Genomic DNA, 333,051 nt, shown 5'->3' with positions numbered 1-333,051 from the left:
AGGCAGGTTCTTTCAGGTAAGGAGGTGATCCAACCGCAGGTTCCCCTACGGTTACCTTGTTACGACTTCACCCCAGTCATGAATCACAAAGTGGTAAGCGCCCTCCCGAAGGTTAAGCTACCTACTTCTTTTGCAACCCACTCCCATGGTGTGACGGGCGGTGTGTACAAGGCCCGGGAACGTATTCACCGTGGCATTCTGATCCACGATTACTAGCGATTCCGACTTCGTGGAGTCGAGTTGCAGACTCCAGTCCGGACTACGACATACTTTATGAGGTCCGCTTGCTCTCGCGAGGTCGCTTCTCTTTGTATATGCCATTGTAGCACGTGTGTAGCCCTGGTCGTAAGGGCCATGATGACTTGACGTCATCCCCACCTTCCTCCAGTTTATCACTGGCAGTCTCCTTTGAGTTCCCGGCCGGACCGCTGGCAACAAAGGATAAGGGTTGCGCTCGTTGCGGGACTTAACCCAACATTTCACAACACGAGCTGACGACAGCCATGCAGCACCTGTCTCACGGTTCCCGAAGGCACATTCTCATCTCTGAAAACTTCCGTGGATGTCAAGACCAGGTAAGGTTCTTCGCGTTGCATCGAATTAAACCACATGCTCCACCGCTTGTGCGGGCCCCCGTCAATTCATTTGAGTTTTAACCTTGCGGCCGTACTCCCCAGGCGGTCGACTTAACGCGTTAGCTCCGGAAGCCACGCCTCAAGGGCACAACCTCCAAGTCGACATCGTTTACGGCGTGGACTACCAGGGTATCTAATCCTGTTTGCTCCCCACGCTTTCGCACCTGAGCGTCAGTCTTTGTCCAGGGGGCCGCCTTCGCCACCGGTATTCCTCCAGATCTCTACGCATTTCACCGCTACACCTGGAATTCTACCCCCCTCTACAAGACTCAAGCCTGCCAGTTTCGGATGCAGTTCCCGGGTTGAGCCCGGGGATTTCACATCCGACTTGACAGACCGCCTGCGTGCGCTTTACGCCCAGTAATTCCGATTAACGCTTGCACCCTCCGTATTACCGCGGCTGCTGGCACGGAGTTAGCCGGTGCTTCTTCTGCGGGTAACGTCAATTGCTGCGGTTATTAACCACAACACCTTCCTCCCCGCTGAAAGTACTTTACAACCCGAAGGCCTTCTTCATACACGCGGCATGGCTGCATCAGGCTTGCGCCCATTGTGCAATATTCCCCACTGCTGCCTCCCGTAGGAGTCTGGACCGTGTCTCAGTTCCAGTGTGGCTGGTCATCCTCTCAGACCAGCTAGGGATCGTCGCCTAGGTGAGCCGTTACCCCACCTACTAGCTAATCCCATCTGGGCACATCTGATGGCATGAGGCCCGAAGGTCCCCCACTTTGGTCCGAAGACGTTATGCGGTATTAGCTACCGTTTCCAGTAGTTATCCCCCTCCATCAGGCAGTTTCCCAGACATTACTCACCCGTCCGCCGCTCGCCGGCGGGAAAGCAAGCTTTCCCCCGCTGCCGCTCGACTTGCATGTGTTAGGCCTGCCGCCAGCGTTCAATCTGAGCCATGATCAAACTCTTCAATTCAAGTTTGATGCTCTAAGAATTAAACTTCGTAATGAATTACGTGTTCACTCTTTGAGACTTGGTATTCATTTTTCGTCCGAAGACGTTAAGAATCCATGTCACTCCGAGTGCCCACACAGATTGTCTGATAAATTGTTAAAGAGCAGTGCCGCTTCGCTTTTTGTCAGCGGCGCGGGGTGTGCATAATACGCTTTCCCGCTATGAAGTCAACATGTTATTTCGGTTAACTTCACCTGACAGGCCGGTGTGTTTGCCGTTGTGCCGTGTCAGTGGAGGCGCATTATAGGGAGTAATTCTGAGGTGACAAGAGGAAATTCAAAAAAACTTTTCGTTCGCGTTTTTTTTCACCAATACAGGACGTAAATTGCCATAAAATGCACTATCTGCTGTTTTATCAGCCGGATTTTCTCATCGAATGGCATACTAAATAGTGAAAAAACAAAAAAGGAACGGCATGTATGTCTTTAAGTGCTCAGCAGTTGGCAGCCCAGAAGAATATATCCTGGGTATTAGCAGAAAAACTGGCGCAGAAAATTTTAACCGGTGAGTACGCCCCGGGTAGCATCCTGCCTGGCGAAATGGAGCTCGGTGAACACTTCGGCGTCAGCCGGACCGCCGTCCGCGAAGCAGTCAAAACGCTGACCGCCAAAGGCATGGTTCTCCCCCGTCCACGGATCGGCACGCGCGTATTGCCGCAAAGCCACTGGAACTTTCTGGATAAAGAGCTGCTTGCCTGGTGGCTGACCGAAGACAACTTTGAAGCCGTGGTAACGCATTTCCTGGTGATGCGCAGCAGTCTGGAGCCGCAGGCCTGCTTCCTGGCCGCGACGCAGGGTACCGCGGAACAGAAAGCAGAACTCAATACATTGATGGACGAAATGGTTCAACTGAAGAAACAGTTCAACCGCGATCGCTGGATCGACGTCGACATGGCCTGGCACGAACATATTTATGAAATGAGTGCTAATCCCTTTCTGACCTCATTCGCCTCGCTGTTCCATTCGGTCTATCACACCTATTTCACGTCGATTACGCAAAACGAAGTGGTGAAGCTCGATCTCCATCAGGCGATTGTTGACGCCATTCAGGACGGTGACGGGCAGCGCGCGTTACTGGCGTGTCAGACATTATTAACAACCCCGCACACCGGAACCGTACAGTGAAGGAAACCGCATGACCAGGAAGAAAGCGCACAGCATGGCCGGATTGCCGTGGATTGCGGCAATGGCGTTTTTTATGCAGGCACTGGACGCGACTATTCTTAACACCGCACTCCCCGCTATCGCGCAAAGCCTGCATCGTTCCCCGCTGGCGATGCAGTCCGCCATCATCAGCTACACCCTCACGGTGGCGATGCTGATCCCGGTGAGCGGATGGCTGGCCGATCGCTTTGGTACCCGCCGTATCTTTATGCTCGCCGTCAGCCTGTTTACGCTGGGTTCGCTGGCCTGTGCGCTCTCCGGTTCGTTGCTGGAGCTGGTTATCTTTCGCGTCATTCAGGGAATTGGTGGCGCGATGATGATGCCAGTCGCTCGTCTCGCGTTACTGCGTGCTTATCCGCGCAGTGAGTTGTTGCCGGTGCTGAACTTCGTCACCATGCCGGGTCTGGTGGGGCCTATTCTCGGGCCAGTGCTCGGCGGCGTTCTGGTGACCTGGGCGACATGGCACTGGATCTTCCTGATTAATATCCCGATTGGCGTCGCCGGGTTGTTATACGCCCGCAAATATATGCCGAACTTCACCACACCGCGCCGGGGCTTTGATATGTCGGGCTTCCTGTTGTTTGGCCTGAGCCTGGTGCTGTTTTCCAGCGGCATGGAGTTGTTGGGCGAGAAGATCGTTGCGACGTGGATAGCCTTAGCCATTGTGCTTGCCAGCGTGCTGTTACTCCTGGCTTATATCCGCCACGCACGCCATCACCCGACGCCACTCATCGCGCTGCCCATTTTTAAAACGCGGACGTTTTCCGTTGGAATTGCGGGCAACCTCGCTACGCGTCTCGGCACCGGGTGCATCCCCTTTCTGATGCCACTAATGCTGCAGGTTGGGTTTGGTTATCCGGCATTGATTGCAGGCTGCATGATGGCGCCGACGGCAGTGGGTTCGATCATTGCCAAATCGACGGTCACGCGGGTACTGCGCACGCTGGGGTATCGTAGAACGCTGGTCGGGATCACGGTGTTTATTGGCCTGATGATCGCCCAGTTCTCGCTGCAATCCCCGGCAATGCCCATCTGGATGCTGCTCCTGCCGCTGTTTGTTTTAGGGATGGCGATGTCGACGCAGTTCACGTCGATGAACACCATTACCCTCGCCGATCTGACGGATGAAAATGCCAGCAGCGGCAACAGCCTGTTAGCCGTCACTCAACAGTTATCGATTAGTCTGGGGGTTGCTATCAGCGCCGCGGTGCTGCGCTTCTATGGCGGGTTTGATAATGCCAACACCATCGAGCAGTTCCACTACACCTTTATTACGATGGGAGCGATTACCGTGGTGTCGGCGCTGACGTTTATGCTGTTAAAAGCGAAAGATGGTCGCAATCTGATTAAAGAACGCCACAAGCATTAAACCGAGCCGCGCACCACCAGCTCAGGGGTGAGTTGCACGCGCTGCTGTTTTTGATCGGGCTGCGCCATTCGATGGATCAGGACGTCGATGGCCAGCTCGCCAAGTTCATCTTTCGGTTGATGCACCGTCGTCAGCGGCGGCGTCATGTAGCGCGCCAGTTCGATATCATCATAACCAATCACCGCCATATCCTGCGGAATACGTAAACCGGCCTGATACAGCGCCTGATAGGCGCCTACTGCCATCGCATCGTTACCGGCAAACACCGCGTCCGGCCGGACAGGCAGCGCCAGCAGCGCATTCATTGCCTCAAAACCGCCGCCAAATTCAAAGTCGCTGGTAATTTCATACCCTTCAGCTATCTCAACCCCCGCGCGATGCATCGCCGCGCGGTAGCCTTCCAGGCGCAGGCGGGCAGGGGTTTTGTCCAGCGGGCCTGAAATACAGGCGATGCGGGTGTGTCCGGTGTCGATCAGATACTGCGTCGCCAGCTCACCGCCGAACAGGGAGTTGTCCTGAATCAGATCACAATCACCATCAAACGGCGCCCAGTCCATCATCACCATCGGCACCGACGGGTAACGATGCATGATCTCTTGCGAAGGTTGATGCGTTTCGGTGCACAGCAACAGCAACCCATCGACACGCTTTTGCATCAGCGTCTCAAGGTTGCGGTTCATGCGCTGTTCGTCGCCTTCCGTATTGCACAGCACCAGGCTATAACCACGTTCAAAACAACTACGTTCAACACCGCGAACCAGCTCAGAATAGAACGGGTTGGTACTGGCGGTAATGAGCATACCGATGGTGCGGGTCTGGTTGAGCTTAAGGCTACGCGCCAGCGCAGAGGGTGCGTAGTTGAGGTTTTTAATGGCGGCTTCGACTTTCGCGGTGATGGCTTCACTCACGAAACGATCTTTATTGATAACGTGTGAAACCGTCGAGGTGGAAACGCCCGCCACGCGGGCAACATCCTTCATGGTAGCCACGCGTTACCCCTGTTGACGTAAGAAGTCGTCGATCTCTTTGCGCCAGGGGACCGAAGGCTGCGCACCTTTGCGCGTGACGGCAATCGCCGCTGCGGCATGGGCAAAGCGAATCGCCTCGTCCAGCGGTTTCTCTTCCAGCAGCGCAGTCACCAGCGCGCCGTTAAAGGTATCTCCCGCAGCGATGGTATCAATGGCTTTGACTTTGAACCCCGGCACGCGCTGACCTTTACCGTCAACGCTTGCCCAGACGCCACGGCTGCCGAGAGTGATAATGACCGTTTTGATGCCTTTGTCATGCAGCGCGCAGGCGGCTTTCGCGGCATCGTCATCATTTTCTACACTAATACCAGTCAGCTTTTCCGCTTCGGTTTCGTTGGGCGTAATAATGTCTACCAGCGACAGCAGCTCGTCAGATAATTCGCGGGCTGGCGCCGGGTTGAGGACGACAGAGGTATGGTGCTGGTGCGCAATTTTTGCCGCCTCCAGGACGCTCTCCAGCGGGGATTCCAGTTGCATCAGTAACGCATCCGCCTGAGCGATACGCGTTTTTTCCGCCTCAACTAGCGCGGTAGACAGCGCAGCGTTAGCACCTGCATGAATACCGATGACATTCTCACCTTCCGCATTGACAAAAATCAGCGCGACGCCGGTCGATTCACCACGAATCGCGCTGACAGGCGTAACGTCAATGTTGTCGCTCTCCAGTTGCTTGCGTACGCGAACGCCGGTGTCATCATCGCCGGTACAGGCGATAAAGGCGATTTTCGCGCCACTACGCCCGGCGGCCACCGCCTGGTTTGCGCCTTTACCGCCGAACGCCACCTGATAATGGTTGCCGGTAACGGTTTCGCCAGGTGTCGGGAACGTTTCAAGGTTAAGAATGTGATCGGCATTAATACTGCCAAGGACGACGAGGTTGCCTGCGGTTTTCATTTTGAGTGTGTCCGGTAAAGTGCGCCACCGTTGAGAACGCCGGTGGCGCATGCCCTGCTTTTCTTTATACGTTGTCCCTCAGGCTGCGAACAACCTGAATCGCTTATTACTGCTTGATGACCAGTTTCAGGTCAACCGGATATTTGGCCTGAACCTTCTCGCCTTTCAGTACCTTATCCGCAGTGTCAACGCCTTGAGCGCCGATCTGCTCAGGAAGCTGAGCGATAGTCGCTGCCAGTTTGCCATCATTTACTGCTTTTTCGCCATCAGGAGTACCGTCAAATCCAACCACCATCACATCGGATTTACCTGCGGTCTGCAATGCGCGCAATGCACCCAATGCCATTTCGTCGTTCTGAGCAAACACAGCCTGTACGTCCGGGTGCGCGGTCAGCAGGTTCTGCATTACGTTCAGACCTTTAGTACGGTCGAAGTCAGCCGGCTGGCTGGCCAGTACGTTAAATTTGTGTGCAGCAACAGCCTGCTGGAAGCCTTCGCCACGCTCACGCGCTGCGGATGTCCCGGCAATCCCCTGCAGTTCGATCACTTTCGCGCCTTCACCGGCTTTCTTAGCGATATAGTCACCGGCGATTTTGCCGCCTAACACGTTGTCAGAGGCGATATGGCTCACGACGTCGCCTTTTGAGGCCACACGGTCAAGGGTAATTACCGGGATTTTCGCCTGGTTTGCCATTTTCACGGCGTTACCGACAGCGTCGGAATCGGTCGGGTTGATCAGCAGCAGTTTGGTGCCGCGAACGGTCAGGTCCTGCACGTTAGCCAGCTCTTTCGCCGGGTTGTTCTGAGAATCCAGAACCACCAGGTCGTAGCCCAGTTTGTCAGCTTCTTTCTGCGCCCCGTCTTTCAGCGATACGAAGAACGGGTTATTCAGCGTGGAGATCACCAGTGCGATGGTATCTTTTGCCATTACGTTGGCGCTTACGGTGGCGCTCAGTGCCACAGCTGAAACCAGAGTAGCCAGTTTTTTCATGTTCATATCTGAGATGTCCTGTAGTCGATTATTACTGCTTTTTGTTGTCTACCAGCACCGCCAGCAAAATCACCACCGCTTTGACGATCATCTGGTAATAGGAGGAAACACCTAACAAATTCAAACCATTGTTCAGGAAACCGAGGATTAACGCACCAATCAGGGTCCCGACAATACGACCTTTACCGCCAGCCAGACTGGTTCCGCCGAGCACAACGGCCGCGATGGCGTCCAGTTCATAGCCTGTCCCTGCTGTCGGTTGCGCGGAAGAGAGACGCGCCACTTCGATAATGCCTGCCAGTGAAGCCAACAAACCACACAAAGAATAGACGATAATCTTGATTTTATTGACGTTAATACCCGACAGACGCGTTGCTGCTTCATTACCGCCGAGCGCGTAGATGTAACGCCCCAGACGCGTGTGATGCAGCATGTACCAGGCGGCGATAAAGACAATCGCCATGATCCAGACCGGTGCCGGAACGCCCAGCAGGCGACCGATACCGAACCAGCCAAACAGATCCGCGTTATCGGTAAACCCGGTATTGATCGGGCTACCGTTGGTATAAACCAGCGTCACGCCGCGCAGCAGCAACATCATGACCAGTGTAGCGATAAACGCCTGCACGCGACCTTTAGCGACAATCACCCCGGTCACTGCGCCAATCGCCGCACCCAGCGCCAGCGCTGCCGCGACGGCCACCAGCGCGTTAACTTCAATACCGACAATCGATGCCGCCACCGCACCGGTCAGCGCCAGCAACGAACCGACGGACAAGTCGATCCCGGATGTCAGGATCACCAGCGTCATGCCAACCGCCATAATGGCGTTAACGGAAGTTTGCTGCAGAATGTTGAACAGGTTGTTGATGGTAAAAAAGTTGGGGCTCATGGCCGACACAATCGCGATCAGCACCAGCAGGGCGATCAGCGATTTTTGCTCCATCAGCCACGCCTTAGTGAAATAACGGCGCCCAGAAACAGCCGAGGTAGTCATCTTTTTTACTCCTGATTCACACGGTTAAGCTTGCCCACAGCGGCAGCCATCAACACTTCCTGAGTGGCCTGCTCGCGTGTGAATTCACCGCCGAGATGCCCTTCATGCATCACCATGATGCGATCGCTCATGCCTAACACTTCCGGCATCTCGGAGGAGACCAGAATGATGCTCAGGCCATCGGCTTTGAACTGGTTTATTAACTGGTAGATCTCTTTTTTGGCCCCCACGTCAACGCCGCGGGTCGGCTCATCGAGGATCAGCACCTTCGGGCGGGTCATCAGCCCACGGGCAATCGCCACTTTTTGCTGGTTACCGCCGGACAGCAGGCCAATCGCCTGTTCCATCGACGGGGTTTTGACGTTAAACAGGCGAATAAAATCGCTCACCGCCTGCTGCTCGTCTTTATGTTTAATGCCACCGCCGTTACGGCTGAAATAACGCAGCGCCGTCAGCGACATGTTTTCTTTCACCGACATGCCCAGCACGAGGCCGTCGCGCTTGCGGTCTTCAGAGATATACACAATGCCGTTGGCGAGGCCATCCTGTGGCGAGCGGGTCACCACTTCGTGTCCGTCGAGCGTGACGTAACCGCTGGTGCGCGGCAACGCGCCGTACAGCACTTTCATCAGTTCGGTACGCCCGGCGCCCATCAGCCCGGCGACACCAAGAATTTCGCCTTTGCGCAGGGTAAATGACACATCGTTCACGCCCGGCCCGCAGAGGTTATCCACCTTCATACGGATTTCACCCGGCGCTTTCGCAAGATGGGGATACTGTTCTTCCAGCTTACGTCCCACCATCATCTCGATCAGTTGATCTTCAGTGAGCGAGGAAACCTCGCGTTCCGCGATAAACTGCCCGTCACGAAAGACGGTGACATCATCGCAAATCTCGAAGATTTCTTTCAGACGATGGGAAATGTAGACAATCCCGCGCCCCTGCGATTTCAGCTCGCGGATGACGCGGAACAGGGATTCGGTTTCGGTATCTGTGAGTGCATCGGTCGGCTCATCCATAATGATGACTTTCGATTCAAAACTCAGCACTTTGGCAATTTCCACCATCTGCTGATCGCCAATCGACAAATCGCCCACCATGCGGTCGCTCTTAAAGCGTAAATTCAGCTTCGCCAGCAGTTTGTCTGCTTCGGCGAACATCATTTTCCAGTCGATTTTGCCGAAGCGGTTTATAAACTCGCGGCCGAGGAAAATGTTTTCTGCAATGGTGAGTTGCGGGATCAGGTTCAGTTCCTGATGGATAATGCCAATCCCCGCTTCCTGAGAAGATTTTGGCCCGGTAAAGGTGGTTTCTTTACCGAGCCATAACAACGAACCGGCATCACGGGTGTAGATCCCCGTCAGCACTTTCATCATCGTGGATTTGCCCGCGCCGTTTTCACCCACCAGCGCCATCACGCGACCGGGGTAGACGTTCAGAGACGCGCCGGACAGGGCTTTAACCCCCGGGAATGCTTTGTCGATGCCTTTGAGTTGCAGTAATGCGTCCATGGTGGCCTCAGAAAGTGACGCCAGCACAAAGAATAATATTCGCATACGGGGAACACTCCCCGCTGCGAATAACCGCCTGACTTAGCGCGGTTTGTTGTTTGAACTGTTCATGGGTGGTGTAACGAATTTCAATGGTGTTTCCCTGGTGCTGCTGCAGTCGCTCGATGTGTTTGAGCAACGCTTCATGGAGTTGCGGATTATGTTGTTTAATCTCTTCCGCCAGAATCGCTTTCTCGACCTGCATCTCCGTAGTAACCACTTCCAGAACCTGCATAAACGAAGGTACGCCGTGGGTGAGTGCCATATCGATGCGTTCGGTGCTGTGTGGGACAGGTAAGCCTGCATCACACACCACCAGCGTATCAGTATGCCCAAGACGGGAAATAACCGAGGAGATCTCAGCGTTAAGAACGATACCTTTCTTCATTTTTTGACTCCACTAGCGAAACGTTTCGCTGATAATAGTTTTAGCGTAGTGGCGCTCAGAAAACCATCATGACGTTATAGAAATGTGATCGGCATCGAAACGTTTCGCAAAGTGAAATTAGTCGGAAATGAAAGCGAGGTTTCAGGCTGCCGGGTAAGCGAAGCGCCACCCGGCAGCAGTGCGCGCGTTAAATCTCGACCTGAGTACCGAGCTCAATAACGCGGTTTGGTGGAATTTCAAATTGATCCGGCGCGCGCAGGGCGTTGCGCTGCAACAGAAGATAGAGCTTCCCGCGCAACCGCAGGTACCACGGCCGGTCATCACCGAGGATCAACGACTCATGTGACATAAAGAATGACGTTTCCATCATCCGGCAACTGAGCCCTTCCAGACCACAACGGTGGAAAACTTCTTCCACGTTCGGCGTTTCACGCCAGCCGTAGCTGGCCACCACCCGCCAGAACGACGGCGACAGCTGTTCTATCTGCACACGACGCACGTTGTGGACATACGGCGCATCTTCGGTGCGCAATGTCAGCAGGATCACGCGCTCATGCAGCACCTTGTTGTGCTTCAGGTTATGCAGCATCGCAAAGGGGATCACGTTCAGCGCGCGGGACATATAGACCGCGGTACCCGGCACACGCACTGGTGGTGATTTCTCCAGCGAGGCAATCATCGCTTCCAGAGAATTACCGTGTTCATGCATGCGACGCAGCAGACGGAAGCGCTCGCTTTTCCAGGTCGTCATCACCAGGAACATCACGATACCGAGGCTTAACGGCAGCCAGCCGCCGGAGAGCAGTTTATCCAGGTTCGCGGAGAACAGCGGCACATCGACAAACAGGAACGACAGCAGGATAAGCCCCACCAGGTACTTGTTCCAGTTCCAGTTTTTCCGCGCCACCGTAGCAGAAAGAATCGAGGTCAGTACCATCGTGCCGGTCACTGCAATCCCGTAGGCCGCCGCCAGGTTGCTTGAATGTTCAAAGCTGACGATGACCAGCACCACGGCAAAGTACAGCAGCCAGTTGATGAACGGGATGTAAATCTGGCCGGATTCCATTTCCGAGGTGTGAATAATGCGCATCGGTGACAGATACCCGAGACGCACCGCCTGGCGGGTTAGTGAAAAGACGCCGGAAATCACCGCCTGTGACGCAATCACCGTCGCCAGGGTAGCAATGATCAGCATCGGTACCAGCGCCCATTCCGGCGCCAGCAGGAAGAACGGGTTTTTAATCGCTTCAGGGTGATCCAGCAGCAGTGCGCCCTGGCCAAAATAGTTCAGCACCAGTGACGGCAATACCACCGTAAACCAGGCCACGCGAATCGGCAGCTTGCCGAAATGGCCCATATCCGCATACAGCGCTTCGACACCGGTGATCGCCAGTACCACCGCGCCCAGCGCCACGAAAGACACCGTTTTGAATTCAAGGAAGAAATGCACCGCCCAGTAAGGGTTCAGCGCATGCAGCACATCCGGGTTGGCGATAATGCTCCGCAACCCCAGCACGGCCAGCAGCAGGAACCAGATCAGCATAATCGGAGCAAACAGTTTGCCGACCATACCGGTACCATGCTTTTGGATCACAAAGAGTAATGTGAGGACGATGATGGAAATGGGGACTATCCAGGAATCCAGTTGGGGAGCAATGATCTCCAGCCCCTCGATAGCGGACATCACCGAAATCGCCGGGGTAATCACCACCTCGCCATAAAAAAAGCTGCCGCCTATCAGGCCGAGGATCACCAGCACTGACGTGGTTCTTGCCGACGTGTTGCGCCCGGCCAGTGACATCAGCGTCAGAATACCGCCTTCACCGGCGTTATCCGCTCGCATCACAAAGGTGATGTATTTGATAGAGACCGTAAAAATCAGCAGCCAGAAAATCAGTGACAGAAATCCAAATACCGCATCACGTTCTACGCCAAAACCGAACTGCCCGGACAGACATTCACGAAGCGTATACAGCGGGCTGGTACCAATGTCACCGTATACCACGCCAATGGCTGCGAGCGTAATCGCAGGCAACGATTGCTTATTATCAGTACTCATAGACTCTTCTTTCGTTTATAAAACAAATGAGTGCCTGGTCCCTTGGCCCACAAAAAGGCGCACAGTATGCACGATTAATCGCAAAATCGTACCCCTAACTGAATTCATGTTAACCTGGCTCAAATAAAAAAAGCGCAGCGTCGGCACCGGGTACCACCGATAATCCTGAGCGGCTATACTCGCTCAATTAGCCGGTTTTCGGCGAAAGGACGCAAATCAATTATGGCTCAATCACATCTGTTGGCGGAAAGAATTTCCCGGCTGAGCGGAGCGCTGGAAAAAGGGCTCTATGAACGCAGCCACGCTATCCGCCTGTGCCTGCTGGCGGCGCTTTGTGGCGAGAGTGTTTTTCTGCTCGGCCCCCCAGGTATCGCCAAAAGTCTTATCGCCCGCCGCCTGAAATACGCCTTTCAGCACGCGCGCGCATTTGAATATCTGATGACCCGTTTTTCCACACCGGAAGAGGTGTTTGGTCCGCTGTCCATTCAGGCGCTGAAAGACGAAGGCCGTTATGAACGTCTTACCGCCGGCTATTTACCGGAAGCGGAAATCGTTTTTCTCGATGAGATCTGGAAAGCCGGCCCGGCCATTCTGAACACCTTACTGACCGCAATCAACGAGCGCAGCTTTCGTAACGGCGCCCACGAAGAAAAAATCCCCATGCGTCTGCTGGTGGCGGCGTCCAACGAACTGCCGGAAGCGGACAGCAGCCTGGAAGCGCTTTATGACCGTATGCTGATTCGCCTGTGGCTCGATAAAGTCCAGGAAAAGGGCAATTTCCGCTCGATGCTGGTCAGTCAGGTGGATGAAAGCGAAAACCCGGTGCCCGCCGGTTTGCAGGTCACTGATGTAGAATTTGTGCAGTGGCAGAAAGCCATTGGCGACATCACGCTGACCGACAGCGTCTTCGATCTGATTTACCAGTTGCGCCAGCAACTGGATGCGCTACCCGGCGCGCCGTATGTTTCCGATCGGCGCTGGAAAAAAGCGATCCGTCTGCTGCAGGCCAGTGCCTTTTTCAGTGGACGTGACGCCATCGCGCCCATCGATCTTATCCTGCTGAAAGACTGCCTGTGGTATGACGCAGAAAGCATGAATCTGATGCAGCAGCAGCTGGAAATTTTGATGACCGGGCACGCCTGGCAACAGCAGATGATGCTGACCCGCCTCGGCGCAATTGTGCAGCAACGCATCCAGATCCAGCAGCAACAGAGTGATAAAACAGCGCTCAAAGTCACCCGTGTCGGCGGGATGTTCAGCCGTAAACCACATTACGAACTGCCCGGCGATATCAAGGACAGCACGCTGATACTGCTGCTTCAACAGCCGCTGAAACTGCATGATATTAACGTGGTTCATATTACCTTTGAGCGTGCGGTGCTGGAGTTGTGGCTTGAGAAAGGCGGCGAGATCCGTGGCAAGCTGAACGGGATTGGCTTTGCGCAGATAATTAACCTCGAAGTCGACACCAGCCTGCATCTGGTGGTTCGTGACGTCAGCCTGCAGGGTTCCCGCCTCGCGCTGCCCGGTGCCGAATCGCAAGAAAACATGCCTGCGGAGATCAAACAGCAGCTGGATGCGCTCGACGAAACATGGCACCAGCAACATAACCGCTTCAGCGAACAGCAGAAATGCCTGTTCATCCATCGCGACTGGTTAGGTCGCATTGAAGCCAGCCTACAGGACGTTGGAGCGCAGATTAAACAGGCTCGTCAATGCTGACGCTGGATACGCTAAATGTGATGCTGGCGGTCAGTGAAGAGGGGTTAATCGATGAGATGATCCTCGCGCTGCTGGCATCACCGCAGCTGGCGCTCTTTTTTGAAAAATTCCCCCGACTGAAAAACGCGATCGCCAGCGATCTCCCGCGCTGGCGCGACGCGCTAAAAAGCCGGTTAAAAGACACCAGCGTGCCGCCGGATCTGGAGGAAGAGGTGCTTTGTTATCAGCAGAGCCAGCTTCTTTCCACAACGCAATTTGTCGTCGCGCTGCCGCAAATACTGGCGTTGCTGCAGAAACTCCAGTCGCCGTTTGCCGCCCAGGCGCAACATCTGGTGGACAGCAATGCCACATTCACCCCCGCGCTGCATACCCTGTTTTTGCAGCGCTGGCGATTAAGCCTGGTCGTGCAGACCACCTCCCTGAATCAGCAGTTGCTGGAAGAGGAACGCGAGCAGTTGCTGAGCGAGGTACAGGAACGAATGACCTTAAGTGGTCAGCTTGAGCCGGTGCTGGTGGAAAATGAAAACGCCGCCGGGCGTCTGTGGGACATGAGCGCCGGGCAGCTCAAACGCGGCGACTATCAGTTGATCGTGAAATACGGCGAGTTTTTGAGCCAGCAGCCCGAACTGATGCAGCTTGCCGAGCAGCTCGGGCGTTCGCGGGAAGCGAAATCCGTTCCCAAAAAAGACGCGCCCATGGAGACCTTTCGCACGCTGGTGCGCGAACCGGCTACAGTGCCGGAGCAGGTCGATGGACTACAGCGAAGCGATGATATTTTGCGACTTTTACCGCCGGAGCTGGCCACGCTCGGCATTACCGAACTGGAGTATGAATTTTATCGTCGGCTGGTGGAAAAGCAGTTGCTGACCTATCGCCTGCATGGCGATGCCTGGCGGGAAAAAATCAGCGAACGTCCGGTGGTGCATCAGGATGTCGAACAGCAACCGCGCGGGCCGTTTATTGTCTGCGTGGATACGTCGGGTTCGATGGGTGGTTTTAACGAGCAGTGTGCGAAAGCTTTCTGCCTGGCGCTGATGCGTGTGGCGCTGGCGGATAACCGTCGCTGCTTTATTATGCTGTTTTCCAGCGAAGTGGTGCGCTACGAACTCTCCGGTCGTCAGGGGCTGGAACAGGCGATCCGTTTTTTAAGCCAGCGTTTTCGTGGCGGCACAGATATCGCCAGCTGTTTTCGCGCCATTATCGAAAGAATGCAGGAAACGGCGTGGGCGGATGCCGATGCGGTGGTGATCTCCGATTTTATCGCCCAGCGACTGCCGGATGATGTGGTGAGTAAAGTGAAGGATCTGCAGCGGGTTCATCAGCACCGTTTTCACGCCGTGGCGATGTCCACACATGGCAAACCCGGCATCATGCGCATTTTCGATCATATCTGGCGCTTTGATACCGGGTTGCGTAGCCGCCTGCTGCGTCGCTGGCGGCGTTAATCGTTATTCTTAAAGCAGCGCGCCGACGCTCTCACGGACCTGCTGCGGCCATACGCCACACTGCACCTGACCGATGTGCGGTAACTGGAGCAACAGCATCGTAAGGCGAGACTGACCAATACCACCGCCGATCGTCTGCGGCATTTCGCCACGCAGCAGCGCCTGGTGCCATTCGAGTTTCAGGCGATCTTCATCCCCTGTCAGCGCCAGCTGGCGTTTCAGCGTTTCGGCATCAACGCGGATCCCCATAGAGGAAAGCTCGAACGCATCTTCCAGCATCGGGTTCCAGACCAGAATATCACCGTTGAGGCCCGCAAACCCTTCGGAGACCGGCGTACTCCAGTCATCATAATCCGGCGCGCGAACATCGTGACGATGACCGTCGCTCAGCTTGCCGCCAATACCAATCAGGAAAACCGCGCCCAGCTCTTTGGCGATCGCGCGCTCGCGGCCTTTGGCGTCCAGGCCCGGGAAGCGGGAGAGCAGCTCCTGGCTGTGAACGAAGTGGATCTGTTCCGGCAGGAAAGGCTTCAGACCAAACTCTTTGCTGACTGCCGCTTCGGTTGCTTTAATCCCCTGCCAGATGGCTTCCACGGTCGCTTTCAGCGTACCGGTGTGACGTTCGCCATCGTTCATCACGCGTTCCCAGTCCCACTGATCGACATAAACAGAGTGGATCGGGGTGAGGCGGTCTTCGTCGGGACGAAGGGCTTTCATGTGCGTGTACAGCCCTTCGCCTGCGCTGAAATCGTGTTGCCCGAGGGTTTGACGTTTCCATTTCGCCAGTGAATGAACCACTTCGAACTGGGCGTCTGGCAGTGTTTTCACTTTCACCTGCACCGCTTTTTCGCAACCAGACAAGTTATCCTGCGTCCCGTCGCCCACGCGGCTTAAGATTGGCGCCTGAACTTCGATCAGGCCAAGCTTTTCTTCCAGCTGGCGGGAAAAATGGGATTTTACGAAACTGATCTGACGTTGTTTTGCGATATAAGCGGTTTTCATTTTTTGACTCCTGCGTCCTGTTGCTATTGATTAAGCAACAAAAGTGGAGTGGAATTCAATAATCAACAAACAAAATTGGCTTATCACTTTTGATTCAATAATATTGTGGGCTAAAATTGTCACAATCCTCAATCTTCATAAGAAAAACCTATGGAAAATTATCAGATCGACAATCTGGACCGCGGCATCCTTGAGGCGCTGATGGCCAATGCGCGCACCGCTTACGCAGAACTGGCGAAACAGTTTGGGGTCAGCCCGGGAACCATCCACGTCCGCGTAGAGAAAATGAAGCAGGCCGGGATCATCACCGGCGCGCGTATCGACGTCAGCCCAAAACAACTGGGCTACGATGTCTGCTGTTTTATCGGCATCATTCTTAAAAGTGCGAAGGATTATCCCTCGGCGCTGGCGAAACTGGAAAGCCTGGATGAGGTCACCGAGGCGTATTACACCACCGGTCATTACAGCATCTTTATTAAGGTGATGTGCCGTTCGATCGACGCACTGCAGCAGGTACTTATCAACAAGATCCAAACCATCGATGAAATTCAGTCCACAGAGACGCTGATCTCCCTACAGAACCCGATTATGCGGACGATCCGCCCGTAAGCGCACAGAATTAATCCCACATTTTCCACAGGTAGATCCCAGCTCACACACAGCGTACAATACGCCACTCTGTATTAAGGAGTGGCGATCATGGCGGACATTACGCTTATCAGCGGCAGCACGCTGGGTGGTGCGGAATATGTAGCGGAACATCTGGCGGAAAAGCTGGAAGACGCGGGTTTTTCAACCGAAACGCTGCATGGCCCTCTGCTGGAGGATCTGACGCCGAACGGTCTCTGGCTGTTGATCAGCTCCACGCACGGCGCCGGGGATATCCCTGACAACCTGCAACCGTTCTACGATGATCTGCAGGAGAAGAAGCCTGATTTGTCTGCCGTGCGTTTTGGCGCGATCGGTATAGGCAGCCGTGAATATGACACCTTCTGCGGTGCGATCGACAAACTTGACGCCCTGCTTCTGTCTTGTGGCGCGAAACAAGTCGGCGAAACGCTGAAGATCAACATCCTTGAACATGACATTCCTGAAGATCCGGCTGAAGAATGGACAGGATCCTGGATAAATTTGATCAAATAGATGAACAGATCGTGCGATCGTATGTGGATAACTCTGGTTAAAAGCTTGGATCAACCGGTAGTTATCCAAAGTATAAGGTTTGGTCAGTTTTCGCCCTGTGTATAACCCTTCATTTTGATCCCAGCTTATACGGGTCAGGATCACCGATCATTCACAGCGAATGATCCTTTGTAATATCTTGATCCTGAAAGGAGGATCCGACTTATCCACAAAGGATGTCGATCCTAATAAGAGATCACAATAGAACAGATCTCTAAAGAAAAAGATCTTCTTTTTAATACCCAGGATCCCAGTGCTTTCTCCATCGACTAAAGTTGAGTAGAATCCACGGCCCGGGCACCAATCCATTTTCAAACCGCGACACCGCGAGGCAGGAAACATGTTTTATCAGGATCCTTTTGACGTCATTATCATTGGCGGGGGTCATGCAGGCACTGAGGCCGCGATGGCCGCAGCGCGTATGGGTCAGCAGACTCTGCTTTTGACACACAATATCGATACGCTGGGGCAAATGAGCTGTAACCCGGCGATCGGCGGTATTGGGAAAGGACATCTGGTAAAAGAAGTGGACGCCCTCGGTGGTCTGATGGCAAAAGCCATCGATCAGGCCGGTATTCAGTTCAGGATACTAAACGCCAGCAAAGGCCCGGCGGTTCGCGCCACTCGCGCTCAGGCTGATCGCGTACTGTACCGCCAGGCGGTGCGTACCGCGCTGGAAAACCAGCCGAACCTGATGATCTTCCAGCAGGCGGTTGAAGATCTGATCGTTGAAAACGATCGGGTCGTCGGCGCCGTTACCCAGATGGGGCTGAAGTTCCGCGCGAAAGCGGTTGTACTGACCGTGGGCACGTTCCTTGACGGCAAAATTCATATCGGTCTGGATAACTACAGCGGCGGTCGCGCGGGTGATCCGCCGTCTATTTCACTTTCACGCCGTCTGCGTGAACTGCCGTTGCGGGTAAACCGCCTGAAAACCGGAACTCCACCGCGTATTGATGCCCGCACCATCGATTTCAGCGTGCTCGCGCAGCAACATGGCGACAACCCGATGCCGGTATTCTCGTTCATGGGATCAGCGGATCAACACCCGCGCCAGGTGCCGTGCTATATCACGCACACCAATGAGAAAACGCACGACGTGATCCGCAATAACCTCGACCGCAGCCCGATGTATGCCGGTGTGATCGAAGGGATCGGTCCGCGTTACTGCCCGTCGATCGAAGACAAAGTCATGCGCTTTGCCGATCGCAACCAGCACCAGATCTTCCTCGAGCCGGAAGGACTGACTTCTAACGAAATTTACCCGAACGGGATCTCCACCAGCCTGCCGTTTGATGTGCAGATGCAGATTGTCCGTTCGATGCAGGGTATGGAAAACGCGCGCATTGTGCGTCCGGGTTACGCCATTGAGTACGATTTCTTCGATCCGCGTGACCTGAAACCGACGCTGGAAAGCAAATTTATCGAAGGCCTGTTCTTTGCCGGACAGATCAACGGCACCACCGGTTACGAAGAAGCCGCTGCGCAGGGGCTGCTCGCTGGTCTTAACGCCGCCCGCTTCTCTGCCGAAAAAGAGGGCTGGGCGCCGGGCCGTTCGCAGGCTTATCTGGGCGTGCTGGTGGATGACCTCTGCACGCTGGGCACCAAAGAACCGTACCGCATGTTCACCTCGCGCGCGGAATATCGTCTGATGCTGCGTGAAGACAACGCCGATCTGCGTCTGACCGAAATCGGTCGCGAGCTGGGACTGGTGGATGACGACCGCTGGGCGCGTTTCAATGAGAAACTGGAACGCATCGAACGGGAACGTCAGCGTCTGAAAACCACCTGGATCAATCCATCCGCGGAATCTGCCGCTGAAGTGAATGCTCACATTACTGCGCCGCTCTCCCGTGAAGCCAGCGGGGAAGATCTGCTGCGTCGCCCGGAAATGACCTACGGCCAGCTGGTGCAGTTGTCGCCGTTTGCGCCGGGTCTGGATGACGCTCAGGCCGCAGAGCAGGTTGAGATCCAGGTGAAATACGAAGGTTACATCGCTCGCCAGCAGGATGAGATAGAAAAACAGCAGCGCAACGAAAACACGCTGCTGCCGGCAACGCTTGATTATCGCCAGGTAAGCGGGCTGTCTAACGAAGTGATCGCCAAACTGAACGATCACAAACCGGCTTCAATCGGGCAGGCGTCACGAATTTCAGGTATAACCCCCGCAGCCATCTCGATCCTGCTGGTATGGCTGAAAAAACAAGGTATGCTGCGCCGTAGCGCCTGATCATTCTATTTTTCCCGGCGGCGCTGTGTCTGCCGGGTTTCTGAATTCTGTTTTAACAGGTAATCACCGTGCTAAAAAAACTCTCTCGTCTGCTCGATGAAGCAGGCATTTCGTTGTCCGATCACCAGCAAACGCAGCTGGTGGCTTACGTCGAACTGCTCAACAAATGGAACAAAGCGTATAACCTGACTTCCGTACGCGATCCGAACGAGATGCTGGTGCGTCATATCCTCGACAGCGTTGTTGTGGCGCCGCACCTGCAGGGTTCGCGTTTCATCGATGTCGGTACCGGACCAGGATTACCGGGCATTCCGCTCGCCATTGTGCTGCCTGACTCGCATTTCACATTGCTGGACAGTCTTGGCAAACGCGTGCGTTTTCTGCGCCAGGTGCAACACGAACTGAAGCTCGACAACGTGACGCCGGTTCAAAGCCGCGTGGAAGCATTCCCGGCAGAGCCGCCGTTCGACGGTGTCATTAGCCGTGCTTTTGCATCGCTGAACGATATGGTGAGCTGGTGCCAGCATTTACCGGCGCCGTCAGGGCGTTTTTATGCGCTGAAAGGTCATGTCCCGGACGATGAAATCGCCCAGTTACCCGCAGGTTTTGCTGTTGAAAATATCATCAAACTGCAGGTGCCTGAGCTGGATGGCGAGCGTCATCTTGTGCTGTTAAAACATAACAAAATTTAATTTTTATCAAAAAAATTAGAAAAATTAGCCCCTGCGTAATGTTAACAAAGGGGGGACAAAACGGTGGAACATTCGGTTACATTTAACCACTCATTTACTATGTGTTTTCTTGTTCATAACGACATGTTATTTGATAACAGAAAAAATAGTTACAGATGAAAATATCAGTCTGCTAAAAATGCGTTCTATGAACGACTTGTGACTGTTAATTAGTTATTAAAAATGTCAATTGTTGGTTTTTAATCTGTATATGCCTTTTTTGAAAACAGTTGTGCAATTTTAGCTTAGATTTCAAACGGATGAATAAAGCTATTTTTCGTACAGTTTTATTTCGATGAAAACCGTTATTTTTATTATGTGATCTGTGCCACGCTTTATTACCAGTGATTTCGCGTTATTTGCAGATTTGTCTGATCGTTCACAGTTTGGTGAAATTCTGGAAAATAGCCCGCCAGAAAAATGTTTAAACATTTATTCACCTTTTAGCTACTTATTGTTTGAAATCACCGGTACGCACCGTATAATTTGTCCGCTTTTTGATGCTTGACTCGAAGTCTCAAAGGACGTTTTATACGACACGCGGCATACCTCGTAAGGAGCAGGAGTAGAACGTGATGTCTGTGTCGCTCGTAAGTCGAAACGTTGCTCGTAGGCTTCTGTTCATTCAGCTTATGGTACTAATGGCAAGTGGATTGCTGTTTTGCCTCAAAGACCCCTTCTGGGGCATTTCCGCTCTATGTGGCGGTATGGCAGTATTACTGCCTAATATGTTGTTCATGATTTTTGCCTGGCGTCACCAGGCGCATACACCTGCTAAGGGACGCGTGTCCTGGACATTTGCCTTCGGCGAGGCGTTCAAGGTGTTAGCAATGCTGGCTCTGCTGGTGGTGGCGTTGGCGGTTTTTAAGGCGGTTTTTTTGCCGCTCATCGTTACGTGGGTTTTGGTGCTGGTGGTTCAGATACTGGCACCCGCTGTAATTAACAACAAAGGGTAAAAGGCATCATGGCTTCTGAAAATATGACGCCGCAGGATTACATAGGTCACCATCTGAACAACCTTCAGATCGATCTGCGTACATTCTCGCTGGTGGATCCGCATAACCCCCCAGCCACCTTCTGGACGCTCAATATTGACTCCATGTTTTTCTCGGTGGTTCTGGGTCTGTTGTTCCTGGCGATGTTCCGCAGCGTGGCCAAAAAGGCGACCAGTGGCGTCCCGGGTAAATTTCAGACCGCAATTGAGATGATCATCGGCTTTGTGCATGGCAGCGTCAAAGACATGTACCATGGCAAGAGCAAACTCATTGCACCACTGGCCCTGACGGTGTTCGTCTGGGTGTTCCTGATGAACCTGATGGATCTGCTGCCTATCGATATGATCCCCTACATCGGTGAGCATGTGCTGGGTCTGCCTGCGCTGCGCGTTGTTCCGTCTGCTGACGTGAACATCACCCTGTCTATGGCGCTGGGCGTATTTATCCTGATTCTGTTCTACAGCATCAAAATGAAAGGCGTGGGCGGGTTCGTCAAAGAACTGACGCTTCAGCCGTTCAATCACTGGGCATTCATCCCTGTCAACTTAATCCTTGAAGGTGTTAGCTTGCTGTCCAAACCGGTTTCACTCGGTCTGCGACTGTTCGGTAACATGTATGCGGGTGAGCTGATTTTCATTCTGATAGCGGGTCTGTTGCCGTGGTGGTCACAGTGGATCCTTAATGTGCCATGGGCCATTTTCCACATCCTGATTATCACACTGCAAGCCTTTATCTTCATGGTTCTGACGATCGTCTATCTGTCGATGGCGTCTGAAGAGCATTGATTTTTAACAACACTACTACGTTTTAATTGAAACAAACTGGAGACTGTCATGGAAAACCTGAATATGGATCTGCTGTACATGGCTGCCGCTGTGATGATGGGTCTGGCGGCAATCGGTGCTGCGATCGGTATCGGCATCCTCGGGGGCAAATTCCTGGAAGGCGCGGCGCGTCAGCCGGATCTGATTCCTCTGCTGCGTACTCAGTTCTTTATCGTTATGGGTCTGGTGGACGCAATCCCGATGATCGCTGTAGGTCTGGGTCTGTACGTGATGTTTGCCGTCGCGTAGTAAGTTGTACGGGATAACCCTAATCCACAGTCGTAAAATTTTAAGAGGTATTGTGCTGTGAACATGAACGCAACAATCCTCGGCCAGGCCATCGCGTTTGTTCTCTTTGTATGGTTCTGCATGAAGTATGTATGGCCGCCGTTAATGGCTGCCATCGAAAAACGTCAAAAAGAAATTGCTGACGGCCTTGCTTCTGCAGAACGCGCTAAGAAAGATTTGGACCTTGCACAGGCCAACGCGACCGACCAGCTGAAAAAAGCGAAAGCGGAGTCCCAGGTGATCATCGAGCAAGCTAACAAGCGACGTGCTCAGATCCTGGACGAAGCGAAAGCTGAAGCAGAACAGGAACGCACTAAAATCGTCGCACAGGCGCAGGCTGAAATTGAAGCCGAACGTAAACGTGCTCGCGAAGAACTGCGTAAGCAGGTCGCTATCCTGGCTGTTGCTGGCGCCGAGAAGATCATCGAACGTTCCGTGGATGAAGCTGCTAACAGCGACATCGTGGATAAACTTGTCGCTGAACTGTAAGGAGGGAGGGGCTGATGTCTGAATTTGTAACGGTAGCTCGCCCCTACGCCAAAGCAGCTTTTGACTTTGCCGTCGAACACCAGAGCGTTCAACGCTGGCAGGACATGCTGGCGTTTGCCGCTGAAGTGACTAAGAACGAACAGATGGCAGAGCTTCTGTCTGGCGCTCTGGCGCCGGAAACGCTCGCTAAGTCGTTCATCGCCGTGTGTGGTGAGCAGCTGGACGAATACGGCCAGAACCTGATTCAGGTGATGGCGGAAAACGGTCGTATCAGCACGCTCCCGGATGTTCTTGAACAGTTTATTCACCTGCGCGCCGCCAGTGAGGCGATCGCCGAGGTAGAAGTCACTTCTGCCTCTCAGCTAAGTGAAGAGCAGCTTTCAAAGATCACCGGTGCGATGGAAAAACGTCTGTCACGCAAAGTTAAGCTGAATTGCAAAATCGATAAGTCTGTAATGGCAGGCGTTATCATCCGTTCGGGTGATATGGTCATTGATGGCAGCGTACGCGGCCGTCTTGAGCGCCTTGCAGACGTCTTGCAGTCTTAAGGGGACTGGAGCATGCAACTGAATTCCACCGAAATCAGCGAACTGATCAAGCAGCGCATTGCTCAGTTCAATGTTGTGAGTGAAGCTCACAACGAAGGTACTATTGTTTCTGTAAGTGACGGTGTTATCCGCATTCACGGCCTGGCCGATTGTATGCAGGGTGAAATGATTTCCCTGCCGGGAAACCGTTACGCTATCGCACTGAACCTCGAGCGTGACTCTGTAGGTGCGGTTGTGATGGGTCCGTACGCTGACCTCGCCGAAGGCATGAAGGTTAAATGTACTGGCCGTATTCTGGAAGTTCCGGTTGGCCGTGGCCTGCTGGGCCGTGTGGTTAACACCCTGGGCGCGCCAATCGACGGTAAAGGTCCGGTTGAGCACGATGGCTTCTCACCAATCGAAGTTATCGCCCCGGGCGTTATCGACCGTCAGTCCGTCGATCAGCCGGTACAGACCGGTTATAAATCCGTTGACGCCATGATCCCAATCGGTCGTGGTCAGCGTGAATTGATCATCGGTGACCGTCAGACCGGTAAAACCGCGATGGCTATCGACGCCATCATCAACCAGCGTGACTCCGGCATCAAATGTGTGTACGTGGCTATCGGCCAGAAAGCGTCCACCATTTCTAACGTGGTTCGTAAACTGGAAGAGCACGGCGCACTGTCCAACACCATCGTTGTGGTGGCGACCGCGTCTGAATCCGCCGCACTGCAATACCTGGCGCCATACGCCGGTTGCGCCATGGGCGAATACTTCCGTGACCGCGGTGAAGATGCGCTGATCGTTTACGATGATCTGTCTAAACAGGCTGTTGCTTACCGTCAGGTTTCCCTGCTGCTCCGTCGTCCGCCAGGACGTGAAGCATTCCCGGGCGACGTATTTTACCTCCACTCCCGTCTGCTGGAGCGCGCATCCCGCGTTAACGCGGAATACGTTGAGAACTTCACCAAAGGTGAAGTGAAAGGTAAAACCGGCTCCCTGACCGCGCTGCCGATTATCGAAACTCAGGCGGGTGACGTTTCTGCGTTCGTTCCGACCAACGTAATCTCCATTACCGATGGTCAGATCTTCCTCGAAACTAACCTGTTTAACTCCGGTATTCGTCCAGCGGTTAACCCGGGTATCTCCGTATCCCGTGTGGGTGGTGCAGCGCAGACCAAGATCATCAAGAAACTGTCCGGTGGTATCCGTACCGCGCTGGCGCAGTATCGTGAACTGGCAGCGTTCTCTCAGTTTGCATCCGATCTGGATGAAGCAACCCGTAAACAGCTGAGCCACGGTCAGAAAGTGACCGAGCTGCTGAAACAGAAACAGTATGCCCCTATGTCTGTTGCTCAACAGGGTGTGGTGCTGTTCGCAGCTGAACGCGGTTACCTCGAAGATGTGGAACTGGCGAAAATCGGTAGCTTCGAAGCCGCTCTGCTGGCTTACGTCGACCGTGATCACGCTCCGCTGATGCAAGAGATCAACCAGTCCGGTGGCTATAACGACGAAATCGAAGGCAAGCTGAAAGGCATCCTCGATTCCTTCAAAGCAACCCAGACCTGGTAACGTCCGGCGGCTTGTCTTAGGGCAGGCCGCAAGGCATTGAGGAGAAGCTCATGGCCGGCGCAAAAGAGATACGTAGTAAGATCGCAAGCGTCCAGAACACGCAGAAGATCACTAAAGCGATGGAGATGGTCGCCGCTTCCAAAATGCGTAAATCGCAGGATCGCATGGCGTCCAGCCGTCCTTATGCAGATACCATGCGCAAAGTGATTGGTCACCTTGCGCACGGTAATCTGGAATATAAGCACCCTTACCTGGAAGAACGCGACGTTAAACGCGTGGGCTACCTGGTGGTGTCTACCGACCGTGGTCTGTGCGGCGGCTTGAACATTAACCTGTTCAAAAAGCTGTTGGCGGATATGAAAGCCTGGTCCGACAAAGGCGTTCAGAGCGATATCGCGATGATCGGCTCCAAGGGCGTTTCTTTCTTTAATTCCGTTGGTGGCAATATTGTCGCCCAGGTGACAGGCATGGGGGATAACCCGTCTCTGTCCGAACTGATCGGCCCGGTAAAAGTGATGTTGCAGGCCTATGATGAAGGCCGTCTGGACAGGCTGTACATTGTCAGCAACAAATTTATTAACACCATGTCTCAGGTTCCGACCCTGACTCAGATGCTGCCGTTACCGGCGTCAGAAGACGAAGAGTTGAAACACAAAGCCTGGGATTACCTGTATGAACCCGATCCGAAACTGCTGCTGGATACCTTGCTGCGCCGTTACGTTGAATCTCAGGTTTATCAGGGCGTGGTAGAAAACCTGGCCAGCGAGCAGGCCGCACGTATGGTGGCGATGAAAGCCGCAACCGACAATGGCGGCAGCCTGATTAAAGAGCTGCAGTTGGTATACAACAAAGCTCGTCAGGCCAGCATTACTCAGGAACTCACCGAGATCGTCTCGGGGGCCGCCGCGGTATAACCAGGTTAATTCGTAGAGGATTCAAGATGGCTACTGGAAAAATTGTCCAGGTAATCGGCGCCGTAGTGGACGTCGAATTCCCTCAGGATGCCGTACCGCGCGTGTACGATGCTCTTGAGGTTATGAATGGTAGTGACAGTCTGGTGCTGGAAGTTCAGCAGCAGCTCGGTGGTGGTATCGTACGTACTATCGCCATGGGTTCTTCCGACGGTCTGCGTCGTGGTCTGGACGTTAAAGACCTCGAGCACCCGATCGAAGTCCCGGTAGGTAAAGCAACGCTGGGTCGTATCATGAACGTGCTGGGTCAGCCGATCGACATGAAAGGCGACATCGGCGAAGAAGAGCGTTGGGCTATCCACCGCGCAGCACCGTCCTATGAAGAGCTGTCCAGCTCTCAGGAACTGCTGGAAACCGGTATCAAAGTCATGGACCTGATCTGCCCGTTCGCGAAGGGCGGTAAAGTCGGTCTGTTCGGTGGTGCGGGTGTAGGTAAAACCGTAAACATGATGGAGCTCATCCGTAACATCGCGATCGAGCACTCCGGTTACTCTGTGTTTGCGGGCGTGGGTGAACGTACTCGTGAGGGTAACGACTTCTACCACGAAATGACCGACTCCAACGTTCTGGATAAAGTATCCCTGGTGTATGGCCAGATGAACGAGCCGCCGGGAAACCGTCTGCGCGTTGCACTGACCGGTCTGACCATGGCTGAGAAATTCCGTGACGAAGGTCGTGACGTTCTGCTGTTCGTCGATAACATCTACCGTTATACCCTGGCCGGTACGGAAGTCTCCGCACTGCTGGGTCGTATGCCTTCAGCGGTAGGTTATCAGCCGACGCTGGCGGAAGAGATGGGTGTTCTTCAGGAACGTATCACCTCCACCAAAACCGGTTCTATCACCTCCGTACAGGCGGTATACGTCCCTGCGGATGACCTGACTGACCCGTCACCAGCCACCACCTTTGCGCACCTTGACGCTACCGTGGTACTGAGCCGTCAGATCGCGTCTCTGGGTATCTACCCGGCCGTTGACCCGCTGGATTCCACCAGCCGTCAGCTGGATCCGCTGGTGGTTGGTCAGGAGCACTACGACACCGCGCGTGGCGTACAGTCTATCCTGCAGCGTTACCAGGAACTGAAAGACATCATCGCCATCCTGGGTATGGATGAACTGTCCGAAGAAGATAAACTGGTCGTGGCACGTGCGCGTAAAATTCAGCGCTTCCTGTCTCAGCCGTTCTTCGTAGCAGAAGTCTTTACCGGTTCTCCGGGTAAATTCGTATCGCTGAAAGACACCATCCGTGGCTTTAAAGGCATCATGGAAGGCGAATACGATCATCTGCCGGAGCAGGCGTTCTATATGGTTGGCACTATCGAAGAAGCCGTCGAGAAAGCCAAAAAACTTTAACGCCTTAATCGGAGGGTGATATGGCAATGACTTACCACCTGGACGTCGTCAGCGCAGAGTCAAAAATGTTCTCTGGGCTGGTCGAGAAAATCCAGGTAACGGGTAGCGAAGGTGAACTGGGTATTTACCCGGGTCACGCCCCGCTGCTCACCGCCATTAAGCCTGGTATGATCCGCATCGTTAAACAGCACGGTCATGAAGAGTTTATCTATCTGTCCGGCGGCATTCTTGAAGTGCAGCCTGGCACCGTGACCGTTCTGGCTGATACTGCGATTCGTGGCCAGGATCTCGATGAAGCGAGAGCCATGGAATCGAAGCGTAAGGCTGAAGAGCACATTAAGAGCTCGCACGGCGACGTGGATTACGCTCAGGCGTCTGCGGAACTGGCCAAAGCGATCGCCAAACTGCGCGTTATCGAGTTGACCAAAAAAGCGATGTGACACCGGCTTGAATGTCTCAAAAGCCAGTCTGGTTTCCAGGCTGGCTTTTTTTATGCCTGCTTTATTCAGGCGTCAAAAAAACAGTGAAAGCAGCAGCATAAGCGCTAATCTTCAGATTACGGGGATTTTTTTCGAGACAAAACCGCGTACGATCGCTGAAAATGGCGTCATAAACTGGTTTTACACCCGGGTGTTGCGCGTTTTCTCTGCATCCCATTTCATGATGCAAAATATGTAGAAATTTCAACGCCAAAGGGTTTTACTTCCCACTCAAATTACTGTCAGGATGCGTATGTCAAACAGTGCGATGAGCGTGGTGATCCTTGCCGCAGGCAAAGGAACCCGCATGTATTCCGAGCTTCCGAAAGTGCTGCACACGTTGGCCGGGAAGCCAATGGTGCAGCATGTCATTGATGCTGCTAATGAATTAGGTGCCAGCCAGGTGCATCTGGTCTATGGTCACGGCGGAGATCTCCTTAAGCAAGCGCTGAAAGAAGATAACCTGAACTGGGTGTTGCAGGCGGAACAGCTGGGCACCGGGCATGCGATGCAGCAGGCCGCGCCGTTCTTTGCCGATGACGAAGACATCCTGATGCTTTACGGCGATGTACCGCTGATTTCCGTCGATACCCTTCAGCGTCTGCGTGAAGCAAAACCGCAGGGCGGCATTGGTTTGTTGACGGTTAAGCTTGATGATCCCAGCGGCTACGGCCGTATCACGCGTGAAAACGGCAAAGTGACGGGCATTGTTGAGCATAAAGATGCCAGCGACGCGCAGCGTCAGATTCAGGAAATCAATACCGGTATCCTGATTGCTGGTGGTGCGGATCTGAAGCGCTGGCTGTCGAAGCTCAACAACAACAACGCGCAGGGTGAATATTACATCACCGATATCATCGCCATGGCGCATGCTGAAGGGCATGAGATTGTCGCCGTGCATCCGGCGCGCATCAGCGAAACGGACGGCGTGAACAATCGCCTCCAGCTTTCCCGTCTTGAGCGTATTTATCAGTCCGAGCAGGCCGAAAAACTGCTGCTGGCGGGCGTCATGCTGCGTGATCCGGCGCGTTTCGATTTACGCGGCGAGCTGATTCACGGGCGAGATGTGGAAATTGATACTAACGTTATCCTGGAAGGCCAGGTCACGTTGGGTCATCGCGTTAAAATCGGCACTGGCTGTGTCATCAAAAACAGCGTGATCGGCGACGACTGCGAAATCAGCCCTTACAGCGTGGTTGAAGATTCGCACCTTGAAGCCGCCTGCACCATTGGCCCGTTCGCACGTCTGCGCCCGGGTGCTGAGCTGCTGGAAGGCGCGCACGTGGGTAACTTTGTCGAGATGAAAAAAGCGCGGTTGGGTAAAGGCTCAAAAGCCGGTCACCTGAGCTATCTCGGCGATGCGGAAATTGGCGACAACGTGAATATCGGCGCGGGCACCATCACCTGTAACTACGATGGCGCGAACAAATTCAAAACCATCATTGGTGATGATGTGTTTGTCGGCTCCGATACGCAACTGGTGGCACCTGTGACCATTGGAAAAGGCGTCACCATTGCAGCCGGAACCACCGTGACCCGCGATGTCTACGACAACGAATTAGTGCTTAGCCGCGTGCCGCAGGTCCACAAACAGGGCTGGAAGCGTCCGGTGAAGAAGAAGTAATACGGTTTTGTAGGCCGGATAAGCGTCAGCGCCATCCGGCAGACAGGGGTGAGGAAATAACATAATTTCCCACCCCAATGGCAGTACCCATAAATATAACCCCACTCTCTACAAGGCTCGGGGCGCCCGGGAAACGGGCAATAACAGGTCAGCGACAACGCAGGCGTAATGCCTAAATTCGGAATAAAACATTATGTGTGGAATTGTTGGCGCAGTTGCGCAGCGTGATATTGCTGAAATCCTTCTCGAAGGATTACGTCGTCTGGAATACCGCGGTTATGACTCTGCCGGTCTGGCCGTCGTTGACGCAGAAGGGAATATGACCCGCCTGCGCCGCCTCGGTAAAGTCCAGATGCTGAGCCAGGCGGCGGAAGAACATCCGCTGCATGGCGGCACAGGTATTGCTCACACCCGCTGGGCAACCCATGGCGAACCGTCGGAAGGAAACGCGCACCCGCATGTTTCTGAACACATCGTTGTGGTGCATAACGGCATCATCGAAAACCACGAGCCGCTGCGCGAGTTGCTGCAGTCCCGTGGCTACGTCTTTGCCTCCGAGACTGACACCGAAGTGATTGCTCACCTCGTTCACTGGGAGCTTGAGCAGGGCGGTACGTTGCGTGAAGCCGTGCTGCGCGCTATCCCGCAGCTGCGTGGTGCTTACGGTACGGTGATCATGGATACCCGTGATCCGGGCACGCTGCTGGCAGCGCGTTCGGGAAGCCCGCTGGTGATTGGTCTGGGCATGGGGGAAAACTTTATTGCGTCTGACCAGCTGGCGCTGCTGCCGGTGACCCGTCGCTTTATCTTCCTCGAAGAAGGCGATATTGCTGAGGTTACACGTCGCGCTATCACCATCTTCGACAAGTCTGGCGCACAGGTTAAACGCCCGGACATCGAATCTAACCTGCAGTATGACGCTGGTGACAAAGGCATCTACCGTCACTACATGCAGAAAGAGATCTACGAACAGCCGAACGCCATCAAAAACACCCTGACTGGCCGCATCAGCCATGGTGAAGTTGATTTAAGCGAACTGGGCGCGAACGCCAACGAGATGCTGGCTCAGGTCGAGCATATCCAGATTGTCGCCTGTGGTACGTCGTACAACTCCGGGATGGTTTCCCGTTACTGGTTTGAATCGCTGGCTGGCGTGCCGTGCGACGTGGAAATCGCCTCTGAATTCCGCTATCGCAAATCCGCGGTGCGCCGCAACAGTCTGATGATCACCCTGTCGCAATCCGGCGAAACGGCGGATACGCTGGCAGCGCTGCGGTTGTCGAAAGAGCTGGGTTATCTGGGCTCTCTGGCTATCTGTAACGTGCCGGGCTCCTCGCTGGTGCGTGAATCCGATCTGGCGCTGATGACCAAAGCAGGCACCGAAATCGGCGTGGCTTCCACCAAAGCGTTTACCACGCAGCTAACGGTTCTGCTGATGCTGGTGGCGAAACTGGCGCGTCTGAAAGGTCTGGATGCCGCCGTTGAGCATGACATCGTTCATGGTCTGCAGGCGCTGCCGAGCCGCATCGAACAGATGCTGTCGCAGGACAAGCGTATTGAAGCGCTGGCGGAAGATTTCTCTGACAAGCACCACGCGCTGTTCCTCGGCCGTGGCGATCAGTATCCAATCGCGCTGGAAGGCGCGCTGAAGCTGAAAGAGATCTCGTATATCCACGCGGAAGCGTATGCCGCAGGCGAACTCAAGCACGGTCCGCTGGCACTGATCGACGCCGACATGCCGGTTATCGTTGTGGCGCCTAACAACGAACTGCTGGAAAAACTGAAATCCAACATCGAAGAAGTGCGTGCGCGTGGCGGTCATCTGTACGTCTTCGCCGATCGCGATGCCGGTTTCACCAGCAGCGACAACATGCACATCATTGAGATGCCGCACGTGGAAGAAGTGATTGCACCGATCTTCTACACCGTGCCGCTGCAACTGTTGGCGTATCACGTCGCGCTAATTAAAGGCACCGACGTTGACCAGCCGCGTAACCTGGCGAAATCAGTCACGGTTGAGTAATAAAACAACGCCCCATATCAATAAATGGGGCGTTTTTCCGCCTTTCCTTTATGACAATTTGTCATCTTCAGCTACCTTTTTCAGTGTCACAGAAATAAAATCTTTCTGACATATTGCGGTCATAATGGCGGCTATCGATATGAAAAATAACTATTTTTAATCTATCGCTAAACGAAATTTTTCACTGTCATCAAACTGTCATAAACCGTACATATAACTGTCACCTCTTTGTCCTATTTTGCTCATCGTAGCCACTTAAACAACGATTTACACAAATCTTGCAGGAGACATTATGAAAGTTATGCGTACCACTGTCGCAACTGTTGTCGCCGCGACCTTATCGATGAGCGCTTTCGCGGCTGGAGCAGCTGCAAGCCTGACTGGCGCTGGTGCAACATTCCCTGCGCCGGTGTATGCCAAGTGGGCTGATACCTACCAGAAAGAAACGGGTAACAAAATCAACTATCAGGGTATCGGCTCCTCCGGTGGCGTTAAGCAAATTTCAGCAAACACCGTTGACTTCGGTGCGTCTGACGCTCCGCTGAAGGATGACAAATTACAGCAGGAAGGGCTGTTCCAGTTCCCGACCGTGATCGGCGGCGTGGTGCTGGCAGTAAATCTGCCTGGCTTCAAATCTGGCGAGCTGGTGCTTGACGGTAAAACCCTGGGGGATATCTACCTCGGCAATATCAAAAAATGGGATGACGAAGCGATTGCTAAGCTGAACCCGGGCAAAAAACTGCCTTCTCAGAATATCGCAGTCGTTCGTCGTGCTGATGGTTCCGGTACCTCTTTCGTTTTCACCAGCTACCTGGCGAAAGTTAACGAAGAGTGGAAATCCAAAGTCGGTGCTGGCTCAACGGTTAACTGGCCGACAGGTCTGGGCGGTAAAGGCAACGACGGCATCGCCGCCTTCGTACAGCGTCTGCCGGGCTCTATCGGTTATGTTGAATATGCTTACGCTAAGCAGAACAACCTGACCTATACCAAACTGAAATCTGCTGATGGCGCGGATGTCAGCCCGACTGAAGAAAGCTTCTCTAATGCCGCTAAAGGCATCGACTGGAGCAAGTCTTTCGCTCAGGACCTGACCAACCAGAAAGGAGCGGACGTGTGGCCAATCACCTCCACTACGTTCATCCTGGTGCACAAAGAGCAGAAAAATGCTGAGCAGGGCGCTGAAGTGCTGAAATTCTTCGACTGGGCGTACAAGAACGGTGGAAAAGAAGCCAATGCACTGGATTATGCAACCCTGCCGGACAGCGTGGTTGAGCAGGTTCGTGCCGCATGGAAGACCAACGTAAAAGACAGCAGCGGTAAAGCGCTGTACTAACAGGATCTTTTTGACGAAGATGGCGGTGAGCGCAGGTGCTCATCGCCTGTTTCGTAAGATGTAAATAACTGAAGAGTAACTTATGGCTGCAACCAAGCCTGCTTTTAACCCACCGGGTAAACAGGGTGACATGATATTCAGTGCGCTGGTAAAACTGGCTGCGCTGATTGTGCTATTGATGCTGGGTGGCATCATCGTTTCCCTGATCATCTCCTCCTGGCCAAGCATTCAGAAATTTGGCTTCTCGTTTCTGTGGACCAAAGAGTGGGATGCGCCAAACGACATCTTCGGTGCGCTGGTACCCATCTACGGTACGCTGGTCACCTCCTTTATCGCGCTGCTGATCGCCGTTCCGGTGAGCTTCGGCATCGCACTGTTCCTGACGGAACTCGCCCCGGCCTGGCTGAAACGCCCGCTGGGTATTGCTATTGAACTGTTAGCGGCGATTCCAAGTATCGTTTACGGCATGTGGGGGCTGTTTATTTTCGCGCCACTGTTCGCAACGTACTTCCAGGAGCCGGTCGGCAATGTGCTTTCCAGTATTCCGTTTGTAGGTGCGCTGTTCTCCGGCCCGGCATTCGGTATTGGTATTCTGGCCGCTGGCGTGATCCTCGCTATCATGATCATCCCCTACATTGCAGCAGTAATGCGCGATGTGTTTGAACAGACGCCGGTCATGATGAAAGAGTCCGCGTACGGCATTGGCTGTACGACGTGGGAAGTGATCTGGCGCATCGTCCTGCCGTTCACCAAGAACGGGGTTATCGGCGGCATTATGCTCGGCCTGGGCCGCGCGCTGGGTGAAACCATGGCGGTGACCTTTATCATCGGTAATACCTACCAGCTCGACAGCGCCTCGTTGTATATGCCGGGTAACAGCATTACCTCGGCGCTGGCGAACGAATTCGCTGAAGCGGAATCCGGCCTGCACGTTGCCGCGTTGATGGAACTGGGTCTGATTCTGTTTGTCATCACCTTCATCGTTCTGGCTGCCTCGAAATTTATGATCCTGCGACTGGCGAAAAACGAGGGGGCGCGTTAATGGCGACTCTTGAAATGCAAACGACCGCTGAACTGGCGGAATCCCGCCGCAAAATGCAGGCTCGCCGCCGCATGAAAAACCGTATCGCCCTGACGCTGTCAATGGCGACCATGGCGTTCGGCCTGTTCTGGCTTATCTGGATCCTTGTCTCGACCGTATCCCGCGGTTTTGACGGCATGTCGCTGGCGCTGTTCACTGAAATGACGCCGCCGCCGAATACGGCGGGTGGTGGTCTGGCGAACGCCCTGGCAGGCAGCGGGCTGTTAATTCTCTGGGCAACGGTCTTTGGTACGCCACTGGGCATTCTGGCGGGCATTTACCTGGCGGAATATGGCCGTAAATCCCTGCTGGCGGAGTTTATTCGTTTCATTAACGATATCCTGCTCTCCGCGCCATCCATTGTGGTCGGTCTGTTCGTTTACACCATCGTGGTGGCCAAAATGGAGCACTTCTCCGGTTGGGCCGGGGTGATTGCACTGGCGTTGCTGCAGGTACCGATTGTCATTCGAACCACCGAGAACATGTTAAAACTGGTCCCGGACAGCCTGCGTGAAGCCGCTTATGCGCTGGGAACGCCGAAATGGAAGATGATTTCCGCCATCACGGTGAAAGCGTCCGTTTCCGGTATCCTGACCGGCGTGTTGCTGGCGGTGGCGCGTATCGCCGGGGAAACGGCGCCGCTGCTGTTCACTGCGCTCTCCAACCAGTTCTGGAGCACCGACATGATGCAGCCTATCGCCAACCTGCCGGTGACCATTTTCAAATTTGCGATGAGCCCGTTTGCTGAATGGCAGCAACTGGCCTGGGCCGGGGTATTAATCATCACCCTTTGCGTCCTGTTGCTGAACATTCTGGCGCGCATCATTTTTGCCAAGAGTAAACACGGTTAATATTTACGGCGCGGTTACGCAACGGCGCCGGATAAGGAAAAGAGTGAGATGAGTATGGCTAATACTGCCCCGGGTAAGATTTCGGTTCGTGATTTGAACTTCTACTACGGCAAATTCCATGCCCTTAAGAATATCAATCTGGACATCGCAAAGAATCAGGTGACGGCATTTATCGGGCCTTCTGGCTGCGGTAAATCTACGCTGCTGCGTACCTTCAACAAAATGTATGAGCTCTATCCTGAGCAGCGTGCAGAAGGCGAAATCCTGCTGGATGGCGACAATATTCTCACCAATACTCAGGATATCGCGCTGTTGCGCGCCAAAGTCGGTATGGTTTTCCAGAAACCGACACCGTTCCCGATGTCTATCTATGACAACATCGCCTTTGGCGTGCGTCTGTTTGAGAAAATGTCCCGTGCGGATATGGACGAGCGTGTGCAGTGGGCGTTGACCAAAGCCGCATTGTGGAACGAAACCAAAGATAAGTTGCACCAGAGTGGATATTCTCTCTCTGGTGGTCAGCAACAGCGTTTGTGCATCGCCCGCGGGATTGCGATTCGCCCGGAAGTGCTGCTGCTGGATGAGCCGTGTTCAGCGCTCGATCCGATTTCCACCGGACGCATCGAGGAGCTGATCACTGAGCTTAAGCAGGATTACACCGTAGTGATCGTAACGCACAACATGCAACAGGCGGCACGTTGCTCCGACCACACTGCGTTTATGTATCTTGGCGAGCTGATCGAATTTAGCAATACGGACGATCTCTTTACCAAACCCGCTAAGAAACAAACCGAAGACTATATTACTGGCCGCTACGGTTGATTTGGAGTTAGCGATGGACAACCTTAATCTCAACAAACATATTTCCGGCCAGTTCAACGCAGAACTGGAGCATATCCGCACCCAGGTAATGACCATGGGGGGGCTGGTGGAGCAACAGCTCTCCGACGCGATTACGGCGATGCATAATCAGGATCCGGAGCTGGCGAAGCGCGTTATCGACGGTGACAAGCAGGTCAATATGATGGAAGTCGCCATCGATGAAGCCTGCGTACGGATTATCGCCAAGCGTCAGCCAACGGCCAGCGACTTGCGTCTGGTGATGGCGATCATTAAAACGATTGCTGAACTGGAGCGTATTGGTGACGTGGCGGATAAAATTTGCCGTACTGCACTGGAAAAATTCACGCAACAGCACCAGCCGCTGCTGGTGAGCCTGGAATCGCTGGGTCGCCACACGGTGCAGATGCTGCATGATGTGCTGGATGCCTTTGCGCGCATGGATATCGACGAAGCCGTTCGTATCTATCGCGAAGACAAGAAAGTGGATCAGGAATACGAAGGCATTGTGCGTCAGCTGATGACCTACATGATGGAAGATTCCCGCACCATCCCAAGCGTTCTGACGGCGCTGTTTTGTGCACGCTCCATCGAACGTATCGGTGACCGTTGCCAGAACATTTGCGAATACATTTTCTATTTCGTGAAAGGGCAGGATTTCCGTCACGTGGGCGGCGATGAGCTGGACAAGCTGCTGGCGGGTAAAGATCCGAAAGAGTGATGCACTGTAAAATGCCCGGTGGCGCTGCGCTTACCGGGCCAGTGAAAGCTTTGTAGGCCGGATAAGCGTTAGCGCCATCCGGCTTTGTTTTGTCAGCGTGTCACATGCCAGCCGCGCGCTTTCCACAGCGCGGGCAGTTCCGATAACGCGCTGAACGTCGTCACTTTCGGGTGATCAATCGGCGGGTTGTGCGGGTCGGCGCAGAAGTAAAACACCTCCATCCCTGCCGCGACGCCGGATTGCGCGCCTGCGCTGGAATCATCCACCAGAATGCAGTTTTCCGGGTTCACGTTCATCGCCTTTGCCGCATGGAACATCAGCGCCGGATCGGGCTTCCAGCGCTGGATATCGTAACCGCTGAACAGTTTTTCCGGGAAATGGTGCAGCATGCCGGTTTTTCCCAGCGAATGCTGCATTTTACTGACCGGGCCATTAGACACGACACACATTGGAACGGTAACCGCATCCAGCAACGCATTTGCCCCAGCTATGACGTCCAGTTCGCTGTCGAACAGGCGTGCGACCTCGGCGCGGTAGAGCGGTTCTAAATCCGCTTTTTGCAGATTCACCCCGTGCTCGGCGTTGATCGTATCGATGATTTCGTAAAGTTTTACGCCCTTAAAGCGTTTAAAAACTTCTTCGAGATCAAGGGTAATGCCCATCTGCTGGAACATATAGACATAGGCGCGGGAACAAATCACTTCACTGTCGACCAGCGTACCATCACAGTCGAAAAATACCGCTTCAATGTTGGTCATGCCGTTTCCTGTTATAACAAGTTTATCGTTTACCTGATGAAAATTGCGCAACGCAATCGTTGCCGTATAAGAAAAACCAATAAAAAAAGTGCGAGTTAATCCACCCTATTGTCGCATTTTGGGGTAGGATAGCGACGAATTTTCCCTCCTTTGCTCGGAACCAGAAGATGAGTCAACAACACACTACCCAGGCCTCTGGTCAGGGACTGCTTGAGCGCGTGTTCAAACTGCGCGAACACGGGACATCGGCACGCACCGAAGTCATCGCCGGCTTTACCACTTTCCTGACGATGGTTTATATCGTTTTTGTTAACCCGCAAATTCTTGGCGCCGCGGGAATGGACACCAGCGCCGTGTTTGTGACTACTTGTCTTATCGCTGCCTTCGGCAGCATCCTGATGGGCCTGTTTGCCAATCTGCCGGTCGCGCTGGCGCCTGCGATGGGGCTGAACGCTTTCTTCGCGTTTGTCGTTGTTGGCGCGATGGGTCTGCCGTGGCAGGTCGGGATGGGCGCGATTTTCTGGGGTGCGGTAGGTCTGCTGTTGCTGACCATTTTCCGCATCCGCTACTGGATGATCGCTAATATCCCCGTCAGCCTGCGCGTTGGCATCACCAGCGGTATTGGCCTGTTCATCGGTATGATGGGGCTGAAAAACGCCGGGGTGATTGTCGCCAACAGCGAAACGCTGGTCACCATTGGCAACCTGACATCGCATAACGTTCTGCTTGGCGTGCTGGGCTTCTTTATCATCGCGATTCTGGCTTCCCGCAACATTCATGCGGCGGTGCTGGTGTCTATCGTGGTCACCACGCTACTGGGCTGGTTGCTGGGCGATGTGCATTACAACGGTATCGTCTCCGCGCCGCCGAGTGTCACCACTGTGCTGGGTCATGTAGATCTCGCGGGTTCGCTGAACATTGGCCTGGCTGGCGTGATCTTCTCGTTCATGCTGGTTAACCTGTTTGACTCGTCAGGAACGCTGATTGGCGTGACCGATAAAGCCGGTCTGACTGATGAAAACGGTAAATTCCCGCGCATGAAGCAGGCGCTGTACGTTGACAGTATCTCGTCTGTCGCCGGGTCGTTCATCGGCACCTCATCGGTCACCGCGTATATCGAATCCTCTTCCGGCGTTTCCGTAGGCGGCCGTACCGGTCTGACCGCGGTGATTGTTGGTTTGCTGTTCCTGCTGGTGATTTTCCTGTCTCCGCTGGCGGGCATGGTGCCGCCATACGCCGCCGCAGGCGCGCTGATTTACGTCGGCGTGCTGATGACCTCAAGTCTGTCGCGCGTGAAGTGGGATGACCTTACCGAGGCGGTACCGGCGTTTATTACCGCAGTGATGATGCCGTTCAGCTTCTCCATCACTGAAGGGATTGCGCTGGGCTTTATCTCCTACTGTGTGATGAAAATCGGTACTGGTCGTTTCCGCGATCTCAGCCCGTGCGTCATTGTCGTCGCGCTGCTGTTTGTGCTGAAGATTGTGTTTATCGACGCGCACTAAGGGATTTACGTTACAGATATCAGGCCCGGCAGCATCGCGTTGCCGGGCTTTTTGTTTTACGCTTTCACCCGCTGAATATAATCACCAAAAGCGGTCAGCTGACCGGTCAGATGGTCCAGCGTGCTCTGGTCAATCACTTCACCCGTCTGCGGGTCGACTTTATTCTGAATCACCCCACCCATAAATTCCGGCTTGTTCATCACCATGGCGTCGAGGAACACCAGGATCTGACGCAGGTGATACTGGCAGCGCGCGCCGCCGATAGCGCCCATTGAGCTGGTCTGAATCAGCACCGGCTTGCCGGACAGCGGCTGATCAGGTAAACGTGACAGCCAGTCGATGGCGTTTTTCAGCCCACCCGGCACCGAATAGTTATATTCCGGCGTAACAATAACCACACCGTCGGCCTGGCGGATTTGTGCGGCCAGGGCTTCAACGCTTTGCGGAAAACCCTCATCCTGCTGCACATCCGCATCGTAAAGCGGAATATCGCCGATAGACGGCAGCGGAGAGATGTCCATTCCCGCCGGTGCGATTTTGGGCAGTGTACGAGCCACCATACCGTTAAATGAGCCTTTGCGCAGGCTTCCCAGTAACGTCACAACGTTCAACGTGTCAGACATGATTACTCCTTTGCATCATGATATGTCAGGTCAGTTGATTATAAGGGCTTTTTCGGCAGGCAGGCTGGTAAATCGCATCAGGCGTGTATCGGGTTCATTTGCGCGGGTCTGCGCATCCGGCAGGCTGTCCCAGCCATTTTTGCTATGAAACTCCCACAGATTGAGCTTTTCGATGGCAGGGCTGGTGGCAACTGACCACACCAGAATGTCTTCGGCATCGCAAATCGCCTCAATCTGCATGACCTCAGCGGAGCGCAAACGGCCTGAACCGGGAAGCAGTTGTAATAAACGGGGGGAATCCTGCGTGGCGTGACCGATCATCTTTAGCACGCTCTGGCGCAGGACGACCAGTTGGGTTTGCGCCTCATGAGGATCGTTTTGATTGGTGATCCACAGATTCTCGTTACGGGTGAAGGGGTATGTTTCCGGGATGTTTGTATGCTGCAATTCCATGTCGAGGCCACACTCTCCCTCTGTCGCCAGCGCAACGCCGACAATATTGCCGGTGTAGGCGACCGAAAACGCGGGCAGTTCCGTATCCGCAAAACCCGGTTTCCCGTTAGGCTGCGTGATGATTTCCGGCAATTCACTGGTGCCGTACAGCATGAACATCAGTTCAGCCAGTAGCGCGCGAGATCCCATAAAACGGACACGGCGATGCTCCGGTAACCGTCGTGCCGCATGGTGAACGGTTGACGGAAGTCGTACCGACGCGAGGTGTTCGTCGCTGAGGATGCCCCGTGCAAAGTGAGTGGCCATTTTTCGCTCCCTGATTAATGGACAAAAGTTAAAGGTCAGTAATGTATTATCACCGATAATGGACAGGTTTTAATGCGGAAAAACCTGTCTGAAAAGCCTTCAGGCATGACTTTTACATATCCTTAGTCACATTCGCCGAATCGCTCACGAATTATTTACCGATACAGAAGCTGGAGAAAATACGACCCAGCAGATCATCCGAAGTAAATTCGCCGGTGATCTCGCTTAAATTGTGTTGTGCGAGGCGCAACTCTTCGGCCAGCAGTTCGCCTGCCCAGGCGCCAAGCAGTTGCGCTTTGCCCTGCTGCAGATGATTTGCCGCTTCTTCCAGCGCCTGTAAATGACGACGACGAGCCAGAAAACCCCCTTCCATGTTGGTTTCAAAGCCCATGCTCTGTTTGAGATGATCACGCAGCGTATCCACACCTTCCCCGGTTCGCGCAGAGAGGCGAATCAGTGAGTGGTTGTTCACTTCGCTGAAGCCCAGCGTTTCGCCGGTAACGTCCGCTTTGTTGCGCACGACGGTGATCGGCAGCTTCGCAGGCAGACGGGCAATAAAATCAGGCCAGATATCAGCCGGGTCGACGGCATCGGTAGTGGTGCCATCAACCATAAACAGCACGCGGTCCGCCTGCTCGATTTCCTGCCAGGCGCGTTCGATACCGATGCGCTCCACTTCATCGCTGGCGTCGCGCAGACCGGCGGTATCGATGATGTGCAGCGGCATGCCGTCAATGTGAATATGCTCGCGCAGCACGTCGCGGGTCGTGCCCGCAATATCCGTCACGATCGCCGCTTCGCGACCGGCAAGCGCGTTCAGGAGGCTCGATTTCCCGGCGTTAGGCCGCCCGGCAATCACCACCTTCATCCCTTCGCGCAGCAGGCTGCCCTGGCGCGCCTCGGCACGGACCGCATCGAGATCGGCGATAACCGCGTTGAGCTGTGCTTCAATTTTACCGTCTGAGAGAAAGTCGATCTCTTCATCCGGAAAGTCGATGGCGGCTTCCACATAGATTCGAAGGTGAGTAAGTGCTTCCACTAAATGATTCACGCGAGCAGAAAACGCCCCCTGCAGCGAGTTCAGCGCGGAGCGTGCCGCTTGTTCTGAACTGGCGTCAATCAGGTCGGCAATCGCCTCTGCCTGGGCTAAATCGAGCTTGTCGTTAAGGAAGGCACGCTCGGAAAACTCGCCCGGCTTTGCGATACGCACGCCCGGCAGCGTCAGAATACGTTTGAGCAACAGGTCGAGGATCACCGGACCGCCATGACCCTGCAATTCCAGCACGTCTTCACCGGTAAAGGAATTCGGGCCAGGAAACCACAGCGCGATACCCTGATCCAGCGCGGTACCGTCAGCGTCTCTGAACGGCAGATAATCGGCGTAGCGCGGCTTTGGCAGTTTGCCCAGCACGGCCTGAGCAACGTCCCGCGCTTTCAGGCCAGAAATGCGCAGAATGCCCACACCACCGCGTCCCGGTGGGGTTGCCTGGGCGATGATTGTGTCGTTATGGCTCATAAAATCACTCGTATTAAAAAAGGCGGTCCTGAGACCGCCTTCTGGCTTAAAGAATGAAGTTTATCAGGACTTCTTCTTCTCGCGGCTGTGCAGCCCACGTTTTTCCAGACCACGGTAAATCAGCTGCTGCTGAATGATGGTCACAAGGTTGCTGACGATATAGTACAGCACCAGGCCTGACGGGAACCACAGGAAGAACACCGTGAAGATGACCGGCATAAAGGTCATGATCTTCTGCTGCATCGGGTCGGTCACGGTGGTCGGCGACATCTTCTGAATGAAGAACATCGTCACGCCCATCAGGATCGGCAGGATGTAGTACGGGTCTTGTGCGGACAGGTCGTGGATCCACAGTGCGAACGGCGCGTGGCGCAGTTCAACGGAGCCCATCAGCATGTAGTACAGCGCCAGGAAGATAGGCATCTGGATGATCAGCGGGAAGCAGCCACCCAGCGGGTTAACCTTCTCCGCTTTGTACAGGGCCATCATTTCCTGGCTCTGACGCTGTTTGTCATCGCCCAGACGCTCGCGCATCGCCTGAATCTTCGGCTGCAGCATACGCATCTTCGCCATGGAGGTGTACTGCGCTTTGGTCAGCGGGTACATGATGCCACGAACGATAAAGGTGATGACGATGATGGAGAAGCCCCAGTTGCCGAGGAAGCTGTGGATCCATTTCAGCAGTTTAAACAGCGGCTGAGAGATGAACCACAACCAGCCGTAGTCAACGGTCAGATCCAGATGCGGCGCAACGGCGGCCATCTTGTCCTGAATTTCCGGACCCACCCACAGTGTGCTGTTCAGCGTCGCGTTCTGACCCGGCTGCACCAGCGTCGGCTGAGATTTGTAGCCGATCGCGGCAACGCCGTTACCCAGATTCGTGGTGTAGAAATTGTTGGTGCCATCGTTACGCGGAACCCATGCGGTAGCAAAATACTGTTGCAGCATCGCCACCCAGCCATTTTTGGCATTCACATTCAGGTTTTCGTTGTCGGCGATGGTATCGAATTTGTATTTTTCGTACTTCTCGTCCGGCGTCGAGTATGCCGCGCCACGGAAGGTGTGCAGCGCAAAGTTGCTGCTGCCGGTATCGCGGTGAGTCGGCAGATTGATGGATTGCTTCAACTGACCGAACGTCGCCAGTTCCAGCGGTTTTTCACCGGCGTTTTTCACGTCATAGCCCACGTTCACCGAATATTCACCGCGTTTCAGGGTGAAGGTTTTGGTGAAGGTGTTACCGGCTTTGTCGGTATACGTCAGCGGGATAGCCAGTTCGTTCTGGCCATCCGCCAGCACAAACGCATCTTTATCAACGTTATACAGCGGACGAGGGCCATTGGCCGGGTTGTCCGGGCCATCACGTCCAGTCAGGCCGCTCTGCGCCTGGTAGATAAACTGCGGCGTAGTTTCCAGTAACTGGAACGGTTCATTGGAACCCAGATCTTTCGGGTATGCCAACAGCAGTGCCTGCTCAACATCACCACCGCTGGTGTTGATGGTCAGTTCAAGCACATCGGTTTTAACCGTAATCAGTTTCCCCTGGCCACTGGCCGGTACGCTCTGGTCTGCTGCACTACCTGCTGCGGTGGTCGTCGTCTGCGTGGTCTGTTGCGGTTGTGGTTGAGGATTTTTATCCTGCTCCCACGCCTGCCAGATCATGAAAGACACGAACAACAAAGCGATGATAAGAAGATTGCGTTGGGAATCCATCGTTAGTGTTCTCTGGTATCAAAGGGTCCTGGTGGGACGGGGTCGTCTCCACCCGGGTGTAAAGGGTGGCATTTTAATACGCGTTTCACCGTCAACCAACTGCCTTTTATCACTCCAAACCTGCGCAAGGCCTCAATTCCGTATTGAGAGCAGGTTGGTGTGAAACGGCAATGTGGCCCGAGTAGCGGACTAATCAGGCGCTGATAGACCCGAATAAGGGCTATCAGGAGCCGAGAGCCAGGCGACAGTGACGGCGCCATAATTTTTCCAACGCTTCCGTGAGAGCACGGTTATCGAGGTCAGCAACCCCCTTTTTCGCCACCACCACGAAATCCATGGACGGAAGTTCATGCTGGCGTAAACGGAAGCTCTCACGCGTCAGACGTTTAATCCGGTTGCGTTCGTGCGCACGTTTAACGTTTTTCTTGGCGACGGTAAGACCGATGCGGGGATGCCCCAGCGAATTCAGGCGGCCGAGGATAGTAATTTGCGGCGTGCCAGCCCGTTGTGGCTGCTGGAAGACGAAAGTGAAATGATTGGGAGTTAACAAACGTAACTCCCTGGGAAATGCGAGCTTAACCACTCAGGGGTTAGCTTTTATTACTTGGAAACGGTCAGACGAGCGCGGCCTTTAGCACGACGACGTGCCAGAACCTGACGACCATTTTTAGTAGCCATACGAGCACGGAAGCCGTGAGAACGGTTGCGCTTCAGTACAGACGGTTGAAAAGTGCGTTTCATGGCGATTTCTACCTAAACTTGAATAAATTCACTGACTTTTGCGTATACCCGAACAACATTCGAACGACTAACGCTTCAGCTTGGGTGATTAAAGAGGCCGGATTGTAATAATTGTACACTCCAGAGTCAATTCTCTTTACCTTATTTCCCGCGTAATTCCGCACTTTTACGTGCAAAAAGTGAGCAGCCGTCGACACAAGAACTCGGGCTCTACGCGCCGGGTGGGGGATTATACGGCCTCCCGGTTAAAGCGCAAGGATCGTGCAGGATCTTTATTAGATCGTTTAAGCAAAAATTCATCCGTACTCATTAATTTTTCCAATATGCGGCCTAAATCCTGCTTCACTCAGGCCAGGATCGATTACACTTATCCGGTTTCGATCCTTCCTGTGGATAAAAGGGGAAGAATCTGTGAGAAACAGAAGATCTCTGGTTCAGATTACGCTATGATCCGCGGTCCTGATCGCGATCTTTAGATCCTGACCGGGTAAAAAAACCGCGCACAGCGGTTCGCACGTCACCCTTTTGCGCAGGGTCCAAAAACAAATCAACCTTTAACGGGGTTGATACGTACAGTCGACGTGTGCCAACAATCACGATCGTTTTCATTTTTTCTTTTTGTTCGAGTGGAGTCCGCCGTGTCACTTTCGCTTTGGCAGCAGTGTCTTGCCCGATTGCAGGATGAGTTACCAGCCACAGAATTCAGTATGTGGATCCGCCCGTTGCAGGCGGAACTGAGCGATAACACGCTGGCTTTGTACGCGCCAAATCGTTTTGTGCTTGATTGGGTAAGGGACAAATACCTGAATAATATCAATGGACTGCTGAACGATTTCTGCGGTACCGATGCCCCTCTGTTACGCTTTGAAGTTGGCACAAAACCCGTCGCGCAAACGGTGAAAGAGCCGGTGCATGCGGCGGCGCCTGCCCAGGTGGCGCAGATCCAAATGCCGCGTACCGCGCCCGTTCCACGTCCGGGTTGGGATAACGTCCCGGCACCGGCAGAACCGACGTACCGTTCTAACGTCAATGTTAAGCATACCTTTGATAATTTCGTCGAAGGTAAATCAAACCAGCTGGCGCGCGCTGCGGCCCGTCAGGTGGCTGATAACCCTGGCGGCGCCTATAACCCGCTGTTTCTGTATGGCGGCACTGGTCTCGGTAAAACGCACCTGTTGCATGCGGTGGGTAACGGCATCGTCGCCCGTAAGCCGAACGCCAAAGTGGTATACATGCATTCTGAGCGCTTCGTTCAGGACATGGTCAAAGCCCTGCAAAACAACGCCATCGAAGAGTTCAAACGTTACTACCGTTCCGTTGACGCGCTGCTTATCGATGACATCCAGTTTTTTGCCAATAAAGAACGATCCCAGGAAGAATTTTTCCACACCTTTAACGCCCTGCTCGAAGGCAATCAACAGATCATTTTAACGTCGGATCGTTATCCGAAAGAGATCAACGGCGTTGAGGATCGTCTGAAATCCCGCTTCGGCTGGGGGCTGACGGTGGCGATCGAGCCGCCGGAACTGGAAACCCGCGTCGCGATCCTGATGAAAAAAGCCGACGAAAATGACATTCGTCTGCCGGGCGAGGTCGCGTTCTTTATTGCCAAACGTCTGCGTTCCAACGTTCGTGAGCTGGAAGGGGCGCTGAACCGCGTCATCGCCAACGCCAATTTTACCGGCCGGGCGATCACTATCGATTTCGTGCGTGAAGCGCTGCGTGATTTGCTGGCGCTGCAGGAAAAACTGGTCACCATCGACAACATCCAGAAGACGGTGGCAGAGTATTACAAGATAAAGGTAGCGGATCTGCTTTCCAAGCGCCGCTCCCGCTCGGTCGCACGTCCTCGCCAGATGGCGATGGCGCTGGCTAAGGAGTTAACCAACCACAGTCTGCCGGAAATTGGCGATGCGTTTGGTGGCCGCGACCATACCACCGTGCTGCACGCGTGTCGTAAAATCGAACAGTTGCGTGAAGAAAGCCACGACATCAAAGAAGATTTCTCAAACTTAATCAGAACATTATCTTCGTGACGCTATGAAATTTACCGTAGAACGTGAACATTTATTAAAACCGTTGCAACAGGTGAGTGGTCCGTTAGGTGGCCGCCCAACGCTGCCGATTCTCGGTAACCTGCTGCTTCAGGTCGCAGACGGCGCGCTGTCGCTGACCGGTACTGACCTCGAAATGGAGATGGTGGCTCGCGTCGCGCTGATTCAGCCGCACGAACCCGGGGCAACGACCGTTCCGGCACGTAAATTCTTTGATATCTGCCGTGGCTTGCCGGAAGGTGCGGAAATCGCCGTGCAGCTTGAAGGCGATCGGATGCTGGTGCGCTCTGGCCGCAGCCGTTTCTCGCTCTCCACGCTACCTGCCACCGACTTCCCGAATCTCGACGACTGGCAGAGCGAGGTGGAATTCACCCTGCCGCAGGCGACGATGAAACGTCTGATTGAAGCGACCCAGTTCTCGATGGCGCATCAGGACGTTCGTTATTACCTGAACGGTATGCTGTTCGAGACCGAAGGCGAAGAGCTGCGCACTGTGGCGACCGACGGTCACCGTCTGGCGGTGTGCGCAATGCCTGTTGGCGAGCCGCTGCCGAACCATTCGGTGATCGTACCGCGTAAAGGGGTGATTGAGCTGATGCGTATGCTCGACGGTGGCGACAATCCGCTGCGCGTGCAGATCGGCAGCAACAACATCCGCGCTCACGTCGGCGATTTTATCTTCACTTCCAAGCTGGTTGATGGCCGTTTCCCGGATTATCGCCGCGTATTGCCGAAAAACCCGGACAAGCACCTGGAAGCCGGTTGCGATATCCTCAAACAGGCGTTTGCCCGTGCGGCGATCCTCTCAAATGAGAAATTCCGCGGCGTGCGCCTGTACGTCAGCGAAAACCAGCTGAAAATCACCGCTAACAACCCGGAGCAGGAAGAGGCGGAAGAGATGCTGGACGTCACCTACGGCGGCACGGAAATGGAAATCGGCTTCAACGTCAGCTATGTGCTGGACGTTCTGAACGCGCTGAAGTGCGAAAACGTCCGTATTCTGCTGACCGACTCCGTTTCGAGCGTACAGATTGAAGATGCCGCATCACAGTCGGCGGCTTATGTTGTTATGCCAATGAGATTGTAATGTCGCTTTCCCGCCTGTTGATCCGCGACTTTCGCAACATTGAAAGCGCGGATCTCGCCTTATCCCCCGGCTTTAATTTTCTGGTTGGCGCCAACGGCAGCGGAAAAACCAGCGTTCTGGAAGCCATTTATACGCTCGGCCACGGTCGGGCGTTTCGCAGTTTGCAGCCTGGCCGCGTGATCCGCCATGAGCAGGAATCCTTTGTGCTGCACGGTCGTTTGCAGGGTGAGGAGCGCGAAATCGCCATTGGCCTGACGAAAGACAAACTTGGCGACAGCAAAGTGCGTATCGACGGTACCGATGGTCACAAGGTGGCGGAGCTGGCGCTGCTGATGCCGATGCAACTGATTACGCCGGAGGGGTTTACTTTACTCAATGGCGGCCCCAAATACAGAAGAGCGTTCCTTGACTGGGGATGCTTCCATAATGAAGCCGGTTTCTTCACGGCATGGAGCAATCTGAAGCGCCTGCTCAGGCAGCGTAATGCTGCACTGCGTCAGGTGACCCGTTATGCGCAGCTGCGTCCGTGGGATACCGAGCTTATCCCGCTGGCGGAGCAGATTAGCCGCTGGCGCGCCGAATACAGCGCGGCCATTGCGGAAGATATGGCGGACACCTGTAAGCAGTTTTTACCCGAGTTTTCTCTGACCTTCTCCTTCCAGCGCGGCTGGGATAAAGAGACGGATTATGCCGAAACGCTGGAGAAAAACTTCGAACGCGACCGCCTGTTAACGTACACCGCGCATGGCCCGCATAAAGCGGATTTTCGTATTCGCGCCGACGGTGCGCCGGTGGAAGACACGCTGTCGCGCGGGCAGCTCAAACTCCTGATGTGCGCGCTGCGTCTGGCGCAAGGGGAGTTTCTCACCCGCGAAAGCGGGCGACGCTGCCTGTACCTCATAGATGATTTTGCCTCTGAACTGGATGATGCGCGCCGCGGGCTGCTGGCCAGCCGTTTAAAAGCGACGCAATCACAGGTTTTTGTCAGCGCGATCAGCGCTGAACACGTTATGGACATGTCGGACAAAAATTCGAAGATGTTCACCGTGGAAAAGGGTAAAATAACGGATTAACCCAAGATAAAATGAGCGAGAAACGTTGATGTCGAATTCTTATGACTCCTCCAGTATCAAAGTCCTGAAAGGGCTGGATGCGGTGCGTAAGCGCCCGGGTATGTATATCGGCGACACGGATGACGGCACCGGTCTGCACCATATGGTATTCGAGGTGGTAGATAACGCTATCGACGAAGCGCTCGCGGGTCACTGTAAAGACATCGTGGTCACGATCCATGCGGATAACTCCGTCTCCGTTACCGATGATGGCCGTGGTATCCCGACCGGTATTCACCCGGAAGAGGGCGTCTCCGCCGCAGAAGTGATCATGACCGTCCTGCACGCGGGCGGTAAATTCGATGACAACTCCTATAAAGTGTCCGGCGGTCTGCACGGCGTCGGCGTTTCCGTGGTAAACGCCCTGTCGCAGAAGCTGGAGCTGATTATCCACCGCGAAGGCAAGATCCACCGTCAGATTTACGTCCACGGCGTGCCGCAGGCTCCGCTGGCAGTTACCGGCGATACCGAAAAAACCGGTACCATGGTGCGTTTCTGGCCGAGCCTGGAAACCTTCACCAACATCACCGAATTCGAATATGAAATCCTGGCAAAACGCCTGCGTGAATTGTCGTTCCTGAACTCCGGCGTCTCTATCCGCCTGAAAGACAAGCGTGACGGCAAAGAAGATCATTTCCACTACGAAGGCGGCATCAAGGCGTTTGTTGAATATCTCAACAAGAACAAAACGCCAATCCACCCGACAATCTTCTATTTCTCCACCGAAAAAGACGGTATTGGCGTGGAAGTGGCGTTGCAGTGGAACGATGGCTTCCAGGAAAACATCTACTGCTTTACCAACAACATTCCGCAGCGCGATGGCGGTACTCACCTGGCGGGCTTCCGCGCGGCGATGACCCGTACCCTGAATGCCTACATGGACAAAGAAGGCTACAGCAAGAAAGCGAAAGTCAGCGCCACCGGCGACGATGCCCGTGAAGGACTGATTGCTGTCGTCTCCGTCAAAGTGCCGGATCCGAAATTCTCCTCCCAGACCAAAGACAAGCTGGTCTCCTCTGAGGTGAAATCGGCGGTAGAACAGCAGATGAACGAACTGCTGAGCGAATACCTGCTGGAAAACCCGTCTGACGCGAAAATCGTGGTCGGTAAAATCATTGACGCGGCGCGTGCCCGTGAAGCGGCGCGTAAAGCGCGTGAGATGACCCGTCGTAAAGGCGCGCTGGACCTCGCAGGTCTGCCGGGCAAACTGGCGGACTGTCAGGAACGTGACCCGGCGCTGTCTGAACTGTACCTCGTGGAAGGGGACTCCGCGGGCGGCTCTGCGAAGCAGGGGCGTAACCGTAAGAACCAGGCGATTCTGCCGCTGAAGGGTAAAATCCTCAACGTAGAGAAAGCGCGCTTCGATAAAATGCTCTCTTCACAGGAAGTGGCGACGCTTATCACCGCGCTCGGCTGCGGCATTGGTCGCGACGAGTACAACCCGGACAAACTGCGTTATCACAGCATTATTATCATGACCGATGCGGACGTCGACGGCTCGCACATTCGTACGCTGCTGTTGACCTTCTTCTACCGTCAGATGCCGGAAATTGTCGAACGTGGTCACGTGTATATCGCGCAGCCGCCGCTGTATAAGGTGAAAAAAGGCAAGCAGGAACAGTACATCAAAGACGATGAAGCGATGGATCAGTACCAGATTGCCATCGCTCTTGACGGCGCAACCCTGCACGCTAACTCAAGCGCCCCGGCGCTGGCGGGAGAGCCGCTGGAGCGTCTGGTGTCTGAGTTCAACGCCACGCAGAAAATGATTAGCCGTATGGAGCGTCGCTACCCGCGTTCGCTGCTGAAAGAGCTGATCTATCAGCCGACACTGACGGAAGCCGATCTCTCTGACGAGCAGAAAGTGACGCGTTGGGTCAATGCGCTGGTGACTGAGCTGAACGAAAACGAACAGCACGGTAGCCTGTGGAAATACGACATCCGTGAGAACAAAGAACAGCAGCTGTTCGAGCCGATCATCCGTGTGCGTACGCACGGCGTGGATACCGACTACCCGCTCGATCACGAATTCGTGACCGGCCCGGAATACCGTCGTATCTGCACGCTCGGTGAGAAACTGCGCGGGTTTATCGAAGAAGACGCGTTCATCGAACGTGGCGAACGCCGCCAGCCGGTGTCCAGCTTCGAAGCCGCGCTCGACTGGCTGGTGAAAGAGTCCCGTCGTGGCCTCTCCATCCAGCGTTATAAAGGTCTGGGCGAGATGAACCCGGAACAGCTGTGGGAAACCACCATGGATCCGGAAAGCCGTCGTATGCTGCGCGTGACCGTTAAGGACGCCATTGCTGCCGACCAGCTGTTCACTACGCTGATGGGTGATGCGGTTGAACCGCGTCGCGCCTTTATCGAAGAAAACGCCCTGAAAGCGGCGAATATCGATATCTAAGCCGTTTGCTCCCCGGTGGCGCGATGCTTACCGGGGCTACAGGTTTCGTAGGCCCGGTAAGCATCGCGCCACCGGGCTTTTCTTTGCGCTATAAAAGAGGAATCCTTCCTCGCCATCTAATCCCCCTTTTCCCGCCTCTCTTTTGCTGTTTTTTGAGCTAAATCGCGTTAGCATGAGCGGAGACTCATTTAATCCGGGGAAAACATGGCTATTAAACTCATCGCGATCGATATGGACGGCACCTTACTGTTACCGGACCATACCATCTCTCCTGCTGTTAAAAATGCCATTGCTGCTGCGCGTATGCGTGGGGTCAACGTCGTGCTGACGACAGGTCGTCCGTACGCCGGGGTGCATCACTACCTCAAAGAGTTGCATATGGAACAGCCGGGGGATTATTGCATCACCTACAACGGTGCGCTGGTGCAGAAAGCCAGCGACGGCAGTACCGTTGCGCAAACCGCGCTGAGCTACGACGATTATCGGTACCTGGAAAAACTCTCCCGCGAGGTCGGCTCGCACTTCCATGCGCTGGATCGCAACACGCTCTATACCGCTAACCGCGATATCAGCTATTACACTGTGCATGAATCCTACGTCGCCACCATTCCGCTGGTGTTCTGTGAAGCGGAGAAAATGGACCCGGCCACTCAGTTCCTGAAAGTGATGATGATTGACGAACCGGTGGTGCTCGATAAAGCCATCGCCCGCATTCCGGCTGAAGTGAAAGAGAAATACACCGTGCTGAAGAGCGCGCCATACTTCCTCGAAATCCTCGACAAACGCGTCAACAAAGGCACTGGTGTGAAATCGCTGGCGGAAGCGCTGGGCATTCAGCCGGATGAGATCATGGCGATTGGCGATCAGGAAAACGACATTGCAATGATTGAATACGCGGGTGTCGGTGTGGCGATGGATAACGCCATCCCGTCCGTCAAAGAAGTGGCGAATTTCATCACTAAATCGAATCTGGAAGATGGCGTCGCGTACGCTATCGAGAAGTACGTTCTCGCGTCATAACCCCGCCTCAGAACACTCCAGCGCAGCGAGCTTCGGTTAGCTGCGCTTTTTTTACCCCTGAATTGTTCTTTTTGTGATCTAAATTGTAGTACAACACAAATGTATTGTACTACATTGAGTACACGCAAACGGATGAACCCCACAAATTTGTACTGCAAAAGTGAGGTGAAATTCAGCGGTCAGGGTAAAGTACACATGGACGCACAGAGCATAAGGACTCTCCATGAATCTCAACAAAACCGACCGCATTGTCATCACGCTGGGCCGTCAGATCGTTGGCGGGAAATATGTGCCCGGTTCGGCGCTGCCTGCAGAGGCAGATTTGTGTGAAGAATTTGAAACCTCGCGCAACATCATTCGCGAGGTGTTTCGCTCGCTGATGGCCAAACGGCTGATCGAAATGAAACGGTATCGCGGGGCATTTGTCGCACCGCGCAATCAATGGAATTACCTCGACACGGACGTGTTGCAGTGGGTACTGGAAAACGACTATGACCCGCGGCTCATCACCGCGATGAGCGAAGTGCGAAATCTGGTGGAGCCGGCCATCGCCCGTTGGGCAGCGGAACGCGCCACTTCCAGTGATCTGGCGCAAATTGAATCGGCGCTCAACGACATGATCGCCAACAACCAGAATCGCGACGCGTTTAACGAAGCGGATATTCGCTACCACGAGGCAGTGCTGGCATCGGTGCATAACCCGGTGTTACAGCAACTGAGCGTGGCGATCAGTTCGCTCCAGCGGGCGGTATTTGAACGTACCTGGATGGGCGATGAGGCCAACATGCCGAAAACGCTCCAGGAACATAAGGCGCTGTTCGATGCGATACGGCATCAGGACGGCGAAGCAGCAGAGCAGGCAGCGCTCACCATGATTGCCAGCTCGACACGACGGTTGAAGGAATTCACATGACATCACGCTACATCGCCATTGACTGGGGTTCGACCAATCTGCGCGCCTGGCTGTATCAGGGCGATGAATGCCTGGAGCACCGGCATTCAGAAGCGGGGGTCACTCGTCTTAACGGAAAATCCCCCGAGGCGGTGTTAGCGGAAGTGACCCAGGGCTGGCGCGACAGCGCTACGCCGGTGGTGATGGCGGGCATGGTCGGCAGCAACGTCGGCTGGAAAATCGCCCCCTATTTACCCGTTCCTGCCCATTTCTCTGCCATTGGCGAGCAGTTAACGTCCGTTGGCGACAATATCTGGATCATTCCCGGTCTGAGCGTCGCGCGTGACGATAACCACAACGTGATGCGCGGCGAAGAAACACAGTTGCTCGGCGCACGTGAAATCGCGCCCTCGTCGCTGTACGTCATGCCCGGCACGCACTGTAAATGGGTGCAGACCGACCACCAGCAAATCATTGATTTCCATACCGTCATGACTGGCGAACTTCATCACCTGCTGTTGCGTCATTCGCTTATCGGCGCGGGGCTGCCGGAGCAAACCGCGTCACCCGAGGCCTTCACCGCCGGTCTGCAACGTGGTCTCGCCGCTCCCGCGATTTTACCGCAGCTGTTTGAAGTGCGTGCCGTCCACGTTCTGGGGTCGCTGCCGCGCGAACAGGTGAGCGAGTTTTTATCCGGTCTGCTTATCGGCGCGGAAGTGGCCTGCATGGGCAACCGCTTTGCCGACGGGCAGATCGCTATTGTCGCTGGACAGTCGCTGGCGGTGCGTTATCAGCAGGCGCTACAGGCTGCCGGACGCAACACCGTGCTGGTGGACGGCGATACCGCATTTCAGGCTGGTATAAGGAGCATCGCCCATGCAGTGGCAAACTAAACTCCCGCTGATCGCGATTTTGCGGGGCATTACGCCGGATGAGGCGCTGGCGCACGTCGGTGCGGTCATTGACGCGGGTTTCGACGCCGTTGAGATCCCGCTGAACTCGCCGCAATGGGAGAAAAGCATTCCGGCTGTCGTCGCCGCGTTTGGCGATAAGGCACTGATTGGCGCCGGTACGGTGTTAAAGCCGGAGCAGGTGGACGTGCTGGCGGAGATGGGTTGCAAACTGATTGTGACGCCAAACATCCAGCCGGAGGTGATCCGCCGCGCCGTGGCGCATGGCATAACGGTCTGCCCTGGCTGCGCCACGGCGACAGAAGCCTTTGACGCGCTGGACGCGGGCGCGCAGTCGCTGAAAATTTTCCCCTCTTCGGCGTTTGGCCCGGCGTACATCAAAGCGTTGAAAGCTGTATTACCGCAGGACGTGCCCGTGTTTGCGGTGGGTGGCGTCACGCCGGAAAACCTCGGGGAATGGATTCAGGCAGGATGCGCAGGCGCCGGACTCGGCAGCGATCTCTATCGCGCCGGACAGTCCGTTGAGCGAACCGCGCAGCAGGCCGCCGCATTTGTTCAAGCGTATCGAGAGGCAGTGCAATGAAAATAACCAAACTCACGACATACCGTTTACCGCCACGCTGGCTGTTTCTGAAAATCGAAACCGACGAAGGTGTGGTTGGCTGGGGCGAGCCGGTGATTGAAGGCCGCGCGCGCACCGTGGAAGCCGCTGTTCATGAAATGGGCGATTACCTGATTGGTCAGGACCCGGCGCGGATTAATGATCTCTGGCAGGTGATGTATCGCGCCGGGTTCTATCGCGGCGGCCCGATCCTGATGAGCGCTATCGCCGGTATCGATCAGGCGCTGTGGGATATTAAAGGCAAAGTGCTGAACGCGCCCGTCTGGCAACTGATGGGCGGCCTGGTGCGCGATAAAATCAAAGCCTACAGCTGGGTGGGCGGTGACCGTCCGGCAGAAGTGATTGATGGCATCAAAACCCTGCGTAACATCGGCTTCGACACCTTCAAACTGAACGGCTGTGAAGAGCTGGGCGTGATTGATGATTCACGCAAAGTGGATGCGGCGGTGAATACCGTGGCGCAGATCCGCGAAGCGTTCGGCAATGAGATTGAATTTGGTCTGGATTTCCATGGTCGCGTCAGCGCGCCGATGGCGAAAGTGCTGATCAAAGAGCTGGAGCCGTATCGCCCGCTATTCATCGAAGAACCGGTGCTGGCGGAACAGGCGGAATATTATCCGAAGCTGGCGGCGCAAACGCATATTCCGATTGCCGCAGGTGAGCGCATGTTCTCGCGCTTCGAATTTAAACGGGTGCTGGAAGCGGGCGGTATTGCCATTCTGCAACCTGATTTGTCGCATGCCGGCGGGATCACGGAATGCTACAAAATCGCCGGGATGGCGGAAGCGTATGATGTGGCGCTGGCGCCGCACTGTCCGCTTGGACCGATTGCGCTGGCCGCGTGTCTGCATATCGACTTCGTGTCACGCAATGCCGTATTCCAGGAACAGAGTATGGGGATTCATTACAATAAGGGCGCGGAACTGCTCGACTTTGTAAAAAATAAAGATGACTTCAGCATGGATGGCGGATTCTTTAAACCGTTAACGAAACCAGGGCTCGGTGTGGACGTTGATGAAGCAAAAGTCATCGAAATGAGCCGGAATGTCACCGACTGGCGCAACCCGCTGTGGCGTCATGAGGATGGCTCTGTCGCCGAGTGGTAAATACCCGGCATTAATACTTTTTATAAAAATTCCTAAATAACCCTCTGTAAATTACAGGGCATGGTGAGCGGCTTCGCTATGCCCAGAATCTGGAGACAGATTGCGATGGAAATATCAGTGACTGCTGCAAAAGTCGGGCGTCGGCGTTATCTGACCCTGATTATGATCTTTATTACGGTTGTGATTTGTTATGTCGATCGGGCAAACCTCGCCGTGGCATCGGCGCATATTCAGGAAGAGTTCGGTATTACCAAAGCCGAAATGGGATATGTCTTTTCGGCATTTGCCTGGCTGTATACCCTGTGCCAGATCCCGGGCGGCTGGTTCCTTGACCGCGTGGGTTCGCGCTTAACGTACTTCATTGCGATTCTGGGCTGGTCGGTGGCAACGCTGTTCCAGGGGTTCGCGACAGGGCTGATGTCATTGATTGGCCTGCGCGCCATCACCGGTATCTTTGAAGCCCCGGCGTTTCCCACCAACAACCGCATGGTGACCAGCTGGTTCCCGGAACACGAGCGCGCGTCCGCGGTCGGTTTCTACACCTCCGGGCAGTTCGTCGGCCTGGCGTTCCTGACGCCGCTGCTGATCTGGATCCAGGAGCTGCTGAGCTGGCACTGGGTGTTCATCGTCACCGGCGGGATTGGCATTATCTGGTCGTTTATCTGGATCAAAGTCTATCAGCCGCCGCGTCTGACGAAGAGCATTTCTGCGGCTGAACTGGACTACATCCGCGAAGGTGGCGGTCTGGTTGATGGCGATGCGCCGGTGAAGAAAGAGGCGCGTCAGCCGCTTACGATGGCAGACTGGAAGCTGATTTTTCATCGTAAATTGCTTGGCGTATATCTGGGTCAGTTTGCGGTAACTTCAACGCTGTGGTTTTTCCTGACCTGGTTCCCGAACTATCTCACCCAGGAAAAAGGTATTACCGCGCTGAAGGCCGGGTTTATGACCACCGTGCCGTTCCTGGCGGCCTTCTTCGGTGTCCTGCTTTCCGGCTGGCTGGCGGATAAAATGGTGCGCAAAGGCTTCTCGTTGGGCGCGGCGCGTAAAACGCCGATCATTTGCGGGCTGTTGATTTCCACCTGCATCATGGGCGCCAACTATACCAACGATCCGGTGTGGATTATGACGCTGATGGCCCTCGCCTTCTTCGGCAACGGTTTCGCGTCCATCACCTGGTCACTGGTTTCTTCACTGGCACCGATGCGTCTGATCGGTCTGACTGGCGGCGTGTTCAACTTCGTCGGCGGTCTGGGTGGCATCACCGTGCCGCTGGTGGTGGGTTATCTGGCGCAGGATTACGGTTTTGCCCCGGCGCTGACCTATATCGCCGTGGTAGCGCTGCTTGGCGCGCTTTCCTACATCCTGCTGGTCGGCGATGTGAAACGGGTAGGCTAAACGCAGCACCTGAGATACCCTGATGCGATGGTCATGCATCAGGGTATCCTAATGAAACAAGTCACATTCTCCCCCCGCCATCATCAGCTCACCAATACGCAAACCTGGACGCCGGACAGCCAGTGGCTGGTGTTTGATGTTCGCCCGTCAGGCGCCTCGTTCACCGGTGAAACCATTGAGCGAGTCAATATCCATAGCGGTGAAGTCGAGGTGATTTACCGGGCGACCGGGGGCGCGCATGTCGGCGTGGTGACGGTTCATCCGCAGGAAGAGCGGTATGTTTTCATCCACGGGCCGGAACATCCTGATGCGCACTGGCAATACAATTTCCACCATCGTCGTGGTGTGGTGACGCACAACGGTGAAACCCATAACCTCGATGCCATGGATATCACGCCGCCCTACACCCCCGGCGCACTGCGTGGCGGCAGCCATGTTCATGTTTATCGCCCGGACGGCCAGGCCGTCAGCTTTACTTATAACGATCATGTCCTGCATGAGCGCGATGCGGCGCTGGGTTTGCGTAACGTTGGCGTCGCAGTGCCGTATGGCCCGGTGACCCCGCGTGGTCAGCATCCGCGGGAATATGAGGGAAGTCACTGGTGCGTGCTGGTCAGCCGTACCACACCGACGCCTGCGCCGGGCAGTGATGAGATCAACCGCGCCTATGAAGAGGGGTGGGTTGGCAATCACGCACTGGCGTTTATCGGCGATACACGCTCGTTGCAGGGCGAAAAAGTGCCGGAACTGTTTATTCTGACGCTGCCGGAAAACGAAGCTGGCTGGAAACAGGCGGGGCGAGAACCGCTGGAAGGGACGAGCTACACAATGCCTGCGCCGCCCGCCAGTGTTCAGCAAAAACGTCTCACCTTTACTCACCAGCGCGCATATCCTGGTCTGGTTAACGCGCCGCGCCATTGGGTGCGGGCAAATCCGCAGGGGAGCGACATCGCCTTCCTGATGCGTGACGACAAGGGTGTGGTGCAGCTGTGGCTGATATCACCGCAGGGCGGCGAGCCGCGACAACTCACGCAGACGGCGAACGGCATTCAGTCGGCGTTTAACTGGCATCCGTCAGGAAACGCGCTGGGGTGTGTGATAGAGAACCGTATTGCCCTTTGCGATGCAGCAACAGGCGCGGTGACGTACTTAACCGACGGTCATCGTCACCCGCCCTCAGCCGATGCGGTGGTGTTTTCGCCGGACGGACAATACATCGCCTGGATGGAAGAGGTGGACGGTTTTCGTCAGCTATGGGTGACGAAAACCGTCCATTAAGCTATTTCGCTGGCATGGGCGCGGGCGGGATCAGGGCATCGGTGGCCTGCGTTTTTTGCTCGCTTTTCTCCACCCGCGATTTCACCGAGCTGTCGGTGCGGAACAGATCCCACGGCAGCAGGATTGTGTCCATGACGGCGGTAAAGGGCATATCCAGGGCGACCAGCGATTTTGTTCCCCAGTTAGTGTCATCATCGCCAAGCATAGCGGCGCTGGCGCGCGTGCCGGGATAAGTACCTTCCTTACCACCGGTATGTGACATCACGCTCGAACAGCCGCTGAGAATCATCATTCCACTGAACAGAGTCAGTTTTAGCAGAGTCATTTTTATCATAATAATAGTTTTGTTGTGATGCCTGTGTCGTTGGGTTATATCGGCCCGCAAATCAAATAGAAAGTCTGAGAGTGCCGCTCTGTGGCGGCTGTCTCACTTTAACCATTAGTGCTGTAACTCAGTCTAAACACTCAGCCTGAAAGTGCAAAAAAACTCAGACAACGGCCCTTGAAATGCGTTCCGTTGTACCCATTTTATGAGTACGGCCCGATGTGGAATACGCCTGAGGGGTATTCCGGGTAAAACGACCTGTCCATGATGGAAGGTCATTACACTCTCGCTGATTTCAGGAGCTTTTTATTATGCGTAACTTCGATCTTTCTCCGCTGTACCGTTCTGCTATTGGTTTTGACCGCCTGTTCAATCTGTTAGAAAACAACCAGAGCCAAAGTAACGGCGGCTATCCTCCGTACAACGTTGAACTCGTTGACGAAAACAACTATCGCATCGCCATCGCTGTGGCCGGTTTTGCTGAGAGCGAACTGGAAATCACCGCGCAGGACAATCTGCTGATTGTCAAAGGGTCGCATGCGGCAGAGCAAAAAGAGCGGACCTACCTCTATCAGGGCATCGCTGAGCGCAATTTTGAGCGCAAATTCCAGCTGGCGGAAAACATCCACGTGCGTGGCGCCAACCTGGTGAACGGCCTGCTGTATATCGATCTCGAGCGCGTGATCCCGGAAGCGAACAAGCCGCGCCGTATCGAAATCAACTAATTTCGTCGGGCCGCATGGCGGCCCTCTACCAACCTGCCCGCCGTCAGGGGGCAGACTGCGAATCATGTGATTTGCAGGAATTTACTCGCTTCTCAGAAGGAGAAAATACTATGCGTAACTACGACTTATCCCCACTGCTGCGTCAATGGATCGGTTTTGACAAACTGGCCAACGCCCTGCAAACCGCCGGTGAAAGCCAGAGCTTCCCGCCGTATAACATCGAAAAAAGCGACGATAACCACTACCGCATCACCCTTGCGCTGGCCGGTTTCCGTCAGGAAGATCTGGACATTCAACTGGAAGGTACGCGGCTGACCATCAAAGGCGCGCCGCAGCAGCCGGAAACAGAGACCAAATGGCTGCACCAGGGGCTGGTGACGCAGGCCTTCAGCCTGAGCTTCACCCTTGCGGAAAATATGGAAGTGTCTGGCGCGACCTTTACTAATGGTCTGCTGAACATTGACTTAACCCGCAATGTACCGGAAGCCCTCGCCCCGCAGCGTATCGCCATCAGCGATCGTCCGGCACTGAACAGCTAATAAATTGATGATGTTACAGGCCCTGCTCCGGCAGGGCTTTTTTGTGCGTAAACGAAGAAGCGCGCGCCTTATCGCTTTTTTTCAGATAAAAGCATTCAGCAACTGCAAAATCCCACGCCTGAAAAAGCGAAATAATCTGCAAAACAGGGGTATTACCGGTTGGAAGGGTAAATGTGCGCTATCGCGCATACATCCTGCGATCTCTCTGCCAGAATCCATCTTATCTATAATGTTATTCACATAATCTATCATGCTGTCACGAGGCAGCCTGAAAGATGGCGTGTATCTTCACAGGGAATCTGTCATGAGTGACATAGCATTGACCGTCAGTATTCTGGCACTGGTCGCCGTGGTTGGCTTATGGATAGGCAATGTAAAAATACGCGGCGTGGGGTTCGGCATCGGCGGTGTGTTATTTGGCGGCATTATCGTTGGCCATTTCGTCGATCAGGCCGGGCTCACCCTCAGTAGCCCGATGCTGCACTTCGTTCAGGAGTTTGGTCTGATCCTGTTCGTCTACACCATTGGTATTCAGGTGGGGCCGGGCTTTTTCGCCTCGCTTCGCGTGTCAGGGCTGCGGCTTAATCTCTTCGCGATTCTGATCGTCATTCTGGGCGGTCTGGTGACCGCGTTGCTGCATAAAATTTTCGACATTCCATTGCCGGTGGTGCTGGGGATATTCTCCGGCGCGGTCACCAATACGCCAGCACTGGGCGCCGGGCAGCAAATCCTCCACGATTTAGGCGTGCCAACGGACGTCATCGATCAGATGGGGATGAGCTACGCGATGGCCTATCCGTTCGGGATTTGCGGCATTCTGATGACCATGTGGCTGGTGCGTCTGTTCTTTCGCGTTAACGTCGAGAATGAAGCGCAGCAGTTTGATGACAGCGTCGGCAATGGCAATACGCATCTGAACACCATCAACATCCGCGTTGAAAACCCCAACCTCAGCAATCTGGCGATTCAGGACGTGCCGGTTCTGAACAGCGACAAAATCATCTGTTCGCGCCTCAAACGTGGCGACATGCTGATGGTGCCCTCGCCGACCACGATTATCCAGACTGGCGATTTACTCCACCTGGTCGGGCGAAACGAGGATCTGCACAGCGCGCAACTGGTGATCGGTAAGGAAGTGGAAACCTCGCTCTCTACCCGCGGGACTGAACTGCGCGTTGAGCGTGTGGTGGTCACGAACGAGAAGGTGCTTGGGAAGAAAATCCGCGATCTGCACTACAAACAGCGCTATGACGTTGTCATTTCTCGCCTTAACCGTGCCGGTGTCGAACTGGTGGCCAGCAGCAGTGCCAGCCTGCAGTTTGGCGATATCCTCAATCTGGTGGGGCGCCCGTCAGCGATTGATGCGGTGGCAGCTGAGCTTGGCAACGCGCAGCAAAAACTGCAACAGGTACAGATGCTGCCGGTGTTTATTGGTATCGGGCTTGGGGTACTGCTTGGCTCGGTGCCGCTGTTCGTGCCGGGCTTCCCGGTGGCGCTGAAGCTGGGGCTGGCAGGCGGTCCGCTGATTATGGCGCTGATCCTCGGGCGTATCGGGAGTATCGGTAAGCTTTACTGGTTCATGCCGCCGAGCGCCAACCTGGCGTTACGTGAACTGGGGATCGTGCTGTTCCTGGCGGTGGTCGGCCTGAAATCCGGGGGTGATTTTATCGAGACACTGACCAAAGGCGACGGTCTGAGCTGGGTCGGTTACGGTATCTTTATCACCGCTATCCCGCTGTTAACGGTGGGGATCCTGGCGAGAATGTTCGCGAAAATGAACTATCTGACGATTTGCGGCATGCTGGCAGGTTCAATGACCGATCCCCCGGCATTAGCCTTCGCCAACAACCTGCACGCCACCAGCGGCGCGGCAGCGCTCTCTTACGCGACGGTGTATCCGCTGGTGATGTTCCTGCGTATCATCACGCCACAGCTGTTGGCGGTGCTGTTCTGGGGGCTCAGTTAGTCCCCGCCTTCTGGCTCTTATGCGCTTTCAGAACGGCTGAAGGCGCATAGCCAAACTTGTGTTTAAACGCTTTGCTGAAATGGAACGAGTCGAAAAAGTTCAGCATGTTCGCCACGTCACTGACCGAATTCCCTTCCTGTTTAAGTAACGACTGCGCCAGGTCCAGTTGTGCGTCGAGATAATACTCTTTCGGCGTTTTCCCGGTATATCGCAGAAACAGACGACGTAGCCAGGGTTCACTGCACTGCATCCACTGCGCCATATCTGTCACGCTCCAGCGTTTTTGCGGATCACTGTGTAACGCGGTGATCAGTTTCTCCAGTTTTATTAACTGGCGGTCTTTCTGTTCGTTTTCCGCAATAAGACAAATCCACTGATAGATAATTTTGGTGAGGTATGCCACCGCGAGGTTGTTTTTAAGCGATTCCCGGCTATTTATCAGCTCTGCAACCTCATTGAGTTCTTTATTAAAGTTCTCTCCGTTATATATTATCCCCGTTTGTAATATCGGTATTTCCATTATGCTGGTGGGGATAAACTCCATCCAGTATTGCTCCCAGATGAGCCCGTCGCAATGATAAGATTTAATCTCCATCGGTTTCAGAAATATAACGCAATTTCCATTAAGCGTAATTTCGGAATTATCTTTGAGGTATATCCGCCCGCAGCCCTGCAGGGTATAAACTGCCACCCATGAGTTGGCAATCAACGGCTTTTTCTTATCACGAGGCCAGGTCACGCGGTAGGTTTCATCGGCCAGTGTGTGCCACAGCGAGATGAGGGAAAGTCCGCTTGAGATCACATTTTCATCAAGAACTAATGGAATATTGTACGTGGTTTCGTTTTTTACATGCGAAATTTGAATTTTTCCATTCATTTTAATTTCCCGTCGGCGAATTATGCCTGCAACCTGAAATTAAAACGTAGCATACTTTTTTCTTTTCGGGGATGTGTTGCTTGTCGTTTAAGAAAACAAACCGCCTGGTTCCGGTGCGTCCTTTATTCCTCTGTCCTTCGACGGCCGGACATAATCATAAATAAGGGCATATGATGAGTATTCAGCAAATTGTGAGCTTTATCGCTTTTACGCTGCTGGTGGCCTTCATCACCTGGTGGAAGTTGCGTAAAGCGGATACCGGTTCGCAACAGGGCTATTTTCTTGCCGGTCGGTCGCTGAAAGCGCCGGTGATCGCCGCCTCTCTGATGCTAACCAACCTGTCGACAGAACAACTGGTCGGTCTGACCGGCCAGGCCTACCGCAGCGGAATGTCAGTGATGGCCTGGGAAGTAATTTCCGCGATTCCGCTGATCTTCCTGGCACTGATTTTTCTGCCGCGCTATCTGCAGCGTGGCATTGCTACCATTCCCGATTTCATTGAAGAGCGCTATGACAAAACCACGCGCATCATCATCGACTGCTGCTTTCTCATTGCGACCGGGATCTGCTTCCTGCCGATCATTCTTTACTCCGGCGCGCTGGCCTTCAACAGCATGTTTCATGTCACTGAAGCCTTTGGCATTTCACAGAACGCGGCCATCTGGGCGATGGTCACTGTACTCGGGATTTGCGGCATTTTGTATGCCGTCGTTGGCGGGATGCGCGCGATTGCGATTGCCGACGTGATTAACGGCATTGGCCTGGTGATTGGCGGGCTGATGGTCCCGTTTTTTGGCCTGCTGGCGATGGGCAACGGTAGCCTGTCGCAGGGCATTAATCGGCTGACGCAGGATCACAGCCAGATGCTCAACTCCATCGGCGGCAGCCACGATCCGGTGCCGATTGGCGCGGCGCTGACCGGGTTGATTCTGGTGAATACGTTTTACTGGTGTACCAACCAGGGCATTGTCCAGCGCACGCTGGCGTCAAAAAGCCTGTCCGAAGGGCAAAAAGGGGCGCTGCTGACCGCAGTACTGAAAATGCTCGACCCGCTGATTCTGGTACTGCCGGGCGTCATTGCTTTCCATCTGTTTCAGGACTTGCCGAAAGCGGACATGGCCTATCCGGCGCTGGTCAACAAAGTCATGCCGTTGCCGCTGGTGGGCTTTTTCAGCGCGGTACTTTTCGGGGCGATCATCAGCGCGTTTTGCGGCTTTTTAAACAGCGCCTCGACGCTGTTCAGCATGGGCATTTACCGTCGCATCATCAACGAGCAGGCCACGCCGGATCAACTGGTATCCGTGGGGCGTCGCTTCGGTTTTATTGTGGCAATTGTCTCGGTGCTGGTCGCGCCATGGATAGCTAACGCGCCGCAAGGGCTTTACACCTGGATGAAACAGCTCAACGGTATTTATAACGTGCCGCTGGTAACGATTGTCATCATGGGCTTTTTCTTCCCCCGAATCCCGGCGATCGCCGCGAAAGCCGCCATGTTCTTCGGTATTTGCAGCTACATCGTCGTTAACTACCTGGTGAAATTCGACTTCCATTTTCTTTATGTGCTGGCCTGCACGTTCTGCATCAACGTGGTGCTGATGCTGGTGATCGGCGCAATCAAACCGCGTGCCACACCGTTTAAATTCCACGACGCGTTTGCGGTCGATATGGCGCCGTGGCGACATGCGAAAATCGCCTCTGTTGGTGTCCTGTTCGCGATGATTGGCGTCTATTCCGGCCTGGCGCACTTCGGCGGTTACGCGTCTGAATGGCTGACTGTCATCTGCTATCTCATCGTTGCCGCCGTGGTGGTTTACCTGATTTACAGCCACTGGCATGAGCGCCGCATTGTGCCTGCTGAACTTGCTTCTGACGTTAAGGACAAATCATGAATCGCCCCAATTTTCTGTTCATCATGACTGACACCCAGGCAACCAATATGGTGGGCTGTTACAGCGGTAAGCCGCTGAATACCCAACATATCGACAAGCTGGCAGACGAAGGGATCCGTTTTAATTCCGCCTACACCTGCTCCCCGGTATGCACGCCAGCGCGTGCCGGGTTGTTTACCGGTATTTACGCCAACCAGTCCGGGCCGTGGACTAATAACGTCGCGCCGGGGAAAAACATCTCGACGATGGGGCGTTATTTCCAGGATGCGGGTTACCACACCTGTTACATCGGTAAGTGGCACCTCGACGGGCATGATTATTTCGGTACCGGGATTTGCCCGTCGGAATGGGATGCTGACTACTGGTATGACGGCGCCAACTACCTCTCAGAACTGACCGATGAGCAGATCGGTCTCTGGCGAAACGGCCTCAACAGCGTTGAGGATTTGCAGGCACACCACATCGATGAAACCTTTACCTGGGCACACCGCATCAGCAACCGGGCGATCGATTTTCTGGCGCAACCCGCGCGCAGCGACGAACCGTTCCTGATGGTGGTTTCCTATGATGAACCGCATCATCCGTTCACCTGCCCGGTGGAGTATCTGGAGAAGTATCAGGATTTCTATTACGACCTCGGCGAAAAAGGGCACGACGATCTCGCCAGCAAACCCGTTCATCACCGTTTGTGGGCGCAGGCGATGCCATCGCCTGTTGGGGACGACGCGCTGTACCATCACCCGATGTATTTTGCCTGCAATGATTTCGTTGACGACCAGATTGGCCGGGTGATCAACGCGTTAACGCCGGAGCAACAGCAAAACACCTGGGTGATTTATACCTCTGATCACGGCGAAATGATGGGTGCTCATCGCCTGATTAGCAAGGGCGCGGCGATGTATGATGACATCACCCGTATTCCGCTGATCATGCGAGCGCCGTCCGGCATCAAAAAACAGGTGGATACCCCGGTCAGCCATATCGATTTGCTGCCGACCTTAATGGCGCTGGCGGGCATTCATCAGCCGGATATTTTGCCGGGAGAGAATATCTTCGCGGCACCGCCAGAGCGCGGGGTGATGGTCGAATTTAACCGTTATGAGATTGAGCATGACAGCTTCGGCGGTTTTATTCCGGTGCGTTGTTGGGTGACCGATGACTATAAACTGGTGCTTAACCTGTTCACCAGCGATGAACTGTACGACAGGCAAAACGATCCCAACGAGATGCGAAATCTCATCGATGACGCTGATTTTTCACAGATTCGCGATCGCCTGCACGATGAGCTGCTGGACTATATGGATAAAATCCGCGATCCGTTTCGCACGTATCAGTGGAGCATGCGGCCGTGGCGAATACAGGCACAGCCGCGCTGGATGGGTGCGTTTCGCCCACGCCCGGAGGATGGCTACTCGCCGGTGGTACGTGATTACGATACCGGCATGCCAACGCAGGGTGTTAAGGTGGAAGAGAAGAAACAGAAATTCTGAACAGGAGATCCAATGAAAATTTCGCGCCTTGGCGAAGCGCCGGATTACCGCTTTTCGCTGGCTAACGAGCGAACCTATCTTGCCTGGATCCGCACCGCGCTGGGGTTTCTGGCGGCGGGTGTCGGGTTGGATCAGCTGGCGCCCGATTTCGCCACGCCGCTCATTCGTGAAGTGCTGGCGCTGCTGCTGTGCCTGTTTGCCGGCATGCTGGCGATCTACGGCTATCTGCGCTGGCTGAAAAACGAAAAAGCGATGCGGATGAAAGAAGATTTACCCTACACGCACAGCCTGTTGATCATCAGCATCATTTTGATGGGAGTGGCGGCAACGGTGATGGGGCTGGTGTTCTATGCCGGATAGCCGCAAAGCGCGCCGCCAGAAGGACCCCGGTCTGCAACCGGAGCGTACGTCGCTGGCGTGGTTTCGTACATTACTGGGATATGGCGCGCTGATGGCGCTGGCAGTGAAACATAACTGGCATCAATCAGGCATGCCGTTCTGGATCTCCCTCTGCCTGCTGGCGGTGGTCAGCATTATTTTATGGCGATATACCCGAAATCGTAACGTGATGGACGTCAATAAGAGCGATTTCGCCCAACCGCGAGCAGTGCGTGACAAATTTTTGATCTCCCTCGCTGTCCTTTCCCTCGCATTATTGTTTGCTGTAACGCACTTAAGACAAATCGCCATATTTTTAAAGGATGCTGTATGACAGGATGTCACGTGATGGCTAAGCCAGCCAGCTCGCGGTGTAACCTCAAATGCCGTTATTGCTACTACCTTGATAAGCCCAAAAATGACGTTATGGATGAAGCCACCCTCGAGGCATTTATCCGCCAGCAGATTGACGCGCAACCGGGAAAGGACGTGCAGTTTGCCTGGCAGGGCGGTGAGCCCACGCTGTGCGGCATTGATTTCTTTCGTCGCGTTGTCACGTTGCAAAAGCAGTACGCTGACGGAAAACGCATTCATAACGCCTTTCAAACCAACGGGATACTGATAACCGACGAGTGGTGTCGCTTCTTTCGCGACAACGACTGGCTGGTGGGTATTTCGCTTGATGGCCCGGCCGATCTCCACGACACATGGCGGGTTAACCGCAGCGGTAAACCGACGCATTTTAAAGTGATCGAGGCGATTTCCCGGCTGATCGCCCATCGCGTTGATTTTAATCTGCTGACCGTGGTGAACCGGCAAAACAGCCAGCATGCCGAACGGGTGTACCGCTATTTACGTCGTCAGGGCACACCGTTTATCCAGTTTATTCCTCTGATGGAACTGGATAAAAATGGAGAACCGAGTGCGGAATCGGTCACGGCGGAAGCCTGGGGCGAATTTCTCACCACGGTGTTCGACGTCTGGGTACGGGAAGATGTCGGCCGCACCTACGTGCAGCTTTTTGACTCAACGCTTGGCGCCTGGAGCGGCTACCCCTCGCAGATGTGCGCGCAAAGTGAAACCTGTGGTCACGCGTTTGCGCTGGAGGCCAATGGCGATGTCTACCAGTGCGATCACTTTGTTTATCCGCAATACCGGATGGGCAACATTCATCACACCACGCTTGCAGAGATGAACCACAGCCAGGCAGCGGTCGCCTTTGGCGAGAACAAAAAATCCTCGCTGCCGCCGGTCTGCCAGGAGTGCCACATGCGTCAGCTGTGCAATGGCGATTGCCCGAAACATCGCACCGCTGACGGCGTGAGCGCCTTATGTGAAGGCTATCAGCGCTTTTTCACCTATACCGCACCCTATATGAAAGTGATGCGGGATCTGATTAAGCAGCACCGCTCACCGGTCGAGTTGATGGTGATGCTGCAACCGTAACTAGATGGTCTGTTGATGCTGGTTAAAGCGCGACGCCAGCGGTAGCCAGCACAGCAGGATCAAAAGACCCATCAGCATCATCAACAGGCCGAGGCTGCCCTGACCGGTCTGCGGCATCATTGCCGACAGCCACGCCAGCACGCCGGAACCGATATTCTGCAGGCCACCCACCAGCGCGCCAGCAGTCCCGGCGAGAAACGGGAACGGCTCCATTGCGCCGCTGGTCGCCAGCGGAAACAACATGCCTGCGCCGAAGAAAAACAGCGCCGCGGGGATCAGCAGCGTCCAGACGGTCATGACGCCGAACAGGCCGGGGATCCACATCATCAGGCCCGCCAGCAGGCAGCTGATTACTGATTGCCACATCAGCGATGAAAAACGTTTGTTCTGACGACCGGCAAACCAGGCGCCAAAAAAGGCGGCGGGGATCGGCAGAATAAACAGAATACTCACCACCATACTGTTGAGGCCGAGTACGCCACCCAGCAGTACACCGGAGCTGGCTTCAAAGACCGCAATCCCCGCCAGCCCGCCGATCAGCATCAGCAGATAACAGTTGAACGCGGTACTGCCAAACAGTGTTTTATAGCTGGTGATGAGACGGGTACGCGGCGCTTCTTTCGGGCGTGTTTCCGGCATCCAGCGGGCCATGCTAAAGGTCACGATGACACACAGCGCCAGCAGGAAACCGTAGCAGGCGCGCCAGCCCCAGCCGGTCGTCAGCAGACCGCCAATCAGCGGCGCCAGCAACGGGCTGACCAGAATCCCCATATTTAACAAACTGTTGGCATGGCGAAGCTGCGTACCTTCGTACAGATCGCGCGGCAGTGTCCGCGCCATCACGCCACCCACGCCGGTGCCCATGCCTTGCAGCGCGCTTGCTGCGATCAGCACCGGCAGGCTGTGCGTGGTAATGGCAATCAGCGTCGCCAGTATAAAAATCGTCATCCCGATCAGGATCACCGGGCGTCGGCCAACGCGATCCGAGAGCGGGCCATAAAACAGTTGCGAGACGCCGTAGGTCAGCAGATACGCTGCCATCACGCTCTGTACCGCACCTTCCCGGACCTGTAATTCCAGCGCCATATCCGCAATAGCCGGGATGTAGATGGTTTGCGCCATCTGCCCGACGGCCACCAGCAGAACCAACATCAACAACAAATTGAAGTTCTTATGCCTTTTCATGTCGAATGTTACGTCTTAAAAAAAGAGAAAGTGAAGAATAAATCGCCAGGAATACCCATAAATGCGGGAGGAATCTACCACAGCATGATGACAACTTAACCATTGTGAAGGTGAATGGTGAGATGATTGCAGGCAGGATTTGTAAACAATTTCGGCAAGTTATGTTGCCAGCGTTCTTCCCGGTGGCGCATCACAACACGCCTGGTGATGAAAGAGGGGCGGTTGCCCGCCCCTCTTAGGTGCGACCTGAACCTGAATTAGCGAAAGTATTTCAGGACAGCATCAAGCAGTTGCAGTACAGCAACAATGAGTTTGAGGATAAGAATGATCATATCCATCACGCCCATACGCGTCTCCTCAGGTAAAGGAGCACTGCGGGTTGGCGTACCTTTCCGCCGCCTGTAACCAACCACGTTGTTGACGTAACACAGTGTGCTCTCTCAGGGGTAAGGCACTGACGGCACCACCCGTTTCAGCCAGGACTTTATTGCGCCCGTGTATCACGCGGCCCCCGAACTTCTCACCGTGAACAGAGTCATTATAGATAGGTACTGTATGGATGAACAGTATTTTTTGGACAAATTCACCCGGCTGTACCATACTCTACCTGTCAAAATCCGTGCCGAAAATTGCGCGTTCGCCGCTGTTCGCGTATAATTTAGCCGTTGACGTAACACAGTGTGTTCTGCGGCTACCATCCGCACACGCTGTTGATAAAAACCTCGCTCCGGCGAGGTTTTTTGTTTTCTGCGGCGGCAAAACGAAACGTGATCGATGGCGCAGATTTTCCGCTGATGAAAATAATTCCGTTGTCTGCCAGCCAAACCTGTGTTTGTATAAATTCAATTGATGAATCACAGGCTGGTCCCAAATGAACGCTTCCATGCATACGACGAACCTACTAAACACCGCGCAACTCGCCGCGGTGGTCGTCGTGCGTGTGGTGGTGGTCGTCGGCAATGCGCCGTAGGGTCCGGAACACACGATTCCAAAACCCCGCCGGCGCAAACCGGGCGGGGTTTTTCGTTTAAGGAACTCGCCAGGTAAGTCGGCCCAGAAGAAAAGGACTGGAGCATGGCAAGTTCGGGCAAAACCTCACAAAGCACGCGTTACACCGGTGCGCAGTTAATCGTTCATTTACTGGAACGACAGGGCATCACCACCGTGGCAGGTATCCCGGGAGGGACAGTGCTGCCGTTGTATGATGCGTTAAGTCAAAGCACGCAGATCCGCCATGTACTGGCGCGCCACGAGCAGGGCGCAGGGTTCATTGCACAAGGCATGGCGCGTACGCAGGGCAAACCGGCAGTGTGTATGGCCTGTAGCGGGCCGGGCGCGACCAACCTGGTCACGGCGATCGCCGATGCGCGGCTGGATTCCATCCCGCTTATCTGTATCACCGGCCAGGTTTCTTCCTCGCTTATCGGTACGGACGCCTTTCAGGAAGTGGACACCTACGGCATTTCTATTCCCATCACCAAACACAACTACTTAGTCCGCCATATCAGCGAGTTACCGCAGGTAATTAGCGATGCGTTTCGCATTGCGCAATCGGGCCGCCCGGGACCGGTGTGGATAGACATTCCCAAAGACGTACAAACCGCGGAAATCGACATTGCCGATCTGCCGGTGCCGGGCGCGCGCGCGCCTGCGCCGGTATTCCGTCTGGAGGACATTCGTGAAGCGGCGGCGATGATCAACGCTGCCCGTCGTCCGGTGCTCTATCTGGGTGGTGGCGTGATTGCCTCGGCGGAGCAGGTACGCAAGCTGGCGGAGAAAGCCAGTCTGCCGACCACCATGACCTTAATGGCGCTGGGCATTCTGCCGAAAGCGCATCCGCTGTCACTGGGTATGCTGGGCATGCATGGCGCGCGGAGCACCAACTTCATTCTGCAGGAGTCGGATCTGCTGGTGGTGTTAGGCGCGCGTTTTGATGACCGGGCGATCGGCAAAACCGAGCAGTTCTGCCCTGGCGCGAAGATTATTCACGTCGATATCGATCGCGCGGAGCTGGGTAAAATCAAGCAGCCGCACGTGGCGATTCAGGCCGACGTGGGCGAGGTGCTGGAGCAGCTGTTGCCGCTGATCGACGCCACGCCGCGTGACGAGTGGCGCCAGATGGTGGCGGATTTGCAACAGGAATTCCCGTCCGCCATCCCGACCGGTGGTGATCCGCTGACCCATTATGGGCTGATTAACGCGGTCGCCGCCTGTGTGGATGACGACGCGATCATTACCACCGACGTTGGTCAGCATCAGATGTGGGCGGCGCAGGCTTATCCGCTGAACCGTCCCCGGCAGTGGCTGACCTCCGGCGGTCTCGGCACCATGGGCTTCGGTCTGCCTGCCGCTATCGGCGCAGCGCTGGCGAACCCGCACCGTAAAGTGCTGTGCTTCTCCGGCGACGGCAGCCTGATGATGAATATTCAGGAGATGGCAACGGCTGCCGAAAATAATCTCGACGTCAAAATTATCCTGATGAACAACGAAGCGCTGGGGCTGGTGCATCAGCAGCAGAGTCTGTTCTACAAGCAGGGCGTTTTTGCGGCGACCTATCCGGGCACAATCAATTTCATGCAGATTGCCGCCGGGTTTGGTCTGCAAACCTGCGATTTAACCACCGCGGAGGATCCGCAGGCGGCGCTGCAGGAGATTATCGCGCGTCCGGGTCCGGCGCTGATCCACGTGCGCATTGATGCTGAAGAGAAAGTCTATCCGATGGTTCCGCCGGGTGCGGCAAATACTGAAATGGTGGGGGAATAAGCCATGCAACAACCGACACATGACAACGTGATTCTGGAACTCACCGTGCGCAACCACCCGGGCGTAATGACTCACGTCTGCGGGCTGTTCGCCCGCCGCGCGTTTAACGTCGAGGGCATTCTCTGTCTGCCGATTCAGAACAGCGACAAAAGCCGTATCTGGCTACTGGTCAACAACGATCAGCGGCTGGAGCAGATGATAAGCCAGATAGACAAACTCGAGGACGTGGTTCACATAGTCCGCCACCAGAGTGATCCGGGTGTCTTTAATAAACTCGGGCTGTTCTTTGAGTAAGTTATTCGCCGTCTGAATCTGGCGTAATGACTTTCACAAATCCGTTCCGGCAGTGGGTGGCATACTCTGCCGGTAGCGGGCGGTCGCTTATCAGCACATCAAAGGCCGAAAGCGGGCCAATGCTTGCAGGCGCCACGTCATCGAACAGAGCGTAACGCGCCAGCAGGATTTTCCGCAGGCCATGCTGCAGGGCTTTTCGCTTGGTGGCGAGGTCATCAAGGTTAAACCAGGTCACGCCGTAATGCTCATGAACGCCGCTGGCCGAGATAAACACTTTACGCGGATTCAGCGAATCCAGAATTGAGGGGTTGCTGCTGTCATAAAAGGCATCGCTCTTTGCGCGATAAGTCCCGCCACAGAGGATGGCCGTGGCGTTGGGTTTGTCATTCAGCGCCATAAACACGCGGTGCGAGTAGCAGATCCCGGTAAAGGTGATGTCGTCCGGGATCATACTAATGACCAGCGGCATTTCCGGGCCGTTGTCGAAAAAGACCAGATCGTTTTCCGCCACCATTCCGGCGGCCAGAATCGCGACCGGTAAGTCGTCCGGGTGATGGGTTTTTTCCTTTACGTTCGGCGCGGTGACTGACGTCGGTTTGTTCACCATCACAATGTAGCCGCCGAGCAGCGTCAGCGGCAGCGCCTCGTCACCGTTGTTGTCCGGGCTTAAGTCGCGGCGAATCGTCATCACGGAGACTTCAAGCATGCGTGCGGCATCTTTAAGGTGGATACGATCTGTTTTCTTTAACAGCTCCACCAAACGACGAATGCGTTCTTTTTGCTTGGTTTCCATTCACTCTCTCCGCTGTAAGAACCTGTCCCTGTTGGCTCTTAATGTTTTCAAAGTAACATTGTCTGGTGCATACGCAACATTCTGCCTGCGCTTTACTATACTGCGCCGCCCGGTGAAAAGAAAGTCCGTCTCGCTGCGCTTAACCAATATTAACATGATATATATCAGCAGGTTATACGATATTCATTTTGCTGGCTTTGCAGCGTGTTATCTCCATCACAAAAATAGTCGATCAAGAAATAAACAGTTAAATGATCCTTTAATCGCGATCAGAATCACAAATGATACAAAAGTAACATGATAATGTTTCGATAATATCATTGCAGTGTGATTGTTTCAGAGAGGAAGTAAACATGGATATCGCGGTTATCGGCTCTAACATGGTTGATCTCATCACCTACACCAACCAGATGCCAAAAGAGGGGGAAACCCTCGAAGCACCCGCATTCAAGATTGGCTGTGGTGGAAAGGGCGCAAACCAGGCGGTCGCGGCCGCTAAGCTCAATTCCAGAGTGATGATGCTGACCAAAGTCGGCGATGACATTTTTGCTGACAACACCATCCGTAATTTAGAATCCTGGGGCATTAACACCACCTACGTTGAAAAAGTGCCCTGCACCAGCAGTGGTGTGGCGCCAATCTTTGTTAATGCCAATTCCAGCAACAGTATTCTGATTATCAAAGGTGCGAATAAATTTTTGTCGCCGGAAGATATTGACCGCGCGGCAGAAGATCTGAAGAAGTGTCAGTTAATTGTTTTGCAACTCGAAGTCCAGCTCGAAACGGTTTATCACGCCATTGAGTTTGGTAAAAAACATGGCATTAAGGTGCTATTAAACCCGGCTCCTGCGTTACGTGAACTGGATATGTCTTATGCCTGTAAATGTGATTTCTTTATTCCTAATGAAACCGAACTGGAAATACTCACAGGTATGCCAGTTAATACATACGATAATATTCGCATTGCCGCCCGCTCGCTATTAGAAATGGGGCTGAACAATATTATTGTTACCATGGGTGAAAAAGGCGCGCTATGGATGACCCGCGAGCAGGAAGTCCACGTGCCGGCTTTCAACGTTAATGCTGTCGACACCAGCGGCGCAGGCGATGCCTTTATTGGCTGCTTTGCGCATTACTATGTCCAGAGTGGTGACGTGGAATTCGCGATGAAAAAAGCCGCTCTCTTTGCCGCGTTTAGCGTTACCGGGAAAGGCACTCAATCGTCTTATCCCAGCATTGAACAATTCAATGAGTATCTGGCGTTAAACGAAAAATAAAACTCTGTACAGTTAAAGGTAGCACTATGAACGATAAAAACATCGTTCAGATGCCTGACGGGTATCTGAATAAAACCCCTCTGTTCCAGTTTATTTTGTTATCCTGTTTGTTTCCACTATGGGGATGCGCCGCTGCGTTAAATGATATTCTCATTACCCAGTTTAAAAGCGTATTTTCACTGAGTAACTTTGCTTCTGCACTGGTGCAAAGTGCGTTTTATGGCGGTTATTTTTTAATTGCGATTCCGGCTTCGCTGGTGATTAAAAATAGCACCTATAAAGTCGCGATATTAATTGGCTTAACGCTTTATATCGTCGGGTGTACGCTGTTCTTCCCGGCCTCGCACATGGCAACCTACACCATGTTCCTGGCGGCGATTTTCGCTATCGCCATCGGTCTGAGCTTCCTTGAGACTGCGGCAAACACCTACAGCTCAATGATTGGCCCGAAACAATGGGCAACATTGCGCCTGAACATCAGCCAGACTTTTTACCCGATTGGCGCGGCCTCCGGCATTCTGTTGGGTAAATACCTGGTGTTCTCCGAAGGCGACAGCCTGGAAAAACAGATGGCAGGCATGACAGCGGAGCAGGTGCACAACTTCAAAGTGCTGATGCTCGAAAACACCCTGGAGCCCTATAAGTACATGATCATGGTGCTGGTGGTCGTGCTGGTGCTGTTCCTGTTTACCCGCTTCCCGAAATGTAAAGTCGAGCAGACCGCCACGCACAAGCGCCCGTCAGCCATGGACACGCTGCGTTATCTGGCGTCCAACTCGCGCTTCCGCCGCGGTATTCTCGCGCAATTCCTGTATGTCGGCATGCAGGTAGCCGTCTGGTCATTCACCATTCGACTGGCACTGGAGCTGGGAGATATCAACGAACGCGACGCCTCCAACTTCATGGTCTACAGCTTCGCTTGTTTCTTCATCGGGAAGTTTATCGCCAACATCCTGATGACGCGCTTCAACCCGGAAAAAGTGCTGGTGATGTACTCCGTCGTCGGCGCGCTGTTCCTTGCCTATGTCGCCCTGGCGCCGAGCTTCAGCGCGGTGTATGTCGCGGTACTGGTGAGCGTGCTGTTTGGGCCCTGCTGGGCAACGATTTATGCCGGTACGCTGGATACCGTTGATAACGAACACACCGAAATGGCGGGTGCGGTGATCGTGATGGCGATTGTCGGCGCGGCGGTGGTTCCGGCCATTCAGGGCTACGTCGCGGACATGTTCCATTCGTTACAGGTTTCCTTCCTGGTGTCGATGCTGTGCTTCGTCTACGTCGGTATTTACTTCTGGCGTGAGCTGAAAGTCCGTCGCACGCTGGGCGAAGAAGCCACGGCATCCTGAGGAGAACTTCCATGACTACCCGAATTCCGTTATGGCGCAGTCTGTTTACCGAACAGCCCCGCGTCCTGCTGGAAAACAGCGATTTCTCGGTCACCGCGTTTCGCTATGACAGCGGCATTGAAGGTTTACGCCTGCAAAACAGCCGCGGTCATCTGGTTATCCTGCCGTGGATGGGGCAGATGATCTGGGACGCGCAGTTCGATGGTCACGACCTGGCGATGCGCAATATGTTCAGCCAGCCCAAACCGGCGAAAGAGGTCGTCGAAACCTACGGCTGTTTCGCGTTTCACTCCGGGCTGCTGGCCAACGGTTGCCCGTCGCCGGAAGACACGCACCCGCTGCATGGCGAAATGGCCTGCGCGACCATGGACGATGCCTGGCTGGAGCTTGACGGCGACACGCTGCGCATCGGAGGCGGTTATGAATACGTCATGGGCTTTGGCCATCACTATCAGGCAAGCCCGACGGTGGCGCTGCATAAAGAAAGCGCGCTGTTTGACATCACCATGTCGGTAACCAACCTCGCGTCAGTGGCGATGCCGCTGCAGTACATGTGCCACATGAATTACGCCTATGTGCCGCAGGCGACCTTTGAGCAGAATTTCCCTGACGAGGCGCTGACGCTGCGGGAGTCCGTTCCGGCGCACGTGAAGCCGACGCCGCAGTGGCTGGCGTTCAACCAGCGCATTCTGCAGGGCGAGGTGTCGCTTAAAACGCTCAATGCGTCAGAGTTCTGCGATCCGGAAATCGTCTTTTTCGGCGATAAGCTCGACCGTTACACCCGGACGCCGGAATTTAAGATGATCGCGCCCGATGGCACCACGTTCGTTACCCGGTTCTCCAGTAATGAGCTGAATTATGTGACGCGCTGGATCCTCTACAACGGCGATCAGCAGGTGGCGGCGTTTGCGTTACCGGCGACCTGTCGCCCGGAAGGGTTCCTGGCCGCACAACGCAACGGCAGCCTGATCGAACTGGCGCCACAGCAGACCCGTACGTTCCACGTCACCACCGGGGTGATGTGACCCCCCCTTCCTGAGATTGTCCGTTTTCACGCGCTTATCGTCACGGTAAGCGCGTTTTTTTATCTGTCTGTCGACTTGCAAGGAATTCCCTTTATGATGTGAACGCAGAGACAACGTGAGAGGTTGCATGATCTGGTTGATGTTGGCCACGCTGGTGGTCGTCTTTATTGTGGGATTCCGGGTGCTGACCTCTGATTCCCGTCGTGCTATCCGTCGCCTGAGCGAGCGCCTGGCAATCACGCCGGAGCCGGTGGAATCGATGATCGATCAGATGGGCAAACCCGCAGGCAACGAATTTCTCCGCTATCTGGAAAGACCGAACGAGGCGCATCTGCAAAACGCGGCGCAGGTGTTACTGATCTGGCAGGTATTTATCGTCGACGGCAGCGAACAGAACATGCGCTACTGGCATCGCCTGATGCAAAAAGCGCGGCTCGACGCGCCGATCACCGATGCCCAGCTTCGTCTGGCGCAGGGGTTTCTGCGCGAGCTGGAGCCAGATCACTGGGAACTCATCGCCTTCCAGACCCGCTACAACGCGCTGTATCTGCCGGAAGAGGGCGTTCACTGGCTGCACTGAGCCGCCGGAAAAGTTGGCAAAACGTTAAATACGTCACAGTTAAAATGATACACTGCGCAACCCGCCACCCTTTTCCGGACAGCCGATAACCGATGAGTGAATGCGCAGAAAGTAAAAAACCCGCTGATGTGATGTCCCGCGCTAACTGGTCAGCCGTTTTTGCGGTCGCGTTTTGTGTGGCGTGCCTGATTACCGTGGAATTTCTGCCGGTCAGCCTGCTGACGCCGATGGCGCAGGATCTTGGCATCACCGAAGGCGTGGCCGGGCAGTCGGTCACCACCACCGCGTTTGTGGCGATGTTCGCCAGCCTGTTTATCACGCATGTCATCGGTAAAACCGATCGCCGCTACGTGGTGATCCTCTTTGCCGTACTGCTGACACTCTCCTGCCTGCTGGTCTCGTTTTCCAACAGTTTTGCCCTGCTGTTACTGGGACGCGCCTGTCTGGGCCTCGCGCTTGGCGGCTTTTGGGCGATGTCGGCCTCGCTGACGATGCGTCTCGTGCCGCCGCGCGTGGTGCCGAAAGCGCTGTCGGTGATTTTTGGCGCTGTATCGATTGCGCTGGTGATCGCCGCCCCGCTGGGCAGTTTTCTCGGCGGTATTATCGGCTGGCGCAATGTGTTTAACGGCGCGGCGTTGATGGGGCTGCTGTGCATTATCTGGGTGGTGAAGGCGCTGCCGTCACTGCCCGGCGAAACGGCGCAGCAACAGAACATGTTTGGCCTGCTGAAGCGCCCTGGCGTGCTGGCGGGCATGATTGCGATTTTCATGGCTTTTGCCGGTCAGTTCTCGTTCTTCACCTACATTCGCCCGGTGTATATGACCCTGGCCGGGTTTGACGTCGATGGCCTGACGCTGGTGCTGCTGAGCTTTGGTATCGCCAGTTTCGTCGGTACCTCGTTGTCGTCGGTCATTCTTAAACGCTCGGTGAAAGCCGCCCTGGCCTGTGCGCCGCTGGTGCTGGCATTAAGCGCGGTGACGCTGATGCTCTGGGGCCATGACAAAATTGTCGCCTCGGCTGTGGCGATTATCTGGGGCTTCGCGTTTGCGCTGGTGCCGGTCGGCTGGTCAACATGGATCACCCGCTCGCTCTCCGACCAGGCGGAAAAAGCCGGTTCCATTCAGGTGGCGGTGATCCAGTTGGCGAACACCTGCGGTGCGGCGGTCGGCGGCTTTGCGCTCGACCATTTCGGGCTGCTGTCGCCGCTGGCGCTGTCCGGCACGCTGATGCTGCTGACGGCGCTGCTGGTGGCGACGAAGGTGAAGATTAAGTAAGCGCTTACAGCCCCGGTTTCACTCTTCGGCGCGAATCCAGCGAAATCAGGATCACCGAGGAGAGGATCAACAACGTGCCGAGCCAGTCGAGCAGCGTAAAGGTCACGCCCAACAGCAGCAGGGAAAGCAGCGCGCTGCTCAGCGGCTCCGTACAGCTCAGAATGCTGGCTTTTGGCCCGCCAATCAGCTGCGCGCCTTTCAGATACAGGCTGAAGGTCAGGGCGGTGCCGATCACCACGAAGTAGAAAAAGGCCAGCACCAGATTACCGGTGATAGCGACGTGCGCCCCCTGCGCGGCGTAAAACGGCAACAACACGATGCCGCCAAGCAGCATGCTCCAGCCGACGATTGGCAGTGTGCCGTAGCGGGCGATAAGCGTTGACGGAAAGGTGGTGTAAAACGCCGCGGCAAACGCGGAAGCAATCCCCCAGAACAGCGCCGCCGCGGAGATAGAGAGCGATGTCGGGTTACCATGAGTGACCAGTAAAAACGTGCCGATAAGTGACGTCAGAATCGCGATCATCACCAGCACGCCCGGACGTACGCGTTTCGCCAGCGCAAACCACGCGACAATGATTGTCGGCGAGAGAAACTGCAGCACGGTGGCGGTCGCGGCGTTGGATTTTTCGATGGTCAGCAGGAAGGTCAGTTGCACCGTCAGTGCCCCCACCAGCGTGAAAATCAGCAGGTTCAGGGCGTCTTTACGGTGACGGAAAACGGCGAAAATCTTGTCGCCGTGAACAAAAGACAACGTTAACAGGATAGTGCCCGCAAACAGCAGGCGCGTCATGGTCAGAAACCCCGACGACATCTGGCTCTGTTCCATGATGTACTGCGCACAAACGCCTGAACTGCCCCACAAAATGGCGGCGATCAGCACGTTCATCATCCCTTTTCTGCTGGAGCCCATGATGTCCTCTTCGCTGTTTTCTCTCACTTTTTGCGTCGGAGGACATCATAGCACAGGGATTTCGGCATCAGCTTAAATCCACATCCTTGCTGCCAAACAGCCAGGTCAGGGCAAAGCCGCAGAGATAGGCCACACAAAGCCCCGCCGCGTACACCGCCATGCCGGCGAAAATGCCGTGGCCGGAGGTCATCAGTGGCAGCGCCACCAGACCCGACGGGCCAAAGACCGTATTCAGCCCCACCGGCAGACCCATCCACGCCACCATACCGATGAAGAATCCGCCGCAGGCGCCGCCCAAACAGGCGGTGACGAACGGTTTCATGCGCGGCAGCGTCACGCCGTAAATCAGCGGTTCGCCAATGCCGAGGAAACCGGGGATGATCGCCCCTTTAATTTGTGTACGCAGCAACGCGCCTTTCTTTGCCCGGAAAAAGAGCGCCAGCGCCGCGCCGACCTGCCCCGCGCCCGCCATCGCCAGAATGGTGAACAGCGAGTTGAAACCCTGGGCGTCCATGAGCGCAAAATAGACAGGCACAAACCCCTGATGCACGCCGAACATCACGGCCAGCAGGAACAGCCCTGCCAGTACCGCTGATCCGAACGGGTTGCCATTAAGATGCAGGAACAGCCACGACATGCCGGTAAACAGATAACCACCGAGCGGCATGATAACGATAAAGGTGATGGCGCCCATGATCAGCAGCGTGATGGCGGAGGTAAGGATCATATCGAGGTTGGCAGGGATGACGCTGCGCACCCGTTTTTCCACCCATGCACCCAGCATGGAGGCGATCAGCACGCCGATGATGTTGCCGCGCGGATCGATGCCGTGACCGAAGAACGTTGAAATGCCCGAGTAGAAACCGCTGGTGGCGTCCGGGTTGTAGCCAAGGACAAACAGCGACGCGATGATCGCCCCGTTGACGCCGGAGCCGCCGAAGGCTTTCTGCGCGTTATAGCCAATCAGAATGCTCAGAAAGGTAAACATACCCTTGCTGAATACTTTCATATAACCGATCAGCGCCACCAGCGTGGCGTTGGGATGTGCGTTTTCCAGCACGAACATCTGCTCGGCCAGCGTCGCAAAGCCGAGCAGCAGCCCGACGGCGATAAACCCGGGAATTAACGGCGTGAAGATGGTGGCGAACTTCGCCAGAAATTTCTGTACGCTGCTGGTTTGCTTGCCTTTCAACTCCTGCTTTTTGGCGGCCGCCATCTCCTGCAGTGACGGGTTGTCGGCTGCGGGCGCGGCGTCGAGCAACTGGTTCATCATCTCCGCCGCGGTGTGGGCCTTACCGGGGCCGAGCACTACCTGGAATTGCTCATCGCTGACAATCACCCCCAGCACGCCGTCGATCTGGCGGATGGCGGCCACGTCGGCCTGGCTGTCATTGCGCAGCGTCAGACGCAGACGCGTCATGCAGTTCCCGGCCTGCGCCACGTTTCCGGCACCGCCCACGTGGGACAGGATCCGGGCTATCATCTCTTGTGTTATTTTCGCCATTCATGATGTCCTGTGTGGAGTTCAGGCGTGTTTCAGCGCCTGACGGATATAGCCGTGATTCTCGGCCAGCAGAGTACGTGCCTCGTCGGCACTGAGATTCGCCAGCACCATCACGATGGCGGTTTTGCAGTGACGACCGCAGGCGGCCAGCGCCTGTTGCGCCGTGTCGCGCGAGCATTCGGTGGCTTCCATTACAATGGAGACCTGGCGCTCAATTAGTTTCGCGTTGGTCGCTTCCACATCTACCATCAGGTTGCTGTAGACCTTACCGACGCGGATCATGGCGCCCGTGGAAATCATGTTTAGCACCAGTTTCTGCGCGGTGCCTGCTTTCAGGCGTGTGGAGCCGGTAACCACTTCCGGGCCGACCACCGGGGTGATAGCGACGTCCGCCAGTTGCGCCATTTTGCCGTGCGGGTTGCAACTGACAATCGCCACGAAGGCGTTGCAGGTTTTCGCGAATTCCATCGCGCCGATGACGTACGGCGTGCGCCCGCTGGCGGCCAGCCCCACCAGCACATCGCGCTCGCTGAACTGGATGGCCTGCAGATCGGCAGCGCCCTGCGCTTTGTTGTCCTCAACGTTTTCCACTGCGCTGAGAATGGCTTTATGCCCGCCAGCAATCAGCCCCACCACCTGCTCCGGGCGCGTACCAAACGTCGGCGGGCATTCGCTGGCGTCAAGAATGCCCAGTCGCCCGGACGTACCCGCGCCGATGTAAATCAGACGCCCGCCTGCCTGAATCGCTGCGGCAACGCGATCAACCACCTGCGCGATCTGCGGCAGATAAGGAGTAATGGCGTGTGGCACCTGCTGGTCTTCGTGGTTGATCACCGCCAGCATCGCTTCGGTGGAGAGCGTGTCGATGTCAGCGCTGTTGCTGTTGCGGCGTTCGGTCAGTAACTTACTCAGGTCAATACTCATTTTTACCTCGTTTTCATGCACCTGTGTCTTTCTAAGGAATATTATATTCCAAATTACGGAGGAGTGAATGGAATTAATTATTACAGAAACGATTACTGAAGCTGATCAGAATGAATTGCTCGCCGGGCTAAAGGAGTATAACCGCCCGTTTATTGGTGGCATCGGCTGGGGTGAGCTGGCGGTATATGCCCGCGATGACAGTGGCAAAATGACGGGTGGGTTGATTGCCAAATGCCGGGGTGACTGGCTGAGCATTGACTATTTGTGGGTCAGTGACGAGGAAAGAGGCAGCGGTCTGGGGAGCCAGATCATGCAAGCGGCGGAGGACGAAGCACGCGAGAGGGGTTGCCTTCACGCGCTGGTGGATACTTTCAGCTTCCAGGCACTGCCGTTTTATCAAAAAAAGGGTTATCAGTTGCAAATGACACTGGACGATTTTCCCGTGAAGGGTATTCAGCGCCACTACCTGTCGAAGGCGCTTTAGCCGCCGATCCCCTAACCCATCACTAAGCCGTGCGGGCAATCTGCTGGAGCGCGAGGCGCAGCGCGGGCGCCGCGAAATCGATGAATTTGCGTAACTTCAGCGGTGTGAGATCGCGCGAGGCGTAGAGCAGATGCACCGGTACTGGTGGTGGCTCGAAAGCGTCGAGGATCAGCGACAGCTCACCGCGCCGCAGCCCTTCGATGGCCTGATAATGCAGCAGTCTCGCCACGCCTGCGCCCAGCCGGGCGGCGTCGGCGGCGGCTTCCGGGTTGGTGACGGAGAGCGCCGGGCGCTGTTCCTGCGAGCGCCAGTAGCTGAACGGCATCGGCGATTCAATACGAATGTACGGCAGCGTGGCGAGGGCTTCCGGCCTGGCGGGGGTACCGTACTTTTCCAGCAACGCCGGGCTGGCGCAGGTGACGATACGCATCTCCCCCGCGCGGGTCGCCACCATGGAGCTGTCCGGCAACTGGCCGATGCGCACCGCGAGATCGACATGTTCGCCAATCAGGTCGACGTTGCGGTCGCTCAGCAGCAGGCGAAGGGTGATTTGCGGGTAGCGGGCGAGAAACTCCGTCACCACCGGCAGCACATACAGGCGACCAAACATCGTCGGGGCGCTGATCGCCAGTTCCCCTTTCGGTTCCTGATATTCCCCTGTGGCGCGCCGTTCGGCGTTTTCCACCTCTTCCAGAATGCGTTGCGCAGCCGCGACGTAATCCACACCGGCATCCGTCAGCGTAAGTTTGCGGGTGGTGCGCGTCAGCAGGCGTACGCCGAGACGGTTTTCCAGCTCGGCAATGTTGCGGCTGACAGTGGTTAACGGCGTATTCAGCGCCCGCGCCGCCGCCGACATGCTACCCAGTTCGCTGACCTTCACCAGTAGCGCCATGGCTTCCAGACGATCCATGATTCTCCCGTTTTTCGGAAAGATGTTTGCTGAACTCTCAGTATTATCATTTGTGCTGGCAGAGTCCATCATCGCGACAGAAGACAGCAACGTGATGCAGAGGTGAATGATGGCCCTGGGATTTCTCGACATCGCCATGACACCGGACGTAATGGACGTTCAGCATGAAATGGGCAGCGATGCGCTGTGGCAGCACCCGCGTCCCGGACGGACGTCCGACCGGTTTACTGCCAGTGAAGAAGCGATGATCGCCAGTCGCGACAGTTTTTACATGGCAACGGTGTCGCAAAGTGGCTGGCCGTACCTTCAGCATCGTGGCGGGCCCGCAGGGTTTCTGCGGATGATTGACGACAAAACGCTGGCGATGGCCGATTTCAGCGGTAACCGGCAATACATTACCAGCGGGAATCTGCGTGGCAGTGATCGCGCCTGTTTGTTTTTGATGGATTACCCACGCCGTGCCAGGCTGAAAATCTATGCCACCGTTGAGGTGTTCGTGCCGGAAGCGGCACCGGAACTGCTGGCACAGGTGACGCTGCCTGACTATCGCGCCCGCATTGAACGGGTGTATCTGTTTCACCTGATGGCGTTTGACTGGAACTGTCCGCAGCACATCACGCCGCGCTACACCACGCAGCAGGTGGCTGAATACAGCCAGACGCTGCAAACACGCATCGCGGAGCTGGAACACGAAAACCAGCAACTCAAAGAGAAATTAACATCGAAGGGAGAAGATCATGTCTGAACAACGACCGCCGCTGCCGCCGTTTACGCGGGAGAGCGCTATCCAGAAAGTGCGTGCCGCCGAAGATGGCTGGAACAGCCGCGATCCGCAGAAAGTGTCGCTGGCGTATTCGCCGGACAGCGTCTGGCGCAACCGCAGCGATTTCGTCACAGGGCGCGCGGAGATTGTCGAATTCCTCGCCCGCAAATGGCGCCGCGAACAGGAATATCGCCTGATTAAAGAAATCTGGGCCTACAGCGATAACCGTATCGCCGTGCGTTTTGCCTATGAATGGCACGACGACAGCGGCAACTGGTTCCGCTCCTACGGCAACGAGAACTGGGAATTTGACGAGAACGGCCTGATGCGCAAGCGCTTCGCCAGCATCAACGATTTACCGATTACCGACAGCGAGCGCCTGTTCCACTGGCCGCAGGGCCGCCGCCCTGACGACCATCCGGGGTTAAGCGACCTCGGGCTGTAAATCGTCATGCCGCCCTTTCCCCGCAGAGAAAGGGCGGGCGATTAATGCCAGCAAAAGTGATGCACCACCTGGGTGATCAGCTCGCGGGTGGGTTTGATAAAACGGGTTTCGAGATATTCATCCGGCTGATGCGCCTGATTAATAGAGCCGGGGCCGAGCACCAGCGTCGGACAGCGGGTCTGAATAAACGGCGCTTCGGTACAGTAGTTCACCACGTCGGTATGCGTCCCGAGCAGCTTTTCCACCACCTGCACCAGCTGATGGTCCGGCGGGCATTCATAACCGGGGATCGGCGGGTGCAGTTCCGACACCGTCAGCCTGCCCGGCCAGCGTTCGCTGACCGGCGCCAGCGCCTCATTCAGCAGGCCGTTTAAATCTGCCAGCGTCATGCCCGGCAGCGGGCGAATATCCATATGCAGCTCACAGCAGGCGCAAATACGGTTTGATGCATCACCGCCGTGAATGGCACCGAGGTTGAGCGTCGGATATGGCACGGTGAAAGCATCGTAGTGATAACGCGATTTCAGATCATCGCGCAGGTGCAGAATATGGCCGATGGCGTCGTGCATCAGTTCAATAGCATTCACCCCGCGCGCCGGATCACTGGAATGACCCGACTGGCCGAGCACACGCACGGCGGTGGAGATATGGCCTTTATGGGCGCGAACCGGTTGCAGCGAGGTTGGCTCGCCGATGATGGCGCAGTCCGGGCGCAGGGCGGTGGTTTCGGCAAAATAACGCGCCCCCGCCATGCTGGTCTCTTCGTCGGCGGTCGCCAGAATGTAGAGCGGTTTTTTCAGTTGCGTCACGTCAACGTCACGCAGGGCATCAAGAATAAAGGCAAAAAAGCCTTTCATGTCAGCGGTACCGAGACCGTAGAGCTTGTTGTCATGTTCGGTCAGGGTAAAGGGATCGCGCGTCCAGCGTCCGTCGTCAAAGGGGACGGTATCTGTGTGTCCTGTGAGTAACAGTCCGCCTGCGCCGCTGCCGGTACTGGCCAGCAGGTTGAATTTATTGCGCGTTCCCGGCACCGGCTGTATCTCGACGTTGAACCCGATAGAGGCGAACCAGTCGGCCAGCAGATTGATTAAAGTCGCATTACTCTGATCGAGCGCTTCTTCCGTTGCGCTGATTGAAGGAGTAGCGATTAACGCGCGATAAATCTCGAGAAATGGCGGTAAATCGTTTTTCATTGTTGACACACCTCAGGTCATGATAGTATCAATATTCATGCAAAATTAGTGAATAAAAATACATTATCGTTGAGCTTAAAGGAACCCGATGTTGAATACGCTGATTGTAGGCGCCAGCGGTTATGCAGGTGCTGAGCTGGTGGGTTACATAAATCGTCATCCGCATATGAACATAACCGCTTTGACGGTCTCAGCGCAAAGCAATGATGCAGGAAAGTTAATATCTGATTTGCATCCGCAGCTGAAAGGCGTGGTGGATCTGCCATTGCAGCCGATGTCAGACATCAGCGAATTCAGCGGTGGCGTGGACGTGGTGTTTCTCGCCACCGCGCATGAAGTCAGCCACGATCTGGCACCGCAGTTCCTGGCGGCCGGTTGCGTGGTGTTCGATCTCTCAGGGGCGTTTCGCGTCAACGATGCCGCCTTCTATGAAAAATTCTACGGTTTCACTCATCAGCACCCGGAATGGCTGGCGCAGGCGGCCTACGGGCTGGCGGAGTGGAACGCCGATGCGGTGAAAGAGGCGAACCTGATTGCGGTGCCGGGTTGTTATCCGACGGCGGCGCAACTGGCGCTGAAACCATTGATTGATGCCGGGGTGCTCAATCTGAACCAGTGGCCGGTGATCAACGCCACCAGTGGCGTCAGTGGCGCGGGGCGAAAAGCCGCGATGTCCAACAGTTTCTGCGAAGTGAGCCTGCAGCCGTACGGCATTTTTAATCATCGCCATCATCCGGAAATCACCACCCATCTGGGCGCAGAGGTGATTTTCACGCCGCATCTGGGTAACTTTAAGCGCGGGATCCTCGAAACCATCACCTGTCGTCTGAACGCAGGCGTGACCCGCGCGCACATTGCGGAACTCTATCAGCAGGCGTATGCCAGTAAACCGCTGGTGCGCCTGTATGACACTGGCGTCCCGGCGCTGAAAGGTGTCGAAGGGCTGCCGTTCTGCGATATCGGTTATGCGGTGGATGGCGAACATCTGATTATCGTGGCAGCGGAAGATAATCTGCTGAAAGGCGCTGCGGCTCAGGCGGTGCAGTGCGCAAACATTCGTTTCGGCTACCCCGAAACGCAGTCTCTTCTTTAAGGTGTGATGATGATGAATCCTTTAATTATCAAACTCGGTGGTGTACTGCTGGATAGTGAAGAGGCGCTGGAGCGCCTGTTTACCGCGCTGGTTAATTATCGTGAATCTCATCAGCGCCCGCTGGTTATCGTTCACGGTGGTGGTTGTGTGGTGGATGAGTTGATGAAACAGCTCAACCTGCCGGTGAAAAAGAAAAACGGCCTGCGCGTCACGCCTGCTGATCAGATTGACATCATCACCGGCGCGCTGGCGGGAACGGCAAACAAAACGCTGCTGGCGTGGGCGAAGAAACACCATATTCCGTCTGTTGGTCTCTATCTTGGCGATGGCGATAGTGTAAAAGTGACCCAGCTCGATGAAGCGCTTGGTCATGTTGGACTGGCGCAGGCCGGTTCGCCTGAGCTGATTACCTTGTTGCTTAATGGCGGTTTCCTGCCGGTGGTCAGCTCTATTGGCGTCACTGACGAAGGGCACCTGATGAACGTCAATGCTGATCAGGCGGCGACGGCGCTGGCGGCAACGCTGGGCGCGGATCTTATCCTGTTGTCGGACGTCAGCGGTATTCTGGACGGCAAAGGCCAGCGCATCGCCGAAATGACGGCGGCCAAAGCGGAACAATTGATTGACCAGGGTATTATCACCGACGGTATGATTGTAAAAGTGAATGCGGCGCTGGATGCGGCCCGTACCCTGGGCCGCCCGGTGGATATCGCCTCGTGGCGGCATGCGGACCAGCTCCCGGCGCTGTTTAACGGCACGCCGATTGGCACACGTATTCTGGCGTAAGATTTATTGCATATCTGTAGGCCCGGTAAGCACAGCGCCACCGGGCGAAACTCACGATTAAAGGAAGCAAGTTATGGCACTTTGGGGCGGGCGTTTTACTCAGGCAGCAGATCAACGGTTCAAACAGTTCAACGACTCTTTGCGCTTTGACTATCGCCTGGCGGAGCAGGATATCGTTGGCTCTGTGGCCTGGTCGAAAGCGCTGGTGACGGTGGGTGTGCTGACCGCAGACGAGCAGCAGCAACTGGAAGCGGCGCTGAACGTGCTGCTGGAAGAGGTCCAGGCGAACCCGCAGCAAATCCTCGACAGCGACGCGGAAGATATTCACAGCTGGGTGGAAGGGAAACTCATCGATAAAGTCGGTCAGTTGGGTAAGAAACTGCACACCGGTCGTAGCCGTAATGACCAGGTTGCCACCGATCTCAAACTGTGGTGCAAAGATACCGTTGGCGAATTGCTGACGGCGAACCGCCAGTTGCAAAGCGCGCTGGTGGACACGGCGCAGAACAATCAGGACGCGGTGATGCCGGGCTACACGCACCTGCAACGCGCCCAGCCGGTGACCTTTGCGCACTGGTGCCTGGCCTATGTCGAAATGCTGGCGCGTGATGAAAGCCGCCTGCAGGACGCGCTGAAGCGTCTGGATGTCAGCCCGCTGGGCTGCGGCGCGCTGGCGGGAACGGCGTATGAAATCGACCGCGAACAACTGGCGGGCTGGCTCGGTTTCGCCTCGGCGACCCGCAACAGTCTCGACAGCGTTTCTGATCGCGACCATGTGCTGGAGCTGCTGTCTGACGCGTCCATCGGCATGGTGCATCTGTCGCGTTTTGCAGAAGATCTGATTTTCTTTAACTCTGGCGAAGCCGGGTTTGTTGAGCTGTCTGACCGTGTGACTTCCGGTTCGTCGCTGATGCCGCAGAAGAAAAACCCGGATGCGCTGGAGCTCATCCGCGGTAAATGCGGTCGCGTGCAGGGCGCGCTGACCGGCATGATGATGACGCTGAAAGGGCTGCCGCTGGCCTACAACAAAGATATGCAGGAAGACAAAGAGGGGCTGTTCGATGCGCTCGATACCTGGCTCGATTGCCTGCATATGGCGGCGCTGGTGCTGGACGGCATTCAGGTGAAGCGTCCACGTTGCCAGGAAGCGGCGCAGCAGGGTTATGCGAATGCCACTGAACTGGCAGATTACCTGGTGGCGAAAGGTGTACCGTTCCGCGAAGCACACCACATTGTGGGCGAAGCGGTGGTTGAGGCGATTGGTCAGGGCAAGCCCCTGGAAGCGCTGGCGCTGGCGGATCTGCAAAAATTCAGCAGCGTGATTGGCGACGATGTCTACCCAATCCTGTCGCTGCAGTCCTGTCTCGACAAGCGTGCGGCAAAAGGCGGCGTCTCACCGACGCAAGTAGCGCAGGCGATTGCCGCGGCAAAAGCGCGTCTGGTGTAGCGTGCAGGCAAAAAAAAGCGGACCACGGGGTCCGCAAAAGTTCACGTTGGCTTTAGTTATTTGAGAGAAACAGTGCGAAACTCTCCGAACGGCGGTGGCTTCAAGGGTTAACGAGATACCGCTTCGTTTCTGGGTGTATTATTGAACAGAAAGCTTGATAGGGATAATCGTTCGTTGCTATGCTACCTATCGCCATGAACTATCATGGCGATGGAGGATGAATAATGAATATTCGTGATCTTGAATACCTGGTAGCGTTAGCCGAACACCGCCATTTTCGCCGTGCCGCAGATTCCTGCCACGTCAGCCAGCCCACCCTGAGCGGGCAGATTCGTAAGCTGGAAGATGAGCTGGGTGTGATGCTGCTGGAACGCACCAGTCGTAAAGTGCTGTTCACCCAGGCAGGCTTGCTGCTGGTGGATCAGGCGCGGACTGTGCTGCGTGAGGTCAAAGTGCTCAAGGAGATGGCGAGCCAGCAGGGAGAAACCATGTCCGGGCCGTTGCATATTGGCCTGATACCTACCGTCGGTCCCTATCTGTTGCCGCATATTATCCCGATGCTGCACCAGACCTTCCCGAAGCTCGAAATGTACCTCCACGAAGCGCAAACACATCAACTGCTGGCGCAACTGGACAGCGGTAAACTCGACTGTGCCATCCTGGCGCTGGTCAAAGAGAGTGAAGCGTTTATTGAAGTCCCGCTGTTTGATGAGCCGATGCTGTTGGCTATCTACGAAGATCACCCGTGGGCGAATCGTGATCGTGTCGCCATGTCCGATCTGGCTGGTGAAAAGCTGTTGATGCTGGAAGACGGGCACTGCCTGCGCGATCAGGCGATGGGGTTCTGTTTTGAAGCGGGTGCTGACGAAGACACGCATTTCCGCGCCACCAGCCTGGAAACGCTGCGCAACATGGTGGCCGCCGGGAGTGGTATCACGCTGCTGCCTGCACTGGCCGTGCCGCAGGAGCGCAAACGCGACGGCGTGATTTATCTGCCGTGCATTAAGCCGGAACCGAAACGTACGGTGGGTCTGGTCTACCGTCCGGGATCACCGCTGCGCAGCCGCTATGAGCAGCTGGCAGAGGCCATCCGTGGTGCGATGGATGGCCATTTCGACAAGCCGTTAAAAGAGGCGGTTTAAGCCGTTCAGCGCCGCTACCCGATAGGCTTCCGCCATGGTCGGGTAGTTGAAGGTGGTGTTAACGAAGTACTCAATGGTGTTGCCACCACCTTTCTGCTCCATAATCGCCTGACCGATGTGAATAATCTCGGCCGCGCGCTCACCAAAGCAGTGAATGCCCAGGATCTCTTTCGTTTCACGGTGGAAGAGAATTTTTAGCGTCCCGACGTTCATCCCGACAATTTGCGCCCGCGCCAGATGCTTAAACTGCGCGCGTCCGACCTCATACGGCACTTTCATCGCCGTCAGTTGCTGTTCGGTTTTGCCGACAGAGCTGATTTCCGGGATGGTGTAGATGCCGGTGGGAATGTCTTCCACCAGGTGCGCGGTGGCTTCGCCTTTGATCATCGCCTGCGCGGCAATGCGGCCCTGATCGTATGCCGCCGAGGCGAGGCTCGGGTAGCCAATTACGTCGCCCACCGCGTAGATGTGCGGCAGCGCGGTCTGGTACATGCTGTTGACCTTCAGCTGACCGCGGCTGTCCGCTTCCAGACCGATGTTTTCCAGCGCCAGCGAGTCGGTGTTACCGGTGCGTCCGTTGGCGTACAGCAGGCAGTCGGCTTTCAGTTTTTTCCCGGACTTCAGGTGCATGATGACGCCGTCATCCGTCCCTTCGATTTTCTCGTACTCTTCGTTGTGGCGAATCACCACGCCGCTGTTCCAGAAGTGATAAGAGAGGGAATCCGACATCTCCTGATCGAGAAACGCCAGCAGGCGGTCGCGGGTGTTGATCAGATCCACTTTCACGCTCATTCCGCGGAAGATAGACGCATATTCGCAGCCAATCACCCCGGCACCGTAAATAATCACGTGGCGTGGTTCGTGGTGCAGCGACAGAATAGAGTCGCTGTCATAAATGCGCGAATGCGAAAAATCGACATCGTTCGGGTGATAGGGGCGTGAGCCGCAGGCGATAACAAATTTCTCGGCAGTGACCGTTTCGACGGAGCCGTCGTGGCACTCCAGCGCCAGGGTGTGTTCGTCAATGAAATGGGCGTTGCCCTGCAAAATCTCGCAGTGGTTGCGCTCATAAAAGCCTTGCCGCATCTGTGTTTGCTGATTAATGACGCTGTCGGCGTGATTGAGGATATCGGCAAAAGAAGAACGGAGGAGTCGGGTGTGATCGCTGTAGAGGGGGTTCTGGTTAAATTCGATGATGCGGCTGACTGCGTGTCGCAGCGCTTTCGACGGGATAGTCCCCCAGTGAGTACAACCGCCGCCGACGTTATGATAACGCTCAATAACGGCGACACGGGCTCCCTGTTTTACCAGACCCATTGCAGCACCTTCGCCGCCGGGGCCGGAACCTATCACAATTGCATCGTAATCGTAGGAATGTGGCATGGTAAGGCTTACCTGTTCTTATACATAAAAGCAACAGAATAATAACATCATCAGCGCGATAACCCAATTATCGTTGTGCTTTTTTACCACGCGAAAGCACAATCAGCGCGTAAACAATCATTCACAAAGCAGTGCGAATCACGTAGCGTTATTCTCTGGTATAGTGCCAGCAGGGCCTTTGGAAGGATTCAGACATCGTGATGGGCGTAAGAGCGCAACAAAAAGAGAAAACCCGGCGTTCGCTGGTCGAAGCCGCATTTAGTCAGTTAAGCGCAGAGCGCAGTTTCGCAAGCCTCAGCCTGCGCGAAGTGGCGCGCGAGGCAGGGATTGCGCCAACCTCTTTCTATCGTCACTTTCGCGACGTGGACGAGCTTGGGTTGACGATGGTCGATGAGAGCGGTCTGATGCTGCGCCAGTTGATGCGGCAGGCGCGTCAACGCATTGCTAAAGGCGGCAGCGTGATCCGCACGTCCGTCTCTACATTTATGGAATTTATTAGCAATAACCCTAACGCCTTCCGCTTATTGTTGCGTGAACGTTCCGGAACATCCCCCGCGTTTCGTGCCGCCGTCGCGCGTGAAATTCAGCACTTTATTGCGGAACTCGCGGACTATCTGGAAATCGAAAACCATATGCCACGTGCCTTTACCGAAGCACAGGCTGAAGCGATGGTCACCATCGTGTTCAGCGCAGGCGCGGAGGCGCTGGATGTTGGCGCGGAACAGCGTCGGCAATTAGAAGAGCGACTGGTTTTACAGCTGCGGATGATCTCCAAAGGCGCGTATTACTGGTATCGCCGGGAGCAGGAAAAGAGTTCACATCATTCCGACCAGGTGAAGGAAAAGTAATGAAACAGTCAGTGCAGGATAAAGGTACGCTCTTGCTGGCCCTGGTTGCCGGCTTATCGATCAACGGTACATTCTCAGCGGTTTTCAGCGCTATTGTGCCTTTCTCCATCTTCCCGATTATCTCGCTGCTGCTGGCGGCTTACTGCCTGCATCAACGCTATCAGAACCGCACCATGCCGGTCGGCCTGCCGGGTCTGGCCGCGGCTTTTTTCATCCTCGGCGTGCTGCTTTACAGCACCGTCGTGCGCGCAGAATACCCGGATATCGGCTCCAACTTCCTGCCTGCCGTGCTGTCGGTGGTGATGGTGTTCTGGATTGGTTTCCGCCTGCGCAGCCGTAAAGACGACATCTCCGAATAGCTCTGAAAACCCCCGTGACGCCGCCGGGGGTTTTTATTTCTCTGATTTATGCCCTCCGGTTATAGCAAATCTTTTTTTATTCTTTAATCATTGGATCGCTTTCTGGCAGGCTGTTTTCATCACAACACAGCATAAGAGAGCGGGCGATGAAAAAGTGGCATTTGGGGTTAACGCTTTTGCTGGTCTCTACCAGCATTCTGGCAAAGGATATTCAGTTATTAAACGTATCGTATGATCCGACACGCGAACTGTATGAACAGTACAACAAAGCATTCAGCGCGCACTGGAAACAGGAAACCGGCGATAACGTGGTGATTCGCCAGTCGCACGGCGGATCGGGCAAACAGGCGACGTCGGTGATCAACGGTCTTGAAGCGGACGTGGTCACCCTCGCGCTGGCCTATGACGTTGATGCCATTGCCGAGCGTGGCCGCATCGATAAAAACTGGATCAAGCGCCTGCCGGATAACTCCGCACCGTACACCTCCACCATCGTTTTCCTGGTGCGTAAAGGCAACCCGAAACAGATCCACGACTGGAACGATTTGATTAAGCCGGGCGTGTCGATCATCACCCCGAACCCGAAAAGCTCCGGCGGCGCTCGCTGGAACTATCTGGCGGCCTGGGGTTACGCGCTGCACCATAACAATGGCGATCAGGCAAAAGCGCAGGAATTCGTGAAAGCGCTGTTTAAAAACGTGGAAGTGCTGGATTCCGGTGCCCGTGGCGCCACCAACACCTTCGTGGAACGCGGTATCGGTGATGTGCTGATTGCCTGGGAAAACGAAGCGCTGCTGGCGACTAACGAGCTGGGTAAAGACAAGTTTGAAATCGTCACCCCGAGCGAATCGATTCTGGCTGAGCCGACCGTTTCTGTCGTCGACAAAGTCGCCGAGAAAAAAGGCACTCAGGCCGTCGCGGAAGCCTATCTGAAATATCTCTACTCACCGGAAGGCCAGGAGATCGCGGCGAAGAACTTTTATCGCCCGCGTGATCCGGCGATAGCGAAAAAATATGACAGCGCATTCCCGAAACTGAAGCTGTTTACCATTGATGAAGAGTTTGGCGGCTGGACGAAGGCACAGAAAGAGCACTTCTCCAACGGCGGTACCTTCGATCAGATCAGTAAGCGGTAAATACGAAAAAAGTATGCGGCCCTGCGGGGCCGTTTTTATTTGGTCATCATTATGCTGTACTCTTCCGGTTCGCATTCAACCAGAGAAAGCACAATGAGAAGAATACGACGTATATTGCTGGTGCTGCTGATTATCGTGGTGGCCGTCATCGCTGGCGGCTGGTACTGGCTGCATTCCGGCAACCCTGACGCGCTGCGCGACAAGGTGTTAGGCGAGTGCGTGCCTAAGGCGCAACAACAACAGCCGACCGCGCCCTGTGACGAGGTGAATTTGCAGGGCGGTTATGTCCTGTTCAAGGATCGCAATGGCCCGTTGCAGTATCTGTTAATGCCAACGTACCGCATCAACGGTACCGAAAGCCCGCTGCTGCTCGACCCGCGGACGCCGAACTTTTTCTGGCAGGCGTGGCAGGGGCGTAACATGCTGAGCAAGCGTCACGGCGCACCAGTACCGGATGAGGCCGTCTCACTGGCGATCAACTCGCGTATCGGCCGGACGCAAAACCATTTCCATATTCATATTTCCTGCCTGCGAAAAGATGTCCGTGAACAGCTTAACGGCGATATGGCGTCTGTCAGCACGCGCTGGCTGCCGTTGCCGGGCGGACTGATGGGGCACGAATATCTGGCGCGCCGGGTAACGGAAAGCGAGCTGGCGCAGCGCAGCCCGTTCCTGATGCTGGCGGAAGAGGTGCCGGAAGCGCGTGATCATATGGGGCGTTTTGCGCTGGCGATGGCGCAGCAGAGCGATGGTTCCTTTGTATTGCTCGCCACCGAGCGCAATCTGCTGACGCTGAACCTGGCATCTTCGGAAGAAATCCAGGATCATCAATGCGATATTCTGCAATAACTCACTAACTCCGGCATTTACCTGTCTCTTCTGTCGTCGTATTCTTGCTGAAAAAAACGACAGGAGACAGGTATGTCCTGGCTTTCACACCCTCTGTTTCTTCCATCTCTGATTGTTGGCGTCACCGTCCTGCTGTGGGCGACCTCGCTATTGCCGGAATTCATCACCGCACTGCTGTTTTTTACGGTGGCGATGATGGCAAAAGTCGCGCCAGCAGAGATGATTTTCGGCGGTTTCGCCTCTTCTGCCTTCTGGCTGGTGTTCAGCGGGTTTGTCCTCGGGATCGCCATTCGTAAAACCGGGCTGGCCGACCGGGCGGCGCGCGCACTGTCGTCGCGGCTGACCGACTCGTGGCTGCAAATGGTGGCGAGCGTGGTGCTGCTCAGTTATGCGCTGGCGTTTGTTATGCCGTCGAACATGGGGCGCATTGCGTTGTTAATGCCGGTGGTGGCAGCCATGGCGACCCGCGCCGGTATCCATGAAAACACCCGTGCCTGGTACGGGCTGGCGCTGGCGGTCGGTTTCGGTACCTTCCAGCTTTCTGCCACCATTCTGCCGGCAAACGTGCCGAATCTGGTAATGAGCGGGGCGTCGGAAGGTTCCTACGGCATTCATCTCAACTACGTGCCTTATCTGTTGCTCCACACGCCGGTGCTGGGGTGGCTGAAAGGCATGATCCTGATTGGCCTGATTTGCTGGCTGTTTCCGGGCAAACCACACCCGCCGCGCGAACTGACGCCGCCGCCGCCGATGAGCGCAGACGAAAAACGGCTGGCCTGGATGCTGGCGGTGGTGCTGACCCTGTGGGTCACCGAGAGCTGGCACGGCATTGGCCCCGCGTGGACCGGGCTTGCTGCCGCCTGCGTGACACTGCTGCCACGCATCGGGTTTATCAGCGGGGAAGAGTTCTCGACCGGCGTGAATATTCGCACCTGCATTTACGTCGCCGGGATCCTCGGACTGGCCATTATCGTCACGCAAACCGGTATTGGCGACGCAGTAGGCGGTGCGCTGCTGAAGGTGATGCCGCTCGACCCGCAACGCCCGTTCGTCAGTTTCCTCGCGCTGACCGGGATCACCACGGCGCTGAACTTCATTATGACCGCCAATGGCGTACCGGCGCTGTATACGACGTTTGCGCAGAGCTTTGCCGATGCCACCGGGTTCCCGCTGTTAAGCGTGATCATGATTCAGGTGCTGGGGTATTCCACACCGCTGTTGCCTTATCAGGCGTCGCCGATTGTGGTGGCGATGGGATTAGGAAAGGTGCCTGCGCGGGCGGGGATGATGCTGTGCGTGGCGCTGGCGTTAGCGAGCTATCTGATTCTGCTGCCACTGGATTATCTGTGGTTCAGGGTGTTGGATCAGTTGTAGTCGTTTTGTAGGGCGGGTAAGCGCAAGCGCCACCCGCCACAACAGCATTACGCCTGTTTAGCGGCTTCAGCTGCTTTAACGATCACCGCGAAAGCGTCTGCTTTCAGGGATGCACCGCCAACCAGCGCGCCGTCAATGTCCGGCTGGGTGAACAGTTCTGCCGCGTTAGACGCGTTAACAGAACCGCCGTACTGGATGATGACCTGCTGAGCGATTTTCGCATCAGCTTTTGCGATATGGTCACGGATAAATTTATGTACCGCCTGTGCCTGCGCCGGGGTGGCAGATTTGCCGGTACCGATCGCCCAGACTGGCTCGTAAGCGATAACCACGCCTTCGAACGCGGAAGCGCCCTGCGTTTTCAGCACTGCGTCAATCTGACGTGCGCACACTTCTTCGGTTTTGCCCGCTTCGTTTTCTGCTTCGGTTTCACCGATGCACAGTACCGGGGTCAGACCCTGTTCTTTCAGCACAGCAAATTTTTTGGCGATGAATTCGTCGGATTCTTTGTGGTAGGTGCGACGCTCAGAGTGGCCGATGATGATGTATTTCGCGCCGATATCTTTCAGCATTTCAGCGGAGGTTTCACCGGTGAATGCGCCGGACAGGTTAACGTCAACATTCTGCGCGCCCAGGATGATGTGGCTGCCAGCAGCGGCCTGTTTCGCCAGATCAAGGTACATTTCCGGCGGAGCGATGGCGACGTCACAACCCGTTACGCCTGCCAGTTCTTTACGCAGGTTCGCAACCAGTTCGTTAACCATGTGGCGGCTGCCGTTCAGTTTCCAGTTACCCATCACTAAAGGATGTCGCATTTTAATTCTCCACGCTACAAAAGCGAATTAAGGAATATCACCACCCGTCAGGGCAGCATTGTCTGTGAAACAGTATAGAGATTGATGACCCGGATGGCTTTGCTTTTTATCATTTATTGTTGCTCTCGAGGGTCTCAGATAGCGCCAGCTTAATCGGTTCAACAGCGAAGGTCAGCCCTTTTTCGCCGTTATCTGCCACCACATAGCGAATCGCGCCTTCTGCGGCCGCGTAGTAATGTTTGCCTTTACCGAGCGTCAGCAATTTTTGCAGCTTTTGCAGACTTTGTGGCTTAGTCAGTGCCGGGGTAAAGGTGCGGATGAGGGCGGCCATGTATTCCAGCGCTTTATCTCTGGCTGCTTTTTTTTCCGGCCCCTGAATGGGCAGCCAGGTGATCTGCATGGATTTTATTTTCAGCGTACCGCGCTCAAGGGCCGTAGAAGCGTACAGATTTTCATTAATTTTGGTGGCAGCGCGGGTGAGATTGAGCGGGTCGCGGCTGCCGCCAATGGAACGAAATTCATTAAGCGCGAGGGTGGGATTGTCAGCGTTGAATTTTTCCCGGAACTGGCTGATGGAGAGATCGAACGTGGGCGCCCCCGGCAGCAGGTACGGTGCCGTCGTGGTGGCGGGCGCTTCAGCCGACAACGCACGATAGCTTGCCAGCGTGACGACAAGCGTTAAGAAACACAGCGATATCCACTTTTTCATTTTACCATCCTCGGATCCTTTGCTGACGATTAAAACGGGAAGCGTCTGGCTTGTCAAAAAGAGACGTCACCAGGGTAAACTACGCGCCACGATGAGAATAAGGAATGGGAAATGACCCTACAGCAGTGGCTTTTTTCGATTAAAGGGCGCCTCGGGCGCCGTGATTTCTGGATCTGGATAGGCGTCTGGATCCTGGCGATGATTGTGCTGTTTACCCTCGCCGGTAGCAACTGGCTGAGTCTGCAAACCGCGGCTTTCGCCCTCGTCTGCCTGTTATGGCCAACGGCGGCCGTTACCGTAAAACGGCTGCATGATCGCGGGAAATCCGGGCTGTGGGCGCTGCTGATGATCCTCGCGTGGATGCTGCTCGCCGGAAACTGGGTCATGCTGCCCGGTATTTGGCAGTGGGGTGTGGGCCGTTTTATTCCGACGCTGATTATCGTGATGATGCTGATTGACCTGGGCGCGTTTGTCGGCACCCAGGGCGAGAATAAATACGGTAAAGAGACGCAGGAGGTGAAATACCGCTGATCACCAGTAGTGTTCGGCGGTCATATGGCCCGGGCGGCGGCGCAGATGTTTGGTCATCTGCCGGGTGTCTTTCAGTAATTGCTGGGTATCGCGCACCATTTGCGGGTTGCCGCACAGCATCACGTGGCTGGTCTCTGCCGTCATCGGCAGACCGATCACCGCTTCCAGCTCGCCATTTTCAATCAGCGCCGGAATGCGTCCGGTCAGCGAGCCAGACAGCGTTTCGCGACTCACCACCGTCTGGATCCGCAGCTTCCCTTCATAGCGCTTCTGCAGTTCGAGCATCAGCGGCAGGTAGCTTAAATCCGCGGCGTAACGTACCGCATGAACCAGCACCAGGTTTTTAAAGCGGTCAAGATCGTTGCCGTCCTGCAAAATCGAGAGATACGGGCCAAGCGCGGTGCCGGTTGCCAGCATCCACAGCGTCTCGCAGTCGGGAACTTCGTTAAGTACAAAGAATCCGGCGGCTTCGCTGACCAGCTGGATATCGTCGCCCGGTTTCAGCGCGGCCAGACGTGGGCTCAGTTTGCCATCGGGAACGGTCACCAGGTAAAACTCAAGATCCGGGTTAGCAGGAGCATTAACGTAGGAGTAGGCACGCTGGACGCGTTCGCCGTCGATCTCCAGCCCCAGTTTGGTGAACTGCCCGGCAGTGAATGGCTGAACAGGCGCATGGACGGTAAGACTAAACAGTGCGTCGGTCCAGTATTCCACCTTCGCCACTTTGCCAGTAACCCAGTCCGCCATAATCTTCTCCTGTTCTGATGCGATACCTTATCTTCGCCACTCAGGGCGCAGATTTCCAGCCCCGCAGGGCCGGAAAGCTCAATCAGACAAATGGCTTACAGGATATGGCGCTGCACATCCGGGTCTTTACGATCGAGATAATGAATGGACTGAATGCGGCGAATGGTGCGTGATTTCCCGCGGATCAGCAGGGTTTCGGTGGTGGCGATATTCCCCTTGCGGCTGATGCCGTCCAGCAGGTCGCCTTTGGTGATGCCGGTGGCGGAGAAAATCACGTTATCGTTGCGCGCCATGTCGCTCAGTTGCAGCACCTGATTCGCGGCGATCCCCATCGCTTTACAGCGCGCCAGCTCGTTTTCACCGATCCGGCGGTTTTCGTCGTTGTCGCCTTTTACCTCATGACGAGGCAGCAACCGACCGTGCATATCACCATCGAGCGCGCGGATCACCGCCGCAGAAACCACGCCTTCCGGCGCGCCGCCAATGCCGTACAGCACGTCCACTTCGCTGTCCGGCATACAGGTAAGGATGGAGGAAGCCACGTCGCCATCAGGAATTGCAAAAACGCGTACGCCAAGCTGCTGCATATCGGCGATAACCGTGTCGTGGCGTGGTTTCGCCAGAATGGTCACCGTCAGCTCGCTGAGCGGTTTATTGAGCGCGGCAGCGACGTTACGCAGGTTATCCGCCAGCGGCAGATTAAGGTCGATGGCGCCTTTCGCGCCAGGGCCGACGATCAGCTTTTCCATGTACATGTCAGGCGCGTTGAGAAAGGTGCCTTTATCGCCCACGGCCAGCACCGCCAGCGCATTGGCCTGGCCCATCGCGGTCATACGGGTACCTTCAATCGGATCAACGGCGATATCAACCGCGTCGCCTTTACCGGTGCCGACTTTTTCGCCGATGTAGAGCATCGGCGCTTCGTCGATCTCGCCTTCGCCAATCACGATGGTGCCATCGATATTGACCTGGTTCAGCATGATGCGCATGGCGTTGACCGCCGCGCCGTCCGCCGTGTTTTTATCACCACGGCCCAGCCACTTATAGCCCGCCAGCGCGGCGGCTTCGGTGACGCGTGAAAATTCGATGGCAAGTTCTCGTTTCATAACAAACTCTTCAGGAGGAAAATGGGCGAAGTCCGCTCCGCTCGGGGACTACGCGTTGGAATAGCGTTCTGTTTCCGGCATCCAGCGTTCGATCAGTGCCTGTGCCTGCGCCGGATAACGTTCGTGAATATGACGGGCAATGCGCTGAACGTCGGGGATCATGCCCTGATCACGCAGCAGGTCCGCGACTTTAAACTCCGCGTTACCGGTCTGGCGCGTGCCGAGCAGTTCGCCAGGGCCGCGGATCTCCAGGTCTTTCTGGGCAATCACGAAACCGTCATTGCTGTCGCGCAATACCTGTAAACGCTTTTGCGCAGTTTTCGACAGCGGTGATTTGTAGAGCAGTACGCAGTGGGAAGCCACGGCACCGCGCCCGACACGCCCGCGTAACTGGTGGAGTTGCGCGAGGCCAAGCCGTTCCGGGTTTTCAATGATCATCAGGCTGGCGTTAGGGACGTCCACACCCACTTCAATGACCGTCGTTGCTACCAGCAGTTGCAGGTCGCCCTGTTTAAATGCCTGCATGACGTCCTGCTTCTCAGCAGGCTTCATGCGACCGTGTACCAGACCGATTTTCAGTTCCGGCAGTGCCAGTTTAAGCTCTTCCCAGGTGGCTTCTGCCGCCTGGGCTTCCAGTAACTCTGACTCTTCAATGAGTGTACAGACCCAGTACGCCTGGCGCCCTTCAGCAGTACCGGCGTGGCGCACGCGGTCGATAATCTCGTGGCGACGGGTATCCGGGATGGCGACAGTCGATACCGGCGTACGCCCCGGCGGCAGTTCGTCAATGACGGACGTGTCGAGATCGGCGTAGGCAGTCATTGCCAGGGTGCGAGGAATCGGCGTGGCGGTCATGATCAACTGATGCGGATGGAAACCCTGCTGCTGGCCTTTTTCCCACAGCGCCAGCCGCTGATGCACGCCGAAACGGTGCTGTTCATCGATGATCACCAGCGCCAGGCCGTTGAACTGCACCTGTTCCTGAAAAATAGCATGGGTGCCGACAACCATCTGTACCTGACCGAGGGCGATGGCTTCCTGCTGCGCCTGTCGCGCTTTGCCTTTCTGTTTACCCGCCAGCCAGCCCACTTCAATGCCGAGTGGGGCAAACCAGTTGCGGAAGTTGTTGGCATGCTGTTCGGCGAGCAGCTCTGTCGGCGCCATCAGCGCCACCTGATTGCCATGGGCAATTGCCCGCAGCGCAGCCAGCGCGGCAACCAGCGTTTTACCGGAACCGACATCGCCCTGCACCAGACGCATCATCGGTATATCCAGCGCCATATCGCGTTCGATTTCCGCGACCACACGTTCCTGCGCGCCGGTAGGTTTAAACGGCAGTGCGGCCAGTAGCTGGTTTTTCAAATCGTCTTTCGGGCTGAGTGGCTGGGCGTGATAACGCTGAGCGCCCGCGCGCAACGCCAGCATGCTCAGGTTATGCGCCAACAGCTCTTCGAGAATCAGGCGCCGTTGCGCCGGGTGTTGCCCGGTTTCGAGGTCGCTCAGCTGCATGGTCGGTGGCGGGCGATGCAGCGTGCGCAGCGCTTGAGGCAGGCTCATCATTCCTTGCGCCAGATCGGGTGGCAGCAGTTCAGTAATGGCGCAGGTGTCGAGCAAATCGAGCGCCTGATCGGTGAGCTTGCGCAGCGTCGCCTGCCTGACGCCTTCGGTCGTCGGGTAAACCGGCGTCAGCGTTTCCTGCAGCTCCGGCGTACTGAGATCGCCCTGCACGCGGTATTCCGGGTGGATCATTTCCGCGCCATATTTGCCGCGTTTGGCTTCACCATAGGCCAGCACGCGACGCCCGGTCGCGAGGCTGTTTTTCATCGCCGCGTTGAAGTTGAAAAAACGCATGGTGAGAATGCCGGTGCCATCGCTGATCTGGCAGGTCATCATCCGACGGCCGCCAAACGAGATGTTGCAGTTCAGCACTTCGCCTTCCACGGTCGCGTAGACGCCGGGGAGCAGGTCGTTAATGGGGTAGAGTTGGGTGCGATCTTCGTAACGCAGCGGCAGATGGAGGAGTAAATCCTGCACGGTATGCAGGCCGATTTTGGCGAGCTTACTGGTCTGCGCCGCGCCAACGCCGGTGAGCGAACTCAGCGGAACGGCATCCAGCAGACGGCCGCTCATGGCTTATCTCGCTGCCTGCATCGTGGCCCACCATGCTGCATCGGCTTCGATATCGCCGGACGCATTCACATGAGGGTAAGGCAATTTTTTGCGCTTCGCGACGCGCGCCAGCACCGGATAACCGCCTTCAAACAGCAAACGCTGTTGTTCCTCTTCCGGCAGCATACTGTTGTCACGCTCGTACATACCGGCGTTCTGCCGCTGGCGCTGCGCTTCATAGAGGATTAACGCGGAAGCGACGGAGACGTTCAGCGACTGCACCATGCCGATCATCGGGATGATGATCTCCTGGTCCGCCAGCGCCAGGGCTTGCTGGCTGATCCCGGTTTTCTCCTGACCCATCAGAATGCAGGTCGGGCGGGTGTAGTCGATGTCGCGAAAATCAACGGCTTTCCCGGAAAGGTGCGTTGCCAGTACCTGCATGCCACGCGCTTTCAGGTGCGTAACAGCGTCGTCAATCGTCGGGTGCGTTTTGACGCTGACCCAGCTGTTGCTGCCCGCCGCCGTGGATGCCATGGTGCGCATGCGATTACCAGGCCAGATGGCATGCACTTCATGCACGCCAACCGCATCGGCGGTACGAATGATAGCGGAGACATTATGAGGTTTGTGGACCTGCTCCATACAGACGGTCAGGTCAGGCTGGCGTCGGGCGAGCATTTCACAAATGCGCTCATAACGTTTCTGATTCATGTTTCTAGTTTCGGTTACGGGTGACTTTAATCACGTCTGGCATCACGCGAATTTTACGCATGATATTCGCCAGATGAACGCGATCGCGGGCGGTCAGACGGATAAACGCGCTGTATACGCGGCCGTCTTTCTCTTCCGTATTCAGGCTCTGAATGTTGGACGTCGCGGTGTTGATCGCTGCCGTCAGGTTTGCCAGCGCACCCTGGTGGTTGAACATATCCACCTTAATTTCGGTGATGAATTCCTGCTCGGTCTCTTTATCCCACTCCACCGCCATGAATTTCTCGGGCTCTTTCTGATAGCCACGAATGTTGCGACAGGATTCATGGTGGATCACCAGCCCTTTGCCAGGACTGACGTGAGCGATGATCGGATCGCCGGGAATCGGGCGACAGCACTTGGCGAAGGTGATCAGCACGCCATCCGCGCCTTTGATCGGCAGATGTCCGTGGCCCTGCGCCGTTGACGGTGCTGCCGTAGCGGCTTCGCCCTGCAACAGGTTTTTCGCGACCACGACGCTCATTGCATTGCCGAGGCCGATTTCCGCCAGCAGATCATCAAGGCTTGCCAGTTTCATGCGATCAAGCTCGCGCTGAATGTTCTCTTGTGGGATTTCGGCCAGTTTGCGGCTGCCGCCTAACGCATGGTTAAGCAGGCGACGCCCCAGGCTGACGGAATCATCACGTTTGAGGTTTTTCAGCAACTGGCGGATTTTAGCGCGCGCTTTCGAGCTCACCACAAAGTTCAGCCAGGCGGCGTTAGGGCGCGCGCCGGGGGCGGTGATGATTTCAACGGTTTGACCACTGGAAAGCGGTTGCGACAGCGGGTAAGGCTGGCGGTCGACGCGGGCGCCAACGCAGGCGTGACCGATATCGGTATGCACCGCGTAGGCGAAGTCGACCGGCGTTGCGCCTGCCGGTAATTCGACAATGCGGCCTTCCGGTGTGAAAACATAAATCTCATCCGGGAAGAGATCAGATTTTACGCTTTCGATAAATTCAAACGAGCTACCGGCGCTTTGCTGGAGTTCCAGCAGGCTCTGCATCCAGCGCTGGGCGCGGATTTGTGCCGTAGTGCTGCTTTCGCCGCCATGCTCTTTGTAAGCCCAGTGCGCCGCGACCCCCATTTCCGCCATTTGATCCATATCTTCAGTACGGATCTGAACTTCAACCGGCACCCCGTGCGGGCCAATCATGGAGGTGTGCAGCGACTGATAGCCGTTGGCCTTTGGAATGGCGATATAGTCTTTAACTCGCCCGGGACGGGGCTTGTACAGGCTGTGCATCTGGCCGAGTACGCGGTAGCAGGTATCCGGGTCATGAACAATTACGCGGAACGCGTAGATATCCATGATGGAGTGAAAACGCTGCTCTTTCAGCACCATTTTGCAGTAGATGGAGTACAGATGCTTCTCACGACCGCTCACGCGACAGGGAATGCCCGCCTCCTGCAAACGCCCTTCGATTTCAGAGAGGATTTTCTGAATCATCTCTTTACGGTTGCCGCGGGCAGCTTTCACCACCTCTTTAATCACGCGATAGCGGTTCGGGTACAACGCTTCAAAACCCAGCTCTTCAAGCTCAGTTTTAATGTGATGAATACCTAAACGGTGTGCCAGCGGGCTATAGATTTCGAGGGTTTCACGGGCGATGCGTCGACGCTTGTCCGGGCGGAGAGCGCCCAGCGTGCGCATATTATGGGTGCGGTCAGCGAGTTTGATGAGAATGACGCGGATATCCTGCACCATCGCCATAATCATCTTGCGAAAGTTTTCGGCCTGCGCCTCTTTCTTGTCGCGAAACTTGAGCTTATCAAGTTTCGACACCCCTTCCACCAGTTCGGCAACGCTTTTGCCAAACAGCTGTTCCATATCCTGGTAGGTGGCGGGGGTATCTTCAATCACGTCATGCAGCAGAGCGGCCATCAGCGTTTCGTAGTCGAGTTTCATCTCGGCCAGGATACAGGCCACCGCCACCGGGTGCGTGATATAAGGTTCACCGCTTGAACGTGTCTGGCCCTCGTGAGCGTCACGTGCAACGAGATACGCCTGCTGAAGACGCTTGATCTGATCTTCAGGCAGGTAAGTTTGAATCAGCTGATTCAGGCTTTCAAACAGATACAAGGGCGACCCGCAGGTTTAATTAACGACGACCTTCAGCAATGGCGGTTACGGCCTGCAGTTCTGCGGCTTCCTGCTCTTGCTGCTCCTGGCGCTCACGTACGTCGAGGATCTGGTTGTTAATCAGGCCTTCTTCGATTTCGCGCAGCGCGATAACGGTGGTTTTATCGTTTTCTTCCGGTACCAGCGGATCTTTTCCGCCTACCTGCATCTGACGAGCGCGACGCGCGGCGACCAGTACCAGGTCAAAACGGTTACCAATTTTCTCTACAGCGTCCTGAACAGTTACGCGTGCCATACTTAAAATGCTCCACAGGTGAAGAAATGACTGGGCATGATACTGAAAGTGGGTTCAGTCTGCCAATAGTTTGCTGATTAAAGCGTCATGTCGCTGCTTTTGGCGGCTCATGCGCAGACGTTCAGCGCGAATGATGGTTTTCAGATCGCCCAGCGCGGTGTCGAAATCATCGTTCACAATAAGGTAATCATATTCCGCGTAATGGCTCATTTCTGCAACTGCCTGCGCCATACGTTTTGCAATCACCTCTTCGCTATCCTGGCCGCGTCCACGCAACCGGCGATCCAGTTCCTCTTTCGAGGGCGGCAGAATAAAAATGCTGCGCGCTTGCGGCATTTTCTGGCGAATTTGCAACGCGCCTTGCCAGTCGATATCCAGGAATACGTCAACGCCAGAGGCTAATACCTGCTCGATGGTTTCACGAGAGGTGCCGTAATAGTTACCAAAAACCTCTGCGTGCTCAAGAAACGCGTCTTTGCCAATCATCTGACGGAATTCATCATGATTGACGAAGTAATAGTGTTCGCCGTGCACTTCACCCGGACGCGGCGCGCGCGTGGTATGTGAAACAGAAACCTGGGTGTCGTACAACGGTTGGGTTTTTAACAGCGCCTGAATCAGGCTTGATTTACCCGCGCCACTGGGGGCAGAAACAATATAAAGCGTGCCTTGAGCCATGAGAGTCTTTTGTATGTGGTTATCGAGAGAAGTCTACATACGAGCCTATTATACACGCCGCGCTCGGGTGACGTAGCTTTTGTCACACTTTTTACCGCGGTTAATTGCATTTTGCGCGCAGTTTTCCTGATTTCCTTGTCAGTTGCTGCAACAACGCTAAAACCCTGGAATCCGCTACGCAACGCCAGACATTGTGCATCGCCATAAAAGAAATCAACGCGTTAAATCCGCGAAGATGCCTGAAAGGAGACACAACAATGGCGAAATGGGGATGGTGGCTGGTTTTTATGGTCTGTGGTTCAGTGAGCGCGGCATGCCCTGTCTGGTCAACCGCCAGGGCTGACGAGGAGATTGCGCGGCTGAGTGAGCAGATAGCACAGTGGAACGACGCTTACTGGTCACAGGGGGCCAGCGGAGTTAACGACGCGGTTTACGATCAGTTATCCGCGCGTCTGGCGCAGTGGCGGCGTTGCTTCGGGAAAGAGACATCTCCGGAACTCACACCGCCGATGCTGCAAAAAGGCATCGTTCACCCTGTCGCCCATACTGGCGTGAAAAAACTGCCGGATGCCACCGCCCTCGCCGGGTGGATGAAAGGCAAATCGGCGTTATGGATCCAGCCAAAAGTCGACGGTGTTGCCGTGACGCTGGTGTATCGCGAGGGCAAGCTGGTTCAGGCCATCAGCCGGGGCGACGGTTTAAAAGGGGAGGACTGGACGGCGCGCGTCAGGCTCATCCCCGCGGTTCCACAGACAGTCACCGGCGAGCTGGCGAATAGCGTATTACAGGGTGAGCTGTTTTTGCGGCGCGACGGGCACATTCAAAAGCACATGGGCGGCATGAACGCCCGGGCGAAAGTGGCAGGTGCGATGATGCGTAAAAGCACGCCAGCCTCGTTGCAGGCGCTCTCGCTGTTCGTCTGGGCCTGGCCGGATGGCCCGAAAAACATGAATCAACGCCTGACATTGCTGCGAGACGCCGGTTTTGACTGGGTTTCTCAGTACACCCTGCCCGTCACCACAGTGGCGCAGGTTACAGCGCAGCGCGAGCACTGGTTTAGCTCACCGCTACCGTTTGTGACGGATGGCGTGGTGGTCAGAGCGGCGTCGGAACCTTCTGGTAAGCACTGGTTACCGGGGCAGGAAAACTGGATAGTGGCGTGGAAATACGCTCCCGTGGCGCAGGTAGCCGAGGTGAAAGCGGTCAATTTTACGGTCGGTCGCACCGGAAAAATCGCCGTCGTTGCGCAGCTTGAGCCGGTACAACTGGACGATAAGCGAGTGCAGCGGGTGAATATTGGCTCAGTGAATCGCTGGAAGCATCTGGATCTCGCGCCGGGCGATCAGGTACAGGTAAGCCTCGCCGGACAGGGCATTCCACGGATTGACAGCGTAGTCTGGCGAAGCGCCGAACGCCACAAGCCAGAGCCGCCAGCGGCGCATTTCACGCCATTAACCTGTTACTTCTCAACGCCTGAGTGCGAAGCACAGTTTCTGTCACGACTGGTCTGGAGCAGTTCGCCACAGGCGCTGGATATCGACGGCATTGGCGCGGCCACCTGGCAGACATTGCACCGAGCTCATCATTTCAGCCATCTTTTTTCCTGGCTGGCACTGACACCGGAACAACTACAGGCTACACCGGGGTTAACCGCCGCCCGGGGGTTACAACTGTGGCACCGTTTTAACCTCGCCCGTACTCAGCCTTTCCGACGCTGGATCGTCGCGATGGGGATCCCGCTCAGCCAGGAGACGCTGAACAGTATTGCCGGTAATACCTGGATGCAGCTCATGGCGAAAAGCGATGCGGACTGGCGAGCGCTGCCCGGTACCGGGGTACAACGGGCAACGCAGATCCGCCAGTGGCTTCACAGCGAAGCGACAGGTCAACTGGCAACATGGTTGAGCGAGCAGAAGATAGCGGGTTTTTCTGCTCAGTGAGCGCTGTGCTTGTAATCAAAAACGGGCAAGCCCAGTTTCAGGCGCAGCGCCAGCAGGCGAGCGGTAAAACCGAACAGCAATGTCGAAATCACCACCACGTCATGGTTGCTGACGTAATGCTGCAGCGCGATGTACAGCACCGCGGCGGCAAACGAAACGCCCGCGTACAGTTCTTTCTGGAATACCAGCGGAATGCGTTTGCAGAACATGTCGCGCAGCACGCCACCAAACACGCCGGTGACAACGGCAGCGATGGTCGCGATAACCGGCCCTTCGCCCATATCCAGCGCGATTTGCGCGCCGATGATGGAAAACACCACCAGGCCCAGCGCGTCCAGCAGCAGAAAAAGCCGACGAAGGTGCGGCATCACAGGGGCGAAAATGGTTGTTAACACGGCAGCGGTGGCAACAATGATGACGTATTCGGGATGCTTAACCCAACCCAGCGGGTAGTGTCCCAGCAGGATGTCGCGGACGGAGCCTCCACCGAGGGCGGTCGCAGTAGCAATAATAATGACACCAAAGGTATCCATGCGGCGGCGACCTGCGGCCAGCGCCCCGGTCATGGCTTCCGCGGTGATACCAATTAAATAGAGAATGTGTAGCAGCATGCTTGCCCCCGTCAACGATGGCGGCAGCTTAGCGTTTTGTGCGCACGATCACGATTTAGATTTTCTAACGCGAGGCGTTTCGGATAAGTATTTCTAATGTTTATGTTTGAAAAAGCTTAATACTGACGTTTCAAAAAAGTCCGCAATGATGCGGACTTAGCGATGATGAATTTATGTTCTGAACGTACCTGAATCCTACTCGATATTCTGAATCTGCTCGCGCATTTGCTCGATCAGCACTTTCAGTTCGATGGCGGAATTGGTCACTTCCGCATTGATGGATTTCGAGGCCAGCGTGTTCGATTCGCGGTTGAATTCCTGCATCATGAAGTCGAGACGGCGGCCGACCGCTTCTTTCTTCTTCAGGATGTTATAGGTTTCCTTCACGTGCGCTTCCAGGCGATCCAGCTCTTCGGCAACGTCGATACGCTGCGCCATCAGCACCAGTTCCTGCTCCAGACGGTTGTTTTCCAGTTGCACTTCCGCCTCTTCCAGCTTCGCCACCAGACGGTCGCGCTGCCATTGCAGGATTTCTGGCATATGCGCGCGGACTTTACCCACTTCCGTACTCACACCTTCCAGACGCTGTTCGATCAGCGCTTTCAGCGCCTGACCTTCAGTTTCGCGAGCGACGATGAAATCATCCAGCGCGCCATCCAGCGCCGTGAGGATTTCCGCAGCGATAGCGTCCAGATCCTGTTCTTGAGCCGCCATTACGCCAGGCCAGCGCAGAATATCGACCGGATCGATTTCGCCTTCATCGCTCTGCATTTTGACCCAGTTGGCGGCGCTGACCAGCTGTTTAGCCAGTTTTTCATTGAGGATTAATTCCCCTTGCGCACTGGCATCAGGCTCAAACCGCAGGTTACATTCGATTTTCCCGCGCGTCAGGCGGGCGCGGATGCGCTCACGCACCACAGGCTCAAGGCTGCGGAACTGTTCCGGCAGACGAAAATAGGTTTCCAGATAACGTTGGTTTACCGAGCGCAGTTCCCACGCGGCAGTGCCCCACTCACCCTTGATTTCACGCCGGGCATAGGCGGTCATACTGCGGATCATAGACGTTCCCGTTTTTTGTCGGAGAGATGGGGGGATTATAGCTTTCCGGGACCGTACGGGATAGGAATAAGCGCGTTTAATCCGTATAATGCGCAGCCACATTCGTTTCACGCCGGAGAATAACATCATGCGTCCAGCAGGTCGTAGCGCTCATCAGGTGCGCCCCGTAACCCTGACCCGTAACTATACAAAACACGCTGAAGGCTCCGTGCTGGTCGAATTTGGCGACACTAAAGTATTGTGTACCGCCTCGATCGAAGAAGGTGTTCCCCGTTTTCTGAAAGGCCAGGGGCAGGGCTGGATCACCGCCGAATATGGCATGCTGCCACGTGCGACCCACACCCGTAACGCCCGTGAAGCCGCTAAAGGCAAGCAGGGCGGCCGCACCATGGAAATCCAGCGATTGATCGCCCGTGCGTTGCGAGCGGCGGTGGATCTGAAAACGCTGGGCGAGTTCACCATTACCCTCGATTGCGATGTGATTCAGGCTGATGGTGGCACCCGCACCGCGTCTATCACTGGTGCCTGTGTAGCGCTGGCGGATGCGCTGAATAAACTGGTGGCGGCAGGCAAACTCAAAACCAACCCGATGAAAGGGATGGTGGCCGCGGTTTCGGTCGGAATTGTGGATGGCGCTGCGGTCTGCGATCTGGAGTATGTTGAAGATTCCGCCGCAGAAACCGACATGAACGTCGTGATGACCGAAGACGGGCGCATCATTGAGGTGCAGGGCACGGCCGAAGGCGAGCCATTCACCCACGAAGAACTTCTCACCTTGCTGGCACTGGCCAGGGGGGGAATCGAATCCATTGTAGCGACGCAGAAAGCGGCGTTAGAAAATTGATTTCAGGGCGACGTAGTCGCCCTTTTTTTTGTCTGTTATTAAGTGAGATGAGGAGCGAATCCATGAAACCATATCAGCGCCAGTTTATTGAATTTGCGCTTGGCAAGCAGGTACTGAAGTTTGGCGAATTTACGCTGAAATCCGGGCGTAAGAGCCCCTATTTCTTCAACGCCGGGCTGTTTAATACCGGGCGCGATCTGGCACTGTTGGGCCGTTTCTATGCGGAAGCGTTAGTGGATTCCGGCATTGATTTTGACCTGCTGTTTGGACCGGCTTACAAAGGGATCCCCATTGCCACCACCACAGCCGTTGCGCTGGCGGAACACCATGACCGTGATTATCCGTACTGCTTTAACCGCAAAGAAGCCAAAGATCACGGTGAAGGCGGAAACCTGGTAGGCAGCCCGTTGCAGGGCCGCGTGATGCTGGTGGACGATGTGATTACCGCGGGAACGGCGATTCGTGAGTCCATGGAGATTATCCAGGCGCATGGCGCGACGCTGGCTGGCGTGCTGATTTCGCTGGACCGTCAGGAGCGTGGCCGTGCGGATATTTCCGCGATTCAGGAAGTCGAGCGTGATTACGGCTGCGGCGTGATTTCGATCATCACCCTGAAAGATCTGATTGCTTATCTGGAAGAGAAGCCTGAAATGGCGGAACATCTGGCGGCAGTGCGCGCGTATCGCAAAGAGTATGGCGTATAAGCCGAACGAAAACTGCCCGGTGGCAAACCGGGCCAGTGGTTACTGCAGTTGTGCGGCGAGGAGCGGCCAGCGGGCGTCGAAGTCGTCCGTCGGACTATATTTAAATTCGCTGCGCACAAAACGTGAGAGCATCCCTTCGCAATACGCCAGTAACTGGCTTGCCAGCAGCGTTTCGTCAGTCTGATACCCTTCGCCTTCACGCATTTTCTTTTCTCTCAGCACCTGGCGCAGTTGCGATTCAATGCGTTCGAAAAGCTGATTGATTCTGCCCTGTAACCTGTCCTGTTCAAACATCAGCGCATGGCCGGTGAGAATGCGGGTTAACCCCGGATTACGTTCACCAAAGCCGAGCACCAGTAGCACGATAAGACGCACGCGCGCGGCGGTGTCTTTTTCATCCTTCATGATCAGGTTGATACGGGTCGTCAGGCTGTCTTCGATAAACTCAATGAGGCTATCGAACATGCGGGTTTTACTGGGAAAATGACGATACAACGCCGCTTCGGAAACACCCACGGATGCTGCCAGTTTTGCCGTAGTAATACGTTGACTGCCATCGCTGGATTCCAGCATGAGCGCCAGAGATTGAAGTATTTCTTCGCGACGGTTCCTTTTCGCAGTTTGTTTTTCTGCCATGTTCTAAAATACCCCTGAAATATAAACAGTTACCGGGCAGCCATCCACACAGCGACCGCAAACATGTGTTTGCGGCTTGTTTTAGCATTATTACGCTGTGGGGCGTGGTTGTTTAGTGGCGCCCGGAATGGCCGAAACCACCTTCGCCGCGATCGCTCTCGTCGAACGCTTCCACCAGATTAAACTCTGCCTGGACAACGGGCACAAAGACCATTTGTGCGACACGCTCGCCTGGCTGGATAGTGAAGCTGTCCTGGCCGCGGTTCCACACGGAAACCATCAGTTGCCCCTGATAATCGGAATCGATCAGGCCGACAAGGTTGCCCAGCACGATACCGTGCTTATGGCCGAGGCCGGAACGCGGCAGAATCACCGCCGCCAGCGACGGATCAGCGATATGAATCGCCAGGCCGGTTGGCAGCAGCGTGGTGGCACCCGGCGCAAGCTCTACGGCGTCATCAAGACAGGCTCGCAGATCAAGTCCGGCGGAGCCGGAGGTGGCATAGGTCGGCAGTGGGAACTGTTCGCCAATGCGCGGGTCCAGAATCTTAACGTCGATTTTTTTCATCATAACGGGTAACGATCTCGTCCAGTAATAGTTGGCCCAGGAGTTCCTTACGCTCAAGCGGCAGGCGTTTATCTCCTTCTTGCCAGAAAAGATGCAATGCGTTGCTGTCGCTGTTAAAACCTTGATTTGCTTGCGATACATCATTAGCACAAATCAGATCGAGGTTTTTACGGACGCGTTTTTGCCGCGCGTATTCTTCCACATTATTCGTTTCTGCGGCAAATCCTACGACAAAGGGACGGTGGCGGGTCAGCGCGGCCACGCCCGCCACGATATCAGGGTTTTTCACCATTTTTATCGTTAATTCGTCGCCCTGCTTTTTAATTTTTGCATCGGCAATGGCAGCGGCACGATAGTCGGCAACGGCGGCGCAGCCAATAAAAATCTGCTGATTCTGCACAGAAGCCTGCACAGCAGCTTCCATTTCCAGCGCTGTTGTAACATCTACCCGTTGCACAAACGGCGGGGTAGGCAACGATACAGGGCCGCTGATTAGCGTCACATTCGCACCGCGTTTTGCCGCCGCAGCGGCAATCGCAAAGCCCATTTTACCGGAACTGTGATTGGTAATGTAACGCACCGGATCCAGCGGTTCGCGAGTCGGGCCCGCGGTAATCATGATGTTGAGATGTTGCAGATCGTTGACAGGCGAGAAGTGAGTGGCAGCCATGTCGACAATCGTCAGCGGGTCGAGCATCCGGCCTGGGCCAACGTCGCCACACGCCTGACTGCCGCTGTCCGGGCCCCACAACAGAACGCCGCGCGACGCCAGCACGCTGAGATTATGCTGCGTGGCGGCGGCGCGGTACATCTGTTGGTTCATCGCCGGAACGATAGCCACCGGTGATGGCGTCGCCAGACAAATCGTCGACACCAGATCATTGGCCATACCCGCGGCGATGCGGGCAATTAAATCGGCCGTGGCCGGGGCAAGGATGACCAGATCGGCCCACTTGCCGAGCTCGATATGGCCCATGGCGGCTTCGGCAGCCGGATCCAGCAGGCTGTCGGACACCGGATAACCCGATACCGCCTGCAGACTCATCGGCGTGATAAACGCTTTTGCCGCGTCAGTCATGGCGACGCGCACTTCAGCGCCGCGCTCGCGAAGACGACGCACCAGTTCGGGCGCTTTATAAGCCGCGATACCGCCGCTCACGCCAAGAACGATTTTCTTACCGGCCAGGCTCATCATGATTCTTTCCTGTTGGGGTAAACCAGAGTGGGACATTTTATCACAATCCTTTCGCGGTCGTGCGCTTGTGGCGGCTCCACTTTGCGAGGCGCTACGCAAGACGAAAAGAAGCCTGTCGGCGAGCGTGGCGGAGTGTGCCACTCTCTGGCGTGAGGAGACAAAGGAGCAATAATGGAATCAATGGAATACATCATGCCGCGGGAAAAAATGCTGCGTAGCGGCATTGAAGCGCTCTCGGATGTTGAACTGCTGGCGCTCTTTTTGCGTACGGGAACGCGCGGGAAAGATGTCCTCAGCTGGTCGCTGGAACTGTTGCAGCATTTTGGTTCGCTCTATGGTTTGCTGTCGGCGGACAGAAAAGAGATCACCGAGGTGTACGGCATGGGTGTCGCCACATTCGCCCAGTTGAAAGGGATTGCCGAGCTGGCGAAACGCTACTACAACACGCGGGTGCAGGAAACGTATTCGCTCTCCAGCCCGGACATGACGCGGGAGTTTCTGCAAAGCCAGCTGGCGGATGAGGAACGCGAGATCTTTCTGGTGATCTTCCTTGATAATCAGAACCGGGTGATTAAGCACAGCCGGCTTTTTGCCGGGACGTTCAGCCATGTTGAGGTTTATCCCCGGGAAATTGTACGAGAAGCCATCAAAGTGAACGCGTCGTCGCTGATCCTCGCCCATAATCATCCTTCTGGTTTGGCAGAGCCGAGCAAAGCGGATAGAATAATCACGAAAGAAATCATGAAATGCTGTTATTTCATGGATATACGCGTTCTCGACCATCTGGTTATTGGTCATGGGGAGTCGGTTTCTTTTGCGGAACGCGGCTGGATTTAGCGCCGATCGCGCGATCCATCGGGATCTTTGTCTGTTCGGGACTTGAGCACACCGCCGACTCAGCGTATACTACGCCACCTTTGAGAATCTCGGGTTTGGCATTTGGGCCTGGCAATCGGGGGTTCACTAAGAACCGCCATGACTGGGCTTTACAGCCTGACGAGGCGCCAATACCCCATACGAAGCTCGAGCTAATTTGATTTTTGGAGAATAGACATGTCCCGAGTCTGCCAAGTTACTGGCAAGCGTCCGGTGACCGGTAACAACCGTTCCCACGCACTGAACGCGACTAAACGCCGTTTCCTGCCGAACCTGCACTCTCACCGTTTCTGGGTTGAGAGCGAGAAGCGTTTTGTCACCCTGCGTGTATCTGCTAAAGGTATGCGTGTAATTGATAAGAAAGGCATCGATACAGTTCTGTCTGAGCTGCGTGCCCGTGGCGAAAAGTACTAAGTACTTAGAGAGGAAATAAATCATGGCTAAAGGTATTCGTGAGAAGATCAAGCTGGTTTCTTCTGCTGGTACGGGTCACTTCTATACCACCACGAAGAACAAACGTACTAAGCCGGAAAAACTGGAACTGAAAAAATTCGATCCAGTGGTCCGTCAGCACGTTCTTTACAAAGAAGCTAAAATCAAATAATTTTAGTGGATTGTACGAAAACCTCGCTCCGGCGGGGTTTTCTGTTTTCAGGGCCAGGAGAATAAAACCATGCCGGAATTACCCGAGGTAGAAACCAGCCGTCGCGGTATCGAGCCGCATCTGGTGGGAGCAACCATACTGCATGCCGTGGTGCGCAATGGTCGTCTGCGCTGGCCCGTTTCAGAAGAAATTCATCGCCTGAGCGATAAGCCGGTGCTGAGCGTTCAGCGTCGCGCCAAATACCTGCTGCTTGAACTGCCTGATGGCTGGATCATTATCCACCTCGGTATGTCCGGCAGCCTGCGTATTCTCGCCGAAGAAATCCCGGCCGAAAAACATGACCATGTTGATCTGGTGCTCAGTAATGGCAAAGTGCTGCGCTACACCGATCCTCGCCGTTTTGGTGCCTGGTTGTGGACCAAAGAACTTGAAGGGCACAACGTGCTGGCGCACCTCGGGCCGGAACCGCTGAGTGATGCGTTCAACAGCGACTATCTGCAGCAAAAATGCGCGAAGAAGAAAATCGCCATTAAACCGTGGCTGATGGATAACAAACTGGTGGTGGGTGTAGGGAATATCTATGCCAGCGAATCGCTGTTTGCCGCCGGGATCCATCCTGATCGCATGGCTTCGTCGCTGTCGCGGGAAGAGTGTGAATTACTGGTTCAGGCGATAAAAACCGTGCTGCTACGGTCGATTGAACAGGGCGGAACCACGCTGAAGGATTTCCTGCAAAGTGACGGTAAACCCGGTTATTTTGCGCAGGAATTACAGGTCTATGGCCGCAAGGGTGAGCCCTGCCGCGTGTGCGGTGCGCCGATTATCGCCAGCAAACACGCCCAGCGCGCGACCTTTTATTGCCGCCACTGTCAGAAGTGATTATTTGAGTTTTTCCAGCAACGCCTGATGCACGTGAGGGGGCAGGAAGTGGGTGACGTCACCATGATGACGTGCGACTTCTTTCACCAGCGATGACGAAATAAACGACCACTCTTTTGACGGCATCAGGAAAACGCTTTCCAGTTCCGGCATCAGGTGGCGATTCATATGCGCCAGTTGCATTTCGTATTCAAAGTCAGCGACCGCCCGCAGCCCGCGGATCAGGATATTCGCCTGCTGCGCGCGGGCGAAATTGGCCATCAGATCGCCAAACCCCATCACCACGACGTTACTCAGATGTGCGGTCGCCTGCTGTGCCAGCGCGACGCGTTCGTCAAGGTCAAACATCGGCTTTTTGCCCGGACTGGCGGCAATCGCCAGGATCACTGTATCGAACATACAGGCCGCGCGAGTGACGATATCGATATGTCCGTTGGTGATTGGGTCGAAGGTGCCTGGATAGATCGCTTTTGTCGCCATGTTTACGCTTTCTCTGATTCTGAGTAGCCATGGTTCAGCGCCCACAGCCCGGTGTATTTGTTGAAAGTATACTGCGCGTTGACCACCGCCAGTAACCATCCCTGCGCGCCATCCAGCACGCCCCCGCGAATCAGCAGCGTTTTCACAAACGCGCCCAGTGTATGCCCGAAGACACCCGCCAGCGTCACGCGTTTGCCCTTCTGATGGCGTTCCTGCGCCCATGCCGTGGCATAAGCGAGTTGTTTTTGCTGGAAGCTGGCAAAATCGCGGCAGGTCAGGTGGCGCAAATCACCGTTCAGTTCGATGATCGGGGCGCCCTGACAGTCGAGCGATTCGTGTACCTGGTTATCGTTATACTGAAAACGTTCGCGTTCGTACAAGCGTATAACACGATCCGGATACCAGCCGCTGTGGCGCATAAAACGACCCAAGAAATAGTTCTGCCGCGCGATGCTATAGACCGCACCGGGCTGCGGCGAGGCCAGCACCTGGCGCAGAGACTGCTCCAGTTCAGGCGTCACGCGCTCGTCGGTGTCGATCATCAGGACATAATCACCCGTCGCATACGACTGCGCGCGCTGGCGCTGAGGGCCGTAGCCTTGCCAGTCGGTGTGGCTGTATACCTTTACGCCGAGGCTCTGCGCCAGTTCCACGGTATTGTCGCTGCTGCCGGAGTCCAGCAGGATGATTTCATCGGCCCAGCGAACCGAGGCGATGCACTCCACCAGCAGGTCGGCTGCATTTTTTGCGATCATCACCACCGACAGGCGCATGGTCATTAGTGGCTCCGCTGTGGCAGGTAGGGTTGAAGTAACTCCAGCAGACGCGACAGCGCGCCCTGATTCTGGTGTAGCACCTCGACCGCGTGTCGGCCATACCACAGGCGATAATCTTCGTCGGTAAGCAGATTGGCGACCTCTTTAACCAGCGAGGCTTCATCGGTCACGGTGATCAGGCCGTCGGCTTGCTGAAGACGGGCGCAGATATCTTTAAAGTTGAACGTGTGCGGCCCCATCAGTACCGGAATGGCGTGTGCGGCGGGTTCGAGCGGGTTATGACCGCCACGCTCCACCAGGCTACCGCCCACAAACGCGAGATCGGCAATGCCGTACAACAGCATCAGTTCGCCCATCGTGTCGCCAATCACCACCTGCGTACTGCCGGACGGGATCTCGCCAGTGCTGCGCAGGGTGAAGCTCATGCCCGCTTTTTGCACCATCTGACGGGCATCGTTGAAACGTTCAGGGTGGCGGGGAACCAGAATCAGCAGGAGTTCCGGGAAGCTTTTCAGCAGTTCCTTGTGCGCCTGCAGAATAATTTGTTCTTCACCGTCGTGGGTGCTGGTGGCTATCCAGACCTGGCGACGCGGCGCCCACTGGCGACGCAGGGTGATAGCGCGCGCGGCAAGTTCTGGCGTGACGGAAATATCAAATTTCAGGCTGCCGGTAATCGCCAGTTGATTGCGTTTCAGGCCCAGGGAGAGAAAACGGTTGCCGTCTTCTTCGTTCTGCGCGGCGATCAGCGTGATTTTACTCAGCAACCGACGCATGAAACTGCCCAGCTTGCCATAGCCTTTCGCCGAGCGCTCAGAAAGGCGCGCATTGGCGATGACCAGCGGGATTTTGCGCTTATTAAGCGCAGAGATCATGTTGGGCCACAGCTCTGTTTCCATCACGATCACCAGCTTCGGACGCACGGTATCGAGAAAACGGTTCATGGCGCAGGGAAGATCGTAAGGCAGATAAACGTGATGAACGTCTTTACCGAACGCCGACATGGCACGTTCAGAACCCGTTGGGGTCATGGTTGTCACGGTAATCGGCAGGGTCGGATAACGGTGGCGCAGCGCGCGAACTAACGGAATAGCCGCCAGCGTTTCGCCGACGGAAACGGAGTGCAGAAGAATACCCTCCGGCGCCACCTTGTTTTTACAAAAGCCGTACCTTTCGGCCCAGCGTTTTCTGTAAGCGGGCGCTTTCCGGCTGCGTAACAGCAATCGCAACCAGACCAGCGGCTGAATAAGGTAGAGCAGGGCGGTATAAAGCAATTCCAAGAGTGATATCCGTTTTTTGTTTTAGCGGGCAAATTCTAAGCATTTAGCCGGAGTAAAGCTACTCCCTAAATATAACGCTTCAAACGAAAGTACCGACGACCAAGCCGCCAGCGCAGTCGCGGGCTTTTCGCACTCTTCCAGATCAGTGTCCAGATGCCGCGTTCAAAGAACTCCCGAATGATCATCGCCTTTTTCTGTTCGTCCTTCATATTGTCGAAGGTATGAATGATCCCTAACCCTTCTTTGGCGATTTGCCAGTGGCAGGCCGGAATACGGCTGACTTTATCCGGGTAACGCTGGTTGATGGCATCCAGCATTTGCAGAATCTTCATGTAGTGCCGCGCGGAGCGGATCAGCGTGTCGTCGGTGTCGGGTTTATGGGAAACCGAGGCGGAATGGATGTAGTAATCGTAAAACTGCTCGCTGGTGTACTGAACGCGTTCGGCGACCAGCAGCACTTCGGTGGTCCACGGAATATCCTGATGGCGTAAACCGGGCTCGAAGTGGAAATTGTGCTGACGAATAAAGTCGTGGCGATACAGATTCAGCCAGGTGACGTGCAGGAACTTGCGGGAATCCAGCGCCTGTTTCAGCCAGGCCGGGCCGGTCAACACACCGGTGGATGGCAGCTTATCGAGCGGAAAGATAGGGCGCGACGGTTTTTTGTCGTTTTCCCAGACGTAGTTACCGTTGCAGGTGACGACGTCCAGCGTATTCTCCAGCGCCATGTCCAGCAGGCGCTGATACATGCCAGGCTTGAAATAATCATCAATATCAGGAAAAGAGAGGTACTGACCCGTTGCGACCGCGAGACCTGTATTGCGCGCGGCGGAGACGCCCTGATTCTCCTGCTCCAGCACCTGCATGTGCGGAAGCTGCTCGCGCCATTTTTCGACAATGCCCAAAGAGCCATCGGTGGAGCCATCATTAACGATGATGACTTCCATGCTGTCGATGTTCTGCGCAACTAAGCAGGAGAAAAACTGATCTAAAAAAGCCTCGCCGTTATAAACGGCCACAACCACACTCAGCAGTGGCGATGTCGGGAGTTGCATAAAATACCTGATTAATGTTTTTCTGCCAGCGAGAGATAACGCTGGCAAATCGCCTCAATGCTATAGGCTGAAATCGTGGAGTCATCAATGACGGGCGGATGATTGTAGATATCCGAAATCGTCTTCGCCAGACCCTCATCGCTCATTTCCGAGAGCCCGCGCGCCAGTTCGCCGGTGAGTATTTCGGCAGGTCCGCCCGGGCAATGCGTACTTACCGGCGGAGTATGACAGATTATGGCTTCAACCAGAACGTTGCCGAACCCTTCGCAGTCTGAACTGAGCACCAGCAAACGCGCATTTTTAATCCACGGGTACGGATTCGGAACAAAGGCGCTGAAAGTGACTCTATCCTCAACGCCCAGCTCGGCGGCGAGGGATTGTAACCGTTCGCGTTGCCGATCATTGCCGTTTCCCATCATCACCAGTGATGCATCAATGCCGCTTTTCGCCCAGGCGCGCAGCAGGCGGTCATGGCGTTTGTGTTCATGGTAACGACCGACGTGGATGATGTAGTTCTGGCCCTGCATTTCGCATGGCTCCTGCATGAGTTGCTGGATCCTGGCGATATCGAATGGATTATGGATGACGGTCTGGCGCCGTAAATGAATGCCGAGTTGCTGGGTTAAATCTTCCAGCACGGCATTTGAAACGGCCACCACCTGGCTGTTTTCATAGACATGACGAATTTTTGCCTGCTTAAACCAGCGCGATAAACCCCGACGATGGCCGAGGTAGGCAAACGAGAACATGCCGTGGACGCAGTACCAGATTTTTTTGCGATCGAGAACCCGCGTATGCGACACGATGCGATCGGTTTTGTGCAGATGCGAAAAGACGATATCAAATTCGCCCTTTTCCTGCGCTTTGCTGATGGCGTCATCAAGCAGACGGGCACGACGATATAACTCCGTCAGCTTCCGCCACGGCTTTTTACAGCGATCCAGCACAACCTGATAATCAAGCCCTTCAGGAAGTGGGTAATCACATACCTTGCGCAAGGAAAACAGTGAGACCTGGTGACCCATTTCCATTAATCCACGGGAAAGCGTCAATACGGTTTTCTCAGCCCCACCGCCGGGTAAACCATCGATAATCATGAGGATGCGCATCATTAATCCAATAAAGTATGATAAAGCGAAATGAGCTGGCTCGAGAGCCGCTCAGGTGTTGCTTCCTTGACTTTATGTCGGGCATTCATGCCCATATTGTTATCTTTTTCGAGCGCCGGAATGGACATGACCGCTTCGGCCAGTCGCTGGACATCCAGCGCATCGCAAACAAAACCATTGCTATTCTGTTCAACAAATTCAGCGCCACCGCAGGTGGTCGAGGTAATGATCGGTAAACCGCACGCCATCGCTTCCAGAATCACATTCGGAAAGGGATCGTAGAGCGTCGGCAGCAACAAACCATCGGCCATCTGATAAAACGGTAGCGTCTCTTTTTGTACACCGCAAAAAAGAACGCGATCGTGGCAGCCGAGTGTTCTCGCCAGCGCCTGATATTGCTTTTCGGCTTTATCCTGACCGACAACCAGCAGATAGCGGTCAGTTGGCGCGATAGCCCTGATAGCGGCAGCCAGCCCTTTTCTCTCGAACCCGGAGCCGACAAAGCAGAGCGTCACCGCCTCTGCGGGGATGCCGTACTGCTGTCGTAGTGCGAATCTTTGCGCACTTTGCGCCGGAACGAAGCGGTTTGAATCAATACTATTATAAATAACGTGAATTTTATCGGCAGCTACACCGAAATCATCAATAATCTCTTGCTTGATCATCGCGGCGTTGCAGATCACCGCCTTGAGTTCCGGCGCCTGATACATCTCACGTTCTGCGCCCATGACGTAGCGGTGATAGCGATCCCGCAACAGCAACTGACTGCGCCAGCCGGGCAAAATTCGCGTACGTTGCAGCAGCCAGCGACGATGGACGCCATCACCCGCGCGATAAATATCACAGCCCGGAATGCGTTCATGACTTTGTACGATATCGAACTGTTCCGCCTGCCACAGCGCGCGCGCCGCGTGGGCGAAACCGCGCTCACGGCTGATGCGCCCCCATTTGCGTGGGTTACAGATGTGAATATGCCAGTCGTCCTGCTTTTCACCCTGCCATTCGCGGGTGATCACATTGAGTTCGAGATCCTGGTTGCTGAGCGCACTGAGGGCACGGGAGACAAAGCGTTCTGCGCCACCGTCCGGGCGATACTTTTGTCTGACAATCGCCAGGCGATGCTTTTTCATGACAGAAGTCTCCTGGCGGCGTTGACAACCGGCTTGACCGGAATGGCGTCCAGATAGCGTTCTTTCGTGTTGGTATCCACTTTGTCCGGGTCGGGCAACGGGCCAAAATCACCGGCCCAGATCACCTCGCCATTGACCTGCCATGGGCGCCAGAACGTCAGTTTTGATGGCCCGAACAGCGCAATACAAGGCGTTTGCAGCGCGGCTGCCATGTGCATGGGTACGGAGTCCACACCGATAAACAGCGCGGCATGATCGATAATCGCGCCAAGCTGACGCAGGCTGAGCTGGCCCGCCAGCGAGACGACGCGCTCTGCCGGGCTGGCGGCGAGAATGGTGTCGATCATCGCCAGCTCTTTCTTGTCAGGGCCGGAAGTGAGGACAATCGTATGCCCGTCCTGCTGAAGTGCGGTGATGGTTTGCGCCATTTTGTTTTCGTCCCAGCACTTGAAGAACCAGCGGGAAGTGGGCTGGACGACAACGTACGATCCCGTGACACCCTTTTCCGCCAGCGTGGCTTCAACGCCCTGCCAGTCTTCAGCGGAATAGCACATCGAAACGTGAGTCTGCGGTTGAATATGCAGCGGTTCGAGGATCGTTAAATTCTGTTCAACGGTGTGCAGCGTTGTATGGTTTGTCACTGGTGCCAGTCGCGTATGGCAATAACGCCAGAAGGCGCTGCGGCGTTTATTGAAGGCAAAACCGATGCGCACCGGCGCACCAGTAAATCGCGTAATAATGGCGCTGCGCCACTGATCGGCCAGGTTAATGACCAGGTCGTAATGCTGGTGGCGTAAGGTTTTCAGCAACTGCCACTCTTTTGCTAAATGGCCGCGTGTGCCGAGCTGCTTCCATTTGCGGTCAATGCCATAGATACGATGAATATCCGGATGGGCGGCCAGCATATCCCGCGTTTCTTCGTACAGCAGGACGTCAATGCGCGCATTGGGCCAGTGCTGGCGCAGGGAATTGATGACAGGCGTCGTCAGAAGCATGTCGCCATGATGACGTAATTTTATCAACAAAATCCGTAATTCGGGCGTGTTAAGTTGGTTATTCATCATTATCTTATCGGAAGCAATATGCCTGCAATTCTAATAGACCTGCTGCACAGTTGCATCCTTTCTCCTTAATGTCAGTCTTTTCCTGGCGAGTATTTACTCCCACCGGCCCGAGTGCGTAACATAGTATTTATCGGTATGACTAATGAGAACAACATGACCAGACCCGCATTTATCATCACTATTGATACAGAAGGCGATAATCTGTGGCAAAACCATCGACAGATCAAAACGGAGAATGCCCGCTTTTTACCACGCTTTCAGTCACTTTGTGAAAAATTTGGTTTCAAGCCGGTCTGGTTAACGAACTATGAGATGGCGGTTGATCCTACTTATGTTGCGTTCGCTAAGGATGTTATTGCGCGCGGACAGGGTGAAGTCGGGATGCATCTTCACGCCTGGAACAGCCCGCCGGAGTTCGATCTCACGGGTGATGACTGGCGCTGGCAACCCTATCTGATTGAGTTCCCGGATGCCGTGCTGCGGGACAAAGTGGTGTTTATGACGCAATTACTGGAAGAGACTTTCCAGACCAAAATGCGCAGCCACCGGGCGGGCCGTTGGGCATTTGACAGCCGCTACGCGAAGCTACTGATTGAGCTGGGCTATCAGGTGGACTGCTCCGTCACCCCGCGTGTGAACTGGCGCAACGCCAAAGGCGCGCCGCAGGGCAATGGCGGGACAGATTTCCAGCACTTTCCTGATCACGCTTATTTTATGGATGAAAATGCGATTCACCAGCCGGGCAACAGCCCGCTGTTGGAAGTGCCGATGAGTATTCAGTACAAACATCCCGCCTGGCTGAACAGCGTGAAACAGGGGTATGACCGGTTGCGGGGGAAATACCGTTCCCCGTCAGTAAACTGGCTGCGCCCTGCGGGTGGCAATGTGTCGCAAATGATCGCCGTGGCGGAAAAATGCCTCGCACAGGGCAATGATTACGTTGAGTTTATGCTCCACTCCTCCGAGTTTATGCCCGGCGGCAGCCCGACATTTAAGGACGACGCAGCAATCGAAGGGTTATATCAGGACCTGGAACAGCTCTTTGCCTGGCTCGCACAGCGAACGCAGGGAATGACGCTGGCTGAGTATTATGAGATGAAAAAAAACGCCGGTTAATCGGCGTTTTTCCTTCAGACAGGCTGTTTTGCCAGAGAACGAGAAAAGTAAGTACTTAGCGCAAATAGCGTTAAGAAAAACAGTACGGCTTCAGAACTGAGCAGGATGACATCGGTCAGGCCATATAAAAATAAGAACAACGTCGTCGTCAGTAAAAGGGCGTTATTCTTCTTTAACGCCTCAAGAAGCAGGGTGATAAAAAAGAGAAGCAGCAACACAATCCCCGGGATTCCCTGAAGAGAAAATTTTTCGATAAATTCATTATGCAAATGAACTTTGATATACATCATCGATGCGGCCAGATGAGGATGAGTTTTCGTGTAAGCTGCAGTCCATTCAATACGATTTTCTTGTGACTGACCAACGGGATGGTTAAGCCCATTTTGCAACCCAACTGTCCACATCGAAAAACGCGCACCCAATGATGTTCTGTCCTGACCCTGTTGGAACTGAGTGATTTCCCGCATCGTTTGGTCAACTTTGGGTTTGATAAACGGCTTGTAACTGATAACGCCAAGCGCTGCCACAACACACAGAAAGACGATGGCGGATTTGATATGAATTTTTCTGAAATGATACAAGGTCATTAGTACCGCAAGAATGAGATACAGCCCCATCGCCGCGCGAGTACCCGTTAAGAGAATCGTAACGTAAGAGAGCAGGATGACGAATCCGGCCAGCAGGTAGGTTACGGTTTTTGCCTGTAAAAACAGGGCAAAAACAAAAGCAAGTGACAGCACAGAATACACATACGCCGAAAGCGTTGCACGATCTGTCGCCATGGTGACGCGACCAGCACCATGCGATGCCTGCCAGAAGGCATAGCCAGTGGCAATGATTAAGCCCAGACCAGTCGCTAACAGGAATGCTGTCCTGAAGGAGATGTTGCTAACGTAAACTTTAAAACGATCGAGATAAAATATTAAAAAACTACCAAGGATGATTTTCTTACTGGAATCAAGGTACTCGTTATAAAAATTCATCCCTTTGTCAGGATATTCATAGGCAAAATACCATCCAAGGTTTAGTAAGCCAATCAATAAAACAGGATAGGCGATACTGAACGGACGGAATGCGACATTTTTATTTTCAAGCAATAAGCCAATTATACTGGCATAGACGCCAAAATAGAAAAATTCTCGTTGTTTCCCTGAGTTAACAAGAACCAGAGCCAGGGCCACTAAAGTAAAAAATAGTGACAATTGGTAAATTCGTAGTTTTACTTTTTCCATAATGCTGTAATAGCCCTTTTTTTGTAACTAAACCGAACATCTTTCGCCAGGAAAAACTTAAAGGAATATAACTGAGCTACCCTGCTTTTTACGATCTTAAATTGTGACGAATTGAGTCGCTGTTTATGATTGGTGTAAATATCCAGCCAATGGCAGTTGATAAGCGGAGAAAATTCGTCAGGAAATACCTGCTCCATGTCCAGGGTGCAGTTAACCAGATGTGTGATTTTTGTTGGCGTCAGCGCGCCAGATAAGCTCCCTTGATTTTTTATATAATAATAATGCCCCTGTCTCTGGAAGTAGATCTTCTCCGAATGGCGTAGTATTTTAGGGAAGACGGCAAAATCCTCATAACAGGATATCGGTGGTACTGGGAACTGTTTATAAAGATCCCGATGAATAAACTGCCCACCCAAATGTGCCTGAAAATCTTTATGGATCAGGAAACGACGAATAGCTTCTCTCGTTGTCAGTTGGATGGGAGAAAAACCATGCCATTCATCCGTAACTCTGTTGATATCGCGAACTTCGAGTAAATGCGTCAATAGCATGTCTGGCTGTTGCTCTTGCAGAAAAGCGATCGCATCTCGCAAACTGCCGGGCTTAAGCAAATCGTCGCTATCGAGCATCGTAATGTACTCGCCTGAAGACAAAGAGATCGCAAGTTGGCGCACTTTGCCGACGTTACGGTACTCCACGCTTTCACTACGCAAAGAAGGCAGACGCTGGCGCCAGCTTTCAATAATCTCCTGAGTACGATCTTCGGAACTGTCGTTGATAATAATAACTTCGACATCATTAGCGGTATCGATTGCCGCACGTAGACTTTCCAGGGTAGCGGTAAGCGTTTTTTCACTATTATGGGCGGCAATGATGACGCTCAGAAATGCCATATGAATCAGATTCCATTTTCGGAAAGAGGGGCGGGCGCACTGACGGAGACAGGCAATGAACGGACAAACTGCTGTAGTTGAGCTAACGCTTCATCGCTAACGGCAAACAGCGCCTCACGATCTATATGAAAGAAATACCGCGTCTCAAACACATAAGAACAAATATTTTCGTCATCGCCTATCAATAGCGTTTTGCCTAAAGGACGTTGCTCATAATGGCAACAGGGGCCGAAGAGTAGCACGACGGGGACGCCGACGGCATCGGCAATATATACGTTGCCGGAATCTGAGGCGATGTAACAATCCATCTTTGAAATAGTGAATGGCGCGTCTTCCAGGGGAAGCAGCCCGAGCAGGCTGATGATGTTGTCAGGCTCCCCGTCGAGATGCCGGTAAAGATCGTCCAGCCAGGGCTGCTCGTCGTCGGTGCCAAAAACGTAAAATACGCAGGGCAAGTCAGCGAGCGCGTCAAAAATGCTTTTCCAGGTAGCAGGCGGGACGGTTTTGGCACGATTCCCGGCTGAGATGCTGATCCCGATACGGATGACGTCTTTCTTTTCCAGGCTTTCCGGCCAGGCTTTGGGCATATACAGCGGATGGGTCGCGTGTTTGGGAACATCCTGCCAGCTCAGCGTGCGGTCTGCCAGTTGCAGGTAATTCGTGACTGACAGCGTGCGCTTGCCATGTTCAATCACGCCGTCTGCGGCGGCGTAAAAAATACCGTGATACCAGCGACGGGTATAAATACTCAGAAACTGCTTATTTCTGGCATTGCAGACCGCGGCAAAAAACAGGTTCGTACTGTTGGGTTGCAACAGGTAGACGTTGTCATAGCGGTTCATGATGTGCCAGGCAAAGCGGAATTTGGCGAACAGATTGCGCTTGTGCAGGCCAATAAGGTAAATGGTATCAATGGTGTCGTCGCGCTCGGCCAGCGGCGCTACACCCCGGCTGATAAGAACATCACTTTTCTTGAGGTAGCTGAGCAGCGGCGTGGCGTTTACAAAATCGCCAATTTTCGCGGTCTGAATAACGAGGTTTTTGCCCGTGTCTTTGCGAAACAGTTTACCCAGTAACTTTACCGGGAGAAAAAGGATAAACAGAAAGACATAGCTCATTTAGCTGTCTTCCCTGTCAACGCATCGCAGGTTGCCCTGTAAAGCGGTAAAAATTGCATCGGCCGTGATATCTCCCATATTGCGGGTCGGACTTACCATTTGTTGTTGGTTCTTACCATATCCGCCAATGAGCCCAGGGTCCGTTGGGCCAAACAGCGTGATATTGGGGCGATCGAGCGCCGCGGTGAGATGGCTCAGCCCCGTATCGACCGAAACCACCGCCTGCGCGCCCGCCAGGGTGGCAGCCACCTCGGCTAATGACAGCTTCGGTAATACTTCAACGTAGTCGAGACCGCTTGCGATTCGCTCCGCCCGTTGATGCTCATGTTCTGCACCCCAAGGGAGTTTAATATGTAACCCGGTTGCTTGCATCCGTTCTAAAAGCGTTCGCCAGTGCGATTCCGGCCAGTGTTTGTCGTCACGCGTGGTGGCATGCAGGAAAACAACGTATGGCGGCTGCTTTTCATCGCTATTTTTCAGGAAATGCTGAGCGATTGCGTAATCACCCTGCGTCTGTGGTTTGTGATACCCCAGGCTGCTGGCAAACAGTTCGCGGGTGCGCTCCACCGCGTGCTGCTGTTTTGCAATATGATGGCGGCGATTATAAAACAGGCTCGCCAGCGGTTCGCGCGCCGTTTGCCAGTCCATCCCGTGTTTAACGCCACGCGCCAGCCGGGTCACCAGGGCGGCGCTTTTTACCAGCCCCTGCGCATCAATCACCGCATCATATTGAACATGCTGTAGCTGCTCGCGAAAGGCCTGTCTTTCCTGCCTGATGGCGGCGGAAAACCAGGCTTTTCGCCAGCGGCGAATGGCCACCGGTATGACGCGATCCACCGCCGCATGCCAGGTGGGGATTTGCGCAAAGCCCTCTTCCACCACCCAGTCAAAACGGATCCCCGGAATGGCAAGGGCGGCATCAGTGAGCGCTGGCAACGTGTGCAGCACATCGCCCATGGAGGAGGTTTTGACAATCAATACCCGCATCCGTCAGGCTTCCTCATCCAGCAGCAGTGTGTTGAGCGCTTCCAGCACGCTCGCCGGGGTAATATCGATCAGGCTCTGATGATAACCTTCTGCGGCATCGCCTTTACGTACCTTGTGATAGCCGGTAATCAGGCGAATCACCTTCGCTTTATGGGACAGCGGCGGCGTGAAATCCGGGCTGCTCGGGCCATAAAGCGCAATCAGCGGGCGGTTCAGCGCGGCGGCGACGTGCATCAAGCCGGAGTCGTTACTGACGACAGCGTTACAGGCGGCGATCAGGATCACCGCCTGTTCCAGCTGCGTTTCACCGGCCAGATTGCGACACCAGGCCTGCTGCTCAATGCTGAGCGTCGCCAGAATCTCGTTACCCGCATCGTGATCTTTCGCCGAGCCAAACAGGACTACCTGATAGCCTTCGTCGATCAGCTGTTTTGCCAGTTCGGCGTAGTGGTAGTGCGGCCAGCGCTTGGCCGGGCCAAATTCGGCGCCCGGACAAAAGCCGATCATCGGCCGTTCCGGTGAGAGGTCAAATGCGCTACAGGTCTGCGATTTTTCACCGTCGGAAACCTGCAACTGCGGCCACAGCAGCGGCTGCGGTAAATCTTTGGCAGAGCGCATCACGCCTTTGTCATAAGCCAGCGCGACGTAACGTTCCACCATCAGCGGCCAGGCGGCTTTATCCAGCACGCGCGCATCGTTGAGCAGGCCATAGCGCATTTCGCCACGCCAGCCGGTACGCAGCGGAATGCCAGCGAAGAAAGGCACCAGTGCGGATTTAAACGAATTTGGCAGGACGTAAGCGCGATCATAGCGGCGTTCGCGCAGGCTGTGCCCGAGTTTACGGCGAGCGCCGATTTCCAGCGCGCCGTGACCCAGCGGCATGGGGATCGCCTCGTTCACTTCCGGCATGCGCGATAAAAGCGGACGGCACCACGCGGGTGCCATCACATCAATGATCGCCTGAGGATAACGCGCCTTGAGCGTGCGATAGAGACTTTGCGACATCATCATGTCGCCCACCCAGGACGGGCCTACTACCAAAATTTTCATCGTTATTCTTTTATGCGTCGCGGTTCAGCCAGGCCATATATTCCGTTACCCCTTCGGCGACGGTTTTGAACGGCTTATTGTAGCCCGCCGCACGCAGGTTCGTGAGATCCGCCTGAGTAAATGCCTGATAGCGGCCTTTCAGTTTATCCGGGAACGGAATGTATTCGATGCTGCCTTTTTTGTGGAAGGCGAGCGTCGCATCGGCCACGGCCTGGAAAGATTCCGCGCGACCGGTACCGAGGTTAAAGATGCCGGAAACGCCGTTTTCCCAGAACCACAGGTTAACCGCTGCCACATCGCCAACGTACACAAAGTCGCGTTTAAAGTTGTCGCTGCCTTCAAACAGTTTCGGGCTTTCGCCGTTGTTGAGCTGCGTGTTGAGGTGGAATGCCACGCTTGCCATGCTGCCTTTGTGACCTTCACGCGGTCCGTAAACGTTGAAGTAACGGAAACCGACCACCTGAGAATCCGCTTCCGGCAGGATCTGACGAACATATTCATCAAACAGGAATTTCGAGTAGCCGTAAACGTTCAGCGGTTTTTCGTATTCGCGGGATTCGATAAAGTCAGAAGTCCGGCCGCCGTAGGTTGCTGCCGAAGAAGCGTACAGGAACGGAATTTCGCGCTCAAGGCAGTAGTGCAGTAGCTCTTTGGAGTACTGATAGTTGTTATCCATCATGTACTTGCCGTCCCACTCGGTGGTGGAGGAGCAGGCACCTTCATGGAAAATCGCCTCGATGTCGCCGAATTCTTCGCCCGCCATAATCTGGATCAGAAAGTCTTCTTTATCCATATAATCGGCGATGTTCAGGTCCACCAGGTTGGCGAATTTGGTGCCATCTTTCAGGTTGTCTACCACCAGAATGTCGGTAATACCTTTGTCATTCAGTGCCTTGACAATGTTGCTGCCGATGAAGCCAGCGCCGCCGGTAACGATGATCATAACGATAACCTTTGAAATGTGGATGACCGGGACTATCCCGGACACTAATGCCTCTTATCATATCATCAGAAGAGAAACCCTTCAGCCATTCCCCGATACCTCACAGGGTTACACGTGATTTATGCTGCAAAAAATGCACTTCATACTCTGTCATCTCGTAAGGAAGTATAGCTTTGGGTAATATGTGCCAAATTTAGCCGAATCTGGAGAGTTGCAATGCGTGGGGATTTTTACAAACAGTTAGCCAATGACCTCGATACCGCTCGTGCTGAAGGGTTGTTTAAAGAAGAACGCATTATCACGTCTGCCCAGCAGGCGGATATCACTGTCGGCGACGGCAGCCATGTCATTAACTTTTGCGCCAATAACTACCTCGGCCTGGCGAACCATCCGGCGCTGGTTGCGGCGGCAAAAGCAGGAATGGACAGCCACGGCTTCGGAATGGCATCCGTCCGTTTCATCTGCGGAACGCAGGACACGCACAAAATGCTGGAGAAAAAACTGGCGGAGTTCCTCGGTATGGAAGACGCCATTCTGTACTCCTCCTGCTTTGACGCCAACGGTGGTCTGTTCGAAACGCTGCTCGGCGCGGAAGACGCGATTATTTCTGATGCGCTGAACCATGCGTCGATCATCGACGGCGTGCGTCTGTGTAAAGCGAAGCGCTTCCGTTATGCCAACAACGACATGCAGGAGCTGGAAGCGCGGCTGAAAGAAGCACGCGACGCGGGCGCCCGCTATGTGCTGATCGCCACCGATGGCGTGTTCTCAATGGATGGTGTGATCGCCAACCTGAAAGGCGTGTGCGATCTGGCGGATAAATACGATGCGCTGGTAATGGTCGATGATTCCCACGCGGTCGGTTTTGTTGGCGAAAATGGTCGCGGTACGCATGAATATTGCGACGTGATGGGCCGTGTGGACATCATCACCGGTACGCTCGGCAAAGCGCTCGGCGGCGCGTCCGGTGGTTATACCGCCGCGCGCAAAGAGGTGGTGGAATGGTTGCGCCAGCGTTCCCGCCCGTATCTGTTCTCCAACTCCCTCGCTCCGGCGATCGTCTCTGCCTCCATTAAAGTGCTGGAAATGCTGGCGTCTGGCGCTGAACTGCGCGATCGCCTGTGGGCTAACGCGCGCCTGTTCCGCGAAAAAATGACCGCCGCTGGCTTTACCCTGGCCGGTGCCGACCACGCGATTATCCCGGTGATGCTGGGCGAAGCGACGGTCGCGCAGGAATTTGCTCGCGAGCTGCAAAAAGAAGGTATTTATGTCACCGGCTTCTTCTACCCGGTGGTACCAAAAGGTCAGGCGCGTATCCGTACCCAAATGTCGGCGGCGCACACGACTGAACAGATTGAACGTGCGGTAGAAGCCTTTACCCGCATCGGTAAACAACTGGGCGTCATTGCCTGAGGATGTGAGATGAAAGCGTTATCCAAACTGAAAGCGGAAGAAGGGATCTGGATGACCGACGTGCCGGAACCGGCTATGGGTCATAACGATCTGCTGATCAAAATCCGTAAAACAGCCATCTGCGGAACGGATGTACACATCTACAACTGGGATGAGTGGTCGCAAAAAACCATTCCGGTACCGATGGTCGTGGGCCATGAATATGTCGGTGAAGTGGTCGGCATTGGTCAGGAAGTGAAGGGCTTTAACATCGGCGATCGCGTCTCCGGTGAAGGCCATATTACCTGTGGACACTGCCGCAACTGCCGCGGCGGTCGTACGCACTTATGCCGCAACACCATCGGCGTGGGCGTCAATCGTCCGGGCTGCTTTGCGGAATATCTGGTGATCCCGGCATTTAACGCCTTCAAAATCCCGGACAACATTTCTGATGATTTAGCCTCCATTTTTGACCCGTTTGGTAACGCGGTACATACGGCGCTCTCCTTCGACCTGGTCGGTGAAGATGTGCTGGTCTCTGGCGCAGGCCCGATCGGCGTCATGGCGGCCGCGGTGGCGAAGCACGTGGGTGCACGTCATGTCGTTATCACTGATGTGAATGAATATCGTCTTGAGCTGGCGCGCAAAATGGGCGTCACCCGCGCGGTTAACGTCGCGAAAGAAAACCTGGCCGATGTGATGGCCGAGCTGGGTATGACCGAAGGGTTTGACGTCGGTCTGGAAATGTCCGGTGCGCCGCCCGCGTTCCGCACCATGCTCGACACCATGAACCACGGTGGCCGTATCGCGATGCTCGGTATTCCGCCATCAGACATGTCTATCGACTGGACCAAAGTGATCTTTAAGGGGCTCTTTATTAAAGGGATCTACGGTCGTGAAATGTTTGAAACCTGGTACAAAATGGCAGCGCTGATCCAGTCTGGCCTGGATTTGTCGCCGATCATCACTCACCGTTTCGGGATTGATGATTTCCAGAAAGGCTTCGACGCCATGCGTTCTGGTCAGTCCGGAAAAGTGATTTTAAGCTGGGATAAGTAAGCCCGTGATTGCCGGGGGCGCGTTCGCGCTCCCGGTTAAACGCCCGATCGCCTCGACTGAATTGTCCCCAGCACGGCTTCCACACCGGAAACATAATGTTCAATCGCGTACTGGCTGCGCACCTGTTGCTGACCGTTTTGCGCGAGCCGCTGGCGCAGCGACGCATCCTGCCAGATACGGGTGAGATGATTTTCCAGCATTTTCACATCGCTCCACGGAAACAGCAGACCGGTTTGCTCATGCTGAACCAGCTCCTGCGTCCCCGTCACGTCTGAACCCACCACCGGAATGCCGAGCAGCATCGCTTCAAGCACCACCCGCGGCAACCCTTCGCTGCTGGAAGCAAGAACAAACGCGTCAAAGGCTGCCAGATAATCAAAAGGATTATTTTTAAAGCCGGTAAAGATCAGATGCTCCGCAATCCCCAGCGTTCTGGCCTGCGCCTCCAGCGCGTCGCGCTCCGGCCCTTGCCCCACCAGCATCATTTTCCAGTTCGCCTCAGGATGCTGCTGGTGGAACTGTGCCAGCGCTGCCAGCGTATGATGATTGGATTTGCGTGCGAGTAGCGACCCGATGCTACCGAAGACGAAGGTCTCGGGCGTAATGCCCAGCGTGTCGCGCATCTGCTGGCGATCCGGCAGCGGCTGGTTGACGTCGATGGCGTTGTTTACCGTCATGCAATACGACGCCGCCACGCCATTTTTCAACAACACCCGTTCCACGCCCTGCGAAACGGCGATAATTTTATCAATGCGTTGATTGACCAGGGACACCAGCGACGGCGTGAGCGCGGGCTCAATGCGGCAGTGCTGCACCAGCGCAACAGGAAGGTCGGCAACGGCGTGGTAGCCTTCCTCGTTTGAGCCTGGCTGATTGTTCATATACAGAACGTCGTAACCGCCGTCTTTCAGCAGCTGGCGCAACTGTTTCGCGTTCGGCTGGATACGCCACAGGTTGTCCATCTTACGGGTGAAGGCTTTGCGGGCGTCGCGGGAGAAAAAGAGCAGGCTGCGGCCAATCTCTTTGACCACTTTCGCCCAGCCTGGCTGGCGGCGGGCAGGCAGCAGGATCATCGGAATACCAAACCCGGCCAGCACCTCTTCAATCGTCTGACCCTGATCCCGGCGATAGTTATAGTAAAAACAGCAGGTGATATCGAACCGCTCACGGTCGATACGCTTAAGCAGTTCCAGCATACTGTTGGTACCGCCGCCCCACTCCTTGCCACTGTCAAAAAGCAAAATTTTCCGTCGCTGTGGCACCATGACTCTGTTCTCTGTCCGCTAAACCTGCTGGCATTATAAAGATTTCGGATGGATATTCAGCGTTTTTGTTACAGAAACGGCTACTATTAAAATCAGAAACAATCTCGCTAAAAGTGTGAGATCTCATATTTTTCTGTCATACACATGTGCGTAAAATTCACCGGCACCGCTTTTTGGTGTCACATTATTATCGTGGGATAGACATGTTTAAATTGACCGTTTGCTTGCTGACGTATAATTCTGAGCGCTTGCTGCACAAAGTCATTCCGCCATTAATCACCATTGCGGATGAATTTGTCGTGATTGATTCTGGCAGTACCGATAAAACAATAAATATTTGTGAAGGATATGGATTAACGCCAATCTATAATCCATATAGTATGCACGGCGAACAAATGAATGTTGCTATAAAACATTCTTCCAATGATTGGGTATTATGCGTTGATAGCGATGAAATCTTCGACGAGCCAACCCTCGAATTCATTCAGACATTAAAAGCAGGCGAAACGCCGTCACCAGAGTACGGCTGGCGCATCTCCCGCTTCTGGTATGTGCTGGGCGAGCAAACGCGAACCATTTACCCCATCTCTTCTCCGGATTTCCCGGTACGTCTGTTTAACCGCAATCATGCGCGGTTTAATCTGCGCCCTGTCGACGATAAAGTGGAAGGCACCGGGGAAACGTTTACTATTCCCGGACATGTCAGGCACGACACCTTTTATTCGCTGCACGAAGTCTTTAGTAAACTGAACAGCTATACCACGCGGCTGGTAAAATATCAGAAAGTCCGACCCTCAATTGCGCGTGGAATCATTAGCGCTATTGGTGCATTTTTTAAATGGTATTTGTTCAGCGGTGCCTGGCGGCAAGGAAAAGTCGGCGCCGTAACCGGACTTTATGCCACGCTCTATAGCTTTCTTAAATACTTCAAAGCCTGGTATCAGTATCAGGATAATAAAAAATCCGTGGCCGATAAGCACACGGATTCTCATACCGTTTAGTCTTTTTTGTTCCAGCCCTGCCACTGGTGCTGATAGTACTGCACCAGTGTGCTCTGGCTGATGCTTTCACCAATCACCGTAAAGAAACGCGTTGCGTAAACGGGTTCAGGCGGTTTTTTCGCTTTGCACAGCTTCACGCCCCGAAACGGATTGCGCGGCGGCTGCGTATTCTTCGGTGGCGTGGAGGTATCTACCTGCGGCTCGTTGAGCAGGCTGCTCGGGCGCACCAGCGTGATGTCCGGCGGCAGGCTGTAAATCATCTGCTGCAAAACCCGCACGGTTGACGGGTGCGGGTGGCCGATGGCGATAGCGGAGCCGTTACGTCGCGCCAGTTGAATCGCGCGGTTGAACTGATAACGAATGTCCGCCTCGTTTTGGGTGTCATCCAGAAACACCTTACGTTTGATCACCTTCACGCCGGTACCGGAAGATGCACGCAGTGCCTGGCTGTTGCCGATGGTCATGCTGTCGAGGAAATAGAGATTGTAGCGGCTGAGCGACTGCATCACTTTTTCCATACCGAACAGGTTTGAGGTCATCGCGCTGCCCATGTGGTTATTCAGACCCACGGCGAAAGGCACGTTGTTGACCGCTTCACGGATGATGCGATCGATCTCATCGCTGTTCATCTCCGGGCGCAGCGTATCTTTTTCCAGCGGCTGTTTGCTGAGCGGTGCCATCGGCAGATGAATCAGCACTTCATGGCCGCTGTTATGGGCCTTGGTCGCCATTTCACGGGCGTGCGGCGCGTTGGGCAGCACCGCCACGGAAAGTGTGGCAGGAAGCGCCAGCACCTGATTTTCGGTTTGCGGGCGGTAGCCAAAATCGTCAATGACGATAGCGAGTTTTCCGGCGAACGCCGGGGCAGCCATCGTCAGTAACCCGGCGATGGAGAGAACAATACGACGAAATTGAAGCAAAACTTATCTTCCCAACCACGGCTGTGGATTGACCGCCTGACCCTGGCGACGAATTTCGAAATAGAGCGACGGTCGACCCTGACCTCCGCTGCTGCCCACGAGGGCAATCGGCTGACCTGCGCGCACCTGCGTGCCGACGCTGACCAGCGCGCTCTGATTGTAGCCGTACAGGCTCATGTCGCCTTTACCGTGCTCAACCACCACGACCAGACCATAGCCCTGCAGCCAGTCGGCGAGGATCACGCGCCCGTCGGCGATGGCTTTAACTTCCGTTCCTTCCGACGCACCGATGACCATCCCTTTCCAACGTAGCTCACCCTGTAGCGGTTCGCCATAACGATGAAGCGTGGGACCGCGAACCGGCCAGAAGGCCTGACCGCGCGGCGAGCCGAGACCGCCGGTGCGCGACATCAGCGAGCGCTCACTTTCGGTAGGTTTATAGGTGGTGCCTTTGCGGGAGGCTTCCTGCTGGCGATCACGCACGGCCTGCGCCTCACGGGCTTCACGTTCCGCCCGGGCCCTGGCGGCGGCTTCCGCCTGCGCGATGCGGTTGCGCATGCGGGATTCGTTCGCCCGCAGTTCGCTTAACTGCTGCTGACCCTCCTGAATGGAAGATTCCAGCCCGGAAAGCGTTTTCTTACGTTCGTTTCGCGCCTGTTCCAGCTTCGCCTGCTGCGCTTTTTGCTCGTAAAGCAGGGTCTGCTGCTGGCTCTGTTTCTCTTCCAGCTCCGCTTTTTGCGTGGCGACCTCTTCGCGCGTCTGCTTTAGCTGACCGATAGTTTCCTGACGCGCCTGGTTGAGATAGCCAAAATAGGCCTGCAAACGCTGACCGCGCTGGCTCTCTTCGCCGCTCAGAATGAGCTGAATGCCGGTATGCTGACCCTGACGAAACGCCGCGTCCAGCTGGGCCGCCAGATTGCGTTCCTGCTGCGCTTTTTGCTTCTCCAGTTTCGCGATGGAGGCATTCATCGCATCAATTTGTTTATTGAGCTGGGCGAGGGTGTTCTGGGTTTCACGCAGGGCGCGCGCGGCGGCGGAAATCGCCTCTTCCTGCGTTTTAAGCTGAGCGAGCAGTGAGGCGCGTTGCTGCTGCTGCTGGCGTACCGCGCGCTCTTTGGCGGCGATATCGGCCTGAATGGATTTCAGCTGATCGCGATCATCAGCCTGGGCAGATGCGGCGCACAGCAATACGCCAGCGCTGAGTGCGCTGGCGTAAAGTACAGACCGGACAGCGGCCGCGGTCCATGTCATTGAATAAGTCGCCTTTCCCCTCATGGGGAAGGATTATTCCACGATGAACAGCGCCTTACCAGTCATCTCTTGCGGGATTTCCATTCCCATCAGCGTCAACATGGTTGGCGCGATGTCGGAAAGTTTACCGCCTTCAACGGCTTTCACCGTTTTTGGCCCGACGTAAATCAGCGGAACCGGCAGGTTGGTATGCGCGGTATGCGCCTGGCCGGTTGACGGATCACGCATCTGTTCAGCGTTGCCGTGGTCTGCGGTGATCAGCAACTGACCGCCAACGGATTCCACTGCGTGGGTCACTTCGTCGATGCAGTGATCCAGCGCTTCAACCGCGTGAACCGCCGCTTCAAACACACCGGTATGACCGACCATATCGCCGTTCGGGTAGTTACAAATAATGGTGTCGTATTTGCCACTCTTGATGGCACCGACCAGTTTTTCCGTCAGCTCGGCGGAGCTCATTTCCGGCTGCAGATCGTAGGTCGCCACTTTCGGGGAGTTGATCAGAATGCGGTCTTCACCGGCAAACGGCTCTTCAACGCCGCCGTTAAAGAAGAAGGTCACGTGCGCGTATTTCTCGGTTTCAGAGATACGCAACTGGGTCTTGTCGTTTTTCGCCATCCATTCGCCGTAGGTATTGGTCAGCGACGCTGGCGGATATGCGCAGGCGGCTTTGATGTCCGCGGCGTATTCAGTCAGCATGACGAAATCAGCCAGTTTCACCACTTTCTTACGGGCGAAGCCGTCGAAATCGGCGTTCACGAATGCACGGGTGATTTCACGGGCACGGTCAGCGCGGAAGTTCATGAAAATCAGCGCGTCGCCGTCCTGCATGGCGGCATCAGCCTGACCCGCAGCGCGAACCACGGTCGCTTTGACGAACTCGTCGTTTTCATCGCGGGCATAAGCGGCTTCAAGGCCTGCTACCGCGGTGTCGGTCTGGAACTGGCCTTTCGCCTGGGTCAGCAGATCATACGCCTGCTCGACGCGATCCCAACGGTTGTCACGATCCATCGCGTAGTAGCGACCTATGATCGACGCCACGCGGCCTTTACCGAGCGCAGCGAATTTCTCTTCAAACGCCTGCAGCGACGCTTTCGCGCTGCGCGGCGGAGTGTCGCGACCGTCAAGGAACGCGTGCAGGTAGATTTTTTCCGCACCGCGCTCTACGGCCAGTTCCACCATCGCCATAATGTGATCTTCATGGCTGTGCACGCCGCCCGCGGAAAGCAGGCCCATGATGTGCACGGCTTTGCCTGCGGCAGCGGCTTTATCAACAGCGGCGTTCAGCACCGGGTTGGTAAAGAATTTACGGTCTTTGATTTCAACATCAAGGCGGGTCAGATCCTGATACACGATGCGGCCCGCACCGAGGTTAACGTGACCCACTTCGGAGTTGCCCATCTGGCGATCCGGCAGACCAACTTCCAGGCCAGACGCGTCGATCAGCGTATGCGGGCGTTTTGCCCACAGCGCGTCCATGACAGGGGTTTTAGCGGAGTAAATAGCGTTATCCTGCTGGTCTTCACGGTAGCCATAACCATCCAGAATAACCAGAACCATAGGTTTTTTTGAAACCGACATTGCGACAACCTCATGCTCAAAAGACAGAAATTTTGCGTAATTTTACTACAGCTGAATCGATCAAATAGCCACAGAAGATCAAGAAAAGCGGTGGAGTGTGATATCGGTCAGGGGTCATTTCAGCAATTTTTCTCGTTCTATGCCGCAGAAAAGCGAATAGCTAATGCTCACCGGCTAACGCGCAGGTATACTCCTTTCCTGGTTTTTTAATCACTCAGTCGGGAGTCGTTACCCCCCATGCAAGAAATTATGCAATTTGTCAGTCGCAACCCCATACTGTGTATCGCGTGGGTTGCGTTACTGGTGGCCGTCCTGTTCACCACCTTCAAAGGGTTAATGTCTAAAGTTAAGGTTATTACCCGTGGCGAAGCAACGCGTCTGATTAACAAAGAAGACGCCGTCGTGGTGGATTTACGCCAGCGCGATGATTTCCGTAAAGGTCACATTGCAGGCTCCATCAACCTGCTGCCCAGCGAAATTAAAGCAAATAACGTCGGCGAACTGGAAAAACACAAATCTCAACCCATTATTGTGGTTGACGGATCCGGACTGCAGGCGCAGTCACCTGCGGGCGAGCTCGCTAAAGCCGGTTTCGCCCAGGTTTATGTACTGAAAGAAGGTATCGCAGGCTGGAGCGGTGAAAACCTGCCTCTGGTCAAAGGTAAGTAAGGAGCGACGTGATGGCCAATATCGAGATCTATACTAAAGCTACCTGCCCGTTCTGCCATCGCGCTAAAGCGCTGCTGAACAGCAAAGGGGTGACGTTTCAGGAACTGCCGATCGACGGCGATGCGGTGAAGCGTGAAGAGATGATTAAGCGTAGTGGCCGTACCACGGTTCCGCAGATTTTTATTGATGCACAGCACATTGGCGGCTGTGATGACTTGTATGCGCTGGACGCGCGTGGTGGACTCGATCCTCTGCTCCGCTGACGCAATTTAAGGACACAACACTAAGGGTTTTCACATGTCAGAACAAAATACCGCAGAAATGAATTTCCAGATCCAGCGTATTTATACGAAGGATGTGTCATACGAAGCGCCGAACGCGCCACACGTTTTCCAGAAAGACTGGCAGCCAGAAGTTAAACTGGATCTGGATACCGCGTCCAGCCAGCTGGCGGAAGGTGTTTTCGAAGTGGTTCTGCGCGTTACCGTAACGGCGTCTCTGAATGACGAAACGGCGTTCCTGTGCGAAGTCCAGCAGGCGGGTATCTTCTCTATCGAAGGTATCGAAGGCAACCAGATGGCGCACTGCCTGGGTGCTTACTGCCCGAACATCCTGTTCCCGTACGCGCGCGAATGCATCACCAGCCTGGTTTCCCGCGGTACTTTCCCGCAGCTGAACCTGGCACCGGTCAACTTTGATGCGCTGTTCATGAGTTATCTGCAGCAACAGGCTGGCGAAGGCGAACAACCGCATCAGGATGCCTGATGAACGCCGCTAACGCTTCAATGACTGTCATCGGTGCCGGCTCCTACGGCACCGCTCTTGCGATCACGCTGGCGCGCAATGGCCACAACGTTGTGCTGTGGGGCCATGACCCGAAACACATCGCCACGTTACAGCACGATCGTTGCAACGCCGCTTTTCTCCCGGATGTTCCTTTCCCTGATACGCTTCGCCTGGAAAGCTCGCTGACCGCGGCGCTGGCCGCCAGTCGCGATATTCTGGTCGTGGTGCCAAGCCATGTGTTCGGCGACGTTCTGCAGCAGATCAAACCCCTGATGCGCCCTGATGCGCGGCTGGTCTGGGCGACGAAAGGCCTGGAAGCTGAAACCGGGCGTTTGTTGCAGGATGTGGCGCGCGATGTGCTGGGCGATGCGATCCCGCTGGCGGTTATTTCCGGCCCGACGTTTGCCAAAGAGCTGGCGGCTGGTCTGCCGACGGCAATTTCCCTGGCTTCCACCGACCCTGCTTTCGCTGACGATCTTCAACAGTTGCTGCATTGCGGCAAAAGCTTCCGCGTCTATATCAACCCGGATTTCATCGGCGTCCAGCTGGGCGGTGCGGTGAAAAACGTGATTGCTATCGGCGCCGGGATGTCTGACGGCATTGGCTTCGGCGCCAACGCGCGTACGGCGCTCATCACCCGCGGGCTGACTGAAATGTCCCGTCTTGGCGCGGCGCTGGGTGCTGATCCGGCGACGTTTATGGGCATGGCAGGGCTTGGTGATCTGGTGCTGACCTGTACCGACAACCAGTCCCGTAACCGCCGTTTTGGCATGATGCTCGGCAAGGGCATGGATGTTCAAAGCGCGCAGGACAGCATCGGCCAGGTGGTTGAAGGCTATCGCAATACCAAGGAAGTCCGCGCACTGGCACACCGTTTTGGTGTGGAAATGCCAATAACCGAGGAAATTTATCAGGTATTGTATTGCGGAAAAAACGCGCGCGAGGCAGCATTGACCTTATTAGGTCGCGCACGCAAGGACGAGCGCAGCAGCCACTAGTCGCAAGGAACTTTGTCCCCTAACGACCCGGCCAGCGCAGAACTGGCCGGTCGTCATGATATCGTCTGGAGTATGCAATGTCGTGTGAAGAACTGGAAATTGTCTGGAACAACATCAAAGCCGAAGCCCGGGCGCTGGCTGACTGTGAGCCTATGCTTGCCAGTTTTTATCACGCAACGCTCCTCAAGCACGAAAATCTCGGCAGCGCGTTAAGCTACATGCTGGCGACCAAGCTGGCATCACCCATTATGCCCGCCATCGCGATCCGCGAAGTGGTGGAAGAGGCGTATGCCGCCGACCCGGAAATGATCGCTTCCGCGGCCTGCGATATTCAGGCGGTGCGCACCCGCGACCCGGCGGTAGATAAATACTCCACGCCGCTGCTGTATCTGAAAGGTTTCCACGCGCTACAGGCGTATCGCATCGGTCACTGGCTGTGGAATCAGGGCCGTCGCGCGCTGGCGATTTTCCTGCAAAATCAGGTTTCTGTGACGTTTCAGGTTGATATTCATCCGGCGGCGCAAATTGGTCGTGGCATTATGCTTGACCACGCTACCGGCATTGTCGTTGGTGAGACGGCGGTCATCGAAAACGACGTTTCTATCCTGCAATCAGTCACTCTCGGTGGTACCGGGAAAACCAGTGGCGATCGCCATCCGAAGATTCGTGAAGGGGTGATGATTGGCGCTGGCGCGAAAATCCTCGGCAATATCGAGGTCGGGCGTGGCGCGAAAATTGGCGCAGGTTCCGTTGTGCTACAGCCGGTTCCACCGCACACCACCGCCGCAGGTGTACCGGCGCGTATTGTCGGTAAACCTGACAGCGATAAACCGTCGATGGATATGGATCAGCACTTCAACGGCATTCACCATACCTTCGAGTATGGCGACGGCATCTGACTCGTAGGCCCGGTAAGCGTAGCGCCACCGGGCATTTTGCTACCGTAGCACGGCGCCAGGGTATCCCAGCTGGCGCCAGGCTTCATACACCACCACCGACACCGCATTCGACAGGTTCATACTGCGGCTGTCCGGCATCATCGGTATGCGTATTTTTTGCGCCGGCGGCAGCGCGTCCAGAATTGTCGCGGGCAGCCCACGCGTCTCGGGGCCAAACATCAGAAAATCCCCGTCCTGATAGCTGACAGCGCTGTGCGCGGGCGTGCCTTTGGTGGTCAGGGCAAACAGACGCTGGGGTTTTACGGCGTCGAGAAACGCGGCGTAATCCGCATGGCGGGTGACGGCAGTAAATTCGTGATAATCCAGCCCGGCGCGGCGCAGACGCTTGTCGTCCCAGGCAAAGCCCATCGGTTCGATGATATGCAGACGAAAGCCGGTATTGGCGCACAGACGGATAATGTTCCCGGTATTGGGCGGGATTTCAGGTTCGAATAAAACGATATTTAGCATGCTGCCCCCTTAATAGCGGGGGCAGAATAGCAGATCTGCGTCGATTACGCCGCGCTTCCGTGTGCCAGCGGAGCCAGCGCGGCCTTCAGGTGCGCCGCTTCCTGCACCAGCGATTCGCGGCTGATCTCATGAATGGTTTTCGCGCCGGTCAGGGTCATCGCCACTTTCATCTCTTTCTCAATCAAATCGAGCAGGTTCGCCACGCCTTTGCGGCCGTGGGTCGCCAGCGCGTAGAGATACGCACGACCCAGCAGTACGCTGTCGGCACCCAGCGCAATCATGCGCACCACGTCAAGTCCGTTGCGAATGCCGCTGTCGGCCAGAATTGTGATATCGCCTTTCACCGCATCGGCGATGGCGGGCAGGGCGCGCGCAGACGAAAGTACGCCGTCAAGCTGACGACCGCCGTGGTTAGAGACCACAATGCCGTCAGCGCCAAAGCGTACCGCATCGCGCGCATCTTCCGGATCGAGGATCCCCTTGATCACCATCGGGCCGTCCCAGAATTCGCGGATCCACTCCAGGTCTTTCCATGAAATGGAAGGATCGAAATTGTTCGCCAGCCAGCCGATATAATCTTCCAGCCCGGTGGGTTTACCGAGATACGCGGAGATATTCCCCAGATCATGCGGGCGTCCGTTGAGGCCCACATCCCATGCCCACTGCGGGTGAGTGACGGCCTGCCAGTAACGGCGCATTGCAGCATTTGCGCCACTCATCCCGGAATGGGCGTCGCGATAACGGGCGCCAGGCGTCGGCATGTCGACGGTAAACACCAGCGTGGAACAACCCGCCGCTTTGGCGCGTTCCAGCGCATTGCGCATAAACCCGCGGTCGCGCAACACATACAACTGGAACCACATCGGACGTTTGAGGGTGGGAGCCACTTCTTCGATAGGGCAAACGGACACGGTGGAGAGGGTAAACGGAATGCCTTTATCATCGGCGGCGCCCGCGGCCTGCACTTCGCCACGACGGGCATACATGCCGCACAGCCCGACCGGGCCGAGCGCGACCGGCATCGACAGCTTTTCGTTAAACAGCGTGGTGTCGAGGCTCAGGTCGGACATATTTCTGAGTACCCGCTGGCGGAGCGCCACTTGCGACAGATCTTCCACGTTGCGGCGCAGGGTATATTCCGCGTAGGCGCCGCCGTCGATGTAGTGGAACAGGAACGGTGGCAGGATGCGCTGTGCTGCTGCCCGATAGTCGCTTGCTGCTGAAATAATCATGCTTACTTCTCCCTGGGAAACGCGGTCGGGTCACCGGGCAGGCGGGTGATTCGCGCCTGGCGGGCCTGATCTTCATCAAAACGTTTAATGGTGGTATGGACGAATCCTAAGTGAGCCATCATCGCCTGACGCGCCCCTTCGGCGTCTCCGGCGACAATGGCGTCCAGCACGGCCTGATGCTGCTCCGTCAGCTTTGCAAAGACCGGTGGCACGAGATACATCCGCTGACGGCTCTGTTTAACAGACGACTGCAACACGTCAAAAAAGCCGCGCATGGTCTGCAGCAGCACCACGTTGTGCGAGGCTTCAGCGATGGCGAGGTGAAAACGGACGTCCGCCTGAGAGGCGATATCCGGATCTTCGCTCAGCGTGGCGTCAAAACAGAGACGGATTTTCTCTTTATCGGCTTCAGTGGCGCGGAGCGCGGCGTGCCAGGCGGTGCTGGTTTCAATGGCGTGGCGGGCTTCGAGAATGTCAAAGCTGTAATCGGGATCATCCGCCATCAGGGTTTTCAACGGCTGCACGATGTTGTGCTCGGACCAGGACTCATGCTGCCAGCGGACGAACGTCCCGCCGCCGCGACGGCTGAGCAGCACGCCTTCCGCCACCAGTTTCGCCAGTGCCTCACGCAGTGAATTGCGCGACACGCCAAGTTGCAAGGCCAGCTGACGCTCGGCGGGCAAACGCATGCCCGCCTCCAGCTGTTGTTCTTCAATCAGCGCCCGCACACGATCAGCTACCTCGTCTGCAAGACGCCGGGGCATCACTATCATGGAATCATCCAGGTTAAGACATACGCCTGAAGCGTGGTGATCACGCCCACCATGCAGGTGAAAATCAGGCTGTGTTTTACGGTAAAGCGGAACAGGTCAGACTCTTTCCCCACCAGACCAACCGCCGCACAGGCGATGGCAATAGACTGTGGGGAGATCATCTTGCCGGTTACGCCGCCGGTGGTATTGGCGGCCACCATCAACACGTCGGAGACGCCAATCTGCTGCGCGGCCGTGGCCTGCAGGGCGGCAAACAGCGCGTTCGACGAGGTATCCGAGCCGGTCAGGAACACGCCCAGCCAGCCGAGGAACGGTGAGAAAAAGGTAAAGGCGTTACCGGTATGCGCCAGCGCCAGAGCCAGCGTTGACGAAAGGCCGGAATAGTTCGAAATAAAGGCGAACGCCAGCACCATGCCGATCGAATAAATGGGCAGCGCCAGTTCTTTCAGCGTGGTGCCGAACGTCGCCACGGCGTCTTTGGGTTTCATGCGCAGCCAGATGACAGACAGGATCGCCGCAAACAGAATGGCGGTGCCGGTGGCTGAGAACCAGTCGAATTTATAGACCGCCGCGTACGGTGTGGCGTCGTGAACCACGGGCGGCATGCGGGCGACCAGCTTATCGAGGAACGGCACGGAAATATTCACTACCCAGTGATACAGCGCGCCGCCCGGCGCAAACAGCGCTTTGAAGGGCGGAACGCTCCACAGCGTAACCGTGGCGGTCAGAAACAGGAACGGCGACCAGGCGCGAACCACCTGTCCGGCGGAGTAATGGGTGCGCGCCAGTGTCTGATCCACCAGCGATGCGCCCATATCGGCAAAGCGGAAAATGCGCACCGGCTGCCAGCGTTTCAGGAACAGCGTCAGGCACACCAGCGACACCAGTGAGGAGATGATGTCCGGCAGCTCCGGGCCGATAAAGTTTGAGCTGAGGTATTGCGCAATGGCGAACGAACCACCTGCCACCATCACCGCGGGCCAGGTCTCTTTAATCCCACGCCAGCCGTCCATGATCGCCATAATCCAGAACAGCACAATGATGGTCAGAAACGGCAACTGACGACCCACCATCTGGCCGATTTCAAAGCTGTCGAGCCCGGTCACCTGTCCGGCGACCAGAATCGGGATGCCCATCGCGCCAAAGGCGACCGGCGCAGTGTTAACGATGAGGCACAAACCTGCGGCATAGAGCGGATTAAAACCAAGGCCGACCAGCAGCGCGGCAGTAATCGCCACCGGCGCACCAAACCCTGCCGCGCCTTCGAGAAACGCGCCGAAAGAGAAGCCGACGATCAGCATTTGCAAACGCTGGTCCGGCGTAATCGACAGTATTGATGACCGGATGATGTCGAACTGCCCGGTTTTCACCGAAATCTTGTAAACGAACACCGCGGCGATGATGATCCACGCGATCGGCCACAGGCCGTAAAAGAAGCCATAGACGACGGAGGCCAGCGCGTGATCGACCGGCATTTTGTAGAACAACAACGCCACCAGCAGCGCGATGCCGACCGTCCAGCTTGCCGCGACGTAACCCTTCAACTTGAGCTTAATCAGGGCGAAAAAGAAGAACAGGATCGGCAGCGAAGCCACCAGGCTCGACAGCCAGAGATTCCCGGCCGGGTCATAGTTTTGTTGCCAGAGGTTCATGCAGGTCTCCAGGGGGCCGGAACAAAACCGCTGTGAGTCTGCGCCCATTATCAGCGTTGCGATGTTTGTAAAAGTGGCCCTGCCAGTTGTCTGTTGTAGGGGTAATGACAACGAATGGTTAACTAAATGTTATTTACTGGCAATGTGAATGTAATGGAAAATGGTGAAATTGTGAACCGCTGGCGGGGTTTAAGTCGGATTGGTTGGGCCAATCAGATAGGATTGGGTTTTCCCTCTCCGTTGCGGAGAGGGAACGTGGGCTATCAAAACTCGGTTTTAGCGAAACCGGTCATTTCTTTGAGACCCATTTCGCGGCCCAGGGCGGTCATCGGGTGAACGACGACCAGACCCCTGACGCTCTTTTTCAGTTTGCCCATGTCGGCCTGCTCTTTTTTGGTAATGGCGCGGCGGAACGGCATTTGCGTCAGCTTTTGCGCTTCTTTGCTCAGCTTTTCGCTGTGAACGCCACGCAGACGGGCGATTTCCGTTTCCAGCGTGGCTTTCTCTTTTTCCAGTTCGGCATACTTTTCTGCGCCATCGACCAGCGAGATATCGGCTTGCTGGTGGCGGATAGCATCAAGGCGATCGCTCAGACGCTTGATTTCGTTCTTTTCGACTTCTTTCATAACAAATAGCTCTAAATACGGGGGAATAGCGGAAAGGATACACGATTGTGCGCAGGGTTACTTCTGAAACGCCTTTTTTAAGCTGATGCGGGAAATCAGCTCGGTCAGGGATAACACCATGGTTGAACGTACAACCTGCTGATAACGTTGCTTTTGCATCGCCAGCAGGTCGGCATCACTGTTATCAAACTGCGGAACAGGAGGCAGGGCGGCGACGCAGTGGAGTTCGCCAAACGGGCCGAGAATTTCATCGTCGGTAAATACGTAGTCGCTACCGTCGTGGTTCAGCTCTTCGCGCAACGCCATCAACAGTTCAGCGTCTTCGTATTCCGCGCGGCTAATCACCCCGAGGCCGTAGATAAGTTTCAGGCGCACAGACAAATCGCCCAGCGGCCCGTCGCCGTCCAGCAACGGTTCCACTGCATATTTCACCGCATAGTCGTCTTTGCGGAACACCTGAAGCACCAGGATATTTACCGCTTCTGTCAGAAGGTCGACGGCGGTGATCAGGAAGCTTCTTACGGTTTTGCCAGCATTCAGACGCTCAAGCACACGGTTTTCAAAGGCCTGCGTTTCTTCCATTATTGCCTGCATATCTGACAACTTTATCAATGGGCGCGGAAGCCTCCGCGCCAGTTCCACTCTCATTTGGTCGCGTTATAAGCGTTAACCGCCTCCGCCACCACGTCGCTGTTTGCGTCAAGCCCGGAGACCTGAGCCAGCGCGGCCTGTGGACCTTTATCATCGATGAGCTGAGCCAGTTCCTGCGCCTGCGGATCCTGCGAACTGCGGTAGTGCATCGCCGCGGCGATCCCTTTGACCAGGTTAGCGTGCGGCAGACCGTATTCCAGCGTCCCCAGCAGCGGTTTGATCAGACGATCGCCCGCGCTCAGTTTACGCAGCGGCTGGCGACCAACGCGTTCAACGTCGTCTTTCAGGTAAGGGTTCTCAAAACGGCCGAGGATTTTCTGAATGTAAGCAGCATGTTTTGCGGGATCGAAACCATAACGTTTGATCAGAACCGCACCGCTTTCTTCCATCGCCCCTTTTACCACTGCGCGGATTTTCTCGTCGAGAATCGCATCACGGATCGTCTGATGACCCGTCTGCTGTCCGAGGTACGCGGTTATAGCATGACCGGTGTTCAGCGTGAAGAGCTTACGTTCGACAAATGCCATCAGGTTATCAGTTAATTCCATTCCCGGAATATCCGGCAGCGCGCCTTTGAACTGCGTCTGGTCGACGATCCACTCGCTGAACGTTTCTACCGTCACTTCCAGCGGGTCGTTGGTCGCGGAAGCGGAAGGCGGAACGATGCGGTCGACAGCGGAATCCACAAAGCCAACATGCGCGTCGACCCAGGATTTATCCGCGTCAGCCAGCGCGTTCATCACGTGGCCTTTCAACTGCGTGGTGCCGCGCACCATATTTTCACAGGCGATGATGTTCAGCGGTGTGTTGACGCCTTGCGCTTTACGCTTAGTAAGACCTTTAGCGATGGCAGGCGCGATGCGCTCAAGCACAACAGGGCCAACCGCGGTGGTGACCAGATCAACACTGGCGATCAACTCAACGACGTCGTCGCCGATGCTGCTGACGGCATTAACGCCGGACACGGTATCCACCTGTTCGTTTTCACCGACCACATGAACCTGATAGCTATGACGGGCATTCAGGGCGTCGAGAACCACCTGGTTCACATCGGCGAACGTCAGCGTCACGCCAGCATCCGCCAGCAGTTTGCCGATAAAGCCGCGTCCGATATTACCTGCGCCAAAGTGTAATGCTTTCATAGTGTTAACCTTCATCAATGTTTTTTCCCGAGAGGGCTGGGGTGAGGAATCACAGGAATTATTCCCTCACCCTAGCCCTCTCCCCGATGGGGAGAGGGAGGGAACGGAACTTACTTGTTCAGCAGCGCCAGCACTTCTTCAACGCTGGTGGTGTGAGCCAGACGCTCGATGATGGATTCATCATCCAGAGCGTTGGTCAGGCTGGTAATAACCTGAATATGCTCGTTGTTACGTGCCGCGATGCCGATAACCAGGCGGGCGATGTCGCTTTCCTCTTCACCGAAGCGAACACCTTCCGGGTACTGACAGAATACCACGCCGGTCTTCAGAACGCGGTCTTTCGCTTCAACGGTGCCGTGCGGTACCGCGATAGACTCACCCAGATACGTCGGGGTCAGTTTTTCGCGATCCAGCATCGCTTCCACATATTCCGGTTCAACGTAGCCGCCTTTCACCAGTTGCTCACCGGCGAAACGGATGGCTTCTTCTTTGTTTGACGCTGTGCGGCCGAGGAAAATGTTTTCCGCGCCCAGTTTAAACAGATTGGTGTCGGCAGCCTCAAAACTGTCCTTGAGGCTGCTGCGGACCTTTACGTCGTTGTCCGAGTGGCGTTGCGCTGCGACCAGACGCTCGGTCAGGCTGGTATACAAGCCACTGTCGAGGAAGTTGGTCAGCGAAATATGCTGTGCCTGAGGCACCTGACGCATCGCGCGCTCAGTCAGATCACGGTGCGTGATGACCAGGTCAACATCCGGCGGCAGACTGTTAATCGCGCTGTTGGTCACAGAGATGTTGGTCAGACCCGCATCCTGCACTTTCTTACGCAGCACGCCTGCACCCATTGCGCTGGAACCCATACCGGCATCACAGGCAACGATGATTTTGCGCACGTGGCTCAGGTCGTTAGTCACATCACCTGCGGACAGCGGGGTTGCGCCTTTAGACTCTGATTTCATTTCGTGGATACGACGGGTCGCTTCCTGCAGGTCTTCGTCGTCTTTCACTTTGCTGGTTTTCAGCAGAATAGAAGAGATCACGAAGGAGACCGCCATCGCAGCGACAATCGCCGTAATGTTCGCGAAATAGGCACCTTTCGGCGTCATGGCCAGTACGGCCAGGATGGAGCCCGGGGAAGCCGGAGACACCAGACCACCGTTCAGCACGCTCAGGGTGAACACGCCAGTCATACCACCGAGGATAACGGCGAGGATCAGACGCGGGTTCATCAGCACATACGGGAAGTAGATTTCGTGGATACCACCCAGGAAGTGGATGATAGCCGCGCCGCCAGCAGACTGTTTGGCGCTACCACGACCGAAGAACATGTACGCCATCAGGACGCCCATCCCCGGACCCGGGTTCGCTTCAATCAGGAAGAAGATAGATTTGCCGAGGTCGTGAGACTGCTGGATGCCCAACGGTGAGAAGATACCGTGGTTGATGGCGTTGTTGAGGAACAGGATTTTCGCCGGTTCAACAAAGATAGACGCCAGCGGCAGCATTTCGTGCGCAACCATGAAGTTAACGCCCGCTGCCAGGATTTTGGACAGCACTTCAACGGCCGGACCAATGCCGAGGAACGCCAGAATCGCGAGGATCATACCGATGATGCCAGCGGAGAAGTTATTCACCAGCATTTCGAAACCGGATTTGATCTTACCGTCGACCCAGTTATCAAAGTGTTTAATCGCCCAGCCGCCCAGCGGACCGGCGATCATCGCACCAAGGAACATCGGCATATCAGCACCGACGATAACGCCCATGGTAGTGATAGCACCAACCACACCGCCACGATCGCCACCCACCAGACGACCGCCGGTGAAACCGATCAGCAGCGGCAGAAGATAGGTGATCATCGGACCAACCAGCTTCGCCAGTGTTTCGTTAGGCAACCACCCTGTTGGAATAAATAATGCGGTGATAATACCCCACGCGATAAACGCGCCGATATTTGGCATCACCATATTGCTGAGGAATCGACCAAAGCTTTGCACCTTGATCTTGATATCGGATGACATAAAAACACCCCTTCTTATGTTTGCTGTCGCGCAGGCTTGAAGCCCGAGGTTTGTTGTTAATGTAGCGGCATGAGGCACCGGACCCTGTTGATAGTGCGAAATCTGGCACTGAATCGTTCAACTGTCCAGCGAACGCCCTGTGATGTGATCTAAGTCACGTTAATATAGGGTTATAAGGATGTTTTAGCGTGACTGTGATCACATATTCAGTGTGTAAAAAAAATACAACGGGACAGAAATTGACTGAAAACGGCTTAAAATGTGATATTCATCACCTTTCAGGCATCGCTCTTTGTTATGAATATGTGATTAACATCACAAAATATTTTGACCAGGAATTATCCACCTGTGATCATCCGCAAATTCTGTTTTGTGCGTCGGTTAAAGATGTAACTCAGCAACAATTTTTCAAATTGCGACAGTAATCACCTGGAGGTATGGCGCGTTTTACGCATTGCTATTATTTTCCAGATAACACCCTTTTTTTAGCCATCCGGGTGCCGACGGGCATAGCTTAATTTCGAGGCAACTATGTTTCTTAATTATTTCGCGTTGGGTGTGCTTATTTTCGTTTTTCTGGTGATCTTTTACGGGATAATCATTCTTCACGATATTCCCTACCTGATCGCAAAATCCCGTAATCATCCTCATGCCGATGCTATTCACGTCGCGGGTTGGGTGAGCCTTTTTACCCTGCATGTTATCTGGCCGTTTTTATGGATCTGGGCCACGCTGTATCGCCCGGAACGCGGCTGGGGCATGCAAAATCAGCATGATGCCTTTGTTCAGCTACAGCACCGTGTTGCTGAACTTGAACAGAAACTGGCTGACGCGCCGCCTTCGCCTGAGGAGTAAATGCCATGGATTTACTCATTATCCTGACCTACGTCGCGCTGGCCTGGGCGATATTTAAAATATTCAAAATCCCGGTAAATAAATGGACCGTCCCCACCGCGGCGCTGGGCGGCGTGTTTATCGTTAGCGGGCTTATATTATTAATGAACTACAATCACCCGTACACATTTCAGGCGCAAAAAGCGGTCATCTCCATTCCCATTACGCCGCAGGTCACTGGCGTGGTGAGCGAAGTGACCAATAAACAAAATACCTTAATTAAAAAAGGTGAGGTGTTATTCAGAATCGATGCCACGCGTTATCAGGCGCGGGTGAATCGTCTGGAAGCTGATCTGGTTACCGCTGTACACAACGTGGACACCATGAAAGGACAGCTCAATGAGGCTGTCGCCAATACGCAGCGTGTGAGCGCCGAACGCGACCGGTTGTACAAAGATTATCAGCGCTATCTGAAAGGCAGTCAGGCGCGAGTTAACCCCTTTTCGGAAAGCGATATCGATAACGCGCGGCAAAACTACCTGGCGCAGGATGCGATGGTCAAATCCTCGATGGCGGAGCAGGCACAGGTCAAAAGCCAGCTGGATAGCGTACTCAATGGCGAGCAGTCGCAGATCGCCAGCCTGCGCGCGCAACTGGCCGAAGCGCGCTATAACCTTGAGCAAACCGTGGTACGCGCGCCGAGCAATGGTTATGCCACGCAGGTATTAATTCGTCCCGGCACTTACGCGGCGGCGTTACCGCTGCGGCCTGTCATGGTGTTTATCCCGGAACAAAAACGGCAGATTGTGGCGCAGTTTCGCCAGAACTCGCTGCTGCGCCTGGAACCGGGCGACGACGCCGAAGTGGTCTTTAATGCGCTGCCGGGGCAGGTGTTTAGTGGCAAGCTAACCAGTATTCTGCCGGTGGTGCCTGGCGGATCGTATCAGGCACAGGGGACGTTGCAGTCGTTGAATATCGTTCCCGGCAGCGATGGGGTGATCGCCCTGATTGAACTGGCGCCCGCCGCCGACGTAGATGCGCTGCCGGATGGCATTTTTGCGCAGGTCGCTGTCTATTCTGACCACTTCAGCCATGTTTCGGTGATGCGTAAGGTATTACTGCGCATGACCAGCTGGATGCATTATCTGTATCTCGATCATTAACCTGTTTTTTTAAGTTGTCTGGGTCATACTTGTTTTTTTGTTGGCGACAAGGACCAGACGATGAAACTGATCGGCAGCTATACCAGCCCATTCGTGCGCAAAATTTCGGTGATCCTGTTGGAAAAAGGGATTGCCTTCGAATTTATCAATGAAATGCCCTACAACGACGTCAACGGCGTGGCAAAGTACAACCCGCTGGGCAAAGTCCCGGCGCTGGTGACGGATGACGGCGAATGCTGGTACGACTCGCCGATCATCGCGCAGTACATTGAGCTACTGAATATTGCCCCGGCGATGGTGCCGCGCGAAGCGAAAGCGGCGCTGCAGATGCGCCAGCTGGAAGCGCTGGCCGATGGCGTGATGGACGCCGGGCTGGTGGCGGTACGCGAGCTGGCCCGCCCGGTCGCGCAGCAATCGGAAAATGAAATGGTTCGCCAGCGCGAAAAAATCAACCGCAGCCTTGATATGCTGGAAAGCTACGCCGCCAACGGCACGCTGAAGGCTGACGAGGTGAATCTGGCGACGATCGCGACAGCCTGCGCCATCAGTTATCTTAATTTCCGGCATGTGGCGCCGGGCTGGTCTGCACAGCGCCCCCATCTGGTTAAACTGGTGGAAACGCTGTTCCAGCGCGAAAGTTTTGCGCGTACCGAACCGCCAAAGGCTTGATAACGATTATGTCCGTCTGAGCCAACACGCAGTACAATTCCCTGCATGTCGACACCCCTCTCCCGTCGGGAGGGGGCAACTCATAGCCAGGCCATTTCATGACAACCGAAAACCGTTCTCTCTATAGCCAGCTTCCTGCTACCGATCGCCTGTTGCGCGATCCGACGTTTTCACCGCTCCTTGCCCGTTTCGGTCACAGCCGGGTGGTGGACATTTTGCGCCAGCTCCTTGATGAGGCGCGCGAGGCGATTGGTGAAAATCACGTGTTGCCCGACTGGTGTGACGACTGGCTACAGGCGGCCTCTGAACGGCTGGCGCAGGATGAGCAAACCGCGCTGCGCCCGGTCTTTAACCTGAGCGGCACCGTGCTGCACAGCAACCTTGGCCGCGCCCTGCAATCCGAGGCTGCCATTGACGCGGTCGCGCAGGTAATGCGCTCTCCAGTGACGCTGGAGTACGATCTTGACGGTGCCGGGCGCGGACACCGTGATCGGGCGCTGGCGGCGCTGCTGTGCCGTATTACCGGGGCGGAAGACGCCTGCATTGTGAACAACAACGCCGCTGCCGTGCTGCTGATGCTGGCAGCGACGGCGCAGGGGAAAGAGGTGGTGGTTTCCCGCGGTGAGCTGGTGGAGATTGGCGGTGCGTTTCGTATTCCTGATGTGATGCGCCAGGCGGGCTGTATTCTGCATGAAATCGGCACCACCAACCGCACTCACCCGAAGGACTACCGCAACGCGGTGAATGAAAATACCGGGCTGCTGATGAAGGTGCACACCAGTAATTACAGCATCGAAGGTTTTACCAAATCGGTTGATGAGGCCGCGCTGGCTGAGCTCGGTCGTGAGCTTGATATCCCGGTGGTGGCGGATCTGGGCAGCGGTATGCTGGTGGATCTCAGCCAGTACGGGTTGCCGAAAGAGCCGACGCCGCAGGAGATGATCGCCGCAGGCGTCAGCCTGGTCAGCTTTTCCGGCGATAAACTGCTCGGCGGGCCGCAGGCGGGGATTATCGTCGGCAAACGTGAGCTTATCGCGCGCATTCAACAGCATCCGCTCAAGCGCGCGCTGCGCGTCGATAAAATGACCCTCGCGGCGCTGGAAGCCACGCTACGCCTCTATCTGCACCCGGAAAAGCTGCGGGAAACCCTGCCCACGCTGCGTTTGCTGACCCGTCCGGCGGAAGATATTTTCGCGCAGGGACAACGTCTGTTGTCGCCCATTACCGAAAGATACCCTGAATTTGACGTCCGGCTCGCGCCCTGCGAGTCGCAGATTGGTAGTGGTTCGCTGCCGGTCAATCGCTTACCCGGTGCGGCGCTGACCTTCACGCCACGCGACGGGCGCGGCAGTCGTCTGGACGCGCTGGCAGCACAGTGGCGCGCGCTGCCCGTACCGATCATCGGTCGCATCGGCGAGGGCAGTTTGTGGCTGGATCTGCGCTGCCTTGAGGATGAATCGCGTTTTCTGGAGATGGTACTGAAATGATTATTGCCACTGCCGGGCATGTTGACCACGGTAAAACGACGCTGCTTCAGGCGATTACCGGCGTGAACGCCGATCGCCTGCCGGAAGAAAAATCACGCGGGATGACTATCGATCTCGGCTATGCCTACTGGCCGCAGCCGGACGGGCGCGTGCTGGGGTTTATCGATGTGCCCGGTCATGAAAAGTTTCTCTCAAATATGCTGGCAGGTGTCGGCGGTATCGATCACGCGCTGCTGGTGGTGGCCTGCGACGATGGCGTGATGGCGCAAACCCGTGAACATCTGGCGATTTTACAACTGACGGGGCAGCCAACGCTGACCGTCGCCCTGACCAAAGCTGATCGGGTGGATGAGGCCAGAATCGCGGAAGTTCGCCACGATATCACGACCGTTTTGCGCGAATTCGGTTTCAATAACGTCACGATTTTTGAAACAGCAGCCACTGAAGGGCGTGGTATTGACGTACTGCGCGACCACCTGATCCGTTTACCGGCGCGGCCGCATCCTGAACATCAGCGTTTTCGCCTGGCGACGGATCGGGCATTTACCGTTAAAGGTGCGGGCCTGGTGGTCACCGGCACGGCGTTTTCCGGCGATGTAAAAGTCGGCGATACCCTGTGGCTGACCGGGGTGAACAAACCGGTGCGCGTACGTGGGTTGCATGCCCAGAATCAGCCTGTTGAGCAGGCGCACGGCGGTCAGCGCATCGCGCTGAACATTGTCGGCGATGTGCAAAAAGAAGATCTGACGCGCGGCGACTGGCTGCTGTCAGACACGCCGCCGGATCCGACCGAACGGGTGATTGTTGAGCTGAACAGACATCAGCCGTTGACGCAGTGGCAACCGCTGCACATTCACCATGCGGCGAGCCATATCACCGGGCGCGTTTCCCTGCTGGAGAACAACCTGGCGGAGCTGGTGCTGGATAAACCGCTGTGGCTGGCCGACAACGACCGGCTGGTACTGCGCGATATTTCCGCCCGCACCACGCTGGCGGGCGCTCGCGTCGTGACGCTCAACTCGCCAAAGCGCGGCAAGCGTAAACCGGACTACCTGCAATGGCTCAATGCCCTTGCCGCCGCAATGGATGATGCACAAGCGCTGGAGGTCCATTTGCAGCGCGAAGCCGTTCGTCTGACGGCGTTTGGCTGGGCGCGACAGCGCAACCGCGAGGGGCTGGAGGCGCTGGTTCAGCAACCGGGATTTATTCAGGCCAACGGCAGTCTGCTGAACGCGCCACTGGCGGCAAACTGGCAGCGTAAACTGCTGGAGGCGCTGGCGCGCTACCATGAACAACATCGTGATGAACCGGGGCCAGGGCGTGAACGCCTGCGCCGCATCGCACTGCCGATGGAAGACGAAGCGCTGGTACTGACGCTGATTGAGCAAATGCGTGACAGCGGGGTTATCGGCAGCCATCACGGCTGGCTGCATTTACCGGATCACAAAGCCGGATTTACCGATGAGCAGCAGGCCATCTGGCAGAAAACGCAGCCACTCTTTGGTGACGAACCCTGGTGGGTGCGTGATCTGGCGCATCAAACCAGCACTGACGAGCAGCTGATGCGCGCTGTACTGCGCCAGGCGGCGCAACAAGGAATGATTACCGCGATCGTCAAGGATCGTTATTACCGCAACGATCGCATCGTCACCTTCGCGCGCATGATCCGCGAACTGGATCAGCAACGCGGCTCAACCTGTGCCGCAGATTTTCGCGACACGCTCAACGTCGGGCGAAAACTGGCTATTCAGATCCTCGAATATTTCGACCGCATTGGCTTCACCCGTCGGCGTGGTAACGATCACCTGCTGCGCGATGCACTGTTATTTCCTGATACCCGCACCGAGTAAACCGCAATCATGAACGCCAGCCCCTGTACGCAGGGGCTGAGGGTTTTTGCGTCGCTGCTCGCAACGTTTTCTGTTATTTGCATTGCGCGAAAGATTCTCTCCGTGCGCCTTTCCAGCTTTGTCTTTTTGCAAAAGACACCATCAATGGTTTTCGCTAACGTGATAGTCATCTCTGCAATCGTGTGTATGATGTGTATAATTACAAAAGGTGAGAATGTGACCAGTGCGGATGTGATTGCGATACTGAAAAGCCAGGGCTGGGTTCAGAAAAGAAGTAAGGGCAGCCATCATCAGTTTCATCATCCCGATCGCTCAGGACTGGTTACTGTTCCTCATCCGCGAAAAGATATTAAACCCGGCACGCTGGCACAAATCTGGCGTCAGGCCGGAATCAAACCGTAAATCTCAGGAGAGCCCATGTTTTACCCGGCCTATATTCATTCCGATGCTGACGGCAGCGCGAGCGGTTTTTTTCCTGATGTGCCTGGTTGCTATTTTGCCGGGGATTCGCTGGACGACGCCTTTCAGGATGCGCGAAGCGCCCTGACGGCGCATTTCGAGACGCTCTGCGAAATGCGGGAAGAACTCCCGGCACCGGACGCTGTCGAGCATCATCTGGAAAATAATCCCGCTGACTATACCGGTGGGCAGTGGCTGTTGGTGGATATTAATATGAACCAGTTTGATGGCCGTGCTGAGCGGATCAACATTACCTTGCCTCGTCGTTTACTGGTAAAAATCGACCGCTTTGTCAGTGAACATCCCCATTTTGCCAACCGAAGCGCATTTCTCGCCGAGGCAGCACGGCGCGTGCTGCCTGGCTAAGTGACCAACCCTCACAGATAGAGTGCGGCTGTCGCTCTTAAAACGTCGGCAAATGAGTAGATATCATCCACGGTTTCAATAGGATGCCGGGTTTCATTCTTCTCAATATCAAAGAGACCGAGATATTTCTGTGACCGGTTGAAATGAAGCCTGCAGATCGGTTTTCGGTTGTTATCGTCTATCAGGATACCGAAATAGCTTTTGGTATCCCGGTGATTGATTCTTGAAACGTCAACGACCGCCCTGATAATGGCTTTGACGATATAGTAACCTTCCAGTTCATCAGGTGTGGTTATGATTTCAGGCTCATATATGACGGGTGCCTCCGCGCTTTCGGCTGCGCCCGCAGGCTCTGCATCTTTGGCTATGCTGCTGCCTCCGGCGATGGCTGATTTCAGCCTCTCATTCACCTGATCATTAATATACTGACTGGCTGCTTTTTTCGTTAAGTTGAAGAACGACTCTCTGACTTTTTGCGTCAACATGCCGTCATAAACCCGGGACGCGAAGAATTTTACGAAATCATCTTCCGGGTTGTTTAATTGGCTATGTAAAATTCGTTTTATCTGGCTGACGTATTTTAATTCGCCAGCGGCGTTGATTATGGATTCGAGGTCAAAGGATGACTTTGTCAGTTTAATCAGTTCGGGGATGATATTCTCGTCAATATCCAGAAGGTCGATCTCAAGAAACGGTTTTTCATCCATCTTGTTCGGCGCATCGAGATCGGTGAAAAATTTATAGATTTGGCCGTTAGTGAGTATTGAAATGCGTGCATTGGTGACATGGAAATACCTGAAAAGCTGGGAGGCATGGTTGATGCTTAGCGGCTCGCCAATTTTCTTGCGCTCTATAAGTATTTGAACTTCATTGTCTTTCAGGATGGCGTAATCAATTTTCTCCCCTTTTTTGGTCCCAACATCACACACAAACTCGGGGGTGACTTCTGTTGGATCGAAAACATCGTATCCTAAAACATTATGAATGAATGGCATCACGAAAGCGTTTTTTGTCGCTTCTTCTGTCGTAATTGCATCAAGCTGTTGTTTAATTTTAGCGGATAAAACATAAATTTTTTCGATGAATTCCATGGTTGTGACCTTATTATCGATGAGCGTAAACGTGTCTGGAAAGCATTTGTGGCGGGAAGCAGTAATAACGATAATTAGAACCAATAATGAAATTTCAATTCCGAGATAATTGTCACATTTATAATGAAATTGTCGATTTTTATATATCGGCTTTAGCCTGTTAATTCCCAGTTATCCGCAAATTAACAGGCTAAATGCATTAAACATATTTATATCTTTATCAATTATTCCTCATTCACCCACACCCGCATTTCACCTTCGCCGCGGTTGGCCCAGCTAAACCAGGGAATAAACGTCAGGGTTTGTGTCTGGCGCGCAGTGGGCGGTTGATCATATTGCCATAGCGGTTGCGCCTGCGGCTGAGATGCGGTTTGGCGGATCCCTTCAGCCTGAATCACGGTCTGATGCGCCAGTACGCCTTTGCCTTCAATGGTGGTGAATGTGGCGTGTCGTGGCAGCCAGAGATTGTGCAGCGCTTCGCCGTTGTCCGCCTCCTCCAGGCAGTACACCAGCGGCCCCCGTTGCACGGCAATTTTCCCGGCGACATGGCGCAGAAGCGGATTGCCATAAATTCGACGTACCGGCATGGGGAGCGTCAGAACAATGGTATCGCCCTGCTGCCAGCAACGGGTGATAGTGAGATATCCCTTGCGTATCTCCTGCGGTACCTCATCGTCATTAAGCGCAATGTGTGGTTCGGCGCACCAGTCCGGCAGGCGAAGCGCCAGGGTGTGGGTTATCGGCTCCGGCGAGTCGATGGTGATTCGAATCTCTTCCTGCCACGGATAGTGACCGCTGATGCGTAAGCGCAGCGTTTTCCCGTTCACCGGGATCTCCACGCTGTTTCCCACGTACAAATTGATATACAGCGCCTCTTCGCGTGGGGTGTAGATATAGTGACCCAGCGACGTCAGGACGCGGGCGATATTGGGCGGGCAACAGGCGCAGCCGAACCAGCGCTGGCGGACGGGCTTCACGTGATCGTAGATATGGTTAAATGCGAGGGAATGCGGGTGCACTTCCAGCGGATTGACGTAAAAAAAGTGCTTCCCGTCCAGCGCCATACCGCCAAGCACCGTGTTGTATAACGCGCGTTCCATCACGTCGGCATACTGGCTGTCCGCTTCCATCTCCAGCATTCGACGGGCAAACATCATTAACCCGATGGACGCGCAGCTTTCGGCATATACCGTGTCATTAGGCAGATCGTAATCGCTGGTGAAGGCTTCGCCACTACTTTGCGCGCCAATGCCGCCAGTAATATACAACTGCCGTTGTACCATGTTTTTCCAGAGCCGCAGACAATGCTGGCGCTTTTGCTGGTCATTGCTGAGTCTTGCCAGATGCGCCACACCGGCCATCAGATAGACAAAACGCACGGCGTGACCGGTGGCTGTCTGCTGTTGCGCCAGCGGCTGATGCGCCTGGCTGTACGCTTTATCCCTGACCATCCATGCCGGGCCATAAGTGTTCCAGTAAGACGTTTTTCCGCGCTTTTCATATTCGATATCGTAGAAATGCGGCTGCGTTCCCCGCTGTTCGATGAAGTAATTCGCCAGCGCCAGATAACGGGATTCGTGAGTCACCTCGAAGAGTCGGGTCAGCGCCAGCTCGATTTCCGGGTGACCGGGGTAGCCATGCAACTGATTTTCACCGGGGCCAAATACCTGGTCGATATGATCGGTAAAGCGGCACACCACCTCCAGCAACTGCCGTTTCCCTGTGGCCTGAAAGAAGGCGACGCCGGCTTCAATCATATGCCCGGCGCAATATAACTCATGGCATTCAGCAAGATTGGTCCAGCGTTCAGCCGGGGCTTTAACGGTGAAGTAAGTATTGAGATAACCATCCTCGCACTGAGCGGCGGCCACCAGCGCAATCACCTCATCAGCGGTTTTCTCAAGCGCTGGATCGGGTTTCTGGCACAGCGACCAGGCGACGGCTTCCAGCCATTTCGCCACGTCGCTGTCCTGAAACACCATGCCGTAATACTCGCCCTCCTGCAGGCCTGCCGCGATACGAAAATTTTCAATGGCATGGCTCGGTTCCGCGTCAGCAATGCGATCGTTCAGCGCATCCCACTGATAAGGGATCACCACATCGCGGACTAATTGTTGATACTGACCAAGAAAAGGATCGTTGATTTTCAGGGTATGCAGAGAGACTTCCATTGCAGACATAATATGCTCCTTAAGACTGGGTATGACGCAGACGCAAATCGCTGGCAATGCGTGTCATCATGGGGTTGTTGAGTTTGCAGAGGCGGATGGCGAAGGCCAGCAGCAGATGAAACAGCGCCGGAAGCAGCGTTTCCATGGCGGTCATTCCGTGCAGAGAGGCTGCCGTCTGATGATTTGCGCCAGGCTGGTAGGCGACGAAAATAAACACGAGGCTGATAATCACGGCGCTGGACGCCCAGGCGAGCTTGATGCAAAACAGGTTGAAGGCGAAATTCATTCCCGAGGAACGGACGCCGGTTTTCCATTCGCCGTAATCATCGGCAAACGCCATCAGCGAGAAGTGCAGCGGCAGCGTAAAGCCCAGAATAATGCCATTGCCAAGAATAACGGCCAGCCACAACGACTGGTGCGCCGGGCCAGTTGGTAGCCACCACATTCCCAGCGCCAGCGCGGCCAGAACGAGATTGGTGAGGTAATAAAGCCTGACGGTATCCACGCGTCGCGATAACAGATTCACCACCACGGAACCGAGAATCGAGGCGAACGTCACCATAGTGAAAAAGAGCGACGTGTAAGCGGTACTGCCGTTCAGCACGTAGGTGATGAAGTACATGTAGCCGCCGCCGCGGATGTTAAACACGTTGATGAGCAGGAATGACATCAGCAGCATCAGCAGGAGCTGATCGTTTTTGCGCAGGCCAGCAAGATGTTCGCGCAGGGTAAATTTCCCCATCAACGCCAGCGGCACGCGTTCACGAACCCAGAAAAAGCAGCACAAAAACATCACCACGGCGATGGCGCAGAGAACGCCGACGCCCGCCTGATAACCCCGCGCGGCGTTCCCCTGCCCGAGTTCAGCCACCAGCCAGGGCAGCCCGACGGAGACCAGAAATCCGGCGACGCCACACAGCACAAAGCGCCATGACTGGCAGGAAATCACCTCTCGATGGCGCGTCGTCATGGTATTGATCAGCGCACAGTAAGGAACGTTGATCGCGGTATAACTCACTGAAAGCAGAAGATACGTCACAAACGCCCAGGCGATTTTGACCGGCATTCCGGCGTCAGGCACGGTAAACGTCAGTACGCCGATCACGCCGATGGGCAGCGCAATCCATAATTGCCAGGGGCGAAAGCGGCCCCAGCGGCTTTGCGTCCGGTCAGCAATCACCCCCATGATGGGATCGGAAATGGCGTCAAAGATGCGCAGCGCCATGAATAACGTTCCCACCAGCGCGGGCGTCAGACCAAAGACATCGGTATAGAAAAACGTCAGGAAATTCATGATAAGACAGGTAATGACCGTACCACCGGCATCACCCAGGCCATAACCCACTTTTTCCCGTACGGACAGTGTTTCGTTAATCGTGGCACGGGTAAGATCCGTGGTCGTAATCGGAGCAGACGTCATAAGGTGTTCCTCATTATTTAAAGAGGTAAAACACGGAATCATTTTTTATTTGAAACGTACCCGAATAATTCTGCCTGGAATGACGCGACCAACAAGGGAAGGGAAAAGTATAAAAAGATGACAATTCCGACCTGTGAGATAAAGTGTGACAACGATCGTTATGAACTATACATATTATTGATATTCAATAATAAAAGTGTGGTATTTACTAATAAATGGAGGGATTATTCATATCTATGCTCAGATTATCCATAACGCTTCCGATCAAAGTCCAGAACGGCGGTCTCTTTATTTCCCGTGGCGTTGGGAGTCATCCCGCCAGGACGCTAAATTCGTGGGAACTGATTTTTGTCGAGAAAGGCACATTAACGCTGCGGGAAGGCAGTGAATTATTTGTGATTAATGCCGGTGAAAGTCTTTTGCTATGGCCGCAGCGTCGACATGTGGGTGTTGGAACGTTTCCCGCTAATCTTAAATTTTACTGGTTGCATTTTGAGTTATTACCGCATGTTCATAGCGGAATGGATATCCGGGCGCCATGGGAAATACCGCAGCATCTGGTGGCGAACGATCCGCAATATGTGATTTCTTTGTTTCGTCAGTTTCTTCGTGAACAGGAGAATATTCATCGCAGCGTCGCACTGGAGTTGATTTTATTGCTTATACTGCAACAGCTTTCTTGCTCAGCCACAGAAGATAAAAACAGAGACAGTCGCGGGATAGCACTCGCTTACAAAGCACAACAGATTGTGCGCACGCAATTTCATTTACCGCTGACAACATCTGCAATTGCCGCGGAATTACATTGTAATGCGGATTATCTGGGGCGTGTATATCGCCGGAACTTTCATCTGACATTAACCGAAGCGATTCATCGCCAGCGTGTAATGGCGGCAGAAAAAATGCTCATCAGTGATTCATTATCACTGACAGAAGTGGCTCAACGTTGCGGTTTTAATGCGGTGGGTTACTTCCGTCAAATATACCGTAAACACACCGGAATGACGCCTGCGGCCTGGAAACGACGTTATTGTAAAGAGCACATCAATTCCACCTAAAAAACAGAGAGAAATCAACCCGATAGCAGGATAAACATCTGTAATTTGTGGTTAATATGGAGTATTGTCTTGATGAGTTGGCCTGATAAAGACTAATGGTATAAGCCATTGCGTTTGATTGTTTTTGTAGTATTTACCACCTGATATTTTGGTTATGTCGGTTTTATTTTCCTTAATTATGACAATGAAGCAACAACCGTAGTCGTACCGCACGGAGGTTGTATCTGTTTTTCTTCAATTTATAATACTTCTTAAAAATTGTATGGATTGAGAAGGTCAGACTTTTCAACATATTCTCAGTCAGTTCAATTTAAAAGAGTACTTTTACAATGGACTATCAGCTGCACGGATTCATGATCGGTAAGGCGATTCTCGTCGATATCGGCAACAAAAGGGCTTGTCGTATTCCCGTCAGCAACTCGGATAAAACGGTCGTCTTCGCTGCCGTTTTTTTCAATAAAACGATGCTACGACTTTTCTTGTATTTGCTGATACATGCCCGACACGGTAACGTTTCCCGAGAGGAGCTCTTTGAGCATGTCTGGGAAGAGAATAACCTGAGCCCGTCAACACAACGATTATGGCAGGTAATTAACAATTTGAATAAAAAATTATCCACATTGGGATTACCTGAAGACTTTATTTTAAGTGCTAAAGGGTGTGGTTATTTCATAAATTACGATGACATCACCCCACTTTATTATGAAGTGAGAGAATAATCACCACCCCCTATTTGTGTGTTAATGGTTGAGATCCGAGGGTGTGATGTCGCCTCTGGATTTGTTTCCCCTGAACATGTCTGTGCTCAGGGGATTTTTTCTGCGCTTCAACAACGCAAACACCAGGTCAAACGTCCAGATTACGTCAGGCAACTGACAAATCCTGATGATTTCCCCGACAGGATCAAAGCGCAACACGCCCCGTCTCTGGCACTCTGAGTTTTTCGGACACGGATGAGCCATGAGATGAATCAATTTATTGTCGCCGACGCCATGAAATGCATTGGTTGCCGCACCTGCGAAGTGGCCTGCGTTGTCGCTCATCAGGAGGGCGAGCCTGTCGGTGCCGACGGTTTTATCCCGCGCATTCAGGTCGTGAAAGGCGACACCATCACCTCCGCCGTTACCTGCCACCATTGTGAAGATGCCCCGTGCGCCAGTGTTTGCCCGACGCAGGCAATTCGTCGCGAACGCGGGCGCATCGCGGTGGATCAACGCTATTGCATCGGCTGCAAAAGCTGCATGCTGGCCTGTCCGTTTGGCGCGATGCAAGTGGTGGTGCAGCAAGGGCGGGCGCAGGCCATCAAATGCGATCTTTGTCAGCATCGCGAGAACGGCCCGGCGTGCGCAGAAGCCTGCCCGACGCAGGCGCTGCGCTGTGTTGATGTGGAAAAGTTACGTCAGCAGAAGTTTTACATTGCCTGACGCTGATCAGGCATGATCCCGCCACGCGTTTTCGATCTCTTCCGCGAGAATTTTCACGCCAGTCTCAATTTTTTCCGGATCCGGCACGTAGTTCATGCGCATGCACTGATGCGTGTGCGGCCAGGGTTTATCCAGACCGGGGAAGAAATAGTGTCCAGGCACCATCAGCACGCCGCGTTTTTTGAGGCGCTGATAAAGCAGTTCGGTGGTAACAGGCAGATCTTTGAACCACAGCCACAGGAAAATGGCGCCTTCCGGTTTATGGATAAGGCAGCGATCTTCCGGCAAATAGCGACGAATAATGGCGATAGTTTCCTGAACGCGCTGGAAGTAGAACGGTTTTACGACTGTTTCTGACAGGCGCAGCAGGTCATTGCGCTTGATCATCTCGCTCATGATGGCAGGCCCGATGCCACCGGGCGCCAGGCTGACAATCCCGTTCATGTTGCTGATGGCAGAAATGATTTTTTCATTGGCGATGATAATGCCGCAGCGACTGCCCGGCAGGCCCAGCTTCGACAGGCTCATGCACAGGACAATGTTGGGGTTCCACAGCGGACGCGCTTCGCTGAAAATAATCCCCGGGAAAGGCACGCCATACGCGTTGTCGATCACCAGCGGAATGCCATGCTGATTCGCCAGCATATCGAGCTTCATCAGCTCTTCGTCGGTGATGACGTTCCCGGTCGGGTTGGTCGGACGGGAGACGCAAATCATCCCCGTCTCTTCGGTGATGCTCAGATGTTCAAAATCAACGTGATACTTGAACTGGCCATCGGGCAGCAGTTCGATGTTGGGGCGCGTAGAGACAAACAGATCTTCTTCCAGACCAGAATCAGCGTAGCCGATGTATTCCGGCGTCAGCGGGAACAGCACCTTGCGCGTGGTGCCATCGGCACGGCGACCGGCGAACAAATTGAACAAGTAGAAAAACGCGCTCTGGCTGCCGTTGGTCAGTGCAATATTCTGTGGATCAATATCCCAACCTAATTCCTGACGTAACATTTTCGCGAGGACATCCAACAATTCCGTTTTCCCCTGCGGGCCGTCGTAATTGCACAGCGCATCAGTGACTTTGCCCGTTTTGAGCATATCAGCCAGCAGGTTGTGGAAGTAATCCGTCATTTCCGGGATCTGCGCCGGGTTACCGCCACCGAGCATGATGGCACCAGGGGTGCGCAGGCCGTCGTTGAGGTCCTCCATCAGGCGTGTAATGCCGGAATGGCGGGTGAATTTGTCGCCGAAAAGTGAAAATGTCATAACGGGTGATCTGTTGGTTCTTTGCTAAAGTGGCTCACCATAACGCTTGCCGGGGCGGGGTGCAAATCGCGACCGCAGACCGCAGACGGAGAATCATTCTGCTTTAAATTTGAGGTTTAGTGGTTTGTTCTGGAGGTGGTGCGCGGTGGATCCCGCGCACTCTGTTCTGTTATTCCGCTTTCCCGGCCCACACCACGATGACGCTGTCCTCGCCCTGCTCGCGCATAAAACCATAGCCCTGCGGTAACGTCAGCGTGGTTTGCTTTCCGGCACCGATGGCGGGGTGGCGCGCGCGGAACTGCCCGAGAACTTGCCAGTGCTTCACCAGCGCGGCGGATTTACCGCTGACGTCCTGCCAGTTCATGTCCGAACGGGTGCCCTGCAGCGGATCGGAGCCCGTTGGCCCGAACGGACGGTCTGACTCGTCGCCATAAAAAATCTGCACCGCGCCGGGCGCCAGCAACAGCAACTCAGCAGCCCGGCTGCCGCCTTCACGGAACAACCGCGTATCGTGAGAGGAGAGATAGCTCAGCACGTTGAAATCCTGCAACTTGTCCGCCATTTGCTGCCAGTTTTGATCCATATTCGCCAGACAACCGGCGGCGCTGGCGGCCTGATCCTGATAATCGAAATTAATCATCGCATCGAAGCCGTGCCGGTAATACTCGCTCTGCATAACGCCATGGCCCCAGGCCTCGCCGGTCATCCAGAACGGGGCGGCATCCAGCGCTTTTTGCGGATGTGCCTGTTTCCACGCGGCAAGGGCTGCTGTCGCCTCGGTTTTGAGTTGCTGCCAGCTCGCCATCTCAACGTGTTTGGCGGTATCAACACGGAAACCATCAATGCCGTAGTCCCGCACCCACTGGCTGAGCCAGTGGGTGAGATAATCGCGCGGCGTGAAACCGGCAACGGCTCTGGCGCCGGTATCCGGTTTGTGCTGATAAAAGACCGGCAGGCCGGAAGGCACGGTTGATTCGGTTTTGAGATCCGGCAAAAAGGCCAGCGACATGGTCAGATCGTCAAAACCGGGGTTGTCGTAATCGCCGATATCGGTGCGGATCCACGCTTTCCCCCACCACTTCTGCCAGGCGGTTTTGTCGCTGAAGTTAATGTAGTCGTTAAAGCTGTGCCAGTTCTGTCCGGGGCCGGGGCGCCAGTCCGTCCAGTGCTCACCGAGCGTTTTCTTCAGCTCATCGCCTTTCAGATAGAGCGCGCCGAACTGGTACTCCTGCATATCGGCGAGCGTGGCGTAGCCGGTGTGGTTCATGACCACATCAAACAGAACACGAATGCCACGCTGGTGAGCTTCATCCACCAGACGACGCAAATCGTCCTCTTTACCCATACTGGCATCGAGACGGGTCCAGTCCTGCGTGTAGTAGCCGTGATAGGCATAATGAGGGAAATCACCTTTGGTACCGCCGCCAACCCAGCCGTGGATTTGCTCCAGCGGTGAGCTTATCCACAACGCGTTAACGCCCAGCGACTGCAGGTAATCCAGTTTGCTGGCGAGGCCTTGCAAATCACCGCCGTGAAAGGTACCGATCTCCTGTTGCCCGTCTTTATGGCGTCCGTAACTGGCATCGTTCGAGGGATCGCCATTGACGTAACGATCGGTCAGCACGAAATAGACCGTCGCGTTGTGCCAGTTGAAGGGCGCGGGCGCGTCGGTTTCCGCACGTTCCAGCAACAGCAGGCCGTTGCTGTCCGCGGCAGGCATGAGGGTGATCTTCCCCTGCTGTACGGTGGCGGTCTGTTTGCTGTAGAAATCGCGCACCACCGTGCCTTCCGCAAAGGTGTGGCTGACATCGACCGTTAGCGGCTTGCCATCCCACGTCGGGCACTGGCGAATCGCTGTCTTCACGGCGTCATCGGCCGGAGTTTCTACCGAAAGCCGGAGCGTGGGCGTGCCGGAACGGGTATCAATTTCCAGAGAATACAGGCCGTTACGGAATATTCGCCATTGCGGCGCATCGCCGTGACAGGGCTCCAGTGACAGCATCTCATTGAGTTTTATGGAAGAAGCGGGCTGCCAGCACTGATGGTCAAGATTTAGGGTTAAAGGATGTGTACCCTTCGCCATCGCTTTCTGGCTGATGAATTTTCCGTCACTTTTCTCGGTGAAGGCAGGAAAACCAGCGGCAGTCCAGGTTGTCGCGTTGACGATACCTGGCATCAGGAGGGCTACAAGGGCAGCAAGTTTCATTCGGGTATCCTGTGCAAGTTTTTGCCCAGTGTGCCAGTCCTGTTGCGGCCTGTACTCCTCCCTGGAAGGGGATGAGTGAAAAGGGTGAGAGAATAGCGTTTCAGACCAGGACTATTTCTTTGGGTGCCTTCGAAGGCTATTTTTGATATGATTTGTGGTTCAACTCTCAATTTTGGGAAAAATACAAGGTGTTGGAATGATTAAATCCGACCAGGAGACCTAATGATATCGACTCCCATTCGACGATATGGGGCAACGATACTCATGTTACTCACCTTCGCGATTTCAGGTGAGGTGCTGGCAAAGACACACACAGCAACAGCGAGTCAAAAAGCCCCGGCAGTAAAGGCAAGTATTAATAAGGTTAGCAGTAAAAAAGAGTATTCTCGCAATAGTGAAATAAGCGGTTCACTTCCTGACTTGCGAAAATACCCTTCCGGAACACCAAGGAAAAAAGCGTTTCTCCGGACAGTGATGCCTTATATTACCAGCCAGAATGCTGCCATTACCGCCGACCGTAACTGGTTGGTGTCCAAGCAGTACGATGGACGCTGGTCACCGACCGAGCGTGCGCGTCTGCAGGACATTACTAAGCGCTACAAAATCAGCTGGTCCGGGAATACCCGTAAAATTCCATGGAATACGCTGCTTGAACGCGTGGACATCATTCCGGTCAGTATGGTCGCCACCATGGCGGCGGCTGAAAGCGGCTGGGGAACATCGAAACTTGCGCGCGCCAACAATAATCTGTTCGGCATGAAGTGCGGAGGCGGTAAATGTAACAATGGCCCAGGCAAGGTGAAGGGGTATTCCCGCTTTGGTTCCGTGAAAGAGTCTGTACAGGCTTACGTCGCGAATCTGAATACACACCCGGCCTATTCGTCCTTCCGTAAATCGCGTGCGCAACTGCGTAAAAACGATCAGGAAGTGACGGCCACGGCGATGATCCACAAGCTGAAAGGGTATTCGACCCGCGGGTCGAGCTATAACAACTACCTTTTCGCGATGTATCAGGATAATCAGCGCCTGATTGCCGCGCATATGTAATGCGAAACGCCTTCCAGCCGGAAGGCGTTTTTCTTTGTTAAACCATCACTTCACTGTAGCGGTCGCGGTACTCTTTCGGCGTCGTGTCGTACTCTTTTTTGAATACCGAATAGAAATACTGCAACGACGGATAGCCGCACATTTGCGAAATTTCGTTAATCGACAGCGATGTCGAGATCAGCAGGCTGCGGGCCTTTTCCAGCTTTTCGCTGTGGATCACCGCGTGAATGGTTTCTCCCACCTCTTCTTTAAACCGCTTCTCAAGGTTGGAGCGGGAAATACCGACCGAATCCAGCACCTGCTCGACTTTAATGCCTTTACAGGCGTTGTTGCGGATGTAATGCATGGCCTGAATCACCGCCGGATCGTTAAGTGAGCGGTAATCCGTAGAACGACGCTCCACCACCCGCATCGGCGGTATCAGTAAACGCTGTAACGGCAGTGATTCGTTTTCCAGCAGGCGGTGCAGGAGTTTCGCCGCCTGATAACCCATTTGCCTCGTTCCCTGCGCCACCGACGAGAGCGCCACGCGCGACAGATAGCGCGTCAGCTCTTCGTTATCAATGCCGATGACGCACAGCTTTTCCGGCACCGGAATATGCAGATGCTCGCAAGCCTGCAGAACATGCCGGGCGCGCGCATCCGTCACGGCGATAATCCCGGTCTGCGGCGGCAGCGTTTGCAGCCAGTCGGCGAGCCGGTTTTGCGCGTGCTGCCAGTTCTCCGGCGCGGTTTCCAGCCCCTGATAAATCACGCCGCGATATTTTTCTTTCGCGACAAGCTGGCTGAAAGCATATTCACGTTCCCGCGCCCAGCCCTTACGGCTTGAGGCAGGCAGGCCATAAAAGGCGAAGCGGTGAACCCCTTTCTCTTTCAGATGCAAAAAGGCGCTTTCCACCAGCGCGTAGTTGTCGGTGGCGATGTAATGAACCGCAGGATAGTGCTCAGGAAGGTGATAGGAGCCGCCGACGCCGACGATCGGCACGTTGACATCCGCCAGCAGGCGTTCGATTTCAACATCGTCATAATCGGCAATCACGCCGTCGCCCAGCCACTCTTTGATATTTTCAATGCGGGTGCGAAAGTCCTCTTCAATAAAAATATCCCACTCGGATTGCGACGCCTGCAAATATTCTCCCACACCCTCAACGACCTGCCGGTCATAGGCTTTGTTGGCATTGAATAACAGCGTGATGCGGTGGCGCTTTTCAAACATGGTTCGGGTTCCCGGCTGAATCATCGCAAAGCCAGCACCGGTGGGCGGGTGCTGGCGTTATATCAGGCGCGACGTTTAGTGGCAGAATCCATCCAGACTGCCAGTAACAGAATGGCGCCCTTAACGATATACTGCCAGAACGTCGGGACGTCCATCATACTCATTCCGTTATCCAACGCAGACATAATAAATGCCCCCATTACCGCACCCGCGACGCTGCCGACGCCCCCGGCGAGACTGGTTCCGCCGATGACGCAGGCGGCAATGGCATCGAGTTCGGCAATGTTCCCGGCGGAAGGGGAGCCCGCGCCTAAACGCGAGCTGAGGATAAGCCCGGCGATCGCCACCATTAAGCCGTTAATGGCAAAGACCGCCAGCTTGGTGCGTTCGACGTTAATGCCTGATAAGCGTGCGGCTTCCAGGTTGCCGCCGATGGCGTAAATTCGCCGTCCGAATGCCGTGCGCGTCGCCATAAACATGCCTGCCAGCAACAGCGCGGCAAGAATTAACACCGGTGTCGGTACACCACGATAATCATTCAGTAACCAGATAGCGCCCAGCACAATGACCGCTGTCAGCGTCTGACGCCCCACAGTGCTTGCCGATGCTGGCGTATTTAGCCCCAGCGACTGACGACGCATGCGGCCACGCCATTGCCAGGCGATGAACACCGCCATTCCCAGCACGCCAATAATAAAGCCCACGCTATCCGGCAGATAACTCTGGCCGATTTGCGACATGGCGGCGCTGGTGGGCGATACCGTCGTCCCGTTGGTGATGCCGATGAGAATGCCGCGAAACGCCAGCATCCCGGCGAGGGTGACAATAAACGACGGCACTTTACGATAAGCCACCCACCAGCCATTCCAGACGCCAAAGACCAGCCCGAGCACCAGCGTGACCAGTACGGTGAGCGGCAACGGCCAGCCCAGCCAGACGTCAAAAATCGCCGCAACACCCCCCAGCAGCCCCATCATGGAACCCACGGAAAGGTCGATTTCAGCGGAAATGATCACGAACACCATTCCGACCGCCAGAATGCCGGTGATGGCGGTCTGGCGCAGCAGGTTGGAGACGTTACGCGCGCTGAGATAGGCTCCGTCCGTCGTCCAGGTAAAAAACAGCATGATGACGATAATCGCCGCGATCATGACAAAGACCTGCAGATTGAGCGATTTCAGCCCGGGAAATGCCGCCGGTGTGGGCGGGGTGAGTTTCATCTCAGAGGGGTTGTTCTTCGACATGACGTTCGCTCCTCAGTGCGGCTTCCATTACCTGTTCCTGCGTCAGGCCATGGTTGATTAAGTTGGCTTTTAGCTTCCCTTCATGCATCACCAGTACGCGATCGCTGAGCCCAAGAACTTCCGGCAGTTCAGAGGAGATGACGATCACGGCGATGCCCTGTTTCACCAGTTGATTGATAAGCTTGTAAATTTCGTATTTGGCGCCGATGTCGATCCCGCGAGTGGGTTCATCGAGAATTAAAATCCGCGGGTTGAGCAGCAGACAGCGCGCGAGGATCGCTTTTTGCTGATTCCCGCCGCTCAGACGACCAATCGCCAGTTCAGGCGTTGCGGTTTTTACTTTCAGGCGCTGAATGGATTGCAAAATGCAGTGCTGTTCTGCGGCATCGTCAAGGCTGCTTAACGGCCCGGCGAAATCGTCCAGCGCGGCGAGGGTGATGTTTTTCCCCACCGCCATCACCGGCACGATGCCGTCTTTTTTGCGATCTTCCGGCACCATCGCGATGCCACTGGCGATGGCCTGCTGGCAGTTGTTGATCCGGACGGGTTGACCATCAATGTAGATTTTCCCTTCCCAGCGCCCGGGCCAGACACCAAAAAGGCACTGCACGGCTTCGGTACGCCCGGCGCCGACCAGCCCGGCAACACCGAGGATCTCACCGCGACGCAGCGAAAAAGAGACGTCGTTAACGCGCTTGATGTGGCGGTTAACCGGATGCCAGGCCGTCAGATGCTCGACCCGTAAAATTTCGTCGCCACATTCATGCGGCTCGTTGGGGTAGAGCGCCGTCAGTTCGCGCCCGACCATCATGGTAATGATGTCACCCTCGCTCATGCCGCTGGCGTCGCGCGTGCCGATGTGCTGACCGTCGCGGATCACGCAGATGGTGTCGGAGATGGCTTTCACCTCGTTCAGCTTGTGCGAGATGTAAATGCAGGCGATATCGTGGTTTTGCAGATCGCGGATGATATTAAGCAGCACCGCGGTTTCTTGTTCTGTCAGCGAGGCGGTAGGCTCATCGAGAATTAGCAGGCGAACCTGTTTGTTAAGCGCTTTGGCGATCTCCACCAGTTGCTGCTGGCCGAGGCCCAAATCGCCGACGCGGGTATCCGGGGAAATCGATAAACTCACCTGCGCGAGCAGTTTTTCACAGCGCAGGGTCATGGTGTCGTAATCCAGCACGCCATAACGGCTCATCTCAGTGCCGAGGAAAATATTTTCCAGCACCGTCAGATGTTTAACCAGCGCCAGCTCCTGGTGAATAATGGCGATGCCTTTGCGTTCAGTGTCGCGAATATGGCTGGCCTGCAAGGATTCGCCCGCAAAGGTAATTTCGCCTTCAAAGCTCCCGTGGGGATAAATACCGCACAACACCTTCATCAGCGTCGATTTGCCAGAGCCGTTTTCACCGCACAGGGAAACGACTTCCCCGGCATTAAGCCGCAGGCTGACATTATCAATCGCCTTCACCGCGCCAAAGGCCTTGGTGATATTTTTCATCTCGAGTAAATAAGGCATATACAACTCCTTCAGGCGGTCTGTTTTCGATGCCCCGAGAGAGAAATGCCCCGGAATCGGGGCATCAGAGACTTATAGATCGCTCTTTTTATGGAAACCGTCTTTCACCACGGTTTGATCGATGTTGTCCTTATTCACTTCGATAGGCGTCAACAGGCGGGAAGGGACATCCTTCAGCCCGTTATTAAGCGTGGAGTCTGATTTCGGCGTCTGCCCGTTACCCAGCTCAACGGCGATTTCTGCCGCGTTGGTCGCCAGCGTGGTGATCGGTTTATACACCGTCATGGTTTGCGAGCCGTTCATGATGCGTTTGATGCCCGCCAGGTCGGCATCCTGCCCGGAAATAGCGACTTTACCCGCCAGCCCCTGCGCGCCGAGTGCCTGGATCGCACCGCCTGCGGTGGCGTCATTCGAGGCCACAACCGCATCAATTTTGTTGTTGTTCGCCGTCAGCGCGTTTTCCATTATTTTCAGCGCATTTTCCGGAAGCCAGCCATCAACCCACTGGTCGCCGACGATTTTGATTTTGCCGTCATCAATAAACGGTTTGAGCACTTTCATTTGCCCGGCACGGAACAATTTTGCGTTGTTATCGACCGGCGAGCCGCCCATCAGGAAATAATTTCCCTGAGGCACTTTCTCAACCAGACTATGTGCCTGCATTTCACCGACTTTTTCGTTATCGAATGAAATATAAAAATCAATGTCAGCATTATTAATCATACGGTCATAAGCCAGCACTTTAATGCCTTCCTGCTTGGCTTCTTTAATAACGTTACTCAGCACCTGACCGTTGTAAGGAATAATAACTAACACATCGACGCCGCGGTTGATCATATTTTCGATTTGCGACATCTGTGTTTCTTCGTTGCCATTTGCTGACTGCACAAATACCGTTGCGCCGAGAGCTTGTGCTTTATTAACAAAAATATCGCGATCTTTCTGCCAGCGTTCGAGTCGCAGGTCGTCAATCGCCATGCCGATTTTGACCTCTTTGGCGATACCAGCCATGCTGGTCAGCATAAGAGAGGCGCAGAGGGTGAGGCAAAGGTGTTTTAATTTCATGATCGTGATGCCTTTTTTATCTGGTTGCAGGAGGTTGCAGGGTAGTTATAGAGACGAAAAAGAAACATACACTTCTGATACGCTGCAAATTTTTAACAGAGAATACGCATCTGGCAATTACCGCTTTTTCTTTTCGCATTATGATATTTGGTTTATTTTCCAAATTATGATGGCGATCGGATTTTGAACCGTTTCGTTTTTCTTTTGCATCAGGCTGTGGAAGCACTATTCCAGAAAAGAAGAATGAAAATGCGCTTTTTTTTGCGAGCCAGCGCACGTTTGTGGATTCTCTTAATGGCAGTGTGAAATAACGTAATTGAGCAACTCAAAATCAGAACTCACTATTAGCCAATGAATTAATCCCCGCCGCCTGTCTGAATATGGAGTTCATTATGCAAGCTTATTTCGACCAACTCGAACGCGTTCGTTATGAAGGCCCGTCATCGGTTAATCCGCTGGCATTTCGGCACTACAACCCGGATGAGCAGGTTCTGGGTAAGCGCATGGAAGACCACCTGCGTTTCGCCGCCTGCTACTGGCACACCTTCTGCTGGAATGGTGCTGATATGTTTGGCGTTGGCGCCTTTGAGCGCCCGTGGCAGCAGTCAGGCGACGCAATGGCGCTGGCAAAGCGTAAAGCCGACGTCGCATTTGAGTTTTTCCACAAGTTAAACGTCCCTTACTACTGCTTCCACGACGTCGATGTCTCTCCGGAAGGCGCTTCGCTGAAAGAGTACCTCAACAATTTTGCCCGCATGGTTGATGTTCTGGCCGAAAAACAGCAGCAGAGTGGTGTGAAGCTGCTGTGGGGCACGGCAAACTGCTTCACCAATCCGCGCTATGGCGCCGGTGCGGCCACCAACCCTGATCCCGAAGTCTTTAGCTGGGCAGCGACGCAAGTAGTGACGGCGATGAACGCCACGCACAAACTGGGTGGTGAAAACTACGTTCTGTGGGGCGGCCGTGAAGGCTACGAAACCCTGCTGAATACCGATCTGCGTCAGGAGCGCGAGCAGATTGGCCGCTTCATGCAAATGGTCGTGGAGCATAAACACAAAATCGGTTTCCGTGGCACGCTGCTGATTGAACCGAAACCGCAGGAGCCCACCAAGCATCAGTATGATTACGATGCCGCGACGGTGTACGGCTTCCTCAAACAGTTTGGCCTGGAAAAAGAGATCAAACTGAATATCGAAGCTAACCACGCAACGCTGGCCGGGCATTCGTTCCATCACGAAATTGCCACCGCCATTGCGCTGGGCGTATTCGGTTCCGTCGATGCCAACCGTGGCGACGCACAACTGGGCTGGGATACCGACCAGTTCCCGAACAGCGTCGAAGAAAACGCGCTGGTGATGTATGAAATCATCAAAGCGGGCGGCTTCACCACCGGCGGGCTGAACTTTGACGCCAAAGTGCGTCGTCAAAGCACCGACAAATACGATCTGTTCTATGGTCACATCGGGGCGATGGACACCATGGCGCTGGCGCTGAAAGTTGCCGCCCGTATGATTGAAGACGGTCAGCTTGATAAGCGCGTGGCGAAACGTTATGCCGGGTGGAACGGCGAGCTGGGTCAGCAGATCCTGAAAGGGCAACTGTCGCTGTCGCAACTGGCAACCTATGCCGAACAGCATAATCTGGCGCCGCAGCACCAGAGTGGTCATCAGGAACTGCTGGAAAACCTGGTGAATCATTACCTGTTTGACAAGTAATCCGCGTCGTACGGCATTGCAGGCCCGGTCGCCGTCGCGCCACCGGGCATTTTTAGTTAAGGAGCCCTCACCATGTATATCGGGATCGATCTGGGTACATCAGGCGTTAAGGTGCTCCTGCTCAACGAGCAGGGGGAAGTTATCACGTCGCAAACCGAAGCGCTTACGGTCTCGCGTCCGCATCCATTGTGGTCAGAACAGGATCCCGAATCCTGGTGGCGGGCAACGGATCAGGCGATGAAAGCGCTGGCGGCGCAGCATCCGCTGCGAGAAGTGAAAGCGCTGGGGATCGCCGGGCAGATGCATGGCGCCACGCTTCTCGACAAACAGCAGCGTATTTTGCGCCCGGCTATTTTGTGGAATGACGGGCGCTGTGGTGAGGAGTGCGCACTGCTGGAAGCGCAGGTACCGGATTCCCGCAAGGTAACCGGCAACCTGATGATGCCGGGGTTTACCGCGCCAAAACTGCTCTGGGTACAGCGCCATGAGCCGGATATTTTCCGCCAGGTCGACAAAGTGCTGTTGCCGAAGGATTACCTGCGTCTGCGCATGACCGGCGAGTTTGCCAGCGACATGTCCGATGCCGCAGGTACAATGTGGATGGACGTGGCGAAGCGTGACTGGAGTGACGCGATGCTGAGCGCCTGCCAGTTGACGCGCGACCACATGCCTGCACTGTTTGAAGGGTGTGAGGTGACCGGTACTCTGCTGCCTGCCGTCGCACAGGCGTGGAATATGGCTGAAGTGCCTGTCGTGGCGGGTGGCGGTGATAACGCCGCAGGCGCGGTGGGCGTCGGGATGGTCGATGCCGGGCAGGCGATGCTGTCGCTCGGCACTTCAGGCGTCTATTTTGCTGTCAGCGAAGGGTTTCTGAGTAAGCCGGAAAGCGCGGTGCACAGTTTCTGCCACGCACTGCCTGGCCGCTGGCACCTGATGTCCGTCATGCTGAGCGCGGCTTCCTGTCTCGACTGGGCAGCCCGTTTAACCGGGCTGGGCACCGTTCCGGCGCTGATTGCCGCCGCGGAAAAGGCGGATGAAAATGCTGACCCGGTCTGGTTTCTGCCGTACCTGTCAGGCGAACGCACGCCACACAATAACCCGCAGGCGAAGGGCGTTTTCTTTGGCCTGACGCATCAGCATGGCCCGGCGGAGCTGGCGCGTGCGGTGCTGGAAGGCGTTGGTTTTGCGCTGGCGGACGGAATGGACGTAGTCCACGCCTGTGGTATCACACCGAAAAGCGTGACGCTGATTGGCGGCGGAGCGCGGAGCCCCTGGTGGCGGCAAATGCTGGCGGATATCAGCGGTACGACGCTGGATTACCGCACCGGCGGCGACGTCGGTCCGGCGCTGGGCGCGGCGCGACTGGCGCAAATGGCGATGCATCCGGGTACGGCGTTTGCCGATCTTCTCCCGCAACTGCCGCTTGAACAGTCACACCAGCCTGATGCGGCGCGGTTTGCGCGTTATGCCCCGCAGCGCGAAACCTTCCGTAAACTCTATCAGCAGCTTCTGCCGCTGATGTCATAACACATTGTTCGCCCTCGTTGAGGGCGAACAAATTTAACTGACAAACCGGCGCGTATCCAGCCGTTGCACCAGTATCGACAGCAGCAGGCTGCCTGCCAGCGTCGCGCCGAAAATCCAGAGAATATCCACCAGCGGCCAGCTTTTCAGTTCAACGCCGTAGGTGCGCAGCGCGTGGATGATCAGCGCATGAAAACCGTAAATCCCCAGCGAGTGGCGCGAAATCAGCGCCAGACCCGGTAGCGCGTGATCATTAAGCGTATTTTTTACCAGTGTCAGCATCGCCGACGCGCTGAGAAACACCATCGGCCCGCAATACAGATACCAGGTATCGGCGAAATTGCCGCGCCATTGCAGCTCGTGCAGCGTTCCGCGCGAAATGACCGCCACGGCGATGATAAACACCGCCACGCTCAGCAGCGTCAGCGGTTTTCTGTCAGTGTCCATCATGCCGATCGCTCTGCCGAGCAGGCCATACAGCACGTAGTAGAAGGTATCGCCACTGATGTAAAGATTGACCGGCAGCCATTCGAAACCATCCACTTTCTGTGAAACCGTATTGGGGTTAGCGACAATACCGAGCACGACAATCAGCGCCAGCAGCATCTTGCCGCTCACGGTTTTTACCTGAATCAGCGGCGATACCAGATAAATAACGAAAATCGCGAAGAAGAACCACAGGTGATAGAAGACCGGTTTTTGCAGTATATATTTCAGCGACTGGATGACGTTTATCTGGGTGAACGCCGCAATATAAATCAGCGCAATCGCACTGTAGAACAGCAGGCACAGCCCGATACGCAGGAAATGCCGCGGTTGGGCGCTACGCTCGCCAAAAAACAGATAACCGGAAATCATGAAGAAAAGCGGCACGCTGACGCGGGACGCGGAATTCAGCACATTGGCGATTTCCCAGTTCAGATAACTGACGCCGTGCGCATTAGTCACATACCAGGTGGTGGTATGGATCATCACCACCATCAAACACGCAATCCCTCGCAAGTTATCTATCCAGTTAATTTTTGACTGCATCAGTGCCTCAGTGTCCTCGCTAAAAGGGGTCAGACTGGTGATTTTTCTCCATCGTTGACTGGAAAATTCCGAGTTTTTCGCCACATGCTTGTAGAGCCTGTGTCAGATTCGCAGAATGCTCCGACCTGAACGATAGTCTATTAAAAAATAACAGCCAGATAACAATGCGGTAATCAGAAAATGATGATGAAATATGTAGCTCCCTGTCTGGCGCTGTTGCTGCTTGCCGGATGCAGCACCGATCACGCCCCGCCGCAAAAGGCGCAGAAAGCAAAAGTCACCCCACTGCATTCGCTCGAAATGGAGCAATTGTGTAAGAACAGAGCGGCTGAGCGCTATAACACGGCAGCGCAAAAAATTGATGTGACCGGTTTTGAAAAGTATCAGGCCAGCTATGAATTACGCGGCTATACGTCGCGCAATGAAGGGTTTGTCTGCTCGTTTGATCCCGACGGCCAGTTTTTGCATCTTTCGATGCGCTGATCCCCTGTGTGCGCCGTCTGGCGCGCGCAAATCGCCCCTTTTTCCCCAATTTTACTTAAACAGCGCCGTTTCGTACTGTATATCTCGCAGCCAGCGGTTATACTGGTCGCTTCCTTTAAATCCACACGTATCCAGCACGAAAGAATATGCAAAAGTTTGATACCAGGACCTTCCAGGGCCTGATCCTGACCTTACAGGATTACTGGGCTCGTCAGGGCTGCACCATCGTTCAACCACTGGACATGGAAGTTGGCGCCGGGACTTCTCACCCTATGACCTGCCTGCGGGCGCTGGGGCCGGAACCCATTGCTGCTGCGTATGTGCAGCCTTCCCGTCGTCCGACTGATGGCCGCTATGGCGAAAACCCGAACCGTTTACAGCACTATTATCAGTTCCAGGTGATCATTAAACCGTCGCCGGACAACATTCAGGAGCTGTACCTCGGATCCCTGAAAGAGCTGGGTATGGACCCAACCATTCATGATATTCGCTTCGTGGAAGACAACTGGGAAAACCCGACGCTGGGCGCCTGGGGTCTTGGCTGGGAAGTGTGGCTGAACGGCATGGAAGTAACGCAGTTCACTTACTTCCAGCAGGTTGGCGGCCTGGAGTGTAAGCCGGTGACCGGTGAAATCACTTACGGTCTGGAACGTCTGGCGATGTACATTCAGGGCGTGGACAGCGTTTACGACCTGGTCTGGAGCAACGGCCCGCTGGGTAAAACCACTTACGGCGACGTGTTCCATCAGAACGAAGTGGAGCAATCCACCTACAACTTCGAATACGCGGATGTGGACTTCCTGTTCACCTGCTTCGAGCAGTACGAGAAAGAAGCGCAGCACCTGCTGGCGCTGGAAACCCCGCTGCCGCTGCCTGCCTACGAGCGTATTCTGAAGGCCGCCCACAGCTTCAACCTGCTGGATGCGCGTAAAGCCATCTCCGTCACCGAGCGTCAGCGCTACATTCTGCGCATTCGCACTCTGACGAAAGCAGTGGCAGAAGCTTACTACGCTTCCCGTGAAGCCCTCGGCTTCCCGATGTGCAACAAAGAGAAATAAGAGGCGGCCATGTCTGAGAATACTTTTCTGGTGGAAATTGGCACTGAAGAGCTGCCACCGAAAGCCCTGCGCAGCCTGGCGGAGTCCTTTGCTGCGAACTTTACTGCGGAGCTGGATAACGCCGGCATCGCTCACGGCAACGTTGAATGGTTTGCCGCACCGCGCCGTCTGGCGCTGAAAGTCGCCCGTCTGGCGGCCTCTCAGCCGGATCGTGAAGTCGAAAAACGCGGCCCGGCGATTTCCCAGGCGTTTGACGCGGAAGGAAAACCGAGCAAAGCGGCAGAAGGCTGGGCGCGAGGTTGCGGTATCACCGTTGACCAGGCGGAGCGTCTGACCACTGACAAAGGCGAGTGGCTGCTGTACCGCGCCCATGTGAAAGGCGAAAGCGCAGAAGCGCTGCTGCCGAACATGGTCGCCACGTCACTGGCGAAGCTGCCGATCCCGAAACTGATGCGCTGGGGCGCGTCTGATGTCCATTTTGTGCGTCCGGTGCACACCGTGACGCTGCTGCTGGGCGACAAGCTCATCCCGGCAACCATTCTGGGCATCAATTCCGATCGCGTGATCCGCGGTCACCGTTTTATGGGCGAGCCGGAATTCACCATCGACAATGCCGATCAGTACCCGCAGATCCTGCTGGAACGCGGCAAAGTGGTGGCGGATTACGCCGCGCGTAAAGCCAAAATCAAAGCCGATGCAGAAGACGCTGCGCGCAACATTGGCGGAAAAGCCGATCTGAGCGAAAGTCTGCTGGAAGAGGTCACCTCGCTGGTGGAATGGCCGGTGGTGCTGACCGCGAAATTTGAAGAGAAATTCCTCGCGGTTCCGGCGGAAGCGCTGGTCTACACCATGAAAGGCGACCAGAAATATTTCCCGGTCTACGCCGCTGACGGCAAACTGCTGCCGAACTTTATTTTTGTGGCCAACATCGAATCGAAAGATCCGCAGCAGATTATCTCCGGTAACGAAAAAGTGGTGCGTCCGCGTCTGGCCGATGCCGAATTCTTCTTCAAAACCGACCGCAAAAAGCGTCTGGAAGACAACCTGCCGCGTCTGCAGACCGTGCTGTTCCAGCAGCAGCTTGGCACCCTGCGTGACAAAACTGATCGCATTCAGGCACTGGCGGGCTGGATTGCCGCGCAGACGGGCGCAGATGTCAACCACGCCACCCGCGCCGGTTTACTCTCCAAATGCGACCTGATGACCAATATGGTGTTCGAATTCACCGACACCCAGGGCGTGATGGGCATGCACTACGCGCGTCATGATGGCGAAGCGGAAGACGTGGCGGTGGCGCTGAACGAGCAATATCAGCCACGTTTTGCCGGTGACGACCTGCCGTCTAACCCGGTGGCCTGCGCGCTGGCGATTGCCGACAAGATGGACACCCTCGCGGGTATCTTCGGCATTGGTCAGCATCCGAAGGGTGATAAAGACCCGTTCGCGCTGCGTCGTGCCGCGCTCGGCGTACTGCGCATCATCGTGGAGAAAAACCTGTCGCTGGATCTGCAGACCCTCACCGAAGAAGCGGTACGTCTGTACGGCGATAAGCTGACCAACGCTAACGTGGTGGATGATGTTATCGACTTCATGCTCGGCCGTTTCCGCGCCTGGTATCAGGACGAAGGTTACACAGTCGACACCATTCAGGCGGTGCTGGCGCGTCGTCCGACCCGTCCGGCTGATTTCGATGCCCGCATGAAGGCAGTTTCCCACTTCCGTACGCTCGACGAAGCGGCGGCGCTGGCGGCTGCCAACAAACGCGTTTCGAACATCCTCGCGAAATCAGACGAAGTACTGAACGATGCCGTTCACGCCTCTGTGCTGAAAGAAGCCGAAGAAATCAAGCTCGCCACGCATCTGGTGGTGCTGCGTGACAAACTCCAGCCGTTCTTCGCTGAAGGTCGCTATCAGGAAGCGCTGATCGAACTGGCGGCCCTGCGCGAGCCGGTCGATGCGTTCTTCGATAAAGTGATGGTCAACGCCGAAGATAAAGACGTGCGTATCAACCGTCTGACGCTGCTGTCCAAACTGCGCGAGCTGTTCCTGCAGGTGGCGGATATTTCGCTGTTGCAGTAAACCCCTGAGCCCGGCGGCGTTCTGCCAGCCGGGCAAGTTACCCGTGTTACAGGCAAAAAAAATCCCCGTCATTGACGAGGATCTTCATGTGCTACAGAGCCTGAATCAGGCCCTTAGTCAGGCTTACAGGCTGGTTACGTTACCAGCAGCCGGGCCTTTAGCACCGTTTTCGATGGTGAAGGACACTTTCTGGCCTTCATCAAGGGATTTGTAGCCATCGTTCTGGATAGCAGAGAAGTGAACGAACAGGTCTTTAGAGCCGTCGTCCGGAGTGATGAAGCCGAAGCCTTTATCAGCGTTGAACCATTTTACGATACCAGTCATTTTGTTAGACATAGTGATTTCCTTTAATGTAAGTGTGCTGCCAGATGGCAATAATGGTATGGATTACAGATTTGAAGCATAAAGGGAAGGTCACTACGAGGGTATCAACGGACAACCTATGAGAGGACTGCTCAGCTCAACTGCTTTATGGTCTGTAAATCAAACCGGCGCCATTAACGCACGTTGCGGCAACGATAGCAATGTTTTTCTTTGTAAAAAAGAAAACGGTCCTGATTTCAGGACCGTCGGTACTATCTCATTTGAGATAAACTCAATCTGTTAACAACCTGGAGACCTGCGGGTTCGCCTGCATCAGACGCATCAGGTTCAGCTCGGTGGCGGAAGGCCTTACACGTTTCGACTCCCACTCTTTCACCATCGTCACACTGACGCCCATTGCTCTGGCGAATTCGTCCAGCTTCAACCCGGTACCTTTTCGTAACTGTTCAAAATCAATAAGGGTTGAAGCCGCCGGCTTCAGGGTGACAAACTGCGATGCATCTTTAAAGACAATCTGTTCCAGACTGCCTAACAGATCAAACTCAGGATCTTTATATTCCATTGAGAACTCCTCTGAATCACACTGCGGGATCGTGAATAACAAGAGCTCATTAATCATAGCCAGTTATTTGTCCTGGGATCGATTTCGATCCGGTACTTTCCAGACCTGATGCGTTTCAGCTTTTTGCTGAAAAAGAGTAATACATTGAAAAATCACGCCAGGTCCGGCAATGAATATTTTTGTAAATACTCATCACAAAAGTAGCAATACAGACGAAGGACAGCAGGATCTTCTGTTGCTTTTTGCACCCGCAAGGTAAGGAAAAGGTATCTTGCCGCGCTGACCTGGACTATCCTTGTCAGCGTCAGGCACACGTGTGCCAGTTTGCGCGTTTTTTGCTGAAAGGAGTAAGAAAAATGGCGACAGGAAAGTCCTGCTCTCGCTGGTTTGCGCCTGTTGCGGCGTTATTAATGGTGGTTAGCCTGAGCGGGTGTTTTGATAAAGAAGGCGATCAGCGCAAAGCGTTTGTCGACTTTTTACAGAATACGGTGATGCGTAGCGGCGAACGGTTGCCTACCCTGACCGCAGATCAGAAAAAACAGTTCGGGCCTTTCGTTTCCGATTACGCTGTGCTGTATGGCTATTCCCAACAGGTCAGCCAGGCGATGGACGCAGGTCTGCGCCCGGTCGTCGATAGCGTCAACGCCATTCGTGTGCCGCAGGATTACATGACGCAACGCGAACCGCTGCGCCAGGCGAACGGCGCGCTGGGCGTGCTCGGTCAGCAACTGGAAAACGCGAAAATGCAGGCTGATGCCGCGCATGCTGCGCTGAAACAGTCGGAAGATTTAAAACCGGTATTTGACCAGGTGTACACGAAAGTGGTGACGACACCGGCGAACGCATTGCAACCGCTGATCCCGGCGGCACAGGTCTTCACTCAGCAACTGGTGCAGGTCGGTGATTTTGTCGCGCAACAGGGTGCGCAGGTGAGTTTTGTGGCGAACGGCATTCAGTTCCCGACATCACAGCAGGCCAGCCAGTATAACGCGCTGATTGGTCCTCTGGCGGCACAGCATCAGGCGTTCAGTCAGGCCTGGAGCAGCGCGGTCGAAGCCACACGCTAAGATGATAACAAGCCGGGTGGCATCGCGCTCACCCGGCCTTACAACCTCACACCACCTGCGGATTCACGCAGTTCTTTTCCACCTTGCCATTCAGTGCATCAATCAGATTGTCCACCGCTGTCGCCGCCATGTTGTAGCGCGTTTCGTGCGTGGCGGAACCAATGTGCGGCAGCGCCACCACGTTCGGTAACGACAGCAGCGGTGAATCCACTGGCAATGGCTCTTTCTCGAACACGTCCAGCCCGGCGGCGTGAATGTCGCCCTGCTGCAGTGCGGCGATCAACGCAGGCTCATCCACCACGGGTCCACGACCAGCGTTAATGAAAATGGCGGAGGATTTCATCTTTTTGAACTGCTCTGCACCAAACATATGGCGCGTCTCGTCGGTCAGCGGCAGGATCAGGCAGACAAAATCCGCTTCCTGTAACAAGGTGTCCAGATCGCAGTAGCGGGCATTAAAGCGAGTTTCCGCGGCGTCGTGATGGCGACGCGCGTTATAGAGAATCGGCATGTTAAAACCGAAATGCGCGCGCTGGGCCAGCGCCATGCCGATGCGCCCCATCCCGACGATGCCGAGCGTTTTATGGTGAACATCGATGCCATACCAGTCCGGGCCGATGCTTTTGGTCCATTCACCGGCTTTCACCCGCTCTGCCACTTCTACCACCCGGCGCGCGGTGCTCAGCACCAGCGTCATCAGCGTATCAGCCACCGTTTCGGTGAGTGCGGCGGGGGTGTGCATCAGCAGAATTTTCCGTGCATTCAGGGCGTCGACATCAAAATTGTCGTAACCCACCGACACCGTGGAGGTCGCACGAAGCGCGGGCATCTTCTCCAGCAGCGCCGCATCCACTTTCTCGCTGGAGCCCAGTAAGCCGACGGCGTGCGCGAAGGCCTCTGCGTGCTGTTCAACCGTTTCCGGGTGCAGGTTTTTCACCTGCGTAACGGTGAAGTGGTCTTCCAGACGTTGCAGCAGATCGTCCGGGAGCGTTTTGTAGAGAATGACTGACGGCTTCATGCGTATCTCCGTTGTTTGCATAATCAGGCGTGACGAGCGCCTGCCGGGAGTTGTTGATTATTAGCAGGCTTAACAATCAGAGTTAGCCATACTGAGGCGAAAAGTGCCACCCCCATGAAAATGTACGATGCGGACGGGCTGCCGGTAGAGCCGTTCAGATAGCCCACAAACCAGGAGCCGAAGAACGAGCCAAGCGCGCCCATGCTGTTGATCAGCGCCATCGCGCCACCCGCCACGTTACGCGGCAGCATTTCCGGGATGATAGCGAAGAACGGACCATACGGGGCATACATCGCCGCACCGGCAATCACCAGCAGGGTATACGACGCCCAGAAGTTATTGGCGCCCACAGCCCACGAACCGATGAACGCGAACGCGCCAATCAGCAGTAGCGGCCAGACGAACAGCTTGCGGTTTTGCAGTTTGTCAGACGCCCATGAGGCGGCAATCATCGCAATGGTCGCGGCCAGATACGGCACGGACGAGAGCCAGCCCACTTCAACCATGCCGAGGTTTTCACCACCGGAACGGATAATGGACGGCAGCCACAGCACGAAGCCATACACACCGATACTCCAGGCAAAATACTGCATGCACAGCAGGATCACGTTGCGGGAACGGAATGCTTCGCCATAATTACGGACGGCTTTGATGCCTTGCTGTTCCTGCTCAAGCTGCGCCTGCAACGCCGATTTCTCACTGTCAGACAGCCAGCCCACCTGCGCCGGTTTATCTTTCACCAGTACCCACCAGCAGAAGGCCCACAGAATGGCAGGCACCCCTTCGATGATGAACATTTCGCGCCAGCCGAACGCCTGGATCAGATAACCGGAGACCACCGACATCCACAGCACGGTCACCGGGTTGCCGAGGATCAGGAACGTATTGGCGCGCGAGCGTTCGGATTTGGTGAACCAGTTACTGATGTAAATCAGCATGGCGGGCATGACCGCCGCTTCCACCACGCCGAGCATAAAGCGGATCGCAGCCAGCGCCGGGATATTATTAACGACACCGGTCAGCGACGCGCACGCGCCCCACAGGATCAGGCACACGAAAATCAGTTTGCGCACGCTGCGGCGTTCGGCGTAAATCGCGCCGGGGATCTGGAAGAAGAAATAGCCGAGGAAGAAGAGCGCCCCGAGCAGGGACGACACCCCTTTGGTGATGTTCAGATCGTCGTTAATGCCCGCCGCGGAGGCGAAGCTGAAGTTTGCACGGTCGAGATACGCCAGGCTGTACGTGATAAACACGATCGGCATGATGTACCACCAGCGTTTAGCTGCATTTGTAGAACTGTTCATAGGCTTGCCTCTGGGTATGAGGTGAGTGCCGCCGTTGACGGTAGGGTACACGGTGGCTGTTATTTATGCACAATGCCTGTCACGCGTCGCCAAGGGCGTCACGGGTCGGCAGACCTTCACTGTCGCCTTGCACCTGAATCGCCAGCGAGCCGATTTTGTTGCCTCGCGCGACGGCCTGGTGCAGCGTTTTTCCTTCCAGCAGGGCACTGATGACGCCAACCGCAAAACCATCACCCGCCCCCACGGTATCCACGACGTTTTCCACTCGGACGGCCGCCACAGCGCCTTTTTCACCGGTCGCCGATTTGTACCAGGCGCCGTCAGAGCCGGTTTTAATCACCACGGCCTGCACACCGCGATCAAGATAGAAATCGGCGATCGCTTCCGGCGTCTGGCGACCGGTAAGGATCATTCCCTCTTTCAGGCCCGGTAGCACCCAGTCCGCCTGTACGGCGAGCTGGTTCAGCTTTTCCACCATCTCCGCTTCGCTCTCCCACAGCACCGGGCGCAGATTTGGATCGAACGACAGCGTTTTGCCCTGCGCTTTCATCGTCCGCGCCGCGTGGTCGAGCAGTTCGTACGAGGTGCGGGACAGCGCCGCCGCCACGCCGCTCAGGTGTAAGTGGCGGGCGCGGGAGAAGTATCCGGCATAGTAATCATCTACCGAGAGATGGCTGGCCGCCGAGTCTTTGCGGAAATACTCCACAATGGGATCGGTTCCATTTTCGACCTTAGATTTCAGCTGAAAGCCGGTTCTGTAGCAGCCATCAAGGATCACGCCTTCGGCGTTAATGCCCTCTTTTTTCAGGCCGTTAAGCACGAAGCGGCCAAAGCTGTCGTCACCGACCCGGCTCACCCAGCCGACTTTCAGGCCGAGGCGCGCCAGACCGGTCGCCACGTTCAGTTCGGCACCCGCAACGCGTTTCATAAACTGTTCTACGTCCGCCAGGTCACCGGTCTCTCTGGCGACAAACATCGCCATGGCCTCGCCGATGGTGATGACATCCAGTGCATTGTCCATGGTTTACTCCTCGCGTAATAAATTGACGTAGTGGCGGGTGACGGCGGTCAGATCGCGGCCTTCCAGCGGGAACTCAATACCGCGTGGCGCGTCGCCTGGCAGGTCGTTGAGCAGCGCCAGCCAGCGCGCCGGGGCGTTATCCGGCGGTACAGCACGATAATGATGATGATGCGGCTCGGCGGCTTTAACGTGGATATAGCTGACCGCAGGCGCCAGCAGATGCGCGGCTTCTTCCGGGGATTCCCCCACCCACAGCCAGTTGCCCATGTCGAAAGTCAGCGTGACGGGCAGTTTCAGCACCTGGCAGGCGGCTTTGAAGCGCTGCATTGGCGCCAGCTGTCCGCAGTCGGTCTGATCGTTTTCCACCACCAGTGCCATGCCGGTGTTGGCGAGAATCGCGCGGAGCGGCTCCAGCGCGGCGCTGTGAGAGAAATGGCCCAGCGACAGTTTCAGCCACAGCGCGTTGAGGGTCTGCGCTTCCTGCAACAGCGCGCCGATGCGCGGGTTCAGCTTGCCATCGCGTTCAAACAGCGGCTCCGGGGCGGAATAACAGGCCAGCAATTTCTGCTGTTCGATCTCCGTCGCCAGTCGGGGCAGGTGGTTGAGTTCCTCTTCGCTGAACAGTTCGCGGCGGATTTCGACGCCGTCCGCGCCTGCGGCGGCAATGAACGGCAGCACGGCGGACTGCCCGCCCAGCGCTTTGATGCGATCGTTACCGTAAGCAGCAGTAACAACGATAATTTTTCTTCCCATCGGCTCTTTCCCCGGCGGTTACTACATTAATCTTGTAGTAACGCTAAATGGAACCGATTCCAAAGAAAAGTCGCCTTTGCTCAAATTATGATCGCAGTCACGAAGAGAATTTAACGGGCGGTTGAGCCCCTGACGATCAGCTCGCCGGAAAAGACCTGTTCGCGGATGGGTTCGTGGTTACCCTCGATACGGCGCACCACCTGCTCTACCGCGGCGAAACCGATCTGCCAGGTGGGCTGTTTGAGGGTGGTGATCCCGACGCCTGCCAGCTCCGCCCACTCCAGCTCGTCGAACCCCAGCAGGCCAATATCGCTGCCCCAGTGCAGCCCCAGCCGTTTCAGCGAGCGGGCGACCTGCAGCGTTAACGCGCCGTTGGCGGAAATGACCGCTTTACGCATTCCGCGATGGCGGGTATGGAACTGGCGCAGGGCGTTGTCGATAACGGCGCTGTCGGCCAGCGGCACTTCGGCGTTTTCAGCCATAATGCCCGGGTAGCGGGCGAGGGTGGCGCGAAAGGCGCTGAGACGCTCGCGCCGCGTATTGACGGTGCCCAGCGGTTCGCTAAGAAACAGCAGTGCTTCAAAGCCCTGATCGACAAGATGCTCGGTGGCGGTGGTGGCGGCCTGGGTGTTGTCGAGACCGACGACGTCACAGGCGAATTCAGGAATTTTGCGGTCGATAAGCACCATCGGCAGCGCCGACTGTTGCAGACGGTTTAAGCCCTCTTCGCGCATACCGACAGCGTTCACCACAATCCCTTCCACCTGATAACTGCGCAGCAGATCGAGATAATGCAGCTCCTGATTGACCTCGTTGTTGGTATTACAGACCAGCGGCGTAAAACCTTTTTCGCGACAGGCGGCTTCGATGCCGCTTAATACGTGGACGGAATACGGGTTGGTGATGTCAGCGATGATAAGACCAATCAGACGCGTGCGGCCGTGCTTCAGGCCACGCGCCATCAGGCTTGGACGATAATCGAGATCGGCGACGGCTTTTTCGATGCGCGCCAGCATGGCCTCGGAAAGCAGATGCTTTTCGCCATTGAGATAGCGTGAAATGCTGGTTTTGCCTGCTTTCGCTGCTTTTGCAACGTCACTGATGGTGGCACGCGCCTTATTCGCCATGACTGCTCCCTCGCCTGAATGTGCTAACACCTTAGCGCGAAAATGGAGGATGCTTAATCTTTTTTATTCTATACGTCGTCACGGTCAGCGGTTGATTATAACGCCTGAATATGTACAAAATTACAGGTAAACCTCATCCCGGTATCCGTGTTCAGGAGCAGGCATTGGCAAACTCATCCACCACGAAAACAGTCTTAACCGCCGCCCACTGGGGGCCGATGCTGGTTGAAACCGATGGCGACACCGTGCTGTCGTCACGCGGGGCGATCACCACCGGCTTCAGTAACTCGCTGCAAACCGTCGTGCGCGAGCAGGTACACAGCAAAACGCGTATCCGTTACCCGATGGTGCGAAAAGGTTTTCTCGCCTCGCCGGAGCAGCCGCAGGGCGTCCGTGGGCAGGATGAATTTGTCCGGGTGAGCTGGGATGAGGCGCTGGATCTCATCCACGCGCAGCACCGGCGAATTCGCGAAGGCTATGGTCCGTCGTCCATTTTTGCCGGATCTTACGGCTGGCGCTCTAACGGCGTGTTGCATAAGGCGGCGACGCTGCTGCAGCGCTACATGAGTCTCGCGGGCGGCTATACCGGGCATCTGGGGGATTATTCCACCGGCGCGGCGCAGGCGATCATGCCGCATGTGGTGGGCGGCAATGAAGTCTACCAGCAGCAGACCAGCTGGCCGTTGGTACTGGAGCACACTGACGTGGTGGTGCTGTGGAGCGCTAATCCACTGAATACGCTGAAAATAGCGTGGAACGCATCGGATGAGCAGGGCATCCCGTGGTTCGACAAGCTGCGTAATAGCGGCAAACGGCTGATCTGCATCGATCCGATGCGATCGGAAACCGTGGATTTCTTTGGCGATGCGGGCGAGTGGATTGCGCCGCACATGGGCACTGACGTGGCGCTGATGCTCGGCATTGCGTACACGTTGCAGGAAAACGACTGGCATGACCGCGCATTTTTACAACGCTGCACCACCGGTTACGAGGTGTTTGCCGGTTACCTGACGGGCGAAACCGACGGCCAGCCGAAAACAGCAGAATGGGCAGCGGCGATTTGCGGCGTCAGTGCAGCGAAAATCCGCGAACTGGCGCAGTTATTCCACGAAAACACCACTATGTTGATGTCCGGCTGGGGGATGCAGCGTCAGCAGTTTGGTGAGCAAAAACACTGGATGCTGGTGACCCTCGCCGCCATGCTCGGGCAAATCGGTACGCCGGGCGGCGGGTTCGGGCTTTCTTATCACTTCGCCAATGGCGGCAATCCGACGCGCCGCGCCGCTGTCCTCGGGTCGATGCAGAGCAACGTCGCGGGCGGCACTGACGCGGTAGATAAAATCCCGGTCGCGCGCATTGTGGAAGCGCTGGAAAACCCCGGCGGCGCTTATCAGCACAACGGGTTGGATCGCCACTTCCCGGACATCCGTTTTCTGTGGTGGGCGGGCGGCGCTAACTTTACTCATCATCAGGACACCAACCGGTTGATCCGCGCGTGGCAAAAACCGGAGCTGGTGGTGATCTCCGAATGCTTCTGGACCGCTGCCGCGCGCCATGCGGATATTGTTCTGCCCGCGACTACTTCCTTTGAACGTAACGATCTGACCATGACCGGTGACTACAGCAACCAGCATCTGGTGCCAATGAAGCAGGTGGTCGCGCCGCGCGATGAGGCGCGGGATGATTTCGCGGTGTTCGCAGATCTCAGCGAGCGCTGGGAAACGGGTGGCAGAGCGCGCTTTACAGAAGGTAAAACCGAGCTGCAATGGCTGGAGACGTTTTACGACATCGCCAGCCAGCGCGGCGCCAGTCAGCAGGTAACGCTGCCGCCGTTCAGCGAGTTCTGGCAGGCGAACCAGCTGATTGAGATGCCGGAAAGCGAGCAGAATGCGCAGTTTGTCCGCTTTGCCGCGTTTCGTGCTGATCCCGATGCGAACCCGCTGAAAACGCCCGGCGGTAAGATTGAGATCTATTCCGAACGTATTGCCGGGTTTGGTTACGCCGATTGTCCGGGACACCCGATGTGGCTGGAGCCTGACGAGTGGCACGGCAACGCGGAAGAAGGGCAACTGGCGCTGCTGTCAGCACACCCGGCGCACCGGTTGCACAGCCAGTTAAACTACACGGCGCTGCGCGAACAGTATGCCGTCGCCGGGCGCGAACCGCTGACTCTCCACCCGCAGGACGCGCAGGCGCGCGGCATTGCCGATGGCGATCTGGTGCGGGTCTGGAATGCGCGCGGGCAGGTGCTGGCGGGCGCGGTAGTGACGGAGGGCATTCGCCCCGGTGTGATTTGTCTGCATGAAGGTGCCTGGCCGGATCTGGACCCGGCGGCGGGCGGCATTTGCAAAAACGGCGCGGTCAACGTTCTGACCAAAGATCTGCCCAGCTCGCGCCTGGGCAACGGCTGTGCTGGCAATACCGCGCTGGTGTGGCTGGAAAAATATGACGGCCCGGCACTTACGCTAACGGTGTTTGATCCGCCTGCCAGCGCATAATCCAGGTCGGATGCCCGGTCTCTTCCTGCCATGCGCTGTCTTCGATACGAAAACCCAGCGCATGGTAGAAGTTTACCGCCCGGCTGTTCTTCTGATACACCTCCAGGCTGAGCTCGGGAAAGTGTTGCTTAACATGGTTAAGCAACGCGCTGCCGATGCCGCGCCGTTCAGCGTCGGGGGCGACAAACAGCGCCCCGACGAACTGTGATTCCATGACGCTCACGAATCCCTTCACCTCGCCACCCTCTTCCCACACCCAGGTCACGGCGGCGGGCAGATAAACATCGCGCACCAGCGCTTCACTTTCGTGCCAGTAGCTCTCGTCAATAAACGGATGAGCGTGGATGGTGCTTTTCATCCACAGCGTCAGCAAGGGAGTGGTATCGTCACCGCGCCATTCTCGAATCATCCCGACCTCCCCTGATGACAGAAACAGTCAACGATATGGTCGTTGACCAGACCGCAGGCCTGCATAAAAGAGTAGCAAATCGTAGTGCCGACAAACTTAAAGCCGCGTTTCTTGAGTGCTTTCGACAGGGCATCAGACGCCGGGGTGGACACGGGGATGTCGGCCAGTGTCGCCGCGGTGGTCACTACTGGCGTATGGTTAACAAACGACCAGACAAAATCCACAAAAGGCTCGCCGTTCTGCTCCATGGCAAGGAAGGCGCGAGCGTTGCCAATAATGGCCTGAATCTTACCGCGATGGCGGATGATGCCTGCATCAAGCACCAGCCGTTCCACATCCTCTTCGGTCATGGCGGCGACTTTCTGCGGATCAAACTGATGGAAAGCCTGGCGGTAGTTTTCTCTTTTTTTCAGCACCGTGATCCACGAAAGCCCGGCCTGCTGGCCTTCAAGACAGATCATCTCGAACAGCTTTTGCGCGTTTTTTTCGGCAACGCCCCACTCTTGATCGTGATAGGCGATGTAGAGCGGATCCTGACTGACCCAACCGCAACGTTGCATAGCATCTCTCCCTATTTGAATGTCTGTCATAACGAAATTGTCTCGCTTCGGCTTGACGTGTCTGTTAAAGAGACAATAGTTAATAAGGGTTATTAAAGCCTCTTCAAATAACAATACCGCCGGGTTCGGCTCTTTTCTGGAGTCGTTTCATGATCATAAAGAAATTCTGTGGCCGCTGGAGCGTACTGGTTCCGGTGTGTACTTCCGTCTGGCTCGGTCTGGCGACGGATGTTTTTGCCTGGCAACAGGAATATATCGCTATCGGCCCGCAAAGTAATACGTCGGAACGCTATACATGGGATAGCGATCACCAACCGCGCTACGAAGATATTCTCGCTGAGCGGATCAATGCTTCGCAGAATGCGGTGGGGTTCACGACGAATACCTCGAAAGGCACGTCGCCGGAGGGGATGCATACCCTGAGCGTGGGCTGGCGGGTGAATTCCGGCCTGCTGTGGGGGGTACGTCCGTGGGCGCAGTTTAATTTTAATCAGCAGGATGGCAATGATCCGTGGCAGTCGCAGTCTGACCTGTACCGGTCGGCAGGCGGGGAGCCAAACAGCAACTGGGTGGATGTCACCGTCGGCGCGGATATGTCACTGAATTCACATCTGGCGGCGTATGCGTCGTTGTCGCAATCGGACAATACCGTGTATGGCGAAAACTACCTCTACGTATTGGGCGTCAGCGCTGCGTTTTAGCCTTAATTTAGCAACTGATTTACATTTCAATTACAGAAATGACGCATTCTCTGTTGAAAGTAGGCACTAACTTACTTTTTCAACATCCACCCGGCGATTGTCGCCATGTCATTCATTCCGCGAGGCGTGCATTTCATTCCGTTCTCACGGCATTTCATGCCCTTTTCCCCCTGGCGTGAAACGCGTTTCGTTATGGTAGCGCCAGTGAATAGATAAAGGCGCATCTGCTATGAAACCTGTTACGCAACACACCCGCTGGCTGACCCTGTTCGGCACTATCGTGACACAATTCGCGCTTGGCTCGGTCTACACCTGGAGCCTCTTCAACAGCTCACTCTCAGACAAACTCAACGAACCGGTAAGTCAGGTGGCGTTCTCCTTTGGCCTGTTAAGTCTCGGGCTGGCCATCTCGTCATCCGTTGCCGGTAAGTTGCAGGAACGCTTCGGCGTGAAGCGTGTAACGATGGCCTCCGGCGTTCTGCTGGGACTGGGATTTTTCCTGACGGCGCACTCCGGCAGCCTGATGATGCTCTGGCTGAGCGCGGGGATCCTGGTGGGACTGGCGGATGGCGCGGGTTATCTGCTGACGCTTTCCAACTGCGTGAAATGGTTCCCGGAACGTAAGGGGCTGATTTCTGCCTTCTCGATTGGCTCTTACGGTCTCGGTAGTCTGGGCTTTAAGTTTATCGACAGCCATCTGCTTGCCAGCGTCGGTCTGGAAAAAACCTTCATTATCTGGGGCGCTATCGTCCTGGTGATGATTGTCTTTGGCGCGACGCTGATGACCGATGCACCGAATCAGGTGGTGAAAACGTCCGATGGCGTGGCGGCGAATGACTTTACTCTCGCCGAATCCATGCGCAAACCGCAGTACTGGATGCTGGCGGTGATGTTCCTGACCGCCTGCATGAGCGGCCTGTATGTCATTGGTGTGGCGAAAGATATTGCCCAGGGCATGGTGCACCTCGATGTGCTGACCGCCGCCAATGCGGTGACCGTTATCTCCATCGCCAACCTCAGTGGTCGGCTGGTGCTCGGCATTCTGTCTGACAAAATCGCCCGTATCCGCGTCATTACTATCGGTCAGGTAATTTCGCTCATCGGTATGGCCGCTCTCCTGTTCGCGCCACTGAATGCAATGACGTTCTTTGCGGCTATCGCCTGCGTGGCCTTTAACTTTGGCGGCACCATCACCGTGTTCCCGTCGCTGGTCAGCGAATTCTTTGGCCTCAACAACCTGGCGAAAAACTACGGGGTGATTTATTTAGGCTTCGGTATCGGCAGCATTTGCGGGTCGCTGATTGCCTCTCTGTTTGGCGGCTTCTATGTGACCTTCTGCGTCATCTTCGCGCTGCTGATCCTCTCACTGGCCCTGTCGACGACGATTCGTCAGCCAAAAGCAGAACTGTATCAACACGCCCACGCCTGATCGTTCCGAAAAGGAAAAGCCGGGAAACCGGCTTTTTTTGTCTGTAATTTGTCTGAAAACTGAGCAGAAAAGTTGTTTTTTGTGCTGAACAAGACTTGAACTTTTGTAAAGCTTTGCCTGAATCACACTTCCCGCTGTAATTATTTCTTAATGTCGTGGTCTACTTACCGCGCTTGTAGACGTTTCTTATAACGATTTGTTAAGCGATTACTTAATCTGCTGACTGTCACGCGACAGGTATGTCAGTTTTTTACCCCCTTATTCCAGGGTTGCTTGCATGAATTATATTAAGTCCCTCACCCAGCAGAGGCTGTGTCTGATGCTGGCGGTGTACATTGGTCTGTTTCTGAACGGCGCGGTTTTGTTCAGACGACTCGAAGGTTATCTGGAGCACTTTACTGCAAGAAACGGAATTTTTGCTGTCATCGAATTGTTTGGCTCGGTGCTTGCCACTTTTTGCGTGCTGCGTCTGCTGTCGCTGTTCGGACGCCGCCCGTGGCAAATACTGGCGACGCTGATTGTTATCGTCTCTGCCGCAGCCAGCTATTACATGACCTTTATGAATGTGGTGATTGGCTACGGCATTATTGCCTCGGTCATGACCACCGACATCGATCTGTCGAAAGAAGTGGTTGGTCAGGGCTTTATTCTCTGGACGATAGTGACCAGCCTGCCGCCGTTGTTCTTCATCTGGAGTAACCGCTGCCGCTATACGTTGCTGCGCCAGTTGCGCACTCGCGGGCAGCGCGTGCGTCATGTCGCGGTGGTGGTGATGGCCGGTCTGCTGGTCTGGGCGCCGATCCGGCTGATGGAGCAGCAACAAAAGACAATTGAGAAGGCGACCGGCATTGATATGCCGAGCTACGGCGGTGTGATCGCGAACTCCTATCTGCCGTCGAACTGGCTTTCGGCGCTGGGCCTGTATGCCTGGGCGCAGGTCGATGAATCCTCCGACTATAAATCACTGATCAACCCGGCGAAAAAGTTTACCTATAACGCTCCCGGCAACGCGCTGGATGATACCTATGTGGTGTTTATCATCGGTGAAACCACGCGCTGGGATCATATGGGCATTCTGGGTTATGACCGGGATACCACGCCGAAACTGGCACAGGAGAAAAACCTGGTGGCGTTCCGCGGCTACTCCTGCGATACGGCGACGAAACTCTCGCTGCGCTGCATGTTTGTGCGCGAGGGCGGTGCGGATGAGAATCCGCAGCGTACGCTGAAAGAGCAGAACGTGTTTGCGGTACTGAAGCAACTGGGCTTTAGCTCAGACCTGTTCGCAATGCAGAGCGAAATGTGGTTCTACAGCAACACCATGGCGGACAACATCGCTTACCGCGAGCAGATTGGCGCTGAACCGCGCAACCGCGGTAAAAACGTCGACGACATGCTGCTGCTCAATGAAATGTCGGTATCGCTGAAAGAGCACGAAAAGGGTAAGCATCTTCTTATCCTGCATACCAAAGGTTCTCACTGGAGTTATTACCAGCGTTACACCCGTGATTTTGCGAAGTGGCAGCCGGAATGCATCGGGATTAACAAATTCTGCAGCAAGCAGGAGTTGATCAACGCTTACGACAACTCAGTGCTTTATGTGGATTCCTTTATCAGCCAGGTGCTGGACCAGTTGCGCGACAAGAAAGCGATTGTTTTCTATGCCGCGGATCACGGCGAGTCGATCAACGAGCAGGAGCACCTGCACGGCACGCCGCGTAATCTGGCGCCGCCAGAGCAATTCCGCGTGCCGATGATGGTATGGATGTCGGATAAGTATCTGGAAAATCCGGCCAACGCCGACGCCTTTGCGCATCTGAAGCAGCAGGCGGAAATGAAGGTGCCACGCCGTCACGTTGAGCTGTACGACACCATCATGGGCTGCCTGGGCTACACCTCGCCGGACGGCGGAATTAATGAGAATAACAACTGGTGCCATATCCCAAATACCGCGAAAGGCGTAATAAAATCGCAGTGATGGCGACTTTCTCGGCGATCGGATGGCTTTTTCTCAATAAGGGATTGACGGGGTAGCATCACGGCAGTAATATGCGCCCCGCATTCGGTGATTGGCGCAGCCTGGTAGCGCACTTCGTTCGGGACGAAGGGGTCGGAGGTTCGAATCCTCTATCACCGACCAAATTCAAAAAGCCTGCTCAACGAGCAGGCTTTTCTGCATCTAAGCCCGGGAGGATGAGAACCTCCGGGGGCAGAGGTTCGACTCGAGCGGAGCGAGAGAACGTTGCACAGCAACGGCCCGAAGGGCGAGCCACGCAGTGGCGAGTTATCCTCTATCACCGACCAAATTCAAAAAGCCTGCTCAACGAGCAGGCTTTTCTGCATCTAAGCCCGGGAGGATGAGAACCTCCGGGGGCAGAGGTTCGACTCGAGCGGAGCGAGAGAACGTTGCGCAGCAACGGCCCGAAGGGCGAGCCACGCAGTGGCGAGTCATCCTCTATCACCGACCAAATTTGAAAAGCCTGCTCAACGAGCAGGCTTTTTTGCATCTAAGCCCGGCGAGTCATCCTCTATCACCGACCAAATTTAAAAGCCTGAAATGCCCGGCGGCGCTTCGCTTGCACGGTCCTACGGGAATATGACATCCAGGTCGGGTAAGCGTAGCGCCACCCGACAAACACAAGCGGAAACTCGCCAAAATCCCGTTGATCCCCACTTCTCACCATTAGTTAACTATTTTGTGACATATTCCATTGTATTTTTTTATATTTGCATAGTTCTTTTTCCGCGTTACTTATGGATAAGCGCAGCATTTTCCGCTAACCCTTTTACGCTTACTGGTATTAATCGCTCAGATATTCACCATTCTGCACGAATTTTTTGCCATTTTGCATAAATGTTAATCACTATTTGTTGCGGAATATGGAGAGAGTTGTGCTGCTTTGTGGGGCGTAGCATAAATTTCCCTGCTGAAAATAACACGCCGAACTTTTTTTAATCTTTGTTTGCTGATTCTCACCCTTGTTGTAAATCCTGGTTACCTGTATTGACGTTTGCACATTCTGTTGACAGATTGTAGGGCATGAGGGGCACTTTAAGGACAATCTGCACTGCAACTCAGTCGACCTTGTGAAAGGATTCCCCATCTCTCATAACGCTTTCGGGCACTGCCGACCAGACCGGGCAAAAAACAAATAAAGGCTGGCGGACAAAACACAACAGACAACATCACATTCGGAGCACAACAATGAGTATTTCCTTGAAAAAGTCAGGGATGCTGAAGCTTGGACTGAGCCTGGTGGCAATGACAGTCGCAGCAAGCGTGCAAGCAAAAACCCTGGTCTATTGTTCAGAAGGCTCGCCGGAAGGCTTTAACCCACAGCTGTTCACCTCTGGTACAACTTACGATGCCAGCTCGGTGCCAATTTATAATCGCCTGGTTGAATTCAAAATCGGGACGACAGAAGTAATCCCTGGTCTCGCTGAGAAGTGGGAAATCAGCGCAGACGGTAAAACCTACACGTTCCATCTGCGTCAGGGCGTGAAATGGCAGGATAACAAAGACTTTAAACCGACCCGCGATTTCAACGCTGATGACGTCGTCTTCTCTTTCGATCGTCAGAAGAATGATAAAAACCCGTACCACAAAGTGTCTGGCGGCAGCTACGAATACTTTGAAGGCATGGGCCTGCCGGATCTGATCAGCGAAGTGAAAAAAGTGGACGATAACACCGTTCAGTTCGTGCTGACCCGTCCGGAAGCGCCGTTCCTCGCCGACCTGGCGATGGACTTCGCGTCCATTATGTCCAAAGAATATGCTGACAACATGCTGAAAGCCGGTACGCCGGAAAAAATCGACCTGAACCCAATCGGTACCGGTCCGTTCCAGCTGCTGCAGTACCAGAAAGACTCCCGTATCCTGTACAAAGCGTTCGCAGATTACTGGGGTACCAAACCGCAGATCGACCGTCTGGTGTTCTCTATCACCCCGGATGCGTCCGTGCGTTACGCCAAACTGCAGAAAAACGAGTGCCAGGTGATGCCGTATCCGAACCCGGCTGATATCGCTCGTATGAAGCAGGACAAAAACCTGAACCTGATGGAGATGCCGGGCCTGAACGTGGGCTATCTCTCCTACAACACCGAGAAGAAACCGTTTGACGACGTGAAAGTGCGTCAGGCGCTGACCTACGCGGTGAACAAAGAAGCGATCATCAAAGCGGTTTATCAGGGTGCAGGCCAGGCCGCGAAAAACCTGATCCCGCCAACCATGTGGAGCTACAACGACGACGTTAAGGATTACACCTACGATCCTGAAAAAGCCAAAGCACTGCTGAAAGAAGCGGGTATGGAAAAAGGCTTCAGCGTTGACCTGTGGGCGATGCCGGTACAGCGTCCGTACAACCCGAACGCGCGCCGTATGGCGGAGATGATTCAGGCTGACTGGGCGAAAGTGGGCGTTACCGCTAAGATCGTCACCTACGAGTGGGGCGAGTACCTGAAACGCGCGAAAGCCGGTGAACACCAGACCGTCATGATGGGCTGGACCGGTGATAACGGGGATCCGGATAACTTCTTCGCCACCCTGTTCAGCTGCGCGGCGGCCAAAGACGGTTCCAACTACTCTCGCTGGTGCTACAAGCCGTTTGAAGATCTGATTCAGCCGGCACGTGCCACTGACGATCACAACAAGCGTATTGAACTGTACAAACAGGCTCAGGTAGTGATGCATGACCAGGCTCCGGCGCTGATCATCGCTCACTCCACCGTGTATGAGCCGGTGCGTAAAGAAGTCAAAGGCTATGTGGTTGATCCATTAGGTAAACACCACTTCGAAAACGTCTCTGTTGAATAATTAAAAGCAACGCCGGGTGGCGCTACGCTTGCACTGGCCTACAAATCGTAGGCCGGGTAAGCGTAGCGCCACCCGGCAGCAGTGCTTTATCCCTTGCCAGTTGGCGAGTGGAGAAAGATTTGTGAGCAATACAGACGCACCGTCACCAGGCGGGGCGTCATTATAGAGAATACGGGTTATGTTGCAGTTTATCCTCCGACGCCTGGGATTAGTTATCCCGACGTTTATCGGTATTACCCTTCTCACTTTTGCCTTCGTCCATATGATCCCCGGCGACCCGGTAATGATTATGGCGGGTGAGCGTGGTATCTCCCCTGAGCGTCATGCACAGCTGCTGGCCCAACTTGGCCTCGATAAGCCAATGTGGCAGCAATATCTTCACTATATCTGGGGGGTTCTGCACGGCGATTTAGGGATTTCGCTGAAGAGCCGCCTGCCGGTGTGGGACGAGTTCGTGCCGCGTTTCAAAGCGACGCTGGAGCTCGGTGTCTGCGCCATGATTTTTGCGGTTGCCGTGGGTATCCCGGTTGGGGTGCTGGCTGCCGTTAAACGTGGTTCCATTTTCGATCATACTGCGGTTGGCCTCGCGCTGACCGGCTACTCCATGCCTATCTTCTGGTGGGGCATGATGCTGATTATGCTGGTATCCGTACAGTGGAACCTGACGCCCGTCTCCGGACGTATCAGCGACTCCGTCTTCCTTGACGATACCCTGCCGTTGACCGGCTTTATGCTGATTGACACGGCCATCTGGGGCGAGTCGGGTGATTTCATCGACGCCTTAGCGCACATGATCCTGCCCGCCGTCGTGCTCGGCACCATCCCGCTGGCGGTGATTGTGCGTATGACCCGTTCGGCGATGCTGGAAGTGCTGGGTGAAGATTACATTCGTACCGCACGCGCTAAGGGGCTGACCCGCATGCGCGTGATCATCGTCCATGCGCTGCGTAACGCGATGCTGCCGGTGGTGACCGTTATCGGTCTGCAGGTCGGTACGTTGCTGGCAGGGGCGATCCTGACCGAAACGATTTTCTCCTGGCCGGGCCTGGGGCGCTGGTTGATTGACGCATTGCAGCGTCGTGATTACCCGGTCGTTCAGGGCGGCGTTCTGCTGGTCGCGACGATGATCATTCTCGTCAACCTGCTGGTCGATCTGCTGTATGGCGTGGTGAACCCGCGTATTCGACATAAGAAGTAAGGGGCCATCATGTCACAAGTTACTGAAAATAAAGTTGTCGCAGCACCGGTGCCAATGACCCCGATGCAGGAGTTCTGGCACTACTTTAAACGCAACAAAGGCGCCGTCGTGGGGCTGGTGTACGTCGCCATTATGATTTTCATCGCCGTGTTCGCGAACTTTATCGCGCCGTATAACCCGGCGGATCAGTTCCGCGATACGCTGCTGGCGCCACCAGCATGGATGGAAGGCGGGAGTATCTCGCACCTGCTCGGTACCGATGACGTTGGTCGCGACATCATGACGCGACTGATGTACGGCGCGCGCCTGTCGCTGCTGGTGGGCTGCCTGGTCGTGGTACTGTCGCTGGTGATGGGGATTATCCTCGGCCTGGTGGCAGGCTACTTCGGCGGCATAGTGGATACCATCATCATGCGTATCGTCGATATCATGCTGGCGCTGCCAAGTCTGTTGCTGGCGCTGGTGCTGGTGGCGATATTTGGCCCGTCCATCGTTAACGCTTCGCTGGCGCTAACCTTCGTCGCCCTGCCGCACTATGTGCGTCTGACGCGCGCGGCGGTGCTGGTGGAGGTGAACCGCGATTACGTCACCGCCTCGCGCGTGGCGGGTGCCGGGGCGATGCGCCAGATGTTCGTCAACATTTTCCCGAACTGCCTTGCGCCGCTGATTGTTCAGGCGTCGCTCGGTTTCTCTAACGCCATTCTCGATATGGCCGCTCTTGGCTTCCTTGGCATGGGTGCGCAGCCGCCAACACCGGAGTGGGGCACCATGCTCTCCGACGTGTTGCAGTTCGCGCAAAGCGCCTGGTGGGTCGTCACCTTCCCGGGTGTCGCTATCCTGCTGACGGTGCTGGCATTTAACCTGATGGGTGACGGGCTGCGCGATGCGCTCGATCCCAAACTGAAGCAGTAAGAGGCACGAGATGGCGTTATTGAATGTAGATAAATTATCGGTGCACTTCGGCGACGAAGGCAGCGAGTTTCGCGCCGTAGATCGTGTGAGCTACAGCGTGGATCAGGGTGAAGTCGTCGGCATCGTCGGGGAATCCGGCTCCGGTAAATCGGTCAGCTCGCTGGCGATCATGGGGCTGATTGACTATCCCGGCCGCGTGATGGCGGAAAGCCTGGCGTTTAACGGTCAGGATCTGAAGCGCATTTCCGAAAAAGAACGCCGCCAGCTGGTGGGCGCGGAAGTGGCGATGATTTTCCAGGATCCGATGACCAGTCTGAACCCCTGCTACACCGTCGGCTACCAGATTATGGAAGCTATTCAGGTGCATCAGGGCGGGAACAAGAAAACGCGTCGTCAGCGGGCGATTGACCTGCTGACGCAGGTCGGCATTCCTGATCCGGCGTCGCGTCTTGATGTCTATCCGCACCAGCTTTCCGGTGGGATGAGCCAGCGCGTGATGATCGCCATGGCGATCGCCTGTCGTCCGAAGCTGCTGATTGCCGACGAACCGACCACTGCGCTCGACGTGACCATTCAGGCGCAGATCATCGAACTGCTGCTGGAACTGCAGCAGAAAGAGAACATGGCGCTGATCCTGATCACGCACGATCTGGCGCTGGTGGCGGAAGCGGCACACAAAATCATCGTGATGTACGCAGGCCAGGTTGTCGAAACCGGTGAAGCGCAGGATATTTTCCGTGCGCCGCGCCATCCGTACACGCAGGCGCTGCTGCGCGCGCTGCCGGAATTTGCGCAGGACAAAGCGCGTCTGGCCTCGCTGCCGGGCGTGGTGCCGGGCAAGTATGACCGCCCAACCGGTTGTCTGCTCAACCCGCGCTGCCCGTATGCCACGGAAAAATGCCGTGCTGAAGAACCGGCGCTGAACGTTGTTGACGGTAGCCGTCAGTCAAAATGTCACTATCCGCTCGATGATGCCGGGAGGCCCACATTATGAGTTCGCAAGAGGCCACCCTGCAGCAGCCATTGCTGCAGGCTATCGACCTGAAAAAACATTATCCGGTGAAGAAGGGGCTCTTCTCGCCGGAGCGTCTGGTGAAAGCGCTGGACGGCGTATCGTTCAGCCTCGAACGCGGTAAAACGCTGGCGGTGGTGGGCGAGTCCGGGTGCGGGAAATCCACGCTTGGTCGTCTGCTGACGATGATCGAAACCCCGACGGGCGGGCAGCTCTATTATCAGGGGCAGGATCTGCTCAAGCATGATCCCCACGCGCAAAAGCTGCGTCGACAGAAGATCCAGATCGTCTTTCAGAATCCGTACGGTTCGCTGAACCCGCGTAAGAAAGTCGGGCAGATCCTCGAAGAGCCGCTGATAATCAACGCCTCGCTCAGCAAAGAGGAGCGTCGTGAGAAAGCACTGGCGATGATGGCGAAAGTCGGGCTCAAAACCGAGCATTACGATCGCTATCCGCACATGTTCTCAGGCGGTCAGCGTCAGCGTATCGCCATTGCCCGTGGTCTGATGCTTGACCCGGATGTGGTGATTGCCGATGAGCCGGTGTCGGCGCTCGACGTCTCCGTCCGCGCGCAGGTATTAAACCTGATGATGGATCTGCAGCAGGATTTGGGGCTTTCCTACGTCTTTATCTCTCACGACCTGTCAGTGGTTGAACACATCGCCGATGAAGTGATGGTTATGTATCTCGGCCGTTGTGTGGAGAAAGGCACGAAGGATCAGATTTTCAGCAATCCGCGTCATCCGTACACACAGGCGCTGCTGTCTGCGACGCCGCGTCTGAACCCGGACGACCGCCGTGAACGCATCAAGCTCACCGGCGAGTTGCCGAGCCCGCTGAATCCACCGCCGGGTTGCGCCTTCAACGCCCGCTGCACGCGCCGTTTCGGTCCCTGCACGCAGCTACAGCCGCAGTTGAAGGAGTATAACGGTCAACTGGTTGCCTGCTTTGCGGTTGACCAGGATGAAAACGGCGAAAAGCCGCTGGCGTAATGTAACAACCTTTTGTGGCGATAAACGGGCAGGTGACGATCACCTGCCCGTTATTCAACATATTACTGCGGGTACGGCACCCAGTCGCCGCCATTCAGCCGGACATAGGGTTTGCCCTGATACTGAATAACCACCGCGTTTGAGTTCTCAGACACCGGCGCCGTTTGCGGCAGATTACTGGTGTACTGCTGCCAGTTTACGCTGTCCTGGGTGAACATCTTGCCATCCACCGCACGAACCACCAGTTCAGAAATCGCCAGATAGCTGCTTGGCTGGGTGATTTCCACCGCCGCGCCCTGATGCGGCGTTTTCATGCCGAAGAATTTCACCGCCGCAGGGACGTTCGTGATCGACGGGCTTGGGATATCGCGCAGACCAGAGACCTGCATTTTATCGCCTCTCAACGCGCCGCCATGTTCCGGCACCACCAGTACCATCACTTTACGCCCGGATTTCTCCAGTTCAGTGAAGAACTGATCCAGCTCGTCAAACAACTTCTGCGCGCGCGCTTTGTAATCCGCCGTTTTGCTCTGGCCCGGATAGTGGTTACCGTCGTGTAACGGCAGGGTGTTGAAGAACGTCGCCGTCCGGGGAGCGTTGGCTTGTTTCTGCTTATCAAGCCAGCGGTTGAGGTTAGCCAGATCGTCATATACCGGCGAACCGTCGAAGCCGAGCAACTGCACCGGCAACCCTTTCTGATCCATCAACGGTGCCTGCATGCCGCCCTGGTTACGCACCTCTTTCAGGAAATCGCCAAACACACCGTCATGCCCCAGCATCAGCTGTTCGGTAAAACCGAGACGGGCGAGATCGTCAAAGATATAGCACTCATTGCCCGCCGGTTGATAAAGGTTGGTATGCGATGGCTGCCCGCAACTGGCGCGCAGCAGACGAATCGCCGCCGGGCCGCTGTAGGAAGTGCCGGAGTTAAAGTTTTTAAACACAATATCGAAATGCGCCCACAGCGGGTGCTGCATCAGCCCGGCGGCGTCGATGTCCGACCACGACAGCGAACAGATGTTGATGATCAACACATCGAACGGCTGCGCATCGGCTGGAAGGGCGGTCGGGAAGGTGATTTTCCGCTTCTCTTCCGCCGAATAGAAACTGGTCAGCCAGGCGTTCAGGTTCGCGGAGGTTGGTGGCGCGGTTTGCGCCGGGATATCGCCGATCACCGGCTTATCACCCGCCGCCGCGATCGTCGCCGCCGCCTGGCCGCCGGTGGTGGTGACCGTGGTTGTCGGTTGACCACCCGGCCACAAGGTAAAGGTCGGGCCGATCAGGGTGATGGCGGTCAGCCAGATCATAATGGCGACCACAAAAATCGTCACCCGCACCCACTGGGTTAAAAACAGCCAGGCCACCAGCAGGACAAAAAAGGCGCCAACCATCTGCCAGTTAATAAAACGGGTCACGAGATCGAGAATGTAGTCGGCGCTGAAACCGGCCACCTGCGATCCCTGGCTCATAATACTTTCCGGGCCGGGCAGCCAGGTGTCATGCCAGAACAGGCCAAAGCCAATCGGGATGGCTATCCAGTTACGCCATTTGTGCAGCCGTGAACTGGGGATCGGCAACAGCAAAAACGCCATGAACACCAGGTTTTTCATGGGGTGGAAATTTAAGTATCCCGCCCACAACAGACCAAACTTCACCAGAAAGTAGAAGTTCCACCCGGAAAGTCCGCGCCAGTATTGCCAGAGGGGAGATGGCCTCGTAGCGGTGTGAATTGAATTAGTCATTTTTTCGCTTTGCCCTGAACGTTCGGTGTTCGGCGAAGTACGCCAGCCGGTTTCACATAACGAGGTTTAAAAAACATCATCCGTAACGTGGTTTCAATTCGACGCCGGAAATGGCGCGCCACATAGCCCAGCGGGAAGAAGATCAGTGCGCAGAGCACGATCAATTGCAGAATATCGCTTATCGACATCATGATGCCTGCTCTCCATGAGACTCAGCCAGTCGGATCGCTTCCGGGATACGACGCCAGCTACGTCCGTCGTGCTCAACGTTCATCACTTTTTCCGGTCCTGTGGTGATCGGCAGCGGCGTTGTCCAGCGCTCTGGTTTGACCGCCCGCATCTGCAGGATTTCCGACGTGATTTGCTTGTCCTCAAACCAGACCATCCGGTTAGAAAAGACATCGCCCGTCGGCAACGGGAAGATGTGATTGAGCGCGGTATCGAGATCGTTAATACGGCAGAAAGACAAAAACAGCACCAGCCGGTTTTCGCCGATGGTCACGATATCGCCCGTCCGGTTGGGGCGGCAGAGCGTTACCGCCTGCTCGACGCGCAACCCAGGCGCCGGGCGCAACGCGACCATCACCCCGCGTCCGTCCGCAGGCAGAAGCGGGTTGGTCATCATGTTATGCACCGCTTCGCAGAACACGTCCCATTTCTGGAATCCACGCAACTTGAGCGGCTGCGTCATCGACAGCAGGGTGGCGATATCTTCCGGCACATGGCGATTAAACAACTGCCGCTGAACACTTTCGATCAGCGTCAGGCAGCGTGACAGCGGCGCATTCCACGGCACCACGATATTCGCGCCGCAGCCGAGCAGCAGGCGTTCGTCAGTCGCGCGCAGGCTGGCGGTGTTCTCACGCACGATGATTTTCAGTGCGCTGCCGCGTTGACGGCGCAGCGTATGAATATAGGTGGCGAGCTGTTCAATCTGCGCGTTTTGCGCGACGGTGAAGATGATGGTGGCGGCCTGCGCGGTGCGCGCGGCGTTAAAGACCGCATCGTTGGTATCCAGCAGCGTCCAGTATTCAGAGAGCGGCGGCGCGCCTTCCAGCACGGCAATATTGCACAGCACGTCTTTCTCGTCGCTGCGGGGTTGCACGACGGCTTCGACCTCTTGCGATACCCGCCATCCATTATCATCCTGAATGACTGGAAGCTGTTGTCGCGCACTTACGCCTTTGTCGTTACACCAGAATGCAATATCGAAAAGATAATTATCGCCCTGAAAACGCACACTTGCGAGACCGGATAGCGAACGATATTCACTCAGCAGCAGAGATAACTGTGTGTCAGTATTATTACCGGGATTGATGATTAATAGCGTGCAATGATGATATTGTACCCACCTTTGCATTTGTGCTACCCATCCGCGAAGTTTATTGGGCGTAATATTTTGCAGCGCATTATCGCTGCATAACAGGATAAATAAAGAATGCGCCGGTTCGATAGTGCAGAGGAGATCCCGGCCGAGCGAGTATAGACCATTTTCATCATTTGGCATGGAAAACAGACGTATTTTTTCCGGTCCGCGATCGGGGTTTAATTTTACAATCTTTTTCGGGTTTTCACCCATCACCACAGCAGCAACGGCGGCCTCTTTATTTTGCGCGGTTAAGGTATGGTTGAGCAGACTTACCGCGTCCTGATAACGGTCAGTATTAAGCCACCACACGCCACCAGCAGGCATCTGGCTGACTTCGTCCCACAGTGATTGAATACCAATAGAAAATATGGGCTCCACGGTGTCCCTCATCGATTCAAATTTACCTGTTAATCAGTTTACTAGCGAAAGCGAGAGAATAAACCTAACATTGAAATTAAAGAACATCAGATTTAGCATGTAAACCGTATTTCATTGCTGAAAGCAATGTATTCACTATTGAACACACATTTTAGTCCAGGTGGATCAAAAAATGTCTGGTAATGATGAGCCAATAACTCCGACGGATCCTTCGCTCGGATATACCTTTCAAAATGATTTTATGGCACTGAGCCGGGCATTCTCATTGCCGGAAATTGATTACACTGATATTTCCCAGCGCGATCAGTTAGCCTCAGCCCTGAAACGTTGGCCACTGTTGGCCGAGTTGGCTGAGCATCAATAAGAAGGAAGCCGTGGATGGCTATTCTGGGATTACAAGGCGTTCGTGGTGGCGTGGGTACCACGTCGATCACTGCAGCGTTGGCCTGGGCATTACAGTCTCTGGGTGAGACGGTCCTGGTGGTTGATGCTTCTCCGGACAATATGCTGCGCCTGTCATTCAACATTGATTTCATTCATCGCGACGGATGGATGCGTGCACTGCTGGACGAAAAAGAGTGGCGCGACGCCGGGATGCGCTACACCACGCAAATTGACCTCCTGCCCTTTGGTCAGTTGACGCCAGCCGAGCAGGAAAACTTTTATTCCCTGCAGACGGCCTGGTCCCGGCTTGGCGATATGCTTCGCGAGCTTCATGCATCCGGCAACTACCAGTGGATTTTGGTCGATCTGCCGCACGGCTATTTACCTCACACACAGCCGCTGCTGGAAGCGTGCCACCACACGCTGGCCATTGTTAACCCGGATACCAACTGCCACGTGCGGCTGCATCAACAGGCGCTACCCGCCAATGCGCATGTGCTGATTAACCACCTGCGGGTGGGTAGCCAGATTCAGGACGATATCTACCAGATCTGGCTGCAAAGCCAGCGCCGTCTGTTGCCGGTGGCTATCCACCGTGATGAAGCGGTGGCCGAAAGCATGGGCGCGAAGCAGCCGCTGGGCGAATACCGCAGCAACGCGCTGGCCGCCGAAGAAATCATCACCCTGGCAAACTGGTGCCTGCTGCATTACGCCGGGGTGCGAACGCCTGTCGGGAGCGAAACATGATCCGCCTCACCGGGCTGTTTCTCGCGCCGCCAGTGGCGGCGTCGCTCAATGCGCGCTTCCGGGATTATCGTCGCCACGGCGCCTCCTGGCTCGGCGCGACGCTGGCCTGTTTTTGGGTGGCACTGGCCTGGACGTTTATTCCGCTGGAGCATCCCCGCTGGCAGCGGATCCGTGAACGGCAGCGCGACTATTTTCCGCATATCGATCCGCATCGCCCACGGCCGTTAGATCCGGCGCGCTATTTGTTACAACTGGCCTGGCTGCTGACCACCCGAACGCCGCAACCGCGTAGAGAGGGTAGCTGGCGCTCGTTCAAGTCACTGAAAGATCTGCAGGGGCGTTATCACCAGTGGCTGGAAAACCTGCCGTCGCGGATCAGCGAAAAAACGGAGCATCTTGACGACCAAAAAGAGCTGGGGCACCTGGATCCACGATTGCGCAAAACGATCCTCGGCGTGATTATGTTCCTGTCGTTTCTGCTGGCGCTAATCTGCGTCACGCAGCCGTTTAATCCGCTGTCACAGTTTATTTTCCTGATGCTGCTGTGGGGCGTGGCGCTGTTTATTCGCCGCATTCCGGGGCGCTTCTCGGCGCTGATGCTCATTGTACTGTCGCTCACCGTCTCCTGCCGGTACATCTGGTGGCGTTACACCTCGACGCTCAACTGGAACGATCCGGTGAGCCTGGTCTGCGGCATGATCCTGCTGTTTGCGGAAACTTACGCCTGGATTGTGCTGGTGCTGGGCTTTTTCCAGGTCGTCTGGCCGCTCAACCGCCATCCGGTTTCACTGCCGAAAGACACTGCGTTGTGGCCCGCGGTAGATATTTTCGTTCCGACCTATAACGAAGATCTGAGCGTGGTCAGAAACACGGTTTACGCTTCGCTCGGTATCGACTGGCCGAAAGACAAACTGAATATCTGGATCCTCGACGACGGCGGGCGCGAAGAGTTTCGCCAGTTTGCCAAAAACCTGGGCGTGCATTACGTCGCGCGCACCACCCACGAGCACGCGAAGGCCGGTAATATCAACAATGCGCTGAAGATGGCGAAGGGCGATCTGGTATCGATTTTCGACTGTGACCACGTCCCGACGCGCTCGTTCCTGCAGATGACCGTCGGCTGGTTCCTGAAAGATCCAAAACTGGCGGTCATGCAGACGCCGCACCACTTCTTCTCGCCAGACCCGTTTGAGCGCAACCTCGGGCGTTTTCGTAAAACACCGAACGAAGGCACACTGTTTTACGGCCTGGTGCAGGACGGTAACGACATGTGGGATGCCACCTTCTTCTGTGGGTCATGCGCCGTTATCCGTCGTAAACCGCTGGATGAGATTGGCGGTATCGCCGTCGAAACCGTGACCGAAGATGCGCACACCTCGCTGCGCCTGCACCGTCGCGGTTACACCTCCGCGTATATGCGTATTCCGCAGGCAGCGGGGCTGGCGACGGAAAGCCTGTCGGCGCACATCGGCCAGCGTATTCGCTGGGCGCGCGGCATGGTGCAAATTTTCCGTCTCGATAACCCGCTGTTTGGCAAAGGGCTGAAGTTCGCCCAGCGGATCTGCTACCTCAACGCCATGTTCCACTTCCTGTCCGGTATTCCGCGACTGATCTTCCTCACCGCGCCGCTGGCCTTCCTGTTACTGCATGCGTACATCATTTACGCCCCGGCGATCATGATTGCGCTGTTCGTCCTGCCGCACATGATCCACGCCAGCCTGACGAACTCGAAGATCCAGGGGAAATTCCGCCATTCGTTCTGGAGTGAAATCTACGAAACGGTGCTGGCCTGGTATATTGCGCCACCGACGCTGGTGGCGCTGATTAATCCGCATAAAGGCACGTTCAACGTCACGGCGAAAGGTGGTCTGGTGGAAGAGGAGTATGTCGACTGGGTGATTTCCCGCCCCTACATCTACCTCGTATTGCTGAATCTGGTCGGGGTGTTATTCGGTATCTGGCGTTATTTCTACGGCCCGGAAAATGAAATCCTTACCGTGTGGGTCAGTTTGCTGTGGGTGTTCTATAACATGATCATCCTCGGCGGCGCGGTGGCGGTGTCGGTCGAGAGCAAACAGGTGCGTCGCTCGCACCGTGTGGAGATGACCATGCCTGCGGCGCTGGCACGCGAAGACGGTCACCTGTTCTCCTGTACCGTCCACGACTTCTCCGACGGCGGGCTGGGGATCAGCATTAACGGCGAAGCGCAGGTGCTGGAAGGGCAGAAAGTGCATCTGTTGCTCAAGCGCGGCCAGCAGGAGTATGCCTTCCCGTCGCTGGTGGCGAGGGTTCATGGCAGCGAAGTGGGTCTGAAACTGCTGCCGATGACCAACCAGCAACATATCGATTTTGTGCAGTGTACGTTCGCCCGTGCAGATACGTGGGCGCTCTGGCAGGACAGCTTCCCGGAAGATAAACCGCTGGAAAGCCTGCTGGATATCCTGAAACTGGGGTTCCGCGGTTACCGCCATCTCGCGGAATTTTCACCCCCGTCCGTGAAATATATTTTTCGGTCACTCACTTCACTGGTTGGCTGGGTTGTTTCGTTTATTCCGAGACGCCCGAAGCAGGACGCGACGGCACGTCAACCGGAACCGGCTATGGCTCAACAATGATGATTACGCGATGAAAAGAAAACTATTCTGGATGTGTGCAGTAGCGGTGGGCATGAGCAGCATGCTGCCGATCACAACTTACGCGGAACCTGAAACCGGCGCGGCTACTGCGGCTCCGGCGCAGCCTGTTGCGACGCAGAGCCAGGACAGCACGACGACGGTTGCGCCTTCACCGGCCACCACGACCGTGGCACCCGGGCCAACCACCACTACCGCCGAACCGGGTGCGACGCCGCCCGCCAGTCCTGCCGTGGTGGTGGATAACAACACGCCATCGCGCGAAGTGAAATTGTCCTTCGCCCAGATCGCCCCGGCGCCGGGCAGCATATTGCTTCGCGGCGCCAACCCTGACGGTTATATCGATTTCGGCACCCGCAGTGATGAAGTGGTGACTAAAGCGATACTGAATCTCGACTATACGCCTTCGCCTTCACTGTTGCCGGTGCAGTCGCAACTGAAGGTCTATCTGAATGATGAACTGATGGGCGTGCTGCCGGTGACGCCGGAGCAGCTCGGGAAAAAGGTCAGCGCGCAACTACCCATCGACCCGCTCTACATTACCGATCTCAACCGTGTGCGACTGGTCTTTGTCGGCCACTACCGCGACGTGTGTGAAAACCCGTCCAGCACCACGCTGTGGATGGACGTCGGGCGCAGCAGCGCGCTGGATTTAACCTTCCAGACATTGGAAGTGCAGAACGATCTGTCGCATTTCCCGGTGCCGTTCTTTGACCCGCGCGACAACCGTCCGCTGACGCTGCCGATGGTCTTTGCCGGTGCGCCGGACGTCATGCAGCAACAGGCCGCCGGGCTTATCGCCTCCTGGTTCGGTTCCCGTGCCAACTGGCGTGGACAGACGTTCCCGGTGCTCTATAACACATTGCCGGATCGCAATGCGGTGGTGCTGGCGACCAACGACAAGCGCCCGGATTTCCTGCGTGATCACCCGGCGGTAAAAGCGCCGACCGTAGAAATGATCAGCCACCCGGATAAGCCGTACATCAAGCTGCTGGTGATATTGGGTCGCGATGATAAAGACCTGATGCAGGCGGCGAAAGGGCTTGCTCAGGGGAACATTCTGTTCCGTGGCAATAGCGTGGTGGTGGACGATGTGAAGCCGTTGCTGGCGCGTAAGCCGTACGATGCGCCGAACTGGATCCGCACCGACAGCCCGGTCACCTTTGGCGAACTGAAATCTTACGATCAACAACTGCAGTCCACCGGGCTTAATCCGACCGCGATTTCGCTGTCGCTGAACCTGCCGCCGGATCTTTACCTGCTGCGCAGCAGCGGGATCGATATGGATCTTAAATACCGTTACACCATGCCACCGGTGAAAGACAGTTCGCGGATGGATATCAGCCTGAACAATCAGTTCCTGCAGTCGTTCAACCTCAACAGCACCCAGGAAGCGAATAAGTTGATCATGCGCCTGCCGGTGTTGCAGGGGCTGCTGGACGGCAAAAACGACGTGCAAATTCCGGCGTTGCAACTGGGCGCTACCAACCAGTTGCGCTTTGACTTCCAGTACATGAACCCGATGCCGGGCGGAACGATTGAAAACTGTATTACCTTCCAGCCGGTGATGAACCATGTTGTCGTGAGCGACGATTCCACCATCGATTTCTCCAACTACTATCACTTCCTGGCGATGCCGGATCTGCGTGCGTTCGCCAATGCGGGCTTCCCGTTCAGCCGGATGGCGGATCTCTCCGACTCTATCGTCGTCATGCCGAAAACCCCGGATCAGGGCCAGCTTGGCACGATGCTGAATACCGTGGGTGAAATCGGTGCACAGACCGGCTTCCCGGCGGTTAACCTGACAGTCACCGACGATGGCAGCAAAATTCAGGACAAAGACGCCGATATCCTGCTGATCGGCACCATCCCGGAAAAACTGAAGGATGACAAACAGATCGATCTGCTGGTTGATGCCACGAAGAGCTGGGTGAAAACGCCGGTGCGCCACAATGCGCTGCCGTCAGTGATGATGGATGCCGAGGCGCGTAAGGCGAACGCGCAGACCAGTGTCACCTCATCTGGCCCGATGGCCGCGATTGTCGGTTTTCAGTCGCCGTATAACGATCAGCGCAGCGTGGTCGCGCTGCTGGCAGACAGCCCGCGTGGTTATGAACTGCTGAATGACGCGATGAACGACAGCGGCAAGCGTGCGGTGATGTTCGGCTCGGTCTCGGTGATCCGCGAAGCGGGCGTCAGCAGCCTGCGTGTGGGCGATATTTATTACGTCGGTCATCTGCCGTGGTTTGAACGCGTCTGGTATGCGCTCTCTAACCATCCGATCCTGCTGGCCGTGCTGGCGGCGATAAGCGTCGTGCTACTGGCGTGGGTGCTGTGGCGTCTGTTGCGCATCATCAGCCGTCGTCGCCTGACGCCAGGTGATGACGAGTAAACGATGATGAACGTAGCCCGCTGGATGGCGCTGGTGTTGACGCTGCTGGTCACCGTACAGGCGAACGCCGCCTGTCGCTGGCCGGCATGGGACCAGTTTAAAAAGGACTATATCAGCGACGGCGGGCGCGTTATCGACCCCAGCGACGCGCGCAAAGTGACCACCTCGGAAGGGCAAAGCTATGCCATGTTCTTCGCGCTGGTGGCGAATGACCGCCAGGCGTTTGCCACGCTGTATGACTGGACACGGGACAATCTCGCCGGGGGCGATCTGAGCGCGAATTTGCCCGCCTGGCTGTGGGGTAAAAATCAGGATAAATGGACGGTAATCGACAGCAATTCCGCGTCGGATGCCGATCTGTGGATCGCCTGGTCGCTGATGGAAGCCGGGCGGTTGTGGAAAGAACCACGCTACAGCGACGTCGGGAAAGGGCTGCTGTTGCGGATCGCCAAAGACGAAGTGGTGACCGTGCCGGGGCTGGGGTCGATGCTGTTGCCGGGGAAAGTCGGTTTTGTCGACGACAAAAGCTGGCGCTTCAACCCCAGCTATTTCCCGCCGCAACTGACCAGCTACTTTGCCCGCCTCGGCGCGCCATGGAGCACGCTGCGCGAAACCAACCTGCGCCTGCTGCTGGAAACCGCGCCGAAAGGCTTTTCGCCGGACTGGGTGCGCTATGAAAAAGGCAAAGGCTGGCAGTTAAAACAGGATAAAACGCTGGTCGGCAGTTATGACGCCATTCGCGTCTATCTGTGGGCGGGCATGCTGCATGACAGCGATCCGCAAAAGGCGCGTCTGCTCAAACGCTTTAACCCGATGGCGGTGCAAACCACCCGTGAAGGGCTGCCGCCGGAGAAAGTGGATATCGCGACCGGTAAAGTGACTAACGACGGCCCGGTCGGGTTCTCTGCCTCGCTACTGCCTTTCCTGCAAAATCGCGATGCTCAGGCCGTTCAGCGCCAGCGCGTCGCGGATAACTTTCCTGGCGCGGACGCCTATTTTAACTATGTACTAACCCTGTTTGGACAAGGCTGGGATCAACACCGTTTTCGTTTCACCGCCCGCGGTGAATTACTACCTGACTGGGGCCAGGAATGCGCAAGTTCACAGTAAGTTTACTCAGTTTGTCGCTCGGCCTTGCCATGATGCCGACTGCCTGGGCTGCCAACAGTGCCGCCCAGCAGCAGTTGCTGGATCAGGTCCGTGTCGGGGAGGCCAGCAATCGGGAAGATCTGGTCACCCAGTCGCTGTATCGACTGGAACTGATTGATCCCAACAATCCTGACGTCATCGCCGCGCGGCTGCGTTATCTGCTGCGTCAGGGCGATGCGGCAGCCGCGCAGACCCAGCTCGACCGGCTGGCAAAACTGGCACCAGACTCCAGCGCCTACAAAAACTCGCGCAGTGAAATTCAGTTAACGACGCCGGAAGGGCGGCAGGCACTGCAACAGGCGCGGCTGTTAACCACCACCGGCCATGTCGAAGAGGGGCTCGCCACTTACGATAAACTGTTTAATGGCGCGCCGCCTGACGGCGCGATGGCCGTGGAATACTGGACTGCGGTAGCGCGGTTGCCTGCGCGACATAACGAAGCGGTGAACCAGCTTAAGAACCTCAACAAAACGATGCCGGGTAACGTTCAGCTGCAATCGACGCTGGCGAGAATGCTGTTTGATGATGACAAGCGCGACGAAGCTTTCACCGTCCTCGAACAGATGGCGAAGTCCAGCGCCGGGCGCAATACGGCGGCGGACATCTGGTACGATCAAATCAAAACCATGCCGACCAACGACGCCAGCATCCAGGCGTTGCAACGTTTCCTGTTGTTATTTACGACGGGCGATCTGGCGACGACGGCGAAAGCGCAGCTCGACGAGCAAAAAAAACAGATGGCTGATCCGGCGTTCCGGGCGAAAGCGGAACAGCTGGCGCGAGAAGAGAATAAACCGCAGAGCTGGGAAATCTACTGGCCGATGATCCGCAAAGCTGATGCGGCGCTGAAAGCCGGTAATTTCGATCTGGCTGAGCGCACCTATCAGCAGGCGCGGAATGTGGACAACACCGACAGCTATGCCGTGCTGGGTCTTGGCGATGTGGCGATGGCGCGCAAAGACAGCGCCGCCGCAGAGCGTTTTTACCGCCAGGCGCTGCGTCTTGATAGCGGCAACAGCAATGCCGTGCGCGGGCTGGCCAATATTTACCGTGCGCAATCGCCGGAAAAAGCCACCGCCTTTATTGAAAGCCTTTCCGCCGCCCAGCGTAAAAGCGTGGACGATATCGAACGCAGCCTGACCGATGATCGCCTGTCACAGCAGGCGGCAGCGCTGGAAAACGACGGCAAATGGGCGCAGGCCGCGGCATTGCAGCGTCAGCGTTTAGCGCTCGATCCGGGCAGCGTGTGGGTAACCTATCGTCTGTCGCGCGATCTCTACAGCGCCGGGCAACGCAGCGAAGCCGATGCGCTGATGCGCGGCCTGGCGCAGCAGAAACCCAACGATCCCGAACAGATTTACGCCAACGGCCTCTACCTTTCCGGCAACGATCAGGATCAGGCGGCATTAACACACCTGAACCGGCTGCCGCGTAGTCAGTGGAATGACAATATTCGCGAGCTGGCCGACCGCCTGCAATTCAACCAGATGCTGGATAACGCGAACCGCCTGCGTGATGGCGGCCAGGAAGATCAGGCCATTGCACTGCTGAAACAGCAACCATCCTCAACGCGGATCGACTTGATCCTCGCGGACTGGGCGCAACAGCGCGGCGATACGCAAACCGCCGTGGCGCAGTACAACGCGGTACTGGCGAAAGAGCCGGAAAACCAGGATGCGCGCCTCGGGCTGGTGGAGGTGTATCTCGCCGCTGGCGACAAGGCCAGCGCCCGCGAACAGCTGGCAAAACTGCCGCCGCTGGAGGCAAATTCCGCGCTCAACATGCAGCGCCGCGTCGCGCTGGTGCAGTCGGGGTTGGGCAATACGGCCAGCGCGCAGCAAATCTTCAGCCGCATCGTGCCGCAGGCAAAATCGCAGCCGCCATCAATGGACAGCGCGCTGGTACTGCGTGATGCCGCGCGTGTGGAAACGGCAGCAGGCAATCCGCAGCAGGGGCTGGAAGATTACAAAGACGCGATGGTGGCGACGGGGATCACGCCCGTGCGCCCGCAGGATAACGACTCCTTTACCCGCTTAACACGCAATGATGAGAAAGACGACTGGCTGAAGCGCGGACTGCGCAGCGATGCCGCTGATCTCTATCGTCAGCAGGATCTGAACGTCACGCTTGAGCATGATTACTGGGGCTCCAGCGGTACCGGCGGCTATTCTGATCTGAAAGCGCACACCACCATGTTGCAGGTGGATGCGCCGCTGGCGGACGGGCGCATGTTCTTCCGCTCCGATTATGTGAACATGAATGCCGGGACGTTCTCAACCAGCGGCGGCACCTACACCGACAGCTGGGGCACCTGTTCGCTGGGCGACAATGGCTGTCGCGGCGGCACCAAACAGTCTGACAGCGGCGCGAGCGTTGCGGTGGGCTGGAAAAACGATACCTGGAATATGGATCTTGGCACCACCCCGATCGGTTTTAACGTCGTTGATGTGGTCGGTGCCCTGAGCTACAGCGACGATCTCGGGCCGATTGGCTATACGCTCAACGTGCATCGCCGACCGATTTCCAGTTCATTGCTGGCCTTCGGTGGGCAGAAAGATAATGACAATGACGGCCACACCGGCACCACCTGGGGCGGCGTTCGCGCCACCGGGGCGGGCGTCAGCATGAGTTATGACAAAGGTGAAGCTAACGGTGTGTGGGCCAGCCTTGGCGCTGACAGCCTGAACGGCAAAAACGTGGAGGATAACTGGCGCGTCCGCTGGATGACCGGTTACTACTACAAAGTCATCAACGAGAATAACCGCCGCGTCACCATCGGCCTGAACAACATGATCTGGCATTATGACAAAGATCTGAGCGGTTATACGCTGGGCCAGGGCGGCTATTACAGTCCGCAATCGTATCTCTCCTTCGCCGTGCCGGTGCTGTGGCGCGAACGCACGGAAAACTGGTCGTGGGAACTGGGCGCCTCCGGCTCCTGGTCGCACTCGCGGACCAAAACGATGCCGCGCTACCCGCTGAACAATTTAGTTCCGTCGCAATGGCAGGATGAGGCGGCGAGCCAGATCTCCGAAGGCAGTAGCAGCAACGGCATTGGTTACACCGCCCGGGCGCTGCTGGAACGCCGCGTGACCTCCAACTGGTTTGTCGGCGCGGCGGTCGATATTCAGCAGGCGAAAGACTACGCGCCGAGCCACTTTTTGATGTATGTGCGCTACTCGGCCGCGGGCTGGCAGGGCGATATGGATCTGCCGCCGCAACCGCTGATACCGTATGCAGACTGGTAACCCACCGGAATAGTCTCTAAATCTGAGGGATTCTCTGAACGATCGAGTATAATCAGCCAGCGTTCTGGTAACATTTCGTTACCGGACCGCCGGTAGTGTTTTCTGTCTCAGTGGAGAGTCCTTTTGCGCGTTAGCCGTTCGTTGACAATTAAACATATGGCAATGGTGTCAGCCGTTGTCATGGTGTTTACGTTCATTTTTTGCTTCATTTTGCTCTTCCACTTTGTGCAACAGAACCGCTATACCACCGCGACGCACCTCGAAAGCGTCGCCCGCTCCGTGCGTGAGCCGCTCTCCGCCGCCATCCTGAAAGCGGATATCCCGGAGGCCGAAGCCATTCTGGCGCGTATCCAGCCCGCGGGGATTGTCAGCCGCGCCGATGTTGTGCTGCCGAACCAGTTTCAGGCGCTGCGCATGAGCTTCATTCCTGAGCGTCCCGTGCCGGTGATGATCACCCGCGTGTTTGAGCTGCCGGTACAAATTTCGTTGCCGATCTACTCGCAGGAACGCCCTGCGAATCCGCAGCCGCTGGCGTATCTGGTGTTACAGGCTGATTCCTGGCAGATGTATCGCTTTGTGATGAGCGCGCTGGCAACGTTGGTGACTGCTTACTTACTTTTATCGCTGATGCTGAGCGTGGCGATCACCTGGTGCATCAACCGGTTGATTGTGCGCCCGCTGCGCAGCATTGCCCGGGAAGTGAACGACGTCTCGCCGCAGGAGCGCGTGGGTCATCAACTGGCGCTGCCGCGTCTGCATCACGATGATGAAATTGGCTTACTGGTGCGCAGCTATAACCGCAATCAACAACTCCTGCTTCGCCAGCACGAAGAGATGAACAGCCACGCCACCCATTTTCCGATTTCCGATCTGCCCAACAAGGCGTTTTTACTGGCGTTACTGGAGCAGACTGTCGCCAGCGAGCAGTCTACTGCGCTGATGGTGGTGGCCTGTGAAACCCTGCAGGATACCGCAGGCGTGCTGAAAGAGACGCAGCGCGAGATCCTGCTGCTCACGCTGGTGGAAAAACTGCGCTCGGTGATTTCGCCGCGCATGGTGCTGGCTCAGGTCAGCGGCTACGATTTTGCGATTCTGGCGCACGGCGTGAAAGAGCCGTGGCACGCCATCACGCTTGGTCAGCAAGTGCTCACTGTCATTAACGAGCGTCTGCCGTTACAGGGCATTCAACTCCGTCCGAGCGCCAGTATCGGTATCGCCATGTTCAATGGTCATCTGACCGCGGAGCAGCTCTATCGCCGGGCGGTGTCGGCGGCGTTCGCGGCCCGTCGTAAAGGCAAAAATCAGATTGAGTTCTTCGACCCGGCGCAGATGGAAGCGGCGCAGCAGCGCCTGGGCGAAGAGAGCAATCTGCTGTCCGCACTGGAAAACCAACAGTTTGCCATCTGGCTGCAACCGCAGGTGGATACCACGACCGATACCATCTGCAGTGCGGAAGTGCTGTTGCGACAGAAACAGCCTGATGGCCAGTGGGAACTGCCCGCCGATCTCATTGAGCGCATCGAAGCCTGCGGGCTTATCGTCGCCGTGGGATATTGGGTGCTGGAAGAATCCTGCCGGTTGCTGGCGGCGTGGCAGCATAAAGGGATAATGATGCCGCTGTCAGTGAATTTATCTGCCCTGCAACTGCTGCATCAGAATATGGTGCCGGACCTGTTGGTGTTGATGAAACGTTACAGAATTGCTACTGGCACCCTGATTCTGGAAGTCACCGAAAGCCAGCGTATTGACGATCCTAAAATGGCGGTCGACATTCTGCGACCGTTACGTGAAGCTGGCGTTCGCATTGCGATAGACGACTTCGGTATGGGCTACGCCGGGCTGTTGCAACTCCAGCATATGAAGTCTCTGCCGGTGGATATCCTCAAAATCGACAAAGCGTTTATCGATCTGCTGCCGGACGATCCCAGCATGGTGTCGGCGATTATTCACCTGGCGCGAAACCTCAACCTGGAAATTGTCGCCGAAGGGGTGGAGAACCAGGCGCAGTATGACTGGCTGAAAGCCGCAGGCGTTGAATCGGTGCAGGGTTACCTTTTTGCCCGTGCGGTGCAACCCGACATCTTCGAGCAGGACTACCTCTCCGCTTCCAGACCGCATGAAAGTAAATGACGATCGCGCCAGGCTTATGCGGTTCAGCTCAAAAATTTTAACATTCCTGTTGCAGATGAATGTCTAAATATTTCTGTTATGTTTCCCGGGTGTTATTTTAAAAACCGCAGGCAATTTAAAAACCCTACATAGCCTGTGGTTTTATTCTAAGGACACCCTATGAAAGTTTCTTTGTTTAAAAGCCTCTACTTCCAGGTCCTGACAGCCATTGCAATTGGTATCTTGCTTGGTCACTACTACCCTGAGTTGGGCACACAAATGAAACCGCTTGGTGATGCTTTCGTTAAGCTCATCAAGATGGTTATTGCGCCGGTTATTTTCTGTACCGTAGTAACCGGTATCGCAGGCATGGAAAGTATGAAAGCCGTGGGTCGCACCGGGGCGGTTGCACTACTTTACTTCGAAGTGGTCAGTACCGTTGCGCTGATCATCGGCCTCATCATTGTTAACGTGGTGCAACCCGGTGCCGGAATGAACGTGGATCCAGCGACGCTGGACGCCAAAGCCGTGGCAGTCTACGCCGAACAGGCAAAAGATCAGGGTGTCGTTGCCTTCCTGATGGACGTTATCCCGAACAGCGTGATCGGGGCGTTCGCCAGCGGCAACATTCTGCAGGTTCTGCTGTTTGCGGTGATGTTTGGCTTTGCGCTGCATCGCCTGGGCAGCAAAGGCCAGTTGATTTTCAACGTGATTGAAAGCTTCTCGCAGGTCATTTTCGGCATCATCAATATGATCATGCGTCTCGCGCCTATCGGTGCGTTCGGGGCTATGGCCTTTACCATCGGTAAATATGGCGTCGGTACGCTGGTGCAACTCGGTCAGCTGATTATCTGCTTCTACATCACCTGTATCGTCTTTGTGGTGGTGGTGCTGGGCTCCATTGCCCGTGCAACCGGCTTTAACATCTTCAAGTTCATTCGTTATATCCGTGAAGAACTGTTGATCGTGCTGGGGACATCGTCGTCTGAATCGGCGCTGCCGCGAATGCTCGACAAGATGGAGAAACTGGGTTGTCGTAAGTCGGTGGTGGGTCTGGTTATCCCGACGGGTTATTCGTTTAACCTCGACGGCACCTCGATATACCTGACCATGGCGGCGGTATTTATCGCCCAGGCGACGAACAGCGAGATGGATATTTTCCATCAGATAACGCTCCTGGTGGTTCTGCTGCTCTCCTCGAAAGGGGCTGCAGGCGTGACAGGCAGCGGCTTTATCGTCCTGGCGGCGACCATCTCCGCAGTCGGCCATCTGCCGGTGGCGGGTCTGGCGCTCATCCTCGGCATCGACCGTTTCATGTCTGAAGCGCGTGCGCTGACCAACCTGGTGGGCAACGGCGTGGCGACCGTCGTGGTCGCTAAATGGGTGAAAGAACTCGATCAGCAAAAGCTCTCCGACACACTCAATAACCGTGTCACAGACAACAAAACGCAAGAAATTTCTTCATAATCCCGCCACTTAAGCCCGTAGTCCTTGATGGACTGCGGGCTCCTGCGCATAATTGATGAATTATTTACGTTCGCGTGTGACGATCCCTCGTTTTCGCGGTCTAAACGACGTATTTCACTCAATTTTTAGGCTGCCTCCGCAGAACAGGCGGCCTTTGTAACCAGGATTGTTCATCAGGGGTTCACATGCAGGGCACTAAAATTCGACTCATCGCTGGTGGTTTACTGATGATGGCGGCGGCCGGTTATGTGCAGGCAGAAGCACTCCAGCCAGATCCCGCCTGGCAGCAGGGAACGTTAGCAAATGGATTCCAGTGGCAGGTGCTTGCCACCCCGCAGCGTCCGAGCGACCGCATCGAAGTTCGTCTGTCTGTCAATATCGGTTCGCTGACTGAAAGCACACAACAGAGCGGCTACAGCCATTTTCTTCCGCGTCTGGCGCTCACGCAGAGCGGCAGTTTAGAAGCCATGCAGGCGCGATCGCTCTGGCAGCAGGGTATTGATCCCGTTCGCCCGATGCCGCCCGCGATTGTCTCCTACGATTACACCCTCTTTAATCTCAGCCTGCCCAACAACCGCAACGACCTGCTGAAAGAGTCGTTGACCTGGCTCGGCGACGCCAGCGGCAAGCTGACCATCACGCCGGAATCGGTCAACAAAGCGCTGGCGACGGAAGATATGGTCGCGACCTGGCCGCAAAACCCGAAAGAAGGCTGGTGGCGCTATCGTCTCAAAGGTTCCACCATGCTCGGCCATGATCCTTCCGAGCCGCTGAAACAGCCGGTGGATATCGAACAGCTGAAAGCGTTCTACCAAAAATGGTATACGCCGGATGCGATGACCCTGATTGTGGTCGGCAACGTCGACAGCCGTGCTGTGGCGGAGCAAATCAACAAGACCTTCGGCGAGCTGAAAGGGAAACGAGAAACCCCGGCCGCTGTGCCGACGCTTTCCCCGCTGCGTGCAGAGCCGGTGAGCATCATGACCGAGGCGCAACGTCAGGATCGCCTGTCGATCATGTGGGATGCGCCCTGGCAGCCGATTCGTGAATCCGCCGCGCTGCTGCGCTACTGGCGCGCCGATCTCGCGCGTGAAGCGCTGTTCTGGCACGTTCAGCAGAACCTGAGCAAAAGCAACGCCAAAGACATCGGTCTTGGCTTTGACTGCCGGGTGCTGTACCAGCGCGCGCAATGTGCGGTGAACGTTGAATCGCCAAACGAGAAGCTCAACGCCAATCTCACCACCATCGCCCGCGAGTTAGCGAATGTACGTGATAACGGCCTGACGGAAGAGGAATTCAACGCCCTGGTGGCGCAGAAGAAACTGGAACTGCAAAAGCTGTTCGCCACCTACGCGCGGACGGACACCGGCGTGCTGACCGGTCAGCGCATGCGTTCATTGCAAAACCAGGTAGTGGATATCGCGCCGGAGCAGTATCAGAAATTGCGTCAGGACTTCCTCAACTCGCTGACGCTGGAGATGCTGAATCAGGATCTCCGCCAGCAGCTGTCGCAGGAAATGGCGCTGGTACTGCTGCAACCGCAGGGTGAGCCGGAGTACAGCATGAAGGAACTGCAGGCGACCTGGGATCAGTTCATGACCCCGACAACGCCTGCGACCCCGGCCGCGAGCGATGATGCCCGCGACGTCTCGGACATCCCGCAAGGCCAGTAAAGCCAGTAAAAAAAAGCCCGGTAATGCCATCATGCATACCGGGCTTATTTTTTGCTTTTACTTACGCTGGCATCGCGTCACGCGGAATAATCGCTCCGCGATACTGAATCACTGTGCTGGCCGTCAGGTGCCCGCGTTTTGCGGCAGCGGCGGCATCGCCACCGGTCAGACGTACCGCCAGATAACCGGCGCTAAAGGAATCTCCCGCCGCGGTGGTATCGACCACTTTTTCTTTCGGCAGTTTCACCGCAGGCACGTCAATCAGCATTTCACCTGCCACAGACACCAGGCATGATTCTGCGCCACGCTTGATTACCACTTCGCTGACGCCTGCCGCGTGCGTCCTGGCAATCACCTCGTCTGCCGGTTTCGCGCCCCACAAGGCGTCTTCGTCATCCAGCGTCAGGAAGGCGATGTCGGTACATTCGAGCATCTGCTGATAAACTTGCTGCGTCTCTTCGCGGCTTGCCCACAGACGCGGGCGGTAGTTGTTATCAAAAATCACTTTGCCGCCGTTAGCGCGGCATTCGCGCAGCAGCGAGAGCAGTTTTTCGCGGCTGGTCGGGCTCAGGATCGCGAGGCTGATGCCGCTCAGGTAGAGATAATCAAAGGTCGCCAGCGTTTCACAAATGGCCGCGGCCTGATCGCTCTCCAGCCAGAATTTTGCGGCAGCTTCGTTGCGCCAGTAGTAGAACGTCCGTTCGCCGGTATCGTCAGTTTCGATGTAATAAAGCCCCGGCAGGCGATTGTCCATTCGCTGGATAAGACCAGTGCCGACATTTTCGCCCTGCCAGGCGTCCAGCATCTGCTGGCTGAAGCTGTCGGTGCCGAGCGCGGTAACGTAATCAACGGACAGCGCGGCGGCATTCACCTGACGCGCAATATACACGGACGTATTGAGCGTATCACCGCCAAAACCGCGGCTGACGTCCGCGCCTTTTTCCGATAACTCAATCATGCATTCGCCGATCACGGCAATTTTTTTAGACATAATCATGAACCTGGATCCGGGAAATTAGCGCTAGTTTGCGCTGTGGCATTTTCGTGGTCAACCATATTAAAACAACGTTCCATTATTTTCTTGAGCTGGCGCGTATTCCTGTTGGATTCTTGCTCGCAGAAAAAGAAAATGGCCGCCATTGAACATAAAGTTCTCATTTTCGCCGCCGATAATCCTGAAGCAACACGAGACCATTTCTCCTTTTTCGACAGGACAGCTGAGATGAAGTCAACGCAGGTTATCCAGCAGATAAGCATTCCGGATGTAGGCCTGAAAAGCCTGCAGGAGCGCCGCTATTGGCTGGGATGTGAACGTGCTTATACTTATCAGCCGATTTATAAAACCAATGGTCAGTTGATGGCGGTCGAACTGCTGACGATCGTCACCCATCCTTCGCACCCCGGCCAGCGGATCGCGCCGGATCGCTATTTCGCCGAAGTGGCGGTAAAACAGCGCAGCGATGTGGTGAAAGAGCAACTAATGCTGCTGGCGGAGAAAAAAGCGTTCTTTGAGAAGAATCAGATCCTGGCGTCGGTGAACGTCGATGGCCCGACGCTGCTGACGCTGCGCAAAGATCCTCAACTGGCGGCGCTGATCGAATCGCTGCCGTGGGTTCGCTTTGAGCTGGTGGAGCACATCCGCCTGCCGCAAGACTCCACGTTCGCTTCCATGTGCGAGCTCGGCCCGTTGTGGCTGGACGATTTTGGTACCGGCATGGCGAACTTTTCCGCATTGAGCGAAGTGCATTACGACTACATCAAAGTCGCCCGCGAGCTGTTCATTATGCTGCGTAAAACCCAGGAAGGGCGCAACCTCTTCACCCAGTTGTTGCAACTGATGAATTGCTATTGTCAGGGGGTGATTGTTGAGGGCGTCGAAACACTGGAAGAGTGGCGCGACGTGCAGCAATCCCCGGCTTACGCGGCCCAGGGTTACTTCCTCTCCCGCCCGGTTCCCTTCTCTTCGCTTGAGAACGTTCTGCTCACATTAGCCTGATTTGCCGCAGGTTCTGCTCACCTCAACTATTATTCAGAAAGGTGAGGCAAGACAGGAGTGGACCCGGCATGACAAAAACGCGTAAAGCCATTGCCCTGATTTCAGGCACGATTTTGCTGATCATCGTCGTGTTGTTCATCATTATCGCGACCTTTGACTGGAACCGGCTGAAGCCAACAATAAATCAAAAAGTTTCTACCGAGTTGAACCGTCCGTTCGCCATTCGCGGTGATCTGGGCGTGGTCTGGGAGCGGCAGCCGGGTGAAACCGGGTGGCGAAGCTGGATCCCCTGGCCGCATGTTCATGCTGACGATGTACTGCTCGGCAACCCGCCCGATATCCCGGAAATTACCATGGTGCATCTGCCGCGCGTGGAAGCGACGCTCGCACCGCTGGCTTTACTGACCAGAACGGTTTACCTGCCGTGGATCAAGCTGGTTCAGCCAGATGCGCGGCTGATTCGGCTGTCAGAAAAGAACAACAACTGGACGTTTCAGCTGGCGGGGGATGACAACAACGATCCCAACGCGCAACCGTCCGGCTGGTCTTTCCGGCTCGATAACATTCTGTTCGATCGTGGACGCATTAAGATCGACGACAGCGTGACGCGTGCCGATGTGGAGATCCTGGTCGATCCGCTGGGCAAACCGCTACCGCTCAGTGAGGTGACGGGTAATAAAGCGAAGGGCGACAACGCGAAAGCGAGCGATTATGTCTTTGGCCTGAAGGCGCAGGGGCGATACAACGGCCAGCCGCTGACCGGCACCGGCAAGATTGGTGGCATGCTGGCGCTGCGCAGCGAAGGCACGCCGTTCCCGGTGCAGGCGGATTTTCGCTCCGGCAACACGCAGGTCGCCTTTACCGGCACGGTCAACGATCCGATGAAAATGGGCGGGGTCGATTTACAACTGAAGTTTTCCGGCGATTCGCTCGGTGAGCTGTATGACCTGACCGGCGTACTGCTGCCGGATACGCCGCCATTTTCCACCGACGGTCATCTGGTGGCAAAAATCAACAGCGAGAAAGGCTCCGTTTTTGACTACCGTGACTTCAATGGCCGCATCGGCGACAGCGATATTCACGGTTCGCTGACCTACACTACCGGCAAGCCGCGCCCGAAACTGGAGGGCGATCTTGAATCGCGCCAGTTGCGTCTCGCTGACTTAGGCCCGCTGGTCGGCGTCGATTCCGGCAAAGGCACTAAATCCTCAAAAGTGAAGAAAGATCCGCAACCTGCCGGGAAAGTGCTGCCGTATGAACGCTTTGAAACCGACAAGTGGAACGTGATGGACGCCGATGTACGTTTCAAAGGGCAGCGCATTGAGCATGGCAGCACGTTGCCGATAAGCGATCTCTCAACGCACATCATTCTCAGCAATGCTGATCTGCGTCTCAGCCCACTGAAGTTTGGCCTCGCGGGCGGCACGATTTCGTCTCATATCCGTCTTGAAGGCGATAAAAAACCGATGCAGGGGCGGGCAGAGATCCAGGCGCGGCGGCTCAAGCTGAAAGAATTAATGCCGAACGTCGAACTGATGCAAAAAACGCTGGGGGAAATGAACGGCGATGCGGATCTGCGCGGTACCGGTAATTCGGTGGCGGCGCTGCTTGGCAGCAGCAACGGCAACCTGAAACTGCTGATGAACGACGGGCTGGTGAGCCGTAATCTGATGGAAATCCTCGGGTTGAACGTCGGCAACTATATCGTCGGGCAAATCTTTGGCGATGACGAAGTGCGGGTGAACTGCGCCGCGGCCAATCTCGACATCGTCAACGGCGTGGCGCGACCGCAGATATTCGCCTTTGACACCGAAAACGCGCTGATTAACGTCACCGGTACCGCCAGCTTTGCCTCGGAACAGCTGGATTTAACCATCGATCCGGAAAGTAAGGGCGTGCGCATTATCACGCTGCGTTCACCACTGTATGTGCGCGGGACGTTCAAAAATCCGGATGCGGGGGTGAAAGTCGGGCCGCTGATTGCCCGTGGCGCGGTCGCGGCTGCGCTGGCGACGCTGGTCACGCCGGCTGCCGCGCTGCTGGCGCTGATTTCGCCGTCAGAAGGCGATGCCAATCAGTGTCGGGTGATTTTGTCGCAGATGAAGAAATGATTCGATCGTAACGCCGGATGGCGCTGGCGCTTATCCGGCCTACGGTTCGGGCAGTTTTGCAGGCCGGATAAAGTGTTTACAGCGACTGATGCTTCGTTTCGTGGGTCAGCAGCAGCGCAATCAGCGTCAGTGCTGCCATCGTCGCCAGATAAATACCGACGTAAAACAGCCCGTAAGTGCCCTGTAACCACGCGGCGATATACGGCGCGACCGACGCACCCAGAATCGACGCCACGTTATAGGAAAACGACGCGCCGGTGTAGCGCACTTCGGTCGGGAACAGCTCCGGCAGCAGCGCGCCCATCGGACCAAAGGTCAGCCCCATCAGACTCAGCCCCAGCAGCAGAAAAGCGAAAATCAGCGCCGGGTTCCCGGAGCCCAGCAGCGGCTGGAACAGGAACAGGGCAAAGACGATGATCAGCGACGTAATGATGACCATGCTGGCTCGGCGGCCAAAGCGGTCAGCCAGCAGGCCCGCGACCGGTACCATCACGCCGAAACCAATCACCGCCATCATCAGCATCCACAGCACTTCATTACGCGGCAGCCCAAGACCGTGCGGCACGGCGGCGGTGCTGTAGGTCATTGAATAAACGGTCATGATATAGAACAGCGTATAGGTCGCCAGCATGATGAAAGTGCCGAGAATGGTCACCCGCAGATGCTTACTCAGCAGCGTACCCAGCGGCACTTTCACCTGTTTTTTCGCCGCGGCGATTTTGGCGAACACCGGTGTTTCGTGCAGAGAAACGCGAACGTAAAGGCCGATAATCACCAGCACGGCGGAGAAGATAAACGGCACGCGCCAGCCCCAGCTCATGAACTGTTCATCGGTCAGCAGCCACGACAGCAGCAGGAACGTGCCGTTGGCAAAGAAGAAACCAATCGGCGCGCCGAGTTGCGGGAACGAGCCGTACAGCGCGCGTTTACGGGGTGGCGCGTTCTCCGTCGCCAGCAGCGCCGCACCGCCCCACTCACCGCCAAGACCGAGCCCCTGACCAAAACGCGCCAGCGCCAGCAGCAACGGCGCCATCAACCCAATGGTTTCATAACCGGGCAGCAGGCCGATCACCACGGTTGAAATCCCCATCGTCAGCAGCGACGCCACCAGCGTCACCTTACGGCCAACGCGGTCGCCGAAGTGACCAAACAGCGCGGAGCCAATCGGACGCGCGACAAACGCGATGGCGAAGGTCGCCAGCGACTGTAGCGTGGCGGCGGCGGGATCGCCCTGCGGGAAGAAGATATGCGGGAAAACAATCACTGCCGCCGTGGCGTAAATATAGAAGTCGAAGAACTCAATGGCGGTACCAATGAGCGACGCAACGACGACCTTGTTACGCGAGTTGACGGGGGCGATGGCGTGTTCGTTATCGAGTGTTGTGGCGGTTGCTTGCATATAATATTTTCTTATTTTTTGGCGAACGAACGACCATATTAGACACAGCAAAAGTGACATTTCAATCTGCGGTGGGTTGCCAGATAGTTCATAAAGCAACCAAAAAGCGGATAATTTTTACCCCTGCTATTTCACGTCTATGAAATGCTTCACACAAATACAAACTTAGTGGATAAAACCAGAAATTGGTTAAATAAAAGTTAACGACTGGATTTAAATGCTGAAATGATGCGCAGGGCTGAAGTTTTCCGTTTCTCTTCAGCCCTGTACGCGGGTTAACGGTGCGTTTTCCCCGGCATGCGTGGATCGTCTTTATACTCGGCGGTGGCAATCCAGGCGGCGCAGAACAGCGTCAGGCGGGCGAAGAAATAGAAGAATGCCATCAGTCCGAGTACTGAGCCAAACGCCGCACCGGACGGGGATTTCACCAGCGACGGCAGCGTCCAGGTCATGATGATTTTGATCACCTCAAACCCGATGGCCGCAATCAACGTCCCGCGAATCAGCGCTTTTCGGCGCGGGCGGTGGCGTGGAAGGCGCCAGAAAATCCAGAAAAACAGCAGATAGTTGGCGAAAATCGAAATCGCCAGACCCACCAGCCGCCAGGCCGGTTTCAGCCATTCGATGCTGTCGAGATAAAGTGCGGAGATAATCATCTGCTGCGCAGAGCCTGACACCGAGGTGATCGACAGCGTAACGATCAGCGCCACCAGCAGGCCAATCAACGACACGAAATCACGGAAGTATTTGACCCAGATTTTCTCCTGGTCCTGCGGCGTACGTTCCCAGACGTCGCGCGACTGCGCGCGGATCGCTTCACGCAGGTTGCCCATCCAGTTGATGCCGGAATAGAGCGCAATCAACAGCCCGACGATCCCGACGGTGGTGCGCTGCTGAACGGCGGTATTGATTGTGCTTTTCAGCGTGGCAGCCAGCGTCGGGTCGCTGACGTTTTGCAGGATTTTGTCGAAGATATCCTGTAACAGCGTCGGGTGTGAGGCGAGAATAAACCCCCCGGCGGCGAACGAGACCATCAGGATGGGGATCATCGACAAAAATGAGAAGTAGGTAATGGCGGCTCCGAACTGGTTTCCCATGCGGTCGTTGAAGCGCTCAGCGGCGCGCAGCAGATGGGCAATCACCGGCTGGCGCTGAATGACGGTGGCCGTCCCGGTGGCTTTTTTCAGCGCCTTGTTGGCGGTATTGATTACCCCGGCGGCGGGTTTCTCGTGTGGGTCCATTTTCCTGACGGGATCGTATTCCAGATCCTCAATGGGGCGCTTGTCGTCGTTTTCCGGCGTCATCAGGCTGTTATTCCTTTCTTTGTATCAAATAAAAAAGTATAGCGCGTACCGCTCAATGTTAATCGACATAGGCTTTCATCACACCAGTCAGCCATTCCATAAACAGATGCACGCGGCGGGAAAGATTGCGGCGATGAGGGTAAATCAGCGAGACCGGCATCGGCTCCGCACGGTACTGCGGCAGGATTTCCACCAGCTTACCGCTGCGCAGCGCTTCACGAACGCCGACGCGCGGCACCTGAATAATCCCCAGCCCCGCCAGACACGCCGCGTGGTACGTTTCGGTGCTGTTGACGGTCAGGACGCCGCCGGTCTTAATCCAGCGCGTGGCGTTATCGAGCATCACCTCAAACCCCGGCGGACGCACGCCGAGATTCACCGCATAATGCACCAGCGCGTGACCGGCCAGATCATCAAGCGTTTCCGGGTAACCAAAACGCGCCAGATATTGCGGGCTGGCGCAGTTAATAATCGAAAGTTTCCCTAACGGACGCGCGATTAATCCGGAATCTTTCAGCGTTCCCACGCGCACCACGCAGTCGAATCCTTCCCGAATAACATCCACCAGTCGATCGCTGCTGCTGAGCTCCAGTTCAATGCCGGGGTATTGCTGCAGGAAGGTGGGCAGGCGGGGGATCACCAGATTCCGCGCCACGCCAACGGGCATATCGACCCGCAACTTGCCGCTGATACTGGTGGGATCGTGCTGGAACATGCCGTCCAGCTCATCCAGATTGCTGAGCACGTCTTTGGCCCGCTCGTAATAGACCATGCCGTCCTGCGTCAGTTGTACGCGTCGTGTGGTGCGATGGAGCAACCGGGTGCCGAGATGATTTTCCAGCGCCTGAATCTGGCGCGATACGCTACCTTTCGGAAGCCCGAGGGTATCGGCGGCGCGAGAAAAACTTTCCAGTTCCGCGACACGAATAAATAACTGCATTGCGTGAATTTTATCCATATCCAAAACCGATTGTTGATGTGTGTGAAACAGTAAAGCGTAATTTACTACATTTATTGTTTTAATCGCACCTAATAAGCTCTTTTCTCAGGTTTACCACAGCGGAGATGAGGTTCTTATGACACAACGTATTGCTTTAGTGACAGGCGGCAGTCGCGGCCTGGGGAAAAACGCGGTGCTGAAGCTGGCAGCGAAAGGGATCCATATTATTTTCACTTACAACAGTAACGTTCAGGCAGCACAACAGGTTGTGCAGGAAATTGAACAAACGGGAGTGAAAGCGGTGGCATTGCAGCTCAACGTCGGCGAAACGGTACACTTCCCGGCGTTTGTGCAGGAGATTCAGCAGCACCTTAAGCAAATCTGGAATCGCGACACCTTTGATTATTTAGTCAACAACGCCGGGATCGGCCTGAACACGCCGTTTGCCGATACCAGCGAAGCACAGTTTGATGAGTTGATGAATATCCATTTCAAAGGGCCTTTTTTCCTGACACAGCGCCTGTTGCCGTTGCTGAAAGACGGCGGACGCATTCTGAATGTTTCCACCGGGCTGGCGCGCTTTACGCTGCCGGGATCCGGGGCGTACGCGGCAATGAAAGGGGCGATAGAAGTGCTGACGCGCTATCAGGCGAAAGAACTTGCCGCGCGCGGGATTTCCGTGAATGTCATCGCGCCGGGGGCTATCGCGACCGATTTTAGTGGCGGCCGCGTCCGCGACAATGAACAAATGAATCAGTTTGTTGCGTCGCAAACGGCGCTCGGACGCGTCGGGTTGCCGGACGATATTGGTAATGCGATTGCCGCGCTACTCAGCGATGAACTGGGCTGGATGACGGCGCAGCGTGTAGAAGTGTCCGGCGGTATGTTTTTATAAGCAACATCCCCGGTTTTCATCCGAAAACCGGGCTTTTTCTCTCCCTTCCCAAAACGCAAAACTGAAAGAAAGTGGTAGCTGGATCGCTGCTTTCGCTCCTGGTTCATATAGTGATCACGGTTGCTGGATATATTCTGGTATATCTTGTAAATGACGAAAATAAAAAAGAAAACTTTAAGTTAAATCAGGCAGATTCTTCACTTGATGGTGCGTTAAGGAAGAGAGAGATGCAAACAGCTTCGAATCAGATGTTTGAACAATTTGAACACAGTCTGTCGATAATTCGTCATGCATCCGTAGACGTGCTTCAGTTGCTCAAAATTTATGTGGCAGAAGGAAAAGATCCGCGCTGGTTTCTGGAACAACTGGAACAGGCGCGTCTGAATCTGGGGGGATGGACGAACGTCGCGAAACGGCTGCATCTGAATGACGCCGAAATGAGCGAATTCACTCTCCAGCTTCGCCATTTGCAACAGACGGTGCCGCAATACGAGCGCGGGCAAAACGTGCACGAAAATCAGCGTATTGCGGCGCTACGTTTTCTCAGTACCCTGGAAGCGGTCAAGGCGAAACAGCCACGGCTGCGCTATGACACCAAAGTGGGCGAGTCGGGCGAGGATCTGCAAATTCAGGCGCAGCGGCAGTTACGGGCGCTGGAGCTGACCATCAAAGCGCTGGTGTCGCAGGCGTGGCCCGATACGTTGCAGCTCACCAATCATCTGAAGCTTCAGTTTGGCGCTGATAGCGTGCGTCGCTGGCTGACGCTGGGCAACTCCGGCGATATTCTCAGCGGGATGATGTTCAGCGAACTGGCGCTGTTGCTGGTTGATAAAAAAGAGTTTGCGCGGCACTACTCGACGATTTTCCATTCCGCCACCTCGCTGAGCTATCTGGTCGATCCGCGCATTACGCTGCAGGCGTTTCTCGAACATTGCCGACAGCTTCGCAACGCGGTGATCAGCGGGCGCCCCCTCTCTTCTGCCGAACTGGCGTTGCTCGACAGCTACAGCCAGCAGATTGCCGGGCCTGTTCAGCGCGCGTTCGAGCAGAAGAAAACCGGCGTCAACCCGTCCACTTACATGATCGTGGATGACGCTGCGTTAAAAGAGTTCTGGGAACAGGCCATCGAGCGGGATAAAGAAGCCGGTGGTGATACAACGTTCGTGAGCGACAACATTGAAGGCCATGGCAGGCATGCGAAACGCACCCCGGAAGAGCGCGAGCAGCTGATTTCCGGCGTGCTGTGGGGCGCGGTCGGGGTGATGGTGCTGGCGATCCTCGGCGGGGCGATCTGGATTTTTAGTTCCGAAGTGGCGCAGCGACCGATTCCCCGCGTCCCCACTGCCGAAGCGCTGGCGTCCACTGAGCTGGAAGAGCAGTCACCTCGCGAAAGGCTTTCCAGCCTGGGCGTCACCTGGGATGCATTCAGCCTGCATTCGGCTATCGATCGCAACGACGTGAAAGTGGCGCAGCTTTTCCTGCAGGGCGGCATGAACTGGGAGCTCTCCTGGACCGAGCAGGCGATGGCCATCAAGAATGATGAAGTGCTGGAGTTGCTGCTGCGCTACCGGATGCTGATGGACGAGCCAAAACCCTGCCGCCGTTTTATCAACAATATCAGCCACTCAATGGCTAACGGACAGAAGCTGACGATGATGCGCAAAAGCTATCTGCAAACATTCTGCTCAAGGCCGCCGGTGATCACGCGCCAGCACCATGAACTGGAACTGGCGGAACAGCGCATGCTGTCGCAGCCGAATGAGCAGAACAAAAAATGGCTGGATATCCAGCAGGCGATTTACGATCAGATCCGCTAGCAAATTCCGGCGGCGACTTCACCGCCGGTGTGCGTTAAATCGGCTCGCCATACAGGCCAATCAGACGACGAACGACGCCGTTCGTCCAGCCGAAACCATCCTGTAACGGGTACTCACCCCCGCCCCCTTCGCGCGGCGTGCCGGTCGCGATATGGTATTTCTCAATAAGCTTGTGGTGCGTTTTATAAAACATGTTCACCGTTTGCAGCCAGCTCTGGGCTATCTCGTCGCCAAGCGAGTCCTGACCGTACATTTTGAAGCCCTGCACCGCCATCCACTGCAGCGGCGCCCAGCCGTTGGGGGCGTCCCACTGCTCGCCGCTTTCGTATTCCGTCGCCATGATGCCGCCGGGCGTCAGCAACCGCGCACGAATTGCATCGCCCAGCCGGTCAGCCTGTTCATGAGTCGCCAGGCCAACGTAGAGCGTCACAATGCTGGCCGCGGAAAACAGTGCCTGCTGCTCGCGTCGCCAGTCGTAATCGCGAAAACAGCCGCTCTCGTCATCCCACAGGTAGCGGGTCACCGCGTCGCGGCGCTGGGTCGCTTTCTGACGAAACAGCGCTTCGGTTTCATGCTCGCCTTTTAAACCGGAAATATTGGCAATCGTGTTTTCCAGTTTGAACAGAAAGGCGTTTAAATCGATGGGAACGAACTGGGTAGTCCGGATGCTCGCCAGGCGGGTGATATCCCGCAACCAGCGCGAGGAATAGTCCCAGCCGGATGCCGCCCCGGCGCGCAAATCCCGATAGACTTCGTTCGGCGGGCGACCGGAATGTCTGGCGGTTTCGACGTCTTCCAGCCAGGATTCATCACGCGGCGTGTCGCGGTCATCCCAGTAGCGGTTGAGCAGCGAACCGTCCGGCATACGCACCACGTGGCGATAGGCCTGATTGGGTAGAAGCGACTCGGCGCCATCCATCCAGAACTGATACTCCAGTTTCAGATGATCGAGATAACGACGCGCGCCACGCACGCCATCTTCCTCAAACAGCTCCACCATCAGCGCAAACACCGGTGGCTGCGAACGGCTGAGATAGTAGGTGCGGTTGCCGTTGGGGATGTGGCCGTAACGCTCAATCATCCAGGCAAAATTGTCCGCCATACATTTCAGCAGATCCTCACGACCGCTTTCCGCCAGCCCCAGCATGGAGAAATAGGAGTCCCAGTAGTAGGTTTCACCAAAACGCCCGCCGGGAACAATATACGACTGCGGCAGCGGCAGCAGCGACGACCAGGGAATGTGATCCTGCGGCTCGCGGGTCAGCACCGGCCACAGGCTGTCGATGTGCTCTTTCAGCGAGTTCTCGGGATTGGAAACGTATTCGTTCTCATGGGTTTCCGGTAACCAGAAATGGTTCTCAATAAACTGACGCAAATCGAAACTCGGGTGGCGTCTGACTTTCCGGTAACGGATCAGAATATCCAGCGGATCCATTTTTGGTGCGCAGTCGGGGAAAGTTTTGCTGTCGGCAAACAGCCGCGACGACTGCACACGTTCAAACAGTTCAAGGTAACGATCGGCAGGGGTTAACGCATCAGAGGCGGGAAGCCCCTCGATCATCTCCGGCTCGGGTTCTGCTTCGATCATTTCATCCAGTTTTAATTCGCAAGGATCGATTTCGTAGCAGACTTCGGCCTCCACTGGCGGCATTTCTGGCTCATCGATGCGTAGATTCTGGTTGAACATAACGATTCAGACCTCCGGGTGTTGTCGGTTTAAAAATGGGTTTTTGCAGGTCACTTATTAAGCGTAGACACTCGCTTCGGTGCCTGGGATAAGAGGAATCAGAATTGGGCGCTTTTTAAGCCGGAAAGGGGCGATATGCAAAGAAATGATACAAAAATCCCCTCATTTGAGGGGATTTGGCGCAGCGGCTTAGCGCATGGTCACAAACTCTTCCGCTGCCGTCGGATGGATGGCGACGGTGTTGTCGAAGTCTTTCTTGGTGGCCCCCATTTTCAGCGCTACCGCGAAGCCCTGCAGCATTTCGTCCATACCGAAACCGATGCCGTGGATACCGACAATCTTCTCTTCCGGGCCGACACAGACCAGCTTCATACGGCACGGCTGGCGATGAGTGGTCACCGCGGTGTACATGGCGGTGAAGGAGGATTTGTAGACCTTCACGGCCTCGTCGCCATACTGCATACGCGCCTGGGGTTCGGTTAACCCCACGGTGCCGATCGGCGGGTGGCTGAAGACCACGGTCGGGATGTTGTTGTAGTCCAGATGCTCGTCCGGCTTGTTGTTAAACAGGCGTTCAGAGAGGCGACGACCGGCGGCAACCGCCACTGGCGTCAGTTCAACGGCGCCGGTGTTATCGCCCACGGCATAGATGCCCGGAACACTGGTGTTCTGGAATTTATCGACAGCAATGTAGCCTTTGTCGTCAGTTTTCACGCCAGTGACGGCAAGGTTGAAATTGTCGGTGGCCGGTTCACGACCAATCGCCCAGATCAGGCTGTCAACGGTCTGGCTGCGGCCATCTTCCAGTTCCAGCGTCAGGCTGCCATCGGCGTTTTTCACCACCGCTTTCGGGATCGCGTGGGTGTGCAGCGTCGGGCCTTCGGCGGCCATCACTTCGACCAGCGTTTCAGTAATCATCGGGTCAAAGGTACGCAGCGGCGCATGTTTACGCACGAACAGGTGCGTTTCCGCGCCCAGACCGTTAATCACGCCAGCCAGTTCAACGGCGATATAACCCGCGCCAACGACGGCAACGCGTTTCGGTAACGCAGGCAGAGCGAAGAAACCATCGGAATCAATGCCATACTCGACGCCCGGAATGTTCGGGTGGCTCGGGCGACCGCCAGTGGCGATCAGAATGTGGTCCGCCGTCAGCGTTTCGCCGTTCACTTCGATGGTTTTCGCATCGACGAAACGGGCAAAGCCTTTGATGACATCCACCTTGTTCTTGCCCAGCACGTTGTCATACGAGGTATGAATGCGATCGATATAGGCGCTACGGCTGCCGACCAGTTTCTGCCAGTCAAACTGGTTGATGGTGGTGTCGAATCCGTAATCCGGGCCATACATATGAATGGCTTCGCGGATCTGCGCCGCATGCCACATCACTTTTTTCGGCACGCAGCCGACGTTCACGCAGGTGCCGCCCAGCTCTTTCGCTTCGATCAGCGCACACTTCTGGCCGTACATGGCCGCACGGTTGATGGAGGCGATACCGCCGCTGCCGCCGCCGATAGCGATGTAGTCATAATGCTTGCTCATGGGTCTTATCCTTACTGTCTGATTGCCGCGATTGTATACCTGAAATCAATAGCTTCCACCTATGACTGCGATTACTCAGGGACGATCCAGTTCACGGCGGTATGCCCGGTGCCGGTCGGCACCAGTTTACGATGCAGCCACGGCAGCACGTTGTTCATCTGCTGCTCCAGCTTCCATGGCGGGTTGATAACAATCATGCCGGACGCGGTCATGCCGCGCATGTCGCTGTCCGGGCGCACCGCCAGCTCAATCTGCAGAATACGGCGAATGCCGGTGGCTTCCAGCTCTTTAATCATGCGTTTGATTTGCGCGCGCAGCACTACCGGATACCACAGTGCGTAAGTGCCGGTGGCAAAGCGCTTATACCCTTCGCTGATGCCGGTCACCACCGCCTGATAATCGGTTTTAATTTCATACGGCGGATCGATGAGCACCAGACCGCGGCGGGAAACCGGCGGCAGTTTGGCTTTCAGTTGCTGATAACCGTCCGCTTTTTCCACTCGCGCCCGTTCGTCTTTCTGGAACTCGGAGCGCAGCAACGGGTAATCACTCGGATGCAGTTCGGTGAGCTGCAGGCTGTCCTGTTCGCGCAACAGCTGACGGGCGATCAGCGGCGAGCCCGGGTAGTAACGCAACTGGCCGCTGCGGTTGAAATGCTGCACCACGCCAATGTACGACGCCAGCTCGGCCGGGAGATCGTCCTGCTGCCAGATGCGGGCGATACCTTCCAGATATTCGCCAGTGCGTTCCGCATGCTCGCTGCTCAGCTGATAACGCCCGGCGCCAGCGTGGGTGTCGAGATAGAGAAACGGTTTCTCTTTCTCTTTCAGCGCGTCGATGATCAGGCTCTGAACGGTGTGTTTGAGAACGTCGGCGTGGTTGCCTGCGTGGAAGCTGTGGCGATAACTGAGCATGAAGATAAAGTTCCGGAAATGAAAAAACGATTTGCGACAGTTTACCGCAGATCGGGTCAGATTACCCGCAAGCTGGTAAGCGGTTATCCAGGCCGACGGCATTGAAATCCTCTACACTTGACCCCATGCTAGATCGCAACGTAAAAGCGCCGGACTGCGCGCTTCACTCAAACAATTCAACAGGACAGCGCTTATGACCAATCCATTACTCACGCCTTTCGCCTTGCCGCCGTTTTCCAGCATTTTGCCCGAGCACGTGGTGCCCGCGGTGTCGAAAGCGCTGGATGCGTGCCGCGACGCGGTAGAAAGCGTGGTCGCGCAGGGCGCGCCGTATACCTGGGATAACCTGTGCCAGCCGCTGGCGGAAGTCGACGATCGTCTGGGGCGCATCTTCTCGCCGGTGAGCCATCTGAACTCCGTCAAAAACAGCCCTGAGCTGCGTGAAGCCTATGAACAAACCCTGCCGCTGCTCTCTGAATACAGCACCTGGGTCGGTCAGCACGAAGGGCTTTACAACGCTTACCGCGACCTGCGTGATGGTGATCATTACGCCGGGCTGAACACCGCGCAGAAAAAAGCGGTCGATAACGCGCTGCGTGATTTTGAGCTGTCCGGCATTGGTTTGCCGAAAGAGAAACAAAAACGCTACGGCGAAATTGCCGCGCGCCTGTCCGAGCTCGGCAACCAGTACAGCAACAACGTGCTCGACGCCACCATGGGCTGGACGAAGCTTATTACCGATGAAAGCGAACTCGCGGGGATGCCGGAAAGCGCGCTGGCAGCGGCCAAAGCGCAGGCCGAAGCCAAAGAGCAGCAGGGTTATCTGCTGACGCTGGATATCCCGAGTTACCTGCCGGTAATGACTTATTGCGATAATCAGGCGTTGCGCGAAGAGATGTATCGCGCCTACACCACTCGCGCCTCCGATCAGGGCCCGAACGCGGGTAAATGGGATAACAGCCCGGTGATGGAGGAGATCCTCTCCCTGCGTCACGAACTGGCGCAACTGCTGGGCTTTGAAAGCTACGCCTTTAAATCGCTGGCGACCAAAATGGCGGAAAACCCGCAGCAGGTGCTCGACTTCCTGACCGATCTGGCAAAACGCGCCCGTCCGCAGGGGGAGAAAGAGCTGGCGCAACTGCGTGCGTATGCCAGCGCTGAGTTTGGCGTTGACGATCTGCAGCCGTGGGATATCGCGTACTACAGCGAAAAACAGAAACAGCATCTCTACAGCATCAGCGACGAGCAACTGCGCCCGTACTTCCCGGAAAACAAAGCCGTTAACGGCCTGTTCGAAGTGGTGAAACGCATTTACGGCATCACCGCTAAAGAGCGCACCGACATCGACGTCTGGCATCCGGAAGTGCGTTTCTTCGAGCTGTATGATGACCACAACGAACTGCGCGGCAGTTTCTATCTCGACCTCTATGCCCGCGAGCACAAACGTGGTGGCGCGTGGATGGACGACTGCGTCGGTCAGATGCGCAAAGCGGACGGCTCACTGCAAAAACCGGTCGCTTACCTGACCTGTAACTTTAACCGCCCGGTGAACGGCAAACCGGCGCTGTTTACCCACGACGAAGTGATTACCCTGTTCCACGAATTCGGTCACGGTCTGCATCACATGCTTACCCGCATCGAAACCGCCGGGGTATCCGGCATCAGCGGTGTGCCGTGGGATGCAGTCGAACTGCCGAGCCAGTTTATGGAAAACTGGTGCTGGGAGCCGGACGCGCTGGCGTTCATCTCCGGCCATTATGAAACCGGCGAACCGCTGCCGAAAGAACTGCTGGATAAAATGCTGGCGGCGAAAAACTACCAGGCGGCGATGTTTATTCTGCGCCAGCTGGAGTTCGGCCTGTTCGATTTCCGCCTGCATGCGGAATATAGCCCGGCACAAGGGGCGAAAATCCTCGAGACGCTGGCGGAAATCAAAAACCAGGTCGCCGTGGTGCCAGGTCCGGCCTGGGGCCGCTTCCCGCACGCCTTCAGCCACATTTTCGCGGGTGGCTATGCGGCGGGTTACTACAGCTATCTGTGGGCCGACGTGCTGGCGGCGGATGCCTACTCCCGTTTCGAAGAAGAAGGTATTTTCAACCGCGAAACCGGACAGTCATTCCTCGACAACATTCTGACCCGCGGCGGTTCAGAAGAGCCGATGGATCTGTTCAAACGCTTCCGTGGTCGCGAACCGCAACTGGACGCGATGCTTGAGCACTATGGAATTAAAGGCTGATTGTATTCGTGAAAATCTGCTTAGTTGATGAGACAGGCGCCGGAGACGGCGCCTTATCTGTTCTGGCGACCCGCTGGGGGCTGGAGCACGATCCCGAAAACCTGATGGCGTTGGCCTTAACGCCTGAGCATCTGGAACTGCGTAAGCGCGATGAGCCAAAGCTCGGCGGCATCTTCGTTGATTTCGTCGACGGCGCGATGGCGCACCGGCGCAAATTTGGCGGCGGTCGTGGTGAAGCGGTCGCCAGAGCGGTGGGCATTAAGGGCGATTATCTGCCAGATGTGGTGGACGCTACCGCAGGTTTAGGGCGCGATGCCTTTGTGCTGGCGTCGGTGGGCTGCCGGGTGCGGATGCTGGAGCGCAATCCGGTGGTCGCGGCGCTGCTTGACGACGGATTAGCGCGCGGCTACGCAGACCCGGAAATCGGCCCGTGGTTGCAGGCGCGTTTGCAACTGATTCATGCGTCGAGCCTGACGGCGCTGACCGACATCACGCCTCGCCCGCAGGTGGTGTATCTCGATCCGATGTTCCCGCATAAGCAGAAAAGCGCGCTGGTAAAAAAAGAGATGCGGGTTTTTCAGTCGCTGGTGGGACCGGATCTTGATGCCGACGGGTTGTTGCTTCCGGCGCAGCGCCTGGCGACAAAGCGTGTCGTGGTGAAACGCCCGGACTACGCGCCACCGCTGGCGGACGTCGCGACGTTAAACGCGGTGACCACCAAAGGCCACCGTTTTGATATTTATCCAGGCACCCCGTAGGCCCGTTACGCCTGTTCTGATGGCGTATTGATCATCTTGTTCAGCCACGGCACCAGAATCGCCATGACCACGGTTACCGCCAGTGTCACCAGCCCGATCTTACTGAACACGCCAGTGTAAATCGGCAGTGTTTGCAGCGGATCGGTGATGTTTTCCGGCACGGCGGTGAAGGTCGCGACATAACCGCCGAGCAGGAACGCGGCCGCCTGCGTCAGAAACCACATCCCCAGAATAAAGCCCATCAGGTGTTGCGGCACCAGCGCGGCCACCATGGCCAGCCCCAGGGCGCTGATCAGCAACTCGCCGAGACTCTGGAACAGATACACCAGTACGATGAACCACGGCGACGTCAGACCCTGCGCATCGGCAAACCACATGCCCGCGGCGGCAGCCGTCAGGAAGCCGAGCGCGCACAGGAACATCCCGAGGGTAAATTTCATCGGCATGGTGAGGTCTTTGCCGCGGCTGCCCAGGCGGGTGTAAATCGCCGCCAGTACCGGGCTCGCCACCACCACCCAGAACGGGTTCAGCGCCTGGAAACTGACCGGGTTGATGGTGAAACCGAGGATTTCATGATGCACGTTGTTGATGGCGAAGAAGTTCAGCGAGGTCGGCATCTGCGCGTAGAGGATATAAAACAGCACCGCTTCGAGCATCAGGATGAAGGCGACAATCATCTTGTTGCGGCCGGTTTTATCCAGACGGAACGCCTCGCGGAAGAAGAAAATCGTCACCACGATGGAGAGCACAATCAGCACCAGGTTGGCGACTTTCACGTTATGCATTAGCCAGGCGCAGAGGAATACCATCGCCACCGTGCCAATCAGCACCAGCAGCAGGTTTTTGAAATTCATCGGCAGATGATCGGGTTCTGAACCGATATCTTTCACCATCCCACGGCAGGCGAAATAGACCAGCAGTGCCACAATCAGCCCGGCACCGCACAGGTTGTAGGTCACGGCGTAGCCGAACTTGTCGGCAATCACCGGCGCCAGCGACAGCGACAGCAGAGAGCCGATGTTGATGGACATATAAAACAGCGTGAACGCGCCGTCGAGACGAGGATCTTTCGGCGGATAGCATTTGGAAAGCAGGCTGGCGGGGTTGGCTTTAAACAACCCGTTACCTACCGCAATCGTCCCCAGCGCAATGAAAATCAGATCCGGTTTCAGTAACGACAGTCCGGTCATGAAATAACCGATCGCCAGCACTACGGCGCCAAGCACCAGCGTTCGTTTCGTCCCCAGCAGATGGTCACCGACATAGCCGCCAATGGAGATCAGCCCGTAAACCAGCGCGGCAAAGGCGCCAAAGGTGATGAATGCCTGCTCCTGCGAAAAGCCTAACTGCTTAACGAAAAAGACCGCCAGGATGCCCTGAACGCCGTAGTAACCAAAGCGTTCCCACAGTTCGACAAAGAAAATCATGAAGAAAGGGCGAGGCTGTTGCATTAATCCCACGGAGGGAGATGTGTTCATGTTCTGTCGTCCTTATTAACCAACCCACAAAAGTATGAGCGCTTGCGTATAAATGTGCGAAGTCCACGATTGTTGAAACACAATCCTGTTATATAAAGCGACAATAGATTATTCGATTGACTAATGATGAAACAACTAATAGATCACACTAATTATCATCTGGTGACCAAAATAATATTTTTGTGAGAGGGAAGTAAAAATGAAAAAGCCCGCACGAGGCGGGCATCTGACGGTAAGCAAACGATTATTCGTCTTCTTCGTCGCGTAACGGGACGATCAGCATATCAACGTGAACGGTGTTGATAAGCTGGCGTGCGGAGGACATCAGTTTGCTCCAGAAGTCCTGGTGGTGACCGCATACCACCAAATCCATGTCGTATTTCTTGATAGCATCAACCAGCACCTGACCCAGATCGCCGCTACCGCTCAGGGTTTCAGTGATCGGGTAACCCGCGTTGGTGGACAGTTCAGTCAGCGCGTGGTGGGTCTCCTCAGAAATGCGTTTTTGCATATCACCCAGATTGACGTCGATAAGGCCGGTGTAGAGATCGGAGTAATTCACATCAACATGAATCAGGGAAACTTTCGCGTTGTACGGACGTGCCATCGAGACCGCTTTGTCTACCAGCACTTTACTTTCCGGTGACAGGTCTACCGCGATAAGAATATGTGTGTAAGCCATAGTGTTACTCCTTCCTTAAGTTATCGATGACTAATTTTAGTAAACAACTCCACCTTAAAACGACCCACAAGTTACGTCAATGTGACTTGCTTACCAATTAGTTAATCAAATTTATCTGCCAGGGGTATTGATAACGGTTAACCTTGTGGTAAAAAATTTAACTCATCTCCTACACTATTTAATAAGCCGGTTGGACATTATTTTGTGACCGGCTTCGCACTCTTTCACTGAACTGGTCTGGGTATGGGGAGCGGTAGTCCTGGGGGGTTACCCTGTGGGCGGGTCGCCGGGGAGGAGTTATGATCAGCACTGTTGCGCTGTTTTGGGCCCTGTGTATCGTTTGTGTCGTAAATATGGCGCGTTACTTCTCATCATTACGCGCACTATTAGTGGTTCTGCGTGGTTGCGATCCCTTGCTCTATCAGTATGTAGACGGTGGTGGATTCTTCACCTCACATGGTCAACCCGGCAAGCAAATGCGTCTGGTGTGGTATATCTACGCGCAGCGCTACCGCGATCATCATGACGAAGAGTTCATCCGTCGTTGCGAGCGCGTGCGCCGTCAGTTTATTTTGACCAGCGCGCTCTGTGGCCTGGTGATGGTGAGTCTGATTGCGTTGCTGATTTGGCACTGAGACGAATAAAAAAAACGGGCCAGTTTCCTGACCCGTTCTCTCGTGTTGCCTGAAGGGACTTAGATGATTTTCAGCGAAATCCAGTACAGCACGCCAGACAGCACAATCGATGCAGGTAACGTAAAGACCCAGGCCATCAGAATGTTGGTCACGGTTCTTCTTTGCAGCCCGCCGCCATCCACGATCATCGTCCCCGCCACGGAGGAGGAGAGCACGTGAGTGGTGGACACCGGCATCCCGGTGTAGCTGGCAAGACCGATGGAGACCGCTGCCGTCATCTGGGCTGACATGCCCTGCGCGTAGGTCATGCCTTTCTTGCCAATCTTTTCACCGATGGTGGTCGCCACGCGACGCCAGCCGATCATCGTACCGATACCCAGCGCCAGCGCCACCGCCATGATGATCCATATCGGTGCGTACTCGATGGTGCTCAGCATGTCGGTTTTCAGTTTCTTCAGCAGACGCAGATCCTCACCGTTCACTTCCGGCAGCTTCGCCACTTTATCAGTGGTATCAGCGATACACAGCAGGATGCGGCGCATCTGGCTGCGTTGCTCAACAGACAGCTTGTCGTAACTTTCGATGTTCGTCAGCATGCCTTTGGCGCGTTCCAGCGCGTTGATGGTGTTGGCCGGATGGCAGTGAAATTCTGTGTTAGCCGCGACGCCAGGCTCCGGCGACGGGATCAACTGCTCGCTGCCAATCGCTTTGGTCAACAGCTCAGGACGCTGCTGGAAGAAGAGTTCCACGTTATTGACCGCATCACGGGTACGCGTGATTTCGTATCCGGAGGCGTTCATGTTGACCACGAACCCGGCTGGCGCGACGCCAATCAGTACCAGCATCACCAGACCAATACCTTTCTGACCATCGTTCGCGCCGTGTGAAAACGAAACGCCAATGGCTGACAGGATCAGCGCGATACGGGTCCAGAACGGCGGTTTTTTCTTACCGTCTTTCTTTTCACGTTCCGCAGGGGTCAGATGAATGCGTGCCTTCTTCTTTGTGTTGCTCCAGTAGCGACGCAAGATGAAGATCAGACCGCCCGCGAACACCAGCCCGACGATGGGCGAGACGATCAGGGAGGCAAAGATACTGATGACTTTAGGAATGTTCAGCGCATCCACCACTGAGGTGCCGGTCATCATCGCGTTGGTCAAACCAATCCCGATGATCGCGCCAATCAACGTGTGGGAGCTTGATGCCGGAAGGCCGAAATACCAGGTTCCGAGGTTCCAGATAATCGCCGCCAGCAGCATGGAGAACACCATTGCGAGGCCATGTGCAGACCCCATGTTCAACAAAAGATCGGTCGGCAGCATATGCACAATCGCATAAGCCACACTTAATCCACCCAGCAGTACACCGAAGAAGTTAAAAATCGCAGCCATCGCGACCGCCAGTTGCGATCGCATTGCGCGCGTATAAATCACTGTAGCGACTGCGTTTGCCGTGTCGTGGAAGCCGTTAATCGCTTCGTAAAACAGTACAAAACCCAGAGCAAGCAATAATAACAGCCCGGTATGTAAATCCAGGCCGGCAAACAAATGTAGCATAGTACGTTACGCCATTTTGAGGACATGAACGCGGCGCATTATCAGGGACATTCGCAGCGTGGGCAAAGCGAAATATAGACTTTTTTTGATTTGCTTTCAGGTAAGTCAACTCTCTGTCAAGAATTATCCTATATATTTCAAAGTGCTACTTATGTGACAGAATTTTTACGCTGGTGCGACCAGCAGGGAATATTTACAATTCCCGACATTCAAAAGTGAGGATTTTCGTGTGGAAAGGTTTGATGCCATTGTAGTAGGCGCCGGTGCGGCGGGGATGTTTTGCGCAGCGCAGGCGGGGCAAGCGGGTTGCCGCGTGCTGCTGGTCGATAATGGCAAGAAGCCTGGCCGCAAGATTTTGATGTCCGGCGGCGGTCGCTGCAACTTTACCAACCTGTACGTAGAACCCGCGGCTTATCTCAGCCAGAACCCCCATTTCTGCAAATCGGCGCTGGCGCGCTACACCCAGTGGGATTTTATCGATCTGGTAGGAAAGCACGGCATCGCCTGGCATGAAAAAACGCTGGGGCAGTTGTTTTGCGATGACTCCGCAGAGCTCATCGTGAGCATGCTGGTGGCCGAGTGCGAAAAGGGCAATGTCACGATGCGCCTGCGCACTGAAATCCATAATGTAGAACGCGACGACGACGGCTACACGCTGCAGTTGAATGGCGAGACGGTGGCGGCGAAAAAACTGGTGATTGCCAGCGGCGGGCTGTCGATGCCGGGTCTGGGCGCCACGCCGTTCGGCTATAAAATCGCCGAACAGTTTGGCCTGAAGGTGCTGCCGACGCGGGCGGGTCTGGTGCCATTCACGCTGCATAAGCCGCTGCTGGAACAATTGCAGGTGCTTTCCGGCGTGTCGGTGCCCGCGGTGATCACCGCCGAAGACGGCACGGTCTTTCGCGAAAACCTGCTCTTCACCCACCGCGGGCTTTCCGGCCCGGCGGTACTGCAAATCTCCAGTTACTGGCAGTCCGGCGAGTTTGTCAGCATCAACCTGCTGCCGGACAGCGATCCGGATGCCTTCCTTAATGAGCAGCGCGAGGCGCACCCCAATCAGAGCCTGAAAAATACACTGGCGATGCAGCTACCAAAACGGCTGGTGGAGTGTCTGCAACAACTCGGGCAGATCCCTGACGTCACGCTGAAACAGCTCAACATGCGCGACCAGCAAACGCTGGTGGAAACACTCACTCAATGGCGCGTCCAGCCCAATGGCACCGAAGGTTATCGCACCGCTGAAGTGACCCTGGGCGGCGTCGACACCAACGAACTCTCCTCCCGCACCATGGAAGCCCGCAACGTGCCCGGCCTCTATTTCATCGGCGAAGTGATGGACGTCACCGGCTGGCTCGGCGGCTACAACTTCCAGTGGGCATGGTCGTCCGCCTGGGCATGCGCGCAGGCGCTGGGGGAAGATTAGGCCGTTATCCGTGAAGGTTACAATCAATCATCTTCCGCCGTCAGGCACTGCAAATGGCCGTGCCTGACGCCGCGTTCGGCAATCATCTCATCGGCAAAATGTTTAATCTCATGCATGTTGCCCTTCAGCACTGCAATCTCAAGGCAGTCTTCGTGACTGATATGCACATGCAGCGTGGCGACTGACAGGTCGTGATGGTGATGCTGGCTGGAAACCAGACGGCTCGCCAGATCGCGCTTTTCATGCTCATACACATAAGAGAGTACCGCGTAGCCCTGGCGATCTGCCTGCTGGCTTTTCTCCTGCACCAGTGCGTTACGTAAAATGTCACGGATGGCTTCGGAACGGTTGCGATAGCCGTGATGTTCGCTGAGCGCATCCAGGGTGGTTAACAGATCGTCATCAAGGGTAATGGTCACGCGCTGCATGCGAGTTTTCCTTCAGTCAGAGTGGCGGGAAAGGCAGGCAGTACGGCGCGCTGGAGCGCCTGTCCTGCGGCAGTTTGAAAACGAAGCGGCGACTGCACGACGGTGGTTTCCACCAGTTGCCCGTGCTCCATCACCATCACCCGCTGGCAAAACCGCTCGACCAGCCGCAGGTCGTGGGTGATGAACAGACAGGCGACGCCGGATTGCTGTTGCAGGCGCTTCAGCAGACGAATAATACCCGCCTGCAGGACGAGATCGAGACTGGAGACGGCTTCATCGAGGATCAACAGCTTCGGTTCGACAATCAGCGCACGCGCCAGACACACCCGCTGGAGTTGACCGCCGCTGAGCTGTGGCGGCCGCTTATCCAGCAGCGACAGGTCAAGCTCCACCGCCGCCATCATCGCCGTGATTTTCTGTTGCTGCTCCTGCCGCGAACAGCGCAGCAGGTGGCGCAATGGCTCGCGAATAATCTCGCGCACGGTTTTACGTGGGTTCACCGCACTGAGCGCGTCCTGAAACACCATCTGAATATCGCGATAAAAACCGCGCTTCGCCTCGCCTTTCAGCGCAGCAAGCGGTTTGCCCTGCCAGAGAATTTCACCCGAGGCCGGAGTTTCCAGCCCGACCAGCAGCCGCGCCAATGTACTTTTGCCGCAGCCGCTGCGCCCCAGCAGGGCAACGGTTTCGCCGGGCCTGAGCGTGAAAGTAACGTCGTTCAGCACATCGGGACGCCGGGGATAACCATGATTTAACTGACTAACAGTGAAAAGCGTCATTGCGATAACTCCATGCCATACAGCGCCAGATGTGCGGCCAGTAACTGTTTCGTCACCGGGTGCTGTGGCGCGGTAAACAGCGTTTCGACGTCGCTGTACTCCACGATGCGGCCGTTATCCATTACCGCGACGTCATCGGCCAGCCGCGCGGCAACGCCCATATCGTGGGTCACCAGCAGTAATCCCGGTCGACGGGTCTGCATCAGCGAATCCAGCAGATCGAGAATGCGCGCCTGCGCCACGGCGTCGAGATCGGTGGTCGGTTCATCGGCGATGATAAACGACGCATCGCCGAGTACCGCCATCGCCATCATCATCCGTTGCAGCATGCCGCCGCTCATTTCGAACGGATAGAGCGCCAGCACACTGCGGGGGTTTTCCAGCCCGACGTTTTCCATCGCGGCAAGCAGCGTCGCGTCATCCAGCGGTTTTCCCAGCGCCCGGCAGGTTTCCCGCGCGTGGGTCGCCATGGTGTATAGCGGGTTAAAGGCGCTGCGCGGGTTTTGCATGATAGTGGCGACCATCGTGCCGCGCAGGCTCGCAGGCGACACCGCCTGGTTGTCTGCCCGCACTTCGCCCGCCGTCTGGCGCACGCCTGCCGGTAATACGCCCAGCGCGGCCGCGCAGGTCAGCGATTTTCCGCTGCCGCTGCCGCCGAGCAACGCCAGCACGCGGCCTTTACGCAGGGTCAGCGACACGCCGTGTACCAGCGGGCGTTCGGCACTCAGGGTGATGTTATGCAGTTCCAGTTGCGTGGTCATCCGTGGCTGTGCTCCGCATTGAGGTACGGGTCGAGGCGATCGCGCAGCGCATCGCCGGTCATGTTAAAGGCCATTACGCTGATGAACAGCGCCAGCCCGGGCCACAGCATCTGCAGCGGCTGTGTCCAGATATACTGCCGCGCATCGTTGATCATCACGCCCCACTCCGCCGTCGGCGCGCTGACGCCGAGGCCGAGAAACGACATCCCCGCGACGTGCAGCATCATGTGCCCGATATCCAGCGTCGCCAGCACCAGCAGCGACGGCACCACCGCGCCCGCCAGATGGCTGATAAACACCTGCACGTGACTGGCGCCGCTCAGACGAGACGCCAGCACAAATTCGCGGTGACGCAGGGACAACACCAGATTACGCACCATGCGCGCATACCACGCCCAGTGCGACAGGGCGATAGCGATGATCACGTTAGTTAAGCCGGTGCCGAGCACGCCAACCATAAAGAAAGAGAGGATCGACGTCGGAAAGGTCATGAACATGTCGGCGACGCGCATGATGGTTTGATCCACGCGACCGCCCAGCAAACCGGCGCTGCCACCGAGCGTCAGCCCGAGGGCGAGGATCAGCACCAGGCAGATCATCACCGATCCCAGCGATACGCGGGTGGCAGCGAGCAGACGGGAGAAAATATCACGGCCCAGGTGATCGGTGCCGAGCCAGTGCGCCGCATCCGGCGGCAGCAGGCGCTGCGGTAAATCAATCGCCAGCGGATCGTAAGGCAGCCACCACTGGCTGGTCAGCGCGATCAACATCAACAGCACAATGGTTATCAGCGCCAGGCGAACCGGCCAGCGAGCCGTCAGGAAAAAATTCATGCCTGTGCTCCTTCATGACGACGAATACGCGGGTCGAGCGCCGCGTTCAGCACGTCCACCGCCAGGTTGCACAGCACGAACACGGTGACCATCAGCAGGGTGAAACACTGGATCACCGGATAGTCGCGGTTAAAGATGGCCGACACCGCGTAGCGCCCGACGCCAGGCCAGGCAAAGATGTTTTCGATGATCATCGTGCCACCAATCAGTTCGCCGATGTGCATCCCAATGGCGGTCACCACCGGCAGCGTGGCGTTACGCAAAACATGCCGTTGCTCGATCTGCCGCTCGCTAAGTCCGCGCAGCCGTGCCCAGACAACGTGGCGCTGCCCGGCGGCGTCCAGCATGCTGGCGCGCAGCAGGCGGGCGTTGATCGCCAGCGACATAAACGCGATCGAAATGGCAGGCAGGATGATATGTTGCCAGCTGCCGTAGCCCATGGCCGGAAGCCATTGCAGATGCACGGAGAAAAACATCACCAGTAAAAAGGCGAGCCAGAAATTCGGCATCGACACACCAAGAAACGCGATGAGGCGAACGGCGAAATCCGACAACCGATCGCGATGGCGTGCCGCCAGAATACCAAGCGGCACCGAGGTCAGCAGAATTAACATCAGCGCCGCGCCGGTCAGTTGCAGCGTGGCGGGCAGGAAGTGCAGCAGATCGTCGAGCACCGGGCGCTGCGAAGCGTAAGACACGCCAAAATCGAGGTGTAGCGCGCGCCACAGCCACGTCAGATACTGTACCGGCAAGGACTGATTCAGGCCGAGCAGCTCCCGCGTTGAGGCGACCATCTCCGGCGTCGGCGGCAGGTTCGACAGGCGCAGATAATCCAGCGCCGGGTCGCCCGATCCCAGCCGCAGCAGCAGAAAGATAATCGCTGAAGCGGCGAGGAGTATCGGGATGAGCAGCAGCACGCGCCGCAGAATAAATCGCAGCATCATGGCGTTACCGGGTGAATGCGCTCAAAGGGGATGTCGGTGGCGATCGGCGCGAACGGGATCTTGCCGAGTGCCGGACGCGACACGGACATCAATGAGGCATAGCTTATCGGCAGATAGACCGCGTCATTGTGCAGGCGCGTCAGTACATCACGGTAAAGCTGCTGGCGGTGCGTGTCGTCCGTGGTGGTGAGGATTTCACCGATCTCGCTATCGATAAGTTTCTTGTCCGGCAGTCCCTGTTGCGCCTGGAAATCCGCATGTGACGGTACGCGCATCGAGCTTAAATAGGCGTGAGGATCATACGGCGCGCCCCAGGTGCTGGCGAAAATCATGCCAAAGCGACCATCGCGCTGGCGGGCGTCAATGCTGCTCTCTTCTTCGCCGATCATCGTCACGTCGATGCCAACCTGGCGCAGATTCGCCTGAATGATTTCCGCCATGGATTTGCTGAGCGCATCGGTGCCCATAAAGGCCAGTTCAATGGTCAGCGGCTGGCCGTCTTTCTGCCGGATGGTTTTCCCCGCTGGCAGCGTCCAGCCTGCCTGTTCCAGCAGCGCAACGGCTTTCTGCGGATCGTACTGGCGTGGCGTCAGCGGAATGTTGGCATACGGCACGGAAGGGGCGAACAGGGTATCGGCCACCTTTTGGGTGCCATACAGCGCGGTGTCGATCAGCGTTTTTTTATCGACCGCGTAGTTCAGCGCTTCGCGAACCGCCAGTTCACGCGTCGGCCCCTTCGCGGAATTGAGCGCCAGCATGATGGTTTCCATCGATGGCGACAGCGCGGTCTGATACTCCGGCTGGTGGCGGAAACGTTCAAAGGTATCGAGCGGCAGCAGACCTTCATCTCCGTACAGCAAATCCACCTCACCTGCTTCAAACGCAATCGCCCGGCTGGTCGGGTCCGGGATCACTTTGATGGTGATCTGGCGGAGGGCCGGTTTCTCGCCCCAGTAATTATCGTTACGCACGAACACATCGTATTGATTCATCCGCGAGGCTTTTAATACCCACGGCCCGGTACCGATCGGTGCCTTAATGCCGGACACCGTGCCGTTCTCTTTAAACTGTGACGGCGCAATAAAACGGAAAGGGCGTGGCAGCGAGAGTTCTTGCAGGAAAGGGTAGTAGGCGCTTTTCAGGGTAATTTGCAGCTGTTGCGGGCTCAGGGCTTTGACCGCGACAATCTGATTGGTCAGCTCCAGCCAGGCATGTCGCGGGCGATTCGCCAGCACCGCCGTGAAGTTGGCGACGGCGGCGTCGGCGTTAAACGGTTCGCCATTGGAGAAACGCACATCATCGCGCAGGGTGAAGACCCAGGTTTTGCCGTCAGCAGAGTGGGTCCAGCTTTTCGCCAGCCAGGGCTGAACACTGCCGTCCGACTGATATTTGACCAGCGGTTCATACACCATGCTTTGGGCAAACATCTGGTTCGGGGTATAAAGGTGAGGATTGAGCGGCCCGACGTTGACCGGCCAGGCGGTGGTCAGTTCATCAGGCGCGGCGGCGTGAGCCAGCAGCGATGTACAGGTCAGAAACGCCAACAGGAGTGAGCGGAAAGTAGACAATGGCCTCGCCTCTGCGAAATCAGGTATCAAAGTATGATGATTTTAATAATTCATCATACTTTTGACGTAATCTGGATCAAAGCAAGGGCAGATAGTCATCCACTTTTTAACGCAAATTATTGCCGGTTTACTGTTGAAATAAATCTGACATATATCCGGTATAGTCCTGGTTTTCCTCAGGATGACAATAAATATAAAAAGTTCAATAAAAATGAAGGCCGTTTAATCTCGGTTGAATATTGTGAGCAGGCTCGCGTTATTTCGCCGTGAGGTATTCTTTTCTTAAGCTTTTATCATCATTCAATCTATTGATTTTTAATATTTTTTATAAAATTCATGATCTCTTTATACCTTTCTTAATCTTGTCCTAATCTTACGCGTTTATATTTTTTCGCAAGTTGATGCGCCGTTTAAGAAATACCGCATCGGCGTCGATTTCATTTTCGTTTTGTTTAACTCCTCTGGCGCACGATGACCGGATGAGTAAACCAGAAGCACCGAATCCTTTACAGGTAAGGAATGATGATGAGCGATTTTTTGCCCTTCTCGCGCCCCTCAATGGGAGAAGCGGAATTCGCTGCGCTTAAAGAGGTGTTGCAGTCCGGCTGGATCACCACCGGGCCGAAAAATCAGGCGCTTGAAGCGGCGTTTTGTGGCCTGACGGGCAACCGCCATGCCATTGCGGTGAGTTCAGCGACGGGCGGTATGCATGTCACGCTGATGGCGCTGGGTATCGGGCCGGGCGATGAAGTGATCACCCCGTCGCAGACCTGGGTTTCAACGCTGAACATGATCGTGCTGCTCGGCGCGACACCGGTGATGATCGATGTCGATCGCGACAACCTCATGATCACAGCGGAAGCTGTCGACGCCGCCATCACGCCGCGCACCAAAGCCATTATCCCGGTTCACTACGCGGGCGCACCGGCGGATATCGACGCGATCCGCGCCGTTGCTGACCGTCACGGTATTCCCGTGATTGAAGACGCCGCCCATGCCGCCGGAACCTACTACAAGAACCGCCACGTGGGCTGGCAGGGTACGGCGATTTTCTCTTTCCATGCGATCAAAAACATGACCAGTGCGGAGGGTGGCCTGGTGGTCACCGACGACGACCAACTGGCCGCGCGCATTCGCAGCCTGAAGTTTCACGGTCTTGGCGTCGATGCTTATGACCGCCAGACCCACGGTCGCGCGCCGCAGGCGGAGGTGATCTCCCCGGGCTATAAATACAATCTCGCTGACATCAACGCCGCGCTGGCACTGGTGCAACTGGGGAAACTCGGGCAGGCCAATCAGCGCCGCCACGATATCGCCTGGCGCTATCTCAACGAACTGGCTGACACGCCCTTCCAGCCGCTGGCGGTCCCGCACTGGGAGCATCTGCACGCCTGGCATCTTTTCATCATCCGCGTGGATGAAACACGTTGCGGTCTGAGCCGCGACGCGCTGATGGAACAGTTAAAAGCCAAAGGGATCGGCACCGGGCTGCACTTCCGCGCCGCTCACACGCAGAAATATTACCGTGAACGCTTTCCCGACGTTTCTCTGCCGAATACCGAGTGGAACAGCGCGCGTATCTGCTCACTTCCTCTTTTTCCGGATATGACTCATGACGACACAACCCGCGTCATTGCCGCACTCCATCAGCTTGCAGGGCGTTGATATGTTTAGCTATCCCCCGGTTCAGAAAGTGTCGGTGGTCATTCCTGTCTTTAACGAGCAGGAGAGCCTGCCAGAGCTCATCCGCCGTACCGACGCCGCCTGTGCGTCGCTGGGGCGTGAGTATGAAATTCTGCTGGTTGACGACGGCAGCAGCGACGACTCGGCGCAAATGCTCTGTGATGCCGCCGACGCGGAGGGCAGCCACATTGTCGCCGTGTTGCTCAACCGCAACTACGGCCAGCATTCGGCGATCATGGCGGGCTTCAGCCACGTCACGGGCGATCTGATTATTACTCTCGACGCCGATCTGCAAAACCCGCCGGAAGAGATCCCGCGTCTGGTGGCGAAAGCCGATGAAGGCTACGACGTGGTCGGCACCGTACGCCAGAACCGTCAGGACTCCTTTTTCCGCAAAGCCGCGTCGAAGATGATCAACCGCCTGATCCAGCGCACCACCGGTAAAGCGATGGGCGATTACGGCTGCATGCTGCGCGCCTATCGCCGCCACATCATTGACGCGATGCTCAACTGTCACGAACGCAGCACGTTTATTCCGATTCTGGCGAACACCTTCGCCCGCCGCGCCGTGGAGATCCCGGTGCTGCATGCCGAGCGTGAGTTTGGTGATTCCAAATACAGCTTTATGCGGCTGATTAACCTGATGTACGACCTGGTGACCTGCCTGACCACCACGCCGCTGCGCTTGCTGAGCGTATTCGGCAGCGTCATCGCACTGCTCGGGTTTGCTTTCTCCATCCTGCTTATCGTGCTGCGTCTGGCGTTAGGCCCGCAGTGGGCGGCGGAAGGGGTGTTCGTGCTCTTCGCCGTACTGTTCATGTTTATTGGTGCCCAGTTTGTTGGCATGGGCCTGCTGGGTGAGTACATCGGCCGTATCTACAACGATGTGCGTGCTCGTCCCCGTTACTTTATTCAACGCGTCGTCCGCAAGGACGAGACGGTATCTCAAGAGGAAGATCGGTCATGAAAGCCGTTGTATTCGCTTATCACGATATGGGTTGTGCAGGTATTCAGGCGCTGCTGGACGCCGGATACGACATTGAAGCGATTTTTACCCATCCGGATAACGCTAACGAAAATCACTTTTTCGGCTCCGTAGCGCGTATCGCCGCTGAGCAGGGTATTCAGGTCTACGCACCGGATGACGTTAACCATCCGCTGTGGATCGAGCGTATTCGCATGATGAACCCGGACGTGATTTTCTCGTTCTACTATCGCAACCTGCTGTGCAATGAGATCCTCTCTGCGGCCCGTCTGGGGGCGTTTAACTTGCATGGTTCGCTGCTGCCGAAATACCGGGGGCGCGCACCGCTGAACTGGGTGCTGGTCAATGGTGAGAAAGAGACCGGCGTCACGCTGCACCGCATGACCGCGCGGGCTGATGCGGGCAATATTATCGCGCAGCATCGCGTGGCGATTGATGACGCGGACGTTGCGCTGACCCTGCATCACAAACTGCGTGATGCCGCGAAAGTGCTGCTGCATAACGCGCTGCCTGCCCTTCGCGAAGACCATTTTAACGAAACGGTGCAGGATGAAAGCCAGGCGACGTATGTCGGTCGCCGTACCCCGGAAGACGGGCGTCTGGACTGGGATAAACCTGCCGCTGAATTGCACAACCTGGTGCGCGCGGTGTCCGACCCGTGGCCGGGAGCGTTTGGTTATGCTGGCGCCAACAAATTTATCGTCTGGAAATCCCGTCTGCACAATGAGATGCAGGGCGCGAAACCTGGCACCGTGCTGTCGGTTGCGCCGCTGATTGTCGCCTGTCGCGATGGCGCGCTGGAGATCGTCACCGGCCAGGCTGAACATGGCGTGTACATGCAGGGCGGCCAGCTGGCGCAGGCGATGGGGCTGGTGGCGGGTGCGCTGCTGAGCAGCAAGCCGGTGGTCGCTATTAAGCGCCGTACGCGGGTGTTGATCCTCGGCGTGAACGGGTTTATCGGCAACCATCTGACCGAGCGTCTGCTGGCGGATGATAACTACGAAATTTACGGTCTGGATATCAGCTCTGACGCCATCAGCCGTTTCCTCGACTGCCCGCGCTTCCACTTCGTGGAAGGCGATATCAGCATTCACTCTGAATGGATCGAGTATCACATCAAGAAGTGCGACGTGGTGCTGCCACTGGTTGCCATCGCCACGCCAATCGAATATACCCGTAACCCGCTGCGCGTGTTTGAGCTGGATTTCGAAGAGAACCTGAAAATCATCCGCGACTGCGTGAAGTACAACAAGCGCATTATTTTCCCGTCGACGTCGGAAGTGTACGGCATGTGTACCGACAAGCATTTCGACGAAGATACCTCAAACCTGGTGGTCGGGCCGATCAACAAACAGCGCTGGATCTACTCCGTGTCCAAACAACTGCTTGATCGGGTGATCTGGGCGTACGGCGACAAGCACGGGCTCAAATTTACCCTGTTCCGTCCGTTCAACTGGATGGGGCCGCGCCTCGACAACCTGAACGCCGCGCGTATCGGCAGCTCCCGCGCCATTACGCAGTTGATCCTCAACCTGGTGGAAGGCTCGCCGATTAAACTGATTGAAGGCGGCAAGCAGAAACGCTGCTTTACGGACATCAGCGATGGCATCGAAGCGTTGTTCCGCATCATCGAAAACAAAGACGGGCGTTGCGACGGGCAGATCATTAACATCGGCAACCCGGACAACGAAGCGAGCATTAAAGAGCTGGCGGAAATGCTGCTGGCAAGCTTTGAGCGTCACCCGCTGCGTAACCGCTTCCCGCCGTTCGCCGGTTTCCGTGAAGTGGAAAGCAGCAACTATTATGGCAAAGGGTATCAGGACGTGGAGCACCGCAAACCCAGCATCCGTAATGCGAAGCACTGTCTGAACTGGGTGCCGGTGGTCGGAATGGAAAAAACCGTCGACGAAACGCTGGATTTCTTCCTGCGCACGGTCGAACTGACGGACGAAAAAGCCTCATGAGGAAAGTTGGCTTACGCATTGATGTGGATACCTTTCGCGGCACCCGCGAAGGGGTTCCCCGCCTGTTGACGTTGCTCCGTGAGCACGACATTCGCGCAAGCTTCTTTTTTAGTGTGGGGCCGGACAACATGGGGCGTCATCTCTGGCGCCTGCTGAAACCAAAATTCCTCTGGAAGATGCTGCGTTCGCGCGCGGCATCGCTCTACGGCTGGGATATTTTGCTGGCCGGGACCGCCTGGCCCGGCCGCAGCATCGGTATCGGTAATGCCCGCATTATTTGCGATGCGGCGAAGGAACATGAGATCGGGCTGCACGCCTGGGATCATCATGCCTGGCAGATGTGGAGTGGCGTCTGGCCGCTGCCGCGCATGGAGCAGGAAATTGCCCGTGGTTTGCAGGCGCTGGAAGCGATTATCGATCGCCCAGTGACCTGCTCGGCGGTGGCGGGCTGGCGCGCTGACCAGCGCGTGGTGCAAGCGAAAGAGGCGTTCGGTTTTCTCTACAATAGTGACTGTCGCGGTACAAGACCGTTTTTGCCCCGGCTCGACAATGGCGAAGCGGGAACGGTGCAGATCCCGGTAACGCTGCCGACATGGGACGAAGTGGTGGGTAGCACGGTGAGCGCCGACGAATTTAACCGTTACCTGCTGGACTGTATTCATCAGGATAACGGTGTGCCGGTTTATACCATTCACGCGGAAGTGGAAGGGATCATTGGCGCGCCGCAGTTTGCCGCGCTGCTTGAGCAGGCAAAACAGGAAGGTATTGTTTTTTGCCCGCTCAGCCAGATGCTGCCGGAGAGCTTCAGCTTGTTACCGCAGGGCGAGATTGTGCGTGGCGAAATTGCAGGCCGGGAAGGCTGGCTTGGGTGTGAACATTTACGAGAGCCCGGTTTATGAAATCACTGCGCTATGGCGTTTCACTGGTTATTCTTTTCGCGCTGTATTACCTGATCCCGCCGCATTTCCGTCTGCTCTGGCAGCCGGATGAAACCCGCTATGCCGAGGTCAGCCGCGAAATGCTGGCTTCCGGCGACTGGGTCGTGCCGCACCTTTTAGGGCTGCGTTATTTCGAAAAGCCGATCGCCGGTTACTGGGTTAATTCCATCGGCCAGTGGCTGTTCGGCGACAGCAACTTTGCGGTGCGCTTTGGCTCGGTGTTTTCTATTACGCTCACCGCATTGCTGGTCGCCTGGCTGGCGTGGAAACTGTGGCGGGACAAGAAAACCGCCGTGCTGTCCGCGGTGATTTTCCTCACCGCGTTTCTGGTGTACAGCATCGGCACGTACGCGGTGCTCGACCCGATGATCACGCTCTGGCTGGTGCTGGCGATGTGCAGCTTCTGGGCGGCGTCGCAATCGCCCACGCGTGGCGGCAAAATCGGCGGTTACCTGCTGCTGGGTTTCGCCTGCGGCATGGGCGTGATGACCAAAGGCTTTCTGGCGCTCGCCGTGCCGGTGATCGGCGTGCTGCCGTGGGTGATTGTGCAAAAACGCTGGCGCGAAGTGCTTTTCTACGGCTGGCTGGCGGTACTGGTGTGCGTGTTAACCGTCCTGCCCTGGGGTCTGGCGATCGCCCATCGTGAGCCGGATTTCTGGCGCTACTTTTTCTGGGTTGAGCATATTCAGCGTTTCGCGAAAAGCGACGCCCAGCACAAAGCGCCGTTCTGGTATTACCTGCCGTTCCTGATCGCCGGAAGCCTGCCATGGCTGGCGCTGCTGCCTGGCGCACTGAAACGTGGCTGGCAGGATAAAAACGGCATTCGCGCTGAGTTTTATCTGCTGGGCTGGGTGGTGATGCCGCTGCTGTTTTTCAGCATCGCGAAAGGGAAACTGCCGACCTATATTCTGCCCTGCTTTGCGCCGCTGGCGATACTGATGGCGCGTTATGCACAAGACGCGGTGACGCGCAGCAGCCGGGCGCTGACGTTCAACGGTGTCATTAACATCGTGTTCGGGCTTATCGGCCTGATCGCGGTGCTGGTGGTGTCGCCGTGGGGCTTGCTCAGGCACCCGGTCTGGACGCCTATCGAGCTGTATAAGTGCCTGCTCGCCGCGGTCGCGTTTGGCGTCTGGGCGTTGATGGGCTGGCTGGCAATTAAAGACGGCGTGCAGCGCTGGGCGCTGGCGGCCTGCTGCCCGTTGGGGCTGGCACTGCTGGTGGGCTTTGCCATCCCGGATCGCGTCATTGACGGTAAACAGCCGCAATTCCTGATCGACATCGTCAGCGAATCACTGACGCCGAGCCGCTACGTGCTGACTAATGAAGTCGGCGTCGCCGCCGGGCTGGCATGGCAGCTTAAACGTAACGATATCATCATGATGGGCATGCGCGGTGAACTGGAGTATGGTCTGTCGTATCCGGAAGGAAAATCCCGCTATATCGATAAATCCGACTTCAGCACCTGGCTGGAACAGCACCGTCAGCAGGGGCCGGTTTCGCTGGTGCTGAAATTAGAGAGGGGGCAAACCATCGCTGAACTGCCGCTGCCGAAGCCCGACCATATTTATTTGATGGGGCGGATGGCCTTTCTTCAGTATCTGCCGCAATGACGGCGTGGATCTGTCTCGTGCTGGCGAGCCTGCTGAGCTGCCTCGGCCAGCTGTGCCAGAAACAGGCCACGCGTCCGACAAAAACCGGCGCGCGCGGGCGGCATATTATCCTCTGGCTGGGGCTGGCGTTGCTGATGCTCGGCGGCGGTATGCTGCTGTGGCTGCTGGTGCTGCAGCGCGTTCCCGTCGGCATTGCTTATCCGATGCTGAGCCTCAATTTTGTCTGGGTCACGCTGGCGGCACGTCTGGTCTGGCGTGAGCCGGTGGCGACGCGCCACTGGGCAGGCGTCGCGCTGATTATTGTCGGCATTGTCATTCTCGGAGGGAGCTTCTGATGGGCATTCTCTGGGCGTTACTGAGTGTGATTCTGGTCAGTGCGGCGCAACTGACGCTACGCCATGCGATGTTGTTGTTGCCTCCGGCAACCTCGCCAGAACTGTTTTTGCCGCATCTGCTGCACGCGGCGCCGGGTGCGCTGCCGCTGCTGCTCGGGTTGCTGGGTTATCTCGCGTCGATGGTGTGCTGGTATTTCGCGCTTCACCGAATGCCGCTTTACCGCGCCTATGCGCTGTTGAGTCTCAGCTACATTCTGGTCTGGTTCGCGGCGATTGCGCTTCCCGGCTGGCATGAGCCCTTTTCCTGGCGCGCGCTGCTTGGCGTTGTGGTGATTGTGGCCGGGGTGATGGTGATTTTCACCCCGCAGAAAAAACACTAACCGGGCAGGCGACTTTTTGGTCGCCCCGGCCCGAGCAGGATCGCCATTTTGCTGCCACCGGTGGTGGTCTCCATCCAGATTTTACAGACGCTGGTCAGCGGCACCGAGAGCAGCATGCCGATCGGCCCTAACAGCCAGCCCCAGATCAGTAACGACAGAAAGACCACTAACGTTGACATACCCAGCCGGTGCCCCATCATTCGCGGCTCGACGATATTCCCCAGCACCATATGTACGGCAAAGAATAACGCGCCAACCATCAGACATTCGTAATAACCGTTGAATAAAAACGCCTGAATCATCGGCGGAATGGCGGACAGCACCGCGCCGATATTTGGCACGTAGTTGAGCAGAAACGCCAGCACGCCCCACATCAACGCAAACTGGATGTCCAGCAACGCCAGCCCCAGCCAGACAATCGCCCCGGTCCACAGACTGAGCAGCGTTTTCAGCGCCAGATAGTGCGACACCCCTTTCAGCGCCCGGTGCAACCCGGCGATGTGGATCTGCGGTTGCGCGAGGGCGAAACGCAGTTTGTACGGCACATGGCGCACTTCGAACAGCATAAACACCACGGTCATCATTAGCAGCAAAATACTGGCCATCGCCCCCGACAGCCCGGCCATCATGGTGGTGGCAAAGGCCATCATTTTGTCGGAATCCATGCGCTGCAGCAGCCGTTCGGGCGACATGCGCAGGTGCAGGAAAGGCAGCGTTTCCTGAATATCAATCAGCTTACGGGTCAGCTCCTTATTGTATTTCGGCATCATGGCGATGAATTCATTGATTGAGGCCGCCAGCACGCCAACCAGTGCGGTGAGGACGCACAGCATCACGACCACAACGATGGTAATCGCTACCGGGCGTGACAGGCCGCGGCGGATAAACCAGCGCACCAGCGGATTGAGGATGATGGCGAAAAAGAGCGCCATCAGCAGTTGAACGATGATATCAGCAGCGGCATGAATACCGGCCAGAATGACAACAAGCGACGCCAGCTTGAGTAGGATGTGCAATCCTGCTTTGTCGGGAACAGTGGAGGTCATAGTCGTGTCCTTTACGATGGTCGCCATTAAGTGTAGCGGCTCGTTGCGGGCTTACTGTCTGAAAGTCGGTGCGAAAACGCGTTTCATCATGCAATAATGAAACACGGTTGTGAAAATCAGGGTAACGCTATGCCTGACTCCGTCGCGGGGCAAGAGCTGACGGGCCTGCGCCTTAACTTACGCATCATCTCTGTTGCGATTTTCAATTTTGCCAGTTATCTCACCATCGGCCTGCCGCTGGCGGTGCTGCCCGGCTACGTCCATGACGTGATGGGGTTCAGCGCCTTCTGGGCCGGGCTGGTGGTGAGTATTCAGTATTTCGCTACCCTGCTCAGTCGCCCTCACGCGGGGCGTTATGCCGATCTCCTCGGGCCAAAAAAAGTGGTGGTGTTTGGGCTGTGCGGCTGTTTCCTCAGCGGTGTCAGCTATCTGCTCGCCGGGTTCGGCAGCGGCTGGCCGATCCTCAGTCTTATTCTGTTGTGCGTCGGGCGTCTGATCCTCGGTGTCGGGCAGAGTTTCGCCGGTACCGGCTCCACGCTGTGGGGCGTGGGTATGGTGGGATCACTGCATATCGGGCGGGTGATTTCGTGGAACGGTATCGTGACTTACGGTGCGATGGCGATGGGCGCGCCGCTGGGTGTGCTCTGCTATCAGTACGGAGGGTTGCGCGGGTTGTCGCTGACCATCATCGCCGTGGCGCTGGTGGCTATTTTTGGCGCGCTGCCGCGCCCGGCGGTGAAAGCGGGTAAGGGCAAACCGATGTCGTTTCGCGCCGTGCTCGGGCGCGTCTGGCTGTATGGCATGGCGCTGGCGCTCGCCACCACCGGTTTTGGCGTGATCGCCACCTTTATCACCCTGTTTTATGATGCCAGAGGCTGGGATGGCGCAGCCTGGGCGCTGACCTTTTTCAGCGTGGCGTTCGTCGGTACGCGGTTACTTTTTCCCAACGGGATTAACCGCTTTGGCGGGCTGAACGTGGCGATGATCTGCTTTGTGATTGAGATTGTCGGCTTGCTGCTGGTGGGTGTCGCTGAGTCGTCGCTGGTGGCGAACATCGGTACGTTCCTCGCGGGCGCAGGCTTTTCGCTGGTCTTTCCGGCGCTCGGCGTGGTGGCGGTGAAAGCGGTGCCGCAGCAGAATCAGGGCTCCGCGCTGGCGACTTACACGGTATTTATGGATATGTCGCTGGGGATCACCGGGCCGCTGGCCGGGCTGATGATGGCGTACGCGGGCGTATCGATGATTTATCTGGCAGCGGCCGGGCTGGTGCTCGTGGCGTTGTTGCTGGTCTGGCGGTTAAAAAAATGGCCCCCGGTCACGGAACCAGAGGCCATGTCGTCAGCGGAATAATTACTGGATGACGAGCGTGTTAATGATGTTTTCCGCCGCAGTCTGCGCCTGTTGCTGGTTGTCAGCAGGCAGCGTGACCTGCATCGTCAGCAGTTTGTTGTCGACTTTACCCAGCACGACGGACGAGTAGGCCGTTTGCCCTTTGGCAGAAATAATGCTGTCGAGCTGCTGCAGCGTGTGGCCTTTCAGTTCGATGGATTTGTTGGTCACGACCTGCAACTGCGGATCGCGGTTGCGCTGCTGATCTTCCAGACGCTTCGCCAGCACTGGCAACGCTTCTTGCGTGTCGTCGCCCACAATCACAATGACCGCTTTCTGCCCGGTGGCATCAGAATAAACGTGCATGTTGTTGGCTTGCGTCCCCAGCTTGCCGCTCTGGTCGGTCATATCCGCCGGCAGAGAGAAGGTGAGTTTGCCGTCCAGCAGGCTGACCGGCTGGCCTGACGCGTTGCTTTCCGCATTCGCACCTTGAGCAGGCGCTTTCGTGTCGCTGTTATCACAGGCCGCAAGCCCCATCACCAGCAGGCCAATACCGACATACTTAACCAAATTGCGCATTGACTTCTTCCTTTCGATAAACGGCCATTAATGGCTCATTCAGATATCTTATCACAACCGCAGACGCGAAATTTTACCCCGCCTGCAATGGTGACAATTCGGATTTATCTGTCAGCCTTTTCAATAGCATATTCAGCAGAACACCGTACATCGGCAGGAAGAAAATCAGGCTGATAAGCACTTTGAAGCTGTAGTCGACCAGCGCGATTTCCACCCAGTGCGCGGCCATAAACGGATCCGGGCTGCGCCAGAAGGCGATGAAGAAAAACGCGAGCGTGTCGCTGATGTTACCGAACAGCGTCGAGGCAGTTGGTGCCAGCCACCAGTGGCGGCTCTGACGCAGGCGGTTAAAGACGTGAACGTCAAGGATTTGCCCCAGCGCATAGGCCATAAAACTGGCGGTAGCGATACGTGCCACGAACAGGTTGAAAGTGCCGAGTGCGGCAAAACCCTGCCATTCGCCCATATAAAACAGCGCCGAAACCACGTACGAAATCAGCAGCGCGGGCACCATCACGGCAAAAATAATGCGTCGGGCGAGCGGTGCGCCAAAAATGCGCACGGTTAAATCGGTGGCCAGGAAGATGAAAGGAAAGCTGAACGCACCCCAGGTGGTGTGAAAACCAAAAATGGTGATTGGCAACTGAACCAGATAGTTACTGGAGGTGATCACCAGCAGATGAAATAGCGAAAGCCAGATCAGCGCGTTTTTGCGCTGCATTACCGAAAACGTTCTCATTGTTGACCTTTTTAGTAGTTGGGGTGAGGGAACCCAATATATTTCGAGGCAGGATTGTACTGCGTTCTGTGCTGCGATCAATGGCTAATTTTCACGCAATCGTTAACCTCACTTGCATCGGGAAAGCGGCGGCGTAAACTAGTGCCGTTTTTGCCATGTGAGATAATAATGACCGATTCGTTCTCCAGCCCTGACCACACACTTGATGCGCAAGGGCTCCGCTGTCCTGAACCTGTGATGATGGTGCGTAAAACCGTGCGTACGATGCAAATCGGCGAAACGCTGTTGATTATTGCCGACGATCCGGCCACGACACGTGACATCCCCGGTTTTTGTCGCTTTATGGAGCACGAACTGGTGGCGCAGCAGACTGACGCGTTACCGTATCGTTATCTGCTGCGCAAAGGGCGCTGAGGGCAGCCCCTGTGTAGGCCGGGTCAGGCGTAGCCGCCACCCGGCATGCTATTTATCCCTTAATAATCTCAGCGCGTTGGCGGTCACCAGTACCGTCGCGCCAGTATCCGCCAGCACCGCCAGCCACAGCCCGGTAATTCCCAGCAACGTCGTGACCAGGAAAATCGCTTTCAGCCCCAGTGCTATCGTGATGTTCTGACGAATATTGGCGTGGGTGGCGCGGGCAAGGCGAATCATCTGCGCCAGCCCGGTCAGGCGGTTATGCGTTAAGGCGGCATCGGCGGTTTCCAGCGCCACATCGGTGCCGCTACCCATCGCAATGCCAATGGTGGAAGCTTTCATCGCCGGGGCGTCGTTAATGCCGTCGCCAACCATCGCCAGCGGCGCGCTGGCGTTCAGTGCCGTCACCGCGGTGACTTTATCGGCTGGCAGCAGTCCGGCACGGAAATCGAGCCCCAGCTCACCGGCAATCGCCGCCGCCGCGCGCGGGTTATCGCCGGTCAGGATCACCCCTTGTACGCCAAGCTGATGCAGCGCATCCACCGCGGCACGGGCGTCATCGCGCAGCGTATCGCGCATCGCCACAATACCCAGCAACGTGTTGTCGCGAGAAACCATCACTACCGTCTGCCCGGCGCTTTCCAGTGCCTGAATGCGTTCTTCATACTCGCCTGCCGGGAACTTGCCCGCCGCACAAATCAGCACGCGTTTGCCATTGACCTCTGCTTCGATGCCTGAGCCTGCCAGCGCACGCTGGTTGGTGGCGTGCGGCAGTACCAGCTGGCGCTGCTGCGCTTCCTGCACAATCGCCAGCGCCAGCGGGTGACTGGAGCCCTGCTCCACCGCAGCGGCCAGCGCCAGCAATTCGTTTTCATCGCCAGGGTTCACTGGGACGACAGTGGTCACGCGCGGTTTACCTACCGTCAGCGTCCCGGTTTTATCAAACGCGACATGCCTGATGCGGCCTAACTGTTCCAGCGCCGCACCGCCTTTGATCAGCGCCCCGCGTCGTGCGGCAGCGGCGAGACCGGAAGTAATAGCCGCAGGGGTGGAGATCACCAGCGCACACGGGCAGCCAATCAGCAACAGCGTCAGCCCTTTGTAGATCCACGGCAGCCAGCCCGCGGCGAAAAACAGCGGTGGGACGATGGCGACCAGCAGGGCGATGGCCATGATCGCCGGGGTATAAACCCGGCTGAAGCGGTCAATGAAGCGCTCGATGGGCGCGCGTTTCTCTTCGGCTTCTTCAATCAGGCGCAGAATGCGGTCGATGGCGCTGTCGCCAGGTTCGGAGATCACCTCAAGCTGTACAAGACGGTCAACGCTGGTCGCCCCGGCGGCCACGCTGTCGCCTGCGGTGCGCTCTACCGGTACCGACTCACCGGTTAATGCGCTTTCATCGAAACTGGCGAAGGGCGAGATTAGTTTACCGTCAGCAGGCAGACGACCGCCTGCCGCCACTTCAATGACATCACCCGGGCGCAGTGCATTCTGGGCGACGGTTTCCCGCTGACCGTCACGCAAACGAATTGCAGTTTCGGGTTTCAGCGCCATCAGCGCACTAACGCCCTGACGCGCCCGGCTCGCCGCCCAGCCTTCAAGCCGCTCGCCGATTAAAAACAGCAGCAGTACCATTGCCGCTTCCGCCGTCGCGCCAATGAACAGTGCGCCGATGGCCGCCACGCTCATCAGCGTTTCAATAGCAAACCAGCTACCGGTCTTCATCAGACGCAGCGCCTGACGGGCGATGGGATACAACCCGACCAGTGTGGTGGCGATAAAGGCGATGTTGCCCAGCGGGTGATTAAACTGCTCAAGTCCCCAGCTGACGGCCATCAGCGCAATGAGCAGGATCAGCGGCAGGTTTTCCTGTAAACGAGACGGCGCAGACGCCGGAGGGACACCTTCGGTGCGCAGCGAATATCCGGCGCGGGTCACGGCGTTTTCCACCTGCGAACGCACGTCGCCGCTGGCATCCACCAGCAGTTTTTCAGTGGCAAACACCACCTGAACCTGGCTGACGCCGCTGACCTGGCGCACTGCCGTTTCGACTTTGCGCGCACAGGCGGCGCAGTCCATACCGTCGACCACCCAACTGTAGCGCATCTCTGTGGCGGGCGTTTCAATGACCGGCGCCGGGGTATCGCAACTGCCGTCGCAGCAGCATTCATCCACCTTTTCAACGACCGGCGCGATTTTGAATGACGTAAATTGTGGGGCCTTTTTGCCGCCTGATTCTGACGTCGACATGGCATCCTCCGCGAATGATAATTTTCTCATTTACGCGGAGGATACACTCTGGAGTCGACTCCAGAGTCAAGCGCTAATTACAGATAAAGCGAACGAACGATCAGGAAGTGCCCGGCGAAGTAGCAGGCGGCGGCAATCGCGCTGTCCGCTTTGAACCGATGGCGATAATGACTGACCATCCAGACGATATTGCCGACCAGCAGCAACCCCGCGCCCAGGAAACCGGACAGCGCCGGGCTGGTGGGGCGCAGGAACCACAGCTCGCCCGCAATCCACACCATCACCAGCGTCATCGCGATAAAGGTGAGCACTGGCATGCGGAACTCTTCCAGTCGGGTCCAGATCACCGCAATCAGCACCGCGCCGATGATGATGAGCGCCAGCGGCAGCGGCCAGAAGAAAGAGAGCGTCATCTGGCTGGCAAAATAGATGGTATACAGCAGGTGCGACAGGAAAAACGCGCCAATGGCGTACAACAGCCGCTGACGGGGCAGCAGCGTCAGCGCATCGCCCACCAGCGAGGCACACAAGCCCGCCAGCACCAGATAACTGATGGTGTCGAACATCGGCGCCTGCAGCGCCAGCAGCAGAAGCAGGATCAGGGTGACGGGTTTGAATACCCAGCGTTGCCAGACGGGGCCGCGATACGACGCATCGACGTACAACCAGCCGGATAAACAGACAGCAATAAACGACCAAAGCATAGTAAGTCCCTGTATCTGTTATTGTTGAATGAGCGGTACGCTCAAGGCTCTTCCCTCCAGTGTAGTGCTCCGGGCACAGGGATGACAATGCACGGCATGCCGCGGTATGCTGATTTCCGTAAATTCTTATGGGACTGATGAATGAGTAAAATGCCGCTGTTTTTTGTCGTGGTGGTGGCGATTATTGTCGTTGCCGCGTCGTTTCGTTACGTCCAGCAGCGCCGCGAAAAGATGGATAACGACGCCGCACCGCTGATGCAAAAGCGGGTCGTGGTGAGCAACAAGCGTGAGAAGGTGCTGGATGATCGCCGTTCACGCCAGCAGATTGTTGCCCCGGCGGGCAGCAGTATGCGTTATGACGTCAGTTTTAAACCGGAAAACGGCGGGCTGGAAATGACGTTCCGCCTGAATGAAAAACAGTATCACCAGTTGACCGTGGGCGATAAAGGAACGCTGAGCTACAAAGGGTCAAGGTTTGAGGGATTTACCGCAGACCATTAATCTTCGTAGGCCCGGTAAGCGAAGCGCCACCGGGCCAAAACGCACAAATTACTTCTTCATCTGCGCCTTAAACTTTTTCTGCCAGACCAGCAGTTCAAACACCCCAAACAGGAAAATACGGATCTTCTCCCAGGTGGTCATTTGTGGGCCATCTTTTGGCAGCGTCGTTTTCAGCAGCGCCATTTGCATGCCGTGCATCAGCACCATAAATACCAGCGCGACATTAACAAAAATATTCAGCGGACGCGGAAACGGCTGCACCAGATTCAGTAGCAGAAACGCCCAGACAAACAGCATCAGCAGGCGTCCTAAGTTAATCAGCATCGTTTTCTCCTTGCGTTTCCCGATGATACAAACGGTAAGCGACCTGTCCCGCCACTTTTTCCCGATGCAAATCCCAGCTGGCAGGCACCGGCGGTAAACCGTTTTCTACTTCACTTTCGACATAAATCAGCGCGTCATCCGCCAGCCAGCCGTTGCTTTCCAGCAGGTGCAGCGTCTCATCCAACAGCCCTTTACGGAATGGCGGATCAATAAACACGACATCGTGCGGTGTACCAGGCTGCGCCAGGAAGGTCAGCGAATTGGTATTCACGACACGGGCGTTGGCTGCTTTTAGTGTGGCAAGGTTTTGCTGTAATTGCCGGGAGACGTTGCGATCCATTTCCAGCAGCGTGGCGCTGGCGGCATAACGTGAGAGGGCTTCCAGCCCCAACGCGCCGCTACCGGCAAAACAGTCGAGGCAACGCGCGTCGACCATATGCGGTGCCAGCCAGTTAAACAGGGTTTCGCGGACCCGGTCGGTCGTCGGTCGCAGGCCGGGGCTGTCAGGCACCGGTAGCTTTCGACCGCGCCATTGCCCGCCGATAATGCGGATCTGGCCGCTGCCCGCGTGATTAGGTTTCTTCATTTTATTGCTCAGTTCACTCTTTTCCCCTGCTATTCTAGCGATGAGCGGCGATTGGCGAAACCTTAATGCGGTGATGCGCGCTAAGTTAAGTGGTAGACTACACCGCTAAATTATTATTTTTTTCAGCCCCCTGTTTGCGATAAGGCGGCTGTGCCATGAATCAACAGCGAGGAGTGTGGTCGCCAATGGCAAAAGAGAAAAAACGTGGCCTGTTTTCCTGGCTGGGTCTTGGCCAGAAAGAGCAGGCGCAGGAAACCGATGTTGAACAGCAGACAGACGAACAACAGGCGATAGCGGAAGAACAGCAAGAAGAAACGACGGTTGAGCCTGCGGTTGAGGATGTCGCTGAGGTTACTGAAGACGAACCGGCGACAGAGGCGGCGATCGCGCATGAAGAACTGCCGCTGCCGGAAGACGACGAACCGGTGATTTCCGACGACGAACTGGAAGTGCAGGCGCTGGCAGCGGCCGACGCGGCGGAAAATGCCATCGATGGTGACGCTGAGCCTGCTACGGATGTTGCCCCGCAGGAACAGGAAAAACCCACTAAAGAAGGGTTCTTCTCACGTCTGAAGCGTAGCCTGGTAAAGACAAAAGAAAATCTCGGATCCGGATTTATCAGCCTGTTCCGCGGCAAGAAAATCGACGATGATCTGTTTGATGAGCTGGAAGAACAGCTGCTGATTGCCGACGTCGGCGTGGAAACGACCCGTAAGATCATCACCAATCTGACCGAAGGTGCGAGCCGCAAACAACTGCGCGACGCTGAAGCATTGTACGGTCTGCTGAAAGATGAAATGGGCGATATCCTCGCAAAAGTGGATGAACCGCTTAATATTGAAGGCAAAACACCGTTTGTTATTCTGATGGTTGGCGTTAACGGTGTGGGTAAAACCACCACCATCGGCAAACTGGCGCGCCAGTTTGAACAGCAGGGTAAATCAGTGATGCTGGCGGCGGGTGATACTTTCCGCGCCGCGGCGGTTGAACAGTTGCAGGTCTGGGGTCAGCGCAACAATATTCCGGTGATTGCGCAGCATACCGGCGCTGATTCCGCCTCGGTGATTTTCGACGCCATTCAGGCGGCGAAAGCGCGCAACATTGATGTGCTGATCGCCGATACCGCCGGGCGTTTGCAGAACAAATCGCACCTGATGGAAGAGCTGAAGAAGATAGTCCGGGTGATGAAAAAACTCGACGAAGAGGCGCCGCACGAGGTGATGCTGACTATCGACGCCAGCACCGGGCAGAACGCCATCAGCCAGGCGAAACTGTTCCACGAAGCGGTTGGCCTGACCGGGATCACGTTGACCAAGCTTGACGGCACCGCGAAAGGCGGGGTGATCTTCTCCGTTGCCGATCAGTTCGGCATTCCGATCCGCTACATCGGCGTCGGCGAACGTATAGAGGACTTACGTCCGTTTAATGCGGGCGATTTTATTGAGGCACTTTTTGCCCGAGAGGACTAACAATGATTCGCTTTGAACATGTCAGCAAGGCCTATCTCGGTGGGAGACAAGCGTTGCAGGGGGTCACATTCCACCTGCAACCGGGCGAGATGGCGTTCCTGACCGGCCATTCCGGCGCGGGGAAAAGTACACTGCTCAAGCTGATCTGTGGGATTGAGCGTCCGAGCGCCGGAAAAATCTTGTTTAGCGGCCACGACATCACGCGGCTGAAAAACCGCGAAGTGCCGTTTCTGCGTCGTCAGATCGGTATGATTTTTCAGGATCACCATCTGCTGATGGACAGAACCGTCTACGACAACGTGGCGATCCCGCTGATCATCGCTGGCGCCAGCGGTGATGACATTCGTCGTCGCGTGTCGGCAGCGCTGGACAAAGTCGGACTGCTCGATAAAGCGAAAAGTCTCCCGATTCAGCTTTCCGGCGGTGAACAGCAACGCGTGGGCATTGCCCGCGCGGTGGTGAACAAACCGGCCGTCCTGCTGGCGGATGAACCTACCGGTAACCTGGACGAGGTGCTGTCGGAAGGTATTCTGCGCCTGTTTGAAGAGTTCAACCGCGTGGGGGTCACCGTGCTGATGGCGACGCACGATTTGGGGCTGATCTCCAGTCGTTCCTATCGCATGCTGACGCTGAGCGACGGGCATTTGCATGGAGGCCATGGTGAATAAACGCGAGGCAATGAATCATATCCGGCGGTTCAGCAATCGCTTTGATCGCGTCCGCTCGTCTGGCAGCGGGCAGGGTGATGGCAACCGCAATGCGCCAAAGCGCGCCAGGGCATCGACGAAGCCCAACTCCCGTAAAACCAACGTCTTTAATGAGCAGGTGCGCTATGCCTGGCAGGGCGCGTTGCAGGATCTGAAAAGCAAACCACTGGCGACGTTCCTGACGGTGATGGTCATCGCTATCTCCCTGACGCTGCCGAGCGTCTGCTATATGGTGTACAAAAACGTCAACAGCGCTGCGGCGCAGTATTATCCGTCACCGCAGATCACCGTCTATCTGGATAAAACGCTGGATGACGACGCCGCCGCGCAGGTGGTGGCGCAGTTGCAGGCCGAGCAGGGCGTGGAGAAAGTGAACTATCTCTCGCGCGAAGAGGCGCTGGGCGAGTTCCGTAACTGGTCGGGGTTTGGCGGCGCGCTGGATATGCTGGAAGAGAACCCATTGCCTGCCGTTGCGGTGGTGATCCCGAAACTGGACTTTCAGGGAACCGAATCGCTGAACACGTTGCGTGATCGCGTATCACGCGTTCACGGCGTGGACGAAGTGCGTATGGATGACAGCTGGTTCGCGCGTCTGGCATCGTTAACCGGTCTGGTGGGGCGCGTGTCGGCGATGATCGGCGTGTTGATGGTGGCGGCGGTATTTCTCGTCATCGGCAACAGCGTGCGTCTGAGTATCTTTGCCCGTCGCGATACCATCAACGTGCAGAAGCTGATTGGCGCAACCGACGGATTTATCCTGAGACCTTTCCTCTACGGTGGCGCGTTGTTGGGCTTCTCTGGCGCGTTTTTGTCGCTCATTTTGTCCGAAATTCTGGTGATGCGGCTGTCGTCGGCGGTGACCGAAGTGGCTAAAGTATTTGGCACCCAGTTTGAGCTGAGCGGCCTGTCGTTCGATGAATGCCTGCTGTTGCTGCTGGTCAGCGCAATGATCGGCTGGGTGGCGGCGTGGCTGGCGACCGTACAACATTTACGCCACTTTACGCCGGATTAAAAAAATTCTGATATACTCTTTCCCTGCATCGAAAATCGCTCTGCAGGGAAGAGTCCCTGTTTCTCTCTTCCCCCGCATTATCATTTCTGTGTCACATTTTGTGCGTAATTTACCCACAAGGTTGCATTGAACTTGTGGATAAAATCACTGTCTGATAAAAGAGTGAATGCTAATCTCGTTGCTCATCAGTTCTGGCATGCTTGTTGCCTCTAAGAGGGACGGCATGGCTCAGAAGATACGAATTGAGAGGATTTGAATGACCAAAGAAATGCAAAATTTAGCTTTAGCCCCCGTTGGTAACCTGGAATCTTATATCCGGGCTGCGAACGCATGGCCGATGTTGTCGGCTGATGAAGAGCGGGCACTGGCTGAAAGGCTGCATTACCAGGGCGATCTGGAAGCAGCTAAGACGCTGATCCTGTCTCACCTGCGCTTTGTTGTTCACGTTGCTCGTAATTATGCGGGCTACGGCCTGCCGCAGGCTGACTTGATCCAGGAAGGCAACATCGGTCTGATGAAGGCCGTGCGTCGCTTCAACCCGGAAGTGGGTGTGCGTCTGGTCTCCTTCGCGGTTCACTGGATCAAAGCAGAAATTCACGAATACGTGCTGCGTAACTGGCGTATCGTGAAGGTCGCCACCACCAAAGCGCAGCGTAAACTGTTCTTTAACCTGCGCAAAACCAAGCAGCGTCTGGGCTGGTTTAACCAGGATGAAGTGGAAATGGTTGCCCGTGAGCTGGGTGTTTCCAGCAAAGACGTGCGTGAGATGGAATCGCGTATGGCGGCGCAGGACATGACCTTTGACATGTCGCCGGACGACGAGTCCGACAGCCAGCCGATGGCGCCGGTGCTCTATCTGCAGGACAAATCCTCTAACTTTGCTGATGGCATTGAAGAGGACAACTGGGAAGATCAGGCTGCCAACAAGCTGACTCACGCGATGGAAGGTCTTGACGCACGTAGTCAGGACATCATCCGCGCCCGCTGGCTGGACGAAGACAACAAGTCCACGCTGCAGGAGCTGGCCGATCGCTACGGCGTTTCCGCTGAGCGCGTGCGACAGCTTGAAAAGAACGCGATGAAAAAACTGCGCGCCGCGATCGAAGCGTAATCGTCATATCGCGCAAATGCAGGCCGGGTAAGGCGTAGTCGCCACCCGGCTTTATTTTTTTATACAGCTCAGCAGGACTTTAAACGCCCCTTCCATCTCTTCTTCTTTCATCGCCGCAAACCCCATCAGCAAACCACGCATCGCCGTTTTTTTCAGGTAGTAGCGTGAGAGCGGACGCACCAGCACACCCTTTTCATTCGCCGCGCGGGCAATCGCCACGTCATCACAATCGTCGTCGAGCTTCAGCACCAGGTGTAAACCGGCGTTGTCGTTGAAGTCGCTGAGCGCATCTTTCCCCAGATACGTGATAATCAGCCCCGCCAGCCGCTGGCGTCGACGGGCGTAGAGCAGATGCATACGGCGGATGTGGGCGGTGTAATGCCCTTCGGCGATAAATTCCGCCAGCGTGGCCTGATCCAGCAGCCGTCCACCGCGATACAGCTCCGCATGGGCAGTTTTCAGCGTTTGCGCCAGTACCTGCGGCAGCACGACATACCCCAGGCGCAGACCGGGCCACATCGTTTTACTGAACGTTCCGGTGTAAATGACCGGCGCGTCTTCCACTAACCCCTGCAACGCCGGGATGGGCTGGCCGGAGAAGCGAAACTCGCTGTCGTAATCATCTTCAACAATCCAGCTACCGGTCTGGTGGGCGAGCGCGAGCAAACGCTGGCGGCGCTCCAGGCTCATGACACAGCCGAGCGGATACTGGTGCGAGGGAGTGACGAATATCAGCCGCGGCGGTGTTTCGACGAGATCGGGCGGGTTCATACCGCTTTTATCGACCGCTATCGCCTGCAACTCCACGCCGTTCATCTGCAGCACATTGCGAATTCCCCAGTAGGCAGGCTCTTCAATCCAGGCGCGATCGCCGGGGTTACACAACATGCGCGATACCAGATCGATAGCCTGATGAATGCCTTCGGTAATGAGGATTTGATCCGGCGTGCAGCGCACCGAGCGCGCCACGCGCAGATACTCCATCAGCGCCTGCTGTAGCGCCGGGCTGCCGCCGGACGGGCTATAAGAAAACTGCATTGGCAGCGGTTTACGGCTGAGGCGATGATGGATTTTCCGCAGCAGCGCATGCGGGAACTCGCTGACGTCCGGAATACCGGGCAGAAATGCACCCCACTGACGCGGGCTGGCGCTGCTATGCTCAAGGAGGCGCTGACCACGTTGCGAGAACGTCACACTCCGCGTTTTCCGGGCGCTCTCCGCAGAGGGCTGAGAGGCAAAGAGCAGGCTGTCCGGCACCGTCTGCGCCACAAAGGTGCCGCTACCGGACCAGGAAACAATGTAGCCTTCGGCTCCCAGCTGTTCATAGACAGTGAGGACCGTGTTTCGTGAAAGTTTAAGCTGCGCGGCGAGATCGCGCGACGGCGGTAAACGGCTCTGCGGCGGCAGGCTGCCATCAAGTATCGACAGTCGGATCGCGTTATAGAGTTTCTTGTGCAGTTTGCCTTCGCGCTGCTCGTCCATCCGCAGCTGCAGGAGATCACACACTAAAGAACGCAATTGGATCCCTCAATTATTCGAAACTGGTACTCGATTATAGGACCGCTTAAGGGGTAAAACCATGACATTGTTTCATAGTTGTTAACACTGACCGAATCAATGATGGGGAACAGCAGCATGAAAAATAGCGAACTGAATCAGCGTCGTTTACAGGCAACGCCGCGCGGTGTGGGGGTGATGTGCGATTACTATGCGCAGCAGGCTGAGAACGCCACGCTGTGGGATACTGAAGGCAATGAAGTTATCGATTTTGCCGCCGGGATTGCCGTGCTGAATACCGGCCATCGTCACCCGAAAGTGGTCGCGGCAATTGAAAAACAGCTTCAGGCTTTTACCCATACCGCTTACCAGATCGTTCCCTACGAAAGTTATGTCACGCTGGCCGAGCGCATTAACGCGCTGGCACCGATTGCAGGCCCGGCAAAAACAGCGTTTTTCACTACTGGCGCCGAAGCGGTCGAGAACGCGGTGAAAATCGCCCGCGCTTACACCCGACGCCCTGGCCTTATCACCTTTGGTGGCGGTTTCCACGGTCGTACTTTTATGACCATGGCGCTGACCGGCAAAGTGGCACCGTACAAAATCGGCTTTGGTCCGTTCCCGGGTTCGGTGTATCACGGCGTCTATCCCAATGCCGCACATGGCGTGACCACTGCTGATGCGCTGAAGAGTCTGGATCGTATTTTCAAAGCGGATATCGCGCCCGATCAGGTCGCGGCGATCATTCTTGAGCCGGTACAGGGCGAAGGCGGTTTCAACGTTGCGCCCGCTGATTTCATCCAGGGGCTGCGCACGCTGTGCGACACCCACGGTATTCTGCTGATTGCTGATGAAGTGCAGACCGGTTTTGCCCGTACCGGCAAACTGTTCGCCATGCAGCACTACGACGTGAAGCCGGATCTGATGACGATGGCAAAAAGCCTGGCAGGCGGGATGCCGCTCTCCGGTGTAGTGGGTCGTGCAGACGTAATGGACGCGCCAGCGCCTGGCGGACTGGGCGGTACCTACGCCGGTAACCCGTTGGCGGTGGCGGCAGCGCATGCCGTGCTGGATGTGATTGAAGAAGAGAACCTGTGCCAGCGCGCCAGCCAGCTCGGTCAACACCTGACGGAAGTCCTGAATAAAGCCAGACCGGAGTGCGCCTGGATCACCGACATCCGCGCGCAGGGATCGATGGTGGCGGTAGAGTTTAACGATCCGCAGACCGGCCAGCCTTCCCCGGAATATACCCGTCAGTTCCAGGAAAAAGCGATGAAAGAGGGGCTGCTGCTGCTGAGTTGCGGCGTGTATGGCAACGTCATCCGCTTCCTCTATCCGCTCACGATCCCGGATGAGCAGTTCCGCAAAGCGCTTGATATCATTTACCGCTCGCTGACCCGATAAACCACCAGCCGCTCTTCGGAGCGGCTTTTTTTTACCCTTGCCCCTGTAAAAAAATCGTCAAATTTCACCTGTCAAATACTGAAAAATGGGGTATGTTTTAGCAGAGTATGCTGCATAAGCGCGGGCGGTAGACATAAAATCGAAATAAAGCGCTAAAAAACAACATCACAACAAATGCAATCACCATAAACAATGGGGAATCTCAGGATGAAAATGAAGGGTAAAGCGTTACTGGCAGGATGTATCGCGTTGGCGTTCAGTCAGATGGCGCTGGCAGAAGACATCAAAGTCGCCGTGGTCGGTGCGATGTCCGGTCCGGTTGCGCAATATGGCGATCAGGAATTTACCGGTGCTGAGCAGGCGGTTGCGGATATCAATGCGAAAGGCGGCATCAAAGGCAACAAGCTCGTTATTACCAAATATGATGATGCCTGCGACCCGAAACAGGCGGTAGCGGTAGCGAACAAAGTGGTTAACGACGGCGTTAAGTACGTTATCGGCCATCTCTGTTCCTCTTCCACCCAGCCAGCGTCTGATATCTACGAAGACGAAGGCATTCTGATGATCACACCGGCGGCGACAGCGCCTGAGCTGACCGCGCGCGGTTATAAACTGGTGCTGCGCACCACCGGTCTCGATTCCGATCAGGGTCCGACTGCCGCAAAATATATTCTTGAGAAAGTGAAACCGCAGCGCATTGCTATTGTTCACGATAAGCAGCAGTACGGTGAAGGCCTGGCCCGTGCGGTACAGGACGGTCTCAAGAAAGGCAACGCTAACGTCGTGTTCTTTGATGGTATCACTGCGGGCGAGAAAGATTTCTCCACCCTGGTGGCACGTCTGAAGAAAGAAAATATCGATTTCGTCTACTACGGCGGCTATCACCCGGAAATGGGGCAGATCCTGCGCCAGGCGCGTGCTGCGGGTCTGAAAACGCAGTTTATGGGGCCGGAAGGCGTGGCGAACGTTTCACTGTCTAACATTGCCGGTGAATCTGCGGAAGGCATGCTGGTAACCAAGCCGAAGAACTACGATCAGATCCCGGCGAACAAACCGGTGGTGGATGCGATTAAAGCGAAGAAAGAAGATCCGAGCGGCGCGTTCGTCTGGACCACCTATGCGGCGGTGCAATCGCTGTCAGCCGGTCTGAACCAGTCTGACGATCCGGCGGAAATCGCCACATGGCTGAAAGCCAACAGCGTCGATACCGTCATGGGACCGCTGTCCTGGGATGAGAAAGGCGACCTGAAAGGCTTTGAGTTCGGCGTCTTTACCTGGCATGCGAACGGCACTGCCACTGATGCCAAATGAGAGTAGTGCCGGGTGGCGGCGTCGCCTTACCCGGCCTGCACTGAGTCTGTAAAAATGATAGCCCGGTTAGCGCCGGGCTTTTTTATCGTTTTTCCCAGCCGCCTTTCTGCGCGGTGAAATTCAGCGCCTGCATAAACGCCGCCATCACGCCACGATCTTCGACGCCAACATCTGCCATCCACCAGCTGGAAATGCTGGGGTTGTCGCGCAGCACCTCTTCCACCAGATATTGCCCCACGCCGCGACGGCGGGTGACGTCACGCACGCGCAGAGAGTCCAGCGCGCCTTCGGTGCCGCTCAGGGTCACGCGAACTGCCGCCAGCAGACGATCGTTAAAACGGGCGGCGTAAATACGGTGTAATTCATCGAGTGCTAATGAGGCTTCGGTATATTCCGGCCAGATTTTACCCAGATCGATTTTGTCCTGCTCGCTCAGGGTTTGAAGGCGGATGATGGTCAGTTTCATTCAAAGCTTTCCTGTAACAACGGTCAGGAAAGTGTACTCAATTTCTCATTCGTAGGGGGCCTGTTTTTTATTCATTCATTAGCCGATTAATTTTTACTTCATTAACGATGCAGATTTATCCATTAGGGATCGAAAAAGAAGCAGCATTTTAGCCTGATGGGCAGTGAATTGTTCGGCTTTATATGCCGTTATATTATGCTGTGGCGCGGACTTTTTTTGTTTATCTCTCGATTATTTCAGAATATTATCTTTCCTTAATCGACTGAAAAATAGAGATTTTGATCTGAATTTCAGTAAAAGATGACTCTAAACCATTAAAGAAACTGGTAAAAATAGAATTGTGCAATAAAAATACAGCATGATTCTTAACCAGAAAATTACAAGAAATTCACAGACATCACGAACGGAGTTTAACGAATGAAAAGGAACGCGAAGACAGTGATCGCGGGGATGATCGCACTGGCAATGTCACAGGCTGCTCTGGCAGACGAAATTAAAGTGGCGATTGTTGGTGCGATGTCCGGCCCGGTGGCTCAATGGGGCGATATGGAATTCAACGGTGCACGTGAAGCCATCAAAAACATCAACGCAAAAGGCGGCATCAAAGGCGATAAGCTGGTCGGCGTTGAATATGACGACGCATGCGATCCGAAACAGGCCGTGGCCGTCGCTAACAAAGTGGTCAACGACGGCATTAAGTACGTCATCGGCCATCTTTGCTCCTCTTCCACCCAGCCCGCGTCTGACATCTACGAAGACGAAGGTATTCTGATGATCTCGCCGGGCGCAACCAACCCGGAGCTGACCCAGCGTGGCTACCAGTACATTATGCGTACCGCCGGGCTTGACTCTTCTCAGGGGCCGACAGCGGCGAAATACATTCTTGAGAACGTGAAGCCGCAGCGTATCGCGATCATTCATGACAAACAGCAGTACGGCGAAGGGCTGGCACGTTCGGTGCAGGATGGCCTGAAACAGGGCGGCGCCAGTGTGGTCTTTTTTGACGGCATCACCGCCGGGGAAAAAGATTTCTCAGCCCTCGTCTCCCGCCTGAAGAAAGAGAATATCGATTTCGTCTATTACGGTGGCTATTACCCGGAAATGGGGCAGTTGCTGCGTCAGGCACGCTCGGTCAACCTGAAAACCCAGTTTATGGGGCCGGAAGGTGTGGGTAACGCGTCGCTGTCCAATATCGCGGGCGATGCCGCAGAGGGCATGCTGGTGACCATGCCGAAACGCTATGACCAGGTTCCGGCAAACAGCGCTATCGTCAATGCGCTGAAAGAAGAGAAAAAAGATCCAAGCGGGCCGTATGTCTGGATCACTTACGCCGCTGTACAGTCGCTGGCAACCGCCATGGATCGTACAGGCAGCAAAGAACCACAGGATCTGATTAACGATCTGAAAGCACACGGTGCAGATACCGTAATAGGGCCGCTGAACTGGGATGAAAAAGGCGATCTGAAGGGATTTGAGTTTGGAGTTTTCCAGTGGCATGCCGACGGTTCGTCAACCGCAGCCAAATGATTATCCCGTTCTGTAGGGTTGAAAAGGTTACTTTATGTCCGAGCAGTTCCTCTATTTTTTGCAGCAGATGTTTAACGGCGTCACGCTGGGAAGCACCTATGCGCTGATCGCCATCGGCTACACCATGGTGTACGGCATTATCGGCATGATCAACTTCGCCCATGGCGAGGTGTACATGATCGGCAGCTATGTCTCGTTCATGATCATCGCCGCGCTCATGATGCTGGGTATTGACGCCAGCTGGCTGCTGATCGCCGCCGGTTTTATTGGCGCGATTATCATCGCCAGCGCCTACGGCTGGAGCATCGAACGGGTGGCTTACCGCCCGGTGCGCAGCTCCAAGCGTCTGATCGCGCTGATCTCCGCCATCGGGATGTCCATCTTCCTGCAAAACTACGTCAGCCTGACGGAAGGCTCGCGTGATATCGCCCTGCCGAACCTGGTTGATGGTCAGTGGGTGGTGGGAAGCAGCGAACATTTCTCTGCCTCCATTACCACAATGCAGTTGGTTATCTGGGTCGTGACCTTTATCGCGATGCTGGCGCTGACGGTGTTCATTCGCTACTCGCGCATGGGTCGCGCCTGCCGTGCCTGCGCGGAAGATCTGAAAATGGCGAGCCTGCTCGGCATTAACACTGACCGCGTCATCGCGCTGACCTTTGTGATCGGCGCGGCGATGGCGGCAGTGGCGGGTGTGTTGCTTGGGCAGTTCTACGGCGTTATCAACCCGTACATCGGGTTTATGGCAGGGATGAAAGCCTTTACTGCTGCGGTGCTGGGCGGGATCGGCAGTATTCCGGGGGCGATGATCGGCGGGCTGATCCTCGGCGTGGCGGAAGCGCTCTCTTCTGCGTATCTGAGTACCGAATATAAAGATGTGGTGTCGTTTGCGCTGCTGATTCTGGTGCTGCTGGTGATGCCGACCGGCATCCTGGGTCGCCCGGAGGTAGAAAAAGTATGAAACCGATGCATTTTGCGATGGCGCTGCTTTCGGCGGTCCTGTTTTTCGTGCTGGCCGGTGTGTTCATGGGCGTACAGCTGGGGCTGGACGGCACCAGACTGATCGTGGGTTCGGCGTCGGATATTCGCTGGCAGTGGGTGTTTATCGGCACTGCAGTGGTCTTTTTCTTTCAGTTACTGCGCCCGTTGTTCACTCATGCTCTGAAAGGCGTCTCCGGGCCGAAGTTTATTCTGCCAGCGATTGATGGCTCGACGGTAAAACAGAAGCTGTTTCTGATTGCGCTGCTGGTGATTGCCGTCGCCTGGCCGTTTATGGTCTCCCGCGGTACGGTGGACATCGCCACCCTGACGATGATTTACATCATTCTCGGTCTTGGCCTGAACGTGGTGGTGGGCCTGTCCGGGCTGTTGGTGCTGGGCTACGGCGGTTTCTACGCCATCGGCGCCTACACTTTCGCGCTGCTGAACCACTATTACGGCCTCGGCTTCTGGACCTGCCTGCCGCTCGCCGGTCTGGTATCGGCGCTGGCGGGCTTCCTGCTTGGCTTCCCGGTACTGCGTTTGCGCGGTGACTATCTGGCCATCGTGACCCTCGGCTTCGGGGAAATCGTCCGCATTCTGCTGCTCAACAACACCGAAATTACCGGTGGCCCGAACGGCATCAGCCAGATCCCGAAACCGACACTTTTCGGTCTCGAGTTCAGCCGTACCGCCCGCGAAGGCGGCTGGGATACCTTCAGCAACTTCTTCGGCGTGAAATATGATCCATCCGACCGCGTGGTGTTCCTCTACCTGGTGGCGCTGCTGCTGGTGGTGTTGAGCCTGTTCGTGATTAACCGTCTGCTGCGTATGCCGCTGGGCCGCGCGTGGGAAGCGTTGCGCGAAGATGAAATCGCCTGCCGCTCGCTGGGCCTGAGCCCGACGCGTATCAAGCTGACGGCGTTCACCATCAGCGCCGCGTTTGCGGGTTTTGCCGGTACGCTGTTCGCCGCCCGTCAGGGTTTCGTCAGCCCGGAATCTTTCACCTTCGCCGAATCGGCGTTTGTGCTGGCGATCGTGGTGCTTGGCGGGATGGGTTCTCAGTTTGCGGTCATCCTGGCGGCTATCCTGCTGGTGGTCTCGCGCGAACTGATGCGTGATTTCAATGAATACAGCATGTTAATGCTGGGTGGTTTGATGGTGCTGATGATGATCTGGCGTCCGCAGGGCTTACTGCCGATGACCCGTGTGCAGATGAAACTGAAAAACGGGCAAGCGAAAGGAGAGCGGGCATGAGTCCATTATTATCTGTTGATGGCCTGATGATGCGCTTCGGCGGCTTGCTGGCAGTTAACAACGTGTCGCTGGAGCTGTATCCGCGGGAAATCGTCTCGCTGATTGGGCCGAACGGCGCGGGGAAAACCACCGTGTTCAACTGCCTGACCGGTTTTTATAAACCGACCGGCGGCACTATTCGCCTTCGCGAGCAACACCTCGAGGGTATGTCGGGTCAGCAGATTGCCCGGATGGGCGTGGTGCGGACTTTCCAGCACGTGCGCTTGTTCCGTGAAATGACAGTGATTGAAAACCTGCTGGTGGCGCAACATCAGCAACTGAAAACCGGGGTGTTCTCGGGGTTGCTGAAAACCCCGGCGTTCCGCCGCGCGCAAAGTGAATCGCTGGATCGCGCCGCGGCCTGGCTTGAGCGTATCGGCCTGCTGGCGCATGCCAACCGTCAGGCGAGCAACCTGGCTTATGGTGACCAGCGTCGTCTGGAGATTGCCCGCTGTATGGTGACGCTGCCGGAAATCCTGATGCTCGACGAGCCGGCGGCAGGGCTTAACCCGAAAGAGACCAAAGAGCTGGACGAACTTATCGCCGAGCTGCGCAGCCATCACAACACCACCATTCTGCTGATTGAGCATGATATGAAACTGGTGATGGGGATTTCCGATCGTATTTACGTCGTGAATCAGGGAATGCCGCTGGCGAAAGGGACGCCGGAGGAAATTCGTAATAACCCGGATGTGATCCGCGCGTATTTGGGTGAGGCATAAGATGGAAAAAGTCATGCTGTCTTTTGACGGTGTCAGCGCCCACTACGGTAAAATTCAGGCGCTGCATAACGTCAGTTTGCATATTAATCAGGGCGAAATTGTGACGCTCATTGGTGCCAACGGTGCGGGGAAAACCACGCTGCTCGGCACGCTGTGCGGCGATCCGCGCGCGACCAGCGGGAAGGTGGTGTTCGACGGTAAAGACATTACCGACTGGCAAACCGCGAAAATCATGCGGGAAGCGGTGGCGATTGTGCCGGAAGGTCGTCGCGTCTTTTCGCGGATGACGGTGGAAGAGAACCTGGCGATGGGCGGCTTTTTTGCCGATCGCGATCAGTATCAGACGCGCATTCAGTGGGTCTATGAATTGTTCCCGCGCCTGCATGAGCGTCGTCTCCAGCGTGCGGGCACCATGTCCGGTGGCGAGCAGCAAATGCTGGCGATTGGCCGCGCGTTGATGAGCCAGCCGCGTCTGCTGTTGCTGGACGAACCGTCGCTTGGCCTGGCGCCGATCATCATCCAGCAGATATTCGATACCATCGAACAATTGCGCGATCAGGGTATGACCATCTTCCTCGTCGAGCAGAACGCTAACCAGGCGCTGAAACTCGCCGACCGTGGTTACGTGCTGGAAAACGGGCACGTCGTGCTATCCGATACCGGCGACGCGTTGCTGGCAAACGAAGCCGTACGCAGCGCTTACCTCGGCGGTTAATTCATTCATTGCCCGGCCGCGTGCATCGTGCCGGGCTTACATCGTTTCGTCACCATTTCATCATTTTTCTTCCGCGCTCCTGTCATCTCTCTGTAACTGAAAGATTATTTTTCTGTCATTCGTACATGTCATGTTACCTCGCGAGCACAAACGCGTGATTTCGCGCATCCGGCACAAAACAAGAGAGATAACCGAATGACTTCGTTACGACACACAGCTTTAGGACTGGCGCTCAGTCTGGCATTTGCTGGCAACGCGCTGGCAGAAACCACGATCCCGTTCTGGCATTCCATGGAAGGGGAACTGGGAAAAGAAGTGGATTCCCTGGCGCAACGTTTCAACCAGGCAAACCCGGATTACAAAATTGTGCCGGTTTATAAAGGCAACTATGAACAAAGCCTGAGCGCGGGTATCGCCGCGTTCCGTACCGGCAACGCTCCCGCCCTGTTACAGGTTTATGAAGTTGGCACCGCCACCATGATGGCTTCCAAAGCGATCAAGCCGGTGTATGAAGTGTTCAGCGACGCCAACATCAAATTTGATGAGTCACAGTTCGTCCCGACCGTTTCCGGTTACTACTCCGATTCGAAAACGGGTCACCTGCTGTCTCAGCCGTTCAACAGCTCCACGCCGGTGCTGTACTACAACAAAGATGCCTTCAAAAAAGCCGGTTTAGATCCGGAGCAGCCGCCGAAAACCTGGCAGGATCTGGCCGCGTATACGGCGAAACTGAAAGCGTCTGGCGCGAAATGTGGTTACGCCAGCGGCTGGCAGGGTTGGATCCAGATTGAAAACTTCAGCGCCTGGCACGGTCTGCCGGTCGCAACCAAAAATAACGGCTTTGACGGTACTGACGCGGTGCTGGAATTCAACAAGCCGGAGCAGGTGAAACACATCGCCATGCTCGAAGAACTGAACAAGAAGGGTGATTTCAGCTACTTCGGTCGTAAAGACGAGTCCACCGAGAAGTTCTATAACGGTGACTGCGCCATTACCACCGCCTCTTCCGGTTCACTGGCAGACATCCGTCATTACGCCAAATTCAATTATGGCGTGGGTATGATGCCATATGACGCTGACGTGAAAGGCGCACCGCAGAACGCGATTATCGGCGGCGCCAGCCTGTGGGTCATGCAGGGTAAAGACAAAGCGACCTACACCGGCGTGGCGAAATTCCTCGAGTTCCTGGCGAAACCAGAAAACGCCGCGGAATGGCACCAGAAAACCGGTTACCTGCCGATCACCAAAGCCGCGTATGACCTGACCCGCGAGCAGGGCTATTACGACAAAAACCCGGGCGCGGATATCGCCACTCGTCAGATGCTGAACAAGCCGCCGTTGCCGTTCACCAAAGGTATGCGTCTGGGCAACATGCCGCAGATCCGTACCGTGGTGGATGAAGAGCTGGAAAGCGTATGGACAGGTAAGAAAACGCCTCAGCAGGCACTGGACGCCGCCGTTGAACGTGGCAATCAGCTGCTGCGTCGCTTTGAGCAGTCGACGAAATCTTAATAAATTGCCCGGTGGCGCTGCGCTTACCGGGCCTACATTTAGTACTTCGTAGGCCGGGTAAGGCGGAGCCGTCACCCGGCGCTGTTCAGGAACCCAATTTTAATGTCCTCATCCCGTCCGGTGTTTCGTTCTCGTTGGCTGCCCTATCTCCTCGTCGCGCCACAGCTGGCGATCACCCTCATTTTCTTTATCTGGCCTGCGGGCGAAGCATTGTGGTACTCGCTGCAAAGCGTTGATCCATTCGGGCTTTCCAGTCAGTTTGTTGGCCTGGATAACTTTGTCGCGCTGTTTCACGACAGCTACTATCTGGATTCTTTCTGGACCACCATCAAATTCAGTACGCTGGTGACCGTCAGCGGCCTGCTGGTCTCACTGTTCTTTGCCGCACTGGTGGATTATGTGGTTCGCGGCAGCCGGTTATATCAGACACTGATGCTGCTGCCCTACGCAGTGGCGCCCGCCGTGGCGGCGGTGCTGTGGATCTTCCTCTTCAACCCGGGACGCGGGTTAATCACCCATGCGCTGGGTGAGTTCGGTTATGACTGGAACCACGCGCAGAACAGCGGACAGGCGATGTTCCTCGTGGTTTTCGCCTCGGTCTGGAAGCAGATCAGCTACAACTTCCTGTTCTTCTTTGCCGCGCTGCAGTCGATTCCCCGTTCGCTGGTCGAGGCCGCCGCAATTGACGGTGCCGGGCCGATTCGTCGTTTCTTTAAGCTGTCGCTGCCGCTGATTGCGCCCGTCAGTTTTTTCCTGCTGGTGGTGAACCTGGTTTACGCCTTCTTCGATACCTTCCCGGTGATCGATGCCGCTACCGCGGGCGGGCCGGTGCAGGCCACGACCACGCTTATCTATAAAATTTACCGTGAAGGGTTTGCCGGGCTTGATCTCTCCGCCTCTGCCGCGCAGTCGGTGGTGCTGATGATGCTGGTGATTGTCCTGACGGTAGTGCAGTTCCGCTACGTTGAAAGCAAGGTGCGTTACCAATGATTGAGCATCGCCCCGGGCTGACGATATTCAGCCACACTATGTTAATTCTCGGTATTGCGGTGATCCTGTTTCCGCTGTACGTCGCGTTCGTGGCGGCCACGCTCGACAACAACGCGGTGTACGCCACGCCAATGACGCTGGTGCCGGGAACACATCTGCTGGAGAACATGGCGACCATCTGGCGGGAGGGCGTCGGCGTTAACAGTGCGCCGTTCTGGCTGATGATGCTCAACAGTTTCATCATGGCGTTCGGCATTACAGTGGGCAAAATCGCCGTCTCGATCCTCTCCGCCTTCGCCATCGTCTGGTTTCGTTTTCCGCTGCGTAACCTGTTCTTCTGGATGATCTTCATCACCCTGATGCTGCCGGTGGAAGTACGTATCTTCCCGACGGTGGAAGTGATCGCCCGGCTGAACATGCTCGACAGCTACACCGGTCTGACGCTGCCGCTGATGGCCTCGGCCACCGCCACCTTCCTGTTCCGTCAGTTTTTCATGACGCTGCCGGACGAACTGATTGAAGCTGCGCGCATTGATGGCGCGTCGGCGATGCGCTTTTTCCGCGACATCGTGCTGCCGCTGTCGAAAACCAACCTCGCGGCGCTGTTCGTGATCACCTTCATTTACGGCTGGAACCAGTATCTGTGGCCGCTGCTGATTATTCAGGATGTGAATCTCGGCACCGCCGTGGCGGGCATCAAAGGGATGATCTCCAATGGTGAAGGCACCACGCTCTGGAATCAGGTGATGGCCGCGATGCTGCTCACGCTCATTCCTCCCGTAATTATCGTTTTAGCCATGCAGCGCGCGTTTGTGCGTGGTTTAGTGGACAGTGAGAAATAAGATGGCCGGATTGAAATTACAGGCAGTAAGCAAAAGCTGGGATGGCGGAAAAACGCAGGTGATCCAGCCGTTAACCGTTGATGTGTCTGACGGTGAGTTCATTGTAATGGTCGGCCCGTCCGGCTGTGGTAAATCGACACTGTTACGCATGGTGGCCGGGCTTGAGCGCGTCACCAGCGGCGATATCTGGATTGATCGCCAGCGTGTCACTGAAATGGAGCCGAAAGATCGCGGTATCGCGATGGTGTTTCAGAACTATGCGCTCTATCCGCACATGAGCGTGGAAGAGAACATGGCCTGGGGCCTGAAAATTCGCGGCATGGGCAAAGCGCACATCGCCGGGCGTGTGCAGGAAGCGGCACGTATTCTGGAACTGGACGGTTTGCTGAAGCGCCGTCCGCGTGAGCTTTCCGGCGGTCAGCGCCAGCGTGTGGCGATGGGGCGCGCGATTGTGCGCGATCCGGCGGTCTTTCTGTTTGATGAACCGCTCTCCAACCTTGACGCCAAGCTGCGCGTCCAGATGCGCCTTGAACTGCAACAGCTGCATCGCCGCCTGAACACTACTTCGCTGTACGTCACCCATGACCAGGTGGAAGCGATGACGCTGGCGCAGCGGGTGATGGTGATGAACAAAGGCGTTGCCGAGCAAATCGGCACACCGGTCGAAGTATATGAAAAACCGGCCTCTCGCTTCGTGGCGAGCTTTATCGGCAGCCCGGCGATGAACCTGCTGGATGGCCGAGTCAGTCAGGCAGGCACCCATTTTGAGCTGGACAGCGGCATGGCGCTGCCCATTAACTGGCAATTCCGCGGATATGCCGGGCGCAACATGACACTGGGTATCCGTCCGGAACATATTGCGTTAAGCTCGCAGGCAGAGGGCGGTATTCCGATGGTGCTGGATACGCTCGAGATTCTGGGTGCAGATAACCTGGCGCACGGACGCTGGGGAGAACAAAAGCTGGTGGTGCGTCTGCCGCATCAGCAGCGCCCGCAGGCGGGCAGCACGCTGTGGCTGCATCTGGCGGAAAATCATCTGCATCTGTTTGATGGAGAAACAGGACAACGCATATGAGCTACTGGCCTTATCCACACATTGTCGCACACCGTGGCGGCGGTAAACTGGCGCCGGAAAACACACTGGCCGCCATTGATGTTGGCGCGTACTACGGCCATCTGATGGTCGAGTTTGACGTTAAGCTGTCAAAGGATGGCGAGATTTTCCTGCTGCATGACGATCACCTTGAACGTACCAGCAATGGTTGGGGCGTGGCAGGGGATCTGACGTGGAGCGACCTGCAACGTGTGGATGCCGGGAGTTGGTTCAGTGGCGAGTTCAAAGGCGAACCGTTGCCGCTTCTGACAGACGTGGCGCAGCGCTGCCGTGAGCAGGGCATGATGGCGAATATTGAAATTAAGCCAACCACCGGCACCGGGCCGCTGACCGGAAAAGTGGTGGCGCTGGCGGCACGCGAGCTGTGGCAGGACATGACCGCGCCGTTGCTCTCTTCCTTTGATATCGATGCACTGGAAGCGGCGCAGGCCGCCGTACCGGAGCTGCCGCGCGGATTGTTGCTCGACGAATGGCGCGATGACTGGCAGTCGCTGACAACGCGCCTTGGCTGCGTATCGATTCACCTGAATCACAAATTGCTGGACGAAGAACGCGTGAGCATGCTGAAAGCGGCGGGGCTGCGTATTCTGGTATACACCGTGAATAAACCCCAGCGCGCGTCGGAGCTTTTACACTGGGGCGTGGACTGCATCTGCACCGATGCGATTGACGTCATCGGCGCCGATTTCGAGCCTTAAGGATTTTTCAGCATGTCGCCGTTCTGACGCGACGGTAACATGTGCTGCTGACCGCTCTCCTGCGTCGTGTTGTTCAGCATCCCTCCGTTGGTATTGGGCAGGACCTGCTCACGCGGCTGGCCCTGTCGGATGCGCTGCGCGTTGTCGTTCATCTGCATTTGCAGATGCTGCTGCTGGTTGCGGGTCTGCGTCTGAATTTGCTGATTTAACATCCCTTTATGCTGTTGCTGCTGGTTTAGCATCTGGGTTTGCATCCGCTGCTGACTGGGAATTTGATAGCCCGGCAGATTCGGGTTATTCGTGGTGTTCAGGGGCTGTGCCAGTACAGCAAACGGCAACAATGCCGTTATCAATAACACACGTTTCATTTTTCATTCCCTCCCTCTGAGGTCTCTCTTAAGTTTACCCTGATTCAGGCATAACGATGATTTTTTAAGAGTTGTGAACCAGGCTTAAGCCGGAGCATAGATCTTATCACCTGGAGAACAACAATGATGAAATCCTCATTTTTGCGTGGGGTGGCGATCGCTGCCCTGCTGGCGGGAGGCACCTTTGCCGTCGCTGCGACCCCTCCTGCCGCGCCGCCGGTGTCCTATGGCGTGGAGGAGGATGTGTTTCATCCTGTCCGCGCGCAACAGGGCATGGTCTCCTCCGTGGATGCGCTCGCGACCCGCGTGGGCGTCGATATTTTGAAGCAGGGCGGTAACGCGGTCGACGCCGCCGTGGCCGTGGGTTATGCGCTGGCGGTCACCCATCCGCAGGCGGGAAATCTTGGCGGTGGCGGCTTCATGATGCTGCGCACCAAAGACGGTAAAACGACCGCCATCGACTTTCGCGAAATCGCGCCTGAGCAGGCCACACGCGACATGTTCCTGGATGATGAGGGTAACCCGGACAGCAAGAAATCACTTACTTCGTCACTGGCGTCCGGCACGCCGGGCACCGTTGCGGGTTTCTCGCTGGCGCTGGAAAAATACGGCACGATGCCGCTGAATAAGGTGATCCGCCCGGCGCACAAGCTTGCTGAAGAGGGCTTTGTGGTGAACGACGCGCTGGCGGACGACCTCAAAACCTACGGTAGCGAAGTGATCCCTGCTCATGAAAACAGCAAAGCCATTTTCTGGAAAAATGGTGAGCCGCTGAAAAAAGGCGACACGCTGGTGCAGAAAAATCTGGCGAAGAGCCTCGAAATGATTGCGGAAAACGGCCCTGATGCTTTTTACAAAGGGGCAATTGCCGATCAGATTGTCGAAGAGATGCAGAAAAACGGCGGCCTGATGAGCAAAGCGGATCTGGCGAATTACAAGGCTGTAGAGCGTACGCCGATCAGCGGCGATTATCGTGGATACCAGGTGTTCTCCATGCCGCCGCCATCGTCAGGCGGCATTCACATCGTACAGATCCTCAACATCCTGGAAAACTTCGACCTGCATAAATACGGCTTCGGCAGCGCCGACGCGATGCAACTGATGGTGGAAGCGGAGAAACGTGCATACGCTGACCGTTCGGAATACCTCGGCGACCCGGACTTCGTAAAAGTGCCGTGGCAGGCGCTGACCAGCAAAGCCTACGCCAAATCAATTGCCGATGAGATTGATATCAACAAGGCTAAACCGTCGAGCGAAATCCGCCCCGGCAAACTGGCGCCGTATGAAAGTAATCAGACCACGCATTATTCCGTCGTCGATAAAGACGGCAATGCGGTGGCGGTGACTTACACGCTTAACACGACATTCGGTACCGGGATTGTCGCCGGGAACACCGGTATTTTGCTGAACAACGAGATGGATGATTTCTCTGCCAAACCAGGTGTGCCGAACGTATACGGACTGGTGGGCGGCGATGCCAACGCTGTCGAGCCGAAAAAACGACCACTTTCATCGATGTCGCCGACCATCGTCGTCAAAGACGGTAAAACCTGGCTGGTCACCGGCAGCCCGGGCGGCAGTCGGATCATCACCACCGTGCTGCAAATGGTCGTAAACAGCATCGATTTTGGAATGAACGTCGCCGAAGCGACCAACGCACCACGCTTCCATCACCAGTGGCTGCCGGATGAGTTGTGGGTTGAAAAAGGTTTTAGCCCGGACACGCTAAAAGTGCTGGAACAGAAAGGGCAAAAAGTGGCGGTGAAAGCGGCGATGGGCAGCACCCAGAGTATTATGATCGGCCCGGACGGTGCGCTGTATGGCGCATCCGATCCCCGCTCGCCGGATGATTTAACGGCGGGGTATTAAAGAAAACGCCGTCAACCGGAATTTATTACAAAAAGAGATAGACAAGTGCGAATGATAATGATTATTATTGCTGTGCGTTCAGGGAGACCTCTACGGGATTACCTGAAAGCACGACATTGCTCACATTGCTTCCAGTATTATTTTATAGCCAGCGCTTCGCTGGCTTTTTTTTTGACCCGTATCTTCCGCCGACGGCTGAGGTGCGCGTGCTTAGTGCCTGAAATAACGTAACCTGCGACACCCTCCCTCAACTTGCGCTAAGGTATGTGGCAGTCACCTTCAAAAAAGGATTGCACCATGACCTTACATTGCGCATTTATCGGTTTTGGTAAGAGCACCACCCGATACCATCTCCCTTACGTTCTTAACCGTAAAAATAGCTGGCATGTGGCGCATATCTTTCGCCGCAGCGCGAAACCGGAAGAGCAGCATCCGCAGTATTCCCACATCCATTTCACCAGCGATCTTAACGACGTGTTTGACGATCCAAAGGTCAAACTGGTGATCGTCTGTACCCATGCCGACAGCCATTTTGATTATGCAAAACGCGCGCTGGAAGCGGGGAAAAACGTGCTGGTGGAAAAACCCTTTACCCCGACGATGACCGAAGCGAAGGTGTTGTTTGAACTGGCGCAGAGCAAAGGGCTGACGGTCACGCCGTATCAGAACCGTCGCTTTGACTCCTGCTTCCTCACCGCCAAAAAAGTGATTGAGAGCGGTAAGCTGGGCGAGATCGTCGAAATCGAAAGCCACTTTGATTACTACCGTCCGGTGGTTGACGCGAACCCCGGCCTGCCGCAGGACGGCGCGTTTTATGGCCTCGGCGTGCATACGATGGATCAAATTATTTCGCTGTTTGGCCGCCCGGACCACGTCGCGTACGACATCCGCAGCCTGCGTAATCACGCCAATCCGGACGATACCTTTGAAGCGCAACTGTTCTACGGCAACCTGAAAGCGATCGTCAAAACCAGCCATCTGGTGAAAATCGACTACCCCAAATTTATCGTTCATGGCACCAAAGGGTCTTACCTGAAATACGGTATCGATCAGCAGGAAACCAGCCTGAAAGCCAATATCATGCCGGGTGAGCCAGGTTTCGCCGCGGATGACAGCATCGGCCAACTGGAGTACGTCAATGAGGAAGGGGTTACCGTGCGTGAAGCGGTGAAACCGGAAACCGGCGACTATGGCCGCGTGTATGACGCGCTGTATGAAACGATCGTCAATGGTCGCCCGAATTACGTCAAGGAATCTGAAGTTCTCACCAATCTCGAAATCCTCGAACGCGGGTTCGAACAGGCGTCTCCTGCCACCGTAACCCTCGCAAAATAAGCCACACTGACTCCTCTGTGCTTGTTCATATTTTTTGAACAGAGGAGTCAATTTTCACCCTCTATGATCTCAGGGAGATCGGGTACACACTTATCCCATCGAAACGAACACGGGGTGAACACAATGATTTATTTACGCAAAGCAAACGAACGTGGCCATGCGAACCACGGCTGGCTGGACTCCTGGCATACTTTCTCTTTCGCCAATTATTATGACGCCAACTTTATGGGCTTCTCCGCGTTGCGGGTGATTAACGACGACGTCATCGATGCCGGACAGGGGTTTGGCACCCATCCGCATAAAGACATGGAAATCCTGACTTACGTGCTGGAAGGCGCGGTGGAACATCAGGACAGCATGGGCAACAAAGAGCAGGTACCGGCGGGTGAATTCCAGATCATGAGTGCAGGGACCGGCGTTCGCCACTCTGAGTACAACCCGAGCGAGACCGAGCGTCTGCGCCTGTATCAGATCTGGATCATTCCGGATGAAACCGGCATTACCCCGCGCTACGAGCAGCGTCGCTTTGATGCCGCGCAGGGTAAACAACTGGTACTGTCACCGCAAGCGCGTGATGGCTCCCTGAAAGTGCATCAGGATATGGAACTGTACCGCTGGGCGCTGGCGAAAAATGAACAGTCGATTCATCAGATCGCCGCCAACCGCCGCGTGTGGATCCAGGTGGTGAAAGGCAACGTCACCATTAACGGCACCAAAGCCACGACCAGCGATGGACTGGCAATCTGGGATGAGCAGGCGATCTCGGTTCATGCCGATGAAGCCAGCGAAATTCTGCTGTTTGATCTGCCGCCGGTATAAATAAAATCTCAACCTTCCCTTTTCCCATGGGAAGGTTGAGTCATCTCCGTGATAAACTGAAGGAATGTTTCTCAATCGGTTTCTCTCAGGACGATGAAAAAGAAAAGACCCGTACTTCAGGATGTGGCAGATCGTGTCGGCGTGACCAAAATGACAGTCAGCCGTTTTTTACGTAACCCGGAACAGGTGTCCGTGGCATTGCGTGGCAAGATTGCCGCCGCTCTCGATGAACTGGGTTATATCCCGAACCGCGCGCCAGATATCCTCTCTAATGCCACCAGTCGTGCGATCGGCGTCCTGTTACCTTCCCTCACCAACCAGGTCTTTGCTGAAGTGTTGCGCGGAATTGAAAGCGTGACCGATGCGCACGGTTATCAGACCATGCTGGCGCACTACGGCTATAAGCCGGAGATGGAAGAGGAGCGGCTGGAATCGATGCTCTCCTGGAATATCGACGGATTAATTCTCACCGAACGTACCCACACGCCGCGGACACTGAAAATGATCGAAGTGGCGGGGATCCCGGTGGTGGAACTGATGGACAGCAAATCCCCCTGCCTGGATATCGCCGTCGGTTTCGACAACTTTGAAGCCGCCCGCCAGATGACCGCGGCGATCATCGCCCGTGGCCATCGTCATGTCGCCTATCTCGGTGCACGTCTTGATGAACGTACTATCATCAAGCAGAAGGGATATGAGCAGGCGATGATCGACGCCGGGTTAATGCCCTACAGCGTGATGATGGAGCAGTCGTCGTCATACTCGTCCGGTATTGAGCTGATGCGCCAGGCGCGACGCGAGTATCCGCAACTGGACGGCATCTTCTGTACCAACGATGACCTGGCGGTAGGCGCGGCGTTTGAATGCCAGCGTCTGGGGCTGAAAATTCCTGATGACATGGCGATCGCCGGTTTTCACGGTCACGACATCGGTCAGGTTATGGAGCCGCGTCTTGCCAGCGTGCTGACGCCGCGTGAGCGGATGGGGCAGATTGGCGCCGAGCGTCTGCTGGCTCGCCTTCGTGGCGAGAACGTAACACCTAAGATGTTAGATTTAGGTTTCACGTTGTCACCGGGCGGATCCATTTAGTCTGACAAAGTTGATGTAGCTCACAGTTATAAACATCCCGCACGAATGGATATTGCTTCTGCTCTGACCCGGCAGGACAATGTTACCGATAACTGTTACCCGTAACAAATTAACCAACGGTGCTGTGGGAGCGACACAATGAGCACGACTAACCATGATAACCATATCTACGTCCTGATGGGCGTTTCCGGCAGTGGAAAATCTGCTGTTGCCAGTGAAGTGGCGTATCAACTGAAAGCCGCGTTTCTTGATGGCGACTTTCTGCATCCGCGCAAAAATATCGACAAAATGTCATCCGGCGAGCCGCTGAATGATGACGATCGCAAACCGTGGCTGCAGGCGCTTAACGACGCCGCTTTCGCCATGCAGCGCACCAACAAAGTGTCGCTGATCGTTTGCTCTGCGCTGAAAAAAACCTATCGCGATATCCTGCGCGCCGGGAACCCGAACCTCTCTTTCATCTACCTGAAAGGTGATTTCGACGTGATTGAAGGCCGTCTGAAAGCACGTAAAGGCCATTTCTTTAAAACGCAGATGTTGGTGACGCAGTTTGAAACGCTGCAGGAGCCGGGCGCTGACGAAAGTGATGTGCTGGTGGTAGATATCGATCAATCGCTGGAAGGCGTTGTTGCGAGCACCATTGAGGTTATCAACAAAAGGCAGTAAGTAGTGAGTACATTGACGTTAGTGTTAACAGCAGCGGGTTCGGTTTTACTGCTGCTGTTTTTGGTCATGAAAGCGCGTATGCATGCTTTCGTGGCATTGATGGTGGTTTCTATTGGTGCAGGTCTCTTTTCCGGAATGCCGCTCGACAAAATCGCGGCCACGATGGAAAAAGGGATGGGAGGCACACTGGGCTTTCTGGCGATTGTTGTCGCGCTGGGAGCGATGTTTGGCAAGATCCTGCACGAAACTGGCGCAGTTGATCAAATTGCCGTCAGGATGCTGAAATCGTTTGGCCACAGTCGCGCGCATTATGCGATTGGTCTGGCGGGGCTGATTTGCGCGTTGCCGCTGTTCTTCGAAGTGGCGATTGTGCTGCTGATTAGCGTGGCGTTTTCGATGGCGCGTCACACCGGCACGAACCTGGTGAAACTGGTGATCCCGCTGTTTGCAGGGGTTGCCGCCGCTGCTGCGTTTCTGCTGCCTGGCCCGGCGCCGATGCTGCTGGCCTCGCAGATGCACGCGGATTTTGGCTGGATGATCCTCATCGGCTTGTGCGCGGCGATCCCGGGGATGATCATTGCGGGTCCGCTGTTCGGCAATTTCATTGGTCGTTACGTCGAACTGCACATTCCTGACGACGTCACCGAACCGCATCTCGGCGAGGGGAAAATGCCCTCCTTCGGCTTCAGCCTCGCGCTGATCCTGCTGCCGCTGGTGCTGGTGGGGCTGAAAACCATCGCGGCGCGCTTCGTTGAGCCTGGCTCGACGGCCTACCAGTGGTTTGAGTTCGTCGGTCATCCGTTTACTGCGATTCTGGTCGCCTGTCTGGTCGCCATGTACGGTCTGGCGATGCGCCAGGGGATGCCGAAAGACAAAGTGATGGAAATCTGCGGTCATGCGCTGCAACCGGCGGGCATTATTCTGCTGGTGATCGGCGCGGGCGGCGTGTTCAAGCAGGTGCTGGTGGATTCTGGCGTGGGCCCGGCGCTCGGTGAAGCGCTGACCGGGATGGGACTGCCGATCGCCCTGACCTGCTTTGTGCTGGCGGCCGCGGTGCGCATCATTCAGGGCTCGGCTACCGTGGCCTGTCTGACGGCGGTGGGACTGGTGATGCCGGTCATCGAACCGCTGCACTACAGCGGCGCGCAGATGGCGGCGCTCTCTGTCTGTATCGCGGGCGGCTCCATTGTGGTCAGCCATGTCAACGACGCCGGTTTCTGGTTGTTCGGTAAATTTACCGGCGCGACCGAAGCGCAGACGCTGAAAACCTGGACGCTGATGGAAACCATTCTCGGTACCACCGGCGCGATCATCGGCATGATTGCCTTCTCGCTGTTAAGTTAACCGCTCTTCAGCCCGGTGGCGATCGCGTTGCCGGGCCATTACCTTCCGCTTTTACCGCATCTTCATCAAAAAACGTGCCTTATCATCGGCAAAATTTCTGATACTGCGGGAATCATTGATTATTTTCACTTGCGACTTTGGTAGCATTTTGTAATGTGATAGGTGTCGCAGTTCACTGATAAAACGCATATACACAACAGCACACACCTCTGCAGGAAAAACGCTATGAAAAATGTTGGCTTTATCGGCTGGCGCGGGATGGTCGGCTCTGTTCTCATGCAACGCATGGTTGAAGAGCACGACTTCGACGCCATCCGCCCGGTTTTTTTCTCCACCTCGCAGCATGGGCAGGACGCGCCCGGTTTTGGTAAAGAGGTCGGGAGCAAGCTTCAGGATGCCTACAACCTGGACGCTTTGAAGGCACTCGATATTATCGTGACGTGCCAGGGCGGCGATTATACCAACGACATTTTCCCTAAGCTGCGTGCCAGCGGCTGGCAGGGGTACTGGATTGACGCCGCCTCGTCGCTGCGCATGAAAGACGATGCCATCATCATTCTTGACCCGGTTAACCAGGGCGTGATTACCGACGCGCTGAACAAAGGCGTTAATACTTTTGTCGGCGGCAACTGTACCGTCAGCCTGATGCTGATGTCGCTCGGCGGTCTGTTCGCGCAGGATCTGATCGAGTGGGTGTCTGTGGCGACCTATCAGGCCGCGTCCGGCGGTGGTGCGCGCCATATGCGCGAGCTGCTGACTCAGATGGGCCAGTTGCACAATTACGTTGCCGATGAGCTGGCAGACCCGGCGTCCGCCATCCTCGACATCGAACGCAAAGTCACCGGCCTGACCCGCAGCGGCGAACTGCCGGTCGACAACTTCGGCGTACCGCTGGCGGGCAGCCTGATCCCGTGGATCGACAAACAGCTCGACAACGGTCAGAGCCGTGAAGAGTGGAAAGGCCAGGCTGAGACCAACAAAATTCTCGGTACGCAGCACACCATTCCGGTGGACGGCCTGTGCGTGCGCATTGGCGCGCTGCGCTGCCACAGCCAGGCATTCACACTGAAACTGAAAAAAGATGTGTCGGTACAAACTATCGAAGAGATGCTGGCGGCACATAATCCGTGGGCGAAAGTGGTGCCGAATGATCGTGAAATCAGCATGCGCGAGCTGACCCCTGCGGCGGTGACCGGTACCTTAACCACGCCGGTGGGCCGTCTGCGTAAGCTGAACATGGGGCCGGAGTACCTTTCCGCCTTCACCGTTGGTGATCAACTGCTGTGGGGTGCCGCCGAACCGCTGCGCCGTATGCTGAGGCAACTGGCGTAATAATTTCTAATGACTTAGGGGTGCGCTGACACCCCTTTTTTTGCGTAATACAAGGAGGACGCGCAGATGTTTAATTTTTTCTCGGGAGCCAAATAAAGCGTTGGCTATGCTTTAAGCAAGGTAATGTATTTCAACCTTAGCTGAGGGTAGGACGGAGCAGGGAAGATGCACAGTCAACATGCTGCACCGTTCAGGTCAAAAATGTCACCGCAGTTGTGGAAGAGGGTGACACTCAAAAAACAGGATAGAAAACCATGTCTGATCGTATCGATAGAGACGTGATCAATGCGTTGTTTGCCGGTCATTTTGCCGACCCTTTTTCGATTCTTGGCATGCATCGTACTGACGACGGACTGGAAGTCCGCGCACTTTTACCTGACGCGACGGATGTCTGGGTCATTGAACCCAAAACCGGGCGCAAAGTTGGTAAACTCGAATGCCTCGATTCCCGCGGCTTTTTTTGGGGTCTCTTACCCCGCAGGAAAAACCCTTTTCGTTATCAACTCGCCGTCACCTGGCACGGTCAACAGAATCTGATTGACGATCCTTATCGTTTCGGCCCCTTGTTGCAGGAGATGGACGCCTGGCTGCTGTCGGAAGGCACGCACCTGCGCCCTTATGAAACCCTCGGCGCGCATGCTGATACGATGGACGGCGTCACCGGTACCCGCTTCTCCGTCTGGGCGCCTAATGCGCACCGCGTTTCCGTCGTCGGGCAGTTCAATTACTGGGATGGCCGCCGTCATCCGATGCGTCTGCGTCGCGAATCCGGTATCTGGGAACTGTTTGTGCCAGGCGCGCACAACGGTCAGCTCTACAAGTTTGAGATGATCGACGCTCACGGCAAACTGCGTATTAAAGCGGACCCTTACGCCTTTGAAGCCCAGATGCGCCCGGAAACCGCGTCGTTGATTTGCGGTTTGCCGGAGAAAGTGGTGCAGAGCGAAGAGCGCAGGCGCGCCAACGACTTCGATGCGCCGATCGCCATTTATGAAGTGCACCTCGGCTCGTGGCGTCGCCACACCGATAACAACTTCTGGCTGAGCTACCGCGAACTGGCCGATCAGCTGGTTCCCTATGCGAAATGGATGGGCTTTACCCACATCGAACTGCTGCCGGTGAATGAACACCCGTTTGACGGTAGCTGGGGCTATCAGCCGACCGGGCTGTACGCGCCAACCCGCCGTTTCGGCACCCGCGATGATTTCCGCTATTTCATTAACGCCGCGCATGCCGCCGGGCTGAATGTGATCCTGGACTGGGTGCCAGGCCATTTCCCGTCCGATGATTTCGGGCTGGCGAAGTTTGATGGTACCGAGCTGTATGAGCACAGTGATCCGCGCGAAGGCTATCATCAGGACTGGAATACGCTGATTTACAACTATGGTCGCCGTGAGGTGGCGAACTACCTGGTGGGTAACGCGCTGTACTGGATCGAGCGTTTCGGCATTGACGCGCTGCGCGTGGATGCGGTGGCGTCAATGATTTACCGCGACTACAGCCGTAAAGCGGGCGAGTGGATCCCCAACGAACACGGCGGTCGTGAAAACCTCGAAGCAATTGAGTTTCTGCGCAGCACCAACCGTATTCTCGGCGAACAGGTGCCGGGCGCGGTGAGTATGGCGGAAGAGTCGACAGATTTCGCTGGCGTTTCGCGCCCGGCGTCGATGGGCGGTCTCGGCTTCTGGTACAAATGGAATCTGGGCTGGATGCACGACACGCTCGATTACATGAAACTTGACCCGGTGCATCGCCAGTATCACCACGACAAGCTGACCTTCGGCATGCTCTACAACAACACCGAAAACTTCGTACTGCCGCTCTCGCACGACGAAGTGGTGCACGGTAAGCGATCGATCCTCGACCGTATGCCGGGCGACGCGTGGCAGAAATTCGCCAACCTGCGCGCCTACTACGGCTGGCTGTATGCCTTCCCGGGCAAAAAATTATTGTTCATGGGCAACGAATTTGCCCAGGGCCGCGAGTGGAATCATGACAGCAGCCTCGACTGGCATCTGCTCGAAGGCGGCGATAACTGGCATCACGGCGTACAGCGCCTGGTGCGCGATCTGAACCACACCTATCGTCATCACAAAGCGCTGCACGAGCTTGATTTTGATTCCTACGGCTTCGAATGGCTGGTGGTAGACGACCATGAACGCTCAGTGCTGATCTTTGTTCGCCGCGACAAGCAGGGTAACGAAATCATTGTTGCCAGTAACTTTACCCCGGTTCCGCGCCACAACTACCGCTTCGGCATTAACCAGCCGGGCCGCTGGCGCGAAGAACTGAATACCGACTCCATGCACTACCACGGCAGTAATGCCGGTAACGGCGGCGTAGTGGAAAGTGAGGCGATTGAAAGCCACGGTCGGCCGAACTCCCTTAGCATTACGCTGCCGCCGCTTGCCACGATCTGGCTGGTGCGGGAGGGCGAATGACCAGACTGACAGCCGGTGCTCCGTCACCGCTGGGCGCAAGCTATGACGGGAAAGGGGTGAATTTTGCGCTCTTTTCCGTTCACGCGGAGCGGGTAGAACTTTGCCTGTTTGATGACAAGGGCGCCGAGCGACGTCTCCCCCTGACATCACGCAGCGGTGATATCTGGCACGGTTATCTGCCGGATGTACATCCAGGATTGCGCTACGGCTACCGGGTTTATGGTCCGTGGGATCCGGCAAAAGGGCATCGCTTTAATCCGGCGAAACTGCTGCTTGATCCCTGCGCGCACCGCGTCGATGGCTATCTGCAGGACAACCCTGTGTTGCACGGCGGCTGGGACACGCCTGATCCCCGCGACAGCGCCGGGGTGGCGCCCGTTTCTGTGGTGGTGGATTTAGGCTATGACTGGGAAGACGACGCGCCGCCCGCCATACCGTGGGGCAACAGCGTTATCTATGAGGCGCATGTCAAGGGCCTGACCTGGCTGCACCCGGCGATCCCCGAGGCGCAGCGCGGCACCTATAGCGCGCTGGGTCATCCGGTGATGATCAACTATCTCAAACAGTTAGGGATCACCGCGCTGGAGCTGTTGCCGGTCGCGCATTTTGCCGATGAACCGCGGCTTCAGCGGATGGGGCTCAGCAACTACTGGGGCTACAATCCATTAGCATTATTTGCCCTTAACCCGCGTTACGCCACCTCGCCGGAGACGGCGCTGAAGGAATTTCGCGATGCGGTAAAAGCGCTGCATGCCGCGGGAATAGAGGTGATCCTTGATGTGGTCCTCAACCACAGCGCGGAAATCGATCTCGAAGGCCCGACCGTCTCACTGCGCGGAATTGATAACAGTAGCTATTATTGGATTAGAGAAGACGGTGATTATCACAACTGGACCGGTTGCGGAAACACGCTCAATCTCAGTCAGCCTGGCGTTGTGGAGTTAGCGCGTCAGTGTCTGCGTTTTTGGGTGGACGAGTGCCATGTTGACGGTTTCCGTTTTGACCTGGCGTCAGTGATGGGGCGCACCCCGGAATTTCGCCAGGACGCGCCGTTGTTTACGGCGATCCACGCCGATCTGGTGTTATCGAAAGTCAAACTGATTGCCGAACCCTGGGACATTGGCCCGGGCGGTTATCAGGTGGGGAATTTCCCCGCACCCTTTGCGGAATGGAATGATCATTTCCGCGATGCTGCCCGCCGCTTCTGGCTGCAGCAGAACCTGTCGCTGGGCGAATTTGCCACCCGCTTTGCCGCGTCCAGCGATGTGTTCAAACGCAATGGCCGTCTGCCGTCGGCATCAGTCAATCTGGTCACCGCGCATGACGGTTTTACCCTGCGAGACTGCGTTTGTTTCAATGAAAAACATAATGAAGCGAATGGCGAAGAAAATCGCGACGGGACTAACAATAACCACAGCAATAACCATGGTATAGAGGGATTAGGCGGCAGTTTTGACGTGACAGAGCGCAGGCGCACCAGCGTCCACGCTCTGATGACGACGTTGCTGCTTTCCCAGGGGACGCCGATGCTGCTGGCCGGTGATGAACACGGTCACAGCCAGCACGGGAACAATAATGCTTACTGTCAGGACAACGCCTTAACCTGGCTCGACTGGGAAAAGGCAAACAGTGGTCTGACGGCGTTCACCGCCGCGTTGATTCATCTGCGCCAGCGCATACCGGCATTGATCCGGGACGCATGGTGGCAGGAGGGTGATGGCAACGTGCGGTGGCTCGGTCAGGATGCGCAACCGTTGAGCGCTGAAGCATGGCAACACGGTGTTAAGCGGATGCAAATTCTGCTTTCCGATCGCTGGCTCATCGCGTTTAACGGCACGCAGGACGTTGCAGAAATTGTTTTACCCTCGGGAGAATGGCATGCCGTTCCTCCCTTTGCCGGAGAGGATAATCCGGTCACCATGGCCATCTGGCATGGGCCCGCGCACGGAGTGTGCGTATTTGAGAGGTCAACAGCATGACATCATTGAGGTTGCCTGCGAACAGGTAATCCAGGGATGACATGTCGAAGCTCTAACGAGCATGAATAAAAGGAGTGAATCATGGTTAGGCTAGATAAAAACGATCCGTTGATGCTGGCGCGTCAACTGCCCCTTAAATCCGTTGCGTTGATCCTCGCAGGCGGCCGTGGCACCCGACTGAAAGATTTAACCATAAAGCGTGCAAAACCAGCGGTCCATTTCGGCGGCAAATTCCGTATTATCGATTTCGCGTTATCGAACTGCCTGAACTCGGGTATTCGCCGTATCGGTGTCATCACCCAGTATCAATCCCACTCACTGGTGCAGCATATTCAGCGCGGCTGGTCATTTTTCAGCGAAGAAATGAACGAGTTTGTCGACCTGCTGCCCGCGCAACAGCGTGTTCACGGTGAAAACTGGTATCGCGGCACCGCCGATGCCGTCACGCAGAACCTCGATATTATTCGTCGCTATAAAGCGGAATACGTCGTGATCCTCGCGGGCGACCATATCTACAAGCAGGACTATTCCCGCATGTTGATCGACCACGTCGAAAAAGGCGCGCGCTGTTCAGTGGCCTGTATGCCGGTGCCGGTGGCGGAAGCGACCGCGTTTGGCGTGATGGCGGTCGATGCAGATGAAAAAATTATCGATTTTGTCGAAAAACCGGCCAATCCGCCGACCATGCCAGGCGACAGCACCAAATCGCTCGCCAGTATGGGGATCTACGTCTTTGATGCCGACTACCTGTACGAACTGCTGGAAGAGGACGATCACGACGAGAATTCCAGTCACGATTTCGGCAAAGACATCATTCCAAAAATTACCAAAGCAGGCGACGCGTACGCGCATCCGTTCCCGCTCTCCTGCGTGCAGTCAGATGAGACATCCGAGCCTTACTGGCGCGACGTGGGGACGCTGGAAGCCTACTGGAAAGCGAACCTTGATCTGGCGTCGGTGATGCCGGAACTGGATATGTACGACCAGAACTGGCCGATTCGTACCCATATGGAATCCCTGCCACCGGCAAAATTTGTTCAGGACCGCTCCGGCAGTCACGGCATGACGCTGAACTCATTAGTTTCAGGCGGTTGCATCATCTCCGGCTCCGTGGTGGTGCAGTCGGTACTGTTCCCGCGCGTGCGGGTGAACTCCTTCTGTAACATTGATTCGGCAGTCTTATTACCCGATGTGTGGGTCGGCCGTTCGTGTCGTCTGCGCCGCTGTGTTATCGACCGGGCCTGCGTTATCCCTGAAGGGATGGTGATTGGTGAGAATGCGGAAGAAGATGCAAGTCGCTTCTACCGTTCAGAGGAAGGAATTGTGCTGGTTACGCGCGATATGTTGCGCAACCTGGGCTACAAACAGGAGCGATAATGCAGGTTTTACATGTTTGTTCTGAGCTGTTTCCGCTGCTGAAAACAGGCGGCCTGGCTGACGTATTAGGGGCATTACCGGCGGCTCAGATTGCGGAAGGCATTGATACCCGGGTACTTTTGCCTGCGTTTCCTGACATTCGACGCGGGATCCCTGACGCACAGGTGGTGACGCGTCGTGATACGTTCGCCGGGCGGGTTACGCTGCTGTTCGGTCACTTTAACGGCGTTGGTATCTATCTGATTGATGCGCCTCATCTTTATGATCGTCCGGGAAGCCCTTATCACGACACGAATCAGTACGACTATAGTGATAATGTGGTGCGCTTTGCGCTGCTCGGGTGGGTGGGATGTGAAATGGCCTGCGGGCTGGATCCGTTCTGGCGCCCGGAAATCGTTCATGCGCACGACTGGCATGCCGGGCTCACCCCGGCCTATCTGGCGGCGCGTGGGAAACCGGCGAAATCGGTGTTTACGGTGCACAACCTGGCCTATCAGGGGCAGTTTTATGCGCACCATATGAATGACATCCAGTTGCCATGGGCGTTTTTTAACATGCACGGGCTGGAGTTCAACGGTCAGATTTCGTTTCTGAAGGCGGGGCTCTACTACGCTGATCATATTACGGCGGTCAGCCCGACCTACGCGCGGGAAATTACTGAACCGCAGTATGCCTATGGCATGGAAGGGCTGCTGCGTCAGCGTCACCTTGAGGGGCGTCTGTCCGGCATCCTTAATGGTGTGGATGACACCATCTGGAACCCTGAAACCGATCTCCTGCTGGCGGCGCGTTATACCCGCGACACGCTGGAGGAGAAAGCGGAGAACAAGCGTCAGCTGCAAATTGCCATGGGGCTGAAGGTTGACGAGAAAGTGCCGTTGTTCGCTGTCGTCAGCCGTCTCACCAGTCAGAAGGGACTGGATCTGGTGCTGGAAGCGCTGCCGGGTCTGCTTGAGCAGGGCGGGCAACTGGCGCTGCTGGGCGCGGGCGATCCGGTGCTGCAGGAGGGTTTCCTCGCGGCCGCAGCGGAATACCCCGGGCAGGTTGGCGTGCAGATCGGCTATCACGAAGCGTTCTCGCATCGCATCATGGGCGGTTCTGACGTGATTCTGGTGCCGAGCCGTTTTGAACCGTGCGGCTTAACACAGCTTTACGGGCTGAAGTACGGCACGCTGCCGCTGGTACGTCGTACCGGTGGGCTGGCGGATACCGTTTCTGACTGCTCGCTGGAAAACCTGGCTGACGGTGTCGCCAGCGGTTTTGCTTTTGAGGACAGCAATGCCTGGTCACTGCTGAGGGCGATTCGGCGCGCGTTTGTATTGTGGTCGCGTCCGTCGCTTTGGCGTTACGTCCAGCGTCAGGCAATGGGAATGGACTTTAGTTGGCATGTCGCCGCTCACTCGTACCGTGAGCTGTACCAGCGCCTGATGTAATCACAGGAATCATTGCTATGAATGTACCGTTTAGCTATGCATCACCCACACTCAGCGTCGAGGCGCTGAAGCACTCTATCGCCTATAAACTGATGTTCACCATCGGTAAAGATCCGGCGATCGCCAACAAGCATGAATGGCTGAACGCGACGCTGTTCGCCGTTCGTGATCGTCTGGTGGAGCGCTGGCTGCGTTCGAACCGCGCGCAGCTCTCGCAGGAAACCCGCCAGGTGTACTACCTGTCGATGGAGTTCCTGATTGGCCGCACGCTCTCCAATGCGATGCTGTCGCTGGGTATTTATGATGACGTCAAAAACGCGCTGGAAGAGATGGGGCTCGATCTCGAAGAGCTGATTGATGAAGAGAATGACCCCGGTCTTGGTAACGGCGGGCTGGGTCGACTGGCGGCCTGTTTCCTCGATTCGCTGGCCACGCTTGGCTTGCCGGGTCGTGGTTACGGTATTCGCTACGATTACGGGATGTTCCGCCAGAACATTGTCGACGGGCGGCAGAAAGAGTCCCCGGACTACTGGCTGGAATACGGTAACCCGTGGGAATTTAAGCGCCATAACACCCGTTACAAGGTGCGTTTCGGCGGTCGTATCCAGCAGGAAGGAAAGAAAACCCACTGGATTGAAACCGAAGAGATCCTGGCCGTGGCCTATGACCAGATCATCCCTGGTTACGATACTGACGCCACCAACACCCTGCGTTTGTGGAACGCGCAGGCCAGTAGCGAAATCAACCTCGGGAAATTCAACCAGGGTGATTACTTCGCGGCGGTGGAAGATAAAAACCACTCTGAGAACGTGTCGCGCGTGCTCTACCCGGATGACTCCACCTATTCGGGGCGTGAGCTGCGACTGCGGCAGGAGTATTTCCTCGTCTCCGCCACCATTCAGGATATCCTGAGCCGCCATTACCAGCTGCATAAAACCTATGACAATCTGGCGGACAAAATTGCCATCCACCTGAACGACACCCACCCGGTGCTGTCGATTCCGGAACTGATGCGCCTGTTGATTGACGAACATAAGTTCACCTGGGACGAAGCTTTTGAAGTGACCTGTCAGGTCTTTTCTTACACCAACCACACGCTGATGAGCGAAGCGCTGGAAACCTGGCCGCTGGATATGCTGGGTAAAATTCTGCCGCGCCATCTGCAAATCATCTTTGAAATCAACGACTACTTTATGAAGACGTTGCAGGAGCAGTATCCGAACGATACCGCCCTGATGAACCGCACGTCGCTGATTGATGAGTCTAATGGTCGCCGCGTGCGTATGGCATGGCTGGCGGTAGTGGTGAGCCACAAGGTCAACGGCGTCTCGGAGCTGCACTCCAACCTGATGGTTCAGTCGCTGTTTGCTGATTTCGCCAGTATCTTCCCGATGCGCTTTACCAACGTCACCAACGGCGTTACGCCGCGTCGCTGGCTGGCGCTGGCGAACCCGCCGCTATCTGAAGTGCTGGATGAAAACATCGGCCAGACCTGGCGTACCGATTTGAGCCAGCTCGTCGACCTTGAACAGCACATTGATTTCCCGGCGGTGAATCAGGCGGTGCAGCGTGCCAAGCTGGAGAATAAAAAGCGCCTGGCGTTGTACATCGCCTCGCAACTGAATGTGGTGGTGAACCCGAAAGCGCTGTTCGATGTGCAGATCAAGCGCATTCATGAATACAAGCGCCAGTTGATGAACGTGCTGCATGTCATCACCCGCTATAACCGCATCAAGGCTGATCCCACGGCGCAGTGGGTGCCGCGCGTGGTCATCTTTGCCGGTAAAGCGGCGTCGGCGTACTACATGGCGAAGCACATTATTCATCTGATCAACGATGTGGCGAAGGTGATCAACAACGATCCGCAGATTGGCGACAAGCTGAAAGTGGTGTTTATCCCGAACTACAGCGTGAGCCTCGCACAACTGATCATCCCGGCGGCGGATCTCTCCGAGCAGATCTCGCTGGCCGGTACGGAAGCCTCAGGCACCAGTAACATGAAGTTTGGTCTGAACGGTGCGCTGACTATCGGTACGCTCGATGGCGCAAACGTGGAGATGCTGGAGCACGTCGGCGCGGATAACATCTTTATCTTCGGTAATACGGCGGAAGAGGTGGAAGCGTTGCGTCGCAGCGGCTATAAACCGCGTGACTACTACGAGCAGGATGACGAGTTGCATCAGGTGCTGACGCAAATTGGTACCGGCGTCTTCAGCCCGGATGATCAGAACCGTTACCGCGACCTGCTGGATTCGCTGATCAACTTTGGCGACCACTATCAGGTACTGGCCGATTACCGCAGCTATGTGGATTGTCAGGATAAGGTGGATGAGCTGTATCGTCAGCCGGAAGAGTGGACCAACAAAGCGATGCACAACATCGCCAACATGGGCTATTTCTCTTCCGACCGTACGATCAAAGAATACGCCGAAAGCATCTGGCATATTGATCCGGTGAGACTGTAATACCGAATGCCCGGCAACCGCCGGGCATTTTTCTGATGACTACGATGCCAGCGGCATCTCACGCTTTCCCGCATGTTGCGTCAGCCATTGGGCGACGCGGGACTGTTCTTCCGCATTCAGCCACATACCGAGTTTAGTTCGACGCCACAGCGCATCGTCCATCCGGCGCACCCATTCGTGTTTGACCAGATAGCGCAACTCCGCTTCATACAGGTCGTGACCAAAGTGCTCACCGAGATCCTCAAGCGATTTCGCTTCGCCTAAAACCCACTGGCTGTTGCTGCCGTAGGTGCGGACGTAATGACGCGCCATCGACTCGCTGATAAACGGATAACGGCGGCGCAAGCGGGCGGCGTATTCATCACGATCGCTGCCAATCTCTCCGCCAGGCAGTACCGCTGTTTTGGTCCAGGCCGGGCCAATGCCCTGATAGTACGGCGTCAGTTTTTCCAGCGCGTGTTCCGCAAGTTTACGGTAGGTGGTCAGCTTACCGCCAAACACTGACAACAACGGCGCCTGACCCTGTTCGTCATGGATATCCAGCGTGTAATCGCGGGTCACCGCCTGCGGTGAATCGGACTCATCATCACACAGCGGACGCACGCCGGAGTAAGTCCAGACGATGTCGTTGCGGGTGAGCGGTTTCTTAAAGTGCGCGTTATAGACTTTCAGCAGATAGTTGATTTCGCCTTCGTCGATTTCAACCTGCTTCGGATCGCCGTGATATTCAACATCGGTGGTACCAATGATAGAAAACTCATCCATCCACGGGATCACAAAGACAATGCGTTTATCTTCGTTCTGCAGAATGTAGGCCTGTTTTTGCGTATGCACGCGCGGCACCACAATATGACTGCCTTTGATCAGACGAATGCCGTACGGCGACGGCAGATGCATACCGTCGTCAAAGAACTGTTTCACCCACGGGCCGGTGGCGTTAACCAGACCGCGCGCCTGCCAGCTGTATTTTTCGCCGGTATCGATGTCTTCAGCCTCGACAATCCACATTCCGTTTTCACGTTTTGCAGAGGTCGCGCGGGTGCGGGTCATCACGTCACCCCCTTTGCTCGTCACCATCTGGGCATTCGCCAGCACCAGACGGGCGTCGTCGACCCAGCAGTCAGAATATTCGAAACCGCGCACGATTTCCGGTTTCAGCACCGATTCCGCGCCAAAACGCAAACCGGTAGAGCCGGGCAGGCTGGTACGTTTACCGAGGTGATCATATAAAAAGAGGCCGGTACGGATCATCCATGCCGGACGCAGATGCGGGCGGTGAGGCAGGCGAAAACGCATCGGGAAGGCGATGTGCGGCGCCATTTTTAGCAGCACTTCACGCTCGGCCAGCGCTTCGCTGACCAGACGGAATTCGTAGTGTTCAAGGTAGCGCAGCCCGCCGTGGATCAGTTTTGAGCTGGCGCTTGATGTCGCGGCGGCTAAGTCCTGGGCTTCCAGCATCAACACGGATAAACCACGCCCTGCGGCGTCTGCCGCGATACCGGCACCGTTAATGCCTCCACCTATCACAATCAGATCTTTGGTTTCCATGCTGCACCCTCACGTACTTTCGTTAAAGCTCATAAATGTTCGATATCGCTCATCATAGCAAACAAACGCGCTTTTGGTAACATCGAAAAAACATTTTGGAGTGATGCGTATAACAAATTAGTATTTCTCTGCCGTCTTACGGTATAGCTGACGGTAAAATCTATAGACCTGCCATCAATAAAGAGAACACCATGGATCACTTTGAATGTATTAACGTAGAAGAAGCCCATCAGAAACTGCATCAGGGCGCGGCGGTGCTGGTGGATATCCGTGATCCGCAAAGCTACGCATTAGGCCATACCCCCGGCGCGTTCCACCTGACTAACGACACGCTGGGCGCGTTTATGCGCGAGAACGGTTTTGAAACGCCGGTGCTGGTGATGTGCTATCACGGCAACAGCAGCAAAGGCGCGGCAGAATATTTGCTGCAACAGGGCTACGACCAGGTCTACAGCGTGGACGGTGGATTTGACGCCTGGCACCGACATTTCCCGTCTGAGGTAGCGCACGACGCCTGAGACGGTATACTGTCTCCCTTTGTGTGGAAAAAGCGGTCCTCCGTATGTTGATGATTACTTCGTTTACCAATCCGCGTGTTGCCCAGGCGTTCGTTGACTACATGGCGACGCAGGGGATCATTCTGACAATTCAGCAACATACGCAAACGGATGTCTGGCTGGCGGATCAAAGCCAGGCCGATCGCGTTCAGCGCGAACTGGCGCTGTTCCTGGAAAACCCTGCCGACCCTCGTTATCTCGCCGCCAGCTGGCAGGCCGGGCATACCAATAGCGGGCTGCAGTATCGTCGTTTCCCGTTTCTCGCGACGCTGCGCGGAAACGCTGGCCCCGTCACGTTGGTCATCATGATCCTGTGCATCGCGATTTTTCTTATCATGAATGCGCTGGGTGACAGAACGGTGATGGTGTGGCTTGCCTGGCCATTTGATCCCTCTCTTAAATTTGAACTCTGGCGTTACTTTACTCACGCTTTCATGCACTTCTCCGTTCTGCATATCCTCTTCAACCTGTTATGGTGGTGGTATCTTGGCGGAGCGGTTGAGAAGCGTCTTGGCAGCGGCAAACTGATCGTGATTACGATAGTGAGCGCGCTACTGAGTGGGTTTATCCAGCAGAAATTCAGTGGTCCGTGGTTTGGTGGGTTATCCGGTGTGGTTTACGCCCTGATGGGCTACGTCTGGCTGCGTGGCGAACGCGATCCACAAAGCGGAATTTATCTGCAGCGCGGCCTGATCATCTTCTCATTAATCTGGCTGGTTGCCGGGTGGTTTGATCTTTTCGGCATGGCGATGGCGAATGGCGCTCACGTTGCGGGTCTGGCGGTGGGACTGGCCATGGCGTTTGCCGATACGGTGAATGTGCGAAAACGAACATAAAATTTCCAGGGAATTTCCATGAAGCAGACACAACGTCATGACGCGATAATCGAGCTGGTCAAAAAACAGGGTTATGTCAGTACCGAAGAGCTTGTCGAACAGTTTGCTGTCAGCCCGCAGACCATCCGCCGCGATCTGAACGATCTGGCCGAGCAGAAGATGATTCTGCGCCACCACGGCGGTGCGGCGCTGCCGTCCAGTTCCGTTAACACGTCATGGCATGACCGTAAGGCCACCCAGACCGGCGAAAAAGAACGTATCGCCCGCAAAGTCGCCAGTCAAATCCCCAATGGCGCAACCTTGTTCATCGACATCGGCACCACGCCGGAAGCGGTGGCGCATGCGCTGCTTGAGCACAGCGATTTGCGCGTAGTGACCAACAACCTGAACGTGGCCAACACGCTGATGGCGAAAGACGATTTCCGCGTCATTCTTGCCGGTGGCGAGCTGCGCAGCCGCGACGGTGGCATCATTGGCGAAGCCACCCTCGACTTCATCTCTCAGTTCCGCCTGGATTTCGGCATTCTTGGCATCAGCGGCATCGACACCGATGGCTCGCTGCTGGAGTTTGACTATCACGAAGTGCGCACCAAGCGGGCGATCATTGAAAACTCGCGCCACGTAATGCTGGTGGTGGATCACTCCAAATTCGGTCGTAACGCGATGGTGAACATGGGCAGCATCAGCATGGTCGATGCGGTGTATACTGATGCGATGCCGCCCAACGGCATTATGCAGGTGATTGTGGATAACAACATCCAGCTGGAATTGTGCTGATGCCTTCGCCCTCTCCCCCCCGGGAGAGGGTTAAACCCCGTAACCCATCATTTTCAACAGCTGCTGCGCGTGCTGAACGGCATCCTGACGGTGCGCGACGCCCAGTTTCTGATACAGATTACGGATGTGCGTTTTGATGGTGGTGGCCGCCACATCAAGCTCACCGGCAATCTGCTCGTTGCTGTAGCCGGAATAAATCAGCCCCAGCACCTGCCATTCGCGTTGCGTCAGCGGGCTGGTGCGGATGAGCTCCGGCACTTCCGGGTGATTTAGCAGGCGTTCAACGAAGTTCTCATCAAAATGGGCGAACTTGTGCCGGTGATGCTGGTTTATCTCACGCAGAATACGCTGGGCGCGGTGTTGTTCCAGCTCCGGTAGCGTGTTGAGCTGAATCAACTGGCGCAACTGCTGCGCCATCGCTTCGCCTTCAATGACGAAATGGCTGATAAACCCGGTGCGGTTGGCGAGCGCGAGTGCTTCCAGCAGCGCATTCTGTGCCTCCGCTTTACGCCCCGCCTGCCAGTAAAGCTGATTGAGCAACAACAGGTTGCGGTTCAGATCGCTCATCAGACGCAGCGCGCGGGCATTCTCGTTCAGCTCTTCCAGCACCATTTCCGCCGGATCGTAGTCACCGAGCAGGATCTGCGCACGGGCGATATTACGCCACTGGCTTTGCAGGAAGTGGTTGTTGGCAAACTCCGGCTTCGGTGTCTGCCGCAGCCACTGGGTAGCGGATTTTTTATCGCCGGTCATTTGCCAGTAAATTACGCGCACTTTGTCGGCGTTCGACACCCAGTCGCTGTGATACTGACCGTTGCCGAGCAGGTTTTCCAGGCGGTTGAGGTGGTTGCGGGCGTTGTCCAGGTTGCCGCGCGCCAGAGAGCATTGCACCAGCAGCGCCAGACACTGCAACTGCTGCTGCGGCTGATAGGTCGACAGAACGTCCATCCCGTTACGGGCCGCCGTTTCGGATTCATCAAGACGCGCCCAGGCCCACAGTAACTGAGAGCGGATGCGCAGCAGGAATTCGTGCATCGGCAACTGTTCAAGGTGCTGTTCGCGGATCAACTGGAACGCTTTTTCCTGCGATTCCCACGCCGCCTGCAAAAAGCCCTGAGCAAACAGAATTTCGCTCTGCTGGAGCAGACTCCACAACGCGTAATGCCAGACTTCGTAGCGGCGCGACATCTGTTCGGTCTGCTGCATCACCGCCAGCGATTTGTTCAGCTCACCTTTGCAGTGCAGCACTTCGCCATGCACCGACGTCGCGACAATGCGGCTGTAGTAGCTGGCGAGCGGCAGCTCATCAAGGGCTACCATCGCCAGACGCTCAGCCTCTTCCTGATCACCGTCGTTGATGGCGACCTGCGCCCGCAGCGCGTTGAAATCGCCGTGCAGGGTGACATCCATCGCGACGGTCATCTCCTGTTCGGCACGCGCCAGCAGGTTGTTGACCTCACTGTAACGATGCTGGCTCTGCATCAACCAGGCCTGCAACAGCACCAGACGCGGGTTTTCCAGCAGGCTTTCCCACGGCAGCGCCGCGAGTGACTCTTCCAGCAACGCCAGTTCGCTATGGTTAAACAGCCCCCACGCATGGTTGAGCAGAATATCGCGCAGCATGTGGGCATCACCGGCGGCCAGCGCATGGTGAATCGCTTCGGTCGGGAAGCCCTGCGCCATCCAGCTTTCAGCGGCGGCGCGGTGCAGTTCGGGCAGTTCTGCCGCCAGTTCCCACTGACAACGCTGACGCAGGAAACTGCCAAACAGCGGGTGATAGCTGAACCATTCACCGGAATCATCCATCCGCTGTAAAAACAGCCCCTGACGCTCGATCTCTTCCAGCCGCATCTGTCCGTTGTCGACGCCAGTAACGCGGACGATCAGCGCATCGTTCATCGAGCGCAATACCGCGCTTTTTAACAGGAAGTTACGTGTGTCGGCTTCCACGTTATTCAGTACTTCATCAACCAGATAATCAGACAGATGGATGGCGTTAATACCCGCCAGACGACGGGCAGAATGCTGCGCAGCGCTGTTGCTCTGACGCGCCGAGAGGGCGATCAGTTGCAGCGCGGTAGCCCAACCGGCGACGTCATCGCACAGGCGACTGGTTTCGGCGGCTTCGATGGGCGAGGTCAGACGGCAGTCGAAAAACTGCTTCGCTTCCTGATGGGTAAAGGCGAGTTGCTGGCTGCCAATTTCCAGTAGCTGATCACGCACGCGCAGGTTGGCGATACCCAACTGCGGTAAATTGCGTGACAGCACGACCAGCGTCATGTTTTCAGGCTGATGACGCAGGAAAAAACGCATCGCATCATGGATGACCGGATTGGTGATCAGATGATAATCATCAATCACCAGATAAAGCGGCCGATCCCACTCGGCGAGTTCAATGAACAGCTGTGCGAAAAGTGATGTCAGGCTGGCGTACTGGCGCTTTTGCACCATCATCTCGCTCGCCGGGCAATGCCCGCCAGTGGCCTGTTGCAGCGCCGCGATCAGATAGCTGGCAAAGCGTTCCTGCTGGTTATCACCTTCATCAAGCGAATACCAGCCCAGTTCGTTCTTCCCTGCCGCCCACTGCGAAACGAGCGTTGTTTTTCCATATCCAGCAGGACTTGTGACCAGCGCAAGACGATAATTGTTCGCGCCGGAAAGCTTCGCCAGTAAACGTTCCCGCACCACGGTGTGGTCAAGACGAACCGGACGACTTAATTTAGACGGAATCAACATAGTTAGCACTTCACTGTGGCCAATAAACGGAAAGGATTTTTTTTGCGCCTCGTAATTAATAGCTATAAAGTCGGCGATAACAGAATATATTGCAAGTTATGTCGGGAAATGGATTATCTTAATTTGCACTCTGTCACAAATTCCACACATTACTGAAACAGGTTACAGAAACCGGTGCCAGTGCGCGTGGCGACTGGTTTCGTGACGTATTTCAAAAGTGTGATTATTTACATTTGGCATTAAAATTCGCATGCCGGGCGCAACACCGTTTGTAGCAAGTGCTTACCGAAGTGGGAGGTTTTGACAAATGTGTGTCGTCCTTTCGTTGATCAAGCGATACGTATGGGATCTCCGCGATGGCGTTTCAAAAAAAGTCGCTGCGCTTTATTTTTTCACACATTGCGACATCTTTTACGTAATATTTACTAAGATTCTCCTGAGGGCAGTTGGTGTAGGAATTTGCCATCAGGATAAAAGGAACGATAATATTCCCAATAAACCCAAAGGGGATTGAGCCGAGCGTGATTAGGAGGACGTAATTATTATTCATAAATTTATGCCCGCGCTGGGAGAAATTTTTTTGAAAAAGAAAAAGACACGTAAAGAATAAGCAATAAAGAAATAAGGGTATTGAGCTTATCATTATACAAGTTTTACTATAAGAGATAACATTACCCATTCTCAACAGTGAAATGAAGTCACGCATAATGAATCCAAACAGAAGAAGATAAAGTACTGTAATTTGGATAAGTAATGCGGCAAAGGCATGTAGTTTACGCAATGTATTTTCCTTATGCTTAGAATAAGTATGGTAATGATGACGCATTGTTATTGATTATATTAATCCCATGTAAAAAATAACATTCTTTTATTTTTATCTTTAAAGTTGATGATAAGTGAAAATTATCATCGATTATGTTTAAGGTGGCGTTAAGTATCAAACCAAGAAATACGATAACTGATATTGTCACAATAACAGGAGAGCTTATAAACGTGAGAAAACCACCTGCTATCCCAATTACCACGCTCGATACCAGAATCTTCGCTGTGTCCATGGTGATATCCACCAGAAAATCCACCAGGTGGTAATCTGATTTAAAGATCAGTTCCACGGCGCGCCAGGCAAGCGAAAAATAGATACAATATTTTGTGCCATTGATAATGCTGTAGGACATACCGCGTTGGCCAATGGCCATTTCCAGCATTTGTGGATGGCTGGCGCCATAACGCGTACCGGTAAGAATACGTCTGAGGCCAGCGTGCCCGGTGATTTTTATGTAGGATTTTCCACCGACCTTGTATTCAATCGCTCTGATTTTTAGCGCCTTAAAATTGAATATCAGTTCCTGTGCGGGGTTGTACCATGTCGTGAGCTTTGACAGATTGCGAAAGGCATCGAGTCCGTCTTTGATATTCCCCGGTGCTGCTTTATAAGAAAAAAACTTATCCACTCCGCCGAGGAGATCGTCTACCACTTGTTCTGCCTCTTCGAATGTGAGCAACATAATGGCGTGGCTTTGGGTAATAAAATTTCCATTCATGAAAACCATATCACGTTGTAATGGATTCATTGAATGCCATGTTTTAACGTCAAAAGATGGGTCGCGGAAGGACATATTTCCCCCTTGTATGAAATGACGAATTTTATTATTTTGCTGATTAAAAGACGCGCTCATCCCACAAACTGTAGGCGCTGGTACTGGCCATGCAGTGTTCCCAGCTTATTGATTCATACACTAAAGAAATGCGTTCCTGTGCTTCGTTTCCACTTTCAATAATATTGTGTGGGACGATAGTTGAAATGTCAGATATATGAGCTTTGAATAATTTTATTTTGTAATAAGCCTCCTGTAACCCCATCGGGTTTACCCGATAAAGTTCAATTTCGCATTCGAGGGCTTCGTTGTCGTTTATCGCTTTGTTAAGTAAGGGAGATGAGCGATCAATAGGCTTAATGATTTGTACTTCATGATGCGTAACATTTTGCTCGCGGGTTGTTCGGTGATTAAGCCCGTAAACCATTATTTGGTCAAAATGGTTTGTCTGCGACTTATTACCAATAGAATTCCGGGAGCCACAATTTGCTGAAATAAGTCCCTGGGATGTGCCTTTTAGCGTCATCCATGATAAATGTGCCATGTTATTTCCTTATGACTTATTCATGTGAAATATATATATTTGAAACAGACAGTTAAGTTTGCTCCCGTTTATTTTCCGTTTCAATATTTTGTTTCGTATGACGCGCGCGATAACGCCAGTGGGATGTGAATCAATGCAGCAATACGTGGTCAGAGACAACGCCAGCGGCTAACTTTATAGTGGTTACGATCACACTTTTTGCTCATCCCTGCTACTCCTCCCTGCCTAATCCCTGCCAGGATGAGGACGTTACAGAGTAGGCCAGGCACACTAACGCTAATGTATCTTACAAGGACCCGGATTCATTTATGTCTCAGCCTTCGTTCAATAAAACGCAATTTCAGGCTGCACTGACGCGTCAGTGGCAGCATTTTGGTTTACAGGCCGCCAGCGACATGACGCAGCATCAGTGGTGGCAGGCCGTGAGCGGTGCCCTGGCAGAAATGCTGGCGGCGCATCCCGTGGCGAAGCCGGTAAAAGGGCAGCGCCACGTTAACTACATCTCCATGGAATTCCTCATCGGTCGTCTGACGGGCAACAACCTGCTCAATCTCGGCTGGTATCAGGAAGTCAGTGACGAGCTGAGCGCCTTTGACATCAACCTGAGTGACCTGCTTGAAGAAGAGACCGATCCGGCGCTGGGTAACGGTGGTCTGGGGCGTCTTGCCGCCTGTTTCCTGGATTCTATGGCGACAGTCGGTCAGTCGGCGACAGGCTATGGCCTGAACTATCAGTATGGCCTTTTCCGCCAGTCGTTTGATGACGGGCAGCAGCAGGAAGCGCCGGACGACTGGCATCGCGGCAGCTACCCATGGTTCCGCCACAATGCGCAGCTTGATGTGCAGGTCGGCATCGGCGGTAAAGTGGTTAAAGGGCGCTGGGAGCCGGAATTTACCCTCGTAGGCGAAGCCTGGGATCTGCCGGTGCTGGGTTACCGCAATGGCGTCGCGCAGCCGCTGCGCCTGTGGCAGGCAACGCATGCCCATCCGTTTAACCTGACGAAATTCAACGATGGCGATTTCCTGCGTGCCGAAAAGCAGGGGATCGACGCGGAAAAACTGACCAAAGTTCTCTATCCGAACGACAACCATCAGGCCGGGAAAAAGCTGCGCCTGATGCAACAGTATTTCCAGTGCGCCTGCTCGGTGGCCGATATCCTGCGCCGTCATCACCTGGCGGGCCGCAAGCTGACGCAACTGGCGGAGTTTGAAGTCATTCAACTGAACGACACGCATCCGACGATTGCGATTCCGGAACTATTGCGCGTTCTGCTCGACGAACATCAGATGAGCTGGGATGACGCCTGGGCGATCACCAGTAAAACCTTCGCCTACACCAACCACACCCTGATGCCGGAAGCGCTGGAAACCTGGGATGAGAAGCTGGTGAAAGCGCTGCTGCCGCGCCATATGCAGATCATCAATGAGATCAACGCCCGCTTTAAAACGCTGGTGGAGAAGACCTGGCCGGGTAATAAGGCAGTATGGGCGAAACTGGCGGTAGTGCACGACAAACAGGTGCGGATGGCGAATATGTGCGTGGTGAGCGGCTTTGCCGTGAACGGCGTGGCGGCGCTGCACTCTGATCTGGTGGTGAAGGATCTATTCCCGGAATATCACCAGTTGTGGCCGAACAAATTCCACAACGTCACCAACGGCATTACCCCACGCCGCTGGATCAAACAGTGCAACCCGGCGCTGGCGGCGTTGCTGGATAAGACGCTGAAAAAAGAGTGGGCGAACGATCTCGATAAGCTGATTGCGCTGGAAAAACACGCTGACGACGCGAAATTCCGTAAGCAGTACCGCGAGATTAAGCAGGCCAACAAAGTGCGCCTCGCTGAATTTGTGAAAGCGCGTACCGGCATCGACATCAACCCGCAGGCCATCTTTGATATTCAAATCAAACGCCTGCACGAATACAAACGCCAGCACCTGAATTTGCTGCACATTCTGGCGCTGTACAAAGAGATCCGCGAGAACCCGAAAGCCGACCGCGTGCCGCGCGTGTTCCTGTTTGGCGCGAAAGCCGCGCCGGGCTACTACCTGGCGAAGAACATTATCTTTGCGATCAACAAGGTAGCGGAAGCGATCAACAACGATCCGCAGGTGGGCGATAAGCTGAAAGTGGTGTTCCTGCCGGATTACTGCGTCTCGGCCGCGGAAATGCTGATCCCGGCGGCGGATGTCTCCGAGCAGATCTCCACCGCAGGCAAAGAGGCCTCCGGCACCGGCAACATGAAGCTGGCGCTGAATGGTGCGCTGACTGTCGGTACGCTGGATGGCGCGAACGTCGAAATCGCCGAGGTGGTGGGTGAGGAGAATATCTTTATCTTCGGTCACACGGTGGAAGAGGTGAAAGCGCTGAAGGCCAAAGGGTACGATCCACTGAAATGGCGCAAGAAAGACAAGCTGCTTGATGCCGTGCTCAAAGAACTGGAGAGCGGCAAATACAGCGGCGGCGACAAGTACGCGTTTGATCAAATGCTGCATAGCCTCGGTAAACAGGGCCACGACCCGTACCTGGTGCTGGCGGACTTTGAGGCTTATGTGAAAGCGCAGCGCCAGGTCGATGAACTCTACCGCGACCAGGAAGCCTGGACCCGCGCGGCGATCCTGAACACCGCACGCTGCGGCATGTTCAGCTCTGACCGCTCGATCCGCGATTATCAGCAACGTATCTGGCAGGCAAAACGCTAAGGACAGGCCTATGGAGAGTAAACGCCTTGATAAAGCCGCGCTGGCGGCGGGTATCAGCCCCAGCTATATCAATGCGCATGGTAAACCGCAGTCTATCGGCGCTGACACCAAGCAGCGCCTGCTGGATGCGATGCATCACACCACCGCCACGGTTGTGGCGGTCACCCCTGTACCTAACGTGAAAGTCTTTACCTTCGGCAAAAAAGCAGAGTTGATTGTTGAAGGGAAAGGGGAGTTCGACTGGCTGCTGACCACCGAATCCGGAAAGCAGCATCAGGGGCTGGCGGTGGCCGGGAAAACCCTGACGCTGCCGGGTCGTCTGCCGGAAGGTTACCACACGCTGACGCTGCTGCAGGACAGCAACCGCTGGCACTGCCGCATCATTATTGCCCCTGCGCGCTGCTACGAACCGCAGCCGCTGAAGGAAGGGAAAAAGCTGTGGGGATCGTGCGTACAGCTTTACTCTCTGCGTTCTGAGCAAAACTGGGGCATTGGCGATTTCGGCGATCTGAAAGCGATGCTGCCGGAGATTGCCCGCCGGGGCGGGTCGTTTATCGGCCTCAATCCGATTCATGCGCTCTATCCGGCAAACCCGGAAAGCGCCAGCCCTTACAGCCCCTCTTCCCGCCGCTGGCTGAACGTGATTTACATCGACGTGAACGCCGTCGAGGATTTCCACCTCAGCAAAGCTGCGCAGAGCTGGTGGAAACGTCCGGCGACGCAAAAGGCGCGGAAAGCGGCCTGCGAGTCGGAATGGGTGGATTACACCGCCGTGACGACGCTGAAAATGACGGCGCTGCGCATGGCGTGGGAGCATTTCTCCACACGTGATGATGAACAGATGGCGGATTTTCGCCTGTTTGTCGGGCGTGAAGGGGAGAGCCTGTACTGGCAGGCGGCGTACGACGCCCTGCATGAACAGCAGGCGAAAGAAGATCCGTTGCGCTGGGGCTGGCCCGCGTGGCCGGAAACGCTGCGGGATATCAACAATCCGCAGGTGAAAATATTCTGCCAGCAGCATGCTAACGACATCGATTTTTATCTCTGGCTGCAGTGGCTGGCTTACACGCAGTTCGCCGCCTGCTGGGCTGAATGTCAGCGTCACGACATGCCCATCGGGCTGTATCGCGATCTGGCCGTCGGTGTGGCGGAAGGTGGCGCGGAAACCTGGTGCGACCGCGAACTCTACTGCCTGAAGGCATCAGTGGGCGCGCCGCCAGATATCCTCGGCCCGCTGGGGCAAAACTGGGGACTGCCGCCGATGGATCCGCATGTCATCGTCGCGCGGGCCTATGAGCCGTTTGTCGAGTTGTTGCGGGCGAACATGCAAAACTGCGGCGCGCTGCGTATCGATCATGTGATGTCGGTGCTGCGCTTGTGGTGGATCCCTTACGGCGAGACGGCGGATTTCGGCGCCTATGTGCACTATCCGGTGGACGATCTGCTGTCAATTCTGGCGCTGGAGAGTAAACGTCACCAGTGCATGGTGATCGGCGAAGATCTCGGCACGGTGCCGGTGGAGATTGTCGGTAAGCTGCGCAAAAGCGGCGTTTATTCCTACAAAGTACTCTATTTCGAAAATGACTATCAGAAGGGCTTCCGCGCGCCGAAAGCCTATCCGGAACAGTCAATGGCGGTGGCGACAACGCATGATCTGCCGACGTTGCGTGGTTACTGGGAAAGCGGTGATCTGACGCTCGGCAACACGCTGGGCCTCTATCCTGACGAGGTGATCCTGAACGGTCTGTATCTGGATCGCGGAAAGGCGAAGCAGGCGATGCTCGATGCATTGCATAAGTACGGGTGTTTGCCGAAACGCGCCGGGCATAAGGCGTCGATGATGGCGATGACGTCCACGCTCAACCGTGCCATGCAGCGTTATATTGCCGACAGCAACAGCGCGTTACTGGGATTACAGCCGGAAGACTGGCTGGACATGGCGGAGCCGGTCAACATTCCTGGCACCAGCTATCAGTACCGCAACTGGCGACGCAAACTGTCCGCAACACTTGAAGCGATGTTTGCCGATGAAAAGGTGAACAGGCTGATTAAAGATCTGGATAAACGCCGAAAGGCAGCCAGTAAGAAGTGACGAACAGGCCGGGCAGGCGTAAGCGCCGCCCGGCTTTTTTACGCTTAAACCACTGTTCCCAGCAGCAGACATCCTACCAGGCCGCAGACGGAAATAATCGTCTCCAGCACCGACCAGGACCTGATCGTCTCACCGATAGTCAGGTTGAAATACTCTTTGAACAGCCAGAATCCCGGATCGTTCACGTGAGAGAAAATCACGCTACCGGAACCGACCGCGATAACCATCAGCTCCGGGCTGACGCCGGTAGAGGCAATCAGCGGCGCGGCAATACCACCGGCAGTGATCGCCGCAACGGTTGCCGAACCCAGCGCGATACGCAGAACCGCGGCGATGGACCACGCCATCAGGATCGGGGAAACGTTGGATTCGTTCATGATAGAGGCGATGTATTTATCCACGCCGCTATCGACCAGCACCTGTTTGAACGCGCCGCCGCCGCCGATGATCAACAGCATCATGGCAATGATTTTGATGGACGCGCCCAAGGTGTCGTTGATGTCTTCCATCGTACGGCCGCGGTTCAGACCGAAGGTAAAGACTGCGATCAGCACGGCAATCATGGTCGCCATCACCGGGTCGCCGAAGAACTCGGCATAAGGCAGAATCGCATGGCCTTTCGGCAGGAGCATTTCCGCAACCGCACGCAGCGCCATCAGCACGACCGGCACCAGCGAGGTCCAGACGCTCACACCGAAACTCGGCATTTCGTCTTCGCGGAAGGTTTTCGGGTTGTGGAGACCATCCGGAATCGGCTTATCGATACCTTTCAGGAATCGGGCATACACCGGACCTGCCAGGATGACGGTCGGGATCGCCAACAGCGTACCGTACAGCAGGGTTTTCCCCATATCCGCATGGAAAATCGTCGCGATAGCGGTTGGACCCGGGTGCGGCGGCAGGAAGCCGTGTGTAACGGAGAGCGCAGCGGCCATCGGCACACCCACGTACAGCAGAGGGATACGGGCAGAGGCGGCGATGGTAAACACCAGCGGCAGCATCAGCACGAAACCGACTTCATAGAACAGCGCGAAACCGACGGTAAAACCCGTTAACACCACGGCCCACTGAATGTTTTGCTTACCAAATTTATCAATCAGCGTAGTGGCGATACGCTGAGCGCCGCCGCAATCCGCCAGCAGCTTACCGAGCATAGCGCCGAAGCCCATGATCAGTGCAAGACTGCCGAGCGTGCCGCCGACACCCGCTTTGATGGAGCCGATCACTTTATCCAGCGGCATGCCCTGCAATAAACCGACGGCAAGGGCCACCAGAATCAGCGCGATGAACCCGTTCAGCTTGAAGCGGATCATCAGCAGTAATAACAAGACAACACCGATAGCAACGATGACTAATGGCATGATTTACCTGACCTTTAATTTGTTATGGGTAACGTCGTTGTTTCAATGACAACATCCAGTTGTCCCACTGAGAAACAGAGTTCTTCTGCGCTGCTTCAGATTTCTTTCCATCCGAAAAGGATAGTTGGCTATTTTTCTTTCAGTAGCGCGTAGGGCGAATGATACGGGTAACATCCACCCGTTGAGAATGACCCAGGCGATCAAAATGTAAATTATGCGAAGCAGGTCATATTATGACAGGGAATAAAACGAGGGCAGACAGGTGGGAAGTTGCCCGGTAACATCACGCCACCGGGCAAAACAGACGGGAAAACTTAGTAGTAAGAGTGTTCGCCGCGCTGGTGTTCGGTCAGATCGCGAACGCCTTTCAGCTCCGGGAACTCGTTCAGCAGTTGCTTTTCAATCCCTTCTTTCAGCGTGACGTCGACCATAGAACAGCCGTTACAACCGCCGCCAAACTGCAGGATTGCGTAGCCTTCGTCGGTGATTTCCATCAGCGTCACGCGGCCGCCGTGCCCGGCCAGTTGCGGGTTGATCTGCGATTGCAGCAGGTACTCCACACGCTCCACCAACGGGGCGTCGTCAGACACTTTACGCATTTTGGCGTTCGGCGCCTTCAGCGTCAGCTGAGAACCCAGCTGATCGGTAACAAAATCAATCTCCGCATCTTCAAGATAGGGAGCGCTCAGCTCATCGACATACGCGGTCAGCTGTTCGAATTTAATGGCAGTGTCAGTTGCTTCCACCGCATCCGGCGGGCAGTAAGATACGCCGCATTCAGCGTTAGGAGTGCCGGGATTAATCACAAATACGCGGATTTGTGTCCCTTCTTCCTGATTTGCCAGCAATTTAGCAAAGTGCGCCTGGGCAGCATCGGAAATACGGATCATAGCGTTGGCCTAATAGTTGACTAATTTACCAGGGTATAATACCCCCCTTAGCAGGGGTCTACAAGGTGCGACACAGGCACCATACCTCAACACTCGCTGCGCCGTTTCGCAAAAGCAGGCGGGAAATCTCAGCAACAGTGCTGCCGGTCGTGACGACATCGTCTACCAGAGCGATATGGAGCCCGTTGACGGCGAATTCAAGCTGGAAGGCATTTTTCAGATTTTGTTTCCGTAATCGTGCTGAAAGGTGGTGCTGGACTGGCGTGGCGCGCCGACGACGCAGGGCATTCGCCTGCCAGCGGCACTGTAGCCATTGTGCCAGCGGCTGGCAAAGCAGGTCGCTCTGATTAAACCCCCGCCGCCACTGGCGACGCTGCCAGAGCGGGACGCTCATCAGCAGGTCAGGCGTTTTCACCAGGCCCTGCTGGCGGACGCGCAGCAGAAGTAGCCGCGCCAGCGCCACGGCGAGTTCCGCTCTGCCGCTGAATTTGAGCCGGTGGATCAGGCGACTCAACGGCGGCGCGTAATCGTTCACCGTAATCAGCCGCTGCCACGGCGGCGTTTTTTGCAGACAGCGTCCGCAGGGCAGCGCGGTGTTTGCCGCTGGCAGCCCGCACTGCGGGCATAACGGCAGCGGGCAGAACAGCGTCCGGGCGCAGTACGAGCAGATCCCCCAGTGCGCCAGCGCGAGCGGCATTTGGCATAGCCAGCATAAGCTATGGGCTGTTAGCATAGTCCACCTCGTGGTTGTGAAGTGGGAACAGTAACTGATGAACGACATCTGGTGGCAAACCAAAGGCGAAGGAAATTGTCATCTTGTGCTGCTGCACGGATGGGGACTGAATGCACAGGTCTGGGATTGCATTACGCCGGAACTGAGCACGCATTTCACGCTCCATCTTGTGGATCTGCCCGGCTTCGGGCGTAGCCGGGATATGGGCGCGATGTCGCTCGAAGACATGGCGCAACAGGTGCTCGCCAGAGCCCCGGAAAAGGCGCTGTGGCTCGGCTGGAGTCTCGGCGGGCTGGTGGCAAGCCAGGTGGCGTTAACGCACCCGGAACGCGTGCTGGCGCTGGTGACGGTGGCGTCATCACCCTGTTTTGGCGCAGAGGGCGACTGGCCGGGGATCAAGCCGGACGTGCTGAGCGGTTTTCAGCAGCAACTGCGGGACGATTTCCAGCGTACTGTTGAGCGTTTCCTCGCCCTGCAGACGATGGGCACCGAAAGCGCCCGTCAGGACGCGCGCAAACTGAAAAGTGCGGTGCTTTCGCTGCCGATGCCGTCAGAAGCGGTGCTGGACGGCGGTCTGGAGATCCTGAAAACTGTCGATTTACGCGAACCGCTCGCCGGGTTGTCACTGCCGTTTCTGCGTCTTTATGGTCGGCTGGATGGGCTGGTGCCACGCAAAATTGTGCCGCTGCTGGATGCGGCGTGGCCGGACAGTCAGTCTTATATTTTTGCGAAAGCTGCCCATGCGCCGTTTATTTCGCACCCGGACGAATTCTGCCATGTGTTGCTGAATTTAAAACAAAATGTTGCCTGAATGGAAATGTGACCTGGAAAATCTGTCACATTGCACTAATACTTTCCATGACGCTGAGATGACCCTTTGGGTGATAGCAGGACAGCGGCACAAAATAACAAACCTTATGGAGAGTAAAAATCTATGAAACTGATTTCAGGTATTGTTGCATCTCTGGTTATTGGCTCACTGTCTTTTGGCGCTTTTGCCGCCACCGAACTCGAAAAAGATAAAGCGAAAGACACTATCGCCTCACAGAATCTGACCAAAGTCGGTACGATCTCCACGTCAGATACCACGGCACCGATGGACGCACGCAAAGAGCTGTCTCAGAAAGCGGATGAGCTGGGCGGCAAATACTTTGTGGTAACTTCTGCAGATAAAGGCGAGAAAAATGTTCGCGCCACGGCGGATGTTTATAAGTAATTAAAAAAAACGCGGGTCCTGAGACCCGCATTTTTGCTAGCGCAGTGCCCACCATTCCCGCAGGCAGGCTTTCCCTTCCGGGCAGCTTTTACAACTCCCCGTCAAACACCCGTCAGCGGCTTCCTGAATACGCTGAGCTTTGCCCATCGCTTCCAGTCGGCCCAGCATCGCATCGATCATTGCCCGCGGCGTGTGCAGGCGGGTGCTGAGCTGTGAAGCTTCCATCCGCCCCTCTAACGCCAGCATGTCACGAACCTCGATTAACGATGCCATTGATTCTCCTTAGTGGCAGTCGCCCGCCGGGCTTTCACAGCAGGACGCTACCGTCTTGCGGGTCGCCAGCAGGTTGATATCCACCCGGCTGCGTGCGCGGCGCAGGCCGCCAAGCACCAGAATATTAAACAGGATCACCGCCAGAATGCAGACCAGGCTGTACCGCGGATGCTGGCTGAAACTGCTGACCTGATAAAACAACGTTGCCAGCGAGTAAGCGATATTCAGCCCCCACATGATGGAGAAACCCATCCAGCCGCGGCTGGATTCACGCGCGATAGCGCCCATCACCGAAATGCACGGGATGTAGAGCAGAACGAAAATCAGGTAGCTGTAGGCGGCTGCCGCACTGCCAAACTTGCTGCTCATCACGCCCATTGCGCCGGTCGCCATTTCGCCGTCGCCTTTGCTGGCTTCGATTGGGTTGGCCAGTACGCTCAGGCTGAAGGTGTCTTTCAGACTCTGCCAGGTCTCGCCTACCGCGCCGCCCAGTTCGTCGATCAGGTTAAATTCCGCAGGGTTAAATTCTTCTTCCTGAATATTTTCGGCGGTGTAGAGGGTGTTTAACGTCCCCACGACCACTTCTTTCGCCATCGCGCCGGTGAACAGCCCCACGGTGGCCTGCCAGTTGTCTTCATGAACGCCAATCGGTTTAAACAGCGGTGTGATCACCTTGCTGACTGACGCGAGAGCAGAATCGTTGATGTTCTCGGCCGCTTTACCACTCAGCGTGAAGCTGTTGAGCGCGCTGAGGAAAATACTGACCACCACAATGACTTTACCGGCGCGGACCACGAAGCCTTTCAGACGCTGCCAGGTCTGAATGACCAGACTTTTCAGATGCGGCACGTGATACACCGGCAACTCCATCACGAACGGCGAAGCTTCACCACGCATAATGGTGTGTTTCAGCATCAGGCCGGTGAGGATCGCCATGACAATCCCTAGTACGTACAGCGAGAACACCACCAGCGCGCCCTGCTGCCCAAAGAAGGCTGCCGCGAAGACGGCGAAAATCGCCAGTCGCGCACCACAGGACATAAACGGCGCCATCATGATGGTCATCAGACGCTCACGCGGCGCATCGAGCGTACGCGCGCCCATCACCGACGGCACGTTACACCCAAAGCCGACAATCAGCGGCACGAACGATTTACCGGGCAGCCCTAACGACTGCATCAGGCGATCCATCACGAACGCCGCGCGCGCCATGTAACCGGAGTCCTCAAGGAAAGAGAGGAACAGATACATCATGCCGATTTGCGGTACCAGCGGCAGAACCGTGTTGATACCGCCGCCCAGACCCTGCGCCAGGAAAATGGTCAGCCATTCCGGGAAATGCAGGGTGGCGCCGATCCACTGAATACCGTGAATGAATATCGCCACAGAGCCCGCATCAAAGAGCGGTTGCAGCGCGCCGCCAATGTTGATGGCGAGCAGGAACATCAGGTACATGACGAACAGGAAAACCGGCAGGCCGAGGAAACGGTTGAGGATGATGTTATCGACAGCGGCGGTGAAGCGGCTCGGCTCGGCGGTCAGCGTATTACTCACGCTGTCGCATATCGCGGCGATGGTCTGATAACGCGCATCGGCGATGTGCAGCGCCGGATCGTCCATTGAGTCCTGCAGATGGGCGAGGGCGATGGGGAGTTTCTCTGCCGCATCACCGGCATACACCCGGCTGTAGATATCGCCTTCCAGCATTTGCAACGCCAGCCAGCGGCGCTGTTTTTCCGGCATGTCAGCGGCCATCTCCAGCGCCAGCTTGTTCGCTTCGCGTACCAGTGGCTCGGCATAATGCACCAGATCCAGATCGGCATTTTCCTGATGGCGGTCAATAGCTATTTTCAGCGCGTCAATACCGCGACCCCGTGTGGAGACCAGCGGAACGACCGGGCAGCCGAGACGGGCGGAGAGCGCGTCGACATCAATGCGGACCTTTTGCTTTTCCGCGATATCAAGCATGTTCAGCGCCACGATGCAGGGAATGCCGAGTTCCAGCAATTGCAGCGTCAGGTAGAGGTTGCGTTCGAGATTGGAGGCGTCGACCACGTTGATCAGCAAGTTTGCATCGCCGCTGAGAATGTAGTGGCAGGCAATCTGCTCGTCGAGTGATGTCTGTGAAGAGATGGTCGTCAGCGAATAGGTACCCGGCAGGTCAACCAGCGTGACCTGATGGTCGGTGGTGGAGAAGGAGCCTTCTTTACGTTCGACGGTGACGCCAGCCCAGTTGCCCACGCGCTGGCGCGCACCGGTCAACTGATTAAACAGGGTGGTTTTACCCGAATTCGGGTTACCAATTAAGCCAATCGTGAGTTTTTTCATTCGCGAACTCATTATTTTTACAACCCGATTTAACGGGAAACCGCTTCCACTTCGAGGAAAGCTAAATCTTTCTTACGTAAAACTAAATTAACGCGGCGCGTTTCGATATGAATGGGATCGCCTAATGGCGCGACGCGAACCACATTAAAAGAAGAACCGGGCAACATACCGAGTGAGAGCAATTTCTGACGATAAGCCGGGCTGATATCACGGGAGAAACCGGTAATTTTCCACGCACTGTCTGGGATGTATCGCATAGAGCCTACTTAATATTCACAAACCAATACTTGTGCTTCCTGCCGCTAAAAGGTGCACGACGCTGGAGATTAGCTGACCGGGGAGGTCATTTTGTCATCAACACAATAATAATGAGAATGATTTTTATCTTCAATCGATAAAATGTAACAGAATGGGCTAAAGGGGAATAATTAACGCTAAGTTTGATGTCGCTCAATCTTTGCTGTGATTGCGGATTGTTTAAATATGAGTGCAGATGTTAACGAAGTGAAAAAATATAAATGCGAGAAAGTGAGGCTAAGAATATATTTCAGTTTTTTGGTTTTGTTTAAATAATTAGCCCCCTTATTATCGAGGGGGCTTAATTATCTTTTCTTTATTTCTTTTTGCCCATCGCCGCCGCCAGCGCATCCATCATGGCGCTGTTACCGGCAGGTTGAGCATCACGGCCACGCGGTTTTGCCGGGCGCGCCGCCGGGCGGTTGCCCTGATCGCGTTGATTACCGCCGCTGCCACGACGCGCGTTGCTGTCGCCCGGCTGCTCATCAAGACGCATAGTCAGCGCGATACGCTTACGCGCCAGGTCGACTTCCAGCACTTTGACCTTCACGATATCGCCCGCTTTGACGACGGTGTGCGGATCTTCCACAAACTTGTCGGAAAGCGAAGAGATATGCACCAGACCATCCTGGTGAACGCCGATATCGACAAACGCGCCAAAGTTGGTGACGTTAGTGACCGCGCCTTCCAGCACCATGCCAGGCAGCAGGTCGTTCATGGTTTCCACGCCGTCGGCAAACTTCGCGGTTTTGAACTCCGGACGCGGATCGCGACCTGGCTTTTCCAGCTCTTTAATGATGTCGGTGACAGTAGGCAGACCAAAACGATCGTCGGTGAAATCCACTGCCTTGATATTACGCAGCGCATTGCTGTCGCCCATCAGATCTTTCAGCGCCTGTTGGGTGGCGGCAAGAATGCGTTCCACCACCGGATAGGCTTCCGGGTGAACAGTTGACGCATCCAGCGGATTATCGCCGTGGTTGATGCGCAGGAAGCCCGCGCATTGCTCAAACGCTTTCGGCCCCAGACGGCTGACTTTCAGCAGTTGCTGACGGTTCTGGAACTGGCCGTTTTCGTCACGCCAGGCGACGATGTTCTGCGCCATCATGCGGGTTAAACCTGCCACGCGGGTGAGCAGCGGCACGGACGCGGTGTTGAGATCAACCCCGACGGCGTTCACGCAGTCTTCGACCACCGCATCCAGTTTGCGCGCCAGTTGCGACTGGCTGACGTCGTGCTGGTACTGACCGACGCCGATGGATTTCGGATCGATTTTCACCAGTTCGGCCAGCGGATCCTGCAAACGGCGGGCGATTGAGACCGCGCCACGCAGTGACACGTCGAGATCCGGGAACTCCAGCGCCGCCAGTTCGGACGCCGAATAGACCGACGCGCCTGCTTCGCTGACGATCACTTTCTGCCCTTTCACTTTCGGGAACTGTTGCTGAACGTCGAGGTAAAAACGTTCTGTTTCGCGGGAGGCGGTACCGTTGCCGATCGCTACCAGCTCAACATTGTATTTTTCGCACAGCGCCGCAATCACCACTGCCGCTTTCGCTGCCTGACCGGTGTGCGGGTAAATGGTGTCGGTGGCGACCAGTTTGCCGGTGCCATCGACTACGGCAACTTTCACGCCGGTACGCAGGCCGGGATCAAGGCCCATGGTGGCGCGCAGCCCGGCAGGCGCGGCCATCAGCAGGTCATGCAGGTTGCGGGCGAAAACGTTGATCGCTTCGTCTTCCGCATGCTCGCGAACCGTCCCCATCAGCTCAGTTTCCAGATGCATCAGCACTTTGATGCGCCACGTCCAGCTCACCACGCCTTTGCGCCAGCTGTCTGCCGGGGCGTTGTTCAGGCGCAGATCCAGATGATTGATGATGATTTGTTCGCAATAGCTCTCTTTCGGCGGCTCGTCGAACTGCGGGTCTGCATTGAGGGAGAGTTGCAGGACGCCTTCGTTGCGCCCGCGGAACATCGCCAGCGCGCGGTGCGATGGCACGGTTGAAATGGGTTCGTGATGATCAAAGTAGTCGCGGAATTTCGCGCCTTCCTCTTCTTTCCCGCTCACCACGGTTGATACCAGATGCGCGTTTTTCCACAAGTAGTCACGCACTTTCGCCAGCAGCGCGGCGTCTTCGGCAAAACGTTCCATCAGGATATAGCGCGCGCCATCCAGCGCCGCTTTGGTGTCGGCAACGCCATTGTCGGCATTGAGGTATTTTGCCGCTTCGGTTTCAGGATCGTGCGATGGCTCGTTCCACAGCAGATCAGCCAGCGGCTCAAGGCCTGCTTCGATGGCAATCTGCCCGCGGGTGCGGCGCTTTGGTTTGTACGGCAGGTAGAGATCTTCAAGCTCGGTTTTGCTGAGCGTGCCGTTGATGGCGCCCGCCAGTTCCGGCGTCAGTTTCCCCTGCTCATCAATCGATTTAAGAATGGCCTGGCGCCGGTCTTCCAGTTCACGCAGGTAGCCAAGACGGGTCTCCAGCTGGCGCAGTTGCGTGTCATCCAGACCGCCGGTGACTTCCTTACGATAACGTGCAATAAACGGCACGGTGTTCCCTTCATCAAGCAGGCGAACGGCAGCTTCTACCTGTTCGGCTCTGGCCTGAAGTTCACCCGCAATAATGCGGCAGAGCGAATCATTCATCATGGCTTTGTCATCTGTAGCAATAAAAAATCAGGGGATAGTTATACGGACTGACACGGCAAAATGCCAGTCGTGGGGGGCGGTCTCGGACTATTTTACGTACTCGATCTCATTCACATACCAGCTGGCTTCTCCGGCGGGCGTATTGACCACCGCCAGATCGCCCACCTCTTTTTTCAGCAGGGCGCGCGCCATCGGGGAATCGATGGAGATATAGTCCTTTTGTCCAAATATTTCATCGTAGCCCACGATGCGGAAACGCTTGAGATCACCATCGTCATTTTCGATTTCCACCCAGGCGCCAAAGAAGACTTTGCCTTCCTGCTGCGGGGAATAGTCGACGATTTTCAGGTTTTCCAGACACTTAGTCAGATAGCGCACCCGGCGGTCAATTTCACGCAGGCGTTTTTTGTTGTACTGATAATCCGCGTTTTCACTGCGATCGCCGAGGCTGGCGGCCCAGGTCACTTTTTTGGTGACTTCAGGGCGTTCTTCACGCCAGAGGTAATCCAGCTCTTTCTTCAGTTTTTCGTACCCTTCGCGGGTAATCAGGGGCGTTTTCATGGTCTTGCCTTACAAACGTTCATTCTGATGGGGCGCACTTAACGTATCACAAAGCATAACTGACAGTATTAATAATGATTTATGTGATGGAATGTGCAGTTAAGCTACTGTTAAATATGCTTTGTAACAATTTCGACTAGAATTTATACCAGAATTAACTGGTCGTAGACGTGCACTTTTTTAGAATACAGGCTTTAAGACTATCGAACCTTTGGGAGTAAGAACGATGCAAGAGAATTATAAGATTCTTGTAGTGGATGACGACATGCGCCTGCGCGCACTGCTTGAGCGTTATCTGACCGAGCAAGGCTTCCAGGTTCGTAGCGTCGCCAACGCCGAACAGATGGATCGTTTGCTGACGCGTGAGTCCTTTCACCTGATGGTACTGGATTTAATGCTGCCTGGAGAAGATGGCCTTTCCATTTGTCGTCGTCTTCGCAGCCAGAGCAACCCGATGCCGATCATCATGGTGACGGCGAAAGGGGAAGAAGTGGACCGCATCGTCGGGCTGGAAATCGGCGCTGACGATTACATTCCAAAACCGTTTAACCCGCGTGAACTGCTGGCGCGCATCCGCGCGGTGCTGCGTCGCCAGGCCAACGAACTGCCGGGCGCGCCGTCACAGGAAGAGGCGGTGATCGCCTTTGGGAAATTTAAGCTCAACCTCGGCACCCGCGAAATGTTCCGTGAAGATGAGCCGATGCCGCTGACCAGTGGTGAATTTGCGGTACTGAAAGCGCTGGTGAGCCACCCGCGCGAGCCGCTCTCCCGCGATAAGCTGATGAACCTGGCGCGCGGCCGTGAATACTCGGCGATGGAACGCTCCATTGACGTGCAAATCTCCCGCCTGCGTCGCATGGTGGAAGAAGATCCGGCACACCCACGTTACATTCAGACCGTCTGGGGTCTGGGCTACGTCTTCGTGCCGGACGGTTCTAAAGCATGAGGCGAATGCGCTTCTCGCCGCGAAGTTCCTTTGCCCGCACGCTGTTGCTGATCGTCACGCTGCTGTTCGTCAGCCTCGTGACGACCTATCTTGTGGTGCTGAACTTTGCCATTCTGCCGAGCCTTCAGCAGTTTAATAAGGTCCTGGCGTACGAAGTTCGTATGCTGATGACCGATAAACTGCAACTGGAGGACGGCACGCAGCTCGTGGTGCCGCCTGCTTTCCGGCGGGAGATCTATCGCGAGCTGGGCATCTCCCTTTATTCCGATGAAGCGGCAGAAGACGCAGGTTTGCGCTGGGCGCAACACTATGAGTTTTTAAGCCAGCAGATGGCGCAGCAACTGGGCGGCCCGACGGAAGTGCGCGTCGAGGTCAACAAGAGCTCGCCGGTGGTGTGGCTGAAAACCTGGCTCTCGCCCAATATCTGGGTGCGCGTACCGCTCACCGAAATCCATCAGGGTGATTTCTCGCCACTGTTCCGCTACACGCTGGCGATTATGCTACTGGCGATAGGTGGCGCCTGGTTGTTTATCCGAATACAGAACCGACCCCTGGTTGATCTCGAACATGCGGCGTTGCAGGTGGGCAGGGGAATTATTCCGCCGCCGCTACGCGAGTATGGCGCTTCCGAGGTGCGCTCCGTGACCCGTGCTTTCAACCACATGGCGGCAGGGGTGAAACAACTGGCGGACGACCGTACGCTGTTGATGGCCGGGGTCAGCCACGACTTACGTACCCCGCTGACGCGCATTCGTCTGGCGACAGAAATGATGGGCGAGCAGGATGGTTACCTCGCGGAATCTATCAACAAAGATATCGAAGAGTGCAACGCGATCATCGAGCAGTTTATCGACTACCTGCGTACCGGTCAGGAGATGCCGATGGAACTGGCGGATCTCAACGCGGTACTCGGTGAAGTCGTGGCGGCTGAAAGCGGTTATGAGCGCGAAATCGAGACCGAAATGCAGGCCGGTGAGATCCCGATACGCATGCATCCGCTCTCCATCAAACGCGCGGTTGCCAACATGGTGGTCAACGCCGCACGCTACGGCAACGGCTGGATCAAAGTCAGCAGCGGGAGTGAGCTGAATCGTGCATGGTTCCAGGTGGAAGATGACGGCCCGGGCATTAAGCCCGAGCAGCGCAAGCACCTGTTCCAGCCGTTTGTCCGTGGCGACAGCGCGCGAAGCACCAGCGGTACCGGTCTCGGCCTGGCCATCGTCCAGCGTATCATCGACAACCACAACGGGATGCTGGAAATCGGCTCCAGCGCGCGGGGAGGCTTGTTGATTCGCGCCTGGCTGCCGGTTCCGGTGACCAGAGCGCTCGGCTCAACGAAAGAGAGTTAAAAAAAGCCGGGTGGCGAAAACGCGAACCCGGCTTTTTATTAGCGTGACCTGACTTACAGTTTCGGCCCGGCACTGACCAGTGCTTCGCCTGCTGGTGTATCAGTATATTTCTCGAAGTTTTCGATAAACAGCGTCGCCAGCGTGTCTGCTTTTTCCTGCCACTGCTCCGGAGAACCGTAGGTGTTGCGCGGATCGAGGATATGGGTATCCACGCCCGGCAGCTCGGTTGGGATCTGCAGGTCAAACATCGGCAGCGTAAAGGTTTCCGCGTCGTCGAGAGAACCGTCCAGAATCGCATCGATAATCGCGCGCGTATCTTTAATGGAGATACGTTTGCCAGTACCGTTCCAGCCCGTGTTCACCAGATAGGCTTTCGCACCGGATGCCTTCATGCGTTTCACCAGCACTTCTGCGTACTGCGTCGGGTGCAGCGACAGGAACGCGGCGCCGAAGCAGGCAGAGAAGGTTGGCGTCGGCTCAGTCACACCACGCTCGGTACCCGCCAGTTTCGCGGTAAAGCCGGAGAGGAAGTGGTACTGGGTCTGGTCGTCGGTCAGACGAGAGACCGGCGGCAGCACGCCGAACGCATCAGCCGTCAGGAAGATCACTTTAGTGGCGTGACCGGCCTTAGACACTGGCTTGACGATGTTCTCAATGTGGTAAATCGGGTACGAGACTCGGGTGTTCTCGGTTTTGGATGCGTCGTCAAAATCGATAGCGCCATCCGCGAGAACGGTGACGTTTTCCAGCAGCGCATCACGACGGATGGCGTGGAAAATATCAGGCTCGGCCTCTTCGGAAAGGCGAATGGTTTTCGCGTAGCAACCGCCCTCAAAGTTGAAGACCCCGTCATCATCCCAGCCGTGTTCGTCATCGCCAATCAGACGGCGTTTCGGATCGGTGGACAGTGTGGTTTTGCCGGTGCCGGACAGGCCGAAGAAGACAGCAACATCGCCTTTTTCGCCCACGTTGGCCGAGCAGTGCATGGACGCAATGCCTTTCAGCGGCAGCAGGTAGTTCATAATAGAGAACATGCCTTTCTTCATTTCGCCGCCGTACCAGGTTCCCCCGATGAGCTGAATGCGCTCGGTCAGGTTGAAGGCAACGAAGTTTTCGGAGTTGAGGCCCTGCTCTTTCCACTGCGGGTTGGTGCATTTCGCACCGTTCATGACGATAAAGTCAGGCTCGAACGTCGCCAGATCGTCATCGGTGGGGCGGATGAACATGTTCTTCACGAAGTGAGCCTGCCAGGCCACTTCAGTGATAAAGCGAACAGAAAGACGGGTGTCTTCATTCGCACCACAATAAGCATCAACCACAAACAAACGCTTACCGGAAAGCTGATGAGTGACCAGACCTTTCAGGTGCTTCCACGTTTCAGGTGAGAGCGGTTTGTTGTCGTTTTTTCCTTTGCCTTTATCGGACCACCAGACGGTATCGCGGGTGGTTTCATCACGAACAATATACTTATCTTTCGGCGAACGGCCGGTAAAAATACCCGTGTCGACGGCGATAGCACCAAGATTCGTTAACACTCCACGCTCGTAACCTTCCAGGTTGGGATTGAGCTCTTCCTGATACAACGTATCGTAGTCGGGATTGTAAACGATATCATGAACGTCGTTGATTCCATAAGCCTTGAGATCCTGCGGGGTTAAACCTTTCACACGCATTTCACTGCTCCTTAGCCAATATTACTGCCAATGATTGTAGGGATGTAGAGGGTTTTTGACCGCGACCAGGCTCATAGA

Annotated in this window: 299 protein-coding genes, 1 tRNA gene, 1 rRNA gene, 2 other RNA genes, 1 pseudogene and 1 other annotated feature; of the genes and pseudogenes, 174 read left to right on the top strand and 130 right to left on the bottom strand. The window is 55.6% G+C overall.

From position 1 onward, the window contains the following. Nucleotides 1-17: 17 nt before the first annotated feature. Nucleotides 18-1,559 (bottom strand): 16S ribosomal RNA (locus tag AOY23_RS01810). Between the two features lie 458 nt (nt 1,560-2,017). Between AOY23_RS01810 and AOY23_RS01805 the strand changes: the two genes are divergently transcribed. Both AOY23_RS01805 and mdtD read left to right on the top strand, forming a co-directional pair. Then, nucleotides 2,018-2,722, top strand: coding sequence for a FadR/GntR family transcriptional regulator (locus AOY23_RS01805; protein ID WP_054178131.1), 705 nt, complete (start codon nt 2,018-2,020; stop codon nt 2,720-2,722). Between the two features lie 10 nt (nt 2,723-2,732). Next, complete coding sequence (mdtD, locus tag AOY23_RS01800; RefSeq protein WP_054178130.1) at nt 2,733-4,130, top strand: multidrug transporter subunit MdtD; 1,398 nt, start codon at nt 2,733-2,735, stop codon at nt 4,128-4,130. Here mdtD and rbsR read toward each other — a convergent pair. The 7 genes from rbsR to kup all read right to left on the bottom strand — a co-directional run bounded on the left by rbsR (nt 4,127) and on the right by kup (nt 12,037). After that, nucleotides 4,127-5,119: a ribose operon transcriptional repressor RbsR gene (rbsR, locus tag AOY23_RS01795; protein ID WP_152958349.1), complete on the bottom strand. Its 993-nt coding sequence runs from the start codon at nt 5,117-5,119 to the stop codon at nt 4,127-4,129. The genes mdtD and rbsR overlap by 4 nt on opposite strands. Nucleotides 5,120-5,122: 3 nt before the next feature. Then, nucleotides 5,123-6,052: a ribokinase gene (gene rbsK, locus AOY23_RS01790; protein ID WP_054178128.1), complete on the bottom strand. Its 930-nt coding sequence runs from the start codon at nt 6,050-6,052 to the stop codon at nt 5,123-5,125. A 106-nt stretch (nt 6,053-6,158) separates the two neighbouring features. Beyond that, entirely contained in the window at nt 6,159-7,049 is an 891-nt protein-coding gene (rbsB, locus tag AOY23_RS01785; RefSeq protein ID WP_054178127.1) for a ribose ABC transporter substrate-binding protein RbsB, read from the bottom strand. A gap of 25 nt (nt 7,050-7,074) precedes the next feature. Continuing rightward, nucleotides 7,075-8,040: a ribose ABC transporter permease gene (gene rbsC / locus AOY23_RS01780; RefSeq protein ID WP_038161362.1), complete on the bottom strand. Its 966-nt coding sequence runs from the start codon at nt 8,038-8,040 to the stop codon at nt 7,075-7,077. Nucleotides 8,041-8,045: 5 nt separating this feature from the next. Further along, nucleotides 8,046-9,551: a ribose ABC transporter ATP-binding protein RbsA gene (gene rbsA, locus AOY23_RS01775; RefSeq protein WP_054178126.1), complete on the bottom strand. Its 1,506-nt coding sequence runs from the start codon at nt 9,549-9,551 to the stop codon at nt 8,046-8,048. A gap of 7 nt (nt 9,552-9,558) precedes the next feature. Then, nucleotides 9,559-9,978, bottom strand: coding sequence for a D-ribose pyranase (gene rbsD, locus AOY23_RS01770; protein WP_054178125.1), 420 nt, complete (start codon nt 9,976-9,978; stop codon nt 9,559-9,561). 187 nt (nt 9,979-10,165) lie between these two features. After that, the gene (gene kup / locus AOY23_RS01765) at nt 10,166-12,037 is read right to left on the bottom strand and encodes a low affinity potassium transporter Kup (RefSeq protein ID WP_054178124.1); all 1,872 of its coding nucleotides are present in this window, start codon (nt 12,035-12,037) and stop codon (nt 10,166-10,168) included. Between the two features lie 222 nt (nt 12,038-12,259). Here kup and ravA point away from each other — a divergent pair, with 222 nt between their 5' ends. Beyond that, complete coding sequence (ravA, locus tag AOY23_RS01760) at nt 12,260-13,759, top strand: ATPase RavA (RefSeq protein ID WP_054178123.1); 1,500 nt, start codon at nt 12,260-12,262, stop codon at nt 13,757-13,759. Then, entirely contained in the window at nt 13,753-15,204 is a 1,452-nt protein-coding gene (gene viaA, locus AOY23_RS01755; protein WP_054178122.1) for an ATPase RavA stimulator ViaA, read from the top strand. The genes ravA and viaA overlap by 7 nt, the downstream gene beginning before the upstream one ends. A 9-nt stretch (nt 15,205-15,213) precedes the next feature. Here viaA and asnA read toward each other — a convergent pair whose 3' ends face one another. After that, nucleotides 15,214-16,206 carry an aspartate--ammonia ligase gene (gene asnA / locus AOY23_RS01750; RefSeq protein ID WP_054178121.1) on the bottom strand — a complete coding sequence of 331 codons (993 nt, stop codon included), beginning with the start codon at nt 16,204-16,206 and terminating at the stop codon, nt 15,214-15,216. Between the two features lie 150 nt (nt 16,207-16,356). Between asnA and asnC the strand changes: the two genes are divergently transcribed. The 20 genes from asnC to phoU all read left to right on the top strand — a co-directional run bounded on the left by asnC (nt 16,357) and on the right by phoU (nt 36,322). After that, the gene (asnC, locus tag AOY23_RS01745) at nt 16,357-16,815 is read left to right on the top strand and encodes a transcriptional regulator AsnC (protein WP_013368348.1); all 459 of its coding nucleotides are present in this window, start codon (nt 16,357-16,359) and stop codon (nt 16,813-16,815) included. A gap of 90 nt (nt 16,816-16,905) precedes the next feature. Beyond that, a complete protein-coding gene (gene mioC, locus AOY23_RS01740) occupies nt 16,906-17,349 on the top strand; it encodes an FMN-binding protein MioC (protein WP_054178120.1) in 444 nt (147 codons plus the stop codon). Between the two features lie 379 nt (nt 17,350-17,728). Further along, on the top strand, nt 17,729-19,618 hold the full coding sequence (gene mnmG / locus AOY23_RS01730) for a tRNA uridine-5-carboxymethylaminomethyl(34) synthesis enzyme MnmG (RefSeq protein WP_054178118.1): 1,890 nt from the start codon (nt 17,729-17,731) through the stop codon (nt 19,616-19,618). A 68-nt stretch (nt 19,619-19,686) separates the two neighbouring features. Beyond that, nucleotides 19,687-20,310 (top strand): 16S rRNA (guanine(527)-N(7))-methyltransferase RsmG, encoded by a 624-nt coding sequence (gene rsmG, locus AOY23_RS01725; protein WP_054178117.1) that lies wholly within the window; start codon nt 19,687-19,689, stop codon nt 20,308-20,310. A gap of 614 nt (nt 20,311-20,924) precedes the next feature. Further along, entirely contained in the window at nt 20,925-21,305 is a 381-nt protein-coding gene (gene atpI / locus AOY23_RS01720) for a F0F1 ATP synthase subunit I (RefSeq protein ID WP_054178116.1), read from the top strand. Between the two features lie 8 nt (nt 21,306-21,313). Further along, entirely contained in the window at nt 21,314-22,129 is an 816-nt protein-coding gene (atpB, locus tag AOY23_RS01715) for a F0F1 ATP synthase subunit A (protein ID WP_049848775.1), read from the top strand. Between the two features lie 48 nt (nt 22,130-22,177). Next, nucleotides 22,178-22,417 (top strand): F0F1 ATP synthase subunit C, encoded by a 240-nt coding sequence (gene atpE, locus AOY23_RS01710; RefSeq protein WP_000429386.1) that lies wholly within the window; start codon nt 22,178-22,180, stop codon nt 22,415-22,417. Between the two features lie 57 nt (nt 22,418-22,474). Next, nucleotides 22,475-22,945 (top strand): F0F1 ATP synthase subunit B, encoded by a 471-nt coding sequence (atpF, locus tag AOY23_RS01705; protein WP_038161321.1) that lies wholly within the window; start codon nt 22,475-22,477, stop codon nt 22,943-22,945. A gap of 14 nt (nt 22,946-22,959) precedes the next feature. Beyond that, complete coding sequence (gene atpH / locus AOY23_RS01700) at nt 22,960-23,493, top strand: F0F1 ATP synthase subunit delta (RefSeq protein WP_054178115.1); 534 nt, start codon at nt 22,960-22,962, stop codon at nt 23,491-23,493. A gap of 12 nt (nt 23,494-23,505) precedes the next feature. Next, on the top strand, nt 23,506-25,047 hold the full coding sequence (gene atpA / locus AOY23_RS01695; protein WP_038161316.1) for a F0F1 ATP synthase subunit alpha: 1,542 nt from the start codon (nt 23,506-23,508) through the stop codon (nt 25,045-25,047). 50 nt (nt 25,048-25,097) lie between these two features. After that, nucleotides 25,098-25,961 (top strand): F0F1 ATP synthase subunit gamma, encoded by an 864-nt coding sequence (gene atpG / locus AOY23_RS01690; RefSeq protein WP_054178114.1) that lies wholly within the window; start codon nt 25,098-25,100, stop codon nt 25,959-25,961. Between the two features lie 26 nt (nt 25,962-25,987). After that, nucleotides 25,988-27,370, top strand: coding sequence for a F0F1 ATP synthase subunit beta (gene atpD, locus AOY23_RS01685; protein ID WP_054178113.1), 1,383 nt, complete (start codon nt 25,988-25,990; stop codon nt 27,368-27,370). A 20-nt stretch (nt 27,371-27,390) separates the two neighbouring features. Next, nucleotides 27,391-27,810 carry a F0F1 ATP synthase subunit epsilon gene (locus AOY23_RS01680; RefSeq protein WP_049848769.1) on the top strand — a complete coding sequence of 140 codons (420 nt, stop codon included), beginning with the start codon at nt 27,391-27,393 and terminating at the stop codon, nt 27,808-27,810. Between the two features lie 292 nt (nt 27,811-28,102). Continuing rightward, nucleotides 28,103-29,473 carry a bifunctional UDP-N-acetylglucosamine diphosphorylase/glucosamine-1-phosphate N-acetyltransferase GlmU gene (gene glmU / locus AOY23_RS01670; protein ID WP_054178111.1) on the top strand — a complete coding sequence of 457 codons (1,371 nt, stop codon included), beginning with the start codon at nt 28,103-28,105 and terminating at the stop codon, nt 29,471-29,473. 193 nt (nt 29,474-29,666) lie between these two features. Continuing rightward, nucleotides 29,667-31,496 carry a glutamine--fructose-6-phosphate transaminase (isomerizing) gene (glmS, locus tag AOY23_RS01665; RefSeq protein WP_054178110.1) on the top strand — a complete coding sequence of 610 codons (1,830 nt, stop codon included), beginning with the start codon at nt 29,667-29,669 and terminating at the stop codon, nt 31,494-31,496. Nucleotides 31,497-31,788: 292 nt separating this feature from the next. Beyond that, nucleotides 31,789-32,829 (top strand): phosphate ABC transporter substrate-binding protein PstS, encoded by a 1,041-nt coding sequence (pstS, locus tag AOY23_RS01660; RefSeq protein WP_054178109.1) that lies wholly within the window; start codon nt 31,789-31,791, stop codon nt 32,827-32,829. A gap of 82 nt (nt 32,830-32,911) precedes the next feature. Next, complete coding sequence (pstC, locus tag AOY23_RS01655) at nt 32,912-33,871, top strand: phosphate ABC transporter permease PstC (protein WP_038161302.1); 960 nt, start codon at nt 32,912-32,914, stop codon at nt 33,869-33,871. After that, nucleotides 33,871-34,761, top strand: coding sequence for a phosphate ABC transporter permease PstA (pstA, locus tag AOY23_RS01650; protein ID WP_054178108.1), 891 nt, complete (start codon nt 33,871-33,873; stop codon nt 34,759-34,761). Before pstC ends, pstA begins: the two co-directional genes overlap by 1 nt. A gap of 48 nt (nt 34,762-34,809) precedes the next feature. Next, nucleotides 34,810-35,583, top strand: a complete 774-nt coding sequence (gene pstB, locus AOY23_RS01645) for a phosphate ABC transporter ATP-binding protein PstB (RefSeq protein WP_038161299.1) — start codon at nt 34,810-34,812, stop codon at nt 35,581-35,583. A gap of 13 nt (nt 35,584-35,596) precedes the next feature. After that, complete coding sequence (gene phoU, locus AOY23_RS01640; protein WP_054178107.1) at nt 35,597-36,322, top strand: phosphate signaling complex protein PhoU; 726 nt, start codon at nt 35,597-35,599, stop codon at nt 36,320-36,322. A 92-nt stretch (nt 36,323-36,414) separates the two neighbouring features. On the opposite strand, the gene yieH is transcribed toward phoU, so the two are convergent. Continuing rightward, the gene (gene yieH, locus AOY23_RS01635) at nt 36,415-37,080 is read right to left on the bottom strand and encodes a 6-phosphogluconate phosphatase (protein ID WP_054178106.1); all 666 of its coding nucleotides are present in this window, start codon (nt 37,078-37,080) and stop codon (nt 36,415-36,417) included. Nucleotides 37,081-37,247: 167 nt separating this feature from the next. Between yieH and AOY23_RS01630 the strand changes: the two genes are divergently transcribed. After that, entirely contained in the window at nt 37,248-38,585 is a 1,338-nt protein-coding gene (locus AOY23_RS01630; RefSeq protein ID WP_038161293.1) for an NCS2 family permease, read from the top strand. 56 nt (nt 38,586-38,641) lie between these two features. On the opposite strand, the gene AOY23_RS01625 is transcribed toward AOY23_RS01630, so the two are convergent. From AOY23_RS01625 to AOY23_RS23285, 8 genes are all read right to left on the bottom strand, one after another. After that, complete coding sequence (locus tag AOY23_RS01625; RefSeq protein ID WP_054178105.1) at nt 38,642-39,208, bottom strand: NADPH-dependent FMN reductase; 567 nt, start codon at nt 39,206-39,208, stop codon at nt 38,642-38,644. Nucleotides 39,209-39,238: 30 nt separating this feature from the next. Then, nucleotides 39,239-39,967 (bottom strand): 4'-phosphopantetheinyl transferase family protein, encoded by a 729-nt coding sequence (locus AOY23_RS01620; protein WP_054178104.1) that lies wholly within the window; start codon nt 39,965-39,967, stop codon nt 39,239-39,241. 151 nt (nt 39,968-40,118) lie between these two features. Beyond that, complete coding sequence (mnmE, locus tag AOY23_RS01615) at nt 40,119-41,483, bottom strand: tRNA uridine-5-carboxymethylaminomethyl(34) synthesis GTPase MnmE (protein ID WP_054178103.1); 1,365 nt, start codon at nt 41,481-41,483, stop codon at nt 40,119-40,121. A gap of 63 nt (nt 41,484-41,546) precedes the next feature. After that, nucleotides 41,547-43,193, bottom strand: a complete 1,647-nt coding sequence (gene yidC, locus AOY23_RS01610) for a membrane protein insertase YidC (protein WP_054178102.1) — start codon at nt 43,191-43,193, stop codon at nt 41,547-41,549. A gap of 2 nt (nt 43,194-43,195) precedes the next feature. Then, the gene (yidD, locus tag AOY23_RS21415; RefSeq protein ID WP_072012027.1) at nt 43,196-43,453 is read right to left on the bottom strand and encodes a membrane protein insertion efficiency factor YidD; all 258 of its coding nucleotides are present in this window, start codon (nt 43,451-43,453) and stop codon (nt 43,196-43,198) included. Then, nucleotides 43,417-43,776 (bottom strand): ribonuclease P protein component, encoded by a 360-nt coding sequence (gene rnpA / locus AOY23_RS01605; RefSeq protein ID WP_054178101.1) that lies wholly within the window; start codon nt 43,774-43,776, stop codon nt 43,417-43,419. Before rnpA ends, yidD begins: the two co-directional genes overlap by 37 nt. 17 nt (nt 43,777-43,793) lie before the next feature. Continuing rightward, a complete protein-coding gene (gene rpmH, locus AOY23_RS21410; protein WP_000831330.1) occupies nt 43,794-43,934 on the bottom strand; it encodes a 50S ribosomal protein L34 in 141 nt (46 codons plus the stop codon). A 229-nt stretch (nt 43,935-44,163) separates the two neighbouring features. Next, nucleotides 44,164-44,244, bottom strand: a complete 81-nt coding sequence (locus tag AOY23_RS23285) for a hypothetical protein (protein WP_456154862.1) — start codon at nt 44,242-44,244, stop codon at nt 44,164-44,166. Between the two features lie 328 nt (nt 44,245-44,572). Between AOY23_RS23285 and dnaA the strand changes: the two genes are divergently transcribed. From dnaA to AOY23_RS01550, 11 genes are all read left to right on the top strand, one after another. Then, nucleotides 44,573-45,970 carry a chromosomal replication initiator protein DnaA gene (gene dnaA / locus AOY23_RS01600; protein WP_054178100.1) on the top strand — a complete coding sequence of 466 codons (1,398 nt, stop codon included), beginning with the start codon at nt 44,573-44,575 and terminating at the stop codon, nt 45,968-45,970. A gap of 4 nt (nt 45,971-45,974) precedes the next feature. Then, nucleotides 45,975-47,075, top strand: coding sequence for a DNA polymerase III subunit beta (dnaN, locus tag AOY23_RS01595; RefSeq protein WP_054178099.1), 1,101 nt, complete (start codon nt 45,975-45,977; stop codon nt 47,073-47,075). After that, nucleotides 47,075-48,148, top strand: coding sequence for a DNA replication/repair protein RecF (gene recF / locus AOY23_RS01590; protein WP_054178098.1), 1,074 nt, complete (start codon nt 47,075-47,077; stop codon nt 48,146-48,148). The genes dnaN and recF overlap by 1 nt, the downstream gene beginning before the upstream one ends. Nucleotides 48,149-48,176: 28 nt before the next feature. Continuing rightward, the gene (gene gyrB / locus AOY23_RS01585; RefSeq protein ID WP_054178097.1) at nt 48,177-50,591 is read left to right on the top strand and encodes a DNA topoisomerase (ATP-hydrolyzing) subunit B; all 2,415 of its coding nucleotides are present in this window, start codon (nt 48,177-48,179) and stop codon (nt 50,589-50,591) included. A gap of 204 nt (nt 50,592-50,795) precedes the next feature. Further along, nucleotides 50,796-51,611: a sugar-phosphatase gene (gene yidA, locus AOY23_RS01580; RefSeq protein ID WP_054178096.1), complete on the top strand. Its 816-nt coding sequence runs from the start codon at nt 50,796-50,798 to the stop codon at nt 51,609-51,611. Nucleotides 51,612-51,834: 223 nt separating this feature from the next. Then, on the top strand, nt 51,835-52,524 hold the full coding sequence (gene dgoR / locus AOY23_RS01575) for a D-galactonate utilization transcriptional regulator DgoR (protein WP_038161259.1): 690 nt from the start codon (nt 51,835-51,837) through the stop codon (nt 52,522-52,524). Next, nucleotides 52,521-53,396: a 2-dehydro-3-deoxygalactonokinase gene (locus AOY23_RS01570; protein WP_054178095.1), complete on the top strand. Its 876-nt coding sequence runs from the start codon at nt 52,521-52,523 to the stop codon at nt 53,394-53,396. The genes dgoR and AOY23_RS01570 overlap by 4 nt, the downstream gene beginning before the upstream one ends. After that, a complete protein-coding gene (locus tag AOY23_RS01565) occupies nt 53,380-53,997 on the top strand; it encodes a 2-dehydro-3-deoxy-6-phosphogalactonate aldolase (RefSeq protein WP_054178094.1) in 618 nt (205 codons plus the stop codon). Before AOY23_RS01570 ends, AOY23_RS01565 begins: the two co-directional genes overlap by 17 nt. Continuing rightward, entirely contained in the window at nt 53,994-55,142 is a 1,149-nt protein-coding gene (gene dgoD, locus AOY23_RS01560; protein WP_054178093.1) for a galactonate dehydratase, read from the top strand. Before AOY23_RS01565 ends, dgoD begins: the two co-directional genes overlap by 4 nt. A gap of 60 nt (nt 55,143-55,202) precedes the next feature. Next, on the top strand, nt 55,203-56,540 hold the full coding sequence (locus tag AOY23_RS01555) for an MFS transporter (protein WP_072170896.1): 1,338 nt from the start codon (nt 55,203-55,205) through the stop codon (nt 56,538-56,540). A gap of 51 nt (nt 56,541-56,591) precedes the next feature. Continuing rightward, nucleotides 56,592-57,818 (top strand): DUF3748 domain-containing protein, encoded by a 1,227-nt coding sequence (locus AOY23_RS01550; RefSeq protein WP_054178091.1) that lies wholly within the window; start codon nt 56,592-56,594, stop codon nt 57,816-57,818. A 1-nt stretch (nt 57,819) separates the two neighbouring features. Here the strand turns inward: AOY23_RS01550 and AOY23_RS01545 are convergent, their stop codons facing one another. Further along, entirely contained in the window at nt 57,820-58,152 is a 333-nt protein-coding gene (locus AOY23_RS01545) for a YceK/YidQ family lipoprotein (RefSeq protein WP_054178090.1), read from the bottom strand. Nucleotides 58,153-58,387: 235 nt separating this feature from the next. Further along, nucleotides 58,388-58,461 (top strand) — a sequence feature (ROSE (Repression Of Heat Shock gene Expression) occurs in the 5'-region of heat shock genes and acts as an RNA thermometer to modulate expression.). Between AOY23_RS01545 and ibpA the strand changes: the two genes are divergently transcribed. The 3 genes from ibpA (at nt 58,455) to AOY23_RS01530 (ending at nt 61,373) form a co-directional block, all read left to right on the top strand. Next, the gene (gene ibpA, locus AOY23_RS01540; protein ID WP_049848744.1) at nt 58,455-58,868 is read left to right on the top strand and encodes a small heat shock chaperone IbpA; all 414 of its coding nucleotides are present in this window, start codon (nt 58,455-58,457) and stop codon (nt 58,866-58,868) included. (Overlaps the previous feature by 7 nt.) Nucleotides 58,869-58,978: 110 nt before the next feature. Beyond that, the gene (gene ibpB / locus AOY23_RS01535; RefSeq protein ID WP_054178089.1) at nt 58,979-59,407 is read left to right on the top strand and encodes a small heat shock chaperone IbpB; all 429 of its coding nucleotides are present in this window, start codon (nt 58,979-58,981) and stop codon (nt 59,405-59,407) included. 304 nt (nt 59,408-59,711) lie between these two features. Then, nucleotides 59,712-61,373 (top strand): putative transporter, encoded by a 1,662-nt coding sequence (locus AOY23_RS01530; protein WP_054178088.1) that lies wholly within the window; start codon nt 59,712-59,714, stop codon nt 61,371-61,373. Here the strand turns inward: AOY23_RS01530 and AOY23_RS01525 are convergent. Then, nucleotides 61,366-62,250 carry a helix-turn-helix transcriptional regulator gene (locus tag AOY23_RS01525; protein ID WP_054178087.1) on the bottom strand — a complete coding sequence of 295 codons (885 nt, stop codon included), beginning with the start codon at nt 62,248-62,250 and terminating at the stop codon, nt 61,366-61,368. The genes AOY23_RS01530 and AOY23_RS01525 overlap by 8 nt on opposite strands. A 173-nt stretch (nt 62,251-62,423) precedes the next feature. On the opposite strand from AOY23_RS01525, the gene AOY23_RS01520 reads away from it, so the two are divergent. The 5 genes from AOY23_RS01520 to AOY23_RS01500 are packed head-to-tail and all read left to right on the top strand — an operon-like array spanning nt 62,424 to nt 67,453. Next, entirely contained in the window at nt 62,424-64,139 is a 1,716-nt protein-coding gene (locus AOY23_RS01520; protein WP_054178086.1) for a solute:sodium symporter family transporter, read from the top strand. Further along, nucleotides 64,136-65,629, top strand: a complete 1,494-nt coding sequence (locus tag AOY23_RS01515) for a sulfatase-like hydrolase/transferase (RefSeq protein ID WP_054178085.1) — start codon at nt 64,136-64,138, stop codon at nt 65,627-65,629. The genes AOY23_RS01520 and AOY23_RS01515 overlap by 4 nt, the downstream gene beginning before the upstream one ends. A gap of 12 nt (nt 65,630-65,641) precedes the next feature. Then, nucleotides 65,642-65,989 (top strand): YidH family protein, encoded by a 348-nt coding sequence (locus tag AOY23_RS01510; protein ID WP_054178084.1) that lies wholly within the window; start codon nt 65,642-65,644, stop codon nt 65,987-65,989. Further along, nucleotides 65,979-66,341 carry a DUF202 domain-containing protein gene (locus tag AOY23_RS01505; RefSeq protein WP_054178083.1) on the top strand — a complete coding sequence of 121 codons (363 nt, stop codon included), beginning with the start codon at nt 65,979-65,981 and terminating at the stop codon, nt 66,339-66,341. Before AOY23_RS01510 ends, AOY23_RS01505 begins: the two co-directional genes overlap by 11 nt. Nucleotides 66,342-66,355: 14 nt before the next feature. Further along, the gene (locus AOY23_RS01500; protein WP_054178082.1) at nt 66,356-67,453 is read left to right on the top strand and encodes an anaerobic sulfatase maturase; all 1,098 of its coding nucleotides are present in this window, start codon (nt 66,356-66,358) and stop codon (nt 67,451-67,453) included. Here the strand turns inward: AOY23_RS01500 and emrD are convergent, their stop codons facing one another. Then, the gene (emrD, locus tag AOY23_RS01495; protein ID WP_054178081.1) at nt 67,454-68,638 is read right to left on the bottom strand and encodes a multidrug efflux MFS transporter EmrD; all 1,185 of its coding nucleotides are present in this window, start codon (nt 68,636-68,638) and stop codon (nt 67,454-67,456) included. A 257-nt stretch (nt 68,639-68,895) separates the two neighbouring features. After that, the gene (gene tisB, locus AOY23_RS01490; RefSeq protein ID WP_038161205.1) at nt 68,896-68,985 is read right to left on the bottom strand and encodes a type I toxin-antitoxin system toxin TisB; all 90 of its coding nucleotides are present in this window, start codon (nt 68,983-68,985) and stop codon (nt 68,896-68,898) included. A gap of 524 nt (nt 68,986-69,509) precedes the next feature. Between tisB and ivbL the strand changes: the two genes are divergently transcribed. From ivbL to ilvN, 3 genes are all read left to right on the top strand, one after another. Beyond that, the gene (gene ivbL, locus AOY23_RS22450; RefSeq protein WP_124965767.1) at nt 69,510-69,608 is read left to right on the top strand and encodes an ilvB operon leader peptide IvbL; all 99 of its coding nucleotides are present in this window, start codon (nt 69,510-69,512) and stop codon (nt 69,606-69,608) included. A gap of 104 nt (nt 69,609-69,712) precedes the next feature. Beyond that, nucleotides 69,713-71,401, top strand: coding sequence for an acetolactate synthase large subunit (gene ilvB, locus AOY23_RS01475; RefSeq protein WP_054178079.1), 1,689 nt, complete (start codon nt 69,713-69,715; stop codon nt 71,399-71,401). Nucleotides 71,402-71,404: 3 nt separating this feature from the next. Then, nucleotides 71,405-71,695 (top strand): acetolactate synthase small subunit, encoded by a 291-nt coding sequence (gene ilvN, locus AOY23_RS01470; protein WP_038161198.1) that lies wholly within the window; start codon nt 71,405-71,407, stop codon nt 71,693-71,695. 1 nt (nt 71,696) lies between these two features. On the opposite strand, the gene AOY23_RS01465 is transcribed toward ilvN, so the two are convergent. Further along, on the bottom strand, nt 71,697-72,488 hold the full coding sequence (locus AOY23_RS01465; protein WP_054178078.1) for a DeoR family transcriptional regulator: 792 nt from the start codon (nt 72,486-72,488) through the stop codon (nt 71,697-71,699). A 353-nt stretch (nt 72,489-72,841) separates the two neighbouring features. On the opposite strand from AOY23_RS01465, the gene rbsK (AOY23_RS01460) reads away from it, so the two are divergent. The 5 genes from rbsK (AOY23_RS01460) (at nt 72,842) to nepI (ending at nt 77,990) form a co-directional block, all read left to right on the top strand. Continuing rightward, nucleotides 72,842-73,765: a ribokinase gene (gene rbsK / locus AOY23_RS01460; protein ID WP_054178077.1), complete on the top strand. Its 924-nt coding sequence runs from the start codon at nt 72,842-72,844 to the stop codon at nt 73,763-73,765. Nucleotides 73,766-73,791: 26 nt separating this feature from the next. After that, on the top strand, nt 73,792-75,111 hold the full coding sequence (fucP, locus tag AOY23_RS01455) for an L-fucose:H+ symporter permease (protein ID WP_054178076.1): 1,320 nt from the start codon (nt 73,792-73,794) through the stop codon (nt 75,109-75,111). An 11-nt stretch (nt 75,112-75,122) separates the two neighbouring features. After that, on the top strand, nt 75,123-76,136 hold the full coding sequence (locus AOY23_RS01450) for an aldose 1-epimerase family protein (protein WP_054178075.1): 1,014 nt from the start codon (nt 75,123-75,125) through the stop codon (nt 76,134-76,136). 127 nt (nt 76,137-76,263) lie between these two features. After that, nucleotides 76,264-76,716: a DUF1198 domain-containing protein gene (locus tag AOY23_RS01445; RefSeq protein ID WP_054178074.1), complete on the top strand. Its 453-nt coding sequence runs from the start codon at nt 76,264-76,266 to the stop codon at nt 76,714-76,716. Nucleotides 76,717-76,808: 92 nt separating this feature from the next. Next, nucleotides 76,809-77,990 (top strand): purine ribonucleoside efflux pump NepI, encoded by a 1,182-nt coding sequence (gene nepI / locus AOY23_RS01440; protein ID WP_054178073.1) that lies wholly within the window; start codon nt 76,809-76,811, stop codon nt 77,988-77,990. A 4-nt stretch (nt 77,991-77,994) separates the two neighbouring features. On the opposite strand, the gene AOY23_RS01435 is transcribed toward nepI, so the two are convergent. From AOY23_RS01435 to murQ, 3 genes are all read right to left on the bottom strand, one after another. Further along, nucleotides 77,995-78,900, bottom strand: a complete 906-nt coding sequence (locus tag AOY23_RS01435) for an EamA family transporter (protein WP_054178072.1) — start codon at nt 78,898-78,900, stop codon at nt 77,995-77,997. Nucleotides 78,901-78,967: 67 nt separating this feature from the next. After that, nucleotides 78,968-80,404, bottom strand: coding sequence for a PTS N-acetylmuramic acid transporter subunit IIBC (gene murP, locus AOY23_RS01430; protein WP_054178071.1), 1,437 nt, complete (start codon nt 80,402-80,404; stop codon nt 78,968-78,970). A 21-nt stretch (nt 80,405-80,425) separates the two neighbouring features. After that, nucleotides 80,426-81,328, bottom strand: coding sequence for an N-acetylmuramic acid 6-phosphate etherase (murQ, locus tag AOY23_RS01425; RefSeq protein WP_054178070.1), 903 nt, complete (start codon nt 81,326-81,328; stop codon nt 80,426-80,428). Nucleotides 81,329-81,395: 67 nt separating this feature from the next. Between murQ and AOY23_RS01420 the strand changes: the two genes are divergently transcribed. Continuing rightward, on the top strand, nt 81,396-81,812 hold the full coding sequence (locus AOY23_RS01420) for a GNAT family N-acetyltransferase (protein WP_054178069.1): 417 nt from the start codon (nt 81,396-81,398) through the stop codon (nt 81,810-81,812). Nucleotides 81,813-81,834: 22 nt separating this feature from the next. Here the strand turns inward: AOY23_RS01420 and AOY23_RS01415 are convergent, their stop codons facing one another. Next, on the bottom strand, nt 81,835-82,722 hold the full coding sequence (locus AOY23_RS01415; protein ID WP_054178068.1) for a LysR substrate-binding domain-containing protein: 888 nt from the start codon (nt 82,720-82,722) through the stop codon (nt 81,835-81,837). 109 nt (nt 82,723-82,831) lie between these two features. Here AOY23_RS01415 and AOY23_RS01410 point away from each other — a divergent pair, with 109 nt between their 5' ends. Both AOY23_RS01410 and AOY23_RS01405 read left to right on the top strand, forming a co-directional pair. Beyond that, nucleotides 82,832-83,467, top strand: a complete 636-nt coding sequence (locus AOY23_RS01410; protein WP_054178145.1) for a pyridoxamine 5'-phosphate oxidase family protein — start codon at nt 82,832-82,834, stop codon at nt 83,465-83,467. Next, nucleotides 83,460-83,930: a nuclear transport factor 2 family protein gene (locus tag AOY23_RS01405; protein WP_054178067.1), complete on the top strand. Its 471-nt coding sequence runs from the start codon at nt 83,460-83,462 to the stop codon at nt 83,928-83,930. Before AOY23_RS01410 ends, AOY23_RS01405 begins: the two co-directional genes overlap by 8 nt. A 41-nt stretch (nt 83,931-83,971) precedes the next feature. Here the strand turns inward: AOY23_RS01405 and argE are convergent, their stop codons facing one another. Beyond that, nucleotides 83,972-85,123, bottom strand: a complete 1,152-nt coding sequence (gene argE / locus AOY23_RS01400; protein WP_054178066.1) for an acetylornithine deacetylase — start codon at nt 85,121-85,123, stop codon at nt 83,972-83,974. A gap of 88 nt (nt 85,124-85,211) precedes the next feature. Here argE and argC point away from each other — a divergent pair, with 88 nt between their 5' ends. From argC to oxyR, 4 genes are all read left to right on the top strand, one after another. Further along, nucleotides 85,212-86,216, top strand: a complete 1,005-nt coding sequence (gene argC, locus AOY23_RS22445; RefSeq protein WP_054178065.1) for an N-acetyl-gamma-glutamyl-phosphate reductase — start codon at nt 85,212-85,214, stop codon at nt 86,214-86,216. A gap of 9 nt (nt 86,217-86,225) precedes the next feature. Further along, a complete protein-coding gene (argB, locus tag AOY23_RS22440; RefSeq protein WP_152958345.1) occupies nt 86,226-87,002 on the top strand; it encodes an acetylglutamate kinase in 777 nt (258 codons plus the stop codon). A 73-nt stretch (nt 87,003-87,075) separates the two neighbouring features. Continuing rightward, nucleotides 87,076-88,449 carry an argininosuccinate lyase gene (gene argH / locus AOY23_RS01385; protein ID WP_054178064.1) on the top strand — a complete coding sequence of 458 codons (1,374 nt, stop codon included), beginning with the start codon at nt 87,076-87,078 and terminating at the stop codon, nt 88,447-88,449. Nucleotides 88,450-88,673: 224 nt separating this feature from the next. Next, nucleotides 88,674-89,591 (top strand): DNA-binding transcriptional regulator OxyR, encoded by a 918-nt coding sequence (oxyR, locus tag AOY23_RS01380; protein WP_038161162.1) that lies wholly within the window; start codon nt 88,674-88,676, stop codon nt 89,589-89,591. Here oxyR and sthA read toward each other — a convergent pair. Beyond that, nucleotides 89,574-90,974: a Si-specific NAD(P)(+) transhydrogenase gene (sthA, locus tag AOY23_RS01375; protein ID WP_054178063.1), complete on the bottom strand. Its 1,401-nt coding sequence runs from the start codon at nt 90,972-90,974 to the stop codon at nt 89,574-89,576. The genes oxyR and sthA overlap by 18 nt on opposite strands. Before the next feature lie 197 nt (nt 90,975-91,171). Here sthA and fabR point away from each other — a divergent pair, with 197 nt between their 5' ends. The 5 genes from fabR (at nt 91,172) to AOY23_RS01350 (ending at nt 95,540) form a co-directional block, all read left to right on the top strand. Beyond that, entirely contained in the window at nt 91,172-91,822 is a 651-nt protein-coding gene (gene fabR / locus AOY23_RS01370) for an HTH-type transcriptional repressor FabR (RefSeq protein ID WP_038161157.1), read from the top strand. Further along, entirely contained in the window at nt 91,822-92,181 is a 360-nt protein-coding gene (locus AOY23_RS01365; protein WP_054178062.1) for a YijD family membrane protein, read from the top strand. Before fabR ends, AOY23_RS01365 begins: the two co-directional genes overlap by 1 nt. 146 nt (nt 92,182-92,327) lie before the next feature. Beyond that, the gene (locus tag AOY23_RS01360) at nt 92,328-93,317 is read left to right on the top strand and encodes a sulfate ABC transporter substrate-binding protein (protein WP_049848718.1); all 990 of its coding nucleotides are present in this window, start codon (nt 92,328-92,330) and stop codon (nt 93,315-93,317) included. A gap of 93 nt (nt 93,318-93,410) precedes the next feature. Then, the gene (locus AOY23_RS01355; RefSeq protein WP_054178061.1) at nt 93,411-94,166 is read left to right on the top strand and encodes a CDP-diacylglycerol diphosphatase; all 756 of its coding nucleotides are present in this window, start codon (nt 93,411-93,413) and stop codon (nt 94,164-94,166) included. A 72-nt stretch (nt 94,167-94,238) separates the two neighbouring features. Continuing rightward, nucleotides 94,239-95,540 carry an SLC13 family permease gene (locus tag AOY23_RS01350; protein ID WP_054178060.1) on the top strand — a complete coding sequence of 434 codons (1,302 nt, stop codon included), beginning with the start codon at nt 94,239-94,241 and terminating at the stop codon, nt 95,538-95,540. Between the two features lie 47 nt (nt 95,541-95,587). Here AOY23_RS01350 and tpiA read toward each other — a convergent pair whose 3' ends face one another. Together tpiA and AOY23_RS01340 are read right to left on the bottom strand one after the other, a co-directional pair. Next, a complete protein-coding gene (gene tpiA, locus AOY23_RS01345) occupies nt 95,588-96,355 on the bottom strand; it encodes a triose-phosphate isomerase (protein ID WP_054178059.1) in 768 nt (255 codons plus the stop codon). A 109-nt stretch (nt 96,356-96,464) separates the two neighbouring features. Next, nucleotides 96,465-97,064 (bottom strand): DUF1454 family protein, encoded by a 600-nt coding sequence (locus tag AOY23_RS01340; RefSeq protein WP_054178058.1) that lies wholly within the window; start codon nt 97,062-97,064, stop codon nt 96,465-96,467. A gap of 111 nt (nt 97,065-97,175) precedes the next feature. Between AOY23_RS01340 and AOY23_RS01335 the strand changes: the two genes are divergently transcribed. After that, a complete protein-coding gene (locus tag AOY23_RS01335; protein ID WP_054178057.1) occupies nt 97,176-97,595 on the top strand; it encodes a DUF805 domain-containing protein in 420 nt (139 codons plus the stop codon). Here AOY23_RS01335 and fpr read toward each other — a convergent pair whose 3' ends face one another. The 7 genes from fpr to gmk all read right to left on the bottom strand — a co-directional run bounded on the left by fpr (nt 97,596) and on the right by gmk (nt 105,366). Then, nucleotides 97,596-98,342 carry a ferredoxin--NADP(+) reductase gene (gene fpr / locus AOY23_RS01330; RefSeq protein ID WP_054178056.1) on the bottom strand — a complete coding sequence of 249 codons (747 nt, stop codon included), beginning with the start codon at nt 98,340-98,342 and terminating at the stop codon, nt 97,596-97,598. Nucleotides 98,343-98,437: 95 nt separating this feature from the next. After that, the gene (glpX, locus tag AOY23_RS01325) at nt 98,438-99,448 is read right to left on the bottom strand and encodes a class II fructose-bisphosphatase (protein WP_054178055.1); all 1,011 of its coding nucleotides are present in this window, start codon (nt 99,446-99,448) and stop codon (nt 98,438-98,440) included. Between the two features lie 48 nt (nt 99,449-99,496). Further along, the gene (gene recG / locus AOY23_RS01320) at nt 99,497-101,578 is read right to left on the bottom strand and encodes an ATP-dependent DNA helicase RecG (protein ID WP_054178054.1); all 2,082 of its coding nucleotides are present in this window, start codon (nt 101,576-101,578) and stop codon (nt 99,497-99,499) included. A 3-nt stretch (nt 101,579-101,581) separates the two neighbouring features. Continuing rightward, nucleotides 101,582-102,271: a tRNA (guanosine(18)-2'-O)-methyltransferase TrmH gene (gene trmH, locus AOY23_RS01315; protein WP_054178053.1), complete on the bottom strand. Its 690-nt coding sequence runs from the start codon at nt 102,269-102,271 to the stop codon at nt 101,582-101,584. 4 nt (nt 102,272-102,275) lie between these two features. Next, nucleotides 102,276-104,393 (bottom strand): bifunctional GTP diphosphokinase/guanosine-3',5'-bis pyrophosphate 3'-pyrophosphohydrolase, encoded by a 2,118-nt coding sequence (gene spoT / locus AOY23_RS01310; protein WP_054178052.1) that lies wholly within the window; start codon nt 104,391-104,393, stop codon nt 102,276-102,278. A 19-nt stretch (nt 104,394-104,412) separates the two neighbouring features. After that, nucleotides 104,413-104,688, bottom strand: a complete 276-nt coding sequence (rpoZ, locus tag AOY23_RS01305) for a DNA-directed RNA polymerase subunit omega (RefSeq protein WP_000135058.1) — start codon at nt 104,686-104,688, stop codon at nt 104,413-104,415. A gap of 54 nt (nt 104,689-104,742) precedes the next feature. Then, nucleotides 104,743-105,366 carry a guanylate kinase gene (gene gmk, locus AOY23_RS01300; RefSeq protein ID WP_054178051.1) on the bottom strand — a complete coding sequence of 208 codons (624 nt, stop codon included), beginning with the start codon at nt 105,364-105,366 and terminating at the stop codon, nt 104,743-104,745. Nucleotides 105,367-105,623: 257 nt separating this feature from the next. On the opposite strand from gmk, the gene ligB reads away from it, so the two are divergent. Next, nucleotides 105,624-107,306, top strand: coding sequence for an NAD-dependent DNA ligase LigB (gene ligB, locus AOY23_RS01295; RefSeq protein WP_054178050.1), 1,683 nt, complete (start codon nt 105,624-105,626; stop codon nt 107,304-107,306). Here the strand turns inward: ligB and AOY23_RS01290 are convergent. Together AOY23_RS01290 and AOY23_RS01285 are read right to left on the bottom strand one after the other, a co-directional pair. Then, nucleotides 107,300-107,917: a trimeric intracellular cation channel family protein gene (locus AOY23_RS01290; RefSeq protein WP_054178049.1), complete on the bottom strand. Its 618-nt coding sequence runs from the start codon at nt 107,915-107,917 to the stop codon at nt 107,300-107,302. The two genes, ligB and AOY23_RS01290, sit on opposite strands and share 7 nt — an antisense overlap. Before the next feature lie 195 nt (nt 107,918-108,112). Next, the gene (locus AOY23_RS01285; RefSeq protein ID WP_054178048.1) at nt 108,113-108,976 is read right to left on the bottom strand and encodes a YicC/YloC family endoribonuclease; all 864 of its coding nucleotides are present in this window, start codon (nt 108,974-108,976) and stop codon (nt 108,113-108,115) included. 127 nt (nt 108,977-109,103) lie between these two features. On the opposite strand from AOY23_RS01285, the gene rph reads away from it, so the two are divergent. Beyond that, nucleotides 109,104-109,820: a ribonuclease PH gene (gene rph, locus AOY23_RS01280; protein WP_038161379.1), complete on the top strand. Its 717-nt coding sequence runs from the start codon at nt 109,104-109,106 to the stop codon at nt 109,818-109,820. 62 nt (nt 109,821-109,882) lie between these two features. After that, entirely contained in the window at nt 109,883-110,524 is a 642-nt protein-coding gene (gene pyrE / locus AOY23_RS01275; protein ID WP_054178047.1) for an orotate phosphoribosyltransferase, read from the top strand. A gap of 39 nt (nt 110,525-110,563) precedes the next feature. Here the strand turns inward: pyrE and slmA are convergent, their stop codons facing one another. The 3 genes from slmA to coaBC all read right to left on the bottom strand — a co-directional run bounded on the left by slmA (nt 110,564) and on the right by coaBC (nt 112,920). Next, nucleotides 110,564-111,160 (bottom strand): nucleoid occlusion factor SlmA, encoded by a 597-nt coding sequence (gene slmA / locus AOY23_RS01270; protein WP_054178046.1) that lies wholly within the window; start codon nt 111,158-111,160, stop codon nt 110,564-110,566. A 112-nt stretch (nt 111,161-111,272) separates the two neighbouring features. Then, nucleotides 111,273-111,731 carry a dUTP diphosphatase gene (dut, locus tag AOY23_RS01265; RefSeq protein ID WP_054178045.1) on the bottom strand — a complete coding sequence of 153 codons (459 nt, stop codon included), beginning with the start codon at nt 111,729-111,731 and terminating at the stop codon, nt 111,273-111,275. Further along, nucleotides 111,709-112,920 (bottom strand): bifunctional phosphopantothenoylcysteine decarboxylase/phosphopantothenate--cysteine ligase CoaBC, encoded by a 1,212-nt coding sequence (coaBC, locus tag AOY23_RS01260; protein WP_054178143.1) that lies wholly within the window; start codon nt 112,918-112,920, stop codon nt 111,709-111,711. Before coaBC ends, dut begins: the two co-directional genes overlap by 23 nt. A 174-nt stretch (nt 112,921-113,094) precedes the next feature. Here coaBC and radC point away from each other — a divergent pair, with 174 nt between their 5' ends. From radC to mutM, 4 genes are all read left to right on the top strand, one after another. Then, nucleotides 113,095-113,760: a RadC family protein gene (gene radC, locus AOY23_RS01255; RefSeq protein ID WP_054178044.1), complete on the top strand. Its 666-nt coding sequence runs from the start codon at nt 113,095-113,097 to the stop codon at nt 113,758-113,760. Between the two features lie 216 nt (nt 113,761-113,976). After that, a complete protein-coding gene (gene rpmB / locus AOY23_RS01250; RefSeq protein WP_002436699.1) occupies nt 113,977-114,213 on the top strand; it encodes a 50S ribosomal protein L28 in 237 nt (78 codons plus the stop codon). 22 nt (nt 114,214-114,235) lie between these two features. Continuing rightward, entirely contained in the window at nt 114,236-114,403 is a 168-nt protein-coding gene (rpmG, locus tag AOY23_RS01245; protein ID WP_003024094.1) for a 50S ribosomal protein L33, read from the top strand. 69 nt (nt 114,404-114,472) lie between these two features. Continuing rightward, complete coding sequence (gene mutM, locus AOY23_RS01240; RefSeq protein WP_054178043.1) at nt 114,473-115,282, top strand: bifunctional DNA-formamidopyrimidine glycosylase/DNA-(apurinic or apyrimidinic site) lyase; 810 nt, start codon at nt 114,473-114,475, stop codon at nt 115,280-115,282. Here mutM and coaD read toward each other — a convergent pair whose 3' ends face one another. From coaD to rfaQ, 7 genes are all read right to left on the bottom strand, one after another. Beyond that, a complete protein-coding gene (coaD, locus tag AOY23_RS01235; RefSeq protein WP_054178042.1) occupies nt 115,283-115,762 on the bottom strand; it encodes a pantetheine-phosphate adenylyltransferase in 480 nt (159 codons plus the stop codon). 2 nt (nt 115,763-115,764) lie between these two features. After that, nucleotides 115,765-116,541, bottom strand: a complete 777-nt coding sequence (locus AOY23_RS01230) for a glycosyltransferase family 2 protein (protein ID WP_054178041.1) — start codon at nt 116,539-116,541, stop codon at nt 115,765-115,767. Further along, nucleotides 116,541-117,815 carry a lipid IV(A) 3-deoxy-D-manno-octulosonic acid transferase gene (gene waaA, locus AOY23_RS01225; protein ID WP_054178040.1) on the bottom strand — a complete coding sequence of 425 codons (1,275 nt, stop codon included), beginning with the start codon at nt 117,813-117,815 and terminating at the stop codon, nt 116,541-116,543. The genes AOY23_RS01230 and waaA overlap by 1 nt, the downstream gene beginning before the upstream one ends. 65 nt (nt 117,816-117,880) lie before the next feature. Beyond that, a complete protein-coding gene (locus tag AOY23_RS01220; RefSeq protein ID WP_054178039.1) occupies nt 117,881-118,870 on the bottom strand; it encodes a glycosyltransferase in 990 nt (329 codons plus the stop codon). Nucleotides 118,871-118,881: 11 nt separating this feature from the next. Continuing rightward, nucleotides 118,882-119,979: a glycosyltransferase gene (locus AOY23_RS01215; protein WP_054178038.1), complete on the bottom strand. Its 1,098-nt coding sequence runs from the start codon at nt 119,977-119,979 to the stop codon at nt 118,882-118,884. A 2-nt stretch (nt 119,980-119,981) separates the two neighbouring features. Continuing rightward, nucleotides 119,982-121,109: a glycosyltransferase family 4 protein gene (locus AOY23_RS01210; protein ID WP_054178037.1), complete on the bottom strand. Its 1,128-nt coding sequence runs from the start codon at nt 121,107-121,109 to the stop codon at nt 119,982-119,984. Further along, nucleotides 121,106-122,176, bottom strand: a complete 1,071-nt coding sequence (gene rfaQ / locus AOY23_RS01205; RefSeq protein WP_081005593.1) for a putative lipopolysaccharide heptosyltransferase III — start codon at nt 122,174-122,176, stop codon at nt 121,106-121,108. Before rfaQ ends, AOY23_RS01210 begins: the two co-directional genes overlap by 4 nt. 150 nt (nt 122,177-122,326) lie before the next feature. On the opposite strand from rfaQ, the gene AOY23_RS01200 reads away from it, so the two are divergent. Then, nucleotides 122,327-123,289, top strand: coding sequence for a polysaccharide deacetylase family protein (locus AOY23_RS01200; RefSeq protein WP_054178035.1), 963 nt, complete (start codon nt 122,327-122,329; stop codon nt 123,287-123,289). Between the two features lie 14 nt (nt 123,290-123,303). Here AOY23_RS01200 and AOY23_RS01195 read toward each other — a convergent pair whose 3' ends face one another. The 6 genes from AOY23_RS01195 to rfaD are packed head-to-tail and all read right to left on the bottom strand — an operon-like array spanning nt 123,304 to nt 129,512. Next, nucleotides 123,304-124,521, bottom strand: coding sequence for an O-antigen ligase family protein (locus tag AOY23_RS01195; RefSeq protein ID WP_054178034.1), 1,218 nt, complete (start codon nt 124,519-124,521; stop codon nt 123,304-123,306). Then, entirely contained in the window at nt 124,509-125,414 is a 906-nt protein-coding gene (locus AOY23_RS01190) for a glycosyltransferase family 2 protein (RefSeq protein ID WP_054178033.1), read from the bottom strand. Before AOY23_RS01190 ends, AOY23_RS01195 begins: the two co-directional genes overlap by 13 nt. A gap of 5 nt (nt 125,415-125,419) precedes the next feature. After that, nucleotides 125,420-126,532, bottom strand: coding sequence for a glycosyltransferase family 9 protein (locus tag AOY23_RS01185; protein WP_054178032.1), 1,113 nt, complete (start codon nt 126,530-126,532; stop codon nt 125,420-125,422). Further along, a complete protein-coding gene (rfaC, locus tag AOY23_RS01180) occupies nt 126,533-127,519 on the bottom strand; it encodes a lipopolysaccharide heptosyltransferase RfaC (protein ID WP_054178031.1) in 987 nt (328 codons plus the stop codon). Between the two features lie 3 nt (nt 127,520-127,522). Beyond that, nucleotides 127,523-128,569 (bottom strand): ADP-heptose--LPS heptosyltransferase RfaF, encoded by a 1,047-nt coding sequence (gene rfaF, locus AOY23_RS01175; RefSeq protein WP_054178030.1) that lies wholly within the window; start codon nt 128,567-128,569, stop codon nt 127,523-127,525. Between the two features lie 10 nt (nt 128,570-128,579). Further along, nucleotides 128,580-129,512, bottom strand: coding sequence for an ADP-glyceromanno-heptose 6-epimerase (gene rfaD / locus AOY23_RS01170; RefSeq protein ID WP_054178029.1), 933 nt, complete (start codon nt 129,510-129,512; stop codon nt 128,580-128,582). A gap of 216 nt (nt 129,513-129,728) precedes the next feature. Here rfaD and kbl point away from each other — a divergent pair, with 216 nt between their 5' ends. Together kbl and tdh are read left to right on the top strand one after the other, a co-directional pair. Continuing rightward, nucleotides 129,729-130,925, top strand: coding sequence for a glycine C-acetyltransferase (gene kbl / locus AOY23_RS01165; RefSeq protein WP_054178028.1), 1,197 nt, complete (start codon nt 129,729-129,731; stop codon nt 130,923-130,925). Nucleotides 130,926-130,934: 9 nt separating this feature from the next. After that, nucleotides 130,935-131,963 carry an L-threonine 3-dehydrogenase gene (gene tdh / locus AOY23_RS01160; RefSeq protein WP_054178027.1) on the top strand — a complete coding sequence of 343 codons (1,029 nt, stop codon included), beginning with the start codon at nt 130,935-130,937 and terminating at the stop codon, nt 131,961-131,963. Nucleotides 131,964-131,998: 35 nt separating this feature from the next. Here tdh and AOY23_RS01155 read toward each other — a convergent pair whose 3' ends face one another. Next, entirely contained in the window at nt 131,999-133,228 is a 1,230-nt protein-coding gene (locus AOY23_RS01155) for a glycosyltransferase (RefSeq protein WP_054178026.1), read from the bottom strand. Nucleotides 133,229-133,431: 203 nt separating this feature from the next. Here AOY23_RS01155 and AOY23_RS01150 point away from each other — a divergent pair, with 203 nt between their 5' ends. Continuing rightward, nucleotides 133,432-134,229 carry a glycosyltransferase family 2 protein gene (locus AOY23_RS01150; RefSeq protein WP_054178025.1) on the top strand — a complete coding sequence of 266 codons (798 nt, stop codon included), beginning with the start codon at nt 133,432-133,434 and terminating at the stop codon, nt 134,227-134,229. Here AOY23_RS01150 and AOY23_RS01145 read toward each other — a convergent pair. The 3 genes from AOY23_RS01145 to gpmM are packed head-to-tail and all read right to left on the bottom strand — an operon-like array spanning nt 134,226 to nt 137,981. Further along, nucleotides 134,226-135,149 carry a divergent polysaccharide deacetylase family protein gene (locus tag AOY23_RS01145; RefSeq protein ID WP_072170895.1) on the bottom strand — a complete coding sequence of 308 codons (924 nt, stop codon included), beginning with the start codon at nt 135,147-135,149 and terminating at the stop codon, nt 134,226-134,228. The genes AOY23_RS01150 and AOY23_RS01145 overlap by 4 nt on opposite strands. Nucleotides 135,150-135,152: 3 nt before the next feature. Further along, entirely contained in the window at nt 135,153-136,424 is a 1,272-nt protein-coding gene (gene envC, locus AOY23_RS01140) for a murein hydrolase activator EnvC (RefSeq protein WP_054178023.1), read from the bottom strand. 9 nt (nt 136,425-136,433) lie between these two features. Then, nucleotides 136,434-137,981 carry a 2,3-bisphosphoglycerate-independent phosphoglycerate mutase gene (gpmM, locus tag AOY23_RS01135; protein WP_054178022.1) on the bottom strand — a complete coding sequence of 516 codons (1,548 nt, stop codon included), beginning with the start codon at nt 137,979-137,981 and terminating at the stop codon, nt 136,434-136,436. A gap of 237 nt (nt 137,982-138,218) precedes the next feature. On the opposite strand from gpmM, the gene AOY23_RS01130 reads away from it, so the two are divergent. From AOY23_RS01130 to cysE, 5 genes are all read left to right on the top strand, one after another. Then, entirely contained in the window at nt 138,219-138,650 is a 432-nt protein-coding gene (locus AOY23_RS01130; protein ID WP_054178021.1) for a rhodanese-like domain-containing protein, read from the top strand. Nucleotides 138,651-138,661: 11 nt separating this feature from the next. Next, complete coding sequence (gene grxC, locus AOY23_RS01125; RefSeq protein WP_038161020.1) at nt 138,662-138,913, top strand: glutaredoxin 3; 252 nt, start codon at nt 138,662-138,664, stop codon at nt 138,911-138,913. A 34-nt stretch (nt 138,914-138,947) separates the two neighbouring features. Next, nucleotides 138,948-139,415 (top strand): protein-export chaperone SecB, encoded by a 468-nt coding sequence (gene secB / locus AOY23_RS01120; RefSeq protein ID WP_054178020.1) that lies wholly within the window; start codon nt 138,948-138,950, stop codon nt 139,413-139,415. Next, nucleotides 139,415-140,434 (top strand): NAD(P)H-dependent glycerol-3-phosphate dehydrogenase, encoded by a 1,020-nt coding sequence (gene gpsA, locus AOY23_RS01115; protein ID WP_054178019.1) that lies wholly within the window; start codon nt 139,415-139,417, stop codon nt 140,432-140,434. The genes secB and gpsA overlap by 1 nt, the downstream gene beginning before the upstream one ends. 77 nt (nt 140,435-140,511) lie before the next feature. Further along, complete coding sequence (cysE, locus tag AOY23_RS01110) at nt 140,512-141,333, top strand: serine O-acetyltransferase (RefSeq protein WP_054178018.1); 822 nt, start codon at nt 140,512-140,514, stop codon at nt 141,331-141,333. Nucleotides 141,334-141,372: 39 nt separating this feature from the next. On the opposite strand, the gene trmL is transcribed toward cysE, so the two are convergent. The 8 genes from trmL to AOY23_RS01070 form a co-directional block, all read right to left on the bottom strand. Then, entirely contained in the window at nt 141,373-141,843 is a 471-nt protein-coding gene (gene trmL, locus AOY23_RS01105) for a tRNA (uridine(34)/cytosine(34)/5-carboxymethylaminomethyluridine(34)-2'-O)-methyltransferase TrmL (RefSeq protein ID WP_054178017.1), read from the bottom strand. Between the two features lie 44 nt (nt 141,844-141,887). Then, nucleotides 141,888-143,075, bottom strand: coding sequence for an FMN-dependent L-lactate dehydrogenase LldD (gene lldD, locus AOY23_RS01100; protein WP_054178016.1), 1,188 nt, complete (start codon nt 143,073-143,075; stop codon nt 141,888-141,890). A 2-nt stretch (nt 143,076-143,077) separates the two neighbouring features. Next, entirely contained in the window at nt 143,078-143,848 is a 771-nt protein-coding gene (gene lldR / locus AOY23_RS01095; RefSeq protein ID WP_054178015.1) for a transcriptional regulator LldR, read from the bottom strand. Beyond that, complete coding sequence (gene lldP, locus AOY23_RS01090) at nt 143,845-145,500, bottom strand: L-lactate permease (RefSeq protein ID WP_054178014.1); 1,656 nt, start codon at nt 145,498-145,500, stop codon at nt 143,845-143,847. The genes lldR and lldP overlap by 4 nt, the downstream gene beginning before the upstream one ends. A gap of 263 nt (nt 145,501-145,763) precedes the next feature. Continuing rightward, entirely contained in the window at nt 145,764-146,126 is a 363-nt protein-coding gene (locus AOY23_RS01085; protein ID WP_054178013.1) for a YibL family ribosome-associated protein, read from the bottom strand. A gap of 57 nt (nt 146,127-146,183) precedes the next feature. Then, the gene (gene mtlR / locus AOY23_RS01080; RefSeq protein WP_054178012.1) at nt 146,184-146,774 is read right to left on the bottom strand and encodes a mannitol operon repressor MtlR; all 591 of its coding nucleotides are present in this window, start codon (nt 146,772-146,774) and stop codon (nt 146,184-146,186) included. Then, the gene (gene mtlD / locus AOY23_RS01075) at nt 146,771-147,919 is read right to left on the bottom strand and encodes a mannitol-1-phosphate 5-dehydrogenase (RefSeq protein WP_152958343.1); all 1,149 of its coding nucleotides are present in this window, start codon (nt 147,917-147,919) and stop codon (nt 146,771-146,773) included. Before mtlD ends, mtlR begins: the two co-directional genes overlap by 4 nt. Before the next feature lie 110 nt (nt 147,920-148,029). Further along, nucleotides 148,030-149,937: a PTS mannitol transporter subunit IICBA gene (locus tag AOY23_RS01070; RefSeq protein ID WP_054178010.1), complete on the bottom strand. Its 1,908-nt coding sequence runs from the start codon at nt 149,935-149,937 to the stop codon at nt 148,030-148,032. Between the two features lie 531 nt (nt 149,938-150,468). On the opposite strand from AOY23_RS01070, the gene AOY23_RS01060 reads away from it, so the two are divergent. From AOY23_RS01060 to AOY23_RS01030, 7 genes are all read left to right on the top strand, one after another. Then, nucleotides 150,469-150,792 (top strand): DUF3302 domain-containing protein, encoded by a 324-nt coding sequence (locus tag AOY23_RS01060; protein WP_054178008.1) that lies wholly within the window; start codon nt 150,469-150,471, stop codon nt 150,790-150,792. A 5-nt stretch (nt 150,793-150,797) separates the two neighbouring features. Beyond that, the gene (locus AOY23_RS01055) at nt 150,798-151,934 is read left to right on the top strand and encodes an HlyD family secretion protein (protein ID WP_054178007.1); all 1,137 of its coding nucleotides are present in this window, start codon (nt 150,798-150,800) and stop codon (nt 151,932-151,934) included. Between the two features lie 60 nt (nt 151,935-151,994). Further along, entirely contained in the window at nt 151,995-152,603 is a 609-nt protein-coding gene (locus AOY23_RS01050) for a glutathione S-transferase (RefSeq protein ID WP_054178006.1), read from the top strand. A gap of 98 nt (nt 152,604-152,701) precedes the next feature. Further along, on the top strand, nt 152,702-154,090 hold the full coding sequence (selA, locus tag AOY23_RS01045) for an L-seryl-tRNA(Sec) selenium transferase (protein ID WP_054178005.1): 1,389 nt from the start codon (nt 152,702-152,704) through the stop codon (nt 154,088-154,090). Next, complete coding sequence (gene selB, locus AOY23_RS01040) at nt 154,087-155,940, top strand: selenocysteine-specific translation elongation factor (protein WP_054178004.1); 1,854 nt, start codon at nt 154,087-154,089, stop codon at nt 155,938-155,940. The genes selA and selB overlap by 4 nt, the downstream gene beginning before the upstream one ends. A 216-nt stretch (nt 155,941-156,156) precedes the next feature. Then, a complete protein-coding gene (locus AOY23_RS01035) occupies nt 156,157-156,342 on the top strand; it encodes a type II toxin-antitoxin system HicA family toxin (protein WP_054178003.1) in 186 nt (61 codons plus the stop codon). Nucleotides 156,343-156,357: 15 nt separating this feature from the next. Beyond that, the gene (locus AOY23_RS01030; RefSeq protein ID WP_054178002.1) at nt 156,358-156,765 is read left to right on the top strand and encodes a type II toxin-antitoxin system HicB family antitoxin; all 408 of its coding nucleotides are present in this window, start codon (nt 156,358-156,360) and stop codon (nt 156,763-156,765) included. Between the two features lie 11 nt (nt 156,766-156,776). On the opposite strand, the gene AOY23_RS01025 is transcribed toward AOY23_RS01030, so the two are convergent. From AOY23_RS01025 to AOY23_RS01015, 3 genes are all read right to left on the bottom strand, one after another. Beyond that, the gene (locus AOY23_RS01025; protein WP_054178001.1) at nt 156,777-157,856 is read right to left on the bottom strand and encodes a type I restriction enzyme HsdR N-terminal domain-containing protein; all 1,080 of its coding nucleotides are present in this window, start codon (nt 157,854-157,856) and stop codon (nt 156,777-156,779) included. A gap of 224 nt (nt 157,857-158,080) precedes the next feature. Further along, nucleotides 158,081-160,036, bottom strand: a complete 1,956-nt coding sequence (locus AOY23_RS01020; protein ID WP_054178000.1) for a glycoside hydrolase family 127 protein — start codon at nt 160,034-160,036, stop codon at nt 158,081-158,083. A gap of 10 nt (nt 160,037-160,046) precedes the next feature. Continuing rightward, complete coding sequence (locus tag AOY23_RS01015) at nt 160,047-161,447, bottom strand: MFS transporter (protein WP_054177999.1); 1,401 nt, start codon at nt 161,445-161,447, stop codon at nt 160,047-160,049. 236 nt (nt 161,448-161,683) lie between these two features. On the opposite strand from AOY23_RS01015, the gene AOY23_RS01010 reads away from it, so the two are divergent. The 3 genes from AOY23_RS01010 to AOY23_RS01000 all read left to right on the top strand — a co-directional run bounded on the left by AOY23_RS01010 (nt 161,684) and on the right by AOY23_RS01000 (nt 163,929). Then, a complete protein-coding gene (locus AOY23_RS01010) occupies nt 161,684-162,505 on the top strand; it encodes a helix-turn-helix domain-containing protein (RefSeq protein WP_054177998.1) in 822 nt (273 codons plus the stop codon). Between the two features lie 329 nt (nt 162,506-162,834). Further along, the gene (locus AOY23_RS01005; protein ID WP_038160980.1) at nt 162,835-163,224 is read left to right on the top strand and encodes a winged helix-turn-helix domain-containing protein; all 390 of its coding nucleotides are present in this window, start codon (nt 162,835-162,837) and stop codon (nt 163,222-163,224) included. Nucleotides 163,225-163,470: 246 nt separating this feature from the next. Continuing rightward, the gene (locus AOY23_RS01000; protein ID WP_054177997.1) at nt 163,471-163,929 is read left to right on the top strand and encodes a 4Fe-4S dicluster domain-containing protein; all 459 of its coding nucleotides are present in this window, start codon (nt 163,471-163,473) and stop codon (nt 163,927-163,929) included. Nucleotides 163,930-163,935: 6 nt separating this feature from the next. Here AOY23_RS01000 and avtA read toward each other — a convergent pair whose 3' ends face one another. Both avtA and AOY23_RS00990 read right to left on the bottom strand, forming a co-directional pair. Beyond that, a complete protein-coding gene (gene avtA / locus AOY23_RS00995) occupies nt 163,936-165,189 on the bottom strand; it encodes a valine--pyruvate transaminase (RefSeq protein WP_054177996.1) in 1,254 nt (417 codons plus the stop codon). 169 nt (nt 165,190-165,358) lie between these two features. Further along, nucleotides 165,359-167,395, bottom strand: a complete 2,037-nt coding sequence (locus AOY23_RS00990; RefSeq protein ID WP_054177995.1) for an alpha-amylase — start codon at nt 167,393-167,395, stop codon at nt 165,359-165,361. A 222-nt stretch (nt 167,396-167,617) separates the two neighbouring features. On the opposite strand from AOY23_RS00990, the gene AOY23_RS00985 reads away from it, so the two are divergent. Further along, a complete protein-coding gene (locus AOY23_RS00985) occupies nt 167,618-168,442 on the top strand; it encodes a protein bax (RefSeq protein WP_054177994.1) in 825 nt (274 codons plus the stop codon). 37 nt (nt 168,443-168,479) lie between these two features. Here AOY23_RS00985 and xylR read toward each other — a convergent pair whose 3' ends face one another. From xylR to xylF, 4 genes are all read right to left on the bottom strand, one after another. Beyond that, nucleotides 168,480-169,658, bottom strand: coding sequence for a D-xylose utilization transcriptional activator XylR (gene xylR, locus AOY23_RS00980; protein ID WP_054178142.1), 1,179 nt, complete (start codon nt 169,656-169,658; stop codon nt 168,480-168,482). Nucleotides 169,659-169,720: 62 nt separating this feature from the next. Next, complete coding sequence (gene xylH, locus AOY23_RS00975) at nt 169,721-170,902, bottom strand: xylose ABC transporter permease XylH (protein ID WP_054177993.1); 1,182 nt, start codon at nt 170,900-170,902, stop codon at nt 169,721-169,723. Further along, nucleotides 170,880-172,421 carry a xylose ABC transporter ATP-binding protein gene (locus AOY23_RS00970; RefSeq protein ID WP_054177992.1) on the bottom strand — a complete coding sequence of 514 codons (1,542 nt, stop codon included), beginning with the start codon at nt 172,419-172,421 and terminating at the stop codon, nt 170,880-170,882. Before AOY23_RS00970 ends, xylH begins: the two co-directional genes overlap by 23 nt. 72 nt (nt 172,422-172,493) lie before the next feature. After that, nucleotides 172,494-173,486, bottom strand: coding sequence for a D-xylose ABC transporter substrate-binding protein (gene xylF, locus AOY23_RS00965; RefSeq protein WP_054177991.1), 993 nt, complete (start codon nt 173,484-173,486; stop codon nt 172,494-172,496). 392 nt (nt 173,487-173,878) lie between these two features. Between xylF and xylA the strand changes: the two genes are divergently transcribed. Both xylA and xylB read left to right on the top strand, forming a co-directional pair. Continuing rightward, complete coding sequence (gene xylA / locus AOY23_RS00955; protein ID WP_038159154.1) at nt 173,879-175,201, top strand: xylose isomerase; 1,323 nt, start codon at nt 173,879-173,881, stop codon at nt 175,199-175,201. Between the two features lie 72 nt (nt 175,202-175,273). Next, nucleotides 175,274-176,728: a xylulokinase gene (gene xylB, locus AOY23_RS00950; protein ID WP_054177989.1), complete on the top strand. Its 1,455-nt coding sequence runs from the start codon at nt 175,274-175,276 to the stop codon at nt 176,726-176,728. A 33-nt stretch (nt 176,729-176,761) separates the two neighbouring features. Here the strand turns inward: xylB and AOY23_RS00945 are convergent, their stop codons facing one another. Next, on the bottom strand, nt 176,762-177,757 hold the full coding sequence (locus AOY23_RS00945; protein WP_054177988.1) for an acyltransferase: 996 nt from the start codon (nt 177,755-177,757) through the stop codon (nt 176,762-176,764). Nucleotides 177,758-177,937: 180 nt separating this feature from the next. Here AOY23_RS00945 and AOY23_RS00940 point away from each other — a divergent pair, with 180 nt between their 5' ends. The 3 genes from AOY23_RS00940 to glyS all read left to right on the top strand — a co-directional run bounded on the left by AOY23_RS00940 (nt 177,938) and on the right by glyS (nt 181,377). Beyond that, nucleotides 177,938-178,240 carry a YsaB family lipoprotein gene (locus AOY23_RS00940; protein ID WP_054177987.1) on the top strand — a complete coding sequence of 101 codons (303 nt, stop codon included), beginning with the start codon at nt 177,938-177,940 and terminating at the stop codon, nt 178,238-178,240. A gap of 146 nt (nt 178,241-178,386) precedes the next feature. Then, nucleotides 178,387-179,298 carry a glycine--tRNA ligase subunit alpha gene (gene glyQ / locus AOY23_RS00935; protein WP_054177986.1) on the top strand — a complete coding sequence of 304 codons (912 nt, stop codon included), beginning with the start codon at nt 178,387-178,389 and terminating at the stop codon, nt 179,296-179,298. Between the two features lie 9 nt (nt 179,299-179,307). Further along, on the top strand, nt 179,308-181,377 hold the full coding sequence (gene glyS / locus AOY23_RS00930) for a glycine--tRNA ligase subunit beta (protein WP_054177985.1): 2,070 nt from the start codon (nt 179,308-179,310) through the stop codon (nt 181,375-181,377). 123 nt (nt 181,378-181,500) lie between these two features. Here the strand turns inward: glyS and cspE are convergent, their stop codons facing one another. After that, complete coding sequence (gene cspE, locus AOY23_RS00925; protein ID WP_038159141.1) at nt 181,501-181,713, bottom strand: transcription antiterminator/RNA stability regulator CspE; 213 nt, start codon at nt 181,711-181,713, stop codon at nt 181,501-181,503. Between the two features lie 259 nt (nt 181,714-181,972). Then, entirely contained in the window at nt 181,973-182,263 is a 291-nt protein-coding gene (locus AOY23_RS00920) for an HTH-type transcriptional regulator (RefSeq protein ID WP_038159139.1), read from the bottom strand. 356 nt (nt 182,264-182,619) lie between these two features. Here AOY23_RS00920 and AOY23_RS00915 point away from each other — a divergent pair, with 356 nt between their 5' ends. After that, nucleotides 182,620-183,330, top strand: coding sequence for a DUF3053 domain-containing protein (locus AOY23_RS00915; RefSeq protein ID WP_054177984.1), 711 nt, complete (start codon nt 182,620-182,622; stop codon nt 183,328-183,330). A 46-nt stretch (nt 183,331-183,376) separates the two neighbouring features. On the opposite strand, the gene ghrB is transcribed toward AOY23_RS00915, so the two are convergent. From ghrB to AOY23_RS00890, 5 genes are all read right to left on the bottom strand, one after another. Then, nucleotides 183,377-184,348: a glyoxylate/hydroxypyruvate reductase GhrB gene (gene ghrB / locus AOY23_RS00910; protein WP_054177983.1), complete on the bottom strand. Its 972-nt coding sequence runs from the start codon at nt 184,346-184,348 to the stop codon at nt 183,377-183,379. Nucleotides 184,349-184,371: 23 nt separating this feature from the next. Beyond that, on the bottom strand, nt 184,372-185,652 hold the full coding sequence (locus AOY23_RS00905; RefSeq protein ID WP_054177982.1) for an MFS transporter: 1,281 nt from the start codon (nt 185,650-185,652) through the stop codon (nt 184,372-184,374). Nucleotides 185,653-185,731: 79 nt separating this feature from the next. After that, nucleotides 185,732-186,673 (bottom strand): sugar kinase, encoded by a 942-nt coding sequence (locus AOY23_RS00900; protein WP_054177981.1) that lies wholly within the window; start codon nt 186,671-186,673, stop codon nt 185,732-185,734. A gap of 3 nt (nt 186,674-186,676) precedes the next feature. Next, complete coding sequence (locus AOY23_RS00895; protein ID WP_054177980.1) at nt 186,677-187,426, bottom strand: sugar phosphate isomerase/epimerase family protein; 750 nt, start codon at nt 187,424-187,426, stop codon at nt 186,677-186,679. 110 nt (nt 187,427-187,536) lie between these two features. After that, complete coding sequence (locus AOY23_RS00890) at nt 187,537-188,553, bottom strand: LacI family DNA-binding transcriptional regulator (protein ID WP_054177979.1); 1,017 nt, start codon at nt 188,551-188,553, stop codon at nt 187,537-187,539. Nucleotides 188,554-188,717: 164 nt separating this feature from the next. On the opposite strand from AOY23_RS00890, the gene AOY23_RS00885 reads away from it, so the two are divergent. Next, nucleotides 188,718-191,051, top strand: coding sequence for a molybdopterin guanine dinucleotide-containing S/N-oxide reductase (locus tag AOY23_RS00885; RefSeq protein ID WP_072170894.1), 2,334 nt, complete (start codon nt 188,718-188,720; stop codon nt 191,049-191,051). On the opposite strand, the gene AOY23_RS00880 is transcribed toward AOY23_RS00885, so the two are convergent. Beyond that, entirely contained in the window at nt 191,014-191,460 is a 447-nt protein-coding gene (locus AOY23_RS00880) for an N-acetyltransferase (protein WP_054177978.1), read from the bottom strand. The genes AOY23_RS00885 and AOY23_RS00880 overlap by 38 nt on opposite strands. Continuing rightward, nucleotides 191,438-192,020: pseudogene (gene tag / locus AOY23_RS00875) on the bottom strand (DNA-3-methyladenine glycosylase I). The gene AOY23_RS00880 and the pseudogene tag overlap by 23 nt, the downstream one beginning before the upstream one ends. Nucleotides 192,021-192,169: 149 nt before the next feature. Between tag and AOY23_RS00870 the strand changes: the two are divergent. From AOY23_RS00870 to dppF, 11 genes are all read left to right on the top strand, one after another. Continuing rightward, nucleotides 192,170-192,721 carry a hypothetical protein gene (locus AOY23_RS00870; protein WP_054177977.1) on the top strand — a complete coding sequence of 184 codons (552 nt, stop codon included), beginning with the start codon at nt 192,170-192,172 and terminating at the stop codon, nt 192,719-192,721. A gap of 229 nt (nt 192,722-192,950) precedes the next feature. Next, a complete protein-coding gene (locus tag AOY23_RS00865; protein ID WP_054177976.1) occupies nt 192,951-194,150 on the top strand; it encodes an L-lactate MFS transporter in 1,200 nt (399 codons plus the stop codon). 277 nt (nt 194,151-194,427) lie between these two features. Continuing rightward, nucleotides 194,428-196,128 carry a kdo(2)-lipid A phosphoethanolamine 7''-transferase gene (gene eptB, locus AOY23_RS00860; RefSeq protein WP_054177975.1) on the top strand — a complete coding sequence of 567 codons (1,701 nt, stop codon included), beginning with the start codon at nt 194,428-194,430 and terminating at the stop codon, nt 196,126-196,128. A gap of 85 nt (nt 196,129-196,213) precedes the next feature. Then, nucleotides 196,214-196,290 (top strand) — tRNA-Pro (locus tag AOY23_RS00855). 32 nt (nt 196,291-196,322) lie between these two features. After that, nucleotides 196,323-196,454: non-coding RNA, RtT sRNA (locus tag AOY23_RS21395), on the top strand. A gap of 32 nt (nt 196,455-196,486) precedes the next feature. Further along, a non-coding RNA gene (locus AOY23_RS21390) (RtT sRNA) lies at nt 196,487-196,618 on the top strand. A gap of 737 nt (nt 196,619-197,355) precedes the next feature. Next, nucleotides 197,356-198,963: a dipeptide ABC transporter periplasmic-binding protein DppA gene (gene dppA, locus AOY23_RS00850; RefSeq protein WP_054177974.1), complete on the top strand. Its 1,608-nt coding sequence runs from the start codon at nt 197,356-197,358 to the stop codon at nt 198,961-198,963. 178 nt (nt 198,964-199,141) lie between these two features. Further along, a complete protein-coding gene (gene dppB, locus AOY23_RS00845) occupies nt 199,142-200,161 on the top strand; it encodes a dipeptide ABC transporter permease DppB (RefSeq protein WP_054177973.1) in 1,020 nt (339 codons plus the stop codon). 9 nt (nt 200,162-200,170) lie between these two features. Then, nucleotides 200,171-201,073: a dipeptide ABC transporter permease DppC gene (gene dppC, locus AOY23_RS00840; protein WP_054177972.1), complete on the top strand. Its 903-nt coding sequence runs from the start codon at nt 200,171-200,173 to the stop codon at nt 201,071-201,073. Between the two features lie 10 nt (nt 201,074-201,083). Beyond that, nucleotides 201,084-202,067: a dipeptide ABC transporter ATP-binding protein gene (gene dppD, locus AOY23_RS00835; RefSeq protein ID WP_054177971.1), complete on the top strand. Its 984-nt coding sequence runs from the start codon at nt 201,084-201,086 to the stop codon at nt 202,065-202,067. Next, nucleotides 202,064-203,077 (top strand): dipeptide ABC transporter ATP-binding subunit DppF, encoded by a 1,014-nt coding sequence (gene dppF, locus AOY23_RS00830; protein WP_054177970.1) that lies wholly within the window; start codon nt 202,064-202,066, stop codon nt 203,075-203,077. The genes dppD and dppF overlap by 4 nt, the downstream gene beginning before the upstream one ends. 62 nt (nt 203,078-203,139) lie before the next feature. Here the strand turns inward: dppF and bcsG are convergent, their stop codons facing one another. Genes bcsG through bcsE form a run of 3 tightly spaced genes read right to left on the bottom strand, consistent with a single transcriptional unit; the run spans nt 203,140 to nt 206,578 of the window. Continuing rightward, a complete protein-coding gene (bcsG, locus tag AOY23_RS00825; protein WP_054177969.1) occupies nt 203,140-204,819 on the bottom strand; it encodes a cellulose biosynthesis protein BcsG in 1,680 nt (559 codons plus the stop codon). Then, the gene (gene bcsF, locus AOY23_RS00820) at nt 204,816-205,010 is read right to left on the bottom strand and encodes a cellulose biosynthesis protein BcsF (protein ID WP_054177968.1); all 195 of its coding nucleotides are present in this window, start codon (nt 205,008-205,010) and stop codon (nt 204,816-204,818) included. The genes bcsG and bcsF overlap by 4 nt, the downstream gene beginning before the upstream one ends. Beyond that, entirely contained in the window at nt 205,007-206,578 is a 1,572-nt protein-coding gene (bcsE, locus tag AOY23_RS00815) for a cellulose biosynthesis c-di-GMP-binding protein BcsE (protein ID WP_152958336.1), read from the bottom strand. Before bcsE ends, bcsF begins: the two co-directional genes overlap by 4 nt. 160 nt (nt 206,579-206,738) lie before the next feature. On the opposite strand from bcsE, the gene bcsR reads away from it, so the two are divergent. The 9 genes from bcsR (at nt 206,739) to AOY23_RS00770 (ending at nt 222,368) form a co-directional block, all read left to right on the top strand. Continuing rightward, complete coding sequence (bcsR, locus tag AOY23_RS00810; RefSeq protein WP_054177967.1) at nt 206,739-206,930, top strand: cellulose biosynthesis protein BcsR; 192 nt, start codon at nt 206,739-206,741, stop codon at nt 206,928-206,930. Nucleotides 206,931-206,944: 14 nt separating this feature from the next. After that, nucleotides 206,945-207,697 carry a cellulose biosynthesis protein BcsQ gene (gene bcsQ, locus AOY23_RS00805; RefSeq protein ID WP_054177966.1) on the top strand — a complete coding sequence of 251 codons (753 nt, stop codon included), beginning with the start codon at nt 206,945-206,947 and terminating at the stop codon, nt 207,695-207,697. Then, nucleotides 207,694-210,312, top strand: a complete 2,619-nt coding sequence (gene bcsA / locus AOY23_RS00800) for a UDP-forming cellulose synthase catalytic subunit (protein WP_054177965.1) — start codon at nt 207,694-207,696, stop codon at nt 210,310-210,312. The genes bcsQ and bcsA overlap by 4 nt, the downstream gene beginning before the upstream one ends. Before the next feature lie 10 nt (nt 210,313-210,322). After that, nucleotides 210,323-212,722 carry a cellulose biosynthesis cyclic di-GMP-binding regulatory protein BcsB gene (gene bcsB, locus AOY23_RS00795; protein WP_054177964.1) on the top strand — a complete coding sequence of 800 codons (2,400 nt, stop codon included), beginning with the start codon at nt 210,323-210,325 and terminating at the stop codon, nt 212,720-212,722. Between the two features lie 6 nt (nt 212,723-212,728). Then, nucleotides 212,729-213,832, top strand: coding sequence for a cellulose synthase complex periplasmic endoglucanase BcsZ (gene bcsZ / locus AOY23_RS00790; RefSeq protein WP_054178139.1), 1,104 nt, complete (start codon nt 212,729-212,731; stop codon nt 213,830-213,832). Next, on the top strand, nt 213,814-217,119 hold the full coding sequence (bcsC, locus tag AOY23_RS00785; protein ID WP_054177963.1) for a cellulose synthase complex outer membrane protein BcsC: 3,306 nt from the start codon (nt 213,814-213,816) through the stop codon (nt 217,117-217,119). The genes bcsZ and bcsC overlap by 19 nt, the downstream gene beginning before the upstream one ends. Before the next feature lie 123 nt (nt 217,120-217,242). Next, entirely contained in the window at nt 217,243-219,249 is a 2,007-nt protein-coding gene (gene hmsP, locus AOY23_RS00780) for a biofilm formation regulator HmsP (protein ID WP_054177962.1), read from the top strand. A 159-nt stretch (nt 219,250-219,408) separates the two neighbouring features. Further along, nucleotides 219,409-220,695, top strand: a complete 1,287-nt coding sequence (locus AOY23_RS00775) for a dicarboxylate/amino acid:cation symporter (protein WP_054177961.1) — start codon at nt 219,409-219,411, stop codon at nt 220,693-220,695. A 185-nt stretch (nt 220,696-220,880) separates the two neighbouring features. Beyond that, on the top strand, nt 220,881-222,368 hold the full coding sequence (locus AOY23_RS00770; RefSeq protein ID WP_054177960.1) for a M16 family metallopeptidase: 1,488 nt from the start codon (nt 220,881-220,883) through the stop codon (nt 222,366-222,368). Between the two features lie 61 nt (nt 222,369-222,429). Here the strand turns inward: AOY23_RS00770 and kdgK are convergent, their stop codons facing one another. Beyond that, a complete protein-coding gene (gene kdgK / locus AOY23_RS00765) occupies nt 222,430-223,359 on the bottom strand; it encodes a 2-dehydro-3-deoxygluconokinase (RefSeq protein ID WP_054178138.1) in 930 nt (309 codons plus the stop codon). 231 nt (nt 223,360-223,590) lie between these two features. On the opposite strand from kdgK, the gene pdeH reads away from it, so the two are divergent. Together pdeH and AOY23_RS00755 are read left to right on the top strand one after the other, a co-directional pair. Further along, nucleotides 223,591-224,364 carry a cyclic-guanylate-specific phosphodiesterase gene (gene pdeH / locus AOY23_RS00760; protein WP_054178137.1) on the top strand — a complete coding sequence of 258 codons (774 nt, stop codon included), beginning with the start codon at nt 223,591-223,593 and terminating at the stop codon, nt 224,362-224,364. A 68-nt stretch (nt 224,365-224,432) separates the two neighbouring features. Continuing rightward, nucleotides 224,433-226,475 (top strand): AsmA family protein, encoded by a 2,043-nt coding sequence (locus AOY23_RS00755; RefSeq protein ID WP_054177959.1) that lies wholly within the window; start codon nt 224,433-224,435, stop codon nt 226,473-226,475. Between the two features lie 76 nt (nt 226,476-226,551). Here the strand turns inward: AOY23_RS00755 and AOY23_RS00750 are convergent, their stop codons facing one another. The 3 genes from AOY23_RS00750 to AOY23_RS00740 form a co-directional block, all read right to left on the bottom strand. Next, nucleotides 226,552-227,874 carry an MFS transporter gene (locus AOY23_RS00750; protein ID WP_054177958.1) on the bottom strand — a complete coding sequence of 441 codons (1,323 nt, stop codon included), beginning with the start codon at nt 227,872-227,874 and terminating at the stop codon, nt 226,552-226,554. Nucleotides 227,875-228,149: 275 nt separating this feature from the next. Continuing rightward, the gene (gene yhjD, locus AOY23_RS00745; protein ID WP_054177957.1) at nt 228,150-229,178 is read right to left on the bottom strand and encodes an inner membrane protein YhjD; all 1,029 of its coding nucleotides are present in this window, start codon (nt 229,176-229,178) and stop codon (nt 228,150-228,152) included. A 58-nt stretch (nt 229,179-229,236) separates the two neighbouring features. Then, nucleotides 229,237-230,136 (bottom strand): LysR family transcriptional regulator, encoded by a 900-nt coding sequence (locus AOY23_RS00740; protein WP_054177956.1) that lies wholly within the window; start codon nt 230,134-230,136, stop codon nt 229,237-229,239. Between the two features lie 118 nt (nt 230,137-230,254). Between AOY23_RS00740 and AOY23_RS00735 the strand changes: the two genes are divergently transcribed. Next, complete coding sequence (locus AOY23_RS00735; RefSeq protein WP_054177955.1) at nt 230,255-231,013, top strand: SDR family NAD(P)-dependent oxidoreductase; 759 nt, start codon at nt 230,255-230,257, stop codon at nt 231,011-231,013. Between the two features lie 227 nt (nt 231,014-231,240). Further along, nucleotides 231,241-232,830: an STY4199 family HEPN domain-containing protein gene (locus AOY23_RS00730; RefSeq protein WP_054177954.1), complete on the top strand. Its 1,590-nt coding sequence runs from the start codon at nt 231,241-231,243 to the stop codon at nt 232,828-232,830. A 34-nt stretch (nt 232,831-232,864) separates the two neighbouring features. Here AOY23_RS00730 and AOY23_RS00725 read toward each other — a convergent pair whose 3' ends face one another. From AOY23_RS00725 to AOY23_RS00715, 3 genes are all read right to left on the bottom strand, one after another. Continuing rightward, entirely contained in the window at nt 232,865-234,517 is a 1,653-nt protein-coding gene (locus tag AOY23_RS00725; protein ID WP_054177953.1) for an alpha,alpha-trehalase, read from the bottom strand. 189 nt (nt 234,518-234,706) lie between these two features. Next, nucleotides 234,707-236,059: a glutathione-disulfide reductase gene (gorA, locus tag AOY23_RS00720; protein WP_054177952.1), complete on the bottom strand. Its 1,353-nt coding sequence runs from the start codon at nt 236,057-236,059 to the stop codon at nt 234,707-234,709. A gap of 71 nt (nt 236,060-236,130) precedes the next feature. Further along, nucleotides 236,131-236,973 (bottom strand): 23S rRNA (adenine(2030)-N(6))-methyltransferase RlmJ, encoded by an 843-nt coding sequence (locus AOY23_RS00715; protein WP_054178136.1) that lies wholly within the window; start codon nt 236,971-236,973, stop codon nt 236,131-236,133. A gap of 193 nt (nt 236,974-237,166) precedes the next feature. Between AOY23_RS00715 and prlC the strand changes: the two genes are divergently transcribed. Further along, nucleotides 237,167-239,209, top strand: coding sequence for an oligopeptidase A (prlC, locus tag AOY23_RS00710; protein ID WP_054177951.1), 2,043 nt, complete (start codon nt 237,167-237,169; stop codon nt 239,207-239,209). Nucleotides 239,210-239,217: 8 nt separating this feature from the next. Then, nucleotides 239,218-239,967 carry a 16S rRNA (guanine(1516)-N(2))-methyltransferase RsmJ gene (gene rsmJ / locus AOY23_RS00705; protein WP_054177950.1) on the top strand — a complete coding sequence of 250 codons (750 nt, stop codon included), beginning with the start codon at nt 239,218-239,220 and terminating at the stop codon, nt 239,965-239,967. A 5-nt stretch (nt 239,968-239,972) separates the two neighbouring features. On the opposite strand, the gene dtpB is transcribed toward rsmJ, so the two are convergent. Together dtpB and uspA are read right to left on the bottom strand one after the other, a co-directional pair. Continuing rightward, nucleotides 239,973-241,445: a dipeptide/tripeptide permease DtpB gene (gene dtpB / locus AOY23_RS00700; protein WP_054177949.1), complete on the bottom strand. Its 1,473-nt coding sequence runs from the start codon at nt 241,443-241,445 to the stop codon at nt 239,973-239,975. A gap of 244 nt (nt 241,446-241,689) precedes the next feature. Continuing rightward, nucleotides 241,690-242,127 carry a universal stress protein UspA gene (gene uspA / locus AOY23_RS00695; protein ID WP_054177948.1) on the bottom strand — a complete coding sequence of 146 codons (438 nt, stop codon included), beginning with the start codon at nt 242,125-242,127 and terminating at the stop codon, nt 241,690-241,692. A gap of 299 nt (nt 242,128-242,426) precedes the next feature. Here uspA and uspB point away from each other — a divergent pair, with 299 nt between their 5' ends. Next, a complete protein-coding gene (gene uspB, locus AOY23_RS00690; protein ID WP_038159037.1) occupies nt 242,427-242,762 on the top strand; it encodes a universal stress protein UspB in 336 nt (111 codons plus the stop codon). 59 nt (nt 242,763-242,821) lie between these two features. Here the strand turns inward: uspB and pitA are convergent, their stop codons facing one another. Continuing rightward, on the bottom strand, nt 242,822-244,318 hold the full coding sequence (pitA, locus tag AOY23_RS00685) for an inorganic phosphate transporter PitA (protein ID WP_054177947.1): 1,497 nt from the start codon (nt 244,316-244,318) through the stop codon (nt 242,822-242,824). Nucleotides 244,319-244,547: 229 nt separating this feature from the next. Between pitA and AOY23_RS00680 the strand changes: the two genes are divergently transcribed. Beyond that, nucleotides 244,548-245,741: a BaiN/RdsA family NAD(P)/FAD-dependent oxidoreductase gene (locus AOY23_RS00680; protein WP_054177946.1), complete on the top strand. Its 1,194-nt coding sequence runs from the start codon at nt 244,548-244,550 to the stop codon at nt 245,739-245,741. A gap of 23 nt (nt 245,742-245,764) precedes the next feature. Here AOY23_RS00680 and nikR read toward each other — a convergent pair whose 3' ends face one another. From nikR to nikA, 6 genes are read right to left on the bottom strand one after another with little or no spacing between them, the layout of a single operon-like run. Continuing rightward, nucleotides 245,765-246,169 (bottom strand): nickel-responsive transcriptional regulator NikR, encoded by a 405-nt coding sequence (nikR, locus tag AOY23_RS00675; RefSeq protein WP_054177945.1) that lies wholly within the window; start codon nt 246,167-246,169, stop codon nt 245,765-245,767. After that, nucleotides 246,157-246,948, bottom strand: coding sequence for a nickel import ATP-binding protein NikE (nikE, locus tag AOY23_RS00670; protein WP_054177944.1), 792 nt, complete (start codon nt 246,946-246,948; stop codon nt 246,157-246,159). The genes nikR and nikE overlap by 13 nt, the downstream gene beginning before the upstream one ends. Beyond that, nucleotides 246,945-247,709 (bottom strand): nickel import ATP-binding protein NikD, encoded by a 765-nt coding sequence (gene nikD / locus AOY23_RS00665; RefSeq protein WP_054177943.1) that lies wholly within the window; start codon nt 247,707-247,709, stop codon nt 246,945-246,947. The genes nikE and nikD overlap by 4 nt, the downstream gene beginning before the upstream one ends. Further along, the gene (gene nikC / locus AOY23_RS00660; protein ID WP_054177942.1) at nt 247,706-248,542 is read right to left on the bottom strand and encodes a nickel ABC transporter permease subunit NikC; all 837 of its coding nucleotides are present in this window, start codon (nt 248,540-248,542) and stop codon (nt 247,706-247,708) included. Before nikC ends, nikD begins: the two co-directional genes overlap by 4 nt. Further along, nucleotides 248,539-249,483 carry a nickel ABC transporter permease subunit NikB gene (gene nikB / locus AOY23_RS00655; protein ID WP_054178135.1) on the bottom strand — a complete coding sequence of 315 codons (945 nt, stop codon included), beginning with the start codon at nt 249,481-249,483 and terminating at the stop codon, nt 248,539-248,541. The genes nikC and nikB overlap by 4 nt, the downstream gene beginning before the upstream one ends. Beyond that, on the bottom strand, nt 249,483-251,054 hold the full coding sequence (nikA, locus tag AOY23_RS00650; protein ID WP_054177941.1) for a nickel ABC transporter substrate-binding protein: 1,572 nt from the start codon (nt 251,052-251,054) through the stop codon (nt 249,483-249,485). The genes nikB and nikA overlap by 1 nt, the downstream gene beginning before the upstream one ends. Nucleotides 251,055-251,579: 525 nt before the next feature. Here nikA and arnB point away from each other — a divergent pair. Genes arnB through arnF form a run of 7 tightly spaced genes read left to right on the top strand, consistent with a single transcriptional unit; the run spans nt 251,580 to nt 258,952 of the window. Beyond that, nucleotides 251,580-252,719 (top strand): UDP-4-amino-4-deoxy-L-arabinose aminotransferase, encoded by a 1,140-nt coding sequence (gene arnB / locus AOY23_RS00645; RefSeq protein WP_054177940.1) that lies wholly within the window; start codon nt 251,580-251,582, stop codon nt 252,717-252,719. Nucleotide 252,720: 1 nt separating this feature from the next. Continuing rightward, nucleotides 252,721-253,704 carry an undecaprenyl-phosphate 4-deoxy-4-formamido-L-arabinose transferase gene (gene arnC / locus AOY23_RS00640; RefSeq protein ID WP_054177939.1) on the top strand — a complete coding sequence of 328 codons (984 nt, stop codon included), beginning with the start codon at nt 252,721-252,723 and terminating at the stop codon, nt 253,702-253,704. Then, nucleotides 253,701-255,686, top strand: coding sequence for a bifunctional UDP-4-amino-4-deoxy-L-arabinose formyltransferase/UDP-glucuronic acid oxidase ArnA (gene arnA / locus AOY23_RS00635; RefSeq protein WP_054177938.1), 1,986 nt, complete (start codon nt 253,701-253,703; stop codon nt 255,684-255,686). Before arnC ends, arnA begins: the two co-directional genes overlap by 4 nt. After that, nucleotides 255,683-256,585 (top strand): 4-deoxy-4-formamido-L-arabinose-phosphoundecaprenol deformylase, encoded by a 903-nt coding sequence (gene arnD, locus AOY23_RS00630; RefSeq protein ID WP_054177937.1) that lies wholly within the window; start codon nt 255,683-255,685, stop codon nt 256,583-256,585. Before arnA ends, arnD begins: the two co-directional genes overlap by 4 nt. Continuing rightward, nucleotides 256,582-258,237 carry a lipid IV(A) 4-amino-4-deoxy-L-arabinosyltransferase gene (gene arnT, locus AOY23_RS00625; protein ID WP_054177936.1) on the top strand — a complete coding sequence of 552 codons (1,656 nt, stop codon included), beginning with the start codon at nt 256,582-256,584 and terminating at the stop codon, nt 258,235-258,237. The genes arnD and arnT overlap by 4 nt, the downstream gene beginning before the upstream one ends. Then, nucleotides 258,234-258,572 carry a 4-amino-4-deoxy-L-arabinose-phosphoundecaprenol flippase subunit ArnE gene (gene arnE, locus AOY23_RS00620; RefSeq protein ID WP_054177935.1) on the top strand — a complete coding sequence of 113 codons (339 nt, stop codon included), beginning with the start codon at nt 258,234-258,236 and terminating at the stop codon, nt 258,570-258,572. The genes arnT and arnE overlap by 4 nt, the downstream gene beginning before the upstream one ends. Beyond that, entirely contained in the window at nt 258,572-258,952 is a 381-nt protein-coding gene (arnF, locus tag AOY23_RS00615) for a 4-amino-4-deoxy-L-arabinose-phosphoundecaprenol flippase subunit ArnF (RefSeq protein WP_054177934.1), read from the top strand. Before arnE ends, arnF begins: the two co-directional genes overlap by 1 nt. On the opposite strand, the gene AOY23_RS00610 is transcribed toward arnF, so the two are convergent. Then, a complete protein-coding gene (locus AOY23_RS00610) occupies nt 258,949-259,998 on the bottom strand; it encodes an AI-2E family transporter (protein ID WP_054177933.1) in 1,050 nt (349 codons plus the stop codon). The genes arnF and AOY23_RS00610 overlap by 4 nt on opposite strands. A 129-nt stretch (nt 259,999-260,127) precedes the next feature. On the opposite strand from AOY23_RS00610, the gene AOY23_RS00605 reads away from it, so the two are divergent. Then, on the top strand, nt 260,128-261,348 hold the full coding sequence (locus AOY23_RS00605; protein ID WP_054177932.1) for an MFS transporter: 1,221 nt from the start codon (nt 260,128-260,130) through the stop codon (nt 261,346-261,348). On the opposite strand, the gene AOY23_RS00600 is transcribed toward AOY23_RS00605, so the two are convergent. Then, nucleotides 261,349-261,906: a DcrB family lipoprotein gene (locus tag AOY23_RS00600; protein ID WP_054177931.1), complete on the bottom strand. Its 558-nt coding sequence runs from the start codon at nt 261,904-261,906 to the stop codon at nt 261,349-261,351. It lies immediately after the preceding gene. 73 nt (nt 261,907-261,979) lie between these two features. Then, the gene (locus AOY23_RS00595) at nt 261,980-262,645 is read right to left on the bottom strand and encodes a 7-cyano-7-deazaguanine/7-aminomethyl-7-deazaguanine transporter (RefSeq protein ID WP_054177930.1); all 666 of its coding nucleotides are present in this window, start codon (nt 262,643-262,645) and stop codon (nt 261,980-261,982) included. Between the two features lie 168 nt (nt 262,646-262,813). On the opposite strand from AOY23_RS00595, the gene tusA reads away from it, so the two are divergent. Then, nucleotides 262,814-263,059: a sulfurtransferase TusA gene (gene tusA, locus AOY23_RS00590; RefSeq protein WP_054177929.1), complete on the top strand. Its 246-nt coding sequence runs from the start codon at nt 262,814-262,816 to the stop codon at nt 263,057-263,059. Between the two features lie 48 nt (nt 263,060-263,107). Here the strand turns inward: tusA and zntA are convergent, their stop codons facing one another. Together zntA and AOY23_RS00580 are read right to left on the bottom strand one after the other, a co-directional pair. Next, on the bottom strand, nt 263,108-265,309 hold the full coding sequence (gene zntA / locus AOY23_RS00585; protein ID WP_054177928.1) for a Zn(II)/Cd(II)/Pb(II) translocating P-type ATPase ZntA: 2,202 nt from the start codon (nt 265,307-265,309) through the stop codon (nt 263,108-263,110). Between the two features lie 77 nt (nt 265,310-265,386). Then, complete coding sequence (locus AOY23_RS00580; protein ID WP_054177927.1) at nt 265,387-266,013, bottom strand: lysoplasmalogenase; 627 nt, start codon at nt 266,011-266,013, stop codon at nt 265,387-265,389. Nucleotides 266,014-266,154: 141 nt separating this feature from the next. Between AOY23_RS00580 and AOY23_RS00575 the strand changes: the two genes are divergently transcribed. Beyond that, on the top strand, nt 266,155-266,514 hold the full coding sequence (locus AOY23_RS00575) for a DUF2500 domain-containing protein (RefSeq protein WP_054177926.1): 360 nt from the start codon (nt 266,155-266,157) through the stop codon (nt 266,512-266,514). Between the two features lie 48 nt (nt 266,515-266,562). On the opposite strand, the gene AOY23_RS00570 is transcribed toward AOY23_RS00575, so the two are convergent. Then, entirely contained in the window at nt 266,563-266,838 is a 276-nt protein-coding gene (locus AOY23_RS00570) for a DUF1145 family protein (RefSeq protein ID WP_049849935.1), read from the bottom strand. Then, nucleotides 266,828-267,424: a 16S rRNA (guanine(966)-N(2))-methyltransferase gene (rsmD, locus tag AOY23_RS00565; protein ID WP_054177925.1), complete on the bottom strand. Its 597-nt coding sequence runs from the start codon at nt 267,422-267,424 to the stop codon at nt 266,828-266,830. The genes AOY23_RS00570 and rsmD overlap by 11 nt, the downstream gene beginning before the upstream one ends. 185 nt (nt 267,425-267,609) lie before the next feature. On the opposite strand from rsmD, the gene ftsY reads away from it, so the two are divergent. The 4 genes from ftsY to rpoH all read left to right on the top strand — a co-directional run bounded on the left by ftsY (nt 267,610) and on the right by rpoH (nt 271,723). Further along, on the top strand, nt 267,610-268,893 hold the full coding sequence (gene ftsY, locus AOY23_RS00560; protein ID WP_054177924.1) for a signal recognition particle-docking protein FtsY: 1,284 nt from the start codon (nt 267,610-267,612) through the stop codon (nt 268,891-268,893). A 2-nt stretch (nt 268,894-268,895) separates the two neighbouring features. Beyond that, the gene (gene ftsE, locus AOY23_RS00555; protein ID WP_054177923.1) at nt 268,896-269,561 is read left to right on the top strand and encodes a cell division ATP-binding protein FtsE; all 666 of its coding nucleotides are present in this window, start codon (nt 268,896-268,898) and stop codon (nt 269,559-269,561) included. Then, nucleotides 269,554-270,612 (top strand): permease-like cell division protein FtsX, encoded by a 1,059-nt coding sequence (ftsX, locus tag AOY23_RS00550; protein WP_054178134.1) that lies wholly within the window; start codon nt 269,554-269,556, stop codon nt 270,610-270,612. Before ftsE ends, ftsX begins: the two co-directional genes overlap by 8 nt. Before the next feature lie 256 nt (nt 270,613-270,868). Then, complete coding sequence (rpoH, locus tag AOY23_RS00545; RefSeq protein WP_054177922.1) at nt 270,869-271,723, top strand: RNA polymerase sigma factor RpoH; 855 nt, start codon at nt 270,869-270,871, stop codon at nt 271,721-271,723. 51 nt (nt 271,724-271,774) lie between these two features. On the opposite strand, the gene pdxR is transcribed toward rpoH, so the two are convergent. Next, a complete protein-coding gene (gene pdxR, locus AOY23_RS00540) occupies nt 271,775-273,241 on the bottom strand; it encodes a MocR-like pyridoxine biosynthesis transcription factor PdxR (RefSeq protein ID WP_054177921.1) in 1,467 nt (488 codons plus the stop codon). A 117-nt stretch (nt 273,242-273,358) separates the two neighbouring features. Here pdxR and AOY23_RS00535 point away from each other — a divergent pair, with 117 nt between their 5' ends. After that, nucleotides 273,359-274,624: a 4-aminobutyrate--2-oxoglutarate transaminase gene (locus AOY23_RS00535; RefSeq protein ID WP_054178133.1), complete on the top strand. Its 1,266-nt coding sequence runs from the start codon at nt 273,359-273,361 to the stop codon at nt 274,622-274,624. A gap of 207 nt (nt 274,625-274,831) precedes the next feature. Then, nucleotides 274,832-275,935, top strand: coding sequence for a branched chain amino acid ABC transporter substrate-binding protein LivJ (gene livJ / locus AOY23_RS00530; RefSeq protein ID WP_152958334.1), 1,104 nt, complete (start codon nt 274,832-274,834; stop codon nt 275,933-275,935). Between the two features lie 82 nt (nt 275,936-276,017). Here the strand turns inward: livJ and panM are convergent, their stop codons facing one another. Further along, a complete protein-coding gene (panM, locus tag AOY23_RS00525) occupies nt 276,018-276,401 on the bottom strand; it encodes an aspartate 1-decarboxylase autocleavage activator PanM (RefSeq protein ID WP_054177919.1) in 384 nt (127 codons plus the stop codon). A gap of 417 nt (nt 276,402-276,818) precedes the next feature. Here panM and livK point away from each other — a divergent pair, with 417 nt between their 5' ends. The 10 genes from livK to ugpQ all read left to right on the top strand — a co-directional run bounded on the left by livK (nt 276,819) and on the right by ugpQ (nt 286,795). Beyond that, nucleotides 276,819-277,928: a high-affinity branched-chain amino acid ABC transporter substrate-binding protein LivK gene (gene livK / locus AOY23_RS00520; RefSeq protein ID WP_054177918.1), complete on the top strand. Its 1,110-nt coding sequence runs from the start codon at nt 276,819-276,821 to the stop codon at nt 277,926-277,928. A gap of 34 nt (nt 277,929-277,962) precedes the next feature. Further along, complete coding sequence (livH, locus tag AOY23_RS00515) at nt 277,963-278,889, top strand: high-affinity branched-chain amino acid ABC transporter permease LivH (RefSeq protein ID WP_038158878.1); 927 nt, start codon at nt 277,963-277,965, stop codon at nt 278,887-278,889. After that, the gene (locus tag AOY23_RS00510) at nt 278,886-280,163 is read left to right on the top strand and encodes a high-affinity branched-chain amino acid ABC transporter permease LivM (protein WP_054177917.1); all 1,278 of its coding nucleotides are present in this window, start codon (nt 278,886-278,888) and stop codon (nt 280,161-280,163) included. The genes livH and AOY23_RS00510 overlap by 4 nt, the downstream gene beginning before the upstream one ends. Beyond that, nucleotides 280,160-280,924 (top strand): high-affinity branched-chain amino acid ABC transporter ATP-binding protein LivG, encoded by a 765-nt coding sequence (livG, locus tag AOY23_RS00505; RefSeq protein ID WP_054177916.1) that lies wholly within the window; start codon nt 280,160-280,162, stop codon nt 280,922-280,924. Before AOY23_RS00510 ends, livG begins: the two co-directional genes overlap by 4 nt. 1 nt (nt 280,925) lies before the next feature. After that, nucleotides 280,926-281,639, top strand: coding sequence for a high-affinity branched-chain amino acid ABC transporter ATP-binding protein LivF (gene livF, locus AOY23_RS00500; protein WP_054177915.1), 714 nt, complete (start codon nt 280,926-280,928; stop codon nt 281,637-281,639). 195 nt (nt 281,640-281,834) lie between these two features. After that, nucleotides 281,835-283,151: a sn-glycerol-3-phosphate ABC transporter substrate-binding protein UgpB gene (gene ugpB, locus AOY23_RS00495; RefSeq protein ID WP_054177914.1), complete on the top strand. Its 1,317-nt coding sequence runs from the start codon at nt 281,835-281,837 to the stop codon at nt 283,149-283,151. Nucleotides 283,152-283,253: 102 nt separating this feature from the next. Beyond that, nucleotides 283,254-284,141 (top strand): sn-glycerol-3-phosphate ABC transporter permease UgpA, encoded by an 888-nt coding sequence (gene ugpA / locus AOY23_RS00490; RefSeq protein ID WP_054177913.1) that lies wholly within the window; start codon nt 283,254-283,256, stop codon nt 284,139-284,141. Continuing rightward, on the top strand, nt 284,138-284,983 hold the full coding sequence (ugpE, locus tag AOY23_RS00485; RefSeq protein WP_054177912.1) for a sn-glycerol-3-phosphate ABC transporter permease UgpE: 846 nt from the start codon (nt 284,138-284,140) through the stop codon (nt 284,981-284,983). Before ugpA ends, ugpE begins: the two co-directional genes overlap by 4 nt. 1 nt (nt 284,984) lies before the next feature. Further along, entirely contained in the window at nt 284,985-286,058 is a 1,074-nt protein-coding gene (locus AOY23_RS00480; RefSeq protein ID WP_054177911.1) for a sn-glycerol-3-phosphate import ATP-binding protein UgpC, read from the top strand. Further along, entirely contained in the window at nt 286,055-286,795 is a 741-nt protein-coding gene (gene ugpQ, locus AOY23_RS00475; protein ID WP_054177910.1) for a glycerophosphodiester phosphodiesterase, read from the top strand. Before AOY23_RS00480 ends, ugpQ begins: the two co-directional genes overlap by 4 nt. Here the strand turns inward: ugpQ and AOY23_RS00470 are convergent. Next, on the bottom strand, nt 286,792-287,163 hold the full coding sequence (locus AOY23_RS00470) for a DUF2756 family protein (protein WP_054177909.1): 372 nt from the start codon (nt 287,161-287,163) through the stop codon (nt 286,792-286,794). The genes ugpQ and AOY23_RS00470 overlap by 4 nt on opposite strands. Before the next feature lie 126 nt (nt 287,164-287,289). Here AOY23_RS00470 and ggt point away from each other — a divergent pair, with 126 nt between their 5' ends. From ggt to glgP, 12 genes are all read left to right on the top strand, one after another. Then, nucleotides 287,290-289,032 carry a gamma-glutamyltransferase gene (gene ggt / locus AOY23_RS00465; protein ID WP_152958351.1) on the top strand — a complete coding sequence of 581 codons (1,743 nt, stop codon included), beginning with the start codon at nt 287,290-287,292 and terminating at the stop codon, nt 289,030-289,032. 297 nt (nt 289,033-289,329) lie between these two features. Beyond that, the gene (locus tag AOY23_RS00460) at nt 289,330-290,367 is read left to right on the top strand and encodes an oxidoreductase (RefSeq protein WP_054177907.1); all 1,038 of its coding nucleotides are present in this window, start codon (nt 289,330-289,332) and stop codon (nt 290,365-290,367) included. Between the two features lie 123 nt (nt 290,368-290,490). After that, the gene (locus tag AOY23_RS00455) at nt 290,491-291,186 is read left to right on the top strand and encodes a pirin family protein (protein ID WP_054177906.1); all 696 of its coding nucleotides are present in this window, start codon (nt 290,491-290,493) and stop codon (nt 291,184-291,186) included. Nucleotides 291,187-291,279: 93 nt separating this feature from the next. Beyond that, a complete protein-coding gene (gene gntR, locus AOY23_RS00450) occupies nt 291,280-292,275 on the top strand; it encodes a gluconate operon transcriptional repressor GntR (protein WP_054177905.1) in 996 nt (331 codons plus the stop codon). A 138-nt stretch (nt 292,276-292,413) separates the two neighbouring features. After that, nucleotides 292,414-292,941 (top strand): gluconokinase, encoded by a 528-nt coding sequence (gntK, locus tag AOY23_RS00445; RefSeq protein ID WP_054177904.1) that lies wholly within the window; start codon nt 292,414-292,416, stop codon nt 292,939-292,941. Nucleotides 292,942-292,944: 3 nt separating this feature from the next. Next, the gene (gene gntU / locus AOY23_RS00440) at nt 292,945-294,285 is read left to right on the top strand and encodes a gluconate transporter (RefSeq protein ID WP_054177903.1); all 1,341 of its coding nucleotides are present in this window, start codon (nt 292,945-292,947) and stop codon (nt 294,283-294,285) included. A 225-nt stretch (nt 294,286-294,510) separates the two neighbouring features. Beyond that, a complete protein-coding gene (gene asd, locus AOY23_RS00435; RefSeq protein ID WP_054177902.1) occupies nt 294,511-295,617 on the top strand; it encodes an aspartate-semialdehyde dehydrogenase in 1,107 nt (368 codons plus the stop codon). 254 nt (nt 295,618-295,871) lie between these two features. Then, nucleotides 295,872-298,058 carry a 1,4-alpha-glucan branching enzyme gene (gene glgB / locus AOY23_RS00430; protein WP_054177901.1) on the top strand — a complete coding sequence of 729 codons (2,187 nt, stop codon included), beginning with the start codon at nt 295,872-295,874 and terminating at the stop codon, nt 298,056-298,058. Further along, nucleotides 298,055-300,037 (top strand): glycogen debranching protein GlgX, encoded by a 1,983-nt coding sequence (gene glgX, locus AOY23_RS00425; RefSeq protein ID WP_054177900.1) that lies wholly within the window; start codon nt 298,055-298,057, stop codon nt 300,035-300,037. Before glgB ends, glgX begins: the two co-directional genes overlap by 4 nt. Before the next feature lie 81 nt (nt 300,038-300,118). Beyond that, nucleotides 300,119-301,414 (top strand): glucose-1-phosphate adenylyltransferase, encoded by a 1,296-nt coding sequence (glgC, locus tag AOY23_RS00420; protein ID WP_054177899.1) that lies wholly within the window; start codon nt 300,119-300,121, stop codon nt 301,412-301,414. Beyond that, nucleotides 301,414-302,847 (top strand): glycogen synthase GlgA, encoded by a 1,434-nt coding sequence (gene glgA, locus AOY23_RS00415; RefSeq protein WP_054177898.1) that lies wholly within the window; start codon nt 301,414-301,416, stop codon nt 302,845-302,847. Before glgC ends, glgA begins: the two co-directional genes overlap by 1 nt. A 17-nt stretch (nt 302,848-302,864) precedes the next feature. Continuing rightward, nucleotides 302,865-305,312: a glycogen phosphorylase gene (glgP, locus tag AOY23_RS00410; RefSeq protein WP_054177897.1), complete on the top strand. Its 2,448-nt coding sequence runs from the start codon at nt 302,865-302,867 to the stop codon at nt 305,310-305,312. A 39-nt stretch (nt 305,313-305,351) separates the two neighbouring features. On the opposite strand, the gene glpD is transcribed toward glgP, so the two are convergent. Next, nucleotides 305,352-306,860 (bottom strand): glycerol-3-phosphate dehydrogenase, encoded by a 1,509-nt coding sequence (glpD, locus tag AOY23_RS00405; protein ID WP_054177896.1) that lies wholly within the window; start codon nt 306,858-306,860, stop codon nt 305,352-305,354. Between the two features lie 191 nt (nt 306,861-307,051). Here glpD and glpE point away from each other — a divergent pair, with 191 nt between their 5' ends. The 3 genes from glpE to AOY23_RS22420 are packed head-to-tail and all read left to right on the top strand — an operon-like array spanning nt 307,052 to nt 309,030. Further along, complete coding sequence (glpE, locus tag AOY23_RS00400) at nt 307,052-307,378, top strand: thiosulfate sulfurtransferase GlpE (protein ID WP_054177895.1); 327 nt, start codon at nt 307,052-307,054, stop codon at nt 307,376-307,378. A gap of 44 nt (nt 307,379-307,422) precedes the next feature. Then, a complete protein-coding gene (gene glpG / locus AOY23_RS22425) occupies nt 307,423-308,253 on the top strand; it encodes a rhomboid family intramembrane serine protease GlpG (RefSeq protein ID WP_054177894.1) in 831 nt (276 codons plus the stop codon). 18 nt (nt 308,254-308,271) lie between these two features. Further along, nucleotides 308,272-309,030, top strand: a complete 759-nt coding sequence (locus tag AOY23_RS22420) for a DeoR/GlpR family transcriptional regulator (protein WP_054177893.1) — start codon at nt 308,272-308,274, stop codon at nt 309,028-309,030. Between the two features lie 30 nt (nt 309,031-309,060). Here AOY23_RS22420 and malT read toward each other — a convergent pair whose 3' ends face one another. From malT to AOY23_RS00370, 4 genes are all read right to left on the bottom strand, one after another. Beyond that, the gene (gene malT, locus AOY23_RS00385; RefSeq protein ID WP_054177892.1) at nt 309,061-311,766 is read right to left on the bottom strand and encodes an HTH-type transcriptional regulator MalT; all 2,706 of its coding nucleotides are present in this window, start codon (nt 311,764-311,766) and stop codon (nt 309,061-309,063) included. A gap of 364 nt (nt 311,767-312,130) precedes the next feature. Further along, nucleotides 312,131-312,445, bottom strand: a complete 315-nt coding sequence (locus AOY23_RS23180; protein WP_407829996.1) for a DUF1240 domain-containing protein — start codon at nt 312,443-312,445, stop codon at nt 312,131-312,133. Nucleotides 312,446-312,563: 118 nt separating this feature from the next. Further along, nucleotides 312,564-313,382, bottom strand: coding sequence for a hypothetical protein (locus AOY23_RS00375; protein WP_200906028.1), 819 nt, complete (start codon nt 313,380-313,382; stop codon nt 312,564-312,566). A gap of 43 nt (nt 313,383-313,425) precedes the next feature. Next, the gene (locus AOY23_RS00370) at nt 313,426-313,905 is read right to left on the bottom strand and encodes an Hcp family type VI secretion system effector (protein ID WP_038158819.1); all 480 of its coding nucleotides are present in this window, start codon (nt 313,903-313,905) and stop codon (nt 313,426-313,428) included. A gap of 308 nt (nt 313,906-314,213) precedes the next feature. Between AOY23_RS00370 and malP the strand changes: the two genes are divergently transcribed. Next, nucleotides 314,214-316,604, top strand: a complete 2,391-nt coding sequence (gene malP / locus AOY23_RS00365) for a maltodextrin phosphorylase (RefSeq protein ID WP_054177889.1) — start codon at nt 314,214-314,216, stop codon at nt 316,602-316,604. A 10-nt stretch (nt 316,605-316,614) separates the two neighbouring features. Beyond that, nucleotides 316,615-318,696, top strand: coding sequence for a 4-alpha-glucanotransferase (malQ, locus tag AOY23_RS00360; protein ID WP_054177888.1), 2,082 nt, complete (start codon nt 316,615-316,617; stop codon nt 318,694-318,696). Between the two features lie 44 nt (nt 318,697-318,740). Here the strand turns inward: malQ and gntT are convergent, their stop codons facing one another. From gntT to gntX, 3 genes are all read right to left on the bottom strand, one after another. Further along, a complete protein-coding gene (gene gntT / locus AOY23_RS00355) occupies nt 318,741-320,057 on the bottom strand; it encodes a gluconate transporter (protein WP_054177887.1) in 1,317 nt (438 codons plus the stop codon). Between the two features lie 314 nt (nt 320,058-320,371). After that, nucleotides 320,372-320,947: a Fe-S biogenesis protein NfuA gene (gene nfuA / locus AOY23_RS00350; protein WP_054177886.1), complete on the bottom strand. Its 576-nt coding sequence runs from the start codon at nt 320,945-320,947 to the stop codon at nt 320,372-320,374. Between the two features lie 58 nt (nt 320,948-321,005). Continuing rightward, nucleotides 321,006-321,680: a DNA utilization protein GntX gene (gene gntX, locus AOY23_RS00345; RefSeq protein WP_054177885.1), complete on the bottom strand. Its 675-nt coding sequence runs from the start codon at nt 321,678-321,680 to the stop codon at nt 321,006-321,008. A gap of 37 nt (nt 321,681-321,717) precedes the next feature. On the opposite strand from gntX, the gene bioH reads away from it, so the two are divergent. Together bioH and AOY23_RS00335 are read left to right on the top strand one after the other, a co-directional pair. Then, nucleotides 321,718-322,491, top strand: a complete 774-nt coding sequence (gene bioH, locus AOY23_RS00340) for a pimeloyl-ACP methyl ester esterase BioH (protein ID WP_054177884.1) — start codon at nt 321,718-321,720, stop codon at nt 322,489-322,491. A 123-nt stretch (nt 322,492-322,614) separates the two neighbouring features. Beyond that, nucleotides 322,615-322,896: a YdgH/BhsA/McbA-like domain containing protein gene (locus tag AOY23_RS00335; protein ID WP_054177883.1), complete on the top strand. Its 282-nt coding sequence runs from the start codon at nt 322,615-322,617 to the stop codon at nt 322,894-322,896. A gap of 36 nt (nt 322,897-322,932) precedes the next feature. Here AOY23_RS00335 and feoC read toward each other — a convergent pair whose 3' ends face one another. The 5 genes from feoC to greB form a co-directional block, all read right to left on the bottom strand. Then, nucleotides 322,933-323,169: a [Fe-S]-dependent transcriptional repressor FeoC gene (feoC, locus tag AOY23_RS00330; protein WP_054177882.1), complete on the bottom strand. Its 237-nt coding sequence runs from the start codon at nt 323,167-323,169 to the stop codon at nt 322,933-322,935. 9 nt (nt 323,170-323,178) lie between these two features. Then, a complete protein-coding gene (gene feoB / locus AOY23_RS00325; RefSeq protein ID WP_054177881.1) occupies nt 323,179-325,497 on the bottom strand; it encodes a Fe(2+) transporter permease subunit FeoB in 2,319 nt (772 codons plus the stop codon). A gap of 29 nt (nt 325,498-325,526) precedes the next feature. Further along, on the bottom strand, nt 325,527-325,754 hold the full coding sequence (gene feoA, locus AOY23_RS00320; RefSeq protein ID WP_038158791.1) for a ferrous iron transporter A: 228 nt from the start codon (nt 325,752-325,754) through the stop codon (nt 325,527-325,529). A gap of 356 nt (nt 325,755-326,110) precedes the next feature. Further along, nucleotides 326,111-328,444, bottom strand: a complete 2,334-nt coding sequence (locus AOY23_RS00315; protein ID WP_054177880.1) for a Tex family protein — start codon at nt 328,442-328,444, stop codon at nt 326,111-326,113. 87 nt (nt 328,445-328,531) lie between these two features. Then, a complete protein-coding gene (gene greB, locus AOY23_RS00310; protein WP_054177879.1) occupies nt 328,532-329,005 on the bottom strand; it encodes a transcription elongation factor GreB in 474 nt (157 codons plus the stop codon). 226 nt (nt 329,006-329,231) lie between these two features. Here greB and ompR point away from each other — a divergent pair, with 226 nt between their 5' ends. Then, entirely contained in the window at nt 329,232-329,951 is a 720-nt protein-coding gene (ompR, locus tag AOY23_RS00305; protein ID WP_001157751.1) for an osmolarity response regulator transcription factor OmpR, read from the top strand. Further along, nucleotides 329,948-331,300, top strand: a complete 1,353-nt coding sequence (gene envZ, locus AOY23_RS00300) for a two-component system sensor histidine kinase EnvZ (RefSeq protein ID WP_054177878.1) — start codon at nt 329,948-329,950, stop codon at nt 331,298-331,300. Before ompR ends, envZ begins: the two co-directional genes overlap by 4 nt. Nucleotides 331,301-331,353: 53 nt before the next feature. On the opposite strand, the gene pckA is transcribed toward envZ, so the two are convergent. Next, nucleotides 331,354-332,973 (bottom strand): phosphoenolpyruvate carboxykinase (ATP), encoded by a 1,620-nt coding sequence (gene pckA, locus AOY23_RS00295; RefSeq protein WP_054177877.1) that lies wholly within the window; start codon nt 332,971-332,973, stop codon nt 331,354-331,356. Nucleotides 332,974-333,051: the final 78 nt, after the last annotated feature.

Source organism: Trabulsiella odontotermitis (genome assembly GCF_001297775.1).
In the GTDB taxonomy this organism is placed as follows: domain Bacteria; phylum Pseudomonadota; class Gammaproteobacteria; order Enterobacterales; family Enterobacteriaceae; genus Trabulsiella; species Trabulsiella odontotermitis.
The sequence above is the reverse complement of the archived record's forward strand: the minus strand, read 5'-3'. Positions and strand labels throughout refer to the sequence as shown.

Bases quoted from the DNA above. Each gene is read 5' to 3' on its own strand.
- AOY23_RS01805 (WP_054178131.1), top strand. From the start codon at position 2,018: ATGTCTTTAAGTGCTCAGCAGTTGGCAGCCCAGAAGAATATATCCTGG.
- mdtD (WP_054178130.1), top strand. From the start codon at position 2,733: ATGACCAGGAAGAAAGCGCACAGCATGGCCGGATTGCCGTGGATTGCG.
- rbsK (WP_054178128.1), bottom strand. From the start codon at position 6,052: ATGAAAACCGCAGGCAACCTCGTCGTCCTTGGCAGTATTAATGCCGAT.
- rbsB (WP_054178127.1), bottom strand. From the start codon at position 7,049: ATGAACATGAAAAAACTGGCTACTCTGGTTTCAGCTGTGGCACTGAGC.
- rbsC (WP_038161362.1), bottom strand. From the start codon at position 8,040: ATGACTACCTCGGCTGTTTCTGGGCGCCGTTATTTCACTAAGGCGTGG.
- rbsA (WP_054178126.1), bottom strand. From the start codon at position 9,551: ATGGACGCATTACTGCAACTCAAAGGCATCGACAAAGCATTCCCGGGG.
- rbsD (WP_054178125.1), bottom strand. From the start codon at position 9,978: ATGAAGAAAGGTATCGTTCTTAACGCTGAGATCTCCTCGGTTATTTCC.
- kup (WP_054178124.1), bottom strand. From the start codon at position 12,037: ATGAGTACTGATAATAAGCAATCGTTGCCTGCGATTACGCTCGCAGCC.
- ravA (WP_054178123.1), top strand. From the start codon at position 12,260: ATGGCTCAATCACATCTGTTGGCGGAAAGAATTTCCCGGCTGAGCGGA.
- viaA (WP_054178122.1), top strand. From the start codon at position 13,753: ATGCTGACGCTGGATACGCTAAATGTGATGCTGGCGGTCAGTGAAGAG.
- asnA (WP_054178121.1), bottom strand. From the start codon at position 16,206: ATGAAAACCGCTTATATCGCAAAACAACGTCAGATCAGTTTCGTAAAA.
- asnC (WP_013368348.1), top strand. From the start codon at position 16,357: ATGGAAAATTATCAGATCGACAATCTGGACCGCGGCATCCTTGAGGCG.
- mioC (WP_054178120.1), top strand. From the start codon at position 16,906: ATGGCGGACATTACGCTTATCAGCGGCAGCACGCTGGGTGGTGCGGAA.
- mnmG (WP_054178118.1), top strand. From the start codon at position 17,729: ATGTTTTATCAGGATCCTTTTGACGTCATTATCATTGGCGGGGGTCAT.
- atpI (WP_054178116.1), top strand. From the start codon at position 20,925: ATGTCTGTGTCGCTCGTAAGTCGAAACGTTGCTCGTAGGCTTCTGTTC.
- atpB (WP_049848775.1), top strand. From the start codon at position 21,314: ATGGCTTCTGAAAATATGACGCCGCAGGATTACATAGGTCACCATCTG.
- atpE (WP_000429386.1), top strand. From the start codon at position 22,178: ATGGAAAACCTGAATATGGATCTGCTGTACATGGCTGCCGCTGTGATG.
- atpH (WP_054178115.1), top strand. From the start codon at position 22,960: ATGTCTGAATTTGTAACGGTAGCTCGCCCCTACGCCAAAGCAGCTTTT.
- atpA (WP_038161316.1), top strand. From the start codon at position 23,506: ATGCAACTGAATTCCACCGAAATCAGCGAACTGATCAAGCAGCGCATT.
- atpG (WP_054178114.1), top strand. From the start codon at position 25,098: ATGGCCGGCGCAAAAGAGATACGTAGTAAGATCGCAAGCGTCCAGAAC.
- atpD (WP_054178113.1), top strand. From the start codon at position 25,988: ATGGCTACTGGAAAAATTGTCCAGGTAATCGGCGCCGTAGTGGACGTC.
- AOY23_RS01680 (WP_049848769.1), top strand. From the start codon at position 27,391: ATGGCAATGACTTACCACCTGGACGTCGTCAGCGCAGAGTCAAAAATG.
- glmU (WP_054178111.1), top strand. From the start codon at position 28,103: ATGTCAAACAGTGCGATGAGCGTGGTGATCCTTGCCGCAGGCAAAGGA.
- glmS (WP_054178110.1), top strand. From the start codon at position 29,667: ATGTGTGGAATTGTTGGCGCAGTTGCGCAGCGTGATATTGCTGAAATC.
- pstS (WP_054178109.1), top strand. From the start codon at position 31,789: ATGAAAGTTATGCGTACCACTGTCGCAACTGTTGTCGCCGCGACCTTA.
- pstC (WP_038161302.1), top strand. From the start codon at position 32,912: ATGGCTGCAACCAAGCCTGCTTTTAACCCACCGGGTAAACAGGGTGAC.
- pstA (WP_054178108.1), top strand. From the start codon at position 33,871: ATGGCGACTCTTGAAATGCAAACGACCGCTGAACTGGCGGAATCCCGC.
- pstB (WP_038161299.1), top strand. From the start codon at position 34,810: ATGAGTATGGCTAATACTGCCCCGGGTAAGATTTCGGTTCGTGATTTG.
- phoU (WP_054178107.1), top strand. From the start codon at position 35,597: ATGGACAACCTTAATCTCAACAAACATATTTCCGGCCAGTTCAACGCA.
- yieH (WP_054178106.1), bottom strand. From the start codon at position 37,080: ATGACCAACATTGAAGCGGTATTTTTCGACTGTGATGGTACGCTGGTC.
- AOY23_RS01630 (WP_038161293.1), top strand. From the start codon at position 37,248: ATGAGTCAACAACACACTACCCAGGCCTCTGGTCAGGGACTGCTTGAG.
- AOY23_RS01625 (WP_054178105.1), bottom strand. From the start codon at position 39,208: ATGTCTGACACGTTGAACGTTGTGACGTTACTGGGAAGCCTGCGCAAA.
- AOY23_RS01620 (WP_054178104.1), bottom strand. From the start codon at position 39,967: ATGGCCACTCACTTTGCACGGGGCATCCTCAGCGACGAACACCTCGCG.
- mnmE (WP_054178103.1), bottom strand. From the start codon at position 41,483: ATGAGCCATAACGACACAATCATCGCCCAGGCAACCCCACCGGGACGC.
- yidC (WP_054178102.1), bottom strand. From the start codon at position 43,193: ATGGATTCCCAACGCAATCTTCTTATCATCGCTTTGTTGTTCGTGTCT.
- yidD (WP_072012027.1), bottom strand. From the start codon at position 43,453: ATGGCGCCGTCACTGTCGCCTGGCTCTCGGCTCCTGATAGCCCTTATT.
- rpmH (WP_000831330.1), bottom strand. From the start codon at position 43,934: ATGAAACGCACTTTTCAACCGTCTGTACTGAAGCGCAACCGTTCTCAC.
- AOY23_RS23285 (WP_456154862.1), bottom strand. From the start codon at position 44,244: ATGAGTACGGATGAATTTTTGCTTAAACGATCTAATAAAGATCCTGCA.
- dnaN (WP_054178099.1), top strand. From the start codon at position 45,975: ATGAAATTTACCGTAGAACGTGAACATTTATTAAAACCGTTGCAACAG.
- recF (WP_054178098.1), top strand. From the start codon at position 47,075: ATGTCGCTTTCCCGCCTGTTGATCCGCGACTTTCGCAACATTGAAAGC.
- gyrB (WP_054178097.1), top strand. From the start codon at position 48,177: ATGTCGAATTCTTATGACTCCTCCAGTATCAAAGTCCTGAAAGGGCTG.
- yidA (WP_054178096.1), top strand. From the start codon at position 50,796: ATGGCTATTAAACTCATCGCGATCGATATGGACGGCACCTTACTGTTA.
- dgoR (WP_038161259.1), top strand. From the start codon at position 51,835: ATGAATCTCAACAAAACCGACCGCATTGTCATCACGCTGGGCCGTCAG.
- AOY23_RS01570 (WP_054178095.1), top strand. From the start codon at position 52,521: ATGACATCACGCTACATCGCCATTGACTGGGGTTCGACCAATCTGCGC.
- AOY23_RS01565 (WP_054178094.1), top strand. From the start codon at position 53,380: ATGCAGTGGCAAACTAAACTCCCGCTGATCGCGATTTTGCGGGGCATT.
- dgoD (WP_054178093.1), top strand. From the start codon at position 53,994: ATGAAAATAACCAAACTCACGACATACCGTTTACCGCCACGCTGGCTG.
- AOY23_RS01555 (WP_072170896.1), top strand. From the start codon at position 55,203: ATGGTGAGCGGCTTCGCTATGCCCAGAATCTGGAGACAGATTGCGATG.
- AOY23_RS01550 (WP_054178091.1), top strand. From the start codon at position 56,592: ATGAAACAAGTCACATTCTCCCCCCGCCATCATCAGCTCACCAATACG.
- AOY23_RS01545 (WP_054178090.1), bottom strand. From the start codon at position 58,152: ATGATAAAAATGACTCTGCTAAAACTGACTCTGTTCAGTGGAATGATG.
- ibpA (WP_049848744.1), top strand. From the start codon at position 58,455: ATGCGTAACTTCGATCTTTCTCCGCTGTACCGTTCTGCTATTGGTTTT.
- ibpB (WP_054178089.1), top strand. From the start codon at position 58,979: ATGCGTAACTACGACTTATCCCCACTGCTGCGTCAATGGATCGGTTTT.
- AOY23_RS01530 (WP_054178088.1), top strand. From the start codon at position 59,712: ATGAGTGACATAGCATTGACCGTCAGTATTCTGGCACTGGTCGCCGTG.
- AOY23_RS01525 (WP_054178087.1), bottom strand. From the start codon at position 62,250: ATGAATGGAAAAATTCAAATTTCGCATGTAAAAAACGAAACCACGTAC.
- AOY23_RS01520 (WP_054178086.1), top strand. From the start codon at position 62,424: ATGAGTATTCAGCAAATTGTGAGCTTTATCGCTTTTACGCTGCTGGTG.
- AOY23_RS01515 (WP_054178085.1), top strand. From the start codon at position 64,136: ATGAATCGCCCCAATTTTCTGTTCATCATGACTGACACCCAGGCAACC.
- AOY23_RS01510 (WP_054178084.1), top strand. From the start codon at position 65,642: ATGAAAATTTCGCGCCTTGGCGAAGCGCCGGATTACCGCTTTTCGCTG.
- AOY23_RS01505 (WP_054178083.1), top strand. From the start codon at position 65,979: ATGCCGGATAGCCGCAAAGCGCGCCGCCAGAAGGACCCCGGTCTGCAA.
- AOY23_RS01500 (WP_054178082.1), top strand. From the start codon at position 66,356: ATGGCTAAGCCAGCCAGCTCGCGGTGTAACCTCAAATGCCGTTATTGC.
- emrD (WP_054178081.1), bottom strand. From the start codon at position 68,638: ATGAAAAGGCATAAGAACTTCAATTTGTTGTTGATGTTGGTTCTGCTG.
- tisB (WP_038161205.1), bottom strand. From the start codon at position 68,985: ATGGGCGTGATGGATATGATCATTCTTATCCTCAAACTCATTGTTGCT.
- ivbL (WP_124965767.1), top strand. From the start codon at position 69,510: ATGAACGCTTCCATGCATACGACGAACCTACTAAACACCGCGCAACTC.
- ilvB (WP_054178079.1), top strand. From the start codon at position 69,713: ATGGCAAGTTCGGGCAAAACCTCACAAAGCACGCGTTACACCGGTGCG.
- ilvN (WP_038161198.1), top strand. From the start codon at position 71,405: ATGCAACAACCGACACATGACAACGTGATTCTGGAACTCACCGTGCGC.
- AOY23_RS01465 (WP_054178078.1), bottom strand. From the start codon at position 72,488: ATGGAAACCAAGCAAAAAGAACGCATTCGTCGTTTGGTGGAGCTGTTA.
- rbsK (WP_054178077.1), top strand. From the start codon at position 72,842: ATGGATATCGCGGTTATCGGCTCTAACATGGTTGATCTCATCACCTAC.
- fucP (WP_054178076.1), top strand. From the start codon at position 73,792: ATGAACGATAAAAACATCGTTCAGATGCCTGACGGGTATCTGAATAAA.
- AOY23_RS01450 (WP_054178075.1), top strand. From the start codon at position 75,123: ATGACTACCCGAATTCCGTTATGGCGCAGTCTGTTTACCGAACAGCCC.
- AOY23_RS01445 (WP_054178074.1), top strand. From the start codon at position 76,264: ATGATCTGGTTGATGTTGGCCACGCTGGTGGTCGTCTTTATTGTGGGA.
- nepI (WP_054178073.1), top strand. From the start codon at position 76,809: ATGAGTGAATGCGCAGAAAGTAAAAAACCCGCTGATGTGATGTCCCGC.
- AOY23_RS01435 (WP_054178072.1), bottom strand. From the start codon at position 78,900: ATGGGCTCCAGCAGAAAAGGGATGATGAACGTGCTGATCGCCGCCATT.
- murP (WP_054178071.1), bottom strand. From the start codon at position 80,404: ATGGCGAAAATAACACAAGAGATGATAGCCCGGATCCTGTCCCACGTG.
- murQ (WP_054178070.1), bottom strand. From the start codon at position 81,328: ATGAGTATTGACCTGAGTAAGTTACTGACCGAACGCCGCAACAGCAAC.
- AOY23_RS01420 (WP_054178069.1), top strand. From the start codon at position 81,396: ATGGAATTAATTATTACAGAAACGATTACTGAAGCTGATCAGAATGAA.
- AOY23_RS01415 (WP_054178068.1), bottom strand. From the start codon at position 82,722: ATGGATCGTCTGGAAGCCATGGCGCTACTGGTGAAGGTCAGCGAACTG.
- AOY23_RS01410 (WP_054178145.1), top strand. From the start codon at position 82,832: ATGGCCCTGGGATTTCTCGACATCGCCATGACACCGGACGTAATGGAC.
- AOY23_RS01405 (WP_054178067.1), top strand. From the start codon at position 83,460: ATGTCTGAACAACGACCGCCGCTGCCGCCGTTTACGCGGGAGAGCGCT.
- argE (WP_054178066.1), bottom strand. From the start codon at position 85,123: ATGAAAAACGATTTACCGCCATTTCTCGAGATTTATCGCGCGTTAATC.
- argC (WP_054178065.1), top strand. From the start codon at position 85,212: ATGTTGAATACGCTGATTGTAGGCGCCAGCGGTTATGCAGGTGCTGAG.
- argB (WP_152958345.1), top strand. From the start codon at position 86,226: ATGATGAATCCTTTAATTATCAAACTCGGTGGTGTACTGCTGGATAGT.
- argH (WP_054178064.1), top strand. From the start codon at position 87,076: ATGGCACTTTGGGGCGGGCGTTTTACTCAGGCAGCAGATCAACGGTTC.
- oxyR (WP_038161162.1), top strand. From the start codon at position 88,674: ATGAATATTCGTGATCTTGAATACCTGGTAGCGTTAGCCGAACACCGC.
- sthA (WP_054178063.1), bottom strand. From the start codon at position 90,974: ATGCCACATTCCTACGATTACGATGCAATTGTGATAGGTTCCGGCCCC.
- AOY23_RS01365 (WP_054178062.1), top strand. From the start codon at position 91,822: ATGAAACAGTCAGTGCAGGATAAAGGTACGCTCTTGCTGGCCCTGGTT.
- AOY23_RS01360 (WP_049848718.1), top strand. From the start codon at position 92,328: ATGAAAAAGTGGCATTTGGGGTTAACGCTTTTGCTGGTCTCTACCAGC.
- AOY23_RS01355 (WP_054178061.1), top strand. From the start codon at position 93,411: ATGAGAAGAATACGACGTATATTGCTGGTGCTGCTGATTATCGTGGTG.
- AOY23_RS01350 (WP_054178060.1), top strand. From the start codon at position 94,239: ATGTCCTGGCTTTCACACCCTCTGTTTCTTCCATCTCTGATTGTTGGC.
- tpiA (WP_054178059.1), bottom strand. From the start codon at position 96,355: ATGCGACATCCTTTAGTGATGGGTAACTGGAAACTGAACGGCAGCCGC.
- AOY23_RS01340 (WP_054178058.1), bottom strand. From the start codon at position 97,064: ATGAAAAAGTGGATATCGCTGTGTTTCTTAACGCTTGTCGTCACGCTG.
- AOY23_RS01335 (WP_054178057.1), top strand. From the start codon at position 97,176: ATGACCCTACAGCAGTGGCTTTTTTCGATTAAAGGGCGCCTCGGGCGC.
- fpr (WP_054178056.1), bottom strand. From the start codon at position 98,342: ATGGCGGACTGGGTTACTGGCAAAGTGGCGAAGGTGGAATACTGGACC.
- glpX (WP_054178055.1), bottom strand. From the start codon at position 99,448: ATGAAACGAGAACTTGCCATCGAATTTTCACGCGTCACCGAAGCCGCC.
- recG (WP_054178054.1), bottom strand. From the start codon at position 101,578: ATGAGCGGCCGTCTGCTGGATGCCGTTCCGCTGAGTTCGCTCACCGGC.
- trmH (WP_054178053.1), bottom strand. From the start codon at position 102,271: ATGAATCAGAAACGTTATGAGCGCATTTGTGAAATGCTCGCCCGACGC.
- rpoZ (WP_000135058.1), bottom strand. From the start codon at position 104,688: ATGGCACGCGTAACTGTTCAGGACGCTGTAGAGAAAATTGGTAACCGT.
- gmk (WP_054178051.1), bottom strand. From the start codon at position 105,366: ATGGCTCAAGGCACGCTTTATATTGTTTCTGCCCCCAGTGGCGCGGGT.
- ligB (WP_054178050.1), top strand. From the start codon at position 105,624: ATGGCGAAATGGGGATGGTGGCTGGTTTTTATGGTCTGTGGTTCAGTG.
- AOY23_RS01290 (WP_054178049.1), bottom strand. From the start codon at position 107,917: ATGCTGCTACACATTCTCTATTTAATTGGTATCACCGCGGAAGCCATG.
- AOY23_RS01285 (WP_054178048.1), bottom strand. From the start codon at position 108,976: ATGATCCGCAGTATGACCGCCTATGCCCGGCGTGAAATCAAGGGTGAG.
- rph (WP_038161379.1), top strand. From the start codon at position 109,104: ATGCGTCCAGCAGGTCGTAGCGCTCATCAGGTGCGCCCCGTAACCCTG.
- pyrE (WP_054178047.1), top strand. From the start codon at position 109,883: ATGAAACCATATCAGCGCCAGTTTATTGAATTTGCGCTTGGCAAGCAG.
- slmA (WP_054178046.1), bottom strand. From the start codon at position 111,160: ATGGCAGAAAAACAAACTGCGAAAAGGAACCGTCGCGAAGAAATACTT.
- dut (WP_054178045.1), bottom strand. From the start codon at position 111,731: ATGATGAAAAAAATCGACGTTAAGATTCTGGACCCGCGCATTGGCGAA.
- coaBC (WP_054178143.1), bottom strand. From the start codon at position 112,920: ATGAGCCTGGCCGGTAAGAAAATCGTTCTTGGCGTGAGCGGCGGTATC.
- radC (WP_054178044.1), top strand. From the start codon at position 113,095: ATGGAATCAATGGAATACATCATGCCGCGGGAAAAAATGCTGCGTAGC.
- rpmB (WP_002436699.1), top strand. From the start codon at position 113,977: ATGTCCCGAGTCTGCCAAGTTACTGGCAAGCGTCCGGTGACCGGTAAC.
- rpmG (WP_003024094.1), top strand. From the start codon at position 114,236: ATGGCTAAAGGTATTCGTGAGAAGATCAAGCTGGTTTCTTCTGCTGGT.
- mutM (WP_054178043.1), top strand. From the start codon at position 114,473: ATGCCGGAATTACCCGAGGTAGAAACCAGCCGTCGCGGTATCGAGCCG.
- coaD (WP_054178042.1), bottom strand. From the start codon at position 115,762: ATGGCGACAAAAGCGATCTATCCAGGCACCTTCGACCCAATCACCAAC.
- AOY23_RS01230 (WP_054178041.1), bottom strand. From the start codon at position 116,541: ATGACCATGCGCCTGTCGGTGGTGATGATCGCAAAAAATGCAGCCGAC.
- AOY23_RS01220 (WP_054178039.1), bottom strand. From the start codon at position 118,870: ATGCAACTCCCGACATCGCCACTGCTGAGTGTGGTTGTGGCCGTTTAT.
- AOY23_RS01215 (WP_054178038.1), bottom strand. From the start codon at position 119,979: ATGCGCATCCTCATGATTATCGATGGTTTACCCGGCGGTGGGGCTGAG.
- AOY23_RS01210 (WP_054178037.1), bottom strand. From the start codon at position 121,109: ATGAAAAAGCATCGCCTGGCGATTGTCAGACAAAAGTATCGCCCGGAC.
- AOY23_RS01200 (WP_054178035.1), top strand. From the start codon at position 122,327: ATGACCAGACCCGCATTTATCATCACTATTGATACAGAAGGCGATAAT.
- AOY23_RS01195 (WP_054178034.1), bottom strand. From the start codon at position 124,521: ATGGAAAAAGTAAAACTACGAATTTACCAATTGTCACTATTTTTTACT.
- AOY23_RS01190 (WP_054178033.1), bottom strand. From the start codon at position 125,414: ATGGCATTTCTGAGCGTCATCATTGCCGCCCATAATAGTGAAAAAACG.
- AOY23_RS01185 (WP_054178032.1), bottom strand. From the start codon at position 126,532: ATGAGCTATGTCTTTCTGTTTATCCTTTTTCTCCCGGTAAAGTTACTG.
- rfaC (WP_054178031.1), bottom strand. From the start codon at position 127,519: ATGCGGGTATTGATTGTCAAAACCTCCTCCATGGGCGATGTGCTGCAC.
- rfaF (WP_054178030.1), bottom strand. From the start codon at position 128,569: ATGAAAATTTTGGTAGTAGGCCCGTCCTGGGTGGGCGACATGATGATG.
- rfaD (WP_054178029.1), bottom strand. From the start codon at position 129,512: ATGATCATCGTTACCGGCGGCGCTGGCTTCATCGGCAGCAACATTGTC.
- kbl (WP_054178028.1), top strand. From the start codon at position 129,729: ATGCGTGGGGATTTTTACAAACAGTTAGCCAATGACCTCGATACCGCT.
- tdh (WP_054178027.1), top strand. From the start codon at position 130,935: ATGAAAGCGTTATCCAAACTGAAAGCGGAAGAAGGGATCTGGATGACC.
- AOY23_RS01155 (WP_054178026.1), bottom strand. From the start codon at position 133,228: ATGGTGCCACAGCGACGGAAAATTTTGCTTTTTGACAGTGGCAAGGAG.
- AOY23_RS01150 (WP_054178025.1), top strand. From the start codon at position 133,432: ATGTTTAAATTGACCGTTTGCTTGCTGACGTATAATTCTGAGCGCTTG.
- envC (WP_054178023.1), bottom strand. From the start codon at position 136,424: ATGAGGGGAAAGGCGACTTATTCAATGACATGGACCGCGGCCGCTGTC.
- gpmM (WP_054178022.1), bottom strand. From the start codon at position 137,981: ATGTCGGTTTCAAAAAAACCTATGGTTCTGGTTATTCTGGATGGTTAT.
- AOY23_RS01130 (WP_054178021.1), top strand. From the start codon at position 138,219: ATGCAAGAAATTATGCAATTTGTCAGTCGCAACCCCATACTGTGTATC.
- grxC (WP_038161020.1), top strand. From the start codon at position 138,662: ATGGCCAATATCGAGATCTATACTAAAGCTACCTGCCCGTTCTGCCAT.
- secB (WP_054178020.1), top strand. From the start codon at position 138,948: ATGTCAGAACAAAATACCGCAGAAATGAATTTCCAGATCCAGCGTATT.
- gpsA (WP_054178019.1), top strand. From the start codon at position 139,415: ATGAACGCCGCTAACGCTTCAATGACTGTCATCGGTGCCGGCTCCTAC.
- cysE (WP_054178018.1), top strand. From the start codon at position 140,512: ATGTCGTGTGAAGAACTGGAAATTGTCTGGAACAACATCAAAGCCGAA.
- trmL (WP_054178017.1), bottom strand. From the start codon at position 141,843: ATGCTAAATATCGTTTTATTCGAACCTGAAATCCCGCCCAATACCGGG.
- lldD (WP_054178016.1), bottom strand. From the start codon at position 143,075: ATGATTATTTCAGCAGCAAGCGACTATCGGGCAGCAGCACAGCGCATC.
- lldR (WP_054178015.1), bottom strand. From the start codon at position 143,848: ATGATAGTGATGCCCCGGCGTCTTGCAGACGAGGTAGCTGATCGTGTG.
- lldP (WP_054178014.1), bottom strand. From the start codon at position 145,500: ATGAACCTCTGGCAACAAAACTATGACCCGGCCGGGAATCTCTGGCTG.
- AOY23_RS01085 (WP_054178013.1), bottom strand. From the start codon at position 146,126: ATGAAAGAAGTCGAAAAGAACGAAATCAAGCGTCTGAGCGATCGCCTT.
- mtlR (WP_054178012.1), bottom strand. From the start codon at position 146,774: ATGAGAGTGGAACTGGCGCGGAGGCTTCCGCGCCCATTGATAAAGTTG.
- mtlD (WP_152958343.1), bottom strand. From the start codon at position 147,919: ATGAAAGCATTACACTTTGGCGCAGGTAATATCGGACGCGGCTTTATC.
- AOY23_RS01070 (WP_054178010.1), bottom strand. From the start codon at position 149,937: ATGTCATCCGATATCAAGATCAAGGTGCAAAGCTTTGGTCGATTCCTC.
- AOY23_RS01060 (WP_054178008.1), top strand. From the start codon at position 150,469: ATGTTTCTTAATTATTTCGCGTTGGGTGTGCTTATTTTCGTTTTTCTG.
- AOY23_RS01055 (WP_054178007.1), top strand. From the start codon at position 150,798: ATGGATTTACTCATTATCCTGACCTACGTCGCGCTGGCCTGGGCGATA.
- AOY23_RS01050 (WP_054178006.1), top strand. From the start codon at position 151,995: ATGAAACTGATCGGCAGCTATACCAGCCCATTCGTGCGCAAAATTTCG.
- selA (WP_054178005.1), top strand. From the start codon at position 152,702: ATGACAACCGAAAACCGTTCTCTCTATAGCCAGCTTCCTGCTACCGAT.
- selB (WP_054178004.1), top strand. From the start codon at position 154,087: ATGATTATTGCCACTGCCGGGCATGTTGACCACGGTAAAACGACGCTG.
- AOY23_RS01030 (WP_054178002.1), top strand. From the start codon at position 156,358: ATGTTTTACCCGGCCTATATTCATTCCGATGCTGACGGCAGCGCGAGC.
- AOY23_RS01025 (WP_054178001.1), bottom strand. From the start codon at position 157,856: ATGGAATTCATCGAAAAAATTTATGTTTTATCCGCTAAAATTAAACAA.
- AOY23_RS01020 (WP_054178000.1), bottom strand. From the start codon at position 160,036: ATGTCTGCAATGGAAGTCTCTCTGCATACCCTGAAAATCAACGATCCT.
- AOY23_RS01015 (WP_054177999.1), bottom strand. From the start codon at position 161,447: ATGACGTCTGCTCCGATTACGACCACGGATCTTACCCGTGCCACGATT.
- AOY23_RS01010 (WP_054177998.1), top strand. From the start codon at position 161,684: ATGCTCAGATTATCCATAACGCTTCCGATCAAAGTCCAGAACGGCGGT.
- AOY23_RS01005 (WP_038160980.1), top strand. From the start codon at position 162,835: ATGGACTATCAGCTGCACGGATTCATGATCGGTAAGGCGATTCTCGTC.
- AOY23_RS01000 (WP_054177997.1), top strand. From the start codon at position 163,471: ATGAATCAATTTATTGTCGCCGACGCCATGAAATGCATTGGTTGCCGC.
- avtA (WP_054177996.1), bottom strand. From the start codon at position 165,189: ATGACATTTTCACTTTTCGGCGACAAATTCACCCGCCATTCCGGCATT.
- AOY23_RS00990 (WP_054177995.1), bottom strand. From the start codon at position 167,395: ATGAAACTTGCTGCCCTTGTAGCCCTCCTGATGCCAGGTATCGTCAAC.
- AOY23_RS00985 (WP_054177994.1), top strand. From the start codon at position 167,618: ATGATATCGACTCCCATTCGACGATATGGGGCAACGATACTCATGTTA.
- xylR (WP_054178142.1), bottom strand. From the start codon at position 169,658: ATGTTTGAAAAGCGCCACCGCATCACGCTGTTATTCAATGCCAACAAA.
- xylH (WP_054177993.1), bottom strand. From the start codon at position 170,902: ATGTCGAAGAACAACCCCTCTGAGATGAAACTCACCCCGCCCACACCG.
- AOY23_RS00970 (WP_054177992.1), bottom strand. From the start codon at position 172,421: ATGCCTTATTTACTCGAGATGAAAAATATCACCAAGGCCTTTGGCGCG.
- xylF (WP_054177991.1), bottom strand. From the start codon at position 173,486: ATGAAATTAAAACACCTTTGCCTCACCCTCTGCGCCTCTCTTATGCTG.
- xylA (WP_038159154.1), top strand. From the start codon at position 173,879: ATGCAAGCTTATTTCGACCAACTCGAACGCGTTCGTTATGAAGGCCCG.
- xylB (WP_054177989.1), top strand. From the start codon at position 175,274: ATGTATATCGGGATCGATCTGGGTACATCAGGCGTTAAGGTGCTCCTG.
- AOY23_RS00945 (WP_054177988.1), bottom strand. From the start codon at position 177,757: ATGCAGTCAAAAATTAACTGGATAGATAACTTGCGAGGGATTGCGTGT.
- AOY23_RS00940 (WP_054177987.1), top strand. From the start codon at position 177,938: ATGATGATGAAATATGTAGCTCCCTGTCTGGCGCTGTTGCTGCTTGCC.
- glyQ (WP_054177986.1), top strand. From the start codon at position 178,387: ATGCAAAAGTTTGATACCAGGACCTTCCAGGGCCTGATCCTGACCTTA.
- glyS (WP_054177985.1), top strand. From the start codon at position 179,308: ATGTCTGAGAATACTTTTCTGGTGGAAATTGGCACTGAAGAGCTGCCA.
- cspE (WP_038159141.1), bottom strand. From the start codon at position 181,713: ATGTCTAACAAAATGACTGGTATCGTAAAATGGTTCAACGCTGATAAA.
- AOY23_RS00920 (WP_038159139.1), bottom strand. From the start codon at position 182,263: ATGGAATATAAAGATCCTGAGTTTGATCTGTTAGGCAGTCTGGAACAG.
- AOY23_RS00915 (WP_054177984.1), top strand. From the start codon at position 182,620: ATGGCGACAGGAAAGTCCTGCTCTCGCTGGTTTGCGCCTGTTGCGGCG.
- ghrB (WP_054177983.1), bottom strand. From the start codon at position 184,348: ATGAAGCCGTCAGTCATTCTCTACAAAACGCTCCCGGACGATCTGCTG.
- AOY23_RS00905 (WP_054177982.1), bottom strand. From the start codon at position 185,652: ATGAACAGTTCTACAAATGCAGCTAAACGCTGGTGGTACATCATGCCG.
- AOY23_RS00900 (WP_054177981.1), bottom strand. From the start codon at position 186,673: ATGGACAATGCACTGGATGTCATCACCATCGGCGAGGCCATGGCGATG.
- AOY23_RS00895 (WP_054177980.1), bottom strand. From the start codon at position 187,426: ATGGGAAGAAAAATTATCGTTGTTACTGCTGCTTACGGTAACGATCGC.
- AOY23_RS00890 (WP_054177979.1), bottom strand. From the start codon at position 188,553: ATGGCGAATAAGGCGCGTGCCACCATCAGTGACGTTGCAAAAGCAGCG.
- AOY23_RS00880 (WP_054177978.1), bottom strand. From the start codon at position 191,460: ATGATTCGAGAATGGCGCGGTGACGATACCACTCCCTTGCTGACGCTG.
- AOY23_RS00870 (WP_054177977.1), top strand. From the start codon at position 192,170: ATGATCATAAAGAAATTCTGTGGCCGCTGGAGCGTACTGGTTCCGGTG.
- AOY23_RS00865 (WP_054177976.1), top strand. From the start codon at position 192,951: ATGAAACCTGTTACGCAACACACCCGCTGGCTGACCCTGTTCGGCACT.
- eptB (WP_054177975.1), top strand. From the start codon at position 194,428: ATGAATTATATTAAGTCCCTCACCCAGCAGAGGCTGTGTCTGATGCTG.
- dppA (WP_054177974.1), top strand. From the start codon at position 197,356: ATGAGTATTTCCTTGAAAAAGTCAGGGATGCTGAAGCTTGGACTGAGC.
- dppB (WP_054177973.1), top strand. From the start codon at position 199,142: ATGTTGCAGTTTATCCTCCGACGCCTGGGATTAGTTATCCCGACGTTT.
- dppC (WP_054177972.1), top strand. From the start codon at position 200,171: ATGTCACAAGTTACTGAAAATAAAGTTGTCGCAGCACCGGTGCCAATG.
- dppD (WP_054177971.1), top strand. From the start codon at position 201,084: ATGGCGTTATTGAATGTAGATAAATTATCGGTGCACTTCGGCGACGAA.
- dppF (WP_054177970.1), top strand. From the start codon at position 202,064: ATGAGTTCGCAAGAGGCCACCCTGCAGCAGCCATTGCTGCAGGCTATC.
- bcsG (WP_054177969.1), bottom strand. From the start codon at position 204,819: ATGACTAATTCAATTCACACCGCTACGAGGCCATCTCCCCTCTGGCAA.
- bcsF (WP_054177968.1), bottom strand. From the start codon at position 205,010: ATGATGTCGATAAGCGATATTCTGCAATTGATCGTGCTCTGCGCACTG.
- bcsE (WP_152958336.1), bottom strand. From the start codon at position 206,578: ATGAGGGACACCGTGGAGCCCATATTTTCTATTGGTATTCAATCACTG.
- bcsR (WP_054177967.1), top strand. From the start codon at position 206,739: ATGTCTGGTAATGATGAGCCAATAACTCCGACGGATCCTTCGCTCGGA.
- bcsQ (WP_054177966.1), top strand. From the start codon at position 206,945: ATGGCTATTCTGGGATTACAAGGCGTTCGTGGTGGCGTGGGTACCACG.
- bcsA (WP_054177965.1), top strand. From the start codon at position 207,694: ATGATCCGCCTCACCGGGCTGTTTCTCGCGCCGCCAGTGGCGGCGTCG.
- bcsB (WP_054177964.1), top strand. From the start codon at position 210,323: ATGAAAAGAAAACTATTCTGGATGTGTGCAGTAGCGGTGGGCATGAGC.
- bcsZ (WP_054178139.1), top strand. From the start codon at position 212,729: ATGAACGTAGCCCGCTGGATGGCGCTGGTGTTGACGCTGCTGGTCACC.
- bcsC (WP_054177963.1), top strand. From the start codon at position 213,814: ATGCGCAAGTTCACAGTAAGTTTACTCAGTTTGTCGCTCGGCCTTGCC.
- AOY23_RS00775 (WP_054177961.1), top strand. From the start codon at position 219,409: ATGAAAGTTTCTTTGTTTAAAAGCCTCTACTTCCAGGTCCTGACAGCC.
- AOY23_RS00770 (WP_054177960.1), top strand. From the start codon at position 220,881: ATGCAGGGCACTAAAATTCGACTCATCGCTGGTGGTTTACTGATGATG.
- kdgK (WP_054178138.1), bottom strand. From the start codon at position 223,359: ATGTCTAAAAAAATTGCCGTGATCGGCGAATGCATGATTGAGTTATCG.
- pdeH (WP_054178137.1), top strand. From the start codon at position 223,591: ATGAAGTCAACGCAGGTTATCCAGCAGATAAGCATTCCGGATGTAGGC.
- AOY23_RS00755 (WP_054177959.1), top strand. From the start codon at position 224,433: ATGACAAAAACGCGTAAAGCCATTGCCCTGATTTCAGGCACGATTTTG.
- AOY23_RS00750 (WP_054177958.1), bottom strand. From the start codon at position 227,874: ATGCAAGCAACCGCCACAACACTCGATAACGAACACGCCATCGCCCCC.
- yhjD (WP_054177957.1), bottom strand. From the start codon at position 229,178: ATGACGCCGGAAAACGACGACAAGCGCCCCATTGAGGATCTGGAATAC.
- AOY23_RS00740 (WP_054177956.1), bottom strand. From the start codon at position 230,136: ATGGATAAAATTCACGCAATGCAGTTATTTATTCGTGTCGCGGAACTG.
- AOY23_RS00735 (WP_054177955.1), top strand. From the start codon at position 230,255: ATGACACAACGTATTGCTTTAGTGACAGGCGGCAGTCGCGGCCTGGGG.
- AOY23_RS00730 (WP_054177954.1), top strand. From the start codon at position 231,241: ATGCAAACAGCTTCGAATCAGATGTTTGAACAATTTGAACACAGTCTG.
- AOY23_RS00725 (WP_054177953.1), bottom strand. From the start codon at position 234,517: ATGTTCAACCAGAATCTACGCATCGATGAGCCAGAAATGCCGCCAGTG.
- gorA (WP_054177952.1), bottom strand. From the start codon at position 236,059: ATGAGCAAGCATTATGACTACATCGCTATCGGCGGCGGCAGCGGCGGT.
- AOY23_RS00715 (WP_054178136.1), bottom strand. From the start codon at position 236,973: ATGCTCAGTTATCGCCACAGCTTCCACGCAGGCAACCACGCCGACGTT.
- prlC (WP_054177951.1), top strand. From the start codon at position 237,167: ATGACCAATCCATTACTCACGCCTTTCGCCTTGCCGCCGTTTTCCAGC.
- dtpB (WP_054177949.1), bottom strand. From the start codon at position 241,445: ATGAACACATCTCCCTCCGTGGGATTAATGCAACAGCCTCGCCCTTTC.
- uspA (WP_054177948.1), bottom strand. From the start codon at position 242,127: ATGGCTTACACACATATTCTTATCGCGGTAGACCTGTCACCGGAAAGT.
- uspB (WP_038159037.1), top strand. From the start codon at position 242,427: ATGATCAGCACTGTTGCGCTGTTTTGGGCCCTGTGTATCGTTTGTGTC.
- pitA (WP_054177947.1), bottom strand. From the start codon at position 244,318: ATGCTACATTTGTTTGCCGGCCTGGATTTACATACCGGGCTGTTATTA.
- nikR (WP_054177945.1), bottom strand. From the start codon at position 246,169: ATGCAGCGCGTGACCATTACCCTTGATGACGATCTGTTAACCACCCTG.
- nikE (WP_054177944.1), bottom strand. From the start codon at position 246,948: ATGACGCTTTTCACTGTTAGTCAGTTAAATCATGGTTATCCCCGGCGT.
- nikD (WP_054177943.1), bottom strand. From the start codon at position 247,709: ATGACCACGCAACTGGAACTGCATAACATCACCCTGAGTGCCGAACGC.
- nikC (WP_054177942.1), bottom strand. From the start codon at position 248,542: ATGAATTTTTTCCTGACGGCTCGCTGGCCGGTTCGCCTGGCGCTGATA.
- nikB (WP_054178135.1), bottom strand. From the start codon at position 249,483: ATGCTGCGATTTATTCTGCGGCGCGTGCTGCTGCTCATCCCGATACTC.
- arnB (WP_054177940.1), top strand. From the start codon at position 251,580: ATGAGCGATTTTTTGCCCTTCTCGCGCCCCTCAATGGGAGAAGCGGAA.
- arnC (WP_054177939.1), top strand. From the start codon at position 252,721: ATGTTTAGCTATCCCCCGGTTCAGAAAGTGTCGGTGGTCATTCCTGTC.
- arnA (WP_054177938.1), top strand. From the start codon at position 253,701: ATGAAAGCCGTTGTATTCGCTTATCACGATATGGGTTGTGCAGGTATT.
- arnD (WP_054177937.1), top strand. From the start codon at position 255,683: ATGAGGAAAGTTGGCTTACGCATTGATGTGGATACCTTTCGCGGCACC.
- arnT (WP_054177936.1), top strand. From the start codon at position 256,582: ATGAAATCACTGCGCTATGGCGTTTCACTGGTTATTCTTTTCGCGCTG.
- arnE (WP_054177935.1), top strand. From the start codon at position 258,234: ATGACGGCGTGGATCTGTCTCGTGCTGGCGAGCCTGCTGAGCTGCCTC.
- arnF (WP_054177934.1), top strand. From the start codon at position 258,572: ATGGGCATTCTCTGGGCGTTACTGAGTGTGATTCTGGTCAGTGCGGCG.
- AOY23_RS00610 (WP_054177933.1), bottom strand. From the start codon at position 259,998: ATGACCTCCACTGTTCCCGACAAAGCAGGATTGCACATCCTACTCAAG.
- AOY23_RS00605 (WP_054177932.1), top strand. From the start codon at position 260,128: ATGCCTGACTCCGTCGCGGGGCAAGAGCTGACGGGCCTGCGCCTTAAC.
- AOY23_RS00600 (WP_054177931.1), bottom strand. From the start codon at position 261,906: ATGCGCAATTTGGTTAAGTATGTCGGTATTGGCCTGCTGGTGATGGGG.
- AOY23_RS00595 (WP_054177930.1), bottom strand. From the start codon at position 262,645: ATGAGAACGTTTTCGGTAATGCAGCGCAAAAACGCGCTGATCTGGCTT.
- tusA (WP_054177929.1), top strand. From the start codon at position 262,814: ATGACCGATTCGTTCTCCAGCCCTGACCACACACTTGATGCGCAAGGG.
- zntA (WP_054177928.1), bottom strand. From the start codon at position 265,309: ATGTCGACGTCAGAATCAGGCGGCAAAAAGGCCCCACAATTTACGTCA.
- AOY23_RS00580 (WP_054177927.1), bottom strand. From the start codon at position 266,013: ATGCTTTGGTCGTTTATTGCTGTCTGTTTATCCGGCTGGTTGTACGTC.
- AOY23_RS00575 (WP_054177926.1), top strand. From the start codon at position 266,155: ATGAGTAAAATGCCGCTGTTTTTTGTCGTGGTGGTGGCGATTATTGTC.
- AOY23_RS00570 (WP_049849935.1), bottom strand. From the start codon at position 266,838: ATGCTGATTAACTTAGGACGCCTGCTGATGCTGTTTGTCTGGGCGTTT.
- rsmD (WP_054177925.1), bottom strand. From the start codon at position 267,424: ATGAAGAAACCTAATCACGCGGGCAGCGGCCAGATCCGCATTATCGGC.
- ftsY (WP_054177924.1), top strand. From the start codon at position 267,610: ATGGCAAAAGAGAAAAAACGTGGCCTGTTTTCCTGGCTGGGTCTTGGC.
- ftsE (WP_054177923.1), top strand. From the start codon at position 268,896: ATGATTCGCTTTGAACATGTCAGCAAGGCCTATCTCGGTGGGAGACAA.
- rpoH (WP_054177922.1), top strand. From the start codon at position 270,869: ATGACCAAAGAAATGCAAAATTTAGCTTTAGCCCCCGTTGGTAACCTG.
- AOY23_RS00535 (WP_054178133.1), top strand. From the start codon at position 273,359: ATGAAAAATAGCGAACTGAATCAGCGTCGTTTACAGGCAACGCCGCGC.
- livJ (WP_152958334.1), top strand. From the start codon at position 274,832: ATGAAAATGAAGGGTAAAGCGTTACTGGCAGGATGTATCGCGTTGGCG.
- panM (WP_054177919.1), bottom strand. From the start codon at position 276,401: ATGAAACTGACCATCATCCGCCTTCAAACCCTGAGCGAGCAGGACAAA.
- livK (WP_054177918.1), top strand. From the start codon at position 276,819: ATGAAAAGGAACGCGAAGACAGTGATCGCGGGGATGATCGCACTGGCA.
- livH (WP_038158878.1), top strand. From the start codon at position 277,963: ATGTCCGAGCAGTTCCTCTATTTTTTGCAGCAGATGTTTAACGGCGTC.
- AOY23_RS00510 (WP_054177917.1), top strand. From the start codon at position 278,886: ATGAAACCGATGCATTTTGCGATGGCGCTGCTTTCGGCGGTCCTGTTT.
- livG (WP_054177916.1), top strand. From the start codon at position 280,160: ATGAGTCCATTATTATCTGTTGATGGCCTGATGATGCGCTTCGGCGGC.
- livF (WP_054177915.1), top strand. From the start codon at position 280,926: ATGGAAAAAGTCATGCTGTCTTTTGACGGTGTCAGCGCCCACTACGGT.
- ugpB (WP_054177914.1), top strand. From the start codon at position 281,835: ATGACTTCGTTACGACACACAGCTTTAGGACTGGCGCTCAGTCTGGCA.
- ugpA (WP_054177913.1), top strand. From the start codon at position 283,254: ATGTCCTCATCCCGTCCGGTGTTTCGTTCTCGTTGGCTGCCCTATCTC.
- ugpE (WP_054177912.1), top strand. From the start codon at position 284,138: ATGATTGAGCATCGCCCCGGGCTGACGATATTCAGCCACACTATGTTA.
- AOY23_RS00480 (WP_054177911.1), top strand. From the start codon at position 284,985: ATGGCCGGATTGAAATTACAGGCAGTAAGCAAAAGCTGGGATGGCGGA.
- ugpQ (WP_054177910.1), top strand. From the start codon at position 286,055: ATGAGCTACTGGCCTTATCCACACATTGTCGCACACCGTGGCGGCGGT.
- AOY23_RS00470 (WP_054177909.1), bottom strand. From the start codon at position 287,163: ATGAAACGTGTGTTATTGATAACGGCATTGTTGCCGTTTGCTGTACTG.
- ggt (WP_152958351.1), top strand. From the start codon at position 287,290: ATGAAATCCTCATTTTTGCGTGGGGTGGCGATCGCTGCCCTGCTGGCG.
- AOY23_RS00460 (WP_054177907.1), top strand. From the start codon at position 289,330: ATGACCTTACATTGCGCATTTATCGGTTTTGGTAAGAGCACCACCCGA.
- AOY23_RS00455 (WP_054177906.1), top strand. From the start codon at position 290,491: ATGATTTATTTACGCAAAGCAAACGAACGTGGCCATGCGAACCACGGC.
- gntR (WP_054177905.1), top strand. From the start codon at position 291,280: ATGAAAAAGAAAAGACCCGTACTTCAGGATGTGGCAGATCGTGTCGGC.
- gntK (WP_054177904.1), top strand. From the start codon at position 292,414: ATGAGCACGACTAACCATGATAACCATATCTACGTCCTGATGGGCGTT.
- asd (WP_054177902.1), top strand. From the start codon at position 294,511: ATGAAAAATGTTGGCTTTATCGGCTGGCGCGGGATGGTCGGCTCTGTT.
- glgB (WP_054177901.1), top strand. From the start codon at position 295,872: ATGTCTGATCGTATCGATAGAGACGTGATCAATGCGTTGTTTGCCGGT.
- glgX (WP_054177900.1), top strand. From the start codon at position 298,055: ATGACCAGACTGACAGCCGGTGCTCCGTCACCGCTGGGCGCAAGCTAT.
- glgC (WP_054177899.1), top strand. From the start codon at position 300,119: ATGGTTAGGCTAGATAAAAACGATCCGTTGATGCTGGCGCGTCAACTG.
- glgA (WP_054177898.1), top strand. From the start codon at position 301,414: ATGCAGGTTTTACATGTTTGTTCTGAGCTGTTTCCGCTGCTGAAAACA.
- glgP (WP_054177897.1), top strand. From the start codon at position 302,865: ATGAATGTACCGTTTAGCTATGCATCACCCACACTCAGCGTCGAGGCG.
- glpD (WP_054177896.1), bottom strand. From the start codon at position 306,860: ATGGAAACCAAAGATCTGATTGTGATAGGTGGAGGCATTAACGGTGCC.
- glpE (WP_054177895.1), top strand. From the start codon at position 307,052: ATGGATCACTTTGAATGTATTAACGTAGAAGAAGCCCATCAGAAACTG.
- glpG (WP_054177894.1), top strand. From the start codon at position 307,423: ATGTTGATGATTACTTCGTTTACCAATCCGCGTGTTGCCCAGGCGTTC.
- AOY23_RS22420 (WP_054177893.1), top strand. From the start codon at position 308,272: ATGAAGCAGACACAACGTCATGACGCGATAATCGAGCTGGTCAAAAAA.
- malT (WP_054177892.1), bottom strand. From the start codon at position 311,766: ATGTTGATTCCGTCTAAATTAAGTCGTCCGGTTCGTCTTGACCACACC.
- AOY23_RS23180 (WP_407829996.1), bottom strand. From the start codon at position 312,445: ATGGGTAATGTTATCTCTTATAGTAAAACTTGTATAATGATAAGCTCA.
- AOY23_RS00375 (WP_200906028.1), bottom strand. From the start codon at position 313,382: ATGTCCTTCCGCGACCCATCTTTTGACGTTAAAACATGGCATTCAATG.
- AOY23_RS00370 (WP_038158819.1), bottom strand. From the start codon at position 313,905: ATGGCACATTTATCATGGATGACGCTAAAAGGCACATCCCAGGGACTT.
- malP (WP_054177889.1), top strand. From the start codon at position 314,214: ATGTCTCAGCCTTCGTTCAATAAAACGCAATTTCAGGCTGCACTGACG.
- malQ (WP_054177888.1), top strand. From the start codon at position 316,615: ATGGAGAGTAAACGCCTTGATAAAGCCGCGCTGGCGGCGGGTATCAGC.
- gntT (WP_054177887.1), bottom strand. From the start codon at position 320,057: ATGCCATTAGTCATCGTTGCTATCGGTGTTGTCTTGTTATTACTGCTG.
- nfuA (WP_054177886.1), bottom strand. From the start codon at position 320,947: ATGATCCGTATTTCCGATGCTGCCCAGGCGCACTTTGCTAAATTGCTG.
- gntX (WP_054177885.1), bottom strand. From the start codon at position 321,680: ATGCTAACAGCCCATAGCTTATGCTGGCTATGCCAAATGCCGCTCGCG.
- bioH (WP_054177884.1), top strand. From the start codon at position 321,718: ATGAACGACATCTGGTGGCAAACCAAAGGCGAAGGAAATTGTCATCTT.
- AOY23_RS00335 (WP_054177883.1), top strand. From the start codon at position 322,615: ATGAAACTGATTTCAGGTATTGTTGCATCTCTGGTTATTGGCTCACTG.
- feoC (WP_054177882.1), bottom strand. From the start codon at position 323,169: ATGGCATCGTTAATCGAGGTTCGTGACATGCTGGCGTTAGAGGGGCGG.
- feoB (WP_054177881.1), bottom strand. From the start codon at position 325,497: ATGAAAAAACTCACGATTGGCTTAATTGGTAACCCGAATTCGGGTAAA.
- feoA (WP_038158791.1), bottom strand. From the start codon at position 325,754: ATGCGATACATCCCAGACAGTGCGTGGAAAATTACCGGTTTCTCCCGT.
- AOY23_RS00315 (WP_054177880.1), bottom strand. From the start codon at position 328,444: ATGATGAATGATTCGCTCTGCCGCATTATTGCGGGTGAACTTCAGGCC.
- greB (WP_054177879.1), bottom strand. From the start codon at position 329,005: ATGAAAACGCCCCTGATTACCCGCGAAGGGTACGAAAAACTGAAGAAA.
- ompR (WP_001157751.1), top strand. From the start codon at position 329,232: ATGCAAGAGAATTATAAGATTCTTGTAGTGGATGACGACATGCGCCTG.
- envZ (WP_054177878.1), top strand. From the start codon at position 329,948: ATGAGGCGAATGCGCTTCTCGCCGCGAAGTTCCTTTGCCCGCACGCTG.
- pckA (WP_054177877.1), bottom strand. From the start codon at position 332,973: ATGCGTGTGAAAGGTTTAACCCCGCAGGATCTCAAGGCTTATGGAATC.